The organism is Azospirillum sp. HJ39, from assembly GCF_041507355.1.
GTDB lineage: Bacteria > Pseudomonadota > Alphaproteobacteria > Azospirillales > Azospirillaceae > Azospirillum > Azospirillum thiophilum.
Genome location: NZ_CP167911.1, coordinates 1,367,225 through 1,815,043 on the forward strand (window position 1 = coordinate 1,367,225; position 447,819 = coordinate 1,815,043).

Below are 447,819 nucleotides of genomic sequence, written 5' to 3' on the forward strand. Positions count from 1 at the left end.
CAGCGGTATAGCCGCAATGCGCCCGCGCTCCAAGCGGCCAGTTTCGGCGGTGCAGCGCGGCTCAGCCCTCGACCTCAGCCCTCGACCTCAGCCCTCGACCTCAGCCCTCGTCCCGGACAGTGCCCTTGCCTTCGCCCCAGCGGCGCAGGTTGCCGGCATCCAGCCCGAACATGTCCAGCACCCGGCCGACCGAATGGTCGACCAGATCGTCGATGCTCTCCGGCCGGGCATAGAAGGCGGGGACCGGCGGCGCGATCACCGCCCCCATCTCGGCCAGCGCCGTCATCGTGCGCAGGTGGCCCAGATGCAGCGGCGTCTCGCGCACCATCAGAACCAGCCGGCGGCGTTCCTTCAGCGCCACGTCGGCGGCGCGGGTCAGGAGGGTGGAGGTGACGCCGCTGGCGATCTCGCTCATCGTGCGGACCGAGCAGGGGGCGACCACCATGCCCAGCGTGCGGAAGCTGCCGCTGGAGATCGCCGCGCCGATGTCGGCGGCGGCATAGCTGACGTCGGCGAGCGCCCTGAGATCCGCCACCTTCATGCTGGTTTCGTGCGCCAGCGTCACTTCGGCGGAGCGGCTGACGACCAGATGCGATTCGACGCCGATCCGCCGCAGCACCGTCAGCATGCGGATGCCGTAGACCACACCCGACGCGCCGCTGATGCCGACGACGAGCCGGGGCGGAACGGATGCGTTGCTGTCGGTCATGTCGGGGGGGCCTTCATGCCCGCCGCCGTCCCCGGCAGGACGGGACTCGGTCCTGTGGGGAATGGCGGCGGGGGGATGTCAGTGCGCGTCTTCCTGTTCGGAATAGCGGTCGTCGTCCTGGTTCTCGCCGTAGTGATCCTCGGTTTCCTCCGGCGGACGGGGCACGCCGCCGCGGCGGATGGCGAGCGCCAGCGCCTCCTCCAGCTCGCGCTGCGAGCAGAGGCCGAGCATCACCGGGCCGCGCGGCTTGATGTTGGCGACGTTCCAGTGGGTGCGGTCGCGCACCGCGGCGATGGTCGGCTTGGTGGTGCCGATCAGCCGGCAGACCTGGGCGTCCGACAGCTCCGGATGGTGCTTCAGCAGCCAGGCGATGGCATCGGGCTTGTCGCCGCGCTTGGTGATCGGGGTGTAGCGCGGACCCTTGGACCGGGAGGCCACCTGCGGCAGGTCGGCGACCAGCAGCCTCAGGCGCAGATCCTGGTTCTTCTCGCAGCGCTCGATTTCCTGCTTGGTCAGCTGGCCGTTGGCGATGGGGTCCAGCCCCACCATGCCGACCGCGACCTCGCCGTCGGCGATGGCCTGGACTTCCAGCGAATGCATGCCGCAGAAGGCGGCGATCTGCTCGAAGGACAAGGACGTGTTCTCGACCAGCCAGACGGCTGTCGCTTTCGGCATCAAGGGCAGTGCCATCATCCCTCCTGACAACTCTTCACCGGCCGCACCCGCTGGCGGGTGGTGCGGCCGGCCGTTCGATTTATGCGGCGCGGACAGTCTTGCGGTGCTGGGTGGAGACACGGCCCCATGGCCGTTGCCGGCCAGTGCCGGCCGTCGCCTCGTCCTCGTCACCACGATATAGGGCGAAAACCGGTCCGCGTAGCCAAGCTCGCGCAGGCGCACCGGGAAATCCCGGCCGCCTGCTTGCCTCTGCTAACCCGTCTTGGGCGCGCATGGCAAGCCCGACGGCATGGGATCGGTAAAGAAAAGCGCAAAATGCGGTTCTTATCCCCTCCGAACCGCCAGTCCCCGGCTGGCCGTCCGGACCCGGCAGGGCCTTGCGCTCAACCGGCCTCCGGCCCGACGGCCAGCACGATCTTGCCGATATGGGCGCTGCTTTCCATCAGGCGATGGGCCTCGTCGGCCTGCTCCAGCGGGAAGATACGGTGGATCTGCGGCTTGATCGCCCCGGACTCCAGCAGCGGCCAGACATGCTCGCGCAACGCGGCGGCGATGCGGCCCTTCTCCGCCACCGGGCGGGCGCGCAGGGTCGATCCGGTCAGCGTCAGCCGCTTGGTCATCACCGGCGCCATGTTCAGCGACACCTTCGACCCCTGGAGGAAGGCGATGGAGACATGGCGCCCGTCGACCGCCATGATCTCGACGTCGCGGGCGATGTAGTCGCCGCCGACCATGTCCAGCACCACGTCGACGCCGCGCCCGCCGGTCGCCTCGCGGATCGCGGCGACGAAATCCTCGGTCCGGTAGTTGATGGCGCGGTCGGCACCCAACTCCTCGCAGGCGCGGCACTTGTCGTCGCTGCCCGCCGTGGTGAACACGGTGGCGCCGAAGGCCTTGGCCAGCTGGATCGCCGTCGTGCCGATGCCGCTCGACCCGCCATGGATCAGCAGCGTCTCGCCGCGCTTCAGGGCGCCGCGCTCGAACACGTTGGTCCAGACGGTGAAGAAGGTTTCCGGGACCGCGGCGGCCTCGACCATCGACAGCGGGCCGGGCACCGGCAGGGCCTGCACCGCCGGCACCGCGCAATATTCGGCATAGCCGCCGCCGGCCACCAGGGCGCACACCCGGTCGCCGCTGGCCCAGTCCTCCACCCCCTCGCCGATGGCGATGACGGTGCCCGACAGCTCCAGTCCCGGCAGGTCGGAGGCGCCCGGCGGCGGATCGTAGCGGCCCTGGCGCTGCAGCGTGTCGGGACGGTTGACGCCGGCTGCGGCGACCTCCACCAGGATCTCGCCGGGGCCCGGCACCGGGGCGGGGCGGCGGGCGGGGCGCAGCACCTCCGGCCCCCCCGGCTGGGTGATCTCGACGCAGCGCATGCTGTCGGGATGCGTCTTGTCGGTTGGGGCAAGGCCCATGGCGGTTTCCCTTCTTCGACGGTTTCGGCCGGTCGCTTGGCAACTCGGCTCGTTGGAATCGTCCCGCCCGAAAGGTAGATTTGCCGCACCGGCCTGACAAGGCGAACACGAGCGACGCGGCCGCCACCCGGCCGCGGTGGAGGGGCCAAACCATGAGCATCGACGACCGTTTCGAGGATAGCGAGCCGCGCAAGGCCAAGCCGGCGCCCAAGGATCTGACCGTGCTGGGCGTGGCCGAGTTGGAGGCCTACATCGCCACGCTGGAGGCGGAGATCGGGCGTGCCCGCGCCGCGATCGCCGCCAAGCAGGCGCAGAAGTCGGCGGCCGAGGCGTTTTTCAAGAAGGGCTGACCCCGCAACGGCGAAAAGGCCCCTTCCCGGCGGGAAAGGGCCTTTTCGCCGTTGCCGTCGCTTTGTCCGGATTCCGCCCGCCTCAGCGTCCCCGGCCGACGAGGTCGCGGTAGCAGTGCCAGGAGGCATGCCCGACCACCGGCAGCGCCAGCGCCAGCCCGAGGAAGGCGGTCACCATGCCGGCGCTCATGAACAGGGCGATCAGGAAGCCCCAGCCGATCATCGGCCGGATATTTTGGCGCACCACCGCGATGCTGGTCGCCATCGCGGTGAAGACGTCGGTGTCGCGGTCGAGCAGCATCGGCACCGACACCACGGCGATCGAGAAGACGGCCGAGGCGATGATCCCGCCGAACACCGTCCCGGTCAGCAGGAAGGGGATGGTTTCCGCCGAGAAGAAGATGCGGTCGACCAACTGGTCGAGCGCCGGCGGCTCGCCGGAGAAGAACAGGGCGAAGAGCAGGAAGGCGACGCGGATCCAGGCCAGCATCGCCAGCATCAGCACCAGCCCGATCCCGGCGATCTGCACCCCGTTGCGGCGATATGCTGCGGCCACCTTGCCGAAGGTCGGCCGCTCGCCCAACTCCAGCAGCCGGCTGGTCTCGTAGAGGCCGACGGCGAACAGCGGGCCGAGCAGCATGAAGCCCGCCCCCAGCGGCAGCAGCAGATATTCCATGTCCAGCATCGCCAGCCCGACGACCAGGACGAAGCTGGAGATCACCGCCAGCGCGCCATAGGCGAAGCTGATCGCCGGTGCCGCCATCATGTCCTGCCAGGCCGCCGCGAGCCAGACCCAGGGGCGTTCCGTGCCGACCGCGCGGATCGGCGGGAGCCAGCCGGGGGCCGGCGCCTGAGGCTTGTGTACCGAACCTCGAAACGACGTCATGTCGACCATGGAGACGGTCCCTCCCAACTGCCGGGCAGGGCGCCAGCCGGCGCCCGCAGGAGGTACTGTCACACAGTCCGTCAAATAGTCGCAACAGGGAACTGTTGGCCCAGCCAATAGTAACAAATCAGCAAAGGTTATTCCCACCTGAAAGCTTGGTCTTTGCCATGACTTAAGCCTGCGGCTATGCCGAACCGGTTAAGTCTCACCGTCGAGCCTATGCCCGTCCAAAGTCTGAGTGCGGCGCTGGGAGTCCAGCCGGTCGCGCTCCTTCTCGGCCTTGGTGCGGCCGAATCGGGCCCGATTCGCCTCGGCTTCCTTGCTGCGCTCGGCCTTGTCGCGGGTCTTGCGGAAACGATTGAGGTTGACGACGTCGCCCATGGTTCGGTCTCCGGTGGCGGTTTGCTTGGGATTTGCCCACCGCGCGCCTGGAAAATGCGGGCGGCGGGCCGGAAAGTCCGGCAGGAAAAATTTACGGCATCCGTAACTTGGCCGTGGGATTGCCCAAATTGCTTGTTTCTTCTGCGGGCGCTAGCTTACCGAAGGACGGGGCCGGCCGGAAGACGGTTGGAACCGGAGGCTGAACCGGGTTGCATCCACCCCCCTCGGGACCGGGTGCGGCAGGGTTGCCGGAAAAGACGTGGGACAAGGGGCACGGCCGAGCACAAGGCCGGTCGCAGGGAAGGCGGACACCCGGTGAAGAAGATTCTGATCGCTGCTCTGGCCGGACTGGCGGTTCTGGCCGCCCTCCTGTTGGCAGCGCCGAGCCTCATCGACTGGAACGCCTACAAGGGCGCCATCGCCGAGCGGGTGTCGCTCGTCACCGGCCGCAAGGTGGAGCTGCGCGGCGACGTCGGCTTCACGCTGCTGCCGTCGCCTGCCCTGACCGTGCGCGACGCCCGGCTGGCCAACGCCCCCGGCGCCGCCGAACCCGACATGGTGCGGCTGAAGAAGCTGGACGCCCGCGTCGCGCTCGGCCCCCTGCTCGGCGGCCGCATCCAGGTCGAGAGCATCACGCTGGTCGAGCCGGTCTTCGTGGTGGAGGTCCTGAAGGACGGCCGCATCAACTGGGATCTCGCCACCGCCGGCACGGCGGCCGGCGACGGGCTGGGCGCCGCCGAAGGGCTGGTGTCGGCCGTCAGCTTCGACCAGGTGCTGATCGACAACGGATCGGTCATCTACCGCGACGACCGCAACGGCCGGTCGGAGACGGTGGAGGGGCTGAACGCCCGCATCGCCGCCGGCAGCCTGAACGGCCCCTTCCAGCTCCAGGGCGATTTCCGCCTGCGCGGCCTGTCGCTGCATGGCGAGGCAACCGCCGGCCGCTTCACCGAGGGGGCGGCGGTGCCGGTGCGCGCCACCCTGTCGATGCCGAAGACCGACGCGACCCTGCGCTTCGCCGGCATCCTGACCGGCGGCGGCATGTCGAAGGTGCAGGGCGACCTGCGGGCCGAGGGCAGCGACTTCGCCCGGCTGCTGGACAGCCGCGCCCCGGCGGCGCTGGCGCAGCCCTACAGCCTGCGCGCGACGGTGGAGGCGGGAACCAGCCTCGCCACCTTCTCCAGCCTGGAAATCCAGCTCGGCGACACCCGCGCCACCGGCAGCGCCACCCTGCGCACCGGCGATCCGGCCCGGCGCGAGGCGCCGCGCACCGAACTGACGCTGGCGGTGAACCGGCTGGACCTGGATTCCTGGCTGCCGCGCGGCGGCGCCGCGGCGCCCCGCAACGGCGGGGCGGCCGGCAGCGGCCGCAGCGTTCCGGCATCCCCCTCCGCAACCGCCGCCGGCAAGTCCGCGGTGCGGACCTTCGCCCTGCCGGTCGGGGTCGAGGCCAAGCTCGACGTCGCCGTCGACGGCATGACCTACAATGGCGGCGTGGTCCGCCAGGGCCGCATCGAAGCCAGCCTGTCCGACGGCCGGCTGAACATTGACCGGGTCAGCGCCCTGCTGCCCGGCGGGTCCGACATCGTGGCGGCGGGCGAGTTGACCACGCCGGGCGGCGTGCCGACGCTCGACATGCGGATGGAGGCGAACACTGACAATCTGCGGGCCCTGCTGGACTGGTCGAGGCTCGACGTGCATGCCGTGCCGGCCGACCGGCTGCGCCGCGCCTCGCTCGCCGCCCGGCTCCAGGGCAATGCCGACCGGTTCGAGCTGTCCGGGATCGATTTCCGCTTCGACAGCAGCCGGCTGGGCGGGGCGGTCGCCTATGTCGACCGTGGCCGCCCGGCCTTCGGCGCCCGGCTGGAGCTCGACCGGCTGAACCTGGACGGCTATCTGCCCGCCGCCGATCCGGCATCCGCCGCCACCGGCTCGACCTCCACGTCCGCCCCCTCGCGGAGCGCCGCGGGGCCGCGGGCCGCGGGGGATGCGGGTGCCGGCACCGGCCAGACGCCGCAGCGGCTGCTCGGCCTCGCCGACGCCAACCTCGACCTGCGGGTCGGGCAGCTGACGCTGGGCGGGCTTCCCATCGCCGGGCTGCATCTGGACGCGACCGTCGCGGCCGGCGCCCTGACGGTGCGCGAGGCGAAGGTCGGCAACGTCGCCGGGCTGACCGCCCGGATCGACGGGCAGGTCGCCGGCCTGGCGCCGCTGCGCGGGGTCAACCTGTCGCTGACCGCCGAGGCCGGGTCGCTGGGCGGGCTGCCGAGCGCGGTCGCCTGGCCGTCCGGCCTGCCGGCGCCGGAGCGGCTGGGCGCGCTCACCGCCAAGGCGCGGCTGGCCGGCGACGGCGAGCGTCTGGCGGTGGAGGCGTCGGCCGGGCTGCTGGGCGGCACGCTGGAGGCCGGCGGCGCCGTGCTCGGCATCGACCGCACGCCGAGCGCCGACCTGAAGCTGCGCCTGACCCATCCGGAGATGGGGCGGATCGCCGCCCTGTTCGCCGACAGCGGGCTGGCCCGCGCCTACGGCCCGCTCGATCTCTATGGCGAGTTGGGTGGCACGGTGATGGGGCCGACGCTGGGCAACATCCAGGGGCTGGTCGCCGGCATTCCCGTCCGCGGCAAGCTGGCGCTGGACCGCAAGCCGGCACGCCCGGCCTTCCAGGCCGATCTCCAGACCGGCGACCTCGACCTCGACCGGCTGCGCAACGCGCCGCTGGTGGGTGACGGCGTCGGCGTCGGCGGTGGCGCCGCCCGGCCGGCCGGTGCGGGCTCCGCCGCCGACCCGCTGGCCGAGCTGGGATGGATGCAGGCACTCGACGGGCGGCTGGCGCTGACCTCCACCGCGCTGACGCTTGGCGGGCAGCGCATCGCCCAGCCGGCGCTGCGGGCAACCCTGTCCGGTGGCATCGCGACGCTGGAGCAGCTCGACGGCGAATGGCAGGGCGGGCAGATCGGCCTCAGCGGCCGGCTCGCCGCGGTATCCGGCCAGCCGCCCAGGCTGGACGCCGACATCACCGTCATCAAGGCGGAGCTGGGGACGGCGCTGTCCGGTGTTGCCGGCCTCGGCCTGTCCGGCGGCACCGTCGACCTCGACATGACGCTCTCCGGCAGCGGCCATGGCGAGGCGCTGCTGCGCAGCCTGACCGGGCGCGGCCGGGCGATGGCGAGCGGTGGCACGCTGCGCGGCGTCGACCTCGCCGCCCTGCGCAGCCGTCTGGCCGGGGTCGAACGCACGCAGGAGGTGCTGGGGGCGGTGGCCGGCGCGCTCCAGGGTGGCGAGACCAGGCTCGACCGGCTCGACGCCCGCTTCTCGATCGAGCGCGGGGTGATTCGCGCCGACGACGCCCGCCTGACCACCGCTCCGGCCGACGGCACCCTGACCGGCACCGTTTCGCTGCCGGACGGGCGGCTCGATCTGGGACTGGCGCTGAAGGTGAAGGCGGACGGCGACCTGCCGCCGCTGGCGCTGCGCATCGCCGGCCCCTGGGACGCCCCGACCCAGACCCTGGACCTGTCGGCGCTGCGCGACCGCTTCGGCGCCGCGGCTGCGGGCTCGGCGCCGGTCCAGCCCCGGCCGTGAGGGCCGCCGCATGCCACGGCTGCGCGCCGCGGCGCCGGCCGGACCGGCCAAGGGCGTTGAAGTCGCGGCGCCCGGCGTCCATAATCAAGGAACGGTAACCGGAAGTCAGAGCCGATGCAGGTCGACAACAAGATACTGGACGATCTCGCCCGTGTGGCGGGTGGCGCGCTCGGCGCCTTTTCGTCCTTGCGTGAAGAGGCCGAAGGCCAGCTGCGCGCCCAGCTCGAACGCGTGCTGTCGCGGATGGACGTGGTCAGCCGCGAGGAGTACGAGGCGGTCCGCGCCATGGCCGCCAAGGCCCGCACGGAGCAGGAGGCGATGGCCGAACGGCTCGCCGCGCTGGAGGCTGCCGTCGCGTCGCTGACCGCCGCCCATGCGCCGGTCCCGGTCGAAGCCCCCGGCCTGCCGGCCGCGATGGACGAGCCGGGGACGGGGTCCGGCCCGGCTAGCGGCCCGGCTGGCGGCGTTGCGGGCGGTGCCGCGTCCTGACCGGCGCCGCTGCCGGCTTTCCCGCCGTCATCTCTCCGTCATCGTGCCGGTGCATTCTGCCGCTTGCGGCCGTGCTGGCGCTTCGCCGCTCCGGGGGAAAACCCCAAGGGAGGCGGGGTGCCGCATCGTCACGCTTGGCCTTTCGTCATTTTCGGGGTATTGGCCCGGATCGCGCGTTGCCTGAGGCGCGTTCCCAAGGTCCGGGTGAACGGTACCGCCCATTGCGCCTTCACAGGAGGACGCTGACATGTCGGCAGTAGCCGTCGAAACCACTTCATCCTCCCACAACCCGCTCGACGTGGTTGAGGAGATCGTCACCGCCAACGAATGGGCGTTCGACCGCGCCAGCGACGACGAGCTGGTTGTCGAGATCGGCGGGCGCTGGTGCGATTACCGGCTCTATTTCGTCTGGCAGCCGGACGTCAGCGCGATGCAGTTCTCCTGCCAGTTCGACATGAAGGTCCAGGCCGCCCGCCGCACCGCCGTCGCCGAGCTGCTGGCCGAGGTCAACGGCCGCATGTGGCTCGGCCATTTCGACGTGTGCTCGGAGGAGAACACGCCGATGTTCCGCCAGACCATGCTGCTGCGCGGCTCGCGCGGCGCGGCGGTGGAGCAGCTGGAGGATCTGGTCGAGATCGCCCTGTCGGAGTGCGAGCGCTTCTATCCCGCCTTCCAGTTCGTGATCTGGGGCGGCAAGTCGGCGTCGGAGGCGGTGTCGGCCGCCATCCTCGACACCATGGGCGAAGCGTAAGGGAAAGATCGGGCGATGACGGGCGAGACGGGTGCGGCGCTGCTGCTGGTCGGTTGCGGGAAGATGGGCGGGGCGATGCTGGACGGCTGGCTGGCCGCCGGGACCGCGTCGCGCGTCGTGGTGGTCGACCGGGCCGGCCTGCCGGCCTCGGTGTCCGGCGATGCGCGGGTCGTGCTGGCCGCCGGCGCGGATGGCCTGCCGGACGGCTTCGTCCCCGACGTCGTCGTGCTGGCGGTCAAGCCGCAGGTGATGGAGGAGGCGCTGCCGGCCTACCGTGCGCTGGTCCGCCCCGGCACCGTCTTCCTGTCGATCGCCGCCGGCAAGACCATCGCGTATTTCGAGCGGCTCCTGGGCGAGGGGGCGGTCGTCGTCCGCTCCATGCCCAACACCCCGGCCGCCATCGGCCGCGGCATGACCGTCGCCGTCGCCAATTCCCGCGTCAGCGCCGGTCAGCGCGACCTGTCCGACCGGCTGCTGCGCGCGGTCGGCGACGTCGCCTGGGTCGAGGACGAGGGGCTGCTCGATCCCGTCACCGCGCTGTCGGGCAGCGGCCCGGCCTATGTCTTCTTCCTGGTCGAGGCGATGGCCAGGGCCGGCGAGGCCGCCGGGCTGCCGGCCGATCTGGCGCTGCGGCTGGCCCGCGCCACCGTGTCGGGGTCCGGCGCCCTGCTCGACGCCTCGCCGCAGCAGGAGCCTGCGGATCTGCGCAAGGCGGTGACCAGCCCGAACGGCACCACCCAGGCGGCGCTCGAGGTGCTGATGGCGCCGGACGGCCTGCAGCCGGTGATGACCGCCGCCATCGCCGCCGCCGCCCGGCGGTCGCGCGAGCTGGCCGGCTGAGGCGCCGGCCCGATGACCGTTCTCAGCCCCTCCGCCGCCCGGGTCCAGGCCCTGCTCGACGGCATCGGTCTCGGCCACCGCGTGGTCGAGCATGAGGGCAGCACCCGCACCTCCGAGGACGCCGCCAACGCCGTCGGCTGCGCGGTGGCGCAGATCGGCAAGTCGCTGATCTTCCGCACCAGGGAGACCGGCCGCCCGGTGCTGGTCGTCGCCAGCGGCGCCAACCGCGTCGACGAGAAGGCGGTCGGCCGGCTGGTCGGCGAGAAGATCGAGCGTGCCGACCCGGAGTTCGTCCGCCAGTCGACCGGCTTCGCCATCGGCGGCGTGCCGCCGGTCGGCCATGCCGTGCCGCCGCTGGTGCTGATCGACGACGACCTGTTGCAGCATGAGGCGATCTGGGCCGCCGCCGGCACCCCCAACGCGGTGTTCCGCCTCACCCCCGCCGATCTGGTCAGCATGACCGGCGGCCGGGTCGAGACGGTGCGCAAGGGCTGACCCGAGGGCTGACCCGTCTGCGGAAGAGGGGGAAGAGGGGGTACGGACAGGTGACGTCCGGCCCCGCGCGCACCATCTTGTAAGGCGAACCCCTGTCGCCCGAAGGTGATGCGATGTCCGATACGCCTTCCGATACGCCTTTTCCCCACACGCCGCCCGGCAATGGCGGGGACAGCAGCTTCCGATCCGACCCGACCGATCCGGAGTCGCTCGACCGCAGCGTTGCCGCGGCGGCGATGCGGCTGGCGGCCGAAAAGGGCTGGCGCCATGTCGGCCTGCTGGAGGTGGCGCACGCGGCCGGCGTGCCGCTGTCCCGCTTCCACCACCGCTATCGCAGCCGGGTCGATCTGCTGGGCGCGGTGTCGCGCGTCGCCGATGCCACCGTGCTGGCCGCCGACGCCCCGGCCGATCCGACCGAGACGGTGCGCGACCGGCTGTTCGACGTGATGATGCGCCGCTTCGACGCCCTGCGTCCGTTCCGCGAGGGGCTGCGCGCCGTGATGCACGACCTGCCGGGCGAGCCGGCGACCGCACTGGCCTACAGCTGCTCCTTCGGCCGCTCCATGGCCTGGATGCTGCGCGCCGCCGGCATCGACCCCGACCGCCGGGGCGGGACGGCGCTGGTCGCCGGGCTCGGCGCCGTGCAGGCGCGGGCGATGCGGGTCTTCCTCGACGACGACAGCGCCGACCTGTCGCGCACCATGGCGGCGCTCGACATCGGGCTGCGCCGGGCCGAGCGCTGGGGCGCGACCTTCTGCCGCTGGACCGGGCGTCGCGGCCCGATGGGGCGCGGGTCGGGCCGGGAGCCTGCCGGATCAGCCACTTAGCGGACCGGCGGTCGCATGGGTGGCCGCCTTTCTCCCGTCAAGGTTATGCTGCGGCGCAAAATCGGCGTTGACTAACTTTTCATCACTCTGCATAGTCGGGTTCTGAAATGTTGCGTCGCAACATGCCCGGATCCCAAAGATGCGGGCCTCAAACACCGATGCTGGGATGAGAAACTATGACCAAGATCAGCGGTAACCCCTTCCTCGAATTCGATCCGTCGAAGCTGATGGGCGACCTGAAGCTGCCGGGCGTGGACGTCGAGTCCATCGTCGCCAGCCAGCGCAAGAACATCGAGGCGGTGACCGCTGCCAACCAGCTGGCGTTCGAGGGCTTCCAGGCCATCGTCCGCCGTCAGGCCGAGGTGCTGCGCGCCGTGACCGAGGACGTCAACCGCGCCGTCGGCGAGCTGACCGCTGCCGGCACGCCGGAAGAGAAGGCCACCAAGCAGGCCGATCTGGTCAAGACCGCCTTCGAGAAGTCGCTGGCCAACATCCGCGAGCTGAGCGAGATGGTCGCCAAGTCGAACACCGAGGCCGCCGAGATCCTGACCAAGCGCGTGTCGGAGAGCCTGGACGAGGTCAAGGCCGCCATCACCAAGGCGAAGGCCTGACCCGTCTTCCGGATGTCCCGGTCCGGGACGTCCGAGGCGTGAGTTTGCGAAGGGGGGTCGCCATCGGCGGCCCCCTTTTCCGTATGCGCCGCCCGCGCTACCCTGGCCCGACCTCATTTCCTGCCGGGCCAGTCATGACCAACAGCCAAGACACCAACAGCCAAGCCACCATCGGCCAAGCCACCATCGGCTACGACGATTTCGCCAAGGTCGATATCCGTGTCGGCACCGTCCGCGCCGTGGAGGCCTTCCCGCAGGCGCGCAAGCCGGCCTACAAGCTGACCATCGATTTCGGCGGCGAGATCGGCACCCGGCGCAGCTCGGCCCAGATCACCACCCATTATGCAGCCGAGGCGCTGGTCGGCCGGCAGGTTCTGGCCGTGGTGAATTTCCCGCCCAAGCGGATCGGTCCCTTCACCAGCGAGGTGCTGTGCCTCGGCCTGCCCGATGCGGAGGGCGCGGTGGTGCTGGCCGGTCCCGACCAACCCGTGCCGGACGGCGCGCGGCTGTTCTGACCGGGCAACAAAAATACCCTCGGGGATCGAAGCAGTTCCGTCCATGCATCGCGACAAGCGGTCGCATGTTTTGCGTGTATTTTAAATGAATACATTCTAACCGGGATGGCATAGTGCGGCGCGAACTGGATTTCGGCTCTGCAACATGCTTTCCCGGTGGATGGTTTCGATGAACGCTCTGCACGGCTTTGTCGGTCGGCTTTCGATTTCAACGAAAGTCACTGTGTTGAATCTTGTCGGCATGCTCGTCCTCAGCACCGCGATCCTGTTCGCCATCGGGCAGGTCATCGTCCGCGACCTGGAACGGCAGGCGATCGAGATGCAGCGCCTCAGCATGGACATCGCGTGGTCGTCGCTGCAGGAGCGCGGCGGCCGCTTCGCCGTCGCCGACGGCAAGCTGACGCTGGACGGCGTCGCGATGAACGACAACACCGCCATGGTCGACCGGATCAAGCGCATCACCGGCGGCACCGCCACCCTGTTCCTGGGCGACCGCCGCATCGCCACCAACGTCATGAACGCCGACGGCAGCCGCGCCGTCGGCACCACGCTGGCCGAGGGGCCGGCCTACGAGTCGGTGCTGCGCCGCGGCACCTCCTTCCGCGGCATGGTCGACATCCTGGGCGAGCCCTATTACGCCGCCTACGATCCTATCAAGGATGCCGGGGGTGCTACGGTCGGCATCCTCTATGTCGGCATCCGCAAGGCGGAGGTGTTCAAGACCTACGACGACAGCATGCGCTTCGCCACCATGCTGGTGGTGCTCTGCGCGCTGGTGCTGGCGGTGCCGGGCTATGTCGCCTCGAGGCGGCTGCTGCGGCCGCTTGGGCAGCTCAGCGGGGTGATGACGGCCCTGTCCTCCGGCGACCTGTCCGCCGCGGTGGCCGGGACCGGGCGGCTGGACGAGATCGGCGCGATGTCGCGCTCCGTCCTGGTCTTCCGCGACGGCATGGCCGAGGCGGAGCGGCTGCGCGCCGAGCAGGAGCACCAGCGCATCCAGGGCGAGGCGATGAAGCGCCGGGCCTTGCAGTCGATGGCCGACACGGTGGAGCAGGAGAGCCGCGGCGCGGTGGAGCGGGTCGCCGCCCGCACCCAGGAGATGGACCGCAATGCCGGCGCCATGGCGCAATCGGCGGCGCTGGTCGGGGCCAACGCCCAGAATGTCGCCGCCGCCGCGGCCCAGGCGCTGAGCAACGCCCAGGCGGTCGCGTCGGCCGCCGAGCAGCTGTCGGCCTCGATCGAGGAGATCGGCTTCCAGGTCGGCCATGCCGCCGGCGTCACCCGGTCCGCCGTCGCTGCCAGCAACCGGACCGAATCCACCATCGAATCGCTGTCGTCGGCGGTCGGCCGCATCGGCGACGTCGCCGAACTGATCCAGGGCATCGCCGCGCAGACCAACCTGCTGGCGCTCAACGCCACCATCGAGGCGGCGCGGGCGGGGGAGGCTGGGAAGGGCTTCGCCGTCGTCGCCAACGAGGTGAAGACCCTCGCCAACCAGACATCGAGCTCGACCGGCGAGATCTCGCGCCTGATCGCCGAGATCCAGGCGGTCACCGCCCGCAGCGTGGCGGAGGTGCGCGAGATCGGCCGGACCATCGGCGAGATCGACGCCATCTCCGGCACGGTGGCGGCTGCGGTGGAACAGCAGGCGGCGGCGACCCAGGAGATTTCGCGCAACGTCGGCCAGACCGCCGGTGCCGCGACCGACGTGTCGACCCGCATCGACGAGGTGTCGCGCGAGGCCGCCGTCACCGGGCAGCGCGCCGACCAGCTGCGCGGCGGCGCGTCGGACGTCACCCACAGCATCGACGAACTGATGCATGTGCTGGTGCGCGCGGTGCGCACGGCGACCGAGGATGTCGACCGCCGCCACCTGCCGCGCTATCGCGTCGAGGCCCCTTGCACGGTCGAAGCGCCGGACGGCGGGAAGGAGGGGCGGCTGTCCGTCCGCCTGCTCGACATTTCCCGCCACGGCGCGGCCCTGGCCGGGGCCGATGCCGTCGGGATGCGCGGAACGCTGCTGTTCGACGGCCTGGGCGTGGCCCTGCCGTTCGAGGCGTTCACCCGCGAGGAGGGGGTGGTGCGCGTGCGGTTCCGGCTGGCCGAGATCGACCGTCCGGCCTTCGACGCCCGCTTCGACCGCTTCGAGGAGGCGATGGCGGGGCGCCGGATCGCGGCCTGACGGGGGCGGCGCGTCCCGGGGAGCGTCAGGCCCCGGCGCGGCGTGTGGTGGCGGCGTGGATGTGCGGGGGCGTCACCCCGCCATGGGCCTGTTCCAGCGCGCCCTGCTGGCGGGCGGCGAAGACTCCGGCTTCCGTGCGGTTGCGGAAATGCAGCTTGGACAGCACGCTGCGCACCATCGACTTGATGACCGCTTCAGACAGGTCCAGCGCGTTGGCGATGGTCCGGTTGTTCATGCCCTCGCCCAGCAGGCGCAGGGTTTCGAATTCCGGATCGGACAGGCGCGGCAGCAGGGTCAGCCGGATCTCGTCCACGCCCAGGCGGGACAGGAACTGCTTGGGCATCAGGCAATGCCCCTCCAGCCCGAGGTCCAGCAGCTCGTTGATGCGGTCGACGTTCAGGTCCTCGAAGACCCAGGCGTCGGCGAAGGCCAGGATGTGGGCCGCGTCCAGCAGCTCGCGCGACGACAGCACCACGACGATGCGGGACCGGCGCGACAGCCGCAGATAGACCATCGGCTCGTTCTCGCGGAGCGCGGTGAACTGCTGCAGGCCGATCAGGATCGCATCGGGCGTCAGCGCGCTCTGGGTCAGCTCCCCGATGTCGTGGAGGACCGTCACGCGGTGGCGGCCTCCACGGTCGAGCTGCTGCACCACGGTCTCGGTGAGCGCGTTGTTGTCGAGGATCAGGCAGACATGCATGGGGGTCACCGCGTTGCGGGTCTGGTGAGATGCTTTCTCATGGGCGTACTCATGGTGTGTGTGCATGGGTCAGCTCTGTCTGGAGGAGGCATCCACGGCCGGCCCAAGTGGGGGCGTCGCCGCCTGCGTCAAGGGGTTGAGAAGGAAACCGGCCGGTCGGCCCAGGCACGTCTTGGAAGAATCGGTAAGGGCATCGAAGTATTTCCGGTCGAATTGACATTCCGCGGTGGAAATCCCGCCGGGCGACGGTTCGGGGCGGAAGTCCTGGTCGCACCGCGTGATTTAGAAATGAACGGTGCTCCGCGTAAATCAGGCGAAGGATGATCAGCCAAGATCGCTTGTCGTCTCCTTGTTGGTCGCCCCAGGTTTCGAAACGGTAACACTTATGGAATGATGTGTGCTGGCCGGGTCACAGGGGAATGCGCGTTGGTACAGGCATCCTTCAGGGCTATCCGTTCGGTTCGGCCGCCGGTTTTTCCTCCTCGCTTGCACGGTCGATTCGGGATTATCGGGGTTGCTGCCACACGAACGGCGCAAAGATGGCAAGGTTCCAAGAACTTCCCCGTCGCTATTGGAGATAAGGGCGCCCTTTCCGAATGATCCGGATGGGCGGGACCGATAACTCCATTCGCGCCTGCAACACACCCTATGACTTTCGGCGGAGTCAATGCTTGTGCGTCCCATGACCTATGGGCCGCGCGCGGATGTATCGTCCTCGAATGACCTATGGCCCTTGTCCGGATACAGGGGCTCTTCCGATCGTGGTATCAGGTACCCAACACAGCGAATACCGGTCAACAACGGCAGACGGCCTTCGGGCGGAGCCGGTGGAAGACCGGACAGCCGATCGGCCATCGGGCCGATCGACCATCGGGCAAAGCGACCATCGAGCCGAAGAATGCGGTGTGTGGGGCGATCCGGGTGCCGTGGGGGCGCTTCGGGCGACATCGACAGGAGCCCTGCAAAGGGCCGGCGAGCGAGGATGACGGGTACCATGAAGATTCTGATCGGGGACGACCATCTGCTGTTCCGGGAAGGCCTGCGGCGGTTGCTCGAGCAGTTGCAGGGCGAGGCGAGCTTCGTCGAGGCAGGCACCTTCGACGAGGTGCTGAACCGGTGCCGCGCCGGCGTCACCTTCGACATCATCCTGATGGACCTCCATATGCCGAACTGGCCGGGCTTCGACGGCCTGCGCGAGATCCAGGCCCTGCAGCCGGGCGTGCCGGTCGTGGTCGTTTCCGCGTCCGAGGCGCTGGGCGACATCCGCGGCGCGCTCGACCATGGCGCGACCGGCTACATCCCGAAATCCAGCAGCGTGAAGGTGATGATGGGCGCCCTGAACCTCGTGTTCTCGGGCGGCATCTATCTGCCGCCGGGCGCACTGACCGCCAGCATGGACGCCGCGCCGCGCCGCCGCTCAATCGAGATCGCCGACCGCAATGCCGGCTACGGGCTGACCCAGCGTCAGCGCGAGGTGCTGGAATGCCTGCGGCTGGGCAAGTCGAACAAGCAGATCGCCTACGAGCTGGGCCTGTCGGAAGGCACGGTGAAGATCCATGTCACCGCGATCTTCAAGTCGCTGGGCGTCAAGAACCGGACCCAGGCGGTCATCGCCGCCGCCGCCATGTCGGCCTGAGCGGGTCGACCTGAGATCCGGCACGGACAAGCAACGGGCCGCGGGGATGTCCTCCCCGCGGCCCGTTTTCGTCTGCGCATGCCGGAAAGTCGGTCGGCGGGGGGGCCGGCCGTGCCCTCGCTCTTGACCCGGCGGGTAGGCCGATGCTATCCGCCCCTCTTGATCTCGTGGAATCGTCCGTCCGGTCCGCCGGCCGGCGCGGTTCCGCCTGACCCGCGCCGCCATCCGGGCCGTGCGCGACGCCGCCACCGCAGGGATGCCACCGCAGCGCCATGAGCGATATTTTCCGCGAAGTCGACGAGGATCTGCGCCGGGACCGCGCGGAGCATCTGTTCAAGAAATATGGCGGCGCCATGATCGCCGCCGCCGTCCTGGTCGTGGCCGGAACCGGCGGCTACAGCTTCTGGCGCCATTTGCAGGCGCAGAAGAAGGAGGAACAGACCGCGGCGCTGGTCACCGCCATCGCGCAGAGCGCCCAGGGGCCGGAGAAGGGCGTCGAGGCGCTGGCCGCCTTCGCCGGATCGGCCGACCCCAGCCTCGCCGCCATCGCCCAGTTCAACGCCGCCGCGCTGATGATCCGGCAGGGCAAGCCGGCCGACGCGGCCGCCGTCTATGACGGCATCGCCGGCAACGCGTCCGTCTCCGCCCAGTACCGCGACCTCGCCACCCTGATGGCGGTGATGCAGCGGGCCGAGGACGGCGACGCCGCGCAGCTGACCGCCCGGCTGCAGCCGCTGACCGCCGACGCCAGCCCCTGGCGCTTCAGCGCGCGCGAGCTGACCGCGATGCTGGCCGCGCGTGCCGGCGACACCGAAAAGGCCCGCACGCTCTACAGGCAGCTTGCGGACGACCAGCAGGCGCCGTCCGGCGTGCGCAGCCGCGCCGCCGATCTCGCCTCCCTCTACGGCAAGGGCTGACCCAACGCCATGACGACCGATAAGGCGAAAGCCACCATGCCGGCGGGCGGCAAGACCCGCAATCGGCCCCGCACCCTCCGCCGCACCGCGCTGCTGTCGGCCTCGCTGCTCGCCGTCCTGCTCGGCGGCTGCGACACCGTGGACAGCTGGTTCGGCAAGACGGCGGAACCGCCGCTGCCGGGCAAGCGCCTCGCCATCCTCCAGCGTGAGCGCAAGGTCGAGCCGGACGCCCAGCTGGCGGGCGTCGCCGTCACCGTGCCGGCACAGACCGTCAATGCCGCCTGGTCGCAGCCGGGCGGCACCACCGACCATGCGCTGGGCAACCTCGCTTTGTCGGCCAACCCGTCCGACGCCTGGCGTGCCGACATCGGCTCGGGCTCCAGCAGCTCGCGGGCTCTGCTCGGCACCCCGGTGATCGCCGACGGGCGCATCTTCGCGATGGACGCCGACTCGCACGTCTCGGCCCTGAACGAGCGCAGCGGGCAGTCGTTGTGGCGGGTCGACACCCGGCCGGAGAACGAACGCGGCGGCGCCACCGGCGGCGGCGTCGCCTATGCCGACGGACGGCTCTATGCCGCCACCGGCTTCGCCGAGGTGCTGGCGATGGAACCCGCCACCGGCAAGGTGCTGTGGCGCAAGCGGATCGCCGGGCCGGTGCGCGGCGCCCCGACCGTCGCGGGCGGGCGGGTGCTGGTCGTCACGCTGGACAACCAGCTGCTGGCGCTGTCGACCGACGACGGCGCCGTCCAATGGTCGCACCAGGGCATCCTGGAGAGTGCCGGCCTGCTCGGCGCCGCCAGCCCGGCGGCGACCGGCACGCTGGTCGTCGCCCCCTATTCGTCGGGCGAGCTGTTCGGCCTGCGTCCGGAGAACGGTCGCGTCGCCTGGCAGGACAGCCTTGCGGCAATTCGCCGCACCGGCGCGCTCAGCGCCCTCGCCGACATCCGCGGGCTGCCGGTGATCGACCGCGGCGCCGTCTATGCCATCGGGCATTCCGGCCGCATGGTCGCCATCGACGAGCGCATCGGCAACCGCATCTGGGAGACCGAGATCGGCGGCGTCAACACGCCCTGGCTGGCCGGCGACTTCCTGTTCACCGTCACCAACGACCAGGAGGTCGTCGCGGTCGCCCGCCAGACCGGCCGGATCCGCTGGGTGGCGCCGCTCGCCCGCTACAAGGATCCCGAGGACAGGACCGGCGCCATCGTCTGGTCCGGCCCGGTTCTGGCCGGCAACCGGCTGTGGGTGGCGGGCTCCAACGGCCAGCTGCTCGGCCTGTCGCCGTCGGATGGCCGGGTGGAGGTGACGCGCTCGCTTCCCGCCGGCTCCTACTTGTCGCCGGTCGTCGCCAACAACACTCTTTATGTGCTTTGCGACAACGGAACGCTCGCTGCGTTCCGCTGATCGCGGATTTCCTCCGTCTGTTGTGAAAGGCCTTTGGCCCCATGTCGTTCACCGTGGTCCTCGTCGGTCGGCCGAATGTCGGCAAATCGACCCTCTTCAACCGTCTGGCCGGCAAGAAGCTGGCCCTGGTGGACGATACGCCGGGCGTCACCCGTGACTGGCGCTCGGCCCCGGCCCATGTCGGCGGCCTGTCCTTCACCGTCGTCGACACCGCCGGGCTGGAGGACGTGACCGACGACAGCCTGGAGGCGCGGATGCGCCGCCAGACCGAGCAGGCGCTGGCCCGCGCCGACGTCGCGCTGTTCATCATCGACGCGCGCGCCGGCATCACGCCGCTCGACCGCCATTTCGCCAACCTGCTGCGCCGGGGCAAGACCCCGGTCCTGCTGGTCGCCAACAAGACCGAGGGCAAGGCCGGCCAGCCAGGCATGTTCGAGGCCTACGAGCTGGGGCTGGGCGACCCGATCCCGCTGTCGGCCGAGCATGGCGAGGGCATGGCCGATCTGGTCGAGGCGCTGCTGCCCTATGCCCCGCCCGACGACGATGCGGTGGAGGAGCGGGCCGACGACGGCTTCGATCCCAGCATCCCGATCGGCGACCAGCCGGAGCCGGAGGAGGACCGCAGCAAGCCGATCCAGATCGCCATCGTCGGCCGTCCGAACGTCGGCAAGTCGACGCTGCTGAACGGCCTGCTCGGCGAGGAGCGTGTGCTGACCGGCCCCGAGGCCGGCATGACCCGCGACGCCATCGCCGTCGACTGGGAGTGGCGCGACCGCCGCTTCAAGCTGGTCGACACCGCCGGCATGCGCCGCCGCGCCCGCGTCGACGAGAAGGTCGAGAAGCTGGCGGTCGCCGACAGCCTGCGCGTCATCCGCATGGCCAATGTCGTGATCCTGGTGGTCGATGCCGGCGCGATCCTCGACAAGCAGGACCTGACCATCGCCCGGCTGGTGATCTCCGAGGGCCGCGCCCTGGTGATCGCCATCAACAAGTGGGACACGGTGGACGACCGGGCGATGGCGCTGCGCCAGGTCGAGGACAAGCTCGAATCGACGCTCGGCTACATCAAGGGCGTGAAGGTCGTCACCATCTCGGCGCTGAAGGGCCACAAGCTCGACACGCTGCTGGACGGGGTGCTGGAGACCTACACCATCTGGAACCGCCGCATTCCGACCTCCCAGCTGAACCGCTGGATGGAGGGGGTGCTGGAGCATCATCCGCCGCCCCTGGTCGAGGGCCGCCGGGTGAAGATCCGCTATGTGACCCAGGTGAAATCGCGCCCGCCGACCTTCGCGCTGTTCGTGAACAAGCCGCTGGACCTGCCGGAGAGCTACCAGCGCTATCTGACCACGCATCTGCGCGACAGCTTCGAGATGCCGGGCGTGCCGGTGCGCCTGCTGCTGCGCAAGGGCAAGAACCCCTACGCCGACGAGTGAGCGGGCAGGGGAGCGCGCACTGCCGGCCCCCTCCCTCCCACGCTGGCGCGTGGGCCCCTCCCTCCCCCGCCTTCGGCAGGAGAGGGTAAGCTTGCAATCCGGCGGCAGTCCCCTCTCCCTCGAAGAGGGGGAGGGTTAGGGAGGGGGCATCCACGCCCCCGGCTCCCAGCCCTCCGGCGCCATGGTGAAGCCGGCGAACTCGAAGGCCGGCGCCACGGTGCAGCTCACCAGCGACCAGCCGCCCGGCTCCTCCGCCAAACTGCGCGCCGCCTGCCATGCCCCGACCGGCACCACCGCCTGCGGCCTCTCGCCGCCCTCGATGTCAAGCCCGAGCCGGTGCCGCTGCACCGCGCCGCCATCCTCATACACGGACAGCTCCAGCGGCGCTCCGCCGTGCCACAGCCAGATCTCGACGGCATCCACCCGGTGCCAGTGCGACCGCTCTCCTGCCCGCAGCAGGAAATAGATCGCCGTCACCGCGCCCCGGCCGCCCTCCGCCGGCGCCCGGTAGGTCTCGGCATAGCAGCCGCCCTCGGGGTGCGGCTGCAACCCAAGCAGCTCGATCAGCCGTTCGGCGGGCAAGGGGGTGTCAGGCATCATCGGTGTCGCTCGCGAGGGTGACTGGATCGAAGGACACCTGCGTATCCTCGTAGATGGTTGCCAGCGGCAAGGCGATTTCCAGCGCCGGGATGGTCAGGACGCCCTCGCGGCCCGAAACCAGCCGGTGGGTCCAGCCGTCGCCGGAGCGGTGAAAGCTCTCGACCACGGCGACGCGCTGATGGACCAGCACATACTGGTCGAGCGAGGGCAGGGTGCGGTAGGCCGCGCTCTTGGTGGTGTGGTCGTAGCTCGACGTGCTGTCGGACAGCACCTCGACGATGACCGTCGGCCGGGTCGCCAGGCGGTCGCGGTCGTCCAGCGGCGTGCAGGTGACGAAGACGTCCGGGTAGAACACCGACTCGTCGGCCAGGATCCGCATCGTCTCCTGGAACACGCGGCAGGGCGAACCGCGCAGCTCCGCCCGCAGGGCGGCATAGAGGTTGCCGGCAATCTGGTTGTGGGCCACCGTGCCGCCGACCATGGCGACGATCTCGCCATGGACGAACTCATGACGGGTGTCCTGCCGCTCCTCCCAGGCAAGGAACTCGGTCAGGCTCATGTGGCGATGCTTGCGCAGGGCCATGCCGGCACTCCCGGTCGGTGAAGGCTCGCCCTTCCTTCTACACTGACCGCGTCCGCGCCGCCATGCCCAGCCCCTCGCGCAGCTCCGGCACCAGCATGGCGCCCAGCATCGCGATCACCGGCAGCAGGGCGAAGTCGCCGTTGGCGGCGGCGTCGATCAGCGCGCGGGTGCTGTGCAGCTCGATCCGCATCTCCTCCAGGTCGCCGCTGTCGGGCTCCGCCACCTTGCGGGCGCCGCGCGCGTGGAACATGTGGCAGGTGCTGCCGCGGAAATTGGCGCCGACCACGAAGCCGCCCAGCGCCGTCCAGTCGTCGGCGGCATAGCCGGTCTCCTCCAGCAGCTCGCGCTTGGCGGCGGCCAGCGGTTCCTCGCCGGGCTCGATGGCGCCGGCCGGGAAGGTCAGGCTGACGCGGCGCGGGCCGTGCTTGTAGCTGCGCAGCATCACCACCTGGCCGTCCGCCGTCTCGACGAACATCAGGGCGTAATCGGGCTGGTCGAGCTGGTAGAAGCTGTCGACGGTGCGGCCGTCCGGCAACTGCACCGTCTCCGCCCGCACCTTCAGGTAGGGGCTGGCATCCAGCAGCTCGCGGCTGTCCAGCACCGCCCAGGGCTTCAGCTCGTCGCTCATGTGGCGGCTCCGTAGGGCGGCTGCGTGTAGCCGGCGGGAGAGAGGGTGAAGATCTCGCAGCCCTCCTCGGTGATGCCGATCTGATGCTCGAACTGGGCCGACAGCGAGCGGTCGCGGGTGACCGTGGTCCAGCCGTCGGACAGGATCTTCACCTCGGCCCGGCCGGCGTTGATCATCGGCTCCACCGTGAAGACCATGCCGGGGCGCAGCTCCACGCCGGTGCCGGGCTTGCCGAAATGGTCGACATGCGGCGCGTCGTGGAACACCTGCCCGATGCCGTGCCCGCCGAAATCGCGCACGACGGAGCAGCGCGCCGCCTCGGCCATGGTCTGGATGGCGTGGCCGATGTCGCCCAGATGGTTGCCGGGCTTGGCCTGGGCGATGCCGGCCATCATGCAGCGATATGTCAGGTCGACCAGCTTGCGCGCCTTCACCCCGACCTTCTCGCCGACGAAATACATCCGGCTGCTGTCGCCGTACCAGCCGTCGAGGATGACGGTGACGTCGATGTTGACGATGTCGCCGTCCACCAGCTTCTTGTCGTCGCTGGGGATGCCGTGGTTGACGACATGGTTGGGCGAGATGCAGCTGCAGGCCGGATAGCCCTGATAGCCGAGCGTCGCCGGAATGCCGCCGCGGTCGCGCTGGAACGCCTCGATCAGCTTGTCGAGCCGGCCGGTGCTGACGCCCGGCACCACGAAGGGCGCGATGTAATCCAGCGTCTCGGCTGCCAGCCGGCAGGCCTTGCGCAGCGCCTCGAACCCTTCCGGACCGTGCAATACGATCCGCCGGCCGTCCTTTTCCATCAAACCCTCATCCGTCACGAAATCCGCTTTCCAATCTCTTTTCCCCCTTCTCCCCCCCGGGGAGAGGGACGGGATGAGGGGGAGGCATGGCGTGGATTCTCGGTGAAGGGCCGCCACGCTCCCCCCTCACCCTAACCCTCTCCCCGGGGGGAGAGTGGACTCTTCCTCTCAACGTCCGTCCGATCTGCGGCCGGCCCAGCAAGCTATCACGCCGCGGGTCTGAAAAAAGCCCCTGCATGGCCAACCTGCAAGCATAGGATTCGCCGGGCCGGCTTGCTATATGTGGTCCGCCTTATCCCCATCGGACTACCAGACCTTTGGCGAAGCCCACCACCCGATATGTCTGCCAGGCCTGCGGCGCCTCCTTCCCCAAATGGGCGGGAAAGTGCGACGCCTGCGGCGAATGGAACAGCCTGGTCGAGGAGGCGGCGCCCGACGCCGCGCCCAAGGGGCTGGGATCCGCCCGCGGCCGGCGCATCGAGTTCGTCGGCCTGCATGGTTCCAGCGAGGCGCCGCCGCGGCGGATGACCGGCATCGCCGAGTTCGACCGGGTGTGCGGCGGCGGGCTGGTCCCAGGATCCGCCATCCTGATCGGCGGCGATCCCGGCATCGGCAAATCCACCCTGCTGCTCCAGGCGATGGCCCGGCTGGCGCAGGACCACCGCTGCGCCTACGTCTCGGGCGAGGAGGCGGTGGATCAGGTGCGGCTGCGCGCCCAGCGGCTGGGCTGCGCCTCCGCCCCGGTCGATCTGGCCTCGGCGACCAGCGTGCGCGACATCGTCGCCTCGCTCGACGATGCCAAGGGTCCGGAGATCATCGTCATCGATTCGATCCAGACCATGTACATGGACAATCTGGACAGCGCCCCCGGCACCGTCGCCCAGGTCCGCGCCAGCGCGCAGGAGCTGATCCGCATCGCCAAGCGGCGCGGCGTCGTGTTGCTGCTCGTCGGCCATGTCACCAAGGAGGGGATGATCGCCGGCCCCCGCGTGCTGGAGCACATGGTCGACACGGTGCTCTATTTCGAGGGCGAGCGCGGCCACCAGTTCCGCATCCTGCGCGCGGTGAAGAACCGCTTCGGCCCGACCGACGAGATCGGCGTGTTCGAGATGGGCGACGCCGGGCTGGGCGAGGTCGCCAACCCGTCGGCGCTGTTCCTGGCGGAGCGGCGCGGCGACGTCTCGGGCGCCGCCGTCTTCGCCGGGATGGAGGGCACCCGCCCCGTCCTGGTCGAGGTGCAGGCGCTGGTCGCCCCGTCGCCGCTCGGCACGCCGCGCCGCGCCGTGGTCGGCTGGGATTCGGCGAGGCTGGCCATGGTGCTGGCGGTGCTGGAGGCGCGCTGCGGCGTGCAGATCGGCGCCAACGACGTCTATCTCAACGTGGCCGGCGGCTTGCGCATCACCGAGCCGGCGGCCGACCTCGCGGTCGCCGCGGCGCTGGTGTCGTCGCTGACCGGGGAGCCGGTGCCGGCCGACGCCGTGGTGTTCGGCGAGATCGGCCTGTCGGGCGAGGTCCGCGCCGTCGGCCAGAGCGACACCCGCCTGAAGGAGGCGGCCAAGCTGGGATTCTCCTCGGCGATCTTCCCGGCCGGGCGGACCGGCCGCAAGGGCGGCCGCGGCGACAACGGCCTCAAGACGGTTGAGCTCCAGCAGCTCGCCGAACTGATGCCGCTGTTCCAAGGGGCGAATGGCGGGGCAGGGGGCGGCGGCAGGACGCCCGCGCGCCGGTCCCAGGACGACAACGACCCGCGCCGCCGGCGCGACGAAGATTCGCGCCGCTGGCGCGATGACGAATACATCTGACGCACACTCGAACGGCGCAAGGTTCATGGACACTCTTCCCGTCAATCCGGTCGACATCGTCGTCATCGCCGTGCTGCTGCTGGCGGCGCTTCTCGCCTTCAGCCGCGGCATGGTGGCCGAGGTCCTGTCGGTCGCCGCCTGGGCCGGCGCCGCGGTGGTCACGCTCTACGCGCTGCCCCATGTCCTTCCCTACGTGCAGATCTATATCCGGTTCGAGATGCTGGCCTATGCCGCCGCGTCGGTCGGCCTGTTCATCGTCGCGCTGATCCTGCTGTCGCTGCTCGGGCGGAGCCTGTCGCGCGGGGTGCAGTCCTCGTCGCTGTCGGCGCTGGACCGCACGCTCGGGTTCGTCTTCGGTCTGGTGAAGGGCGGGGTGCTGGTGTCGATCGCCTACCTGTTCTTCCTGTGGCTGGTGCCGAACCAGGCCGAACAGCCGGTGTGGCTGCAGCAGGCGAAGACCCGGCCCTTCCTGGCCGCCGGTGCGGAGATGCTCTATGGTGTCGTTCCCGATAATTTGCGCCGCGAAGGTCTCGGCCAGATGGACGTCGCGCGCGACCGCGCACGCCAGGCGATGGAGGCCAAGCAGGCGCTCGACCGGCTGTCGACGCCGGTGCCCAGCCCCGCGAAGACCGGGGGTGCGCAGCCTTCGGATACCGGCTATAAGGACCGCGACCGCGCCGACCTCGAAAGGCTGATGGAGAACAAAGCCCGCTGAGCGATCGGCGCGATCGACGTTTGTGGATCGCATTTTCCCGTTGCATGTGCTGACGCGCCCCCCGGCGCCTCCTTGGACGAAGGACTTCTGGTGATGCTGACGACGCATCCGTTCGACGACGACAAGCTGCGCGAGGAGTGCGGCGTGTTCGGCATCTACGGCAACCTGCAGGCGGGCGCGATCACGGCGCTGGGCCTGCATGCCCTGCAGCACCGCGGGCAGGAGGCGGCGGGCATCGTCAGCTTCGACGGCAGCCGGTTCCATCTCCAGCACACGCTGGGTCTGGTCGGCGACCATTTCAGCTCCGAGGCGATCATCGCCAAGCTGAAGGGCGCCAGCTCGATCGGCCATGTGCGCTACGCCACCACCGGCGACACCTCGATCCGCAACGTCCAGCCGCTCTATGCCGATTTCGAGTTCGGCGGCTTCGCGCTGGCCCACAACGGCAACCTGACCAACGCGCAGACGCTGCGCCGCCAGCTGGTCCGCCGCGGCTGCCTGTTCCAGTCCTCCACCGACACCGAGGTCATCGTCCACCTGATGGCCACCGCCCGCGGCGGCTCGCCGGTCGACCGGCTGATCGAGGCGGTGCGGCAGGTCGAGGGCGCCTTCTCGCTGGTGGCCCTGACCTCCAAGGAGGTCATCGGCGTGCGCGACGCGCTCGGCGTGCGTCCGCTGGTGCTGGGCCGGCTCGGCGACACCTATCTGCTGGCGAGCGAGACCTGCGCCTTCGACATCGTCGGCGCCGAATATGTCCGCGACGTCGAGCCGGGCGAGATGATCGTCATCGACGGCGACGGCGTGCACAGCCTGCGCCCGTTCCAGCCGCAGCAGCGCCGCCTGTGCATCTTCGAATACATCTATTTCGCCCGTCCCGACAGCGTGATGGAGGGCACCTCGGTCTATGAGGCCCGCCAGCGCATCGGCCGCGAACTGGCGCGCGAGGCCGGGGTTCCCGCCGACGTCATCGTGCCCGTCCCCGACAGCGGCGTGCCGGCGGCGCTCGGCTACGCCCAGGAAGCCGGCGTGCCCTTCGACCTCGGCATCATCCGCAACCATTATGTCGGCCGCACCTTCATCGAGCCGACCGACCAGATCCGCCATCTCGGCGTGAAGCTGAAGCACAACGCCAACCGCGCGATGATCGAGGGCAAGCGCGTCGTGCTGGTCGACGATTCGATCGTGCGCGGCACCACCTCGAAGAAGATCGTCGAGATGGTGCGTGCCGCCGGGGCCAAGGAGGTGCACATGCGCATCTCCAGCCCGCCGACCTCGCACCCCTGCTTCTACGGCATCGACACGCCGGAGCAGGGCAAGCTGCTGGCCCACCGCATGACGGTGGAGCAGATGCGCGACTTCATCCAGGCCGACAGCCTTGCCTTCATCTCGCTCGACGGGCTCTACCGCGCGATGGGAGAGGAGAAGCGCGACCCGGCCAATCTCGGCTATTGCGACGCCTGCTTCACCGGCGACTACCCGATCCCGCTGACCGACGCGCTGGAAAACCCACCGGTCGAGGCGAACGTCGCCGTCCGCGCCTGATTTAACACCCTCTCCCGCCCCGGGAGAGGGGAGGGGCCCAAGCGAAGCTTGGGAGGGGTGAGGGGCGATCCAAGGAGCAGGAAGCGCATATGAATCCTTGGATCACCCCTCACCCTCCCCACGCCTGACGGCGCGGGTCCCCTCCCTCTCCCGGGGCGGGAGAGGGCGTGTCCACGTCCAACGCCAGAGTCTCCGCCATGTCCCGTCTGTCCGGCCGCATCGCCCTCGTCACCGGCGCCTCGCGCGGCATCGGCGCCGCCGTCGCCAAGCGTTTCGCCGCCGAAGGCGCCCATCTGGTCCTGGTCGCCCGCACCGTCGGCGGGCTGGAGGAGACCGACGACACCATCCAGAAGCTGTCCGGCCAGTCGGCGACGCTGGTGCCGATGGATCTGCGCGACTATGACCGGATCGACCAGCTCGGCCATGCGCTGTACCAGCGCTTCGGCAAGCTCGACATCGTCGTCGGCAATGCCGGCGCGCTGGAGGCGCTGGGTCCGGTCGCCCAATACGATCCCAAGCTGTGGTCGCGGGTGATGGATCTGAACGTGACGGCGAACTACCGGCTGATCCGTTCGATGGACCCGCTGCTGCGGGCGTCGGGCACCGGCCGCGCCATCTTCGTCACCTCCGCCGCCGCCCGGGCGCCGCATCACTATTGGATGCCCTACGGCGCCAGCAAGGCGGCGCTGGAGATGATCGTCAAGACCTATGCGCTCGAGGTGTCGAGCTCTACCGTGCGGGTCAACCTGATCGACCCCGGCGTGGTGGCGACCAAGCTGCGCACCCAGGCCTTCCCCGGCGAGGATCCCACGAAGATCGCCCAGCCCGACGACGTGACCGAACGCTTCGTCGAGCTTGCCGAGGCCGCCTGCACCCTGCATGGGGAGTTGGTTCAGGCACAGTGAGGGGCGATGGCCGCCGGGTTCGCCGGCCGATCGCCGGCCGATCACCCGCCGATCACTCGATGGCCTTGAGGAAGGCCAGGATCACCGGGTCGATGTCCAGGAACGCCAGGGCCAGGCTGTTGGTGCTGTCATCGCGGCGGGCCACTTTTGCCTGTTGGCGATGACGCATCTCGACATTGGGGCAGGAGATCTCCACGCGCACCTGATCGCCGACGATGAGCGGAACCGCGGCGGGGCCGACATTGAGAAGCAGCCCGCGGGTCGACCAGTCGATCGTCCGATACTCCACATGGTTGATCGCCACGGTGAGGACCGGTTCGGTGTAGCGGATGGTGTTGCGCTTTTCGACGCCGTTGGGCGGCTGTGCCTGGGCCTGGCGTTTCCGCAGTTTTTGCCGGACGGGAGCCGGGGCGATCTCCATGGCCGCCACCGACGAAAGGCGCTTCTCCATCTCCTTGCGGAACTCTTTGCCCGAACCGCTCTTCACCGCCTTCGACAATGTCTCCCTGGCCTTGGCGACGAGGCGGTCGCGGGCGGCCCGGTCGCCCGACCTCGCCCCGTTTTCCGCTTCGCTCAGCAGCCGGTCGGTCGTCCGTTCGTGGCCTTGCCGCTGCAACTGCTTGGCCGCCTCCTGGAAGGCCGATTTGTGCGGGCGGGGGAAATCGGGGTTCTTGATGAGGTCGCCCAACAGTCCCGCTTCGATGTCGAACTGCTCGGGCCTGGAGGATTCGACGATCCGCTGCATTCTCTGCAGCAGCATTTCCGCCCGGCGGGTCAGTGCCTCTTGGATGTTCTCTCGCTGTACCATGATGTGCGGATCTCCGCCTGATTCGATCCGGGCGGGAGTTCCGAGCCCTGCCCACGGGTGGCCGGGATCGGACATCCTGCAAAACCGATGGGTGTGCGAATTCACCAGAAATAAAATTATCCTTAATAGGTTACGTCATTACCGGCCCGATTGGAACAAAATCATAGCCGCATGGTGATGCGCAGGATCTTCGGAGGTGCCCCGATGGTCGGAGTGGGGGGCTTACCGCCCCCGCATCAGCCCGCGCAGCCGGTACAGCTCCTCCAGCGCCTGCCGGGGCGTGAGGCTGTCCGGGTCGATCCCGGCCAGCGCCTCCTCCACCGGGGATGGTCCCGCGACCGCAACCGCCGCAGCCTCCGCCCTCGGCGCCGGCCGCTTCAGCGCCGCGCTGAACAGCGGCAGATCCTCGGCCAGCCGGTGGATGGTGGCGTTCTGGTCGCCCGATTCCAGCAGCTTCAGCACCTCGTCGGCCCGCCCGACCACCGCCGCCGGCAGCCCGGCCAGCTTGGCGACATGGATGCCGTAGCTGCGGTCGGCCGACCCCGCCGTCACCTCGTGCAGGAACACCACGTCGCCCTGCCATTCCTTGATCCGCATGGTGTGGCAGGACAGCGCCGGCAGCTTGGACGCCAGCATCGTCAGCTCGTGATAGTGCGTGGCGAACAGCGCGCGGCAGCGGTTGACGTCATGCAGATGCTCGACGCAGGCCCAGGCGATCGACAGCCCGTCGAAGGTCGCCGTTCCGCGGCCGATCTCGTCCAGGATCACCAATGCCCGCGCGCCGGACTGGTTCAGGATGGCCGCCGTCTCCACCATCTCCACCATGAAGGTGGAGCGGCCGCGGGCGAGGTCGTCGGCGGCGCCGACCCGGCTGTACAGCCGGTCGACCACGCCGATATGCGCCTGCTCGGCCGGGACGAAGCTGCCCATCTGCGCCAGCACGGCGATCAGCGCGTTCTGGCGCAGGAAGGTGGATTTGCCGGCCATGTTCGGGCCGGTCAGCAGCCATAGCCGGTTGTCCGACGCCAGGTCGCAGTCGTTGGCGACGAACGGCCCGCCATGGGCGGCGTCCAGCACCGCCTCCACCACCGGATGCCGCCCGCCCTTGATCGAGAAGGCGAGGCTGTCGTCCACCAGCGGCCGGCTGTAGCGCCGCTCCTCGGCCAGCTCGGCCAGCGAGGTGGCGACGTCCAGCGCCGCCAGCGCGTGGGCGGCCTGGGCGATGGCGTCGGCGCGGGCCGACACCGCCTCGACCAGCCCGCCGAACAGCTCCAGCTCCACCGCCAGCGCCCGGTCGGCCGCCTCGGAGATGCGGCGCTCCAGGTCGGACAGCTCGACCGTGCCGAAGCGCACCGCGTTCGCCATGGTCTGGCGGTGCATGAACACCTCGCGGCCCCGGTCCGACATCAGCTTGTCGGCATGGGCGGCGGTGACCTCGATGTGATAGCCCAGCACGTTGTTGTGCTTGATCTTCAGCGACGGCACCCCGGCGATCTCGGCGTATTTGCCCTGCAGCCCGGCGATCAGCCGCCGGCTCTCGTCGCGCAGCGTCACCAGCTCGTCCAGCGCATAGCTGTAGTCGCGGGCGATGAAGCCGCCGTCGCGGGCCAGCAGCGGCAGCTCGGGCGCCAGCGCCTGGGTCAGCTGGTCGACCAGCTCGGCATGGTCGCCCAGCCGCTTGTCGAGCGCCGCCAGCCCGTCCGGCAGCGGCCCGACGGTGCCGAGCAGCTGCCGGATCGCCGCCGCCTGCCTCAGCCCGTCGCGGATCGCCGCCAGGTCGCGCGGACCGCCGCGCCCCAGCGTCAGCCGCGACAGCGCCCGCTCCAGGTCGGGGCAGCCGCGCAGCGCCTGGCGCAGCTCGCCGCGCAGCCGCTCCTCGGCCAGCGCGAACGCGACCATGTCGAGCCGGCGGCCGATGGCCGCGGGATCGGTCAGCGGCGCTGCGAGATGGGCGCACAGCAGCCGGGCGCCGGCCCCCGTCACCGTGCGGTCGATGGTGGCGAGCAGGCTGCCGCGCCGCTCGCCGGTCAGGGTGCGGATCAGTTCCAGGTTGCGCCCGGTCGAGGCGTCGATCTCCATCACCGCGCCCGGCCCGACGCGGCGCGGCGGCGACAGCCGCGGCACCCGGCCCTTCTGCGTCAGTTCGACATAGCCGACCAGCGCACCGGCCGCCGCGACCTCGGCACGGGTGAAGCTGCCGAAGGCGTCGAGCGTGCCGACGCCATAGAGCGCCAGCAGCCGCTGCCGGCCGTTCTCGCTGTCGAATCGCGGGTTGGGCTGCACGGTCAGCCGCGCCTTCCACTCCCCCCACAGCTCGAACAGCTCCGGCGTCTGTGCCAGCTTCTCGGAGACCAGCACCTCCTGCGGGTCGAGCCGCCCGAGCGCCGCGCCCAGTGGCGTTCCTTGCCCGGCCCGCTCCACCGGCTGGATCACCAGCTCGCCGGTCGACATCTCCAGCCAGGCCAGCCCCAGCCCGCCCGCGGTCTCCGCCACCGCCGCCAGCCAGTTGGAGGAGCGGGCGTCGAGCAGGCTGTCCTCGGTCAGGGTTCCGGGGGTGACGATGCGGATGACGCCACGCTTCACCACCGACTTGGCGCCGCGCTTCTTCGCCTCGGCCGGGTCTTCCATCTGTTCGCAGATGGCGACGCGGAAGCCCTGGCGGATCAGGCGCTGCAGGTAATTCTCGTGCGAATGGACCGGGACGCCGCACATCGGAATGTCTTCGCCCAGATGCTGGCCGCGCTTGGTCAGCGCGATGTCGAGCGCCGCGGCGGCATTCACCGCGTCCTCGAAGAACATCTCGTAGAAATCGCCCATCCGGTAGAACAGCAGGCAGTCGGGATGCGCCCGCTTGATCTCCAGATACTGCGCCATCATCGGGGTGGCGTCGGCGGGGATGACGATGTCGGCTGCGTTTGACGAGGAAATGGACAAGGGAAACCGTGCGGCGGTTGCGGGTGACTGTCGGGTGCGCACCCTAGCACGGGAGATGCCGCGGCGGGATAGGCCGATGCGGCGGGTTGGGATGCTGCTGCGTCCCCGTGGCGGTTGACGGACGCTCGAAGCCGGTCGCTACAATGGATGAAACCCCGGGGAGGAAAGCCCGGGCCGGACTTGTGGGAGACGGCCACCATGACCCAGACCACCGAAGACACCACCCCCGCCGAACTGCGGGAGGTCGTTGCCCTCTTCGCCACCCGCGCCGGCTTCGACCGCGCGGTCGAGGCGCTGCTGGCGGAGGGATTCGACCGCGCCGACCTGTCGGTGCTGGCCAGCCATACGTCGCTGGAGGCGGCCGACACCAGGAGCAAGCCGCGGGACGAGGCGCTGACCGGGCTGGTCGGCGAGCTGAAATACGCCTTTCCCCTGACCACCGCCGGCCTGATCGCCATTGTCGGCGGCCCGATCGAGGCTGCGCTGGCGGCCGTGGTCGCGGCCGGCGTCGGCGGTGCCGCGATCAAGGATTACCTGGACGAGCTGACCAGCCACCCCAAGCCCGACGAGTTCACCCGGGCGCTGGAGGCCGGCGGCGTGGTCCTGTGGGTGCGGGTCGGCACGGCGGAGCAGGAGGCGCGCGCTTTCACACTGCTGGACCGCGAGGGCGGCGCCAACGTCCATGTGACGGTGCGCGAAGCGTAAGGCCGCAGCCATACCGGCGGGGTAGGAGGCGCGCCGATGAACGCCGGCAAGGGTCCGAGTCCCTCCCCCGCCCAGCGGGGGAGGGTCAGGGTGGGGGAAAACCGGCACTGGGTGGGGGCAAGGCCGCGCGATGGAAGCGGCGGTCACGCGCTCAGGTTCACCAGCGCGCCGCGCTTGGCGTCGTCGCCGGTCAGCTTCCGCTTCATCTCCTCGGCGATCTCCTTTTCGATGGCCTCGCGCTTTTCGGCCGGCATCGAAGCGAGGTCTTCCTCGGTCATCTTGTGGCGGGCGAGCCAATCGTCGCGGATCCGCTGGGCCGGCGTCTTCTTCGCTTCGGCAAGGAAGTTGTCGACGGCGTCCGGCACCTTGGACGCGAGCGTCCCGGAGGATGTGCCGCCGGCCTTACCGGCGGCAGCCGCATCGGCGGTCCCGGCCACGCCGGCGATGCCCCCGCTGTCGGAGGAGTCGCCGTTCCGCGTTCCACGGGACCGGAACTGCTGCGATTGGCCAAGAACGCTGGCGAGATAGCCGTTGATCTGCATCGTTGGGTCGTCCGACCGGTTGCACGGTGGCGCGGCCCGTCGCCGGCAGCCGCACCGGTCTGCGAAGCAAATTCCATGCCATGCTGTGTTGGCAAAGTTCCGGGTCATGGAAGGATCGCCGCGATGGTGATCATGGCGAGATGGTTGGCGGCTCGCTTCCCATGCCGGGTGGCGATCCGTCGGAACTGCTTCAACCGATCGATCAGGCGCTCGACGCGTTTGCGGTCCCGATAGGCATCGCGGTCGAAAGCCGGGTCCGGTCGTTCGGTGCCCATGGTCCACCCGGCCCTGGCGGTCGGCACGGGCCTGCAAGGCTTCCAGGATGCGCTGCCAGATGCCGGCGCGGCGCCAGCGGTGGAACCGGCTCGACACCGTGCCGAACGTCCCATGACGCTCCGGCAAATCCCGCCATGGCGCTCCGCTGCGGGCGATCCACAGCATGCCCGCCATTATCAGCCATGGACGGCTACCGCCAGGCGGATGCAGATACCGCCGTCTTTGGTCCGCCGGAGTTGGCGCCCGACCGCGTAACGAAAGGCGGCCGGACGCCGGAGGGCTGGAGGGCTGGAGGCGCGCGAAACGAGGGGGTCGGATCGCCGTCTGCCCCTTTCGGCTCCGGGGTCGCTGTTCGCGAAGGCTTCAAACCTCTGCAACGGAACCCAAAGACGACGATCAGGCTGCCGCCGTTGTGGAGGCAGCGAATTTCCTGGCAAGATCGATGAATGCCTTGAACGCGGCAGACGAGTGTCGCCGGCTGGGATAGTAGAGGCAAAGCTGCTCCAGTGGCGGGGTCCAGTCTTCGAGAATGCGAACCAGGCGGCCGGCGGCAAGATCGCCTTGCACGTCGGACTCCATGAAGAAGCCGATCCCCACATCCTCCAGCACCGCCATGCGGGCGAGGCTGGCCTCGTCCAGTGTGATCGGGCCGTCCACGTCGATCTGGATCGGCTGTCCACCCTTCTCGAACTGCCACCGGTAAAGTGCTCCATTGGGCAACCTTACGCGGATGCACGGATGGGCAAGCAGGTCGGACGGCGACCTCGGCAGGTCCCGGGTCCGGAGATAGTTCGGCGATGCAACCACCGCATAACGGCGGCGCGGACCGAGCGGTACCGCGATCATGTCGCTGGGTACGAGGTCCGCGGTGCGGATGCCGAGATCGAAGCCGTCCGCAACGATGTCGACGAGCCGGCCCTCGGTGACGAGATCGACATGGACCTGTGGATAGAGCCGCAGGAACTGGAGCAGGAGCGGAAGGATCTCACGCGCGGCCGCGACAAAGCTGTTGATCCGCAAGGTGCCCGATGGCGTGTCCTGCTGCGACTGGGCGTTTTCCATCGCCTCATGGATGTCCTGGAGCGCGGGACCGATCTTATCCACGAACTGCTGTCCGGCGTCGGTCAGGGAGACGCTCCGGGTCGTGCGATTGAACAGTCGGACGCCGAGTTGGCGCTCCAGCTTCCCGATGACGTTGCTCAATGCGGTGGTCGACAGGCCAAGTTCCAGCGCCGCTGCCCGGAACGATCCACGCCGCGCAATGGCGAGAACAGCATCGAATTCGATCAGGCCGTGTTTCGACATTGTCCCGGTTTTCGCAATACCGCATGCCAATTTACCCCGATTATCGGGATCGATGTTTATCGCTAAATCAGCCTTGTCACGTCAAGGAGCCGAGCGATGTCGATCGAACTGCCCAAACCCATAGCCGACTATGTCGAGGCCAATGCACAGCTCGATGTGGACGGCATGCTGAAGCCTTTTGCCGCCGACGCGGTCCTCTTGGACAACGGAAAACGTCACGAGGGCCACGCCGGGCTGCGAACCTTGTTCGAAGACGAGGTGATTGCGGTCAAGGCCATCTTCACGCCGGACACTGTTCGCGACGACAACGGCCAAGTCGTGGCCGAAGGCCCTGCCCATGGCGACTTCAAGGGCAGCCCCATCCGCTTCACCTATCGCTTCACGCTCGAACACGACGCGATCAAAGCCTTGGAGATCACGGTATGAACATCAAGGCTGATCCGACTGAGTTCGCGGGAAAACGAGTGCTCGTCAGCGGCGGCACCAAGGGCCTGGGCCGCGCTACCGTCGATCGCTTCCTGGCCGGTGGCGCCCGGGTGATCACCGCCGCCCGCGGAACTCCACAGCCGATCGACGGCGTCGAGTTCGTCCAGGCAGACCTGACGACAGCCGAGGGCGGGGCAACCCTGGCCAGGGCGGCGCTCGAGCGTATGGGCGGCATCGATATCCTCGCTCATGTGATCGGCGGCTCGGCCTCGCCCGGCGGCGGCTTTCTTGCCCTGACGGAAGATCACTGGCTCGCCGAGCTGAACCTTAACCTTTTGGCCAGCGTCCGCCTTGATCGCCTCCTGGCCCCGCAGATGATGGAACGGGGTGCCGGCGCGATTGTGCATATCACGTCTATCCAGTCGATCCTGCCGCTACCCGAATCGACCACTGGCTACGCCGCCGCAAAGGCCGCGCTCAGGACCTACAGCAAGTCGATCTCCAAGGAGCTGGGACCGAAGGGCGTGCGGGTCAACGCCGTCTCCCCCGGCTGGATCATGACGGAGTCGTCCGTCGACTTTCTGGAGCGTCTGCAGGCCGCCAATGGCGGCACGATCGAGGAGGCGCGGCAAGCCGTCCTCGATGCTCTGGGCGGGATTCCGATCGGGCGTGCGGCCGAACCCGACGAGGTTGCCGATCTCATTGCCTATCTTGCCTCGGATCGCGCCGCCGCGATCCACGGCGCCGAGTTCATCATCGACGGCGGCACCGTTCGGACTGTCTGAGGTCATCGCCCCGACGGTCGCCCTCCGTGGCGGGCGTCGGGAAGCAGCGGGGCCTGTGGCGTAGGCATGAGATCGGGGCGCATCATCCTCGCAGTGCCCTCGATCTCGCCCCGCCCATCAATGTGCGTCGAGTGACGTCCAGCCGCCGATATGCGCGTAAACGGCGTCGCGCAGGTGTGCAATCTCGCGGTTGAGCTTTCCCAAAGCGTCGGGTGACTGCCCTGAGGCGCGGAGCAATGTATCGCCCAGGCAACCGGCCCTGGAGCGCAGAGCCAGCCCTTGGTCGGTCAGCGACACGATCACCTGCCTCTCGTTGGTCGGGTTGCGCGTGCGATGGATCAGCTCCGCAGCCTCAAGGCGTTTGAGCAGAGGGGTGAGCGTGCTGGATTCAAGGGCAAGCTGCTGGGCGATGCTCCCTACCGTCTGTCCGTCTTCCCGCCACAGGATGTTCAGGACGAGATACTGGGGGTAGGTCAGTCCAAGGGCGTCCAGCAGCGGCTTGTAGGCCCGCTGGATGGCGATGCCGGCCGAGTAGATTGCGAAGCAGAGCTGTTCCTCCAGGGGGACCGGTGGGTTGCTCATGTCCGACATAGGTTGGCTTCCTTTGCAGCGCATCTTCCGCTGACATATATCGCGATAAATTTTTGTGGACAAGAGAGAGCGCCGACGATACAAACATATATCGCGATAACTGTTATCGCGATTTGATGGAGGCAAACATGAAGAACATGCTTCAGGCCCTGATCCTGGCCGCTTCGGTCGTCACCCTGCCGCCGTCGGTCTCGCAGGCCCAGCAGGCCGGCCATTCCGTCGATCAGGCGGCTGTCAGGAATGTCGTCCTCGTCCATGGCGCCTTTGCCGACGGATCGGGATGGCGGAAGGTCTATCAGGACCTGACCAGCCGGGGATACCGGGTCACGATCGTCCAGAATCCGCTGACCTCCTTCGAAGATGACGTGGCGGCCACACGGCGCGCGCTCGACAGGCAGGATGGCCCCGCCGTTCTGGTCGGCCACAGCTGGGGCGGCACCGTCATCACCGAAGCCGGCATCCATCCCAAGGTGCGTGGGCTGGTCTATGTGTCCGCCCTGTCGCCTGATGCCGGCGAGACCACGGCGCAGCAATATGACGGCTATACGACACCGCCCGAGTTCGTCATCGAGAAGAGCGAGGACGGCTTCGGCTTCATCAAGCCCGAGAATTTCGCCGCCGGCTTCGCGGCGGATGCGACGAAGGCCGACGTCGATTTCCTGAAGGCATCGCAGGTTCCGATCAATATGGCGAGCTTCGGCGTGACGCTCCAGCATGCCGCCTGGCGGACCAAGCCCAGCTGGGCGGTGATCGCGACGGAGGACAAGGCCTTCGATCAGCGGATGCTCCAGAACATGGCGAAACGCATCGGTGCGAAGGTCACGAACGTCCCCGCCAGCCATGCCGTCTACTTCACCCAGTCGGAAGTCGTCGCGAAGGCGATCGACGAAGCCGCAAAGGAGTCTGGCGCGGTTTCGCGCTAGGCATCGGTCCGGTCAGCCCATTCTCTCAGCTTACCGAAGGTCCCCGACATGAACCATTCCATACTCCGCCAGCTCCGAGGAGTTCAACCGACGCATTCGTGACAATCAGGCGCAAAGACTCTCCAACCTCAAGCCCGTCCATGACTTCATCGTCTGCGGTGCCGGTGCATCGGGATCCGTGATCGCGCGCTGTCCATCCCGTGGCCGATAGACGGAACCTCGCGATCCTGACCGATACGCTCCCCCGGCCATGCGCTGCCTGTCGAGTGTCCGACCGGCCGAAGTGGCGGGTCCAGGTCCAGGCACTACCCCTACCCTATGGAGTGCCGCCGGGGAGGGATGCCGCCCTGCGCCGGGGGGAGGCATCCTGCCATCGCCGAATCGAAGGCGTGGTCCGCCCCACCGTCAAGGTATCGCCCTCAGGCCTTCGCCCTCAGGCCTTCGCCGTCGGGGAGCCGATCTGCGCATAGAGGTCGGCCAGATCGGGCTGGCTGTGGGATTTGTATCTGCTGACGATCTGCTGCATGGCCTGCGCCATCGCGTCCGCCGCCGAGGCGTCGGTGTTGCCGCCGTCCTTCTCCGTTCCGTAATGGAGCGTCACGGACTCGCCGTTGCCGAGGTCGGTGTGGAAGGTATCGAGGAATCGGGATGCGAACCCGCCCCCGGTTCCCGCCGCGGTACTCCCGACGCCAGAGGTCCCCGGGCCGCTCCCGGTGCCGGACTCCCCGCCGGCCGGTTTGAAGCCGTTCAGAAACCCGATCATGTCCTCCATCGAGCCGAGCAACTGCGCACTGAACGCGCTGTCGCCGCCGAGATGGGTTCCGCTGATCTTGAAACCGTTTGGCATCTCGACGCTGAGCGTATCGGAGGACGGCTCGTCCTTCCCGATGGCGCCCTGGGCCGCGGCGGCAGTCTCGACCGGCGAGTTCCCACTCGCCTTATCGAGGCCGAAGCTCTCCGTGCTGTCCGTCTTTCCGGCATGCCGATGCCGGTTCACGCCGTGCAGGCCCTCAATGGGCGTTTGGCTGCCGATGCTGCTGGTGGACATTCGTGCCCCTTTCGGTAAAGGTCACACAAGTTCAAGCAATTTCCATACCGCTGCACCGACAGCTTGTTATCCGCCACCCACGGCCTAGGCAACAACCTCAACGGGTTCCGATGGGTGGCGGCCCCGCAGGCCGGACGGCGCTGCCGGCGGGCAATCCTTGCCGGATCGATCTTGCCGGGTGGAGACCGCTCAGATCGTCTCTCCCGGGCCGTCATCCTTTCAGGCCGCCACCCGCTCCGCCGCCCGTTCGACCACCAGCCGCAGCCCCTGCTGCTTATACTGGGCCTGGACGATCGACGCCCAGCCCATGCGGATCAGCGTCAGCTTCACGCCCTCGCCGACCTCGCTGCCGGCGACGAGGTCGGTGACCTGCCACATCAGCGTGTCGTCGACCGATTTCGGGTGCATGGCCGCCACCCGCAGCAGCCGCTCCATCAGCGCCGCCGGGCCCTGCCGCCCGAGGCCGCGCTCGGCCAGCGTCAGCGCGTCGTTCAGCGCCGCCAGTTCCCGCTGCGCCTTCAGGGAAGCCTCGCCCGTCGCGCGCTCCGTATTCTTCCGGCCGGTCATGGCCCGTCCCTCCTGCAAACCGCTGTGCAGGCCCCACTCTGGCGCCGCGGCGCCGCCTTGGCTGTGACGGCCGTCACTTCCGCGCAACGGACGCCGCCGCGCCGCTTTCCGGCAGGGCTGGTTTTCCAGAGCGGGCGTGCTACCTGAAGGCTTTACCGCTATAGTGCAAATGCTGCGGCCAGTCCTGACCGCCCGAATGTCGAGGTTCCTGCCGCCCGATGCTGTCCGCCCGCTCCAAGACGCCGACGCCGCCCGCCTCTCCGTCGGATTCCGGGGCAGATGCCCAGCCGACCGCCATCCCCAACAAGCGCGCCATCATCTCCCGCCGCAAGCTGGCGGGGGAGCTTGAGGAACTGGTCGCCGAGCACGGCACCGGCGACAAGCTGCGCCCGGCGCTGATCGCCTGCCTGCGCCGGACGCTGGCCGACGGACGGGTCGAGGTGCGCCGCCGCTTCGATGCCGGCGGCTCGGGCGAGCAGTGCGTGCGCGAGAACTGCTATCTCGCCGACCGGCTGGTCGGCACGCTGGCCGACTTCACCGTGCGCTTCATCTTCCCCACCGCTAACCCGACCTCGGGCGAGGTGTTCGACGTGGCGGCGACCGGCGGCTACGGCCGCGGCGAGCTGGCGCCCTTCTCCGACATCGACCTGCTGTTCCTGCTGCCCTACAAGCGCACGCCGCGGGTGGAGCAGGTGGTCGAATACATGCTCTACATCCTGTGGGATCTGGGGCTGAAGGTCGGCCACGCGGTGCGCAGCGTCGACGACTGCATCCGCCAGTCCAAGGCCGACGTCACCATCCGCACCGGCATCCTGGAATCGCGCTATCTCTGGGGCCCCGGCAAGCTGTTCGCCGAGCTGCGCAAGCGCTACGACAAGGAGGTCGTGGCCGGAACCGGCCCCGAATTCGTCGAGGCCAAGCTGGCCGAGCGCGACGCCCGCCACCTGAAGATGGGCGACAGCCGCTATGTGCTGGAACCCAACCTGAAGGACGGCAAGGGGGGCCTGCGCGATCTCCAGACCCTGTTCTGGATCGCCAAGTATCTCTACCGGGTGGAGGGCGTCGCCGAGCTGGTCGGCAAGAAGGTGCTGATGCCGGAGGAGGCGCAGCGCTTCGCCAAGGCGCAGAATTTCCTGTGGACCGCGCGCTGCCACCTGCATTACCTGACCGGCCGGCTGGAAGACCGGCTGACCTTCGACGTCCAGACCAGCATCGGCGCCGCCATGGGCTACACCGACCATGCCGGCACCAAGGGCGTCGAGCGCTTCATGAAGCATTATTTCCTGGTCGCCAAGGATGTCGGCGACCTGACGCGCATCTTCTGCGCGGCGCTGGAGGCGGAATCCAAGCGGCCGCCCAAGTTCAACCTGCTGCGGCTGGCCTCGGTCGCAAGGCGCAAGGACGTCGACGGCTTCATCGTCGACGGCGAGCGGCTGAACGCCCGCAACGACAAGCAGTTCAAGGAACAGCCGATCGACATGATCCGCCTGTTCCACACCGCCCAGATCAACGACATCGACATCCATCCGGCGGCGCTGCGGTCCATCACCCGGTCGCTGACCGCCATCGGGCCGAAGCTGCGCAACGATGTGGAAGCCAACCGGCTGTTCCTCGACATCCTGACCGGGCCGAAGGATCCGGAGATCACGCTGCGCCGGATGAACGAGGCCGGGGTGCTGGCCCGCTTCATTCCCGACTTCGGCCGGGTGGTGGCGCAGATGCAGTACGACATGTACCATGTCTACACGGTGGACGAGCACACGCTGTTCGCGCTCGGCATCCTGCACAAGATCGCGTCGGGCGACCATGCCGACGAGCTGCCGCTGTCGACCGAGGTGATCCACAAGGTGGTGTCGAAGCGGGCGCTCTACGTCGCGCTGCTGCTGCACGACATCGCCAAGGGCCGCGGCGGCGACCATTCGGTGCTGGGCGCCCGCGTCGCCGAGAAGCTGTGCCCGCGCCTGGGCCTGACCGCGGAGGAGACCGAGACGGTTGCCTGGCTGGTGCGCTGGCACCTCGCCATGTCGCACACCGCCTTCAAGCGCGACCTGGAGGACGACAAGACCGTCCGCGACTTCGTGGCGCTGGTCCAGTCGCCGGAGCGGCTGCGCCTGCTGCTGGTGCTGACGGTGGCCGACATCCGGGCGGTCGGGCCGCAGCGCTGGAACAACTGGAAGGCCACGCTGCTGCGCGAGCTGTACAACCGCTCCGAAGAGGTGATGTCGGGCGGCATGTCGGTGGAGGGGCGCGGCCGGCGCATCCAGGCGGCCCAGGCGGCATTGCGCGCCGAGCTGACCGACTTCGACGACGCCGCCTTCGAGCATCACAAGGGGCTGGGCTATCCCGGCTACTGGCTTGCCTTCGATGCCGGGACGCTGGGCCATCAGGCCCGCATCGTCCGCGAGGCGGAGCGCCAGCAGCAGCCGCTGACCGTCGACACCCGTGTCGACCGCGGTCGGTCGGTGACCGAGGTGACGATCTACGCCACCGACCACAGCGGCCTGTTCTCCCGACTTGCCGGGGCGCTGGCGGCCAGCGGCGCCGACATCGTCGACGCCCGCATCTTCACCATGACCAACGGCATGGCGCTCGACGTCTTCTCGGTGCAGGACGCGGCCGGCGGCGGCGCCTTCGAAAGCGGCGACAAGCTGGCCCGGCTGTCTGTGATGATCGAGAAGGTGCTGTCCGGGCAGCTGAAGCCGCTGAACGAGCTGTCGACCCGCCGCACCGCCCAGGCCAGCCGCACCCGCGTCTTCCATGTGCCGCCGCGCGTGCTGATCGACAACAACGCCTCGACCACCCATACGGTGATCGAGGTCAACGGGCGCGACCGTCCGGGCCTTCTCTACGACCTGACCCGGGCACTGTCCAACCTGACCCTGCAGATCAGCTCGGCCAAGGTTTCGACCTTCGGGGAGAAGGCGATCGACGTCTTCTATGTGAAGGACGTCTTCGGCCTGAAGGTGACGCATGAGGGCAAGCTGGCGAAGATCAGGGAACGGCTGCTGAGCGCGCTCGACGATCCCAGCGGCGACGCCCCGCCGCCGGCCGCCGTGAAGCGGACCCAGGCCAAGACGGCGGGGGCGTGAGTCCGTCCTCCCCCAGGTGAACCCTCTCCCCCCGGGGGAGAGGGCAGGGCGAGGGGGATGCATGGCGTGCCGATCGTCGGGTGATCGGGGATTTCCGGGAAAGCCGCATGAACGCAAGGCGGCCTTTCGACTTTTCGGCGTTCCATCGCCATACAAAACCAACCGCAGGGTGCAAATCCGCAGGGCGGATTGAAAATACAAGCTCAGGACTTGCGGAGTTTCCATGCGTCGGTTGCCAATCTGAAACACAGAAGCACAAATTGCTGCTATATCCCGATCAAACTTTCGTAATATGATATTGGAGAACCTGACAGAATATCTCTTCTGTAGATATTTCGATGCAGAATCTGTCTCCATAGGCGTGCATCGTCGGGAACGATATCGGAATTGTAACGGAGATCGGGCCATGGCAAACATAACCGTCTTCAATTTGACGGGGACAGACTTGTCCCTTAAATCGATGGTCATCAATGGAACGCAACTTCCATTCGAAAAGAGCCAGATTCCCATGCTTCAGAGCATCGAGCTGGATTATCGGCTGACCGACTGGAAGAATTTCACAAATTTTATATTTGAGGTAGAAAAAGAGTCCACTTCCTATAGAATCGATCTCAACAAGGATCACTATTTCGGTGGCGGCGATTATCGATACCCCGGTTCCGGGGCGAAAGTCCGCTATATCCTGAGTGGCCTGAGCTCTGATCTGAAGAATATTCAGATGAACTATGCTTATAACTCTCCTGATCTTGATAGATATAAATATTGCGATGATCTGAAATATCTGAACGCCCAGTAAATATATCCACAGCCAGGATGATTTACGGTCGAAATAAATTAATATTTCAGGAAACGGAGTTCGATAATGGGAAGTCTCAGCTTCACGAATGCCGGTGGCTCTGCTGTCAGCATCACCTACCTCAAGATCAACGATACCGTTCTAATAAAAAAGAATAATTCACCAGATTACCCTGATGTTAAGATCAAAAATATCAGTATATCTGATAAAAATAGCTTGGTAATTAATTACGATCAGAAGAATTGGAAAGATTTCGAGAGATTTTGGCTATCGATAGAAGTGGATGGCATATCATACGCGGTGGATTTGAATCGGGATCATTACTTCTTTGGCGGCGATTATCGTTACCCGGGGGAAGGGTCGGCAATCGTCTATTTTTTCTCCGGCTTCAACGAGAATAAATCCATGGTCCAGTTGAACCAGGTTTATGGCAAGGCTGGCGATAACAATCTGACTTATTGCAGCGACTTCAAATACCTCAACCAGACCACCGCGACATGAGGTGATGGGGCGAGCATGGAAAAGGCGGCGGATCGGGGCCGCCGCCTCTCCTCATCCGGATGCCCGCCTGCCGCTCACGGCGCCATGAACACGCTGACATGGCGGCCGACCTCGCCGCTGCCCTGGTCCTTGGCGATCACCGCCACGTCGGTCGAGCCGGATTTCACCGCCGCCGCCGGCACCTTCACGAAGACGCGGTACGTCGCCACCGAATCGGCTGCGGCCTTCAGCGTCAGGCTGGCGCCGCTGCCGGCGGTTTCGTTGCCGACCACCGACAGGCTGGCGCCGGTCAGCCCGTTGACCGTGACGGCATAGTCCCGCGCGATGTGGGTCTTGTTCAGGATCTTGATGGTGTAGGCGTTCTGCACCGATCCGTCGGACAGGGCGACGAACAGCGGTGCGCGGTCGCGCAATACGCTGACGTCCAGCGTCGGCCGCAGGAGCAGCGCGATCCCCATGGCGCAGGCGACCACCAGCATGATCAGCGAATAGATGACGGTGCGCGGGCGGACCAGCTTCACCCGTTCCGGCTTGCCGTCGATCTTGGCGATCTGGTTCGACTGGGTGTCGAATCGCACGAGGTCCAGCGGCCGGCCGATCTGCCGCATCACGTCGTTGCAGGCGTCGACGCACAGGCCGCAGCCGATGCAGGAGATCTGCTGGCCCTCGCGGATGTCGGTGCCGGTCGGGCAGACATGGACGCACTGCTTGCAGTCGATGCAGTCGCCCAGCCCCGCCGCCTGCCGGTCCTCCCAGCTCTGCGACTTGCGCAGCGGCGCCCGGCCCTCGCCGCGCCAGTCCTCATAGGTGACGAGGAAGGTGTCCTCGTCGACCATCGCCGACTGGAAGCTGCGCCACGGGCAGACATAGATGCAGATCTGCTCGCGCGCCCAGCCGGCGAAGAAATATGTCGTGAAGCTGAACAGCGCGATGAAGGTGGCGACGCCGCTGGTGATCTGCCCGTGCAGCAGCTCGTTCATCAGCGTCGGCGCGTCGTTGAAGTAGAACACCCAGGCGCCGCCGGTCAGCAGCGAGATGCCGAGCCACGCCGCGTGCTTGGCGGTCTTGCGCGCGATCTTAGCCCCGGTCATCGGCGCCTTGTCCAGGCGGATGCGGGTGGTGCGCGGGCCTTCGATCTTGCGCTCCACCCACATGAACAGGTCGGTCCACACCGTCTGCGGGCAGGCATAGCCGCACCAGATGCGTCCGGCCAGCGTGGTGGCGAAGAAGATGCCGAAGGCGCCGATGATCAGCAGGCCGGTCAGGTAATAGACCTCCTGCGGCCAGATCTCGATCCACAGGAAATAGGCCCGGCGTCCGACCATGTCGATCAGCACCGCCTGGTCGGGGATGCCCGGCCCGCGCTCCCAGCGCAGCCAGGGCGTGATGTAGTAGATCGCCAGCAGGACGACCAGCGCCGCCCATTTGATCCGGCGGAAGGTGCCGCGGACGTCGGCGGCATAGACCTTGGGCCGGTCGATGAACCAATGGCGTCCCGGTTCCTCATGCGGCGCGCCTTGCGGCTGGCCGGCCGGTTTGGCCGCCGGGGCGGGCTGGCGGGAGAGGGTGTTTTCTTGCGGAAGGGACATGGCGTGTTTCCTCGGCCGTCGGCGGCGCGCTGGATACTGCTACATCCCTTCTCCATAAGACTTCCGTGATGGAGTCACATTGCGCGATGTCAATCGGCCCCCGGATTTCGCTCCCGGCCCGCTCAGCCGTTCGGCCCGCGCAGCTCGGCCAGCCCGTCATGATAGGCGCGGTCGAACAGCGCCTCCAGCCGGGCGTCGGTGCCGCGCAGCCCGGCGACCACCGCATGGGCCCATTCGAAATACTCGACCTTGCGCGACAGCGGCCAGTCGGCGGGCGGGCTGTGCGCCATCGAGCGCAGGTTCGACACCTTGTCGGCCAGCTTCACCAGCTTCGCGCGGGTCGAGGCGTGGGGGGCGGCGTCGATCTGGTGCTGCTTGCGCTCGGCCTTCGACATCCGCTTGTCGTCGGTGGTCTCGGCGACGACCTGCACCACCTCCGCCCCGAAGGCCTGCTCGATCTCCTCATAGCTGGCGTCGGTGTCCTCCAGCGTGTCGTGCAGCAAGGCGGCGATCACCACCACCGGGTCGCTGCCGTGGGTCGCCTCGGCGACCAGCAGCGCCACCTCCGACAGGTGGTTGACGTAGGGTTCGGCGCGCACGCCCTTGCGGCGCTGGTCGATGTGCCGGCGCGCGGCGAAGTCGAGCGCGCGGGCGAAATCGAGAAGGGGGGCATTGGGCAGGCTCATGTCGGCGCTCTCATGTCAGCGGGCTCTTGGCGTTCTCTCGGCCGGGGCGGTAGTCTCGGCAGGGCAAGCCCGTGCGAAGGACCGCGCCGATGTTCACGAGTTTCTTCTTCGATCTGCGCAAGGCCGGCGTCCCCGTCTCGCTGACGGAGTACCTGACGCTCATGGAGGCCATGAAGCAGGGCACCGCGTCCTTCCGCGTCGAGGACTTCTATTACCTCAGTCGTGCATGTCTGGTTAAGGACGAGCGCAATCTCGACCGCTTCGACCGCGTGTTCGGCGCGACCTTCAAGGGCCTGGCCGACGATGCCGCCGCCGCCGGCGACGAGGTTCCCGTCACCGACCTGCCGGAGGAGTGGCTGCGCAAGCTGGCCGAGCGTTTCCTTACCGAGGAGGAGAAGGCGCAGGTCCAGGCGCTCGGCGGCTGGGACAAGCTGATGGAGACGCTGGCCCAGCGGCTGGCCGAGCAGAAGGGCCGGCACCAGGGCGGCTCCAAATGGATCGGCACGGCCGGCACCTCGCCCTTCGGCGCCTACGGCTACAACCCGGAGGGCGTGCGCATCGGCCAGCGGGAGAGCCGCCACCGCCGCGCCGTCAAGGTGTGGGACCGCCGCGAGTTCCGCAATCTGGACGACCGGGTTGAGATCGGCACCCGCAACATCAAGGTGGCGCTGCGCCGCCTGCGCAAGTTCGCCCGCTCCGGCGCCGCCAGCGAGCTGGATCTGCCCGGCACCATCCGCGCCACCGCCGGCAACGCCGGCTGGCTCGACCTGAAGATGGTGCCGGAGCGCCACAACACGGTGAAGGTGCTGCTGTTCCTCGACATCGGCGGGTCGATGGACGACCACATCCGGCTGGTCGAGGAGCTGTTCTCAGCCGCGCGCAGCGAATTCAAGCATCTGGAGCATTTCTACTTCCACAACTGCGTCTATGAGGGCGTCTGGCGCGACAACGCCCGGCGCCACACCGAGCGCCTGTCGACCTGGGACGTGCTGCACACCTATCCCGCCGACTACAAGCTGGTCTTCGTCGGCGACGCTGCCATGAGCCCCTACGAGATCGTCTATCCCGGCGGCAGCGTCGAGCATTGGAACGAGGAGGCCGGGCAGGTGTGGATGCAGCGTCTGCTGTCGGTCTATTCGAAGGCGGTGTGGCTGAACCCGACCGCGCCGCAATATTGGGACTATTCGGAAAGCACCCGCCTGCTCCGGGGCCTGATGAACGGGCGGATGTTCCCGCTGACGCTGGAGGGGCTGGACGGGGCGATGCGGGAGTTGTTGCGGTGATGTGAGCTGCCGCCCGTCCGGCGATGGTCCGCGATGTGGGAATGCAATTCAATTTCCATCATGCGGCGAATGGCACCATCCAATGGATATATTATTGACAACTCTGGGTAACAAAGAGAGGCTAAAAAGGGGTATCCTTTTTGGAGATATCAGGTGATAAGAAAAGTCTCTTTGGCGCTGATGCTGACTCTGTCCCTGTCGGCCTGCGGTGCACAGATGCCGCCGCTCAACTTCTCGGTGCCGAATGTCGGGCCGTCCCAAGTCAAGCTCGATGCGGAGGTCAAGTCGATCACGGTCACGATCGGGCGTCCGGACGAGGCGACAGGCCCTCTGCCGAACGGATTGGAAATCGTCCCGCCGATGTGGAAGACCTCTCTTGAAGAGGCGCTGACGAAGATGGCGATCTTCAAGGATGATGCCCCAAAGAAAGTATCCGTATCGGTCAAGATTCTGAAGGTCGACATTCCCAATTTCGGTGGCGAGTTCACCACCGACGTCGGGGCACGTTATGAAATCATCGACCGGTCCAACGGCTCGATCATTCTCACGACCGACGTGAACAGCAAGGGTGTCGTTCCCTTTGATTATGCCCTGATCGGCGCGGTCCGCGTGCGCGAAAGCCTGAACCGCTCGATCCAGAACAACATCCTGCAGTTCCTTCAGCAACTTGAAACGACGAAGCTGGGGCAACCGATGTTCCCGTCGTCGGCTTCACCCGTTCCTGCACCTGTCAAAGGCAAGGGAGTGCCCACATCGTGACTGGCCGCGGGGTTCTGCTGCTTTCCGTTCTCGGCGCCTGTGCGGCATTGACGGGCTGTGCGCCGAACATCTCGCCGGACAGCTATGCGGCGGGTTCTGTCGGCCAGGTCAACCGAACGGTCCGCGGCAACGTCCTCAGTGTCCGTTCGGTTGCCATCGGGGGCACGCAATCCGGCCTGGGTGCCGGTGCCGGTGCCGTCGCAGGCGGTGCCGCGGGGTCTTCGATGGGCAGCGGGCCCCGTGGCAACATCGTCGGTGCGGTGGGAGGTGCCTTGATCGGAGGTATCGCCGGCGCGATGGCCGAAGAGGCGGCCACCCGCCAGGACGGGATGGAGTATGTCGTACAGACCGACAACGGCGCCCTTCTGACGGTGGTCCAGGGCAAGGAGCCTGCACTCGCCATCGGCCAGAAGGTTCTTGTCCTTTACGGCTCGCGTTCGAGGATCATTCCCGATCCGACCTGAGGGTAGGGCCGGCAGGATCCCCGTCTCCGCCGGCCCGCCTCTCGACGAGGGTCTGTCGGTTGCCGCTTGAAGCCGGCCATATACGGGGTGAAATACCCTGCAATGGAAAGACCCGGGTCACGGCAGAGAGCGCCTCGGCATCGGTCGCCCCGATGCCGAGCTCGACAGGATCGCCGGCAGGGGCTGTTTCATCGTGCCGCGCTCACTCCGTCGGCAAGCGCGTGCCTGTCACCTCGCCTTTGAAACAGGCTGTCGAATCAATCGGGCACACGCCTGCAAAAGTTATTTCTGATACCTGTCAGTTCCTGTTGACGGGTCATCGGCGCACCTGTAAGAGAAAACTTACGGGTTAGCGACGGAGCGGACATGACCGGCAGCGGCGATCAATTGCTCGGGATGATATCCGCGCTGGCAAACCCGCATCGCCTGCGGATCGTGGCGACGTTGAGCGTCATGGGGCGGACCTATGTCAGTCAATTGGCGCGCGAGATCGGCATCAGCCGTCCGCTTCTGCACCTTCATTTGCGCAAGCTCGAGGACGCGGGCCTCGTCACCAGCCAGCTTGAGGTCTCTCCCGATGGAAAGGCCCTCAATTTCTTCGAGGTCGCGCCGTTCGCGATCGTGCTGACGCCTGCGGCGATTGCCGAGGCGGTGCCTTCCCTGACCGCAACCGCCAGAAATTCCGACTCCTGAAGGAGCCTCCGATGACCGACAGACCATCCCATTTCCTTCTCGTCACCATCCTTGTCCTCGTGACGGTTCTCCTGATTTCCGCGATGAGGCATTTTTCCTCGGCCCGCCGGGTTCGGGCACAGATCGCCGACGACACCGCATACCGCGACCTCGTCGAGAGGATGCTCAAGACGCAGGAGGAACTGGCCGCGAGCCTGGCTTCGGTCAGGGGCAGCGTCACGCAGATCGAGGGCCGGCTTGCCGGCGTGGAGAAAATCCTGAAGGACGTCGGGTGATGTCGCCGGAGACCGACCAGGAAGACCGCAGGCAGATGCTGCGGATGCGGACGGCCTGTCTTGTCGAGGGCGGCACCTTGCTTCTCCTGCTCTTCGTTGCCGTGCCGCTGAAGCATCTTGCCGGTTTTCCCGACGCCGTAAGGGCCATGGGGCCGATCCACGGCCTTGCCTTCCTGACCTATGTCTGGATGCTGATCCGGATGGTGTCGGCCGGCGGCTGGTCGCGGGGCGAGACGATCAAGCTTCTGATCGCCGCCGTGGTGCCATTCGGCGCCTTGTTCAGCGCCCGCACCCTGACCCGGCGGGCGACGCCCGCCCCGACCGTCTGAGGCAGGGTCATGACCTACCTCTGGCTGAAGGCGTTCCACATCGTTTCGGTGATGGTGTGGATTGGCGGGATGTTCGCCGCGGCAATCGCCGTAGCCGCCCTTTCCGCATCGAAGCCCCTGTCCGACGCGCCGGGGCGTGCCGGCATCCTCGACGCCGTGCGCCGTTGGGACCGCCTGGCGACCTCGCCGGCGATGGCACTGGCCTGGCTCTTCGGCGTGGCGGTGGCGATGCAGGGCGGCTGGTTCGGCTCACCCTGGCTGATGATGAAGCTGGTGTTCGTCGTCGCCCTGTCCGGCCTGCACGGGATGCTGTCAGGCCTGCTTCGGAAGCTCGACCGGGCTGGCCGGCCTTCTGCGATGTCGGGCTATGCGCCGCCGGCGATCGTCGCCGCGGTCGTCGTCATCGTTCTTCTCGTGGTCTTGAAGCCGTACTGACATCCGGCACCGGCATGACGACCGCCGGCCCGACGAAGGCCGGCAGGCCGCCCGGCGCCACGCGGGTGGGAAGGGCGCCCGGCATCGGCCGGGATGGGGGCCGGTGCGGAGTGTCACGAAGGCCAGGGTTTCGCGCATCCATCGCGGAACGCGCGAAACCCCGGGAACTTGACGATGGGCGGCACGCGTCGAGCCAATGCCGGTTTCAAGCGGCCCGGCCCATGCCGTCGGATTACTTGCAGCTGCTCGCGATCTGCGGGGTCTGGGTGCAGCCGCTATTGCCGGCGATCAGCGCGCCGGTGATCGTGCCGTCCGGACCGGCATTCAGCGCATAGTTGCAACCGTTCGAGCTGCCGGACTGAAGGGAGCTGACCAGGGTACAGGTCTTGCCGGCCACCTGGACCGACAGGGTCGGAGAGGTCGGGTTGGCCGACCATTGCGGCAGGCTGGCGGAGAGATGCTGAATCGGCTGACCGACGGCCGCCTGGACCGTGATGGCCACCGTGTCGGCGTGGGCGGCACCGGCCGCGAAGGCAGCGATGGTCAGAACGGCGCCGATCAGGCCGGTTTTGAAAGAAGAACGCATCTTGATGTTCCCTATTTCTATGATTGAAGTTTGTGTAAATGCGCAGGGCAATAAAAGAAAACTCTTGCTTTGCGCAAAAGAACATTCCGATTTCGGGGAAATTTATTCAACAATAATATTGTTACGAAAAGAATCGAATCTGATAATCACCTGTAGTCACAAATTGAGTGTCGTATACAAAAGTATACAAATAATTTATTGAACGCAATTGAATGCATTCGCAGAGTTATTTGATTTGCAATTTCAAATGTATGGATCATATTATCCTATAAAACAACATATCCATGATTTTGTTGCCGATTGACGGAGCGTTGCCGAAGGCATCCCGTGGACGATGGGGTCCGTCCACCTCCCCAAGGGTCGCCGGCATCCTGGAGCGGAGCGGAGCGGCCGGAGCGGCCGGAGCGGCCGGAGCGGCCGGAGCGGCCGGAGCGGCCGAGCGGTACCGGCGGCGGTCCGGTACTCTCACCCCAGGCGGGCCCGGCGGGCGACTGTCGCTGTCCAGCGCGATGGGCTGCATGTCCGCCGTCTGCGAACCCGGCATCGGCCCGGGCCGCTGCGTTCGCGGCCGGGCGCGGCAGGAAGAAGGGTTTGCACTGCAAACTTCGTCGCGACGACGCCTTTGCATTATTGGGCGAACGGCTTGCCGGCAATGGCGACTGTATGATTGGACGAAAAAGTCCGAACGGCGTCTACAGTGTTGCAGAACAGCGTGACCGGGCAGGGAATTGCCGAATCCCTACCACCGAATTGAGCGAATTCACCTTTCCGAATGTCTTCGGAGCCCCTATCTGTTGCCGTGCGAAGGGCGGATGGTCCGTCCATCTGGGAAACCGGCGGAATAGCCACAGTGTGCAAGAAAAATGCTCATGAACGCTAAGATCTTGCGCCGGGCGATGATCTTTGTTTCCCTTTCCATCCTCGCGGGAAACAGCGTCCTGCTCTACTCCGGCCTCAGGAGTCTTGTCGATGCTGTGGAGTGGGTGCGTCACTCCGTTGACGTGAAACAAGCTCTCTCCGATATCGAAACGGATTTGGCCAAATCCCAATCCGCGAAACGCGGCTATATCTTGACGGAAGATGCATTTTATCTGCAAATTTATTATGGCGCATCGAAGGAGGCGATGGGAAAAATCGACACTCTGCGCAATCTGGTATCCGACAACGATGATCAGTTGGAAAATCTGACAAAATTGTCGGCTGTTCTCAACCAGAAATTCCAGGAGATGTCGAAAGCAATTCGGCTGCAGATTTCCGGCGATCGGGCAAGCGCCAAGGAATTGGTCCGTATGGACCAGGATGGCGGCGCGATGGAAAGCTTCAACGTCGCGATACGCGAAATCGAACGGATAGAAAGTCAGCTTCTGCGGGAGCGTCAGGACAATGTCGATGTGGCTCGCCATGCGGCGTTCGTGGCATTGGCCGGCTTCATCGTTGCCGTAGCACTGCTGCTTGGCCTTCTCTACTATCTTGCATCCAGGGAGATCAAGCAAAAGACCCTGGCGTCGCATGAGCTCAAGGTGCTGGCCGATGAGTTGCATCGACAGACCGAGGATCTGACCAGGGACCGTAACGAAATCGCCTTGCTCAACGAGGCCAGCAGCTTCCTCCACAGCTGCAACGCGGTCGCCGAGATTTCGTCTGCATTTCCTCCCTTCACGCGCAAATTGTTTCCAGACTGGAATGGCGCCGTCTTCCTGACGGCGGCATCCAGGAACCGCCTGGATCTTCTCTGCCAGTGGGGGACCGATGAGGCCGCTCAACACTTCGCGCCGCAGCAGTGCTGGGGGTTGCGGCGCGGCCAGGTTCATATCCACGAATCCGAGGCCGCGGCGCCGCTGTGCGACCATCTCGGCATGCTGGGGGGCGGCGCGTCCAGTCTTTGCGTGCCGTTGGTTGCCCATGGCGAGACGGTCGGCCTTCTGAGCCTGTGGAGCACCGGCAGCGCGTCCGGCGGCGTCGACGGGCGCCGCATCCGCCGGATGGCGGATATGGTCGCCCGCCAGCTCGGCCTCACCCTCGCCAACATCCGGCTCAAGGAAAGCCTCAAGGAACAGACGATCCGCGATGCCATGACCAACGCCTTCAACCGGCGCTATCTCGAGGTGGTGTCGCAGAAGGAGGTCGCCAAGGCCAGGCGCTTCTCGCGCCCGCTGGTCGTGGCGATGATCGACATCGATCATTTCAAGCGGTTCAACGACACGCAAGGGCATCCGGCCGGCGATGCCGCCCTGGTCAAGGTCAGCCACTATCTTCAGGAGAGTATCCGGGAGTCGGACTGGCTGTTCCGTTATGGCGGCGAGGAGTTCCTGATGATCCTGACCGATACCGGACCGCAGGAGGCGTGCGACCGGCTGGACATGCTGAGGGCCGGCGTCGAGCAGATCGTCATGCGGCATGAGGGAACCACCCTTCCCCAGGTGACGATCTCCTGCGGACTGGCCGCCTTTCCGGCCCATGCCGACGATTTCGACGGCCTTGTCGCGACGGCCGACGAGGCGCTCTACCGGGCCAAGCAGGAAGGGCGCAACTGCGTGCGGATCGCCCTGGAGGACAGCGTCGCGCCCGAACTCGGGGAGCCGCAGCCGGCCTGAGCGCCGACGGCGCATGGCGGACCATGGGTCCGCTGAGAGCGGGGGAGGGTTGGGGTGGGGGCAAAATCGTCGCTTGGGCGTGAAGACGGATAACCAAACTCCGGCGGCAGGACTGTTGGTCCGGAAAAATATGATTTTTATCCTATATTCCTCCATGATCCTGGTGGAAACTGGCGGTGATTACCACCCGACCCATGGAGCCGCCCCATGCCCCCCGATTGCCTGCATACCGCCGAAGGTTTAGCCGCCGCTCCGATTGCCGAGGACTTTCCGCGCTGGGCCGAGGAACCGCCGGTGCCGCCGGACGGCGCCCTGGTGCCCGGCTCGCGCTTCCACGACGAGCAATGGGTCATGGCGGCCGGGATGCTGGCACGCGGTGCGTCCTTCCAGCAGGTGGCCCGTGCCATGGGGTGCAGCCGCACCACGCTGTGGCGGGCCCATTACGGGTCGCAGCCCTTCCGCCATCGTGTCTGGTGGGAAAGGCAGGCGCTGAACCGGGAAGCCGATCTTCGGCTCGGCTCGCTGCGCGCCATGGTGATGGAGCAGATCGAACGGTTGGTGTCGGCGGGCGATCCGGCGACGGTGCGCTGGCTGGCCGAGCGGCTCGGCCTGTTCGCCGAGATCGACCGGCTCCGGATGGGGGAGGACGCGCCCGTCCGGCCGGTGTCCCATCGCGGTCACGCCGGACCCGAGCCCCACCCCCACCCCCACCCCCACCCGCACCCCCGGCCTTCCGCCGATGCCGCTGCCGTTCCAGGCCCGGCGGAGGGATGTGCGCCCGCGCCGTCACCCGCTCCCGCTTTCGACGACGATGCCGTTCCCGGCGCGTTGCGCGAACGCACGCCGCCCGACCCCAGGGCCGTCGCCGCCATCCTCGCCCGGCCGGAGGCCGACGGGCCGGCGGGGGTCTATCCCTGGACCCTCAATCCCGACGATCCCTTCCCCAATCTCGGTTCGGCGATGGAAAGGCGGGGCGGGCAGGGTGCCTTCGCGCGCCGCGGCCGATGACCGGGCCGATGACCGGGCCGGGAGCCGGGCCGGTGGCCGGATCGACCGCCGGCGCGGTTGCCGGAGTGAACGGTGGAACGCGGCCGGGAAAACGGTTCATGGCGTTTCAAACGTTCCATCCGCCGCCGTCGTCCCCCCTCCGTGCCCCGTCCGCCGGGGTCCGTCGCTACGATCCGTCGCTGCCTCCAACCATTGAAAAAGCCCCCGGTTTGCGTCTACGGTCGCCCGTCCCCTTGGAGTGAGTGCATGCGCGATATCACCCCCGTCACGGTCGCCCCCGGCGACGGCATCGGCCCCGAGATCATGGACGCGGTGCTTCATGTGATGACAGCCGCCGGGGCGCGGCTGAAGGTGGAGGAGGTGCCGGCTGGCGAGGCGGTCTACAAGCGCGGCCATCCGGGCGGGCTGGACGCCGCCGGCTGGGGGTCGATCCGCCGCACGCGGGTCTTCCTCAAGGGGCCGATCACCATGCCCCAGGGCTACGGCAACAAGTCGCTGAACGTGGTCGCCCGCACCACGCTGGGCCTGTTCGCCAACGTGCGGCCCTGCGTGTCCTATCACCCCTATGTGCGGACCCGGCACCCGCGGATGGACGTCGTCATCATCCGCGAGAACGAGGAGGACCTCTATGCCGGGATCGAGCACCGGCAGACCGACGACGTGATCCAGTCGGTCAAGCTGATCTCGCGGCCGGGGTCGGAGCGGATCGTGCGCTATGCCTTCGACTTCGCCCGCTCCAACCACCGGCAGAAGGTGACGGCCTTCGTCAAGGACAACGTCATGAAGATGACGGACGGGCTGTTCCTGAAGATCTTCTACGAGCTCGCCGCCGATTATCCGGAGATCAAGGCCGACCACATGATCGTCGACATCGGTGCCGCCCGGCTGGCCGACCAGCCGGAGCGCTTCGACGTCATCGTCACCCTGAACCTGTATGGCGACATCGTGTCGGACATCGCTGCCCAGCTGACCGGTTCGGTCGGGCTGGCCGGCTCGGCCAACATCGGCGAGACCTGCGCCATGTTCGAGGCGATCCACGGTTCGGCCCCGATGATCGCCGGGCAGGGGATCGCCAACCCGTCCGGCCTGCTGATGGCGGCGGTGATGATGCTGGTCCATATCGGCCAGGGCGACATCGCCGCGCGCATCCACAATGCATGGCTGAAGACCATCGAGGACGGCATCCACACCGCCGACATCTATGCCCGCGGGCTGGGCCGGGTCCGGGCCGGCACCGGCGCCTTCGCCGAGGCGGTGGTGGAGCGGTTGGGCCAGACCCCCGTCACCATGCCGCCGGTCGGCTATTCGACCATGCGGCCGGCCTATGACGGGCTGAACCGGCTGGCGCCGCGCGTCCGCGCCCACAAGGAGCTGGTCGGGGTCGACGTCTTCCTGCACTGGTCGGGCGGGCTGCCCGACGATCTGGCCGAGCTGGTGCTGCCGCTTTCGACCGAGGCGCTGACGCTCGCCAGCATCTCCAACCGCTCGCAGCGGGTCTGGCCGGACGGCAACGCCGACGTCTTCTGCACCGATCATTGGCGCTGCCGTTTCCTGGCCCAGGGCGGCCCGGTCCAGCATGCGGCCATCGTCGAGCTGCTGGGCCGGCTGGCCGACGCCGGCATCGACTTCACCCAGACCGAGAATCTCAGCAATTTCGACGGCAAGGCCGGCTTTTCCTCGCCGGGTCAGTGATGGATGGCCGGGGGCGGATGGCCGGGATGGGAATAAAACCGTGGGGCAGGGCGTCATGACCGCAGACGACGCCGCGACCGGACCCGACATGAGCCCGCCAGACATCGACGACCGCGCCATCGCCGCCCATGTGCCGCGGTTGCGGCGCTATGCCACCGCCCTGGTGGGCAACCGGGCGGACGCCGACGATCTCGTCCAGGATTGCGTCGAAAAGGCGCTGGCCAACCGGCATGCGCTGCGCGACCCGTCGAAGCTCGGCGGCTGGCTGATGACGATCCTGCACAACCTGCACATTTCCGGCCAGCGCGGGCGGCGGCGGCGCGGGGCCGAGATCCCGGTCGACGACCTGTCCGACGATCTGGCGCTCAGCGCGCCGCCGGCCGACCGCGGGGCGGTGCGCGACTTCGTCCGCGCCTTCGCCCGGCTGACCGACGAGCACCGCACCATCCTGCTGTTGACGGGAATGGAGGGGCTGTCCTACCGCGAGGTGGCGGAGGTTCTGGAATTGCCGATCGGGACGGTGATGTCGCGGCTGGCCCGGGCGCGCGAAAAGTTGAGGGTCCTGCTGGATGGTGGAGCCGAGCAGGCGGTCAGGAGGATCAGATGATGAGCGGCACCCGCAATCCCGTGACCGAGGCCGAGCTGCATGCCTGGCTCGACGGCGAATTGCCGGAGGAGCGCCTTGCCGATGTCGAGCGCCATCTTGCCGACCATCCCGACGACGCCCAGCGGTTCGAGCGCTACCGGGTGCAGCGGACCCTGCTGGGCCAGAGCTTCGGGCCGCTGATCGACCAGCCGCTGCCGGACCGGCTGACCCCGCCCTTCGCGATGCGCGAGCCTGCCGCCGGGCCGGCGGCGGCGCGATGGGGGCGGGGCGCGCTGTGGGGAATGGCAATCGCCGCCTCGCTGCTGATCTTCGTGTCCGGCGGTGCCGGCGGCTGGCTGCTGCGCGACCGCATGGCCGGGCGGGCCGAGCCGCCGACCGCCGCCTTCATCGCCGATGCCGTCGCCGCCCACCGCGTCTTCTCCGTCGAGGTCCGTCATCCGGTCGAGATCGGCGTGGACGAGGAGGCGCATCTGGTCAACTGGCTCTCCAAGCGGCTGGGCAAGAATATGCGTTGCCCGAAAGTCACACGAGGGGGGTATCAGCTGATCGGCGGCCGACTTCTGGCCGATTCCGTTGGACCTGTGGCCTTGTACATGTACGAGGATGCGGCCGGGCGTCGCATCACGTTGTATATCCGCCCGTCTCCCAACACCTCAGGTTCTGCCTTCCGCTTCGCCCAGGATGGCGGTGTCCGCGCTTTGTATTGGCAGGACAATGGCTTGGCGCTTGCCGTCACCGGCGAGCTCGATCGGGATGTCCTGTCCGGCGTGGCGGAGGAGGTGTATGGCGCGCTGAATTCATGAGTCGGGCCCCGGACTTATCAACAGGAATGTTGCCGCGCCCCCCTATCGTCCGCGGCCGTCATCTGGTAGCTTCCTCACCGGCTGGCACAAAATGTTGCGGCTTATGGAAAACGGCACTAGACCGTGTCCCATTTGCCACAGCAGAACCGGACACCGGATCGGGAGTACTCGGGGATGAGTTGGACGGACGAACGGATTCAACAGCTCAAGGATCTCTGGTCCCAGGGGTTGAGCGCGAGTGAGATCGCCGACACGCTGGGAGACATCACCCGCAACGCCGTCATCGGCAAGGCCCACCGGCTGGGTCTGTCGGGCCGGCCGTCGCCCATCAAGAAGAAGCCGACCCGCGGCGCCACCATCCTCGCCCTGACCGAGCGGATGTGCAAATGGCCGGTCGGCGATCCCAAGCACCAGGATTTCCATTTCTGCGGCAAGCCGGCGCTGCCCGGCATGCCCTATTGCGCCGAACATGCCGCTCTCGCCTATCAGCCGGCGTCGGGCAGCAAGAAGCGCGACGAGGACCGGGACCGCAACGTCGGCGCGGCCTGACCGACGGATCCGACCGATATACAAAAAGGCCCGCTCTCGGGGGAGAGGCGGGCTTTTTTGTTGGTCCCCGCAAGGGCTTAGGCCGTTGTGCCGGGGACATCCTCCGGCAACTCGACCGCATCGCGCAGCCGCAGCACCATGCCGCTGTGCCCTGCGACCACCATGGCAGTGCCGGCCGGTCGGTCGGGCCCCTCGACCGCCCACAGCGTATCCCCGACGAACAGCCGGCCGTGCCCGTTGACGATCGGCTCGGTCAAGCTTACCGAACGCCCGACCAGCTGCCCGGCGCGGTCGTTGATCCGTGCCGCCCCATCCTCCGAAACCGCATTGCCGCGGCGGACGCGAAGGATGGCGATACCCACCGCGACGCCGGCTGCGATGGTGAAGAAACCGGCCTCGGTGACCAGCCCCCAGCCATGCCACACTGCGGTGACGAGCCCGGTCAGCAGGGCGGCTCCACCGAACCAGATCAGGAAGATTCCGGGCAGCACCAGCTCCGCCGCGATCAGCACGGCACCCAGCGCTCCCCACAGCAACGGCGACATCCGCTCAGTCCCCGTCGGCCGGCGGGGTGGTCGGCGGCACCGACCACGGATTGCGCGGCGTGACCGGAGCCCGTGGCGGCGATGCCTCGCGCAGCAGGTCGCCCAGCCCGGCCAGCGCACCGGCGACGCCGGCCAACTCCACCGGCAGGATCATCGTCTTCTGGTTGGGCGACGCGGCGAACGCCTTCAACGCCTCCATGTATTTCTGGCCGAGGAAATAGCCCAGCGTCTGGCTCGATCCCTGGGCCACCGCTTCTGACACCAACCGGGTCGCCTTGGCCTCCGCCTCGGCCAGACGCTCGCGCGCTTCGGCCTCCAGCTTGGCGGCCTCCAGCTTGCCCTGGGCGATGCGGATCTGGCTTTCCTTCTCGGCATCGGCTTCCAGAATCTGGGCACGGCGCAGACGCTCCGCCTTCAACTGGCGGCCCATCGCCTGGACGATGTCGTCGGGTGGGGTGATGTCGCGCAACTCGATCCTGGTCACCCGGACGCCCCAGGACGCCGTGGCCTCGTCGACCGCGCGCAGCAGGCTGGCATTGATTGCCTCGCGCTGGCTCAGCAACTCGTCCAGGTCCATCGAGCCCATCACCGTACGGGTGGTGGTCATCGCCAGCGTCTGGATCGCCCGCTGCAGGTCGTTGACCTCATAGGTCGCCTTCATGGGGTCGAGCACCTGGAAATACAGCACGCCGTCTGCGGTCACCGCGGCGTTGTCCTTGGTGATGACGCTTTGCGACGGCACGTCGACCACGGTCTCGCGCATGTCCACCTTCGCCCGGACCGAACTGATGACCGGGAAGATGACGTTGAAGCCCGGCAGCAGCGTCTCCTGATACCGGCCGAGCCGCTCGACGATGAAGTTGAAACCTTGGGGTACGATGCGGACGCTGGTGATCGCCAAGATGACGACCAGCACGAAAGCCGCGATGACGAGAATGCCGAGTTCCATCGATGGCTGCTCCTGGGCATGGACGGGCGCGGCATGGATATGCCCAACACATCATGGGCCATTTTGGCTTCCGCGCAAATCCCGTTGCCGCCCTCTCAATAGTCCTGCGCGTCGTGCTTCAGCCGGACCAGTTCGCCGTTCAGCAGGGACAGCATCAATTGGACGACCATTTCATGGACGATGACCGTGTGATGATTGCCGGTCTCCTGCATCGCCTTGCGCAACCCTTCGCGCACGGCGGGCACGCCGGTGACGTCGATCAGCACGTCCACCGTCTCGCCGAGCGCAGCAAGGTCAAGGAAGCTGGTGGTTGTCATGATGCCGCGGTGCTGGGCCAGACGCATGCCCGGGGCATCGGGATCGAGGTCGGCCACGCCCGCAAGCTCCACGAACGGGGCGGCCAACAGCTTGCGCAGCAGGGGCGTTCCGGTCTCACCGGCGCCGACCACGGCGATACGGAAGAGGTCATTGGCCATCGGGGGCGTTCCTTTTCGGAAATGGGCAATAAAAAAGCGGGGAGTCGAAACTCCCCGCTCGAACCCTAGCCGAGCCGCGGTCCGGTTTGACCCTGACGCGGCGTCGCACCCTCTGGAGAATGGTGCGGGCCTTACGCCCAGACGGCCATCTTCTTTTCCAGATTGTCCGACAGCTTGTCCAGGAACTGCTTCGTGGTCAGCCACGGCTGTTGCGGGCCGATCAGGATGGCGAGATCCTTGGTCATATAGCCCGCCTCGACGGTCTCGACGCAGACACGCTCAAGCGTCTGCGCGAACTTGACCACATCCGGCGTGTCGTCGAACTTGCCGCGATAAGCCAGGCCCTGGGTCCAGGCATAGATCGAAGCGATCGGGTTGGTCGAGGTTTCCTTGCCCTTCTGGTGCTCGCGATAATGGCGGGTCACCGTGCCGTGCGCGGCCTCCGCCTCGACGGTCTTGCCGTCCGGCGTGACCAGGACGGAGGTCATCAGGCCCAGCGAGCCGAAGCCCTGCGCCACCACGTCCGACTCCACGTCGCCGTCGTAGTTCTTGCAGGCCCAGACGAAGCCGCCTTCCCACTTAAGGGCGGAGGCAACCATGTCGTCGATCAGGCGGTGTTCGTAGACCAGCCCCTTCGCCTTGAACTGCTCGGCGTAGCTCTCGTCGAAGATCTTCTGGAAGATATCCTTGAAGCGCCCGTCATAGGCTTTCAGGATCGTGTTCTTCGTCGACAGATAGACCGAGTAGCCGCGCTCCAGGCCGTACATCAGGCTGGAGTGGGCGAAGCCCTCGATAGAATCGTCAAGGTTGTACATGCCCATCGCCACGCCGGCGCTGGGATAGTCGAACACCTCATGCTCGATCTGCTGGCTGCCGTCGGCGGCTTCCCACTTGATCGTCATCTTGCCCGGGCCGGGGACGACGAAATCGGTGGCCTTGTACTGGTCGCCGAAGGCATGACGGCCGATGATGATCGGTTTGGTCCAACCCGGAACGTAGCGCGGAACGTTTTCGCAGACGATCGGCTCGCGGAACACGGTGCCGCCCAGGATGTTGCGGATCGTGCCGTTCGGCGACTTCCACATCTTCTTGAGGTTGAATTCCTTCACCCGCGCCTCGTCCGGGGTGATGGTCGCGCACTTCACGCCGACGCCATACTGCTTGATGGCGTTCGCGGACTCGACGGTGACCTTGTCGTCGGTCTTGTCGCGGTTCTCGATGCCGAGGTCGTAGTACTTCAGGTCGATGTCGAGGTAGGGCAGGATCAGCTTGTCTTTGATGAACTGCCAGATGATGCGCGTCATCTCGTCGCCGTCGAGTTCGACGACCGGATTGGCTACCTTGATCTTTGTCATGGGTGCGAGATCTCCCCGAACGGGTAAGGGCGTTGTCATTCCTTGGGAGCCGGGCGCGTCGTCCAGCGGGCGCTTGTTGCCGGGGAGCTGCCGCATGGGTCGCCCCCCGATACCCCGGGCGGAAATCAATCGCGGTTATATAGCATCGCCCCATGACCGAAAGGAAGGCGTGGCGGTGGTCCAGGCGTCGATGTCGCACGATTCCGCTTGCAACTCAGCCCAGCGCCCGGCCATGATGGTCAATTGGTATTACCGGTTGGCCGGATTGAGCCGTTTTGCCGCCCTGATGACAGGCAAAGGCCCTGCTTCCGGCCAGACCGGGATTCAGGCGGCCGACTCAGGCGTCCGCGCCGGGCGCAGACCGGCCGAGCCGGTGAATGCCGACACCAGCTCATGTTCGGCATTCACCATATAGTCACGGGTCAAAGGCAGAGTTCCCAACGTTCGCGCAAGCTGGAGCTGGAACACCATGTGCCCCTGCAGGCGGAAGGCCAGCTCGGCCCCGGCCAGATAGAATTCCCACATCCGGCAGAAGCGCTCGTCATATAGCTTTTTCGCTTCCTCGCGGTGGGCATCGAAGCGGTTGCGCCAGTGACGCAGTGTTTCCGCGTAGTGAAGGCGAAGGATCTCCAGATCCGTTGTGAACAGGGCGGACCGCTCGACGGCCGCCAACACCTCGGACAGGGCAGGGGAGTAGCCACCGGGGAAGATGTATTTGCGGATCCAGGGGTTGGTTGCTCCCGGTCCGTCGAGCCGGCCGATGGCGTGGATCAGAGCCACCCCGTCATCGTTCAACATATCGCGCACCGCATCGAAGTAATTGCGGTAATGCGGCACGCCGACATGCTCGAACATGCCGACCGACACGATGCGGTCGAAGACTCCGCGGTGGTTTGCCGCGAACTCACGGTAGTCGCGCAGTTCGAAGTTGACCCGATCAGCCAGCCCGGCCTCCTGTGCGCGTTGCCGGGCGACGGCAAGCTGTTCGGACGATAGGGTGATGCCGGTCACCCGTGCGCCGGTACGCCGGGCCAGATACAGCGCCATGCCCCCCCAGCCGCAACCGATGTCCAGCACCTGCATGCCAGGGGCCGGCAGCAGTTTGGCTGCGATATGGCGCTTTTTCGCTTCCTGTGCGTCGTCCAGCGACATGGACGTGTCGGGAAAGTAGGCACAGGAATACTGCATGTCACGGTCAAGAAAGAGCTGATAGAACTGTCGGGATAAGTTGTAATGGTGCTCGACATTCTGTCGCGATCGCCGCATCGGGTTGTATTGCTGCAGGCGGCGCAGCAACGGCGAAAGCGAATGGGCTGCGCGCCCCAAGGCACCCTGCACCTCGGTCCCGCTCATCAGCATCGCCAGCAGGTCGTAGATTGTGCCGCCATCCACCGAAAGGCGGCCGTCCATATAGGCCTCACCGAAATTCAGGCGAGGGTTCAACAGCAGGTCGCGCTCCACCGCGCGATCGTGAAGCCGGAGGGTCAGCTTTGGCGGGCCTGCCCCGATGCTGTGATGCCTTCCAGTGGCTGTGACAAGGTCCAGGGTTCCGTCGCCCTTGGCGGCGGCAAGCAGATGAACCAGCAGCATGCCGAACTCCTTCCGCGGTGCCGGTTCAAGCATGATGCGCAGGGGTGAATGCGACAATCTGTCAATCGGTCAGGACTGCTACCCAATTCGGGCATTGCGGATGTATGGCGCCCGATGGAGCTGAAGCAGTGAACCTGAAATGCGGAAAGCCGCCCGACCCTGTTCGGGTGGGCGGCTTCCGGACGAACGGTGCGACTGTGCCGAGGCGAACCCGAAGCCGACCAGGCCGGTACGGGACGCTCGCGGCCGGAGGGCGATCAGCCCTCCTCTTCCTCGGTCGCGGTCTCTTCGACGTAGGTCTCTTCCTCGTCGTCATCGCGCAGGTCGGCCGCGGTGATCATGCCACCGCGTTGGGCCTGCAACTCGGCCTCTTCGGCCGAACGGGCGACGTTGACCGTGACCGTGATCGACACTTCCGGATGCAGGACGACGCGCAGCTTGAACAGACCCAGGGTCTTGATCGGGGTGTCGATCTGAACCTGCTTGCGGTCGGTCTTGTAGCCGGCGGCGGTCAGCGCGTCGGCGACGTCGCGGGTGGTGACCGAGCCGTAGAGCACGCCGGTTTCGGCGGCCTGACGGATCACCACGACAGAGACATTGTCCATCTTGCCGGCCACATGCTCGGCATCCTTGCGGCGCTCGAGATTGACCGCTTCAAGGTGGGCCTTCTGCTTCTCGAAGACGGTCAGGTTCGCCTTGGTGGCGCGCATGGCCTTCTTCTGCGGCAGCAAGAAGTTGCGAGCGAAGCCAGGGCGCACATTGACGACCTGACCCATCTGGCCGAGCTTCTCGACCCGCTCCAACAAAATAACTTCCATCACTCGTCCTCCTGACCGGGGGCCGCGGGGGAAAACCGGCGGCGCAGCCCGATCCATTGCTCGATCATGCCCAGGCCGACCAAAAGCAGGATCGGCCACCCGAAGAGAAACAGCATCATGTAGAAGCCGACCAGGATCAGCGTGCGTGCCGATCGCCGGCTGGCGAACACATGCACCACCGAAAGCCCGGCGAAGGCGAATGGTACCGCCAGGAGCAGCGCGATATTGGCCGCCAGGAACCCGAAGGTTCCCGGTGCGATGGAAGCGACGATGACCGCTACCGCGAACAGCGGAACCAGCCAGTTCGGCAACTCCAACTGGGCCAGACGCATGGCGGGGCGCCGGTTGCGGCCGAACCGCATCAGCACCCCTTGCGCCAGCACCGCGTTGACGATCGTCATGACAAGCCATGACACCGCCACCAGTCCCGGCAGGACGGCAGCCACCCAGAATGCCTCGGGATCCGGGGCCGGCTGGCCCTGCGCGCGGAACGCCGGCTCGACTACTCGGGCCAGTGTCTGCCGCATCAGCCCTTCCAGCCCACCGGGCTGATCGAGCGTCAGGATCACCGCGGCAAGCAGCGCCGCCATTCCCATCCCGGTCAGGCCCACAAGGACCCGTCCGGGCGGATACCATTCCAGGGTTCCATTCTCCAGCGAACGCGCCAGCAGCGACTGCCGCACCACCAGGATCGCCGGGGCAGCCCCGGTGACCAGATAGGACAGCGCAACCAGCGTGCCGCCGGAAGTCCCCAGCATCACCGCGGCGGTGCCGGCCAGTCCGGCCAACATCACCGCCGGCGCCCCCAGCCAAAGCCCCGTCAGGAACAGCGGCAGGGGGGCCAGGTAGCCCAGGATCAGCGCGCCCATCCCCCCGAACATGACGGACAGGTAGAAGAACGCGCTGACCAGACCGCCGCCGACAGCGACCACCAGCGGAACGGCCGGACCCAAGGCCATGGGAACCCCTTAAAGACCTTCACCGATAACCTTCGGCCGTAGCCGGGCTTACTTCACCACGTAGGGGAGAAGGGCCAGGAAACGGGCGCGCTTGATGGCGCGAGCCAGTTCACGCTGCTTCTTCGTCGAGACCGCGGTGATGCGGCTCGGGACGATCTTCCCACGTTCGGAGATGAAGCGGGACAGCAGCTTGACGTCCTTGTAATCGATCGCCGGAGCGTTCGCACCGGAGAACGGGCAGGTCTTGCGACGGCGGAAGAACGGGCGGCGGGCGCCGCCGGTGCGGGCGGGAGCGCCCGTGGTCTGCTTGTCGCTCATTTACACGGACTCCCCTTCGGCGGCGGCAACGTTTTCCTGACGGCGCGGCGGACGCGGGCCACGGTCGTCGAAGCGGCGCGGACCACGGTCGCCACGCTCGCCGCGGTCGCCACGCTCGTTGCGGCTCTGCATCATCGCCGACGGATTCGCGTCGAGAGCGTCGACACGCACGGTCATGAAGCGCAGCACGTCTTCGCTGATGCTCATGTTCCGCTCCATCTCCGCGACGGCGGCGGCCGGCGCATCGATGTTGAAGAGGGTGTAGTGACCCTTGCGGTTCTTCTTGATCTTGTAGGTGAGGGTCTTAAGACCCCAGTACTCGCTCTTCGCGATCGTGCCGCCGTTGTCGCGGGCGATCTGGGCGAACTGCTCGGCGAGCTGCTCGGCCTGGGCGGCCGAAATGTCCTGGCGTGCGATCAGCACGCACTCGTAAAGTGCCATTGCACTCCCCATGGCTGTTCATGGTCCGGCGCTGCGCCCCATCCCTCATGGATTTGGATCAGCCGCCCGGGCCTAGCCGACGGCGGACCGCCGGCAAGGAGTTATGAAGCGGCGCAGTATGCACAGGCCAATCGACATGGCAAGCGGAAATCCGGCCTGCTTGCATTGATCCGGAGCGATCAATTCCTCCTCGGGAAATTGGGCTGGAGGAACCCAGCCGTGCTGCATGCGGCCTGTGCTGGGTAACGCTTGCGCAATGCGCGATATCGCTGTGGATAAATCGTGGCGCATTTGACCGAACTGCAAGCCAAGTCCGTTGGAGCGATGTTCTTCTGGCCGGGCTTGGCGCCGTGTCCGCTTGGATAGGTCGCGCCGAGTCCGGCCATGCAGAGCGGCGCCTGGGAGTGGAGATGCACAAGAACACACTGCCGTACAATGTCGTGGACCTGAGAGGGCTGGCCTGCATCCTGTTGGTCGCCTACCACGTGGTCGGCATTCCAGGGGCGGGCATGCAGGTGGCGGACGGATCGATCTACCGCTACGCCACGGACAGTTTCGAGCTGATCCGCATGCCGCTGTTCACCTTTATCTCGGGGCTGGCCTATGCCCTGAACCCCGCCAGGGGCGACAGGCTGAGGACATTCTTCGTCAAGAAATTGAGGCGGCTGGGTTTCCCATTTCTGGTGGTATCGGCAATTTTCTTCCTTTTGCAAAAAAGCGCGCCCGGCGCCAATGGCACCCACGTCCCCGATTCGATGTGGAAAATCTATGTCTTCCCCTATGCCCATTTCTGGTATCTGCAGGCGCTGTTCCTGATCTTTTCCCTGGTGGCGTTGCTCGATGCCGCCCGCCTTATCGAACGGATGGGTGGATTCGCCGTGGCGATGGCGGGTGTGGTGGCGGCTTGCCTGACGGTGCGTACCGAATCGAACATCCTGTCGGTGAATGAAGCCTGCTTCCTGTTGCCGCATTTCCTGCTGGGCGTGGGGGTGACGAGGTTCCGGGATCTGGTACCGAGGCGTACCCTTGTTGGCATGGCCGGCATGGCGCTCGTCCTGGGAGTGGCTCTGCACCAAGCATCGCTCTGGGGATTCCTCCCACATTTCGGATGGAACAGCGTGGTTGCGCTGCTGTGCGGTATGGGGGGCGCGGTAACCCTGCTGCATGCCATGCCATCGAGCCGGATTTTCCGCACTGTGGGAGCGTCGTCCTATGCAATCTATTTGCATCACGCTCTGTTCGCTGCCGCGGCACGGATGGTGTTGCACCGGATGCATGCCGGTGACGGCATGATCTTTTGTGTTTCCCTCATTGCCGGGCTGTGCGGGCCGATGGTGCTGGAAATGCTGGCGCAAATGCGGCCGTGGAGTCGGGTGGCGCTGGTGGGCAAGGCCTGACCGGCGGCCGGCTTCGGCATCAAAGCCGTTATTCGTTTTGCAGCGCAGGAAGCAGCCTCAAGATCCGGTATGGCGAACCCACGAACAACGCTGCCGGTATCGCGGCATTTCGTAGCCGTTCTGCCGTAATATGCCGTGTTTTATCGTATCGAAGTGGCTTTGGTCATCGCGCGTCGCTTGACTTGCTCGAAAGTGAGGGTATGACTGTCGCCCAATCCATGGTGCCGCCGCAGGGGCGGGGCGCTTTCATCCAGGGTTTCACCGAAGCATGACCAGGGCGTTCGTCTTTCCGGGGCAGGGCAGCCAGGCCGTCGGCATGGGCCGCGAACTCGCCGAGGCGTTCGAAGTCGCTCGTCACACATTCGAAGAGGTGGACGACGCGCTGAACCAGCGGCTTTCGCGCCTGATGATGGAGGGGCCGGACGCCGACCTGACCCTGACCGAGAACGCGCAACCCGCCCTGATGGCGGTCAGCGTTGCGGTGATGCGAGTTCTGGCAAGCGAGGGCGGGGTCGACCTGTCCAAGCATGCGACATTCGTCGCGGGTCACTCCCTGGGCGAATATTCGGCGCTCTGCGCTGCCGGCGCCTTCTCTCTCGGCGACACCGCGCGTTTGCTGAAGCTGCGCGGCCAGGCGATGCAGAAGGCGGTGCCTGTAGGCAAGGGCGCGATGGCGGCTTTGCTCGGTGCCGATCTGGAGCAGGCACAGGCGATTGCCGCCGACTCTGCCCAGGGTGAGGTGTGCGGCATCGCCAATGACAATTCGGCTGGGCAGGTGGTGATTTCCGGCAGCGCCGACGCCATCGACCGGGCCATCTTGCTGGCAGCCGAACGCGGCTTGAAGCGTTCGGTTCGGCTGCCGGTTTCGGCCCCCTTCCATTGCTCGCTGATGCAGCCCGCGGCCGATGCGATGGCCGAGGCTCTGGCGAACGTCACGATTTTGGCGCCGGTTGTTCCGGTGGTCGCCAACGTCACCGCCTCGTCGGTGTCGGACCCCAACGCCATCCGCCGTTTGCTGGTGGAGCAGGTGACCGGGATGGTCCGCTGGCGTGAATGCGTCCTCTTCATGAAAGAGCAGGGCGTCGAACGGCTGGTCGAGGTCGGGGCGGGCAAGGTGCTGGCAGGACTGACCAAGCGCATCGACAAGGAACTGGCGGCGGTTTCGGTCGGCACTCCGGCTGATGTCGAGTCGTTCCTCAAGACTCTGTGAACACTACAGCCTCGTGAGGCCATCCATGTTTGACCTGACCGGCAAGTCGGCCCTCGTCACCGGCGCGTCCGGCGGCATCGGTGCGTCAATCGCCCGTGCGCTGCACGCCCAGGGTGCCTCCGTGGCGCTGTCCGGCACCCGCGTAGCCCCTCTGGAGGCATTGGCAGCAGAACTGGGCGAGCGCGCCGTCGTGGTGCCCGGCAATCTCGCCGAGGCTGCCGCTACAGAACAGCTTGCCAAGGATGCTGAAGCAGCACTGGGCAGGATCGACATCCTCGTCAACAATGCCGGGTTGACCCGCGACCAGATCGCGATGCGTCTGAAGGACGAGGATTGGCAGTCCGTGCTGGACGTCAACCTGACGGCAGCCTTCCGGCTGTCGCGCGCTGCAATGCGCGGCATGATGAAGCGCCGCTGGGGCCGCATCGTCAACATCACGTCCGTCGTCGGTGTCACCGGCAATCCGGGTCAGGCCAATTACGCCGCGTCCAAGGCTGGCCTGATCGGTATGTCGAAGTCGATGGCAGCCGAGCTCGCATCACGCAACATAACCGTCAACTGCGTCGCGCCGGGGTTTATCACCACGGCCATGACCGACGCCCTGAACGACGAGCAGAAACAGAAGCTGCTCCCCGCCATTCCGGCCGGCCGCATGGGCCAGCCGGAGGAGATCGCCGCCGGGGTCGTGTACCTCGCGAGCGACGAGGCCGCCTACGTCACCGGTCAAACGCTGCATATCAACGGCGGCATGGCCATGATCTGATGAGGATCTGACGGGACGGCATCGCCCTATGTGAAGAAGGGCTCTGTCCAGCCCCTTCGCAGGTGCTGGTCAAGCCTGGTGAAATGTGTTATCGGACGGGGCTTTTCGCGGCAGGACGGCACGTTCTTCGCGTGTTGCTCCGACCGGATTATCCCGAGCGGTTTCAAGGATTGGAAGGTCTTAAAAGATGAGCGACATCGCCGAGCGCGTGAAGAAGATCGTTGTGGACCACCTGGGTGTCGAGGAGTCGAAGGTGGTGGAGAACGCCTCCTTCATCGACGATCTGGGCGCCGACAGCCTCGACACCGTCGAGCTGGTCATGGCCTTCGAGGAGGAGTTCGGTGTCGAGATCCCGGACGACGCTGCGGAGAAGATCCTGTCGGTGAAGGACGCCATCGACTTCATCAAGGCCAACGCCGCCGCCTGATCGGGCCGCGGGCTTTGAGCCCCCGAGGGCCAGGCAAACCGCTCGTGCAGTATCAGCATCGCGGGGCCTGGCCGTCGACGATTGATTCGTCGACATTTTTTTCGAGGAAAGGTCAAGGAACAGCCTCATGAGACGTGTCGTCGTCACCGGCCTCGGTATGGTCACGCCGCTTGGCGTCGGCCACGCGCTGAACTGGGAGCGGCTGATTTCCAGTAAGTCGGGAATCCGCGGCATCACGGGGTTCGACGCTTCGGACCTGGCCTCGAGGGTTGCCGGGCAGCTTCCGCGCGGTACGGGTGACGGCGAGTTCAATGCCGACACCTTCGTGCCGCCGAAAGACCAGCGAAAGATGGATGATTTCATCGTCTTCGCCATCGCCGCGGCGCAGGAAGCAATCAAGGATTCCGGTTGGGTTCCCCAGACGGATGAAGAGCGTGAACGAACCGGCGTAATGGTCGGTTCCGGTATCGGCGGCCTCCCTGGCATCGCCGAAGGTGCGGTGACCCTGCATGAAAAAGGTCCGCGCCGGCTGTCGCCTTTCTTCATTCCTGCCTGCCTGATCAACTTGGCCTCCGGCCATATTTCGATCCAGCATGGCTTCAAGGGCCCCAACCATGCAGTCGTTACCGCCTGCTCGACCGGCGCGCACGCCATCGGTGACGCCGCCCGTCTGATCATGTGGGACGATGCCGACATCATGGTCGCAGGTGGCACCGAAGCGGCCGTCAGCAGGCTTGGCGTTGGCGGATTTGCCGCCATGCGCGCGCTGTCGACCAGCTTCAACGATGAACCGGAGAAGGCGTCCCGTCCTTATGACAAGGACCGCGACGGCTTCGTCATCGGCGAGGGTGCCGGTGTCGTGGTTTTGGAGGAGTTGGAGCACGCGAAGAAACGCGGTGCCACCATCTATGCCGAAATCATCGGCTATGGCATGTCGGGCGACGCCCACCACATCTCCGCTCCGGCGGAAGACGGCAACGGTGGTTTCCGCGCCATGAAGGGGGCGCTGAAGCGTGCCGGACTAAACCCGTCCGATATCGATTACGTCAACGCCCACGGTACTTCCACCCCGCTCGGCGACGAGATCGAGCTTGGTGCGGTGAAGCGGCTGTTCGGCAATGCCATGGACAATCTGGCCATGTCCTCCACCAAGTCAGCCATTGGCCATTTGCTGGGGGCTGCCGGTGCGGTCGAGGCGATCTATTCGATCAAGGCGATCAACCATGGCATCGTTCCGCCGACGCTGAATCTCGAAAATCCGTCGGAGAGTTGCCTCGGCGTCAATCTGGTGCCGAAGGTGGCGCAGGAGCGTCGTGTCCGCGCTGCACTGTCGAATTCCTTCGGGTTCGGCGGCACCAATGCGTCGCTGATCTTCAAGGAATTCGTGTAAACGAATCTCCGCATCGACCTTGCCGTTTTCTGCCGTCAATGAGGTGAGCGATGGGCTGGGGTCTCCGAGTTTTCGCGGGGACGCTGGCCCTCGTGGCCGGTGCCGCAGGCGGAATCGGTATGTGGGGGATTCAACGTTACGAGTCACCCGGACCGTTGGAACAGGCCGAAACCGTCGTGATTCCGCGAGGCAGCGGCCTGGAAGCCATTGCCATCACGCTTGGAGACTCCGGCGTGATAGGATCGCCGCTGGTCTTCGTTGCCGCGGCCAAGTTGACCGGTGCTTTCCGTGAGTTGAAGGCCGGAGAGTACCAGTTTCCTGCAGGCATCAGCATCGAAGCCGTTCTGGAGCAGATGCGCCAAGGCCGTACCGTCGTGCATCGTTTCACCGTGCCGGAAGGGTTGACCTCCGCCCAAGTGGTTGCGCTCCTGGAGCGTGAGGCGATTTTGACCGGTCACATCCAGAAGCCGCCGAAGGAAGGCTCACTCCTGCCGGAAACCTATCATTTCGCCTATGGTGACAGCCGTACCGCATTGGTCGAGCGGATGCAGACCGCGATGACCCAGGCTCTGGTGGAGGCATGGAAGAACCGCGATCCGAACCTGCCCTTTGAAACGCCGCAACAGGCATTGACGCTGGCCTCCGTGGTGGAGAAGGAAACCGGCATCGCGGCGGAGCGGCCCAAGGTGGCCGGCGTTTTCGTCAATCGGCTTGAAATCGGTATGAAACTCCAGTCCGATCCAACGGTCATTTACGCCCTGACCGAAGGCAGTGGCGAGTTGGGGCGGACACTGACCCGCAACGACTGGAAGTTCGAGTCGCCCTACAACACCTACCAAATCAGCGGTCTGCCGCCGGGACCGATTGCCAATCCGGGCAAGGCCTCGATCCAGGCGGTGATGAAGCCCGAGCGCCACGAATTCCTGTATTTCGTCGCCGACGGCACCGGTGGTCATGTCTTCGCGAAGTCTTTGCCGGATCACAACCGCAACGTTGCCAAATGGCGGGAGATCCAGCAGAGCCGCCAACCCGATCATGGTGACACGTCATCTGAATGATCGCCGATGGACCCTGGCGAGTGCCCGAAGACTATCCACTCGGTTGCATGCTCCCCGTATTTTCGGCACTCTTTGCACCGCAGCAAAATTGACCACCAAATCCATGGGGGAGAGTGATGAGCCTCGATGTCGAGCAGCGTATTCGTGATCGTGCCTATGCGATCTGGCTGGAGGAAGGCTGTCCGGATGGACGTGATGCCGATCACTGGCTTCAGGCCGAACTCGCGGTTCGGACCGAAGCGACGGGAAGCCAGGATCGGGCACCGGTCGTCGCGGTGATGAAGGCACCGCGCAAGACGACCAATGCAAAGCCGGCCGCGGCAAAAGTGAAAGCCGTGGAGTCCATGGCAACGGACGCGGTGGCGGCAGAGCCCGTCAAGTTGCGCAAGCCACGGGCTCGCAAGGCGGACGCCCCCTGATCGCCGCTTCGTCAGGCTGCGTTGGAGGCCTGCGGCAGGGACAGGTTCGAGATGACCATCACTCCGGCGGTCGTGCCGTAGGACTTACGGGCGGCGCGAAGCCCCTCCAGCGCCTCCAGCAGGCTTTCTTCGGCAAAACCCGGGGCAAGTCCGGCAAGTTCCCGCTCCGTCAAGTCGATGAAGGCGTCCAACAGGCGCGCATGGATACGGCTGGCCAAACGGACTTCGTCGGCGACCTTCTGTGCGGGCATGGAAAGCTCCCTTGGTGTCGGCTGGATTTGAGCGTCGATATGGCGTCTTCTCGGGATCAAGCGTTCCCGTGAACCGATTAAAGAGGCAATAGGGTTAAAAGAACTTTAAATACCAGATATCTCCAGTTGGGATTAAGGCTTACCACTTCGGATATTTGTAAGGATGCGGATCGGACGGGGTGTTTGCAGTCTACGGTGCCACCGGATCCTTCCCATATCTGTTAAGTTGTAGCAGGCGTTTCGAAATCGGGCACTCTCACTCACTGGGGCCGGCTGACGTATCTTATTCCGGATGAGTGACTAGGCGCTTCATAGGGCACGAATGTGCTCCGAAAGGACTTTGGTGCGGAACTCGGCCTGCGGACGGAGTTCGCCCAAAGGCGATGGAGATCAGGCGACCTTCCGGGAGGTTGGCATGCCGAGGCTGGTCATGCGATTGATGACGGTGCAGGCGGCATTGGCTTCGGCTTTTTGTGTGGGCAGGGTGCGGGCGCGCAGGCTGCGTCCGATCACAACCTTGTACCGGAGCATCGCCACCTCGACCAACGCTCTCCTGCCGTATTGGACGGCTCGCTGCCAGCCCAGCCGACCACGCTCCTTGATCGCCTGGATGTGGCGGTCGCGCAGGGTGGGGGCGCTCTCGGCGGTGTCGCTCACCACCGCGATCGCGCGCGGCGGGATGATCACCTCAGCGTCCGGCGCACGCTCGGCGACAACACGATAGACTGGCTCGCCGTCGTAGGCGCCGTCCGCCAGGACCGCGCCGATTGGGCGTGTGATCTGGTCGAGCAACGGACCGACCAGCGAGGCGTCTCCCTCCTCGTTGCCCGTCAACGCCGAGGCGAAGATCTCGCCGGTGGCGGGATCGACGGCCAGGTGCAGCTTGCGCCAGCATCGACGCGCTGTGCCGCCGTACCTTTCCAGGTACCACTCGCCCCTGCCGAACACCTTCAGCCCGGTAGAACCGATGACCACGGTGACCGGCCCGTCCGTCCTGGCGAGCGCCGACGCGACGGCCAGATCGGCGCTACGCCGGGAAAACGTCGTACGATCGGGAACCGGTAGGTCCAGGCCGAGCAGGCGCATGAGCGAGCCCAGAAAACACTCGGTCTGGCGCCACGGCTGACCGAACGCCAGCCGCAGCATCAGCCTGGCCTCGATCGCCAAGTCCGAGTATCGGGAAGGCCGGCCACACCGCCCCGTGGCGGGCGGCGTCCACGCGGCGCTCGCCTCCGGTGTCCCCCAGATCGTCAGGTTTCCCCGCCGGCGGAGTGCCGCATCGTAGGCCGCCCAGTTCTCCACACGGTACCGCGGGCCTTCGGGAGCTGGTGGCGGTGCGGCTCGTTGGCCTTGTGGGGCTCGGGGGCTCGAATTCAGCCGGCCGCTTCTATACCCGCTCGCCCTCACAACCGCCACCAGCTCGGCTTTTTTGCACCAACGTCAAAGGCCGGGCTACAGGGCGAGCGTCACATGGGTTCGGGCGCGTGAGACGCAGGGTGTAAGGCGATCCTGGCGCTTCGCAGGTGTCAGCACGACGTCGCGATGAATGACCGTTCCCTCCTGATAGCCGCATTCGCAGGAGCCGCAGACACCCGTCTCGCAGGAGGAGCGCAGAGGGAAACCATTGTCCTTCAGCACATCGAGTAGGGAGCGGTCCGCAGGGACGTGGAACTGCTGGCCGGTCGAGGCGATGCGGGCGATGAACGGCTCCGGCTTGAAGGTCTCGTCCGAGACCGGAGCGAAATGCTCTGCGTGGAGCTGACCTGCCGGCCAACCCGTTGCGGCAAGGGCTGCCGTCACGGCATCCATCAGCGACTGCGGCCCGCAGCTGTAGACATGGACACCCTCCTGCGGCCCCCCGAGCAGGGCCGGGTCGAAACGCCGCCCCTCGTTCGAGAACCAGCAGCGCAGCCGATCGCCGCAGACGGCGCGCAGCTCCGGCAGGAGGGGGGTCGTCCCGGCAGAGCGGGCGCACAGATGAAGGGTGAAGTCCGTTCCTTCGGCCGCCAGCCGGCGGGCCATCGGCAGGAACGGCGTCACGCCGATGCCGCCGGCGATGAACAGATGGCCGCGCGCGCCGTCGGCCAGCGGAAAGTTGTTCCGGGGGGCGGAAACGTGAATCGCCATTCCCGGCACCAGATTGCCGTGCGCCCACAGCGAGCCGCCGCGGCCGGCCTCCTCCCGCTTGATCGCGATCTCGTAACGGCCCCGGTCGGCCGGGTCGCCGCACAGCGAGTATTGCCGGACCCGCCCGTCCGGCAGATGCAGGTCGAGATGCGCCCCGGGCGTCCATGCCGGAAGCTCCGGCCGCCGGGGATGCACGAAGGCGACACGCAGCACCTCGGCGGTCGCCGGCTCCGCAGCGGCGACCTGGAGCTTCATGATAAGGCGTGCGGTCATAGGTCAGTCCATCAGTTCGATCGTGTCACCGGGACGGATGATCCCGCCGCGCTCGATGCCGCAGTTCAGGCCCGAGCGGTTGTAGAGCGGCAGATAGACCGGCAGACCCAGCAGTTCCTCCAGGTATTTGCAGGGGAAGTTGAGCCGACCGCCGCGCAGGATCACCTCGCCCACCCGGAAACGCCGGCCGACGAGATGGTTGAGCGGAACGCCGCGGACCGTGAGGTTGCGGCGATGATCGGCCGGTGACACGATCAGAGGGCCGTGCTGAAGCGGCGGATCGTTGCGCGACAGTGCGTCCAGCGCCTCCTGCTCGATCAGCGTTACCTCGCGCACATCCGGCTTGGGCGAATAGGTCCCCGTGCCGGCGAAATACCGGTCCCCTTCGATGCCGCGGCCGGCGACGCAGCGCGCCTCGGTCAGTTCCTCCATCTCGTGGCTCGCAGCCGCGGCGATGTGGATGTGGAGCAGCGTGCCGCGCCAGCCGGTCGCGCCGCCGGGCGTGGCGACAGCCGCCGCACCCGCGGGGTGGTCGAACGCCTCGACCATGGCGGGGGTGTCGGTCATCGCGCCACCTCCCCGGCCGCATGGGCGATCGCCTCGATCTCGACCAGCGCATCGCGCGGCAGCCGGGCGACCTCCACGGTGGAGCGCGCGGGCGCTTCGCCTGGAAAATGCTCTGCATACACCGTATTCATGACGGCGAAGTCCTCCATGTCCTTGAGGAAGACCGTCGTCTTGACGACGGTGGCGAGGCTGGCTCCGCCCGCTTCCAGCACCGCCGCGAGGTTGGCGAGCGAGCGGCGGGTCTGCGCCTCGACACCGTCGGGGAAGGCGCCGGTCGCCGGGTCGATGGGAAGCTGCCCGGAGGCGAAGACGAATTCGCCGATGCGGGTCGCCTGGGAATAGGGGCCGACGGCCGGTGCTGCCGCGGCGGTGGCGATGATGGTTCTGGTCACAGGGGTCATCCGAATGGTTGGATCAGTCGGCATGGATGTCATTCCAGTGGAATCTCCTCCCCTATAGGGGAGGAGACGACAAGAGGGAAGAGGCTTCCGCAAGGCCTCAGTCGATCACCTTGCGCGCGGTCTCGGGGGCGGCGAGGGTGGCAGCCAGCGTCACGCAGGCCAGAGCGATCAGATAGACCGAGATCGCCCAGGTTTCCCCGCCGTTCCAGGTCAGCAGGGCGGCGGCGATGATCGGCGTGAAGCCGCCGCTGAGCGCCGCACCGACCTGGAAGCCCAGGGAGGCGCCGCTGTAGCGCAGGCGCGCATCGAACAGTTCCGTCATCCAGGCGGCGCCGGTGCCGAACATGATGCCCTGTCCGAAGCTCACCGCAATGGCGACGGTCAGGGTGATGATCAGCGGATCGCGGGTGTCGAGAAGCTGGAATAGCGGGAAGGCGAACAGGATGGAGAAGGCGCAGGCGGCAATGAACAGGGGCTTGCGGCCCAACCGGTCGGACAGCCATCCGAAGATCGGCAGCGTGAAGAGTTCGATGAAGGCGGCGACGAGGATCCCGTTCAGGATGACGCTGCGCGGCAGGCCGAGCTTGCCCGTGACGTAGGATATGGAGAAGACGGTGACGATGCTCACGTAGGCGATCTCGGAGACCTTGAGGCCAACCGCCTTGAGGAAGGTTCCGGGATGCTCCTTCAGGATCTCGACGATCGGCAGCTTGGCGACCGCATCCTGGCGCTTGATGCGTTGAAAGGATGGGGTTTCGTGCAGCCGCAAGCGGATGAAGAGGCCGATGCCGACCAGAAGCGCGCTGGCCAGGAACGGAATGCGCCACCCCCATTCCAGGAAGGCTGCCTCGGGCATGAAGCCGGCCAGCGCGAACGCTCCGACCGAGAGGATGACGCCCAGGGGATAACCGAGCTGGACAATGCTTCCGAAGAAGCCGCGGCGTCCGGCCGGTACACTTTCCACCACCATCAGGACCGCGCCGCCCCACTCGCCGCCGATGCCGATGCCCTGAACCAGCCGTAGTGCCACGAGGAGGATCGGCGCCCAGACGCCGATCTGGCCGTAGGTCGGCAGGCAGCCGATCAGGAAGGTGCCGAGCCCCATGATGATGATGGTGAGCGACAGCATCGCCTTGCGGCCGAGCTTGTCGCCGAAATGACCGAAGACGGCACCGCCGAGCGGACGCGCGAGGAATCCCACCGCGTAAGAGCCGAACGCGGCGATCGTTCCGACGACCGGATCGAAACTGGGGAAGAAAAGCTTGTTGAAGACCAGGGCACTGGCGGTGCCGTAGATCAGGAAGTCGTACCATTCGACCGTCGTCCCGATCACGCTGGACCAGACGACCTGCCGCCGCTCGGCAGGTGGCACGATCTCTTGCGCGGCGGCCTCGGCCGCGTCGAGGGATATCGCTGCGTTCGTCACGGCGCCGTTCTCCACTGTAAGGGAAAAAATCCACTAGAGTGGAGCAAGCGGCGTGCCAGAGGCGATACGTCGCTGCCGAAGTGGCTTGTCGCGCTGCGGTCGATGGCTTAGACCCCAGAAAAGCCGGTGTTCGGGCCAGGCCGCGCGCCTACGGCCACCCGACGCCCATATTCGGCGGTCCGGCGCGGATGGAAGCATTCGTGCTAGGCTGAGCGATGAAAGTTTTGCCAGGGTGCCGCTTCCTGCGGCACATCAGGGCGACAGGTCAGGCGGGGGTGAGGCGGTGGCGGGTATGACGACCAAGACCAAGATGAAGCGCGAGCCGAACAGTTCGGACGCAAGCCCCCAGAGCCACATCTCGGAGGAACTACGTCGCCGCCGGCGGGAACAGGGACTGTCACTGGAAGCGCTGTCGACGGTGTCGGGCGTCAGCCGTTCGATGATCTCCAAGATCGAGCGGGGCGAGGCGGTTCCATCCACCGCGATCCTGTCGCGCCTCGCCGAGGCGCTGGGCGTCAGCTTCTCGCGCCTGCTGGCCCCCCAGACCGAGTTGGAGGTGCTGCTGATCCCGGCGAGCCGGCAGCCGGTGTTGCGCGACGAGGCGTCGGGATATTTGCGCCGCTGCCTGTCCCCAGTCCTGCCGGGACGGGGAATCGACTGGGTTCTGAACACCTTGCCGCCGGGGGCCAGCACCGGCGAGTTCACCGCGCACCGCCGCGGCGTGGCGGAATACATCTATGTTCTGCGGGGCCGTCTGTGCGCCGTGGTGGGTGAGCGCTCGATCGTCGTCGAGCAGGGCGACAGTCTGTATTTCGAGGCCGATGCCGGCCACGCCTTCACCAATCTCGGCACCGAGCCGTGCGAGTATTTCCTGGTCATCGACCCGTGGCGGAGCCGCTAGGGCGGATCATGCAGGATCTGACCTTGCCCTGACCACCTGAGCGGAAGCAAAAGCGGGTTGTTCAGACGCTCATCTCATCAACCGCCAGCGAAGTTGACAACACCCTGCGAAGCGGTTTGGCTTCATTGACGGTTTGGATGACCGCCGGGCTGCGCGGCGAGCATGTCGGGACGATCATCCGCACCGGCGCCCATCCGGTCTGATCGGGGGCGGCCCGAGTTGGGCGCAGCCATCCGATCAGGCCGACATGGTCGAACCGGGTGGCGGTAGCTTGGGCTTTGGCGTGGGCTATGCTACGCCCGCGCCGGGACGATGGGCGCGTCCAGCCCGAACAGATGGGCGGCGAGCGCCTCCGGCAGGGCGGCGGGGTCGGCGAGATGTCGCACCCCTTCGACCGTGGCGGCGCCGGCCAGCCCGAAGACGGTCTTGCCCAGGCGCAGACCCAGCGCCACCTCCGACAGGGTGCCATAGCTGTCGCCGACTGCAATCAAACAGTGGCTGGCCTGGGCGATCAGCGCATTGCGCGCCTCGCCGATGCCAGACGCCAGCACGATGCCGGCATAGGGGTTGGCGGTGGCGGGATCGGCGCCCGGCAGCAGGGCGATGCCCAGGCCGCCCGCCTCCGCCGCGCCACGGCAGGCCGCTTCCATCACCCCCTGGCGACCGCCGCACAGCAGGGTCAGGCCACAGCGCGCGAGGATGGCGCCGGTGGCACGGGCGGCGGACAGGGCGGCGTCGGTCGCCTCGTTCGGGCCGATCACCCCGACCGGCGCCCGCAGGGGATGGCCGCCCCGGGTCTGGAGCCAGTGCAACGCCTGTTCCGGGTCGAGCGCTTCCGCCCCGGTGGGCGCCGGGCCGGCGGTCCAGCCCTGGGTGGCGGGATCGAAGAGACGGCCGGCGTGGTGCAGGCGGTTGGTGTCGCGGTCAAGTTCGAACATGGTGATCGGCCTCGGAACGGGCGGCGGCGATCTCCGCCACCGCCATCAGGAAGGAACAGACGGCCAGCAGCAGCACCGACAGGGCGGCGGCCAGCGGAAAATCGGCGCCGGCATCGGCGATCAGGCTGTAGAGCCGCAGGGGAAGGATGTTGATCTGGGTGCCGACCAGCGCCAGCGCCGTTCCATAGGCGCCGAAGGCGACGGCCGTCACCAGGGCGAAGGAGGCGAGCACAGTGGGCGCCACCTGCGGGGCGAGGATGTCGATCAGGGCGCGCAGCCGGCTGGCCCCCATCGATTCCGCCGCCTCGGTCTGGCGATGGTCGAAATTGGCGAAGACCGGCAGCAGAGTCAGGATCACGCGCGGCGTCAGGAAATAGCTGTAGGCCAGAACCAGCCCCGGCCGGTCATAGAGGAAGGCGGCGATCGCCGCCGGATCGGCGCCCAGTTCCGCCAGCAGCAGCGTGGCGAAGCCGGCGCGGCCGAGCAGCAGGATGAAGCCGTAGGCGACGATCAGGCCGGAAAAGGTCAGCGGCAGGGCGATGACCACCTGAAGCAGGGCGCGGCGGCCCGGCGGCAGGCGGGCGAGATGCAGGGCGACGGCCACGCCCAGCACCACCGAGACAAGCCCCGCCTCCACCCCCAGCAGCAGCGAGTTGCCCAGCGCCGCCAGCAGGTCGCCCTGGGCGAAGACGCGCTGGATGGCGTCTCCGGCCAGGGCCTGCCACGCCACGGCGCCCAGCGGCAGCAGGAAGAAGAGGATCAGCAGCGTCAACCCCGGCACCGCCAGCAGCAGACGGAGAATGGGCGATCTGCTCATGATCAGGACCCTGAGCGAGCGATGCCGGGACGGGTGGTGGTCATTTGTCGAGAGCCGCCTTGGTCCAGCCGGCATCGACCGCCGCCTTGCGCGCCGCCGCCGCCTTGACGTCGAGCGGACGGACCTGCGGGGCGGGCGGCAGCTTCGCCGCGATGTCGGCCGGCAGGGCGACACCGGGCACCGACGGCCGGACATAGCCCTCGGCGAAGATGGCCTGGCCCTTGCCGCTCATGATGAAGTTCAGCCACAGCTTGCCGGCGTTCGGGTTGGGGCCGTTCTTCACCAGGCTGATGCCATAGGGGGCGGCGGCCGACGCCTCGGCCGGGATGACGACGGAGACGGCATCGCCCAGCCCGTCGGTGTGCTTGGCCTTCAGCCCATCGTTCTCGTAGGAGATCCAGATCGGAATCTCGCCCTTGACGAATTTGGCGTAGGGGGTGGTGCCCTCCACCCGCATCACGTTGCCGGATTTGTGCAGGCGGGCGAAATAGTCGAAGCCGGGCTGGAGATTGTCCATGTCGCCGCCATTGCCGAAATTGGCGGCGAAGCCGATCACCTGCCCGATGCCGGTGGAGCGGGGGTCGAGATAGACGACGCTGTTCTTGTATTCGGGCTTCAGCAGGTCGGCCCAGCTCTTCGGCACCTCCTTCACCAGTTTGGTGTTCACGACGAAGGCGACGGTCAGCGAATGGATGGTGAACCATTTGCCGTCGGGGTCGCGGAACACCTCGGGCAGCCTGTCGAAATTCACCGGCTTGAAGGGGGCGACAACGTCCTTGGCCATGGCATCGAAGGCCGACGCCGCGAAGTAATAGGCGGTGTCGGCCTGCGGGCGGTTGCGCGCCTTGTCCAGCGCCACCACCGTCGCGGCGGAGCCGAGATCGTTGTAGGTCATCTCGACACCGGGATAGCGCTTCTTGAAGGCGGCGAACTCCGCCGCCCAGTTGGCCCAGGTCGGGCCGGTGTCGAAGGAGACGACCAGCCCCTCCTTCAGGGCCTGCTCGTAGAGGGCGCGTTCGCCCTGATAGAGCTCGTCGCCAGCGGTGACCGCTTCGACGGCGGTGGCTTGGGCCAGCGCGGTTCCGGCGGTCGGCAGGGCGGCGGTCATCAGGCCGGCCGCCGACAGGGCGACCGCGGTGATCAGGCGTTTCATCAGGTCAGGCCTTTCCAGGGAGGCCGGCGGACGGGGCCGGCGGGGGGAAGGGAAAAATGCGGGTCAGGCGGGAAGGATGCGCAGACAGTCCGGCGGGATCTGAACCGAGCGGATGTCCCCGCGGGACAGGGTTTCGCCCAGGATCGTGCCGCCCGGCACCGCGAAGTCGTAGCGGCGCAGAGAGCCGAGGAAGCGGTCGCGGACCAGCGTCCCGGCGAAACGGTTGACGGCATCGTCGGGCGGATCGGTACGGACCGCCTCCGGACGCGCCAGCAGGGTGACGGCGGTTCCGGCCGGCAGTCCGCCGGTGTCGCAGGCCAGCGGGCCGATGGCGGTCTCTACCAGATCCGGCCCGCGCACCGTGCCGTCGAACAGGTTGGCGTGGCCGACGAAGCCGGCGACGAAGCGGTTGGCCGGACGGTCGTACAGCTCCTGCGGGCCGGCGAGCTGGAGCAGGGCGCCGTCGCGCATCACCGCGACCTTGTCGGCGATGGACAGCGCTTCCTCCTGGTCGTGGGTGACATGCAGGGTGGCGATGCCATGTTCGCGCTGCACCGCGCGGATCTCGTCCCGCATCGCCGCGCGATGGGCGGCGTCCAGCGCCGACAGCGGCTCGTCCAGCAGCAGGGCGCCGGGGGCGAAGACCAGGGCGCGGGCCAGCGCCACCCGTTGTTGCTGGCCGCCGGAGAGCTGGCGGGGGTGGCGGTCGGCCAGCCCCGACAGACGGGTGCGCTCCAGCGCCTGACCGGCCCTGCGCAGCCGCTCCGCCCGGCCGACGCCGCGCAGCTTCAGCGGATAGGCGACATTCTCCAGCGCCGTCATGTGGGGGAACAGGGCGTAATTCTGGAAGACGATGCCGAGGTTGCGCAGCCGGGGCGGCACGCCGGTCATGTCGGCTCCGGCGATCCGGATCCGCCCGGCCACTGGGCTGAGAAAGCCGGCGATCAGCTTCAGCAGGGTGGATTTGCCGCAGCCCGACGGGCCGATGACGGCGCAGAACTCGCCCGGCGCCACATCGAGGCTGACGCCGTCGAGGCCCGCCCCGGCGGCGGGATAGCGGAAGGCGAGGGAATCGACGACGACGCTCATGACGGCGTCCCTTTCCTGGAGGGAAGCCCGCGCCCGGCCGAAGCCGAGGCGAGGGCGGACAGAACGGCCAGCAGCAGCAACAGCATGGTGCCGGCGCAGGCGAAGCCGGTGGCGCCGTAGAAGGCCTGGAGCAGCACCACCGGATAGGGGCGGGAGAGGAAGCCGGCGATCAGGTTGGACAGCTGGAATTCGCCGATCGACAGGGCGGCCACCATGATCAGGCCGGAGGACAGGCTCTGGCGCAGGCTTGGGATCACGATGCCGAACAACCGCTGGCGGAAGCCGGCACCCAGCGATTCCGCCGCCGTTTCCAGCGTGACGAGATCGAGATGGCGCATGTCGGCCACCAGCGTCTGCATCAGGTAGGGGAGGGTCGAGACTACATGGCCGGCGACCAGCAGCCAGCCGCTGCCGAGGAAGGGGAGGCTGTCCGACGAGAAGACCAGGATGAAGCCGAACCCCAGCACCAGCGGCGGCGCCGCCACCGGCAGCAGGAACAGCACGCGGGCGGCGGCGCGCACGCCCCGGCGGGAGGCGCCATAGATCGCGTAGGCGAGCGGAACGCCGATGAGCGCCGTGACGGCGCAGGTCGCGGCGCAGACGGTCAGGCTGACGGTGAAGGCCCGGCGGAAGCTGGCGTCGGACCAGAGCTGCCCGTACCACCCGGCGGTCAGGCCGCTGGGCAACAGGCTGTTGGTCCAGGACTGCCCCACCGACCCGATGGCGAGCAGGGCGATGGGGGCGGCCAGATACAGCAGATAGAGGGCGGTGACGATGGGCATGAGGCGGCGAATCTGTAAGTTTTCGATCACGCTCTGATCGTTTTCTTACATAGCACGGCTCCATGATCCTTTTGTGACCGTCCGGCTGCATTTCCTGGACATTTCGACGGGAAGCCAACGCTGCGGCGGGGGTGGGCAACCGTGGCGTACGATGGCTCCCGCTTGTCAGCGGCAGGGGCTTGCTGTAAGAACCTGATCGTTTTCTTCCACAACCATCCGGCGTGGGGTTTGGGCGGCATGACGGCGCACGGGAAAGGGGACGACCCGGAACAGAGTCTTCCGCTGCGCCAGCGGGAAATCCTGGCGCTGATCCGCGACCGGGGCTTCGTGACGATCGAGGCGTTGGCCGATCATTTCGCGGTGTCCGACCAGACCATCCGGCGGGACATCATCCGGCTCGACGGCGTCGGACTGCTCCAGCGCTTTCATGGCGGCGCCGGGGTGCGCGACCAGTCGGTCCGGCTCGGCTATGTCGAAAAGCAGGCCATCGCGCCGCAGGGCAAGGAACGGATCGCCGCCGCCGTCGCGGCGCTGGTGCCGGAGGGGGCGTCGATCTTCCTCGATGTCGGCACGACGGTGGAGGCGGTGGCGCGGGCCTTGCGCGGCAAGCGGCGGCTGCATGTCTTCACCAACAGCCTGTCGGCGGGAAGCCTGCTGGCCGGCCGGCCCGGCATCGACGTGTTCGTCACTGGCGGCGTCGTGCATGGCGCCGATGGTTCGCTGGTCGGTGACGCGGTGATCGCGACGCTGGAGCGCTGCCGGCTTGATCTGGCGGTGATCGGCATTTCCGGTTTCGATGACGACGGCGCGCCGATGGATTTCGACATGCAGAAAATCGGCATCAAGCGGGTCGCCATGGCCGCCGCGCGCCGGTCGGTGGCGGTCGCGGATGCCGGCAAATTCGCGCGCTCCGCCATCGTCCGTATCGCCCCGGCCAGCGACTTCGGGCTTCTGGTCACGGATTCGCCGCCGCCAGCCGCTCTGGGCCGCGCGTTCGAGATGGCGCGTCTGGCCGTGCAGATCGCCGACGGCGAGGAGCGGTAGCTGTAGCGGCCGCCATCCGGTTTGCTGGCAGGGGGCGTCAGCCGATCGGCGAGACGTTGGTGCAGCGATGTCCGCACGGATGTCCAGCCGTCCGTGCTCGGCGGTGATCTGGATGTGGCGGTCCTGCTGGGTGGAGGCCGTCTCGGCGGGATCGCTCAGAACCGCCGTGGCGCGTGGTGGGACGGCCACCCCGGCCTCCTACGCCGCCCAATTCGCCACCGTGAAGCGCATCTTCGGGATGTGATGGCGCCGGGCGTCGCTGTGTTTGTTCGGCATGCCGGCAGTTGATCATTCAGGGGAGAGGAGGCGGAGACCTCCTTCTACAGAGCGGCTCGCCACCGGAAAACCCGCTCCGCCCTGCCTCCGTGCACCAATGCCGTTCAAAGCCCCTGCTGGCGCGGGCGCCGGGAGGGTGCAACGAGCTCTCGTTGCAACATTCTACGTCCATTTACAACGCTTAACAGGGCTGACCGCCACTGCCGAGTCATGATCGTTCCAGGCATATACGCCATCAGCCTGGAGGATTGGGAAATGGTCAAGCGTGCGCTTATCGTCATCGATCTGCAGAACGACTACTTTCCTGGTGGGAAATGGAGCTTGAGCGGCGTCGAAGCTGCCGCCGCCAACGCCGCCCGGCTGATCGCCGCCTTCCGTGCAGCGACGGAGCCGGTCGTGCATATTCGGCATGAGTTTGCCACGACCGAAGCGCCGTTCTTCGTTCCCGGCTCCAAAGGAGCGGAGATCCATCCCGTCGTCGCCAACCGACCGGGAGAGCCGGTGGTGCTGAAGCACCAGATCAATTCCTTCCGCGACACCGAACTGAAGTTCCTGCTGGATGGCTGGGGCGTGAACGAGGTGGTGATCTGCGGCGCCATGAGCCACATGTGCGTGGATGCCTGCACCCGCGCCGCAGTCGATTTCGGATACAAGGCGACGGTCGTCCACGATGCCTGCGCATCCCGCGATCTGGCTTTTGATGGCATCACCGTACCGGCGGCCCACGTCCACGCCGCCTTCATGGCGGCTCTCGGCTTCGCTTACGCCACGCTGCTGTCCACGGACGAGTTCCTGGGCAAGGTTGCCGTCGCGGCCTGAGCGCCCGCAGGAGTCCGCATCATGAAATGCATCCTGACTTGCGCCACCTCTGGCGCCACCCGCCGCGACGTCCTGGCGGGCGGCATCGGCCTGACCGCCGCCGGTCTCGTCGCGGCGGCCCTTTCCCCCATCGGACCGGCCATCGCCGGCACCTCCAACGCAGGAGACCACATCATGGGTACGATCAAGACCAAGGATGGCGCCGAGATCTTCTACAAGGACTGGGGACCGCGCGAGGCGCAGGCCATCGTCTTCCATCACGGCTGGCCCCTGTCGGCCGACGACTGGGACAGCCAGATGCTGTTCTTCCTGTCGAAGGGCTATCGGGCCGTCGCCCATGACCGGCGCGGGCACGGCCGCTCCACCCAGACGGCCACCGGCAACGAAATGGACACCTATGCCGAGGACGTGAAGGCGCTGGCCGCCGTGCTGGACCTGAAGGGGGCGATCCATGTCGGCCACTCCACGGGTGGAGGCGAAGTCGCCCGCTACGTGGCGCGGGCGGAGCCCGGGCGCGTGAAGAAGGCCGTGCTGATCGGGGCCGTGCCACCCGTCATGGTCAGGTCCGACCGGAACCCCGGCGGCCTTCCGCTGGAGGTGTTCGACGGATTCCGCGCCCAGGTGGCTGCCAACCGAGCTCAGTTCTACCGCGATGTGCCGGCCGGCCCCTTCTACGGCTTCAACCGCCCCGGCGCGACGGTCTCTCAGGGAGTGATCGACAACTGGTGGCGCCAAGGAATGATGGGAGGGATCAAGGCCCAGTACGACTGCATCAAGGCCTTCTCCGAGACCGACTTCACCGAGGATCTGAAGGCGATCGACGTGCCCGTGTTCCTGATGCACGGCGACGACGACCAGATCGTGCCCATCGCGGACTCGGCGATCCTCGGCATCAAGTTGCTGAAGCATGGCAGCCTGAAGATTTACGAGGGATTCGATCACGGCATGGCCACCACGCGCGCGGACGTGATCAACGCCGACCTGCTGGCCTTCATCCGGGATTGATCCACCCGAAGCGCATTCATCATGAACCGGCGGAGGCAATCATGGTCCATCCGGTCCAGAGATCCGTACCGTTCACCCTTCCGCGGCGTTCATTCCTGGCCGGGGCCGCCGCGCTGGCCACGGCCGGCACGACGGTCACCGGGCAAGCTGCGGCCGCCCCGCCGCGGCGGTTCGGACACGGAAAATTCCAGATCGAGGTCTTCAGCGACGGCTTCATCACCCTGCCGGATACCGTCATCGCGCCGGATGCCGACCCGGCCGAGAAGGCCGATATCATCCGGCGGCTGGGCGGACGGCAGGGAACGGCCGACATTCCCGTCAACATCCCCCTGATCCGGACGGGCGAGGCGCTGATCCTCGTCGACACCGGATCGGGGGACAAGTTCCAGGCAACGGCCGGACGGCTGCGGGACAATCTTCTGGCCGCCGGCATCGCTCCCGACGCCGTCACCCATGTCGTGCTGACCCACGCCCATCCCGACCATGCCGGCGGCATCCTGCGGCCCGACGGAACCCTCTCCTTTCCCAATGCCGCCTATCATGTGGCAGCGGCCGAGTGGGATTTCTGGGTGGAACAGGACCCGGCCGCGCGGTATCCGGGCTTGAGCGGTTTCGTGCCGGGCGCCCGCCGCGACCTGGGAGCCATCGCCGGGCGGCTGGTCCGCATGCGCGACGGGAACGAACTGGTGTCTGGCATCCGTGTTCTCGCCACGCCGGGCCATACCCCTGGCCACATTTCCCTGGAACTGGCCGGCGATGACGGTTTGCTGATCACGGGCGACGCCATCACGAACGTCATCGCGTCCTTCGAACATCCACGTTGGCGCTTCGGCTTCGACACCGACCAGGAGCAGGGCATCGCCACGCGCAGCCGTCTGATCGAGCGGGCGGCGGCGGAGAAGCTGCGCATGCTCGGCTATCACTGGACCAGCCCCGGTTTCGCCATCGCCGAGCGGCATGGCGCCGCCTATCGCTGCGTCGCGCTGTCCTGACCGCGACGGGCGGAGAACGGAAGATCGGCATATCCCCGGCAAAACCGCAACCACAGGCCAGTCACACGGAGCGAGCGTCATGACCAAACCGTTTCTGACCCATGCCAACGGCGCCCCCGTCGCCGACAACCTGAACATCCTGACCGCAGGGCGCCGCGGACCCGCGCTGCTGCAGGACATCTGGCTGATCGAGAAGCTCGCCCATTTCGACCGGGAGGTGATCCCCGAACGGCGCATGCATGCCAAAGGCTCCGGCGCCTACGGCACCTTTACGGTGACGCACGACATCACCCGGTACAGCAAGGCGAAGCTATTCGCCGAAGTCGGGAAACGAACCCCCGTCTTCCTTCGCTTCTCCACGGTGGCGGGAGAGCGCGGGGCGGCCGACGCGGAGCGCGACATCCGTGGTTTCGCCGTGAAGTTCTATACGGAGGAAGGCAACTGGGACATCGTCGGCAACAACACGCCCGTCTTCTTCTTTCGCGATCCATTGCGCTTTCCCGACCTGAACCATGCCGTCAAGCGCGACCCGCGCACCGGCATGCGCAATGCCGGCAACAACTGGGATTTCTGGAGTCTGCTGCCGGAGGCGCTGCATCAGGTGACCATCGTCATGTCCGACCGCGGCATCCCCCGGTCCTATCGCCACATGCATGGTTTCGGCAGCCACACCTTCAGCATGATCAACGCCGCCCACGAGCGGGTATGGGTGAAGTTTCATTTCCGCAGCCAGCAGGGCATCGAGACCCTGAGCGATGCGGAGGCCGAGGCCGCCATCGGCAAGGACCGTGAAACCCATCAGCGCGACCTGTTCGACAGCATCGAGGCCGGGGATTTTCCACGCTGGACCCTGGCCATCCAGGTGATGACGGAATCCCAGGCCGCATCTCACCGCCACGATCCGTTCGACCTCACCAAGGTCTGGCCGCACGGCGACCATTCCCTGATCGAAGTCGGTGTGCTGGAACTGAACCGCAATCCGGAGAATGTCTTTGCCGAGGTGGAGCAGGCGGCCTTCTCCCCCGCCAACATCGTGCCCGGAATCGGCTTTTCCCCCGACCGCATGCTGCAGGCCCGGCTTTTCTCCTATGGTGACGCCCAGCGCTACCGGCTGGGAGTGAATTTCAACCATATCCCCGTCAATGCGCCGAGATGTCCCTTCCACAGCTACCACCGCGACGGCGCCATGCGCACCGACGGCAATCTGGGTGCGACGCCGTCCTACGCTCCCAACGGCGGTGGTGAATGGGTCAGCCATCCGGACGCCGGGGAGCCGCCCCTGCCGTTGGATGGGATGGCGGCCCATTGGGACCACAGGATCGCCGACGACCATTGGGAGCAGCCGGGCAACCTGTTCCGTCTGATGGGGCCGTCACAGCGGCAAGCCCTGTTCGAGAACACCGCCCGCTCGATTGCAGGTGCCGCACCCCACATCCAGCGGCGCCACATCGAGAATTGCAGCCTTGCCGACCCGGCCTACGGCGCGGGCGTGGCGGCAGCGATCGAACTGGCCGCCATATCGGCGGTTAAGTAGGAGGTAACGATGACGATGGGAACGGCAATCATCACCGGAGCTTCGTCAGGCATCGGTGCCGTTTATGCGGATCGGTTCGCACGGCGGGGATACGGCCTGGTGCTCGTCGCCCGCGACCGCGGCCGCTTGGTCGCTCTGGCGGAACGGCTGGCGACGGAGCATGGCGTTGCTGCCATCCCCTGGCCGGCGGACTTGACTCGGGCTGACGACCGCGAGCAGGTGCTGACGATGCTCCGGGACGACGACGGGCTTTCGCTCTTGGTCAACTGCGCCGGCATCGGACCGAAGGCGCCGCTGCTCGGTTCCGGGCGGGACGGACTCGAAAGCATGCTCCACCTCAATGTCGACGTTCTGCATAACCTCACCGTCACCGCCGCCCAGGCGTTTGCGAAACGCCGCCGGGGGGCGATCATCAACATCGCCTCGGTCGTCGCCCTCATGCCCGAGCGGTTCAACGCGACCTATTGTGCCAGCAAGGCGTTCGTTCTCGCATTCACCCAGGCGATCTCCGCGGAGTTGAAGCCGCACGGCGTGCAGGTGCAGGCGGTGCTTCCCGGTTTCACGCGGACCGAACTGTTCGAGCGCGCCGGCGTCGACATCGCGGTGATACCGCCGGAGATGATCATGGAAGCAGGCGACATGGTCGATGCGGCGCTCGTCGGCTTCGACCGTGGCGAGATCGTCACCATTCCGTCGCTGGCGGACGTTCAACTGTGGTCCGACCTGGAAAACGCCCGGCTGGCACTGGCCCCTTACCTGTCTTTGAAGCAGCCCGCTGCCAGATACACGGTCTGAACCGGCGCCCGCTGATCCGGCCGCGCATGGCAGTCATCCGATATCCGGCTCAGCGTCCGCTTGATATATAGGAATCCTATGTATATGGTATGAGCCATGGAGACGCCGAAAACCCCGACACCGATCGAACATCGCATCCGTGAGGGCCTTTCGCGGCTGGACTCGGTTCTTCGCTCCGAGGACTGGGTCCGTGCCAGGGCTGCCGGGCTCAACCCGACGCAGCATGCCATCCTCGAATACCTGGCGGGCCGGGCCGAAGGTGCGGCCGTCAGGGACATCGCCTTCCAGCTCGGCGTCTCGCAACCGACCGCGACGGAGTCCATCGCCGCGCTGGAGCGCAAGTCCCTGGTCGTCAAGCACGCCTCGAATGTCGACAAGCGCGCCGTCGATGTCTGCCTGACCGAGGCGGGCGGCGCGGCGCTCGTGACCGGCGATCCGGTGCCCGGCGTCCTGGAACAGGCGGCGGGCGCGCTTTCGGATTCGGACAAGGAACATCTTCTGATGACCCTGGTCACGATGATCAAGCGGCTGCAGGACGTCGGCGCCATCCCCATCCAGCGCATGTGCGTGAGCTGCCGCCATTTCCGGCCCTACGCCCACGCCAATGCTGCGAAGCCGCATCATTGCGCCTTCGTGAACGCGGCATTCGGCCAGCGGGACGTCCGCATCGAGTGCCGTGACCATTCCACAGCCGATCCTTCGCTCCAAGCTGCCACTTGGGGCGTCTTTCACAACGGATAGCTCAAACCTCCAGGCAAAAGAGACGGAAGGACGCATGACTATGTTCACAAAGTTTTTGACCGGGGCGCTCGCCGCCGGAACGCTATCCTTATGGGTCGGTGCGGCTCACGCCCACCCGATCGAAGCCAAGCCCGTCGAAGCCGTGACGGCGTCGTTCGACATCATCGAGACCGTCGTCGTCACGAAGAAGGACAAGGCCATCTTCACGACGCGCGTGCGCGGCACAGCCGGTTCAGACAAGCCGGCCGCCACGGGCAAGTTCGAAGGTTCGGCGGTCTACGCCTATGTCTGGCCGACCTCGCTGAACAGCGGTGAAATCGGCTTCGAACGGGATCAGGGCATCGTCGCCCTTGCCGTCACCTTCCATCCGGATTTCGACGACGCCGCCTATGACGGGCGCAACCGCGACGTCTGGCACCCGCACTGGGTCGTCCTGAACGAGGACAAGGCGTGCAAGGGTGGACTGAAGGTGACCGATATTCCGAAGGGTCAGACGCCCAAGGTTCCGCCCACCTGGCCGAAGGTCCCGCTGCTGATCGACAGTCCGGACTACCCGACGACGTTCAAGGGCGATGCAGTCGAAGTTTCGATCCCGCTGTCCCTGCTCGGCGGCATCGGTGGCGCTTCGTTCGACGGCGTCACGGCCGGGCTCAAGGTGAACGGCAACCTCCATTCGCCGCTGCTCTGCGTCGACAACGTGTTCAAGGTGGCGTCGGGCAATCTCAGCCTTCCCGGCAAGGTCGTCACCGGCAAGTAAGAGAGGGCGCCGGTCCACCGACTGCCATCGGTGGACCGGCTTGCTTCTTCCTCCAGGCAAATGGAGAGAGGGGAGCAACTCCAATATCCGTATTCTCACCGGAAGTGCAATCGCGCCGGCTCTCGCCGCAGCAAGCGGTGCCGATTCCGGGACCGGCGTCCGAACCATCGGCGCCGAAGGAGAGGTAATCCATGACCAGGACCGCGCTCGTGCTTCGGCATGTCCATTTCGAAGATCTCGGAACCTTCGCCTTGCCCTTCGAGCAGGCGGATTACGAGATTCGCTATTCCGACGTCGGAGATGCGAACTTTCCGCCGGACCATCTCCAGGATCCGGATCTGCTCGTCGTCCTGGGCGGACCCATCGGGGTCTACGAGGAGACGGTCTATCCGTTCCTGGCCCATGAACAGGCGTTCATCGCCGCGAGGCTCGCAGCCCGGCGGCCTTTGCTCGGCGTGTGCTTGGGCGCACAGTTGATCGCCGCCGCCGCCGGCGCGCGCGTCTTTCCTTCGGGTATCAAGGAGATCGGCTTCAAGCCCCTTTCCCTTACCGTTGCCGGGCGAGGGAGCCCGCTGCGTCATCTGGAGGGAACGCCGGTGCTCCATTGGCACGGCGATACCTATTCACTTCCTCCCGGCGCGACGAACCTCGCCTCCAGCGACGTCGTCGAGCAACAGGCCTTCGCGATCGGCAGAGAGGTTCTCGCGCTCCAGTTCCACGCCGAGGTGGACTGCGGCGACGGATTCGAGCGCTGGCTCGTCGGTCATGCCGCCGAACTGGCGGCCGCCGGGATCGACCCGGCAGCCCTTCGGCGGAGTGCGCGCACCACTGGGCCGGCTTTGCGCGAGGCGGCCGACAGGATGATCACGCAGTGGCTGTCCGGTTTGGAGGATCGGAGCTGACAGGAGGGCCGGGGCGGGAAGGTCATGCATCCACCGGCCTTGCAGGATCCGAGGTCAGCGAACCCGCCCTTGCCCGTGCTGCCGAACCCGCGAAGGGATTTCCGCAGGCGAACATGGGGCCAGACAGAGGGCCTGAGACCGGTTGCCCATCCTGGGCAGCTCTCTCCTTTTCAGACCTGAAGGCTCCGAAAGGCGACCGGGTCCCGCGGACTGGACGCCCCTGACCCGGCCACCCTCCGGCATCCGGCAGGACTGGGACAGCGCATGCAGATCGGCATTCACGCGACGCTCCCATGCGACGGCGCCATCCCGACGCGCCTCGGCCAGCGCTTGCCGATAGCTTTCGCCCGCCCGCTCCCTGGTGTTGGGCAGGCCATCGCCGAGAAGGATCGTGCCTTTCACGCGATGGAGTTCGGCAAGGCACCATCGCTCTCCCGAAGATGCACAGTGTTCGATCGCGGAATCGATCACCCTCAGCGCTTCCGGATGCTTGCCCAGCTCACGGAGTGCCCGCGCCGCGACGGATTGAAAGATCGTCTGGAACAATGTGAAGCCGCTGTTGCGGAGAGTCGGCAGGTTCACGTGCAGCTGATGCGCACAGTCGGCGGGACGCCCCTTCCGGAGCGCGATCTCAGCCTCGAAGCAGTTGGCGTAGCAATTCCATACGTCAAGCGACAGGGCCTTCGTATGTTCCTTGAGAAGTGCCACATAATGGATCGCAAGATCATCGCATCCCGCTAGCAGCGCGATCGGGCAGGCCGCCTCCGCGAGGGCATTGCTGAGAGAGAGATCGTGCTGGATGTCGCTGGCACAGGCCAATGCGTCTTCCACCTCGCGCAAGGCCTGTTCTTCTTCCCCCAGAAGCCAATTGGAGCGAGCCAAAGCAATGCGGGCCGTAACAGTCTGATCGAACTGGAAGCGCACGGAATGGCAGCTCGCAGGCAGTGCCGCGTATTCGCCGAGCATCTGCAGAAGGTGATCCCGGGCTTCGGCGTGGCGGCCGAGCCAGTGCAGGGTCGCGCCATACAGCCTTTTGCCGATGACCGCGTCGGCCGGATCGGGGGAGGACGGGGCGAGAGCGCGGAAGCGATCCGTGAAGGTCAATCCGAGCTGCGGTTCGGCGCGGTTGATCGCATCGACCCAAAGTGCCCAGATCGCCCGGAGCTGATGATCGATATCACCGATATCCTCGGCGATCCGCAAGGCCTTGGACCACGCCGCGACACCGTGTTCAGGTGCGCCCGCCGCATGGATCCGGGGCCAACCGAGTGCCGCATACAGCTTCATGCGGTTCCGCTCGTCCAGGCCGGGACGGGCATCCAGGTAGTCGATGGCACGCCTGACCCAGGCCAGGCACTCGTCGAGCAGCGAAAGCCGGTAGAAGAAGGGCAGCGCGGCGACGGTGAGCCGCACGCCCAGCAGTGGATCGCTCCGTTCGGCGAAGGCCCATTCCAGCGCGGCGCGCAGATCGTCCGTGTGCTGTGTGTAATTGCGCGTCCAGTCGGCCACCGCTGCCGACATCAGCTCGTGGTCCGCGCTTTCGAATGTGGCGCGCAGATACTCGGTCAATCTTGCCGTGACGGTATCGGCATCGCCGGTCCCGGCGAGCTTTTCCGATGCGTAAAGCCTGGTGGTATCGAGGAGCCGATATGCCGTCGGGGCGGATGAGGCCTCCGCCACGACGAGCGATTTCGCTACGAGCGCGGCGAGCACGGCTTCCGCGTTTCCCCCGGAAACGACGGCTGCCGCCGCCTCTTCGCTGAACCGGCCACGGAAGACCGACAACTCACCCAGAGCGGACTGTTCCGGCTCGGGCAGAATCATATAGCTCCAGTCGAGTGTCGCCCTCAGCGTCTGATGGCGGGGTAGCGCGGTTCGGCGGCCGCGGGTCAGCACTCGAAAGCAATCGGACAAGGAGCGGGCCAAAGCCTTCACTCCGATCGTCTCCAGACGGCCGGCCGCCAGTTCGATGGCAAGCGCGATGCCGTCGAGCTTTTCACAGATGTCGCCGACATAGGGTGCGTCTTCATCGGTCAGTTCGTACTGCCCGAGGCAAGCATCCGCGCGCTCCACGAAAAGCTGAACTGCTGGCGAGCTCATCGCCGCGCTCGCGGTCAGCGCCGCCGCCGGAAGCTCCAGCGGCGGAATGCGGTGCACACGCTCCCCGGCGGCCCTCAATGGTTCGCGGCTGGTCGCAAGAATGCGCAGTTCCCGGGTCTCGGCCAGCAGGCACTCGGCGAACGCCGCGACACTGCCCACCAGATGCTCGCAGCTGTCCAGGACGAGCAGAGCGGGGCGCGTGCGCAGATGAGCGGCGATCTCGCGCAGAATGTTGTCGGTTCGCGAAAGGATGCCGAGCGCCGATGCCACCACGGTCGGCACGAGGCCCCCGCCGCCCACGGAGGAAAGATCGATCCAGACGATGTGGAGGTCCGAGGGAACGCGCGCGACGACCGCGCGTGCGACCGTCGTCTTGCCTATGCCTCCCGGTCCGACGATGGTGAGAAGCCGGGAGCGGCAGAGGTGTGCGGAGATCGTCTCGACCACGCTCTCCCGCCCGAAAACCCGCCCCGTGCCGGGGTCCGTCGTGAAGGGGCGGGGCACGGGGTCGCCGGCTTCCCCGGCCTCGCCCAACGCACGCCGCTTGGTCACCGGCGAGATGAACGCATAGCCCCTGCCGGGAATGTTGGCGATGAATTGGGGGTGGCGCTGGGTGTCGTTCAGTGCCCGCCGGATGCCCGAAATGTGCACCCGGAGATTGGCGTCGTCCACGACGGTGTCGGGCCAGACATGCTTCACGATCTCTCTGTTCGTGCGAACCTCGCCTGCGTGGGCGATCAGATGAATCAGGATGTCGATCGCCCGGCTGCCGAGTGGCACCACCTGCCGGTCGTGCAGCAGCATGCGCCGAGACGGTATGACCCTGAAAGGGCCGAATTCCAGTTCCTCTTCCATGCGGCGCTCCTCGTCGGAAGGTTCTGCAGGGCGGATCGGCGGATCGGCGGAACGGTCGGTGACATGAGGCAGCCTGCGACGCCTGGCTGCGTTGGAAAGGCACTGTCGCCGTTTTTCCCTCTCCGGTCTTTCGTGAAACTGCGGAGGTTTTTCGCCGGGTTGTCGCGTTGACGGTGCCGGTCCGCAATCGCCTGCGATCGTGACCTTACGCTGGTGTCCGTCGCATTCACGTCTTCAGGAAAGGCGTCGGCGATAGGCTCCCGGCGTGCAGCCCATCGCCCGCTTGAAGGCTGTGCTGAACGCCGCCTGGGTCGAGAAGCCGGACCGATGGGCCACCGTCACAAGTGGCATATCGGGATCGCCGAGAAGTTTCCGCGCCAGCGCAAAGCGTTCGGCGCTGACGAAGCCGTGGGGTGTCTTGCCCGTCAGCCGCTTGAACATGCGCGCGAAGTGGAAGGGGCTCAGACAGGCGACCGTGGCGAGCTCGCCGACCGAGATGTCGCGTTCCAGGTTGTCACGGATGAAGTCGATCACCCGCGAAATCCGCTTTGGGCAGTCCGCTTCCTGCTGGGCCTGCGAGGGTTCCGGGCGGTCGTGGGCGTAGGCGTGGGCCACGCGGGCGGCCAGCGCCAGCGCGGCGGACTCGACCATCATCCGGCCGGCGGAGGTTTCCTGCAGGAGTTCCGCCCGGATCGACAGGCCGATCTGCCGGATGAGCGGATCGCGCAGGTCCGCGAGATATCTGATCGCATCTGCACGGATGCGCGCGTCCCCATAGAGGTCGGCGAGCCCGTCGAAGCGATCGGCCGGCAGGTAGATGTGCAGGATTTCGTCGAGCGGTGCGGAGATGCTGATTTCGTCCTCGCCGACGCCGACCGGGCACAGCCAGATGGTGCCTTCCTCGACGGCGGAGCGCTGGCGGACGCCGGCCCCTTTGCGCCTGACGAAGGCGCCCGGGCTGCGGCGCGTGGCCAGCGTGATCTCCATCTGGGTCGGCACGATCGCGGGCAAATCGCCGGCCGGGTGCGAGCGCAACTCGGCGGCGACACCGTTCCAGCCACGGCCGAGCGATGTGGCGGCCAGGCCCGCGTTGGGAAACTTGAAGGTGCCGTGCGCGTGCAGGTTCATTGGAGCACTATGGAATCACCGGCAACCCTCGGCCACTATACAGGCGTATCGCAGACGTGGCGACGCCAGGCTGCTACTGCTTCTCATCCGGAGGCGAGGTGGATGCGGCAAGTCTTTTCCAGATGGCCAAGCCTTGCAGAAACCTCGGCTGGGGCGTTGCCCGATCCCGCCGGGTTGCCGGCGTGGATGACCGCCGCTGCGCCGCGCCGCTGGCCGATCGCCGCGCGCGACCTCGCCATTTCCGCCCTGCTGGTCTTCGCCCCGGTGATCCTGGCGGCGGTTGCCGCCTCGCAACCGGCCGAGCGGCAAGACGTGGTGCTCCTGACCGGAGCGGCGGCACTCCTGTCCGCCGTTCTGGCCGTCCTTTCCATGATGAGGTTGAAGCGGGAGACGTCGCACTGCCGGCGGCAATACGGAGAGATTTTCGAGCGGGCCGGCATCTCCATGTGGCGAGAGGACTGGACTGCCGTTGCGGAGGCCGTCATGGCGCTGCGCCAAGCGGGGGTCAGTGATCTGGAGAGCCACTTCGCCACCCGTCCGGACGAACTCCGGGCGCTGAAGGCGCGCGTGATGATCCGTGACGTGAATGCCTTCACGCTGGAGGAGACCGGCGCGCCCGGAAAGGACGTCTACATCGGCCCGCTCGACCGGCTGCTTCCCGAAACCGACCAGACCTTCGTGCAGTGGCTGGTGGCCTTCGGCCGCGGCGACCGGTTCTTCCGCTCCGAGGCCCATCTGACGACCAAGCAGGGGGTCGAGATCGATACGCTCTTCACCGCCATGCTGCCGCGCGATCTTGGCGGATTTTCGAACATCGTCGTGACCTCCGTTGACATCACCGCCTACAAGAAGGCGCAGGCGCGGCTTGTTGCCGCCCAAGCCGACGCCGCCAAGACCTCCCGTATTTCGACGGCCAATGCCTTCAGCGCCTCGGTCGCGCACGAAGTCAACTCACCGCTTGCCGCCATCCTGGCAAACGCCCAGGCGGCCCAGCGCCTGCTCAGGGCAACCCCGGCGGATGTCGCGGAAGCGGCGGCCGCCCTGCAGGACGTCGTCACCCAGGCCGCGCGCGCGCGCGACGTCGTGGCACGCATCACCTCGCACTTCAGCAAATCCCCCGGATCCTTCACTCCGGTCGACATCGTCCAGGTGGCCCGCAATGCCAATCTGCTGGTGGAAACGGACCTGCGCGCCCACGGCGCGGTCGTGCACCTCGCTGCACCCGGCGATCTTCCGCTCGCCTTGGCCGACCCGGTGCAGATCCAGCAGGTGTTCGTGAACCTGATGCTGAACGCCGCGCAAGCCATGGGGGACTGGCCGGGCCGTCGGGACATCACCGTGAGCCTCCGCGTCGCGCAGTCGTCCCTTGCGGTCGACGTGACCGACACCGGGCCGGGAGTGGCGCCGGAGCGGCGCGCGCAGATCTTCGAGCCGTTTCATTCGACCAAGCCGGGCGGCATGGGCATGGGGCTGGCCATATGCCGCAACTGCCTCGATGCGCATGGTGGGGACATCTGGGTGGACCAGGCTCCGGGAGGCGGGGCTGCCTTTCATTTCACACTGCCGATCGCCCATGACTGAGACCGGACGGACGCGCGACGTCGTGGCGATCGTCGACGACGATCCCTTCATCCGGACTGCACTGCGAAGGCTCGTCCTGTCCATTGGTTATGAGGTTCTTCTGTTCGACAGCGCTGAATCCCTGCTGTCGTACGGTGCGGTCGAGGGACTGTTCTGCGTCTTGGCCGATCTCCAGATGCCCAGGGTCACGGGCATCGACCTGATCCAGGCGCTCTCCGAGCGGCATCCCTCGCTTCCCCTCATCGCCATGACCGCCTATCCGAACGAGGCGATCCGGCAGCGGGCGCTGGATTCGGGAGCATCGACCTATCTCACCAAGCCGTTCGATGCGGCCATCCTCGAAACGTGCCTTTCGAGGTTCAATTCGCGGCATGGTTCATGATTTACTGTCTGATATGAAGCCTGTCGTCCATATCGTCGATGACGATCCGGCGCTGCGCAGAGCCCTGAAGAGGCTCTGCGAAACGGCGGGCCTGACCGCCGTCGAACATTCCGATGCCGAAGAACTCGCCGAAAAGACGCTCGCCCACCGTCCAGGCTGCGTGCTGCTCGACGTGCGGCTGGCGGGTCAGAACGGGCTTGCCGTGCAGGAAGCGTTGCGGGGTGCGGGCAGCACCGTGCCGATCATCTTCCTGACCGGTTACGGCACGATTCCCATGACTGTGCGCGCCATACGTGGCGGCGCAATCGAGTTCCTGACCAAGCCTGTCGAGGATGACGTGCTGTTGGAGGCGATCAGCCGGGCTATAGAAGCGGACAGCGCGGCCTTGGACGAGAACCTGGCCCGTCGCGAGCTTGCCGATCGCTATGGCACCCTCACTGACCGCGAGCGAGAGGTGTTGGCTTGCGCCATCGGAGGCCTGATGAACAAGCAGATCGCCGGGGAACTCGGTCTCTCGGAGATAACGGCAAAGGTGCACAAGCGCCACATGATGGAGAAGATGGGGGCCCGGTCATTGCCCGATCTTGTCCTCATGGCCGCGCAACTCGGAATCCCCGCCCGGCGGCGGCGATGAATGGCCTGGGTCGTTGGCGGCACATGCGGGAGGAGCAGGGATCGTCGGGACTTCCATGCGCCATTTTCTACGCCTACTCGGTTTTCGGTCCGGTCGTCGAAACGGTGACCCAAAAAGCAAGATAAGTGGGAAGCGGATTTTCTGAAATGGGCCTTCTCCGATCCGGAGCGGCAGCGGCCCTGCCGGACACGGGCCATGCTGACGGATGTGATGCCCGTAATCGTCATCTCGCGCTTGCAAGATAATTTTGCAACAGAGCGCTCTCGCTCGCGCCGGTGAACAGGAAACTGCGTTGCATCGTTGATCTCCGGCCCCGCTCCGGTAGGGAGCGGGGGCGTTGTTGACGCGGTTCGAGCCGGCGGGGATCAGGCGGCCGCCGTCCGGCCGGCGCTGCGCAATGCCGGCAGCATGTCCTCGGGCTCTGGGCGGCGGGTGTAGTCCGGGTTGACCTCGGCATAGAGGATCGTGCCGTCCTGCCCGATGACGAAGCGGGCCGGCATCGGCAAGGTCCAGCTCGGATCGCCGTTGAACGCCGGCAGGTCGTTCTTCAGGCCCTTGTACAGCTCGACCAGATAATCGGGCAGCGCGAAGCGCAGGCCGAACGCGGCGGCGACGTCGTTGTGCGGGTCCGACAGGATCGGGAAGCCGAGCCCGTTCTGGCGCACCGACTTGCGGCTGTTCGGGGCAGTCTGGGGCGAAATGGCGAGCAAGTTTGCACCGAATGACCGGAAGGTCGGCAGCGCCGCCTGCAGCGCCTGCAGCTCCATGTTGCAGTAGGGGCACCAGACGCCGCGGTAGAAGCTGACCACCAGCGGTCCCTCCGCCAGCAGGGCGGCGGACGATACCGCGTTGCCGTCGGGGTCGCTGAGCGTGAAGGCGGGGGCCTTGTCCCCGGCCTTGAGCGCAAGGCCGGCGGCGCCCGAGGCGATCAGTTCGGCGGTGGCGCGGTGCATCGTCTCGATCACCGGGCGGGGAACGCTGTAGGGCGGCTTGCCCGCCTGGAAATCGGCCTTGAAGGCATCGAGCTTGTCCTGGAGCGACATGGGGAAGTCCTTCATCGTAGGGAGCGGAGGGAAATCTTGGATTGGCCTGGTTCGCAACGGAGACGTCAGGCAGCCTGGGGAAGGAGAGCCTTGACGCGGGCGATCGCGCGTCCAACGGCAGGCCGGGCCGCGACGGCGTCGAACCAGCGGACAAGAGCCGGACGGCCATCGAGCGTCAGGCCGGGGAATTCGCGGCGCCACAGCCAGCCGAAATGGGCGATGTCGGCGATGGTGAAGTCGTCGCCAGCGACGAAGCGGCGCTCCCCGAGCAGCGCGTCGAGCCGGTCGAGCACGCGGTTCGCCTCGGCGGTGAAACGCGCTTCGGCGAGCGGCTGCGGTTCGGCGGCAAGGCGCTTGAAGAACCCGGCGTTGCCGAAGGCCGGGCTCAGCGCGGAGGCGTGGAAGAACAACTGCTCGAACACCCTAGCCCGGTCCGCACCGTCGCGCGGCAGCAGCCTGCCGGTCTTCTCGGCGAGATGGACGAGGATGGCGGCGCTTTCCGACAGCACCAGCCCCCCATCCACCAGCACCGGCACCTTGCCGTTGGGGTTCAGCGCCAGGAAATCCGCGGCCTTCTGTTCGCCCCGGCGGATGTTGACGGGCGTCAGGACATAGGAAAGCCCCATCTCCTCCAAGGCGATCGGAACCTTGACGCTGTTCGGCGTCGCAAATCCATAAAGCTCGATCATGTTTCGGTTCTCCCTTGCGGCGTCGCCGCCGATGGGAGAGTTATCGCCATTCCAATCTCCGGGTGGCAGCCCGGCTGGAGCGATAATGTAAATTCCTGTCAGGAATAGCGATGGACCGATTGCAGGCGATGGCCAGCTTCGTGAGGGTGGTGGAGAACGGGTCCTTCTCGGGCGCGGCCCGGCAGCTGGGGGTGGGCCAGCCGGCCATCTCCAAGACGATCGCGCAGTTGGAGGAGCGGCTGCAGGTGCGCCTGCTGCTGCGGTCGACGCATGGCCTCACGCCCACCGAAGCGGGGCTGCGCTTTTATGAGCGCGCACGGCTTGCCATCCGGGAGGCGGATGAAGCGGAACTGGAGGCGCGGGGCGCCGGTGCCGGTCTGTCGGGCCGGTTGCGCATCTCCGCCGCGACCACCTTCGCCCGGTTGCTGATCGTGCCGCGCCTGCCCGAGTTCCTGAGCCGTCATCCGGAGTTGGACATGGAGGTGATCCTGGACGACCGGGTGATCGATCTGGTGTCCGAGGGGATCGACGTCGCGCTGCGCATGGGCACGCTGTCGGACTCGACGGCGGTGGCACGGCGGATCGCGAGCGGCGGCCGCTCGGTCGTGGCGACGCCCGGCTATCTCGCCCGCGCGGGCGTGCCGCGGACCCCGGCCGACCTCGCCGACCATGACGCGGTGGTCTACAGCCAGCTCAGCAACAGCTGGTCGTTCCGGCAGGGCGGGACCGAAGCGTCGGTCGTGGTGCGCGGCCGGCTGCGGGTCAGCGCGGCGGAAGGGATCCGGGCGGCGGTGCTTGCCGATCTGGGGCTGGCGGTCGCGTCCGACTGGATGTTCGGTCCCGAGCTTGCCGACGGTTCGGTGCGGCGGGTGCTGGAGGACTGGACGCTGCCGCCGATCGACCTGTGGGCGGTGTTCCCCACCGGCCGGCTGGCCAGCACCAAGGCGCGCGCCTTCGCTGATTTCGTCGCAGGCATTGTGAACGGCGAGGATGCTCCGGCAGAGGAAACGGACCCGGGTGGACGCCATTCCCAGTGAGGCCATTCCCAGGAGGCATAGGCATTAGTCGCGCAGCCCGCCTACGCGCCGCCTCTGGAATGGGTCAGGGTCCGCTCCGTCGAACGCAACCGACGGAACAAGGAACCGCCACCATGACCCAGTTCACCAGCCATACCCTCGACACCGCCCCGGATGCGGCAAAGCCCATTTTCGAGGGCGTGAAGGCCGCTTTCGGCTTCGTGCCCAACCTGCAGTCCTATATGGCGGAGTCGCCGGAACTGCTGGCCGGCTACACGGCGCTGTGGGACCTGTTCGCCAAGACCACGCTCACCGCCCATGAGCAGCAGGTCGTCTATCTGACCGCCAATTTCGAGAATGAGTGCCACTACTGCATGGCCGGCCATACCACGCTCGCCCGGATGCAGAAGATGGGCGAGGACGTAATCGCCGCTTTGCGCGCCGGCAGCGAACTGCCCGACACTCGGTTGGAGGCGCTGCACCGCTTTGCCACGCTGGTGGTTCGCAATCGCGGCTGGGTCGCTGACGAGGACGTCGATGCCTTTCTGGCGGCCGGTTTCACCCGCCGCAACGTCCTGGAGGTGGTGCTCGGCGTCGCCACCAAGGTGATGAGCAACTACACCAACCACATCACCCACACGCCGCTCGACGCCTTCATGAAGGGCAACGAGTGGAGCAAGCCCGCCGGTGCCTGACACGGAGCGGAGCGCCATTCTCGTCACGCACCCGACGGGCCCCACCACTGACCCGATCCATACGGAGTTGAGATGATTCTCTCTGGAAAACGCGCGCTGATCACCGGCGGCTCCAGCGGCATCGGCTTTGCCGCCGCCCAGGCACTGGGCGAGAAGGGAGTGGCCATCGCCATCACCGGCCGGCGCCCTGACCGGCTGACCGCCGCGGTCGAGGCCTTGCAGAAGGCTGGAGCATCGGTGACCGGCATCGTGGCCGATGTCGCCACCGCCGACGGGCGCAAGCAAACGCTCGACCGCGCACTCGGCGCGCTGGGTGGACTCGACATCCTGGTCAACAACGCTGGCGGCGTTCGCGCCGGGCGGCTGGAGCAGATCGCGGAGGAGGACATCCTTGCGATGATCGCCGTCGACCTGACCGCGCCCATCCTGTTGACGCGGGCCGCCCTTCCGGCATTGCGCACCACCGGCGAGGGAATGGTCGTGAACATATCGTCGGGCCTCGGGCTCGTCGGCGCGCCATTCTATGCCCCCTATGCCGGCGCCAAGGCGGGCCTGGCACGGTTCGGCGAAGCCTTGCGCCGCGAATTGAAGGGCGAGGGCGTCCATGTGTTGACCGTCTACCCGGGCGCCACCGACACCCCGATGATGGCGTCGAACAACGCCGGTCCGGAGCTGGGCTTCACCCGCGAAAGTGCCGGAGCCGTCGCCGCGGCCATCGTGGCGGGGATCGAAACGGATGCGCTCGAGGTGATCCGCGGCGGCGAAGCCCGGGCGGCGATGATCGCGCTGAACCGCGACGACCCGCTGGCCATCGACGCGCGGTTCCTCGATCTCAAGGTCCGCCTTGAGGCAGCGGTCAGGGAGCATGCCGCTTTGTAAGCAAGGATCGGCAGCGGGAGCGGTGATCGGGCCGCCCCGAGCCGATCCTTCATGGGCGCCTCTACGCCGAGTCCATGGCCGTTAAGTATTACGCCAGGGCATTGAGGGCTTCGAATCCGGGTATCGGAAGCCCTCACGCTCCGGCCCGTCAAGCTGGCGATTGGGGGATGGCTTCAATCAACCTTAGGTTATTGAGCTTTTTCCGGATCGAGCAGCACCCACAGTCTGGCAATCCTGCCGTCGGCGATATCAGCGACATCGCTTCCCATGACCGCAACCGGGCCATCGGCTGGACCGGCTTTCCATGACAGCGATCCGAGACCGTGATGCCCGACGGCGTCACCCTCGGGCTGGAAACGAAACGCAGGTCCGAACCGCTCCAGCAAGGTGCCCGCGACCTCCGAGATAGCCGCGCGTCCTCTTACGATGGTCGTCGGTTCGTACATGATCGGCTCGGCCACGAAGAGTTCCGCTATGGCTGCGTCGCGCTTCCCGGCATCACGCTCATTGAAGACGTGCTCCAGGTTCGAGCGCAGAAGACGGTTGTAGTCCGGTTCCTCGGATGGATGTGCCGTGTGATCCGCATTGGACATTGTGTTTATCCCTTCCCGAGCGGCTTGGCAGCCGCCGTGCGACGGTTCGGATTTTCACAAGGTTCAGAGCGGGGAGTGGTCCGCCAGGGAACTGGGGCAGGCGGCTGCCGAGGGCGAGCGAGCCGAGGTCGATGCCGAAGAAGCCGAGTTGATCGACCAGGGCGCCCACCCGCGCCTTGGCGTCGGCATCGTCGCCGGAATAGAACAGAACGCGCTTGCCGCCATCGCCGGACCGATCGCCGGAGAGCAGATGCGGTTGGAGATGGTTGAACGCCTTCACCACCCGCGCGCCGGGGACAAGGCCGGCGACCACTTCCGACGAGGACCGGTCGCCAAGAGGCACGGGCTTGAACAGCGGCGCCTCGATCGGGTTGTTGGCGTCGATGACGATGCGCCCCGACCATTCGGGCAGGCCGGCAAGCGCGTCATGCAGCTTCGACCAGTTCACCGCGACGAGGAAGCCGGTACCGATATGGATGCCGCGCGACAGGGGCTGATGACATCGCTCGGCGGTATTCCGTTCGGCCGTCCTGCCAAGCCAGTGGAGGTTGCCGATCTCATCGCCTTCCTCGTTTCCGACCGAGGCGGTTGCATCACCGGGACCGAATTCGTCATCGATGGCGGCACGGTGCCGACCGCCTGAGCCTGTCTCTTTGGTCCGGCCGGTTCATGACGTGGAATTCATGGTCGGGTCAGGTTCGGGACAGGGCGGCGGGGCTATGGTTCTTCTTGTGACGCGGTTGGGCCAGCCCCCCTGAAACACCGACCGCCCACCCAGAGCGTCTTCTCTTCTGGTGTCTCTCCCCGATGGTCCCCTGCCATCGGACTTGGCCGTCCGGGCCTCCCGTTTGCCTCCGGACGGTACCTATCGGCGGAGCGCGTCCGTGGCCAAGTTCAGGCCGGCGTTGCCCCCCACCGAAGGCCACCGGCCGCGGTGCGTTCCGCCGTTCCTTCTTTCCCCCATTCGTCGCAGCGGGCTTGACGGCACGCCGCCCAGGCGGCTTTCTGGGGACTGTCCAAGACTTTCCCGATAGCGTCCCGCCCGTGCGTCCTGCCATCCTGTTTCCGCTTTTCAAGCCGGTCACTGCACTCCCCGGCCTCGGCCCCCGATTGGGCAAGCTGGTGGAGAAGTTGGCTGGTGCCCATGTGGTCGACCTGCTGTGGCATCTGCCCTGCGGCGTGGTCGACCGCCGCTTCTCGCCCAAGATCGCGCAGGCGCCGCACGGCCGCATTGCGACACTGACCGTCCGCATCGATTCGCATGCGCCGCCGCTGAACCCGCGCCATCCCTACAAGATCCGCTGCACCGACGAGACCGGCGTGCTGGAACTTGTCTATTTCCATATCCGTGGCGACTGGCTGTCGAAGCAGATCCCGGCGGGTTCCACCATGGTGGTTTCCGGCAAGGTCGAATGGTTCAACGACACTGCCCAGATCACTCACCCCGACGCCGTCGTCCCGCTCGACGCCCGTGACGAGATGGAGATGGTGGAGCCGGTCTATCCGATGACCGCCGGCCTGCCGGCAAAGACGCTGCGCAAGGCGGTGCGCGCCGCGCTGGGCGACATACCTGAAATAGCGGAGTGGCAGGATCCTGCTTGGCTGGCCCGCCGGCAATGGCCGACCTGGGCCGATGCATTGAGGCGCGCCCATACACCGGAGGACGAGGGAGACCTTGCGCCGACCGCGCCGATCCGTTGCCGATTGGCCTATGACGAGTTGCTGGCGAACCAGCTGGCGCTGATGCTGGTGCGGGCGAGCCAGCGGCAGCTTGCCGGGAGGGTTACGCAGGGGGATGGCGGCCGGCGGCAGGCTGCATTGGCGGCGCTGCCATTCTCGCTGACCGGCTCGCAGGCTGCGGCGCTGGAGGACATCTATTCCGACATGGCGGCGGAACGGCGCATGTTGCGTCTGTTGCAGGGCGATGTCGGCAGCGGCAAGACCGTGGTCGCACTGCTGGCCATGTTGAATGCGGTGGAGGCCGGCGCCCAGGCCGCCTTGATGGCACCGACCGAGATCCTTGCCCGTCAACATGCCGAAAGCCTTGCGCCGCTGTGCAGGGCGGCGGGGGTGGAGATCGGGCTGCTGACCGGTCGTGACAAGGGGAAGGCGCGTCAAGCCGTGCTCGACCGGCTTGCTTCGGGCGAGTTGCCGTTGCTGGTCGGTACTCACGCCCTGTTCCAGGAGGATGTCGCCTTCAAGGATCTGGCCCTGGCGGTGATCGACGAGCAACACCGTTTCGGCGTCCACCAGCGTTTGCAGCTTTCAGCCAAGGGCAGGGCCGTCGACGTCCTGGTGATGACGGCGACGCCGATCCCACGCACCCTGACCCTGACCGCCTACGGTGACATGGATGTATCGCGCCTGACCGAGAAGCCGGCCGGCCGAAAGCCGGTGCAGACCGTCACCGTGGCGCTCGACCGTCTGGAGGAGGTCGTCAACGGCATCCAACGCAAGGTGACCGAGGGGGCACGGGTCTATTGGGTCTGCCCGCTGGTCGATGAGTCGGAGCAGAGCGACCTTGCCGCCGCGACCGAGCGCCATGCCTTTCTGCGTGCGAGCTTCGGCGATAGGGTCGGACTGGTCCATGGCAAGATGCGTGGGCCGGACAAGGATGCAGTAATGGCTGCCTTCGCGGAGGGCAACCTCGACGTGCTGGTGGCCACCACGGTGATCGAGGTTGGGGTGAATGTGCCGGAAGCCACGGTGATGGTCATCGAACATGCCGAACGATTCGGATTGGCTCAGCTTCACCAACTGCGCGGTCGGGTCGGACGAGGCGAAAAGCCGTCGAGCTGTCTCCTGTTGTTCGATTCGAACCTTACCGAGACGGCGCGTGCAAGGTTGAAGACGCTCCGCGATACCGAGGACGGCTTCGTCATCGCCGAAGAGGATCTGCGCTTGCGCGGGGCTGGCGAAGTGCTTGGGACGCGGCAGTCCGGCCTGCCGGGATTCCGGCTGGCCGATCTGGCGGTGCATGGCGATCTGCTGGCGGTGGCGCGCGATGACGCGCGCCTGGTGGTCGACCGCGATCCCGACCTTGCCAGCCCGCGCGGACAGGCGCTACGGACGCTGCTCTACCTGTTCGAACGCGACGCCGCGGCCAAGACCTTGCGGTCCGGCTGATTGCCGTCGGAAGCGGATCGGCTCTCGACAGGCTCGGCCAGTGCAGGACGGCGTTCGGGCGGGACGACGATGCCGCCGGACATCACCAGCTTCAACCCGTCCTCCACCGACATGTTCAGCACCGTCACCTCGCGTCGCGGCACCATCGCCAGATAGCCGGCGGTAGGCGGTGCGCAGGGAATGAACACGTTCACCATGTCGTCGGCCTGACCGTCCAGGCGCAACTGGACTTCCGGATGGGCGTTGCCGGTGATGAAACCAAGCGACCATACACCGGGGCGCGGGTACTGGATCACAACCACCTCGCGGAAGGCGTTGGACTTCTTCGCCAGGACCGTCTCGAAGATCTGCTTCACAACGCCATAGACGGAGCGGACGACGGGCATCCGCCCGACCGCACCTTCGCCGACGCTCAAGACCAGCCGGCCGACATATCCCGCAGCGAAGGCGCCGATCAGGGTGACGACGACGATGACCACCAGGACGCCGATGCCGGGAATGGAAAAGGGCAGGTAATTCTCAGGATTATAGGTGCTGGGAATGAACGGGCGGATATAGCCATCGATCAGCGAGACGAACCACCAGGCGATGTAGGCGGTGATGGCTATCGGGGCCGTGACCAGGATTCCGGCCAGGAAATAGGCTCGAAGGCGCCCCATGAATCCGATGCCTTCACGGCGGTGCCGCACCGGTTCCGGTGTCTGGCCCTTCTTCAAATCCGTCTGATCCCCGCTCACGCCCGCCCATCCGCTGCTCGTCCACCCACGCCATAGTGGGGCAAGCGTGGTCCGCTCTCAACTGCCGTGTGCGTTGCGGTGTGCGGGATCAGCCGATCACGGCTCCGGCCAATGTACAGAGCAGGGTAACCGCGCCGGCGATGGCTGCGCCGTCGACATGATTTGGAAAGGCGCGCCAGAATTCATCCTTGGATATCGGCTCCGGTGCATCGAACTCGTCCATCGACAGGCCGGCAGCCATGCCGCCGCAGGTGCGCTCGGCGATCGCGCCGGACAGATGGGCCATTGCAACGGCCAGATAGCAGAAGGTCGCGAAGTCGAGCAGGAAGCCCAGCGTGCTGTTCGCCTCGCCCAGCGGGGTGGCGGTCATGCCGGTTGCGGCGACCGTGCTCGCCATGGCGATCGCCGCGGCCAGGGGGATCAGAGCGACCGACAGCAGCCGATGACCATCGATGCGGCGGGCGGTAGGCACGGGGAACAGTTTGGGCATGGACAGCGCTCCGGCGGCGGAAGGCAAATGAGGGTGTCGGTGATGCTTGGTCGGCGAGGCTTGGGTTCCTTCTGCCCTGTCGGTGTTAACGGAGGGTTGACACCATCCATTGGTCACACGGCTTCCCCCTTTGCGCAGGTCGAGTTATCCTTTCGCGTAAGATGCAGTCCGGGCCGGAGGCCAAATCATTCCCGTGTCGAAAGCTGAATTGCCCAAACACGAAGCCGCGACCGATCCGCCGCCAGCCGGACTGGACCGCATAGCGTTGCTTCGACCGCTGACACCCGAACAGCGGGCCGCGGTGGCGCGTCAGTGTCGGTGGCGTCGCTTCAGCGCCGATGAACAGTTGATCGACCATTGGGGCGATACCCGCGATGTCGCCTTCGTGGTGGAAGGGCGGGTCAGGGTACTGAGCCATTCTGCCGGCGGGCGCGAGATCAGCTTCAGCGACATCGATGCGGGTGAGCCGGTGGGGGAGATGTCGGCGTTGGATGGGCGGCCACGCTCCGCGTCCGTCGTGGCGCTGGCGGATGGGGCACTGGTCGCCTTCCTGCCGGCGCGTCCATTCCAGGAACTTGTAACCGGACATCCGGAACTGGCGCAGGCCATGTTGCTGCGGCTGTGCGATAAATTGCGCGGTGCGACCGACCGCATCATGGAGTTGTCGACGCTGGGCGCCAACAACAGGGTTCATGCGGAGCTGCTGCGCCTTGCAAAGCGCGGCAAGCGACAGGGTGTCGTCGCGCTGATCGCGCCGATTCCCGTCCATTCCGACATCGCTGCCCGCGTCAGCACCACGCGTGAGACCGTTGCCCGCGTTCTGAGCGACCTGACCCGCGATGGTATGCTGGAACGCCGTCCGGACGCGCTGGTGGTCCGCGACCTTCCAAGATTGGAGATGTTGGTGGAGGATGTGCGCGGTGCCGTGTGACGCGCCGAAGGATCGATCTGAAAAGAAAAGGCCGCGGCGGTCCGAATGAACGGGCCATGCCGCGGGCGCCTTTTTTCTTGCCATTTCCTCACAGTAAACTCCGCCCAAGCCCTTGTCCGGCTGAATGACGACGGTTTGCGGGCTAGCGGTGCAGTGCGTGGAACAGAATGGCTGCCGGGGTGGCTTTCGCCCAATCCGTCAGAAGGGCACCGACCGGATGGAGCAGGATCGCCGCCGGGGTGGCTTCGAGCCAATCGGCGATGAAGTCGCGGACCGGATGCAAGGACGGAGTGTCGCCGTGGAGGCTGTGGCCGTCGCGGTGAAGGCTGAGCGTGCTCATGGTTGTGCCCCCGTTGGCAAAAGTGAAGCGGTGAAAGGCGTGTTGATGTCAGCGCTTCAGCATGCCCAGGACCATGCCGGCGGGAGTCGCTGCGGCCCATTCGCGCAGGAAAGCGGTTGCCGGACGCAGTATCAGATAGGCTGGGGTCGCTTTAAACCAGACGACCGGAAACTCGGCGACGACATGCAGGGCATCAGTCGATGCGTGGTTGGCGGTGCCGAGCTGGAAAGTGGTGGTGGACATGATCAGTCTCCATCAAGCTGTTGAGAAGACTATATACTGGTATACCCAATGCCAAATACGCTTCTTCTGCATTGCTGGATGCTGCAAAAATTACAGCTTCCTCAAGATTTTCTCCGGCTGAACATATTTGTAGCGGATGGTCGGTTTTGCTGATGATGCGCTTGCCTTCCTTCATCGTAACGATGCTGAAGATGTCCGGATGAATGAGTGGAAAGCTGGTTGATCCAACCAATATATTGACAGCGATCATCGAAAAGACGACTTCAGGTCCATGGTTCAGTACATCGGCCCCGATCCCCTCCGCAGCTTGTATGAAGCCGTACAGATCCTGCGGCGTGAGCCTGCTGCTGCACCCGAAGCCTCCCGCACGGCAAGGCTGCTGGCTCAGGGGCGTGTCCGCATGGCCCGGAAGGTCGGCGAGGAGGCGATCGAAGTTGCGATCGAAGCCATGCGGGGCGACCGCGACGCGCTGGTAATGGAGGCGGCAGACCTTCTCTACAATCTGGTTGTATTGCTTGCCGACCTTGACATCGCCCCGGATGAAATTTTGGCGGAACTGCGTCGGCGCGAAATGGTGTTTGGGATTGCCGAAAAGCTGCCAAAGCCCGACGAAAATAATAACAATGTTACCGCCAGTCCAGTAAAGCGAGGCAAGCGATGAGCCACTCTACAGCTTCGTACGTTTATTATGAAACGTACGAAGCTGTCGACATTTGTTCGGCGGTTGGATTAAAAATCCAAATCGATTCCGATTTTACGCGATCCGATTTGACTTATTCTTCTTAGATTTTCTCGGCATCCCGTGGAAAAACGAGTTCGAAGAGCGTGCCGCCACGCTGGGTGAAACGGTATTCACCCTGGATTTGCTTGGTGAAGGCTCTAATCAGCTCCATGCCCATCGATCGCCGACCGGTTCCTGGTGGTGCCACCCCCTGTTCGGCACAACCGGTGCCGTTATCCTCGACCGTGAGCGTAAGAAAATTGTCCTCCGCCTTGACGGTGATCGTGATGATGCCGCTATGGCGTTCGGCGAAGGCATGCTTGAAGGCGTTCGACACCACTTCGTTCAGGATGAGCGCAAAGGGAACCACCCGGTTAAGGTCGATACTGAGCGGTTCCACCTTGTGGCGAATTACGATCTCGCGCCCTGGTCGGCGGTGGAAATTGCAAAGATGGTCGGCCAGCGCCTCAATGAAATTGTCGAGCCGGACGGACGACACGCCTGTGGACCGGTAGATCTGCTCATGGATCAGTCCCATTGTGTTGATACGGCTCAGTGCTTCGCTGAACGGTCCTTCCAGTTCAGGCGTACGCTGGGCTTGCAATTCCAATAGGCTCAGGATGACCTGGAGGTTGTTCTTCACCCGGTGGTGAACATCTCGCAGCAGCACTTCCTTTTCAGCCAGCGTCTGGTCCAGATGGCGGGTGCGTTCGGCGATGCGACTTTCCAGCGCTTCGTTGACGCATCGCAACGCCTCCTGTGCGTCTGCGGCCTGACGCGACCGGCGCAACGCGATGCCGCCCAGCAGGAACAGCAGGCCTAATGAGGGTATGGCGAACAATGCATAGGGCTTCACCCTGTCACGCCATGCCGTCTCGACGGAGGTGATGTCTGTTCCGTATACCACGTAGATGGGCAGGTTCGGGACCTTGCGGCGAGCCAGAATCCGTTGTGCACCGTCGAAGGAGGTCACGATGCGGACGACTCCATTCTCTTCCGTGCCTTTGATCAACTCCGGGTATCGGCCGATGTTGACGCTGTCCGGGGCGGCGCTCGACGGCTCGCGCACCAGCACTTCCCCATCCTCCCGCAGCAGCAGGACGACGTCTTGAGGATCGTGCAGGACCGACCGGTAGAAATCGGTGAAATAGCTCGGCTCCAGAGAGATCTGCACCACCCCGTGGAACCTGTGGTCGGCGGATTCCATCCGACGGCTGAGGGTGAAGATGACCTTGGACATGAGCTTGCCGCTCAGACGCGGGCCGAAATAAACCTGATCGTTGCTCGCCTGATGTGCCTGGAAATACGCGCGGTCCGCTACGTTCAGCGGGCGCATCGGCCATTCGAAGCTGCTGGCGCGCATCCGCCCGGTTTCGTCTGCGATCCAATAGGACTGTACCTCCGGTGCTTCGGCGGCCATGGCCTTCAACCGCTGGTGCAGCAGGGGGGAGGAATCGATGCGCTCCCAACCGAGATCGTCGATCATCCATTCGATATGGGACAATGTCGTTGCGTGGATGCCCAGCGTCTTGGCGGCATGCTCCTCCAGGACGCGGGTGATGGCGACACTGCGGTTCTCCGCCTCTTCGATCACCTGATGGCGGTATTGGTGGGCCGCGATGGACAGAAGGGCCGCCGTCAGAGTGACTGCGACAGCCAGCAAGGCCAGAACGGCGGGCGACGCCGCCTGTCGCCGCTCTCGGGCAGTGCCACGCGCATTTTGCGGCATTCGACCATTGCTTTGACGGCCATTGGTCCGGTTCCCATCGGCTTGCCGGCCATCCGCTCGGCCAAGGCTGTTGTCCGTGGCATCGGGTTCGTTGCTTGTTCCGGCGATTGCCTTAGATTCCTGCGCGGACCGGTTCGGGGGCGGAATGTTCTGCATGCCGGTCCGACCCTCTGCGGCGCGCGCGTGCTGATCGAAGCCGGGAGAGGTCATCGGAGCGAGGCAATTCGGTTATGGTGAACGATTGGTTATGCTCAAGCATAGCGTAACTGCAGCTTGCCGTCATCCAACAATCAAAGCGATATTATACCCATGTATTAGGCCGTAGTAATTGCATATGATTCTCGGATTGGATGCCTGGAAACCAGACGGTGCCGGGACCGCCTTCATGACTCTGCTCATCAAGCGAAGCGGTTCACCGCCTCTCCGAAAAAACGGGTGGTTGCAATTGGCCAGATTTCTGTCGAAGCATAATGTTTAACATCTCAGTTTAGGCAGAAACCCTGCCGTGAGCCAAAGCGCAAGAACATGGAAAGTGTAGGGAGAGGCAGAACCATCCCGCTCTTTCACATGGGGAACATTCTCCTACTGCAGGTATTTCCGCATTTCCAAAGAGCGTCGTCTTGGATAGGATCGGTTACAGCCGGAAACAAACTTCCATGATATGCGACAAATTGAAACGAATGCTACCTAATCGGTGAGATCGGCCTTGGAAGTACCGGCTTCCGGTGGTTCCATCGCAGGCGGGACAAAGGCTGATACGGCCGGTCGTGGTGGAGGCGGTTCATGGCCGGGATGATGAATGGGGGAACGGACGACGAACTGCTGTTTGGGCCGGAGGACGGCACGGTTTCGGCGGTGCGCGCCCAGCGGCCGAGCGGTCCCCCCTGGCCCATCCTGGTGGTGGATGACGACCCGCAGGTCCATGCCATGACCGCAGTCCTTTTGCGCGACTTCGATTTCGACGGTCGTCCGTTCGAAGTGGTGAGTGCGATGTCGGCGGAGGAGGCCAAGGCGATTCTGGTGGAAAGACCGGATCTGCCCGTGGCTCTGCTGGACGTGGTGATGGAGACGGAGGATGCCGGCCTCAAGCTGGTTCGGCACATCCGCGACGATCTGGGCAACCGGCGCATGCGCATCGTTCTGCGAACAGGCCAGCCGGGGCAGGCACCCGAACGTGACGTCATCGTCGGTTACGACATCAATGACTACAAGGCGAAGAGCGAATTGACCGCCCAACGCCTGTTCACCACCCTGGTCAGCGCGCTCCGGGCTTGGCGCGACATCGTAACGATCGAACGCAACCGCCAGGGGCTGGAGCGCGTTCTCAGCGCCGCCGCCATGCTGTTCGAGACGCGGTCGATGCGCAGCTTCGTCGAACGACTGGTGGAGCAGGTCGCCCTTGTTGTCGATCCCGGGATCGCGCCTGCCGTGCTGGCTTGCCGGCCGATTGAGCGCGGCGACGGCACCCGCCCGGTCTCGGTGGTTGCCGCCCTAGGTGGATTTGCCCGGACCGTCGGGCTGCCGGTGGCCGACATCCTGCCCGCCGACGCCGTGACGGAAATCGAGGAAGCGTTGAGCGGCCACTGCAACCTGTATGGCGAAGACAGGTGCGTTCTGATCTTCCGTACGCGCGAGCATGGCGTCACCGCTTTCCGGCTGGAGCGGGCGGAACGCTACACCGCGGACGAGCATCGGCTGCTGGAACTGTTCTGCAACCGTGTCGCCATCGGCTTCGACAATGTCTGCCTTTATGAGGAACTGGTGGCCCTGAACCGCTCGCTGGAACAGCGGGTGGCGGATCGGACGAATGAACTTGCCGCCAACCAGAAGGCGCTGATTCTGGCAAAGGAGAGAGTCGAGCGCGCCCTGGAGTGCGAATTGCTGGCCCGTGACCGCCAACGGCAGTTCCTGGGTATGGTCAGCCATGAATTCCGCACACCGCTCGCCATCATAGACAGTGCGGCGCAATTGCTGGCAATTCGGGCCGAGCAGGTGGAGCCCGACATGCTGGAACGTCTGGCGGTGATCCGTGGCAGCGTCCAACGCCTGACCGGCCTGATCGATGTCCATCTGACCGACGAAAAGCTGCAGGGCAACGCACTGGTGGTGGAGCGTTGCGAGGTCGATCTGCCCGATCTGATCCACAATGTGGTTCAACCTTTCCGCATCGCCTATCCGGATCGCAAATTCCGGATGGAGTTGGAAGAATTGCCGCGCAAGATGGAGATTGACGCCCATCTGATCGGGCTGGTGTTGACCAATCTGATCAACAATGCAGTCAAATACGCTGCGCCTCCCAGCCCGATCCTGCTGCGCGGCCACACGGATGGTGTCATGGCGGTGATCGAGGTGGCCGACCACGGCCGTGGCATCCCTCAGCCGGAGATCCCGCGTCTGTTCGACCGCTTCTTCCGCGGATCCGGTGCATCGGGCGTTCCCGGCACCGGCATCGGGCTGCATACTGTGCAGCAGATCGTGCTGCTGCATGGCGGCGCGGTCGCGGTCGACAGCGAATTGGGCAAGGGCTCCACCTTCCGGGTCGTGCTTCCCGCGCCACATGCCTGAAGTGGATCGATAGCGGTGGTGCCGGTCTGGGATCCGGGCGATCGCCGACACATGCGGCCGACCCGACCTGGCAGGCCCCCGAACTAGGCTTGCGGCGTACCCACCACACGGATCGGGGCGGAGAAGACGTAGCCGACGCCATGCACCGATTTCAGCGGGGCAGGACCGCCGATGGCGCCTTCCACCTTGTGACGCAGGCGGCCGACGACAGTGTCGATCGAGCGGTCTTCCGGGTTCCAGCGGCGATTGTACAGTGCCTGGGAGATCTGATCGCGCGTCGCCGGCTTGCGCGCCAGGGCGGCCAGCAGGCTGGTCAGTTTCATTTCCATGCTGGTCAGGCTGATGCGGACCCCGGCCGGGTTGGTCAGGCTCCATTCCGTAGGGTCGAGGGACCAGCGCGCCTCGTCGCCGTCAGCAAGAGCGTCGGCCCCAGGAGCGGCACCATTGACCGGCGGGGCGGCCGATTCGGCAGCCCGCTCGTTCAAGCGGCGCAGCAGCGACTTGACCTGCGCTTCCAGTTCGCGCAGTTCGACCGGCTTCACCAGATAAGCGTCGGCGCCGATTTCCAGTCCGACCACGCGGTCGACGGTGGAGCCGCGCGCAGTCACCATGATGATGCCGGCATCATGGCCGTCGCGCAGCCGTGCCGCGATCTTGAACCCGTCCTCGTCCGGCAGGTTCACGTCCAGGATCACGATGGCGGCGTTGTGCATCTCCAGCATCCGGTCCAGTTCGGCACCGTCGCGGGCTCCGATCGCTTCGAAGCCGCAGCCGGACAGATACTCGACCATATCGGTCCGCAGGGAATTCTCATCTTCGACCACGACGATCGTCGGACCGGCCATCCCGCGCTCTCCCTATCACCACTTCAACGGGTGAAACATACCCCAGAATGCGTAAATTTTAAAACAAAGTAGATGCAATTCAAATCCTACCGAACGCGTCGCGTTACAAACTGTCACATTAAGTGACATCTCTGTAACAGATTTGGTGAATCGGTCCAGGTCTTTTACGCCGCAAGCTGTCTGGATCCGTTGCTTGCGTCGGCGGGCAGCATGCCCATCGACCGCGGGGTAACGGACCGGATTGGCTGCGCATATTCGGACATCGGCAAAGTGGCCGTCCTGATGGCCGCTTTGGTGGGTAGGACAACGCCCGCCATAGGAGTCAGCAGGGAACCGTGGCGTTTCACGTCAAGATCCCGCTGCGCCGCCATAGAGAGTCCAACTGGCCGTCTGCTGTGAGACGGTCGAGCAATGAAGTGAGCCACGCTGCGGCAACCGGACCACCGCGTCGCGTCAGGATGGTATGCTCGTAGACCTGATCCGTTCGCTCCGAGATCAGCAGCTGGCCCGCCAGCCCGGGTTCGCGTTGCAGGAAGCGGGTCAGGAAAGAGCGGGTGACGATGGCAAGGTCGGCGCGTCCGGCGGCGACGCTGCGCACATTGCCTTCGTGCGTCACTGTGACGCGGGTGCGGTAGCGCTGTTCCAGAACCTTCGGGTCTGCATCGAATCCGGCGAAGGCATAATGATAGCCGAGCCGACCAAGGATCGTCTTGCCGGACAGGTCGTCGAAGTAGCGCTGGTCGATCCCGGGCGCTGCTCTGGCCACGAACACTTCCGCGTCGTGCAGGAAGGGACGGGTAACGTCGACCGCACGGTCCTGCCAGCCCCAAGCCCGGCTTTCGAACGCGATCATATCGAACCGTCCCTGTTCCAGATCCTCGTAACGCCTCTGCGGTGCCGTCCGGACCAGTTGGAAGCGGCGTTCGTTCTGGGCGGCGTTGAACAGGTTCAACAGATCCTCTGTGATGCCGCCGCCCGAATCATCGACATAGGGAGGAAATTCATAGGCGCCGACCTTGACGGTCACCGGCGCCCCCTGTGCCCAAACCTTTCGGCCGGAGAGAAAAGGCAAGGCTGAAAGAAGAGGCAACGCAGTCTTCAGCGCCGTGCGGCGGGATACCGGCCCCGTCATTTTGCCCCTCTCCTTTTGCCCTGTTTCCGTGGGGTTACTCTACCCCCGTATGTATCCATGCTGCAATGCGTGACGTTTCCTGTCCGTCCTTCGAAGGAGGGCAATGACAGGCGGTGAGCTGTCACGCTGCCTCGGTGGCCAACTCTTCCAGTTGGTCGGCCAACCGGGTGATCTCGTCGCCACTCAGGGTTTCGCGTTCCAGCAGGGCCTGGGCGATGTCGTCCAGCGCGGCGCGGTCGGTGCGCAGCAGGCGGCGGGCATGGTCCATCCCCTCGTCGGTGATGCGTCGGACCTCTTCATCGATGCGCCAGGCGGTGCGTTCGGAGCGTGCGCCCGACTCGCCGCCGCCATAGGCGGCATGGGCGACGAAGCCGATTTCCTCGCTCATACCCCAGGCGGTGACCATCCGGCGGGCGAGGTCGGTGGCGGCACGAAAATCGGCTTCCGCTCCGGTAGTGACCTGGTCGGGACCGAAGACGATCTCCTCGGCGGCGCGGCCGGCCATGGCGACGGCGATATCGGCCAGCAGCTTGGCGCGAGAGACCGATACGCGGTCGCCCTCCGGCAGCCGCACCACCATGCCCAGCGCGCCGCCACGCGGGATGATGGTGGCCTTGTGGATCGGATCGGCCTGCGGACAGCGCAGGGAAACCAGCGCGTGGCCGGCCTCGTGGACGGCGATCAGCCGCCGCTCGTGCGCCGACAGGGCAAGGCTGCGGCGTTCGGTGCCCATCAGCACCCGGTCCTTGGCCGCTTCGAAATCGGCCATGGTGACGATGACGCGCCCCTGGCGCGCGGCGGACAGCGCCGCTTCGTTGGTCAGGTTGGCGAGTTCGGCGCCGGAGAATCCGGGGGTGCCGCGCGCCACCGTGCGGGGGCAGACGTCGGGCGCCAGCGTCAGCCGGCTGGCATGAACACCCAGAATCGCCTCGCGCCCGGTCACGTCGGGCAGGCTGACATGGATATGACGGTCGAACCGGCCGGGGCGGAGCACCGCTGGGTCAAGCATTTCCGAGCGGTTGGTGGCGGCGATCACCACCACGTCGCCGCCGTCGACGATGCCGTCCATCTCGACCAGCAACTGGTTCAGCGTCTGATCGCGCTCGGAATGACTGTTCGATTCGCCGCGCTTGCCGGCCAACGCGTCGATCTCGTCGATGAACAGGATGCAGGGCGCGGCGGCGCGGGCGGTCTTGAACAGGCTGCGGACGCGCGCTGCTCCCAATCCGACGAACATTTCCACGAAGTCGGACCCCGACGCGGCGAAGAAGGGCACGCCGGCCTCGCCGGCCGCCGCCTTGGCCAGCATGGTCTTGCCGGTGCCGGGCGGGCCGACCAGCAGGATGCCCTTCGGCACGCGGGCGCCGGCCATGGCGAAGCGGCGCGGATCCTTCAGGAACTGGACGGTCTCCCGCAGTTCCTCCTTGGCCTCGTCCACGCCGGCGACATCGGCGAAGACGGTGCCGGTGTCCTCCGGCCGCACGCGGGTGGCGCGCCCCATCCCGAAGAACTGCCCGCCGCCGAGCAGAAGGCCGCCGATCAGCAATGCCATCACCAGGAAGGGAGCGGCGCGGTCGAGCACGCCCACCGTCCGGGCCATCAAGCCGTCGGGCCCCTCGTCGAAGGCGATGGCGACCTTGTGGGCGCGCAGTTCCTTCAGCAGGTCGTCGGTCACCGGCAAGACGACGCGGTAGCGGGTGCCGTTACCGGCGACCGCATGGCCGGCGCCCCCGGCGAAGGTGATGGAGTCGATCTCGCCCCGGCTTGCCCGTTCGATCAGCGTGCTGTAGGTCGCCGCCTCTTCGTCCGCCCGCTGGCTGTGATCGTACCAGGCGGCGAAGCCGAGCCATGCGGCGAGCAGGGCGGCCAGGACGGCGAGCGCGATCAACGGGCGTTTCGGCAACGTGGGCATGACGGCTCCGTGACGAGGGCAGAGGATAGGGCAGGGGGATGGGGGCAGGATGGGAAAAGGGCTGGCTTTCGATCTATGCCATAGATGCGTGACTGCGCGCCGCCGCGGCAACCGATAACGGCCTTCGTCCCTTCTTTGACACCGTAAGCGGGGCATTCCCGAAATGGGCGGCTTCGGATTGTGCGGCCTTCTCAAGCGGTTGCCCATACGCCTCAGTTCGGACAGTATGTCCATCAAACCAAATGAGCCTGCCCAAACGATCCAGCCCAAACGATAAGGACCACACCGACATGGCCGAGGCCGCCGCGGCGCCCGCCCTCCGACTGGAAGGCGTGACCTGCACATTTCCTTCACCCGACGGCCGGGGACGTTCCTACACCGCCGTACAGGGCGCCAGTTTCACCGTCGCCGATGGGGAGTTCGTATCGATCGTCGGCCCGACCGGCAGCGGCAAATCGACGATGCTGAACGTTGCCGCCGGCCTGTTGAAGCCCAGCGAGGGGCGCGCACTGTCCTTCGGGCAGCCGGTGACCGGCATCAATCCCAAGGCCGGATACATGTTCCAATCCGAGGCGTTGATGCCCTGGAAATCGGCCCTGGACAATGTTGCGGCCGGGCTGGAATTCCGCGGAGTCGCGAAATCGGACGCGCGGGAGCGCGCGCAGCCCTGGCTGGCCCGCGTCGGCCTGGACGGGTTCGGCGACCGTTTCCCGCACCAGCTTTCCGGCGGCATGCGCAAGCGCGTGGCGCTGGCCCAGACGCTGATCGTCGACCCGAAGATCATCCTGATGGACGAGCCCTTCTCGGCGCTCGACATCCAGACCCGCCAGATGATGGAGAACGAGCTGCTCGATTTGTGGGCGGCCGACCGCAAGTCGGTGGTCTTCATCACCCACGACCTGGAGGAGGCGATCGCCATGTCCGACCGGGTTCTGGTGTTGTCCGCCGGACCGGGCGCGCGGCTGATCGGCGAGTACCGCATCGACCTCGACCGTCCGCGCGACGTGGCTGAAATCCGCATGACCCCGCGCTTCCTAGCATTGCACCGGGAGATCTGGGGCCAGCTGCGCGACGAAGTGCTGAAGGGCTACGCCCAGACCAAGCTGCGGTGACGAGATCATGAAATCCCATGCCAAGCGCCTGCCGGGCCGCCCGGTCATCCTGCTGCTGCAACTCGCCGTCCTGATCGCCTTCCTCCTGGTCTGGCACATCCTGACCGACACCAAGATTCTCAGCCCCTTCTTCTTCGGCACGCCGGGGGCGGTGCTGGCCCGCACCTGGGCCGACTTCGCTTCGGGCGTCATCTGGTATCATCTGGGCATCACCCTGCTGGAGACGGCGCTGGCCTTCGTCATCGGTACGGTGGCCGGCATCGCCTTCGGCTTCTGGTTTGCCCGCGCGCCGCTCGTCTCCCTGGTGTTCGACCCGTACATCAAGGCGATCAACGCGCTGCCGCGTGTCGTGCTGGCGCCGATCTTCGCGCTGTGGCTGGGGCTGGGCATCTGGTCCAAGGTGGCGCTGGGGGTGACGCTGGTCTTCTTCATCGTCTTCTTCAACGTCTATCAGGGCGTGAAGGAGGTCAGCCCGGTGGTCCTGGCCAATGCCCGCATGCTGGGCGCCAGTTCCCGCGACCTGTTCCGGCATGTCTATCTGCCGTCCGCCCTGTCCTGGGTCTTCTCGTCCCTGCACACCGCCGTCGGCTTCGCCATGGTCGGTGCGGTTGTCGGCGAATATCTGGGTTCCGCCGCCGGGCTGGGCTACCGCATCCATCAGGCCGAAGGTGTCTTCGACACGGTCGGTGTCTTCTCCGGCATGCTGGTGCTGACGATCTTCGTCGTCCTGATCGACGCCGCCGTCACCATGATCGAGAAACGGCTGCTGCACTGGCGCCCGCAGGACAATCATGGCGGGCAGCACTGAAATTCAATTGGGGAGGGAAAAGATGAAACTGAAATCACTGATCACGGCCGCCGCGGTCATTCTGACGTTGGGAAGTGCCGGCATGTCAGCAGCCCAGCAGAAGCTTGAGAAGACCGATATCAAGATCGCGGTCGGCGGCAAGCCGCTTCTCTATTACCTCCCGCTGACGCTGGCCGAACGGCTGGGTTATTTCAAGGATGCCGGGCTAACTGTCGAAATCAGCGATTTCGGCGGCGGTGCCAAGAGCCTGCAAGCCTTGATCGGCGGGTCGGCCGATGTCGTCACCGGTGCCTACGACCACACCATCCAGATGCAGGCCAAGGGCCAGCCCATCGTCGCGGTGGCCCAGCTCGGCCGTTATCCCGGCATCGTGCTGGCCGCCGTCAACAAGGCCGGCACCGTCAAGTCGCTCAAGGATCTGAAGGGCAAGAAAGTCGGCGTGACCGCTCCCGGCTCCTCCACCAACTTCATGCTGAACCATGTGCTGACCTCCATGGGCATGAAACCGGAGGACGCGTCGGTCATCGGTGTCGGCGGCGGACCCAGCGCCATCGCGGCGATCAAGCGGGGCGAGATCGATGCCATCGTCAATCTGGATCCAGTGATCAGCCAGGCCCAGGCCGACGGTGACATCACCGTCCTCGCCGACACCCGGACCGAGAAGGGAACGCTCGACGTCTATGGCGGGCCATATCCCGCGGCAGTGCTCTACGCCAAGCCGGACTTCATCAAGGAGAATCCGAAGACCACCCAGGCGCTGGCCGACGTCTTCGTCCGCACCATGCTGTGGCTGAACAAGGCGAGCACCGACGACGTGCTGAAGGTGCTGCCGGAAGAGTATTTCCTGGGCAACAAGACGCTCTATGCCGAGGCCTTCGCGCATTCCAAGCCGACCTATTCGCCGGACGGCCGCTTCACCCAGGAGGGCGCCGATGCGGCGTTGAAGGTGCTGAAGGCATTCGACCCGGCGGTGGCTTCCGCGAGCATCGACCTGTCCAGGACCTACACCAACCAGTATGTCGAGGATGCGTTGAAGCGCCTGCAGAAATGATCTGCCCGGCGCCCGTCGGCCGGGCGTCAAAAACCCACAAAAAAATTATGGGCGCGGCATTTTGTCGCGCCCTTTTTCATGCAGCGCTGCCGTTAGACTGGACGAAATCGGTCCTGATTGCCTGCGGTCAGGCCCCCCATCCGACAGCGGAGTGCCCCATGGCAGAGGTGATATTCTACGCAATGGCCGGTTGCCCGGCGAATGCCAAGCAGAAGCAGCAGCTGGTTGCCGCCGGCCATGCACTGGTCGAGCGCGATCTTGCCACTGCCGACCTGACGACCGACGGTCTGCGCGCTTTCTTCGGCGACAAGGAGGTCGGGGCCTGGTTCAACCGTCGAGCCGCCGCGGTGAAGAGCGGTTCGGTCAAGCCCGACGCCCTTGACGAGGCTGGTGCGCTCGCCGCCTTGCTGGCCGACCGTGACCTGATCCGTCGCCCGCTGATCCAGGTCGGCGACCGCCGCGAATCCGGCTTCGATCCCACCACGCTCCATGCCTGGATCGGCTTGACGTCCGGCGAAAGCTGCGACGACAAGCACGCCCGCGGCCAGTGCGACCACGGGCACCAGCATTTCGTGAAGGCTCCGGCGGCCTGACCGCACTGCCCCCGTCCCGGCGACCAGCCGGGACGGGGGCAGGAAAGGGACGCCGGCTCAGCGCATCATCACTCCGGCGGAACCTCGCGCGGCTTGCGGTCCTCGCCGATGGCGACATAGGTGAACACGCCCTCCGTCACCTTGATCGGGTCGGAGCCGGAACGTTCGCGGCGCACCCAGGTTTCGATCCGGACCCGAAGCGAGGTGCGTCCGACCTTCTCGATTCGGGCGAAGCAGCTGACCTCGTCGCCGACGAAGACCGGCTTGTGGAAGGTCATGGCCTCGATGCCGACGGTGGCGACGCGGCCATGGCTGCGCCGCACCGCGACCGTACCGCCGGCCAGATCCATCTGTGCCAGCAGCCAGCCGCCGAAGATGTCGCCATTCGGGTTGGTGTCCGCCGGCATGGCGATGGCCCGCAACGCCGGGCCGTTGTCGAAGTCGTAACCGTCCACCGCGCTCATGCTTCCTCCGGCATCACGAAAATTTCGCACACAAAAGCTTGTGGCAACGCACTATAAACGCCCCAGGATACGCTTGCGCACCCCTGACGAAATTCCTATCATCCCGCCATGAGCGATCTTTTCGAGAACGCGGCCCCCAAGGCCGACAGCTACTCCGCCCAGGATATCGAGGTTCTGGAGGGGCTGGAACCCGTACGCCGCCGACCGGGCATGTATATCGGCGGCACCGACGACCGTGCGCTGCACCATCTGGTGGCGGAGGTGTTGGACAACGCCATGGATGAGGCGGTGGCCGGCCATGCCAGCCGGATCGACCTGGAGCTTGCCGCCGACGGTTCGGTGGTGGTGCGCGACAACGGCCGCGGCATCCCGATCGACGACCACCCGAAATATCCGGGCAAGTCGGCGCTCGAGGTCATCATGACCACGCTGCACTCCGGTGGCAAATTCTCCAACAAGGTCTACCAGACCTCGGGCGGCCTGCACGGCGTCGGCCTGTCGGTGGTGAACGCCCTGTCGGACCGGCTGACCGTCGAGATCGCGCGCGAAAAGCAGCTCTACGTCCAGGATTACAGCCGCGGCCTGCCACAGGGGCCGCTGGCCCGCAAGGGCAACGTCAACCGGCGCGGAACCACCATCCGCTTCCATGCCGACCCCGAGATTTTCGGCGAAACCGCCCATTTCGAGCCGCACCGGCTCTACCGCCTGGCGCGGTCCAAGGCCTATCTCTACCGCGGCGTCGAAATCCGCTGGAGCTGCGACCCGGCGCTGCTGTCGGTCGACGCCACGACGCCGGCCTCCGAGACGCTGCATTTCCCCGGCGGCCTGCAAGACTACCTGACGGCGGCGCTGAAGGACCGCAAAACGCTGACGCCGTCGCCCTTCGCCGGTTCGCTCGACTTTCCCAACGGCCAGGGCCGCGTCGAATGGGCGGTGGCATGGCCGGACGATGACGAAGGCTTCTCGCACACCTACTGCAACACCGTACCGACTCCGCTGGGTGGCACGCACGAGGCCGGCCTGCGCACCGCGCTGACCCGCGGTCTGAAGGCCTATGGCGAGTTGACCAGCAACAAGCGCGCCGGTCAGGTCACCGCCGACGACGTGATGGGCGAGGCCTGCATCCTGCTGTCCGTCTTCATCCGCGAACCGCATTTCCAGGGGCAGACCAAGGAAAAGCTGGTGACGGCGGAGGCGCAGCGCCTCGTCGAGGCCGCGGTGAAGGACCATTTCGACCATTGGCTGTCGGGCGATCCGGCCAGCGCCAACGCCTTGCTCGAGCGCCTGATCGAGAAGGCGGAGGAGCGGGCCCGGCGCAAGCAGTCCAAGGAGATGACGCGCAAGTCGGCGACCCGTCGCCTGCGCCTGCCCGGCAAGCTGGCCGACTGTTCGCGCAATTCCCCCGAAGGCACCGAGCTGTTCCTGGTGGAGGGCGATTCGGCCGGCGGTTCGGCCAAGCAAGCGCGCCAGCGCGAGACCCAGGCCATTCTGCCGTTGCGCGGCAAGATCCTGAACGTCGCCAGTGCGTCGGTCGACAAAATGAAGGCCAATCAGGAGCTGAACGACCTGACCCAGGCGCTCGGCTGCGGCATCGGCAAGGATTTCTCGACGGACAAGCTGCGCTATGAGCGGGTCATCATCATGACCGATGCCGACGTCGACGGCGCCCACATCGCCTCGTTGCTGATGACCTTCTTCTACCGCGAGATGCCGGGCCTGATCCAGGAAGGGCACCTGTATCTCGCCCTGCCGCCGCTCTACCGGCTGAGCCACGGCAACAAGCAGGTCTACGCCCGAGACGACGCCCACAAGGACGAGCTGCTGTCGCGGATGTTCAAGGGCAAGAAGCCCGACATCAGCCGTTTCAAGGGCTTGGGGGAGATGATGCCCGCCCAGCTGCGCGACACCACCATGGATCCGTCCAAGCGCTCCTTGTTGCGGGTGGTGGTGCCGAATGCCGCCGATCCGGAGGAAAAGCCGGAATGCGAGCGTACCCGCTCGCTTGTGGAAGACCTGATGGGCAAGCGGCCCGAGTTGCGCTTCAAGTTCATCCAGGACAACGCCAAGTTCGTGAAGGCCGACGACATCGACGTGTAAGCTACAGGAGTCCAGCGCGGATGAGGACCGGGACCGCGATGCTGTTCCGGGATGAAGTGGCAGATGACGACTCGTCCTGCGGTCGGGCACTCCCCATATCCAGGGCAGCGTTACCAATCCACGGTTCCACCATGCGTATGCTTCCGCCGCTCGCCGCCTTGTTTCTGGGGACTGCCTCTCTCTCCGCCTGTACGAATGAGCGGGTGGTGGCCAGCGAACCGGCACCGGCTTATACGCGGAGCGAGGTCGCCTATGCCGCTGGAAACCGTGACCTTCGGGTGGTCCTGCACGGCAACCCGTTCGGCCTGCCGGCGGATCGCTTTGCGGAAAAGGTTCTGCCCCACATGCAGAACCGCGCCGGAGTGGTCACGACCCTGACCACCACACCGAACGATACGGCAAGGCGTGACTACAAGGTGGTGCTGGCCTTCAATGTGGCCGAAACGATGCTGAACTCCTCCCTCTGTACCGATGGACCGATCCCGACGCGACCACCGGGAGGGCCCATCGTCGTGCAGGGAGCGTTCTGCCGGTCGGGCGGTGCGCTGACCTCCGCCACCGGCTGGCTCGACCGGCCGTTGGGGCCGGACGATCCCGATTTCCACTATCTGATCAGCGACATGACCTTTTCGCTGTTCCCGTCCCGCCGCGCCGACCTGTTCTGTGGCGCCATCGATTGCTGACGCCCGGTTGCAGCAGCAGGGTCAGCCCCGCAGCAGCCAGTCGCGCATCAGCGCCGTGACCGCCTGAGGCTGTTCCATCGCCGACAGATGGCCGCAATCCTCGATCAGGACCAGGCGGGCGCCCGGGATGGCCGCGGCCATCTCCTCGTGGAGGTCGGGCGGGGTCAGGACGTCCTGCCGGCCGCAGACGACCAGTGTCGGGCAGGAGATTGCAGGCAGGCCCGGACGGCTGTCGGCACGGCCGATGATCGCGTCCTGCTCGCGGGCGTAACCGTCGACGCCCACCCGCTCCATCTGCGCCAGCACCGCGCGGACGAATCCCTCGTCGGTCATGCGGTCGGAGTGGATCAGGCGGGGCAGGGCGGCGCGGATGACTTGAGCGTATTTGCCGGCACGGGCGAGCGCCACCGCCTCGCGGCGCGTCGCGCTCGCCTCCGCCGTATCGGGACGGGCGTTGGTGTCGAGCAGGGCCAGACGTTCCACCCGTTCCGGTGCACGCCGCAGGATTTCCAGCGCGACATAGCCGCCCATCGACAGGCCGGCGACGGCGAAGCGCTCCGGGGCCGCGGCCAGCACGGTGTCCGCCATTCCGGCGATGCTGCTGCACATGGCCAGTTCGACCACCTGCGGGTCGCTGATGTCGGCGAGATGCCTGACCTGATGGTCCCACAGCGCGGCATCCAGCGGCATGCCGGGCAGCAGGATCAGGGTGGGGCGCGTTGTCATGCCAGACTCTCCTGCGTTCATTTCACCAACGCGCTGACGACCTTGAAGACCGGGGTGCCGGCCCGCTCCATCCATTCGAACAGCACCATCTCGGTGGTGACGATGGTGACGCCGGCGGCACGCATCCGCTCAAGCGCCGCGGCATGGTTGGCAGGGGTGCGCGACGACACCGCGTCGGCCACCAGATACACCGAACGCCCCTGCTGGCGCAGCCCCAGCGCGGTCTGCATCACGCAGACATGGGCCTCCGTCCCGCACAGCACGATCTGCGGGCGCTTCAGTTCCACGATGGCTGTATTGAAGGCCGGCTCGCCGGTGCAGCCGAAGGTGATCTTCTCGATCACCGGGGTGCCGGCAGGCAACTCGGCGCGCACCGCCTCGATCGTCGGCCCCAGGCCGCGCGGATACTGCTCGGTGACCAGCACCGGTACGGAAAGGGCGGCGGCGGCCTTCAGCAGCATGCCGGTGTGGCGGACGACGCGGCCGGACTCGTGGATGGCCGGCAGCAGACGTTCCTGGACGTCCACCACCACCAGCACCGATTCCTGGGCATGTAGAATCATCGAATGCACTCGACCGTTCGATTTGGGGCGTTGGCCCCGGATCATGGCGTCGGCAATGACCGCGACTCGCGGTACCGCCGTCCAGCACCCTACCGCAGGCTGCCCATTTCGCCAACGCGGCGTGTTTTCACGCCTATTTTCGGAATGGGAACATCGCATCTATTGACATGCAGCCATGACTTCCTATTCTTCGGCCCTATCCAGGCGTCGAGCGTTGCTCGCTCGATTTGCGCACTCCAGAACAGAAACAGGTTGGATGCTTTTTTCGGAACTTGGGCTTGGCCCTGACGTCCTGCGCGCTATCGAGGACAAGGGTTACACCCAACCGACGCCCATTCAGGAACAGGCGATTCCCTGTGTCCTGCAACGCCGCGACGTGCTGGGCTGCGCGCAGACGGGCACCGGCAAGACGGCGAGCTTCACCTTGCCCATGATCGACATCCTGGCATCGGGGCGCGCCCGTGCGCGGATGCCGCGGTCATTGATCCTGGAGCCGACGCGTGAGCTGGCGGCCCAGGTTTCGGAAAGTTTCGAGACCTACGGCAAGCACCACAAGCTCAGCATGGCTCTGCTGATCGGCGGAGAAACCTTCACCGAGCAGGTGAAGAAGCTTGACCGTGGGGTGGATGTGTTGATCGCGACTCCGGGTCGACTGATCGACCTGTTCGAGCGCGGCAACATCATGCTGAACGACATCAAGGTCTTCGTCATCGACGAGGCAGACCGCATGCTCGACATGGGATTCATTCCCGACATCGAGCGAATCGTCAGCAAGCTGCCGAAGAACCGCCAGACCCTGTTCTTCTCCGCCACCATGCCGCCGGAAATCCGCCGGTTGGCCGATGCATTCCTGAACGATCCGATGGAGATTTCCGTCGCTCCGCCCGCGTCGCCGGCCGAAACGGTGACACAGGCGATGGTTCTGGTCCAGGAGATGGACAAGCGCCGGGCGCTGCGTCATCTGCTGCAGACGGAAGACGTCAAGAACGCCTTCATCTTCTGCAACCGCAAGCGCGACATCGCCGTCCTGCAGAAGTCGCTGGAACGCCATGGCTTCAACGTCGGCGCGCTGCACGGCGACATGGTGCAGTCGAAGCGCACCGAGACGTTGGAGCGGTTCAAGCAGGGCGAGATCACGCTGCTGGTTTGCTCAGACGTTGCCGCACGCGGCATCGACGTGCAGGGGCTGAGCCACGTCTTCAATTTCGATGTGCCGCTCACGCCGGACGATTATGTCCACCGCATCGGCCGTACCGGTCGCGCCGGCAAGCAGGGCCGCGCGTTCATGCTCGCCACGCCCGACGACACCAAACTGGTCGGCGCCATCGCGCGCCTCATCAAGCGGGAGATTCCAATGATCGCCATCGACGGCCTGGAGACGGCCGAGTTCGGCGAGGAAGACAGCAGCGCCCGCCGGCGTGGTCGCGGTGGCCGTGGCGTCAAGACAGAGGCGCGGCCTGCCCGTGGCGGCCGCGAGGAACGGGCTCCGCGTGAAGAGCGTGCGCCGCGTGACGACCGTCCTGTCCGGGAAGAGCGCGTTGCCCGTGAGGAGCGTCCGGTTCGTGAGGAGCGCCAGCCCCGCGAATCGCTCGCTGCCGCCGAGGCCCGCCGCAACAACGATCCGCGCCGTGACCGCGACCGTGATCGCCGCCGTCGCCGCGACGAGGATGATGACGACATGCCGGTGATCGGCTTCGGCGACCATATGCCGGCCTTCATGCTCCGTTCCGCCCGCCCGCGCCCGTCCGTCGAGACCACGACCGACTCGTCGCAGGAGGGCTGAGACCGTGCAGACCATCTTCGTCATGGTCAAATGCGATCTCGGCAAGGCCTATGAAGTCGCCGATCAGGCCGTGCAGTTGATCGAGCAGGTGTCGGAAGTGCATTCCATTTCCGGGCAATACGACCTGCTGATGAAGTGCTACCTGAAGCAGGACGATGACATCGGCCGTTTCGTGACCGAGCATGTGCAGACCCTGCCGGGGGTGCGTGATACATTCACGCTGATCGCTTATAAGGCCTTCGCATAAGGGCCTTCCTATAGGATGCCGATATTTCGGATAAAGAAGGCCGGGCAGTTTGCCCGGCCTTCTTTTTTTGGACGCAAGGGCAGGGCCGTGGTGCCCGGCTGGCGATGTGGCCTATTCCCCCGTGGCGCATCCCGGCTTCAATCCCGGGTCTTTGGCAAAGCCGCCGTCGTCGGCCTGCTTGTCGGCGCCATAATCCGGGTTGATCCCTTCCGCCAGGGCGGCGAGGCGGTGGGCGGTGGCGACGCGCGCTTCGCGTTCCACGGCACGGTAATGGTCGATCACCTGCTCGCCGAAGGCGGTCAGCACGGTGCCGCCGCCATGCTTGCCGCCGACCGCGGCGCTCACCACCGGCTCTCGGAAGATGCGGTTGAGATCGTCCACCAGCAGCCAGGCCCGGCGGTAGGACATGCCCAACGCCCGTCCGGCCGCGGAGATGGAGCCGGTTTCGCGTATCCGTTCCAGCAGCATGATCTTACCGGGCCCGACCGAGCCGCCACTGTCGAAGTCAATGCGAATCCGCATGCGGGTCATGGCTGCGCCTTCCTTCTCAACGCTCGGCGGAGGCGAGGCCATCGCCGCTCCATGCGCCGGTTCGGAAGAATTCGCCGATCCGGGCGATCCACGGATCGATGTCCAGCCCCGAAGCCGCCAGCCAGTCGCGGTTGAAGTAGGTGCCCATGTAACGGTCGCCCGGATCGCAGATCAGAGTGGCTACACTGCCCTGCCGGCCGTCGCGCATCATGCCGGCGATCAGCTCGATCGCGCCGACCAGATTCGTGCCGGTGGAACCGCCGCAGGCGCGGCCGAGCCGGTCGCGCAGCACCCAGACTGCGGCGATGCTCGCCGCATCGGGCACGCGGATCATGCGGTCGATCACCGTCGGCTGGAAGGATGGTTCAACAGTCGGGCGCCCGATTCCCTCGATGCCGGAGCCGCGGCCGACATGGGCCTTGGGGTTGTCGTCGCGGAAGCCCTCGAAGAAGGCCGAATGCTCCGGATCGGCGACGCACACCCGCGTGGGCAGCCTGCGATAGCGCACATAGCGCCCCATGGTGGCGGAGGTACCGCCGGTTCCGGCGCCGCAGACGATCCAGTCCGGCACCGGGTGCGGTTCCTGGGCAAGCTGCTCGAAGATCGACTGGGCGATGTTGTTGTTGCCGCGCCAGTCGGTGGCGCGCTCGGCATAGGTGAATTGGTCCATGAAATGGCCGGCGCAGTCATGGGCCAGCCGTTGCGCCTCGGCGCAGACCTCCGATGCCCGCTCCACCATATGGCAGCGGCCCCCATAGAACTCGATCTGCGCGATCTTGGCAGGAGAGGTATTGCGCGGCACCACCGCGACGAACGGCAGCCCGAGCAGCTGGGCGAAATAGGCCTCGGAAACCGCGGTGGAACCGGACGAGGCCTCGATCACCGTCGTCCCGTCACGCACCCAGCCGTTGCAGATCGCATAAAGGAACAGCGACCGTGCCAACCGGTGCTTCAGGCTGCCGGTCGGGTGGGTCGACTCGTCCTTCAGGTACAGCGTGATCCCTTGGGCGGCCGGGATCGGCAGCCGCAGCAGATGGGTGTCGGCGGAACGGTTCACATCCGCTTCGATGCGCCGCAGCGCCTCGTCGAGCCAGCCCCGGCGGGTGGTGGTTGCGTCGGCTGCGGGGAGGGGGGTGCTCATGGAATCCTGTCCGGCGTTTGGCTGTGGTCATCCATAGCGCGGATCGTCGCGGATTGCATCCGGCGCGGCACCTCCCATGCCGCAGCCCTTTATCCCTGCCGGATGCGGGCGACGAAGGCGGACACCTCGGTCAGCATGCGGTCGGCGCGCTCGCCCACCTTGCGCGCCGCGGATGCGACCTCGGCAGAGGCCTGGCCGGTGGCGGTGGCGTGGTTGCACACCATGCTCAGGCTGTTCGACACCGACGTCACTCCCTGTGCCGCCTCGTTGACGTTCTGGCTGATGTCGCGGGTTGCGGCACCCTGCTCCTCGATGGCGGCCGAGATGCTGGAGGCAACATCGTTCACCGTCTCGATGACGCCGCCGACCCCGCGCATCGCCTCGACCACCGAGGCGGTGGCGTCGGTCATCGCGGAAATCTGGGCCTGGACGTCATCGGTCGCCTTGGCCGTCTGGTTGGCGAGATTCTTCACTTCGCTCGCAACCACGGCGAACCCCTTGCCAGCCTCGCCGGCGCGCGCCGCTTCGATGGTGGCGTTCAGCGCCAGCAGATTGGTTTGCTCGGCGATGGAACGGATCAGGTCGACCACCTCCACCGTGCGGCGGGCGACACCGTCCAACTGCTCGATCAGCGAATAGGTGCGGCGCACATCCTCCAAGGCCCGGGCCGAACCGGCTGTCGATTCGGCGATCTGCTGGGCGATTTCCCGGATGGAGGCAGCCAGTTCCTCGGTGGCACCGGCCACCGCCTGCACGTTGCCGGAGGTGGTTTCAGCGGCACCGGCGGCGCTCCCCATCAGGCGGGTGGTCTGTTCGGCGCCGCTGCTCATGGCGCCGGAGGTGTGGGTCAGTTGACCGGCGGATTCGGCGACGCTGCGAACCAGCGCCCCGACGCTGCTCTCGAACTCGTCGGCCAGGCGGGCCATGTCGACGCGCCGTGCCTGCTCGGCCTCCTGCTCCAGCGCGGCATGGCGCCGGCGCAACTCCTCGGCCTCCATCGCACTGAGGCGGAGCGTTTCGACAGAGCGGGCGAGCGCCCCGACCTCGTCGCTGCGGGCGGTGCCGGCCACTTCTGTGCCGAGTTCGCCCTTGGCAATGCGGTCAGTGGCACTGCCGATGGAGTCCAACCCCTTGGAGATGCGAGTGACCATTCGGAAACCGACCAGCCCGAGCAGCAGCGCGGTAACCAGCGTGACCGCCAGCGTCTCGATCAGCGTCCGCTGGAAGGCGGCGTCGACATCGTCGATATAGACGCCCGTGCCGATCATCCAGCCCCAGGGCTCGAAGATCGCGGCCAGCGCCAGCTTCGGCATCGGTTCGGTACCGCCGGCCTTGGGGAAATTGTATATCAGGAAGCCGTCGCCGCTGCGGGCCGAGTCGATCAGTCCGCGGATCACCAGCACGCCGTTGCTGTCCTTGAAGTCAGCCAGCTTGCGGGTGCCCTCCAGGTCGGGGCGCACCCCGTGGAACATGTTGGTGCCATCGAAGAGATAGCCGAACATATACTCATTGCCGAAATAGCGGATGGCCCGCAGTTCGCCCTTGGCGCGGCTCTGAGCCTCCTCCCGGCTGAACTCGCCCTTGGCAGCGCGCGCCTCGTAGGCCTGCATGATCGACAGCGACGTCTGCACCACCGCTTGGATTGAGTTGCGGTAGCCCTCGACCATCGTCGTGCGCTTGGACGTTGCCGACCAGATGCCGGCCGCGAGGATGGCGACGAGGAACAACCCCTGAAGGATCAGGAGCTTTGCCTTGATGCTGTGAAGTCTGGTGATCATTGCCTGTTTTCCCCCACACCCGCGCCACAGGCCTCCGCCGCCTTTGGGGAGAGGGCATCGACGCTCGGACGGCCGCATCAATTCAAAAACACTAATGTAGAGTCGCTTCGATACTGGACTATGGCCGGTAAGTCCAATCTCTAATGCGCACCTAGGATTAATCCGGATGTGCGTCGCGCCGGTTGTGACCATCCGGCAACCACCGGGTTACGTCCGACGGGGAAGTCTGGCAGGATGCCGGGCATGACGCTGATCGCTTATCCGCTGTCGGGAGCGCTGCCCGACATCCGACCGGCGCGCCCTACGCGCGACTGGATCGACGCCCTGCCCGAGCAGTACGGCTACCGCTGCCTGCCGCTCAACATCGCCAGCATGCATGGGTGGGAGGTGTGCTGCCCAGTGCGGGCCACAGCGGTATGGAACGGCGGCACCGGTGTCGACGCCATCCGCATCACGGCGGACGAACCGCATCCGCTGCTGCCGGCCAGCCATTTCGGCAGCGGTGTGCTCACATTCCACGTCGCGGCACTGTTCCGTACGCCGCCGGGCGTCAACCTGATGGTCACCGGGCCGCTGAACCACCCGAAACACGGCATCGTCGGGCTGTCGGGCATCATCGAGACCGACTGGTCACCCTATCCCTTCACCATGAATTGGAAGTTCACCGCACCTGACGTGCCGGTCACTTGGGAGAAGGGCGAACCCTTCGCCCACCTGATGCCGGTTCAGCGGGGTCTGGTGGAGAGCCTGACGCCTGAGGTCCGCGATCTGGACAGCGATCCGGAGACGGCCGCGCAGTACCGGGCCTGGGCCGAGTCGCGCAGCCGCTTCAACACCGACCTGAAGACCCCCGGCAGCACGGCAGCCCAGGAACGCTGGCAGAAGGGCTATTACCGTGGCCGCCAGCCGGACGGCGCCGATGGCCCACCCGACCACGAGATCAAGGTCAGGCCGAAGCCCTTTCCCAACCGGTAAATCCGTAAAACCGGCGCTTTACAGCGTGTTCTGAATGCTGCGGACGAACTCCGGCAGACCGACCTGCCGGCGGCGGCGCAGCCGTTCCGCGTGCAGGATCGACGCGACCGCGGCGATGCTCTCGTCGACGTCGCTGTTGACGATGACGTAGTCGTATTCCGGCCAGTGGCTGATCTCGTTGGAGGCCTTGGCCATGCGGTTGGCGATGACCTCCTCCGAATCCTGGCCACGGCCGCGCAGGCGGCGTTCCAGCTCCGTGACCGACGGAGGCAGCACAAAGACGCTGACCAGATCGTCGCGGGCGTTCTGAGCCAGTTGCTGAGCACCCTGCCAGTCGATGGCGAACAGCACGTCACGGCCGGCTCCCAGCGCGTCCTCCACCGCCATGCGCGGCGTGCCGTAGCAGTTGCCGAAGACGCGGGCATGCTCCAGCAGGTCGCCGCTCTCGGCCATGCGGTCGAAGCGCTGCTGGTCGATGAAATGATAGTCGAGTCCGTCGACTTCGCCCGGCCGCATGGCTCGCGTGGTGACCGACACGGACATGGTGATGCCGGTATCGCGCTCGAGCAGGCCGCGGGCAATGGTTGTCTTGCCGGCGCCGGACGGCGAGGACAGCACCAGCATGAAGCCGCGCCGGTGAATGAGAGATGAGGTGGTCGGGGCCATGGCGATCACTCGATGTTCTGGACCTGCTCGCGAAGCTGCTCGATCGAGGCTTTCAGCGAGAGGCCGATGCGGGTCAGTTCGACGTCTGCGGATTTGGAGCACAGGGTGTTGGCCTCACGGTTGAACTCCTGGCACAGGAAGTCGAACCGGCGGCCGATGGCGCCACCCTCCGCCATCAGGTCGCGGGCGGCCTGGATGTGGGCGCGCAGGCGGTCCAGCTCTTCCCGCACGTCGGCCTTGCCGATCAGGATGGCCGCTTCCTGGGCAAGCCGCTCTTCGGGCAAGGCCGGGAAGGATCCGAGGATGGCGGCGACCTGGGCACGCAGTTTCTCGCGCAGCGCCTCGGGCTGGGTGGAGGCGCAGGCCGCGGCGGCATCGACCAGCCGGGCGATTTCGTCGAGATGGCGGTCCAGCACCTCGGCGATGCGCTTGCCCTCGGCGATCCGGTTGACGACCAACAGGTCGACCAGCTTGGTGAGGTCAAGCTTGAGCGCCGATTCGACGCGCTCACGCGCCTCGGTCTGATCCTCTTCCACCGGCTCGATGATGCCGCGGACGGCCAGCAGCGAATCCAGACGCGGCGGCGCGGCGCCGGCCCCCTCGATCTCGCGGGCGAGTTCCAGCACCTGGGCCAGAAGCACGCGGTTGATGCGCAGGTGCGATACGTCCTGGGCACGGTTGACGGTCAGCGTCAGGTTGACGTTGCCGCGCGCCAGCCGCTTCGGCAGGTCGGCGCGGGCCGCCGCTTCGATGCTGTCGAAACCCGACGGCAGGCGGCAGCGCAGGTCGAAGCTGCGACCGTTGACGCTTTTGGCCTCGAAGGTCCAGGAATAGCCATCGCCGTGCCCGTCGACGCGTGCGAATCCGGTCATGCTGGCTATGACGGGGCGTTGGGCGGGCAAGGCGGCCTCATTTTAAAAGCGGTGTCGGGTTTGCGGAGCTTATAAACTCGACAGTAGCCGACAACAAGCTCCGGCACCATCCGGCAACCGGCGGACAGGGCAGAGGTTTCATGAAGCAGCCACGTTCCATCGTCATCACCGGTGCCTCCAGCGGCATCGGCGAGGCCCTTGCCGTCCTCTATGCCGCTCCGGGCGTGGCCCTGGCGCTGACCGGCCGCGACACCGTGCGGCTGGAGGAGGTGGCCGCACGCTGCCGCGCCGCCGGGGCCAATGTCGCGGTCGCTGCCGTCGATGTGGCCGACCGGGCTGCGATGGCGGACTGGCTGCAGCGAATCGATGCAGGAGCGCCGGTCGATCTTCTGATCGCCAATGCCGGCATGTCGGCCGGCACGGGTGCCGGCGGCGAGACGGAGGAACAGGCGCGCCGCATCCTGGCCGTCAACATCGACGGCGTGCTCAACAGCATCCATCCGCTGCTGCCGGCGATGCGCGCGCGGGGGCGGGGACAGATCGCCCTGATGGCCTCGCTTGCCGGGTTCCGCGGCTTGCCGGGGGCTCCGGCCTATTGCGCCAGCAAGGCGATGGTACGGGTCTATGGCGAGGCGCTGCGCGGAGATCTGGCCGAATCGGGGATCGGCGTGTCGGTGATCTGCCCGGGATTTGTCAAGAGCAGGATGACGGCGGTCAACCGTTTCCCCATGCCCTTCCTGATGGAGACGGCGGACGCCGCCCTGGTCATCCGCCGTGGGCTGGAGCGCAACGCCGCAAGGATCGCCTTCCCCTGGCCGATGATGGCCGCGGTCTGGCTCCTGGCGTTGCTGCCGCCGGCCTGGACCGACCGACTGCTGCGGCAGGCGCCCCGCAAACCCTGACCGGGCCGGGCGTCAGTCGACCTTGGCGTGGGCGATGGCTTCGCGGACGCTGACGCCCTTGCGCAGGATGTTGTCAACCGCGCGGCCCTGGACCAGGTTGATCCCCATCTTGTGGGCATAGACCAGACTGGAAACGCTGTCGCAGCGCGCCAGGATGAATTTGCAGCGATCCTGCTCGGCGATGCGCTCGCGGAAATACTTCTCGAAGCTCGGCTCCATCTCCAGCATGTCGTTCGACCAGAAGATCTTGGCGTAGTCCGCGTTCAGGTATTCAAGGTCGAAATTCGTCACCCAGAACGGGTTCAGCCCGTCGACCGCGATCTGATACCGGCGGTCCTGCGCGAACTCCACCACCTCGTTGAACAGCGGCAGATTCTCGATCAGGTCGCCCTTCGATACCTCGAGCACGACCTGCCCGCGGAAGTCGATCGGCAGCCGTTCGTCGAACTTCACGAAGCCGGTGGAGATCACGGTGGACAGGTTGATGTTGATGCCGATCCGCCGCCCGCGCATGAAGCTGAGCCCATGGTTCAGCGCCCGCAGCACCGACTGGTCGAGGTTGGCGGTGAAGTAGTTGAACAGCCACTTGTTGGCCGTGATGTCGTAATCCGGGCAGAGCCGCTCCTGCAGCAGCTTGATCGAGATGTAGAGCTCGTAATACTCCATGTCGGCTTCGCCGCCGCCGATGTTGGCGATGCCCTGGTTGAACAGGAAGGGGGACAGGTCGAACATCTGCATCGAGCGTTCGAGCTTGCCCAACTCCTCCAGGGTGATCGGCGGCTTCGTTTCGGTGACGTGGTGGCCCGTCTCCGTCGCCTGCAGTTCCTCGATGAAACGGATGACGTTGATGAAGTTCAACGCCAGTTCCATGATGGAATAGAGCGAATATTCCTTGTAGGGATTCGGCCCGGTCAGCGTCGTCTTCGACAGGAAGACCTGCTCCACCGTCTGGCAGACATCGGTCACTCCGGTCAGCTTCAGCCCCTTGTAGAGGACGATGACGTCGCCGTTTGAGATGTTGAAGGACTGGAGGTAGGACGCCTTGCTCGCCAACTCCTGGATGATGCTACGCACCATCATCTGGCCGGTCGGGTCGCGATCCTTCAGCAGTGACAGGTGCATATGGATCAGCCGCATGCCCTGCAGCTCGTTCTTGGCGGACCGCAGCAGGTTCAGCAGCTTGTCGTTGTCGAACTCGGGCTTCTGATCCTTGGCGGCGGCGACGGCGGCCTGCTTTTCCGTGGTGGAAAGCCGGACACGGTCCCGTCCCATCGGTGGTCTGCCGCCAAACCTGCTCATCGGTGCTTCACTCCCAAAACAAGCCTCGCGCCTGCCAACCATCCGTATCGCCGGCTGCTCTTTTCTCGGCAGCCCTCATTTCCGGCCTGGGGTTCGAAACCCCGACCGCATGGTCGCCGCGCAAATCCTGCGGAGCCGAACCTATGTTAACTGTAACTGTCCTTAAAAAGCCCTTAAGGAACAAGTCCGGGCATTGCCCTGCCCGGACGTCCGCAAAGGCATTGCAATCATCGAAGCGACGCCATCCGAAAAGGTCAAGTTTCCGATTCGGCCGGCTGGGCAACCGGGCGCGGTTCCCCAGCAGGAACGATGCGGACGCGGCGTTCGATGACCGCCAAACCGATCTTTCCGTGCTTCAACGCCAGCGCATCATTGCCGAACAGTTCGCGCCGCCATCCCTGCATCGCCGGAATGTCGGCGGAATCATCGGCGGCCAGCGCCTCCAGATCGGCCGAGGACGCCACCAGCTTCGCCGCGACGTTGTTTTCGTCGCACTTCATCTTCAGCAGGACCCGCAGAAGTTCGACGATGGGTTGCAGTCCGGGTGGGGGTTCCTCGCGCGGTTCGACGTGGGGCAGGGCGCTGTCCGGCAGGTCGAGGCCCGCCTGCACCGCAGCCATCACGTCGGTCCCTTGCCGCCCTTCGGCGAAACCGCGGCCTAGCCCGCGGGTGCGGGCGAGGTCGTCGACGGTGGTGGGGGCGTGGGCGGCGATTTCCAGCAGCGCCTCGTCACGCAGCACGCGTGACCGCGGCTGGTCCCGGCGCTGGGCCTCGCGCTCGCGCCATGCCGCCAGTTCCTTCAGGATCGCCATGAAGCGGGGCTTGTTGGTCCGGACCTTCAGCCGCATCCAGGAACTCTCCGGATCGACCTGATATGTCTTCGGGTCGGTCAGGATCGCCATCTCCTCCTCCAGCCAGTGCGACCGGCCGGACCGCGCGAGGCGGCGCTTCAGCTTCTCGTAGGCCGGACGCAGGTGGATGACGTCGGAAAGCGCATAGGTCAACTGCCGCTCGGTCAGCGGGCGGTGCGACCAGTCGGTGAAGCGGCTGGACTTGTCGATGCGGGCGCCTGCCAGCTTGGTGACCAGGGTCTCATATCCGACGCTCTCGCCGAAGCCACAGACCATCGCCGCGACCTGGGTGTCGAACAGCGGGTGCGGAATCTGGCCGGAAAGGTGCCAGAAGATTTCCACGTCCTGGCGGGCGGCGTGGAACACCTTGAGGATCGACGCATCGTTCATCAGCGCGAACAGAGGCGTCAGGTCGATGCCTTCCGCCAGTGGGTCGATGGCGACCGCGATGTCGGGCCCGCCGATCTGGACAAGGCACAGTTGGGGCCAATAGGTCTTTTCCCGCAGGAACTCGGTATCGACCGTGATGAATTCGGCCCCTGCCAGTGACTGACAGAAGGCCTGCAGGGCGTCGGTTGTCGTGATGAGCGTCATGGTTGCTTCATACACGACCGTGCGGGCGCGTGAAAGTCCGCCGACGCACCGGCTTGCGTGTGAACGCATCGAGACGCAACGGGGGAGGCTCGGACGGCGATTTTCAACCGGGGCTTAGCGGTGTGGCCTGCCGTTTGCGGGTCAGGCTCACCGCGGCGCCGGGCCTATATGCCATGGCGGATAGCTTCACGACGACGCTCAAGACCGAATAGGTCGACGGCCGCACTTATGCCGAAATCGTCCAGGCACGGGCCTGCATCGTTTGCTTCATAGACAAGCTGTATAATCGACAGCGATTCCCCTGGCTTCGATGTCGGCGATCTTGCGTCGACGGGTGCCAGCGGGCAAAACAGACAGGTTGCTCCACGGCGAAAAGCAGGCCGAATCCGGTTATCGCGCAGCCGGATGCCGGGAAGAACGGTATAAAAACTCCCGAAACATCAGAGGCTTAGCGCGCCGTCTATCAGAGGCAGCACCGTAACCAGCGCCCCGGCAGGCTCCGGATCGGCGTTGGGTTCCCGCGGGATCAGGCAATCGGCCTGGGCATAGAGCGAGGTCAGGGCGCTGTCCTGCCGGGCGAAGGGCGTGACGGTGAGGGCACCGTCGCCGTCGGCTGCCAATGTTGCACGGAGATAGTCCTCTCGGCGGTCGTTGGCCCGCAGCCCAACGGTCAGGCGGGCGCGCAGCGGCAGCCGGTCGTCCTCCGGCGGCAGCCCCTGCAGGACACGCAGGATCGGCCGCAGGAACAGCAGTGCGGTGACACCGGTGGAAACCGGGTTGCCGGGCAGCCCGAGCAGTGGCACCGCTCCGGCCCGGCCGAACATCAGCGCCTTGCCCGGCCGCATCGCCACGGCCTGCACGTCGAGCGCGACGCCGCTTTCAGCCAGAACGTCGCGCACGAGGTCGTAGTCGCCCTGGGCGGCGCCCCCCGTGGTGACCAGTAGGTCACAGCCGGCCGCCCCCTTCGCCATGGTCGCGACGCTGTCCGCCGTATCCTTGGCGACACCCAGATTGTGGGCGAGGCCGCCCTGTGCGGCAATCAGCGCGCACAGGCCGAGCGCGTTGGTGCTGACGATCTGGCTCGGCCCGAGCGGGTCGCCGGGTAGGGCGATCTCGTCGCCGGTCGCCAGCACGGCGATCCGCGGCCGGCGATGCACCGTCAGCCAAGGCACGTTGCCGCCGGCCGCCAGCGCGATGTCGCGCGCCGTCAGGCGCCGTCCCTTCGGCAGCAGTTCCTGCCCGGCGGCGAAGTCGAAACCGGCACGGCGCACGAAACGGCCGGCGGCCACCGAGCGGCCGACCTGGACGATTGCGTCGTCGGCGTGGCAATCCTCCTGCATTACCACGGCGTCCGCACCGTCGGGCAGGGGAGCGCCGGTGAAGATGCGCACCGCTTCGCCCGCGCCGACGCTGCCGGCGAAGGCATGGCCGGCGGCGGATTCGCCGGTGCGGCGCAACGGCACCGGACGGTCGGCGGTCGCGGCGGCAATGTCGGCGGCGCGCACCGCCCAGCCGTCCATCGCTGCCGCATGGAAAGGCGGCTGGGTCAGGCGGGACACCACCGGTTCCGCCAGCACGCGCCCAAGCGCGTCGGGCAGGGCGACCGTCTCCGCCGGCAGGGGGGCGAAGGCCGACAGGATGCGGGCGCGCGCCTCTGCGACGGAGATCATGTCATCAGGCTCCGGTTGACGGCGGCGTGGTGGATATTGAGGATTTGGCAGCCCCCCATTCGCCGCTCTTGCCGCCGGCCTTGTGCAGCAGGCGCACGTCGGTGATGGTCATGCCGCGGTCCACCGCCTTGCACATGTCGTAGACGGTCAGCGCCGCGACGGTGACGGCGGTCAGCGCCTCCATCTCAACCCCGGTCTGCCCCTTCAGCTTGCAGGTGGCGGTGAGGTCGACCGCGTTGCGCGCCGGGTCGCAGGACAGGTCGACCTTGACCGAGGTCAGCATCAGCGGATGGCACAGCGGGATCAGGTCCGGCGTGCGCTTGGCGCCCATGATGCCGGCAAGCCGGGCGACCGACAGCACGTCGCCCTTCTTCACGCCGCCCTGCATGATCAGCGCCAGCGTCTCCGGCTGCATCGACACGGTGGCGGCGGCGGTTGCCGTGCGTTCGGTGTCCGCCTTGTCGGAGACATCGACCATCACCGCCTTGCCCTCGGCGTCGAAATGGGTGAAGCCGCTCATGCGACGGTCTCCGGCACGGGATGTGGAACGGGGATGTTCAAGGGCTTTTCCATGAAGACGCTGACCCCGTTCTCTTGATAGCAGGCGTAGGGGCCGCGGTCGGTGAAGCCGGCCTTGCGGTAGAGGGCGAGCGCCTCGTGCTGGTGGATGCCTGATTCGAGGAGCAGGGCGGTCAGACCTTCCGCCCGCGCCTGCTCCTCCAGCCGGGCCAGCAGCCGTTCGCCGATGCGGTGGCCACGGGCTGCCGGGTCGACGAACATCCGCTTGACCTCGCCATAGCCGGCCGGATCGATCCGCAGGGCGGCGCAGCCGGCCGGCAAGCCGTCCTTGCGGGCGACGAAGAAGCGGACATCCGGCGCTTCCAGGGAGTCGATATCCAGCAGGTGGCAGGTCTCGGCCGGGTAGAGGTCGAGCAGATAGCGGTCGAGCGCGGCGACCAGGGCGATCACGGCGTCCTGGCGTGGGCTTTCCGCGGCGATGACGATGTCCGGCACCTCTCGCACTCCTCCATTCACGCCAGGCGGGTCAGGCCGCTGCCAGCAGCGCGCGGGTCGCCGCCGTGACGTCGGCCTGCCGCATCAGCGATTCGCCGACCAGGAAACAGCGCGCCCCGACCTTCGCCATGCGGGCGAGGTCGGCCGGGCCGTAGAGTCCGCTTTCCGCCACCAGCATGCGGTCTGCCGGCACGTTGGCCGCCAATTCCTCCGTCGTTGCGATGTCGACGGCCAGGGTCTTGAGGTTGCGGTTGTTGATGCCGAGAAGCGGCGTCCTCAGCAGCAGCGCCCGCTCCAGTTCGGTGCGGTCATGCACCTCGACCAGCACGTCCAGCCCCTGGGCGATCGCCGCATCCTCGATCTCCGCCGCCTGGGCGTCGGACAGCGAGGCCATGATGATCAGGATGCAGTCGGCCCCCAGGGCGCGGGCCTCGACGATCTGGTAGGGGTCGACCATGAAGTCCTTGCGCAGGACCGGCAGGTCGACCGCGGCGCGGGCGGCCACCAGATATTCGTCGCAGCCCTGGAAATAGGGCTCGTCGGTCAGCACGGACAGGCAGCTCGCCCCGCCATCGCGATAGGCGCGCGCGAGGGCCGGCGGATCGAAATCGGCGCGGATCAGCCCCTTGGATGGGCTGGCCTTCTTGATCTCGGCGATGAGCCCGTAGCGGCCGGCCTCGACCGCAGCGCCCAGCGCGCGGATGAAGCCGCGCGGCGGGTTGGCCTCTGTGGCGGCCTTGGCGGCGGCCTCGACCTCCGACAGCGGGCGGGCAGCCTTGCGGGAGGCCACCAGCGCGCGCTTGTCGGCATTGATGCGGGTCAGAACGTCGCTCATCAGGCCACAGCCTCGTTGGTGATTGCGACCAGCCGGCGCAGGCGGTCGCGGGCGCCGCCGCTGTCGATGGCGTCGGCGGCGAGGGCAACGCCATCCTTCAGCGTCGCGGCCCTGCCGGCCACGATCAGGGCGGCGGCGGCGTTCAGCAGCACGATGTCGCGGTAAGGGGTGCGCACCCCGTCGAACAGGGCATGGATCGCCGCAGCGTTGACCTGGGCATCGCCGCCCTTCAGATCCTCGGCCCTGGCGCGCGGCAGGCCGGCATCCTCCGGCGTCACCTCGAACACCGTGACCTCGCCGTCCTTCAACTGGGCGACGGTGGTCGGGCCGGTGGTGGTGATCTCGTCCAGCCCGTCGGAGCCATGGACGATCCAGGCGGCATCCGAGCCCAGCCGCTTCAGCACCTGGGCCAGCGGCTCCACCCACTGCCGGGAGAAGACGCCCAGCACCTGGCGCCTTGCGGTCGCAGGGTTGGCGAGCGGCCCCAGCAGGTTGAAGATGGTGCGGGTGCCCAGCTCGACCCGGGTCGGGCCGACGTTGCGCATGGCGAGATGGTGGCGCGGCGCCATCAGGAAGCCGATGCCGGCGTCCCACAAAGCCTTGCGCACCAGCGGGAAGTCGCAGTCCAGATTGACGCCGAGCGAGCCCAGCACGTCGGCGGCGCCCGATTTCGACGACATGGCGCGGTTGCCGTGCTTGGCGACCGGCACGCCGCAAGCCGACACCACCAGCGCCGCGGCGGTGGAGATGTTGTAGGTGCCGGCACCGTCGCCGCCGGTGCCGCAGGTGTCGATGGTGCCCTCGGGCGCCTCGACCGGGATCGCCTTGGCGCGCATGACGCGGGCGGCGCCGGCGATCTCGTCCACCGTCTCCCCACGCACGCGCAGCGCCATCAGGAAGCCACCCATCTGCGACGGGGTGGCGTTGCCGGACATGATGATGTCGAAGGCGAAGCCGGCCTCGGCCTCGGTCAGGGCGGCGCCGGTGGCGACCTTGCCCAGGATGGCCTTCATGTCGTTGAGGTCGCCGCTCATGCCGCCGCACTCTCCATGCGCGGACCGGTCAGGTCCAGGAAGTTGCGGAGAATCTGGTGACCGTGCTCGCTCTCGATGCTTTCGGGGTGGAACTGGACGCCGTGGATCGGCAGCTCGCGGTGGGCCAGCGCCATGATCAGACCGTCGGCGGTCTCGCCGGTCACCTCCAGGCAGGCGGGCAGGGTCGAGCGCTCGACGATCAGCGAATGGTAGCGGGTGGCGCGGAACGGGCTGGGCAGGCCGGCCAGCACGCCGCGGCCGTCATGACGGATATCGTCGACCTTGCCGTGCATCGGGACCGGCGCGCGGATCACCCGGCCGCCGAAGGCCTGGCCGATCGACTGATGGCCCAGGCACACGCCCATCAGTGGCAGCCGGGCCTTGGCGGCGGCGTCGATGAGGGGCAGGCAGATGCCGGCGCGGTCTGGATCGCAGGGGCCGGGCGACAGCACGATTCCATCGGGGCGCAGGGCCAGCGCCTCGTCCACCGACAGGGCGTCGTTGCGGCGAACCTGCACGTCGGCGCCAAGCTCGCCCAGGTAATGGACGAGATTGTAGGTAAAGCTGTCGTAATTGTCGATGAGCAGCAGCATGCGCCTTCCGCCTTCCACCTTCGGCCATATCGTCGTATCGCGCCCGATCCGGTTGGACCCGGACCGGGGCGGGGCCGTTCCGGCCCTGTTCCAACGACGGACACCCTAGCCGCTGAGGGGGCGGATTTCCAGCCTCCGCGCATGGCGCAGGATCGACAGCGGCACCGGGGGGATGATTGGGTCAGCGGCAATCGAGCCGGGGCGGCGTCTTCGGCTCCTCCAGGACGGCGCCGCGAATGTCGGTTTCCAGCGTCAGGGTACAACGGCGGATACTGCGCGGCAGGTCGGCGGCCAGCGTCGCCTGGGTGTCGCGGTAGCGGCAGACCACGAAGACGGTTTCGCGCCGCGGCCCGGCGAACTCCCAGACCTGGAGCAGGCTGCGCCCGCGCCGCACCTCCCGGTCGGGCGCAAGGGTGGCGGGAGCGGCGGACGCCATCTGGGCGGCGCGGTCGCCCTCCACAATGGAGACACCGGCAAAGCCGTGGCTGTCGCGCCCCGGGTACGGCGACCAGCCGCCGGGGGCGTCGGGCTGCGCCTGCACGGTCAGGCTCGCCGGGCAGTCCAGTCCTGCGGCCGAGACCGGAGTCGCGGCGGCAGCCAGCAGGAGCGCGGCGGTGACAAGAATGGGACGCATCGGACGGACTCCGGGGAGAAGGGCTTGGCCGGGGCAGGAGCCGGGCAGGGAATCCTGCGTCCGGCCGCTATGGTCTTGTGCCGTTTGGGCGATTGCGGATGCCGGGGCGGGGTGCCACTGTGCGGCGCCCCGGTCGCAGGATGGACATCGTCACCATGGCCCGCAAGGCGCCTTCGAAGGCCCGCAAGTCTCCGCTCCCGCCCTTTCTGTCCAACCCCTTCGTCCTGGCGCTGGCCGCTGTCGCCGCGGTGTTCGCCGTGGCGATGGGGGTGGCGACTCTGACCGGCGGCCGGTCGGGCGGCGAGCGCGCCCAAACGGCGCCGGTGCAGCAGGCCGCCGTACAGCCACCGCCGCTGCCGGCGGTCAAGGCCGAACCGCCGGCCGGCGCCAAGCCTGCCGCCGTCCAGCAGGCGGCAGAGGGAGCGGCAGAGGGACCGGAGCAGGCCATGCCGGAGAAGCCAGCCCAGCAGGCCGCCGAACCGCGCCCGCCGGTCACTACGGTTGCGATGCTGCCGCCTCCCAGCCCGCCGGCACTGCCGACGGTGCAGTCCCCGCCGGGCAACGCCGCGCTGTGGCGCCGGAACGCCTTGCCGACCGAGGTGCCGCCGGGCAGGCCGATGATCGCCATCGTCATCGACGACATGGGGCTGGACCGGAAGCGGTCGACGCGGATGGCTGCGTTGCGCGGCCCGCTGACCCTGTCCTGGCTGCCCTATGCCCGCGAGTTGCCGACACAGGCCAGATCCGCCCGCGCCAACGGGCACGAGCTGATGCTGCACATGCCGATGGAGCCCAGTGTCAAGGCCGATCCCGGCCCTGATGCCCTGCTGGTGTCGTTGGACAAGGGCGAGGTCATCAGACGTTTCCGCGCCGCGCTGGACAGCTTCGACGGCTATGTCGGGGTAAACAACCACATGGGCAGCCGCTTCACCGCCGACCGCGCGGCACTGGCCCCGGTGCTGGCCGAGCTGCACCGCCGCGGCCTGCTGTGGCTGGACAGCCGGACCACGCCCAACAGCGCCGGCATCGGCCTTGCGCGGGAATTGAAGATGCCCTGGGTCGGCCGGGACATCTTCCTCGACAATGTCGAGACGGTGGCGGCGGTGAAGGCGCAACTGGCGAAGGCGGAGCAGACGGCGAGGCACCAGGGCTATGCCGTCGCCATCGGCCATCCGCACGATGCGACAATCGACGCTCTGGCATCCTGGCTGCCGGAGGTGCAAAAGCGTGGCTTCGTACTTGTCCCGGTCAGCGCCGTGGTGCGGACACACCATGCCGGTGGCTGACCCGGAGCCGATGGAGCTTTGACGATGGCCGATGCGTACAAGGTGGATGGGATGACCTGCGGCGGCTGTGCCCGCTCGGTCTCGAACGCGATCACCAAGGCGGCGCCCGATGCCGCCGTCACCGTGGACCTCGCCACCGGCACCGTGCTGGTCGAGGGCGGCATCCCGGCCGATACCGTGCGGGAGGCCGTCGAGGCTGCCGGCTTCGATTTCGGCGGGCCGGCGGCGTAGAGCCGCGCCGCTTGCCCTGCCCTGGGTGCGGCGCAACAAAGCCATTTTAAAATTATGGTCTTTGCGGGATAATCGGGCCGGCGCGATCCGCCCGACCGTCCAGCGAGGTCCCGATGCCGCTCTATAGCTACCGTTGCAACGCCTGCGGCCATGGGTTCGAAACCCTGGTCCGCTCCGGCGACACGCCCGTCTGCCCCTCCTGCGGCAGTGCGGGGCTGTCCCGCCAGATGTCGAACGTCGCGCCGGAGGGCAAGTCGGGCGCCGTCGTCCAGTCGGCCCGCCGGATGGCGGCCAAGGAGGGGCATTTCAGCAATTACGCGCGGTCGGAACGGCCGAAGGGGTGAAGGGAACTCCGCTGCGCCCTGCCGCCGCTTTCCCCTACCGCCGCAGGTCGCGGTCCAGGTTCGGCTCCGCCCGGTCGCCGTTCAGGCGGGCGCGGTAGACCTGTACGGCCTCCAGCACGCGCTGAACATAGTTTCGGGTTTCCGAGATCGGGATCAGCTCGATCCAGTCGACGACGTCCACCGCCTCGGTGCGGGGGTCGCCATAGGTCTGGATCCATTGGCGCACCCGGTTCGGCCCGGCATTGTAGCCGGCGATCGCCATCACCCAGGAGCCGTTGAAGCGGTCGATCAGCTCGGCCAGATAGGCGGATCCCAGCGTGATGTTGTAGCCGGGATCGGCGGTCAGCCGGGCGTTCGTGTGCTTCAGCCCCAGCTTGCCGGCGACCAGCTGCGCCGTCGCCGGCATCAGCTGCATCAGCCCGCGCGCACCGGCCGACGAGACGATGGTCGGGTTGAAGGTGCTCTCCTGCCGGATGATGCCGTGGACCAGCGCCAGTTCCGGCGCGGGCGGACGGGCGTCGATCATCGGATAGCCGGCATCGACCAGGAACACCTCGTTCTGCGCGGCATCCTTGGCGGCGGCGACAGCGAGGTCGCGACGGCCGACCTCGCTCGCCAGCCGGGCGGCCAGCACAAAGTCGGCCGGGGTCTTGGCATCGAGGCTGACGCGGCGGACGAAGCTGCCCAACCGGTCATCGGTGCTGCCGCCGATCTCCGCCAGCAGGCGGGCGACGCGCACGACCTCGCGCTTGTTGAAGGCCGCCGAATCGCCGCTCGACACGACCGGCGGCGCTGGCAGGGCGACGGCGCCGCCGGAGACATGGCGGAAGGCGAGCTGGCCATAGAAGGTGGTGGGGTAGGTCGCCGCCTTGGCGTACCAGTCGCGCGCCGGCCCGGTCTCCCCCAGCGCTTCGGCGGCCCGGCCGCACCAGTAGGCGCCGCGCGCCTTGCTGATCGGCGCGGTGACCGAGCGGTAGAGCTTGTGGAAATGCGCGAAGGCCTCCGACGGCTTGTCGAGGAAGCGCAGAGCCAGGAAGCCCGACAGGAACTCCGCATCGGCGAAGGCGCTGCCCTCGCTCATGCCGTTGGTGCTGACCAGCCGGTAGGCGAGGTTGTGGTCGCCGCGCTCCATCGCCCGGCGGGCCAGCAGATGGCGCTCCGACCACCAGGATTGCGGCCGGCCCATGTCGTTTCCGGCCTTGGCGATGATCTCCAGCGCGCCGGCATCGTCGCCGCGACGGCGCAGATAGCGGGCGCGATCGAACATCAGGCCGGGATCGTCGCGCAGGGCAGGGGTGACGCGAGATAGCGCCGCCTCGGCACCGGCGCTGTCGCCGTCCAGCGCGATGCGCGCCTCGATCAGCGTGTCGTAGGCCTCGTCGAAGAAGGGCAGCATCCGGCGCACCGGCGCCTCCTGCCTGGCCCAGAGCAGCCGGTCGATGCGGGCCTTGTGGTCCTGCTGGCGCAGATAGGGAGTGTAGCGGGCGAGGAAGGTTGCCTCCTCGTCCGCGCCGAGGGTGGCTTCGGCCCAGCGCTGGCGGATCATGACGGTCGCGCGCTCCACGCTGCCGGTGGCGATCAGCGCGTCGGCGTAGCGGACGAAGCCGTCGTTGGTCTGCGGCTGGTTCTGACGGAACCATTCCACCACGTCCGCCGGGGGCAGATCCGGCATCGCCATCTCCGCCTGTCGGCGCAGTCCCGCCATGTTCGGCCAGTCCGGATTCTCGCGGACGAAGGCGGCGATGTCGGCGAAGCTGCCGCCGCCGGGGCTGGCCAGCGCCATCCAGCGGATGACCTTGGCCGGCAGCGGGTCGCGTGCCTGCGATGCGACGCCCTGCGCCTCGGCCAGCCTATCGCCGTCGGCCAGCTTGAAGGCCTCGCGATAGATCGCGATGTCCTGGGGGCTCAGCGCGGCGGCGGCCGGAAGGGCGCCGGGAAGCGCGGCAATCAGGGCGAGGAGACCTGCGAAAACAGCGGTCCGGGCGCTCTTGCCGATGACGGCGGGGAGGGATAATGTGCGCAACTCTTTTTTCCAGCTAAGCCGACTGAGGAGGCAGCCATGTTCCACGGTTCCATCGTCGCCCTTCTGACTCCGTTCAAGGGCGGGAAAGTGGATGAGAAGGCCTTCCAGTCCTTCGTTGAGTGGCAGGTCGCCCAGGGCACCCACGGTCTGGTGCCCTGCGGCACCACCGGCGAGTCGCCGACCCTGTCCCACGAGGAACACAACCGCGTCGTGGAGCTGTGCATCGAGGCGGCCGGCGGCAAGGTCCCGGTGATGGCCGGAACCGGTTCCAACTCGACCGACGAGGCGATCGCGCTGACCCGCCATGCCAGGCAGGCGGGCGCGCAGGCGGCGCTCGTGGTCACGCCCTACTACAACAAGCCGTCCCAGGAAGGTCTGTACCAGCATTTCAAGGCGATCCATGACGCGGCGGATTTGCCGATCTTCATTTACAACATTCCTGGCCGCAGTGTCGTGGATATGTCTGTGGCGACGATGGCGCGGCTGGCGAAGCTGCCCAACATCGTCGGCGTGAAGGACGCCACCGCCGATCTGGCTCGCCCGTCCCGCCTGCTGCAGGAGACGGGCCCGGACTTCATCCAGCTGTCGGGTGAGGATGCCACGGCGCTGGCCTTCAACGCGCAGGGCGGCGTCGGCTGCATCTCCGTCACCGCCAACATCGCCCCGGCGCTGTGCTCGGCCATGCAGATCGCCTGGGCCGAGGGCGACCTCAAGGAGGCCTTCCGCCTGCGCGACGTGCTGGCCCCGCTGCACGATTCGATGTTCGTGGAGACCAGCCCGGCCCCGGTGAAGTTCGCCGCCAGCCTGCTCGGGTTGTCGACCGACGAGGTCCGCCTGCCGCTGGTCACCGCGACCGATACCGCCCGCGCCGCCGTGCGTGCGGCCATGAGCAAAGCCGGCCTGCTGTCCTGACGGATGGCGGGGCCGCAAGGAGAGAGACTTGGCGACGCGCGAGGAAGCAAAGAAGTTCGCGGCACAGAACCGCCGCGCGCGATTCGATTTCTTCATCGACGATGTCCTTGAGGCCGGCATCATGCTGACCGGCACCGAGGTGAAATCACTGCGGGGCGGCCGTGCCAGCGTGAACGAGGCCTATGCCGGCCTGAAGGGCGGGGAGCTGTTCCTGTTCAACGCGTACATCCCCGAATATCTCCAGGCCGGCCGCATCGATCAGCACGAGCCGAAGCGGCCGCGCAAGCTGCTGGTCCGCCGCCGCGAGCTGGACAAGCTCGCGGCCGGCATCAAGCAGAAGGGTGTGACGCTGATCCCGATGTCGGTCTATTTCAACGACCGTGGCATGGCCAAGGTCGAGATCGGCGTCGCCACCGGCAAGAAGAAGCACGACAAGCGCGAGAGCGAGAAGGAGCGCAGCTGGCAGCGCGACAAGGCGCGACTGATGCGCGACAAGGGCTGAAGGCAGGGGACTGAACCAAGGTGTCACGTCTGGACAACCGGGCCACCGACCGCGACTCGACCGTCGCCGCCGTGGCCGCCGAAGCCCTGTCCGAAATCCGCCCCCAGGGCCGCATCCTCGTCGCCTTCGACAGCGACGGCGCCATTGCCGAGGCCCTGCGTGACGGCGGGGCGGAGGTCGTGACATGGAACCGGCTAGCCACCGGCGGGCAGGCTGCAACGGCGTGGCCGGCAGACGGTGCCTTCGACGGCGCTGTGCTGCGGCTGCCGCGCGGCTGGTCCGGATTCGGAATGGCGCTTCACGCGCTGGCCTCGCGCCTGCCGTCCGGTGCCCCGCTGTGGATCGCCGGCGGCAACGACGAGGGCATCACCAGTGCTCCCAAGCATTTCGACGATCTGGCTGCCGAGCCGCAAACGCTGATCGTCAAGCGCCGAGCCCGCCTGCTCCAGGCCCGCCGGACCGAGGCGCCGGCACGGGGCGGGCTGGAGGATTGGCGGGAAACCGTCACCCTGACGCTGCCAGACCGGACGCTTGATCTGGTGTCCTACCCAGGCCTGTTCGCCCACGGCCATTTGGATGCCGGCACCGAATGCCTGCTCAAGGTGCTGCCGGACGTCGCGGCCGGCACCCGCGTGTTGGATTTCGGCTGCGGCGCCGGGGTGATCGCCCGCGCGGTGCGCGAGCGCCAGCCCGATGCACCGCTGACCCTGCTGGACATCGATGCGGTCGCCCTGCATGCCGCCCGCCAGAATGTGCCGGATGCCGAACTGGTGCTGAGCGACGGCCTGCCCGGACTCGGCACCCGCGAGCGCTTCGGCCTCATCCTGTCCAATCCGCCGCTCCACCGCGGCAAGGACGAGGATTTCGGCATGCTCGACGCGCTGGTTGCCGGAACCAAGCAGTATCTGAAGTTGCGCGGCACGCTGGTCGCGGTGACGCAGCGGACGGCCGGCGTCGGCAAGCTGTTCAAGACCGCCTTCGGCCACAGCGAAATGCTGATGGAAACCCCGCAATTCCAGGTCTGGGCCGGGACGCCGAAATAGTCTTTCGGCGTCCCGGCGCCTTCCAAGCGCCCGCTCAGACGTTCACCCCCTTCATTCCCTCCGCCGTATAGCGCTCGCCTGCGGCCGCCCCCGGTGGCAGGGCGTCGCCCAGCGCGTTCACTTCGTCCGCCGTCAACGTCACCGCGGCGGCGGCGACATTCTCCTCCAGATACTTGATGCGCTTGGTTCCCGGGATCGGCAGGATCTCGGGGCCCTGGGCCAGCAGCCAGGCCAGGGCGATCTGACCGGCGGTGCAGCCCTTCTGTGCGGCGAGGGTCTTCACCTGCTCGACCAGCTCCATGTTGCGGTCGAGATTGCCGTCGGCAAAACGCGGCGCGACGCGGCGGAAATCATTCTCGGCCAATTGCTCCCGGCTGGTCACCGTACCAGTGAGCATGCCACGTCCGAGCGGGGCATAGGCGACCAGCGACACCCCCAGCTCGCGACAGGCCGGCAGCACCGCGGCTTCCACGTCGCGGGTCCACAGCGAATATTCGCTCTGCACCGCGGCGATCGGATGCACGGCATGGGCGCGGCGCAGGGTGGCGGCCGACACCTCCGACAGGCCGAGCGCACGGACCTTGCCGGCCTTCACCAGATCGGCCATGGCGCCAACCGTCTCCTCGACCGGCGTGTCGGGATTCAGGCGATGGGCGTAATAAAGGTCTATGGTTTCGACCCCCAGCCGTTTCAGCGAGGCGTCGCAGGCCTGGGCCACATAGGCGGCGCTGGTGTCGATGCGGCGGGCATAGTCGCCGGGCCGGCGGACGATGCCGAACTTGGTGGCGACCGCCACGCGGTCGCGCTTGCCGGCCAGGAAACGGGACAGCAAAGATTCGTTGTGGCCGGCGCCATACATGTCGGCGGTATCGTAATGGGTGACGCCGAGGTCGAATGCCCGCTCCAGCGTGGCAAGCGACTGGGAATCGTCGGTCGGCCCGTAGAACTCCGACATGCCCATGCAGCCGAGCCCGATCTCACCGACGGAAAGAATGCCACCGATGTTGCGCTGTTTCATCGCTTTACCCCTCCCGTGCCGCGGCCGGGGGGATTACCCTGGGGGCCGGCGGCACGCGTTACACTACACTGTGCAGTGTATTTTGAGGGCGGGGAATGTCAACGGTTCATCCGATGCGAGGCTCGGCGAAAAGGGATGCGGTGGTGGAGGCTGCGACCCGCGCCTTCCTGACCCATGGCTACGAGGCATCGTCGATGGATGCCATCGCCGCCGATGCCGGCGTGTCGAAACGCACCGTCTACAATCATTTCCCCGGCAAGCGGGAACTGTTCCGGGCGGTGGTCGCCGGCCTGTACGAAGGTTTCAACAGCGACGGCGGCCAGACCCTGCGCCATGACCAGCCGCCGGAACAGGCGTTGCCGGCCTTCCTGCGCTCGCTGCTGGCCCATATGGGCCAGCCGGAGGTCCAGGGCCTGCTGCGACTGGTGATCGCCGAACACCAGCGCTTCCCCGAGTTGACGCAGGACTATCTCGAGGGCAAGAGCCAGACCTATTCGCTGCTCAACGCCTATATCGCCGCGCAACATGCACGCGGATCGCTCGATGCGCCAGATCCGCACATGGTGGCGGCGCAGCTGCTTGGCGGGCTGAAGGAGATGCTGTTCTGGCCGACCATGCTCGGCCTGCCGGTCACCGCCGACCCCGAACGGGTGATCGCCGATTCGGTGGCGGCGCTGGTCCGCGCCCATGGGGGTGGCCGGGTCAGCGCCCCCGCAATTCCGATGGATTGACTCCGACCGCCGCCCCGATCCGCCTGGCGAAGTGGGCGCGGTTGGCATAGCCGCAGGCTTCCGCGTCCTCCTGCACGCTCAGCTCCCTCGCGGTCCAGCAGATCGTGTGCATGGGCGACCCGTTCCTCGGTCAGGATGCGGCGGACCGAGGAGCTTTCTCCGCCAGCCGGCAGCGCAACGTGCCGGCGCCGAGGTTCAGCGCTCCGGCGACCAGCGCCGCGACCAGGGTCGCTCGGGCCTGGTGCGCAACAGTTGGCGCATTTCCGGTGAAGTCGGGGCTGCGCAGATCGAAGGCTGCCGCAGGCGCGGCAGCGGATAGTGCGGCCAGCAACCCGAACCGCTCAGCCCTGCCTGAGCAGCTTCGCCGCGTCGACCGCGCCATAGGTCAGGATGGCGTCGCAGCCGGCACGCTTGAAGCCCATCAGAGTCTCCAGCAACGCCTTGTCGTAGTTGAGCCAGCCATTGCCGGAAGCCGCGCGCAGCATCGCGTACTCGCCGGACACATGGTAGGCGAAAGTCGGTACCGCGAACGCGTCCTTCACCCGGCGGATGACGTCGAGATACGGCAGGCCGGGCTTGACCATCACGATGTCGGCCCCTTCCTGGAGGTCGCAGGCGACCTCGCGCAATGCCTCGTCGGTGTTGGCCGGGTTCATCTGGTAGGTGGTCTTGTCGCCCTTCAGGAAACCGCCGGAATTCACCGCGTCGCGGAACGGCCCGTAGAAGGCCGAGGCGTATTTGGCGGCATAGGAACAGACGCGGGTCAGTTGATAGCCCTCGGCATCCAGCATGTCGCGGATGGCGCCGATGCGGCCGTCCATCATGTCCGACGGGGCGACGATGTCGGCGCCGGCCTCCGCCTGCGACAGCGCCTGGCGGATCAGCACCTCGACGGTTTCGTCGTTCTGGATATAGCCGTCGCGCAGGATGCCGTCATGGCCATGGCTGGTGTAGGGGTCGAGCGCGACGTCTCCCAGAATGCCGACGTCGGGGGCCGCCGCCTTCACCGCGCGGATCGCGCGGTTCATCAGGTTGTCCGGCCTGTAGGCCGCCGCCGCATCCTCGGACTTGGCGTCGGAGCCGACGACCGGGAACAGCGCGACGCAGGGGATCCCGAGCGATCCGGCCTGCGACACCGCCTCGCACAGCAGATCGATGGTCAGGCGTTCGACGCCGGGCATGGAGGCGACCGGTTCCCGCCGGTTCTCGCCCTCGATCACGAAGACCGGCCAGATCAGGTCATCGACAGTCAGCGTGTTCTCGGCGACCAGGCGGCGGGTCCAGGCATCGGCGCGGTTGCGGCGCAGACGGGTGCGCGGGAAGGCGGCGGGCAGGGAGATCGGCATCGGGGAAACCATGCACTTAGAGCGAGTGGGGCGATCCTACGCCTTCCCGGATCGTGAACTCAAGCCGCCGGGTCGACCGGCGGTCCCAAAGGACCATTGCGGCAGCCTCGCGGGGGCGTCATGCCCTGTCGACCGGGCCGCCTCCCCGCAGGCCGCTTTCCTGGCCGGCTCCGACCACCGGGCGGAAGCCGGTGTCCTGCGCCTGGAGGGTCCAGCGCTGGCCATGCTTACGGTAGGAGGACGTCAGCCCGCCCATGAAGGCGGCTCCCTCCCACGACCGCACCTCGAACGTCACGTCCGGATGGGCGACGGTGATCAGGTTGTAAGCGTTCGCCTCGTTGCGCAGGCGGGTGGAGGTGGCGGTGGAGGCCTGGGCGACCAGGATCGAGCGGGCGATCTGGGTATGGAAGCTCATGATGTCGCCCGAATAGGCCTTGTGCAGATGGCCGGCCAGCAGCAGGTCGATGCCGCAGCTTTCCAGTGCCGGCAGGGCCAGCTTGTGGCGGCCGACCAGACGTGTTCCGGGCAGGTCGGGTGGCGGCAGGAAGGGATGGTGGGTGAACAGCACCTTGAACATGGTGTCCGGCATGTCGCAGAACACCTCGCGCACCCGCTCGATCTGGCGGCGGTTCATCCGGCCTTCGGAGAAATCCATGATGACCGGGCGCGCGGTGTTGATGCCCAGCACGGCCATTTCATCGTCGATGTGCAGCGGGCTGAGATCGGTGGTGATGTAGCGCCGGTAATGGCCGAACGGATTGGTGAAGCGCCGGAACACATTATAAACCGGGATGTCATGATTTCCCGGTACGACCATGTAGGGAAAGGGTAATTTCTCCAGGAAGGCACTCGCCTCCTTGAAATGGCGCGGCTTCGCCCGCTGGACGAGATCGCCGGAAATGACGATCAGGTCGGGCGCCTGGGCCGTGAGGTCGGCAAGCAGCCCGTCGACGACGCGATGATCGATCCGCCCGAAATGCAGGTCGGAGATATGAGCGAGCCGTTTCACGCCGTCTTCATCCTCTTTCTCAGCCTGGAGCCAGAACCTTCAGGGCACCCGGGCGAATCCGATAGTGGAGCGGAGCCTCCAGCTTCCGGATCTCGCCGTCGTTGACCATCTTCAGGTGATGGCGGCGGCTGTGGACGGTCAGGCTGGTGACCGCATAGGTGTCCAACGCCTCGTCCTGTTTCCAGGAACCGGCGATCAGCCGTCCCATCAACCGCAACATCGCCAAGGCGTTCCGCTCGCGGGCGACATAGACTCCCAGTTTCCCCGCATCCAGCGCCTGACGGGTCAGGACCAGCCCGAACCCGTCGTCGTAGACGTTGTTCGACACGACCAGGATCGGCGTCCGCATGCGCTTCGGTCCATCGCCCCAGTCCAGCCGGACATCGAGCATCGGCAGCCGGTACAGCGTCTTCGCCAGCGCCAGGGCGGCGCCCGGCCATTTCAGCAGGCGGTGTTGCCGGCGCTGGCGTTCGCGTTCCTGCACCACCGCCGGATAGAAGCCGAGTATCGAACTGTTGGTGTATGGCTCGCCATTCACCTCGGCGATGTCGATGGCGCGAACCTGGCCGGCGGCCAGCGCTTCGGCAGCGGCCTCCAGCTCAAGAGGAATATGAAGATCGCGGGCCAAGAGATTGAGAGTACCGAGAGGAATCACGCCAAGCGTCTTGCCGGTCGGCAGTGCCAGCTTCACCGCGCTGTGCAGCGTGCCGTCGCCACCGCCGACCACAACTGTCTCGGCATCGGAGTCCAGAACCTTGCGGATCGTCTGGGTGCATTCGGTGCCCTCGACCGCATGCAGGTCCACCGTCGCGCCATGCTTCTCGAAGGCCTTGCGGATCGCCGCCTCCGCCCCCTCGATCGGGCGGCCGACCAGCGACCCAGCCTGTCGGTTCAGGATGATCCCGACTTTCATGGCTCACCGCGGAAAATCTGGTGCGGCAGGAGGGAAATCGGCATTGGGATCGGGCCTTCCATAGGGCTGTTTCGCAAAGCTGGTCGCCAACAGATGTGAGCGTGGGCGCAACGGTCCAAGGGGTGAGATGTTCCCAATCCGCGCCACGCCCGCGAACGGGAACATCCGGAGCCGTATGGCCGGTTTGACAGAAGCGCCCACTCCCGTATCATCGTTGCCGGCCGATCTTCCGCCGTCCGATGCATCGCAGAGGTGAAGGACCCGGCCTGCCACCGCCCGATACCCACCGATAACCGAGAAAATACAATACGATGAGCGACGTCGCTGAGATTCTGTTCGAACGCCGGGGCGCCATCGGCCTCGTCACGCTCAACCGGCCGAAGGCGCTGAACGCGCTGACTCTCGGCATGATCCGGCTGTTCGATCCGCAGCTGCGGGCCTGGGACGCCGATCCCGAGGTCAAGGCCGTCGTGATCCGCGGCGCAGGGGAGAAGGCGTTCTGTGCCGGCGGCGACGTCGTCAGTCTGTACGAGGCCGGCAAGGCCGCCAAGGAGGGCCGGGGCGACAGCGTGCCCGTGCGCGCCTTCTTCAGCGAGGAATATGTGCTGAACCGTCTGATCAAGCGGCTGTCCAAGCCCTATGTCGCGTTGATCGACGGCATCTCCATGGGCGGCGGCGTCGGCCTGTCGGTGCATGGCACCCACCGCATCGTCACCGAGCGGACGCTGTTCGCCATGCCGGAAACCGGGATCGGCCTGTATCCGGACGTCGGCGGCACCTACTTCCTGCCGCGGCTGCCGGGACAGGTCGGAATCTGGCTCGGCCTGACCGGAGACCGGCTGAAGGCCGCCGACCTGATCGCCATCGGCGCGGCCGACGCCTTCGTCCCGAGCGGCAGGATCGATGCGCTGATCGACGATCTGGCGGCCGGCGTCCCGGCCGACGACGCAGTGGCGGCCCATCGCGGAGAGGCGGGCGAGACGACGGTTGCCGCGATTCGCGCCGCCGTCGACCGCTGCTATGCCTTCGATGCCATCGAACCCATCGTCAAGGCGCTGGAGGCCGAGAGCTCGGAGTGGGCCGCGGGCCAGTTGGCCACCCTGCGCCGGGTGTCGCCGACCAGCCTGAAGGTGACCCTTGCCGCGCTGCGACGCGGGGGCAAGCTGGATTTCGAGGCCTGCATGGTGCAGGAACTGCGCCTAAGCCTTGCCTGCCTTGCCGGTGACGATTTCTACGAGGGGATCCGGGCCGCCCTGGTCGACAAGGACAGGAACCCGAAATGGAAGCCGGCCGGGTTGGCCGATGTCGGCCCGTCCGACGTCGAGCGCCACTTCGCCGAGCCGGCGGGCGGCGATCTGGTCTTCCGCGACTGACGGAAACCGGTCGAAAATCGTTGGATTTCCCATCTGAATTCCCGCTTCGCCGCCAAATCCCGTCCGAACGCCGAGGTTCGGGCGGGAAGGTCGCGCAAGTCGGGGCAGAACAATGGGTTGTGCCGGACTTTTTCCGGAATTATTAGGATGATTGCCGACGAATGATCGGTTAATCTCCCTTTAAGGTCCCGGTATCGTCCTTGCGCGGGGAACGGCCGGTTAGAGCCAAAGGAGACCGCGGTGCGCAAACCTTATTATGAGAGCATCCTGTTGATAGAGCGGCTGCATCGCCACTTTCTTGAGGTGCTCAAGACCGAACTGGACCGGCTTGGGATCCAGGATATCAACAACGTCCAGAGTCTTATTCTGTACAACATCGGCGAAGACGAGATGACGGTCGGCGAACTCACCGCGCGCGGCTATTATCTCGGCTCAAACGTGTCCTACAACGTCAAGAAGATGGTCGAGAACGGTTATCTCGGCCAGGAGCGCTCCCCGCACGACCGCCGCTCCGTCCGTGTCCGCCTGTCGGAAAAGGGACTGGATCTGCGCGAGAAGATCAGCGTCATGTTCGAACGTCATCTGACCGCCCTGGAAAAGGCCGGTTTCAGCGACGAGGAACTGACCAAGGCCAACGAAACGCTGCGCAAACTGGAACGCTTCTGGTCGGCGTCGCTCGACTACAGCGGCTTTCCGATGACCTCTGCGGCCTGAAACCGGCCGCACTTCCAGAAGCCCCCGCGGTTACCGGCTCCCGCGGGCGGCAAAAGGGCGCGGCTGCAAGGGCGAGAATCTCCTTCAGCTTCGCCTTACCGGTTCCGAATTCTCAATTCGAACAGCATCTTCGCGAACCCTTCGACGCGCTGGCGTGTTGATCGGTAACTGCCCCCGGGGGACCTGCCCTCCTGCGGCCGGCACATCGCAATGCAGCCTGTTGTGATGCCGGCTTGTCGTGCCGGGGCATCGCGGGGATGCGCTTGCATGTCTTACATCGTCTTGCTGATTGGGCTCGGGGTTCTGATTCTGTTGGTGGCCTGGCTGCCGATGATGCTGAAGGAACTGCCGCTGTCGCTGCCGATCATCTGTGTCGGCCTTGGATATGCGGCCTTCGCCGCCCTTCCGCTGGACAACCCCGAACCGCTGGCCTTTCCCGAAGCGACCGAGCGGCTGACCGAACTGATCGTCCTCGTCGCGCTGATGGGGGCGGGGCTCAAGCTGGACCGCCGCATCGGCTGGCGGCGTTGGATCGTCACCTGGCGGCTGCTGGCCGTCACCATGCCGCTGTCCATCCTGATGATCGCGCTGATCGGCTGGTACTGGTTGGATTTCCCGATGGCGGCATCGATCCTGCTGGGTGCGGCGCTGGCGCCGACCGATCCCGTGCTCGCCTCCGATATCCAGGTCGGCCCGCCGAAATCCGGCGAGGAGGACGAGATCCGCTTCAGCCTGACATCGGAAGCCGGACTGAACGACGGGCTCGCCTTTCCGTTCGTCCATGTGGCCATCGGGGTGGCTCTGCTGAATGGCAACCCACCCTGGACCATGCTGCTGCATTGGGCCGCCGTGGATGTGGCGTGGAAACTGGCGGCCGGTGTCGGCATGGGCTGGCTGGTCGGCAAGCTGCTGGCGTTCGTCACCTTCCGCGTGCCGAATCGGGCCAACCTGTCGCGGACGGGCGACGGTTTCGTCTCGCTCGGCATCACGCTGATCGCCTATGGGGTGACAGAACTGGCAGGCGGCTACGGCTTCGTCGCCGTGTTCGTCGCCGCACTGTCCCTGCGCGACGCGGAACGCAACAACGCGTATCACGAGCGGCTGCATGATTTCGTCGAACAGACCGAAAGGCTGCTGATGATGCTGATGCTGGTGCTGTTCGGCGGCACGCTGGCCCACGGCCTGCTCCATCCGGCGTCGTGGAGCACCGTCGGCGCTGCCCTGGCGATCCTGTTCGTGGTACGCCCGCTGGCAGGAATGGCGGGGTTGGCCGGGCTGGCGATGCCGGCGGGCGAAAAGCTGGCCATCGGCTTCTTCGGCATTCGCGGCATGGGCAGCTTCTATTACGTCGCCTATGCCCTGAACGCGGCGGAATTCGATGTGCCGAACGCCTTGTGGGCGGTGACCGGGTTGATCGTCCTGCTCTCGATTCTCGTCCACGGCATCACGGTGACGCCCGTCATGCGGCGAATCGACAGGCGCCGGCAGGCGGCGGCCCCGCTCTCCGCCCCGTCCATACACCCCCGAATGGAAAAAGCCGGCGTTTCGCCCGACCCTTGATGAAAATTGCTTGTTAAGCTGAAAATCCGCTTCGCTTACAACAGGCTGCGCCTGCATAGTGTTGGCAAGGGGCGGCGCGCACGGCCAGACGGTTTCCGATGAAACCAAATGAACGGCCGGCGCGACCGTCCCGGGATCGCCGGCCGAACCGTTTCGGACCGGTCGCCCGGAACCACGCGCAACGCAACGCTGAGGGGAGGAATCCACGCATGATCGCACGTCTTCTGACCGGTGCCGCCCTGGCTGCCCTGACGGTCGGTGTCCTGTCCACCGCGCCTCTGTCGACCGGACAGGCCTTGGCCCAGCAGGGCAAGCTGTCCGGGGAGACGGTCAAGATCGGTGTGCTGAACGACCGCTCCGGCCTCTACGCCGATCTGGGCGGCGAGGGATCGGTCATCGCCGCGCGCATGGCCGCGGAGGAGTTCGGCAACAAAATTCTCGGCAAGCCCATCGAGATCATCGCGGCCGACCACCAGAACAAGCCCGACATCGGCGCCAACCTCGCCCGCCAATGGATCGATCAGGACGGTGTCGACGTCATCGTCGACGTGCCGAACTCCGGCGTGGCGCTTGCGGTCCAGGAGGTGACGAAGGAGAAGAAGAAGATCTTCCTGATGGAAGGTCCGGCCACTTCCCGGCTGACCGGCGACGCCTGCTCCCCCACCGGCTTCCATTGGCCCTACGACACCCGCGCGCTGGCGGTAGGAACCGGGCAGGCCATGGTGAAGGAAGGCGGAGACAGCTGGTTCTTCATCACCGCCGACTATGCCTTCGGCCACCAGCTGGAGGCCGATACCTCGGTCGAGGTCAAGAAGGCCGGCGGCAAGGTGATGGGATCGGTGAAGGCGCCGCTGAACACTGCCGACTTCTCCTCCTTCCTGTTGCAGGCGCAATCGTCGGGCGCCAAGGTGGTCGGGCTGGCCAACGCCGGCGGCGACACCATCACCTCGATCAAGCAGGCATCCGAGTTCGGCCTGACGCAGGGCGGCCAGCAGAAGCTGGCGGGCCTGCTGATCTTCCTGTCCGACGTGCATGCGCTGGGCCTGGCCGTCGCACAGGATCTGGTGCTGACCACCGGCTTCTACTGGGACCGCGACGACGATACGCGCGCCTGGTCTAAAAAGTTCTTCGACCGCCACGGCAGGATGCCGACGATGGTGCAGGCCGGCAGCTATTCCGCCGTCCGCCATTACCTGAAGGCCATCGAGGCCGCCGGCACCGACGACGGACCGACCGTCGCCGCCAAGATGAAGGAGATGCCGGTCAACGACATGTTCGCCAAGAACGGCACCATCCTGCCCAACGGCCGCATGGTCCATGACATGTATCTGGCCCGCGTGAAGAAGCCGGCCGAATCGAAGGGGCCGTGGGACTACTACCAGATCCTGCGCACCATCCCCGGCAAGGAGGCCTTCGCGACCTTCGAGGAAAGCGGTTGCAAGCTGCCGAAGTGATGTGCCCCGTGATCTGTCGGCTGGCTTGACAGGCTTTTGCGGTTCGACAGGGACCGGCATCCCCGCTGCGACAACGGCCGCAGGGCTGTGACGCTGCAGGGATGCCGTCGGGAGGCCAACGCTCATGATGGGAACGATTTTCGGCATTCCACCCCAGGCGCTGTTCGGTCAGCTTCTGCTGGGGTTGATCAATGGGTCGTTTTACGCGCTGCTCAGCCTGGGGCTGGCGGTGATCTTCGGCATGCTGAACGTCATCAACTTCGCCCACGGCGCGCTCTACATGATGGGGGCCTTCGTGGCGTGGTTGCTGCTGACCTATACCGGCATCGGCTATTGGTGGGCGTTGCTGCTGGCGCCGGCCATCGTCGGGCTGTTCGGGGTGGTGCTGGAAAAGACGCTGTTGTCGCGGCTGTACAAGCTCGACCATCTCTATGGGCTGTTGCTGACCTTCGGGGTGGCGTTGATCGTCGAGGGTGCGTTCCGCCACCAGTACGGCGTATCGGGCCAGCCCTATCCGATCCCCGACGCGCTGAAGGGCGGCAACAATCTGGGCTTCATGTTCCTCCCCAACTACCGTGGCTGGGTCGTGGTGGCATCGCTGATCGTCTGCATCAGCACCTGGATCGCCATAGAAAAGACGAAGCTCGGCGCCTATCTGCGTGCCGCGACCGAGAATCCGGTGCTGGTTCAGGCCTTCGGCATCAACGTGCCGCGCATGGTCACACTCACCTATGCCTTCGGGGTTGCGCTGGCCGGGCTGGCCGGGGTGCTGGCGGCGCCGATCTACCAGGTGTCGCCGCTGATGGGCTCCAACCTGATCATCGTGGTGTTCGCGGTGGTGGTGATCGGTGGCATGGGATCGATTTTGGGCGCGGTGTTGACCGGTTACGGTCTTGGCCTGTTGGAGGGGCTGACAAAGGTGTTCTATCCGGAGGCCTCGAACATCGTGGTCTTCGTCATCATGGCGGTGGTGCTGATGATCAAGCCCGCCGGCCTGTTCGGACGGGAAAGGTGACCGCATGAGCCTCCATTCGCAAAGCAGCGCCCGAACTCCCGCCAAGGCGTCGACCGATGACCAGTCGCCGGCCGCCGGGACCGGAGCGATGGCAGCGCGGCTGGGGGCGGTGGCGGCTTTGGCGGTCCTGCTGGCGGCTCCCTTCTTCCTCTACCCGGTCTTCTTGATGAAGGTGCTGTGCTTCGCGCTGTTCGCCTGCGCCTTCAATCTGCTGATCGGCTTCGGCGGCCTGTTGAGCTTTGGACATGCTGCCTTCTTCGGCAGCGCCGCCTATGTCACAGCGCACACGGTGAAGGTCTGGGGGTTGTCGCCCGAGTTGGGCATCCTGTTGGGCACCGCTGCGGCTGCCGTCCTGGGGCTGGCCTTCGGTGGCATCGCGATCCGGCGGCAGGGAATCTATTTCGCCATGATCACGCTGGCATTGAGCCAGATGGTGTTCTTCCTGGCGCTGCAACTGCCCTTCACCCATGGCGAGGACGGCATCCAGGCGGTGCCGCGCGGCACGCTGTTCGGCGTCATCAACCTGAACGAGCCCATGGCGATGTATTATACGGTTCTGGGGGTGTTCCTGATCGGATTCGCCATCATCTGGCGCACAGTCCATTCACCGTTCGGACAGGTGCTGAAGGCGATCCGCGAGAACGAACCGCGTGCCGTCTCGCTGGGGTATCGCACCGACCGCTACAAGCTGCTGGCCTTCGTACTGTCGGCGACGCTCACCGGGCTGGCCGGCGGGACCAAGGCCATCGTGTTCCAATTGGCGACCCTGACCGACGTGACGTGGCAGATGTCGGGCGAGGTGGTGCTGATGACGCTGCTGGGTGGCATGGGTACGTTGTCCGGACCGGTGGTTGGCGCGGCACTGGTGGTGACGCTGGAAAACTATCTGGCGGCGACCAGCCTGCCGGTTCCGGTGGTGATCGGCTGCATCTTCATCGTCTGTGTCCTGCTGTTCCGCCGCGGCATCGCCGGCGAAATCCTTGCACGCTTCGGGAAACAGCAACGGAATGGCTAAGCTGTATTAATCAAAAGAGAAAGTGTTGCCAAGGCGATATTACAGAACAATGTAGCATAAAATACGATTCCGATTCATAGCATACCTACCACGAAAGAAGGGGGGTGGTCCTGTTATTTTGCGCCCTGGAACGTTTTGCTTCTCGGATGTTATACCACTCAACGCGTGCGGCGGTGCAGCAAAATGACCGACGCGGGCTTTGGGAAGAAACGTCCAAGCGGACGATAATATTCGAGGAGCATCCCGCATGGCCACGGACAAAGACCATAACACCACACGCGATACCGCCGATCGGGCGAAGGGCTCGGTCGAGGACATGACCCGTGCCGGAGAAGCGACCACTCGCCGGGCCGCCGATGCTGCCCGGTCGATCGGAGAGCAGGCCGGCGAAGCCGGGCGGCATGCCAATGAAGCCGGTGTGGAAACAGGTCGGAAGATACTGGGCGCCAGCGCCGAAATGGCCCGGCGCGGTGCCAGTACAACGCAATCTGTGATGGGCACCGCTTCCGAGGTCGCGGGCCGCACATCGGAAAAACTGCAGCGGGCACTTGGCCTGTCAAAGGAAGCACAGGGCGAAGTCGCCAGCCAGACGCGCGAAACCATGGACGTGATGGTCCAGTGCGGCAGTGTTCTTGCCGATGGCTGGCAGAACGCGTGGCGCGAATGGATGGGACTGGCGCAGGATGTCGCCACCCGGAACGCCGAAGGCATGAACGCCCTGTTGCGCAGCCGTAGCGTGCCCGATTTCTATGCGGTGCAGAGCCGCATGCTGAAGGACAACATGCAACTGGTGCTCGATCGAAGCATCAAGATCTCCGAGATGTCGGCTCGCTCCGCCAACGATGCGGCGACCAAGCTGAACGCCCGCATCGAAGGTGCGGCACAGCAGACCGAGCGGCGGTTCTGAGCCGTCGGCACGGTACTGGACGATCTCCATCCTGACCTGCCCCCGGCCCGCGAAGGCCGGGGGTTCTTTCGTTTCCGCTTCAAGCCGCTTCCGGCGTCAGCCAACTGATCGCGCTACCGCCGCCGATGGTGGGCAGGACGGCATGCAGGGCCGGCAGCATGGCGCGCAACGTCTCGTCCAGTCGCCAGGGCGCGTTGACGATCAGCAGGCCCGAGCCGTTCAGCCGCAGATGGGTGTCTTCCGGATGCCAGGTCAGTTCGGCGATCAGGATCTTCGGGATTCCAGTCTTCTCAACAGCTTCCTGGAACCGCCAGACCGCTGCCCGCTCCTTGATCGGATACCACAGGGCAAAGATGCCGGTGGGCCAGCGCCGATGCGCCAATGCCAGCCCCTCCGCCATGCGTGCGAACTCGTCGGGCTGTTCGAAAGGCGGGTCGACCAGCACCAGCCCGCGCTTCTCCCGGGGCGGCAGATGGGCCTTCAACGCCGTGTAGGCGTCGGTCTGGTGGACGGCGACGCTGCGGTCTCCGGCGAACTCGGCCTTCAGGCTGCGGGCGTCGTCGGGGTGCAGTTCCACCAGGACCATCCGGTCCTGTGGGCGCAGGGCTGCACGGGCGATGTGGGGAGACCCAGGGTACCAGCGCAGCGCACCGTTCGGGTTCAGGGTCCGCACCGCATCCAGGTAGGGCGCCAGGGCCGGGTGGGGCGGAAGGTCGCCCTGCAGGCCGGCCCATAGACGGCCGATGCCCTCGTCGCTCTCCCCGGTCTTGCGGGCGGCTTCCGAGGCGAGGTCGTAACGGCCGATGCCGGCATGGGTGTCGAGCACGCAGAAGGGCGCGGGCTTGGCGCGCAGATGATCCAGGATCAGCGCCAGCACGGCATGTTTCATCACGTCGGCCGGGTTGCCGGCGTGAAAGATGTGACGGTAGTTCATGCGCCGGGGTTTACCCGATCACGGCACTTTGCGCCAGCGTCTTGCCGGCTTGGCCAAACCTGTGCGATCGGAGATCGAGCCGGGCGCGATGCGGCTCAGTTGATCGCGGCGACCTGCTGCGCATTGCGGAAGCTGCGGCGGGTGCGCGGGGCAACGCTGACGGGATCGGTATCTTCGCAACGGGAGGAGGCGAGCAGCTTGGCGCTCTGCGCATCCAACTCAGAAAGGCTCTGCCAGATCTTGCAGACATAGGCCTGGGCGCGGCGGCCCGAGCCGCCATTGTAGCGCGCCAGCGCAGTCTTCCAGTTGCCTTCCTCGCCATGGAAACGGATCAGGAGCTGGCCGGCATAGAAGACGTTGTCGCGCGGCTCGACGATTCGCTCCAGCGGCTGGAACTCGCCGCGGTGGCTGGCCACCGACAGCTGCATGCAGCCGACATAGGTGTTGGAGCGAAGCTGGCCGCGATGGTCGCGCAGGTGGCGGGCCGCATCGCTGACGTTGCGGGCGTAGTAGGGACGGCCCTGCACGCTCATGGCGAAGGGGTGCGGCGCACCGTCCTGGCCGCTTTCGATCAGGGCGATGGCGACCAGCATGCCCGACGGAATGCCCAGCTTCTGTTCGGCTTCCACCGCATGGGTGACGCAGCTTTCCTTGGAGAGAACGGGAGAGGCGGATTGGGCCTGGGCAGTGCCGGCCACGGTCATGGCGAGCAACGGAGCCGTCAGCAGTCCGGCAGCCAGTGCGAAACGCCCACCCCCTGTGGCGCGTACGCGCTGATTTCGTGCCTGCATCCCAAATCTCCTTCTGCTGACGCCCCGTCCATTACGGCGGCTGTTTGACCCCCCGCGCGGGGCCGTTCTTCCGGTCACCGAGTCGCTTACGGCGACCGCCTCCTACCCAAGTGTTCTGCGCCTCCCGATCGGGCGCCGCGGTCACACTTCCAAAAATTTGATCCATCGTCAACCCGCTTGCTCCCTGGTAATACCACAGCTTTCGTCCGACACATGTCACGCAGGGCTGCCGGACGGAAGAAGTAGGCGCTTCGATGAGTGGCATAAGCCCTTGAATTGCCACATTTGATGACACAATCGATCGGGGTGGCCCCGTCGTCCTGCGCGCCCCTACGGACACCCTACGAAAAATGGGCTAATGCGACCGCGTGTCGCCCGAATCACACGTCCGGAGGATTTTCACCACCCCCTTGCGCAACGCAGCATGTTGGGGCAGTAAACTGCGCCGCTCCATTTCCCCGGACCTTGGCCGACCCCGCGAATCCGGGCAGAGAACGATTCTGCAGCGTTTCCCGGGATCGCCCCGACAGCGGCCGGATGGGAGCCTGCCGATCCGGCGCCACCGCTTCGGCCCAAACCCGACGATAGAGGAATCCCAGTTGCCAGCGGATCCGTCCTTCGGCGAAGCGTCGCCCGCTTCCCTTCCCGATCAACTGTTCCGGTACGGTTACGATCGGCTTTATGCAGGGGATTTCACAGCCGCCGCCGATGGATTCCGCAGGACGGCCGCCATCGTTCCGGACAATGGCGAGGCCTGGGCGGCGTTGGCGGATGCCAATGGCGGCTCTGGCGCCTTGGGACGCAGTGCCGCTGCCTGGCGGTGCGCCGTTATCCTGGAACCGGGGAACTGGACCTGGCGGCTGATGCTGGCAGAGGCCTTGCGGCATTGCGGCGAAATTCCTGCCGCACTTGCGTTCCACACACAGCTGGTGGCCGAGCGCAGCGATTCGGCGCAAGCCCGACTCGGGCTCGCCCGCTGCCTGACCGCACTTGGGCGGATGGATGAGGCGCTGGACGAGTTCCGGGAGGCGGTTGCCCTGCGTCCCGACGACCGTGACGCGGTCCTGGCCCTGGCGGAGGCGCTGACCGCATGTGGCGATGCCCTGGCCGCGGTGGAGCTGCTCCAGCCGCTGGCGCGGCGCTTCGACGACGACACCACGGTCCATCATGCGCTTGGCCGCGGCTGGTTGGCGTTGCGGGAACCGGTCAAGGCCCTGACGGCGCTGCGCCGTGCGCGTGACGGTGCCGAAGGCGACGAGGCCGCCGCCATCGAACGGCTGGTCTCGGCGTTGGAGGCCGGGGAGGGGGCCGACCTGTCGGCCTCCTATGTCCGCGCCCTGTTCGACCGCTATGCCGACCGATTCGACCAGGATCTCGTCGGCAAGCTCGGCTATGCGGCGCCGGAGTTGCTGCGCGGGGCGATGGATCGCGTCCTGCCGGGAGCGGCGGGCCTGCGGATCCTCGATCTCGGCTGCGGCACCGGACTTGCCGGCGTCAGCTTCAAGCCGCTGGCCGGGCATCTGGCCGGGGTCGACCTGTCGCCGCGCATGGTGGAAAAGGCACGTCAACGTGGCCTCTATGACGAACTCGGCGTCGGCGACGTGGTGGAGGCGATGGAGCGGACGCCCGGCGCCTGGGACCTGCTGGTCGCCGCCGATGTGCTGGTCTACATCGGCGATCTCGTCCCGGTCTTCGCGGCGGCGGCCTCTGCCCTGCCGCCGGGGGGGCGCTTCGCCGCCACGGTTGAGCGGTTGCCGGCGGAGTCTGCCGAGCCCTTCGCGCTCGGAGCGACACGCCGCTATGCCCATGCGGAGACCTATGTCAGGGCCGCCGCGCAGGCGGCGGGCTTCTCGGTCCGCCTGATCGAGCCCTGTACCCCGCGCCGGGAAAAGGGAGTGCCGGTCGACGGGCTGCTGTTCGTGATGGAGCGCGGCTCACTGTAACCGAACAGGGGTCAATCAAATGGCTTGTGCATAGTGACCGGGGTCGCCCGGCAGGCACCAACGTGCATGCAGCTGGCCCTTGCCGTCGAAGGCGCAGGCGATCCATCCCGGCCCCTGCAACAGCGCGTGCCCGCCCTCGGCGAAAATCGGCAACTCGAAGCGGTGGGTGGGCGTCCGGCCGGACCGGGCCGCCATTGCCGCCAGACGCGCCCGCCAGCGGAGTCGCCAATCGGGGTGGACATCGCCGGTGAAGCGGGGGGCATAGAGCTGCCACATCTCCAACCCGCCACCGCGCAGCACGCCGCGCCCCGCGCTTCCGGCCAGCCCGCGCGAAGCGACGGTGATGCGGCAGCCGCTGCGCCGGGAGAAGTCAGCCAGCATACGGACCAGCCGGTCCCGGTCGGCATGACGCCCCGCAACGGCCCATCGGGTGCTCCAGGCGGTGCCCGGCCGACCCTCCAGCAGGCGGCCCAGCCGCTGCAACAGGCCGGCGGGCCGGCTGTCGGAGGGTTGGCCGGGCACGGCGCCTGCCGGCACCAGCAGTGGTCCGCCGCTGACCAGGATCAGGTGACGGCAGCCGGAAAAACGGTCCAGCCAGTCCGGCAGCAGGCTCCAGTCACGGTCCGGCAGCAGGTGCCGGCGGCTGCGGTCGCTCCACAGATCGAGCGCCAGCAGGCCGACCTCCCCGACGACGAATCCCTGCGACAGCGTTCCGCCGGCGGCACCCCACAGGCAATCGGGTGGCGAATCGGCAACCGAGGCGGTCTGGAACAGCTGGACCTGCCGCCGCGCCGCCGCAATCAGCGGGCGCAGACTGCGCGACGCGGCATCGCCATCCTCCCGACCGCTCCAGGCGTCGGCCAGAAGGCGCCCGAGGTCGGTGCCATCCCACATCATCACCGACGGGATGGACGCCAGCGCATCCGCCGCGGCCGCACTGCTCCAGATCCGCAGCATGCGTTCAAAGCCGGCATTCATCAGCTCTTCCGTCAGACCGGGCCGGGGCGGGCCCAGCCGATGGACGGCGGCCAACAGTCCGGCGGTCTGGGGAGCAGCGGCCATCACCGCGTCGCCATTGCTCTGCCCGCCGGCCTGGACCAGCAGATGATAGCGGTCGGCGGCATGGCGGGAGACGAGGTCCGGCCATAGGGATGGGGGTTGGGACTGGGTCTGGGCCTGGTCCTGGCCCTGGAACGACGCACCGCCGGACGGCTCCGGCGCTGTCATTCCGCTTCCATACAGAATGGCCATTCTCGGAAATGAATGACGCCCCGGAACAATTATGGTCCAGCGCGGTCCGTCGGGAAACCCATAGGCGACGTCGGTGTCGCGCATGCCGCGCGGCACTGCGAAGTCGAAGCGCCAGACATGGCGGCGGCGCCAGACGGTCAAATGGCGCGGCGGAACCGGGAGGGTGACGCCGTCCACCCGTAGATCGTCCGGTTCGACCTCGCCATCCAGCACGAACAGCGCCGACAGCCACCAGCGGTCGCGTTGCTCACCGCGAAAATACAGGATGGGGCCGAGCAGGATGCTCGGCTCCGCTCGTCTGCGCGCCATGGTCCATCCGTCCGATCCGGGCCTTCACCAAAAGAAGGGCGGTGCCGCATCCCATAGCGCAAGGGGATGCCGGAGGGAGAAGAAATTATGGCAGCCGGTCGATCCGAGGTCGAACGACCCATGGACAGCCGATTTCCCGGCCCGTCCATGGATGGTCCGGCGACACCCCGGTCAGCCGTTCCGTTTACGCAACAGTTCGAGCATGCGGGAGGGAACCTCCTCGCTCAGCACCGGATCGTAAAGGCGATGGAGTTCCTCCACATGCTGTCGGTGCTGAACGAGCAGTGCCCTGGCATCTGGGTCGCTCTGCACCACGCTCTCGAATTCCGCGCGCTCCTGCTCATCCAGGGCGCCGTCCAGATAGGCGTTTATATCGGTCATCGTCACACGCTTCATCTCTGTCGTTCCCGGATGGGTCGCCGGGGAGTCTTCCCTGGGACACGATCAACCGTGACACGTCCGGCGTGGCACGTCCGGCGGCGGCGCCGTTCCCGGAAAAGGCCAGCCGAAAGGACGCCTGCTTCCCATCTTACGGGCATGAACCTCGGCCATACCAGTCCGACGAACGGCACGATCATCGCTCCCTTTCGAGGCGGGCAATCCGGCATCGGCATCCTCTTTCGCGTCGCCCGGGCAATTAACAGAGCGGCATCGCCTATTGTTCCGGGCCGCGCAGCCGGGCGGAACGCGATGCAATTGGGTCTGTTGTCGTTGTGCAACGCAGCCCATCCGCGTCACGAAGGCGTCACCTTGGAAGGAGAGTGCCCATGGCTCAGCAAGAGAGCCGACATCCGGCCAGTCAACCGCCGCAGCATCAGGACAAGCGGCCCGGACACCAGGGTCCGATGACTCCCCAGCCGTCGGAAACCCGGCCCGGCTATCGCGGCAGCGGCAAGCTGCGCGACAAGGTGGCGCTGATCACCGGCGGAGACAGCGGCATCGGGCGTGCCATCGCCGTTCTGTACGCGCGCGAAGGGGCCAAGGTCGGCATCCTCTACCTGAGCGAGGACGGGGATGCCCGCGAAACCCGCCGGCTGGTGGAGGCGGAGGGCCAGCCCTGCACCGTCCTGAGCGGCGACGCCGGCCAGGAGGAGACCTGCCGCAAGGCGGTGGAGCGGATGATCGCCGACCATGGCCGCCTCGACATCGTGATCAACAACGCGGCGGAGCAGCACCCGCAGAAGTCGATCGAGGACATCACCGCCGAGCAGTTGGAGCGGACCTTCCGCACCAACATCTTCTCCCAGTTCTTCATGGTGAAGGCGGCGCTGCCGCATCTGCACGAGGGGGCCTGCATCGTCAACACCACCTCCGTCACCGCCTACAAGGGCAGTCCGGAGTTGCTGGACTATTCGGCGACCAAGGGCGCCATCGTCGCCTTCACCCGGTCGCTGTCCATGGCGCTGGCCGACCGTGGCATCCGGGTCAACGCCGTCGCTCCCGGCCCGATCTGGACCCCGCTGATCCCGTCCACCTTCGACGAGGAGAAGGTGGAGAGCTTTGGCGGCAACGTGCCGATGAAGCGCGCCGGCCAGCCCGACGAGGTGGCTCCATGCTTCGTGTTCCTCGCCTCCGCCGATTCCTCCTACATGTCGGGTCAGGTGCTGCACCCGAACGGCGGTACGGTGGTTAACGGCTGATAAGCAGCTGATTCCTGGCCGGGATTCTCCCGGAGGCGCGCGTGGCAGGACCAGGAAAAAATGGCCCCCGCGTCGATGACGCGGGGGCCTGAGGCGGAGAAAAGAGTGGTCAGGCGGCCATCAGGGTGTTCAGCCGTTCACGTGCGCGGCACAGGCGGGAACGGATGGTGCCGATCGAGACGTTCAGCGTTTCCGCCGCCTCCTGGTAGGGGCGGCCTTCGATGGCGACCAGCTTCACCACCTTGCGCTGGCTGGGAGTGAGGGAGGAAAAGGCGCGGTCGACGTCGCGGAAGACCAGGCGCGACATCTGCGCCGCATCGACCGACATGGCGCCGTCCCACAGTTCCACCTTGGTCACGTGGCGGTCGCGCTGAAGATTGTTGAAATGCAGGTTCTTCAGCATGGTGGTCAACCATGCCTGCATGTTGGTGCCGGGTTCGAAACGATGCTGGCGTGAAAGGGCGCGGGCCATGCAATCCTGCAACAGGTCTTCCGCCGCGCTGGCGTCGCGGGTCAGCTTGCAGGCATAGCGCTGCAGATTGGGCATGCAACGGATCAGTTCGTTTTCGAACGAGTACGCCATGGTCTTTTCTTCCTCCACGGTCTGGCCTCCACGGTCTGGTGCGTCTCCGGCCGGGGAACGGCGGAACCCGGCGGGGGCGGCATTGGGCGTTCCGGCGCGCATTCGGCGCTGCCGGTTCGAAAGGCTGGTGGTATCTTGTGCGGTCTTGCGGCCTCAGATCCTGAGGTGCCGGGCGGTCCGGAGGTCCGCCACAGCGCGGCCCGTCATCTGGCGCGGGGCGGAGATCCGTGCAGGAAGCCGCGGCACGATCCGGTCGGCGGTGGCGTCATCGGCGGTTCCCTCTTTGCCCGTCGTTGATCGTGTCGGGCTCTTAACGCACCGCCCGTCGCCGATGTTCCACCGGAGGATTCGGAAAGAGTGACATCGGTGGCAGATCGAAGCGATTCCGGTCACGGTCCCGCTTGCCGGGTTTACCACCATCGAATGCGCAGGGGGGCGGCACGGGGAGGGCCGGTCAGGCGCGGTACGGCTGGTGTCAGGGCCGGGGACTGGGCAGCGGACCGGTGGGCAGCGGGCGAGACGGGGAACCGGAAGGAGCCAGCGCCTTTTCCAGCCGTAGCGCCGCCATCTCGTCCTCGTAATAGGCGGGATAGACGGCGAAGCGGCGATATCCGGCTGCAGTGTAGAGCGCGATGGCCGCCGTGTTGTCCGCCCGCACCTCCAACCGCAGGGCGGTGGCTCCCATCGCCGTTGCCGCACTCTCGAGTGCCGGCAGCAGTCGCCGGGCGATACCCCGGCCGCGATGGGACGGTGCGACGGCAAAGGATGTGAGCCGGGCGAAACCCGTGCCGGCATGGACCGCGACGACGCCGTAGGCGACCGCTTGGCGCGCGCCGTCCGGCGGGCCGCAATCCGCCACCAAAACCACACCTTTCGCCTTGAGGATCGCATATCGGAAATTGCGCCGCGTCATCCGGTCGGTCGCGAAGCTCTGCTCCTCGATCGACAACAGCGCGGGGATGTCGGCCGGTTCGGCGCGGCGAATGCCGATGCGTGTTGCATCGCAGTGGACAGGAACGATTTCGTGACGCATCGTTGACGGGAAAAAAGGGGCGTTGGTGTGATCCTACTCCCTTTTACCACAGGGAAACGATTGTACGCTCCGTGTGGGAAAGCTTTGTTTAACCAACAGCGCAGACACTTCCCGCATCTTGGAGCGTCGTCCTTCCAGCCGCCCGCTCCCATTGGCCTTTCAAGCAGAAAGTCAGGACATGGACGCTCGGTACAAATCGCGTGACATCGAACGCCGCAGTCTGGATGTCGACGGCCTCAAACGGTCGTTCTTGGAGTGGCTGGTCTACTCGGTCGGCAAGGATGCGCGGGCTGCGACCCGGCGCGACTGGTTCCATACCGTTGCGCTCGCCGTGCGCGACCGCGTCGTCGACCGCTGGATGGACACGACACGCAGCTATTATCACGAGGACGCCAAGCGCGTTTACTACCTGTCGCTGGAATTCCTGATCGGCCGGCTGCTGACCAACAGCCTGTCGAACCTGGGCATCATGGACGAATGCCGGCAGGCGCTGGACCGTCTCGGCCTGTCGATGGAGGACGTCGTCGACGCGGAGCCGGACGCGGCGCTCGGCAACGGCGGCCTCGGCCGCCTGGCCGCCTGCTTCCTCGACAGCATGGCCTCGCAGGGGCTGCCCGGCTACGGCTACGGCATCCGCTACGAGTTCGGCCTGTTCGAGCAGCGCTTCGAGAATGGCTGGCAGGTCGAGTATCCCGAGCAGTGGCTGCAGTTCGGCAACCCCTGGGAATTCGCCCGCCCGGAGGTGCTGTATCCGGTCCAGTTCTACGGCCGCGTCGAGGAGTTCCGCGACAGCGTCGGCGAACGCGCCTACCGCTGGGTCGATGCCGACCGCGTGCTGGCGATGGCCTACGACACGCCGGTCGTCGGCTATGGCGGCGACACCATCAACACCCTGCGGCTGTGGTCGGCGCGTGCCACCCGCGACTTCAACTTCGGCCACTTCAACGACGGCGCCTACATGAAGGCGGTCGAGCAGAAGATCCTGTCGGAGAATCTCAGCCGCGTCCTCTATCCCAACGACGCGACCGAGACCGGCAAGGAGCTGCGGCTGAAGCAGGAGTATTTCTTCACCTCGGCCTCGCTGCAGGACATCCTGCGCCGCTATCTCCAGCACCACACCAGCTTCGACAACCTGCCCAACAAGGCGGCGATCCAGCTGAACGACACGCATCCGGCCATCGGCATCGCCGAGCTGATGCGCCTGCTGGTCGACCAGCACGCCCTGCGCTGGGACAATGCGTGGGAGATCACGCGCGCCACCTTCGCCTACACCAACCACACCCTGCTGCCCGAGGCGCTGGAAGCCTGGCCGGTGAGGATGATCGAGCGGGTGCTGCCGCGCCACATGCAGATCATCTACGAGATCAACGCCAAGTTCCTGAACCGCACCAAGGCCAAGGCCGCCGGCGACAACGCCCGGCTGTCGCGCCTGTCGCTGATCGACGAACGCGGCGAGCGGCGCGTGCGCATGGGCAACCTCGCCTTCCTGGGGTCGCATAAGGTCAACGGCGTCTCGGCCCTGCACACCGACCTGATGAAGCAGACGGTCTTCAACGATTTCCACGAGGAATTCCCGGACCGCATCAACAACAAGACCAACGGCATCACCCCGCGGCGCTGGCTGAAGCAGGCCAACCCGGCCCTGTCGGAGCTGATCACCACCCGCATCGGCCAGGGCTGGATCTCCGACCTGTCGCAGATATCGGCGCTGCGCGAAAAGGCCGACGACGTGGTGTTCCGTGAGGAATTCCGCCGGGCCAAGCGCAAGAACAAGAAGCGGCTCGCCGCCTACATTGCCCGCCAGACCGGCGAGGAGGTGCTGGTCGACAGCATCTTCGACGTCCAGGTCAAGCGCATGCACGAATACAAGCGCCAGCTGCTGAACGTGCTGCACACCATCGCGTTGTACAACGAGATGCGCGACAATCCGACCGTCAGCTGGGTGCCGGTCACCAAGATCTTCGCCGGCAAGGCGGCGCCGTCCTACCACATGGCCAAGCTGATCATCAAACTGATCAACGACGTCGCCAAGGTGGTGAACCACGACCCGTCGGTGCATGACAACCTGAAGGTCGTGCTGCTGCCCAACTACAATGTCACCGCGGCGGAGATCATCATCCCGGCCGCCGACCTGTCGGAACAGATCTCCACCGCCGGCATGGAGGCGTCGGGCACCGGCAACATGAAGCTGGCACTGAACGGCGCGCTGACCATCGGCACGCTGGACGGCGCCAACGTGGAGATCCGAGAGCATGTCGGGCCCGACAACATCTTCATCTTCGGCATGACCGCGGACGAGGTGAACGACCTGCGCGCGACCGGCGGCTTCAACCCGCGCGAGGTGATCGCGTCGAACCCCAGCCTGAAGCGGGCGCTCGACATGATCTCCACCGGCGCCTTCTCGCCGGACGACCGCAACCGCTACCACCCGATCGTCCAGGCGCTGACCGACGGCGGCGACCATTTCCTGGTGACGGCAGACTTCGCCGACTATTGCCAGGCGCAGGACGCGGCGATGCAATTGTACCGCGACCAGGAGGAATGGACCCGCAAGGCCATCCTGAACACCGCCAGCATGGGTTGGTTCTCGTCCGACCGTACGGTCAACGAGTATGCCGAAGAGGTCTGGGACGTACACCCGGTACACCCGAACCACGAAGGCGAGGGATACCGGTAAGGGGATTGGGTGCTGAGATCTTGCCCCCTCCCTAACCCTCCCCCGCCTTTGGCGGTGGAGGGGACTGCCGCCGCTTTACCGTAAGGCACCCTCTCCCGCGCAGCGGGGGAGGGTCGGGGAGGGGGCAAGTGGCGCTGCGGCCGAACCATACCCAGCGCTTTACAAGCCCCCTCCAATGGGCTATGACAACCTGTATGAACCGCAAGGCCATCACCATCACTACGACGAAAAAAGCGACTCGCTTCGGCGGGAAGCGTCGTGGTGCGTGCTGATCGGATCGACCAGCGTTTCTTCCACGAGGCAGGCCCCGCCGGACATCGGACGGGGCCTCGTCGTATCCGGGGTCCGCTGTCCGAACGACCGATAGGCCGGTCCGATCAACAGTGCGATAGACAGGACGGAACCCCGACATGAGCAGCAACACCGCCTCCGTTTCCCCCCGCCGCGTCGCCGTGGTCGGCGCCACCGGTGCCGTCGGCCGCGAGATGGTCAAGGTCCTGCACGACCGCAACTTCCCGGTCGCCGAGCTGGGCCTGTTCGCCTCCGAGCGTTCGGCCGGCAAGGTGCAGGAAACCCCCTATGGTGCCCTGACCCTGAAGGCGTTCGACGCCGATGCCGTCAAGGGCTATGACGTGGTCCTGCTGGCGGTGTCGGGCGACTTCGCCAAGGCGCATGCCAAGGATCTGGCGTCGGCCGGAGCGCTGGTGATCGACAACAGCTCCGCATTCCGCTACGACGCCGACATCCCGCTGATCGTGCCGGAGATCAACGCCCACGTCTTCCGCGAAGCGTACGCCGCCGGTTCCCGCCTGATCGCCAACCCGAACTGCACCACCGCCATCGCCGTCGTGGCGCTCGGGCCCCTGCACAAGGCCTTCGGCATCAAGCGCGCCATCGTCTCCACCTATCAGGCCACCAGCGGCGCCGGTGCCGAGGGAATGGCCGAGCTGGAGGAGCAGACCCGCAACCAGCTGGACGGCAAGCCGGTCACCAACAGCGTGTTCCGCCACCCGATCCCCTTCAACCTGATCCCCCAGATCGATGCCTTCCAGGAGAACGGCTACACGAAGGAGGAGATGAAGGTGACGTGGGAGACGCGGAAGATCATGGAGGTTCCCGATCTTCTGCTCAGCTGCACCGCCGTCCGCATCCCGACCTACCGCGCCCATTCCGAGGCGATCACGCTGGAGACCATCCAGCCGGTCACGCCCGACGCCGCCCGCGCGGTGCTGGCCGATGCTGCCGGCGTGAAGCTGGTGGACGATCCGGCCAACGGCGCCTACCCGATGCCGCTGAACGCCACCGGCCAGTATGATGTCGAGGTCGGCCGTATCCGCACCAACCTCGTGTTCGGCGACCATGGCCTGGACCTGTTCGTCTGCGGCGACCAGCTGCTGAAGGGCGCCGCCCTGAACGCGGTGCAGATCGCCGAGCTGGCTCTCTGATCGGTTGAGCTCTGCGGGACGGATCTCCGTCCCGCAGAATCCCCATATGAGAATACAGTGGTATTGATTTCCCAGTTGCGGAAATTCCATTGCGCGTTTCATTATACGCCCGACAGTGCTTCTGGCGGCACGGCTCGGCTCGACCAGTGCCCCCGTCGCCGTCGCATCCAGACACGAGGCGATGATGGATTACCTGATCAGCGACATCGTTTTGGTTGGCTGCAGCTTCGTCCCCGTGGGCTTTCTGCCCTGCGACGGCAGCATCCTCCCAATCGCGCAGTACGAAGCGCTCTATTCCCTGATTGGCCCGCAATATGGCGGCGACGGCCATACGACCTTCGCCCTGCCGAACCTGAAGGGGAAGGAGCCGCTGCCAAGCCTTCACTACGTCATCTGCAACGACGGCACCTATCCGCAGCGGCCCTGACGGACCCGCGCCGGGACCGGGCTGGCGGAACGCTCTGGAATCCGCCCGGCGCTGCTGCTATCTAATCGACGGGGGCCGGTGGGCGTTTTTCGCCTGCCGGCCCCTTTCGCCGTTCGTAGGATCACCTTCTCTTGTCACGGGACTTCGTGCATGTCCGAACTTCAGGATGCCGTCTCCCGCCGTCGGACCTTTGCCATCATCGCGCACCCCGACGCCGGTAAGACCACGCTCACCGAAAAGCTGCTGCTGTTCGGCGGCGCCATCCAGATGGCCGGCGCCGTCAAGGCGCGTGGCGAACAGCGGCGTGCCAAGTCGGATTGGATGAAGGTGGAGCGCGAGCGCGGCATCTCCGTCACTGCCTCCGTCATGACCTTCGATTTCGACGGGCGCACCTTCAACCTGCTCGACACGCCAGGCCACGAGGACTTCTCGGAGGACACCTACCGCACGCTGACCGCAGTGGACAGTGCGGTGATGGTGATCGACGGCGCCAAGGGCATCGAGGCGCAGACGCTGAAACTGTTCGAGGTCTGCCGTCTGCGCGACGTGCCGATCATGACCTTCTGCAACAAGATGGACCGCGAAGCGCGCGATCCCTTCGACCTGATCTCGGAGATCGAAAGCGCGCTGGCGCTGGAGGTCACCCCGGCGAGCTGGCCGATCGGCATGGGCCGCGACTTCCTGGGCTGCTACGATCTGATCCGCGACCGGCTGATCCTGATGGACCGCAGCAAGGGCGACGAGATCGACGCGGGCATCGAGTGCAACGGACTGGACGACCCCAAGCTGGACGAACTGCTGCCGGCCCATGCCGTCGCCAAGCTGCGCGAGGAGGTCGAGATGGCGCGCGGCCTGATGCCGGCCTTCGATCTGGAATCCTACCGAGCCGGGCACCTGACGCCGATCTATTTCGGCTCCGCCATCAACAATTTCGGCGTGCGCGAGCTGCTGTCCGGTCTGGCGGAGAACGCTCCGCCCCCGCGTCCGCAGCCGGCCGATCCGCGCACCGTCCAGCCGGACGAGGACAAGGTCACCGGCTTCGTGTTCAAGGTCCAGGCCAACATGGACCCGAATCACCGCGACCGCATCGCCTTCGTACGCCTGTGTTCCGGCCGCTACAAGCGCGGCGCCAAGCTGAAGCACATCCGCTCGGGCAAGCTGATGGCGGTGAACAACGCCGTGCTGTTCCTCGCCCGCGACCGCGAGGTGGCGGAAGAGGCGTGGCCCGGCGACATCATGGGCATCCCGAACCACGGGTCCTTGCGCATCGGCGATACGCTGACCGAGGGCGAGGATCTGCGCTTCACTGGCGTGCCCAGCTTCGCGCCGGAACTGCTGCAGCGCGTCCGCCCGGACGATCCGATGCGGGTGAAGCACCTGCGCAAGGCGCTGGAGCATTTCGCAGAAGAGGGCGCCTCCCAGGTGTTCAAGCCGCTGACCGGCGCCGACTGGGTGGTCGGCGTGGTCGGCCAGCTGCAGTTCGAGGTCCTGGCCTCGCGCATCGAGGCGGAATACGGCATCGCCGCCCGCTTCGAAGGGGCCGGTCTCGACGCAGCCCGCTGGATCGAGACCGACGACAAGGTCCAGTTGGAGAAGTTCATCGAGCTCAACCGCTCCGCGCTGGCGGAGGACCATGACGGCGCCCTGGTGTTCCTGGCCCGCAACGCCTGGCACCTGAACCGCGCGCAGGAGGATTTTCCCGCCCTGCGCTTCCTGAAGACCCGCGAGCAGAACCGCAAGGTCCACACCGCGGCTTGACGACCTGACTGAGAAGCGGCTGTCAGATCGGCCGCCCGCCCGCCCGCCGATACCGTGGGCGGGCACCCTTCCAGATAGCAGCTCGGCATGGTTGGACCCTCTACGGATTGACGGCTTGACGCCGTCAATCCGGTGGAAGAACGTGTGCTGGCGCGCGAAACAGTTTCGACACTCAATCAGCGACCTCGAATGGTCGGGTGGGTTCGGACAAGGGGCGGAGATGGCCGTGGGATTGGATGAACTCCTGGATACCGGCGGCTTCGTGCCGCATGGCGTCTGCCTGCTCTGGCGTCCCGATCTGCTGGCGCTTCATGTCGGATCCGACGCGCTGATCGGCTTGTCCTACTTTTCGATTCCCCTGGCGCTGCTCTATTTCGTCTATCGTCGTCGTGACGTGGCCTTCGGCTGGGTCGCGATTCTGTTCGCCCTGTTCATCATCGCTTGCGGCAGCACCCATTTCCTCTCGATCTGGACGCTGTGGGAGGCGGATTACGTGCTGGAAGGAGCGGTGAAACTGATCACCGCGGTCGTATCGCTGGCCACCGCGGCGACGCTGTGGTGGCTGATGCCACGCCTCCTGGCCTTGCCCAGCCCGGCGCAGCTGGAGCGCAGCAACGCTGCGCTGGAGCATGAGATCGCCATCCGCCGGCAGATGGAGCAGCGCTACTCAGGCTTCTTCAACAATCTGGCAGAAGCGCTGTTCATCGTCGAGGTGCTGCCCGACGGCGGTTTCGCCTATCAGGCGATCAATCCGGCACTGGCGCGGGCAACGGGCCTGGATCCGGAGACGCTGCGCGGAAGGCGGGTGGAGGATGCACTGTCGCCGGAAGTCGCGGACAGTGTGCTCCCCCGCTATGCGCAATGCCGGGACAGCGGCGAAAGCGTCGACTATGAGGAGGTGCTGTCGCTGCCGGTAGGCCAACGCGTGTTCCACACCATGCTCGTTCCGGTGAGGGACGCCGCCGGCCGGGTGGCCCAGCTTTTGGGCAGCGGTCGTGATGTGACCGAGCGCAAGCGGCTGCAGGAGGAAATGGTGCAGACCTCCAAGCTGGCGACGCTGGGCACCCTGGCCGCCGGAATGGCCCATGAGATGAGCCAGCCGTTGAACGTCATCCGCCTGTGGACGGAGAACACGCTGGCCCGGCTGCGTGAGACCACGTTCGATCCCGTCAGAACCGAACGGGCGCTGACGCTGGTGATCGACCAGACCGAGCGCATGGCCAAGCTGATCGACCATGTCCGCACCTTCGGACGGCGGGACGGCGGCGGAACCCAGATCTTCCATCCCGCCCATTGTGTGCGCAGCGCGGTGGAACTGGTGCGTCACCAGTACGCGTTGGAAAACATAGAGGTGGTTGAAAATGCCACGTCAGCCGACCGGCCGGTGAGTGGCCGCCCCCTTGAATTGGAGCAGGTCATACTCAACCTTTTGTCGAATGCTCGGGATGCGATCAACGCATGCCGCGCGGCAGAGGGCAGGGCAGGATGCATCATGGTGGCGGTGGACAATGATCGTGACGGACACAACACGGTCATCCAGGTGACCGACGACGGCGGCGGCATCGATCCGACGGTGCTGCCCCGGATCTTCGACCCCTTCTTCACGACCAAGGAGGTCGGAAAGGGCTCCGGCCTCGGCCTGTCCATCGGTTACGGCATCATCGACGGCATGGGCGGCCGCATCGATGCCCGCAACGTCGAACTGGACGGCGGACGCTGCGGCGCCCGCTTCACCATCACCCTGCCGAGCCTGCCAGTGTCCTCATCCGACCGGGAGTTGTCGCATGCCTGACCCATTCCACATCCTGGTCGCGGAGGACGAGGTTCTGGCCGCGATGGCGCTGGAGGATTTCCTGTCCTTCAAGGGGTTCCGCGTCACCGTCGCCGCCAACGGGCTGGAAGCGCTGGAACATTACACACGGGACCGGGTGCATGCGCTGGTGACCGACCTGCGCATGCCGCGGATGGACGGCCATGCGCTGATCAAGGAAATCCGCGAACGGGACGCGACGCTGCCGGTGGTGGTGATGACCGGCTTTCTGACCCAGGACAGCGACCTGACCCACGAGCGTTGGAAGCCGCTGGAAATCCTGAGCAAGCCGGTCAATCCGCGCACAATCTGCAACACGCTGCATCGTATGCTGGGCCTGCCGCAGGAAGGGTGACCGGCCTTACTCTTCCATCGGTTCGACGTCGACGCTGACGGTCAGGCCATGGCCGGCGCCGCCCACCAGGACGCCCCGCGCCGGGCTGACATCGTCGTAATCGCGGCCCCACGCGACGGTGATGAAATCGCGGTTGGCGACACAGGCATTTGTCGGGCAGATGTCCAGCCATCCGTCGGGCCCGCACCAGACCGACGCCCAGGCATGGCTGACGTCGGCCCCGACCAGACGCGGACGGCCGGGGGGCGGCAGTGTCCGCAGATAGCCCGATACATAGCGTGCCGGCAACCCGATGGCGCGGACGCAGCCGGCGGCGATGTGGGCGAAGTCCTGGCAGACGCCGCGGCGATTGCGCATCACCTCGGCCAGCGGCGTCGCGACGGTCGTCGCGGCGGGGTCGAAGGCGAAATCCTGGTTGATCCGGTTCATCAGGTCAACGGCCGCCGCCACCGCCGGCCGGCCGGGGGTGAAGCTGATGCGGGCATAGTCCAGCAGATCCGGGCTGGAGACGACCAGCGCGCTGTCGAAGCAGTACTGGGTGATCTCCGCCCCGTCATCCGGCCCAGTCAGGCCGCGCAGGCTGTCGCGCACATGCTCCCACGCCGGGGAGGAATCCGGCGCCAATGCCGGCGGATCGAACACATCGACCTCGCTTTCGGCGATGACGGAGAAGTTGCGGTGCGGCTCCTGCACCGCGACATAGGTGACGGTGTTGCCGAAATAATCCACGCGGTCCGACCGCACCGCCGGTACCGGTTCGATGGTCAGCATGCTGCGCCGGATGCGCTGGCGCGGGTGCGGCCGCAAGGCCAGATGCAGCAGATGGTGGGAGATCGGCACATCCTCGCCATAGTCGTAGGCGGTGGCGTGGCGCACGCGGTAGCGCGTGGCGGAGCCGTTTGCGGAATTGGCATTGCCGGGGGCGGGGGGTGTCATCGGGTCAGGCCGATCGTGCGAAGGCATGGCTGAAATAGGCATGGGCCAGGAAGTTGGAAACGTCCGGCAGCGACATCGCCAGATTGTCGAGCAGCGAACGCAGGGCCTCGCTGGAGGCCATCGCCTCGCTCCGCTCCAGGCTGTTGCGTGCGGCGGCGACGATGGCGAGCGCTCCGCCGGTCGGATCCGTCCCGGTGCCGACGCCCTGGTTGGGCAGCGCCCGCATGTGCCGGTCGAGCACCGCCAGTTGGAAGGCCAGCGCGCGCGGGTTGGCCTCCTCGCCCAGCAGCAGGTTGAGCACCGTGGTGCGTTGCACGCTGGTCAGGTGGCGGGCGCGGTAGGTCATGACGCTCTCGCCCAGTTCCAGCAGGACGGACAGGGTTGCCGCCTGCACCGGCTCCTCCTGGCGGTCCAGGTCGGCGACGCGCACCCCCCGCATCAGCCCTACCATGTGCAGCGCCCGCTCGACGCGCCGGCCGATGTCGAGAAAGCGCCAGCCGGCTCCGCGGGTCATGCTCTCCTGCTCCATGCCGGAGAAGGCGGCGAGCGTGATCATCACGTCGTCGAGCCGCAGCAGCAGTGCCGCCGCATCCATCCGCCCCTTGGGAGGCTGGGACTGGCGGTCGATCGCCGACACCACGCGCCACATGTCCATCGACAGGCGGTCGCGCACCGAATAGGCGATGCGGTGCAGGCGCAGGACCTGGGCCCGCAGGCTGTTGGGATGGTCGGGGTCGACGACCGCAGCGTGCAGGGCCTCGCGCAGACCGCGGTTGGCACCGCTCTCGGTGATCCGCGCCATCTCCGCCGGGATCATGCCCTGAGAAAAGAGCAGGTCGAGGAGCGGACGGAGCTGCGCCGTGGCGCCCGGCATGTTGCTGTCGATCAGGCGGCTCTGCGTCGCGCGCAACAGGCGCAGCACGCCCTCCGCCCGTTCGGCATAGCGGCCGAGCCAATAGAGGCCGTCGGCGACACGGCTGGGCAGATCGTTGGCGGACAGGCGCAGGCCGCTGGCGGTCGGCTCGGTCGCCAGCGCCGGGCGCGGCTGGGTGGAGGCCACGTCGGCGCGCCGCGCCGCCAGGATCCAGGTGTCCTTGCTGCCGCCGCCGCTCTGCATCGACACCACCAGACGCCCCGATTCGCTCGACACGCGGGTCAGGCCGCCGGGCATCACCGCATAGCCGCCGCTGGGGGTGGCGCAGAGGAAGACGCGCAGCACCAGCGGGCGCGGCTGCAGCCGGCCGTCCTGCCAGACCGGGGCGGTGGACAGCGCCATCTGTTCCTGGGCCACGAAATACCAGGGCCGGCGCTTGATCCGGTCGATCAGGGTCGACCGCTCGCCGGCCGACAGCTGGGCGCCGAAGATCGGCTCGAAGGACAGGGACGGGAAGGCCGGCTTGATCACCAGCCCGTCGAGATGGTCGATGACGTAGGCCCGCTCCGCGTCGTTGCCGCACCACCAGCTGGCGACTCCGGGCAGCCGCAGCTCCTCGCCCAGCAGATGGCGGCACAGAGTCGGAAGCGACGATTTCATCGCCATCGATTCCATCAGGCCGGAGCCCAGCGCGTTCGCCATCACCACATTGCCGGCGCGCACCGCCTCGATCAGCCCGGCGACGCCGAGCGAACTGTCGGCGCGCAGTTCCAGCGGGTCGGCGAAATCGGCATCGAGCCGGCGCAGGACGACGTCCACCCGCTCCAGCCCGGACAGCGTCTTCAGGAACACCTGCCGGTCGCGCACCGTCAGGTCGGCCCCCTCCACCAGCGTGATGCCGAGATAGCGGGCGAGATAGACGTGCTCGAAATAGGTCTCGTTGTAGGGTCCGGGGGTCAGCAGCACGACGCGCGGGGTGCCGCCGCTGCCGGCGGCCCGCAGCGCGATCGACAGCAGGGTTTCCTTGAATGTGTCGAAAAAGCCGGTCAGCCGCTCAACCTGGCAGTGGCGGAAGCTGTCGGGCAGCACCTTGGCGATCACCGCGCGGTTTTCCAGCGCATAGCCGCTGCCGCTGGGCGCCTGGGTTCGGTCGGACAACACCCACCAGCGCCCGTCCGGCGCGCGGGCGAGGTCGGCAGCGTAGAAATGCAGATGCATGTCGTTGGGAACGCGGATGCCATGGACCGCGCGGCGGAAACCGGGGTCGGCATGGATGACCGACGGCGGCAGCCGGCCGTAACGGGTCAAGGTCTGCGGACCGTAGAGGTCGGTAAGGATCGCGTTCAGCAGCGACGCCCGCTGGATCAGCCCCGATTCAATGGCCTTCCACTCATGGGCGGGTAGCAGAAGCGGCATCATGTCGAGCGGCCATGGCCGCTCCATCCCGTTGGGGTCGCCGTAGATGTTGTAGGTGACGCCGTTCTGGTGCAACAGGCGCCGTGCCTCCTCCCAGCGTTCCGCCATCTGCCCGGATTCGAGCGGGCCGAGCGTGCTCATGAAGGTCTGCCAGTGCGGCCGAAGCCGCCCCTGGCCGTTCACCATCTCGTCATAGACCTGGCCGGAACCGTAGCCGATGGCGTCGGCCTCGCCAAACAGCGACCCCTGGGTGAAGGGAACCGGCGGCATTCCCGAAAGGGACGTGGAGGCCGGCGGACGGAAAGGCTGATCGGGCTGGGACAAGGTCTGACTGATGCTTTTTGCCTATGAAGGGAGCAACAGTCTGAACGCCCAGGCCCGGCGATGCAAGGCCGGTGGCTGGCGAACCCATCCGAAAGTGGAAAGATTCCATGCCTATGGCGTTGGGAATACGAACGGTCCGGAGCGTCCGGCGGCAAGGAAAGCCGGAGCGCCATCCAGGATGACGCTCCGGAACCGCGGTGCGGAGTGTGCGGTTTTGTGGTCTTCAGCCGCGCCGCAGGTCGAGGGTCATCGGGAATTGCGGGTTCCGTTCCTCTGCCGGCACCTCCATCGGGCCGGGGGTGTGGCCGAAGGGGAAGAAGCGGGCGAGCCGCCGGCCTTCCGCCTCGTTGGCGTTGACCGGGAAGGTGTCGTAGTTGCGGCCGCCCGGATGCATGACGTGATAGGTGCAGCCGCCGATCGACCGGCCGGCCCAGCTGTCGACGATGTCGAAGATCAGCGGGGTATGGACCGGGATGGTCGGATGCAGGCAGGACGGCGGCTGCCAGGCGCGGTAGCGCACCGCCCCGACGAATTCGCCCTCGATTCCCGTCGGGATCAGCGGCACCCGCCGGCCCTTGCAGGTGATGACGTGGCGGGCGTCGGTCAGGCCGGTGACGCGGACCTGGACCCGCTCGACCGAGCTGTCGACATAGCGCACCGTCCCGCCGCCGCCCGGCTCCTCGCCAAGCACATGCCAGGGCTCCAGCGCCATGCGCAGCTCCATGGTGATGCCGCGCTGGTTGACGTGACCGTAGATCGGGAAGCGGAAGTTGAGGTGCGGCGCGAACCAGCTGTCCTCCAGCGGATAGCCGTGGTCGCGCAGATCCTGCAGCACGTCGGCCATGTCCTGCTGGACGAAGTGCGGCAGCATGAAGCGGTCGTGCAGGTCGGTGCCCCAGCGCACCAGCCGGCCCTTGTAGGGGTGCTTCCAGAAGCGCGCGACCAGCGCCCGCATCAGCAGCTGCTGGGTCAGGCTCATCTCGGCGTGGGGCGGCATCTCGAAGGCGCGGAACTCGACCAGCCCCAGCCGGCCGGTCGAGCTGTCCGGCGAATAGAGCTTGTCGATGCAGAACTCCGCCCGGTGGGTATTGCCCTGCACGTCGACCAGCAGGTTGCGCAGCACCCGGTCGACCAGCCAAGGCGGGCAATTGCCGGTCGCCGCCGCCTGGTCGATCTGGTTGAAGGCGATCTCCAGCTCGTAGAGCTGGTCGTCGCGTGCCTCGTCCACGCGCGGGGCCTGGCTGGTCGGTCCGATGAACAGGCCGGAGAAGACATAGGACAGGGCAGGGTGATTCTGCCAATAGGTGATCAGGCTGCGCAGCAGGTCGGGCCGACGCAGGAAGGGGCTGTCGGCGGCGGTGGCGCCCCCCATCACCACATGGTTGCCGCCGCCGGTGCCGCAATGGCGGCCGTCGATCATGAACTTCTCGGCCCCCAGGCGGGACTGGCGCGCGTCCTCGTACAGCGTGATGGTGTTGCGCACCAGATCGTCCCAACTGGCGGCCGGGTGGATGTTGACCTCGATCACCCCCGGATCCGGGGTGACGGCCAGCGAGTTCAGGCGCGGATCCTTCGGCGGCTGATAGCCTTCGATGACCACCGGCATTTCCAACTCGACCGCCGTCGCCTCGATCTCGGCCAGCATCGCCAGATAATCCTCAAGCGTGCTCATCGGCGGCATGAACAGATGGAGGCGGCCATTGCGCGCCTCGCAGGTCAGGGCGGTGCGCACCACCCACCACGCCGACTTGCCCTCCTCGGGCATCTCGTCTCGGATCTCGGCCATGATGCGCTGGCGCTGGGCGATCCGCTTGTCGGTGTGGACGCCGCGGTCGGATTCCTGCACGGCGCCGCGGATCTCCTGCCGGCGCTGGACCGGGTGCGGCGGCAGCGGACCGCGATCCTCGAACGGGTCGGTCTCCCAGGCATAGGGATAGTCGGCCTTCGACACCCAGGGCAGCGACCCGATGGGAAGACGGTAGCCGACCGGACTGTCGCCGGGGATCAGCAGCAGCCTCTCCTGGCGCAGCGGCCAGGTGCTGGACAGCCAGACCGGTCCCTGCTGGGTCATGCGGCGGTTGATCGGCAGGGCGAAGCCCACCGGCTCGGCCAGCCCGCGGGTGAAGATACGGGTCAGCCGCTCGCGCTCCTCCTTGTCCTCCAGCTTGCTGTTCAGCGGATCGACGTTGACCGGAAGCTGCGATTCCTTGCGCAGGTAATGCCAGGGATCCTCATAGGCGCCGAGCACCAGGCTGGGGTCGAGGCCAAGCCGCTTGGCCAAAGCCACCAGAAAGACGCCGGCGTCCTGGGCGGTGTGGCCGTAATCGGTGTCCTCGCGCGCCAGCAGGTCGCTGTTGGCCCACAGCGCTTCGCCGTCGCGGCGCCAGTAGACCGTCATCGCCCAGCGCGGCAGCGATTCGCCGGGATACCATTTGCCCTGGCCGAAATGCAGAAGCCCGCCGGGTGCGAAGCGCGCCATCAGCCGGTGGATCAGGTCGGCGGCCATCTTCCGCTTCTGCGGTCCCAGCGCCGTGGTGTTCCATTCATCCCCGTCCATGTCGTCGATGGAGACGAAGGTCGGCTCGCCGCCCATGGTCAGGCGGACGTCGCCGGCCTTCAGATCCTCGTCGACACGATGGCCGAGCGCCTCGATGGCCGCCCATTGCTGCTGGCTGTAGGGCTTGGTGACGCGCGGCGCCTCGTAGATGCGGGTGACCGACATCTCGTGCCCGAATTCGACCTCGGCCTCGTCGACCATGCCGGAGATCGGGGCGGCGGAGGAGGCGTCGGGCGTGCAGGCCAGCGGGATGTGCCCCTCGCCCGCCAGCAGGCCGGAGGTGGGGTCGAGCCCGACCCAGCCGGCGCCGGGCAGGAACACCTCCGTCCAGGCATGCAGGTCGGTGAAGTCGCTTTCCGGCCCCGACGGGCCGTCCAGCGCCTTCTGGTCGGCGGTGAGCTGGATCAGGTAGCCCGAGACGAATCGCGCGGCCAGACCCAGATTGCGCAGGACCTGTACCAGCAGCCACGCCGAATCGCGGCAGGAGCCGGTGCGCTTGGTCAAGGTCTCCGCACAGGTCTGGATGCCCGGTTCCATGCGGATGACGTAGCCGATGTCCTGCTGCACCCGCTGGTTCACCGCGACCAGGAAATCGATGGTCGGGGTCTTCTCCCGCGGGATGTCCTGGAGATAGGCGGCGAGTTCCGGGCCCGGCTCCTCCGTTTCCAGATAGGGGCGCAGTTCGCGCTGCAGCCAATCGTCGTAGGCGAAGGGGATGTGGTTCGCCTTCTCCTCCAGGAAGAAGTCGAAGGGGTTGATCGCTGCGATTTCGGCGACCAGATCGACTTCAATGATGAACTCGCGCGTCTTCTCGGGGAAGACGAAGCGGGCCTGGAAGTTGGACTGCGGGTCCTGCTGCCAGTTCAGGAAATGCTGCTTCGGCGTGACCTTCAGGGAATAGCTGAGGATCGGCGTCCGGCAATGGGGAGCCGGGCGCAGCCGGATGATCTGCGGCCCGAGGGAAACCAGCCGGTCGTAGCGATAGATCGTCTTGTGGTTCAGCGCGACGTGGATCGCCATGGAAAACCCCGCCTCATGCCTGTTCGATGATGATCGCGCCCCGGTTCGCTCCGGGGTCGCCGATGCAACGGTATCACCGAAAAACCCGCCCCGACAGGGCGCCCGGACCCCGGCCCTACCGCAGTTGCGAAAAAGTCACGAAGTTTCGCTGGACGCGCGCTGCGGCTTTCTTCCGTTCGTGTTACCCTTTATATCCTGAGCGAACAGGGCAGGGGCTGCGGCAGGGGTCGGCGTCCGGATGATGTCATCGGCCGTGTCTTCCATGAAAGGCGACATGCGCATGTCGGGCGGCGACGCCGGGATGGGCGGTGCCGGGCGCGGCGTCGTCACCGGGAAATACTTCAATTTCAAGCCATTGCCTCCGCCGGACGACATCCTCGGCAACCCGCTGGTCGTCCCCAACCTGCCGACCCACAAGCTGCCGAAGGAGACGTTCGGCAGCCGCATGCGGCGCTTCTTCGCCCGGCTGAATCTGGGAAGCCAGACGGCGGAAATCCGGCTGCGCTGGAAACTCCACGACACCATCCAGGCGACCATGGCCTCGTTGTCGCCGGCGGTGACGCTGGTGACGGGAAAACGGGCACCGGCGAAGAATCGCAAATTGTCCGTGCCGATCATCGTCGTGCGCCACCCCTATCACCTGCGCCATGTGTTCGAGTTACTGCCGCAGATTCCCGATACGCTGGCGGTGGAGCGCCGGTTCCTGGAATTGCTGATGACCCGCGCACTGAAGCGCTATGGCGAACAGATAGCGCTGGTGAAGGGCAGCCCCTTCTCCTTCGAGAACGAGGCGCGGGAATATTTCTTCGCTGGATTCCGCATGGAAAAGCAGATCAAGAAGGTCAACAATCCGGACGAGCGGTTCGCGGCGCTCCAGGCCATCTACACCGCTTATTTCCACGGCCGAAATTATTACTACTTCGCACTGTTGCGGCGGGAGAAGCTGGCGCCCGACAACAAGCTGTTCATGCTGTTCGCCCGGGCGGTCTATTTCATGGCGCGCGTGGATTGGAACGGAGAGCTGTTGGAAAAACCCAATCCGCGGTCGATGCCCAGACGCGACGACCTGTTCTTCTTCGTGGAACGTGACAAGACGGTCGTGACGCGCTATCGCACCGACCAGGATTTCCAGCGTCAGGTCAAATCCGTCCTGGATGCCTTCCCCGCCTCGTGATGTCCCGCTTCCCATCCAAGGTTCCCGATCCGATGCGTGCCCTGTCCCTGGTGAGCGGCCTGCTGGCCGCAGGCTCCCTGCTCGCGATTCTGGCCGCCGCTCCGGTCCTTGCGGCGCCAGCCGAGGCACCGGCCCCGAGCCCGACCGAGAGCCCGGCCCAGAATCCAGCCCAGAATCCAGCCGATGCGCCCGCATCCGATGCGCCGACGCCCGGTTGCGAGGCCGCCGAAACGCCGTCGGCGCAGCTGCTATGCCGAGATGCAGGGCTCGCCGCCGCAACGGCGGAGATGGACGCCGCACTGAAGGCGCTGGGCGACACCACCGACGACAGCGGCCGGGCCGCCATCGACGCCGGGCAGACGGTTTGGCGCGCCCGCCGGGACGAGGTCTGCCCGGTCACGGCATCCGACCTCGCCGAAACCAAGACCGCCAAACTGCGCACCGACTGCCTGCTGCGCGTCACCCGCCAGCGCACCACGGCGCTTGCGGCGGAGCGGCAGGCCCGCTCCCGCCCGGTGGCCGACCTGCCCCTGGCGGTCTCCGGGGCCGCCGCCCCCCGGTTCGCCGCGCAGCCGCCGCGCGTGGCGCCGGTCAACCGGACGGTCACCCTGTCGGCGCTGGCCGGCCGCTGGGCCAAGGCCGATCCGAATGACCGCACCGCCATCGACGATTGCCGCGGTTCCTATCTGGAGATCTCGGCCGACCGCAGCCTCCATGCGGTCGACACCCGGCTGCCGCAGTTCCCGCTGGAAGGCACCCTGGCGGCCGATGCCGACCCGACCCAGGAGATGGCCTTGCTGCCGGCGGCGGACCGGTCCGCGGCGGACGGCGCCGTCCGGCCGCTGGCGACGCTGCGCCTGCTGCCCGCCGATTCGGTGCGGTTCGACCGTCTGGTGCTGCGCATGGCACCGCCCGCGACCTTCGCGGCCGAGTTCCTGCGCTGCCGCTAGGATCGAGCTATTCCGATTGAACAGATCGCTTTCTAGAGTCGCGACACCAGGAAACGCACCGTCACCGACAGCCGTTCGCCCGGCGGCAGGGCAATGACCCCGGCGTCCGGCTCGTCGGTGCGGTTCAGTGCGTCGGTCATGTGGGTCACCGGCTCCAGGCACAGGTAAGGCTCGCCCGGCGGGGCATAGACGATCAGATGGCTGAACGGGCCGTCGGCCAGCATGGTCAGGCGCAAGCGTTCCCGGGGGCGGTCGAGGATCGCCGTCCCGTTCCAGCCGGTGAAACCGTTGTCGAGCGCCACATCGTCCATCACCACGCCATGACGGAAATGCCAGGCCGGCGGGAGCGGGCGGCGCTGCCGGGGCAGGATGGTGTCGTCATTGTCCCAGACGGCGCGGACGTCGGCGGTCACCCGGCTGCCCGGCGGCTTGACGAAATAGGGGTGCAGGCCGAGTCCGGACGGCATGTCGCTGTCCGAGTCGTTGGTGAGATCCAGCCTGACCGTCAGCCCGTCGCCATCCAGCGCCACCGTCTGCGCTGCCCGGTAGCTCCAGGGCCAGTCGCCGCTCCGCTCGGTTGCCCGATGGGCGAATCCCATGCGCAGGGCGTCGTCGGCAATGGCCTCCACGGTCCAGGGAGTTGCCCAGCCATGGCCGTGGATGCGGTGCGGCGATCCTGGATCGGGAGTGAGGACGATGTCCCGTCCCTGGAACGTGAACCGGCCGCCACCGATGCGGTTGGAGAAGGGGACCAGCGGGAAACAGGCCATGTCCGGAGCGAAATCGCCGGCCAATGCGCGGTCGGAAGCGTGGCGGAACAGCTCGACCGGACCATCGGCGGTCGACAGGCTCCAACTCGCCAGCGAACCGCCGCAATGCGGGGCCGCGGTAAGCGTCATCGGCCCGTGCCGCAACGCGATGATGGTGGCGGTCCGGATCATGCGTCTCTCCCATCGTCGGCGTCACTGGTTTTATCGCACATGCGAAGACCGAAGGGAACGGCCGCCGCTTGCTGCACAAGGCTGACACAGTTGGTGTGTCTTTGACGAAAAATGTGGGTATCGTACATTCGTCCTTTACCGTCGCCGGGCGATCATGCGGCGGTGAGGCCTTCGGAAGCTTGCCGGGCGGTTGCGGTCGCACCGGACAACACCGTTCCGGCCGACTTGTTTCACCGGTTGCGGGCCGGATCATCCGCCTGGATCGTCGCTAGGAAAGGCTTGGAGTGTCCAGTCCCCTGCTCAGCCGCGCGGTGCCGACACCGCCCCCTTCGGTCGGCGTCGTCGACGAGGCGGACCTGTGCGGCGACCTGGCCGATTACCATGCCTTGCCGGCGCGGCTGGTGATCGGCGTGGTCCTGCGGCCTCACCTGGACCCGCTGTTCCTCACCCCCACCGAACTGATCCATCTCGCGAAGCCGTTGAAGACCTGCCTCGATCAGGGACAGCTGGCGGAAAACGCCATCGCCAAGGTCGCGACGGTCCAGGCCCGCATGCCGGGACAGGAACAGCAGGCCCGCCGCAAGGCGATCCGCGCCGCAGTGGACGAAAGCTGGGCTCGGGCCCGGGCGGCGCAGATCGCCTTCGCCTCGATGCCGCGCGGACGGACGCCGGTCGACTGGCTGCTGACGCAGGGGACCAAGACGCCGACCGGTGACGCCGATTATGACCTGCGGGTGGCGTTGAGCCTGGAACTGGTGGAAATCAAGAGCTGGAGCGGCAAGCTCGACCGCCTGCTGGAACTGCACCAGTGGGACCGCGACTCCCGGCTGGCTGCGGCCGCCGACGGGGTGATCGGGGACATCCTGGCCTCGTCCGCAGCGGGGGCCGAGCTGTTCGGCGGCAACCTGATGCCCGGCACCCTGCTGACCATGCTGTGCGACCTGCTGTTCGGCCGCATCGGCATGGAGGCGATGGGACCGAACCGCGTCGGCGTGCTGAACGCCCTGTTCCGCCAGGGCAAGCTGCCCCAGGCGCGTGCCGCGGTTCTGGACCGTATCCGCCGGCAGTTGAAGGCACCCCAGCCGCTGGGACGCGGCGCCTTCGACCAGGAAGGGGAGCTGCTGAAGACCCTGACCGGCCATCTGCTGACCCGCGACGGGCTGATCGGCGGAGCGGCGATGGCCGACGCACTGACCGTGCGCTATTCGCGCCGGCTGGAGCAGGGCGGAGCCAGCGCCTATCGCCGATCCATCGTCGGGCTCAGCGAAGGCCAGCCGGACCTGATCTGCCGCATCCATTACCTGACCCGCATCGCCGCCGTGCCGGCCGGGGAGCGCCATGCCGACGAGGTCGTCGCCTCGCTGGAGGCTGCCGCCGGAAACGAGCTGCTGATCGAGAACATGCTGGTGCAGACGCCTGACACGGCCCTGCTGGAGCGCTCCTTCGCCGACGCGATGGCGGCCATCCGCTCCGCCCCGCTACCGGCCGATGCCTGCGAGCGCATAGCCACCCGCGCCGAACGCGCCGTCGACGAGTATGTGAAGACCGGACAGCTCGCCGCCCGCCTGAAGCAGGTGGAGCCGGTGCTGCGCCGCCGCACCATCCGTCTGGCCGAATTCGCCTGCTCGGGCCTGGTCCGGGAGGATGGGGCGCTGCCTCTGATGCGCCAGCACATCCTGGAGATCGTCCGCCAGCCCCAGTTCCAGGCGGAGCTGGCCCAGCCAGACAGCGATGTCGCCCAGGCGGAGGTCCGCCGGCTGCTGGAGCTGCTGGACCGCCTGCGCCGGGTCGCCACCGCGGCTTCGCCGCCGCCGGGCTCGATTCCCGCCGCGCAGACCATACCGCCCGGTCCGCGCAGCGCCGATACGGTCGCCCATCCGATCGCCGCCAATCCAGCGGCAAAGGGGCCGGTCCGGATGGCACCGGCCCAATCCGCGCCTGCCCGGATGCAGCGGCAGGTCGAGACGGTCATGGTGACCACGCCTGCGGCATCAGCCGCGGCCTCGCCGACCGCCCAATCCGCGGCGCCTGCGGTGTCGGCCGGGGCCGAGTCTTGCCCCAGCTGTTTTGCCCGCAGGCACTCACCCGGTTCCTCTACCGGCCCCTCCGCCGGTCCCTGTGTCGAATGCGGATACCCAGCCAAGTCCGACAATCGCCCTGGCGTGCATCTGGCGCCTGGAACGCTGCTGCACGGCCGCTACAAGGCCGGGCGGATGCTGGGCCAAGGCGGCTTCGGTGCCACCTATCTGGGCTGGGACGACCGGCTGCGGGTAAAGGTGGCAATCAAGGAATATTATCCGGCCAACCTGATCTCCCGCCTTCCCAACGCTGCCGCCGTCTCGCCCTTTTCCGACGAGCATGGCGAGACCTTCGCCGCCGGGCTGGCAAAGTTCCTGGAAGAGGCGCGGACCCTGGCCCGCCTGCGCGACATCCGCGAGATCGTTGGTGTCCAGGACTTCTTCGAGGAGAACGGCACCGCTTATCTGGTCATGGAACTGCTGGAAGGCCGCACCATGAAGAAGTATCTGGCCGACTGCGGCGGCCGGATCGATGTGAAGCGGGCGCTGTCGGTGGTGACGCCGATCGCCAAGGCGCTGCAGGCCATCCACGACCAGGGGCTGATCCACCGCGACATCAGCCCTGACAACATCTTCCTGACCAATGCCGGCGACCGCAAGCTGCTGGATTTCGGCGCGGCCCGGCAATCGGCGCGGACGGACGCCGGCCTGACCGTCATCCTGAAGCCGGGCTATGCCCCGCCGGAGCAATATTCGAACGAGGGTCGGCAAGGGCCCTGGTCGGACGTCTACGCGTTGTGCGCCACCCTCTATCTGGCGCTGACCGGCCGCACCCCGCCCGACGCCACCGCCCGCTTCATGAACGACAAGGTGCCGCGGCCGGCCGAGCTCGGTGTGACGTTGCCGTCCGGTTTCGAAAAGGCGCTGATGGCTGGGCTCGCCATGCGCTGGCAGGATCGGCCGCAATCGATGCGCGACCTGCTGCGCGGAATGACCGCAGGTTTGACCGGCGGCTGACCGGTGTCCAGTGCCGGCGCCCGGGCATGAAAAAAGGGGACCGGCGTACCGGTCCCCCTCCACGATCGGTATCGACGGCGAAATTACTTCGCGTCGGCCGCGACCTGCATCTTGACGATCTTGTCCGGGTCGGTGACCTGACCGTTGCGGCCCTGGTTGCCCTTCTTGATCATGTCGACGAACTCCATGCCCTCGACCACGCGGCCCCAGACGGTGTACTGGCGGTCCAGGAAGGAGGAGGGGGCGAAGCAGATGAAGAACTGGCTGTCGGCGCTGTCCGGATCCTGGGCACGGGCCATCGACAGGGTGCCGCGGATATGCGGCGCGCTGGAGAACTCGGCCTTCAGCTTCTTGCCGGAGCCGCCCATGCCGGTGCCGGTCGGGTCGCCGGTCTGGGCCATGAAGCCGTCGATGACGCGGTGGAAGACGACGCCGTCATAGAAGCCCTGGCGGGTCAGTTCCTTGATGCGGGCGACGTGGTTCGGCGCCAGGTCGGGCCGCAGTTCGATCACCACGCGACCGTCCTTGAGGTCGAGGTAAATGGTGTTTTCCGGATCCAAGGCCTTCGCCTCCCCTTGCGAGACTGTAAAGAACGAGACAGTGAAAATCGTGGCGAACAGGGCCGCCATCAATGCGCGGGTCCACCGCTTCATGCGAAACACTCCGATGAACTGAAATCCGCGCAGCGGACCATAGGGGAAAAGCGGGGGAATGCAAAGCCGCGCTGGCGAGGGTTGGCGTTCCACCAAAGGTCACGGACGAAAACGCCCGGCCGGGGTGTTCTTTCCGGCATGGACATGGCATTGGGACATGCCATGTGTTGGGGATAAGGCCGGGAGCGGGTCGGCAAAACGGGGAAGGGGACTCCGGTGAGGCTGGGACGGGCATTGGCGGGAACGGCGGCAGCCACGGTGACGCTGGGCCTCGCCGCCATCGGCGGCGCGATCCTGGCCGGCCCGGCCCTGCTCGGCGGCCTCGCCACCGAGGCGATGCGGGAGGCCGGATTTGCCGGGGCCGCCGTCCAGGTCACCGGCCTGCGGCTTGCGGACGATTGGCGCGGCCTGCGCCTGGAGGTCGCCGTCGACAGCGGCCCGCTGGAGGCAGCCGCCGCGGCACTGGACCTGCCGATGGCGGGACGCGTCGCACTGTCCGGCGCGCTCGTCGTGGCACCGGACGGCGGAACGGCGACGGCCACCCCCGACGGCTGCCTCTCCGTCACCGCCGAACGCCTGACCGTCAGCGGCCAGCCGCTCGTCCTGCCGGCGGGGGGAAGCCTGTGCGCCGTCCCTGCTGCGCCGCTGCTGCGCTGGTCGCCCGCCACCGCGGAGCCGGCTGCCCTCGGCCTTGCCATGGAGGTCACGGCACCGCGGCTCGACGCGCCTGCCGTCACCCTGCGGGCCGAACAGGTGGTTCTACGGCTGGGACAGGTGGAAGGCGTGCGCAGCCTGGACGCTACCGTCGCCAAGCTCACCAACACCGCAAAGCCGGCGCCCGTCGTGCCGCTGGCCGTCACCCTGCGCGCCGCGCAGACGGGGGAAGAGCCCTGGACGATCGATGGCACCGCCAGGGATGCGCATGGCATCCTCGCCGTCACCCTGACCGGCCGCCACGATCAGGCCGCCGGCGCCGGCTCGCTGGAGGCGGTGACCCGGCCGATCCGGCTCGCTCCGAACGGCCCCGGCCTCGCCGCCGTCTCGCCGCTCGCCGCCGGGCTGTTTCAGAAGGCGTCTGGCACCCTGTCCGGCATGGCGACGGTTGCCTGGAGCGCCAAGGGCATGACGACCGGCGGGCAGGCGGTGCTCAAGGATCTGGCCGGCAATGCCGGCCCGGTGACCGTCGCCGGGGTGGGCGGCACGGTGGCGCTGTCGAGCCTGTCGCCGCCTGTGATCCCGCCCGGCCAGAAGCTGGCGATCGGCCTGCTCGACGTCGGCATCCCGCTGACCGACGGCACCCTGCTGTTCGGCTATGGGCGCGACGGACGGCTGGATGTCGACCGGGCGCAATGGCGCTGGGCCGGCGGCACGCTGCGCGCCGATCCGTTCAAACTGGCACCCGACAAGCCCAAGGGCGCCGTCACCCTGCATGCCGACGGCATCGACGCCGCCCGGCTGCTGGAGTTGATCGCCGTCGACGGGCTGGAGGCCAGCGGCACACTCTCCGGCACCCTGCCGGTGGTCTTCGCCGGCGACCGCGTGACGCTGGATGGCGGCGTGCTGAAATCCACCGCTCCGGGCACCCTGCGCTACGACCCCGCCAACCCGCCGGCCGCGATGAAGGGGGAGGAGGGCAGCCCGACCGCCATGCTGATGGGGGCGCTGACCGACTTCCGGTATGAGACCCTGCGCATCACCATCGACGGGGAGGCCGGCGGTGAACTCAGCGCCGGCCTGTCGCTGCGCGGTGCCAACCCATCATTCTACGATGGCTATCCGGTTGCGCTTAACCTTAAGCTGTCGGGTGCGCTCGACCGGATTCTGCGCCAGAACCTCGACGTCTACCGGATTCCCGAGACCGTACGGGACCGCATGACCGGCTTCGACCAGAAGGACCCCTGACCGCCACCATGGTGACCATTCCCCTATCCTTGCGCCTGCTCGCCGCGCTGCTGATCCCGGCCGCGGCAGCCTGCTCCCCCACGGTGAAGATCGAAGCGCCCGACAAGCCCATCGAGATCAACCTGAACGTCCGTATCGAGCAGGAGGTGCGGGTCAAGCTGGAACGCGACGTGGACGACGCCATCCGCAACGATCCCGCCCTGTTCGGCCTTCCCACCGATTCCGCGCCCTCCTCTGCGAAGGGGAAAAAGCCATGACCAGCCATCTCATGACCCGCCGCCGCTTCACCCGGCTGACCCTGTCCATCCTTGCCGCCGGATTGCTGGCGTCGGCCCTGCCGCCGCTGGCGCTGGCCCAGGACGCGCTGGCCACCGCCAAGGCCGCCGGCCAGATCGGCGAGCGTCCCGATGGGCTGGTCGGTGCCGTCCCCGGCGCTCCCGCCACGGCACAGGCGCTGGCGGGGCAGGTCAACGCCCAGCGGCTCGCCCGCTACCGGGAGATCGCCCAGGGCAACGGCACCGCACTCGACAAGGTCCAGGCCGTCGCCGGGCAGCAGTTGATCGAGCGCACGCCTGCCGGCCAGTTCGTGATGACCGCTGCGGGCCAGTGGCAACGGAAGTGACCGGGCAGGTGACCGAAGGGTCCGGCATCGCCGACCTGCGCCGTCGTCTGGCCGGAAGGCCGGGCGACGGATCGCTGCTGTCAGCACTGTTCGACGCGCTCGACCGGGCAGGGCAGGCCGGCACGCCGGAGGAAGCAGTGGCCCGCTCCAACCTCGGCGAGGCGCTGCGCCGCCAGGGCCGGCTGGCGGAGGCGGAGGCGCATCACCGCATTGCACTGGCCTGGCTGCCGGGATTCGGCGGCAACCATTACAATTGGGGCGTCACACTGCAGGCGCTAGGCCGCTTGGCGGAGGCTGCGGACGCCTATGGCGAAGCAGCCCGCCTGATGCCCGGCTTCGCCCCCGCCGCCTGCAACCAGGGCGTCCTGCTGCGCGACCTCGGCCGCCTGGACGAGGCGGAGGTGCCGCTGCGCCGGTCGCTCGGCCTCGATCCGACATTGGTGCCCGCCCGGCTGGCGCTGGCCGCGCTGTACCGCGACCGCGGCGACCTGGAGCGCGCAGTCGCCGGTTTCCGTGCCTGCCTGTGTCTGCGCCCCGATCTGGCCGAGGGGCAGGCCAATCTCGCCTTGGCCCTGAAGGAGCGGGCGCAGCAGGGTGGACCGCCGGAAGACGGCGCCGGCGGCATCGCCGGTTTCGAGCGTGCGTTGCGCATCGGTCTGCCCGACCCCGGCGGCGTGCTTGCCCAACTGGTGCAGCAGCGCCGGCATCTCTGCCGCTGGGACGGGTTGGGGCCGCTGTCCGACCGGCTCGTCGCCCTGGTGCGCGAGGGGCGGACACGGCAGGCGCATCCCTGGATCTTCCTGGGCGAGGGTGCCGGGCCGGAGTTGGAGCGGACCTGCGCCGAGCGCTATGCCGCCTGGAAGACCGGCGGCATCCGGCCGGCCTTTCCGCAACGCCGCAGCCGCGGTCCAAGACTGCGCATCGGCTATCTCTCCGCCGACTTCCATGAGCACGCAACCGCGGTGCTGATCGCCGAACTGGTCGAGCGGCACGACCGCGACCGGTTGGAGATCGTCGGCTGCTCGACCGGCCCCGATGACGGCGGGCCGTTGCGGGCGCGGCTCATCGCCGGTTTCGACCGCTTCCTCGACCTGTCGGCCCTGCCCGACGAGCCCGCCGCCCGTGCGATCCACGGGGCCGGCATCGACATCCTGGTCGACCTGAAGGGGCACACCCAGAACGCCCGCCCCGGCATCGCCGCTTACCGCCCGGCACCGGTGCAGGCGCAGTGGCTCGGCTATCCGGGAACGCTCGGCAGCCCGGCCATCGACTATGTCATCGCCGACCCGGTGGTCGCCCCCGTCGGTCATCAGCCTTTCTACAGCGAGCGCATCGTCCATCTGCCCGACAGCTACCAGCCCAACGACCGCAAGCGCGTCATCGGACCGGTGCCGAGCCGCGCATCCTGCGGCCTGCCGGAGGAGGGCGTGGTCTTCTGCGCCTTCAATGCCTCGTACAAGATTGGGCCCGCCCTGTTCGGCCGCTGGTGCCGCCTGCTGGACCGGGTGCCTGGATCGGTGCTGTGGCTGCTGGAGGGAGCGCCGGAGGTTGCGATCAACCTGCGGGGCGCCGCGGCGGGGAACGGGATCGCACCCGACCGGCTGGTCTTCGCCCCGCGCCTGCCTGGGCCGGCGCATCTGGCACGGCACCGCTTGGCCGATCTGTTCCTGGATTCAGGCCCAGTCGGCGCCCACACCACCGCCAGCGACGCGCTGTGGGCCGGATTGCCGGTGCTGAGCGTGCTCGGACGTTCCTTCGCCGGACGGGTCGCCGCCAGCCTGCTGCATGCGGTCGGGCTGCCCGAGCTGGCGGTGGCGGATTGGGGTGCCTACGAAGCGGCCGCACACCGTCTCGCCACTGCACCGGCGGAATTGTCGGCGCTGAAACGGCGGCTGGAGAACGGACGCCTCACCGCCCCGCCGTTCGACACCGACCGCTTCGCCCGCTCCATCGAGACGGCCTATGCCACCATGTGGGACATCCATGCGGCGGGAGCACCGCCGCGCGGCTTCGCGGTGTCCGCACGGAATGGTGCAAGTCAGGGATAGGCGCAGCGGTCTGCCGTGACCTCGACGAAGGAGCGCTGCGAAGCGGCGATGCTGAAGCGGTATTCGCTGTTGTCGACCACCAGTGACTGATGCAGCGGCAGCACGCCGCTGACCGTGGTGCCCTTGCCGCCGATGCCGGTGATGCGGATCGTCACCGGCTGGCCCGGATCGAACCAGCTTTCGGCGTTGCCTTGGGTATTGTGGGCCGACTGGCCCTCGCCCGACACGGTGATGGTGCCGTTGCCGAAGGTCACGCCGCGGGCACCGCCCTTCAGCAGCGGGGTGCTGAGCGTGAAGCGCTTGGTATCGGTCGGCTGGCAGTTGCGCGGAACCTGGGCCTGGGAAATGACGAAGGCCAGGCGGTTGGCATCCAGTCCACCCTTCAGCCGTTCGGCCACCAGCTGGGCCAGCTTGGCGAGGTCGCCGGTCGGCACCTCGCGCTGCAGGCGGCCCTCCAACTCGGCGACGCGCGCCTCCGCGGTGCGGGCGGCATGCTGCATCTGGCTGGCAAGCAGCTCGAACTCCGCCTTCTGGCGGGATAGCGTCGCGATTTCCTCGCGCAGGGTCACGTCGCGGCCCTTCAGCTGCTCGATGCCCATCTGGTAGGAGAAGAGCCCGACGCCGAGCACGAGCGTCGCCAGCAGCCCGTACTTGATGACGCCGGCCCTCAGCCGTCGGCGATACCGTCTTTCGTAGTCGTAACGTCCCAGGGTCATGATGCGTCGCGGCAGGCTGTCAGGTCGGGGCGTTAATGGCTAACGGCAACGGCGCAGGGATGCAACCCCTCTGGCCGTCCGTTTCTCCCGCTCCCCGCCGCCGCTCCGGTTGCGGATCGCGATTACTGGTTGGACGATCCGCCACCGAGGAAGCTGGCGTTCAGGCCCGGGCTCTTGAACTCGCCGACATTCTTGAAGACCAGACGGAAGAAGATCGTGTTTCCGTCCTTCTCCCCGGTGGTGCTGACCGTGTAATCGCGTTGCGCAACGGTCTGGAAGATCAGGCATTCGTCCGAATAAGTGAGTATCGCCACGCTGGAGCGTGGCCCCGGCTGCGGTTCCATCGCCTGGGTATGGCCGATCCCAATGTTCCAGTAGTTGGTGAACTGCGACGACAGGCCGAAGTTCGCCTGCTCCACCCGGTTGCGGGTGACGGCGGTGCGGGAAGTGGTCTGGTCGACATAGGTATAGGCGGTGGACAGCCGCAGGAGCGGCGCGCCGGCCGACGCGTTCAGCGAGTGGCGGCGCGGCCTCAGGGTTTCATGGTCGATGCGGAAGCCGTAATTCACATCCAGCCAGTCGGCCGGCTGCAGGTCCAACCGACCGACATAGTCGGACACGCGGTCCTCGAGACCCGACCCGCCGGTGAAGCCCACGCTGCTGTCGGTCAGGCGATGGCTCTGGCCCAGAAACAGGCTGGCCGAGCCTTCGCTGTTGCCGTAGATGGCGGTACGAATGCCGTAGGTGAAGCGCATGCCGTCGTCCAGCCGGTCGATGCCGGTGAATCGGTTCGGCTGCAGCAGGTTCACGTCGTCGAACTCGATGTCCAGGCTGTCTTCGTTGGGGAAGACCTTCGAGTTGGACAGCTTCGGCGCGACGGTCAGCTGCCCGATCGGCTCGACCAGCTGCGACGAGCTTTCGCCGTAGCGGACGAACGGATAGCGCACCGTCGCCTGCCCTTGCGGGAAGAAGCGGAAGCGGCTGGCGTTGTCGTCGCCGCGCGACGACGGGTCGGCGGTGTTGAACTGCTGCGCCGTGTAGCCGGCGACCAGCACGCTGCCCGACAGGTTGGTGACGAAGCCTGCATTGGAGACGATGTTCCGCTCCCAACCCGGCTGCGCCATGATGCGCTGGGTGTCCGGTCCGCCGTTCTTGAGGCGTGAAACCGCCAGCAGGCTGGTGTCGAAGGACCAGCGGCCGCCGAGCAGGCTGCCCGGTTCGCCCAGCGCATTGTACTGGGCATAGGGCAGGGTGACCGGTTCGGGAATCGAGTTCCCGTAGCGCATGTCCTGGAAGCTGTAGGCGGTGACCGCCGCATAGTTCCGGCCGCGGAAGCCCTCGACATAGGCTTTGCTGGTCAGATAATCCTCGCGGAAGCCGTAATAGCGCCGCAGGAAGGTCGGATCGGTGGCCCGCTTGATGTCGAAGCCGGCGCGCCACGTCTCGTCGATGTCGAACAGCCCGCGTGCGGCGATGTAGCCGCGGTTGCGCGTTTCCTTCGGGACGGTCGTCGAGTTGGCGACGTCGCCTCGGGTGATCGCGCCCTCCAGTTCCAGCCGGCCGTTCTCGAACCGCTTGCGGTACTGGCCGCCGAGCAGCGGTCCCTGCTGCGAGTAATAATGCAGGTCGAAGGTCGCATCCTGGTCCGGCGCGATGTCCCAGTAATAATGGGTCTTGAGGATCGCGCCCATGTTGGAATCGTTGCCGAAGGACGGCGTCAGGAAACCGCTCTTGCGGTCGACAGACGGATCGGGATGCGACAGGTAGGGGGTGTAGCCGACGGGGATCCCGAAGATCTCCATCGTCGCGTCCTTGTAGCGGACCTCGTGCTCCTCGTTGTCGTGCACGATGCGCACGGCGCGGATCTGCCACAGTGGAGGCCGGGTCGGGTCCTCCTTGCACAGGTCGCAGGGGCTGTAGACGCCGCGGTTGATGCGCGTCAGGCGACCCTCGCGCCGTTCGCCCTCGTTGCCGGCGACACGGCCGTTGTCGGTCATCAGGACGCGGATGTTCTCGATGAACACGTCCTTCATGTCGTCGGTGAGTTCGGCGTAGTCGGCAAAGATGATGTCGCCGGACGGCTCCACCAGCCGGATCTTGCCGGTGGCGGTGACGATCTTGGTCTTCTGGTCGTAGGTGATCTTGTCGGCACGGACGCTGCGCTTGCCCTGCGCCAGCTCGACGTTGCCGCTTGCCGTGACGAGGCTGTTCACCTCGTCGAACGTCACCTGATCGGCGGTCAGCAGGACCGGATCCTGAGATGCCCGCGGCGAGCCGGTTCCGGCAGCCGCTGGGGCGGCGGCGGGCTTGGCACCAGAGGCCTGGCCGTTCGACGATTGGGCATTCGCCGTGTCCGGAAGGGCCAGATCCACGGCGGCGACCCCGCACGCCACCATCAGCCCGACGATGCCGGAGCGCAGGATGGGATTGGCGGCGGTCGGAGCTTTGGCGCGGGCGCGCCGGGAGACGTGCTTGGACATGGCTGAACGATTGGGGGAAGCGCAAGCCCAAGTCAACGGTTTCGCAGAGTGTCGGCCGGCAATGTCACCCTGTCGCCGTCCGCGCTGTGGCACCGCTGCCGCAGCCCGCGCCGCCTGTGCGGCGGCGTGGGCTGCGGCGCTTCATCCAAACGCTCTCAAACGACCCGGAAGTTCTTGAACTGCCACGGATCGTCCTCGTCGATGTCCTCGGGGAACAGGACGTTGCGGTCCTGCAGCGGAGTCCAGTCGCCATAGGCGCCGATCACCTCGCCGAGATAGGGTTCGGCGATGTCCAGCACCCTGCGGAAATCGACCTCGTCCGGCTCGACCACGCCCCGATTCGGATTCTCCAGCACCCAGACGATGCCCCCCAGCACGGTGGAGGTCACCTGCATCGAGGTGGCGTTGTTGTAGGGCGCCAACCCCCGCGCCTCGTCGATCGCCAGACGCGAACCGTACCAGTAGGCGCCCTTCTCATGGCCCATCAGCAGCACGCCGAGCTCGTCCATGCCATCGGTGATCTCGTGCATCATCAGCCGCTGTTCGGCCTGGATGTTGAAGTTCTTGCCGGCCAGCTCGTGCAGCGACATCACCGCATCGTCACAGGGGTGATAGGCATAGTGGCAGGTCGGGCGGTAGACGACGCGGTCGCCCTCGCGCACCGTGAAATAGTCGGAGATCGAGATCGCTTCGCTGTGGGTGATCAGGAAGCCGTGGAACGGCCCCTCCAGCGGCGTCCAGGTGCGCACGCGGGTCGCGGCGCCCGGCCGCATCAGGTAGATGGCGGAGCCGCAGCCGAACTCGTGCCGGCGGCCGTCGTCGGGCAGCTGCTTCTCGTGCGTGCCCCAGCCCAGCTCGGCCGGCTGGCAGCCTTCGCTGACGAATCCATCGATCGACCAGGTGTTGACGAACTCGCCGATGCGCTTGGGCTGGTTCGAAACCTGGGTGTCGCGCTCGGCGACATGGATGGTCTTGACGCCGAGCCGCTGCGCCAGCCGTGCCCAGCCGTCGCGGTCGGTCGGCACGTCGGTTGCGACCCCGGTGTCGGCGGCGACGTTCAGCAGCGCCTGCTTGACGAAATGCGACACCAGCCCCGGATTCGCTCCGTGGGTGATCAGCGCGGTCGGCCCGCCTTCGAAGCGGCGGCGCAGGGCCAGCGCCGTCTCACGCAGCGCATAGTTCGAGCGCAGCGACGGCGACAGGCTGGAATCGGTATAGCCGCCGGCCCACGGCTCGGTGCAGGTGTCGGTGTAGAAGGCCCCGACCCGCTGGCAGAACTCGATCAGCGCGATCGACGACACGTCGACCGACAGGTTGACCAGGAAATCGCCGCGGTCGATCAGCGGCTTCAAAACCTGGAAGAAATTGTCGTTGTCGAGCGGGTTGTTGTGGAAGGCGACGCCGTACAGCTCCGCCTCCTCGCGCCCGCGCTCCTCGGCGGTGACGATGGTGATCCGGTCGGCGCTAAGTCCGTCGATGTGACGCAACAGCAGTGGCAAGACACCCTGGCCAATCGAACCGAATCCAACGATGACCATGCGGCCTGTGAACGTACAGAGCTTCGTGTCCAGGGCCATGATGTTTTGTCTCCCCGAGGTAGTTTAGGCCAACGACATAAGCCGACGCACTCGCCTCTTCGATAAAAAAGGGGGCGAGCTGCGCCGGGCCGGTGAATGTTACGGGTGTCTTTACGCTTTATCCACAGATTCCGGCATTTCCGCTGACTCCGGCTTTTCCGCTCAGGCGGCGCAGGAGTGCAGGCGGTAACCGGGTGTGGCCAGCAGCGGCGCGTCCGACACCTCGACGATGCGCGCCTGGTCGAAGCCGTTGAACGCGGTGCGCAGGCAGGAGCCGTAGGCGCCGAGCTGCCCCAGTTCGATCCAGTCGCCGGCCTTGATGTCGGCCGGCAGGTGGAACGGGCCGTTCATCCGGTCGGCGCTGTCGCAGGTCGGGCCGTAGAAGCTGAACGCCTCCTCGCCAGCGCCGGACATCGCCTCGAACGGACGGATCAGCCGCGCCGGGAAACGGAAGCCCGGCACGCCGGCGTCCGACAGCCCGCCATAGACGCCGTCATTGATGAACAGTTCGCCGCCCCGCCGCTTCACCACCTGCACCACCAGCGAGACGCCGGGGGCGACCAGGGCGCGGCCCGGCTCGCACCACAGGCGGCAGCTTGCGGGCAGGTCGAGCGCCGAAACGCCGCGGGCGATGGCGGCCATGAAGTCACCGAGCGGCGGCGGGGTGACACCCGGATAGGACACCGGGAAGCCCCCGCCGACATCCAGCACGTCGATGGCGACGCCACTGTCGGCGATGACCCGGCCAGCCAGCGCGATGGCGCGCTCGTAGGCCGACGGATCGAGCATCTGCGAGCCGACATGGAAGGAAAGCCCGACCTTCGGCGCCACCGCGCGGACCTCGCGCAGCAGCTCCGCGGCGTCGGCCATGGCGGCGCCGAACTTGCCGGACAGGTCGTAGACAGCATTGCCCTTCGGCAGTGCCAGACGCACGACGAGGCCGAGGTCGGCGGCGTTGTCGGTCTCCTCCAGGATCTTGGCAAGCTCCTCGCGGCTGTCGAGCACGAAGTCCCGCACGCCATATTGACGATAGGCGTTGCGGATCGCCTGCCGGCCCTTGACCGGATGCATGTAGTGCAGCACGGCGTCGGGGAACATCTGGCGGATCAGCCGGATCTCGCCGGGCGAGGCGACGTCGAAATGGCGCACGCCGCCGGCCCACAGCGCGCGCAGCACCGCCGGTTCCGGATTGCACTTCACGGCATAGAGCACGTCGCCGCCGCGGGCCGACGCGTCGGTCGCCTCGCCGAAGGCGGCGAGGAAGCTGCCGGCGGTGTCGGCCAGCACGCCGGGGCGGATGCAGTGCATCGGCTCTTCCGGCCGATGCAGGGCGACCGCCTGGGCGACGGTCGAGCGGCGGCCGTTGCCGGACAACGAAACGGCGCTGCTGTCGTTCAGGCCGACGCGGCGGAGCGGGGTGACGGCGGAACGGGAACGCAGGAAGCCCATGGCGCACTCCTATCCCCGGGCCGCGGCATGCAAGCCGGCCCGGTGAGCAGATGGCGATCCCAGGCCGCACAGGCAACGCGCAGCACAAGGCTGGAGCGCTGGTTGGGCAGCAGGATCGTCGATCGTTCGAATTTGGGAAGGGGGGAGACGGAAAAAGCCGGTGCGAGCAGCGGCCCCGGGCTGTGAAGCTCCAGGCAACGGCGCGTCGTTTACCGGCTACAGGGCTACCGTCTCACAGCCCCACCGTGGGCAGCGTACATACTGACCTCCCTCTCGGGACCGACCCACTGGAATGGCCGGTTCTTCCAAAAAGGACGCGGTACGTCGTAGCATAACCACAGAGGGCCATAGGCACGTGCGGGTGCGTCGTGCCGTTTCATTTACGCTATTCGGCCCGCGATTCAAGTGAAATTTTTAAGGCGGGAATGGGGCGGATCGGAGGATGTCAGGGCATCGCCGGGATGTCAGGCTCGAACAGGGGACTCGAACAGGGGAAAGCGCGCGGCGATGGGGTCGCCGGTCGGGACGGCGACCCAGCCATCGGGACGGGTGAAGAACCGGATGGCGGTGAATCGCGGTCGCGGCCCCATGTCGAACCAGTGCGGTGTCCCGGCGGGGATGCTCAGCAGGTCGCCGGCCTCGCATACGATGCGGAAAACGCGGCGGTCGAGATGGATGTAGAAGGCTCCGGCCCCTTCGACGAAGGCGCGAGCCTCGTCCTCGTCATGGGTATGCTCATCCAGGAACTTGGCGCGGAGGGCAGCTGTGTCCTCGGTTTCTGGAGTGATGCGCACGACGTCGACCGAGCCGAAACGGCGTCCCGCCTTCATCCGGGCAATGGGGCCGGCATGGTCCAGCAGCACCGCCTCGGCGTCGGCGGAAGCGGGCAGGGAGGCATCGGCCGCCCAGCGCTCGAACAGGATGCCGATATGGGCAAGATGCCCGGCCATCAGGTCCGGATCGGCGGTGCTCAGCTCCGGCCGTCGGGCATCGTTTTCCAGATAGACGGTCAGGTGACTCACCCGTGCGCGCTCCAGCCCAATCCACCCGGAAAAGCGTGACGCGCGACCGTTCGTGATGCAACAGGCCGAAAGACGTGTGTGACCGTTCGCCGCGATATCAGCGGCTGCGCTGGAGCCCTGCCGTCACAGCCACTGCAACCAAAAGAAGCAATCCGACGAAAAGTGCGACTCCGGTCCAGCCATGGTCGTGCCAGAACAGCCCGCCCAGCGTCCCGGCGAGCGTGGAGCCGACATAATAGCAAAACAGATAGATCGACGATGCCTGTCCGCGCGCCACCGCGGCCCGCCGGCCGATCCAGGCCGAGACGATGGAATGGGCGCCGAAGAAGGCGAAGGTGAACAGGGCGATGCCGGGGGCGATGGCGAACAGGCTGTCGATCTCCAGCAGCGCCAGCCCGGCCACCATCAGGGCCACCGCCGCGGCCAGCGTGCGGTTGGAGCCGATGCGCCCCGACCAGCCGCCGAACAGCGGCGAGCTGACGACGCCGAAGCTGTAGACCAGGAACACCGCGCCGACGATGGCCGGCCGCAGCTCGAACGGCGGTTCGCTCAGGCGGAAGCCGATATAGTTGAAGACAGTGACGAAGCCACCCATCAGCAGGAAGCCCAGTGAGAACAGCCCAAGCAGCGCCGGATCGGTCAGCAACCCGCGCCATGCCCGCGCGAGCCCGCGCAATCCGGCGGCCCGGCGGATGAAATGGCGCGACGGCGGCAGGGCCAGCCAGACGGTGATCCCGGCCGCCACCGCCAGCGCGCCCACCACCCCGACCGCGAGCCTCCAGGTGCCGAGGTCGGTGACGACGGCGGTCAGCACCCGGCCCGACATGCCGCCGATGGCGGTGCCGCCGATATAGAGCCCCATGGCGACGCCGGCCGATTTGGGGTCGACCTCTTCGGAGACATAGGCCATCGCCACCGCCGGCAGGCCGCTCAAGGCCAGCCCCTCCAGCGCCCGCACCGCCAGGAAGCCATGCCAATCCGGCATCAGCGCCCCGACGATACCGAGCAGGCCGGCGGCGAGCAGGGCCGCCACCATCACCGGCTTGCGCCCGATCCCGTCGGAAATGGCGCCCGCCACCAGCAGCGCGCCGGCCAGCACACCGGTGGTCAGCGACAGCGACAGGCTGGATTCGGCCGGCGTTACCCCGAACTCGCGCACGAAGTCGGGCAGCAGCGGCTGGACGCAGTAGAGCGTGGCGAAGGTGGAGAAGCCGGCGACGAACAGGATTCGGCTGGCGCGGCGATAGGCGGGGGTGCCGGCCTGAAGATAGGCGGTGTCGGCACCGGTCTCGATCTCGTCGCGCACGCCCTCGGCTCCTCGGCAAAATTGGCGCACCGGCCATTGTGCGGCGCAAACCGGACATTGCCCTGCGCCGGCCGTCCAGTCCAACGGCCGGGGGACGGAGCGGCCATGCCGCCCGTGCAGGGCGCAGCCGGAAGGATGGGGCGACGGCCTTGCACTGGACCTTCGACGGGGGCCGCCGTATAACCAGTGCCCCACACAATTCGTCGATGTCCCGAGCCATGCACGACCTTCGCGCCATCCGTGAGAATCCCGAAGCCTTCGACCGTGGCCTTGGCCGCCGGGGATTGGCGCCGATGTCGTCCTCCGTGCTCGACCTCGACGGCCGCCGCCGCGCCGCGCAGACCCAGATGCAGGAGATGCAGGCCCGCCGGAACGAGGCGGCGAAGGAGATCGGCCTCGCCAAGCGCGAGGGCCGCGACGCCCAGCCCATCCTGGATGAGATGGCGTCCCTGAAGGACCGCCTGCCCCAGGTGGAGGAGGAGGAGCGCGCGCTCGGTGCCGAGCTGGACACGCTGCTGGCGGGAGTGCCCAACATCCCGGCCGACGACGTGCCGGACGGCCCGGACGAGAGCGCCAACGTCGAGGTCCGCCGCTGGGGCACCCCGCCCGACATCGCCAATCCCAAGCAGCATTACGAGCTGGGCGAGGCACTCGGCCTGATGGACTTCGAGGCGGCGGCCCGCATGTCCGGCGCCCGCTTCACCGTGCTGAAGGGCGGGCTTGCCCGGCTGGAACGTGCGCTCGCCGACTTCATGCTGGACATCCACACCGGCGAGCATGGCTTCACCGAGATCGCCCCGCCGCTGATGGTGCGCGACAATGCCCTGTTCGGCACCGGCCAGCTGCCGAAGTTCGAGGAAGATCTGTTCAAGACCACCTCGTCCGACCACTACCTGATCCCGACCAGCGAGGTGCCGCTGACCAATCTGGTCAACGACCAGATCGTCGCGTCGGATGAGTTGCCGCTGCGCTACACCGCGCTGACGCCGTGCTTCCGCGCCGAGGCGGGGTCGGCCGGGCGCGACACCCGCGGCATGATCCGCCAGCACCAGTTCTGGAAGGTGGAGATGGTCGCCATCACCACGCCGGAGCAGTCGGAGGACGAGCACCGGCGCATGACCCGCTGCGCCGAGACGGTGCTGGAGCGGCTGGGGCTCGCCTACCGCACCATCGTGCTCTGCACCGGCGACATGGGCTTCTCCTCGCGCAAGACCTACGACGTCGAGGTGTGGCTGCCCGGCCAGAACGCCTACCGCGAGATCTCCAGCATTTCCAATTGCGGCGATTTCCAGGCGCGGCGGATGAAGGCCCGTTGCCGGCCGAAGGGCGAGAAGCAAACTCAGTTCGTCCACACCCTGAACGGATCGGGTGTGGCGGTCGGGCGCTGCCTGATCGCGGTGCTGGAGAACTACCAGCAGCCCGACGGTTCGATCCTGGTTCCGGAAGCGCTCCGCCCCTACATGCGCGGAGTGGAGAGGATTTCCATCTGATGTTCGACCTGCCGCTCGACCTGTCCCGGACCCGCATCCTCGTCACCAACGACGACGGCATCCATGCCCAGGGATTGAAGGTCCTGGAAGCCATCGCGCGCGAGCTGTCCGACGATGTCTGGGTCGTCGCGCCGGAGATGGAGCAGTCGGCGGCCAGCCACTCGCTGACCATCAACCGGCCGCTGCGCCTGCGCAAGCTGGACGACCGCCGCTTCACCGTCGACGGCACGCCGACCGATTGCGTGCTGCTGGCGGTCAACCATGTGATGAAGGAGTCCCGGCCGACGCTGGTCCTGTCCGGCGTCAACCAGGGTTCCAACATCGGCGAGGACGTGACCTATTCCGGCACCATCGCCGCGGCGATGGAGGCGACGCTGCTGAACGTCCCGGCCATCGCCATGAGCCAGCATTACGAGCCGGGCCAGCCCATCGACTGGTCCGCCGCCACCGCCCACGGCGCCGACGTGGTGCGCAAGGCGGTGACGGTGGCCTGGCCGAAGAACGTCCTGCTGAACGTCAACTTCCCGTCCTGCCCGGCGGCGGAGGTGACCGGCATCCGGGTGGTCCGCCACGGCAAGCGCAAGATCGGCGACGAGCTGCTCGAACGCGTCGATCCGCGCGGCAAGCCCTATATCTGGATCGGCACGCTGCGCGGCGAGGCCGACGTGGCGGACGACACCGACATCCATGTCGTCTTCAACGGCGGCATCTCGGTGACGCCGGTCTATCTCGACCTCACCCATACCCCGACGCTGCAGACATTGAGGCAGGCTTTCGTGTGACCTACAACCCGCGCAGGATCCGCTTGCTGATGGCCCTTCGCGGGGCCGGCGTCACCGACACCAAGGTGCTGGCGGCGATCGAGCGGGTGCCGCGCGAGATGTTCGTCCCGGATGCCTTCCAGGACCGGGCGTGGGAGGATGTGGCGCTGCCGATCGACCAGGGCCAGACCATCAGCCAGCCGCTGGTCGTCGGGCTGATGACCCAGGCGCTGGAGCTGCAGCCGCGGCATCTGGTGCTGGAGGTCGGCACCGGCTCCGGCTACCAGGCGGCGGTGCTGGCCCGGCTCTGCCGCCGGGTCTTCACCATCGAGCGGCTGGAACCGCTGCTGCGTGAGGCGGAGGCCCGGTTCCGGGCGCTCGACATCGGCAACATCACCACGCGGCTCGGCGATGGGACGCGAGGCTGGCCGGAACAGGCGCCCTTCGCGCGCATACTGGTCACGGCGGCAGGCGGGCCGGAGCCGCCAAAAGACTTGACGGATCAACTCGCCGTTGGTGGTGTCATGCTCATTCCGCTCGGGGACGACCACCGCGGCCAAAGGGTCGTGCGTTTCCGGCGCTCCGAAGCTGGCCTTATCCGGGAGGACCTGTGGCCCGTCCGTTTCGTTCCGCTGCTGTCCGACCCGCCGCAACAGGTCCGTTCCGCATGAAACCCGTCCTCTCCGCCCTGGTCCTGTCGACCGCGGTCCTGGCGCTCGGCGCCTGCGAGCGCATCGGCGGGCTGGCGCCCTTCACCCATGTCGCCGAGGTGCCGGAGTCGGCCGGCGGCGCGATCACCGTGCAGAAGGGGGACAGCGCCTACAGCCTGTCGCGCCGCTACAATGTGCCATTGCGCGACCTGATCGAGGCGAACCGGCTGGCGCCGCCCTACCGGCTGGATATCGGACAGCGGCTGGTGCTGCCCACCTCGCGCCAATACATCGTGCAGAAGGGCGACAGCCTCTACAGCATCTCGCGGATGCACAATGTCGATGTCAGCGAACTGACCCGGCTGAACAACCTCAGCCCGCCCTATGCGGTGCAGGTCGGCCAGCCGCTGCGCCTGCCGGGCAGCAACGACACCGGCGGGACCATGGTGGCTTCCGGCGGCGCCGTTCCACTGACGCCGCAAGGGGCGCAGCAGGGAGGCCCGCAGGGAACGGCCGCCGGGCGCGGGTCGATCCAGGCCGCCGAACTGCCGCCGCCGTCCTCGAACGGTACCTCGAACGCTCCCTCGGCCGGCGCCATTTCCGCCACGCCGCTGCCGCCGCCACCGAAGGCCGGCGCCGCGCCGGAGCCCGCGCCGGTCCAGCCGGCACCGGCTGCGGCCGGGGACGTGACCTATCAGCCGGGGCAGGGGCCGACCCTGCTGCGGCCGCCGGGCGCCAAGCCGTCCCCCACGCCGATACCGGCTCCCGCCGCCCCGCCGCAGGAGGTCGCCGCGGCGGCCCCGCCGCCGAAACCGGATCCGAAGGCCGAGGTCGACGCCCCGCCGCCGCGAGGCAGCGCCCGGTTCCTGTGGCCGGTGAAGGGGAAGCTGATCTCCGGCTATGGGCCGAAGCCCGACGGCCTGCACAATGACGGCCTGAACATCGCGGCGGCCAAGGGTACCGCGGTGGTCGCCGCCGACAACGGCGTGGTCGCCTATGCCGGCAACGAGCTGCGCGGCTTCGGCAACCTGCTGCTGCTGAAGCATGCCGACGGCTGGATCACCGCCTACGCCCACCTCGACAAGATCGAGGTGGAGCGCGGCGCCACGGTGAAGCGCGGCCAGACCATCGCCCGGGTGGGCCAGACCGGCAGCGTCACCTCGCCGCAGCTCCATTTCGAGCTGCGCAAGGGAAGCCAGGCGGTCGACCCGTCCGACCAGATGGACCGCAAGGTCAGCGAAGGGGCTGCCCGAGGCGACCGGCCAGGTCCTGGATGAACTGCCAGGCCACCCGGCCCGACCGGCTTCCGCGCGTGACCGACCATTCCACGGCCTCCGCACGCAGCCGGTCGACCGGAACGTCCAGGCCGTAATGGCGGGCATAGCCCTCGATCATCGCGAAATAGGTGTCCTGGTCGCAGTTGTGGAAGCCGAGCCACAGCCCGAAGCGGTCGGACAGCGACACCTTCTCCTCCACCGCCTCCGCCGGGTTGATGGCGGTGGACCGCTCGTTCTCGATCATGTCGCGTGGCATCAGGTGGCGGCGGTTCGACGTCGCGTAGAACACCACATTATCAGGGCGCCCCTCGATGCCGCCGTCCAGCACCGCCTTCAGCGACTTGTAATGCGCGTCGTCATGGTCGAAGGACAGGTCGTCGCAGAACAGGATGAAACGGCGTGCTTCACCCTTCAGCCGGGCCAGAAGGCGGGGCAGGGTGGGGATGTCCTCGCGGTGGATCTCGACCAGCGCCAGCTCGCCCGGCCGCTCGACGCAGATCGCCGCATGGACGGCCTTGACCAGCGAGCTCTTGCCGGTGCCCCGAGCGCCCCACAGCAGGGCGTTGTTGGCCGGCAGGCCGGCGGTGAAACGGCGGGTGTTGTCCAGCAGAATCCCGCGCTGCCGCTCGATGCCCTGCAGCAGCAGGATGTCGACCCGGTTGACCACCGGCACCGGCTCCAGCCGGTCGGGGTCGGGATGCCAGACGAAGGCGTCAGCCGCGGTGAAGTCCAGCGGCTGCGCCGGTGGCGGGGCGATACGCTCCAGAGCCTCCGCGATGCGGGTCAGCAGGGGGGCCAGCGCGTGCTCGGTGTTGAACTGCGACATTATTCTCCGGACTTTTTTCTGGATGTTCCATGGAAAGTGGGCGACCGCGCAGCCATCTTTCCGACGCCTTCGCACGGTAACACAGCAAGGCAAGCGCACAAGCTGTGGCCGCTCCGCGGATTGTGCCGCATCACCATTGCATCCCGGTCATGGGCGGCTATAGTCGCGGCGTCCCGGCGGAACGCCGATCCCGCGCGAGACCAAAACCTAAAGGAGCTTCCAGATGTTCGTTTCGACGGCTTATGCACAGACGGCGGCGCCGGCTGGCGGCGGCGGTGACATGCTCGTCCAGTTTTTGCCGCTGATCCTGATCTTCGTCGTCTTCTACTTCCTGCTGATCCGTCCGCAGCAGAAGAAGATGAAGGAGCATAAGGCCATGCTGTCGGCGATCCGCCGCGGCGACCGCGTCGTGACCGGCGGCGGCATCATCGGCATCGTCACCAAGGTCGGCGCCGACGAGGAGATCACCGTCGAGATCGCGGAGAATGTGCGCGTGCGCTGCCTGCGCTCCACCGTGAATCTGGTGCTCGCCAAGACCGAGCCCGCCGGCAAGTCGGGTGGTGACGCCGCCCCGGCCGCCGAAGGCGAGGCCAAGCCGGTCGAGACGCCGGCCGCCGGCGGCATCGGCAAGCTGTTCGGCCGCAAGTAAGCCGCAACAGGGCTCCTTCTCCCCCGCGGGCCAGCCCGAAGGCGCTTCCCGTCCGGGGCGGCCGGTCGCCGCGCCCAAGCGGCGGACCGGTCCCCCGGACCGGGTGTGGAATCGGATTCGAGTGACGCATGCTCTATTTTTCGCGCTGGAAGATTTACATGATCGTGGCGATCTGCGTCGCCGGGGTCATCCTGATGCTGCCCAACTTCATGGGCCGCAGCACGCTGGCGGCGCTGCCGTCCTGGTACGCCAACACCCGGGTTTCGCTGGGCCTCGACCTGCGCGGCGGATCGCATCTGTTGCTTGAAGTCGACATGGCCACCGTCATCCGCGACCGGGTCGAAGGGCTGGTCGACGGTGCCCGGCAGCAGCTGCGCACCGCCAATATCGGCTACACCGCGCTGAATGCCGGCGACCGCGCCGTGACCGTCCAACTGCGCGATCCAGCCCAGGCGGACGACGCGGTCAAGGCGCTGCGCCAGCTGGCCAGCCCGATCGGTGCCTCCGCTCTCGGCGGCGGCGTGCCGGACCTGACCGTCTCCGTCGACGGCTCCACGGTGACCGTGGCGCTGAGCGAGGTCGCCCTGCGCGACCGCGCCACCCAGGCCATCGAACAGTCGATCGAGATCGTACGCCGCCGCATCGACGAGACCGGCGTGAACGAGCCGACCATCGCCCGCCAGGGCAATGACCGCATCCTGGTCCAGCTGCCAGGCGTCGAGGATCCCGACCGCGTCAAGCGGCTGCTCGGCACCACGGCCAAGATGACCTTCCGGCTGGTCGACATGAACGCCGACCCCAACAGCGGCCGCGCTCCTCCGGGGTCGGAGATCCTGCCCTCGACCGAAGGCGACCGCTATCAGGCGAAATACGTCATCCGCAAGAAGGTCGAGGTCGACGGCGCGACGCTGCAGAACGCCACGGCCGGAACCAATCCGCAGACCGGCGAATGGGTGGTGAACTTCGAGTTCAACACCGCCGGCGCCAACCGCTTCGCCGAAGTGACCAAGCAGAATGTCGGCCGGCCCTTCGCCATCGTGCTCGACAACAAGGTCATCAGCGCTCCCGTCATCCGCGAGCCGATCACTGGCGGCCGTGGCCAGATCAGCGGCAACTTCACCGCTGCCAATGCAAACGACCTCGCCGTCCTGCTGCGCGCCGGCGCCCTGCCGGCGCCGCTGAAGGTGATCGAGGAACGGACGGTCGGTCCCGACCTGGGCGCGGATTCGATCCGGGCCGGCCTGACCGCCGTCATGGTCGGCTTCGTGATGGTCTGCATCTACATGATCGCATCCTACGGGCTGTTCGGCTCCTTCGCCTGCTTCGCGCTGCTGATCAACCTGGTGCTGACGCTGGCGGCGCTGTCGCTGCTGCAGGCCACCCTGACGCTGCCGGGCATCGCCGGCGTCCTGCTGTCGCTGGGCCTGGCGGTCGACGCCAACATCCTGATCAACGAGCGCATCCGCGAGGAGACGAAGAAGGGTCGCGGCGTCTTCGCCTCTATGGAGGCCGGCTTCAGCCGTGCCTACAGCACCATCGTCGACAGCAACCTGACGACGGCGATCAAGATGGCGCTGCTGTTCATCTTCGGCACCGGTGCCATCAAGGGCTTCGCCGTCACCATCACCTTCGGCATCCTCATCTCCATGTTCACCGCCACGGTGCTGGTGCGCCTGATGATGGTGACGTGGCTGCGCCGGACGCGTCCGGCCGTGCTGCCGGTCTGATACCGCCGCGACCGCGGCGGCGCGCCGGAAGGCGCGGGTAAGCCTGCGTGGCGTTTGAACGCAATACGGCAAGCCAAGCGATTGGCTTGCCGGTGTCAGAGGTCCTCCGATGTTCCATCTCCGCCTGGTCCCCGACAACACCAAGATCCCGTTCATGAACGGCCGCATCGCCGGCCTCGTCGTGTCGGCGGTCCTGTCCATCGCCTCGCTGGTCCTGTTCTTCCACCCCGGCCTGAATTACGGCATCGACTTCCGCGGCGGCATCGTCATCGAGGCGCGGACGCCGCAGGCGGCCGACTTCGCCTCGCTGCGCCATACCCTGTCCGGCCTCGGCATGGGGCAGGTGGCGCTGCAGGAGTTCGGGTCGCCCCAGGATGTGCTGATCCGGCTGGAACGGCAGCCCGGCGACGACGCCGCCCAGCAGGTGGCCGCCGACAAGGTGCGCGGCACCCTGGCGCAGGCGGTGCCCGGCACCCAGGTGCGCCGCGTCGAGGCCGTCGGCGCGTCGGTCAGCGGCGAGCTGTTCGCCAACGGCATGCTGGCGCTGGGCCTCGCGATGCTGGCGATGCTCGTCTACATCTGGTTCCGCTTCGAATGGCAGTTCGGCTTCGGCGCCGTGGTGACGCTGCTGCTGGACATCACCAAGATCGTCGGCTTCTACGCGATCACCGATATCCAGTTCAACCTGACGGCGGTGGCGGCGATCCTGACCGTCATGGGCTATTCGGTGAACGACAAGGTGGTCGTCTATGACCGCATGCGCGAGAATCTGCGCATCTACAAGAAGATGCCGCTGCGCGACCTGATCGACCTGTCGATCAACGAGACGCTGAACCGCACCGTCGGCACCTCGGTCTGCACCCTGCTGTCGATCATCCCGCTCGCCCTGTTCGGCGGCGAGGCGTTGCAGGATTTCGGCATCGTGCTGATCTTCGGCGTCATCCTGGCAACCAGCTCGTCGGTGTTCATCGCCGCCCCGATCCTGTTGTTCCTGGGTGAGAACCGCCTGCGCCGCGGCAGCCCCGAAGCGGCGGCGAGCACACCGACGGCCACGCCGTAAGGCCGGTACCGACAGGGAAGGAGAGGGCAGCATGGACATCACGCCGATGATCCCGTCCGACCGTCAGGTCATCGACGGGTTCGGTCCCGGGCAGTTCTGCATTTCCGGCCAATGGCGGGTCGGCGCGGTGGTGGTGCTGCCCGACCGCACCCAGGCCTGGGCGGCGACCGACGCCGCGTCCCTGACGCTGGAGGATTTCGCCCCGGTCCTGGCGGCCGAGCCCAAGGTGGAGATCCTGCTGCTCGGCACCGGTCCGACCATGCGGATGATCCCGAAGGAGCTGCGCAAGGCCCTGCGCGACCAGGGCGTGGTGGTGGAGCCGATGGACAGCCGTGCCGTCTGCCGCACCTACAATGTCCTGCTGTCCGAAGGCCGGCGGGCGGCGGCGGCGATGCTGCCGGTGTAGCTGGGGTATAGTGCCGAAAACGACAAAGGCGCTCCGGATCGGAGCGCCTTTGCTTTTTATGGATACTCGCGGCGCCTGCCCCAACCCCGACCCTCCCCCGCGCGACTGCGGAGGAGGGGGAATGGGGAAGCGCCGGCCGGATGCTTACGCGGCCAGCTGCTCGGCGGCGAAGTCCCAGTTGGCGAGGTTGTCGATCACCGCCTTGACGAAATCGGCGCGGCGGTTCTGGAAATCGACGTAATAGGCATGCTCCCAGACGTCGATGGTGAACAGCGGCTTGTGGCCGTGCGCCAGCGGGGTGTCGGCGTTGCCGGTCTTGCCGATCTTCAGCTTGTCGCCGTCCAGGTACAGCCAGGCCCAGCCGGAACCGAACTGGGTCAGGGCGGCCTGGGTCAGCTCTTCCTTGAACTTCTCGACGCTGCCGAAATCGGCAACGATGCGCTGCTCCAGGGCCGCCGGCATCTTGCCGCCGTCCTTCTGCAGGCACTGCCAGAAGAAGGTGTGGTTCCACACCTGGGCGGCGTTGTTGAAGATGCCGACCTTGGAGGCATCGCCGACCGAAGCCTTGATGACCTCCTCCAGGCTGGCGTCGGCCAGCGGGGTGTCCTTGGTCAGGTTGTTCAGGTTGGTGACGTAGGTCTGATGATGCTTGTCGTGATGCAGGTGCAGCGTCTCCGACGAGATGTACGGAGCCAGCGCGTCATATGCATACGGAAGCGGCGGAAGTTCGAACGCCATTTGGATTTACCCTCTCTTCTTTGATTGTCCTTCCGGGCCGCGCCTTGCGGACACGGCACCTCCGTCCGTCCAAATAGGCCGAAGGCCGGAGCTTGTGAAGGCCGGAAAAGGGTTGAAGCGCCGTATAGGGTTATTTCCGTTGGACAAAGCCGCCTCGGCAGCTCGATTTCCCGACCGCACCGCCGCCTCCAAGGTGGCAGGAAGCCCCGTTTCCGCCCAGTCGCCGGCCAGCAGCAGGTTGCGCCAGCGGGTCCGCGTGCCCGGCCGCCGCGCGACCGAGTCGGGAGACTGGTCGGGGGTCGCCCGCCGCTCCTTCACCACCCGGAATGGCCGACTCGGCTTTCCGAGTCGGCCCGCTTCGGAATGCAGATGCGGAGCGATCTCCGCCCACAGCCTCGCGGCGATCTCCTCGGCCGGAAGACCGGCCAGCGCGTCGGCGTCGCTGACGGTGACCGACAGCAGATCGTCACGGGCGAACAGCCATTCCGCCGTTCCCCCGACCAGCCCCAGGAAGGGTAGGCCGCCCGGCAGCCGCACCGGCTCATCCATCCGGACATGGAGATTGACGATGGCCGGCCCCGGCGGCGGCACCGTCAGGCCGGGCACCAGCCGTTCCGCCACCCAGGCCGGCGTCGCCAGCAGCACGCCGTCGGCCGGCCCGAGCGTCAGCTCGGCACCGGCCGCAGACAGGCCGGCAACGCGGTCGCCGTCGAATCGCAGCCCGTCGATTCGCGACCCGAGATGCAGCGCCGCACCGGCAGCCTCCAGCCGTGCCAGCGCCGGATCGACGAAGGCGGCGGACAGGCCGCGCGGCGCCAGCACCGGCCGGCAGGCGGCCTCGCCCCGCAGCAGCGTCTCGCGCAGCACCGCGCCGAACAGCCGGGCGGAGACGCGGTCCATCGGCCCGTTGAGCGCCGATACCGCCAACGGCCGCCATAGCTGCTCGTAGAGCGCATTGCCGGGTGGCAGGCAGTCGGCGACGGTGGCGCCCCGGCCGGCGGTCAGCACGCGCAGGGCGGCGAGATAGTCGGCGGGACGACTGCCCGGCGCCCGCCGCGCCGGATCGAACAGCCACAAGCCGCCGGGCCGCAGGGTCCAGTTCCGGCCGTCGCGCAGGTCGAGGAAGGGAAAGGCGGCCGGCCGCAACTCCTCCAGCGCGTCACCGCCGCCAATGCGCCGGGCATAATCGAGCAGCGCCCGGTTGCCGCTGAGCACCATGTGGCTGCCGTTGTCGATGGAGCGGCCGAGCGTGGCGTCGTGGAAGCTGCGGCAGCGCCCGCCGGCCTGCGGTGCCTGCTCATGGACGACGACACGCCGACCGGCTTCCACCAGCCTGACGGCGGCGGCAAGGCCGGCGAGACCGGCGCCGACGATGTGGACGGTCGGTGTCCCGCTCATTCTCAAGCGGCCGGCGGCAGGCCGAACATGCAGCGCACCGCCACCCAGGCGCTTTCCCGCCGCCCAACCCGCGAGCGGAGGGTCAGGTCGCGCCAGCCGGCTGCACGCAGGCGTCGTAGCATCCGGTGGTACAGCACCATCATCGCCGTCGCTGCCCACAGCGAGCCGCGCGCTCGCCCGTCCAGCGCCGCCCTCGCCTCGGCGAAGCGGGCCTCCGCCAGTTCGGCCAGCGCCTCGCAGGCGCGGGGCAGGGCGGGATGGGCCAGAACCTCGTCCGGGCGGGCTGCAGCGAGGTCGGCGGTGATGCCGGCGGCCTGCAGCAGCTCGCGCGGCAGGTAGAGGCGCCCCATCTCGGCATCCTCGGCCAGATCGCGCAGGATGTTGGTCAGTTGCAGAGCCTCGCCGAGTGCCAGCGCGAACCGCTCGGTCGCGGGATCGGCACGGTCGAAGACGCGGATCGCCAGCATGCCGACCGCACCGGCGACGCGGCGGCAATAGAGGCGGAGCGTATCGAGGTCGGGAGCGCGCATCCCGCCGGGTCCGCCCCCGTCCCGGCAGCCTTCCGCCTCGGCGGCGACATCCATCGCCATGCCGTCGATCAGCGCCTCAAGCTCGGCACGCGGCAGGCCATAACGGTCGATGGCTCCCTTCAGCGCGGCGGTCAGCGGATCGGCCGGCGCACCGCCGGCATACAGGTCGCGAATGTCGCGCCGCCAGACGTCCAGCGCGGCACGCTTGGCGGCGGGATCGCCCGGCTCGTCGGCGATGTCGTCGATGCGGCGGCAGAAGGCGTAGATGGCGAACATCGCCGCGCGCTTGGACGCGGGCAGCAGGCGCATCGGCCAATAGAAGGTGCTGCCCGAACCGGCGGCCACGGCCGCGGCCGTGTCGGGCACCTTGTCCGGCACTGCGGTGGATACCGGTTGCAGCGGGGCCGTCTCCAGCGGGGCAGGGGGCATCTGTCGCTTCCTGGGCGGTGCACGTCGCGGCGTGCGGCCCGGGAGTTTATGCGGCGGAGAAGCTCCGCGCCAGCCCCCGCGCCACCGCCGCCAGCTTGTGGCCGGTTCCCAGCGTCACCCGCGCCTTCATCGGGTCGCGCGCCTTCAGTCGGCGCGACAGCGATTCGGCAAGGCTGAGGATGACCGCCGCCTCCATCCGCAGGCCGCGATGCCGGATCAGGCCGGGCAGGGCCGCGGCACGTTCCAGCAGCCGGTCGGTATGCTCGAGTGCCTGGTCGAAGATCGCGCGCAGGCGCGCATCGCTCTCGGCCTCCACCAGCCGTTCGGCACTGAGACCCGCCTCGTCGAACCAGACGAGCGGGATATAGCAGCGGCCGAGCTGGGTCCAGTCCTCCCGCGCATCCTGCAGATGATTCAGCACCTGCAGCGCAGAGCACAGCGCATCGGAGGCGGGACCGGCCGCGACCCCCTCGCCATGCAGGTCCAGCAGGTAGCGGCCGACCGGGTTGGCGGAGAAGCGGCAGTAAAGCAGCAGGTCGCTCCAGCTGTGGCAGCGGGCGCCGACCGCATCGCGGCGGAAGGCGCGCAGGACCTGCCGGGCATGGCGGTCGCTGACGCCGGTCGTCTGCAGGCTCTCGCGCAGGTCGACGGCCGGCTTCAGGTAGGCATGCTTGGCCTGTCCGGAGGTCAGCGCGCGTTCGAGCGCCTCCAGGTAGGCCAGCTTGGTCTCCGGTTCGAGATCGGGGTCGTCCGCGATGTCGTCAGCCAGGCGCACGAACCGGTAGAAGGCTATGACATGCGGGCGCAGGTGTTTGGGGATCAGGCGGGAGGCGACCGGAAAATTCTCTCCCGTCTCGTCCTTGCGGGCGACCGGGCCGGTCTTGCGGGGTTTGGTCGGAGCGATGTTGAAATCCGTCATGGGATCCCTGCCTGCTGCGCGTCGGGGCTGGCGGTGCGAGCGTGTGTGCTTCATATAGGCGTGTCAATCGGCTTTGGCCCGTCCTTCGATGGCTCCTCTCCTCTTTTTCCAATCGGGCATCCCATGGTGAAGGCTGCGACCGACCTGTCCTATTGCGGACGGGAGGTTCGGAAATATGACAACGACCACTTTCTGACAGGTCTGTTCTCTCCGGCAGAAAGACGGGAGGCGATATTCGCACTCCACGCCTTCAACCTTGAGATCGCAAAGACCCGGGAGGTCGTGAGCGAACCGATCCTGGGCCAGATGCGACTTCAATTCTGGCGCGACGGCATCGAGTCCGTCTATGGGGACGGACCCGTACCCCGTCATGGCGTGATGGATCCGCTGGCCGGGGCCGCCCGCGGGTTTGGGTTGAGCCGCTCCCTGTTCGACCGGCTGATCGACGCGCGCGAGGCCGACCTGGACGACACGCCGCCGGCCGATCTGGCCTGTCTGGTCAATTACGCCGAGGTGACCGGCGCGCCGCTGGTGCAGCTGGCGCTGGAGATCCTGGGCGTGCGCGACGGGGCGGCGATGGCTGCCGGGCGCCATGCCGGCATCGCCTATGCCCTGGCCGGCATCCTGCGCGCCGCTCCCTTCCTGGCCCGTCAGCGCCGCCAGCTCCTGCCCGACGACCTGATGCGGCGCCATGGCGCGAAAAGCGAGGATCTGTTCGCCGGCCGCTCCACGCCCGAACTGCGGCCGGTGGTGGGAGAGATCGCGGCGGTGGCCCGCAAGCATCTGGGCGAGGCGCGCGCCTTGCGCCGGCAGGTGCCGAAGGCGGCCATCCCGGCCCTGCTGCCGGCGACGCTGGCCGACCTGCATTTGGGCGTGATCGCCCGGGAGGGCAACGACGTCTTCGCGCCGCGCGTGTTGTTGCCGAACCCGTTCCGGCAGATCAGGCTGGGCTGGGCGGCGCTGCGCGGGCGCTACTGAGCATCCGCGCAGCCATGGCGGCCGATCACTCCTTCAGCCAGCCGTCCAGGTCGGCGAGCGCGCGGCGGGTGTAGGCCAGCTTGCGGTCGCGGCCGCGGATCTTGTCGTCCACCGGCGGGAACAGGCCGAAATTGACGTTCATCGGCTGGTAGGTCTCGGCCTCCGCCCCGCCGGTGATGTGGCCCAGAATGGCGCCGAGCGCGGTGGTGACCGGCGGCGCTGCGATCTCGCGGCCCTGGCGCTCCGCGGCGGCGAAGCGGCCGGCGAGCAGCCCGACGGCGGCGCTCTCCACATAGCCCTCGCAACCGGTGACCTGCCCGGCGAAACGCAGGCGGGGCAGCGATTTCAGCCTCAGCGCGCCGTCCAGCAGCCGCGGGCTGTTCAGGAAGGTGTTGCGGTGCATGCCGCCCAGCCGCGCGAACTCGGCATTCTCCAGGCCGGGGATCATGCGGAAGATGCGCGCCTGCTCAGCGTGGCGCAGCTTGGTCTGGAAGCCGACGAGGTTGTAGAGCGTGCCGAGCGCATTGTCCTGGCGCAGCTGGACCACCGCATAGGGGCGGCGTTCCGGCTTGTGCGGGTTGGTCAGTCCGACCGGCTTCATCGGGCCGTAGCGCAGCGTGTCGACCCCGCGCTCCGCCATCACCTCGATGGGAAGGCAGCCTTCGAAATAGGGGGTGTTCTTCTCCCACTCCTTGAAGTCCAGCTTCTCGCCGCCGATCAGCGCATCGATGAAGGCGCGATAATCGTCCTTCTCGAAAGCGCAGTTGATGTAGTCCTTGCCGGTGCCGCCGGGGCCGGGCTTGTCGTAGCGCGACTGGAACCACGCCTTCGACAGGTCGACGCTCTCCAAATAGACGATCGGGGCAATGGCGTCGAAGAAGGCCAGCGACTCCTCGCCGGTGTGGGTGCGCACCGCGTCCGCCAGGGCGGGGGAGGTCAGCGGGCCGGTGGCGACGATGACGCTGTCCCATTCGTCGGGGGGCAGGCCGGCGACCTCCCCGCGTTCGAGGGTGATGAGCGGGTGGCCCGCGATCGCCTCGGTCACCGCATCGGCGAAGCCGTCGCGGTCCATGGCGAGCGCGCCGCCGGCCGGCACCTTGTGCGCATCGGCGCAGCGCAGGATCAGCGAACCGCTGCGCCGCATCTCCTCGTGCAGCAGCCCGACCGCATTGTATTCGGCATCGTCCGAGCGGAAGGAGTTGGAGCAGACCAGTTCCGCCAGCTTGTCGGTGTCGTGCGCCTCGGTCTTACGGACCGGCCGCATCTCGTGCAGTACGACAGGCACGCCGCGGGTGGCGAGCTGCCAGGCGGCTTCGGTGCCGGCGAGACCGCCGCCGATCACATGGACGGGACGAATGGTGTCGGTCATGGAGGCAATTATCCAGGCGAGACTGCGGGTGATTTGCGCGCAATCTAGGCGGTCCGCTCCAAAAACGACAGTCCTCAAACGGCAACATCCATACACAAGTCAGCCGGCCCTCACGGAGAAGGCCGGCTGCATGTGGATCGGGGTCGGTCAGAACCGCGGAGGCGGCGGGACTCACTCGCTCTTGGTCGTCGTGCTGCGCTCGACGGTGGTGGAGCCGGTCGGCGCCGGGGCCACGCTGCTCGAACCGTAGCTGGGCGTCGTGGTGGTCGTCGTCGTCGTGCTGGTGGTGCTGCCGTCGGAGCCGCAGGCGGCCAGCAACAGGGCGCCGCCCAGCGCGACGCCCACACCGGTCAGAAAAGTCCTGGTCATGCCCGTATTCTCCCGTGCGTTGAGGATTCTGCCCGGGAGAACATGGCGAAGGCCGCGTTTGTTCACGCCCTCTTTCGGGTTGCCGATTTCCGCGCCGCCGGCTTCGCCTTCAGGTAGGGGGCGAGGTAGCGGCCGGTATAGCTGCGCTCCACCTTCGCGACATCTTCCGGGGTACCTTCCGCCACGATCTCGCCGCCGCCGGTGCCGCCCTCCGGCCCCAGGTCGATGATCCAGTCGGCGGTCTTGATGACCTCCAGGTTGTGTTCGATCACCAGCACCGTGTTGCCCTGGTCGACCAGCGCATGCAGCACCTCCATCAGCTTTTCGACATCGGCGAAATGAAGGCCGGTGGTCGGCTCATCCAGGATGTAGAGCGTCCGGCCGGTGGCGCGGCGGCTCAGTTCCTTGGACAGCTTGACGCGCTGCGCCTCGCCGCCCGACAGCGTCGTCGCCGCCTGCCCGATGTGGATGTAGCCGAGGCCGACCCGTTCCAGCGTGTCCATCTTGTCGCGGATGCCGGGCACGGCCTTGAAGAACTCCTTGCCCTCCTCGACCGTCATGTCGAGCACGTCGGCGATGGTCTTGTCGCGGTAGGTGACCTCCAGCGTCTCGCGGTTGTAGCGCTTGCCGTGGCAGACGTCGCAGGTGACGTAGACGTCGGGCAGGAAATGCATCTCGATCTTGATGACGCCGTCGCCCTGGCAGGCCTCGCAGCGGCCGCCCTTGACGTTGAAGGAGAAGCGGCCGGGGCCGTAGCCGCGCGCCTTCGATTCCGGCAGGCCGGCGAACCAGTCGCGGATCGGGGTGAAGGCACCGGTGTAGGTCGCCGGGTTGGAGCGCGGGGTGCGGCCGATCGGCGACTGGTCGATGTCGATGACCTTGTCCAGATGCTCCAGCCCGAGCACCGCGTCATGCTCCGCCGGATGCTCGCGCGCGCCCATCAGCTTGCGCGCCACCGCCTTGTAGAGCGTCTCGATGATCAGCGTCGACTTGCCGCCGCCCGACACGCCGGTCACGCAGGTGAAGGTGCCGAGCGGGATTTTGGTCGAGACATTCTGCAAATTGTTGGCGCGGGCGCCCTGCACCTCCAGGAACTGGCCGGGATGGCCGGGCCGGCGGGTGTCGGGCACCGGAACGAAGCGGGTTCCGTTGAGATACTGGGCGGTGATGCTGTCCGGGTTCTTCTGGACCTCCTCCGGCCGCCCCTGGGCGATCACGGTGCCGCCATGCTGGCCGGCGCCGGGGCCCATGTCGACCAGATAGTCGGCGCTGCGGATGGCGTCCTCGTCATGCTCGACCACGATGACGGTGTTGCCGATGTCGCGCAGGCGCTTCAGCGTCTCCAGCAGCCGGTCGTTGTCGCGCTGGTGCAGGCCGATCGACGGCTCGTCCAGCACATAGAGCACGCCGGTCAGGCCGGAGCCGATCTGCGAGGCCAGCCGGATCCGCTGGCTCTCGCCGCCCGACAGCGTGCCGGAACCGCGGCTCAGCGTGAGATATTCGAGGCCCACGGCATTGAGGAAGCCGAGCCGCTCGTTGATCTCCTTGAGGATGCGGTAGGCGATCTCCCGGTCCTTCGGGCGCAGATGCTCGTTCAGCTCGCTGAACCAGGCTCCGGCACCGGCGATGGACAGCTCGGCCGCTTCCGAGATGTTGCGCCCGCGGATCTTGACCGCCAGCGCCTCCGGCTTCAGCCGCGCGCCCTTGCAGACCTCGCAGGGCTGGGAGGACTGGTATTTCGACAGCTCGTCGCGCATCCAGGCGCTTTCCGTCTCGCGATAGCGCCGCTCCAGGTTGTTGACGATGCCCTCGAACGGCTTGTTGGTCTGGTAGCTGCGCAGGCCGTCGTCATAGGTCATGGTGATGGCCGACCCGCCCGAGCCGAACAGGATGGTCTGCCGCACTGTCTCCGGCAGATCCTGCCAGGGCGTCGTCATCTCCGCGCCGAAATGCTGGCAGATGCTCTCCAGCGTCTGGTCGTAATATTTGGAGGTCGACCCGGCCCACGGCGCCACCGCACCCTTGGCCAGGGTCAGCCGCTCGTCCGGGACCACCAGCATCGGGTCGAAATAGATCTTGCTGCCCAGCCCGTCGCAGGCCGGGCAGGCACCGAACGGGTTGTTGAAGGAGAACAGCCGCGGCTCGATCTCCGGGATGGTGAAGCCGCTGACCGGGCAGGCGAATTTCTGCGAGAAGACGGTCTGCTCGTTGGTTTCGGCATTCTCGACCCAGACGATGCCGTCGGCCAACCCCAGCGCTGTCTCCAGCGAATCGGCCAGACGGTTGCCCAGCCCCTCGCGCACCACGATGCGGTCGACCACCACCTCGATGTCGTGCTTCAGCTTCTTGTTGAGCGCCGGCACCTCGTCGATCTCGTACATGGTGCCGTCGACCCGCAGGCGCTGGAAACCGCGCTTGCGCAGATCCTGCATCTCCTTCCTGTACTCGCCCTTGCGGCCGCGCACGAAGGGAGCCAGCAGCAGCAGGCGGGTGCCTTCCGGCATGCCCACGATGCGGTCGACCATCTGGCTGATCGTCTGGCTTTCGATCGGCAGGCCGGTGGCCGGCGAATAGGGGATGCCGACTCGCGCCCACAGCAGGCGCATGTAGTCGTAGATCTCCGTCACCGTGCCGACGGTGGAGCGCGGATTCTTCGACGTCGTCTTCTGTTCGATCGAGATGGCCGGCGACAGCCCCTCGATCGAATCGACGTCGGGCTTCTGCATCAGTTCCAGGAACTGGCGCGCGTAGGCCGACAGGCTCTCCACGTAGCGCCGCTGTCCCTCGGCATAGATGGTGTCGAAGGCGAGCGAGGATTTGCCCGATCCCGACAGGCCGGTGATGACGATCAGCTCGTCGCGCGGCAGATCGACATCGACGTTCTTCAGGTTGTGTTCCCGCGCGCCGCGGACGCTGATGTATTTGTTCATGGTGTGTTCTTTTTACCCGAAGACCAGCCGGATGGAAAGCGGCAAGCTGCAGCGCCGCGAGACGAAAATCGGACCGCGGGACGCCGGCCCAGTGACGCCGGCCCGGGGAGCCGACCGGGTTGACGATATATGCGCGCGGGTCCGCATTGCCAGCGGCGCGCCGCGCGGGTCGGTCATGACCAGAAGGGCGGCACCGCGCGGAAGCGCTTCCACAGGTCGGGCAGAGCCTTGCGCCGCTTGTCGGACTGGCGGTCGATCCAGGCGGCGACGGCGGCGACCGTCTGCGGGTCGGCGCCCTTCAGCCCGCCCAGCATCCGGGCACCGGTGATCGCGTCCTGTTCGGCGTCCAGCGCCGCCTGCAACGGCTCCAGCGCCGCGAAGAAGGGCAGGGCGGCGGCTTCGGGATAGAGGCCGCGGAAGAAGTCGGCGGTATAGCGCAGCGTGCGCAGCCGCCGCCGCAGCTTGTCGCGCGCCTTGGCATCCTCCGGCAACCGGGCGGCCTTGCCGAGCTTGGCCAGCCGCGCCGACAGCCAGCCGCCGGCGAGCGACGAGACCGGGGCCGCCAGCGCCGCCCGCCGGTCACCCTCAGCCTCCGACACCCAGCGGCCATGCTCCAGCCAGGCGGCCAGCGCCAGCACCATGGTGGTGCAGCCGGGCGCCAGGATCGCCGCCATCGCCTCCCGCGCCGGCCCGGCACCTGCCGAACGGGCCAGGGCGGCCAGACGCTCCAGCGCGGCACGGTCGATGCCGGGCAATCCCCGCGGATCGGCCGGCAACGGATTGGCCAGCAACGGCTCCAGGGCGCCGGACATCAGCACGTCCCAGCCGCGCGCCGGGCCCAGCCGCTTGGCCAGCGCCCGGCTCTCCTCCACCAGCCGGTCGGCGTCCGGCGAGGCGACCAGCGGGGCGAAGAACCGGTGGGCGATGCGCAGCCGGCGCAGCGCGATGCGCATGCGGTGCAACCCCTCGACGTGGGCACCGCCGAGCGCGCAGGCCTCGTTGGCGAGGAATTGGCGGAGCGCCTGGCGCAGGATGTGGCGGTAGGCCTCCGCCACCGTGGTCAGCGGCGACAGGCCGAGCGCCTCGGCCTCAACCGGTCCCGGCGCCCTGCCGGTCACCAGCCGCAACCCGGCCTCCGCCTTGCTTTCGGTGCCGATGCGCATGGGCACCGCGTTCTGCAGGGTGAGGGCGAGATCGAACAGGCTGGCCACCTTGCCGGCCTTCAACTCCAGCTCCACCTCGCTCAGGGGCAGCGATTGGCCGCCGGCATAGACGCCGCCGTCGTCGACCGCCAGTTCGACTGCGGTCAGCGGATCGGGGCGGACCAGCAGGGTGGTGCGGCGGAAATCGGTGACGAACAGGCAGTCGAGCGCGTCGAGGGCCGCTGCCGGCACCAGCCCGGCCACGGCGGGATCGGCCAGCAGGCTGCGTTCCACAGCCTCGCCCGCCACCGGCCAATCCCACTCCCGCCGCACCGCGACCGCCGCCGAATCGCCGGGGCTGGCGCTGTTGACGGTCTTCAGCGTCTGGACGAAGCGGTCGCCCTCCTGCCGCACCCGCAACGCCACGCCGTTGGCGGCCAGCCGCAGGTCGGGCGTGTCGAAATAGGCGGTGCGCAGCCGCTGCGTCACCGGCGGGCCGTCGGCCAGCGCCAGCACCGCCGGCAGCGCCGTCACCCGCGCCAGATCGGCCGGGGCGGCGTGGAGCTTCAGTTCCACTTCGCGAAAACCCGCGCTCGATGGCTGGGTGTCGGCACCGGCGGACGGGCCAGCGGGCGGGGCGACGGGCGGAATGGCGGGTGACAAGGCTGTGCGTCCTCCCGAATCCGGCCGGAGCGGCCTGGAATGAACCGGTCTGGAACGAACCGGTGGACCCGTGGATACTCCAACCTCCGCCGCAGGTTAAGAGAGTTTACGCGGTTGCACAAAATCCGCCAGCCGGCCGGCCCCCAGTTCCAGGTCGGCCCAGTGCAGCGTCTCGAACACCAGAACGGCGCAGGCGGCAGTCGGGAACTTGTCGGTCAGTGCATGGCGCAACCCATGGTCGCCGCTGCCGGTCAGCGCGTTGGCCAGCTCGTGCAGGTCCGGGTTGTGGGCCACCAGCATCAGCCCGGTCGCCGTGTCCGGCGTGTCGCGCAGCCGCTCCAGCAGGGTGCGTGCGCCGCAGAGATACAGGCCGCGCTCATGCTCGACCGGCGGGTAGGGCGCGCCCATCGCCGCCATCGTCCGCTTGCGCGTCTCCACCGCCCGGGCGGCGGTCGAACACAGGACGAGGTCGATGCGGGCATGGTGCCGCGCCAGATAGGCGCCGACCTGCGCCGCCGCCCGCTCGCCGCGGGCGTTGAGGGGGCGGTCGTGGTCGGCCAGCGACGGATCGTCCCAGGCGGATTTGGCATGACGCAACAGAAACAACGTCTTCATGGCGGCAGGATCGGTCCGGAAGGGGCGGGGGACGGAAAACGGCTCGGCAGATCGCCGATTGGGAGTCCTGAAACCGTAACGCATATGGGATACTCTGTCTGCCCACCATATAAGGGCAGCCGGCGGCACGAAGCCGCCGGCTCTAGACCTTCGGGGCCCCAAGATTTCAGAGGTTGACGTGACCCATCTCCAGGAACTCGAGTCGGTCGGCATCGAGCCGAACGCCCCGGAACGCTTCATCAATCGGGAGCTGTCGTGGCTGGCCTTCAACCAGCGCGTCCTGGACGAGGCCGCCAACCCGAACCATCCGTTGCTGGAGCGGCTGCGGTTCCTGTCGATCTCCGCCAGCAACCTGGACGAATTCTACATGGTCCGCGTCGCCGGCCTGAAAGGGCAGGTGGCCGCGGGCGTGAAGGCGCCCAGCCCGGAGAACCTGACGCCCGCCCAGCAGCTGGCCGCGGTCAAGCAGCGGATCGCCACGCTGATGGACAGCCAGCAGACCATGTGGCGCTCGCTGAGGGGCGAGTTGCGCGAGGCCGGCATCACTGTGGCCGATCCCGCCGACCTCAGCGACGGGGAAAAGGACTGGCTGGAAGCCCGGTTCCTCGACGACATCTTCCCGATCCTGACCCCCATCGCGGTCGACCCGGCCCACCCCTTCCCGTTCCTGCCCAATCTCGGATTCTCGCTGGCGCTGCAACTGCATGACCCGGTCAAGGGCCGGCACATCGACGCGCTGGTGCCGCTGCCCTCGCAGCTGGATCGATTCCTGCGCCTGCCGGGCTCGGACATCCGCTTCATCCAGCTGGAAAAGGTGGTGATGCTGTTCATCGACCGCCTGTTCCCGCCCTTCCAGGTCAAGGCCCACGGCGTCTTCCGCGTCCTGCGCGACAGCGAGATGGAGATCGAGGAGGAGGCGGAGGATCTGGTCCGCACCTTCGAAAGCGCGCTGAAGCGTCGCCGCCGCGGCAGCGTCATCCGGCTCGCCACCGACAGCGGCATGGCCCCCGACCTGCGCGAATTCCTGCGCCACGAGTTGAACGTCGCATCAGACGACGTCTTCATCCTGGACGGGCTGATCGGCCTGACCGACACCAAGCAGCTGATCGTCGACGAGCGGCCGGATCTGGTCTTCCGCCCCTTCAACGCCCGTTTCCCCGAGCGGATCCGCGATTTCGGCGGCGACTGCTTCGCGGCCATCCGCCACAAGGACATCGTCGTCCACCACCCCTACGAGTCCTTCGACGTGGTGGTGCAGTTCATCCGGCAGGCGGCGCGTGACCCGCAGGTCGTCGCCATCAAGCAGACGCTCTACCGCACCAGCAAGGACAGCCCGATCGTCGCCGCGTTGATCGAGGCGGCCGAGGCCGGCAAGTCGGTGACGGCGCTGGTCGAGCTGAAGGCCCGCTTCGACGAGGAGGCCAACATCCGCTGGGCGCGCGACCTGGAGCGCGCCGGTGCCCAGGTGGTCTACGGCTTCGTCGACCTGAAGACCCACGCCAAGGTGTCGCTGGTGGTGCGGCGCGAGAAGAAGGCCCTGCGCAGCTACGTCCATTTCGGGACCGGCAACTACCACCCGATCACCGCCAAGATCTATACCGACCTGTCCTTCTTCACCTGCGACCCGGCGCTGTGCCACGACGCCGCCGTCATGTTCAACTTCATGACCGGCTACGCCACGCCCAAGGTGCTGGAGAAGATCGCCATCGCGCCGATCACCCTGCGCCAGCGCCTGTCCGACCTGATCGAGGCGGAGATCGCCCACGCCGCCGCCGGCCGCCCTGCCGCGATCTGGGTGAAGCTGAACTCGCTGGTCGATCCGGTCATCATCGACAAGCTGTACAAGGCGTCGCAGGCCGGCGTACAGATCGACATGGTCATTCGCGGCATCTGCTGCCTGCGGCCGGGGGTGAAGGGACTGTCGGAGAATATCCGGGTGCGCAGCATCGTCGGCCGCTTCCTGGAGCATGGCCGCGTCATCTGCTTCGGCAACGGCCATGGCCTGCCCGGCAACCAGGCGAAGATCTTCATCTCCTCGGCCGACTGGATGACCCGCAACCTTGACCGCCGCATCGAGACGCTGGTGCCCATCGAGAACCCGACCGTGCATGAACAGGTGCTGGACCAGATCATGGTCGCCAACATGAAGGACGACGCGAGCACCTGGAAGCTTGGCCCGGATGGCGTGTACCATCGGATCAAGGCTGGCCCGGACGCGTTCAGCGCCCATAATTACTTCATGACCAACCCCAGCCTGTCGGGCCGGGGCAGTGCGGTCGCCAGCAAGCGCACGCCGCCGCGGCTGATGCTGCACGCGGTGCCTTGAAGGACGGGACGGGAGTCGGAGAGCATGAGATGAGCATGGACAATCGCGCGACCGCCGGGCTCGGCGAAGGCGGGCAGGCGGGCGGCGATCCTTCCGCCCTCGGGATTCTTTCCACCCCGGGGACGGGCGAGCGTGTCGGCGTCATCGACATCGGATCCAACTCGATCCGTCTGGTCGTCTATGACGGGCTGACCCGCTCGCCGTTGGCGTTGTTCAACGAAAAGGTGCTGTGTGGGCTGGGCCGCGGCGTGGAGAAGGCCGGCCTGCTGAACCCCGACGGCGTCGCCCAGGGGTTGGCGGCGCTGGAACGCTTCGCGACGCTGGCCCAGGGGATGCGGGTCGGCCGGCTGGACGTGATCGCCACCGCGGCGGTCCGCGACGCCCGGGACGGCGCGGCCTTCGTCGACGCGATCCGCCGGCGCGCCGGCCTGACCGTCCGCGTCATCAGCGGCGAGGAGGAGGCGCGGCTGTCAGCCATGGGCGTGCTGTCGGGCACGCCCGGTGCCGACGGGCTGGTTGGCGACCTTGGCGGCGGCAGCCTGGAACTGGTGACGCTGGACCGCGGCATCATCGGCAAGCAACTCACCCTGCCGCTGGGCCCGCTGCGGCTGATGGAGGTCGGTTCGGCCAAGGGCGGACCGGCCAAGCTGATCGACCAGCATCTGGAATCGCTGCCCTGGCTGCCGGCAATGAAGGGACGGCCCTTCTACCCGGTCGGCGGCAGCTGGCGGGCCATCGCCAAGCTGCATATGGAGCAGTCCGGCCATCCGCTGCACATCATCCACCATTACACCATTCCGTCGGGCGAGGCGCGCGAGTTCACCGGGCTGATCGGCCGGCAAAGCCGCTCGTCCCTGGAAAAGATGGCGGGTTCGCGCCGCCGCCTCGACACGCTGCCGCTCGCCGGGCTGGTCCTGGAGCGGCTGCTGCGCATGGCCCAGCCGTCGAAACTGGTCTTCTCAGCCTATGGCCTGCGCGAAGGACATCTCTATTCGCTGCTGTCGCCGGAAGGCCGCCGCGAGGATCCGCTGATGGCGTCGGCCTCCGACTGGGCCCGCCGTTTCGTGCGGATGGGCGATCCGGCACTGCTGATGTCCTGGACCGCCGGCCTGTTCGCCGGGGAGGACGACAACGCCATCCGCCTGCGGCATGCCGCCTGTCTGCTGAGCGATGTCGGCTGGGCCGACCATCCAGACTACCGGGCCGAGCATGCCTTCCTGCGGGTGCTGCGCTATCCGTTCCCGGCGCTTGACCATGACGAGCGCGCCTTCCTGGCGCTCGCCGCCCATGCCCGCTATGCCGGCACCATCGACGTGCCGCTGACCGCTCCGGTCCGGACGCTGGTGACGGAAGGGCAGGGCATGAAGGCGCTGGTGCTGGGCCTGGCTCTCCGCCTCGCCCACACCTTGTCGGGCGGCGCCACAGCGCTGCTGGAGCGCACCAGCCTGAAGGTCGGCGATGGCCGCGTCGTTCTGACCCTGCCCGACGACGGCAGCGTCCCGTCGGGCGAAGCGGTCCAGCGCCGGATCGACGCGCTCGCCAAGGCGATGAATCTCAGGGGCGACGTGGCGCAACCGTTGCGGCCGCAGGCGGCGGAATAAGGCAACCGGCCACCCGAGACGCCCGGCCGGGTGGCCGACAGCTAACCATAGTCAGATCGGATGACGGAGATGCCGTCATAGACCAGCAAGGGTCGATCAACAGGACCGTTCCGGTCCGATGGAGTGCGCATTTAATTTTCCATAATCTTCCTTATGCGCTTTTAATTCGGCGCACAAAGATTGAGTGTTTTTGCCTTATTCCCGTTTGGCGCTCTGGGGCACCCTTCCAGAATCGCTGCCCAACATTCCGCGCGCCATCTCCAGGCAGGAGGTGTGATCGGGCTGGAAATCCTCGGCGATCCACCAGCCCTCGATGCGCTTCAGCATCATGCCGACGGCCGGGCCGCGCGGCACGCCGAGCGCCAGCAGGTCGCGCCCGGCGATGGGCAGGTGCAAGCACGGCAAATCTTCAGCCACGGCCAGCGCCGCGCGCAGCATCGTCAGGTCGAGCGGACCGTCATGGATGGCGGCGGCAATCAGCAGCATGTCGGCGAACAGCCCGGCATCGCCGACGCGGTAAAGTCCGTGGCGCAGCGCCCTGCGGTCGTCGGCCGGCACCAGGACGACCGGCGGTTCGACCAGCGCCAGCAGGCGGTCGCGCTCGTGGTTGGACAGGCGCAGGGCATCGGCAGCCCGGAGCGCTCCCGGTCGGTCGCTGTCCAGCACGGCGGCGAGCCGCCGCGTGGGATCGGGAACCAGCCCCAGGTCGCGTTCGACGGCGATCAGCCGCTCCAGGCGGGCGGTGTCCATCGCTTCCGGCAGCAGATGGGGCATGATCCCCTGCCCCATCATCAGCCGCCAGACCGCGGCGGCACAGGGTGCGGTCAGCAGGCGGAACAGTTCGCCGCGCACCCGCTCGCCTGACAGGGTCGGCAGGCGCGGCGCCAGGTCGCGGCAGGCCTCCAGCGCTTCCCTGTCGGGCTCGCCGCGGCCGTAATGGGCATGGAAGCGGAAGAAACGCAGCAGGCGCAGCACATCCTCGTCGATCCGCCGCCACGCTTCGCCGACGAATCGCACGCGGCCGGCGGCAAGGTCGGCAAGGCCGCCGAACGGGTCGAACATCTCGCCGTCGGGCGTGCAGCTCAGCGCGTTCATGGTCAGGTCGCGGCGGGCGGCGTCCTCGACCCAATCGTCGGTGAACTCGACGCGGGCATGCCGCCCGAAGGTTTCGACGTCGCGGCGCAGCGTGGTGATCTCGTAGGGTTTGGCGCCGCACAGCGCGGTGACGGTGCCATGGGCGATGCCGGTCGGGATGACGCGGATGCCGGCAGCGGTCAGCAGTTCCATCACCCGCTCCGGCGGGGCGTGGGTGGCGATGTCGATGTCCTTCACCGGCCGGCCGAGCCACGCATCGCGCACGCAGCCGCCGACGAACCGCGCGTCGGCGCCGCCGGCTGCAAGGGCGGCGAACACCGCCCGGCTTTCGGGCGCGGTCATCCAGGGCTGAGGGGACAGGCGGGCGGCGACGGTCATGGTCGCCGCGACGCTAGCGGATTCCAAAGGCGCGATCCATCCTCGTCAGGCCGATTCCTGCGACTGCCCGCCCTCCCCGGCCGCGCCCAGGACGTCGCGCAGGTTCACCAGCATGCCGGCGGTCGCCCCCCAGATGTAGCGCTGGGGATAGGGGAAGGCGTAGAACCAGCGCGGCTTGCCCAGGAATTCGCGGCTGTGGCGTTCCGGGTTGGCCGGATCGAGGATGAAGGACAGCGGCACCTCGAACACCTCGGCCACCTCGATCGGGTCGGGGGTCAGGATGAAGGGCGGCGTCACCACCCCGACCACCGGCGTCACCCGGAATCCGGTGCGCGTGACATAGGTGTCCAGCCGGCCGACGATTTCGATCCGGGCGCGTTCCAGCCCGATCTCCTCGGCGGTTTCGCGCAGGGCGGTTTCCTCCGGGCTGCCGTCCTCCGGCTCCATCCGGCCGCCGGGAAAGCTGATCTGGCCGGCATGGGCGCTCAGCGTCGCGGTGCGCTGGGTGAAGATGACGGTCAGTTCCTCCGCCCGGTCGACCAGCGGCACCAGCACCGCGGCCTCGCGCAACGCGCCGGGCGGCCCGAACCCCGGGTTCAGGTCGTGGTCGCCACGGATCTTGAGCGGGGCACGGTTCGATTGCACCGCGTTTTCCACCGCCCGGTCATTGCCGGCACGTCCCTCGCCGAGCGCCGGAAAGCGACGGCGGACATCCTCCAGGCTCAATCGCCAGGCAGCCTGCCCAGCGCGAAGAAGACCTTCTTGCTCCATAGACCCACCTCGGACTTGCCGGTTTCGGTGGGGCGCGTCTCGCTGCGCTCGACCATGTCGTAGAACACGGACCGCAGGATCAGCGCCTCCAGCCGGCTTCTGATTTCGATGTAGGGTGCCGGCTCCCCGGTTTCAGGGTCGACGGCGACGCGGATCGGATGGTCGGGCCCAGCCTCCACCCAATGGTCCAGGTTGGTGCGGAAGGACAGAACCTGATCGGCTCCGCTGCCAGCCACGCTCATCTCGACCGCGACGAACGGCGCATCCTCCACCTGGATCCGGCCGCGTTCGGCGGGCGTCACCAGCCAGTAGTCGCCGTCGTCGTCGCGTCTCAGCACGGTGGAAAACAGCTTGGCCAGTTCGATGCGCCGGATGGGATCGCCATTGTGGAACCAGGTGCCGTCGCGCGCAATGCGGATGTCGTAGCTTTCCTCCGTCGGCATCCGGCCCAAAGCCGCGGGAATGCCGGCCGCGGGAATGCCTGAGGTGGTTTCCGATGCGGTTTGCCCATCTGCGCGCTTGTCATTCGCCATCGCGTTACCGACCTTCATGGGATTGGGAACCGTTTTGTCCCTGGACATGCGTATTTTCGCCACACTCGACCGTTAGGTCCACTCCTATGGCTCCCCGACCTTACCCGCTCCGGTGGGCCGGTCCGGTGACACCATCTGGAAAATGGGTGTCGACAACGTACGGGAACAGGGCCGACCATGCGGATCCCGTGTTTCGCGTTGCGGGCGACCGCAACCGCCACACCGAACCGGCCCGCCATCGGGCATGCCCACCATCCGGGGAGCAGCACACCTTGAGCGCACAGGACATCCTGAGGGGACAGCCTCCCGTGCCGGAGGATCCGCAACGGCTGATGGAGGAGATCGAGGCGCTGGGCGACCGGCTGGCCTCGGTCCGCGACCGCATCGGCCGGGTGATCTTCGGCCAGCAGGAGGTCGTCGACCGCACGCTGGTCACGTTGCTGGCGGGCGGGCATGTCCTGCTGATCGGCGTCCCCGGCCTCGCCAAGACGCGGCTGGTGGAGACGCTGGGCATCGTGCTCGGCCTCGCCGAGAAGCGCATCCAGTGCACCCCCGACCTGATGCCCGCCGACATCCTGGGCTCCGAGGTGCTGGAGGAGGGGGAGAGCGGCCGCCGCTCCTTCCGCTTCATCCCCGGCCCGGTGTTCAGCCAGCTGCTGATGGCCGACGAGATCAACCGCGCCAGCCCGCGCACCCAGTCCGCCCTCTTGCAGGCGATGCAGGAGCACCGCGTCTCGGTCGCCGGCCAGTACCACCCCCTGCCCCAGCCCTTCCACGTCCTGGCCACCCAGAATCCGCTGGAGCAGGAAGGCACCTACCCGCTGCCGGAAGCCCAGCTCGACCGGTTCCTGATGCAGATCGACGTCGAGTATCCCGACCGCGAGGCGGAACGGCGGATGATGATCGCCACCACCGGCTCCTCCGACGAACGCGCGGTGACGGTGCTGTCCGCTGCCGACCTGCAGACGGCGCAGCGGCTGGTCCGCCGGGTGCCGGTCGGCGAAGGGGTCGTTGACGGCATCCTCGACCTCGTGCGCCGCGGCCGGCCGGAAAGCTCAGACCTGCTGGAGGTGCGCCGGCATGTCGCCTGGGGTCCCGGCCCGCGCGCCAGCCAGGCGCTGATGCTGGCCGCCCGCGCCCGCGCCGTGCTCGACGGCCGGCTGTCGCCGTCGCTGGACGACGTGGTGGCGCTGGCCCGGCCGATCCTGAAGCACCGCATGGCGCTGAATTTCGCCGCGCGGGCCGACGGGGTGACGCTGGACGACGTCATCGGCCGCCTCTGCGCGCCCCTGATGTGAGCCGCCCGGTTCACCACCATCCCAGCGGAGCCGCGATGCCGCGAAGCCCAGGCCCAACCTCCACGTCCCAGCCGGCCACGTCCCAGCCGGCCACGTCCCAGCCGGCCACGTCCCAGCCAGCCGGCACCCTGCTGGCCCGGCATCGCGCGGAAGAGTTGGCGTCGGCTCTGCCGCCGCTGCTGGTCGCGGCGGAACGGGTCGCCGCCACCGTCGCTCAGGGTGTCCACGGCCGCCGCCGCGTCGGTCTGGGCGAGACCTTCTGGCAGTTCCGCCGCTACCAGCCCGGCGACGCGCCGTCGATGATCGACTGGCGCCAGTCGGCCAAGACCCAGCCGGTCTATGTCCGCGAGAACGAGTGGGAGGCGGCGCAAAGCGTCTGGCTGTGGCGCGACCGCTCGGCCTCGATGGATTTCCGCTCCGCCGCCGCCCTGCCGACCAAGCGCGAACGCGCCGACCTGCTGACCCTGGCCACCGCCGTGCTGCTGGCCCGCGGCGGCGAGCGGGTGGCGCTGCTGAACAGCGGGGTCCGTCCCGACCATGGCAAGACCGCGATCGACCGGCTCGCCCGGCTGATGACCGACCCGCGCAGCGCGGCGGCGTCCGATCCACTGCCGGCAGTGGAGCCGTTGCCCCGCCATGCCCAGGTCGTCCTGTTCGGCGACCTGCTGTCGCCGCTGCCGGACATCCACGCCACCGTCTCCGGCTTGTCAGGCCGCGGCCTGCGCGGTCATCTGGTCCAGATTCTCGATCCCGCGGAGGAGACGCTGCCCTATGACGGCCGTGTCGACTTCCAGGGGCTGGAGGGTGAGCAGCCCCTGCTGGTCCCCCGGGTCGAAGCCGTGCGCGATGCCTACCGCGAGCGTCTGAAGGCGCAGCAGGACGGCCTCGCCGCTCTGGCCCGAACCGCCGGCTGGAGCTTCGCCGTCCACCGCACCGACCGCTCGCCGCAATCGGCCCTGCTCACCCTGTGGGGTGCGATGGCGATGGAGGCGGTGTGAGCACGCCGGCCGCATTTCTCCTCCCCCTCGTGAAGACGCGCCAATGCTGGGTCTAGGACCGATCGCCTTCGCCGCCCCCTGGGTCTTGACCGCACTGGCGGCGTTGCCGGTGCTGTGGTGGCTGCTGCGCGTCACGCCGCCGGCGCCGCGCACCGTGCGGTTTCCCGCCATCCGCCTGCTGCACGACTTGACCGCGCGGGAGGAGACGCCGGCCCGCACCCCCTGGTGGCTGCTGTTGCTGCGCCTGATCGTGGCGGCGCTGATCATCCTGGCGCTGGCCGGGCCGCTGCTGAACCCGCGCGCGGCACTGCCGGGCGGCGGGCCGCTGCTGCTGGTCGTGGACAATGGCTGGGCCGCCGGGCGCGACTGGCCGGCGCGCAAGCGCGTGATGGACGAACTGATCGCACAGGCCGACCGGCAGCAACGCCCGGTGATCCTGCTGCCGACCGCCCCGCCCGCGGACGGGCAGCCGATCCATGCCAGCACCGTCCTGCCGGCGCCGGAGGCGCGCCGTCTGGCCCAGGCGCTGGTCCCCCTGCCCTGGCCGACCGACCGCGCCGCCGCGCTGGATGCGCTGAGGACGGCGACGGCCCAGGCGAACGGCCGCGGCTCTATCCATGCAGTGTGGCTCAGCGACGGGGTGGGCGACCGCAGCGCCGCAGCGCTGGCCGAGGGGCTTCAACGTCTGGGCTCCGCCGACGTGCTGGACGATTCGTCCGAACGGCCGCCGCACCTGCTGCTGCCGCCCTCCAGCGAGGGCACGGCGCTCACCGCCCGGATCGTCCGCGCCGACCCGTCGAAGCCGGAGCCGGTGACGGTGCGGCTTGCCGCCACCGACGGCCGTCTGCTGACCCGTCAGACCGTGGCGTTCGAGCCCGGCCAGAAGACGCGCGAGGTCCGCCTGGATATCCCGACCGAACTGCGCAACGACGCCGCCAGCCTGCGGGTGGAGGGCGACACCACCGCCGGCGCCACCGTTCTGCTGGACGAGCGCTGGCGCCGCCGTCCCGTCGGTCTCGTGTCCGGCCGGTCTGAGGGCGAGAGCCAGCCGCTGCTGTCCGACCTCTATTACCTCGAACGCGCGCTGTCGCCCTACAACGAGGTGCGCCGGGGCGGGACGGAGGATCTGCTGAAACGCGATCTCGCCGTGCTGATCCTGTCCGACATCGGCGCCCTGACCGGCAGCGAGGTGCAGGACATCGAGGATTGGGTAAAGAAGGGCGGCGTTCTGCTGCGCTTCGCCGGGCCGCGGTTGGCCCAGCATGCCGACACGCTGGTGCCGGTGCGGCTGCGCATCGGCGACCGCGCGCTGGGCGGGGCCCTCTCCTGGTCCGAGCCGGCGCGGCTCCAGCCCTTCCCGGCAAAATCGCCGTTCGAGGGGCTCGCGATCCCCGCCGACGTGCAGGTCAACCGGCAGGTCCTGGCCGAACCGGCGCTCGATCTGGCCGAACGCAGCTGGGCGCGGCTGGCCGACGGCACGCCGCTGGTGACCTCGCAGAAGCGCGGCGATGGCTGGATCGTGCTGGTCCACACCACCGCCAGCCCCGACTGGTCGAACCTGCCGCTGTCCGGCCTGTTCGTCGACATGCTGCGCCGGCTGGTCGCGCTCAGCGGCGGCGTCACCGGCGCCGCTGGCAGCGCCTCGCTCGACCCGGTCGAACTGCTGGACGGCACCGGCCGGCTGGTGCCGCCGCCGCCGACCGCCTTCCCCATCCCCGGCAACGCCACCGCCGACGTCATCGGGCCGCGCCATCCGCCGGGCTTCTACGGCACCGACGATGCACGCCGGGCCTTGAACCTGTCGGCAGCGGTGACCCGAATCGACCCGCTGCCGCCCCTGCCGGCCGGCGTCGGCCGTGCCGGCTACGGCAGCCGGGGCGAGGTGCCGCTGAAGCCGTCGCTGCTTGCTGCGGCGCTTGCGCTGCTGTCCATCGACCTGCTGATTGCGCTGGCGCTGCGCGGCCTGCTGCGCCCGCCCCGCCTGCGGCGGAGCGCCGGTGGCGCGGCCGCCGGCCTGCTGCTCGCCGCCGCGCTCATATCGATGCCGCAGCCGGCCCGCGCGCTGGATCAGGAACGGGCCGTCAAGGTGACTGAGGAAACCTATCTCGCCTATGTCCAGACCGGTGACGGCACGATCGACGACACCTCGCGCGCCGGGCTGGAGGGGCTGGTCGGCGTGCTCGGCCTGCGCACGGCGGTCGAGGCGGCGGGCGCCGTCGGCATCGATCCCGAACAGGACGAGCTCGCCTTCTATCCCCTGCTCTACTGGCCGGTGTCTGACCGGCAGAGGCCCTTGTCCGATCAGGCGCGCCAGCGGGTGAACGAGTACATGCGCAACGGCGGCACCATCCTGTTCGACACGCGAGACCAGTCGCCGGGCGGCGGACCGGCCGTGCTGCAACGGCTGACGCAAGGGCTGGACATCCCGCCGCTGGCTCCGGTTCCGCAGGACCATGTGCTGCGCAAATCCTTCTATCTGCTGACCGACTTTCCCGGCCGGCAGGCCGGCGGCCAGCTGTGGATCGAAGCGCGCGAAGGGGTGGTGAACGACGGCGTGTCCTCCGTGGTGATCGGCGGCAACGACTGGGCAGCGGCCTGGGCGGTCGGCCGCGGCGGCCAGCCGCTCTTTGCGGTGATTCCCGGCGGCGAGCGCCAGCGCGAGATCGCCTACCGTTTCGGCGTCAATCTCGTGATGTACGCGCTGACCGGCAACTACAAGGCCGATCAGGTCCATGTGCCCGCCATCCTGGAAAGGTTCGGCCAGTGATGCCCGTCGATCTGCTCTCCGGACTTTCCGTGGCGCTGGCGCCGCTGCTGCCCTGGCCGGTGCTGGGCGCCCTGATCGGCTTCGCCCTGCTGGTGGTGCTGGTCGCCGCCCTGCGCCGGGCGCGCGGCACGCTGCTGCGCCTGCTGGCGGTGCTCGTGCTGGCGCTGGCGTTGGTCAACCCGTCGCTGGTCCAGGAAAAGCGCGACCCGATCAAGGACGTGGCCGTCGTGGTGGTCGACGAGTCGCCGAGCCAGTCCATCGGTGACCGGCGTGCCCGTACCGAACGGGCCGCGGAGCAGCTGATCCAGCGTTTGAAGGGCTTCGACGACCTGGAGGTCCGCATCGCCCGCACCGGCGAGGGCGCGGAGGATGGCGGTGCCATCAACGAGACCCACCTGTTCGACGCACTGAACCGCGCCATGGCCGACGTGCCGCGCCGCCGCATGGCGGGCGCCGTCTTCATCACCGACGGACAGGTTCACGACGTGCCACAGATGCCGTCGAAACTGGCCGACATCGGCCCGATCCACACCCTGCTGACCGGTGATCGCAACGAGGGCGACCGGCGCATCGCCATTGTGCAGGCACCGAACTACGGCATCGTCGGCAAGCCGGTAGAGCTGACCGTCCGCATCGACGACATGCCGGGACGCCAGTCCCCCGACGCCGCGGTGACGCTGCGCCAGGACGGCGGCGCGCCGGCAATCCTCCGCGTCCCGGTCGGCCAGGATGTCCGCATCGACCTGCCGATCGCTCATGGCGGCCAGAATGTCCTGGAACTGGAAGTGGAGCCGGCGAAGCAGGAACTGACGCTCGCCAACAACCGCGCCGCGGTGGTGGTGAACGGCGTGCGCGACCGGCTGCGGGTCCTGCTGGTCTCCGGCGAGCCCCATGCGGGCGAGCGCACCTGGCGCAACCTGCTGAAGGCCGATCCGGCGGTCGATCTGGTCCATTTCACCATCCTGCGCCCGCCGGAAAAGCAGGACGGCACGCCGATCCGCGAGCTGTCGCTGATCGCCTTCCCGATCCGCGAGCTGTTCGAGGTGAAGCTGGACGAGTTCGACCTGATCATCTTCGACCGCTACCGCCGCCGCGGCGTGCTGCCCCAGATGTATCTCGAGAACATCGCCGAATATGTCCGCAAGGGCGGTGCCCTGCTGGAAACCTCAGGCCAGGGCTATGCCTCGCCGCTGTCGCTCTACCGGACGCCGCTGGGCGCGATCCTGCCGGCGGCGCCCAGCGGGCAGACGGTGGACCGCCCCTTCCTGCCGACGGTGACCGATGTCGGCCGCCGCCATCCGGTGACCGCCGGCCTGCCCGGCGACCGGCTGGATGCGCCGCCGACCTGGGGCCGCTGGTTCCATCAGGTGGACGTGACGCCCAACGGCGGCACGGTGGTGATGCAGGGCGCCGAGAACCGCCCGCTGCTGGTGCTGGACCGCGTCGGCAAGGGCCGGGTGGCACAGCTCGCCTCCGACCAGATCTGGCTGTGGAGCCGCGGCTTCGAGGGCGGTGGCCCGCAGGCGGAGTTGCTGCGCCGCCTCGCCCACTGGCTGATGAAGGAGCCGGAGTTGGAGGAGAACGACCTGCGCGCCCATGTCGACGGCAACCGCATCACGGTCGAGCGCCGCTCCCTCACCCCCGACCCGCGTGCCGTCACCCTGACCGATCCGTCGGACCGGACCAGCACGCTTCAGCTGGCCGACGACCGGAACGGACGTGCTGTCGCCACGGTGACCGCGGGGGCTCCCGGCATCTACCGGGTTTCCGATGGGGAGCGGACGACCCTGGCGGTCGTGGGTGCGGTCAACACGCCCGAACTGGCCGACGTGCGCTCCACCGGCGACCGCATGCAGCCGGTGGCCGAGGCGACCGGCGGCGGCATCCAATGGGTGACCGACAGCGACACAGGTCCAAACCCGGGCGTGGAGGTGCGCCGCACTCAGCCCGACCGCAGCCAGGCCGGTTCCGGTTGGATCGGCCTGCGCGCGAACGGCGACTACACCGTCACCGGCGTGACCGACGTGCCGCTGCTCCCGGTCGGCGCGGTGCTGGCGTTGGTGCTCGGCGGCTTGCTGATGGCGTGGCGACGGGAGGGACGGTGAACGGCCGGTGGGAAGTCTGATTCCGCAGCGAAAATTTTCTGAAAACAGCCTGTTGCGTTCGGCCGGTCTTCCGATTAAGGTGCCGCTCCTTCCGGCGATACGAGAGTTCGCCGCGCCGGTTGGGGCGTCGCCAAGCGGTAAGGCAGCGGTTTTTGGTACCGCCATCCGCAGGTTCGAATCCTGCCGCCCCAGCCAACTTTTCCAGTTTGATCCGGCATATCAACCCCGCCCGCCGGCGGGGTTTTGTCTTTTTATCCGATGCTGCATGGATCGGAAGGCTCGTTCCGCTCTTGTACCTGTGTTCGGGCAAATTCGAATCGGGCATCCTGACGAAGTCGCAATGCTTCCAACCGGTCAGGCTGGCCGGGCAACTCCACTGTATTCCTCTGGCAACCTGACTTTTCTTGAGCGCTGGGAAAGCACCCGCAATGGACCGGTCGCATTTGAAGCTCGCTGTCGACAATGCGCGGAAGGAAGCCGCTCTTCCGATTCCGGAGGACTACGGCCTGACGGCGAACGACCTCCGCATCTGGTATGCGCCCGGCCGTGCCGGGGTTGCCCTGGCCCTGCTCGTCGCCACCGGGACCATCGTCATGCAAACGATCGAGGGAGCGCGGTATGCGCAGCCGTGGGTGCTGGGCGCGCTGTCGGGGGCTCTTTATGGCACGCTCATCGGCATCTTCGCCGGTCTGGGCGTGATGGTTGCCGTGATCTGGGCCGACCCGCTGGTGGCCCGTGCGTGGCCGACCTACGGCCGTCTGCGGCGGTATCGGGATGCAGTGTCCGCTGCGACAAGCGGCGGTCTGGCAGAGTAGCATCGGAGCATCGTCCTCAACGCCAAGCCCACCCGTATTGAACGATGCGGGAGCGGTGCCTTCCGCCCGCTCCCGTATTGACTGTTCCTCACAAAGCCGCGGCAAGCGTCGCCGAGCCCTGCTCGGACGCCAGCAGAGGCGCAGCAAGACCGGCCGATGTGGTCAAAGGCGCGGCAGAACGGCCTTCGCGATAACCCGACGTCACGTAATGCGTCGCGGCAGCCAACTCGTTGCTGCCGAATGCGCGCTGGAGATCCGCGTATCGGGCCAGATAGGCCGAAGAGTTGAAGGTCGTCGTCCGGCCTTCCAGCCGCCCGTTGACGGCGTAGTGGAGTGCCGCCGCGGTGGTGTTCGTTCCGAACGCCTGGATGAGATCGGAGTTCGCAGCGATGTAACTCATCGCGTTGAACGTGGTGCTGCGTCCTTCCAGCCGTCCGAAAGTGATATAATGCTGGGTGGCGGCCACGGTGTCCGTCCCGAAAGCAGCGGCAAGATCGGCATTCGCCGCGATGTAGCTTGCAGCATCGAACGTCGTCGAGCGGCGTTCACGAATGCCGTTGCTCAGATAATGGCTCAGTGCCGCAGCCGTGTTGCTTCCGAACGCAGCGGCGAGATCCCTGTTGGCCGCCAGATAAGACATGGGATCGAACGCTCCCACGCTGGATGTGGCCACCGTCTGATCCGTGTAGCGAATGTATTCGACGCCGGTCAGCTGGTCGTAGCCGCTTGAGTCGTACACATAAACATTCCCGCCATAGCTGAAGGCCGTGCTGGCCGCCGCAGTCGAATAGCGTCTGACGGTGTCGGTGCCGGCACCGCCGTCGATATAATTGTTTCCAGTCCCACCATCCAGTTGATCGGATCCGCCGCCACCGAAGATGGTGTCATTCCCGGTATAGCTACGAATCGTATCGTCAAACTCCGACCCGTACATCGTGTCCGAGCCCGACAGGATCGCCGAAACCGCAGAGCTGCTTTGGCCGCTCGACAACCATCCAAGGAAAGTCGTCGCAGAGAGCGCCAGGCCATCGACGGTGTAGGATACGGCACCGTTCGATATCGAACGGATCGCACCGATCGTTCCGCCCACCACGGCGGAATTCGTCGCGTTGAATGAGAAACTTCCATAAAACTCGGTGGATGTGCCGCCACCATAGTCCACGGAAACGAAGCTGCTGTTTGCTTGGGTAATTCGCCCAAACAAGAGGTCCGATATTTGGATGTAATCCGTGTTGATCGAGGTCGATCCACCTGCAACGAAGCGAGCCATAGGCCTTCCCCTAATTCTGCATTGCGTTCAGTTTTGCTCTTTACGAGCTATTCGTGCGCAGACCGTGAGCATTCCTCAAGCCTGAGGAACTCCATTCAACGATAGCACAACTATAAGCTTTCAGAAACTGGCAAGCGTATTTTTACGAAACGGATTTCGTCATAATATTACAAATCGGACACAGAAATTGTTGCAGACGGGTTAATTTGCCGCCACGCTCCTCAACCTTAAGTGAAGATGCGGCTGAGCATGCCAAACAGAAGAGGACTTGAGGGTCAATCGCCTGTTTCGCGGCGGTCCGCGGCCACACGGTCGGACGATGCAACCAGCATGACCAGAGTATGGCCGGATCGTCCGCCGGGACGCAGGGTCAGCTGTTCCAGCATCAGCGTTCCGTCCAGCGGGTGGTTGAAGCGGCGCATCCCCCCTTCGCGCTCCAGCACGCCATGGTCCTCCCACAGCTGGGCAAACAGCGCGCTGGCCTGCCGCAACCCGTCGACCAGCGCACGCACCGCCGGATCGTCTGGGTGGCGGGCCGTGTCGGCCCGGAACTCCGCCAGCAGCCGGCGGGCCCGGTTCTCCCAATCCTGGATGAAACTGCGTGCGCTGTGGTCAAGGAAGACATAGCGCAGCAGGTTCGGCTCCGCCCCGCCCAGCCAACCGCCGAACAGCCGCTCCGCCGCCGGGTTCCAGCCGACGGCGGTCCACAGCCGGTCGAGCAGATAGGCCGGCGCCGTCATGGCGGACAGTGCCGCCAGCAGGGCCGGAGGCGGGTTGTCCGCCGCTCCGACCGCCGGAGCATCCGGATCGCGCTTGCGCGTCAGTTCGAACAGGTAGGCACGCTCCGCCGCGGTCAGATGCAGGGCTTCCGCCACCCGGGCCAGCGCGCTGGGGGAGACCGAAACGTCGCGCCCCTGTTCCAGCCAAGTGTACCAGGTCGGGCTGATGCCGCAGAGCTGCGCCAGTTCCTCCCGGCGCAGGCCTGGAGTGCGGCGGCGGGTTGACCCGCCTTTGGCGGCGAACCCCGCCTCGGCGGGAGTCAGCCGCTCGCGGTGGCGGCGCAGGAAGGCGCCGAGCAGATGGCGGCGGTCAGCAGCCGGATCGGAACTGGCATCGCTTGGCGAGGTCGGCATGGTAGCACTCGTTATACCAGGATAAGTACCAGCCTTGTACCCGTTTGCAGAAGCGGCGACCCTGCCCTCACCAGCCACACCGCCAGACGGGAGCCACCCCATGACCACCAGTCACCACAGTTTCGTCGCCGACAGCTACGGCCCGCGCGCCGATGCCTACGTCACCAGCGCCGTCCATGCCGGAGGTGCCGACCTGGACCAGATCGAAACCGTCCTGGCCACCTGGGGGGCCAACCGAGAGGCCGACCGGAAGACCGGCCGGTCCGGCATCCGCGTTCTGGATCTGGGCTGCGGCGGCGGTCATGTCAGCTACCGCGCAGCGCCCCATGCGACCGAGGTCGTCGCCGTCGACGTCACGCCGGAAATGCTGGAGGCGGTGGCCCGCACCGCGGCGGAGCGAGGCCTGACCAACATCGTCACCCGTCAGGCCCCGGCCGAACGGCTGCCCTTCGAGGATGGCTGGTTCGACATGGTGCTCTGCCGCTTCACCGCCCACCACTGGCGGGATTTCGAGGCCGGGCTGCGCGAGGCGCGGCGGGTGCTGGCGCCCGGCGGCACGGCGATCTTCATCGATTGCGTCGCCCCCGCCCCCGCCGTGCTCGACACCCATCTCCAGGTGGTGGAGGTGCTGCGCGACACCTCCCATGTCCGCAACTACACCACGGCGGAATGGATGGCGGCACTGGCGCGGGCGGGCTTCGCCGTCCGCTCGCTGACGCCCCGGCGCCTGCGGATGGAGTTCGCGGTCTGGACCGCCCGCACCCGCACGCCGGACCTCCACGCCCAGGCGATCCGCTCCATCCAGCGCAACGCCGCGGCGGAGGTGAAACAGTATTTCGACATCGCCGAGGATGGCAGCTTTCTGCTCGACACCCTGACGCTGGAGGTCGATCCGACCTAACAGGCCGCTGCCGCGGCCCGCTCCCGCCGGTCCAGGGCGCCGCTCGCCAGGGTCAGGGCAAGGCCGCCCAGCACGAACAGCCCGCCGACCCAGGGCGTGGCGCCGAGACCGAGCGGGGAGGACACCACCTGCCCGCCGAAGAAAGCGCCCGCCGCAATGCCCAGGTTGAAGGCGGCGATGTTGAGGGCGGAGGCGACGTCGACTGCCCCAGGCGCATGGCGCTGCGCCAGTTGGACGACGTAGAGCTGAAGGCCGGGAACGTTGGCGAAGGCCAGCGCCCCCATGCCGGCCAGCGTGATCAAGGCTGGAATCTTGGCGTCGGCCGTGAAGGTGAAGACGATCAGGACCACCGCCTGCAGGGCGAACAGCCAGGCCAGCGCCTGCACCGGCCGGCGGTTCGCCAGCCTGCCGCCGACGACGTTGCCGACCGCGATCGCCGCTCCGTACAGCACCAGCACAAGGCTGACGGTCGCATTCGAAAAGCCGGTGATCGTCTCCAGGATCGGCGCGAGAAAGGTGAAGGCGACGAAGGTGCCGCCATAGCCGAGCGCGGTTATGGCGAAGGCCAGGAGCAGCCGCGGATTGGCCAGGACGCCCACCTGCGCGCCGAAGCCGGCGGCTGGCGGCTGGCTCAGCCGCGCCGGCACCAGCGCCGCCACTCCCAATCCGCCGACGACGCCCAGGGCCGAAACCGCCAGGAAGGTGGCGCGCCAGCCATAGGTCTGGCCGATCCAGGTGCCCAGCGGCACGCCGGTGACGATGGCGATGGTCAGGCCGGAGAACATCATGGCGATGGCCGATGCCCGCTTGTCCTCCGGCACCAGATCGGCGGCGATGGTCGACCCCACCGAGAAGAAGACGCCATGGGCGAAGGCGCTCAGCACCCGGGCAACCAGCAGCGTTTCGTAATTGGGGCTGACGCCGGCCAGCAGGTTGCCGGCGACGAAGACGCCCATCAGCCCCAGCAGCAGCGGCTTGCGCCGCAACCTGCCGGTCAGCGCGGTCAGCACCGGAGCGCCGAAGGTGACGCCCAGGGCATAGACGCTGACCACCATCCCCGCCAGCGGCAGGCTGACATCCAGATCGCTCGCCACGGTGGGCAGAAGACCGACGACGACGAACTCCGTCGTCCCGATCGCATAGGCGCTGATCGCCAGCGCCAGCAGTGCGAGAGGCATTTCATTGGCTCCATTGTCTGCGGACTGTGCAGGGGAGACCATGTGCGCCATAAGGTGGAGAACGGGAATGCCAGCCATATTCCCATGATTTTGTCATTCAACGACAAGGCTAGGACACGGTGACGGCATGAGCGATCCACGCGCCTGGGAAATGCGGGTGTTCCTGCGTGTCGCGAGCCACGGCAGCTTCAGCGCCGCCGGCCGCGACGTGGGCATGACCCCGTCCTCGACCGCCAAGCTGGTCGGCCGGCTGGAAGAGCGGCTGGGGGTCCGGCTGGTCGAACGGTCGACCCGCAGGCTGCGGCTGACCGCGGAGGGAGAACTGTACCGCGAAAGGGCCGAAGCCCTGCTGGGGGACATGGACGCGCTGGATGCGGAGATCGCCGGCGGAGCCCGGACCCCCACCGGGCCGGTGCGCATCAACGCCTCGGTTCCCTTCGGCCATCACTGCCTGCTGCCGCTGCTGCCGGAATTCCTGCGCGACCATCCCGGCATCACGCTGGACGTCACCATGACGGACGAGGTGGTGGATCTCTACGCCGCCCGCGTCGATATCGCCTTCCGCGCCGGCCCCTTGAGCGATTCGGCCCTGCTGGCCCAGCGGCTGGGCACGGTGCGCCGGCGGATCGTCGCATCGCCCGGCTATCTGGAGCGCAAGGGCGTGCCGTTGACCGCCGCCGACCTGGAAACGCACGACTGCCTGGGGTTCAATTTCCGCCGTGCCGCCGCGGTCTGGCCGCTGAAGTCCGGCGGCCGGCTGGTCGACCGCGAGGTGCCCACCCGCGTGCTCGCCAACAATGGCGAGACGGTGCGTCACATGGCCCTGCTGGGGCTAGGGCTGGGACGGCTTGCGGAGTACCATGTCCGCGACGATCTGCGGGATGGGCGGCTACTGACGGTGCTGGACGGGGTGCTGGTGGATACCGAGGAAATCCACGCGGTCTATACCGGCCGCGAGCGGGTGCCGCGCCGTGTGCGCGCCTTCCTGGATTTCATGACCCCGCGCCTGCGCGCCCGGCTGGCAGGGCAAGGCCACCCGACCGACCCATCAGAAAAAGCGCCGTCCTGAAACGGCATCGGCCGGATGACGAGGCATCCGGCCGATCGATCGCATTGACCCGCTCGTCGGTCAGAACGCGGTCAGAACGGGATCTCATCGTCGAGATCCTCGTGACGGGGCGGGGCGCCACCACCACTGCGGCCGCCACCCGACTGGCCGCCACCGGATTGACCGCCGCCATAGCTGCCGCCGCCGCCGCCGTAGCCGCCGCCACTCCCGCCGCCGCGCGACTCGTAGCCGCCGCTGCCGCCACCGCCGAAGCTGCCGCCGCCCTCTTCACGGGCGCCGCCGGTGAAGTCGATCTCGGCCACGCGGACCGACAGGCCGGCGCCGCGGGTGCCGTCGCGCTTCTCATACTCGCGCAGGGTGACTTCGCCCGACACGACGACGCTCTTGCCCTTGGTCAGGTGCGGCGCGAGCGACTCGGCGCGCCGGCCCCAGATCGAGCAATCGACCCATTGGGTCGTCTTGCGTTCACCGAAACCGACGTCGTTGGCGACGCGGAAGCCCAGAACCTTCTCGCCGCTCTGGGTCGTGCGCAATTCGCCGTCCGCGCCCAGGCGTCCCGTAAACGTCCAAACATTCATCGCTCGTTGCTCCTAAGCGCGAGTGTCCCAGCATCCATGCCGACCCGTCAGGATGCCCGGCGGAGGCACCCAGATGCCGAGGGTTCCCATTCGCAGGGCCGGCTGTTCAAAATGGCGACCATCCCCCCGGTCCCGCGCAACGAAGCACGATGGACCGACGCCGGTCAACCGCCGTCGGACATGCCCTGGCGATAACGGACCGGCGCACTCGCCCCACCGCTCCGCACCAGAACACTCCATGAACAAATATAGCAGAGGAACGGTTGCCGGAAAACCGTTTCCTTCGAGCATGGAAGGGGGAACGCGTGACTCCGCTCAGCGCAGGCGGCGTGCCGCCAAATCGAGCGCGACCTTCAACTGGGCATGCGAAAAAGGCTTGTGCACCACGCCGAGCGGATAGGTCTCGGTGATGCGGGCCATGGTGCCATGGTCGCTGTTGCCCGACAGGTAGATGGAGCGGACGCCATGGCCGAGGTTCAGCCGCCGCGCAACGGCGATGCCGTCGCCACCGCCCAGCCTCACATCCATCAGCGCAAGGTCGGGGCGCTCCCGCGTGGCCAGTTCGACCGCTTCATCCTCGGTCCGCGCGACGCCGCACAGCGTATGGCCCAGATCCGTCACCACGACCGCCAGCATGTCGGCGGCGGCACCGTCATCCTCCACCACGATCAGGCGCAGGGGCTGCCCAGGCACACGGGTGCGCTGGGACGCGTTCTGCTTGGCGACGGCGTCGATCCTGAGCATGCGACCGACCTCGGGGCATCACGGCGTTGAAGCGGCAAGCGGCGAATATTGGTAAACATTGCATTTACCAATAGGCCGTTTGTACTAACACTCCCCCGAATTTGCAAGCTCAATCGTTCGGATCCTGACCTTTCGCCCGACTCGATGCAGAAAAAGCGCAGTTCATGCAAACCGCCCCGGTTCGGGTCGGGAGATGTCCGGCGACAGCCGTCCCTGCGACCGCAAACCGTCAGCGTCCGGCAGGGCCGAGCCAGTCGATTCCGCCGGCGGGACGGGGGCCGCCCGCCCCGCTGTTGCGCGCCGTCGCCGCACGCGACGGCGGCGGAACCGGCGCCGGCTCGCTGGCGAGCCAAGACGCTTGGCTGTCCGCCGACCACGCGGCAGACAGGGGATCGGGAGCGGGTCGCGCAGGTTCCGGCGCCGGGTCCGCGGACTCGACCGCGGGCTGAAGCAAAGGCTTGATCGCCGCCGGCAGTGGCCGTTCGGTGGTCGCGGCGGGGCGGAACGGGATGGCAGGCGGCTGAGCCTGGGGCGCCGGCTCCGCCGCAAACGGCCGGGGCGGCTGCGATTGGCGCGGCGGAGCCGGCTCGGCAGGCTCGTCCCAGGCCGCCGCCGGACGCAGGCGGGGGGCATCGGCGGCTCCCAGCCGGGACGGGCGTTCATCGTCCGCAAGCGCGCCGGTCTGGGTGTCGAGCCGCCGCGCCTGTTCGCGAATCTCCAGAAGCGTGGTCACCGCGAGTTGCAGAAGCGGAGCCAGCGCCATGGGATCGGCCATCTGCTCCGCGCTCAGCGCGGCGAAACGGTCGCGAACCTCCTCCACCGCCCGCTCGACACCGTCGCGCAGCGCGCCGGCTTCATGCGCGAGCCGTTCCAGATCCTCGCGCAGGGCCGATATCTCGCAAGCCTGCCGCAACTCGTGGAAGCCGACGATCCCAGCCCCCGGCGCGGATGCGGATCGCCGGTCCCGTGACGAACCAAAATCGTGAGGCATCCTGCCCAACCCCGATTCCAAGCCCAGCCCGAAACGGATCGGGCAGTTGTGTTGCAAACCACGCAACCGGACCACGGTTCCAAAAGCGAACGTCGGGCGCCGGTGCTGGAACGTCGGCGAAGTCGCTGGGCGTCACGACCGACGCCCCCGGACCTGGACCGATGTTTAGCGCTGTTGAAGTCGTTTGGAAACCGTTTGCGCGTGATGGCCGCTTGTACTATTTTTTCGGCCCCGGGGGAATGGATTCCTTGCGATCCAACATCCAGGCGTCTCCCCGCCGCCTTTTCATCTTGCCGGAATCCCATACGGTGTCGATCGACCGCTCGGAACTTGAACGGCTCCTTGCCGATCGCCCGGCTGGCAGCCGCAGCGCCATGCAGGCGGTTCGCGAAAGCTATGGCGACATCGGGCTGATGCGCGAACGCGGCCTGTCATGGGCGGAAATCTCCGACCTGCTGGCAACGCTGGGCGTCACCGCCCGCGACAACCAGCCGATCTCGCCGGTGACCCTGCGCTCCGCCTTCTTCCTGGTCGGCAACGAGGGGCGTGGCGAGCAGGCCGGCGACACTGCCCGTCCGGCCGTCGCCACCCCTGCGGAAACCCTGGCCGCCGTCCATGAAGCGGCACTGTCCGCCGGCACGAAGACGGAGATGGAGGGGGAGGAAGAAGCCGGCGCAGAGATGACCGGGAGCCCCGACAGCCCAGACGTCAACCGAGACGACCCCCCGCCTGAAGCCCCCGCGGCCGAACCCGCGACAGCAGCCGCTTCCGCCGCCGAGCCGATTGCGACCGATCTCCCCGAGGCAATTCCCCCGGCAGACGATCCCCCGGCGGACGATGAAGCCCCGGCGGCGACCGATCCGGACGACATGGCGGAGGAGGCGCCCACCGCCGAGGCCCCGGCCGAACGACCTGAAGTCCAACAGCCCGAAGCGGCAGTCGACTCTCCTGTGCCGGAGGCGTCTGACGGCACGCAGGTGGCAGCCGATCAGGAACCACCACCCCATCATGAGGCGCCGAAACCCGCCTCCCCTGCCCCCAACCTGCTGGCACCCGCGCTCGACCCGGCCGCCGAGTCCGTTGCCATCCCCATTGCAGACGACCCTGTGCTCGATCCCGTTACGGGCGACCCGCCCTCCGCCGGGCCGCTGGCCGAAGCGCCGGCCGCCGACAATGCAGGGCGGTCATCCGAATCGACACCCAAGCCGGAACCGGCATCCGCGGCGGTCGCGCAAAGCACCCGCTCCTTGGCGTCTCCCGATAAAATGTCCCACGACAAACCAACAAACGTACACTGGAAAGGCGATCGCATGCTGGGCACGATCTTCGTCCTCAATGACCGCGGCGGCGTAGGCAAGACGCTGCTGTCCCATCACCTGATGGCGACCGCCATGCTCGAAGGCCTGCAATTGAAGGTCGTCGAGTACGAGGTGAACGAGCGTCTCGCCCGACTCTTCGGCCCGGACGTGGTCGAACATCGCCGCATCACGCAGGACTTCATGAACATGATGGGGTCGGCCGACGGCTTCTATGAGTTCTGGGACCTTATCGGGCCGGAACTGCAGCGCGGCGGCCGCCTGTTCGATTTCGGCGGCAACATCTCGCAATGGTTCTTCAACTGGGCCGAGGTGTCGGGCTTCGACTATTACGTCGGCGACGGCGAGCGGCTGACCTTCATGGTGCCGGTGACCGTCGACCTCGCCTCGCTGTCCACCGGCATGACCACGCTGGAGCGGGTGGCGACCATCGCCCCGAAGGCCAAGCGCGTCCTGGTGGAGAACGGCTTCTCCGGCCCCTTCTCGCAGTTGGAGGACAGCCAGTATGCCCGCCGCAAGGCCGAGATGGTGGAACGCGAGGGGCTGCATGTCATCTCGATGCCGCCCTGCACCGCCCCGGCCTGGGCGCGCCTGACCGGCCACCGGCTGGATCAGGTTGCGACGATGACGCGTGAGGATCTGGTGAAGCTGGGCATGACCCCGCCGGTCGCGTCCCGTTCGCTGATCATCATCCACGAATGGCTGCGCAACATGCGCCAGGCGCTGTCGCCCTATCTGCACGACGCCTTCCGCCAGACCCCGGCCACGACCAAGGGCCGCTGACGGTTCCGGGCGCCGGCGTTCAGGCGTTGCGAAACGAACGGGGGCGTCCGGCGGGGCGCCCCCGTTCGTTTGCGTTTCAGGGTTTCAAGCGGCGCTGCGGGCCGGGTTGGCGCTGTACAGGTTTTCCTTGACCGGCGTCACCGAGCGCACCTGATAGCCCGGCCGGGCGCTGAAGCGGCGGTTGGCGCGCTCTGCGGCCTCGCGCTCCGACTCCGCCCACACCAGATAGGTGCGCCCGCGCACCCATTCGGCGGCCAGCGGATGGGCGGCATCGATCTCGCCGATCTGCTGGTTCACCACGGTGACCAGCCATTCCTTGTCGCCCGGATTGCGGCGGTCGGTCAGGATCAGGATCTGCGGGCGGCGCTTGGACTGCGCCTCCGTCAGGCGCTGTTGCACTTCGGCCTGCTTGCCGCGCAGTTCCACCATGCCGCGCACCAACTCCCCGATCTCGGCATGGAGAGCCTCTTCCTCGCGGTGCAGGCGGTGGATGGTGGCATCAAGCTTGTCCAGGTTGGACCGCACGCCGCGGACGCGCAGGCGGGACTGCGACACCCGCTGCTCCACCGCCAGCAGCAGGTTGCCGAGCCATGCCCCGATGGCGACGATCGCCAGGACGATGATGAAGTTGATCATCATGTTTGGGCACCGGCCTTCGTCCGCGCGGTCGCCGGGCCGGATGGCACCCCGCCCTTGCGCGCGTCGCCGCGCATGAAGCTCTTCTGGAACCCCATCTTGAAGGGAAACGCGACCTCGACCATCTGCCGGGCCTCGTCGAAGCTGGAAGCCCAGACCTCCGCCACGTTGGCGCAGCGCCAGATCGGGTTGACCGCCGCCCGTTCCCCGCCCGCTCCCGATGCGGAGGACGCCTTCTCTTGGGTGACCGTGGCGGCGAACTTCATCAGTCCGGCCTGCGGGTCGCCGACCTCGTGCACGAACAGCGGCGGCTGTTCGGCCAGATCCTTGATCAGCTTCTCGGCCTTGCGGATGTCGGTTTCCAGCCGGTGGCGGTCTGACGACTGGCTGTTGCGGCGCTGGACCAGCTGGTTGACACGGTTCTGCAGGTCCTGCGCCTCGGCATGCAGCACATAGATCCGGTTCTCGATCTGCTCCAGGCCACTGCTCTTTTCCAGGATGTTCGGCAGGAAATCCTTCAGCATCATGGCGACCGGGACGGCGGCCAGCATGATGACGACGATGGCGATCAGGAACAGCGTCGTGTTCGACATCCGCCCGCCCGTTCTCCCCCTGAAACCTGTGCCGTCCCGTCCGCCGGACGCGGTGGAAACGGCGCAGCCACAGACGAACGAGAATCAACAAACAATCCGCATCCGTCAACGAATCGTCACGGTTCGGTCCGATTTCATCCTGCCCGACCAGGCCACGGCGCGGGTGGCCGCAAGGTCTCAGGACAGCGCCATCTCCGCCACCCGTTTGACCGCGTCGCGCACCGGCCCCGGCCGCGGAACGTCGGCGATGGTGGTGAACCAATGGGCGGGCGGATTGCGGCCGGCGGCGCGGCTCCAGGTCAATGACCGCAGCACCGCCTCCGCCTCCGGCGTGGGCGGCTGCGCCGGGTCGATGCCGTTCATCACCGCCCAGATCCCGGCCCAGCAGCGCCCGACCGACCAAGGATTGTAGCCGCCGCCGCCGACCGCCAGCACCCGCGGCGCCAGCGGCAGCAGAGCCGCCACCGCATTCCACAGCGCGCGGTTGGATAGCTCCAGCCGGCTCAGCGGATCCTCGGCCAGCGCATCGGCCCCGGTCTGGATCACCATCGCCTGCGGACGGAAGGCACGGGCCAGCGGCAGCACCGCCGCCTCCATCACATGCTCCATCTCGCTGTCGTTGAAGCCGGGCGGCACCGGCAGGTTGCGGGCCATCCCGCCGGCCCGGTCCTCGGCCCTGCCGGTGTAGGGCCAACGCCCATCCTCGTGGACCGAGACGGTCAGCACCCGGTCGTCGTCGGCGAACGCCTCCTCCACCCCATCGCCATGGTGGGCGTCGAGATCGACATACAGCACCCGCTCCAGCCCATGGTCGAGCAGTTCCAGGATGCCGAGCACCGGCGCGTTGAAGTAGCAGAATCCGCTGGCCCGGTCGCGGCGCGCATGATGGGTGCCGGCGGCCGGGGCATAGACCAGACCGGCTGGCCGATCCCCCAGCAGCCGCGCCGCCTGGAGGGCCGAGCCGCTGCTGTGGGCCGGCCGCCGGTACATCTCGGCGAAGACCGGGTTCTCCAGCTTGCCGAGATTGTGGCGGGCCGCCGTCGCCTCGTCCACCCGCTGCTCCGCCTCCGCCCGCTTCAGCGCCGCGATGTAGTCGAGGGTATGGAAGCGCGCCAGTTCGCGTTCGCTGGCGACATGGGTGTCGAGATAGACCTGATCCGGCAGCCATCCCATGGCGCGGCTGAGGTCGATGGCGGTCGAGACGCGCGGGATCGCCAGCGGGTGCTTCGGCCCATAGGTCGAGCCGCGGTAGATCTCGCCACCGATGAACAGCGGGGTGCGGAACGGCGTGGTCAGGGGAGGAACTCCGTCATGTCCCCCGGAAACTAGGCGGCGTTGCCGCCCGGTCAAGCGCCGATGGTGCTTCCGCAGGATGGGAGGCGGTGCCGGCGATGCTTGCGGTCACGGATCGTCCGCGCCTATAGTCGCCGCCTTCACTGGGGGGAGCCGATGGGCGGCTGAGAGGTCCCGTTGCGGGACGACCCCTGGAACCTGATCCGGTTCATGCCGGCGTAGGGATCAGTGATGCCAGATAAGACGCATCCCCGGACCTGTCCCTCCTCCCCGCGCTCATGTCCGCGATGACCCCCCTGTCGGTCACCATTGCAGGGGCGCGGCTGACCTATGGCGGCACGCTTCTGTTCTCCGACCTGACCCTGGACCTGCCGGCGGGGAAGACCACCTGCCTGCTGGGCCCGAGCGGTGTCGGCAAGACCACGCTGCTGCGCATCCTCGCCGGGCTGGCAGAGCCGGAGCCGCCCACCGCCGTCGTCACCGGCGACCGCCGGCCGCTGGCCGGCCGCATCGCCTACATGGCGCAGCAGGATCTGCTGCTGCCCTGGCTGACCGTCCTCGACAATGTGCTGCTGGGCGACCGGCTGCGCCACCGCCGGCCCGATGCCGCGCGGGTGGAGCGCGCCCGCGCCCTGCTGGAGCGCGTCGGGCTGGCGGGCCGCGAGCGCGACCGCCCCGCCGCCCTGTCCGGCGGCCAGCGGCAGCGCGTGGCGCTCGCCCGCACGCTGATGGAGGACAAGCCGCTGGTCCTGATGGACGAGCCCTTCTCGGCGCTCGACGCCATCACCCGCCTGCGTCTCCAGGAGACGGCGGCGGAGACGCTGGCCGGCCGCACCGTGCTGATGGTCACCCACGACCCGCTGGAGGCGCTGCGGCTCGGCGACCGCCTGCATGTGATGACCGGCCGTCCCGCCACCATGGGGCCGGCGCTGGAGCCCGCCGGCGCGGTCCCGCGCCGCGTCGACGATCCCGCCCTGCTGGCGCTCCAGGCCGAGCTGCTGCGGAGGCTGGCGGAATGAGGGCGCTGCTGCGCGCCGCGGTCACCCTTGCCGTGCTGGCCGCCGGCTGGCAGGCGCTGGTCTGGGCCACCGGCCTGCCGCGCTACCTGCTGCCCGGCCCGCTGGCGGTGGCCGACGCCATGCGGCGGCAGGCGCCGCTGCTGCTGAGCCATGGGCTGACCACGCTGGCGGAGATCCTGGTCGGGCTGGTCGCCGGCGTGGCCCTGGGCACGGTCAGCGCGCTGCTGCTGGCGCGCTTCCGCACCGCCCGGCGCTGGCTGATGCCGCTGCTGCTGGTCAGCCAGGCGATCCCGGTCTTCGCGCTGGCGCCGCTGCTGGTGCTGTGGCTGGGCTACGGCATGGCGTCCAAGATCGCCATGGCGGTGCTGGTCATCTATTTCCCGGTGACGACGGCGCTGTTCGACGGGCTGCGCCGCACCGATCCGGGCTGGCTCGACCTTGCCCGTACCATGGGCGCCTCGCCCGCCGCCATCCTGTGGACCATCCGCCTGCCGGCCGCCCTGCCCGCCTTCTGGTCCGGCGTGCGGGTGGCCGCCGCCGTGGCCCCCATCGGGGCGGTGATCGGCGAATGGGTCGGCTCCTCCTCCGGCCTCGGCTACCTGATGCTGCATGCCAACGCCCGCATGCAGATCGACCTTCTGTTTGCCGCCGTGCTGGTGCTGGGGCTGTTCGCGGTGACGCTCTATGCCGCCGTCGACGCGCTCGCCCGGCGCGCGCTGCCCTGGCAATCCGATACCCAGCCGGCGGATGACGCCGATCCATGACGCCGATCCATGACCCACCCCCCGAAGGGAAGAGACGCCCGATGAAGCACCTGTTCGCCGCTGCCCTGATGGCCGCCAGCCTGATGACCGCCAGCCTGATGACCGCGCTGCCGGCGCTGGCCCAGGACAAGCTGTCCGTGATGCTCGACTGGTTCGTCAACCCGGACCATGCCCCGCTGGTCGTCGCCCAGGAGAAGGGCTTCTTCAAGGATGCCGGGCTCGACGTGACGCTGACCGCGCCGGCCGATCCCAACGACCCGCCCAAGCTGGTCGCCGCCGGCAAGACCGACCTCGCCGTGTCCTACCAGCCGCAGCTGATCCTGCATGTGGCAGAGGGGCTGCCGCTGGTCCGCGTCGGCACACTGGTTTCCACGCCGCTGAACTCGGTCGTCGTGCTGCGCGACGGGCCGGTGAAAACGCTGAAGGACCTGAAGGGCCGCAAGATCGGCTTCTCCATCGCCGGCTTCGAGGACGCGCTGCTCGGCGCCATGCTGGAGAAGCACGGGCTGAGCCTGAAGGACGTCGAGCTGGTGAACGTCAACTTCTCGCTGTCGCCGTCGCTGCTGTCGGGGCAGGTCGACGCGGTGGTCGGCGCCTTCCGGAACTTCGAACTGAACCAGATGGAGATCGAGAAGCATCCCGGCCGCGCCTTCTACCCCGAGGAGGAGGGCGTCCCGCCCTATGACGAGCTGATCCTGGTCGCGCAGAAGGGCAAGACCGACGACCCACGCTTCAAGCGCTTCCTGGCGGCGGTGGAGCGGGCGACGCTCTACATCCTCAACCATCCGGAGGAGGCGCAGGCCGCCTTCGTCAAGGATCGGCCGGAGCTGAACGACGAGCTGAACCGCCGCGCCTGGGCAGACACGCTGCCGCGCTTCGCCCACAGCCCGGCCGCCCTGGATGCCGAGCGCTACACCCGCTTCGCCGAGTTCCTCAAGGCGCGCGGCCTGATCAAGACGGTGGCCCCGGTCGACCAATATGCGGTCGTGGTGAAGTAAGCCGCACCCTGCGGCGTTGCCAACCGGCCCGGCGGAGCGTTACCTAGAAGGCAACCGCTCCGCTGCCGCATGGCAGCCATGGGGCAAAGGACGGCAGGCGGTCGGAAAAGACCGCCGGAAAAAGACGGGAGACGCCGGGAAATGCAGATCAAGACCATCCTGCTGCACATGGCCAACGACGACGCCCACGCCGGCCGCCTTGCCGTCGCCGTGGCGCTGGCCAAGCGCTTTTCCGCGCATATCCAGGCGCTCTACATCGCCACCCCGGTGTCGATGCCGGCGGGCGCCACCGGCCGCGCCGCCTCCTACGGCTTCATGGCGGAGGCCACCGCCATCGCCCATGAGAATGCCGAACGGATCGAGCGGGAAGTGCGCCAGGCGTTGGACGGCCTGTCCTATGATTGGTCGGTCGAGGAGGGCGACCATGTCGAACTTCTGACGGAACGGGCCTCCTACGCCGATCTGGTCGTGGTGGCGCAATCGGCCGCCGTGCGCGCGGGGGAGCGGGTGTCGCTGCACCACATCCCCGACCGCCTGCCGCTGGAGACCGGCACCCCGGTGCTGGTCCTGCCACCCGGCCTGCCGGCCACCGCCCCCATCGGCCGCAATGCCCTGATCGCCTGGAAGAACAGCCGCGAATCGGCCTGCGCCGTCCGCGCCGCCATGCCCTTCCTGGAGACGGCCGAGTCCGTCATCGTCCTCTGTGTCGACCCGCCCGGCCAACGCACCAGCGAAGCGGCGGCCCTCGTCGAGTGGCTGCACCGCCACGGCATCGCCGCCCGGCCGCAATCGGTCATCGCGTCCGGCGGCGAGGTAGGCGACATGATCCTGTCCTGCTGCGCCGACCAGGGCGCCGACCTGCTGGTGATGGGCGCCTACGGCCATTCCCGTCTGCGCGAACTGGTTCTGGGCGGCGCCACCCGCTCCGTGCTGGAAGGGCTGTCGTTGCCGGCGCTGCTGTCGCACTGACGAACCCGGCGAGAGGGCCAGGGGGGCGAAACCGCCCCCTCCGGCCTGTGCTCACCCGAACAGCTGCCCGTGCAGCGCCTGCCAGCTGTCCCGGTCGGGCGCCAGCAGGATGCTGCCCTTCAGCAGGCCGGGCCGGTACGGCGTCCCGTCGATCAGCGCCGAATAGCCGCCCGCCTCGGCATGCATCAGCACCCCGGCCGCATGGTCCCACGGCATCAGCCGGTGATAGAGCGAATAGTGCGCCCGGCCGTCCAGCAGCCGCAGATACTCCTGCGCGGCGCTCGACAGGCAGACACGCTCGCCCAGCCCACTGCTGCGCTCCTCAAGCCGGCGCCCCATCTCCTCGCCGCAGAAGCGGGTGGACAGCGCGCCGGTCATCTGCGGCAGCGGCACCGCGGGCGCGACATGAACCCGGCGTCCGTCGAGCTGGGCACCCTGCCCCTTCACCGCGGTCGCCATCCGTCCGTCGACCGGGTCGTGGATCCAGCCGGCCAGCGTCTCGCCCTTGCAGGCAAGGGCGACGATCACCGCGAACATCGGCCGTCCCTGGGCGAAATTGATGGTGCCGTCCACCGGGTCGACGATCCAGACCGGGTCGTCGCCATGGATGCGGTCGAGCACGCGTTCATCCTCCGACGCCGCCTCCTCGCCGATCACCCGGCTGCCGGGCAGCAGCGCCGACAGCGCCGGGGTCAGCGCCCGTTCCGCCGCCTCGTCCGCCAGGGTGACGAGGTCGGTCGGCCCGGTCTTCTCCCGGATGCCGGACGCGTCGAGCCTCTGGAAATAGGGCATGATTTCCGTTTGGGCGACGGATCGGATCAGGTCGGAAACCCGGTCGATGTCGGGAAGGGTGAAGCCCGTCATGATGTGCGCTCGTGAAGCTGGGGGGTCGTCGGCATCTTGCCCGCGGACCGGCCTGCGGGCCACCCCGGATTGACCGGAAGCCGGCCATCGAACCCCGGTGTCGGGCCGGACTGACGCTCAGCGCTTGGTGGCGGTCGCCGGCTTGCCCGTCGTGCTGTCCAGCTTCAGCGTCGGATCGCCGCCGCCGGGGTTGGTCAGCATCACCTTGCCGTCGAGACCGCTGTCCTTCAGCGCCTTCGACAGCGCGTCGAAGGTGGCGCGGTCGGCGGCTGCCGCGGCGGCCTCCTTGGCCGGATCGGACGGCGAGGGAGGCACCGGGCCGCCCTGCGCCGGTTCGCGCGGGGCCTTCGGGTCGAAAGGCGGCGGGGGAGGCGGCGCGGTGGCCGTGTCCTTTTCCGGTTCCGGCGGGGGAGGTGGCGGCGGGGGCGGCTGCCACAGCCGGAAGCAGTCGGTGAAGGTCTGCTGCTTGCACTCCTTCAGCAAGCCGGCAGCATCCGGCGCCACGACCAGCGGCTCGTCGGGCGCCACCGACAGCGGCTCGGGCGGCGGCGGCAGGGGGTCTTCCGGCGGAACGTCGGGCTCCTCGACATAGCCGGGTGGAAGCGGCATTCCCGGAGGAGGAGGCTCGGCCCCCGCCGGCAATGCAAATGCCAGCAACACCGGCAGCGCCGGCAACAGGCAGCCGGCACCGGTGAGGACGGAACGAAGGGGGAAACGGAGCAAGACGGAACCGTGGCGATGACGGACGGCCCATTATGGCCGCCGACGCCTGTGCCGTCATCAATCAAGCATGTGTCAAATAACCATCCCGCCTCGGCGGTCAGGCCGCGGCACGGTGGATATCGCCGCTGTAGGCACCGAGGCCGCGGCGGCCTTCGCCATAGCCCCAGGCGGCAAGCTCATGGCAGATCGCACCGATCTTCGCTGCTTCGTCGGGATTGGCTTCCTGCTCCGCCGCGGCTTCGATCAGGCGCATCAGGGCCGCCCGTCCATCCGGCGTGCGCGAAAGCTCCTGCAACCGCAGCAGGGCGGCCCCCGGCGGCAACTTCTCCTGGCGGGCCACCAGGGTAACCTGATCGGCGAGGAAGGCCGTGATCGAAAAGCACGATGGGTCGGTTTGCAACCGCATTGGCAGTCCTCCTGACGGGAGCGCATCGCTCCGTTCCCATAATCGGGCGCCAAGAAGGAAATCACCACGCCGCATTCGTCGTAAGACGGGAGTGGGGTGCAACAGGTCATAGCCTTGAGTTGCACCCCTTTCCGTTCGGCGGACCGTCTAATGCGCCGCCGAGGAGGGCGCCGCGGAGTCCGGGGGCGGCTGGAACCGCTTCTCGAACCGCGCAAGGTCGGCCGGGTCGAGGGAGACGTGCAGATGCGCCCGCTCCTCGTCGTCCCGGCGCTCCAGCACCTCGCCCTTGTCGTAGAGCCAGGCGAGCGCCGCACCGTCGCCAAGCTCGACCGACAGGTCGACCACCTGCCGGTTGACGTTCATCCGCTGGTCCAGCAGGCGGTCGAGGTCGTCGATCCCCTCGCCGGACAGGGCGGACACCGCGACCGCACGCGGATTGCGCCCGGTCTGGGCCATCACCGCCGCGCGGCTTTCGCCGTCCAGTGCGTCGATCTTGTTCAGCACCTCGATCACCCGGTCATCGGTTTCCGGGTCGATGCCCATGTCGGACAGCACCTCATGGACGTCGGCCTTCTGGGCCTCGCTGTCGATGTGGGCGATGTCGCGGACATGCAGGATGATGTCGGCGGCGTCCACCTCCTCCAGCGTGGCGCGGAAGGCGGCGACGAGGCCGTGCGGCAGGTCGGAGATGAAGCCGACCGTGTCCGACAGGATCACCTTGCGACCCGACGGCAGCGTCACCTGCCGCATGGTCGGGTCGAGCGTGGCGAACAGCAGGTTCTGGGCGAAGACGTCGGCGTTCGCCAACCGGTTGAACAGCGTCGATTTGCCGGCATTGGTATAGCCGACCAGCGCCACCACCGGGTAAGGCACCTTGGCCCGCGCCTTGCGGTGCAGGCCGCGGGTGCGCCGCACCTCTTCCAGCTCCTTCTTGATCTTGATGATGCGGTCGCCGATCAGGCGGCGGTCAAGCTCAAGCTGGGATTCGCCGGGGCCGCCGAGGAAGCCGAAGCCGCCGCGCTGGCGCTCGAGGTGGGTCCAGGACCGCACGAGCCGCGATTTCTGGTAGGTCAGCGACGCCAGCTCGACCTGGAGCATGCCTTCCCGCGTGCGGGCGCGGGCGCCGAAGATCTCCAGGATCAGGCCGGTGCGGTCGATGACCTTCGCCTTCAGCGCCCGTTCCAGGTTGCGCTGCTGCACCGGCGACAGGGCGTGGTCGAGCACGACCAGCGTCGCCTCGGTTTCCTCCACCACCTGGGCCAGCTGCTCCACCGTGCCGGAGCCGAGCAGGGTCGATGGCTGCGGCCGGTTCACCTTGGCGCATTCGGCATGGACGACGTCCAGCTCGATCGCCTGGGCAAGACCGACCGCTTCCTCGAGCCGGGATTCGGGAGGACGCATGTCCCCGTCCGCCTCGTTGCGGAGGACGGGGTGGACCACGATGGCCCGCGCGGCGCCTTCCGGGGCCGCGCCGTTGCCATTGGTCAAGGGATCAGACGCTTTCACCTTCCTTGGGCGGCTCGAAAAGTTGAATGGGATGGGCTGGCATGACCGTCGAGATCGCGTGCTTGTAGACAAGCTGGGAATGCGCGTCGCGCCGCAGAAGTACCGAGAAGTTGTCGAACCAAGTGATGATGCCCTGGAGTTTCACGCCGTTCACGAGAAAGACGGTTACGGGAGTCTTGTTCTTACGGACGTGGTTCAGAAACACGTCCTGCACATTTTGGCTTTTTTCAGACATTTTTCATGCCCCCTTCTTCAATGTTCTTGGGACCCCTTGTCTTCAGGCGGTCCGCTCCCCGTTTCACGGTGTAGGTTTGGTGCGCGCAGGTACCGTCTCGACAGCCGTTTGAAGGGATATGGTATCACCATTGCCGTCAACCAAGCCATACAGGACGCCGTGCAGCGCCGTACAGTCGGTGTGGCGATGGGCGGGGGGAAAACGGTCGAAGCCGCTCCCCTCGCCGAGCCCTATTAGCACCGGAACGAGACCGGCGCCATGGGCGCATTCCATGTCGATGTCGGCGTCGCCGAGAAACCAGACATCCGGCCCGGGTTCGATCCCCGCCGGTTCCAGCGCCATCCGCACCGGGGCAGGATGCGGCTTGTCGAACTCGGCGTCCTGCGCTCCCACCAGCCGGGAGAAATAGCGGGTCCAGCCCAGCGCTTCGGCCTCGGCCCGCAGGAACTTGCCGTTCTTGTTGGACACCACCGCCTGATAGACGCCGCGCTCGTGGAAATGGGCCAGCAGGGCCTCGGCGCCCGGCAGCGGCCGAAGCCCCTCCAGATGATGTTCGGCGAAATAGCCGTAGAAGAGATCGCGCGCGTCGGTCCAGCGCTCGCCGAAGATGCGGGGAAAGCTGTCGCGCAACGACTGCTTGATCCGCTCCCGCGCCTCCTCGGCGGTCCAGGGATCCAGGTCGAACGATACCAGCGCATGGTTCAGCGCCGCGCGCACTGTGTCCCAGTTGCTGACCAGGGTGTTGTCCCAATCATAGAGGACGGCGCGCGGCAAAGAGAAGGAGGAGGGCAAGGAAGAACTCTCGACAGGTTGCCGGAATGACGGACGTTGGCGGTCCACACCACTCACTCGATGAACATCTTCCCCTTCTCGCTGCCATGCACGCCGAGCGACTTCAGCTTGCGGTGCAGGGCGGAACGCTCCATGCCGACGAAGGAGGCGGTGCGCGAGATGTTGCCGCCGAAGCGGGTGACCTGGGCCAGCAGATATTCGCGCTCGAACACCTCCCGCGCCTCGCGCAGCGGCAGGCCCATGATCTCGCCGCCCTTGTCCCACTTCAGCACGGTCGGGGTGATCGCGCCGATTTCCGGCGGCAGGGTGTCGGCGCGGATCGGCTCCTTGGGGTCGCCATGGGCCATGATCAGCAGCCAGTCGACCACGTTGCGGAGCTGGCGCACGTTGCCCGGCCAGTCATAGGCCTGCAGCGCCGCCATCGCGTCCTCGCCGAACTCGCGCACCGGCAGGCCCGACGCCTCGGCGGACCGTTGCATGAAATGGCGGGCCAGGACGGGGATGTCCTCGCGCCGCTCGGCCAGCGACGGCACGCGGATCGGTACCACCGACAGGCGGTAGAACAGATCCTGGCGGAAGCGTCCCTGCTCGATCTCGGCCTGGAGGTCGCGGTTGGAGGTCGCGATCACCCGCACGTCGACCTCGACCCGCTGGCCGCCGCCGACCCGCTCGAACACCTGCTCCTGCAGGGCCCGCACGATCTTGCCCTGGGTTTCCAGCGGCATGTCGGCGACCTCGTCCAGCAGCAGCGTGCCGCCATGGGCCTGCTCGAAGGTGCCGATCTTGCGGCCGGGACCGTCGACGCCGGCCTCGGTGCCGAACAGCTCCATCTCCAGCCGCTCCGGCCGCATGGTGGCGCAGTTCAGCCCGACGAAGGGACCGCCGGCCCGGCGCGAGCGGGCATGGATCAGGCGGGCGACCACCTCCTTGCCGGCGCCGGGCGGGCCGGAGATCAGCACCCGGCTGCCGGTGGGCGCCACCTTGTCGATCGACTGCTTCACCTGGTTGATCGCCGAGGACCGGCCGATCAGTTCGGCGTCGCCGCCGGCGCGCAGCTTCAGTTCCTGGTTCTCGCGCTTCAGCCGGGCCGCCTCGATGGCGCGGTCGACCATCAGCAGCAGCCGGTCCGCCTTGAACGGCTTCTCGATGAAGTCGTAGGCGCCGACCTTGATCGCCTGGACCGCGGTCTCGATGTTGCCATGGCCCGAGATCATGATGACCGGCAGGTTGGCATGGTCCCGCATCAGCTGTTCCAGGATCTGCAGGCCGTCCAGCCGGCTGCCCTGGAGCCAGATGTCGAGCACGACGAGGCTCGGCCGGCGAGCCGCCACCTGGGCGAATGCCTGATCGGCGTCGGCGGCCTCACGGGTCTTGATGCCTTCGTCGTTCAGGATGCCGGCGATCAGCATCCGGATATCAGCTTCGTCGTCGACGACCAGAATGTCATGCGCCATGGGCTTCGTGCCTCATCTCTCCGCCGGTCTCCGCCGGCCTGTCATCGCGTCCGCCCGCGTCCGCCTTCACGTCCGCCACGGCCGCAACCGGGTGTGGAACGACCAGCGTCACCCGCGCCCCGGTCCCGCCTTCGCGGTCCTCCAGGGTCAGCATGCCGCCATGGTCCTCCATGATCTTCTTGACGATGGCGAGCCCCAGGCCGGTGCCCTTGGCCCGCGTCGTCACATAGGGTTCGGTCAGCCGGTCGCGCTGCTCGCCGCCGGGCAGCCCCCTGCCATTGTCCTCGACGGTGACGACGACCCTGTCGCCGTCATCCTCCACCGCAATCGACACCTCACCGGGCGGCAGGTCGCCGCCGCCGGCTGCGGGCGTACGGCCCTCGATGGCGTCGGCGGCGTTCTGCAACAGGTTGGTCAGCGCCTGCGAGATCTGGCGGCTGTCGCAGGCCACCGTCAGCGGTCCGGACGGCAGCTTCGTCTCGAAGCGGATCTTCCCGCTGTGCGCGCTCGATTGCAGGAACACCGCCTGGCGGACCAGATCGTTGATGTTGACCGGCTTCATCACCGGCTGCGGCATCCGCGCGAAGGCGGAGAACTCGTCCACCATGCGGCGGATGTCGTCGACCTGCCGGACGATGGTGTCGGTGCACATGGTGAAGACCTCCGTGTCGCTGGAGATCTCCTTCAGGTACTTGCGGCGCAGCCGCTCGGCCGAGAGCTGGATCGGCGTCAGCGGATTCTTGATCTCGTGCGCGATGCGGCGGGCCACGTCGGCCCATGCTGCCTTGCGCTGCGCCGAGACCAGTTCGGTGATGTCGTCGAAGGTGACGACATAGCCGCGGACGTCGCCGCCGCGCACCTCCGCCGCGATGCGGACCAGCAGGGTCAGCGTCGGCTTGCCCGGCCGGCGGATCTGGATCTGGTCCTGCACGACCCGGCCCGGCCTCTTCGGCGCGTTCTCCAGCAGGTCGCCCATGTCGGGCAGCAGCTCGACCAGCGGCATGCCGACCATCCGGTCGGGATCCTCCTCGTCCAGCAGGCGGGCGGCGGACAGGTTGGGCAGGTTGATGACCCCATCGGCATCCAGCCCGAGCACGCCGGCCGACACGCCGGACAGCACCGTCTCGGTGAAGCGGCGCCGCTCGTCGAGCAGGCGGTTGGTCGACAGCAACTCGCGGCGCTGGCCCTCGATCTCGGTGGTCATCCGGTTGAAGGCGCGCGACAACAGGACGAACTCGTCCTCGCCAGGCGGCTCGGAGACACGGACGGTCAGGTCGCCGGCCCGCACCCGCTCCGCCGCGCCGATCAGCGCGCTGATCGGGCGGACCAGCCGGGTGGCGAAGTTCAGCCCGGCCCATACCGCGGCCAGCAGCAGCAGCATCGCCACCACCAGGAAGATCAGGGTGAAGGTGACCTGGAGGCTGCCGCGCTGGTTCTCCAGCGCCGTGTATTCCTTGACCGCCCCCTCGGCCGAGGCCATGTGCTGCAGCACCCGCGGCTCGACCATGCGGCCGACATAGAGGAAGGTGTCGGAGACCCGGTCCAGGCTGACCAGCGCGCGGACACGGTCGTCGGTCTCCTTGACGATCAGCGCGACCTCGCCGTTGCGGGCCTGCTGGACCTTCTCCTCCGGGATCGGCTCGAACTCCAGGGTGAAGGTGTAGCCGGCGCGAGCGACGATGGCGCCGGTGGTGCCGTTGAAGACGATGGCTTCCGACAGGGTGCGCAGCATCGCCTGGGTGGCGACGACCTGCTCGAACCGCTCGGGATCGCTGGAAAAACGCGCCTCCTGCGACAGGTCGTTGGCCATCGCCAGCGCGTCGGCGCGGATGTTCTGCTGATGCTCGTGCAGATAGGCGCTGGCGACCACCAGGGATTCGTTCACCGCGGTGCGCACCCGCTCGCTGAACCAGCTCTGCACGCCGACATAGAAGAACAGGGTCGAGAAGACCGCCATGATGATGGCCGGCGCCACCGCCAGCAGGCTGAACACCAGCACCAGCCGGCTATGCAGCCGCGACCCCGCCAGCCCGCGGCGCCGCCCGATCAGGATCGCCACGATGCGCCGGGCGATCAGCACGCCGAGTGTCAGCAGGATGGCAAGGTCGAGTGTCAGCAGCAGCGTAACGGTGCGCGGGTTCGCCTGTCCGAAGGGCGCGCTTTCGGTCATCGCCGCATAGGTGGCGAATCCGGCGGCAAGTGCGGCCAGCGACAGGGCAAATGCCAGCCGCTTGCCCAGGCCGACCCGCCGGGACCATAGGAAAATCTTCTGCCAAACCGGCACGAGGCCGGGCGGTGCGTTGTCGGAAATCGAGGGCATGGTCCGGCGTTGATCTGTTGCCGGAAAGATACACCTCTGTTGCGGCTCTGCCAAGCCGCAATGGCTCTGCCTTTCGGACAGGGACCGCTATGCCGGCTGTTGGAGACGGTATGCACAGCGGCCTGCCACCCGTCCGCGCCTAGGCTGTGTCACAATTTTGGCACGGACGGGTCGCAGGCGGGTCGATGCCGCCGCTATTTGATCCCGCGCATCACCTGGATGTCGAGATCGCGGATCTTCTTGCGCAGGGTGTTGCGGTTCAGACCCAGCAGTTGCGCCGCCTTGATCTGGTTGCCGCGGGTCGCCGACAGGCTGAGCGAGATCAGCGGCCGCTCGATCTCGCGCAGCACCCGGTCATAGAGGCCGTTGGACGGCATGCCGTCCTTGTGCGCGGCGAAATAGTCGCGCAGGTGCCGCTCGACGGCCGAGGACAGCCCCTCGCTCTGCGGTTCCTCCACCGGTTGGGCAGCGGGGGCGGCGTCGGCCAGCTCGGCCTCGATCACGTCCAGCCCGATGACCTCCTGCGAATAGAGCGCAGCCAGCCGGCGGACGAGGTTTTCCAGCTCGCGGACATTGCCGGGCCAGCGATAGCGCTTCAGCCGGTCCATCGCCGCCTGGTCGATGCTCTTGGCCGGAAGCCCCTGGTTGATGCCGATGTTGAGGAAATGGCGGACCAGCAGCGGGATGTCCTCCGTCCGCTCGCGCAGCGGCGGCAGGCGGATCGGCACCACGCACAGCCGGTAGAACAGATCCTCGCGGAAAAGGCCCTGGCGGATCAGGGTGCGCAGGTCGCGGTGGGTGGCGGCGATGATGCGCACGTCGGTCTTGATCGCGGTGCGGCCGCCGACCGTGGTGTATTCGCCCTCCTGCAGCACGCGCAACAGCCGGGTCTGGGCATCCAGCGGCATGTCGCCGATCTCGTCCAGGAACAGGGTGCCACCCTGCGCCTGCTCGAACCGGCCGGTCGACCGGTTGGTGGCGCCGGTGAAGGCGCCCTTCTCATGGCCGAACAGTTCGGATTCGATCAGTTCGCGCGGGATGGCCGCCATGTTGATGGCGACGAAGGCGCCGTTGCGCCGCTTGCCGTAATCGTGCAGCGCGCGCGCCACCAGTTCCTTGCCGGTGCCGGACTCGCCGGTGATCATCACCGTCAGGTCTGTCCCCATCAGGCGGGCCAGCACGCGGTAGATTTCCTGCATCGCCGGCGACCGGCCGATCAGGGGAAGCTGTTCCTCGCTCTCCTGATCGCCGCCGGGCATCGCCGCCGGCGGATTGTTGGCGTTCAGCGCCCGTTCGACGACCGACACCAGCTCCTTCAGGTCGAAGGGCTTGGGCAGGTACTCGAAGGCCCCGCGTTCCGCCGCCTTGACCGCGGTGATCAGCGTGTTCTGCGCGCTCATCACGATGACGCGCAGTTCGGGCCGCAGCTTCTTGATGCGCGGGATCAGGTCCAGGCCGTTTTCGTCGGGCATCACCACGTCGGTGATGACCAGATCCCCCTGCCCGTCGGCCACCCAGCGCCACAGCGTCGAGGCGTTGCCGGTGGTGCGCACCTCGTGTCCGAGGCGGGCCAGCGCTTGCGTCAGGACGGTGCGGATGGCGCGGTCGTCATCCGCGATGAGAATGGTCGCCGCGCTCATCAACGATTCCCCCGGCCGCCTCTGGTCTGCGGGCCGGCGTCGAAGATCGCCCGGTCCTCGGAGGTCTTGGCGTCCTCGGAAATCTTCGGGTCGTCGAACTTGGAATCATCATACATCGGCAGCGACACCTTGAAGACAGTCCGGCGAGGCTGGCTGTCGAACTCTATGGTTCCGCCATGGTCGCCTATGAGTTTCGCCACCAATGCAAGACCAAGGCCAGTCCCGTTGACCTTGCTGGTCACGAAGGGATCGAACAGGTTCGACTGCAGGTCTTCCGGAATCCCGTCGCCATTATCCTGCACGGTCACCAGCAGCGGCAGGTGCCGGCGCACATCGCCACCCGGCAGCGCCATCCGCACCCCATGCTGATAGGAGGTGGTCAGCGTGATCTCACCGCCTGTTTCCGGTGCAGCCTCTGCCGCATTTTTAACCAGATTCAGGAAAACCTGCACAAGTTGGTCGCGATTGCCGTAAACGGGAGGCAGCGACGGGTCGTAGCGCTCGACAAAGCGTATTTTTCGGGCAAAGCCGCTCTGGGCGACCTTTCGGACATGCTCGAGCACGGTGTGGATGTTCACGGCGGCGCGCTCCAGCGGCCGCTCGTCGGAGAACACCTCCATCCGGTTGACCAGCGCCACGATGCGGTCGGCCTCGTCGCAGATCAGGCGGGTCAGCATGCGGTCCTGGTCGCTGGCATTCTCCTCCAGCAACTGGGCGGCGCCGCGGATGCCCGACAGCGGATTCTTCACCTCGTGCGCCAACATCGCCGCCATGGCGGTGACCGAGCGCGCAGCGTGCCGGTGGGTCAGAGAATGGTCGATCTTGCGGGCCAGCGACCGTTCATGGATGGTCAGCACCACATGGTCGGCCGGGTCGCCCATGGTCGCCACCTGGACCGTCACATGGTGCGGGCCGATGCGCGGCGTGTCGATGATGACGGCATCCTGCGACACGCGCCGGCTGCCGCGGCGAACCTGCTCGATCAGGCCCATCACCGGGCTGTCGGGCGGGAGCAGGTCGGGCAGCGGCATGCCCTCCATCGCGTTGGCGGACAGGTCGAAGAATTCCTGGCCCTCCAGGTTGACGAAACGGATTTCACCGTTTCCATCGACCACGAGCACCGGATCGGGCAGGCTGTTCAGCACCACCAGGGACTCCAGCCGGGGCGACCGCGCAGCGGCTGACCGGGTCCGGCCGCGCTGGGTCCGGGCGGTCATGGGAACGGGTTCCATCAGGCGGCCATCCTTTCGATTGCCGGTTCGTAGAAGGCACGGATGCAGGCACGCACCGCGTCGGGATCGCCCAGCCGGTTGACCTCCTGCCGGAACTCGTTGGAGCCGCGCAGGCCGGTCGAATACCAGGAGACATGCTTGCGCGCGACCTTGATGCCGCCGTCGCTGCCGTAATGGCTCAGCATGCCGTCGAAATGCTCCAGCAGGATGTCCATCCGCTCGTGCAGCGGCGGGTCGGGCAGCCTCTCCCCGGTGCGCAGGTAATGCATGACCTGCGACGGGAACCAGGGCCGGCCATAGCTGCCGCGGCCGATCATCACGCCGTCGGCGCCGGATTCGGTGCGCGCACGGTCCACAGCCTCGAAGCTGTCGATGTCGCCGTTCACCACCACGGGGATCGACACCGCCTCCTTCACAGGACGGACGGCGGTCCAATCGGCGGTGCCGGTGTAGAACTGCATGCGGGTGCGGCCATGGACCGTCACCATCCGGATGCCGGCCTCCTCGGCGATCCGGGCGAGCCGCGGGGCGTTGAGGTTGGTCTCGTCCCAACCCAGGCGCATCTTCAGCGTCACCGGGATGCGGACGGCCTTCGCCACCGCCTCCAGGATGCGGCCGGCCAGCGCCTCGTCCCGCATCAGCGACGAGCCGGCATGGCCGTTGACCACCTTCTTGACCGGGCAGCCGAAATTGATGTCGACGATTGCGGCGCCGCGGTCCTCGTTCAGCTTCGCCGCCTCCGCCATCACCTCGGGCTCGCAGCCGGCGAGCTGGACGGCCATCGGGAACTCTTCCGGCTCGGTCTCCACCATGCGCAGGGTCTGGCGGTTCTCGCGGATCATCGCTTGGCTGGCGATCATCTCCGACACCACGAGGCCGCAGCCGGCGCGCTTCACCAGACGGCGGAACGGCAGGTCGGACACGCCCGACATGGGCGCCAGGATCACCGGTCCGGCGAGCGTGATTGGGCCGATTTGTATGGTCATTCTCACCTGCCCGATTGATGGGCAAAACAACAAAGTGCCAACATTTTAAGCAAGTTATCACGCTGATGCGGCGGTGTGCAAGCGCGAAGCCCTGCGCGCGGCGCCCGGGAAGGCCAAATCCGGCGGAACCCCGGCCCTTGCCGCCAATTCAAGCCGCAGCATGACCAATTCTTCGTCAACCAGCGCCTTCGGTTCGTCCCCGTCCCCTTGCGCCTTCCCCCCTGTCACCCCCAGCTCCATTGCCCGATCAGCACGTTGGAGACGAATTTGACGCCGGGATAGGCGAGCGTCGCCAGCAGATAGACGATCAGCATGGTCCGCGCCGCAGTCTTCCCCCGCACGCCGGTCCGGTATTCCGCCAGCAGCAGGATGCCGATCACCACGAAGGTCGCGACCGACAGCAGGCTCTTGTGATCGGTGCGGAACAGCCGCCCCTGCTCGAAGAACAGCACCGCCATGCCGGTGGCGAGGCCGGCACCCAGCACCACCTCCGACGCGATCAGCAGCCGCAGTTGCAGCCGCTCGCTCTCCGCCACCGGTGGCAGGAAGCGGCTGAGCGGCGTCGGCCGCTTGGTCTTCAGCGCCCGCGTCTGCAGCACGGCGGCAAGCGAGGCGACCGCGCTCAGCGTCAGCAGGGCATAGGTGAAGACCGACACCGCAATGTGCAGGTCGATCCATACGCCGGGCGCGTTGCCGCGCAGGACCGGGGCCGGCGCATCCTCCGTCAGGGTGGCGAACAGGCAGACCACCAGCAGATAGGGCAGCAGCAGCGGCGCCAGCCGCCATGCGGTGCGGTGGAACAGGCTGAGGCCGATGAACAGCATCATGCAGGCGGCGGTCGTCACCCACAGGGCGGTGGAGAATCCGGTCTGCCATTGTCCGGCGACCTGGAGGATCGCCCACATGCCCGGGCCTGCGGCGGCGAGCAGCAGGGCTCCCCAGAAGGACCAGCCGCGCCCCTCCCCTCCCTGCCCCGCGATGCGGCGATAGGGATAGAAGGCCGCCGGCAACAGGGCCACCAGCGCCGTCAGGCTCAAAAGGATGTTTTGCGACATGGACCCGAACGCGCTCCCGTCTTCCCGCCACGTCATGCCGGCCGCAGCCTTGCGGGGGGCATCGTCCCCGGCAAAACGGCAAGGCTCGGCACTTGGCGGAACCACGGCGACAGGCTAGGCTCCGCGACGTTTCCGTCAAGTGGCTATCATATCTTACGGTTTGTCCCATGCCCACCTGCATCGCGCCCACCTGCATCGCCCTGATCGTCGCCGGCGGCTCCGGCCAGCGGTTCGGAGCCGAACGGCCGAAGCAGTATCTCGACCTCGCCGGCAAGCCGGTGCTGCGCCGGACGGTGGAGGCCTTCCTGAACCATCCGCAGGTCGGCGGCGTGCGCGTGGTGATCGATCCGGCATGGCGCGACGCCTATGACGCCGCCGTCGCCGGCCTCGGCCTGCCCGATCCGGTGGCCGGTGGTTCCTGTCGCCAGGACTCGGTGCGCAACGGGCTGGAGGCGCTGGCATCCGCAGGTGCTCCCGATCTCGTGCTGATCCACGACGCCGCCCGCCCGCTGATCGACGAAGCGACCATCGGCGCGGTGATCGCGGCGCTGGAGACGGCGCCGGGTGCCATCGCCGCGGTGCCGGTGGCCGACACCCTCAAGCGCGGGGCCAAGCGTGAGGCCGAATCCGTCATAACCGGCACGGTCGACCGCGACGGGCTGTGGCGGGCCCAGACCCCGCAGGGCTTCCGCTTCCCCGCCATTCTGGAGGCCCACCGTGCCGCCGCCGGCCTGTCGCTGACCGACGATGCCGCGGTGGCCGAACGCGCCGGGCTGGCCGTCGCCCTGGTGCCGTCCAAGGAGGATAATTTCAAGGTGACCACCCCCGACGATCTGGCCCGCGCCAACCGCGCGCTCATGAGCACTCTGTGGGATGTGCGGACCGGCAGCGGCTTCGACGTCCACCGCTTCACCGACGGCGATTTCGTCACGCTCTGCGGCCTGCGGGTACCGCACAGCCATGGGCTGGAGGGGCATTCGGACGCCGATGTCGGGCTGCATGCGCTGACCGACGCGATCCTCGGCGCGCTTGCCGCCGGCGACATCGGCAGCCATTTCCCGCCGACCGATCCACGCTGGCGCGGGGCCGACAGCGCCCAGTTCCTGCGCCACGCCGCCGATCTGGTGGCGGAGCGCGGCGGCGTCATCGCCCATGCCGACGTCACCATCATCTGCGAGCGGCCCAAGGTCGGGCCGCACCGCGCCGCGATGGCCGAGCGCATCGCCCAAATACTGGGCATCGAAACCGGGCGGGTCGGCGTGAAGGCCACCACCACCGAACAGCTCGGATTCACCGGCCGGCGCGAGGGCATCGCAGCGCAAGCCGTGGCGACCATCCGGCTTCCCGGCTAAGCTCCAACTCCACCGACGAAAACCGGGAGAGGCCGTCATGTTTCCCGACACCATCCGCGAACTCGCCGCCCAGACGCTGGCTGAATACGGCCTTGCCGGCTACATGCTGGCGACCGCCGAATCCTGCACCGGCGGGCTGATCGCCGGGGCGCTGACCGACATCGCCGGTTCCTCCAAGGTGGTGGACCGCGGTTTCGTCACCTACACCAACATCGCCAAGACCGAGCTGCTGGGCGTGCCTGCTAGCCTGCTGCATGCCCATGGCGCCGTCAGCCCGGAGGTGGCCGTCGCCATGGCGGTGGGCGCGCTGTCGCGGTCGCGGGCCGACGTGACGGTTGCGGTGACCGGGATCGCCGGACCCGGCGGGGCAACGGAGACCAAGCCGGTGGGCCGGGTCTATGTCGCCACCGCGGTGCGCGGCGGCTCGGCCAAGGCCAAGGAATACACCTTCCCCGGCGACCGCGACGCCGTGCGGATGGCGACCGTCCAGGCGGCGCTGGAGCGGCTGCGGCTGGCCCGGCCCACGACGAGCCTGCGCTGAAGACCTCCCGCCAAGACCTTCACTGAGAACAGGAAAACCCGCGATGCCGACCATCAACATCCAGCTTTTCGAAGGCCGCACCGTCGAACAGAAGCGCGCCTATGCCAAGGCGCTGACCGAGACGACCGTGGCGGTGCTCGGCTGCCCGCCGTCGGCGGTGGAGATCATTTTCCAGGACGTGAAGAAGAGCGATTGGGCCAGCGGCGGCGAGTTGTGGTCCGACAAGACCTGATCGGCCACAATCACCGGAACCGGCCAGGGCGTCACGCCGACTGCGTCGCCCCGGCCGGCCCGTAGAGCTGCGCGGCGCGCGTTTCGAAGGCCTGCACCATCCGGCGCACCGCCTCGTTGAACAGCAGCCCCATGATCTTCTGCAGCATCTTCGAGCGGAACTCGAAATCGACGAAGAAGTCGACGCAGCAGCCGCCGGGATGGTCGTTGAAGATCCAGTGGTTGTTCAGGTACTGGAACGGCCCGTCGGTATACTGCACATTGATGCGGCTGCCGGGTTCATCCAGCTCCACCCGCGAGGTGAAGCGTTCGCGGACCATCTTGAATCCGATGATCAGATCCGCGAACATCACCTCCCCTTCGCGCTTGCGGATCCGGGCCGCCAGGCACCAGGGCAGAAACTCCGGATACTTCTCCACATCGGCGACCAGGTCGTACATTTGCCGGGGCGTGTAGGGAAGAACCTTCTTTTCCGCGTGCGTCGGCATGCCCTTACCACATCCTTGTCAGTGAACCGCCCGCATCAGGCGGCCGCGATCCCCAGCTTGCGCAGCCGGGCCTCGCGCAGCTTCTCGAAATCCGCACCCGCATGGTAGGACGAGCGCGTCAGCGGCGACGACGCCACCAGCAGGAAGCCCTTGCCGCGGCCGACGGTGGTATAACCGTCGAACTCCTCGGGAGTCACGAAGCGATCCACCGCCGCATGCTTGGGCGTCGGCTGGAGATACTGCCCGATCGTCAGAAAGTCCACATCGGCGGAGCGCAGATCGTCCATCACCTGCCCGATCTCCTCCTTCGTCTCGCCCAGACCGACCATCAGGCCGGACTTGGTGAAGATCGTCGGGTCCAGTTCCTTCACCCGCGCCAGCAGCTGCAGCGAGGCGAAGTAGCGCGCACCCGGCCGGATGGTCGGGTAGAGCCGCGGCGCCGTCTCCAGGTTGTGGTTGAACACGTCGGGCTTCGACTCGACCACGATCTCGACCGCGCCCTTCTTCTTCTGGAAGTCGGGGGTCAGGATCTCGATGGTGGTGGTGGGCGACGCGGCGCGCACGGCACGGATGGTGCGGGCGAAATGCTGCGCCCCGCCATCCTCGAGGTCGTCGCGGTCGACCGAGGTGATGACGACGTGGGACAGCTTCAGCTTGCCGACCGCCTCGGCCACATTGTCCGGCTCATGCGGGTCGAGCCGGTCCGGGCGGCCGGTCTCGACATTGCAAAAGGCGCAGCCGCGGGTGCAGATCGACCCCAGGATCATGAAGGTCGCGTGCTTGTGCTTCCAGCACTCCCCGATGTTGGGGCAGGCAGCCTCTTCGCAGACGGTGTTCAGCTTCAGCCCGCGCATCAGCTGGCGGGTTTCATTGTATTCCTGGCTCATCGGCGCCTTGACCCGGATCCAGGCCGGTTTGCGCTGGATGGGGTTGTCGGGCTTGTGGGCCTTTTCGGGGTGGCGCAGCTTCTCGGTCTGGTCGACGAGGGTCATGGTCTAAAGCTCCCGACGGCCGACGCGATGCCCCGGCCCCGACTTGTAGATGCGATGAGGATGGTCAAACCCGCCATTCCGGCGGAAACAGCTCGGCCGGATAGGCCGGATCGAGCGCCTGGTCAAGCGTGAAAGGCGGCTCGGCCGGGAAATGGCCGTCCGGGGTATCCGCCTCGTCGGCGGCATCCAGCCGGGCCTTTCGGTAGGTCTTGTCGAACACTGCGGCGATGTAGGGCCGCAAGCTGGGACTGGCGGCGATCTCATCCACCAGCCGGTCACGCTGCTCGCGGATCGTTCGCCGCCAGCCGCGTTCGCACCGCTCACGCAGGTCCGGGCAGAACAGCCACTTCAGCAGATGGGTCAGCAGAACCCGCAAGCGGCTGTCGATCTCGGATTTCTGGCTGCGGCCCATGCCTTCGATCTCCTCGGCGACGTTCTCCCAGTCGACCGGGGCATTGTTCCGCTCGGCGCCGGCACGGCGAAGTTCCTGCGCCTGGGCTTGCGTCCAGGCGTAGAAATCCTCGTCATACGCGGCGCTGCTGCGGTCCATGGCTCCGGCCGATCGGGAAAAACGTCACCTCGGAAAATCCTAGTTAAAAGTGGATCGCCCGGCCATAGGCATCAAGGACCGACTCATGCATCATTTCCGACAGGGTGGGATGCGGGAACACCGTGTGCATCAGCTCGGCCTCGGTGAGCTCCGAGGTCTTGGCGATGCCGTAGCCCTGGATCAGCTCAGTCACTTCCGCACCGATCATGTGGGCGCCCAGCATCTCGCCGGTCTTGGCGTCGAAGATGGTCTTGATCAGGCCTTCCGGCTCGCCGAGCGCGATCGCCTTGCCGTTGCCGACGAAGGGGAAGCGGCCGACCTTGACCTCGTAGCCGGCCTCCTTGGCCTTCTTCTCCGTCAGGCCGACCGAGGCCACCTGCGGGTGCGAATAGGTGCAGCCCGGGATGTTGCGGACGTCCAGCGCATGCGGGTGCTTGCCGGCGATGTGCTCGGCGACGATCACGCCCTCGTGGCTGGCCTTGTGGGCGAGCCAGGGGGCGCCGGTCACGTCGCCGATGGCGTAGACGCCCGGCTCGTCGGTCTGGCACATGCCGTTGGTCTGGATGTGGCCGCGGTCCATCTTGACCTTGGTGTTCTCCAGCCCGAGATTCTCGGTGTTGGGGCTGATGCCGACGGCGACGATGACGCGGTCGACCGTGATGTCCTCGGTCTTGCCGCCGGCCTCGACGGCCACGGTGACGCTGTCGGCGGCCTTGCGCAGGTTACCGGCCTTGCCGCCGGTGATGATGCGCATGCCCTGCTTCTCGAAGGCCTTGCGGGCCATGCCGGAGATCTCCTCATCCTCAACCGGAAGGATGCGGTCCATCACCTCGACCACGGTGACCTTGGCGCCGAGCGCATTGTAGAAGCTGGCGAACTCGATGCCGATGGCGCCCGAGCCGATGACCAGCAGCGACTTCGGCATGCGGTCCGGCGTCATCGCCTTGCGGTAGGTCCAGACCAGCTTGCCATCGTCCTCCAGCCCCGGCAGCGTGCGGGCGCGGGCGCCGGTGGCGATGATGATGTGCTTGGCGCCGAAGGTGCCGACCGGGGCCTCGCCCTTGGTCACCGCCACCGTGCCCTTGCCGGCCAGTTTGGCGGAACCCTCGATCACCGCGACCTTGTTCTTCTTCAGCAGATGCTTGACGCCGCCGTTCAGCTGGCCGGCGACCTTGCGCGACCGGGCGACGACCTTGTCGAGGTCGAAGGACGGGTTCTGGATGACGAGGCCGTAGTCGGCCGCGTGCTTGGCGAGATGCAGCACCTCGGCCGAGCGCAGCAGCGCCTTGGTCGGGATGCAGCCCCAGTTCAGGCAGATGCCGCCCAGGTTTTCACGCTCGATGACCGCGGTGTGCAGGCCGAGCTGGGCGGCGCGGATCGCCGCCACATAGCCGCCCGGCCCGCCGCCGATGACGATGACGTCGTAATTCATGTCGGCCAAGGGTGTTCTCCCCATTCAGGAGCGAGGCGTTTCCCCGCGGCCGGCGGCAAAGATGCCATCCTCGACCCGGCACGCCTCGTCGATGATCGTCTGGTACAGGGTGGCCATGAAGTCCGGATCGAGGCCATAAGCCAGGCCCGCCCCGGCCGCCCGCCGTTTCACCGCTTCGACGCGGTCGGGCAGGACGGCCGGCAGGCCCTCCGCCATCTTCACCGCAGCGACGCGGTGGACGACGGACAGGCGCTTGCCCAGCAGCGCGACGATCTCGTCGTCGATGGCGTCGATCTCGGCGCGGAGCGGGGCAAGGCTTTTGGACAAGATCCGGTTCCTTCGGTCGTCAGAGCAGCATCGAGAGCGGATCCTCGAGCAGCTTCTTCACCGCCGCAAGGAATTCCGCACCGACCGCGCCGTCGGCGACGCGATGGTCGAAGGTGCCGGTCAGGCTCATCACCGTGGCGATGGCCAGCGCGCCGTCCTTGACCACCGGGCGCTGCTCGCTGGCGCCGACCGCCAGGATGCAGGCCTGCGGCGGGTTGATGATCGCCGCGAACTGCTTCACCCCCATCATGCCCAGGTTGGAGATGGAGATGGTGCCGCCCTGATACTCTTCCGGCTTCAGCGCGTTGTCGCGCGCCTTCTTGGCCAACGCCTTCATCTCGTTGGAGATGTCGGCCAGACCCTTGGTTTCCGCCTTCTTGACGATCGGCGTGATCAGGCCGGTCGGGGTCGCCACGGCGACCGACACGTCGGCATCCTTGAACTGCAGCATCGCCTCGTCGGTCCAGGCGGCGTTCAGCGCCGGCACCTTCTTCAGCGCCAGGGCGACCGCCCGGATGATGAAGTCGTTGACCGACAGCTTGTAGGCGTCGGACCGGCCGTTCAGATCGGCGCGGATCTTCATCAGCGCGTCGATCTCGACATCCACCGTCAGGTAATAGTCGGGAACGGTGCGCTTCACCTCGCCCAGGCGCTTGGCGATGGTCTTGCGCATGCCGCTGTTGGGTACGGCGGTGTAGGCCATGCCCAGCTTGTCGGCCAGCGCCTTGGCGTCGACGCCCTCGGCCGGCTTGGCCGCCGGAGCGGGTGCCGCGGCGGGAGCGGCCGGGGCGGCGGCCAGAGCCGGAGCGGCGGCGGCCGGCTTGGCCGGGCCTGCGGCCTTGGCTGCCTCGACGTCGGCCTTGACGATGCGGCCGTGCGGGCCGCTGCCCTTGACCGACTTCAGGTCGACGCCGGCCTGTTCGGCGATGCGGCGGGCCAGCGGGCTGGCGAACACGCGCGCGCCGCCGGCAGCGGCCGGAGCCGGTGCGGCGGCGGCCGGAGCAGCAGCGGCAGGCGCCGGGGCGGCGGCCGGAGCCGGAGCAGCAGCCGGGGCGGGAGCGGAACCGGCAGAGGCCAGCGCGCTCTCGTCCTCGCCCTCTTCCAGCAGGATGGCGATCGGGGTATTCACCGCGACGCCCTGGCTGCCGGCCGGGATCAGGATCTTGCCGATGCGGCCTTCATCGACCGCTTCGACTTCCATGGTGGCCTTGTCGGTTTCGATCTCGGCGAGCACGTCGCCGGACTTCACCGTATCGCCTTCCTTCTTCAGCCACTTGGCGAGGTTGCCCTCGGTCATCGTGGGCGAGAGGGCGGGCATCAGAATCTGAACGGTCATCCTATCAGCCCTCCTCTCAACGGTAGCAGGCTTGCTTGGCGGCCTTGACGATGTCGGCGATCTGCGGCAGCGCCATCTTTTCCAGGTTGGCGGCGTAGGGCATCGGCACGTCCAGGCCGGCCACGCGGGCAACCGGCGCGTCGAGATAGTCGAATGCCTGTTCCATCATCAGCGCGCACATCTCCGACCCGATGCCGGCGAAGGGCCAGCCCTCCTCGACGGAGACGAGCCGGTTGGTCTTCTTGACGCTGTTGACGATGGTCGCAGTGTCGAGCGGACGGATCGAGCGCAGGTTGATGACCTCCGCGTCGATGCCTTCCTTCGCCAGTTCCTCGGCGGCGGCCAGCGCATGGCCGACCATGATCGAGAAGGCGGTGATCGTCACGTCCTTGCCCTGACGCTCGATCTTGGCCTTGCCGATCGGCAGCACGAACTCCTCGTCCTCCGGAACCTCGAAGCTCTGGCCATAGAGAATCTCGTTCTCCAGGAAGACCACCGGGTTCGGATCGCGGATCGCCGCCTTCAGCAGGCCCTTGGCATCGGCCGCCGACCAGGGCGAGACGACCTTCAGGCCCGGGCAGTGGGCGTACCAGGAGGCGTAGCACTGCGAATGCTGGGCGCCCACGCGGGCGGCGGCGCCGTTCGGGCCGCGGAAGACGATCGGGCTGCCCATCTGGCCGCCGGACATGTAGAGCGTCTTGGCGGCGGAGTTGATGATGTGGTCGATCGCCTGCATGGCGAAGTTGAAGGTCATGAACTCGACGATCGGCTTCAGCCCCTTGAAGGAGGCGCCGACGCCCAGACCGGCGAAGCCGATCTCGGTGATGGGCGTGTCGATGACGCGGCGCTCGCCGAACTCCTGCAGCAGGCCCTGGGTCACCTTGTAGGCGCCCTGGTACTGCGCGACCTCCTCGCCCATGACGAAGACCTTGTCGTCACGGCGCATCTCTTCGGCCATCGCGTCGCGCAGGGCCTCGCGCACCGTCTTCTTCACGGTCTTGGCGAAGAATTTGTCCTCGTCCGACTCCGGAGCCGCGACCGGGGCGGCCGGCACGGTCGGCGCCGGGGCGGTAGCCGGGGCCGCTTCGGCGGCGGGCGCCGGAGCCGGGTTGGCCGGAGCGGCGGCGGCCGGGGCGTTGCCGCCCTTGGACAGCGCGCTCTCGTCCTCGCCCTCTTCCAGCAGGATGGCGATGGGGGTGTTCACCGCGACATTGTCGGTGCCTTCCGGCACCAGGATCTTGCCGACGCGGCCTTCATCGACCGCTTCGACTTCCATGGTGGCCTTGTCGGTCTCGATCTCGGCGAGCACGTCGCCGGACTTAACCGCGTCGCCTTCCTTCTTGACCCATTTCGCCAGCTTGCCCTCGGTCATGGTGGGCGACAGGGCCGGCATCAGCACTTCGATCGGCATTCCTCAACCTCCGGCGGCGCGGGGGATAACCGGGTGCCACTCCCTTTCGGGGGCAACCCGTTCCGGCCGGCGCCGCTCCTGCTTATCGTTGACGTCAGGACCAGACGGTGGATTCGACGATCAGGTCTCGACCAGGATGTCGGTCCACAGCTCCGACGGATCGGGCTCGGGGCTCTGCTGCGCGAACTCGGCCGATTCGGTGACGATCGCCTTCACCGCGCGATCGATCTCCTTCAGCTTGTCCTCGTCGGCATGGCCGCCGGCCAGCAGCTTGGACTTCAGCTGGTCGATGGGATCGGACTCCGACCGCATCTTCTCGACCTCTTCCTTCGTCCGGTACTTGGCCGGATCGGACATGGAGTGGCCGCGGTAGCGGTAGGTCTTCATCTCCAGGATGACCGGGCCGTTGCCGTCGCGGATGTGCTTCACCCACTGGTCGGCGGCGGCCTTCACCTCGAGCACATCCATCCCGTTGACCTGATAGCCGGGGATGCCGTAGGCGGCGCCGCGCTGGTGCAGCTCGCCGGCCGAGGCGCGCTCCTGCGAGGTGCCCATGGCATACTTGTTGTTCTCGATGACGAACAGCACCGGCAGCTTCCACAGCGCCGCCATGTTGAAGCTCTCGTACACCTGGCCCTGGTTGATGGCGCCGTCGCCGCAATAGACCGCGGACACGCCGCCGTCGTTGAGGTACTTGTGCGCGAAGGCCAGGCCGGTGCCGAGCGGAACCTGGCCGCCGACGATGCCATGGCCGCCGTAGAAGTTCTTCTCGCGGCTGAACATGTGCATCGAGCCGCCCTTGCCCTTGGAGTAGCCTCCGCGGCGCCCGGTCAGCTCGGCCATCACGCCCTTGGCGTCCATGCCGCAGGCCAGCATGTGGCCATGGTCACGGTAGCTGGTGATGACGGTGTCGCCCTCGTTCAGCGCGGCCTGCACGCCGACCACGACGGCTTCCTGGCCGATGTAGAGATGGCAGAAGCCGCCGATCAGGCCCATGCCGTAGAGCTGGCCCGCCTTCTCCTCGAAGCGGCGGATCAGCAGCATCTCGCGGTAGTAATGAAGAAGCTCTTCGGATGAGACGGCTTGAGCGGGCGCGGTGTCGGTCAGCGCCTTGGTCGGACGGCGTCGGGACGCGGCCATGATTCCTCCCCAGGGTTCATGCGGCAACGGCCTTGAAGCAGCCGGTGCCGCCACGCGTTGCGGGCATGCGAAAGCCCGCACCGGAAGCGAATATGGCGCGCACAGTACACGAGCTTGAATGCTCGCGCAAATGTCTGTTTTTGCAGCGCTATTTTCGATTAACCGGTTTTCGGTTAATCGGCTGATTCAACCCTTACTTCTGCATGGCCGCCCCTTCCGGCTCGGCCAGTTTGGGAAGCTTGACGATGACGTCGCGCGGGTTGGAGAAGTTCAGCATCAGCCGCGCCCGCTCCTCCAGCATGTCGCGGTCCAGCCCGTCGCCGCGCAGCAGCTGGGCGCGGCGCTCCATCTCCTCCCGCTCGGTGCGGAGCTGGTTGAGGACCACTTCGGCCTGGGCGATCTCTCCCTGGATCTGCTTCATCGCCACCAGCCCGCGGTCGCCATGGATCGCGTAGTAGGCGAAATAGGCAACCACGCAGGCACACAGCGCCGGCATGATGGCCTGGCGGATCGCGCTCTTGGCGGCGCGGGCGATAACGTCGGTGAAGTCTGCGATCATCGTCATGGTCCGCCGATGGAATCACAGCGGCTTTCCATGGGTCAAACGAAAAAGATGGAACAAGCAAGTCGCAAAAGTATCGTGATCTTTGCGCAACCCAGTAATGGGCATCGATCGCGCAGGCGCCACATGTTTTCGGAACGTTTCGTGAATCTTTATTCCGCCATCATCCCGGCTCCATCCCGGCCCAATCCGGCTCGAAGCGCCGAAATCCGGCCGTCCGCCCGGTATAGTGCCAATGGCTCATGGAATGAAATCCAAGGCAGCGTGTTCTGACCCTCACGGCGTTACCGGAACCTCGACGGGTTCGCACAGCGTCCTCGGGGGCGGTGTACCACTGCATTCCACGGGTGACGCCGCCCAATGGCTGAGGAGACACATGCCATGCGCAGCAAGTTTCTGATCGCGGCCCTGCCTGCCCTTCTCCTGGGTCTGGCGGCCTGCGACGACCAGAACGCCCAGAACTCCAACGCGGCGAACCAGACGAGCCCGACCACCGGCAGCGGCTCCAGCACCGAATCGACCACGGTTCCGCCACCCTCCCCTGGCGTTCCGATGAATGGCGGCACCTCGGGCAATTCGATGAACGAAACCACCGGCTCCACCACCACTGTGCCGGGCGGCTCGACCGCCGGCGGATCGGCCGGCGGCGGCGCCAACAGCGGAGCGGCTCCCACGCCGTCGGGCGGCCAGTAGCAGCCCTGTTGCAGCCGGGGCCGCGTCAGACGTCGACGACGCGGCCCCGCCCGCCGTTCACCGCCCCGCCATTCGCTACCCCGCCGGTCCCCGGTTCGAAGGCGATGCCCTTGACCAGCGCCACCACCGGGCGGCCGGGCGCAAGTTCGAGTTCACGCACCGCCGCACGGGTGATGCGCGCGATCAGGAAGGAGCCGCCCACCGCAAGCCGCACGTCGGCCGACGACGGCCCGGCCTCCGCCACCTCGACCACCTCGGCGGCGAGCGCGTTGCGCACGCTGACCCCGGCCGGCGGCTGCAGCGCGACGATGACGTCGCGTGCGTGGATGTGCAGGCGCACGGCCATTCCCGGCGCCCGGTCGATCCGCGGCACGGTCAGCCGCCCGCCGTCGAAGGCCAGCACGGTCAGCCCGTCCCCCTCGACATGACGCTCGACGGTCAGGTCCAGCACGGCGCCGGCATCCTGCGCGCCCGTGACCGCGGACAGGTCGAGCCGGCCCATCACCGTGCCGACCGGGCCGACGGCGCGCACCCTGCCCTCGCCGATCAGCACCATCGTCGTGGCGAGCCGAACCACCTCGTCCAGCGCGTGGCTGACCATGACGATGGGGATGTTCATCTCGTCGCGCAGCCGCTCGATGTAGGGCATGATCTCCGCCTTGCGGGCGGCGTCGAGCGAGGCCATCGGCTCGTCCATCAGCAGCAGGCGCGGCTGCGCCAGCAGGGCGCGGCCGAAGGCGACGCGCTGCTTCTCGCCGCCGGACAGGCCGCGCGGCCGGCGGTCCAGCAGGTGGCCCAGCCCCAGCAGGTCGACCACCGGGGCGAAGGCGATGCGCCGCTCGGCGGCGGGCACCCGGCGCAGGCCGAATTCCAGATTGCTGCGCACGGTCATGTGCGGGAACAGCCGCGCATCCTGGAAGACGTAGCCGATGCGCCGCTTCTCCACCGGGACGTCGATGCGCCGGGCGCTGTCGAAGAAGACGGTGTCGCCGATGCGGATATGCCCCGCATCCGGCCGGGTCAGCCCGGCGATGGCGTTGATGACCGTGGTCTTGCCCGAGCCCGAGCGGCCGAACAGCGCGGTGACCCCGCTTTCCTCGGCGGTGAAGGCGACGTCGAGCGTGAAGGCGCCCAGCGTCTGGCGAATCGACAGGTCCAGCATGGTCAGCCCGTCATTTATTCAGGTTTGCCCGATCAGGCGGCGCAGCCGGCTCGCCAGGACTTCCGACAGCATCAGCGCCACCAGGGCGACCGAGAAGGAGATCGCCGCAAGCCGCGCCGCCACTGCGTCGCCGCCGGGCTCCTGCGTCGCGGCATAGATCGCCAGCGGCAGGGTTTGCGTCTGTCCGGGAATGTTGGAAACGAAGGTGATCACCGCGCCGAATTCACCCATCGCCGCGGCGAAGGCGACGATGGCGCCGGACAGCAGCCCGGGCGCCATCAGCGGCAGCAGGATGGTGAAGAAGCGGTCGACCGGGCCGGCGCCCAGCGTGCGCGCCGCCGCCTCCAGCCCGCCGTCGATCGCCTCGACCGACAGCCGGATCGCCCGCACCATCAGCGGGAAGGAGGTCACGGCCACCGCCAGCGACGCCCCTTCCGCGGTGAAGATCAGCTTGATGCCAAAGCTCTGGTACAGCCAGCCGCCGACCACGCCCTTGGTGCCCATGGTCACCAGCAGGATGTAGCCGGTGACGACCGGCGGCAGGACCAGCGGCAGATGGACCAGCCCGTCGAACAGGGTCTTGCCGGGAAAGGAATAGCGCCCCAGCACCCAGGCGGCGAGCACGGCGACCGGCAACCCCAACGCGATGGCCACGCCCGCGACACGCAGGCTCAGCAGCAACGCGGTGGTTTCCATCGGTGTCAGGATATCCATGCCGCAGAGCTTACGGTGCCTTGGGCGCCGGAACGAAGCCGAATTCCTTCCACACCGCCATGCCGTCCGGCGACTTGATGTAGTCCAGGAAGGCGGCGGCGTGGCTGCTCTTCGAGATGGCGGTCAGCGCCGCCGGATAGACGATGGCCGGATAGCTGTCCGGCGGAAAGACCGCGGCCACCTCGACGCCCGGATCGATGGCGGCATCGGTGCGGTAGACGATGCCCAGCGGCACCTCGCCGCGGCTGACCAGCACCAGCGCCGCGCGCACGCTGTCCGCCCGCGCCAGCTTCGGCTCGATGGCTGTCCACTGTCCCAACTTCTCCAGAGCCGCCTTGGCGTACTTCCCGACCGGAACGTTCGATGGGTCGCCGGTGGCGAGCCGGCCGTCGCCCAGCTGGGCCGCCAGCGTGCCGCCCTTTGACAGGTCGGGCTTGATCGGCGACCCCTTCGGCGCGACCACCACCAGCTCGTTGCCGAGCAGGCTGATGCGGCTGTCGGTCTTGATCAGATTGCGCTGCTGCAGGTAGTCCATCCAGTCGAGATCGGCGGAAATGAAGATGTCGGCCGGCGCACCGTTCTCGATCTGCTTGGCCAGCGCCGACGACGCGGCGAAGGACGAGGTCACCGACATGCCGGTCTTCGCCTTGAACTGGGAGGCCAGCTTCTCGACCGCGTTCTTGGTGGAGGCGGCGGCGAGCACCAGCACATCCTGCGCCATCGCCGCCGGGGCGGCCAGCGTCAGTCCGAAGCCCAGGACGGCCACCGAAACCGCCCGTGCCACCGCACTGCGCCCATCATGGCTTCCATCCCGGCGACCCAAGGCCAAGCGCAAACCGAACATCGTCACCTCCAGCAAGTTCAACGCCCCGATCTATATCTTCACGGATACAGCGCTTCGCGATTGCGGTAAAGCGGAAATGCCCTGGCTGCCGCTTTGGGGAGGAGGGCGGCACCGTCGGCGCCGCACTTCATGCCATGACTTGCGCAGCCGCCCCATGCTAGGAATGGCGTGGGACTCAGGTCCAGCCGTTCGCCATCCTCTGCCCCAGGACATCCCCATGCGCGCCGTCAAGATTTCCCCCTCGATTCTCTCCGCCGATTTCGCCCGGCTGGGCGAGGAGGTCCGCGCGGTCGACGCCGCCGGCGCCGACTACATCCACATCGACGTGATGGACGGCCATTTCGTGCCGAACCTCACCATCGGCCCGGGCGTGGTGAAGGCGTTGCGGCCGCACACGGCCAAGATCTTCGACGTCCACCTGATGATCTCGCCGGTGGATGCGTTCGTGCCGGAATTCGCCAAGGCGGGCGCCGACATCATCACCGTCCATCCGGAAGCCGGGCCGCACCTGCACCGCACGATCCAGCTGATCAAGTCGCTGGGCAAGAAGGCCGGCGTCTCGCTCAATCCGGCTACGCCGGTCGACGCCATCCAGCATGTGCTGGAGGACATCGACCTCGTGCTGGTGATGACGGTCAATCCCGGCTTCGGCGGCCAGAGCTTCATCATGAGCCAGTTGCCGAAGATCCGCGAGCTGCGCGCCCGCATCGACGCCATCGGCAAGCCGATCGACCTGGAGATCGACGGCGGCATCAACCCCGAGACCGCCAAGCTGGCGGTGGAGGCCGGTGCCGACGTGCTGGTCGCCGGCACCGCCACCTTCACCGGCGGGCCGGACCAGTACGCCGCCAACATCCGCGCGCTGCGCTGAAGCCGCCTCCGGGCCGACTTGTCCGGACGTCCGAAAGGAGCATGGCCCCAAAAGATCCGCCGTTGCGGAGAACCAAACGCCTCCTTGCCCGTTATTGGGCATGGGAAGACGGTCCCGCAACGGAAGGGAAGACAACCATGGGCATTCTCTGGACGATCATCATCGGCTTTCTCGCCGGCATCGTCGCCAAGTTCCTGATGCCGGGTCGCGATCCGGGCGGCTTCATCATCACCACCCTGCTCGGCATCGCCGGTGCCTTCGTCGCAACCTATCTGGGCGCCGCCGTCGGTTGGTATCGTCCGGGCGAGGGGGCGGGTTTCATCGGCGCCATCGTCGGTGCGATCGTCATCCTGGCCATCTACCGCATGATCGTCGGCCGCCGCAGCACTGTCTGACCGGCTGCGTCGAGGCTGCGCATCGCAAAAAGGGACCGCCGGACGCCGGCCGGTCCCTTTTCCATTGGATCGGGCCGGGGGATCGGGCCGGGGATCTCAGCCCAGCGCCACCGGCTGCGGCATGAAGATGGCGCGGGAGATGGCGGCCTGGAGGCCGGCATTGGTGAAGGGCTTGCGGACGATCTGGCCGAGATGGCGGGCGTCGAGCGCATGGATGTCGTCGTCGAAGGCGGTGACGAAGATGGTGCGCAGGTCGCGGACGCGCTTCAGCCGGCGGGCGATCTCGATCCCGCTGCCGCCATCGGCCAGCCGGACGTCCAGCAGGGCCAGCGTCGGCTTTTGCGCCTTCAAGAGGGCCAGCGCCTCCGGCTCGTTGCCGGCGGTGCCGCAGACGACATGACCCATGTCGGCAACCAGCTCGCCCAACTCCATCGCCAGCAGGGCGTTGTCTTCCACCACCATCACCCGCTGCACCATGGCGGCGCGCACACGGTCGCGGGCCGCCTTCACCCGTGCAACCGCTTCGGCGCAGGGCAGCTGCAGCACCTTGGCGGCCTGGGACGGGCTCAGCCCCTCCAACGCGGTCAGCAGATAGAGGCGGCGGTCCGGCTCGGCAAGTTCCGCCAGCGCGCGTTCGATGGGGTGGGGGGACGGCAGCGGCCGTCCGGGCGGGCCGAACTCCTCCGGCGAGCGGTCGAACAGCAGGTTCAGCAGGGCGTAGAGCGGCAGGCGCGCACTGTCTCCGCCGCGGTCGAAACCGAAATGGGACGGGGCCATCGTCGCCGCCTCGACGCACCGCGTCACCAGCGCGTCGCCGCGGTCGGTCGCGCCGGCCAAAGCCCGCGCATAGCGGCGCAGGACCGGAACCAGCTCGAACAGTTCACATTCGTAAACCAACATGCCGGTGACTCTGCTCCCCTTGGGCTCCCTTGGCTCCCCGGGGGGAGTTGCCGATTCGGATCGCTTTTCTTGGTCCTTCCTCCTGTTCGGATCCTATCACGGCCGGCGGATCCGGCGAATGGGAAATGGGGGTGCTGGCCTGCCGGCTTGCGGTCTTCCGGGCATCAGCGGGCCGCCTCCCGGATTTGCCGCGACCGCCATTGCCAGGGCTTTTCCACCTGCCCCGCCCACAGCCCCATCCGCTTGCTCTGGGCGTAGGCCTCACCCTTCTGGTAGGCGGGCGACAGGCTGGCATATTGGAAGGCCCAGCCGCGCGCCACCATCGCCGCGCCGAGATCGACACCACGCACCCGGCATTCGCCCTTCCGCTCGCCGGTGCGGTCCTGCTCGGTGACGATGCAGGTCACCTCCTCGCCCTTCACCATGTTCGCGAGCACCGCGGTGGCGACCTTGAAGCAATCCAGCTCGTGGCCGTAGCGGTTCTTGCATTTTTGGCCGGGATCGGGGGCGTCGATCCCCATCAGCCGTACAGCGGTGCCGTTGACGGTCAGCAGGTCGCCCTCCACCGCCATCGCCGACCCCTTGATCGTCTGGTCCGGCGTATCGGCGATCGGGCCGCGTCCTTTTGCAGCCTGATTGGTCGGCGGGTTTCCCTGGGCCGCCGCCGGTCCCGTCCAGAGGAGACACAGCGCCAGCGTCAGGACCGGCGTCAGGACCGGCTTGCACGCGTCAGAACAGGCTCGGCTGGTCATCGGCCTTCTTCCGCTTCGCTTCGGCCGGAGCCGCCTCCCGCTCCATCTCCTGCGGCGGGTCGAGGCAGGAGGCGTCGTCGTTGCGCACGTTGTTCACCTTCGGCCCCACCGGCACGACGTCGAGCCAATCCTCCGGAGCCGAGCGTATCAGCCCCTCCACCACCGGCAGCGGGGTGGCCGGATCGAGCCAGGCGTCCCAGTCGGCGGGGGCGAGCACCACCGGCATGCGGTCGTGCAGGAAGGACAGGGTGGCATTGGTCGCCGTCGTCACCACCGTCACGCTTTCCAGCGGCGGTTCCAGCGGCGGCGCCCCCTTCGGACCGCGCCAGCGCTCCCACAGTCCGGCCAACGCGAACAGGCCGCGGTCGCGGCGGCGGATGACATGCCCCTGCTTGCGCGGCTTCGACCCCTCCCCCACGCTGGTCCATTCATAGAATCCGTCGAGCGGCACCAGACAGCGACGCTTGCGGAAGGCATCGCGGAAGGCCGGCTTGTCGGCGACCGATTCGCCGCGCGCATTGATCATCCGCGAGCCGATGGACGGGTCGTCGGCCCAGGGCGGCACCAGCCCCCAGCGCAGCAGCGCCAGATGGCGGCCGGGCCGGCCTTCCTCCTCCTCGCGCCGGATGACGGGGATGTCCTGGGTCGGGGCGACGTTCCAGCGCGGCATCAGGTTCGGCCGTTCCGGCACACCGAACACGCGCTCGATCTCGCTGACCGGGGTGGTGAGAAGCATGCGTCCACACATGCCTGCCACTATGACCCCTCCATGCCGGCGATGCCAGCCGCTTCGGCGAGATCATGACTCATTCGGACAATCGCCGAGGCGAACGACTGTCACCTATGTTGCCCGACAGGGTTTCCCTGGGGCGCCGGCCGGCCTATCTTCGCGGGGCACCCACTCAATCGAGCACGCATCGAACCGGAAGGCGGGAGTTCACCCATGAAGTTCGGCATCGGACAGGCGGTTCCGCGCACCGAAGACGCCCGGCTGCTGACCGGCAGCGGCCGTTACACCGACGACGTGTCGCTGCCAGGCCAGGCCTATGCGGCCTTCGTCCGTTCCCCGCACGCCTTCGCCGCCATCGGATCGGTCGATGCGTCGGACGCGCTCGCCCAGCCCGGCGTGCTGGCGGTCTACACCGTCGCCGACCTCGATGCCGAGACTGTCGGCATGATCCCCTGCCAGGCGGCGCTGAAGCAGCGCGACGGCTCGCGCTATGTCCGCACCCCGCGCCCGGTGCTGGCGCGCGGCTTCGTCCGCCATGTCGGCGACCCGGTCGCCATGGTGGTGGCCGAGACGCTGGAAGCGGCGCGCGAGGCCGCCGAACTGGTCATGGTCGATTACCAGGACCGCGAGCCCGTCACCGGCACGCTTGCGGCGCTGGAGCCCGGCCGCCCGCTGGTGTGGGACGAGGCGCCGGACAATCTCTGCTTCGACTGGGACACCGGCGACGAGGCCGCGGTGGATGCGGCCCTCACCGCCGCCCACCGCGTGGTCGAACTGGAGCTGGTCAACAACCGCGTCGTCGCCAACCCGATGGAGGGCCGCGCCTGCCTCGCCGGCGTCGAATCCGGTGCGGATGGCGCTCCCGGCCGCCTGCTGATCTATGTGACCAGCCAGGGCGTCCACGGACTGCAGAAGCAGTTCGCCAAGATGCTGAACGAGCCGGAGGAGCGCATCCGCGTGCTGACCACCGACGTCGGCGGCGGCTTCGGCATGAAGCTGTTCAATTACCCGGAATATGTCGCCTGCCTGTTCGCCGCCCGACGGCTGAACCGCGCCGTCAAATGGGCCGCCGACCGCATCGAGGGCTTCATCAGCGACGACCATGGCCGCGACCATGTCAGCAAGGCCCGCCTGGCGCTCGATGCCGATGGCCGTTTCCTCGGGCTGCGGGTCGATACCGTCGCCAACCTGGGCGCCTACCTGTCAAACTACGGCCCCTTCATCCCGACCGATGCCGGATCGGCGATGCTGGTCGGATCCTACCGGACGCCCGCGGTCTATGTGCGGGTGAAGGGCGTCTTCACCAACACCCAGCCGGTGGACGCCTATCGCGGCGCCGGCCGGCCGGAGGCAGCCTATCTGCTGGAACGGCTGATCGACCATGCCGGCCGCGTCACCGGGCTCGGCCCGGCGGAGATCCGGCGGCGCAACTTCATCCCGCCGACCGCCATGCCCTACGCCACGCCGATGGGGCAGGTCTACGACACCGGCGAATTCGCGCAGAATCTGGAGGACGGCCTGCTGCTGTCCGACATGGCCGGACTGCCGGCCCGCAAGGCGGCGGCGAAGGCCCGCGGCAAGCTGCGCGGCGCCGGGCTTGCCACCTACATCGAGGCCTGTTCGGGCGGCGGGCCGGAGCAGGCAACCGTCCAGGTCAACGGCGACGGCAAGGTCGTGCTGATGATCGGCACCCAGACCAACGGCCAGGGCCACGAGACTGCCTACAAGCAGATCCTCGCCGACCGGCTGGGGGTGCCGCCGGAGGATGTCGAGGTGGTCCAGGGCGACACCGACCGCGTCAGCTGGGGATCGGGCACCGGCGGTTCCCGCTCCGTCCCGGTCGGCGGCTCGGCGCTGGCGGAGGGGGCGGCCAAGGTGGTGAAGGCCGCGACGACCGTCGCCGCCGACCTGCTGGAAACCGCCGAAATCGACATCGAGTTCGCCGACGGACGCTTCGCCGTCGTCGGAACCGACCGCGCAGTGACGCTGAAGGAGGTCGCCGCCAAGGCTGCGGAAAGCGGGACCGGTGGCATCGCCTTCTCGGAAATGGCGCGCTGGACGCCGCCGGCCAGCACCTTCCCCAACGGCTGCCACGTCGCCGAGGTGGAGGTCGATCCCGCCACCGGCGTGGTCGAGGTGCTGCGCTACAGCGTCGTCGACGATTTCGGCACGGTGATCAACCCGATGCTGGTGATCGGCCAGATCCATGGCGGCGTCGCCCAGGGGCTGGGGCAGGCGCTTCAGGAACGCGTGGTGTTCGATCCCGACAGCGGGCAACTGCTGACGGCATCCTTCATGGACTACCAGATGCCGCGCGCGGTCGACATGCCACCGATCGAGGTGAAGCTGAACAGCGTGCCCAGCACCACCAACATGCTGGGGATGAAGGGTGCCGGCGAGGCCGGGGCCATCGGGGCGCCGCCGGCCATCATCAACGCGGTGGTCGATGCGCTGTCGGACCTCGGCATCACCCACATCGACATGCCTGCGACGCCCGAGGCGGTGTGGACGGCGATCCGCGCTGCCGAGAGCCGGATGGTGGCATAGGGGAAAGACCTAGCCCGAAGGTGTGGCATTTGCCTCACCTCCGTCGGATTAAACCAGTGCATGTCATTATTATCTGAAGACAACGATCCTAGTGGACAGAGGCAAGGTGATGGCGTTCGGTGACGGTGGGTGTGGCGGACAATGTGCCGAACGGCTGGATATGGACTTCACGATGGCCTTCCAGCCCATCGTCGACATCGCGGCCGGCGGCGTGTGGGCGCATGAGGCGCTGGTGCGCGGAACCGAAGGCCAGGGCGCCGGCTGGGTACTGGGACAGGTGACCGACGCCAACCGCTATGCCTTCGACCAGTCCTGCCGGATCAAGGCCATCGAACTGGCGGCGAGCCTGCCGATGGACGGTGCCCGCCTGTCGATCAACTTCCTGCCCAACGCCGTCTACAAGGCGGAGACCTGCATCCGGGCGACGCTCGCCGCCGCCCGCCGCACCGGCTTTCCCACCGACCGCATCATCTTCGAAGTGACGGAGAACGAGCGGGTGGTCGACCATGACCATCTGAAAAGCATCTTCACCGAATACAAGCGTCAAGGTTTCCTGACCGCCATCGACGATTTCGGCTCCGGCTATTCCGGCCTCAACCTGCTCGCCGAATTCCAGCCCGACATCATCAAGCTGGACATGGCGCTGACCCGCAACATCGACGCCGACCGCGCCCGCCGCAGCATCGTCAAGGCGATCCTGACGGTGTGCGACGACCTCGGCATCATTCCCATCGCCGAGGGCATCGAAACAGCGGACGAGGCGAAGACCCTGCGCGACCTGGGCGTCACCCTGATGCAGGGCTATCTGTTCGCCAGACCGGCTTTCCGGACGGTGGTGAGTGAGCCGGACTTCGCCGGGCTGGTGGCCTGAGGCGTCTCCGGGGGCATCATCCGGGCATAACCGCCGCGGTCATGTAGCTCATGCCGCCGCCATAGCTCGCCAGCTTGGCCGCCAGCGCCGCGCCGCCGTCGCGGTAGGGCGTGAACCCCGCACGGTCCCAATAGCTCCGTGCCGTCGGCGTCGAGGTCAGGGCCAGCCACCGCCAACCCTCCCGCGCCGCAAGCCCGTGGGCGTAGGCCAGCACCGCCGCCCCCGCCCCGCTGCCGCGGGCCGCGGGGAGCAACGCGATGTCGTGCAGGTAGAGGCAGTCTGCATCCGCCGGCACATCCCCCAGCGGCGAGTCGAGCGGCGGCGGGACGCCCAGCCGCCCAGGATGCATCACGCCGTAGCCGATCGCCTCCCCGCGGCATTCGGCCACACGGCAGCCGGCGGGATAGAGCGCCAGACGCTCCTCGAAGACGGCGCGGTCCTCCGGATAGTCCGGATGCACGATGTCCGCGATGGCGAGCACCCGGTCCAGGTCGGCCGCGGTCATGGCACGCCATCGCGCATCACGAAGCTCACCCGTCATCCGCCTTCTCCCTTCCACACCCGTTCAAAAGCTTCCGGCCCGCCATCGGGCACGATATGCTGACTCCTCATACCATAGGAGACGACCCCATGCCCGACGCCGCTGTGGCGAGCCTGCTGCCGACGGTCCGCACCATCGCCCACGAGGCCGGTCAGGTCATCCTGCGCTTCTACAACGATGGCATCGACGTCGCCACCAAGGTCGACGGCAGCCCGGTGACGCAGGCCGACCATGCCGCCGAAGCGGTGATCCTGCCGGCGCTGCACCACCTGACGCCCGGCGTGCCGGTGGTGGCGGAGGAGGCTGCGGCGGCCGGCCATCGGCCGGACATCTCCGGCGGCCGGTTCTGGCTGGTCGATCCGCTCGACGGCACCAAGGAGTTCATCTCGCGCAACGGCGAGTTCACGGTGAACATCGCCCTGATCGAGAATGGCGTCCCGGTGCTGGGCGTCGTCTATGCGCCGGCCACCGGCGACCTCTATGCCGCCGCCGGCCCCGGCACTGCCATTCATTGCGCGGAGGGGCGGCACGACCACGCCATCGGCGTCCGCAATCCGCCGGCCGATGGGCTTACCGTCGTCGCCAGCCGCTCGCACGGCAGCGGGTCGGTGCTGGAGGACTTCCTCGCCAAATACACCGTCAAGGACCGGGTGTCCTGCGGCAGCTCGCTGAAATTCTGCACGGTCGCCAGCGGCAAGGCCGACCTCTATCCCCGCTTCGGTCCGACCAGCGAATGGGACACCGCCGCCGGCCATGCCGTGCTGATCGGTGCCGGCGGCCGGGTTGAGCAGCCGGACGGAACACCGCTGGTCTACGGCAAGTCCGACATCCTGAACCCGAACTTCGTGGCCTACGGCTGGAAATGACGCCTGCCGTTTCCTGCCTCGGCGAGGCGGCGACCGCGGTGCTGACCGCCGCGGCGCCGCTGGAGAAGGTGCGCCTGACCCAGGACTTCGCCGCCGCGTGGCGCGACGGCCTGCTGGCGCCCGACGTGCCCGCCCCGCCCCCCGCCCGCCCGGCCCGGCCCGACCGGCCCGAGCTGAAGCTGCCGCGCGACATGCCCAAGCGCGGCCGCGGCGGCAGCGCGCAGAACCGCATCGCCCTGCTGCACGCCCTGGCCCATATCGAGCTGAACGCCATCGACCTCGCCTGGGACATCGTCGCCCGCTTCGCCCCGCTCGGCCTGCCCAGGGGCTTCACCGACGACTGGGTCCAGGTCGCCGACGACGAGGCTCGCCATTTCCGCATGCTGGAGACCCGGCTGAACGCACTGGGCTCCTCCTACGGCGAGCTGCCCGCCCATGACGGGCTGTGGCAGGCGGCGACGGAAACCGCGCACGACCTCGCCGCCCGGCTGGCGGTGGTGCCGATGGTGCTGGAGGCACGCGGGCTCGACGTCACCCCCGATACCGTGCGCCGCCTGCGCGACTTCGGCGACGGGGAGAGCGCCGACCTGCTCCAGACCATCCATGACGAGGAGATCGGCCATGTCGCCGCCGGCCGCCGCTGGTTCGTCCATCTCTGCGCCGAACGCGGGGCGGAGCCGGTGGCGCTGTGGCAGGAGCTGGTCGGCCGCCATTTCCGCGGCGGGCTGAAGCGCCCCTTCAACGTCGCCAGCCGCCGGCTGGCCGGGTTCGGCCCGGAATATTACGAGCCGATCACCCCCGAAATTGACCGCCGGACAGAATCCCGGTAAGGCGCAGGACATCATGGCCGTTTATACCGAAGTCACCGACGAGGATCTCAGCAGCTTCGCCGCCCAGTACGATCTGGGCGCGGTGCTGTCGTGCAAGGGCATCGCGGAGGGGGTGGAGAATTCCAACTTCCTGCTGGTGACCGAACGCGGTCCCTACATCCTGACCCTCTACGAGAAGCGCACGCGCAAGGAGGATCTGCCCTTTTTCCTCGGCCTGATGGAGCATCTGGCGGAGAAGGGCATCGCCTGTCCGCTGCCGGTGGCGGCGCGCGACGGCGTGGCGCTGCGCGAGCTGTGCGGCCGCCCGGCGGTGATCGTCACCTTCCTGGCCGGCATGTGGCCGCGCCGCATCACGCCGCAGCATTGCGCCCAGCTTGGCGAGGCGCTGGCCCGCCTGCATCTGGCGGTCGGCGATTTCCGCATGGAGCGGCCGAACGCGCTGGCCCTGCCCGGTTGGAAGGATCTCTTCGCCAGGTCGGCACCCCGTGCCGACGAGGTGGCGCCCGGCCTGCGCGCGACGCTGGAAACCGAACTCGCGGCGCTGGAGGCCAACTGGCCTGCCGGCCTGCCGGCGGGCGTCATCCATGCCGACCTGTTCCCGGACAATGTCTTCTTCCGCGGCGACAGCCTGTCCGGCCTGATCGATTTCTATTTTGCCTGCAACGACTTCCTGGCCTACGACGTGGCGATCTGCATCAACGCCTGGTGCTTCGAGATCGACGGGTCGTTCAACGCCACCAAGGCGCGGCTGCTGCTGTCCAACTACCGCAAGGTCCGGCCGCTGTCGCGGGCCGAGCTGGACGCCCTGCCCTGGCTGTGCCGCGGCAGCGCGATGCGCTTCCTGCTGACCCGCCTCTATGACTGGCTGAACCATCCGCCGGGCGCCTTCGTCCGGCCGAAGGATCCGCTGGAGTATCTGCGCAAGCTGCGCTTCCACCAGACGGTGCGCGGGCTCGGCGACTATTTCCTCGACGATTCAGACGCGGCCGGAGCCTGACCCGATGACGGACGACATGCCCGACCGCCGAACGGTGGACATCTTCACCGACGGCGCCTGCAGCGGCAATCCCGGCCCCGGCGGCTGGGGCGCCATCCTGCGCTATGGCGAGGTGGAGAAGGAGCTGTATGGCGGCGAGCCGGCGACCACCAACAACCGCATGGAACTGATGGCCGCCATCATGGCGCTGGAGGCGTTGAAGAAGCCGGTCACCGTCCGGCTGTTCACCGACAGCGAATATGTGAAGAACGGCATCACCAAATGGATCCATGGCTGGAAGGCCAAGGGCTGGCTGACCGCCGACCGCAAACCGGTGAAGAACGTCGACCTGTGGCAGCGCCTGGAAGAGGCGAAGAAACAGCACGAGATCGAATTCCACTGGGTCCGCGGCCATGCCGGCCACCCCGAGAACGAACGCGCCGACGAGTTGGCGCGGCGCGGCGTGGCCGACGTGCGGGCGCGGAGCTGACAGATTTCCCTCTCCCGCCGGAACGGGAGAGGGAAAGAGCTGGCCTCAAACCTGCTCGAGCACCGCTTCGGCCGACGACACCTCGAACTTGCCGGGGGCCTCGACGGCGACATGGGTGACCTTGCCGTCCTCCGCCACCAGGGCGAAGCGCTGGCCGCGGGTGCCCAGGCCGTGGGCGGAGCCGTCCATGGTCAGGCCGAGCGCCGCGGTGAAGGTGGCGTTGCCGTCCGGCAGCATGACGACCTTGTCGCCGACGCCGCCCTTCTCGCCCCAGGCGCGCATCACGAACGGATCGTTGACGGCGAGGCAGATGATGCTGTCGACGCCCTTGGCCTTCAGCGCGTCGGCCTGCTGGACGAAGCCCGGCAGGTGCTTGGCCGAGCAGGTCGGGGTGAAGGCGCCGGGGACGGAGAACAGGACGACCTTCTTGCCCTTGAACAGCTCGTCCGTGGTCACTTCCTGCATGCCGTTGTCGGTCAGCCGCTTCAGCGTGACGGACGGAATGGTATCGCCAACCTGGATGCTCATCGTCTCTAACCCTTCCCGTTTTTTGGGGGCTGTCTTTTGGGTCGGGCCGGCCCCCGTCGCGGAGCCCGGCCCTCTCACCCTTCTATCCCCCGCGGCGAATGGCCGCAAGGCACGGTTGGTGCCCCATACGGTTGGCCCCGGCGAACGGGTCAGGCCTTCTTCACGAATTCCGACTTCAGGTTCATGGCGCCGATGCCGTCGATCTTGCAGGCGATGTTGTGGCCGTCGGCCCCGTCCACCAGACGGATGTTCTTCACCTTGGTCCCACCCTTGACCACCAGCGACGATCCCTTGACCTTCAGATCCTTGATCACCGTCACGCTGTCGCCATCGCTCAGCATGTTGCCGTTGGCATCGCGCACGCCCTGGTCGGCCGCAGCCTCCGTCCCGGCCGCACCGGCGGCTTCGGGATTCCACTCGTGGCCGCATTCCGGGCAGTTCCACAGGCTTCCGTCACTGTAGGCATGCTCGGAGTTGCACTGCGGGCAGTTCATCTGATCGTCCATCATCGTCCTCGTCGCGCGGGAGGGGCTCCCGGAGGCGCCCTGTTAGCGCAGAATAGCCGGAACGGCCATAGGCCTTTTCCCCCAAACCGCACCGGGCCGTGCCTGGCCGGGCCGGATCGCCGGTCAGGACGCCCCACTCACTGCCTTGCCAGCCGCCTTCCCGGCCGCCTTGTCCAGGGCCTCCAGCACCGCGCCGTCGCTCAGCAGTTCCGGCAGGGCGATGCCCTCCGGCGCGCCGGGGCCGTAGACGATGTTGAAGGGGATGCCGTAGCGGCCATGGTCGGCCAGGAACTTGGCGATGGCCGCATCCGGGCGGGTCCAGTCGGCGCGCATCGGGACCAGCGCCGAATCCTCCATCCGCGCCGCCACCTCGCCACGGTTCAGCACCAGCTTCTTGTTCGCCTGGCAGGTGATGCACCAGTCGGCGGTCACATCGACGAAGACGGTGCGCCCGGCGGCGACATGCTCGCGGATCGTCGCTTCGACGAACGGCACCCAGCGCGCCTTCGACGCATCCACCACCGGAGCCGCCCCGGCGGGCGGACCGACGACCGCCGGCATGGCGAAGGCGGCGACGGCCAGCGCGCCGGCCAGGACCGGCCCGGCCCTGCGCGCCGCACCGCTTGCGCTCCGCCCGATCCACAACGCCAGCACCAGCGCCGCCATCAGCAGCCCGACCGTCGCGGCCGCCACCTCGCCGATCTGCACCGTCAGCACCGACAGCAGCCACAGCGCCGTCAGCATCAGCGCGACGCCAAGCACGGTCTTCAGCGTCGCCATCCAGCGTCCCGGCCGCGGCAGCCAGCCGGCGACCCGCGGCCACGCCGCCACCGCCAGATAGGGCAGGGCCAGCCCGACGCCCAGCGCCGCGAAGATCGCATAGACCTCGACCGGCCCCTTCGACAGCGCGAATCCGACCGCCGTGCCCAGGAAGGGCGCCGAACAGGGGGTCGCCAGCAGCGTGGCGAACATGCCGGTGGCGAACGGCCCGGCCAGCCCCTCGCCTCCCAGACGGTCGGCCAGCGACCGCGGCAGCGGAACCTCGAACAGGCCCCACAGGTTGGCCGAGAACAAAGTGACAAGCACGACCATGAAGACCAGGAACAGCGGCTGCTGGAACTGGATGCCCCAGCCGACCGCCCCGCCGGCCGCCTTCACCCCGACCAGCACCGACGCCATCAGCAGGAAGGAGGCGAGGATGCCGGCGGCGCTGGCCAAGAAACCGGCCCGCACCGCGGCCGGGGCGCGGCCGCCATGCTTGACCACCGACATCAGCTTCAGCGACAGCACCGGCAGCACGCAGGGCATCAGGTTCAGGATCAGCCCGCCCAGAAGCGCCACACCGAGCATCGCCGCCAACCCGGCACCGGCGGGAACCGCCGCACCGCTGCCGGCCGCCGGGGATGCCGTTGCCGGCGCCTCCACCGCCTTGTCGCCGTCGACTAGGGTCAGCGTCAGCGCGCGGCCTGCCAGATCCAGGCCCGGCTGTGGATCGTTCACCGTCAGGGTCAGCCGGACATGGCGGTCGTCGTCGGAAAAGACGGTCTTGGGAGCGGAGAAGGTCAGCGGCGGATCGGTCTCGACGAACAGGTCCGGCGTGACGAAGCCGTCGGCGGCGGTCGCCTCGACCTCCAGCGTGCCGCCCGACGCCCGCACCGCGTCGATCCGCAGCAGCCCGTTCGGCCCCTTCGGCACCAGGGCCTGGGCGCGGGCGATGTCGTTCGCGGCGTCCGACGGATCCGCCGGTCCGGCCGGCAGCGCCAGCGCCAGATCGAGCGTCTGCGGCACGCAGATCTCCGAACAGACCAGCAGTTCCGCGGTCAGCGCCAGATCGACCGGCTTGCCCGCCGCGGCCGGCACGCCCTGCAGCGGGAACAGCACCGCGCCGTCATAGCCGGCCGTCTCGAATCCCAGCACGGAAAAGCGGTGCGGCGCCGGATAGGACAGGGTCGCCCCGGTCAGGTTGGCCGACCGGCTCCAGTCCAGGCGCGGCGCGAATCCGGCATCGCCGGGGGAGCGCCAATAGGTCTTCCATCCCGGCTCCAGCCGCAGTTCCAGCCCGAGCGGCAGCGCCGCCAGTTCGCCGGTGCCGCGCACCGCTGAGACCAGCCGCGCCTCCACCGGCCCGGCCTTGGTCCAGGCACCGACGCCATCCTGCGCCAGGGCGGGGCTCGCGCCGCCGGCCAGGACGGTCAGCAGCAGCAGAAGGACGGAGGCATGTCTTTTCATCGCGCGCACTGTTCTCTATCCCTGGAAGGGGCGCATCCGCGTCCCCGGCACCCTATATGATAGCTCATATCCAGGTGACAAAGCTCGGCCGGTGCTGTCACACTCCGGCAAAAGCGTCGCCAGAGCGCCAACCACAACCGACCGTAGGGACGGAGGCGGGCATCCGCACCGGACCGACGACAAGGATACTCGCCCATGCCGCGCCTGACCAAGTCTCCGGTCTCCAAGGCCTCGGAATCGCTGACCGGCCAGCTGCTGATCGCCATGCCGGGAATGGAGGATCCGCGTTTCCAGCGCACGGTCATCTATGTCTGCGCGCACAGCGAGGATGGCGCGATGGGGCTGGTGGTGAACCGGCTGTTCGGCTCGATCACCTTCGAGGATCTGCTGGAACAGCTCGACATGAACATCCCGCAGCCGTCCAACAACCTGCCGGTCCATTACGGCGGCCCGGTCGAATCGGGCCGCGGCTTCGTCCTGCACTCCACCGACTATGTGCGCGACGGGACGCTGGTGGTGGATGACGAGGTGGCTCTGACCGCGACCATCGACATCCTGCGCGCCATTTCCGAGGACCGCGGCCCGCGCCGCACCCTGCTCCTGCTCGGCTATGCCGGCTGGGGGCCGGGCCAGCTCGACGCCGAATTCCAGGCCAACGGCTGGCTGAACGTCCCCTGCGACGAGAAGCTGCTGTTCGACACCGACCTCGACGCCAAATGGGAACGCGCCATCGGCAAGCTCGGGGTCAGCGTCTCCATGCTGTCAGGCGAAGCCGGCCATGCCTGAGGGCAAAGCCGGCCACGCCCGATGAGGGCACGGCCGGAACCGGACGGCGGCGCAGCCCTACTCCGCCCACCTCGCCGCCGCCGCATCGTCGCTGTCCTTCGCCTCGACCCAGCGGTCGCCGTCGGGCGTCGCTTCCAGCTTCCAGAAGGGCGCCTTCGTCTTCAGCCAGTCGATCAGGAAGCGGCAGGAGTCGAAGGCGGCATCACGGTGGGCCGACGCGGTGGCGACCATGACGATGCGGTCGCCCGGCTCCAGCCGGCCATGGCGATGGATCACCAGCACGTCGTCCAGCGGCCAGCGCCGCCGCGCCTCCTCCTCGATCGCCTCCAGCTGCCGTTCGGTCATGCCGGGATAATGCTCCAGCGTCATCGCGCTGACCGCCTCGCCGCCGGCGATGTCGCGCACCAGCCCGACGAACATCGTCACGCCGCCGACGCCGGTGCGGCCGGCGGTGAAGGCGGCATATTCGGCGCCGACGTCGAAATCCCCGGCCTGCACGCGGATCGTCATGGTCTCAGCCCCCCGTCACCGGCGGGAACAGCGCGATCTCGTCGGTCGCGGAGATCGGATGGTCGTAGGGCACATGCTCCTGGTTGACCGCCACCTTGACCACCTTGCTGTTCGCCAGCGCGTCGGCATGGCGGGGGCTGCGGGTCTTCAGCCAGTCGACCAGCGCGCCCACCGTGTCGACCCCGGCCGGCAGCTCGACCGTCTCGGTCGGCACGCCGATCTTGCTGCGCAGCCAGGCGAAATAGAGAATCTTCATCACGCGACCTCTGCTACAGGAATTCTTTGAAGGGCAGGAAATCGACGGTCATGCCGGGCTCGACCTGGGCCAGATCCTCCGGCAGTTCGATCAGCCCCTCGGAGTCGACCAGCGACGACAGGACGCCCGCCCCGTCGCGCGGGTATTTGGAAGCGACCAGCGCGCCGTCCCCGTCGCGCCTCAGCGACCCGCGCAGGAACTCGCGCCGGCCGGCTTTCTTCTTGTGGGCGAAGCCGGCGCGGACCGGGACCGGCCGCGGCGCCTCCTCCAATGCGCCCATCAGCCGCAGCAGGATCGGCCGGGCGATGCGCAGGAAGGTCACCACCACCGCCACCGGGTTGCCGGGCAGCCCGACGAAGACGGCGTCGCGCACGCGGCCCAGCGCCACCGGACGGCCGGGCTTGATCGCCAGCCGCCAGAAATCGAGCCGTCCATTGGCCTCGACCGCCGGCTTGACGTGGTCCTCCTCCCCGGTCGACATGCCGCCGGAGGTGATGATCGCGTCATGGTCCGCCGCCGCCCACGCCAGAGCGTCGCGGATCGTCTCGAACCGGTCGGGCAGGATGCCGAGGTCGGTGACGGCGCAGCCCAGCCGGGTCAGCAGCGCGACCAGGGCAAAGCGGTTGGCGTCATAGACGGCGCCGGGCTCCAGCGGCTGCCCCGGCTGCCGCAGCTCGTCGCCGGTGGAGAAGACGGCGACGCGCAGGCGCTCGCGCACCGCCAGCGCCGCATGGCCGAGCGAGGCCGCCAGCGCGATGTCCTCCGGCCGCAGGCGGCGCCCGGCGGTCAGCACGATGGAACCCTCGCGGACGTCCTCCCCGGCCAGCCGGCGGTTCACCCCGCGCCGGATGCCGGCCGGCAGGGTGACTGAAGCACCGTCGCTCCGGCAGTCCTCCTGCATGAAGACGGTGTCCATCCCGGCGGGCATTGGCGCGCCGGTGAAGATGCGCACCGCCTCCCCCCGCACCGCCGGGCGGCCGAGCGACCGGCCGGCGGCGACCCGCGCCGTGACCGGCAGGATCGTCGGCCCGCCGTCGGCGAGGTCGTCGAAGGCGACCGCATAGCCGTCCACCGCGGCATTGTCGTGCGGCGGCACGTTGAAGGGTGCCACCAGATCGGCGGCCAGCACGCGGCCCAGCGCACCGGTCAGCGGCACCGTCCCGGTCGCCGTCACCGCGGCGATCCGGCCGGCCAGCAGCGCCAGCGCCGGATCCAGCGCCATCATCGGCCCGCCGAAGGCGAAGCAGTCGTTGTCGAGTTGCACCATGGCCGCACTCTAGTCCGTCGCGGCGCCGGCTGCGAAGAGGGAAAAGGAACGGCCCTCCCGGGCGCCCCGTTCAGCCGCCCCGTTCAGCCGCCGAACAGCCCGGCGATGTCCTCGACACGGGTCAACAGCCGGTCGGGGTTGCGCGCCGCCAGCGCATCGGCCCGCGCATAGCCCCAGGTAACCGCCGCGCAGCCGATGCCGACGGCGCGGGCCGCGTCGATGTCGCGCACCTCGTCGCCGATGCCGATGGCCCGCACCGCCGGGATGCCGGTCAGCCGCAGCATCCGGCGGAACTTGGCGGCCTTGCCGAACAGCGACGACCCGCAACCGTAGTGGGCGACCAGCCCCGCCGCCTCCGGCCCCAGCACCCGCCGGACATTGGAGACCGAGTTGGAGCTGACGATGGCGATGGTGACGCCGCGCCCGTCCAGCGCCCGCAGCATCTCCGGCACTCCGTCGAACGGCCGGATGCCGTCGATGTCGCGCGCCATCAGCCGCCGCATGTGGCCGGCAATGAACGGCAATTTCCAGCCGGGAACCCGCAGGTGCCGTATGATCTGCCGGGCGTCGTAGCCGCGCAGCCGCTCCACCTCCTCCGCCCGCACCCGGTCGAAGCCGTAGCGGTCGGCGACGCCGTTCAGCACCGCCATGAACCAGGGAAACGAGTCGGCAAGCGTACCGTCGAAATCGAAGACGGCGAGCCTGATGGACGGTTTGCCGATGGACGGTTTGCGGGACGGCACCGCCTCAGCCCAGCCCGCAGCGCTCCACGACGAAGGCCGCCACGGCCTCCGCGTCGTTCAGGTCGAACAGCGGCACCGGGCAGCCGGGGACCGGCCCATCGCTGGCCACCGCGACGATGGTCGGGTCGTTCGGGGCGATCAGCGATTTGCCGACCTCGGCGCGCCAGACCTCGATCTTCTCGTGGGGCTCGCGCTTGAACCCCTCGATCAGCAGCAGGTCGACAGGCGCGACCCTGGTCAGCAGCTGGTCCAGCGTCAGCTCCGGCTCGCCGTCGCGCAGCTCGTGCATCAGGGCCCAGCGCAGCGGCGAGCTGACCAGCACCTCGGTGGCGCCGGCCAGACGATGGTTGTGGCTGTCCTTGCCGGGATGGTCGATGTCGAAGCCCTTGTGGGCATGCTTCACCGTCGACACCCGCAGGCCGCGGGAGGTCAGGGCCGGAATCAAACGGACCAGCAGCGAGGTCTTGCCGCTGCCGCTCCAGCCGGTCAGCCCGAATATCTTCATGTCGGAAACTCTCAGCCGGCGCTGCGGGCGGACCGGGCGGCAGGCGGCTTCGCCGGCTGTTCGGCCATCATGTGGGTCAACCCGGCGCGCATGTAATCCCACCCGGTGTAGAAGGTCAGGGCCGCGGCGATCCACAACCCGACGATGCCGATGAAGGTCACCGGCAGGTTCGGCGGACCATAATCGCCGACGATCAGAAAGCCCAGCGCGATCATCTGGATCGTCGTCTTCCATTTCGCCAGCCAGGTCACCGGCACGCCGACATGCAGGCCGGCCAGATACTCGCGCAGGCCGGACACCAGCACCTCGCGCAGCAGGATCACCACCGCCGGCAGGATCGACAGGCCGGTCAGCCGGTGGAAGCCCGCCAGCATGATCAGCGTCGCCGCCACCAGCAGCTTGTCGGCGATCGGGTCGAGGAACTTGCCGATCACGCTTTCCTGCGCCCAGGCGCGCGCCAGATAGCCGTCGAACCAGTCGGTGATGCAGGCCGCGGCATAGAGCGCGCAGGCCGTATAGGCGGCCCAGGCTTCCGGCACATAGAACAGCCCGACGACCAGCGGGATCACCGCGATGCGCGACAGGGTCAGCAGGTTGGGCAGACTGGTCAGCATGACGGGAAACTCGAACCGCTTGAGGATGTCGCTGCGCGGCGCCCCTGGGGGGCCCGCCCGATTGCCGGTGCCTGCATTCTAACCATCGGGATGGAAGTGATCGTATATCTTTTTCGCAACGGTGCGATTGATCCCTTCCACCGATTCCAGATCGGCCAGCCCGGCGCGCGCCACCGCCGCCCCGCTGCCGAAATGATGCAGCAGCGCCTTCTTGCGCGCCGGCCCGATTCCGGCGATCTCGTCGATGGGCGACTTGCCGATGGCCTTGGTGCGCTTGGCCCGGTGGGTGCCGATGGCGAAACGGTGGGCCTCGTCGCGCAGCCGCTGCAGGAAATACAGCACCGGGTCGCGCGGCTCCATCTGGAAGGGCGGCCGGTTCTCCATGAAGAAATGCTCGCGGCCGGCGTCGCGGTCCGGCCCCTTGGCGATGCCGACCAGCGTCACGTCGTCGATCCCCAGCTCGGCGAACACCTCCAGCGCGACGTTCAGCTGGCCAAGCCCGCCGTCGATCAGCACCAGATCGGGCCAGCTGCCCAGGCTGCGTTCCGGATCCTCCTTCACCGCGCGGCCGAATCGGCGGGTCAGCACCTCGCGCATCATGGCGAAGTCGTCGCCGGCCGCGCCTTCGCTGCGGATGTTGAACTTGCGGTAGGCGTTCTTGATGAAGCCGTCCGGCCCGGCAACGATCATCCCGCCGATGGCGTGCGCCCCCTGGATGTGGGAGTTGTCGTAGACCTCCACCCGTTCCGGCGCCGCGTCCATGCCGAAGGCCGCCGCCACCCCCTCCAGCAGCCGCGCCTGCGACGAGCTTTCGGCCAGCCGCCGGCCATGCGCCTCGCGCGCGTTGGTCAGCGCATGCTCGATCAGCCGGCGCTTCTCGCCGCGCTTGGGCTCGGCCAGCTCCACCTTCTGGCCGGCGCGCACCGCCAGCGCCTCGGTCAGCAGGTCCAGCTCCGGCAGGGCGTGGCTGACGAGCACCAGCGGCGGGGCGGCCTTGTTCTCGTAGAACTGGGCGATGAAGGCGGACAGCACCTCGTCGGTGTCAGCCGCCTTGTCGTGGCTGGGGAAATAGGCGCGGTTGCCGTAGTTGCGCCCGCCGCGGAAGAAGAAGACCTGGATGCAGGTCACGCCGCCCTCGGCATAGGCGGCGATGACGTCGGCATCCTCCACCACCCCCTCGACATTGATGTCCTGGTGGGCCTGGATCGCGGTCAGCGCCCGGATCCGGTCGCGGTAGCGCGCCGCCGCCTCGAAATCCATGGCGTCGGAGGCCGCCATCATCTTCCCGGCGAACTCGGTCTGGATGTCGCGGCTCTTGCCCGACAGGAAGGCGCGCGCCTCGCCGACCTGGGCCTGGTATTCCGCCGGGGTGACGCGGCCGACGCAGGGCGCGGTACAGCGCTTGATCTGGTATTGCAGGCAGGGCCGGGTGCGGCTGGCGAAGACGGTGTCGGCACAGTTGCGCAGCAGGAACGCACGCTGCAGAGCCGTGATGGTGCGGTTCACGGCACCGGCCGAGGCGAAGGGCCCGAAATAGTCGGCGTCCCGCCCGCGGGCGCCCCGGTGCTTGGTCAGCTGCGGATAGTCGTGGTCCCTGGTGATCATGATGTGCGGAAAGGTCTTGTCGTCCCGCAACAGCACGTTGTACCGGGGCATCAGCTTCTTGATCAGGTTCGATTCGAGAAGCAGCGCCTCCACCTCGGTATGGGTGTTGACGAACTCCATCGTCTCGGTCTCGGCGACCATGCGCTGGAGCCTGACCGGCAGCTTGCCGACCTGGGTATAGTTGGTCACCCGGCGCTTCAGGTTGCGCGCCTTGCCGACATAGAGCACCGCCCCGTCGCCCGCCAGCATGCGGTAGACGCCGGGCGTCTGCGGCAGGGTCTTCAGATGCTCGCGGATGATCTCGACGCCGCGGCCGATGTCGGCCGGCCGCCGCTTCGGGCGCACTGCGGCCTCGCCGGCGGGCACCGCGCCGCCGGCGGTTCCGTCTGCTGTCATTTCGGCGACGGACGCCGGAGGGGCGGAGGATTGCGTTTCGGACATGACCAGAATGTCGTCGAGTGGCCGTCGCGGGTCAACCGTCGGGCACGCCAAGGACGCATGCGGATCGACTCACCCCTCCGGAAGACTATCCACGAATCCTGTGGATAAGTTTGTCGATAACGGAGGGGGTAGCCCGTCCGGAGCCAAGCGCCGCAAGGGATCGCAGGCCTCCGCCTATTTTTTAGGCATTTTTGCTAACTCGTTGATTTTGCTAGGTCAGCTTGGAGTCAAGGACGGCTATTGCCGTGTAGACACAAAATTGTCGCGGGGTCGCAGGCGCCTCTTGCGCGGGGTGGGGCACCTGTGTAAAACGCGCGGTCATTTTCACCGCAGCGCACCCGCCCGGCCCCGCCGCCGGGATCGTGCCGCCGCATCCGCCCTTATTGCCCTGCTGTAACAATCGGCTATTCGGTCGGCACGAAGCCATGCGCCGGTTGCGCCCATCCCAGATGCTCCCCGCCGTCCAGCGCGATCATCTGGCCGGTCATCGCCGGGGCGGCGATCAGGAAGCGGATCGCCGCACAGACCTCGTCCGGCGTGGTGCCGCGCTGCAACGGGGTCGAATCCCATTGGGCGGCAAACTCCGCCTCGGTCTGGCGGTCGTTGCGCAGGGTCGGGCCGGGGCCGATGCCGTTGACGCGGATGCGCGGGGCCAGCGCCAGCGCCAGCGTGCGGGTCAGCGCCCACAGCCCCATCTTCGACAGGGTGTAGGAGACGAAGTGCGGCGTCGGGTTCCAGACCCGCTGGTCGATCAGGTTGACGATCAGCCCCTGTTCGCCCTCCGGCAACCGTGACGCGAAATCCTGCGACAGCACGAAGGGAGCGCGCAGGTTCGCCTCCATATGGGCGTCCCACGATTCCCGAGTGACATCGCCGACCTCGTCGCGCTCGAAACGGGAGGCGTTGTTGACCAGCAGGGTCAGCGGCCCCAGCCCTTCGGTCACCGCCGGGACCAATGCTTTCACCTCCGCCTCGCGGTCGAGGTCGGCGGCGAAGGCCATGGCCCGGCCACCGGCCCGCCCGATCTCTGCGACGACGGCGTCGGCCTCCCTGCGGGACCTGCGGTAATGCACGGCCACGCCCCAGCCCTGCCCTGCCAGATCGAGCGCGATGGCCCGCCCGATGCGCTTGCCGGCCCCTGTCACCAGGGCCGTTTTCCTCTTGATCTCGACCATGCCGCCATTGGTACCCTGCCACCACCGCGGGTCAAGGGGCGAGAGGGCCGAAGGGGACGGAGATCCGGCGATGCTGCGCGAAGCCTTCGAATACCTGACCACGCCCTGCCCCCCGCTGGCCCGGCGTTTCGGCTATCTGGCGGAGATGGTGGCGCTCGGCGCCCGCCACCGGCGCCAGCGGCTGGCCTGGGCACCGCATGTCGCGGCCTGCCGCCGCTTCGTCGAGCAGGCGATCCAGCGGGTCGAGCCGGGCGGGCGGGCGCTGGTCGCCGGATCGGGGCTGCTGATCGAAATCCCGCTCGAATCGCTGACCGCCCGCTTCGATCAGGTGGTTCTCGTCGACATGCTGCATGCCCGCCCGGTGCGCCGCCGCGCGGCACGGCTGCCGAACGTCCGCCTGCTCGAACTGGATGTCAGCGGTGCGCTGGCGCCGCTGGCCACGGCGCTCGACCGCGGCGGTCCGCTGCCGACGGCCTTCGCCCCGCCGGTGCTGGACGGCGAGCCCTTCCGCTTCGCCCTGTCCTGCAACCTGCTGTCACAGTTGCCGCTGCTGCCGCTGGAGGCGGTGGAGCGCCACATCCCCGACATGCAGGAAGCCGAGCGGATGGCCTTCGCCCGCCGGCTGGTCCGCGACCATCTCGGCTGGCTGGCCGGCGTCGCCGAACGGGCGGCCCTGTTCACCGACACCGACAGCTGCTGGCTGCGCGGCGGCGACGTGCTGGAGGCCGACGACTCGACCTGGGGCCTCGCCCTGCCCGCCCCCGACATGTCCTGGCTGTGGGACATCGCGCCTGCGCCGGAGCAGGACCGCCGGCACGACCTGCGCCACGGCGTCGGCGGCTGGTTCGACGTCCGCAAGGTGACGGATGCCGTCCCGCCCTGTTGAGGAAGCAGCGGGAACAACCACCGAAACATTCACGACGGGAGAGCGCCCATGGCAGCCAGCGACCGCAACACCGGCGGCCGGCCGGACCGGGAATTCGGCATTCCAGGCAGCGAGGAGGCCGGCGTCCTCGGAACCGGGGCACGGCCGCCGCACAGGCACGTTCCGCCGCAGCCCCCGGAGACGGAGGGGCTGGAAGAGAGTCGGCCGGAGGATCGCATCGTCACGGATCGCAATGTCGCCGTGGATGGAGCCCGCGACCGCAAATGATCGGACAGGCGAATGGTTGCCGGCAATCCGTCGACAGTGGCCTGCGACAATAGTTCGCACCTCCGTTGATTGGGGCAGCTGATACGGAAAACGTCGGGCGGCATTGCGCGGGCCGCGCTTCTTAGGGCAGCCTTTCTGCCCTATCTTAAGCCCTACAAGGCAAACAAAGTCACAGGGAGTGGACGTCTCTCACCTCACGTGGAGATTCCCAGAGCCATGAACACGAATTTCGACGACATCCGCGACCCCCGCAGCCACCAAGAGATCATGCAACTCGCCCGCCGGATGCGCGCCGAGTACCTGCGCGAGCTGTTCGGCAAGCTGCGCGCCACCCTGACCGGCCCCCGCGGCGGCCAGGCCGCCGGTCATGGCCCGGTCCTGAGCCCGAGCGCGCGCTGAGCCGACGCCGACCCCACGCGTCTCCAGGGGACGGCCCCGCCCGGCGGCGGAACCGGTCATGATGCCGAAAATGGCGCCGCACGCGACAGTGCGGCGCCATTTTCCATTTCACGGGAGACGCCGCCCTCGGATCGGGGTGGGCTCAGGGGTCGGGCCATATACCGCGTTGCCAAGAGAGTCGGCTTATCGCTTCGCGCCCCGGTGGTGCCGTGCCATGATGGCCGCCCTGCCGACGACGCGCACGCCGGACCGCAACGCCCGCCATGAAGATCCTGTTCATCCACCCCGCCTTTCCCGGCCAGTTCAAGTTCCTGGCGCCCGCCCTGGTACAGCGCGGACACACGGTCCACGCCCTGACCCGGACGATGGACGTGCCGGCCGGCTGGTGCGGGATCACCGTGATCCCCTACGCGCCTTCGCGCGCGCCGACCCCCGGCATCCATCCCTGGACCGCCGAATTCGAAATCAACGCGATCCATGGCGAGGCCCTGTTCCACCGGGCGCTGGCGATGAGGGCGGCGGGCTATCGCCCGGACGTGATCGTCGCCCATCCGGGCTGGGGCGACAGCCTGTTCGTGAAGGAGGTCTGGCCGCAAGCCCGGCTGGGCCTCTATTCCGAGTATTATTATCGTGCCGAAGGGGCCGATGTCGGCTTCGATCCCGAATTCCCGGCAACCGACATCGCCGACCCGTGCCGCCTGCGCCTGAAGAACGCCGCGAACCTGATGCATTTCGAGATCGCCGACGCCGGCTTCTCCCCCACCCGCTGGCAGGCCGACAGCTTTCCCCGTCTCTTCCGCGACCGCATCACCGTGGTGCATGACGGCATCGACACCGACGCGGTGGCTCCGAATCCCGACGCCCAGGCCATCCTGAACGGCACCCTCGCCTTGACGCGGGAGAACGAGGTGGTGACCTTCGTCAACCGGACCCTCGAACCCCACCGTGGGTATCACAGCTTCATGCGTGCCCTGCCGCGCCTGCTGGCCAGGCGTCCCAATGCCCACGTTCTGATCGTCGGCGGTGCCGGCACGACCTACGGCGTGCCGCCGCCGTCCGGCAACTGGCGGGACATCTTCATCGAGGAGGTGCGCGGCGCCATCCCGGACGCCGACTGGTCACGGGTGTTCTTCCTGGGCAACATCCCCTACGACCACTTCATCCCGCTGCTCCGGCTCTCCTCCGTCCACGTCTATCTGTCCTACCCCTTCGTGCTGAGCTGGAGCCTGATGGAGGCGATGAGTGCGGGTGCCGCCGTCGTCGGCAGCGATACCGCCCCTGTGCAGGAAATCGTCGAGCACGACAGGACCGGGCGGCTGGTCGATTTCTTCGACCATCGCGGGCTGGCCGACAGCGTGGCCGACCTGCTGGCCGACCGGGCGGCGCGCGACCGGCTGGGCGCCGAGGCCCGTGCCTTCATCCGCGCCAACCACGATCTGCGCACCGTCTGCCTGCCACGCCAGTTCGCCTGGATCGACGAGCTGGCGGACGGAAGGGCGTAACGCCGCTCCCGCTACCCCCGTTCCGATCCGGGCGCCCCCGTGCTCCACAGCAGTCCCAGCACCAGTCCCTTGCAGCGCGGCAGCAGGATCAGCGTCAGCACCAGGGTCAGCAGCGGCCAGATCGTCAGATGCACCCAGGTCGGCGGCTCGTAGGACTGTTCCACCGCCAGCAGGGCCGGGATCACGATATGGCCGACGATCAGGATCGTCATCCAGGGCGGCGCGTCGTCGGCGCGCAGATGGCCATAGGCCTCCCCGCAAGCCGAACAATGGTCCACCGGCTTCAGGAAATTCCGCAGAAGCCGGCCGCGCCCGCAGTTGGGACAGCAGCCGATCAGGCCACGGAACGAGGCGAGTACCCTCGACGGAGCCGCTTCGGTTCCAGCGATCATGACCACTCCTTCAGTGTTGCCCACAATATAGGCTCTTTCCGGTCCCTCCGCATCCCTGCTTGCCGCCGGGTCCGCCATGCACCGGCGCCCGACATGCCCGCCCCGATTGCCTGGCCCGATTGCCTGGCCCGATTGCCTGCCCCGATTGCCTGGCCAAACCCTGGATTTGAAACCCTGGATTTGCCTGCCGCGCTTACCCGGCCAAGGCCTCCATGGTAGGAAGGACAATCCTCGTCCCGATACCGGAGGGTTCCGCATGCCCGATGTTCCACGGCCATCCGCCCCGACTTTCCCCGCCGCGGTGCTACAGCCTTGGATTCGCTGCACTCCTGACACCGATGCCCGGGAGGGAGCGGCGGATGGAACAATGGAACGCCGCGCTTGCGATGTTTCACCCGGTTTCAAACGTTCCATTCGCCACCCCGATCCCGTGCGCCGCCGCCGCTCCTGCCGAGTTGACGCCGCAGCCCGCGCAGTCTAGGGGAAGACCTTTGCGTTCCGGAGACCAGCCAGCCATGTCCTTCACCCGTCTGTTGTGCGCCGCAGCGGCCCTCGCCGCCTTCGTCGGTCCGTTCGCCGCGCCGGTTCCGGCGCTGGCGCAGGGCAAGACCGTCGCCATCACCGCGATCGTCCAGCACCCCGCGCTGGACGCGACCCGCGACGGCGTGGTGGAGGCGCTGAAGGATGCCGGCTTCGTGCAGGGCCAGAACCTGAAGGTCGAGTACCAGAGCGCGCAGGGCAACCCGGCCACCGCCGCCCAGATCGCCCGCCAGTTCGCCGGCTCGCGTCCCGACGTGATCGTGCCGATCTCCACCCCCTCGGCCCAGGCGGTGGCTGCGGCGACCCGCGACATTCCGGTCGTCTTCACCGCGGTCACCGATCCGGTGTCGGCCCAGATGGTCAAGTCGATGGACAAGCCCGGCGCCAACATCACCGGCCTGTCAGACATGGCCCCGGTGGCCGAGCATGTCGCCCTGATCCGCGAGATTTTGCCGCAGGCCAGGCGCATCGGCGTGCTCTACAACCCCGGCGAGCCGAACTCCGTGGTGCTGGTCAAGGCGCTGAAGGACGAGGCGGCGAAGGCCGGCCTGACCGTGGTCGAGGCCTCCGTGCCGAAATCGTCGGACGCGCAGCCGGCGGTGCGCAGCCTGGTCGGCAAGGCCGATGCCGTCTACATCCCGCTCGACAACACCGTTGTCTCGGCGCTGGAGAGCGTCATCGCGGTTGGCCGGCAGGCCAAGCTGCCGATCTTCTCCGCCGACACCGACAGCGTGGCGCGCGGCACCGCCGCCTCCATCGGCTTCGATTATTTCCAGGTCGGCAAGCAGACCGGCGCCATCGTCGCCCGCGTCCTGAAGGGCGAGAAGCCGGGCGACATCCCGGTGGCGCTGGCCAAGGGCACCGACCTGTTCGTCAATCCCAAATCCGCCGCCGCCATGGGCATCACCCTGCCCGATGCGGTGGTGAAGCGCGCGACCAAGGTGGTCGGGGAGTAAGGGGCCCCGTCCCCTCCGAAGGCAAAAGCTCCCCATGACCGAAATCGCCCTCTTCGGCGCCATCGAGATCGGCCTCGTCTATGCGCTGGTCGCCATCGGCGTCTATCTGTCCTTCCGCATCCTGGACTTCCCCGACCTGACGGTCGACGGAAGCTTCCCGCTGGGGGCGGCCGTCTGCGCCGTGCTGCTGATCTCGGGCGTCAACCCGTGGCTCGCCAGCCTCGCCGCCGGGCTGGCCGGCGCCGCGGCCGGGCTGGTGACGGCGACGCTGAACGTGCGCTTCAAGATCCTGCATCTGCTCGCCAGCATCCTGACGATGATCGCGCTGTTCTCGGTCAACCTGCGGGTCATGGGGCGGCCGAACGTGGCGCTGCTGATGCAGGACACGGTGCTCACTCCCTTCTACGGGCTGGGGCTGCCGGAGCACATCGTCCGGCCGCTGGTGGTCGGGCTCGTCGTCGCGGCGGTGGTCGCCCTGCTCGCCCGTTTCCTGGCCAGCGAATTCGGGCTGGCGATGCGGGCGACCGGGGTGAACGCCCGCATGGCCCGTGCCCAGGGCGTGAACACCGACGCCCATGTCTATGCCGGCATCGCGCTGTCCAACGGGCTGACCGGGCTGGCCGGCGCGCTGTTCGCCCAGACCAACGGCTTCGCCGACGTCACCACCGGCATCGGCACCATCGTCGTCGGGCTGGCAGCCGTCATCGTCGGCGAGACCGTGCTGCCGGCCCGCGCCCTGGCGCTGGCGCTGATCGGCTGCGTCGCCGGCTCCATCCTCTACCGCCTGGCGGTACAGGTGGCGCTATCGGCCGACAGCATCGGCCTCCAGGCCTCCGACCTCAATCTGGTGACCGCGGTGCTGGTCGCCGTCGCCCTGATCCTGCCGCGCCTCAAATCCAGGGCGAAGTCCAGGACCCCCCGCAGCGCGGGAGCCGCCGAATGATCGCCATCGAGGACATCCACGTCACCTTCGGGCGCGGCACGCCGCTGGAGAAGCACGCGCTGCGCGGCATCGGCCTGGCGATCCCCGAAGGGCAGTTCGTCACCGTCATCGGCTCCAACGGCGCCGGCAAATCGACCTTCCTCGGGGCGCTCGCCGGCGACGTGCTGGCGGAGCAGGGGCGCATCTCCATCGACGGCACCGACGTCACCCGATGGGACACGCCACGCCGCGCCGGGCTGGTGGCCCGCGTCTTCCAGGATCCCATGGCCGGCAGTTGCGCCGCCCTGACGATCGAGGAGAACATGGCGCTGGCCGCCGCGCGCGGTCGCCGCCGCGGCCTGGGCCTCGCGCTGGGCGGCGACCGCCGCAAGGGCTTCCGCGACCACATCGCCGCCCTCGGGCTTGGGCTGGAGAACCGCCTGCACGACCGCATGGGGCTGCTGTCCGGCGGCCAGCGGCAGGCGGTGAGCCTGCTGATGGCGACGCTGGCCGGCTCCAAGATCCTGCTGCTCGACGAGCACACCGCGGCGCTCGACCCCGCCACCGCCGACTTCGTGCTGGACCTGACCCGGCGGATCGTCCGCGACAACCGGCTGACCACGCTGATGGTCACCCACTCGATGCGGCAGGCGCTCGACTACGGCGACCGCACGCTGATGCTGCACGAAGGCCGCGTCGTGCTGGACGTTGCCGGCGACGAGCGCGCCGGCCTCGACGTGCCGCACCTGCTGGCTCTGTTCGCCAGGCAGCGCGGCGGGGCGGAGATCAGCGACGACAGCCTGCTGATCGGCTGAGGCGCCTCACGCCCTGACCTTTTCCTCGCCGACCACATCCTCGCGATCCGCCTCGAACAGTGCCTGAAGCTCGTCCGCGGCGTCGCGCGATGTCTGGATCAGCTTGGTTTCGTCATTGTGGACCGCGTGCTGCCGGATCAGGGTGCGCTCGTCATGGGCGCGGAAGGTGTCGAGCGTCCGGACGACCTCCCCTTCCGGCAGCCCCATCCGGCGCAGCACGTCGCCGGTCAGGCTGATGCTGGAATCGAAGGTTTCGCGCACGATGTGGGTGACGCCGCGGTCCATCAGGTGGTGGACATGGCGGCGGTTGCGGGCGCGGGCGAAGATGGTCAGGTTGGGGAAATGGCGCGTCGCCAGCTCCACCACGCGCAGCGACTGCTCCATGTCGTCAAGCGCCACCACCAGCACGCTGGCCTTCTCCGCCCCGGCGGCGCGCAGGAGCTCCACGCGGGTCGGATCGCCGTAATAGGCCTTGCTGCCGAACTTGCGGACGAAGTCGACCTGGGCGGCGCTCTGCTCCAGCGCGGTGAAGGGGATGCCCCGCATGCGGAGCACGCGGCCGACCACCTGTCCGACCCGGCCGAAGCCGCAGATGATGACCTGGGGGTTGTCGTCCGGCATCGCGTCGAAGGGCCGCTTGGGCTTGGCCGACATCAGCCGCGGGACGAGCCAGCGCTCCACCGCCGCGAACAGGAAGGGGGTGGCAAGCATCGACAGGGTCACCACCAGCATGGCCGCCGATGCCTGCTCCCGCCCCATCGAACCGCCGTCGACGGCCAGCCCGAACAGGACGAAGCCGAACTCGCCGCCCTGGCTCAGCACCGTCGCCATCCGCACCGCCCCGGCCCAGGGCACGCCGGCGACGCGGGCAAGCACCAGCATCACCAGCGCCTTCGCCGCAAGCAGGACGACCGCGAGACCGAGGAAGCGGACAGGATGGTCCAGCAGGGCCGGGATGTCCGCCCCCATCCCGACCGAGACGAAGAACAGGCCGAGCAGCAAGCCCTCGAACGGTTCGATATCGGCCTGGACCTCGTGCCGGTATTCGGAATCCGACAGCAGGACGCCGGCCATGAAGGCGCCCAGCGACATCGACAGCCCGGCCTCCTCGATCAGCACGGCGGTGCCGATGACGATCAGCAGGGCGGTCGCGGTGAAGATCTCCGGCGCGCCGGCCCGGTCGACGGCGCGGAAGATCGGGCGCAGCAGGTAGCGGCCGCCGATCAGCACCCCCACCACCACGACCGCCGCCTTGGCGACGGCCATCCAAGCGCCGTCGGCCTGCGGCACCGCGCCGCTGCCGAGCAAGGGCAGCAGCGCCACCGCAGGAATGATCGCGAGATCCTGGAACAGCAGGACGGAAAAGGCATTGCGCCCGGACTGGTTGGCGAGCAGCCCGCGCTCCGCCATCATCGGCAGCGCCATCGCGGTGGAGGACAGGGCGAATCCAAAGCCCAGGACCACCGCGGTCGGCCAGGCCAGCCCGAGTCCCCAGCCGCAGAGCGCGGCGATGATCGCGCCGGTCGCCGCGACCTGCGCCCCGCCCAGCCCCAACACCGATTTGCGCATGACCCATAGCCGGGCCGGCCGCAACTCCAGCCCGATCAGGAACAGCAGCATCACCACGCCGAGTTCGGAGGCATGGGCGATCGACCCGACATTGGTCACCAGCCCCAGCCCCGCCGGCCCGACGATCAGCCCCGCGGCAAGATAGCCGAGCGGCGCACCGAATCCGAACCGCTTCGCCACCGGCACTGCGACCACCATCGCCGCCAGCAGAACCACCAACGTCACCAACTCTGCCATGTCCCCCGCCACTCCGCTTTCCGCGGAGAGACTATGGCGTGAATTCAAGGGGCAAGGCCAGACACTTGACCGTCAGTGCGGCCCTATACCTTGATGTTATTGCCTCACTCGGCCACGCGGACCATACGCGGAGCGCTGCGCGCTGCCCAGCGGGTCAACAGCAGGATGCCCGCGACCACCGCGACATAGGCGACCAGTTGCGCCTCGGTCGGGCGGTCGGTGTAACCGACCATGATGTGCAGCGCCTGCCCGATCAGGCTGTTGTCGCGCAGGAACCCGGAGGTGTCCCACAGCACGGTGCCGCCGGACATCAGGATGCCCGCCTGGGCGAGGAAGTTGACCGCGGTGGAGGCCATGCCGGCAGCCAGCAGGGTCAGCAGCCAGGTGGTGGTGGCGAACAGGTGCCGCGTCGGAATCTGCACCAACCCGGCATAGAGCAGAACCGACACCAGCGCCCCCAGCGCCATGCCGCCCAGCCCGCCGGCGGCGACTGTGGCGAGACCGCCTTCCTCCGACGCCAGGATACCGGTCAGGAACAGCACGACCTCCGACCCTTCGCGCAGCACCGCCACGCCGATGACGATCGCCAGCGCAGCCAGCGACTTCTCGCCGCTCTTGACTGCGCGTCCGACCGCCTTCATGTCGCGGGCCAGTTCGCGACCATGCTGCGCCATCCAGGCATTGTGCCAAGCCAGCATGATCACCGCGACCAGCAGCACGCCGGCATTGAACAGTTCCTGCCCGGTATCGGCGAACAGCGAGCTGATGCCATCGGCGAAGGCGGCGACGATGCAGGAGCCGACGATGCCGGCGGCGATCCCCAGCGCGACCCAACGGCCCCGCCCGGCAACGCCTTGCGTGGCGGCCAGGACGATGCCGACGATGAGGCCCGCTTCTAGGACCTCGCGAAAGACGATGATCAGACTAGCGAGCATGGTCGTCTCCGGTATGGGCAGGCGGTCAGGACCGCATCACTCGGCGATCACGGCGCCCTGCGCCGTTGCCTCATGGAACTCACCGAAGAAGGGATAGCGCCCCGGCTTCAGCGGACCGACCATGACCTTGATCTGCTTGCGCCCGCCGACGATCTTCTCGACCTTCATCTCGCCGCTCTCGAATTCTTCCGACGTGGCGTCCTGGTTGTCGACCAGCAGGGTCACCCGCTTGTTGGCGGGAATCTTCACCTCGGCGGGGTCGAACCGGTGCTCCTTGATGACGATGGTCACCATGTCATCGGCACGGGCAGGAGCCGCCTCGACCAGGGCCAGGCCGGTCAGGGCGACGGCGCAGACGGCGGAAAGCATCGAAAAACGGCGCATTCGCGGAAAACCTCGGGACTGGATGAGCGTTTGCTTCTGAAAATCATTCTCACCCCGGACACCCACGGTCAAATGAAAAGGCCCCCGCACGCACCGCAACGCACATGCGACGGAAACGCGCACCCGGCAGGAATGCGGCCGTCTTTCGAAACCCGATGATTGAGTGCGGATACCTGCGCGCAGCGCGCGTGTTCCGTTACGTCGGCTCCGACGACCCGGGAAACTGCTCCAGCCCGTCGGTGATCTCGTAATAATCGGCCTTGTCGGCGACATAGCCATGCTTCAGCGTCGTCAGGCCGGTGGGCTGGTCGAGGCTGCCCGCGGCGATCTCGATCTCCGTACTGCGGTCGCCTTTCCAGAACAGCGAAGAGCCGCAACGGCCACAGAACCCCCGCTCCGCAATGTCCGACGAGCGATACCAGGACAATGTCGCGTCGGCCTCGAAGACGACAGTGTCGCGCGGGACCGTGACGTAGGCACCGATATGGCCGTGAAAGCGCCGGCATTGGCCACAGTGACAGGTGATGACGCCATCCGGCCGCTCGACCAATAGGAAGCGGACGCCGCCGCACAGGCAGCCGCCCGAAAGTCCGGATCCCGGCCCAAATCCTGACTCGATCCCCAGCCCCTTCGAACCGACACTCATGCCACGACCTCTCCCGTGCTGGCCCGGCGCTCGACGCCATCGTCGCCGATGTCGTAATAACCGCCCTTGTGGTCGACGAAGATGTGGCGCTCGACCCATAGCCCCGTCGCATCGTCCAGGCTGCCGGCGGTCACGGTGATGCGCGGTCCGCCGTCTGCCGGAGCCCGGTCCAGCGCCTCCCAGAACAGGCCCGCACCGCACCGCACGCAGAAGCCGCGGCGCGCCCGGTCGGAGGACGCGTACCACGACAGCGTATCCTGCGAGAGAAGACGCAATGCCGCACGCGGCAAGCCGGTGTAGGCACCGACATGGCTGTGCTGACGCCTGCACTGGGCGCAATGGCAGAAGGAGATCGGCTCCGGCCGGGTGTCGAGGGCATAGCGCACGCCGCCGCACAGACAGCCGCCGGTCCAGACCCGGTCTTCCTCGAAGCCATCCCGACGACCATCGGCCATCGCTCAGCCCTGCCAGAAGGGCTTGTGGGCTTCCTGCTCCGCATCGGCACGGGAAATGCCGATGTCGGACAGCAGGTGGTCGGGCAGAGCCTCCAGCGCCCGGCGCTGCCGGCGCCGCTCGCTCCAGGTCGCGAAGCGGTCGAACAGGGAGACCAGCCAGTCCCCCAGGCCGGTGCCGGAGCGGACCGGGGTACGGGCGGACAGCGTGGCGCTGGAGAGGGACGACTGCGTTCCGTGAGCCATGATCGGGTCTCCTCCGACAGATGGGGAGCGGGGCTTCGGCCTCGTCGCTCCGGTTCATGTGATCGTTTGCGAAACCGAGGATGGGGCAGACGCCGCTTGCCGACAAACGACGCTTTCTCATAGAATCGATTAGCTCTCCTAATCCGATTCCCCTCCTCCGGTACGCCCCCGCATGTCACGCCGCCTGCCCCCGCTGAACGCGCTGCGCGCCTTCGAAGCCGCTGCACGTCATCTTTCCTTCACCAAAGCCGCCGACGAGTTGCATGTGACGCAGGCAGCGGTCAGCCACCAGATCAAGGCGCTGGAGGAATGGCTCGGATTACCGCTGTTTCGTCGAATGAACCGCGCGCTCGCCCTGACGGAGGCCGGCCAGAGCTACCTGCCGCCGGTCCGCGAGGCGATGGACACGCTGTCACAGGCAACCGACCGGCTGATCCGCGCCGACAGCAGCGGCACGCTGACCATTTCCACCATGCCCAGCTTCGCGTCGAAATGGCTGGTGCCGCGGCTGATGCGCTTCCAGAAACGCCATCCTGAAATGGACGTGCGGGTCCACAGCACGGCACAGGTGGTGGATTTCGCCCGCCACGACGTCGACCTTGCGATCCGCTTCGGCAACGGCCTGTGGCCGGACCTGAGGGTGGAGCGGCTTTTGACGGAGGAGATCTTTCCGGTCGGCCACCCGTCTCTGCTCGCCGGCGACCGTCCGCTGGTCAATCCAGACGATCTGCGGCACCACACGCTGCTACATGACGATTACAATATTTCCTGGACCGTGTGGTGCCGGGCAGCGGGAATCGAGGGGGTGGACACCGAACGCGGCCTGCGGTTCGACGATTCCTCCTTCACCCTGCAGGCGGCGATCAACGGCCACGGGATCGCGCTCGCCCGCGGCGTGCTGGTCGCCGACGACATCGCCGCCGGACGGCTGGTGCGGCTGTTCGAGGTACGGCTGCCCGGCAGCCTCGCCTATTATGTTGTGGCGCCGCAGCATTACTTTTCCCGGCCGAAGGTGAAGGCCTTTCGCGACTGGCTGTTCGACGAGGCGGGAACGGCCTGAAAAGCGCCGGCGAAGCCTTGCCGCAGCCGTCGGCTTGAACGGCTTGCGGGCGCCCATGCGCGCTCCTATAGTCCGCGCCCATGAGCGCGAACCCGTCCCCCGACACGGTCTTCCCGCACCGCCATCTCCTCGGTATCGAGGGGCTGCGGGCCGGCGAGATCACCCAGATCCTCGACCTTGCCGACGGCTATGTCGAGCAGAACCGCCGTCCCGTGAAGAAGTCCAACCTGTTGGACGGCCGCACGCAGGTGAACCTGTTCTTCGAGAACTCCACCCGCACCCGCACCAGCTTCGAGCTGGCGGGCAAGCGGCTGGGCGCCGACGTGATCAACATGTCGACCGACAGCAGTTCGGTGAAGAAGGGCGAAACCCTGATCGACACGGCGATGACGCTGAACGCCATGCACCTTGATGCGCTGGTGGTGCGCCATGCCGATTCTGGCGCGGTCAAACTGCTGGCCGACAAGGTCAACTGCTCGGTCATCAATGCAGGCGACGGCCACCACGAGCACCCGACCCAGGCGCTTCTCGACGCGCTGGCGATCCGCCGCCGCCTCGGCCGGCTGGACGGGCTGATCGTGGCGATCTGCGGCGACATCCTGCACAGCCGCGTCGCGCGCTCCAATATCCATCTGCTGAACGCGATGGGCGCCCGGGTGCGCTGCGTCGCGCCGCCGACGCTGCTGCCCTCGCAGATCGAGCGGCTAGGCGTCGAGGTTCATCATTCGATGAAGACCGGCCTGCGCGATGCCGACGTGGTGATGATGCTGCGCCTGCAAACCGAGCGGATGAGCGGCCAGTACGTCCCCTCGACCCGCGAGTATTTCTACTTCTATGGCCTCGATTACGAAAAGCTGGAGGTGGCGAAGCCCGACGCGGTCATCATGCATCCCGGCCCGATGAACCGCGGCGTCGAGATCGACTCGGAAGTCGCCGACGACCTAAAGCGTTCGATGATCCTCGATCAGGTGGAATTGGGCGTGGCCGTCCGCATGGCCGTGCTCGACCTGCTGACCCGTGAACGCCGCCAGTCCGACCTTGCGGGAGCCGCCCGATGAGTGCTCCGATGAATGCCCCTACTGTCTATCGCAACGCCCGCCTGCTCGATCCGGCCACCGGCCTCGACCAGCATGGTGACCTGCTGATCGACGGCGAGAGGATCGCCGATTTCGGCCCAGGCCTGTTCAACGACTCTACGCCCGAGGGTGCGGAGGTGATCGACCTTGCCGGACGGTGCCTCGCCCCCGGGCTCGTCGACATGCGCGTGCTGATCGGTGAGCCGGGCGAAGAGGAAAAGGACACGATCAAGAGCGCGTCGCGCGCCGCGGCTGCCGGCGGCATCACCGCCATGGCGCTGCTGCCGAACACCGACCCGGTCCTGGACGAAGTTGCCGGGCTGGAGTTCATCGCCCGGCGTGCCCGCGAGGTGAAGCTGGTCAAGGTGTTCGCCTATGGCTCGGCCACCCGCGGCACCGAAGGCAACGAGATCACCGAGATGGGCCTGCTGAGCCATGCCGGTGCGGTCGCCTTCACCGACGGCACCAAGGCCATCGTCAGCGCCAAGACGATGCGCCGGGCCCTGAGCTATGCCAAGACCTTCGGCAAGCTGATCGTCCAGCATCCCGAGGAGCCGTCGCTGGCATCGGGCGGCATGATGAATTCCGGCGAGATCGCCACCCGTCTCGGCCTGGTCGGCATCCCGCGCGAGGCCGAGATCATCATGATCGAGCGCGACCTGCGGCTTGCCGAGCTGACCGGCGGGCGCCTGCACTTCGCCCATGTCACCACTTCCGAGTCTGTCGACCTGATCCGCCGGGCCAAGGCGCGCGGGCTGACGGTGACCTGCGACACCGCCCCGCATTACTTCGCCCTGACCGAAACCGACGTCGGCGATTACCGCACCTATGCCAAGGTTTCGCCGCCGTTGCGCGGCGAGATGGACCGCCGGGCGGTGGTGGAGGGACTGGCCGACGGCACCATCGATGCCATCGCGTCCGACCATGTGCCGCAGGACCAGGACCAGAAGCGCCTACCCTTCGCCCAGGCCGCCTGTGGCGTGATCGGGCTGGAAACCCTGTTCCCGCTGACGCTGGAACTTGTACACAAGGGCAGGATGCCGCTGCTGAAGGCGCTGGCCTGCGTCACCTCGAACCCTGCCCGGATTCTCGACCTGCCGCTCGGCCGGATCGTCAAGGGGGGGGCGGCCGATCTGGTCGCCTTCGACCTGGACGTGCCGTGGCAGATCGACGTCAGCCGCTTCAAGTCGAAGTCGAAAAACTCGCCCTTCGAGAACCGTCCAGTCCAAGGCCGGCCGTTGCGCACCGTCGTAGACGGCCGCACGGTCTGGCAGGCGGAGGATTGATCCGGTGCTGACTCTCGTGCTTGCCGCCCTGCTGGGCTACCTGCTGGGCTCGATCCCCTTCGGGCTGGTGCTGACCCGGATGGCCGGTCTGGGCGACATCCGCCAGATCGGCTCCGGCAATATCGGCGCAACCAACGTGTTGCGCACCGGCAACAAGCCGCTGGCGCTGGCGACCCTGCTGCTAGACAGCGGCAAGGGCGCCATCGCCGCGCTGCTGGCGCTGTGGTGGAGCGGCCCCGAAGCGGCGGTGCTGGCCGCGGGCGGCGCCATGCTGGGCCACAGCTTCCCGGTGTGGCTCGGCTTCAAGGGCGGCAAGGGTGTGGCGACGGCGCTCGGCGTACTGCTGGCCGTATCCTGGCCGGTCGGCCTGCTGGCCTGCCTGACCTGGCTGGTCATGGCGGCACTGTTCCGCATCTCGTCGCTGTCGGCACTGACGGCACTGGGCATCAGCCCGTTGACCGGTTGGTATTTCGGCGGACCGCTGGTGGCAGGCCTGTGCCTGTTCATCGCAATCCTGGTCTTCATCCGCCACGAGGCGAACATCCGCCGCCTGCTAAAGGGCGAGGAACCGAAGATCGGCGCCGGCAAGAAGAAGTCGGCCTAGGCCCGTATCACATCCCGGCGGCAGTGGCGTGCAGGCTTACCACCGTGCCGCCTCGCCGCTGCGCCGGCATGCGGTCTTCACCGGCATTCACCACCAGGGACAGGTAGCGCAGGCAGCTCACCCGCAGGAAGGACGCCAGATTGGGCACCTCGCCGCGGAATTCGACAATCTCGTCATAGAGCTTGGCGATCAGCTGGTTCGTGGTCATGCCGTCTCGCGCGGCGATCTCGGCCAGCACATCCCAGAACAGCGCTTCGAGCCGGATCGTGGTGACGACACCATGGATTCTGACCGAACGCGAACGCGGCTCGTACAGGATCGGGTCGGCCTTGACGTAGATCTCGCACATCGGCGGCACCCTCCCGGTCAAGCGGAAGGGACGGCGGCAGGATTGCGGCCGCCCCTGACCATGCACCACGATCACATCACAGTTCGATGCGGGTTCCCAGCGCGGCGATGAAGCGCGACATCCAGGCGGGATGGGCCGGCCAGGCCGGGGCGGTGATCAGGTTCCCCTCGGTCACCGCATCGTCGATGGCGATGTCGGCATACTCGCCGCCGGCAAGCTCCACCTCCGGCCGGCAGGCGGGATAGGCCGAAACCCGCCGCCCCTTCAACACACCGGCAGCAGCCAGCAACTGGGCGCCATGGCAGACTGCGGCGATGGGCTTGCCGGCGGCATCGAACTCCCTGACGAGCGCCAGCACCGCTGGATTGAGCCGCAGATATTCCGGAGCCCGGCCGCCCGGAATCACCAGGGCGTCGTAGGAGCCCGCGGTCACAGTCTCGAAGCTGGCGTTGAGCGTGAAGTTATGGCCGCGCTTCTCGCTATAGGTCTGGTCGCCCTCGAAATCATGGATCGCGGTGGCAACGCGGTCGCCCGCTGTCTTGCCGGGACAGACCGCATGGACCACATGGCCGACCGCGAGCAGGGTCTGGAACGGCACCATGGTTTCGTAATCCTCGGCATAGTCGCCCACCAGCATCAGAATGGTCTTCGCCGCCATCGCATCCTCCCGTGATCGGTGGAAATCCATTTGCGGGACGGATTGTAGGGCGCCGAACGGCCCGGCAGGTAACAGCGGGCTATGACGGCGGGATTTTCCGGCCCCCTGGCTTCCGGCTCGGGATGCCCTACTCCACCGGCCGCAGCAAGGCACCCTGGCGCAGCAGTTCCGTCTGCACCATGCGATGATGCATGTCGCGCGGCTGTTCGCCCCGCTTGACCGCGAAGGCGGCACAGACGCCGGCGGCCTGTCCGGTCGCCATGCAGGTGGGAGTGACGCGGTAGGAGGAATGGGCCTCGTGGCTGCCGGAGATGCAGCGTCCGGCCACCAGCAGATTGTCCACGCCGACAGGCAGCAGGGCACGCAACGGCACTTCGTACCATTCGCCGGTCGGCACACGCTTCAGGGTCGTGCCCTTGCCGGTCGGGCTGTGGATGTCGACGGGGTAGGTCCCGCGCGCCACCGCATCCTCGAACTTGGCCGCGCCCAGCACGTCGTCGGCACTCATGCGGTAACGGCCGACGATCCGCCGCGTCTCGCGCACGCCGACGGCAACGCCGGTCTGGCAGATATGGGAATCGGCGAAACCCGGCACGTATTTCTTCATGAACGCCGCGATCTGCGCCGCCTGCCGCCGGCTTTCCCATTCGGCGCGGGTCAGGTCGAAGACGTCCGTGCCCAGCACGCCGGTCACCCGCGTGCAGTTCAGCGCCACCTCGTCCGGATGGGTGGTGCCGAAGAACAGGATGTCCTCGCGGGTCAGCGACAGATCGCCGTTGGCGGTGGCCTTCGACACCAGATCCCACAATCCATGCACGCCCCGCCACTGGGTCGGATTCTCATGCACGAATCCGGAAAACCGGCCATGGTCGAAGCCGGCCATGCGGAACATCAGCGTCATCGGCTGGGTCAGCCCATCCTCGTCACGGCCGATCTCATATTCGGCACCGGACAGGGCGGCGATATCTCCGTCGCCGGTGCCGTCGACGATGGTTCCGGCCTCGATCACCAACGGGCCGGACTTCGTTTCGAAGACGACGCCGGTCGGCCGGCCGCGCTCCCCCACGATGCCGGACGCGAAGGCATGCAACAGCACCCGCACCCCGGCATCGTCCAGGATCTCCTGCGACACCGCCTTCAGGATTTCCGGGTCGAAGGGCACGGTGAATCCGGTATCGGACGACGGAGCGATGGCACCATGCGCGGCATAAAGCCGCCCGAGGAACGCTGCCAGCGCCCCGCCGACCACCGGCTCGCCGGGGCCATGGTCCTGCGGCATCAGCCTGGTGTTGTCGACGACGGCGACCGATCCGCGCCGGGTATAGAAACTCATCCAGGGCATGACCAAAGCCACCGTGGCATTGCCGCCCAGAAAGCCGTAGCGCTCGACCAGGATGGTGTCGGCCCCCGCCTGCGATGCTCCCATCGCCGCGGCCATTCCTGCCGGACCTCCACCGACGACCAGCACGTCGCAACGGCCGACCCGCGTGGCGATACGCGGTGGCAGGATGACTGTGGCCGGGTCGGCGGGCAGTGTCAGGACGGGCACGATTCGATCTCCCTGGGGTTTTTCGGTTCGTTCAACGCCGCCTGAGCGGCATCACTCCTCACCGCGCGTGGCCAGCGGCGCCGTGCGACGGGCAAGCTCCTGCAGGCGCGGTACATTTTCGCGCAGCAGCGCCTGCTGATCGGCGCGGTGATCCCACAGCCGGTCGAGATCGGCCAGAAAGGTGCCGGCCGTCGTATGGGCAACGGTGGAGCGCGGTTCCAGCCCCAGCGAAGTCAGGAAGTCCGCCACCTTGGAGGCATAGGGCAAAGCCATCACCGGCGTGCCGGATATGGCCGCGAAGATCAGAAAATGCAGCCGCATCCCCACGGCGAGATGCAGATGCTCCATCAAGCCGAGGATCTGCCGCGGTCCGTACCGGTATTTCAGCAGATGGGCCCGCTCCGGCAGGCTCATACGCCCCATCACCCGATGGGCCTCGCGCACATCGGCGCGCTCCATCGGTACGAACAGCACGTCGGCCTCGAACCGTTCGGTCATGAAATCGGCGGCCTCGGCCAACAGCTGGTGGTAGGCGGCCTCCGACAGATCCGGTGCAGCCCCCCCGCGTTCGCGCACCGACAGGCCGATCAGCGGCCGGTCACGGGGAATGCCGGCTTCCGCCAGCATTTCGGCGCTGAAGGGGTCGGGAGTCAGCAGCAGGGCCGGATCGGCGGTGACCTCAACCGGGACGCGGACGCCGATCTCCTCGATCAGCCGCTTGGCACTTTGTTCACGCACGGTGATTCCATCCATGCGGTCGAGTCCGTCGCGCACCGCATCGCGCTCGACCTGATGTTTCAACGGGCCGACCCCGATGGCGAAGGTGCGGGTCGGTATGCCAAAGCGCTGGGCGATGACGACTTCGCGCAGATAGGTTTGGGCCTCGCTGTCATAGAGGATGCCGCCGCCGCCCAGCAGCAGCAGGTCCAGCCGCTCGACCTCCGGCATGATCTCATCCCGTGTCGCTTCACGAGGATTCAACACACGGTCGACCGCGTGGTTGGCGCGGGTGTGTTCCGCATCGCGGGTGAAGACGACGATCTCGACCTCCGGTACGGTCGCCCGCAATTGCTCCACGGCGGCGGTGAGGATCGCCTCATCTCCCAGGTTCAGACCACCATAAGACCCGGAAATCCCGATCACCTTCATCTTGCTCCACCCCCGATCTCGCTGGGAGGCGCCCGGTCATGCGGAAGCGCTGCCGGGAAGAACCGCTTGCGAACAGGCAAAGTTCCCATCGCATGCATTATGCGGGGGGCCGTCATGCAGTGGTCGGATGCGCCGGCTGGCATTCGAAATTTGTCGAATGGCGATGGTGGAAAGTGGGCCGGACACGGGGGTCATCGGCGTCTAAGTTGATATACTAGAATATTAAAAATGCACGACTGACCGCCAATCCCTGTCCGATCCCAAGAATACTGCGCCTCTCATAATTCAAGAAAGAATTTTCATATTCTTACTCGCAATAGAAAATAATATAAAAATCAATTATAAGTAGCAAAATGAACTTTTTTATCATGGAGACCATGCCGGTCTATTGCTATTTTGACTAGAGTCGAAAATATTTTCGTATATCATCATTGCGGACCGATGAATAAAAACATCGGCCTTTCCCTTTCCATTCTTTTAATCACTCGACAGCATATGAAGTCACGCATGAGCGCCTGTTTGGGGCTCGGTGGACCGGCAGGCAAACCAATGAAAATGGATGGAACGGGGGCCTTTTAGACGATGGGTGGCTTAAAGATTCGCGCGCGGGTGACAGCCGGTTTCGGTGTGATCGTCCTCCTCCTTCTCATACTCGGTATCGTGTCCTGGCATTCGGCCCAGCGTTCCAGCGACTCCCTGAACGAGTTCTCCGATCAAGGTTTGATCGTGGAAAAGATGCAGCACGTCGACCTCTCCGTTCTGCGCGGCCGAATGGCCTTCCTGCGATACATGGCAGAACCCAAGCTGGAAAACTCGGAAGGTCTCTTTACCGAAATGGCGAATGCCGAACGTGAATTGTCGGCCGCCAAGCCGATGATGCCGGACGATGCCGCCCGCAAGCGGCTCGACGAGGTGTCGGTTAATCTCCAAGCCTATGCGGCGGCTGCGCTCGACTACCGGGACCGCCGCGGCGAACTGGAACGGCTGAACCGGGAGATCGTCTACGACGCGGGCTCCAGCCTGCGAGCCCTGCTGGTCGAAATGCGTACGGCTGAGGAGAACACCGATCATTACGGCACAATCGTCACGCTGAACAAGATCAGTGAAGCGGTCTGGACCAGTCGAATCCTGGCCTTCCGCCTGCTGGCCGGCGATAGGGAGTATGGTTTCGACCGCGTGATCGCACGCCTCACCGAAGCTTCCGATTCGATGAAGGACGTGACCGGCATGCCACTGGCGGACGGTCAGTTGGCGCGGATCGACGCAGCCCGCGCACTGTTTGCGAAGTTCGCGGCCGGATTGAAGGCGATGGAAGGCCATATGACCGCGATGGCCGAGATCACCGACAAGCGACTGTCACCCACCGGCACGGCAATCGGCAGGCAATTGCAGGCTATCCGCGAGACGATCGGCGCCGGCCAGTCGGCTTTGCGCAAGGAAGCTCAGGAGACGGCCAACGCCGCCGAATCCCTGTCCCTGATCCTGACGCCCGCCGCAGCCGCGCTGGCAATCCTGCTGGCATGGCTGATCGGCCGCAGCGTCGCCACTCCGGTTCTCGCCATGACTTCCGCCATGGGCCTTCTGGCGGAAGGCGACCTCGAGGTCGAAATCCCCGCCACCGACCGCCGGGACGAAATCGGCGCGATGGCCGCCGCGGTCCAGATCTTCCGCGACAACATGATACGGACCCGGCGGGTGGAGCAGGAGGCCAAGGAGGCCGAAGTCCGCGCTTCGGAGATTCAGCGCACCGCCATGTTGCAGATGGCCGCTCGGTTCGAAGGAAGCGTCCAGGGCATCGTCGAGACGGTGGCTTCGGCGGCAACCGAGATGCAGGGTGCCGCATCCGCCATGTCCTCGACTGCCGATCAGACCAACGTGCAGGCCTCCAGCGTCGCGGCGGCAGCCGAGCAGGCGTCGACCAACGTCCAGACCGTGGCCGCGGCAACGGAAGAGCTGTCCGCCTCCATCGCCGAGATCGGCCGGCAGGTTACCACCTCCACCCAGGTCGCCGCCCGGGCGGTGGAGGATGCACGCCGCACCGGCGAGGCGATCGACGGGCTGGTGCAGGCCGCCCAGCAGATCGAGCAGGTGGTGGTGCTCATCAACTCCATCGCCGGCCAGACAAACCTGCTGGCGCTGAATGCGACCATCGAGGCGGCCCGCGCCGGTGAAGCCGGCAAAGGATTCGCCGTCGTCGCCAGCGAGGTGAAGCAGCTCGCCAACCAGACCGCTCGCGCAACGGAAGACATCCAGGTCAAGGTGAAGGAGATCCAGGCTGCCTCCATCGGTGCGCAGGCCGCCATCACCGGCATCGCCGGCACCATCGACCGGATCAGCGACATCTCGACCGGAATCGCCGCGGCGATCGAGGAACAGAATGCCGCCACCGGCGATATCGCCAGCAACGTCGCGCAGGCTGCACGCGGCACCGGCGAGGTGTCCTCCAACATCCTGGGCGTCAATCAGGCGGCATCGGAAACCGGATCGGCGGCGGGTCAGGTCCTGCACGCGGCCGGCGGCCTTGCCCGCGAAGCCGAGCGGCTGCGTCAGGAAGTTCAGAATTTCGTTGCGACGATCCGGGCGGCCTGACGGGGCATCCGCCCTCGCGTCGCCGACGGCAAGCCCTTGCGGCGGGGAGGCCCCTCCCCGCTGTTACCTTTTGTATCAGCTTGATTTCATTCCGCGTTCCACGAACCCCGTCCGGCAGCATTTCACCCACCAGGGGAAAGACAACCGATGCAGCCATGCGCTATGCTGCACGGCAATCCGGGGTACGAACAAGCAACCCGGCAGATAAGCCGGCTGCTTGATGCCGGCTGGAAACCAGACGCTGAGGGAATCGAGAATGGACACTCCGCTGTGGAGCCCGAGTGAGGAACGCGTCGCGCAGGCCAACCTGACCGCCTTCCGGGAAGCGGCGAACGCGCGTTTCGGATTGCGGCTCGACGGTTACGAAGCGCTATACAACTGGTCCATCGCCGAGAAGGAACGGTTCTGGCGTTTCCTGTGGGAGTGGGCGGGACTGACCGGCGACCTGGGTGCCGTCGACCTGCTGGACGGCAACAGGATGCCGGGCGCCCGCTGGTTCCCGGAAGCGCGCCTCAGCTATGCCGAGAACCTGCTGGCCGGGGCGCCCGCCGACGATGCCGTGGTCTTCTGGGGCGAGGACAAGGTGAAATACCGCTGGAGCGGCGCCGAGTTGAGGGCCACCGTCTCCCGGCTCCAGCAGGCGCTGAGGGCGCAGGGGGTCGGCAAGGGCGACCGCGTCGCAGCCATCATGCCCAACATGCCGGAAACACTCGCGGCGATGGTCGCCACCACCAGCCTGGGCGCGGTCTGGTCATCCTGCTCGCCGGATTTCGGCATCCAGGGCATCACCGACCGCTTCGGCCAGATCGAGCCGAAGGTGGTCTTCGCCCCCGATGCCTACTGGTACAATGGCAAGAGCCACGACGTCCGCGCCAAGCTGGTCGAGGTGCTGAAGGACCTGCCGACCGTCGTCGCCACCGTCATCGTTCCTTATGTCGAACAGACGCCGGATGTGTCGATGATTCCGGGTGCCGTCGGCTTCCAGGACTTCATGGCGCCCCATCCGGCGGCCGAACCGGTGTTCGAGCGGGTCGCCTTCGACCACCCGCTGTTCATCCTCTATTCCTCCGGTACCACTGGAAAGCCGAAATGCATCGTCCACGGCACCGGCGGCTCCATCCTTCAGCATGTGAAGGAACACCGGCTGCATTGCGACCTGAAACACGGCGACCGGTTGTTCTACTTCACCACCTGCGGCTGGATGATGTGGAACTGGCTGGTGAGCGGGCTGGCCAGCGGCACGACGCTGGTCCTCTATGACGGATCGCCCTTCGCGCCGGACGGCAACATCCTGTTCGACTATGCCGAAGCCGAGAAGGTGACCCTGTTCGGCACCTCGGCCAAGTTCATCCAGTCGCTCGAGAAGTCGGGATTGGAGCCGATCAGGACCCACCCGCTGACAAACCTGCGGACGCTGACCTCCACCGGTTCGCCGTTGATGCCGGAGAATTTCGAGTTCGTCTACCGCGCGATCAAACAGAATGTCCATCTCGCCTCGATCAGCGGCGGAACCGACATCATGTCCTGCTTCGTGCTGGGCAACCCGATCGCTCCGGTCTGGAAAGGAGAGATCCAGACCCGTGGACTTGGCATGGCGGTGGAAGCGTTCGACGACAACGGCGTGGCGGTGCGCGGCGAGAAGGGTGAATTGGTCTGTACCCGTCCCTTCCCCAGCATGCCGATCGGATTCTGGGCCGATCCCGACGGTTCCAAATACCGCGCCGCCTATTTCGACCGCTTCCCCGACATCTGGGTCCATGGCGACTTCATAGAGCAGACCGAACATGGCGGCTGGGTGATCTACGGCCGGTCGGACACGGTGTTGAACCCCGGCGGCGTGCGCATCGGCACGGCGGAGATCTACCGCCAAGTCGAACAGCTGCCGGAGATCATGGAGGCGGTCTGCATCGGACAGGAATGGGACGGCGACGTCCGCGTCGTGCTGTTCGTCGTCTTGCGCGAGGGCATGACGCTTGACGAGAGCCTTGCCGCAGCCATCCGCAAGCGGATCAAGGACAATTGCTCTCCCCGCCACGTCCCGGCGAAGATCGTGCAGGTCACCGACATCCCGCGCACCCGTTCCGGCAAGATCACCGAACTGGCGGTGCGCGATGCGGTCCACGGACGCCCGATCAAGAACACCGAGGCGCTGTCCAATCCGCAGGCCCTCGACGAGTTCCGCGAACGGTCCGAATTGAGCGGTGCTTGATGTGGCGCCGCCGCTGTTCCTGGATCTCGACGGAGTGCTGGCCGACTTCGACCGCGGCGTCGTCGCGGTTACCGGCAGGCGCCCGGAGCAACTGGCGATGAAGGAGATGTGGCGGGCCCTGTCCCGCCACGCCGACTTCTTCGGCACCTTGGAGTTCATGCACGACGCGCAGGAACTGTGGAGCTTCTGCGCGCCGCACCGGCCGACCATCCTGACCGGGCTGCCGCTCGGCAGTTGGGCTCCCGACCAGAAGATGCGCTGGGTTGCCCGGATGCTTGGCGCGGACGTGCCGGTCATCACCTGCATGGCCCGCGATAAGGCCCTGCACGCCACCCCCGGTGCGGTTCTCGTCGACGACCGCGAGAAGGCCCGCAAGCCCTGGGAGGCGGCGGGCGGCCGTTTCGTCCTTCATCGCAACGCCTCGGATAGCATCGCCGAACTGATGAAGCTGGGCTTCTGAAGGGCGGCAACGATGCGATCGCACTGCATCATGCATCGCTGCTGCCCATTCAGGCCATGGCGTCACCCAGCCTCAGCGGTCCGATCCTCGCGACTGGTTTTCCATAGGGACACCAGAACGCCGCCTGCGATCAGGGCGAAGGTCACGCCCAATGCGATCAGCGGATCCGGCTTGGCGACCAGCTGGGTGTAGAAGATCTTGCCGCCGATGAAGACCAGTACCAGTGCCAGAGCGTATTTGAGATAGCGGAAGCGGTGGACCATGGCGGCGAGCGCGAAATAGAGCGCACGCAGTCCCAGGATCGCGAAGATGTTGCTGGTGTAGACCAGATAAGGGTCGGTGGTGATGGCAAAGATCGCCGGAACGCTGTCGACCGCAAAGACCAGATCGGCAAGTTCCACCATGACCAGCGCCAGCAGGAGGGGAGTCGCCGTCCAGCGCAGCGCACCGCCCTCGCCTGCCGGCTCCTTCACCAAGAAGTGGTGGCCGTGGAAACGGTCGGTGACACGGATGCGTCTCTTCAGGAAGCGCAGCACCGCATTGTCGCCGATGTTCATTTCCTCATCCGACGCGAACAGCATCTTGATGCCGGTCAGCAGCAGGAATGCGCCGAACACGTAAAGAATCCAGTGGAATTCGGCAACCAGGGCCGCGCCGGCGCCGATCATCAGGCCGCGCAGCACGATCACGCCCAGGATACCCCAAAACAGCACCCTGTGCTGCAATTCGCGCGGAACTGCGAAGTAGCTGAAGATCAGCGATATGACGAAGACGTTGTCGAGCGACAGGCTTTTTTCGACGAAGAAGCCCGTATAGTATTGAAGACCGGCTTCGCCCCCCATCGACCACCAGATCCAGCCGCCGAACAACATGGCGACGGCAATGTAGAAGGCCGACAGCTTCAAACTCTCGCCGACCCCGATGACATGGTCGCGCCGGTTCAGGACACCCAGATCGAGAACCAGCAGCGACAGGACAACACCAACGAAAATCAGCCAAATCCAGATTGGTTTTCCCAAAAATTCGAGGAAAACCATTGTCATTATACCGTCCATCGCAAGATCCACTTGATGACGCTGCGTCAGCGGAGTGATCAAGCGGTTCCGACATCACGACCGACGCCTCGGTCGCCAGAGGGGCCCGGACCCGTACTTTCCGGCAGATGGTGTCGGCTTGGATCAGGTCAAGATGCCCGAAGACCGCCACCGCGTCATCCCAATCAAAATACATCCAGCCAACAGCCGCATCTTTGCGAGTCGCGACGCACATCTCCGTCGAAGTCAGAAAGACCGCGGCCGGGGGTGCTTCACGGGCTTCGGGACTCGGGTCTTGATGCAACGCCGCCACAGATGGGGAACGAAGAGCGGGCAAGAAAAACACCGGCGGTTGCCCAATCTGTGTTCGCTCTTGTGCGGATGGTGCCGTTCTGCCAATAACTCCGAAAAACCGAAACCAAACCGACCAAATGGAGTTTTGCATGAACCAGGCCGAACTGATCGAAACCGTCGCCACCAATGCCGGCATCAAGAAGGCCGACGCGGCCAAGGTCGTTCAGGCGGTGTTCGAGGGCATCTCCGGCGCGCTGGGCCGGGGCGAGGACGTGCGTCTGGCCGGTTTCGGCATTTTCGAGGTGGCCGAGCGTGCCGCCCGTGAAGGCCGCAACCCGCGTACCGGCGAAGTCGTTGCCATCGCCGCGTCGAAGGCTCCGAAATTCAAGCCGGCCAAGCAGCTGCGCGATCTGGTGAACGGCTGACCCGCACGCCACCTTTGCCGTTGGGGAGCGCCGCCATGAGCATCGATCAAACTGAACTGCAATCGTTGACCGCCAGGGTCGTCGCCGCCTATGTCGGCAACAACTCGGTGCCGGTCCAGGATCTGCCCACGCTGATCAACAGCGTGCAGGCTGCCTTCCGTGGCCTGGGCGACGACAAGCCCGTTCAGGCCAAGGCCGAACTGGTTCCGGCCGTTGCCATCAAGAAGTCGGTTACCCCGGAATACATCGTCTGTCTGGAAGATGGAAAGAAGCTGAAGATGCTGAAACGGCATCTGAAGACCGTCTATGACATGACGCCGGACGAATATCGCGCCAAGTGGGCGCTTCCGCCGGAATATCCGATGGTTGCGCCGAACTATGCCAAGGCGCGTTCGGAGATGGCGACCAAGCTCGGCCTTGGCCGCAAGCGCGCGGCGGCCGAGTAGCCCGCTTCGACTCTCAACCTCGACTGGAAAGGACGCACCCCGGTGGGTGTGTCCTTTTCCGTTTGATGTTCCACGGCGACCTTTGAATGCAACGCGGTCGACAGGCTTCATCGATCAGCGCGCCGTCATCACGGATTACCTCCAAACCGGTTCACTGGCCTATGACCAAGGTTCAGGTGGCGAAGTGGATCGGCCTTCCCATCTAGGGTTCTTGGTTCAGGGGAGGTCCTATCCCCTACTTCGCAGCAGAGGCATAGTAACCTCTCCTCACCCAGGCCGACATTCGGCCGATGCAGTTCGCGGGTGCGGCACCGGACAACGGACCGGCGGAGAAAAATGACGGAAGTCCCGGGGCCGCCACCTGCCCAAACGATCATCGGCGGAAGGTCAGAGGTCATAGGATCGCCCCCCCTCCCGGTCCGCCGGTGTGGGTGGAGGAAGAGCCTGGGTATACGCCGAAAAACTGCCGGGACACGCCCTTTACAGGCTTGATCCGTTTGGTTTGCGCGGCCACATTTACAGTGTCGAAAGGACGCAGTTCCTTGGCGACACCCGGCAAAATACAAACCCTACAACAGCCAAAGCCGCAGAGACGGACGAAATTCCTGCGTCCGCCAATGGATCATCGCCTCTCGGGCGATCTCCGCCATGGGCCCCGACAAGGGGCCGGTCCCTGTCGCGGGCCGCCCCAGGAAGCGTTGGAGAGGAGGCATTCGCGTGCTGAAGAAACTGCTGACCGGTGAAAACGCCAGCCTGACCCGCTACATTGAAGAATCGAAGCGCTTCCCCATCCTCGCACCGGATGTCGAGCGCGATCTTGCCATCGCATGGCGGGAGCGTGGAAGTCCGCAGGCGCTGGAACAGCTCGTAGGCAGCCATCTGCGTCTCGTGATCAAGATCGCCCGCGGCTTTGGCGGGTATGGCCTGCCGCTGGTCGACCTGGTGGCGGAAGGCAATGTCGGCCTGATGCAGGCAGCTCAGAAATTCGATCCGCAGCGCGGCTTCCGCTTCGCCACCTACGCCACTTGGTGGATCCGGGCTGCGATCCAGGAATATATCCTGCACAGCTGGTCCCTGGTGAAGATGGGCACGACCGCTGCGCAGAAGAAGCTCTTCTTCAATCTGCGCCGTCTGAAGAGCCAGATGGCCGAGTTGGAACAGGGCGACCTCTCGCCGGAGACGGTGGCGACCATCGCCGCCGAACTGGATGTGCCGGAGACAGAGGTGGTGGAGATGAACCGCCGGCTTGCCGCCAACGACAGTTCGCTCGACGCCACGCTATCGAGCGACGGCGAGACGAACTGGCTGGAACTCCTGGCCGATGACCGCCCCACCCAGGACACCATGCTGGCCGAAGCCGACGAATTGGCGCTGCGCCGCCGCTTGGTCGGGCAGGCCTTGGACCGGTTGGACGCTCGCGAACGCCGTATCCTGTTCGAGCGCCGGATGAAGGACGACCCATCCACCTTGGAGGCACTTAGCCAGCAATTCTCCGTATCGCGCGAGCGCGTGCGCCAGATCGAGGTTCGCGCCTTCGAGAAACTCCAGAAGGCGGTGCTCAGCGCTGCGCAGGCCTTGCGCCGTCCGGTCACTCCGATGGTGGCCTGAAGGAACTCTGTCACCCCGTCCGGTGCGGCGATGCTCCGGATAGGGCCATATGCGGCACCGGACGGTCATTGCCCGCTGCCGCATAGCTTCCGCGGGCTTCGGCTCCGCTTGTTGCCTCCAAACCTGTCAACTGTCAGCCGGCGGCGCCCCAGGCTCCGCCGGTACTTTTCATTGGGCGTTATGCTTTTTATTTCGCCTTATCAGTGCTTTTATTGCTTTCCGTGCGACCCTCTCAAAAACGTTCTGCGACAAAGTGACATGTTTAAAGATGTCACTGCTTGAGCATGATGTGCCGCTCTCTGTAAAGTTTGCATTTTCGTCAATTCTTAGTACGCTAATCATATCTCAAATGGGAGAGGGGCTCCATGTCGAACGCTGCCCAGACTCAATCGATTGTCAGCCGTATCAACTTCCTGCGCATCGATGACGCGACAAAGGCAACTCTGCGGGAATTCCAGCCCCATCTGACGCAGCGGATCGATCAGATACTTGAAGAGTTTTACGGTTATCTACGTTCGGTACCAGATGTCGCCCCAATGCTGACCGATCCTGCCGTGACCGGTCGAGCGCGTGACCTGCAAAAGCAGCATTGGCTACGCAATGTCTTCACCGGCACCTTCGATGAGGCCTATGTCAACCAGGTGCTGAGGATCGGCCAGACCCATCAACGCATCGGGTTGGAACCGCGCTGGTATACCGGCGCCTACTGCTTCACGCTGAACAAGTTGATCGAACTGGCGAGCCAGATCCACCGCAAGAAGCCGGAGAAGCTCTCGCAGTTGCTCCAGGCCATCAACAAGGCGGTCTTCCTCGACATGGATCTCGCCACGTCGGTCTATATCGACTTGAACACCGCTGCGATCATCGCACGTGAACTGGGCAGCACAGCAGACGGTTTCGAACGGGAAGTGAAGGGCGTGGTCCAGGCGGTGGCATCAGCGGCCCATCAGCTTCAGGGTACGGCCCAGGCAATGAGCCGCACCGCTGAAATCACAAGCGAACAGTCGACGCAGGTCGCTGCCGCCGCAGAGGAGGCCTCCGTCAACATCCAGACGGTCGCCGCCGCGGCAGAGGAACTGACTGCCTCCATCGGCGAGATCAGCCATCAGGTGACCCGGTCCGCCGCCATCGCCAACGCAGCGATGACGGAAGCCGAACGTACCAACGCCACGGTGCAGGGGCTTGCCGACGCCGCCAGCCGCATCGGCCAAGTGGTGAAGCTGATCCACGATATTGCCAGCCAGACCAACCTGCTGGCCCTGAACGCCACCATCGAAGCGGCGCGCGCGGGCGAAGCCGGCAAGGGATTCGCCGTGGTCGCCAGCGAGGTCAAGAGCCTCGCCAACCAGACAGCCAAGGCGACGGAGGAGATCAACTCCCAGATCGGCGCGGTTCAGAGTGCCACGCAGGAAGCGGTGGGGGCGATCCGGTCCATCTCCGGCACCATCGCCCGTATCAATGAGATCTCGACGTCCATTGCCACTGCCATGGAAGAACAGGGTGCAGCCACCACGGAGATCGCCCGCAACGTTCAGCAGGCCTCAATCGGTACGCGCGAGGTCAGCCAGACCATCGTTGCGGTGAACGCGTCGGCCAACAATGCCGGTGAGGAGGCTCGCCATGTGCTGGATGCCACAAATGAGCTGTCGCGCCAATCCGCCACACTTCGCGCCGAGGTTGAACGTTTCCTGACCCGTGTCCGAGCAGGCTGATCAATTCGATCCATAAGTGTGGAGGCTCGTTGGAAACACCCTCCGCCAAGCCGAAATAAGGGCGCGTTCGCAGGAATGCGCCCTTTCGGTAGCTCCTTGCCCGGCTACCCGTCGCGACAATTCAGGGATGCGTCCGAATTACGTAGTCGCTGACTGGAATGCTTTCCGCTTGCGCTGCACGGCGAACTTCATCCGCTGTACGCCAGTGGCTGCGCCCACCGAGGCTGGTCACAACTCCGCCACGTATCGCCACGAATACCCCTGTACGCCCCAGATTGACTATCCTCATCATGCTTGGATCCCCCCACCATATTGCTCGCATTTTACAGAAAATTATTTTTATTCGTCGATCGAACATGCACTTTCTTCGAGAAGACTGGATATCAAACACTCAAAATAAATGTCAATAACGCTTCCGTCATGCAACATCGCCTTAGCTTCATAAGATCAATTCAACCATAGACAAGAAAAGTGAATTTTGCGTATTTTTATTTTATTATTATATTTTTGCGATAAATTTTATTTATTTTCCATGCGTTCCATCCGACCGAAAGCACTATCCCGACCGCATAGCGTCGGAACGGCCGTGCTCCGTGTAGGGTTGTCATCGGCAGCCGCCTCCTGTGGCAAGGCGGGCGGGAGACACCTGCGAGGCATCGGCATCATGGCAACTGCACACCGGCACACCGGCACAGGTGGAATGGCTGGAAAATGTCGGGTCGGATCGGAAACGGATGGAGTTCCGGTAGACCACGCGACCCTGGCGATGGCGGTGACGATACGTCGGGCAAAGCGAGAGGATTTGCCGACACTGGAATGGTACGGCCTGCACACGCCTCACCGCGAAATCATCGCCGACGCCTATCGGCTCCAGGAACGCGGCGACGGCGCCATGCTGCTGGCCGACGTCAACGGCTTTCCCGTCGGCCAGATCTGCATCGATTTTTTGCGCAAACGGCCTAGTGGCCGCGCCACCCTGTGGGCATTGCGGGTGTTCCAGCCCTTCCGTGGGCTTGGGCTCGGGGTCATATTGGTGCACGCTGCAGAGCGCATTGTGATAAGCCGCGGCGTCGCCGTCGCGGAACTGGGAGTTGACCGTGACAATGCCGAAGTGCTGCCCTTCTACGAACGGCTGGGCTACGAGCATTGCGGCCGTGAACGCGGTCAGTTCCTCTACCGCACGCCGGAAGGAAAGCCGATCCGCGTCGCCATCGACCAATGGCTGCTATGCAAGAAGCTACCGGCAAAGGGAGAACCGGATGGCGGCTCCGGCCTGCGCCTCGCCGCGGAATAGCGGTTATCCGGGGATAGCGGTCATTCGGCCGCCAGCGCCGTCCCGGCCGGAAGCGGCACCAGCCGGGCGGCACGACGCCGGGGCAGATAAATGCGCGCACCGTCCAGGACGCCGGACAGTTCCCGCATCGCATCGGTGGCCATGCAAAGCGCCACGAGCGGCAGCCAGCGATCCAGCAGCTGGGCCGCCACCTCCGCATCCCCGCTCTGCACGGCGGCCAGGGAGTCCAGCAAGGCGGCCTCGTCGGCACTGATCCGGCTGCAGGCCGGACAGCGGATTTCCGGCTTGCGGACTCCGGCCACCGCAAAGGTGCCTAGCAGCGCGAACAGCGGCAACAGCGCCGTGTTCGGCACGCCTGCGACGTTCAGCCCGATTCGCATGGAGGCCATCGCCCCGGCGGTTCCGGCGCGGAACCACTGGCGGACGCCGGTCAACAGCGCGCGTTCGGCCGTCGTCAGGTCCGTCACCGTCCAGGGCGACGGCCGCCCTTCTCCCACCGTCTCGCACATGCCGATGCTCCTTCGTTCGGTTGCGGAAGCATCCTAGCGCCACCCGCAATCAATTGCGAGTCATTCTTATTTGCGCCGTCCGGCCTGTGACAAAATGTGGCGCCCTGCGCGTCGGTCAAACGATGGAAAGGACGCGTTAACCACCGCAGCCAATCCTGAACCGACATCGCAGCACAACGGGGATCGGTGGGGATGATGCTGACGCTTCGGGGAGTGGTTCTCGGACTGGCTGCGATAATCGGACTGGCCGCGGCGGGTGGCCTGGCGACGGCCCGACCGGCGACCGCTCAGATCGTTCTGAAACCGGCCTATGGCGAGGCGTCGCTGGCCGGTCCGGCCCGGGCGCGGGGCGCGGTGGTGTGGAGCCATGGCCGCTCGGTGGATTCCGAGGATTCCGAAGCGCCTACCCCGCTCTACATGAAGGCTCTGCACAGTGCCGGTTGGGACGTCTACCGGCTGGACCGCATGCGCGTCAGCGACACCCTGCCCAACAGCGCGCGCGCACTCGCCGGCTATTCGGAGATGCTGAAGGGCAAGGGCTACCGCCGCGTGGCGTTGACCGGCCAATCGTTCGGGGCCTTTATCTCGCTGATCGCCGCTGGCCAGACCACTGCCATCGACGCCGTCATTGCCACCGCCCCGGCTGCCTTCGGCAACTTCACCGAGGCCTACGACAGCTACCGCGAGAATGCGGCCCAGCTCTGGCCGATCCTGCGCGAGGTGCGGCGCGCGCGGGTCATGATGTTCCTCTTCCATGGCGACGATTTCGATCCCGGCGGGCGGGCCGAGCCGGCGCGCAGCATCCTGGCCCAGCGCGGTCTGAACAGCCTGATCGTCGACCAGCCGTCGCTGCTGACCGGCCATGGCGCCGCAAACACCGGGCTGTTCGTCCGCCGGTTCGGCGCCTGCATCGTCCGCTTCGCCGAGGCGCCGCCGGCCGCGAACGATCCGCCCTGCGACGAATCCTGGGGCCGCAACCCGAGCGCCGAGTTGCTTCAGGCCGCCCTGCCCGCCACCGGGTCCGGCTCCGGCAAGGGTGAAACCGACACCATCTCCGCCCTGCGGCCCTATATGGGGATGTGGTACGGCAGCTACATCAACGGCCGCGAGGTTGCCCTGTCGGTGGAGAAGGCCGAGGGCGACGCCGTCTATGCCGATTACCTGCTGGGCGCCGGAATGGAGGCGGACCAGCCCTTCGAGCGGGTGCGCCGCAAGGGCCGGATCGAGAATGGCGAACTGGTGTTCGACGAGAAGGGCCGCAACCTCCTGCGCTACCGCCTGCGCGCCGACGGCCGTGTCGCCGCCACCTGGCTAGACAAGGATGGCCGCGGCCGGCTCGACACGGTGCTGCGCCGGGTGAATTGAGGCTCCCTCCGCGAAAGAATCAGCCCTCCGCCAGGAAGTTGCGGACGATGGCGATCTGGTCGTCGGTCATCAGGGATGGGGCATGGCCGGTGTTGGGGAACTCCACCACCCGCACCAGGCCGGCGGCCCCCGGACCGCGCGCGGCCATCCGTTCGGCCGTCTCGGCGCTCAGCAGGTCGGACTCGGCACCGCGCAGCACCAGCACCGGACAGCGTATGCGGTCCCACAAGGCCCACAAATCGACATCGCCGATGGGCGCCGCCTTGAACGCATCGCCAATACCGGGATCATAGGCGAGGCGGAAGCGGCCATCGGGCAGCGGGCGGGCGCTGTGCTCCGCCATATGGCGCCAGCATTCGTCGCCGATCGTCCCGAACCCCATCAGGACGAAGCGCAGGTAGGATTCGAGCGCCGCCAGATCCTCGAACACCGGATCCTTGCCGACATAGTCGGCGATGCGCTGCAAACCGGCCTGGGCGATGAAGGGGCCGACATCGTTGATCACCATGCGGCGGATCGGGCTGTTGGCCTGGGCCGCCAGCGTCATGCCGATCAGCCCGCCCATCGAGGTGCCGATCCAGTCGACCGTCTCCGTCCCCATCCGGGCGATCAGCGCCACCATGTCGGCGCAATATTGCGGATAGCCGTAGAGCGCCGGCACCGGCAGCCAGTCGCTGCGGCCGCGCCCCACCACGTCGGGGCAGGCGATCCTCCAGCGGTCGGCCAGTGCCAGCGCCAGCCGGTCGAAATCCCGGCCGTTGCGGGTCAACCCATGGACACAGACCGCGGTCCGGACAGCGTCGTCGCGTCCCCATTGGGTGTAGGCGATCTTGTGGAATCCGGCGGCACTAAGGCCGAGGACGCTGCGTTCGGACATCGGCACGGGCGGTATACTCCTGTTCCGGGAAGGGCTTCCGTCACCCCTTTTTCGGCGATTTGGCGGTGCGTGGCAACTCCGTCTCCACATCCGCCGCCGAGGCCCCGCGGATGGCTGCCAGGGCCGGCGACGGCTCTGCCGCCGAGCGGTCGAAGGGGTGGCGGACGGCGTCGTAGCTGCGGCGGATGATGCGCACGTAATTGCGCGTCTCCTCATAGGGCGGCACGCCCTTGTGACGGTCGACCGCCTTCTCCCCGGCATTGTAGCCGGCCAGCGCCAGCGTCACGTCGCCCTGGAAATAGGCCAGCAGCCAGCGCAGGTACTTCACCCCGCCGGTGATGTTCTCGCGCGGGTCAAAGATGTCGCCGACGCCGAAGCGGTCTGCCGTGTCGGGGATCAGCTGCATCAGCCCGGACGCATCCTTCGGCGACACCGCGTCGGTCCGGAAGGCGCTTTCCGCCTGGATCACCGCCAGCACCAGCGCAGGGTCGACTCCGTATTTCGGAGCGATGGATTTTACCAGCGCCACCACCTCGGCCGGCGGCGGGCCGACCTCGCGCACCGGGGCGGCACCGGGCCGGCACCAGGGACGGATGCGCCCCATGCGCCCAGGGACATAGCTGACAAGCCGCTGCGCCTCTGGATGCCCACGCGAGGCGGCGGCCCGCAGCCAAGCGGTGCCGAGCCGCCGGTTCTTCGCCACGCCCTTGCCGAACAGGTAGCGGCGGGCCAGCCGATAGGCCGCGTTGGGGTCGCCCTGCTCGGCCAATTCGCAGTCGGTGGATTTCATCTTCAGGGAGGGCAGAGGCAGTTCAGCCACCGCGGCGGGCTTGGTAGCGGCTGCCGCAGCCATGGGCACCGATCCCAGCCCGGCGCCCCACAGCGCCGATGCTGCCAGCGATCCCATGACGACCCGACGAAACCGCACCCCCTGCCCTCCTCCTGCCCCCGCGTCATCCCGCGGGAGCCCGGAGTATGGTGATGCACCCTGCCGCCGACAAGGCCGGCAGCCCCAGCCGCCTTTATGGCCCGCGGCGGCGGCGGCCCTGCTTCTTCGGGGCGCCCTCCGGGATGCCGCGCCCCTGGCGGGCGCTGCTGATGCCGATGCTGCCGGGGGCCTCCAGTCCGAGATCCATCGCCTCCAGCCGGCGCAGCTCGTCGCGCAGCCGTGCGGCCTCCTCGAATTCGAGGTCGGCGGCGGCGGCACGCATGCGCTTTTCCAGGTCGGCGATGACGGTCTTGAGATTGTGGCCGACCAGTTCGGTGGCGTTCAGCCCGGTCTTCACCGTCACATGGTCGCCGCGCTCGAACACGCTTTCCAGGATGTCGCCGATCGCCTTCTTGACCGATTCCGGCGTGATGCCGTGTTCAAGATTATAGGCCATTTGCTTCTCGCGGCGACGCGCCGTCTCGTCGATGGCGTATTTCATGCTGTCGGTGATCTTGTCGGCGTAGAGGATTGCCCGTCCGTCGATGTTGCGCGCCGCACGGCCGATGGTCTGGATCAGCGAGGTCTTCGAGCGCAGATAGCCTTCCTTGTCTGCATCGAGGATCGCCACCAGCGCGCATTCCGGGATGTCCAGCCCCTCGCGCAGCAGGTTGATGCCAACCAGCACGTCATAAGCGCCGAGCCTCAGATCGCGGATGATCTCGATGCGCTCAAGCGTCTCCACGTCGGAGTGGATGTAGCGGACGCGCAGCCCCGCCTCGTGCATGTATTCGGTCAGCGCCTCGGCCATCTTCTTGGTCAGGGTGGTGACCAGCACGCGATAGCCCTTGGCGACCACCTCCTTGCACTCGCCGATCAGGTCGTCGACCTGGGTTTCGGTCGGACGGATGATCACCGGCGGGTCGATCAGGCCGGTCGGGCGGACCAGCTGCTCTGTGAAGACGCCGCCGGTGCGCTCCATCTCCCACGGGCCTGGGGTGGCGGAAACGAAGACGGTCTGCGGTCGCATCCCTTCCCATTCCTCGAACTTAAGCGGCCGGTTGTCCTTGGCGCTGGGCAGGCGGAAACCGTAGTCGGACAGCGTCGACTTGCGCACGAGGTCGCCGCGGTACATGCCGCCGATCTGCGGCACCATGACGTGGCTCTCGTCGACGATCAGCAGGGAGTCCTTGGGCAGATATTCGAACAGGGTCGGCGGCGGGTCGCCCGCGGCGCGGCCGGTAAGATAGCGGGAATAATTCTCGATGCCGGCGCAGGAGCCGGTGGCCGCCATCATCTCGATGTCGAAGGTGGTGCGCTGCTCCAACCGCTGGGCTTCCAGCAGCTTTCCCTCGGCGGCAAACTCCTCCAACCGGTCCTTGAGGTCCTTCTTGATCTGGGAAATCGCTTGGTTCAGCGTCGGCTTCGGCGTCACATAGTGACTGTTCGGATAGACACGCACCGCCTCCAGCGCCGCCAGCTTCTCGCCCGTCAGCGGGTCGATCTCGTGGATGCCCTCGATCTCGTCGCCGAACAGCGAGATGCGCCACGCCCGGTCCTCCATATGGGCCGGGAAGAGCTCCACCGTGTCGCCGCGCACGCGGAACAGGCCGCGGCCGAAGGCGGCGTCGTTGCGCTTGTATTGCAGCTCGGTCAGCTTGCGGAGCAACTCGGGCTGGGAGACAATCTCTCCCTTGCGCAAATCGACCGTCATTTCCGAATAGGTCTCGACCGAGCCGATGCCGTAGATGCAGGACACCGAGGCGACGATGATGACGTCGTCGCGCTCCAGCAGCGCCCGCGTCGCCGAGTGGCGCATGCGGTCGATCTGCTCGTTGATCGAGGATTCCTTCTCGATGTAGGTATCGGTGCGCGGGACGTAGGCTTCCGGCTGATAGTAGTCGTAGTAGGAGACGAAATACTCCACCGCATTGTTCGGAAAGAAGGATCTCATCTCGCCATAGAGCTGCGCCGCCAACGTCTTGTTCGGCGCCAGGACGAGCGTCGGGCGCTGCACCGTCTGGATGACATGCGCCATGGTGAAGGTCTTGCCCGACCCGGTGACGCCCAGCAGGACCTGATCGCGCTCACCCTGGCGCAGACCGGCGGTCAGCTCCTCGATCGCGTTCGGCTGGTCGCCCGACGGCGTGAAGTCCGACGAGAGGACGAATTGCTTCCCGGCTTCCAGCTTCGCGAGCGGCTTGGCGGGAATGGCGGAGAGGACTGGGCTTGCCATGGGACGGCATCCGGATCGGGAAGGAGGTACGGAACAGGAACCGATTATATGGCCGCCGCCCTGCCGTCTGTCGAGCCCTTGACCGCATCCCATTCCTGAGACGAGTGGCTAAATGTTCCATTTCCCGTCCCGCGAGGATGACGGGGGCTTGACGCGCGGCGGGAACCAAACTAGAACACGGGTCAACGTTTTGTATTTGTTCCATCTTCAGTCTGGCGACCGCCGGGAGGCATCCATGCTCACGCGCAAGCAGCACGAATTGCTGCTGTTCATCCACGAGCGGCTCGGCCAGGGCGGCGTCTCGCCGTCGTTCGACGAGATGAAGGACGCCCTGGGCCTGAAATCGAAGTCGGGTATCCACCGCCTCATCACCGGCCTCGAGGAACGCGGCTTCATCCGCCGCCTGCCTCACCGCGCCCGCGCGCTCGAGGTTCTGCGACTGCCCGAGGGGCTGGATGCCGCCCGGTCCCGTACGGCGTCCAAGCCGAAATTCCATCCCAACGTCATCAGGGGCGATTTCGCCTTCGTCGGCCGCGATGTGGCTCTACCCGCCCCGACTGCCGCGCCGGAAACGGTGCAGTTGCCGCTCTACGGCCGCATAGCCGCCGGAACGCCGATCGAGGCGTTGCGCGACAACAGCGCCTTCGTCGATATCCCGGTTTCCATGCTTACCGCCGGCGACCATTACGCCCTGGAGGTCTCCGGTGATTCGATGGTGGAGGCCGGCATCCTCGACCACGATACCGTCATCATCCAGCGCTGCGACGCGGCGGACAACGGCGCCATCGTCGTGGCTCTGGTCGACGAGGGCGAGGTGACGCTCAAGCGCCTGCGCCGCAAGGGCAACACCATTGCCCTGGAGCCGGCCAACGCCGCCTATGAAACCCGCATCTTCGGTGCCGACCGTGTCCGCGTGCAGGGCAAGCTTGTCGGGTTGGTACGGAAGTACTGACTGCTCGTCATCATGCGCATCCGGCCCTCCCCCGTTCGGCGGGGGAGGGCCGGATGCGCAGGTTCACCGCCCAGATCCCGACCAGGGACGCTCTCCCTGCCGACCGTCGGATGTCTCGATCCGAATTCCCTCGTCCGTGACCGTCAGCGTGTGCGCGCCTCCATGCCGCAGCGCCCAACGGTCGATCACCAGTCCGGCCCGGCAGCCGCGCGCCACCGCCGCCGTCACCACCGCGTCGGCGACGCCGCAATCCTCGTCCAGCGCATCCGCCAATCGCGGCAGGGCGATGATCTTCCTCCGCAGCCGGTACAGGCAGCCCCAGGCATCGCACGTCAGCGACGGGCCTCCTGCGCCGCCGACCCATCCGCCCGACGCCGGCCAGGGATCGGTCGCCGTCCGGTCACCATCCCGCTCCCTCCAGGTTTCGACGGTCCGTCCGCCGCCCTTGCCCGACGCGCTGAGACGCCCGTCCGGCATGCGCACCGCCACCACCGCCCCGTCCCCGGCGACCAGCACATCCGGCCGCGTCACCAGTGCCGGCGAGGCGAGGCCGGCCAGGATGGGCAACAGCCCGAGCCAGCGCCAGCGCCGCGTCCAGATGCAGAGCCACAGCCCGCCCGCCACCAGCGCCGCGAATCCTTCCACCGGCATCGCCGGCACGGTCAGGGAGGCCCAGGGCAACCGGCCGAACAGCTCCGCCGTCCAGATCACCGCCCGGTCGCCCCAATTCATGGCAATCACTGCCGGCGCCTCCGCCCCGAAGGGCATCAGCGCATAGGCGATCAGGCTCCAGGGCATGACCCAGAAGGACGTGATGGGAATCGCGATCAGGTTCGACAGCACGCCGTAGAAGGCGATCTGCTGGAAATGGAAAAGCGAGAACGGCAGGGTCGCCAGCGTGGCGACCACGCTGGTCAGCAGAATGCCGCCGACATAGAGCAGGCTGCGCACAAGCCATCCGGAATCGCGCCGTATCGCCGCCAGCCGCAGGCTGCCGCGTTCAAAGGCGGCGATCAGCCCCACCACCGCCGCAAAGGACATCTGGAAGCTAGGACCGAGCATCCCTTCCGGATCCAGGGCAATGGTGACCAGCCCGGCGAATGCCACCAGCCGCATGCTGAGCGGGTCGCGGTCCAGCATGATCGCTCCCATCACCAGCCCGGTCATCAGCACCGACCGCACCGTCGGCAGCGGCGCGCCGACCAGCATGGTATAGGCCAGCGCCGACAGGATGCCGAACAGCGCCGCGATCTTCTTGATCGGCCAGCGCAGCGCGATGTAGGGCACCGCCGCCAGCAAGGCCCGCACCACATAGAACAGGATGCCGGCGGCGATCCCGACATGCAGGCCGGAGATCGACAGCAGATGCGCCAGCCCGCTGTTGCGGAAGTCTTCCAGCGTCTCTTCGGGGATGCCGAACTCCTCACCGTTCAGCAGGGCCGTCGTGACGCTGGCCTCGACCGGATCGCCGATGGTGGCGGCAACCCGCTCCGCGATGGCACCGCGTGCCCGTTCGAAAACAAGGGCAACGGTGCTCCATCCGGTGACCGGCGGCGCTTCGATGGCTTCGACCGCGCTGGTGGCGAAGCCGACGCCTCCCAGTCCCATGAACCAGGCGCGGCGCTGGAAGTCGAAGGCCCCGGGTTCGGCCGGCGCCTGTGGCGGCGACAGGGTCGCACGCAACCGCACAAGCGATCCCGGAGCGGGCGGCGGGTGACGGTCGGACAACCGGATGCGCAGGGCGGCCGGCGTCTGCTCGGGCGCCAGCCGGCTGATCGACGGTGCATGCAGGGTCAGCCGCACCGCACCCGGTCGCCGCTCCACCGCCATCACCCGTCCGGTGACGGTCGCCGCCGTTATGCCGCGGGTCAATACCGGCGCCGCCACGCGCGTCGCATGGCCCTGCGCTACCAGGAATCCACCCACCATCGTCAACAGGGCCACCGTCACCGCCGCCGGCACGAAACGGCGACGCACGATCAGCAGCAGAATTCCAGCACCGCCCGCCGCGGCCAATCCGATCCACCAGGGCGGTTCCTGCATCAGCCCGAAATAGAGCGACGCCCCCACGCCGAAGGCGACCGGCAACCACAGCACCCAGCGTTCGCTTTCCGCCTCCGCAAGCGCCGCGAGTCGGCTTCGGATCCATGCCAGCGCACGACGCCAGCGCCCGCCGAATGACGGCGGACCATCGGTCTCCTCCTCCGGCCAGCCCGCGGCCGTCACCGGTAACGGATTCCAACCGCAGCAATGCCGCCCGCAAGCCTCTCCGCCATCCTCCATGCGCGCATCGCATTGCCTCCGAACCGGGTGGCTGTGTTAAACCACAGTGTCGTTACACCGGCGCATCATACCAGCGCCGAACCGGAAATTGAGAGACCGATGACCGTCGTCACCCGCTTCGCTCCGTCGCCCACCGGATTTCTTCACATCGGTGGCGGCCGTACCGCACTGTTCAACTGGCTGTACGCCCGCCGGATGGGCGGCACCTTCCTGCTGCGGATCGAAGACACCGACCGGCAACGGTCTACCGAGGCGGCGGTCGACGCCATCCTCGACGGGCTGAAGTGGCTGGGCCTGGATTGGGATGGCGAGGCGGTGAGCCAGTTCGGGCGGAAGGACCGCCATGCCGAGGTGGCGCACCGGATGCTGGCCGCCGGCAAGGCTTATCGTTGCTATTGCAGCCCGGAAGAACTGGAGGAGATGCGCGCCGCCCAGAAGGCTGCCGGCCAGCCGATGCGCTATGACGGCCGCTGGCGCGACCGCCCGGAGTCCGACGCGCCTGAGGGCGTGGCGCCCGTCATCCGCCTCAAGGCTCCGCAGGAAGGCCAGACCGTCCTCGACGATCTGGTCCAGGGCGAGGTCACGGTTCAGAATGCGCAGTTGGACGACCTGATCCTGCTGCGGGCCGACGGTACGCCGACCTATCTGCTGGCCGTGGTGGTGGACGACCACGACATGGGCGTGACCCATGTCATCCGCGGTGACGACCATCTGACCAACACCTTCCGCCAGATTCAGATCTTCAACGCGATGGGATGGGACCTGCCGCGCTTCGGCCACATCCCGCTGATCCACGGCTCCGACGGAGCCAAGCTGTCCAAGCGCCACGGCGCGCTCGGCGTCGACGCCTACCGCGACATGGGCTATCTGCCGGAGGCGGTACGCAATTACCTGCTACGGCTCGGCTGGTCGCATGGCGACGACGAGATCATCTCGACCGAACAGGCGATCGAGTGGTTCAACCTGGAGAGCATCGGCCGCTCACCGTCGCGCTTCGACTTCGCCAAGCTGGAAAATCTGAACGCCCATTACATGCGTCTGGCCGACGACGGGCGACTGGTCGGGCTCATCGCGCCGCGGCTGGAGGCCGAGTTGGGCCGCAGCCTGACCGACGCCGACCGCGACCTTCTGACGCTGGCGATGAGCGGGCTGAAGCAGCGCGCCCGGACCGTCGTCGACTTGGCGCAGAGTGCCCGATTCTATGTCGCGGCGCAGCCGCTCGGCTATGATGAAAAAGCGTCTGCTCTGCTGGATGAGAAGGGCCGTGGCCTGTTGACGGAGTTGGCTGCCGCCTTCGCCGAGGAGCCGGAATTCACCGCCACGGCTCTGGAAGCACGGGTCCGCACCTTCGCCGAGGCGCGGGGGGAAAAACTCGGCAAAGTGGCACAGCCGCTGCGCGCCGCACTGACCGGATCGACGGTGTCGCCGCCGATCTTCGAAGTGGCTGAACTGTTGGGCAGGGAAGCGACTCTTTCTCGCATCCGCGATGCAGCGGGTGCAGCATGAAGGTCATTTCCGTGCGTTGCCATCAGCCTGCCATGGAACTATGCTGCGCCGACGAAAAAAGGGCGCCAAGCCCGACCCTCAACGATAAGGACGTGCCGAGATGACCCAGACTGAGGACGGCAAGGATACCGTTACCCTCATCGACAACAAAACGGGCAGCCAGGTCACGATGCCGGTCCTGCACGGCGCCGTCGGGCCGAGCGTGATCGACATTCGCAAGCTCTACGCCGCGACCGGCTATTTCACCTACGATCCGGGCTTCACCTCGACCGGCAGCTGCGAATCCGGCATCACCTACATCGACGGCGACGAGGGTGTCCTGCTGCACCGCGGTTACGCCATCGACGAGTTGGCCGAGCATTCGACCTTCCCGGAGGTGTGCTTCCTCCTGCTCAACAACCACCTGCCGACTGCCGCCGAGCGCACGGATTTCGAGAACATCCTGCGCCGCCACTCGATGGTGCATGAGCAGCTGACCAAGTTCTACAGCGGCTTCCGCCGCGACGCACATCCGATGGCGATCATGTGCGGCGTCGTCGGCGCCCTGTCCGCCTTCTACCACGACTCGCTGGACATCAACGATCCGCAGGCGCGCAAGATTGCCGCGCACCGCCTGATCGCCAAGATGCCGACGATCGCCGCGATGGCCTACAAGTATTCGACGGGCCAGCCCTTCATGTATCCGCGCAACGACCTGTCGTATGCGGAAAACTTCCTCTACATGACCTTCGGCACGCCGTGCGAGCCTTACAAGGTCAACCCGATCCTGTCCAAGGCGATGGACAAGATCTTCATCCTGCATGCCGATCACGAGCAGAACGCCTCGACCTCGACCGTCCGTCTGGCCGGCTCGTCGGGTGCCAACCCGTTCGCCTGCATTGCCGCCGGCATCGCCTCGCTGTGGGGTCCGGCCCATGGCGGTGCGAACGAGGCTGTGCTGAAGATGCTCGAGGAGATCGGCTCGGTCGACCGCATCCCCGAGTTCGTCCGCCGCGCCAAAGACAAGAACGACAACTTCCGCCTGATGGGCTTCGGCCACCGGGTCTACAAGAACTACGACCCGCGCGCCCAGGTGATGCGCCAGACCTGCCACGAGGTGCTCGGCGAACTGGGCATCAAGGACGAGCCGCTGCTCGACATCGCGATGGAGCTGGAGAGGATCGCCCTGTCGGACGAGTACTTCATCGAGAAGAAGCTCTATCCGAACGTCGATTTCTACTCGGGCATCATCCTGAAGGCGATGGGTTTCCCGACCAGCATGTTCACCGTGCTGTTCGCACTGGCCCGCACCGTCGGCTGGATCAGCCAGTGGAAGGAGATGATCGAGGATCCGGTGCAGAAGATCGGCCGTCCGCGTCAGCTCTACACCGGCCACACCAAGCGGCCCTTCGTGCCGCTGAACGAGCGTGGCTAACCGGCCCACAGCCCATAAGGGAATGGGCGGCTCCAACGGAGCCGCCCAGGACCCGACTGCGTACATCGTTCCGGTCCGGCGGGTGCGTCTGCGCTCGCCGGCGAACGACAACAAGGCGCCGTTCGGCTGGCGGGTCCGCCGAATGATCGTCTACCTGCTCATCCTGGCGCTGATCGCCGGAATCGTCTTCATCTGACGCTTGGACTCAGTCCTGGCCGTTGCCGGATGCCAGCGTAAGCCCTTCATCGATCCAGCCCGTCACGCCGCCGATCATCAGCTTGACCGGCCTCCCGATCCGCGCCAGCCGCAGCGCAGCGCGATCCGCCCCGTTGCAATGGGGCCCGGCACAATAAACGACGAACAGCGTTCCCTCCGGCCAATCCGCCATCCTGCGCTCCGTAATCTTGCCGTGCGGCAGATTTATCGCGCCCGGGACATGTCCGAGTGCAAACGCCGCCGGCCCGAGTATCGGGCAGGATGAAATCTAGCGAGCTGGAATTCAGCGACTTATCCATACCATTTCCGGGAAGTCCCGACCACCGGTCGAAACTTCCCGAAACTGATTCAGACGTCCTCTGCACCATGCGCTGGACTCTGGCCCGCGGCATGCCGCGGGAGGGGAGCGTCACCGCGCAGGACAATATAGATTGCCGGAATCACCAGAACGGTCAGCAGCGTGGAACTGAACAGTCCGAACAGCAGCGAGATGGCCAACCCCTGGAAGATCGGGTCGGTCAGGATGAATGCCGCCCCGATCATCGCCGCAACGGCAGTCAGCAGGATCGGCTTGAAGCGAATCGCCCCTGCCTCCAGCACGGCCTCGCGAACGTCCATCCCACGTTCCCGCAGGTGGCGTATGAAGTCCACCAGCAGGATGGAGTTGCGCACGATGATGCCCGCCAGCGCGATGAAGCCGATCATCGAGGTCGCCGTAAAGGCTGCGCCGAACAGCCAATGGCCCAGCACGATGCCGATCAACGTCAGCGGCACCGGCACCAGGATCACCAGCGGCAGCTTGAAGCTGCCGAACTGACCGACCACCAGCAGGTAGATGCCCAGGATCGCCACAGCAAACGCCGCCCCCATGTCACGGAAGGTGACGTAGGTGATCTCCCATTCGCCCTCCCACAGAAGCTTGGGTGAGCTCTGGTCGTCGGGCTGGCCGTGCAGAAGGATCTCGGGTTCACCCGGCAAACCGGCAGCTTTCCAGTCGACGTCCTTCAAGCGCTCCTGGACGGCCAACATGCCGTAGATCGGCGCCTCGAACCGCCCGGCGAGATCGGCCGTTACCATCTCGGCAAAGCGGCCATTGCGGCGGAACAGCGGGTAGGAGGCAGCCTCCCGCGTCATGGTGACGAGGTCGCCCAGTTCCACCGTGCCCCGCGCACCCGGAACCGGCGTGGCGAGGATGCGCTCCGACAGGAACAGGCCGGACTTGGGCAGGCGGATCGCGATCTCGATCGGGTTGCGGCCGGCCCCGCGGTGCGAATAGCCAACCGGCACGCCACCCATCAGCGCCTGCAAGGTGTCGTAGACCGCCTGTTCCTCTACCCCGTGGAACTCCAGGCTCTCGCGGTCCAACGCTAAGCGCAGACGTTCGCCCGCTTCGCGAAAGCTGTTGTCCACGTCCACGATGAAGTCCACTTGGCGGAAGACGTCCCCGACCAGGGTGGCGACCTTGCGGCGGGATTCGGCGTCGGGGCCGTAAACTTCCACCAGGAGGGTGGAGAGAACCGGCGGACCGGGCGGCACCTCGACCACCTTGATGGAGGTTCCAGGGGGAACGGCCAGGTCGGCCAGGCGCTCGCGGATGTCCAGCGCGATGTCGTGGCTGGCCCGCCGGCGCTTCTCCTTGGGAGCGAGGTTGACCTGAAGGTCACCCTGCTCCGGTTGGTCGCGCAGGTAGTAGTGCCGGACCAGACCGTTGAAGTTGAAGGGCGACGCCGTACCTCCATAGGCCTGGACGTTCGCCAGTTCCGGCAGGTCGCCAATCTTGCGGGCGGCGGCAAGCAGGATGCGCTCGGTATCCTCCGGCGAAGCCCCCCGCGGCAGATCCACGATAACCTGAAGCTCTGACTTGTTGTCGAAGGGGAGCAGCTTGACCGTCACATCCTTGGTGTAGAACAGCGCCGTGGACGCCAGCGTCGCCACTCCGATGGCCAGCAGGAAGATCCAGGCCGTCCGTTTGCTCCGGATGACCGGCCGGGCGACCGCCAGGTACATCCGCCCAAGCACACCACCATGGCCATGCTCGCCATTCCCATGCCCGGTGCCATGCCCGCCGACGTGCGTTTCGCCAGGGCGCAGCTTCACCATCAGCCAGGGCGTCAGCACCATGGCGACGAAGAAGCTGAACAGCATGGCAGCAGAAGCGTTGGCCGGGATCGGGCTCATGTAGGGGCCCATCAGGCCGGAAACGAACATCATCGGCAGCAGCGCCGCGATCACCGTCAGGGTGGCAATGATGGTGGGGTTGCCGACCTCGGCCACCGCTTCGATGGCAGCCTGAACCTTGGTGCGGCCGTCGCGCATGGACCAATGGCGGTCGATGTTCTCCACCACGACGATGGCGTCGTCCACCAGGATGCCGATGGAGAAGATCAGCGCGAACAGGCTGACGCGGTTGATGGTGTAGCCCATCAACCAGGACGCGAACATGGTCAGCAGGATCGTCGTCGGGATGACGATGAAGGTCACCACACCCTCGCGCCAGCCGATCGCCAGCACGATCAGCCCGACGATGGTCACGGTGGCAAGCGCCAGATGGAACAGGAGCTCGTTGACCTTCTCGTTCGCCGTCTCGCCATAGTCGCGGGTGACGGTGACCGTCAGATCCTTGGGCAGTCCGCCTGCCTCGATGGCGTGGACGCGCTCCAGCACATGTTCCGCGATGGTCACGGCGTTGGCACCGGCACGCTTGGCGACGGCGATGGTGACTGCCGGCAAACGGATGAGCCCCCCCTTGCCATCCGGCACCAGGTGCCATGCACGGCTCTCGTCAGGGCGGGCGCCGACCACCACATTGGCAACATCCTTCACATAGACCGGGCGGCCGTCGTGCGTGGTCACCAGCAAGAGGCCGATGTCCGTCGTTCCCTGAAGCGTCTGCCCGGCCACGACGGGCAGGCTGCCACCCTGCGAGCGCAGTTGTCCGACGATGAAGGAACGATTGGCATTCTTGACCTTGTCGACGAGCTGGTTGAGCGTCACCCCGTAGAGTGCCAGCCGCTCCGGATCCGGTTCCACGCGGATCTGATCCGGCCGACCGCCAACCAGAAAGGTCAGGCCGACATCCTCCACCGCCACCAACTGCGCCAGCAGATCATCGGCCACACCATGAAGCGCATTGTCGGCCCAGCGCCCGGCCGCTTGCTGCTTCGGTGCCAGCGTCAGGGTCAGGATCGCCACGTCGTTGATGCCCCGTCCGACGATCAGAGGCTCTGGAATGCCGAGCGGAATGCGGTTCATGTTGGCCCGCACCTTCTCATGCACGCGCAGGATCGCGTCGTCGGACGAGGTGCCGACCAGAAAGCGGGCGGTGACGACAACGCGGTCGTCGGTGGTCTGGCTGTAGGTGTGCTCGACCGCATCGATACCCTTGACGATCTCCTCCAGTGGTTTGGTGATGAGTTCGACGGCGTCGTCCGCCTTCAGCCCGTCCGCGCGGACCAGGATGTCCACCATGGGCACGCTGATCTGCGGTTCCTCCTCGCGTGGAAGCGAAAGCAGGGCCACCGTCCCGACCACCAAGGAGGCGAGCAGCAGCAGCGGGGTCAGGGGCGAGCGGATGAAGGTCCGCGTCAGCACTCCGGAGATGCCGAGCTTCATCACCCCCCCTCCGGCCGGACGATGACGTCCCCGGGCCTCAGGCCGGACAGCACCTCCAGCCCGCCGGACTGGTCGCCGATCGTGGGAATCGTATTGCCGACCTGCACCGGTATCTCCGTACCGTCGGTCAACCGGACGAAATCGGTTCCGAAACGGCGGATGATCCAGTCGGATGGCACCATGACGGCATCCCGCGTGCCGGTGGCCACATAGACGCGCACCCGTTCGCCCACGAAGAAGTCGCCGAGCCCGGTGACCGTGGCGTCGGCGACCACCTGGCCATTCGCCATCTCGGGATAAACCTGGCGGACGGTGCCTCGCTTCAGGTTTGGAGCCTTCGCTTCCTGGGCCGCCCCAACGCCGGACGGCGTGACCGGCGCAAGCCCACGGTCGCCGACCAGCACCGGGTCACCCTCGTGTATGAAGCGGGCGTGCCGCTCGGGCAGATGCAGGCGCAGCACATAGGTCTCGACGGCGATGCTCGCCACCGGCTCGCCAGGCAACACCACTGCGCCGTCGATCACCTTGACCTGGAGGATGCGGCCGTTGGCGGGAGCGGACACGTCGCCCTCGCGCAGTTGCTGATCCACCACCGCGCGCTCCGCCCTCATGGCAGCGATCTGAGCCCGTGCCACGTCCATCGCAGCCTGCGCATCGTCAAGCCGTTGTTGTGTGCCGCTGCCGCTGGCACGCAGCTGGCGCGCCCGGTCAAGTTCGAGTTCCGCTTGGTGCTGCTGGGCCTGCAGTGCCTGGATGCGTGCGTCCAGCGCTGCCAATTGCAGAGGCAGCTTCGGATCACGCACGGTGGCGACGACTTGGTCCATGGTCACCTTGTCCCCCTCCTTGACCTTCAGACCAGCGATCGTTCCGCCGATGCGCGTACGGGCCAGCGTTTCATGGACGCTTTCCACAGTGGCGAAGACGGCCTTCAGATCCTCGACCGGCCGGGGCTGTACGGTGATGCGGTCGGCGTCTGCCTTCATCTGAGCCTGCACGCCATACGGTGGAGCCGTGGAGAGCAGGAGCGTCGCGATCAGTGTGAGAGGGGTGCGTCGACGGGACATGGCAGGCAACCTTGAACGGGGTGAGTGGAGCACCTCTTGATCTGTAATTTAGGAAATACTAAATTAGTGTCAATGAATGATTTGGATGGCCGCCATACCTGGTAACCAAATCAGTCCTCACATCCATGCTCGATTGCGTTCGACGAGATCGAGGGTTTCGGTCCGCAGGCCAACACGATCTCCATTTGCCACGTAGACCATGCGATGGAGGCGGCCGAACGATGGGAGGCGTTCTGCCGCGCGGCCCGGCCCGCTGGTGATCGGCGCCATGCAGGGCGCCTCTTGTTTCGGCTCGGCCTATGAGTGTGCATCGCCATCCCGCCGGTCGAGAAGACGCTGATGCCGGCCGGCGTGCCGAAGACCGGCTATACGATCGAGACCATGGTCACCGCCACGGCGCGCAACATCCGCGCCCCGCTCGATGGAACGGAGCCAATCGAGGAACTGACCTGGAATGCGCTATGCTTGGCCGATTTTGGGGACAGCGGCGTCGCCTTCGTTGCCATGCCGCAGACTCCGCCGCTCAACATCAACTTTTCATCGCGCGGGCGCTGGGCGAATTTCGCAAAAGCAGGGTTCGAGCGCTACTTCCTGCGCAAGGTCTGCAAAGGCCTTAGCGAGCCGGGGTACGAGCGCTATGTGCTCAAGCCGCTCGGCCTGAAGCGCATCCAGGAACCGGCCTCGACAACAGGCGACCTGTGACCGCGGGGAGCGTCTATTTCCGCCTGCGCCTGGGATAAATTCGACGGCCGGCGTTCTACCTGTGTATTTGTCTGGCAGGATGTGACGCATGAGCGGCGGCGGTGTGGGAAATAGCCACCGACCCAACCGCTGCCGGCCCTGCGTCACGCAAAGATTATCGATCGGACGCCTACTTGGTCTCGATCAGTTCGACCTTGTAGCCGTCGGGATCCTCGATGAAGGCGATTACCGTCGAGCCGTGCTTCATCGGCCCTGGCGGACGCGGGATCCTGACACCTTCGGCCGCCAGTGTTTCACAGGTGGCATAAATGTCGGGAACACCGAGTGCGATGTGGCCGTAGGCGGTTCCGATCTCGTACGGTTCCTTCTGATCCCAATTGTGCGTAAGTTCCAGAACTGCGGTATCGGATTCTTCGCCATAGCCGACAAAAGCCAGCGTGAAGCGTCCCCCCTCGTAATCGCTGCGGCGCAGCAGCTTCATCCCGAGAAGCCGGGTGTAGAAGTCCAAAGACTTCTCCAGGTCCAGAACGCGCAACATGGTATGCAGCAGACGGAATTCGCTCATGGTCTCTGTTCTCCCGCTTGGCGGTCGTTTGGTCGATGGTCCGCGATGACGTCCAGAATGGTGCGGGCCGCGCGTTCACTGGGCGGCGTGCCGCCCTGCCCCAGCCAGCGAGCGACCTCGGCGACGCCATCGATCTGCATCCGGCGCGCTTCCGGCTCGTCAAGCAAACGGCCCAACTCGGCAGCCAGTCTATCGGGTCGGCAGTCCTGCTGCAGCAGTTCCGGGACCAGCATCCGATCGAGCATCAGGTTGACGAGATTGACGTACTTCACGCGGATCAGCCGGCGATACAGCGCGACTGTAACCGGGTTCAGTCGATAGGCAATCACCGTCGGCAGCCGCGCGAGCGCCAGTTCCAGCGCCACGGTCCCCGATGCAGCGAGCGCCGCTTCCGCAGCGGCGAAGGCATCATATTTTTCAGCATCACCCTCAAGCAGCAGAGTGCGCACTGGCCAATCCGCAACCGCAGCGGCAACCCGATCGCGCACTGTCGCCACGGTGGGGACGACCGCCACGAGATCGGGGTGGGTTGGGCGAAGCATCTCCAGCGTGGCTCGGAAATCCGGCAACAGGCGCGATACTTCGCCCTTACGGCTCCCCGGCAACATTGCGACGACCCGGTCGGTAGGCGCCAGCCCATGCCTCTCGCGGAACCGGGTGCCATCGCCCCTTCCCGCGCCACCCTCGACCACGGAATGGCCGACGAATGTACAAGGCAATCCCTCCCGCAGGAAATAAGGAGGCTCGAAGGGCAGCACGGCCAGAAGATGATCGTAGATCGCCGCGTATTTCGCCGCCCGCTTCGGCTTCCAGGCCCAGACGGTCGGGGCGACATAATGGATCAACGGAATGCCCGGGGAGGCGGCGCGGACCTTCCTGGCCACGCGAACCGTGAAGCCCGGAGAATCGATGCCGACCACTGCATCAGGGCGCAGCCGCGTGATTTCCGACACCGTCTGGTCGATGCGGCGGATCAAGTTGGGCAGGTGCGGCAACAGTTCGAAAATGCCGAACAGGGTCAACTCACCCATTGGAAACAGACTGACCAGCCCTTCGGCGATCATCTTCTCTCCGCCAATTCCAACGAACCGCACCCTGTCGCCAGTGAGACGCCGTGCCGCCGCCATAAGCCGGGCACCCAGCGCGTCGCCCGATGGCTCGCCTGCAATCAGGAACAGGGTTGGCCCATCGTCGGCCGTGTCGGTCATCGTCATTGGGGAGTCTCGATTCCCACCACGAACAGACCGAGCCGGTCGGCCACCTCCGCCACCGCCGCACGGTCGACCAGCAGGCTCCCGCCCGCTTCCACCGCGATACCGCGCAACCCCGCGGCGGCGGCCTTCTCCACGGTGATGACGCCCATGGTCGGCAGGTCGATGCGCCGGTCCTGTCTCGGCTTCTTCACCTTGACCAGCACACCGCCGGGGCCGGGCCGCGCGAGCCCGGCACAGCGTGCAAGCATTTGGTCGGTGCCCTCGATGGCCTCCACCGCCAGGACGATACCCTGCTGGACCACCGCACCCTGTCCGACATCGAGCCCGCCCAGAGCATGGGCGACCTCGACCGCACGGGCGATGTCGCGCTCAGCCTCGGCATCCGGTGTCAGACACCCGACCGGGCCGGGAGTCGTCAGCAGGTCCTTGAGCAGCTCTTGCAACCCGACGACACGGAAACCATCCTCTTCCATCTCGCGGACCACGGCACGGAGCAACCCATCGTCACCAAGCGCCCGGGTTCCAACGCGGGCGAGGAAGCGCGCGGTTCGCCAGTCCGGCATCAATTCGGTGAAGGAGGGACGCTTGACCGGACCGGCGAGAACGACCTCGCCAACGCCCTCGTCATGCAGGCGCCGCAGGATGGTGCCGGCGGCACCGAATCGGCTCCACAGATGCGGCAGCCCGGCGACCGTCTCCGGATCCGTATGGCCGTCGAATGCGACCACGAACACCTCACGACCTTGGCCGCGCACCGCGCTGGCGATCCTGGCCGGAAGGGTGCCGCCGCCGGCCAGGATCGCCAGTTTCGGGCCGAACGAGTCGCAAGGGGCCATTTGCCCGGAATCGGCCATCGGCCGCCTCCCTCAGCTCTCGCGAGGCTGGCAGAGGGATCGCGCTTCCTTGGCGCGGATGAAGGTGAGCACGTCGGAAATCAGCGCACGCTCGCCGAAATCCCGTCCGACCTCCTCCACACGCTCAGCAAAGGTTCCCTCCGGACCGAACAGCATACGATAAGCCGCACGCAGGGCGTGGATATCGTCCTTCTTGAAACCACGCCGCTCCAGCCCCACCAAATTCAGGCCGGCCAGCCGTGCCCGGTCCCCCATCACCAGTCCAAAGGGGATGACATCGTTCTCGACGCCGGACATTCCGCCGATCATGGCGTGGGAACCGATTCGGACAAACTGCCGGACCGCCGAAAGCCCGCCGATGATGACGTAATCGCCCAGGGTGACATGGCCTCCCAGGGTGGCATTGTTCGCCATGATGACGTGGTCGCCGACGATGCAGTCGTGCGCCACGTGCGATCCCATCATGAACAGCCCATCGTCGCCGACACGGGTGATCATGCCGCCGCCTTCGGTGCCGGGGTTCATCGTCACATGCTCGCGGATCTGGTTGCGGGCACCGATGACCAGTTCGGACGGTTCGCCGTGGAACTTGAGGTCCTGCGGGCGATGGCCGATGGAAGCGAACGGGTAGATGACGGTGTCTGCGCCAATGCTGGTTCGCCCGTCGACCGCCACATGCGACACCAGCCGAACGCCGTCGCCCAGCGTGACGTCGGGACCGACGACACAGAAGGGGCCGATGCCGACCCCCTCCCCCAGTTTGGCCGCGGGATCGACGATGGCGGACGGATGGATGGTGACGGTCATTTTTCGTCCAGAATCATGGCGGAATAAATGGCTTCGGCGACAAGGACGCCGTTGACCTTGGCCTCGCCCTTGAATTTCCACACGTTGGCGCGCTTACGCTGCTTGGTGACGTGGATGTGGATGGTGTCGCCGGGTGTTACCGGTCGGCGGAAGCGTGCCTCATCCACGGTCATGAAATAGACGAGCTTGCCTTCGGCGTCAGAACCGAGCGTTGCAACCACCAGGACAGCCGACGTCTGAGCCATCGCTTCGATGATCAGCACACCGGGCATGACCGGGCGTGACGGGAAATGACCCTGGAAGAAGGGCTCGTTGATCGTAACGTTCTTTACGCCGGTAGCACCTTCACCCAGCGTCACATCGATCACCCGGTCGATCATCAGGATCGGGTAACGGTGCGGAATCATCTGCATGATCCGCCCAATGTCGATGTCGTCGATCTTCATGCTCTGTGCGTTGTTGTCCGCCGTCACGTCCATTGCCCGGCCGCCCGCCTTTCCACCAACCGATAGGGTTCGATGTTCCCGTCTTCGAAGGGAACGGGCACCGCTGCCCCGATGGGGAGCACGGCGCCATATCGTATGTCCCGCCTTCTTGCCCCATTTCCGCGGCGACCGCAACCGCGGCAACCTGGAAACGGGACAGGGCCGCCACCGCCCTCCAAGGACGGCAGCGGCCCTGTTCAAGCATGGTTCACTGTTTCGGAACGTTCAGAGCAACCTGAGGCAGCTTCTTGTTCACCCGCTCCATCACCGTATCGGTGACGTCGAGCTGGGTGTCCACCAGCACGAATTGCTGACGCGCCAACACCAGATTGGCGCCACGTTCACGAGAGATGTCCGCGACCACCTCGACCATCGTCTTGTGGACAACAGCCATCGCCTCGTTCAGCCCGGTTTCCAGTGCCCGCTTGCGGTTCTGGACGGTCTTCTGCACCTCGGCGACCTGCTTTTCGAAGTCGCGGCGCTTGTTGGCAAGGGCTTCCGGAGACAGGACCGTCTGCTGCTTGCGCAACTCGTCCTCGTTCTTCCGAAGCTTATCCTCCAGAGCGGAGATTTCCTTCTGATAGGAGTCGCGCAGCGTTTCGAAGGACTTGGTGATACCCTTCGATGCGCTGGACTCCTGCATGATCTTCTGGACGTCGATCACGGCGATCACGGGAGCCTTGAGCTCCGCACCCGGCGCCGGAGGCTTGGCAGCGTCAGCCTTCGGAGCCTCCGCCTTGGGCGCGGTCTGCGCCTGGACCGAGGCCGTGGCGAACAGGAAACCGGCGGCCGTGACAGCCGATAGAAGGGCGACGCGGAAAGGCGCCTTCGACAGAGTGGGTTGCATCTTAGAACCTGGTTCCGAAGCTGAAGCGGATGAGCTCTTTCTTGTCGTAGCCTTCCTTGCGGATCGGCAACGCCACGTCGAGCCGGATCGGGCCGAACGGAGACTTCCACGACACACCGGTGCCGATGGATACGCGGATGGACTCCTCGTCCTTCACGTTCGGATCGTTGATGTCGACCTTGCCCAATGTGCCGACGTCGGTAAAGGCATGGCCGAGCAGGCCGAATTCCTCAGGCAGGCCGAAGGGGAAGCTCATCTCGACCGATGCGCGGGCATAGCGCGTGCCGCCCAGCGCGTCACCGGTCGAAACGTCGCGCGGACCGATACCGGCGGTGTTGAAGCCGCGCAACGTATCGCCACCGATGAAGAAGCGGTCCCCGAGATCGACCTTCTTGCCGATGCCATGGATATAGCCGATTTCGCCCGTCGTGCTCAGGACCCACTGGTCCTCGCCGAGCGGAAGATAGTAACCGCCTGCCAGCTTGTTGCGCAGGAAGCGCACCGAACCGCCCAGACCGGCGATGTCATTCGTCAAGCGGACGAAATACCCCTCGGTCGGCGTCAGCTTGCTGTTGCGAACGTCGTAGGTCAGTTCCTGGCCGATCAACGACGTCAAACGTTCGCCACGCTGCTCCTGGATGTATTTCGATGCAGTGGTCGGCACTTCCTCGATCAGGGTGTCCTGGAGCTGGTAATACACACGCTGGCGCAGTGTCTCGGTCAGCGGGTAGCCCAGCCGCAAGGCAAAGCCGGTATTCTTCTCGTTGAACGAGCTCTCATCCTGATAATTGTACCGCGTCCGGAAAACATCGACGCCGGCCGACAGGTCGCGGTCCATGAAGTACGGCTCCGTAAAGGAGAGATCGTACAACTGGCGCCGGCCGGACAGCGTGGCCCCCAGACGCAGGTCCTGACCGCGGCCGAGCAAATTGCGCTCACGGATCGAGAAGTCACCCAACGGACCATCGGACGTGGAGAAGCCGGCACCGATGGAGATTTCACCGGTCGACTGCTCGGCCACATCGACGTTCACGACGGTGCGATCAGGCGCGCTGCTCTCGGCGGTCGTGATGTTCACGCGCTCGAAGAAGCCCAGATCCTTGATGCGCTGTTCGGACCGCTTCAACTTGGAAGCGTTGAACGGGTCCCCTTCCGACAGCAGCATCTCGCGTCGCACAACCTTGTCCAGCGTGCGGACGTTTCCGGTGATGTCGATCCGGTCGACGAATGTGCGCGGCCCCTCGTTGATCTCGTAGGTGATGTCGATGGTGTGGTTTTCACGGTTGCGCGTAATGCGTGGCCGCACATCGACGAAGGCGTATTGCAGATCACCGACGGCGTTCGTCAGCTTCGTGATGCTGTCTTCCACCTTCTGCGCGTTGTACCAGTCGCCCTCGCCGGTCGTGACGCTGTTCTGCAGCACCGTGGGATCGAGCTGCTTCAACGAGGTCTTGATGTCGATCTTGCCGAACTTGTAGCGCTCGCCTTCCTCGATGGTGAAGGTGATGAAGAAGTCTTCCTTATCCGGCGTCAGTTCCGCCACGGCGGATACGACGCGGAAATCTGCGTAGCCTTCCTTCAGGTAGAAACGGCGCAGCAGGTCGCGGTCGTAATTCAGGCGATCCGGATCGTAGTTGTCGTCGGACGAGAGGAAACGCCACCATGCCGATTCCTTGGTCTGGACCGACTCGCGCAGCGTCCCGTCCGAGAAATGTTCGTTGCCGATGAAGGTGATTCCCCGCACGCCTGTGCGCACACCCTCGTTGATCTCATAGACCAGATCGACGCGATTCTGGTCGAGCTGAATGATCTTGGGTTCGACCGTCGCCGCGAAACGGCCCTGGCGCCGGTAGATTTCCTGGATGCGCTGAACGTCGGTCTGAACACGAGTGCGCGTATAAACGACGCGGGGACGCAGCTGGATTTCCTTCTCCAGCGTCTCCTTGTCGATGCGCCGGTTCCCCTCGAACGCGATGCGGTTGATGATCGGGTTCTCTGCCACCGTCACCACCAGCGCATCGCCTTCGCGCTTCAGCACGACATCGGCGAACAGGCCGGTGTTGAACAGTGCCTTGAGCGACTGGTCGATCCGATCGGGATCGAACGGGTCGCCCGGCTGGATGGTCAGGTAGGAGCGGACCGTGGACGGCTCGATTCGCTGAGTGCCTTCGACCCGGATGTCGCGCACCGTTCCGCCGCTGAAAACCTGGGCGACCATGGACCCGGATCCCGCCGGCGCCCGCCCGGGGGAGGCGGCGGTTTGGGCGTGGGCGACAGACACCGTCGTCATGGCGCAGCCGGCCAACAGGCCCGCCACCAGAACTTTGCTCGACACCGGCAAATCACGCTCCCTGGCAAGGGGCTGGACTCAGGAGACCAGTCCCCGGAAGAAATCGACCACGCGCAATTGAACAAGGTCGTTCCACGTGGCGAAGACCATGAGCGTTAATACCAAGGCCAATCCAATTCGGAAACCGTATTCTTGCGCTCGCGCTCCAAGGGGTCGGCCGAGCAGCTTTTCGATGCCGTAGAACAGCAGGTGGCCGCCGTCCAGCATCGGCACCGGGAAGAGGTTGATCAGCCCCAGGTTCACCGACAGGAAGGTCATGAACCACACCAGCGGATACCAGCCGGATTGAGCCACTTCGCCCGACATCTGGGCGATGCGCAGCGGCCCGCCGAGTTCCTCGGTCCCGCGCGATCCCTGGACCATCTGGCCCAGCGCGGTGAAGGTGCCGGTGATCATGCCTGCGACTTCTCGTCCCGCCTGCCAGACGGCTGTCAGCGGGTCGTGGCGCATCATTCCGACGCTGCCGCGGCTGATGCCGAGCAATCCGATCTGGTGGCTGTTGCCGAGTCGGTCGGTGACGGACTGGGAATCCGGCGTCGCCGTAACCGTCATCACCCGGCCGTCGCGCTTCAACTCGATGGCAAGCGGCTGACCGGGGCGGATGGAGACGATCTGACGGATTTCCTCGAAACGCTGCACTCCGGTCCCATCGACAGCCAGGATCAGGTCGCCCGGCTGGATGCCGGCGCGTTCCGCCGCACTGCCTGGCTGGATTCCGCCGACGTCGGGCGGAGTGAAGGACTGGCCGGCCGTCATGAACAGCAGGGCCAGCACGACGATGGAAAAGACGAAATTCGCGATCGGGCCGGCGGCGACGATGGCAGCACGCTGACCCAGCCGCTTGTGATGGAACGAAACCGCACGCTCGTCCGCCGACATGGCCGTCAGATGGGCACCGGGCGTGCTGGCCGGATCCGCGTCGCCGAACATCTTGACGTAGCCGCCGAGCGGGAGCGCGCTGAATTTCCAGCGTGTGCCCACGCGATCGGTGAACCCGAACAGCTCGGGTCCGAATCCGATGGAGAAGGTCTCGATCCTTACGCCATTGCGTCGGGCGACCAGATAGTGCCCAAGCTCATGCACGAAGACGAGCACGGTGAGAACCAACAAAAAGGCCAGCACCGAAGTCCAGAAACCGCCGATAACGTTCATTTCAACCCTTGCGCCTTCCAGCGCCTCGAACGCGGATCATCGGCTGCCAACCGCCATCGCACCGCTGGCCGTCACGCGTCCGACGGCATCACGCCTGGCGTCCGCGTCGGCGTCCCGCACGGCGGCGAGATCGCTCAGCGGGCGGTGGGGCAACGCCGCCAACGTCTCCTCGACGATCCTTTCGATGTCGAGGAAGCCGATCCGGCGGTCGAGAAACGCCTGGACGGCCACCTCGTTGGCGGCACTGAGAATAGTAGGGGCGGCACCCCCGCTTTGCAAGGCGGCGCGGGCCAGCCGGAGAGCCGGAAAACGCACGGGATCGGGCGCCTCGAAGGTCAGGGTCGCGGCCTTGACCAGGTCGAGCCTCTCCGCCGGAGTGGCGATGCGTGCCGGCCAGCCGAGCGCGTAGGCAATGGGGGTGCGCATGTCCGGCGTACCGAGTTGGGCCAGGACCGAACCGTCGACATACTCCACCAGGGAATGGATGACCGATTGCGGATGGACCAGGACGTCGATCCGCTCTTCCGGAATCCCGAACAGGAAATGGGCCTCGATAAGCTCCAGCCCCTTGTTCATCATCGTGGCGCTGTCGACGGAGATCTTGGCGCCCATCTCCCAGGTCGGGTGGGCCACCGCCTGCTCCCGCGTCGCCGCCGCCATGAAGGCGCGGTCCCGGCTGCGGAAGGGACCGCCGGAAGCGGTCAGGATCAGGCGGGCGATGCTGGAGGTGCGCTCGAAATCGAAGACCTGGTAGATGGCGGAATGCTCGCTGTCGACCGGCAGCAGCGTGGCACCGTGCGCCTTCACCTCCTCCATCATCAGGGCGCCGGCACAGACCAGCACCTCCTTGTTGGCAAAGGCGACAATGGCGCCACGGCGCACGGCGGCCAGTGTCGGCCCCAACCCGGCCGCGCCGACGATGGCAGCCATCACCCAGTCGGCCGGCCGTTCGGCGGCGGCGATGACGGCATCCGCCCCGGCCGCCGCCTCGATCCCTGTTCCTGATAGCCGCTCCTTCAATCCGGCGTAGCAGGCGGGATCGGCGACGACCGCCAATCTTGCGTTGAGTTGCCGCGCCTGCCGGGCCAGCAGATCGACGTTGCGGTTGGCGGTCAGCGCCTCGACCGGGAAGCGATCCGGATCGCGGGCGACGAGATCCACCGTCTGGGTACCGACAGAACCGGTCGATCCGAGGATCGTCACCCTGCGCGGCGCATCGGACGCCGCTTCCGCCATCACCACCATGAGAGAACCGATCCAACGGCCGCATGGAACAGAGCCAGCACCGGGGCTGCGGCCAGTAGCCCGTCGATGCGGTCGAGGATGCCGCCGTGCCCGGGAATGAGCTGGCCGCTGTCCTTCACATTGTAGCGCCGCTTGACCGCCGACTCGAAGAGATCGCCGGCTTGTCCGACCACCGCGACGACTGCCCCAACTGCCAGCGCGACATCCGGCCGTGCGGCGCCAAATGCCAGGGCCACCAGCCAGCCGAACAGCGAAGCGGAAACCATGCCGCCGATCAGGCCGGCCCAGGTCTTCTTGGGGCTGATGCGCGGCGCCAGCTTCGGTCCGCCGATGCTCCGGCCGGCAGCATAGGCGCCGATGTCGGTCGCCCATATGGCGAGCATCACATAGAGGAAAAGAGAAAGCCCGACGGTGGGAAGGTCACGCAGCCACATCAGCCCGGCCATTCCGACCGCGACATAGAGCACGCCGAATCCCAGCAGGCCGCGATCCGTACCGCCACCGACAATACCGGTCAGGACCGCGAAAGCAGCCGCAACTCCCAAGGCCGCGGCAGGGCCGGCGGCGATCTGCGCCATCACGGCGATCATAATGCCGATCGCAGCCATCAGCCGCGCCGGCAGGCGCCGGGCGCTGGGAACCATGTTCGTCCATTCGGAAACTGCGACCACCGCGCTGAAGGCAATCAGGGCATGGAACACCCAGCCGCCCATCCAGACGGCCCCCAGAACGACCGGAGCCAGGACGACGGCCGACAGGACGCGAACCTTGAGGTCCCCCGCCCTGGACGCCTTCACCGGCGGCGGTGGCGATGCAGCCTCCGGCGCCTCAGCGGGTCCCGGCGGTGGTGGCGCCGAAGCGGCGTTCCCGTCGGTGGAACTCTTCAATCGCCGCCTCCAGGTCGCACTTGGTGAAATCGGGCCAGAGGGTGTCCACGAAGACGAACTCCGCGTAAGCGGCCTGCCACAGCAGGAAATTGCTGATCCGCTTTTCGCCGCTGGTCCGAATGATCAGGTCGGGGTCGGGAATGTCGTCCGTATAGAGCCGGGCCGACAGCGCACCCTCGTCGATGGCGCCGGGCGAGAGGCGCCCAGCCGCGACATCCTCGACAAGCCGCCGCGCCGCCTGCACGATTTCCAGCCGCGAACCATAGCTGAGCGCCACCACCAGGGTCATGACCCGGTTGGCTGCCGTCAGGTCCTCGGCATTGACGATCAGACGGTTGATGTCGTCCGACAGCCGGGCGCGATCACCGATCACCCGAAGACGGATGCCCGCCTTGTGCAGTTCGGCGACCTCGCTGCGCAGGTAGAAGCGCAGCAGACCCATCAGGTCGCTGACCTCTTCCTCCGGCCGGCGCCAGTTCTCCGAAGAGAAGCTGAAGATCGTCAGAGTGCCGATGCCAAGCTCGCGCGCCGCTTCCACGGTACGGCGGACGGCGTCCACGCCCTTCTTGTGACCGGCGGTGCGCGGCAGGCCGCGCGCCTTGGCCCAACGCCCGTTGCCATCCATGATGATGGCGACGTGTGCCGGGGCCTTCTGGGACCGGTTGTCGTCCGCGTCGCGCATTCCGGATCAGACCTGCATGATTTCCTTTTCTTTTTGTGCAAGCGCATCGTCGGCCAGCTTGATGTGCTGGTCGGTCAACGTCTGCACCTTGTCGGCCTGGACCTTGTGCTCGTCCTGGGTGATCTCGCTGGCCTTCTCCGCCTTCTTGAGCGCATCCATGCCGTCGCGACGGATGTTCCGGATGGCGACACGGGCCTGCTCGGCATATTTGTGGGCGACCTTCGCCAGTTCGGCGCGGCGCTCCTGCGTCAGATCGGGCAGCGGCACGCGGATGACCTGGCCTTCGGACTGGGGATTGAGCCCCAGGCCGCTGTCGCGGATGGCTTTCTCGACCGCCTTGATCATGCCGCGGTCCCACACCTGCACGGAGATCAGGCGGGGTTCCGGAACCGAGACCGTGGCGACCTCACGCAGATGCATGCGGCTGCCGTAGGCCTCGACCATCACCGGCTCAAGCAGGTTGGACGATGCGCGGCCGGTACGCAGGCCGCTCAGTTCCTTGCGAAACGATTCGAGCGCGCCTTCCATGCGGCGCTTCAGATCCGATAGGTCGGGCGCAGCCACGGGCCTACTCCCTTTCTTCCGTTATGATGGTGTGCTTGCCACGGCCCTGCATCACTTCGGCGAAGGCGCCGGGCGTGTGGATGGAGAAGACGAGAATCGGGATGTGGTTCTCGCGCGCAAGCGCGATGGCCGACGCGTCCATCACCTGCAGGTCCTTGGTCAGGACGTCCATGTAGGTGAGACGCTCATAGCGGGTCGCCGCCGGATCCTTCTTCGGATCGGCGGTGTAGACACCGTCCACCTGCGTGCCCTTCAGCAGGCCGTCGCACCCCATTTCCGACGCGCGCAGAGCGGCGGCGGTGTCGGTGGTGAAGAAGGGGTTGCCGGTGCCCGCGGCGAAGATCACCACCCTGCCCTTTTCCATGTGACGGACCGCACGGCGCCGGATGTAGGGCTCGCAGACCGAGGACATGGGGATGGCCGACTGTACCCGGGTGATCACACCCATCCGTTCGAGCGCGCTCTGCATCGAGAGCGCGTTCATCACGGTGGCGAGCATGCCGATATAGTCGGCCGAGGCACGTTCCATGCCGCCGGCCGCACCCTTCACACCCCGGAAGATGTTCCCCCCGCCGATGACCAGGCAGACCTGGACACCGAGCGCGATGACCGCCTTCACCTCATTGGCGATGCGGTTGACCATCTCGGGGTCCAGTCCGTAGTCGCGCTGACCCATCAGCGCTTCGCCCGACACCTTGAGGAGAACCCGCTTGTAGCGGGGGCTCGCGGCCGACGCGGTGGTCCCGGTGGTCTCGACCATTGGGGGAACGCTCCCTTGCTGTTTCGGAATGCGGCTGACGGTCGAACCTTGGTTAGCCCTGGACGCCGGCGGCGGCGGCAACTTCGGCGGCGAAGTCCGACTGGGCCTTCTCGATGCCCTCGCCCAGCGCGTAGCGGGTGAAGGCCGTGACCTTCACGGGCGCGCCGATGTCCTTGGCGGCGTTCTCGACCACCTTGCGGACCTTGGTTTCGCCGTCGATCACGTAGGTCTGCTCCAGCAGGCAGACCTCCTCGTAGTACTTGCGGACGCGGCCTTCCACCATCTTCTCGATGATGTTTTCCGGCTTGCCGGACGCACGGGCCTGCTCGGCCAGCACGCTGCGCTCACGCTCCAGCGACGAGCTGTCGACATCGGCGATGTCGAGCGCATCCGGACGGGCGGCGGCGATGTGCATGGCGATCTGTTTGCCGAGGTCGGCCAGCTTGGCCGCATCGCCGGTCGACTCGAGAGCGACCAGGACGCCGATCTTGCCCAGGCCCGGCGCGATGGCCGAATGGACGTAGCTGACGACCACGCCGGCCGAAACCGACAGGGTGACGCTGCGGCGCAGGTTCATGTTCTCGCCGACGGTGGCGATCAGGCTCGTCAGCTCGTCCTGGGCAGTGTGCGAGGTGCCCGGATAGGTGGCGGCCTTCAGCGCCTCGACATCGCCACCGGTGGTCAGAGCCAGTTCGGCGGTCGTGGCGGCGAACGCCTGGAACCGGTCATTGCGGGCGACGAAGTCGGTCTCGGCGTTCACCTCGACGACGGCACCCTTGGTGCCGGCGGTGGCGACGGCGACCAGACCTTCGGCGGCGACGCGGCCCGACTTCTTGGCGGCGGCGGCGAGGCCCTTCTTGCGCAGCCAGTCGACGGCGCCCTCGAGGTCGCCCTGCGTCTCGTTCAGCGCCTTCTTGCAGTCCATCATGCCCGCGCCGGTCTTCTCGCGCAGTTCCTTGACGAGCGAGGCGGTAATCTCGGCCATGTTGCGCCCTCTTCCTTCCAAGCGATCCGGCAGGCGGATCGGATTGAGTCACAAAGTCAAAACGGGTGGCAAGCCATAAAAAAGGCAGCCGGGCCATAGGTCATAAGGCCCGGCTGCCCTTCAACCGTCAGGGTCAGGCCTGGGCGGCGGTCTCGGCGGTCTCTTCCTCCGGCAGCTGCTCGGCCGGGGCGTCCTCGGCGGCACCGACGTCGATGCCGGCAGCGCTCATCTCGGCCTGCAGGCCGTCGAGCACGGCGCCGACCGTCAGGTCGCAGTACATCTCGATGGCGCGCAGCGCGTCGTCATTGCCGGGGATCGGGAAGGCCACGCCGTCCGGATCGGAGTTGCTGTCGAGGACCGCGATGACCGGGATGCCCAGCTTGTTGGCTTCCTTGACCGCGATCGACTCCTTGTTGGTGTCGATGATGAAGATGACGTCCGGCAGGCCGCCCATCTCCTTGATGCCGCCCAGCGCGCGCTCCAGCTTGTCGCGCTCGCGGGTCAGCTCCAGCACTTCGCGCTTGGTCAGGCCCGAGGTATCGCCGCCCAGACGCTCTTCCATCTCGCGCAGGCGCTTGATCGACTGGGAGATGGTCTTCCAGTTGGTCAGCATGCCGCCGAGCCAGCGGTGGTTGACGTAGTACTGGCCGCACTTGGCGGCGGCCTCGGCGATCCGCTCCTGGGCCTGGCGCTTGGTGCCGACGAACAGAACGCGGCCACCGCCGGCGACGACGTCGCGCACGGCCTGGAGGGCGCGGTGCAGCATCGGAACGGTCTGCTCGAGGTCGATGATATGCACGCCGTTGCGGACGCCGAAGATGTACTGGTTCATCTTCGGGTTCCAGCGGCGGGTGTGGTGACCGAAGTGGACACCGGCTTCCAGCAGCTGGCGCATGGTAAAGGTGGGCATGGTCATGTGGAAAAAATCCCTTTTTCCGGTTGCTCCGCCGCGGGCGTTGTCGAGCGCATGGAAACCATGGCCTATGACACCGGATCGGGCCATCGGACGAAACCGACGGTCCGCCAGCCCGCGTGAGGTTTTGACGACGGCGCTTACATAGCCCCGCGGACCTGTGTTGACAAGAAAAAAGGCCACGCGGAGCCCTGTCCGCGCGGCCTTTTTTCCTTGAACCGGAAGCGGTTCGGAAGTCCGGATCGGGTCCGGCCGAATTAGGCCTGGGGCGTCGGCGGCGCGACAACCTTCGGCTTGGGAAGGTCGAGCTTCAGGTGCAGCTCGCGCAGGCGCGCCGTATCGACCGGCGCCGGAGCCTGCATCAGCAGATCCTCGGCGCGCTGGTTCAGCGGGAAGGCGATGACCTCGCGGATGTTGGGCTCGTCGGCCAGCAGCATGACGATGCGGTCGATGCCGGGGGCCGAGCCGCCGTGCGGCGGGGCGCCCAGCTTGAACGCGCTCAGCATGCCACCGAAGCGGGCTTCCAGCTCCTCCGGCGGATAGCCGGCGATCTCGAAGGCCTTGTACATCACCTCCGGCAGATGGTTCCGGATCGCGCCCGACGACAGCTCGACGCCGTTGCAGACGATGTCGTACTGGTAGGCCTTGATGTCGAGCGGGTTCATCGTCTCCAGCGCCTTCAGGCCGCCCTGGGGCATGGAGAACGGGTTGTGGCTGAAGACGACCTTGTTGGTCTCCTCGTCCAGCTCGTACATCGGGAAGTCGACGATCCAGCAGAAGCGGAAGGCGTTCTTCTCGATCAGGTCCAGTTCCTCGCCTATGCGGGTGCGGGCGAAGCCGGCCAGCTTGGCCGCCGGACCGGGCTGGTCGCAAACGAAGAAGACCGCGTCGCCGTCCTCCAGACCGACCAGTTCGCGCAGCGCGGCCTGGGCTGCCTCAGGCACGAACTTGGCGATCGGTCCCTTGCCGCCGGCGGCCTCCATGACGATGTAGCCGAGGCCGGGAGCACCGAGTCCGCGCGCCCAGTCGTTCAGCTTGTCGAAGAAGCTGCGCGGACGGTCGGAGACCTTGGGGGCACGGATGGCGCGCACGACCCCACCCTTCTCCAGCGTCTGCTTGAAGGCGCGGAACTCGACGTCGTCCCGCTTGAACACCTCGGTCACGTCGGTGATGACGAGCGGGTTGCGCAGGTCGGGCTTGTCGTTGCCGTACTTCAGCATCGATTCGGCGAAGGAGATGCGGCGGAACGGCAGCTGGTCGATCGCCGGCTTCGAGTCGCGGCGGAAGCCGCCGAACTCGTCGAAGATGCCGTGCAGCACCGGCTCGATGGCGGCGAAGACGTCCTCCTGTGTGACGAAGGACATCTCGAAGTCGAGCTGGTAGAACTCGCCCGGGCTGCGGTCGGCGCGCGCGTCCTCGTCGCGGAAGCAGGGGGCGATCTGGAAGTAGCGGTCGAAGCCGGCGACCATCAGCAGCTGCTTGAACTGCTGCGGCGCCTGCGGCAGCGCGTAGAACTTGCCGGGATGGTTGCGGCTCGGCACCAGATAGTCGCGGGCCCCCTCCGGCGAGGAGGCGGTGAGGATCGGCGTCTGGAACTCGGTGAAGCCCTGGTCGATCATGCGGCGGCGCGCCGAGGCGATCACGCGCGAGCGCAGCATGATGTTCTCGTGGATGCGTTCGCGGCGCAGGTCGAGGAAGCGGTAGCGCAGGCGCACATCCTCGCCGGCGTCGGTGTCCTGGTTGACCTGCAGCGGGATCTGCTCCGCCTCGCCCTCGACCGTCAGCTCGGCGATCTGCAGCTCGATGCGGCCGGTGGGCAGCTTGTCGTTGATGGTCTCGGCGGTGCGCTTGACCACCTTGCCGGTGACGGTGACGACCGATTCGAGCTTCAGCCGGTTCGCGACCTCGAAGGCCGGATTGGAGGTATCGACCACGCACTGCGTCAGGCCGTAATGGTCGCGCAGGTCGATGAACAGCAGCTGTCCATGGTCGCGCTTCCGGTTCATCCAGCCCGACAGGCGGACGGTCTCACCGGCATTCTCTTCACGAAGCTGGCCGCAGGTGTGCGTGCGGTAGGGGTGCATGGGTCGAAACACCTTGAAAAGGTCGGATTCCGGCGGAAAAAACGGTTCGACACACCACACCGGACGGGCGTGAAAGTCAAGCCGCCTTCGGGCAGGGCGAGAGCAATCGCATATGGTTTACCCTCCCGCCCCGGAAGAGGGCATGAAGCCGTCGCCCATAGGCCGGACAGGTGCCAAAGGCAATCGTAGGTGGAAGGCAGTCGCGAAAATTGCGGACGACTTCAGGGTCGGTCGCCAAAGGCGGGGCCCAGGTGCCGTCATCGGGATCGCCGCCGGATCCCCCCTACCCCAGCGCCTTTGGATTGGTGATCCCGAGCCGCGCCCTGACGATGGCCTCCAGCGAGTCCATCAGCACCTCCTGGCCGTCATGGTCGAAGTCGCCGGCCGCAATCTCGATGCACAAGCGATGTTCCAACGCCTCGACCCGGTGGCGCAGCTCGTCGCCGGCCAGACCATCGTCGGCATCCTCGCCATAGAGCAGCGCGAGCGCCCCCAGCACGGAATGGCCGGCGGCATCGAGGCCCTTCAACTCGCGCTGGGCGATCTCCAGTGCATTGGCGACCATCAGCGCCTTGAAGCGCGCCTCCGGGGCCACATGGGGAAGGACGTCGGTGCGGAAGGTCGCGGCGGCGATCTCCAGCAAGCCGCGGGCGTCGGCATCGCTCAGCATCAGGCCACCTTGTCCACGGCGCTTGCCATCACCGCGCCGGTCGAGCGCAGATGGCGCAGCAGGTCCATCTCAATCTCCGGCAGCATGCGGCCGGTCAGGGCCAGCTCCAGCGACGGTTCGGCGCCCGAGCTGTGGCGGCGCCCCTGTTCCAGCGCGACCGCCGCCCAGCGCAGATAGGCCGCCGTCTCCCAATAGGCCACGCGGGCGGGATCGACACGGCGGCCGGAGGTCTCCTCGTAGCCGGCATAGAAATCCGCACGGTCGGCGATGCCGCCGGCCTCGCGGTCCGTGCGGCGGAAGCGCCAGGAGCGGGCGCAGAACCAGCCGAGATCCTCCATCGGGTCGCTGAACCCGGCGAACTCCCAATCGAGGATCGCGGTCAGGGCACCGTCCTTGACCAGATAGTTGCCGGTGCGGAAATCGCGGTGGCACAGCACCACGGCCCCCGGCAGCGGCGCATTGATCTCCATCCAGCGCAGCCCCCAGGCGATCACCGGATCGCGCCGCGCCAGATCGCCGAACCAGCGGCGGAGCTGCGCCAGCGTTTCCTGCGCCGGGCAGCCCGGCAGGTCGCCCAGCCGCTCCAGCCCGTCGGTGTCCGGCGACACCCGGTGCAGCAGGCCGAGTTGCCGGCCAAGCTCGCGCGCCAGGTCCGGCTGCGGCGCGTCGGACCGGGTGACGGCATGGCCGGCGCCCAGCCCCTCGGCCCGGCGCATGATGTAGAAGTCGGGCCCCAGCACCGCCGGATCGTCGCAGGCGAACAGCGGTTCCGGCGCCTTCACGCCACCGGCGAACGCTGCGCGCAGCACCACGAACTCGCGCAGCTTGCCGATGCTGGCGGAGATGCGGCCGGCCCCCTCCATCCGCAGCACGCAGGCATGGCGCCCGGCCAGCCCCCCGCCGTCGATGTCGAGCGTCACCGCCAGATTGAGGGAGATGGCGCCGCCGCCGAGCCGCCCATCCTCGATCACCGTGACCCGGGCCGCACCGGCCTGGTCGGCCAGGAAGCGCTCCAGCCGCCCCCGGTCGTCGGCGGACAGGAACGGGTGCGGCGATTGGTCGGACGCGGTGACGACGTGCATGGCGTTCTCCCGTGACGTGAAGCGCAACAGGGGCTGCGGGGGCGCATTGGTTCGCGCGGTGTCGACGCGCCGATGGTAGGCACGAAGCGCCGCCGCTCACAAGTTTGACCTTGGTGGGACATGCGGACGCTCCCTCCAAAAAGACGGCCCCTCCCCCACCGGGCGGGCAGGAGAGGGGCCGAATGGACGGGAGGGTCGGAGAGGGCCGGGGATTACGCGGCGATCGGACGGTTCGCCGCCTGCTCCTGCCCGGCCGGGGCGTTCTGCTGCGCCGCCGGCAGCGGGGCCGGCACCGGCTTGGCCTCGCGGATCCCCTCGCTCACCGGCAGCATGTCGCCGATGCCGAAAGCGACGGCCATCAGGTTCGGCACCGCCATGGCGGCGAGCAGGACCGACCACAGCTCCAGCGACAGGGTGCCCAGCGGGTTGACCAGCGCGGCGGTGGCCGCGGCGGCAACCAGGGCAGCGGACAGGATCGCCTCCGGCTTGGCGCAGAAGCGGCCGGCGGCGCGCTTGCCGCCCTTGGCGGTCACCCGGAAGGCATCCTGTTTGCGGAACAGGCCGCGGACGACGGCCAGCGCCACCGTGGTCGACAGCGCCATGCCGACGGCGCAGGCGCCCAGGCTGTGGCTCCAGCTGTTGCCCGAGGCGTAGCGCGAGGCCAGCAGGCTGGAGCCGGCACGCAGGACCAGGGCACCCAGAACGGCGGCGGTCGCGGCGACCGGCGGCAGGTGGAGCGGCAGGACCAGCGAGGCGAAGGTCCAGACCACGGCGGCGGCGGCGGCGAACAGGCCGACGGCGTCGGACCACCAGCGGATCCAGTTGGTGACGTAGCCCAGCTTCTGCCGCGCGTTCAGCTCGGCCGAGCCCGGCAGGAACTTCTTCCAATGGGCGCGGACGATCTGGGTCGAGCCGAACACCCAGCGGTCACGCTGCTTGCGGAACTGCATGAAGTTGTCCGGGGCCAGACCGGCGCCGAGCCGCTCGTCGGTGTAGGCGGCGCGGTAGCCAGCCGACAGGATGCGCAGGCCCAGCTCGGTGTCCTCGCAGATGCCGGCTTCCGACCAGCCGCCGACCCGGTCCATGGCGGAGCGGCGCAGCATGATCATGGTGCCGTGGCAGATGAAGGCCTGGCTGGAGACGCCCTCCTGCATGCCGACGTCGAAGAAGGGGCGGTATTCGGCGGTCATCGCCGCCTTCAGCGCCGTCTCGTCGCCGTCGCGGTGCTCCTGCGGCGCCTGGACGATGCCGACCGACGGATCGGCGAAGGCCGGGGCCAGCTTCGACAGCCAGTCGGGCGACACGGTATAGTCGGCATCGAGCACGGCGACGATCTCGGCCGACGGATCGGTGTGGCGCAGGGCGGCGTTCAGCGCGCCGGCCTTGAAGCCGGAGATCTTCTTGTACCAGTGGAACTTGAACCTGGACCCGAGCGCCCGGCACATCTCCTCCACCGGGCGGACGAGATGCTCCTCCTCGGTGTTGTTGATCAGGACGACGACCTCGTAGTTCGGGTAGTCCAGCCGCGACAGCGAGGCAAGCGTGGCGTTCAGGACGTCCGGCTGCTCGCGGCAGGCGGCGACGTGGATGGAGACCATGGGCGTGTGCCCGGCCGGCTGGTGTCCGACCTCAGGCACGGCTTGCGGCAGCAGCGCCGGGGCGCGGCCGGTAAGCAGGCGGCGGGCGACGTCGACCAGATCGGCGAAGGCGACGCTCATCATCAGGGCGCCGAGCGCGAAGGCGGAGCCCCAGGTGGTGACGGCGCCGAAGGTCAGATACTCGGCGAAGGCGCCGGCGACGGCGGAACCGATGGCGAAGCCGATGACGTTGGCGCCAAGCGCGGCGGCCAGCGCGAAGCCGGCATTGCTGCGGCGGCGGAACACGGCGAAGGCCGACAGGGCGAGGCCGAGGGCCAGCGCCACCCCGGCGCCGACCCGCTCGCCATAGGGGGCGGCGACCGCGCCGGTCATCGCCCATTTCGGCGCACGGTCGGCGTCGAGCACGCCCCAGGTCGGGCCGGGCGAGCCTTCGATGGTCGATTTCCAGATACCGTCGAACGCCTCGACCACGTTGTAATGGATGCCGAGCGCGTTGGCTTCCGCCGCAAAGCCGCGGACGACGGCGGCCTGGGCCTCCGGCGTCGGGTAGGCGTCATGGAAGTTCTCGCCGCCCGACGGCCAGCCGACCTCGCCGACGAACAGCGGCTTGCCCGGATGCGCCTTGCGCACGGTGTCGAGCCGGTCGCGGATCCAGGTCAGCGCATCCGCCACCGGCACGCCCTCCCAGTAGGGCAGGACGTGGACGCCCATGAAGTCCGAGGCCTTCACGGTGGCGTCGGCCTTGATCATCTCCGACCAGACGTCGGCGGTGCCGACCTTGATGCCAGGGGGCACGGCGGCGCGCACGCGGCGGATGTAGGACGACAGCTCGGCGTCGGTCAACTCGGCGCGCAGCAGCGTCTCGTTGCCGACGACGATGCGCTTGATGCCGCGGAACTCCTTGGCAAGGGCGATGCCGTGCAGCACCTCGCGCTCGTTGCGGGCCTTGTCCTTGCTCAGCCAGATGCCGAGCGTGACGTCCAGCCCCTTGGACACCGCGATCTCCGGCACCTCGCCCTGCGAGCCGAGTGTCGAGTAGGTGCGCACGCCGTCGGCAAAGCCGGCGATGGCGGTCATGTCCTTCTCGATCTCCCGGCGCGGCACCACCGGCTGGTGGGTGGGATCGTAGCCGCGCCCCGAGGGCGAGTAGGACACGGATTCGATGCGTCCGGGCTCCGCCTCCACCGGCGTCGGCGCGTTGCGCCAGGACCAGAAGGACGCGTGGCCGGCAGTCACGGCCAGCAGAGCGGCGACGATGGCTGCTCGCCGGATCGGGTTCTTCGGGTTGCTCATGGGGAGTTCGCGTGCCCTGTTGCAGGGTGGCCGTGTGCCACCGGACATCCGCACAAACGGGCAGCCCGCCTTCCCTATTCCGCCGCTTCTAAAAAAAATTGTGCGTTGCGGCGGCTGGAACCCGGGCGGCCGCGGGCTGTTGGAGGACGTCCGAACGAATTTCCGCAATGTCCAGGAGACGCAGCGATGGCAACCCGCCACGAACAGACCCCGGAGCACAAGAAGGCCCATGAGATCGCCGAGGAGGCGCTGGACAAAGCCGCCGAAGGCGATCCCCGCAAGGCGCGCGAGCTGATCGAAGAGGCCAAGCGCCTCGACCCGAAGATCGGCGAGGAAATGTCGCGCGAGGCCGCAGAGGAGCAGAAACAGGCAGATCGTTACGTCGACAAATCCGACAAGTGAGTGGCGGCCCCCTCCCCATCCCTCCCCCGCGTTCCGCGGGAGAGGGGGTAGGACGCTTGCAGACGTCCTGCAATGGAGAAGCGGAGTTCCCTCTCCCGCGAGAGCGGGGGAGGGTCAGGGAGAGAGCGGGGGAGGGTCAGGGAGGGGGCAAGCGCCGCTGCCCTTACTCGGGCGGCCCCTACTCCGCCGCCACGGCCTCGGCCACGACCGGCGGGGTCCAGCGCAGCACCGGCTTGCGGGCGGCGGCGGTCTCGTCCAGGCGGCGGCGCGGGGTCAGGCGCGGAGCCGCCTGGAAATAGGCGGCGTCGCCCGACTTCGCCCGCTCGGCCAGCGCGCGCAGCGCATCGACGAACTGGTCGAGGCTGGCCTTGCTTTCCGTCTCGGTCGGCTCGATCAGCAGGGCACCATGGACGACCAGCGGGAAATACATGGTCATCGGGTGGAAGCCCTCGTCGATCAGGGCCTTCGCCATGTCGAGCGTGGTGACGCCCGTCCCTTTCAGGAAACGGTCGTCGAACAGGCACTCGTGCATGCACGGCCCCTCGAACGACGCCGTCATCACGTCGTCGAGCCGCGCCATCACGTAGTTGGCGTTCAGCACCGCGTCGGACGACGCCTGCCGCAGCCCGTCGGCACCGTGGCTGAGCATGTAGGACAGCGCGCGGACGAACATGCCCATCTGACCGTGGAAGGCCTTCATGCGGCCGAAGGCCGGACCGTCGCCGGCGGCCTCGACCAGGGCGAAGCCGTCGGCCCCATGGGTGACGTAGGGCACCGGGATGTAGGGCGCCAGCGACTGGGCGAACACCACCGGACCCGACCCCGGCCCACCGCCGCCATGCGGGGTGGAGAAGGTCTTGTGCAGGTTGATGTGCATGACGTCGATGCCGAGGTCGGCCGGACGCACCCGCCCGACGATGGCGTTGAAGTTGGCGCCGTCGCAGTAGAAATAGGCCCCGGCCGCATGCACCGCCTCGGCGATCTCGATGATGTCGCGCTCGAACAGGCCGCAGGTGTTGGGGTTGGTCAGCATCAGCCCGGCGACGTCGGGACCGAGCTTGGCCTTCAGCGCCTCCAGGTCGACGCGGCCGTCGGCGGTCGCCGGGATGGCATCGACGCCGTAGCCGCAGGCGGCGGCGGTCGCCGGGTTGGTGCCGTGGGCGCTTTCCGGCACCAGGATCTTGGTGCGGCCGCTGTCGCCGTTGGCCTCATGGGCGGCGCGGATCGCCATGATGCCGCACATCTCGCCATGGGCACCGGCGGCGGGCGCCAGCGTCACCGCGGCCATGCCGGTCAGCGTCTTCAGCCAATGGGCAAGCTGGTCCATCAGCTCCAGCGCGCCCTGCACCGTGCTGACCGGCTGGAGCGGATGCACGTCGGAGAAGCCGGGGAGCCGCGCCATCTTCTCGTTCAGGCGCGGATTGTGCTTCATCGTGCAGGAGCCCAGCGGGTAGAAGCCGCTGTCGATGGCGTAGTTCTTCTGCGACAGCCGGGTGTAGTGGCGGACCACCTGCGGCTCGGCGAGGCCGGGCAGCCCGACCCGGGCGCGCGGCTTCACGGCGCCGAGACGGCTGGCCACCTTCGGCAGGTCGGGCAGGTCGACGCCGGTGCGGCCGGCGCTGTCCTGTTCGAAGATCAGCGGCTCTTCGATCTGCAGGCCGCGGTTGCCGGTGACGGTGCCGGTCACGCCGTCGAAAGCGCCCGAGTTCGCGGGGATGGCCGAGGGACGGCCCTGGGTGTTCATGCTCATGCCAGAACCTCGGTCAAGGCAGCCGCGAAGGCGTCCATGTCGGCGTCGGTGTTGGTCTCGGTGACGGCGACCAGCAGCAGGTCGTCCATTCCCTGGCCGGGATAGAGGCGCGACACCGGCACGCCGCCGAGGATGCGGCGCCCGGCAAGCTCCTCGACCACCGCGGCGGCCGGCTTGGGCAGCTTCACGGTGAACTCATTGAAGAAGCCGTCGTTCAGGATCTCGACGCCGGGGATGGTGGCCAGCCGGTCGGCCATCTGCACCGCCTTGGCGTGGTTCAGCTGGGCCAGCTGCGTGATCCCGGCCTCGCCCAGCAGGCTGACATGGATCGAGAAGGCCAGCGCGCACAGGCCGGAGTTGGTGCAGATGTTGGACGTCGCCTTCTCGCGGCGGATGTGCTGCTCGCGGGTGGAGAGCGTCAGCACGAAGCCGCGGCGGCCGTCGGCGTCCACCGTCTCGCCGCACAGGCGGCCCGGCATCTGGCGGACATATTTGTCCTTCACCGCGAACAGCCCGACATAGGGGCCGCCGAAATTCAGCGCGTTGCCGAAGGACTGGCCTTCCGCCGCGACGATGTCGGCGCCCATGTCGCCCGGCGGGGTCAGCAGGCCGAGCGACAGCGCCTCCGTCACCACGACGACCAGCAGCGCGCCCTTGGCCTGGCAGGCGGCGGCAAGGTCGGTGTAGTCGCGGACATGGCCGAAGACGTCCGGATTCTGGACGACGACGCAGGCCGTCCTGTCATCGACCAGCGCCAGCAGATCCTCGCCGCCGGTCGGGGCCGGCGGCAGGGCCACCGCCTCGAAACCGATGAAGCGGGCGTCGGTGCTGGTCACGTCGCGGTAATGCGGGTGCAGGCCACCGGACAGGATCGCCTTCTTCCGCCGGGTGATGCGGTTGGCCATCATCACCGCCTCGGCGCAGGAGGTGGCACCGTCATACATCGAGGCGTTGGCCACATCCATGCCGGTCAGCAGCGCGACCTGGGTCTGGAATTCGAACAGAACCTGCAGCGTGCCCTGGCTCACCTCCGGCTGATAGGGGGTGTAGGCGGTCAGGAACTCGCCGCGCTGGACCAGATGGTCGACGGTGGCCGGAACATGGTGGCGGTAGGCGCCGGCGCCGAGGAAGCTCGGCACCGTGCCCGCCGGGATATTCTTCGCCGCCATGGCGCCCAGCAGCCGTTCGACCTCGAGCTCACCCATATGGTTGGGCAAGCCCCCGATCGGGCCGGCCAGCCGGGCCGCCTCGGGCACGTCGCGGAACAGGTCGTCCACCGATTCCGCGCGGATGGCCTCCAGCATCGATTGCCGGTCGGCCTCGGTCAGGGGCAGATACCGCATATCAGTGCGACGCCTCCACGAAGGCCTTGTAGGCCGCTTCGTCCATCAGACCGTCGAGTTCGGCGGCATCGCTCAGCTGGAGCTTGAAGAACCAGCCCTCGCCCTCGGCATCGCCGTTGACCTTGGACGGGTCGTCGACCAGCGCCTGGTTCGATTCCAGGACGGTACCCGACACCGGGGCGTAGACGTCGCTGGCGGCCTTCACCGATTCGACGACGGCGGCTTCCTTGCCCTGCTCCAGCACGCGGCCGGCCTCGGGCAGCTCGACGAACACCACGTCGCCCAGCTGGCTCTGGGCGAAGTCGGAGACGCCGACGGTGGCGACATCACCCTCGACGAGAACCCACTCATGGTCCTTGGTGAATTTCCTGGTCATCTGAAGTTTCCCTGTTCGGAACGGTTGCTTGGTTTGCGGCCCCGGAGCGTCAGCCCCGGTAATAACGCTGCGGCACGAAGGGCGTGGCGGCGACGCGGGCGGGCAGCGGCTTGCCGCGGACGACCAGCGTCAGCGCGGTGCCGACCGCGGAATTGGCGGTGTCGACATAGCCCATGGCGACCGGCGCCCCGGCGGTCGGGCCGAAGCCGCCGCTGGTGATCTCGCCGAGCGTCACGCCAGCGGCATCCTGGATTTCGGTGTGCTCACGGGCCGGCTGGCGGCCGTCAGGCTGGATGCCGACCCGGCGGCGCGATGCCCCCTCGGTCAGCTGCCGCTGGATGATGTCGTAGCCGGGGAACCCGCCCTCGGCGCGGCGGCGCTTGGGCAGGGTCCATTCCAGCGCGGCTTCGACCGGGGTGGTGGTGGTGTCGATGTCATGGCCGTAGAGGCACAGCCCCGCCTCCAGCCGCAGCGAGTCGCGGGCGCCCAGCCCGATCGCCTCGACCTCCGATTCGGCGAGCAGGGCGCGGGCGATCATCTCCGCATCGGCCTTGTCGCAGGAGATCTCGTAGCCATCCTCCCCGGTATAACCGGAGCGGGTGAGGATCACCGGCACGCCCTTGAAGCTGGCGGACAGGCAGGTCATGAACTTCATGGTGGCGGCTTCCGGCACGAAACGGGCCATCACCCCGGCCGCCGCCGGGCCCTGCAGCGCCATCAGGGCGAGATCGTCCAGCAGCTCGACCTCGGCCTTGCCGGCCAGCTTTTCGCGCAGATGGGCGACGTCCTGCTCCTTGCAGGCGGCATTGACCACCAGGAACAGATGGTCGCCGGCATTGGTCACCATCAGGTCGTCGAGGATGCCGCCCTGGTCGTTCAGGAACAGCGTGTAGCGCATGCGGCCCAGCGCCAGCCCCTTGATGTCGCCGGGAACCAGCGTTTCCAAGGCTGCGGCCGGATCGGCGCCGGTCAGGCGGACCTGCCCCATGTGGGACACGTCGAACAGCCCGGCCTTCTCGCGGGTGTGCTGGTGTTCCTTGAGGATGCCCAGCGGATACTGCACCGGCATGTCGTAGCCGGCGAAGGGAACCATGCGGGCGCCAAGCTCGACATGGAGCGCGTGCAGCGGGGTGGTCTTGAGAGCGGTTGCGGCCTCGGTCACGCTGCGGGTCCTCCGACAGGGGTTCGCCCCCGCGCCGGGATCGGCACGGGTGAGCTGCCCCCTCTGTCTTGGACCTGAGAGATTCACCGCCGCCGGGTCGAGCCGGGCAGCCGGTTTACTCCTTCGGTGAGTCGCGGCGGGTGAGCGCCGAGGCTGCTTTCCAGAGTTGCCTTATCCCCTTGCGGTCCTTTTGCCTGAGAGTTTCCGGGGGCGGTTGCTCCTTCGGCGCCACCTGCAGAACTGCCGTTTCCGGCGCGTTCCAAGGCGATCTCTCCCGCGAGGGATCATCGGCGTGATGGCGGCACACTGTCGCGGATGGGGGCGATTGTCAATCGGGGTATCGGACGGCGGCACACGGCAGAGTCATGACCGCTTGCTGTTGATATTCCTTGTTTTAGGATTTTTATCTTTACGATAGGCTTATAAGCCGGTCATGGTGGCGCCGCGCGTTTCGCCGAGCTGGCCAGCCTTCGTCCGTCGCGTGCCCTTCTAACCACCGATGCAGCGGAGCCCCATCCATGACCGTGCAGACCTTCAATCCCACCGATCTGCCGCAGTCCGCCACCAACTGGGCCGTCGCCCAGCGCATCGTCGGCGCCTTCGCGCCCCACGCGCAGGTCAGGCCCAATTTGACACTAGCGCTCGACCCCGGCAACCTGCTGAACGGCACCACCCTGACCGAGGTGAACGCCCAGCCCGTCGGCCCCTTCACCCCGCCGGCCAGCGGCTTTCGCATCGACCGCGTGGTAATCGACCGCGGCACCGGCGCCGGTGCGATCGTGACCGGCATTGCCAACAGCCTGACTCCGCCGGCAATTCCGGCCGGCACGCTGCCGGTGGCGCGTGTCATGCTGCTGCCGACGACCGACGCCATCGGCAACGATCTGATCGTGGATGAACGGGCGCTGGTGGACCTGACCCCGTCGCCCCAGAATTCGGTCGTGGTTCGTGCGCACCGGAACAACGTCGGCCAGAGCGGGGTCACCAACAACGCCTGGGCCAAGGCCCTGCTGACGACGACGGATATCAACGTCGGGAATGCGTTCGATACGTCCACGTCCCGCTTCTTGCCGTCGGTTGCCGGCAATTACCTGCTTCACGCCCAGGTGATGATGAACTGCGGTGTGAATGGGTCCGTCTATGCCGGCCTCTACGTCAACGGCACAAACCTTTCCCTGTGCCGGTCACTGACCCCCGTCGCGACGCCGACCTACGCCGCGACAAGCTCCATCTGCTACCTCAACGGCACGACCGACTATGTCGAGATGAAAGTGCTCAACACCATCATCACCGATGGCATCCTGGATGGAACGCCGACGGCAACCTTCTTCACCGCCACTCGCTTGCCCTGACCTGAAACGCATGAAGCCGGACCTATGTCCGGCTTCATGTTTCAATGGCCCTCCAACAGCATCCTCACAAATCCAAGTGGCTGCCGTCGCAAAAGGGCGGCTTCTTGGTTGCCTTGCAGCCGCAGAAACGCGCCTTCATCGTCGTGGTCGGCGAGAACTTCATGGGTTCCAGCCCCGTCCCGGCGTGGCTGCCGTCGCAGAAGGGCTGCTTGGCGCTGCGGCCGCAGCGGCACCACCAATAAGTCTTGCCGGCCTCCATCTCGATGGTGATGGGCTCCTTGGACGCGGCAACAGGCTTGATCATACTCTCCCTGGCGGATGGCTTGGGAATGGCGTGTGGCGCGCCGGCCGTGCGCCTTACTTCTTGACCTGCGTCCGGTTGAACTCCAGCTGCTCCGGCGTCAGCTGGAATCCCAGATAGACCTTCCAGTCCTTGGCGTTGCCGTCCTTGGGCAGCGGGATCCGCGGGGCCAGCTCCTCCTTGCTGCCGGCGCGCGGCTGGCCGGGGACGAAGGTGACGTCGGTGTCGAAATAGGCCTTCGACACCAGCGTGTCGTCCGGCTGGGCCAGCGCGACGAAATACTGGTACTTGGCGACGTCGCCCTTCAGCGCCGGGCCGCGCTCGGCCACCAGATAGACGTTCACATTCACGGTCACGCCGGCACTGGTGTATTCGCAATTGCCGGTATAGTCGGTCAATGCCGCGCGCGACTCCAGGTCGGTCAGGTCCTTGCCGCCGGGGCGGAAGACGGTGACTTCCTGCAGGTCGCGGACGATGTTGACCTTCGGGCAGGCCAGCGCCGCGTCCGATGGGTTGGTCGGCCCCATGCCGGAGCATCCGGACAAAGCCAGCACGGCCCCGGCCGCGAGCAGCGCAGGGCGGCCCATCCGCAGGAGGGACGCCGGCGGGCTTTTCCGGGCGGGGGTTCCTATATTACGGTCGCGGCGGTCCATCGGTTCGGCCTGATCGGTTAACGGGCTGTTGGACCGCGACTTTAGTGTCCCAGCTTGACCGGCACAAGACCGCGCGGCGGTTCTATCCCTTGCGGCCGTTCGGCACAGGACCACCTAAGGGCGACGTCATCCACCTGAAGGCTGCGCAGCGCATATGACCACCACCACTCCCCTGACCATCCTCCTCGCGGCCCCGCGCGGATTCTGCGCCGGGGTGGACCGGGCGATCCAGATCGTCGAAACGGCGCTCGACCGCTACGGCGCGCCGGTCTATGTCCGGCATGAGATCGTCCACAACCGCTTCGTGGTCGAAAGCCTGGAGGCCAAGGGCGCCGTCTTCGTCGACGAGCTGAGCGAGGTTCCGGACGGCCGGCCGGTGGTGTTCTCCGCCCATGGCGTGCCGAAATCGGTGCCGCAGGCCGCCGAGGCGCGCGGGCTGTTCTATCTCGACGCCACCTGCCCGCTGGTCAGCAAGGTCCATCGCGAGGCCGAGCGCCATTTCGACGACGGCCGCCAGATCGTCCTGATCGGCCATGCCGGCCATCCCGAGGTGGTCGGCACCATGGGCCAGCTGCCCGAGGGTGCGGTCGTTCTGGTGGAGACGGTGGCCGACGTGGCGGCCGTTGAGGTGCGCGATCCCGAGAACCTCGCCTTCGCCACCCAGACCACCCTGTCGGTCGACGAGACGACGGAGATTCTGGCCGCGCTCCAGGCCCGCTTCCCCGCCATCGCCGGGCCGAAGAAGGAGGACATCTGCTATGCCACCACCAACCGGCAGGCAGCGGTGAAGGCCATCGCGCCGAAGGTGGAGGCGCTGCTGGTGCTGGGGGCGCCGAACTCCTCCAATTCCAAGCGGCTGGTCGAAGTGGCGAAGACCCATGGCTGCCCGGCCGCCCAGCTGGTGCAGCGCGCCGCCGACATCGACTGGAGCGCGCTGGACGGCGTGCGCCGGCTCGGCATCACCGCCGGAGCGTCGGCCCCGGAGGTGCTGGTCGAGGAGGTGATCGAGGCCGCCCGCGCCCGCTTCGACGTGACCGTCGAGGAACTGCGCACGGCGACCGAGAACATCGTCTTCAAGCTGCCCCGCGCCCTGACGGAGGAGCGGGAGGGGGTTTGAGGGAAGGCGCGTGCGCTTGCCCCCTCCCCAACCCTCCCCCGCTAACGCGGGAGAGGGGGTAGGCGTCGGAGCGGCGGAGTTCCCTCTCCCGCCAAAGGCGGGGGAGGGTTAGGGAGGGGGCATCGGTCGTCCCGCTACGCCCCCTCCGCCACCGCCAGCAGCCCATCGACATCGACCACGCCTTCCAGCCGTTCGGCGATGGCGTCCAGCGCCCGTTCGACCGCGACGCCATAGGCGAGGTCCGAGCGTCCGCCCAGACCGCGCAGATAGGCCGCGCGGAAGCCGTCGGCGCCGAACAGCCCGTGCAGATAGCAGCCGGCGACCCGCCCATCCGCCGACTCGGCGCCGTCGGTGATGCCGCCCGCCAGTTCCAGCACCGGGCGGGCCCGGTCCGGTCCCTCGGTGCGGCCCATGTGCATCTCGTAGCCGGCGACCGGCTCGCCGGTGCGGCGGTCGCTGCCGCGGGCCTCCTCCAGCACCTTCGGGCCCTTCAGCACCGTCTCGACGTCGAGCAGGCCGAGCCCGGCGGCCTCGCCCGGCGGACCCTCGATGCCGTCGGGGTCGGCGATGCGGCGGCCCAGCATCTGGTAGCCGCCGCAGATGCCGAGCACCCGGCCGCCGCGGCGCCAGTGGGCCAGCAGGTCGATATCCCAGCCCTGCGCCCGCAGGAAGGCGAGGTCGGCAATCGTCGTCTTGGTGCCGGGCAGGATCACCAGATCGGCATCGCCCGGCAGCGGCTGCCCCGGACGCACCATGGTCAGTGCCAAGCCCGGCTCCTGCGCCAGCGGGTCGAAATCGTCGAAATTGGCGATGTGCGGCAGCATCGTCACCGCGACCCGCAACTCGCCGCCGCCGGCAAGGCGCGGACGGTCAAGCGCCACCGCATCCTCCGCCGGCAGGGTCGCCGCCTCGCCAAGCCAGGGCACCACGCCATATCCGCGCCATGCGGTGTGCCTCTCGATCACCCGCAACCCTTCATCGAACAGGCGAACATCGCCGCGGAACTTGTTGATGAGAAAGCCCCGAATCCGCTGCTGTTCATCCTTTGGAAGAAGGGCGTGCGTGCCGACCAGACTGGCGATCACGCCGCCGCGGTCGATGTCGCCGACCAGGATCACCGGCACGTCGGCGACGGTGGCAAAGCCCATGTTGGCGATGTCGCCGGCCCGCAGATTGACCTCCGCCGGGCTGCCGGCCCCCTCCACCACCACGATGTCCGCCTCGGCCCTCAACCGTTCGAAGCTGTCCAGCACGGTGCCGAGCAGCTCGCGCTTGCGCGCCTGATAATCGGCGGCCCGGGCAGTGCCGACCACGACCCCGCGCACCACCACCTGGGATCCGACGTCGGATTGCGGCTTCAGCAGCACCGGGTTCATGTGGACGCTGGGCGCCACGCCGCAGGCACGGGCCTGGAGCGCCTGGGCGCGGCCGATCTCGCCGCCGTCCGCCGTGACCGCGGCGTTGTTGGACATGTTCTGCGGCTTGAAGGGCCGGACGGTCAGCCCGCGCCGCACCAGCGCCCGGCACAGCCCGGCCACCAGCAGCGACTTGCCGACGTCGGAGCCGGTGCCCTGCAGCATGATCGCGCGCGACCGCATCGCTCAGAACTCGATGCCGGCCTGGGCCTTCACCCCGGCCTCGAACGGGTGCTTGACCGGGGTCATCTCGGTGACGAGATCGGCGGCGGCGATCAGCTCGGGCTTGGCGTTGCGGCCGGTGATGCAGACATGCAGGTCGGGCCGGCGGGCGGCCAGCGTCGCCAGCACCTCGTCCAGCGGCAGATACTCCATGCGCAGGACGATGTTCAGCTCGTCCAGCACGATCAGGCGATAGCGCGGGTCGTCCATCAGCTCCTTGGCCTTGGCCCAGGCAGCCTCGGCGGCGGCGATGTCGCGGGCGCGGTCCTGGGTGTCCCAGGTGAAGCCCTCGCCCATCGTGTGGAAATCGACCAGATCCTCGAAGCGCTCCAGCGCCACCGTCTCGCCGGTGGACCAGGCGCCCTTGACGAACTGCACCATGCCGACGCGCATGCCGTGGCCGACCGCGCGCATCATCAGCCCGAAGGCGGCGGTCGACTTGCCCTTGCCCTTGCCGGTGTGGACCATCAGCAGGCCCTTCTCCACCGTCTTGGAAGCAAGGGTCCGCTCCTGCAACGCCTTGCGCCGCTTCATCTTCTCGGCATGGCGGCGGTTGGCCTCGAAATCGTCTGCGGAGTCGTCTGCGGCCGGGGTGTCGGTCATGCGGGGGTTCCCTTCACGTACATCGGCAGACCGGCGACGGTCAGCACGACGCGCGGCGCGACGGCCGCGATGGATTGATGCAGGCGGCCGGCATGGTCGCGGAAACGACGCGCCAGCGCGTTGTCGGGCACGATGCCGAGCCCGACCTCGTTGGAGACCAGGACCACCCGGCCGGGCAACTCCGGCAGCAGCGCCACCAGCGCCGCGGTCTCCGCCGCGATGTCGGCCTCCGCCATCATCAGGTTGGTCAGCCACAGGGTCAGGCAGTCGACCAGCAGGCCGGTGCCCGCGGCGGCATGGCGTCGGAGCGCGCCGGTCAGGTCCCGCGGCTCCTCCACCGTCGTCCAGCCGGGGCCGCGGTCGTCGCGATGCGCCGCCACCCGCTCGGCCATCTCGGCATCCCAGACCTGGGAGGTGGCGATGTAGACGCGCGGACCGCCGAGCGCAGTGACCAGCCCCTCGGCATAGCGGCTCTTGCCGGAGCGGGCGCCGCCCAGCACCAGCGTGAGGTCGCCAGTCATAACCGCCGTCATCACCATGGCGTCCCGTCGCGGTGGACATAGGCGCCGTCACGCCAGACCATGTCCTCGTCGGAATAGTCGATGGCGTCGCCGGGGCTGCGGTCGCCGACCTCCAGATAGCTGGCCGGATGGTCGCCGCGGTTGACCAGCCGGTGGCCGTCGGCGACCCCCGCCGGGAAGCCGGCGCACATGCCGGCGGTCAGCGGCGTCTCGCCCGCATCGGTGACCAGGGTCAACTCACCCTCGACGACATAGACGAACTCGTCCTGGCGGCTGTGCCAGTGGCGCAGGGCGGAGGACGCGCCGGGTGCCAACCGGGTCAGGTTGACGCCGAAATTGCTCAGCCCCAGCGAATCGCCCAGCGCCACCCGGTGCCGCCCGGCGACCTGTGCCCGGAAGGGCTGCGGATAGTCGGTGGCGCCGGTCTCGGCGCTCAGAACCGCGGGGTCGATAACCGGCGGATTTGGCGGCTGTTTCGGCACGGGCCGTCTCCGGAGTGATGTTGCAGGCGCTTGTACGCGCGGACTGTCGCAAACCGGGCCGGTGGCGTCAAACGGTGCAAGTCCCGACGATGGGCAGGGTTGCCGCCGCCGCGGCTGGACAGACGCGGACCGGCGACCCATCCTTGCCGCAACGCACACTCACAATCGGCGATCCGATGTCGAACCTGGAAATCATCAGCCGCCGTCCCGCCGGCACGCCGAAGGCTCCCCCGCTGCTGTTCGTCCATGGCGCCTTCAGCGGGGCCTGGATCTGGGACGCCAAGTTCCTGCCCTGGTTTGCCGAACGGGGGTGGGAGGCGCATGCCGTCTCGCTGCGCGGCCATGGCGGCAGCGAAGGGCGCGACCGGCTGCACGGCTTCGGCATCGCCGACTATGTGGAGGACGTGCTGGAGGCGGCGGACCGGCTGTCGGCGCCGCCGCTGCTGATCGGCCATTCGATGGGCGGCATGGTGGTGCAGCGCGCGCTGGCGAAGCGGCGCTTTCCGGGTGGCGTGCTGATGGCGTCCGCCCCGCCCCATGGGCTGTGGTCCTCGACCATGGGGCTGGCCTGGCGCTCGCCCTACGTGTTCCAGCAGATGGCGATGCTGACCAGCTTCGGCGAGAAGGCCATCGACCCGGCGGCGATTCGCCGGGCCATGTTCTCCGACGCGATGCCGGCGGCCGAGGCCGCGCGGTACGAGCCCTATCTGCAGGAGGAATCGCGCCGCGTCCTGATGGACATCGGCGGCTGGATCCCCTTCCCCGTTCTGCCCCCGCGCGAAACCCCGGTGCTGGTGATGGGGGCCGCGGAGGACATGCTGTTTCCCCATGCCGAGGTGGTCGCCACCGCCATGGCGCTGGGCACCCAGCCGGTGTTCATGCCCGGCATGGGCCATGCGATGATGCTGGAACGGGACTGGCAAGCCGTGGCGGAACGGATCGAGAGCTGGATCCTGGCGACGGTCGCGCCGGTGGAACCGGCGCCCGAGGCGGTTTGAGGGAGGCAGCTTCGCAGCCGCTCCCCCGCCCTGCAGCTTATGCCGTGGTCGGATTGGGCATGCCGGGCATCGGCTCGTCGGCCGGCGGTGGCACTTCCGGGAGGATGCCGGGATTCTCGGGCACCGGATAGGGATCCGGCGTGGTCGGGCGGTCGGGCTGCGGCGGATTCGGGTTCGACGGCGGCGGGATCTCGCCGGGGGTGGACGGCTTCAGCGGTTCGCTCATGCGGAAACTCCTGGTGGTCCGAAGATTCTGGGAATGGGGCTCCGGTCGGATGGCGGTCAGTCGGCCGCCCGTTCGATGGCGCGGCCGCCGGCACGGACATCCTGCCCGGCGCCCTCCACGGTGTTGCAGCCGGCCAGCATCGCCGCGAGGGCGACCAGGAAGGTCAGGAGCACCATCCCACGCGCGGGAAACGGAACGGCGCGGGCGGCTGCGCGCTGCCGGGCACGGTGCTTGGCGTGGTGCATGCTGTCTCTCCGGTCTGGGGGTTGGAGTTGAGTGCGTACCGGTCCGGGCGTCGTTCGCTTCCGTTTCCAACAACGGGCTGTTTTCTGACAACGGGGCCGCGGCGGGTTGGTTCCGCCCGGCGGCAACGGGCCATGCGTGGAGCGCAACCGTCCATTCAGGCGGCGCGAAAGCCTTGACGCGGTACGCCGACCGGTCAAGATGACCGGCTTTTGCGCAGCCTGCCTGATTTCCGGTCAGGCACTACGCTCCGGCGGCGCCAAATCCACCGATCGCCATCCGTCTCCATAGCTGCCCCACGGTCCAGTCCCATGAGCTCCGCCACCCTGCCCGCCCCCGAGCCGCTGCGCGCGCGCCTTGCCGTCCATATCGGCGAGCTGCTGCGGCTGGCCGCGCCGGTCATCGTCTCGCGCGCCGGGCTGATGGTGATGATGGCGGTCGACACCGCCATCGTCGGCCGATTCTCGGCGCAGGAACTGGCCTATTACGGGCTGGCCCACCTGCCCGGGAACATCATGGTCGGCACCGGAGTCGGGCTGCTGATGGGCACGGTGATGATCACCGCCCATGCCTTCGGCGCCGGCACCGACGCGGAATGCGGCCGGGCATGGCGGCGGTCGGTGCCCTACGCGCTGCTGCTGGGCGTGCTGTTCGCGCTGGTCTCGCTGCTGGGCGACCCGCTGTTCCAGGCCGGCGGGCAGACGCCGGACATGGCGGCGGGCGGCGCCCATGTGCTGGCGGTGCTGGGGCTCGGCGCGCCGGGCATGATGCTCTACATCACCACCGGCTTCTTCCTGGAAGGCGTCAAGCGCCCACTGCCCGGCATGGTGGCGATGGTGATCGGCAACCTGGTCAATGCCGCGCTGGCCTGGGCGCTGGTGTGGGGACATATGGGGCTGGAACCGCTGGGCGCGGTCGGCTCCGCCTGGGCGACCACCATCGTCCGCTGGGGCATGGGGCTGGGGCTGGTCGCCTATGTCTGGTGGATGCGCGACCATGACCGGTGGGAGCTGCGCCGGCCGGTGGCCGGCTGGTGGAGCGGCGCGCGGCGCCAACGCAATCTCGGCTATGCCGCCGGGCTCAGCATCGGGGTGGAGAGCGGCGCCTTTGCCGCGCTCGGCCTGTTCGCCGGCATGATCTCGCCGCTGGCGCTGGGCGCCTACACGGTCGGGCTGAACCTGACCGCCCTGCCCTTCATGGCGGCGGTCGGGCTGGCGTCGGCGACGGCGGTGCGGGTGGGTGTGGCCTATGGCCGCGGCGACCGCCGCGACATGGCGCTGGCCGGCTGGACCGGGCTGGGCGTAACCAGCGCCATCCTGGCCGGCGTCGGCATCCTCTATCGCAGCCTGCCGGAAGCGCTGGGCGCCATCTACACCAACGATCCGGAGCTGCTGGAAGCGGTGGTGCCGCTGATCGCCTTCGCCGCCTGGATCCTGATCGCCGACGGCGGCCAGACGGTGATGGCCAACGCGCTGCGCGGCCGGCACGACGCCTGGGTTCCGACCGCCCTGCACTTCTTCTCCTACGCGGTGGTGATGATCCCGGTGTCGGCGTTCCTGGTCTTCGGCCTCGGCCACGGCCCGCACGGGCTTTTCGAGGGGATTCTGATCGCCAGTGTGGTATCGGTGGCGATCCTGTCGCTGCGCTTCGCACGTCTGAGCCGGCACTGACCTGCGTCTTGACCAACGTCTTGACCTGCCTCTTCCGGCCCGAATCGTTGTGTGCAATTGCGAGAGTTGCTATATTTCCTGGGCAAAACCTTCGGCCGTCCAGGCCAGCGTCCGCCGCTTGAGGCCCCCGGGCTTTCCGGTGCGGCGCAACTGAAGAACGAGTGTCCTGCTTGAGCAATACGCCCCTTCCTCCCGCCTCCGACATCGCGCCGATCAACATCGAAGACGAGATGCGGAAATCGTATCTCGACTACGCGATGAGCGTGATCGTGAGCCGTGCCCTGCCCGACGTCCGCGACGGGCTGAAGCCGGTTCACCGGCGCATCCTCTATGCGATGAAGGAGGGCGGGTACGACTCGACCAAGCCCTACAAGAAGTCGGCGCGCATCGTCGGCGACGTGATGGGTAAATACCACCCGCACGGCGACAGCGCGATCTATGACGCCATGGTCCGCATGGCGCAGGACTTCTCGATGCGCCTGCCGCTGATCGACGGCCAGGGCAATTTCGGCTCGATGGACGGCGATCCGGCGGCGGCGATGCGCTATACCGAGGCGCGTCTGGCCAAGGCGGCGGAAGCGCTGCTGGACGACATCGACAAGGACACCATCGACTTCCAGGCAAGCTACGACGATTCGGGCCGCGAGCCGACCGTCGTCCCGGCCCGCTTCCCGAACCTGCTGGTGAACGGCGCCGGCGGCATCGCCGTCGGCATGGCGACCAATATCCCGCCCCACAATCTGGGCGAGGTGATCGACGCCTGTTGCGCCTACATCGACAACCCCTACGTCTCGGACGAGGAACTGCTGGAGATCGTCCCCGGCCCCGATTTCCCGACGGGCGGCCTGATCCTGGGCCGGTCGGGCAGCCGGGCGGCGCTGATGCAGGGGCGCGGCTCGGTCATCCTGCGCGCCAAGACCCATTTCGAAGAGGTGCGCAAGGACCGCACCGCCATCATCGCGACCGAGATCCCTTATCAGGTCAACAAGGCCAAGCTGATGGAACGCATCGGCGAGGTCGTGAACGACAAGATCATCGAGGGCATTTCCGACCTGCGCGACGAATCCGACCGCGATGGCGTGCGCGTGGTGGTCGAGCTTAAGCGCGACGCGGTGCCCGACGTCGTGCTGGCCCAGCTGTTCCGCCACACCCAGCTCCAGACCTCCTTCGGGGTCAACATGCTGGCGCTGAACGGCGGCCGGCCGGTGCTGATGACCCTGAAGCAGATCATCGAGGCCTTCGTCCGCTTCCGCGAGCAGGTCATCACCCGGCGGACCGAGTTCCTGCTGGGCAAGGCACGCGAGCGGGCGCACACCTTGGTCGGTCTGGCCGTGGCAGTCGCCAACCTCGATGCGATGATCGAGCTGATCCGCAGCGCCCCCGATCCGGTGTGGGCGCGCGAGGAGATCATGACCCGCGAATGGCCGGTCCACGACGTCGGCCCGCTGATCGAACTGATCGACGAGCCGGGCCGCGGCGTCAGCGAGCAAGGCACCTACCGCCTGTCGGAGGTCCAGGCCCGCGCCATCCTCGATTTGCGCCTGCACCGGCTGACCGGGCTGGAGCGCGACAAGATCGGCGCCGAGCTGACCGACGTCACCGACCAGATCGCCGACTTCCTCGCCACGCTCGCCAACCGGCCGAAGCTGCTGGGGATCCTGCGCGACGAGCTGGTCGAGATGAAGGAGCGGTTCGGCAACCCGCGCCGCACCGAAATCCAGGATCTGGAGTTCGAGGCCGACATCGAGGACCTGATCCAGCGCGAGGACATGGTCGTCACCGTCAGCCAGTCCGGCTATGTGAAGCGCGTGCCGCTGTCCACATACCGGGCGCAGAAGCGTGGCGGCAAGGGCCGGTCCGGCATGTCGATGAAGGCGGAGGATGCGGTCAGCGACCTGTTCGTCGCCAACACCCACACGCCGCTGCTGCTGTTCTCGAACCGCGGCATGGTCTACAAGCTGAAGGTATACCGACTGCCTCTGGGCAATCCGCAGGCGCGCGGCAAGGCCTTCGTCAACCTGCTGCCGCTGGTCGACGGCGACACCATCACCACCGTCCTGCCCTTGCCAGAGGACGAGGCGGCCTGGGCCGACCTGCATGTCGTTTTCGCCACCTCAAAGGGCAACATCCGCCGCAACCGCATGTCGGACTTCGCCAACATCCGGTCCAACGGCCTGATCGCGATGAAGCTGGAGGAGGAGGGCGAGCGGCTGATCGGCGTCCACACCTGCTCGGAAACCGACGACGTGCTGCTGGCGACCCGCGGCGGCAAGTGCATCCGCTTCGCGGTGGACGACGTGCGCGTCTTCGCCGGCCGCACCTCCACCGGTGTGCGCGGCATCCGGCTGGCCGACGGGGACGAGGTCGTCTCGCTGTCGATCCTCGGCCATGTCGAGGCCGACGCCGCGGAGCGCGCCGCCTTCTTCAAGATGAAGCGCGACGAAGGTCTGGAGATGGAGGGCGAGGCCGCGCCGGAAGCCGACGAGGTATCCGCCGAATCCGTCACCCTGACGCCGGAGCGGTACGAGGAGCTGAAGCGGCTGGAGCAATATATCCTGACCGTTTCGGACAAGGGCTATGGCAAGCGCAGCTCCTCCTACGAATACCGGGTGACCGGCCGCGGCGGCCAGGGCATCTGGAACATGGAAATGGGCGAGCGCAATGGCTCGATCGTCGCCGCCTTCCCGGTCGAATCGACCCATCAGGTGATGATGGTGACCAATGGCGGCCAAGTGATCCGCATGCCGCTGCACGATGTGCGGGTGGCCGGCCGCAAGACGCTGGGCGTCACGTTGTTCCGCGTCGGAGCGGACGAGCGCGTGGTGTCCGTCGCCACCATCGCCGAGGAAGACGCCGAACCCGGCAGCGAGAACGGTGCCGGTGAAAACGGCGTGGGCGAGAGCGGCATGACCGAGAACGGTACCGGTGAAAACGGTGTCGGGACCGGCGGCGATGCCGGCGGCCCGGCCGTGCCGAACGAATAACGGACAGGCGTAAAGGAAAATCTCCATGGCGACCAGCCAGACCGAGACCAGCACGGGTCGTCGAATCGGTGTCTATCCGGGCACCTTCGATCCGATCACCAACGGTCACATGGACATCATCCAGCGCGCCGCCCGTCAGGTCGACCACCTGATCGTCGGCGTCGCCCGGAATGCCGGCAAGGGCCCGCTCTACTCCACCGACGAGCGGGTCGCGATGGTCCGCGAGGACGTGGCAGGCCTGAATGCTGCCGGCGCGAGCATCGAAGTGCGGGCGTTCGACAATTTGCTGATGCATTTCGCCATCGAGATGAATGCTCGGGTCATCATCCGCGGCTTGCGCGCCGTCTCGGACTTCGAATATGAATTCCAGATGGCGGGGATGAACGCGCGGCTGAACCCGAAGGTCGAGACGATCTTCCTTATGTCGTCGGAAAAGCATCAGTTCATCTCGTCGCGTTTTGTGAAGGAAATCGGTCGGCTCGGTGGCGACATCCGTCATTTCGTTTCGGCCCGTGTGGCGGAACGCTTGGCCGAACGCTTTGCGTTGGAAGCCGGCAACGGCACGGCACCGATCACCAATCAGACCTGAGTGACCCGGTGTTGGGCTTGATGGCAATTTCCTGCCTTTGCCATCAAGCCCATGGTTGACCTTTCGCGCGCGCCTTTCTATGGTGCGCCCACCTTCGGCGGGGGTCGGTTGCCCCACCGCCTTGCAAGGATGATCCGGTAGCTCAGTCGGTAGAGCACGTGACTTTTAATCATGTGGCCGTGGGTTCGAATCCCACCCGGATCACCATCTTTTCAATGACTTAGCGGCCTGTTCGGCGGCAGTGTCAAACTCCCGCCCTGCCGCGTGTCGAACTCCCTGTTCCGGTGACGCGTCTTTTTGCGTCAGGCTGTACGCCGCCACCCTGGAATGCCCCCGGGCATGGTGAAGCGAACAGGACGGTACCGGTTGGTGCCCCCCCAGACCTGTAAGTCACCGACACCAACCCAGGCGCTGAGCATGGCTGCCATGAAGACGTCCCAATCCGTTCTGGCCGTTTCGCATGGCCGTCTCCGATTCTCGCCCCATATCTGACCTGCTGGCCGAAGGAAAAGGCCTCCAGGACACCCATTGGTTGGGAAAGGCTTCTATGCGCGACGGATCCTTTGCTGATCTCATCGCCCCCTATGAACGGGTGGCTCTTGTCCTTCAAGGTGGTGGCGCTCTTGGCGCCTACCAGGCGGGGGTCGTCGAAGGACTGTTCAAGCACGAAATCCATCCGACCTGGGTGGCCGGCGTGTCGATCGGCGCCATCAACGCGGCGCTGATCGCCGGCAATCCCCCGGAACGGCGCTGCGCCGCGCTGTCGGAGTTCTGGACCCGCGTCGCCCCGCCCTCGCCCTGGGAAGGTGCGGAAAGCCTTTGGCGGCGGCTGGATCCCGACGGCCCATCGATTTCCGTCCTCAGCCAATGGAGCGCATGGCGGACGGCGCTGTCCGGACAGCCGGGCTTCTTCCGCCCGCGGCCGGCGGTGGAATGGGCCGTGGCCGGCCCCTTTGCCGGACCGACCAGCCTGTACGACACCGCGCCCCTGAAAAGCACGCTGGAAGACCTGATCGACTTCGACCGCGTCAATGCCGGCGGAATCCGGCTGTCGCTCGGCGCGGTCAACGTCCGGACCGGCAACTCCATCTACTTCGACACCGATACCCACCGGATCGGCCCGGAGCATGTGATGGCCAGCGGCGCCCTGCCTCCCGGCTTCGCCCCCGTCGAGATCGACGGCGAATTCTATTGGGATGGCGGGCTCGTCTCGAACACGCCGCTCGACCATGTGTTGGAAGACCGGCCGCGCCGCGACACGCTGGTCTTCCAGGTCGACCTGTGGAGCGCAAGCGGCCAGGTTCCGCGCGGCATGTCGGAGGTTCTGGAGCGGCAGAAGGACATCATCTATTCCAGCCGGACCCGATTCAACACCGACAAGGTCACCTACGAGCAGACCTTGCGCAACCAGCTCGTCGCCCTCCTCGACCGGCTCCCCGACGATCTCAGGCACACGCCGGAGGCCAGGGCCCTGCGAACCGCCTCCTGCGACGCGGCGATCAACATCATCCACCTGATCTACCGCCGTAAGAGCTACGAGCGCGACAGCAAGGACTACGAGTTCTCCAACGCCGGCATGCGGGAGCATTGGGACAGCGGCCTTGCCGACACCCTCGCCACCCTCGCCCATCCGGAATGGCTGGTGGTGCCGCCGCGGATGGGTGGTCCCGTCACGCACGACGTGCTGCGCGACCAAGCCCAGCCCTCCTGACAGACCGCCACCCACCATGCCACGGCCACGGCCCGGCCGATCCCGCCATGACCGATCAGACCCATCTTGACCGAAGGAGCAGACCAATGCGTTTGCAGGACAAAGTCGCCGTCGTCACCGGGGCGGCAAGTGGAATCGGGCTTGAGATCGCCCGGACCTTCGCCCGCGAGGGTGCGCTGGTGGTGATCGCCGACCTGAACCAGGCCGGCGCCGATGCGGCCGCCGCCAGCCTCGACGCCACTGGCCAGAGGGCGCTGGGCGTCGCCATGGACGTGACCGACGAAGCCCAGGTCGAGGCCGGCATGGCCCGCGCCGCGGCCGCCTTCGGCCGCATCGATATCCTGGTGAGCAATGCCGGCATCCAGACCGTCGCACCGGTCGAGGAGTTCGAGTTCGCGAAATGGAAGCAGCTTCTCGCCATCCATCTGGACGGCGCCTTCCTGACCACGCGCGCCGCCTTGCGGGTGATGTACAAGCAGGGAAGCGGCAGCATCATCTACATGGGCTCGGTCCACTCCAAGGAGGCATCGCCGTTGAAGGCCCCTTACGTTACCGCCAAGCACGGGCTGATCGGCCTTGCCAAGGTGGTCGCGAAGGAAGGTGCGGCGCATGGGGTGCGCGCCAACGTGATCTGCCCCGGCTTCGTCCGGACCCCCCTGGTCGAAAAGCAGATCCCCGAACAGGCCAAAGAACTCGGCATCTCCGAAGAGGACGTGGTGAAGACGGTCATGCTGAAGGAGACCGTCGACGGTGAGTTCACGACGGTCGAGGATGTCGCCCAGGCCGCCCTGTTCTTCGCGTCCTTCGGATCCAACGCGCTGACCGGCCAGTCCCTGGTCGTGAGCCACGGCTGGTTCATGCAGTAGGCGATCCGGGCTCCCGGACCTGCCGATGATACCGGGATCAGAAGTCAAAACTTTCTGACCCTGGTATCACCCATTGCGTTATGTACCGCTGCTTGGAAGGAACAAGGTTCCGTGTTGCCCCCATGTTGCACGAGAATTCAGCACAAAAAAGCCCCGCCGAAGCGGGGCTTTTCCTTTTTGAGCGACGATGGTGTCGGGTGGCGACCCCAGCTGGATTCGAACCAGCGACCTGCCGCTTAGAAGGCGGCTGCTCTATCCAACTGAGCTATGGGGCCTTATCCCGATCCCCGGCCACGCTCAGAAGCGCGGGCGGTCGGTGCGGAAATTGTCGGCATAGTTGCGCGGACGGACACGGCGGACGGGAGCGTCCTGCACGGTGTAGTCGAAGCCCTTGCGCTCCGCGAAGGCGATGGCCTCCTCCCGCGTCTCGAAGGACAGGCGCACCTGGTTCAGCGTGTCGCCCGAGCTGGTCCAGCCCATCAGGGGCTCCGGACGGCGCGGGGTCTCGATCTCATAGTCCAGCATCCAGCGGTGAGTCTTGGCGCGGCCGGACTGCATGGCCGTCTTGCTCGGCTGATAGATCCGGACGTTCATGGCTCGCTCGTCTCCCCCAAATGTCTGCACGTGCGTCCCGGCGCTCCGGCTGGGACACGGTTCTTGCCTTCGGCGATGGTCGGGGCGCCCGGATTCGAACCGGGGGCCTCCAGTACCCAAAACTGGCGCGCTGACCAGACTGCGCTACGCCCCGTCGCCGCGTTGTGAGATACACGAACGCCACGCCCACGGCAAGCGAACGGCGCACCGGTTTTCCGGTCTTTCTCCATCCTGCCTGCCGCCATGCGGCGTTCGGTCGCTCACCCCATCCGGTTTCAACATCCCACAGGGTCCGTCCGTTGCCGTCCCTCACAGCCGTTCCGCTCCGCATCGCCCTCTTCCTGCCCGATCTCGGCGACCGGCCCGACCGGCTTGCGGCGGTCGGGCTCGCCAACGAGCTGCTGCAGGCCGGTGCCGCGGTCGATGTCGTGGCACCAACGGGCGGCGGGCTGCTGCGCGCAGCGCTCGATCCCGCCATCGGGCAGATCGACCTCGGCAAGCGGCATGCCGCGACCTCGTTCCTGGCGCTGGCCCGGGTGTTGGCGGAGCGGCAGCCGTCGCTGCTCGCCGTACCGCGGGAAGCCGCCTGGGTAGGGCGGCTGGCACGGCGGCTGGCGCGCAACGGTGCGACGCTCGTGCTGCTGGATGGCGACGCCGATGCCGACCGGGCGGCTATTCGTGCCGCAATGCCTCGATCGGGTTGAGCTGGGCCGCCCGCCGGGCCGGGTAGAGGCCGAAGAACACGCCGACCAGCCCGCTGACCACCACCGCAAGCACCACCGAATCGATCCGGATCAGTGTCGGCCAGCCGGCAAGCGTCGCCACGCCCATCGCGGCGGCGATGCCCAGGACCACGCCCACAGCGGCGCCGATCAACGACAGGGTGGTCGATTCGATCAGGAACTGCACCAGGATGTCGCGCCGCCGCGCGCCCACGGCAAGCCGCAGGCCGATCTCCCGCGTCCGCTCGGTCACCGAGACCAGCATGATGTTCATGATGCCGATGCCGCCGACCAGCAGCGACACCGCCGCCACCGCCGCCAGCAGGAAGGACAGCGCGCGGGAGGAGGCGTCGCGCGTCGCCGACACCTCCGACAGGTCGCGCATCCAGAAATCATCGTCCTGGCCGGGGATCAGCCGGTGGCGCTGGCGAAGCAGGTCGCGGATCTGGATCTGGGCTTCGGCCATGTCGGCACCGTCGCGCATCTTCACCACCATGGTGTGGATGAAGCGCGGGTTGCTCTTGGCCATGCCGGGGATGTTGCGCTTGGCGGTCGACAGCGGCACGAAGACGACGTCGTCCTGGTCCTGTCCCTGGGTGTTCTGACCCTTCTCCTCCAGCACGCCGACAACGGTCAGCGGCGTGGAGAAGATACGCACCGGCTCGCCGATGGGGTCGCCGCCGCCGAATAGAGTGCGCACCACCGTCCGACCCAGCACCACCACCTTGTTGGCTTGCGCGACATCCTCGTCCGACAGGCCGCGGCCCATCGCCAGAGTCCAGTCGCGGGCGTCCATATAGTCGGGAGTGACGCCGAACAGCACGCTGCCCCAGTTCTGGTTGCCGGCGACGATCTGCAGGCCCCAGCGCACCGACGGCGCCGTCACGACCACGCCGGGGATCTCCGCCGACACCGCCAGCGCGTCGTCCTCGGTCAGCGACGATGCAGTGCCGGCGCCGAGCTTCACCCCGCTGCGGACGATGCTGCCCTGCCCGACCATGATCAGGTTGGTGCCCAGGCTGGCGATCTGACGCAGCACTTGGTCGCGGGCGCCGGCGCCGACCGCGACCATGGCGATCACCGCGGCAACGCCGATGACGATGCCGAGCATGGTCAGCGCGCTGCGCAGCGGGTTGGCGCGCAACGACTCCAGCGCGGCGCGGAGCGCGTCCCAGACGGTCATGCCGCCACCTCCAAAGCGGTCATGCTGCTGTCTCCGGGGCTTGGCTGACGTCGCCGATCAGGCGGCCGTCGCGGAAATGCAGGACTCGGCCGGCGAAGCGTGCCACCTCCGGCTCGTGCGTCACCAGCACCACGGTGATGCCGCGACGGTTGAGCCGCTGGAACAGGGCGATGATCTCCAGGCTGGTGGCGCTGTCGAGCGCGCCCGTCGGCTCGTCGGCCAGCAGCAGCAGCGGCTCGTTGACCAGCGCGCGGGCGATGGCGACGCGCTGCTGCTGGCCACCCGAGAGTTGGGTCGGCCGGTGCCCGGCCCGTTCGCTCAGGCCCACCGACTCCAGCGCGGCCAGCGCCCGCTCCGCCCGTGTCGCATGGCCGACGCCGGCATAGACCATCGGCAGCATCACGTTGGCGAGCGCGGTCTGGCGCGCGAGCAGGTTGAAGGACTGGAAGACGAAACCGATGCTGCGGTTCCGCAAGGCCGCCAGCGCGTCGGACGACAGGCCGGCGACCTCCTGCCCGTCCAGCCGGTAGCGGCCGGAATCGGGAAGGTCCAGGCAGCCCAGCAGGTTCATGAAGGTGGATTTGCCGGAGCCGGACGGCCCCATGACCGCCACGAATTCGCCGCGGCCGACGGTGACGGTGACGCCGTCCAGCGCATGGACGGTCTGCGGCCCCATGCGATACCGGCGGCTGAGGGTTTCCACGGCGATGAGAGGCGGGCCGCCGTGCCCTTCAGAAGCCAAGGCGCGGCCCCCGGCGGGTGTCGCGGTCGGGCGGCAGGATGCCGGTGATGACCTCCTGGCCGGCGCGCAGGTCGCCGGACACCAGCTCGGTGAAGCTGCCATCGCCGATGCCGAGCCGCACCGGCACGCCGACCGGGCTGCCGGTGCCGGGAGCGGGCACCCACACCGTGCGCGTGGCGTCGGCGCTCCGGCCGGGCTCGGCCAGCGCGTCGAAACGGTCACGTTGCGCCGGGCCGAGCAGGGCCGCCATCCGCTCCAGCGCCGCCACGCGGATGGCGTTCGCCTCCGCCCGGCGGCGCTCCGGATCGCCCCCTTCGGCATCGAGCGCGGCGAAGCGCTCCCGCGCCTCGGCCACCAGCGCGGCGATGTCGCGGCGCCTGCCCTCGTCGAGAGCGAGCCCGTCGACCACCCGCTTCGCGGCGGCCTCCAGCGCCGCGGCGCCGCGCCCGCCATCGGCACCGCCGGTGGTCGGCGCCGGGGCGTCGATGCCCGGCCCGGCACCGGGCGGACGGAAGCGCAGCGCGGCGTTGGGCAGCTTCACCGCCGCCGGCCGCTCGTCCACCGTGATCCGCAGGTTGGCCGTCATGCCCGGCAGCAGCCGCAGGTCGGGATTCTCCACCGTGATGACGACGATGTAGGTGACGACGGTCAGATCCTCCTTCGGCGCCAGCCGCACCTGCGCGACGCGCCCGGTGAAGCTGTCGCCGGGGAAGGCGTTGACGGTAAAGCGCACCGGCATCCCCTCCTTCACCCGGCCGATGTCGGCCTCGTCGATGTTGGCGAGAACCTCCATCTGCCGCAGATCCTGGGCGATGGTGAACAGGGTCGGGGCCGACAGGCTGGCGGCGACCGTCTGGCCGGTGCTGACCGCCCGGTTGACGACGACGCCGTCGATGGGGGAGCGGATGACGGAGCGGTTCAGGTCGACGCGGACCAACTGCAGGGCCGCCTCGCGCTGTGCCACCTGGGCGCGGGCGACGTCGACCTGGGCGGCGGCGACCGCAAGCGACGCGGCGGCCGAGGCCTCCGCCGCTTCCGCCTGCCGTTTTTGCGCGCGGGATGCGACCAGCTGCGCCTGGGCGCTGTGGGCGGCAGTTTCCGTCTTCTCCAGGTCGGCGGCGGCGACCACGCCGCGGCCCTGCAGGTCGCGCCGGCGCCGCAGGTCGCGCTCGGCATCGCGTTGGGCGAGGTCGGCAAGCAGGATCTGGGCGTCGGTGTTGGCGACGCTCGCCTTGGCGCTGGCAAGGTCGGCACGCGCCTTGTCGAGCAGCGCCTGCTGCTGCACCAGCGATGCCCGGGATGAGTCGACGTCGGCACCGGCCTGGGCCAGCCGGGCCGCCAACTGGTCGCCGTTCAGTCGGGCGAGGATCTGGCCGCTGCTGACCCGGCTGTTGAAATCGGCGTAAAGCTCGGCGATCTGGCCGGACAGCTGGGAGCTGACCTCGACCGTTACCAGGGCGCTCATCGTACCGGTGGCGGTGATGGCGCTGACCAGCGGCCCCTGCTCGATGCGGGCGAGGCGATAGGCCGGCCCCGGCTCGGCCCTTGCCAGCACGACATAGGCCGACAGGCCGGCAACGGCGCAGAGCGCCGCCCCGACGATGACCGCCGCCCGCCTGCCCATCCCTGCCCTCCGCGCCGCATTGCCCATGCCCACTGAATCTGGGGGAGATTACGCCAAAGTCACGGGGCCGCGGTCGGTCATTCCGCTTAAGGCTTCGGAAGAAGGTCGGCGGAAACCACGCGGTCGCCGGGGCGGATGCCCAGCCGCGCCGCCATGCCGCCGTTCAGCTCCAGGATCGCCTTGACCGGCCCGTCGGAGTTGACCGAGTCCAGCGATTCCGGCACCGCGCGCTCGTGGATGTTCACGATGCGCCCATCGGCGGCGATGAACAGCATGTCCAGCGGGATCAGCGTGTTCTTCATCCAGAAGCTGGCCGGCTGCACCCGGTCGTAGATGAACAGCATCCCGGCATCGGCCGCCATCGTCCGGCGGTACATCAGCCCCTGCGCCTGCTGGCCGGGGGTCAGCGCAAGTTCGACGTCGAAGCGGAACTTCCCGCCGCCCGCCGTCTCGACGGTCAGCTTCGATTTCGGGAAGCTCTCCAGCGCCGCAGCCGGGAAGGCGGCGACCAGCAGCAGGAGCGCGACCGCCACGCCCCTAAACATCCGCCCGATCAACATCCGTCCAATCATCATGCATGTCCGTCAAGGCTGAAGCGGGGATTGAGCGACGTCAGGCCTTCGCGAGACGGTCGAAGGCCTGGAGCTTGGCGAGCAGCGCCGGCATCTCCGCCAGCGGCACCATGTTCGGGCCGTCGCTGGGGGCGCAGTCGGGATTCTCGTGCGTCTCCATGAAGACGGCGGCGACGCCGACGGCGATTGCGGCACGGGCCAGAACCGGCACGAACTCGCGCTGGCCGCCCGAGGTGGTGCCCTGCCCGCCCGGCTGCTGGACCGAATGGGTGGCGTCGAACACCACCGGGAATCCCGTCTCCGCCATGATCGGCAGAGACCGCATGTCCGACACCAGCGTGTTGTAGCCGAAGCTGGCGCCGCGCTCGCACAGCAGTACGCGCTCGTTGCCCGAGGCCACCAGCTTGGCGGCAACGTTCTTCATGTCCCACGGCGCAAGGAACTGGCCCTTCTTGACGTTCACAGCCCGGCCAGTCTCGGCGGCCGCAATCAGCAGGTCGGTCTGGCGGCACAGGAAGGCCGGGATCTGCAGCACGTCCACCGCCTCGGCGACGGGAGCGCACTGGCGGGAATCATGGACGTCGGTGATGACCGGGCAGCCGAAGCGCTCGCGGATTTCCGCGAAGATCGGCAGCGCCTTGTCCATGCCAAGGCCGCGCGCCGTGGCGATCGAGGTGCGGTTGGCCTTGTCGAAGCTCGACTTGTAGATCAGCCCGATGCCGAGACCCTTGGCGATCTCCACCAGCGCGGACGCGGTTTCCAGCGCGTGGTCGCGGCTCTCCATCTGGCAGGGGCCGGCGATCAGGACGAAGGGACGGTCGTTGGCAATGGTCAGGTCGCCGATCTGGACGGCGCGCGGCGTGGTCATCGGAGTGCTCCAAAACGAAAACGGGCGAGAGGGCGCCCGTGGACCTTTGCATCCCATTAAACAGGGCGGATGGTCAATGGCGGGCGGCATGGAGATCTGCAAGCCACTCCGGCGCCCGACGAATGCCCCCTCCCCCTCCCTCCCCGGCCTTGGGCGGGAGAGGGGGCAGGAGCTTGTCCGCAATTGCGTCAACGGCCCCGGCGTCAGGCCAGATGCGTGCGGAAGAACTCGACCGTCAGGCGGTTGGCCTCATCGGCGGCGTCCTTGTCGTAATGCTCGCCGCCGGGCCGGGCGAAGGCATGGTCCATGCCGGGATAGAGCTTGGCCGTCACCCATGTGTGGTCCTTGACCCCGGCCAGCAGCGCGTCGCGCTTGTCGGGGCTGGAGAACTTGTCGTCCTCGGCGACGTGCAGCAGCAGGGGTTTGCCGATCTTCCCCGCCTCGCCAAGCAGCCCTTCCAGCCCGACGCCGTAATAGCCGACATTGGCGTCGGCATCCGAGCGCGCCGCCATCAGGAAGGCGAGCCGGCCGCCCAGGCAATAGCCGACGCTGCCGGCCTTGCCGGTGCAATCGTCCTGCCCGCGCACCCAGGCCAGCGTCGCCTGAAGGTCGTCGACCGCCTTGTCCTGGTCCATGCCGTTCAGCAGGGCGAAGGCCTGGTTCCATTCCGCCTCGGTCTTGTCGGTCAGCTGCACCCCCGGCTGCTGGCGCCAGAACAGGTCCGGGCACACGGCCAGGAAGCCTTGCGAGGCGTACCAGTCGCACAGCTCGCGCATCACCGCGTTGACGCCGAAGATCTCCTGGATCACCACCAGCCCGCCAGCCGGGGTAACCGCCGGCTTGGCGACATAAGCGGAAAAACGGCCACCGTCGGCGGCGTCGATCATCACTTCGGACATGGCGTCCTCATCCTCCCGTTGGCAAATCCGCCCCTGATATGGAGCGGAGACGGCCACGGTCACCCCCCTTTCGCCAGCAGCCCGGGAACAGGACGCAAAAAGCCCCGCCTCCGGCGGGAGGCGGGGCTTTTCGTGCCGCGCTTGGGATCAGACCAGACGGCTCTGGTCGATCGCCGCCTTGATGAAGGCGGTGAACAGCGGGTGCGGTTCGAACGGCTTGGACTTCAGTTCCGGGTGGAACTGCACGCCGATGAACCAGGGATGGTCGGGGATCTCGACGATCTCCGGCAGTTCCCCGTCCGGCGACAGGCCGCTGAACCGCATGCCGCAGCGCTCCAGCCGCTCCTTGTAGTACACGTTCACCTCGTAGCGGTGACGGTGCCGTTCGGAGATGTCGGTGGTGCCGTAGACCTCGGCGACCTTGCTGCCGTCCAACAACTTGGCCGGATAGGCGCCGAGCCGCATGGTACCGCCCAGGTCGCCCACCTCGGCGCGGCGCTCCAGCGTGTTGCCGCGCATCCATTCGGTCATCAGGCCGACGACCGGGTTGCCCGGCTTGCCCAGCTCGGTGGAGCCGGCATCCTCGATCTTCGCCATGTTGCGGGCGGCCTCGATCACCGCCATCTGCATGCCGAAGCAGATGCCGAAATAGGGCACCTTGCGCTCGCGCGCAAACTGGGCCGCCCGGATCTTGCCTTCCGTGCCGCGGGAACCGAAGCCGCCCGGCACCAGGATGCCGTGGACGTTCTCCAGCCGCTTCACCGCCGCGTCGTCGTCCTCAAAGATCTCCGAATCGATCCAGTCGAGGTTGACCTTGACGTTGTTGGCGATGCCGCCATGGGTCAGCGCCTCGGCCAGCGACTTGTAGCTGTCGAGCAGGCTGATGTATTTGCCGACCACCGCGATGGTGACCTCGCCCTGCGGCTTGCGCACCCGCTCCATGATGCGGGTCCAGCGCGACAGGTCCGGCTCCTTGTCGACCGGAAGGCCGAAATAGCTCAGGACCTGGGTGTCGAAGCCTTCCTCATGGTAGCTGATCGGCACCTGGTAGATCGACTCGACGTCGAGCGCCGCGATCACCCGCTCCGGACGGATGTTGCAGAACAGCGCGATCTTCTTGCGCTCGTTCTCCGGGATCGGGCGGTCGGCGCGGCACAGCAGGATGTTGGCCTGGATGCCGACGCTCAGCAACTCCTTGACCGAATGCTGGGTCGGCTTGGTCTTCAGCTCGCCCGCGGTCGGGATGTAGGGCAGCAGCGTCAGGTGGATGTACAGGACATTTTCCTGCCCCACCTCGTTGCCGAACTGGCGGATCGCCTCCAGGAAGGGCAGCGACTCGATGTCGCCCACCGTGCCGCCGATCTCGATCAGGACGAAGTCCTCGTCGGTGGCGTCGGCGCGGATGAACTCCTTGATCTCGTCGGTGATGTGCGGAATGACCTGGACGGTGCCGCCCAGGTAATCGCCGCGACGCTCCTTCGCGATCACGGTGGAATAGATGCGGCCGGTGGTGATGTTGTCGCCCTTGCGGGCCGATACGCCGGTGAAGCGCTCGTAATGGCCGAGGTCCAGGTCCGTCTCGGCCCCGTCGTCGGTCACGAAGACCTCGCCGTGCTGGTAGGGGCTCATCGTGCCGGGATCGACGTTCAGGTACGGGTCCAGCTTGCGCAGGCGCACCTTGTAGCCGCGCGCCTGGAGAAGCGCCCCAAGAGCCGCCGACGCCAGACCTTTGCCCAGCGAAGAAACGACGCCACCGGTGATGAAGATGTAGCGAGTCATGTCCGTCCGAAGAGCTTGAGAGCTGTTCCATGTCCCCGAAGGGGACGGATTCACCATGTCCCCGAAGGGGACGGAGTCTGGATGTCCCCGAAGGGGACGAATTCAACATGTCCCCGAAGGGGAGAGCCGTTCCATCTCCCCGAAGGGGAGAGCGTTCAATGTCACCGGAGGGCCGCCGCCGAAACATCGCGTCGCGATCGTCGGCCCTCAAAAGAAAGAGGCGGCTTCGGGGAGGCCGCCTCGCTGTTCGCTCGTACCCGTTAGCCGGACGGTCCCGTTACTGGGACACCGGCGGCGCGGGAACGGCCGGCTGGGCCGGCACGGTCGACTGCGCCGGAGCGGCCGGCAACGTGTCGATGATCGACGCCGGGCGCGAATGCCCGCCGGCCAGGATCGCCAGCACGATGCTGGTGGCGAAGAAGCAGGCCGCCAGGATGCCGGTGGTCCGCGTCAGCAGGTTGGCCGTGCCGCGGGTGCTCATCATGCCGCCCATGGTGCCGCCACCGATGCCGAGTCCGCCGCCTTCCGACCGCTGGATCAGGATCACACCGACCAGCCCGATGGCGATCAGCAGGTGAATGACCAGAATCACCGATTCCATGCGATGCTCACCCCACAACCATCCCAAAAATCGAATAGCGCGCCACAGGCCGTATCAGGGGCCCGTGGCGCGCGCCCACTGTTTGTACCGCGGCATCGCGCGATATGCCAGCGCCAAAATACCTATGGCATATCCGCCCACGGCATGGCTGGCACCAAGGAGCCGGTATCGGCGGCAGGTGTCAGCGACAGGTATCAGCGGCAGGCGGTGGCGATGCCCCAGAAATCGTCCGCCTTCAGCGACGCCCCGCCGACCAGCGCGCCGTCGACATTGGCGACCGCCATCAGCTCTGCGGCATTGCCCGGCTTGACCGAGCCGCCATAGAGGATGCGCACCTTGTCCGGGTCGGCGATCTTGCCGGCCAGCTCGGCCCGGATGTGGGCATGCATCGCCTTCACGTCGTCGGGGGTCGCCGTCTTGCCGGTGCCGATCGCCCACACCGGCTCATAGGCGACGACGGTGTTCTCCGCCGTTGCACCGGCTGGAATGGAGCCGGCGAGCTGGCCCGAGACCACGGCGTCCGCCTGCCCGGCATCGCGCTGCGCCTCAGTCTCGCCAACGCAGACGATGGCGATCAGGCCCTGGCCATGGGCGGCGACGGCCTTGGCGTTGACCACGGCGTCGCTTTCGCCATGGTCGGCGCGGCGCTCCGAATGGCCGACAATGACGTAGCGGCAGCCGGCGTCCTTCAGCATGGTCGGGGCGACGTCGCCGGTGTGGGCCCCGGAGGTCTTCGGCGCGCAATCCTGGCCGCCCAGCGCCAGCGGGCTGTCGGCGATCGCCTCCCCCACCGGGAACAGCAGCGGGAAGGGCGGGCAGACCAGCATGTCGAAGGCGACCGGCCCGGCGCCCTTCAACCGCCCGGCGAGGTCGGAGGCAAGATCGAGCCCGTCGGCCTTCAACCCGTTCATCTTCCAGTTTCCGGCGATCAGCTTCCGGTTGGCGGTCATGGTCGTTTCCTTCTTGTGTCGGCTTTATATGGGAACTTGTGGAACGTTCTTTGCCTCTCGTGAGCAAAGCCCATAGCAAGCCCGCGGCCGGAATTCCACCCACCCGACCGGCGCAGTCCCCAAGGAAGAGCCGCCGGGACATCGTGTAGCACCCCGGGTGTAGCACCCCGGCCGAAGCGCCGGGTTGCAGGTACCCCCTTTCGCAATAGGATCATTGCAACGCACCATTCCCATGCTTCCCATGCGGCGAAGGCCACCCCATGAAGAACTTCTCGGACCTGACGGAAAAGGAACTGCTGGCGCTCGCCATCGCGCTGGAGGAGGAGGACAGCCGTATCTACGACGAGTTCGCGCACGGGCTGATGGACAGCTATCCGGACACCGCCAGGATGTTCCGCGCCATGGGAACGGAGGAGAACGGCCATCGCCACCGGCTGCTGGAGCTGTTCCGCCGCAAGTTCGGCGACCATATCCCGCTGATCCGCCGCCAGGACGTGAAGGGCTTCGTCGAGCGCAAGCCGGTCTGGCTGTCGCGCCCGCTGGGACTCGACACCGTGCGCCGCCAGGCCGAACTGATGGAGGCGGAGACCAAGCGCTTCTATGTCCGGGCCGCCCAGCGGACGCAGGACGCCGCGGTCCGCCAGCTGCTGGGCGACCTCGCCGAGGAGGAACGCCGCCACGAGGCCAAGGCCGAGCGGCTGGAGGCGCAATATCTCTCCTCGACCGCGCCCGAGCAGGAGCACGAATCCGAACGCCGCCTGTTCGTCCTGCAGATCATCCAGCCGGGTCTGGCCGGGCTGATGGACGGCTCGGTCTCGACGCTGGCGCCGCTGTTCGCCGCCGCCTTCGCCACCCAGGACAGCCATGAGACCTTCCTGGTGGGGCTGGCGGCCTCGATCGGCGCCGGCATCTCGATGGGCTTCGCCGAGGCGCTGTCGGACAACGGGTCGCTGACCGGGCGGGGCAGCCCGTGGCTGCGCGGGGCGGTCTGCGGCGCCATGACCACGCTGGGTGGCCTGGGCCACGCCCTGCCCTACCTGATCCCGCATTTCTGGACGGCGACCGCCGTCGCCATCGCCGTCGTCGCAGTCGAGCTGGCGGTCATCGCCTGGATTCGCAACCGCTACATGGACACGCCGCTGCTGGCCGCCGCCTTCCAGGTGGTGGTCGGCGGGCTGCTGGTCTTCGCGACCGGCATCCTGATCGGCAGCGCCTGACGGATCCCGCCGGAACGCCACAAATGGCGACCTCTATGGTAGAGCTTATCCTTGTAAGCGGGCTTGCGATTGTTTATGTCTGAGTCGCTGTCCTAATTAGAATAAATCGAACCAACCGCGTCGCCATGGCCGATCTGAAAGCAGGCGTGAACCAGCTCTTCCTCCGCGAGGAGGAACTCCGCACCGGAATGGAGCTGCTGTTCTACGCTTACCGCGAATTCACTGCCGAACCGGACGAAATTCTGGGGGAGATCGGCTTCGGCCGCGCGCATCACCGCGTGATATATTTCGTCGGCCGCTATCCCCGGATCACCGTGTCGGAGCTTCTGGCGATCCTGAAGATCACCAAGCAGAGCCTGTCGCGCGTGCTGGGCGAGCTGGTGCGCCAGGGCTTCATCGACCAGCAGACCGGCGCGCGCGACCGCCGCCAACGTCTGCTGGAGCTGACGGAAAAGGGCGTGGAGCTGGAACGCCAGCTGTCCGAAACCCAGCGCCAGCGCATCGCCCGCGCCTACCGCATGGCCGGTGCCGAGGCGGTGGAGGGCTTCCGCAAGGTGATGATGGGCATGCTGGACGAGGGGGACCGGGCCAAATTCGCCCCACCCGTCCCCCCCGCCCGTCTGGCCGCGAAGCGCTGATCCGCGGCCGGCGGCCGTTTCCAGCCGTCCTTTTCAGGCGCCCTTCTCAGCCGGCATTCGATTCGGGCTTGGCCGTCTCCGGCTCCACGCCACCGGGGGCGTTGGCGGCGGCCGGGGCGCCGGGCTGGCCATTGACTTGGCCATTGACCTGACCGTTGGCCGCCTTGGCGTCGTTTGGACTGCGGCGCCGGAAGCCACCCTTGCGGTACACAACATTCTCGGAAGCACCCGGCGCGCACTGGACGATGCTGCCGCCCTTCGCGAGGAAGGCACGGGTCATTTCAGCGAGGTCTTGGGCGTCCAGGTCCCGCGGGTCGTTGGACCTGTTGTCGTCGGCCATTATGATCGCTCCTGTGTCTCTCGGCCCTCGTAGAGGACAGATGGAAGATTAACACGGAACGGGACCGAAACGGCCAAACCCTTACACGCCTGCCCGCCATGCACACCCACGATGCGCCCCGCTTGGTCGATGAATGCGTCCCGCATGGTCGGTAGATGCGTCCCGCATGGGCGAGGCTATGTCGATTGCGGGGAGCCGCGCTATAGTCGCGCCATGACCGAAGATCAGCCCCACATCCTGGTCGTCGACGACGACACACGCCTGCGCGAACTGCTGCGCAAGTATCTTGCCGGAAACGGCTTCATGGTCAGCACCGCCCGCGACGCCGCCGATGCGCGGGCGCAGCTGGGCGGGCTTGCCTTCGACCTGCTTGTGCTGGACATCATGATGCCGGGCGAGTCGGGGCTGGAGCTGACTGAATCGCTCCGGCGCGAACGGGATCTGCCGATCCTGCTGCTGACAGCCCGCGACGAGCCGGACGACCGCATCGCCGGGCTGGAGGCCGGGGCCGACGATTACCTCGCCAAGCCGTTCCAGCCGCGCGAGCTTCTGCTGCGCATCAACTCCATCCTGCGCCGCCAGGCCGCCCGCCCGCCGGAGCCGGCGGCCCCGCCCGCGGCCCCGGTGAAGCTCGGCCCGCTGATCTACCTGCCCGACCGAGACGAGCTGCGCGCCGGCGAAGAGGTGATCCGGCTGACCACGGCGGAAGCCAGCCTGCTGCGGATTCTCGCCGCCTCCCCCGGCGTGACCTTCAGCCGCGAGGATCTCACCGAGCGCAGCAAGGTCGCCGGCAACGCCCGCACCATCGACGTCCAGGTCACCCGCCTGCGCCGCAAGATCGAGGCCGACCCGCGCGAGCCACGCTATCTCCACACCGTGCGCGGCGAAGGCTATGTGCTGAGGCCCGATCCGTGACCGCGGCAGGCGGAACTGACACGCGGGCCGCTGCTGCCGCCCGGCGGGCCGAACGGCGGCGGCGCATTCCCCTGGTCAAGCGGTTCCTGCCCCGCACCCTGTTCGGCCGGTCGCTGGTGATCATCGTCACGCCGGTGATCCTTGCGCAGGCGGTGGCGACCTGGATCTTCTACGACCGTCACTGGGACACGGTGACCAACCGGCTGGCCTATGCGGTGGCCGGCGAGATCGCCACCTCCATCGCCATGCTGGAACGCGACCCGTCGCAGGACGGGCGCGACTGGGCGCTGGCCACCACCGCCCGCACCACCGACCTGATCGTCACGCTGGAACCGGACCAGGTTCTGCCCGACCGCCGCCGCAAGCTGAGCGGCCTCTTGGAACGCACGCTGGGCAAGGCGATGGAGGAGCGGGTCGGCCGCCCCTTCACCATCAACACCCGCGTCGCCCATGAATGGTACGAGATCAGGGTGCAGATGCCGAACGGCGTGCTGTCGGTGATGTCGCCGGAACGCCGGCTGTTCACGCCGACCAGTTACATCTTCATCCTGTGGATGGTCGGTTCCGCCATCGTGCTGTTCGCCGTGGCGATCCTGTTCATGCGCAACCAGATCCGGCCGATCAAGCGGCTGGCCATCGCCGCCGACGCCCTCGGCAAGGGCCGCGACGTCTCCAACTTCAAGATGGAGGGGGCGACCGAGGTGCGGCAGGCCGCTTCCGCCTTCCTGCTGATGCGCGAGCGCATCCAGCGCCAGATCACCCAGCGGACCGAGATGCTGGCCGGCGTCAGCCACGACCTGCGCACGCCGCTGACCCGGATGAAGCTGGCGCTCGACATGATCGAAGACCCCGACCTCGATCCCGAGGTGGAGGAGTTGAAGGCCGACGTCGCCGAAATGGAGACGATGATCGAGGGCTATCTGGCCTTCGCCCGCGGCGAGGGGACGGAGGCGGCGCAGCCGACCGACCTGACCCGCCTGCTGAACGAGGTCGCCGCCGGCGCGCGGCGCGACGGCACCGAGGTGACGCTGACCGCGCCGGACGGGCTGGTCCTGCCGCTGCGTCCTAACGCGGTCCGCCGCTGCATCGCCAACCTGCTTGTCAATGCCGGCCGCCATGCCGGCACCGCCTGGGTCACGGCGGAACGCAAGGACGGCGTGATCGAGATCCTCGTCGACGACGACGGCCCCGGCATCCCCGCCTATATCCGCGACGACGTGTTCAAGCCGTTCTTCCGGGTGGACAGCAGCCGCAACCTGGATACCGGCGGGTCCGGCCTGGGCCTGACCATCGCCCGCGACGTGGCCCGCAGCCATGGCGGCGACATCACGCTGGACGACAGCCCCTATGGCGGCCTGCGCGCGGTGATCCGGCTGCCGGTATAAAGGCAAAAATCCCGGCAAGGAAAAGCCCGCGGTTCCGGAAGGAAGGCGGGCCGATGGGCCGCATTGCCGCCGGCCCCCTGCCCCTTCCTTTGCCGATGGTGGAAGGGACGACAGGGGCTTTTGCAGAGGCGGAGGAAAACCGGAGGGGCGCCTACTGGTTCGCTGCGGCGGCGACCGCGCCGGCACCGGCCAATTCGCCGCCGATGCCGTTGTTCAGGGCCCAGATGGCGGCCTGGGTGCGGTTCGACGCGTTGATCTTGCGCAGCAGGCTCTTCAGGTGAACCTTCACGGTGGCTTCCGTGATGTTCAGGTGGTTGGCGATCATCTTGTTGCTGTCGCCGTTCAGCAGGCAGCGCAGAATCTGGACCTCGCGCTGGGACAAGCCTTTGCGCGAAACCGGCATCTCGGTGCCGTTGCCGTTGACGCGGCCGGAGATCAGCAGCGCGGCGAGATGGGTCGGGAACACCTTCTCGCCCATCATCACCAGCTTCAGCGACTGGGCCAGCGCGTCGGACGACAGGTCCTTCATCAGGTAGCCGTCGGCACCGGCCTCCAGCGCGTTGGCAAGGCGGCGGGTGCAAAGATCGCTGGTCAGGATGACCATGCGGGTGTCGGGCAGCAGCGCGCGCAGACGGCGCATCCCCTCCGCCTCCTCGTCGCCACCGTTCTGCAGGTCGAGAAGGAGGAGTTGCGGCTTCAGGCCGTTCTCAACCGACCCCAGGGCCTCGCGCAGGTTTCCCGCCTCGGCGAGGATCTGGAAAGGCGAATCGTCGAGGAGGCGCTTCAGCCCCTCGCGAAACAGCTTGTTCGAGTCGATTAGAAAAGCGCGCACTGTGTCCATCTTCCGCTCCCGCAATTTTGGATCGATCATTATGTCGTCGTGGCCCATGACATCCGTTCCACGAAGTGAAGGTCTCGACGCATTCGTAACTCGGCGATTACCCCTCGATGGCTTCGGCAGGCCGTTATTTAGGGGGAGGTTACCCCCGTGTCGTGTCCTACGGTACCACTCTCCGGAGTTAAAAGAAGAACGCATTGGACATATGCTCAAAGCCTCCTCAAGATTTCCGGATCTAAAGATATCACAGCGACGAACATTTAAGCGCTCAAGAGAATTAACTATACCGTTAACCACCACTTATTTGCGATATGTCGCACCCCATAAGCGAGTGCCGTCCTAAAAATCTCACACGAAGTTGCGCCGGGATCATCCCGACCGGTGATGCTGTCCGATAACCCCAACCGCGCCCTTGCCTTTCGGCATAAACCGTGGGGGAGCGGCGCGAGGACCGCTTGACCCGGCCGGGATGCCCATGCGCATTTGCGCCGGACCGTGCTGCCCGACAGCATCGGACGGAGACAGGACGGGGATTCAATGGGCTGGCAGTTGATCGGCGCCTTCATGGCCGGCTATCTGGTGCTGCTGGGACGCAGCGCCTGGAAGCAGGGCGAGTTCCGCCAGTTCCTGCGCAGCCTCGCCATCGTCGCCGCCCTCTGCGCACTGCTTGCGGGCGCCGTGGCGTTGGCGATGGTACTGGATGGCGCCTGACGCGGCAGGCGCCCCCCGACATCCGGACTTGAAGCGCACATGAAAAAGGCGCCGGCGGTTTCCCGCCGACGCCCCTGTTCCACTCCCGCCCAGTCGCCTCAGCCGGATCAGCTCAGCGGGATCGCCACGAAGCGCAGGTCGCCCTTGCGGTCGACCAGAAGCAGGACGGACTTCTTGCTCTGCTCCTTGGCCTTCTGGACCTTGGCGGCGACATCCTCCGGCTTGCGGACCTCTTCCTGCCCGACCTCGATGATGACGTCGCCCGCGCGCAGGCCCTTCTCGCTGGCCGTCGAGTTGCCGGCGACCTCGGTGATGACCACGCCCTTCAGGTCGGGCTTGATCTCGTACTGCTGGCGCAGCTCCGGGGTGATGGCGGTCAGCTTCATGCCGAGCGACTCGGTCGGCTTCTGGGCCGGCGGCTTGTCCTTCGGTTGCTGCTTCTCGTCGGGGTTGGCGGCCAGCAGGCCCTGCTCTTCCGCCGCCTCCAGCTCGCCGACCTTGACCTGGACGTTCTGGGTCTTGCCCTTGCGCCAGACCTCGACCGGGACGGCCTTGTCGATGGAGGTCTCGGCGACGACGCGCGGCAGGCGCCGCATCTCGTCGATCTCCTTGCCGTCGAACTTCGTCACCACGTCGCCGGCCTGGATCCCGCCCTTGGCCGCCGGGCCGTCGGGGGTGACGGAGGCGACCAGCGCGCCCTTGTGGTTGGGCAGGCCCAGGCTCTCGGCGATCTCCGGCGTCACCGCCTGAATGCGCACGCCCAGCCAGCCGCGGCGGGTCTTGCCGTATTCCTTCAGCTGGGCCACCACCTGCTTGGCCAGGTTCGACGGGATGGCGAAGCCGATGCCGACCGACCCGCCCGACGGCGAGAAGATGGCGGTGTTGATGCCGATGACCTCGCCGTTCAGGTTGAACATCGGGCCGCCGGAATTGCCGCGGTTGATCGATGCGTCGGTCTGCAGGAAATCGTCGTAGGGACCGGCGTCGATGTTGCGCTGGCGGGCCGAGATGATGCCGGCAGTGACCGATCCGCCCAGGCCGAACGGGTTGCCGATCGCCAGCACCCAGTCGCCGACGCGCATCGCGTCGCTGTCGCCGAAGGGAACGGCGACCAGCGGATGGCTGGTCTTGATCTTCAGGAGCGCAAGGTCGGTCTTGCTGTCCTTGCCGACCAGCTCGGCCTTGATGTTGGTGTCGTCCTGCAGGATGACGGTGATCTCGTCGGCGTCCTGGACCACATGGTTGTTGGTGACCACGTAGCCGTTGGTGGCGTCGATGACGAAGCCGGAGCCGAGCGAGGTCGCCTTGCGCTGCGGCTGGTCCTGCTGCTGCTGGCGGTCGAAGAAGTCCCGGAAGAAATCCTCGAAGGGCGAGCCCGGCGGGAATTGCGGGATCTCCGGCCGCGGGCCTTGCGGCCGCTGAGGCGCGCTCTGGCTGGTGGAGATGTTGACGACGGCCGGCAGCAGCTTTTCCGCCAGATCGGCGAAGCTGCCCGGTGCGTTGCGGTTGGGTGCCGCCGCATGGGGCTGGGCCGCCTGGGCCTGGGCGGGAGCGGCGCCGGCGAAGGCGCCGATGACGGCACCGACCGTGGCACCGCCGGCCATGACCGACGTCATGCCCCAGACGATGGCCGCAGCCAGCGGCCGGACGCCCGCCTTACGCGGCCGGGCCCCAGCCTCGGCGCCACGCGTGGCAGGTTCGAATTTGGGTATGCGGATCAACATGCTCTCCCTACCAGACGTCCGGCCGGTTCCGTGGACGGGAGCGGCCGCCCAGTTCTGGGCCATATATGTGTTGGGCCAAGAGTATGGCCGCAAGATGGCGTGCCGGTCCAGTCGGGACCAGTGGAAATCTCAAGCCGGCGAATTTCCGCCCTGCCCCGGTGTTCGCCGAACTCCGGTTTCCGCAGTCACGATCCGTTGGCATTCAAATAGAACGGCCGGATCGATAGGAAACTCGACCCGGCCGTTCATGCTCCTGCCGTCTCCGGCCCTTACTGCGCCGGGGCGGCTGCCGGCGGCGTCGGGGCTGCCGGCGGCTGGACCGCCGCCTGCGGATCCGACTGGACACCGGCCCCGCTGAAGTAGCGGAAGAACTCGCTGGTCGGCGACAGCACCATGGTGGTGTCGTTGCCGTTCAGCGACTTGCGGTAGGCCTCCAGCGACCGGTAGAAGCCATAGAAGGCCGGATCCTGCGAGGTCGCGTCGGCAATCAGCTTGATCGCGTTGTTGTCGCCTTCGCCGCGCAGGATCTGCGCGTCGCGCTGGGCCTCGGCGATGATGACCGTGCGCTCGCGTTCCGCGCGCGACTTGATCTGCTGCGACTGCTCCTGGCCCTGGGCGCGGGCCTCGGACGCCTCGCGTTCGCGCTCCGACCGCATGCGGGCGAAGATCGACTGGCTGGTCTCTTCCGGCAGGTCGGCGCGGCGGATGCGCACGTCGACGATCTCGATGCCGAAGCGCTTGGCCTCGTCGTTCACCTGCCCCTTGATATCGGTCATGATGCGGGCGCGTTCGTCCGACAGGACGGCCAGCACCGTGACGTTGCCGAGCACGCGGCGGAGCGCGGAGTTGACGATGGAGTTCAGGCGCGTCTCGGCCACCGCCTCGGTTCCGGCGGTCTGGTAGAAGCGCAGCGGGTCGTGGATGCGGTAGCGGGCGAAGGCGTCGACGTCCAGGCGCTTCTGGTCGGCCAGGATGACCTGCTCGACCGGCGGATCGAGGTCGAGCACGCGGCGGTCGAGGATCCGGACCTCCTGGATGAAGGGGATCTTGGCCTTGAGGCCGGGCTCCTGGATGACCCGGCGCGGTTCGCCGAACTGGAGGACCAGGGCTTGCTGGGCTTCGTTGACGGTGAAGAGGGCGGAGGACGCGATGACGCCCAGGGCGACGATGGCGACGCCGGCGATGGCGAGGGTGCGGTTCATGATGCGATCCTCCTCACTGGCCGGACAGGGATGGATTTTGCGGCAGGGCCGACAACGGCTGTGTCTGCGTGCCCGACCGCGCCCCTCCCTGGTTGCCGCCCTGGCTGGTCGACGGAACCTGGCGCGGCGCCTGCTGCGGAGCGGGGGCTGCGTTCGGGGCCAGCTGGTTCAGCGGCAGGTACGGCACGACGTTCTGCGCCGAGCCGTCGACGATGATCTTGTTCCGGCCGCGGAAGATCTCCTCCATCGTCTCCAGGTACATGCGCTTGGCGGTGACGTCCTTGGACAGGGCATAGGCCTCGTACACCTTGCGGAAACGCTCGGCATCGCCCTGCGCCAGGCTGACCACCTGCTCGCGGTAGGCCGAAGCCTCCTGCACCAGCCGCTCCGCCTCGCCGCGTGCCCGCGGGATGATGTCGTTGCGGTAGGCTTCCGCCTCGTTGCGTGCGCGCTCGCGGTCGGCGCGGGCACGCTGCACGTCGTTGAAGGCGTCGATGACCGGCTGCGGCGGGTCGGCCTTCTGCAGCTGGACCTGGGTGATCTCGATGCCCGCCTGATACTCGTCCAGCATGGTCTGGAGCAGTTGGCGGGTCGAGGTTTCGATCTGCTGGCGGGCCTCGGTCAGGGCCGGCTGCAGGTCGGTGCGGCCGATGACCTCGCGCATCGCGCTTTCAGCCGCCTTCTTCACCGTCACTTCCGGCTCGCGGATCTTGAACAGGAAGTTGCCGGCGTCCTTGATGACCCAGAACACCGTGAAGTCGATGTCGACGATGTTCTCGTCGCCGGTCAGCATCAGCGATTCGTCGGGCACGTCGCGGTCGTTGCGGCCGCCGCCCACCGACGAGCGGTAGCCGACCTCGATCCGGTTGACCCGGGTGACCTTGGGCAGCAGCACCGTTTCGATCGGCGACGGCAGGCGGTAACGCAGGCCGGGCTGTTCGGTGCGCGTCCATTCGCCGAAGCGCATGACCACGCCCTGCTCGTCCGCCTCGACGCGGTAGATGCCGCTGGCGAGCCAGATCAGACCGAGCACGCCGACGACCAGCGCCGCGCCGCGCCCGCTGCCGAAGCCGCCGGGCATTGCGCGCCGCAGCCGGTCCTGGCTGCGCCGCAGCAGATCCTCAAGGTCGGGAGGCTGCGGGCCGCCGCCACCGCCGCCATTTCCCCCGCCCTGGGGACGCCCCCACGGGTTGCCCGGGCCGTTGTTGCCCGGCGGAGGACCCCAGGGGCCGCCACCGCCACCCCCGCCTTGATTGTTCCACGGCATCCGACTCCGTCCCCTTTCTGCGATTCGTCCCATCATATGGAAGCGCAAGGGTTTAGCCCAGCGCATCCCTTTACCGATCTCGTCCGTCGGTCCTATAGTCCCCCATACCCTCCGGTAAGGATTCCACCAACGGATATCCGCCAATATCGGGAATACAGCGGAGTTTTCAACCATGGCGCAGATTGGCGAAGCTCAAGTCATGCAGGCGCTGAAGACCGTCGTCGACCCGGACCGGGGCGGCGACATCGTCAGCTTAGGCATGTTGTCGGGCCTCGTGGTGCGCGACGGGCATGTCGCCTTTTCCATCGAAGTCGACCCGAAACGCGGCGCCCAGGCCGAGCCGCTGCGCCATGCCGCCGAAAAGGCGGTCGACGCCCTGCCGGGCGTGCTGTCGGTCACCGCGGTGCTGACCGCCCACCGCGCCGCGCCGCAGGCCCCGGCGCAGCAGGGCCATGGGCATTCGCATGGGCATTCCCATGGAGCGCCGAAGGGGGCGCCGCAGGGGGCGCCACAGGGTGACCCGCAGAAGCCGCTGGTTCCCGGCGTCAAGGCGATCGTCGCGGTCGCGTCCGGCAAGGGCGGCGTCGGCAAGTCGACAACGTCGGCCAACCTCGCGCTGGCGCTGGCCGCGAACGGGCTGAGGGTCGGGCTGCTCGACGCCGATATCTACGGCCCCTCGATGCCCCGCATGATGGGCATCTCCGGCCGGCCGAACAGCCCCGACGGCAAGCGCCTGGAGCCGATGGAGAATTACGGCGTCAAGGTCATGTCGATGGGATTCCTGGTCGCCGAGGACACGCCGATGATCTGGCGCGGGCCGATGGTGATGAGCGCGCTCCAGCAGATGCTGCGCGACGTCAACTGGGGCACGCTCGACGTGCTGGTGGTCGACATGCCGCCAGGCACCGGCGACGCCCAGCTGACCATGGCGCAGCAGGTGCCGCTGGCAGGCGCGGTGATCGTCTCCACCCCGCAGGACATCGCGCTGCTGGACGCCCGCAAGGGGCTGAACATGTTCCGCCGCGTCGATGTCCCGGTGTTGGGCATCATCGAGAACATGAGCTATTTCTGCTGCCCGAACTGCGGCCACCGCACGGACATCTTCAGCCACGGCGGCGCCCGCAAGGAGGCCGACGATCTCGGCATGGAGTTCCTGGGCGAGATCCCGCTGCACCTGTCGATCCGCGAAACCTCCGACCAGGGCCAGCCCATCGTGGTGTCCCAGCCGGAGTCGGAGCACGCCCAGTCCTACCGCCGCATCGCCACCCGCCTGTGGGAGAAGATCGGCGGCGGCCCGACCGGCCGTGCCGCGCCGCGCATCGTGGTGGAGTGAGGAGGGTTAAACCCCCACCTATCCTCCCCCGCTGGGCGGGGGAGGGACTGCCGTAGCCTTCTTGAACACGTACTTTATCCCCTCCCCCGCCCAGCGAGGGAGGGTCAGGGAGGGGGCAGCCGTGCGACCGCCTCCTCACCCGTAGCGCCGCTGCGCCTCCACCGTCAGGCCGAGGCCGACGGAACCGAAGATGTTGCCTTCCACCACGCGGGCGTCCGGCGCCTCGGCCAGGATCGCTGCACGGACCTGGGGCAGCAGGGTCGAGCCGCCGGTCAGGAACACCGCGTCGATGCGGTCGGCTGTCACCCCGGCATCGGCCAGGCAGTCGCGGATGCGGGCGCCGATGCGGGCGGCCAGCGAACCGGTGGCACGGTTCAGCGCCGCGCGGTCGACCGGCAGCGCCAGTTTGCCGTCGCCCCAGTCCAGCGCCAGCTCCGCCGCCTCACGGTCGGACAGCGCGATCTTGGTGCGCTCCACCGCCATGGCAAGCGCATGGCCCTGCCGGTGCTCGACCACGCCGATCAATCGCTCGATCTTGTCCGGCTCGGCGGAATCGCGCTGGAGGCGCTCCAGCTCGGCCATCGCCTTGGCGGTGTAGAGGAAATTGATCTTCGCCCAGGTCGCCAGATCGAAATAGATGCTCTTGGGCGCCAGCAGCCCGGCGCGCTTCATTGCGCTGCCCAGCCCCAGCTCCGGCATGGCGGTGGCGAGGCTGAGGTCACGGTCGAAGTCGGTGCCGCCGACGCGGATGCCGTCGTTGGCCAGGATGTCGCCGGCCCGGTCGGCCCGGCCACGCCGCTCCGGCCCGATCCGCACCACCGAAAAATCCGACGTGCCGCCGCCGATGTCGGCGATCAGCGCCAACTCCTCGGCATTCACCTGCTGCTCGTAGTCGAGCGCCGCGGCGATCGGCTCGAACTGGAAGGAGACATTGCGGAAGCCGGCAGTGCGGGCGATCAGGCCCAGCGCCTCTTCCGCCGCCGCGTCGCCGGCCGGGTCGCCGTCTACGAAATGGACCGGGCGGCCGACCACCACGTCGGCCAGTTCGCTCTCCAGCGCCTGCTCGGCCCGCGCCTTCACCAGTTCGAGGAAGGTGCCGATGACGGCACGGAAGCTGATACGGCCCTTGCGCAGCGCGGTGTCGGCGTCGATCAGGTCGGTGCCGAGCATCGACTTGATCGAACGCATCAGCCGGCCCTCGACCCCCGACACATAGCCGTCGATGGCGGCCTGCCCGATGGTCGTCCGGTCATGCTCGAAGTCGAAGAACACCGCCGTCGGCAGCGTCGTGCGCGCGCCGTCCAGCGCCAGCAGCCGGAAGCCGCCGGAATCCTGGACGCCCAGCGTCGTGTTCGACGTGCCGAAATCGAGCCCGCAAGCCGTCATGTCCCGCCTCCTGCCCGGATGGCCGGCGCGACCACACGCCGCACCGGAAAAGGGGCGAGCGTATAACGGCTCCGGACCGGCGGATCAAGCCGCTTCCCTTCGCCGCTCAGCGGGCATGACGAATCCGGGCGCCGCCCAGCGGCCGGCTGGCGAGGAGAACCGGCAGCAGGAACAGGGTCAGGTTGGTCCAGGAGAAGGGGCTTGCCGGCTTCGGTTCGATCCAGCCGCCGCTGGCGCCCTGATACTCCGGCATCGCAGTCAGCACCCCGCCGGAGGTCGCGGGTGCGGAGCGGTTCTGGAACATGTCGCGCTCGATGGTGTGGGCCAGCGCCCGCTCGGTCAGCTGCGGCGCCATGGCGTTGCCGACCGCCGCGAGGCGGGCCTCGGCGCCGACGAGCAGGTCGCGCCGGGGATCGCGGGCGAGCGACAGGATGGCGGCGGCGACCTCCTCCGGCGGGTGGACGGGGTTGAGCGGCTTCACCGCGCGGCCGGTGTAGTTGGCGGCATGTTGCCACAGCGGGGTGTCGATGGCGGCGGGCATCACCATGCAGACATGGATGCCGGGCTCGTCCACCAGCTCCTGCCGCAGGGATTCGGAAAATCCGCGCACCGCGTACTTCGCCGCTGCGTAGGGGGTGGCATAGCGCTGGCCGATGTTGGACACCATCGAGGCGGTGTTGATGACGATCCCCTCGCCACGGTCGAGGAAATGGGGAAGCACGGCGCGGCAGCCATGGACCATGCCGAAGAAGTCGGTACGCACCACCTGCTCGAACACGTCGTCGGGGATGTCCTCGAACCGGCCAAAGGCGATGACGCCGGCATTGTTCACCCAGACGTCGATGCCGCCGAAGGCCTCGACAGCACGGTCGGCCAGATGCTGCACGGCACGCCGGTCGGTGACGTCGGTCGGCACCACCATCGCCCGGCCGCCGGCCTCCACGCACTCCTCCGCCACCTCGTGCAGGGCGGCCATCCGCCGCGCCGCCAGCACCACCGCCGCCCCCTGGCGGGCGAACTCCAGCGCGGTCGCCCGCCCGATGCCGCTGGACGCACCTGTGATGACCACGACCTTGTCGTCGAACCGCTTCGCCATGATTGCCGCCCTTTCATCGGAATTCCTGCAGTTGGAGCGTACAACAGGGCGGATTCCGGAAGATCGCGGGCGAGCCCCCCAGGCCCAAGCCGAGCCCAAGCCGCAGGTCTGGAGATGCGGGCGCGAACCCGCTACAGTCATACGTCCAGTGTGGTTTTCATCCTCAACCAGTGTGGAGCGGGCGCGGTGCCGGCGAGAGAGCTTGACGTGAAGGGGCTGCATTGCCCGTTGCCCATCCTGCGCACCCGGGCCCTGCTGGACCGGATGGAGGCGGGGGAGGAGCTGGTGGTCCATGCGACCGATCCGGCCTCCGTCATCGATTTCAAGCATTTCTGCAACACGACCGACAACGCGCTGCTGTCGCACGAGACGCAGCCCGACGAGGTCCACAAGACGGTCTTCATCTACCGGATCCGCCGGGGCGGCTGAGGCGCCCGCCTCCCCCCTCCCCCCGCCTCCCCGCGAAAGGTCCATGCCGATGCCGTTGCCCCCCGCCTCTCCGCCGCCCCTGCGTCCCGGCGCCGTGATCCACGGTCCGGGCTCGCAGGGGGTCGACACGCTGCTGGACGGCTTCGCGGCGGAGCTGAAGCGGCGCGGCTTCCGCGTCGGCGGGCTGGTCCAGCGCAACCGCGGGCCGGGCGACGATTGCGCCGAGTCGATGGAGCTGGTCGACGTCGCCACCGGCCGCGCCTATGACATCACCCAGCGGCTGGGGCGGGAGTCGCAATCCTGCCGCGTCGACCCGACCGGCGTGGCCGAGGCCAGCCAGGCGATCCGCCAGGCGGTCGCCGCGAAGGTCGATTTGCTGGTCGTCAACAAGTTCGCCGGGCTGGAATCGCAGGGCGACGGCCTCTCTGACGAGATGCTGGCCGCAATCGCCGAGGGCATCCCGGTGCTGACCAGCGTCGGCAGCCGCTATCTCAACGAATGGCAGACGGCCACCGGCGGCTTCTGCGAGCTGCTGTCGCCGACCGCGGAGTCGCTGTGGCGCTGGTGGGGACCGCAGCGGCTGTATGACGACCTCGTGCAGGGCGTCGCCGACGCCCGCGTGCTGCGCGTGGTCACCGGCGCCCAATGGGTGCTGGTGGAGACCGATGCCGGCATGGGCGTCGCCGCCCGGCAGACGCCGCCCGCAGCAGACGGAGTGGAGGATGCGCAACGCTGGGCCGGACGGTCGTTGCGCGATCTCGCCGCCATGGCCGGCCAGTCGTGGGATGCGCTGGAGATCGCCATCGGGGCGGCGGCGCTCAACGCCCATTACAACCGCCCGGACCTGACCGGCGCGCCGGGCAACGGGCTCGACCTGTTCGCCGGGGTGGATGGCCGGGTGGTGGTGATCGGCGGCTTCCCCCAGATCGCCCGCCGGATGCCGCAGGCCCGGGTGATCGACATGAACCCGCAGGAGGACGAATTTCCGGAGGCGGCCTGCGACTGGCTGCTGCCGGGAGCCGACGCGGTGGCGGTCACGGCGTCCGCCTTCGCCAACCGCACCCTGCCCCGCCTGCTGCGGGTATCGGCCGGGGCGCGGGTGGCGATGATCGGTCCCGGCACGCCGCTGACCCCGCGCCTGTTCGACTATGGCATCGAATCGCTGGCCGGCTTCGTCGCCGTCGACCGCGAGGCGGTGGCGCGCACCATTGCCGGCGGCGGCGGCTCACGCGATTTTCATCCCCATGGCCGGATGGTCACGCTGCACCGGACACCCAATCTCTAAGCAAACACCGGAGGAGTAGAGACCCTATGGCCGACCTGGACCGCCAGACCCGCATCGAACTCGAGGCCGCCGCCTTCCGCGGGCTGGTCGACCATCTGCGCAAGCGCACGGACGTGCAGAACATCGACCTGATGAATCTCGCCGGCTTCTGCCGCAACTGCCTGTCCAAATGGTACGCGGCCGCCGCCAAGGAACGCGGCGTCGAGCTGTCCGACGAGGATGCCCGCATCGCCGTCTACGGCATGCCCTATTCTGAATGGAAACGGACCCATCAGAAGGAAGCCACCCCCGAACAGCAGAAAGCGTTCGAGGACACCAAGCCGCTGCACGCCGAGATCAGCGGGCACACCGCTCGGTAAACCGCACCGCCCCTTTCCGCCACGGCCGAAGGCGGCGGAAAGGGGCAAGGGCCTCAGGCGCTCACCGAAAAGGGCTGCACCACCGCCTGAAACTCCGGCAGGGCTTCGCAGGCGGCGGCATGGGCGGCCAGCGTTGGCCAGCGCCCGCGGTCGAAGACGCCCGGATGGGCCTCGCCGACGAACCGCAGGGCGCAGGCGACGGCGATGTCGGCATGGCCGATGCGCGGGCCGAACCACCAGGGGCCGGGCTGCGCGGCGCGGTCGGCCTCCAGCACGTCGAGCACCGCGCCGATCTGGCCGGTGCAGCGCTCAACCCACAGCTCCGACCGCTCCCGGTGCAGAACCCGCTCATAGACCAGGCTGACCGCCTTGTCGGCCAATCCGGTCGCCAGCGCGCACAGCTTCAGCGCCCGGCGGCGCTCCGGCCCCTGCCGGGGGATCAGCGCGCGGCCCGGCCCGGCGACCTCGTCGAGATGGTCTAGGATGGCGCCGCTTTCGATCAGCGCCTCGTCACCGTCCGTGCCCTCTCCCAACACCAGGGTCGGTACCCGCTTCAGCGGGTTGAAGCGGGCGACCTCGGCCGCGTCGGAGAAGACCGACCAGGGCCGGTGCTCGTACGTCATGCCATAGAGCCGCAACGCCACCGCGACGCGGCGCACGAAGGGCGAATCATACTGTCCGATCAGGATCATCGACGGTTCCCCCGGAAAATGCCGGACCGAATGCCGGCTGCGCGACCGATCCTACACCGGATTTTTCCCGGAACCGTATTCGTGGCGCGCGCCTCAGTCCCGCGCCACGATGGGCGTCAGCTTGTAGCGGGCGGCGATACTCTCCAACCGCCCATCGGCCTTGATCGCGGCGACGAAGGCGTTGACCCGCTCCAGCCAGGCGGCATCGCCGGGCGCTACCGCATAGGCATAGGGGGTCGGCTGCACCGGGACATCCGGCACGACCAGCCGCGCCCAGGGATGGAAGGCCAGCATGCGTTGCCCGTAGGGATAATCGGTCAGGAAGGCATCGGCGCGGCCGGCCTGCACCTCCTCCTCCCGCTCCTGCGGGCGGGTGACGGCGACGATGCGGGCCGCCTTCATCTCCCTGCGGGCGTAGCCGTCCATGTAGGTGTCCTTCTGCACCGCCACGACATTCCCGGACCGGTCCAGATCCTCCCAGCGCCTTATCAGATCGTTGGTCTGGGTGGTCACCGCATAGATGCCGCTGCGCAGGTAGGGCTGACTGAAGGCCACGCGCTGCGCCCGCGCCGGGGTCGCGCCGATGGCGAACATGCCGATGTCGCAGCGATCCGCCAGCAGATCGTCGATGAAGCGGGGAAAGCTGCTCTCGACCACCGACAGACGAACACCGAGATCGTCGGCGAAGGATTGGGCCAGTTCGGCGTCCAGCCCCTCCAGCACGCCGGTGCGCGGGTTCCGGAACGAGATCGCGTAGTAATCGGGCCAGGAGCAGACACGAAGTTGCTTCTGATCCGTAATTTTCTGAAGTCTCCCTTGGTCCGCCAGAGCCGGTCCGGCGGTGCCGACAGCAAGAAGGGACAGAATTGCCAAACCCATCGTCCGGCATACCCGCGTCTCCATGTCACACCTCTCGTTTCGTCACCGGTCTTGTTCTTTGAGCCCGGTCGGCAAGGCAACCACAAAGGCCCGGCTATCTTAGCATCGACCGGCGCCGAACGGCAGCCGATGCTTGGCGTCGGCCGGCCGCAACTGCTATTGTCGCAAGCGACGACGCCGACACGGCCGCGGTTTCGCAGCGGACCGGCCCTCCGCCCGTGCCGCCCCGTCCGCCACACCTGACTGTCCGGAACGCCGCCCTGTCCTCGTCTCCAGCAAAAGCGGATCTGAAGGGTCTCTTCCAGCATCGGGGCGGCGTCATCGCCTTCGCCCTCCTTGCCGTCTTTGCCCTGCTGGTCAACCAGGGACAGCAGTTGAGCGCCGCGCGCCAAGGCGCCCTGGACGCCGCCGAAACCAACCTCGCCAGCCTTGCCGCGGCGCTGGAGGTATCGACCACCCGGACGGTCCAGTCGGTGGACGTGACCCTGCAGGCCATCGCCGATTCGCTGTCCGAGTCCGACTGGACCAGCGACGGCGCTCCGCCCGGCGGGACAGCGCCCGGCGTGGCGGCGCCCGCCCCGGCGGCCCTGCTGACCGACCGGCTGCGCCGGTCGCCGCACCTGCGCGGGCTGACCCTGCTGGACCGCACCGGCCGCATCGTCGCCAGCACGGAGGGCACGCATCCCCCCGGCATCCATCTCAGCGAGTTGGACGTCTTCCGCCTCCAGGCCGCCGGCGGCCCGGGCACCGGGCTGGTGATCGGCGACCCCAAGCCCGGGCGCGGCCTGATCGACCGCGCCGCCGGGACCGAACGGTCGGGGCGCTGGCTGCTGCCGATGAGCCGCGCGGTACGCGACGCCGACGGCACGCTGCAGGCGGTGGTGGTCGCCACGGTCAACCCCGATTATTTCCAGGGGCTCTACCGCTCGGTCCAGACCGCCACCGACGCGGAAGGCGGCGGGGAGCGAATCGCGCTCTACCGGTATGACGGCACGCTGTTGACCGTCCAACCGCAGGGCGGCGAGGCGATCGGCCGCTCCTTCGCCGCGACGCCGCTGTTCCGGTCGCATCTGCCGCTGGCCGAATATGGCGTGTTCCACCATTCCGGCACCGACATCGGCGCCGCCACCGGCACGCGCATCGTCGCCTACCGCACGACGCCGGTATGGCCCCTGGTGCTGACGGTCAGCGTCCGCCAGGACGGGGTGCTTGCCGACTGGCGGAGCAATCTGTGGATGACGACCCTGCTGTCGGCGGGAATGATCCTGCTGCTCGGCCTGTTCGGCATCCTGCTGGCGCGCGCGCTGGCGGCACAGCGCCGGCAGGGCGACGCACTGGAGGAGGCGAACGCCCGCCTGTCGGCCATCGTCGCCACTGCGGCAGAAGGGATCGTGACCGCCCGGCCGGATGGGGTGATCGAAGCCGCCAACCCGGCCGCCCATGCCATGTTCCGCCATCCGCCCGGCGGGCTGGCCGGCCGTTCGGTGGTCGACCTGCTGCCGCCGGCGACGCGGGATACCGCCGCCCGCGCGCTGGACGACATCGCCCGTGGCCGCCGCCCGATGGACGTCGCCGTCCGTGGCGAGACCCTGGCGATCCGGCCGCTGCCGGAGGAAAGCGGACAGGCGGAGGAAGCGGGACTGAAGGAGGAATTCCCCCTCGCCTATTCGATCGCGCTGGTGAAGACGGCGGCCGGTCCGCTCTATGCCGCCATCCTGCGCGACCTGACCGAGTCCAAGCGCGTCGAGCATACGCTGCGCGACGCGAAGGACCGGGCGGAGGACGGGCAGCGGATCAAGATGGAATTCCTCGCGACCATGAGCCACGAGATCCGCACACCGATGAACGGGGTGATCGGCATGGCCGGGCTTCTGCTCGACACGCCGATGGCGCCGGAACAGCGCGGCTATGCCGAGACCATCCGCGATTCCGCCGAATCCCTGCTGGTCATCATCAACGACATCCTGGACTTTTCGAAGATCGACGCCGGCCGCCTGGATCTGGAAATCGGCGAGTTCGAACTGGTGCCGATGGTCGAAAGCGTGGCCGAGATCCTGGCGCCGCGCGCCGTGGCCAAGGGGCTGGATCTCGCCAGCTTCGTCCCCCCGGCCCTGCGCGGCAGCCTGCTGGGCGATGCCGGCCGGCTGCGCCAGATCCTGCTGAACCTCGCCGGCAACGCCGTGAAGTTCACCGACGCCGGCAGCGTCACCATCCTGCTGGGCGAGGAGGCGGCCGATCCCGACCAGCCGCCCGACACCGTCCGAGTCCGCTTCGAGGTGCGTGACACCGGCATCGGCATTCCGGAGGAGGAGCGCCCGCGGCTGTTCGCCATGTTCACCCAGATCGATTCCTCGGCCGCCCGCCGCCATGGCGGCACCGGGCTGGGACTGGCGATCTGCAAGCGGCTGGCGGAGCTGATGGGCGGCCGCATCGGGGTGGAAAGCCAGCCGGGCGCCGGCAGCATCTTCTGGCTGTCGATCCCGTTGCGGCGCGGCAGCGGCACCTCCCACCAGCCGGCACCGGTCGGCGACTGGGCCGGGCGGCGCCTGCTGCTGGTCGACGACATCGCCGTCAACCGCGAGCTGCTGACCCGGCAACTCGACGGCTTCGGAATCGAGACCGCGACCGCCGGGAACGGGGAGCAGGCGCTGGAGCGGCTGATCGCCGCGGCACGCGAGGGCCGCCCGTTCGACGCGGCGATTCTGGACCACCGGATGCCCGGCTTGACCGGACCGGAGGTGGCTCGGCGCATCCGCGCCACCCCGGCGCTGGCCGGCATAAGGCTGGCGCTGGCCTCCTCCCAACGGCTCGAGGGGCAGGAGCCCGATCCCGCGCCGGTCGACGCCCATCTGGCGAAGCCCATCCGTTTCAGCACCCTGTGCCAGTGCCTCGCCCGCCTGCTGGAACCGCAGGGCATATCCACGGACGGGAGGGTCCCCCCGGGCTCGCCCATGGCGGCCTCTGCCGTACCGCGCAAGCCGGCCACCCGCGACGAGCCGGAAACCGGGCCGCGCGCCCGCGTTCTGGTGGCGGAGGACAACCCGGTCAACCAGCAGCTGACCCTGGCCCTGCTGCGCCGGGCCGGACACAGCGCGGATGCAGTGTCGAACGGCGAGGAGGCGGTGGAGGCGGCCATCGCCCGCCCCTATGACCTGATCCTGATGGATGTGCAGATGCCGGTGATGGACGGGCTGGAGGCGACGCGACGCATCCGGCGGCTGTCCGGCGCGGCACCCCGCATTCCCATCGTCGCCCTGACGGCCAACGCCATGCAGGGCGACGCCGCCATCTGCCTGGAAGCCGGCATGGACGATTACCTGTCCAAGCCGGTCAACGCCCGCAAGCTGCTGGACGCGATCGCCCGTTTCGTCGTTCCCCCCACCCCTGCCGGCCCGCCTGCCCACCCTGCTGCCGAATCCCCCGGCGCCTCCCCCGGCACGGCTTCCGCCGCCCCGGGCCCGGCACCGGCCGCCGAACCGGAGCCGGCGACACTCAACACGGAGAAGATCGAAGAGGTCCGCGACGCGCTGGGCAAGGACGGCTTCGCCCTGTTGCTGACGACCTTCTTCAGCGACAGTCCGCTGCATCTCGACCGTCTGCGCGCCGCGACCGCGCGCGGCGACTGCACCGGCATCGAACGCGAAGCCCATGTCCTCAAGGGGTCGGCCGCCAATGTCGGCTTCGACCGGCTGTCCGCCGCCGCCCATCATCTCGTGGCCGCCGCCCGCCGCCAGGACCACGCCGCCCTGACCGCGGATGCGGTGGAGCGAGTCGCGGCGGAGCTGACCGCCGCCCGCCACGCGGCTGCCGCGCTCGATGCGCCGGCCCGGTGATGCGGGCACGGAGGCCGCAGTCCTTCGACGCAGTGCCGCCGATGATTGTAGCGAAGGCGGTTTTTGTATAAATTGCGGCACATTCAAGACAGGGCCAGCCAGCCCCGATCTGGCAACCTGATCCGCCAGCCCGATCCGCCGGAGTTCATGCCGACCATGGCCGAAGCCGTCACCGCACTGGTCGTCGATGACGAGGAAATGACCCGTGCCATCGTTGCCGGCTATCTCGCCCGCATCGGCTACCGGACGCTGGAGGCCGAAACCAGGGCGGAAGCCTGGGACATCCTGACCTCCGCCGGGTCGACGATCCATGTCGTGCTGCTCGACCGGCGGCTTTCAGACGGCGACGGGCTGGACCTGTATGAGCGGATGAAGAAGGTGCCGCATCTGGCCGGCATCCCGGTCATCGTGCAGACCATCTCCGACAGCAGCGCCGAGATCGCAGCGGCCATCCGCGCCGGCGTGTTCTATTACCTGATCAAGCCCTATGACGGCGCCCTGCTGCGCTCCGTCGTGCGCGCGGCCGAGGAGACGACCGGACGGCTGAAGAGCCTGCTGGGCGATCTGCGCTCGCGCTCCGACGCCATCGGACTGCTGCGCGACGCCCACTTCCGCTTCCGCACCCCGCAGGAGGCGCAGAATCTCGCCATCGCCCTGTCATCGGTCGCCGCCACGACGCACAGCCTGACGTTCGGCCTGGCGGAAATCCTGGTGAATGCGGTGGAGCACGGCAATCTCGGCATCGGGTTCGAGGCGAAGGGCCGGCTGAAGGCCAACGGCCTGCTGGCACGCGAGATCGAGGCACGGCTGGCCTCGGCCGAACATCGCGACAAATATGCCACCCTGCATGTGGAGCGCAGCGACAGCCGCGTCATCTTCACCGTCTCAGACATGGGGCCCGGCTTCGATTTCACGCGCTACCTGTCGGTCGACGCCTTCCAGTCCACCGCCACCCATGGGCGCGGCATCGCGCTGGCCCGCATGGTCGGGTTCGACCAGTTGACCTATGTCGGCACCGGCAACCGCGTGGTCGGCATCGTCAATCTGGATCGGGACGGCAAGGCCGTGGATCGGGACGCCAAGGCCGGCTGAGCCACAGCACCGTCAGGTCGTCGGCCAAGGGCCGCGGCATGGTCGTGAAATAGCGGTCGAGCAGGCGGGCCAGCGGCCGGGCGCCCTCCACCTCCATTCCCTCCTCCATGCCGTTCTCCATTCCATCCTCCCGCGCGCCGCTCCCGCACAGGCCCGGCAGGCCGCGCACAAGATCGGCAACGCCGCGATGGCCGACCAGCCGGCCGTCCCCGCCGCGCGCCTCGACCAGGGCATCGCTGAACAGGACCAGGAACGAGCCGGCGGGAAACTCAAGCCGGTGGTTGCGGTAGGTGGCCCCTGCCGCCACGCCCAGCGGTACGCCGCAGCTCGGCCCGATCTCCAGCGACCCATCCGGACGGCCGATCAGCGGCTTCGGTGCACCGGCGGTGGCATAGGTCAGCGTGTCGGCCACCGTGTCGACCACCGCATAGACCATCGCCGCGAACTGGGTTTCCGGCAGAAGCCCGATCAGCAGACGGTTCAGCGCCGCCAGCGTCCCAGCCGGATCGTCGGCCGGCAGGTCGGTGCGGGCGAGCAGCGCATGCAGCCGGAAGGTGTTCAGCGCCGCCGCCACCCCATGCCCGGTGAAGTCGTACAGGAACAGCGCGAAGCGCCGTTCGTCGAGCGGATGGGCGCCCCACAGGTCGCCGCCGAGCTCCGAACTCGATTCGAAATGGCTGTCCAGTTCGATGCCGTAGCTCCGCTCCAGCCCCTGGCAAAGGGCGCGGTCGGGCAGCAGCCCCAGTTGCATCTCCCGCGCCAGCGCCATCCGCTGCACGGCGCCGCCATGGTAGGCGTGCAGGCTGTCGATCATCTCCTGCAGGGACTGGGAGAGCTTGCGGTTCTCCAGATGCAGCGACAGGCGGGCCGACAGCTCCGGCAGGGTCAGCGGGCGGGCCAGCAGGTCGGTGGCACCCGCCGCCATCAGCGCCGCACGCTGCCGGGCGCCGGCAAAGCGGCCAAGCACCAGGATCGGCAGCTCGCGCAGCATCGCCCCGGCCCTGAGTGCGCTCAGCATTTCCGGCCCGAACCCAGGCAGGCCGGCATGCAGCACGAGCAGATGCGGTGGCTCCTCCACGGCGGCCGGCAGCCCGTCTCCGTCGACCACGGCGACATCGTGGGCGCCCAGCCCTTCGACCACCCCACGCAACGGGCCGGCCGCCGCCGGGCGCGGATGGCCGATCACCACGCGCGGGCCGCCGCTCACCGGTCAGAACTCGCAGGGGATGATGGTGTGGAACTCCGAAATCTCGATCATCTCGCGCACTTGTCCGCGCGGGTGCTTCAGGCGGAGGAGCACGTCCGTCCGCCTGGCCGCGTTGTTCGCCAGAACCAGCAGCCCCAGCCCGGCAGAATCGATGAAATCGACCGCGGCGAGGTTCAGGACGCACTCCCGTACGCCGCCTTTCTCCCACGCCTCCAGGATCTGGCGGAAACCGGCATCGGCCTCGAAGGTCAACTGCCCGCGCAGCTCCAGTTCCCGCACGCCGCCGCTGTCACGCACCGCGTAGTCCATGCCCCGATCCACTCCGCCGATCCACCGCCACCCGCCCGCCTGCCTGCACCTGGGGCAGCGGCGGTGATCAGGCTAGCAGAGCACGGGGCCGCCACCAACTGCCGGCTTACATCCCCGACTCGAACACCATCACACGGTTGCGCCCCATATGCTTGGCGCGGTAAAGTGCGAGGTCGGCGCGGTGGATGGCGCGCTCCAGCGTATCGGTCGCCCCGTCCAGCCCGGCGATGCCGATGCTGGCGGTCAGGCGGAAGGTCCCGTCCGGCGCCTCGATCGGCATGCGAGCCAGGTGCCGGCGCACCCGTTCGGCCACCACGCGGCTTTCGTCGGCGGTGGCGCCCGGCAGCACCACGACGAACTCCTCCCCGCCCAGCCGGCCGAGGATATCGTATTCCCGCAGGATCGCCTGGCAGCCGGCGGCGACCATGCGCAGCGCGTCGTCGCCGGTGGCATGGCCGAAGCTGTCGTTGATTTTCTTGAAATGGTCGACGTCCAGCACGAAGACCGACAGCGGTTCGTGGAACCGGTGGGCGCGGGCCAGCTGGGACCGCGCCAGCTCCATGAAGGAACGGCGGTTGTAGATGCCGGTCAGCGGATCGCGCGACGCCATGTCGCGCAGCGCCTCTTCCATGCTGCGGCGTTCGGTGTAGTCGTAGATCCAGGCCAAATTCACCGGCACGCCCTGGATCACCGCCTGATTGACGGTGAACAGCGTCCAGAAGGGCGAGCCGTCGGCCCGCTTGAACTGGACCTCCATGTTGGTGACGCTGCCGCCGCTGCGCAGCCGCTCCAGCACCCTCTGGCGCTGGTGGCTGTCCAGGTAATAGTCGCGGGCGCGGCTGCCGATCAGCCTTTCGCGCGGCAGGCCGATCAGTTCGGAAAAGCGGGTGTTGACGAAGATGATCCGGCCATCGTCGCGGCGCGAGACCGATACGCCGACCGGGCTCTGCTCCAGGATCGCTTCCAGCCGCTCCTCGTTCGGACGGGCCTCCGCCAGCTCATGGATGGCGCCGACGATACCCACGGCCTTGCCCGTCCCGTCGCGGAAGGCCGCCTTGGTCAGGCTGACCATGCGCAGCGCGCCATCGGCGGTGCAGATCGGTGCATCGTACTGCACGCTCCCGTGCCGCTCCATCACGGCACGGTCATGGCCGACATGTTCCTTGGCAGCGGCTGGAGAGGTCAGGGCGAAGGTCGTGCGCTGCAGCATCTCCGCCGGATCGATGCCGGTGAAGCGCGCGAAGGCGTCGTTGACTGCGATGTACTGGCCCCGGATATCCTTGACGAACAGCGGCACAGGTGCCGCCGCCATCAGGGCGTCGACCACCGGCATCTCGCCGCGCCGGCCGCTGTCCCGCGAAGCAGCCGCCTGCCGCTGCAGGGCATCCGCATCGGTCATCGTCAAGAGGCGCAACGCCTCCGCCGCGGGGCGGTCGGCACGCGCAGCGGTGAATGGCGCCTCCCAAGGGGATTCCGCCACCATCGCCCAACGAAGCGAGCCATCGGCACGCCTGACCGTGCGGGGGCCGCCGGATGCATCGGTGCCGAGGGGCTTGCCGTCCGGGCCATCGCCGTCCAGAAGGAAATCGCACAGGCTGAGCCCCGGCAGCCCGCCCGGCTCGCAGCCGAGCAGGCCATGAAGCGCGGGGTTGGCATAGCGGATGAGCCCCGAAGCCGTGGCAAGGCAGACCCCGACCGGAAGACGGTCGAAAGCCGACCACGCGGCATCCCGCGTGTCCTGCGAACCACGGCCAGAGATCATCGCCACGTTACCCGAATCCAGCATGGCGTGCAGTGTCCCATAGAATTTTATTTCCTTGCAATGCCGGTGAATCCCTATGAGGTGGCGAAGCGCAAAATGAAATTCTATAAAGGGTTGAAAATATAAAATTTTCGCCGATTGTTCAATAAGCTGACATTCAAGTCGGTTGCGTTTCCCGCGTGGCCCAATCGTCCAATGCGACACCAAGCCGCTGCCACGCCTCGTCCGGACCGGGCAATCCGAAGCGGAGCCAGTCGGGACGATGCTCGAATCGGCGCACCAGGATCCCGGCGCTCCCCAGCGCCCGGTAGAGCGACGGCGCCCGCGCGTCCTCCACCAGACGGAACAGCTCGGTGCCCCCGGTCACCCGCAGGCCGGCTCCCTCCAGCAGGCGGTCCAGCTCCGCCGAGGCCCGCGCCAGACGATCGCGGGTCGCCAGGATCCAGTCGCGGTCGCCCAGTGCCGCCGTGGCGATGACAAGGCCGGGACCGGACACCGCCCAGGGACCGATCGCCTCCCGCAGCGCAGCCGCCAGCGCCGCCGGCGCCAGGGCGATGCCCAGCCGTAGCCCGGCCAGCCCGAAGAACTTCCCGAAGGACCGCAGCACAACCAGACCCGGCCGGCCGGCGGCGGGAGCGACGCTGTCCTCCGGCCGCATGTCGGCGAAGGCCTCGTCCACCACCAGCAGGCCGCCGCGCGCCGCCTGCGCCCCGGCCAACTCCAGCATCTCGCCGGGGGCGAAGCGCCGGCCGTCGGGGTTGTTGGGATTGACGATCACCAGAACCCCGGCCTCCTCAGGCCGCTCGACCGCGCGCACCTCGTGGCCGGCCAGCGCCCAGCAGCGGGCATGCTCGGCATAGGTCGGCCCCAGCACGGCGACACGGCCCGGCCGGCACAGCCGCGGCAGCAGTTGGATGAATGCCTGCGAGCCGGAGGCGGTGGCGACCAGCCCGGACGACGGCGCGCCGTAGCAGGATGCTGCCGCTGCGCGCAGCGCCTCCTCCTCCCCCCGGCCGGGCAGCCGGGTCCAGGCATCGAGCGGGACCGGCGGCAACGGATAGGGCCAGGGGTTGATGCCGGTGGACAGGTCGATCCAGGGGGCCGGCGCGCCGGGAAAGGCGGCACGGGCACCATCCAGGTCGCCGCCATGCAAAAGGGTGCCGCCTGACGCGACCGGCTTTCCCAGTCCAGCCGCGGCCTGACCCGTCATGGCCTGCCCCATCATAGCCCGCTTGGTCGCCGTGCCGTCTTCGGCCATGATCGCGCCTCTTCCTTCCCGCCGCCGCGCGGCCTGCCGGCCGCCCCATTCCCTGGAACGTCCGTGCCGCTGCATTCCTTCCTGCTCGCCACCGCGCTGGTCATCGAAGCGGTGGCGGGCTATCCGGATCCACTCTACGCCCGCATCCGTCACCCGGTCGTGTGGATCGGTGCGCTTATCGCGCAGCTCGACCATGCGCTCAACCGCGAGATCGACGGGTTCGGCCGGCGCAAGGCGTCGGGCGTGCTGGCCGTGCTGGTTCTGCTGCTGACGGTGGGCGGCGTTGCCGTGGCGGCGGCCTGGGCCTGCCGGCTGCTGCCCTTCGGCTGGCTGGCCGAGGCCGCCCTCGCCTCCACCCTGCTGGCCCAGCGCAGCCTGCACGACCATGTGCAGGCGGTCGCCGACGGGTTCCGCACCGGCGGGCTGGAGGGCGGACGCAAGGCGGTGTCGATGATCGTCGGCCGCAACCCGGCGGCGCTGGACGAGCCCGCCGTCGCCCGCGCCGCCATCGAAAGCCTGGCGGAGAACTTCTCCGACGGCGTGGTCGCTCCGGCTTTCTGGCTGCTGGTGGGCGGGCTGCCCGGACTGGCGCTCTACAAGGCGATCAACACCGCCGACAGCATGATCGGCCATCGCACCCCCCGGCACGAGGCGTTCGGCTGGGCCGCCGCAAGGCTGGACGATCTGGTCAACCTGCCCGGATCGCGCCTGACCGCGCTTCTGCTGGTTGCCGCCGCAAGGCTGACCGCCGGGGCCGACGCCCAGCGGGCTTGGCTGTCGGTACGGCGGGACGCCCACCGCCATCGGTCCCCCAACGCCGGCTGGCCCGAGGCGGCAATGGCCGGAGCGCTCGACCTGCGGCTGGGCGGACCGCGCGTCTATGGCACCACCCGCATCGAGGATGTCTGGCTGGGCGCCGGCCGCACCGCCGCGACTCCGGAGGACATCGGCCGGGCACTGACGCTCTACCGGCGGGCCTGCATCCTGCTGATCGCCGGGGCGCTGGTGCTGGCGATGGCGGGCTGACCGCATGTCGCGGCGGTATAGGGCCGCTTCATCCCCGCAACGCCCGCCGCACTGTCAGCGACAGCCGACGTCCCAGCCGCCGCAGCCGTCGAAGCAGGCGGCGGGCCGCACGGGCCGGCGCGGTCTCCTTCAGCCAGCAAAGCCAGCCTGTCACCCGACGATATCCCCGGGCGAACCAGCCGATGGTCAGCAGCTTCGGCTTGACGACGTGGAACAGCCGTTCCACCAGCGTGATCTTGACCAGTTCCGCCCCGACGATCACGGCGACCCCGGCCACCGGCCTCCCGGTGGCGAGCAGCAGGGCGCCGACCGGCTTGGCGGGCTCCAACAGCGCCAGCGGCAGCAGGACCAGGAGCAGGGACGGGTAAGGCCCCAGCCCGCCGGCCCAGCGGCCGATCCGCGCGAAGACCGGGAGCCGTGCAATTCGGTACAGGACGGGCCGCACAACCCAGTATGCAAGCGCATCCAGCAGGAAATATGCGAGTGCGAACAGGGTTGAGATTCCACGGAGAATACGCAGTGGAACCGGGCGCAAGCGGCCAGATGGCGGAGGGGATCCGGACGTGCCCTCTGCCGGAGGGGGAGGCGACCTGGTCATTGGAGATATCCGGACGGAAGGCGTAGGCCCCCCACTACCACGAAGGGGAGCCTTTCGTTCGATGGGAGGGACTGGCACCCTCTCCCAAATTGTCTTCTGCGATGCGCGAACAATTCCGCTCCTTCCCCAACCAACCTCATACAGACCGACAGCATCGTGCCCGGCTATTACGATCCGCTTCTTGTCGTCTTATCTTACGTCATCGCCGTGTTCGGCGGTTACGTCGCACTGGATCTCGCCCACCATGCGCGCGCCAAAATAACAACAGGGGATGGAGCGGCAGGGAGCACCGCCGGTCCGGATGCGCAGGACCGACGCAGCGGAACCCGTCAATTGGCCGGCGCCGCGCTGGCGCTGGGCGTCGGCATCTGGTCGATGCATTTCATCGGCATGCTTGCCTATCGCAGCAACATTCCGATCGGCTACGACGCCGGCCTGACCGCCCTCTCCTTCCTGCTGGCGGTCGCCGTGTCCGGCGCCGGCCTGTTCGCCGTTGCCCGCAACCGGCCGCGCCGCCTTACCCTGCACATCGCCGGTACCCTGACCGGGCTCGGCATCGTCGGCATGCATTACGTGGGGATGGCGGGCATGCGCATGGAGGCCCGCTTGTCCTACGACACGATTCTGGTCGCCGCTTCCGTCATCATCGCCATCGTTGCATCGATCGCGGCCCTGTGGCTGGCCTTCCGCACCAACGGACCGCTGGAACGCGCGGCCGGGGCGGTGCTGCTCGGGCTCGGCGTGGTGGCGATGCATTATACCGGCATGGCCGCAGCCGGCATGGAGCCGATCGCCGGCGTCGGCGATGCGGCGTCCCCCCAGGCGATGCAGGGCCACGGCATGGCCACCTCGGCGACCGGGATGGCGCTGTCGTCCTCCCTGCTGGCCGCCATGATCGGAGCCGGCACGCTGCTGCTGCTGTCGCTCGCCCTGCTGTCCTCCCTGCTCGGCCGCCGCCGGCAGGCCGAAAGCTCGGAGGAGCAGGAGGCGCGCTACCGCGCCATCGTCGACACCGCGGTCGACCCCATCGTCCTGATCGACGACCGCGGCATCGTCCAATCCTTCAACCTCGCCGCCGAGAAGACCTTCGGCTATGCCGCGGCGGACGTGATCGGCCGCAATGTCAGGATGCTGATGCCGGAACCCTACCGCACTGCGCATGACGGCTATCTCGCCCGCTACCACCGCACCGGGGAGCGGCGGATCGTCGGGATCGGCCGCGAGGTGGAGGGGCTGCGCAAGGACGGCTCCGTCTTTCCGCTCGACCTGTCGGTCGGCGAATGGCATGTCGGCAAGCGGCGCATGTACACCGGCATCATGCGCGACATCACCGCCCGCAAGGCGGCGGAAGAGGCGATCCTCCGCGCCCGTGACGAGGCCGAGGCCGCCCGGATCGAAGCGGTGCGCGCCCGGGTCGAGGCCGAGCGCGCCGACCGCGCCAAGACCAAGTTCCTGGCCGCCGCCAGCCACGACCTGCGCCAGCCGCTGCAATCCCTGTTCTTCTTCGCCCATGCCCTGTCCGACAAGCTGGAGAACCACCCCACATCCCCGCTGCTCGCCAGCATGACCGAGTCGCTGACCGGGCTGCGGGTGATGCTGGACAGCCTGCTGGACGTCTCCCGCCTGGATGCCGGGGTGGTGAAGCCCAGCGTCACCGACTTCGCACTCGGCCCGCTGCTGGACCGGCTGGCGGAGGAATACCGCATCCGCGCCACCGAGTCCGGGCTCAGGCTACGCCATGTCCCGACCACCGCCTGGATCAGCAGCGATCCCGCCCTGCTGGAACGCATCCTGCGCAACCTGATCGAGAACGCGATCCGCTACACGGAACAGGGCGACATCCTGATCGGCTGCCTGCACCGGAACGGCGGACTGCGGCTGGCGGTCGTCGACCAGGGCATCGGCATCCCGGCCGACAAGATCCAGGACATCTTCCTGGAATTCACCCAGCTGGCCAATCCCGAACGCGACCGGCGCAAGGGGCTGGGGCTGGGGCTGGCCATCGTGCGGCGGCTGGCCGGGTTGCTGGGTCACGGAATGACGGTGCGCTCCGCCCCGGGCCGCGGCAGCGGTTTCTTCCTCGACCTGCCGGCGGCGGTGCCGCGCCCGGTCCCCAAGCCGGTTCGCGCCGCGGTCGAGCGGCAGCGCGGCAAGGGCCTGATCGTCGTTGTCGACGACGACAGCATCATCCTGCTCAGCATGCGGGCGATGCTGGAGGAATGGGGCTATGACGTGGTCGCCGCGGTGTCCGCCGACGAGGCGATCGAATCCCTGTTGAACCTGGGCCGCCGCCCGGCGATGATCGTCGCCGACTACCGCCTGCGCGAAGGGCGGACGGGTGTGGAGGCGATCCGCGACATCTACGGCGTCTGCGGCGTCCGCGTCCCCGCCGTGGTCCTGACCGGGGACACCGACCCCGCCCGCATCGCCGAGGTTCAGCGCAGCGGCCATCGCCTGATCCACAAGCCGGTATCCGCCCCGCTGCTGCGCGAAATCCTGAACGCCGCGGCGTGAGCACCCCCCCGCGGGGCCGGAAAAAAAGCCGCCGGCCCCGGCCAAGCAACCCTGGACGGGCCGGCGGCTGGGATACTAGCATCCGCAACCCGACCGTGCCCCGGCGCCCCGGCTCGCCGCCCCATCCTCTCCCACGGACCGTGATGCTTCGCCGTTCCCCGTTTCGCGCCGCCCTGTTCAGCGCCGGCCAGTCCTGCGCTTTCCTTCTTCGCGCCGTCCTCGCCCGCCTGCTGTCCAGCCGACAGGCCGGCGCCATGCCGCCGCCGGCCGGCTACCCGCATGGCCAGCATCCCGGCCAGCCGCACCCCTCGCAATTCCGTCCGCCGCGCTTCCGCCTGCCGCGAACCCGCCGGGGCAAGGTCGCCGCCCTTCTGGGCATGCTGGTTCTGGTCCCGGTGGTGACGCTGTTCGGCGCCTGGCTATGGATGCGCGCGCAGCAGCCGCAGACCAACGGCACCGTCGCCATTGCTGGCAGCGGCGCCCCGGCCGAGATCGTCCGCGACGGACAGGGCGTGGCCCACATCTTCGCCGCGACGGAACGCGACGGCTACCGCGCCCTCGGCTACGCCCATGCCCAGGACCGGCTGTGGCAGATGGAGACGATGCGCCGCGCCGGCGCCGGCCGGCTGGCCGAGCTGGTCGGCACCGAATATGGCGACTTCGCGCTGCGCAGCGACCGGCTGATGCGCACGCTCGGCCTCTACCGCTCGGCCCAGGCGATGGCCGCCTCCCTGTCGCCGGACGCCCGCACCGCGTTCGAGGCCTATGCGGAGGGCGTGAACGCCTATCTCGCCACCCGGTCGGAAGCGCTGCCGCTCGAATTCCAGCTTCTCCGCCACACGCCGGAGCCCTGGACGGTGGCCGACAGCCTGGTCTGGGCCAAGCTGATGGCGCTGCAACTGTCCGCCAATTACCGTGACGAGCTGTTCCGTACCCGCGTGCTGGAACGGCTGTCGCCGGGCCAGGTCGAGGATCTGTTCCCGCCCGACGCGCCCGGCGCCCCGACGACGCTGGCCGGCGAACTGCGCGGCATGAACGACCTGCGGGAAGCCGTCACCCGCACCCTGGCCGCGCTGCCGCGGATGGGCTTCGACACCGCCTCGAACGAATGGGTGCTGACCGGCGCGCGCACCACCACCGGCAAGCCGATCATCGCCAACGACCCGCATCTCGGGCTGGAAGCGCCGATTCTCTGGTATCTCGCCCGCATCGTCACGCCGGACTTCACCGTCACCGGGGCGACCGTGCCGGGCGTGCCGCTGACCATCCTCGGCCACAACGGCAAGGTCGCCTGGGGCTTCACCACCACCCACAGCGACACCCAGGACCTGTTCGTCGAGAAGCCCGACCCGCAGGATCCCGCCCGCTACCTGACCCCGGAGGGCAGCCAGCCGTTCGAGACGCGCAGCGAGACCATCGCCATCGCCGGCGAAGCCTCGCAGACGCTGACGGTGCGCGGCACCCGGCATGGGCCGGTGATCTCAGACCTAGACGGCGCCACCACCGGCTCCCCGCTCGCCCTGTCCTTCCCCGGACTGGCCGAGGACGACACCAGCGCCGAGTCGCTCTACCGCCTGAACCATGCCGGCACGGCGGAGGGCGTGCGCGACGCGCTGCGCCTGCATGTCGCCCCGCAGCAGAACATCGTCTATGCCGACGTTGCCGGCGAGGTCGGGTTCATCACCGCCGGGCGGCTGCCGATCCGCCGCAAGGGCGACGGGCGCGTGCCGGTTCCGGGCTGGACCGGGGAGTATGACTGGACCGGTTTCCTGCCCTACTACGCCCTGCCGCAGGCGGTGAACCCGCCGTCCGGCCAGTTCGTGAACGCCAACAACGCGGTGGTCGGGCGCGATTACCCCTACCGCCTCGCCACCGAATGGCCGGACCCGTCGCGCGCCCGGCGCATCATCGAGATGCTGGGCACCGGCCGCCATTCCGTCGAGGATGTGGCACGCCAGCAGATGGACGTCGTCTCCCTGCCTGCCCGCGACTTCCTGCCGGAGTTGCTGAAGTATCCGACACCGCCCGGCCTTGCGACCGACGCCGCGGCACTGCTGCGCGGCTGGGACGGCCGGATGGACCGCGACCGGCCGGAGCCGCTGATCTTCACCGCCTGGCTGCGCGAACTGGTGCGGGCGGTCTTCGCCGACGAACTCGGCCCCGACTTCGCCTCCTACTGGGAGTTGCGGCCGGAAGCGTTGCGCCATGTCATCGGCGAACGGCCGGACTGGTGCGACGACGTCACCACCCCGCAGAAGGAAACCTGCGCCGACACCATCGGCAAGGCGCTGGAAAGCGCTGTGAAGATGCTGGCCGACCGCCACGGCTCCAGCCCGAAGAGCTGGCGCTGGGGCGACGAGCACAAGGCGCAGCTTGCCCACCGGATGCTGGGCCGCCTGCCGCTGATCGGCGGCCGGGCCGACCTGTCGGTCGAGACCGACGGCGACTTCTTCACCGTCAACCGCGGGACGACCACCACCCGCGACGGCGCCAATCCGTTCCGCCATGTGCATGGCGCCGGGTTCCGCGCGGTCTACGATCTGGCCGACCTCGACAATTCGCGCTTCGTGATCGCCACCGGCCAGTCCGGAAACATCTGGTCGCGCCATTGGGGCGATCTGGTGGAGACATGGCGCGACGGCGGCGCGTTGCGTCTGGCCGGCGACCGTGGCACGCTGGTCGCGGCAGGGGCGGAGGTGCTGACACTCACACCACGCAACACCGGGGCAAATGCGAAATGACCATCACTCTGGAGGATGTGCGCGCCGCGGCGGCGCGCATCGCGGGACATCTGTCCCGAACGCCCACGGTAGCGGCGCCCCGCCTGGGGGACATGGCGGGATGCCGGCTGCATGTCAAGCTGGAGAACCAGCACGCCACCTCCTCCTTCAAGGAGCGCGGCGCGCTGAACAAGCTGCTGTCGTTGGGCGAGGCGGAGCGCCGCGCCGGCGTCATCGCCATGTCCGCCGGCAACCATGCCCAGGCGGTGGCCTGCCACGCGACGCGGCTCGGTATCCGCTCGACCATCGTCATGCCGGGATTCACGCCCTTCACCAAGGTTGAGCGGACGGAGAATCTCGGCGCCACCGTCGAGCTGCATGGCGAGACGCTGAGCGAGGCCGCCGCCTTCGCCCATGATCTGGCCGCGAGGGACGGGCTGACCTTCGTCCATCCCTATGACGACCCGCTGGTCGCCGCCGGCCAGGGCACCGCTGCGCTGGAACTGCTGGAGGATTTGCCGGACCTCGATGTTCTGGTGATCCCGGTCGGCGGCGGCGGGCTGATCGCCGGCATGGCGACCGCCGCCAAGGCGCTGCGGCCGGACCTGACGATCATCGGCGTGCAGTGCAGCCTGTATCCGGCGGTGCGGCAGGCGCTGGCCGGCCAGCCCATCACCTGCGGCGGCGCCACGGTGGCGGAGGGCATCGCGGTAAAGGCGCCGGGCGCCCTGACCCTGCCGATCATCCGCGACCTCGTCGACGAGGTGGTCGAGGTGAGCGAGGCGCGGCTGGAGGAGGCGGTCTACCATCTCGCCACCGTGCAGAAGCTGGTGGCCGAGGGGGCGGGGGCGGCGGCGCTGGCCGCGGTGCTCGACGATCCGGAGCGCTACAAGGAGCGGAAGGTCGGCATCGTGCTGTCCGGCGGCAACATCGATTCCCGCATCCTGGCCCAGGTGCTGATGCGCGGCCTCGTCCATGAGGGCCGCATCGTCCGCCTGCGCATCGGCATCACCGACGCCCCCGGCGCGCTTGCCCGCGTCACCCGCTTGCTGGGCGAGGCCGGCGCCAACATCGTGGAGGTGCATCACCAGCGCCTGTTCCACAACGTGCCGGTGAAGATGGCGGAGGTCGACGTGGTGCTGGAAACCCGCAACCAGACCCATGTCGAGGCGCTGATCGCCCGGATGAAGGACGCTGGCTATCCCACCAGCCTGATGGTCGAGGTAGGCTGACGGATGCGGCCCTCTCCCCTGGGGGGGAGGGCCGCATCCGGTCGCTCAGATGCTGTAGTTGTCGGCGATCTCCAGCCGCAGCTGTTCCACCTGATCGCGGAAGATCGAGCCGTCACGGCCGGCGCTGTTGCGGACGTCGCGCACCACCCGCGCCGGGGTTCCGCCCAGCACGATGATGCGGTCGGCCAGATGCACCGCCTCCTCCAGGTCGTGGGTGACGAACAGCACGGTCTTGCCGGTCTCCTGGTGGATGCGGCGCAGCTCGTCCTGCAGGTTGTTGCGGGTAATGGCGTCGAGCGCGCCGAACGGCTCGTCCATCAGCAGGATGTCGGGATCGACCGCCATGGCGCGGGCGATGCCGACGCGCTGGCGCTGGCCGCCCGACAGCTCGTAGGGCCAGCGGCGGGCGTAGCCGTCGAGCCGCACCAGCTTCAACGCCGCCTCGGCCCGGCGGTGGCGGTCCTCCCGGCTGACCGGCAGCCCCTCCAGCCCGAACTCGACGTTGCGGATCACCCGGCGCCAGGGCAGCAGGCGGGCATCCTGGAACACCAGCCCGACCGGGCGATGGCCGGGGCGCTGGTCCTGATGGATGGTCACGCCGCCGCTGCGCGCGGTGTGCAGTCCGGCGACCACGCGGAGCAGCGTGGATTTGCCGACACCCGACGGACCGACGATGGCGACGAAGCTGCCGCGCTCGACCGACAGGTTGACGTCGACCAGCACCGGCGGCGCGTCGGCGCCATAGCCGATGGAGACGCCCTCCAGGTCGATGACCGATCCTGCGGGCTGGTTGGGCTGTGTCACCGCTGCCATGAGAGAACCCGCGACTGAACTTGCATGAACAGGAAGTCCGACACGCCGTAGAGCAGCGCGATGGTGACCATGTAGAGCACGACGATGTGGGTCGCCAGCAGGCCCGACGCCTCCATCATCCGCATGCCGAGGCCGGAGATGCCGAACAGTTCGGCCGCGACCACCGTCATCCAGCCCTGCCCCAGCCCGGCGCGCACACCGGACAGGATGCCGGGCAGCGCGCCCGGCAAGATGATCTTGAAGAGGCGCGGGAGCAGTCCGCCCTGGCCGAAGGCATGGCCCAGCTCGATCAGGTCCTTGTCCACCCCGCGCACCGCGGCGTAGCTGGCGTAATAGTTGATCCAGAACACGGTCAGCGAGATCAGGAAGGACGCCGCCCCCTCGCTGACGCCGAACCAGATGATGGCGAAGGGGATCCAGGCGATGGCCGGGATCGGCCTCAGCATGCGCACCACCCAGGCCTGGAAGGCGTCCCACACACCCCACAGCGCCGCCGCCGTGCCGAAGGTCACGCCGAGGAAGGTGCCGAGCGACAGGCCGACCAGATAGTGCGACAGGCTGGCGGCCACCATCGCCTGCCAGGTGCCGCTCTTGAACTCGGTCAGGAAGGCGGCGGGCACCGCGCTCGGCGACGGCAGCAGCCGGGCCGGCACGACGCCGCTGCGCGCCACCGCCTCCCACAGCAGCAGGAAGGCGACGACGCCAAGCGCCGACAGGGCGATCTTTTGATAGGTCTTCATCGAGAGGCCGTCTTGATCGATGGGGTGCCTTACTTGGCGACGGCGTCATAGAAGCTGAAGTCGAAGGCTTCGGCCACCGGGATCGTCTCGCTGGCGGACCCGATTTCCTTGGTGAAGGCCATCATCCGCTCAACCGCCGGCACCACCTTGTGCGGATCGGCGACGAACTTGGAGCCCGGTCCCTTGAAGGCGGCCTCCAGCGTCGCCGGCTCCAGCAGGCCCTTGCCCAGATAATTGTTCACGATCTTGGCGGAACCCGCCGGATCCTTGGCGATCAGCTCGACGGCGCGGATGTGCGCCTTGACCAGCGCCTTGATGGCGTCGGGGTTCTTCTTCAGCACTTCGGCACGGGCGGCGACGACGGTGCCGGGCTGGTCGGGGAACATCTGGGCGCCGGTCGCCAGCAGCGCCACGTTCGGATCCATCTGCTGGGTGACGGTCACCGTCGGCTCGCGGATGGTGGCTGCGTCGAGCGCGCCGGCCAGCAGGGCCTGCTGCGTCTTCTCGATGCCCATCGGCACCAGTTCCACGTCGGCCGGATCGACCTTCACCACCTTGTACAGCCAGTGCTTCAGCACCGTGTCGGGAACCGAGCCCGGCGGCTGGGTGCCGATCTTGGCCTTGCGGCCGGTGTCGGCGGCGAACTTCTTGAACGACTCGGCGGTCGGGGCGGCGCCCAGCGCCTTGGCGAACGGGCCGCGCGCGGCGACCACCATCTCCTCCACCGCGGAATTGGCGATGACCGAGATGTCGACCCCCTTGGTCCGGGCGACCAGGACCGGGGCGACGCCGGCATAGAGCAGGTCGATCTGGCCGGCGGCCATCGCCTGGATGGCGTGCGGACCGGACTCGAAGCGGGTCAGCTTCAGCTCGATCCCGGCCTCCTTGGCCCAGCCCTGCCCGTCGACGATGAACAGCGGCGACGCCGCCAGGATGGGGATATAGCCGATTTCCAACTTCACCGGATCGGCGGCGCGGGCGGTGCCGGGCGCAACGGCCACGGCCGACGCGGCAGCCGACACGAGGGCGACCAGGGCGGCAAGGGTGGAGCGGCGGGACAAGCGGAGCATCGGGTCATCCTCGACTGGGGTTCCGACGCTATTTAGCACGGTTGGACGTATCGGGAAGAGAGATTTCCACACAGAAGCGAACGGGAATTCACAATAGAACATTTTTTGTATGTTCATACTGTACCGCCAAAGGGCTGGACTCGGCGCGGAATGTGGGTTCGGCGCGGATGGGCGGCGTGGTGTCAGAATTCCGTCAGCAGATAGAGCGAGACGCCGCAGAGCGAGACGCCGACCATCAGGATGGCGACTGCGATGCGGGTCCAGAGCGTGATGTGCGAATCGAACGGTTCGGAATGGCGATCGTCATGCATGGCCGGGGTTTCCGTCACTGTGGTGGAGGCAGCGGGGAAACCGCCGCCTTCCGGTGACCCAACCGTTAACGAGGCCATGTTGCCGCGGTATGTCCCGCTGACGCCTTTGTGTAACCGACGGTAACGGCGTGGCGGGCGGTTACAGGCCGTCGACCACGATCATCTTGAAGTCGGCGGCGTCGCGCCGCGCATCCCGCGCCTTGCGGTATTCGGGGCTGTCATAGAAGGCCCTGGCGGTCGCCATGTCCGGGAATTCCAGGATGACGATGCGGTTGGGCTGCCAGTCGCCCTCCAGCACCGCCGTCTCGCCGCCGCGGCTGAGGAAACGGCCGCCATTCCTGGCGATGGCGTCGGGGGTCAGCGACTTGTAGAGCTCGTAGGCGACCGGGTCGGTCACCCGCACGTCGGCGATGATGTAGGCGGCCATGGGTCCTCGTCCTTTTTCCGTGATACGTCCTGGCGGCGGCCCCAAAAAAAGGGCGCGGGAAGCCTCGCTCCCCGCGCCCGTTCCGGTCAACCGCCTTGGAAGCGGATCAGGCTTCCATCGCCTTGACCACCTCTTCGGTGACCTTCTTGGCGTCGCCGAACAGCATCATGGTGTTGGGCCGGAAGAACAGCTCGTTCTCCACGCCGGCATAGCCCGCCGCCATGCCGCGCTTGATGAAGAACACCGTCTTGGCCTTCTCGACATCGAGGATCGGCATGCCGTAGATCGGCGAGGCCGGA

At 67.4% G+C, this 447,819-nt stretch carries 427 protein-coding genes, 4 tRNA genes, 2 pseudogenes and 2 riboswitches (1 of these 435 running past the window's edge); of the genes and pseudogenes, 194 read left to right on the plus strand and 239 right to left on the minus strand.

Annotation, left to right across the window (positions count from 1 at the left end; translation table 11 throughout):
* Positions 1-100: 100 nt before the first annotated feature.
* The 3 genes from ABMY26_RS19690 to ABMY26_RS19700 form a co-directional block, all read right to left on the minus strand.
* Positions 101-709: a UbiX family flavin prenyltransferase gene (locus ABMY26_RS19690; protein ID WP_372398864.1), complete on the minus strand. Its 609-nt coding sequence runs from the start codon at positions 707-709 to the stop codon at positions 101-103.
* Positions 710-787: 78 nt separating this feature from the next.
* A complete protein-coding gene (locus ABMY26_RS19695) occupies positions 788-1,399 on the minus strand; it encodes a DUF1013 domain-containing protein (RefSeq protein ID WP_372398865.1) in 612 nt (203 codons plus the stop codon).
* 368 nt (positions 1,400-1,767) lie between these two features.
* Positions 1,768-2,799 carry an NAD(P)H-quinone oxidoreductase gene (locus tag ABMY26_RS19700; protein ID WP_372398866.1) on the minus strand — a complete coding sequence of 344 codons (1,032 nt, stop codon included), beginning with the start codon at positions 2,797-2,799 and terminating at the stop codon, positions 1,768-1,770.
* 152 nt (positions 2,800-2,951) lie between these two features.
* Between ABMY26_RS19700 and ABMY26_RS19705 the strand changes: the two genes are divergently transcribed.
* Positions 2,952-3,149, plus strand: coding sequence for a DUF1192 family protein (locus ABMY26_RS19705; RefSeq protein WP_045580277.1), 198 nt, complete (start codon positions 2,952-2,954; stop codon positions 3,147-3,149).
* 82 nt (positions 3,150-3,231) lie between these two features.
* Here ABMY26_RS19705 and ABMY26_RS19710 read toward each other — a convergent pair whose 3' ends face one another.
* Together ABMY26_RS19710 and ABMY26_RS19715 are read right to left on the minus strand one after the other, a co-directional pair.
* The gene (locus tag ABMY26_RS19710) at positions 3,232-4,044 is read right to left on the minus strand and encodes a DUF2189 domain-containing protein (RefSeq protein ID WP_372398867.1); all 813 of its coding nucleotides are present in this window, start codon (positions 4,042-4,044) and stop codon (positions 3,232-3,234) included.
* A gap of 189 nt (positions 4,045-4,233) precedes the next feature.
* Positions 4,234-4,416 (minus strand): DUF4169 family protein, encoded by a 183-nt coding sequence (locus ABMY26_RS19715; RefSeq protein WP_372398868.1) that lies wholly within the window; start codon positions 4,414-4,416, stop codon positions 4,234-4,236.
* 315 nt (positions 4,417-4,731) lie between these two features.
* Between ABMY26_RS19715 and ABMY26_RS19720 the strand changes: the two genes are divergently transcribed.
* The 9 genes from ABMY26_RS19720 to ABMY26_RS19760 all read left to right on the plus strand — a co-directional run bounded on the left by ABMY26_RS19720 (position 4,732) and on the right by ABMY26_RS19760 (position 14,708).
* A complete protein-coding gene (locus tag ABMY26_RS19720; protein ID WP_372398869.1) occupies positions 4,732-7,998 on the plus strand; it encodes an AsmA family protein in 3,267 nt (1,088 codons plus the stop codon).
* Positions 7,999-8,112: 114 nt separating this feature from the next.
* A complete protein-coding gene (locus ABMY26_RS19725; RefSeq protein ID WP_372398870.1) occupies positions 8,113-8,487 on the plus strand; it encodes an accessory factor UbiK family protein in 375 nt (124 codons plus the stop codon).
* Positions 8,488-8,734: 247 nt separating this feature from the next.
* Positions 8,735-9,238, plus strand: coding sequence for a YbjN domain-containing protein (locus ABMY26_RS19730; RefSeq protein WP_045580273.1), 504 nt, complete (start codon positions 8,735-8,737; stop codon positions 9,236-9,238).
* A gap of 15 nt (positions 9,239-9,253) precedes the next feature.
* Positions 9,254-10,078, plus strand: coding sequence for a pyrroline-5-carboxylate reductase (proC, locus tag ABMY26_RS19735; protein ID WP_372398871.1), 825 nt, complete (start codon positions 9,254-9,256; stop codon positions 10,076-10,078).
* Between the two features lie 12 nt (positions 10,079-10,090).
* On the plus strand, positions 10,091-10,573 hold the full coding sequence (locus tag ABMY26_RS19740) for a YbaK/EbsC family protein (protein WP_372398872.1): 483 nt from the start codon (positions 10,091-10,093) through the stop codon (positions 10,571-10,573).
* A 113-nt stretch (positions 10,574-10,686) separates the two neighbouring features.
* Entirely contained in the window at positions 10,687-11,400 is a 714-nt protein-coding gene (locus tag ABMY26_RS19745; protein ID WP_372398873.1) for a TetR family transcriptional regulator, read from the plus strand.
* A gap of 176 nt (positions 11,401-11,576) precedes the next feature.
* Positions 11,577-12,011: a phasin family protein gene (locus ABMY26_RS19750; protein ID WP_372398874.1), complete on the plus strand. Its 435-nt coding sequence runs from the start codon at positions 11,577-11,579 to the stop codon at positions 12,009-12,011.
* Positions 12,012-12,145: 134 nt separating this feature from the next.
* Positions 12,146-12,526: a tRNA-binding protein gene (locus ABMY26_RS19755; RefSeq protein ID WP_372398875.1), complete on the plus strand. Its 381-nt coding sequence runs from the start codon at positions 12,146-12,148 to the stop codon at positions 12,524-12,526.
* Between the two features lie 241 nt (positions 12,527-12,767).
* Positions 12,768-14,708: a methyl-accepting chemotaxis protein gene (locus ABMY26_RS19760; RefSeq protein WP_372398876.1), complete on the plus strand. Its 1,941-nt coding sequence runs from the start codon at positions 12,768-12,770 to the stop codon at positions 14,706-14,708.
* Between the two features lie 25 nt (positions 14,709-14,733).
* Here ABMY26_RS19760 and ABMY26_RS19765 read toward each other — a convergent pair whose 3' ends face one another.
* Positions 14,734-15,474: a response regulator transcription factor gene (locus ABMY26_RS19765; protein ID WP_372398877.1), complete on the minus strand. Its 741-nt coding sequence runs from the start codon at positions 15,472-15,474 to the stop codon at positions 14,734-14,736.
* 928 nt (positions 15,475-16,402) lie between these two features.
* Here ABMY26_RS19765 and ABMY26_RS19770 point away from each other — a divergent pair.
* The 4 genes from ABMY26_RS19770 to der all read left to right on the plus strand — a co-directional run bounded on the left by ABMY26_RS19770 (position 16,403) and on the right by der (position 20,801).
* The gene (locus ABMY26_RS19770; protein WP_372398878.1) at positions 16,403-17,044 is read left to right on the plus strand and encodes a LuxR C-terminal-related transcriptional regulator; all 642 of its coding nucleotides are present in this window, start codon (positions 16,403-16,405) and stop codon (positions 17,042-17,044) included.
* Between the two features lie 272 nt (positions 17,045-17,316).
* Positions 17,317-17,961, plus strand: coding sequence for a tetratricopeptide repeat protein (locus tag ABMY26_RS19775; protein WP_372398879.1), 645 nt, complete (start codon positions 17,317-17,319; stop codon positions 17,959-17,961).
* A gap of 9 nt (positions 17,962-17,970) precedes the next feature.
* Positions 17,971-19,365 carry a PQQ-binding-like beta-propeller repeat protein gene (locus ABMY26_RS19780; protein ID WP_372398880.1) on the plus strand — a complete coding sequence of 465 codons (1,395 nt, stop codon included), beginning with the start codon at positions 17,971-17,973 and terminating at the stop codon, positions 19,363-19,365.
* 41 nt (positions 19,366-19,406) lie between these two features.
* A complete protein-coding gene (gene der, locus ABMY26_RS19785) occupies positions 19,407-20,801 on the plus strand; it encodes a ribosome biogenesis GTPase Der (protein WP_045580264.1) in 1,395 nt (464 codons plus the stop codon).
* Between the two features lie 135 nt (positions 20,802-20,936).
* Here the strand turns inward: der and ABMY26_RS19790 are convergent, their stop codons facing one another.
* Genes ABMY26_RS19790 through map form a run of 4 tightly spaced genes read right to left on the minus strand, consistent with a single transcriptional unit; the run spans position 20,937 to position 23,418 of the window.
* Positions 20,937-21,398, minus strand: a complete 462-nt coding sequence (locus ABMY26_RS19790) for a cupin domain-containing protein (protein ID WP_372399039.1) — start codon at positions 21,396-21,398, stop codon at positions 20,937-20,939.
* The gene (locus tag ABMY26_RS19795; protein ID WP_372398881.1) at positions 21,391-21,984 is read right to left on the minus strand and encodes a Uma2 family endonuclease; all 594 of its coding nucleotides are present in this window, start codon (positions 21,982-21,984) and stop codon (positions 21,391-21,393) included. The genes ABMY26_RS19790 and ABMY26_RS19795 overlap by 8 nt, the downstream gene beginning before the upstream one ends.
* A 37-nt stretch (positions 21,985-22,021) precedes the next feature.
* Positions 22,022-22,612, minus strand: a complete 591-nt coding sequence (locus ABMY26_RS19800; protein WP_372398882.1) for an NUDIX domain-containing protein — start codon at positions 22,610-22,612, stop codon at positions 22,022-22,024.
* Positions 22,609-23,418, minus strand: coding sequence for a type I methionyl aminopeptidase (gene map / locus ABMY26_RS19805; RefSeq protein WP_372398883.1), 810 nt, complete (start codon positions 23,416-23,418; stop codon positions 22,609-22,611). The genes ABMY26_RS19800 and map overlap by 4 nt, the downstream gene beginning before the upstream one ends.
* Before the next feature lie 317 nt (positions 23,419-23,735).
* On the opposite strand from map, the gene radA reads away from it, so the two are divergent.
* From radA to ABMY26_RS19825, 4 genes are all read left to right on the plus strand, one after another.
* A complete protein-coding gene (radA, locus tag ABMY26_RS19810) occupies positions 23,736-25,220 on the plus strand; it encodes a DNA repair protein RadA (RefSeq protein ID WP_372398884.1) in 1,485 nt (494 codons plus the stop codon).
* Between the two features lie 25 nt (positions 25,221-25,245).
* Positions 25,246-25,935 carry a CvpA family protein gene (locus tag ABMY26_RS19815; protein WP_372398885.1) on the plus strand — a complete coding sequence of 230 codons (690 nt, stop codon included), beginning with the start codon at positions 25,246-25,248 and terminating at the stop codon, positions 25,933-25,935.
* A gap of 93 nt (positions 25,936-26,028) precedes the next feature.
* Positions 26,029-27,477, plus strand: a complete 1,449-nt coding sequence (gene purF, locus ABMY26_RS19820; protein ID WP_372398886.1) for an amidophosphoribosyltransferase — start codon at positions 26,029-26,031, stop codon at positions 27,475-27,477.
* 197 nt (positions 27,478-27,674) lie between these two features.
* Entirely contained in the window at positions 27,675-28,382 is a 708-nt protein-coding gene (locus ABMY26_RS19825; RefSeq protein ID WP_372398887.1) for an SDR family NAD(P)-dependent oxidoreductase, read from the plus strand.
* 52 nt (positions 28,383-28,434) lie between these two features.
* Here ABMY26_RS19825 and ABMY26_RS19830 read toward each other — a convergent pair whose 3' ends face one another.
* Positions 28,435-29,265 (minus strand): hypothetical protein, encoded by an 831-nt coding sequence (locus ABMY26_RS19830; RefSeq protein ID WP_372398888.1) that lies wholly within the window; start codon positions 29,263-29,265, stop codon positions 28,435-28,437.
* 147 nt (positions 29,266-29,412) lie between these two features.
* Positions 29,413-32,067 carry a DNA mismatch repair protein MutS gene (gene mutS, locus ABMY26_RS19835; protein ID WP_372399040.1) on the minus strand — a complete coding sequence of 885 codons (2,655 nt, stop codon included), beginning with the start codon at positions 32,065-32,067 and terminating at the stop codon, positions 29,413-29,415.
* A 255-nt stretch (positions 32,068-32,322) separates the two neighbouring features.
* Here mutS and ABMY26_RS19840 point away from each other — a divergent pair, with 255 nt between their 5' ends.
* Positions 32,323-32,829, plus strand: a complete 507-nt coding sequence (locus ABMY26_RS19840) for a hypothetical protein (RefSeq protein WP_372398889.1) — start codon at positions 32,323-32,325, stop codon at positions 32,827-32,829.
* Between the two features lie 143 nt (positions 32,830-32,972).
* On the opposite strand, the gene ABMY26_RS19845 is transcribed toward ABMY26_RS19840, so the two are convergent.
* The 3 genes and pseudogenes from ABMY26_RS19845 to ABMY26_RS19855 all read right to left on the minus strand — a co-directional run bounded on the left by ABMY26_RS19845 (position 32,973) and on the right by ABMY26_RS19855 (position 34,952).
* A complete protein-coding gene (locus ABMY26_RS19845; RefSeq protein ID WP_372398891.1) occupies positions 32,973-33,371 on the minus strand; it encodes a hypothetical protein in 399 nt (132 codons plus the stop codon).
* A 104-nt stretch (positions 33,372-33,475) separates the two neighbouring features.
* Positions 33,476-33,965 (minus strand): annotated as a pseudogene (locus ABMY26_RS19850) (transposase).
* Positions 33,966-34,043: 78 nt separating this feature from the next.
* Positions 34,044-34,952, minus strand: a complete 909-nt coding sequence (locus tag ABMY26_RS19855; RefSeq protein WP_372398892.1) for a LysR family transcriptional regulator — start codon at positions 34,950-34,952, stop codon at positions 34,044-34,046.
* A gap of 96 nt (positions 34,953-35,048) precedes the next feature.
* Here ABMY26_RS19855 and ABMY26_RS19860 point away from each other — a divergent pair, with 96 nt between their 5' ends.
* Both ABMY26_RS19860 and ABMY26_RS19865 read left to right on the plus strand, forming a co-directional pair.
* Positions 35,049-35,378: a nuclear transport factor 2 family protein gene (locus tag ABMY26_RS19860; RefSeq protein WP_372398893.1), complete on the plus strand. Its 330-nt coding sequence runs from the start codon at positions 35,049-35,051 to the stop codon at positions 35,376-35,378.
* Positions 35,375-36,163: an SDR family oxidoreductase gene (locus ABMY26_RS19865; protein WP_372398894.1), complete on the plus strand. Its 789-nt coding sequence runs from the start codon at positions 35,375-35,377 to the stop codon at positions 36,161-36,163. Before ABMY26_RS19860 ends, ABMY26_RS19865 begins: the two co-directional genes overlap by 4 nt.
* 117 nt (positions 36,164-36,280) lie before the next feature.
* On the opposite strand, the gene ABMY26_RS19870 is transcribed toward ABMY26_RS19865, so the two are convergent.
* The gene (locus ABMY26_RS19870) at positions 36,281-36,754 is read right to left on the minus strand and encodes a MarR family winged helix-turn-helix transcriptional regulator (RefSeq protein ID WP_372398895.1); all 474 of its coding nucleotides are present in this window, start codon (positions 36,752-36,754) and stop codon (positions 36,281-36,283) included.
* Positions 36,755-36,882: 128 nt separating this feature from the next.
* On the opposite strand from ABMY26_RS19870, the gene ABMY26_RS19875 reads away from it, so the two are divergent.
* Positions 36,883-37,677 (plus strand): alpha/beta fold hydrolase, encoded by a 795-nt coding sequence (locus tag ABMY26_RS19875; protein ID WP_372398896.1) that lies wholly within the window; start codon positions 36,883-36,885, stop codon positions 37,675-37,677.
* Positions 37,678-38,110: 433 nt separating this feature from the next.
* Here ABMY26_RS19875 and ABMY26_RS19880 read toward each other — a convergent pair whose 3' ends face one another.
* Both ABMY26_RS19880 and ABMY26_RS19885 read right to left on the minus strand, forming a co-directional pair.
* A complete protein-coding gene (locus tag ABMY26_RS19880) occupies positions 38,111-38,725 on the minus strand; it encodes a hypothetical protein (RefSeq protein ID WP_372398897.1) in 615 nt (204 codons plus the stop codon).
* Positions 38,726-38,944: 219 nt separating this feature from the next.
* Positions 38,945-39,292: a hypothetical protein gene (locus ABMY26_RS19885; RefSeq protein WP_372398898.1), complete on the minus strand. Its 348-nt coding sequence runs from the start codon at positions 39,290-39,292 to the stop codon at positions 38,945-38,947.
* A 218-nt stretch (positions 39,293-39,510) separates the two neighbouring features.
* Here ABMY26_RS19885 and ABMY26_RS19890 point away from each other — a divergent pair, with 218 nt between their 5' ends.
* The 3 genes from ABMY26_RS19890 to ABMY26_RS19900 all read left to right on the plus strand — a co-directional run bounded on the left by ABMY26_RS19890 (position 39,511) and on the right by ABMY26_RS19900 (position 43,678).
* Entirely contained in the window at positions 39,511-42,381 is a 2,871-nt protein-coding gene (locus ABMY26_RS19890) for a [protein-PII] uridylyltransferase (protein ID WP_372398899.1), read from the plus strand.
* 406 nt (positions 42,382-42,787) lie between these two features.
* A complete protein-coding gene (locus tag ABMY26_RS19895) occupies positions 42,788-43,177 on the plus strand; it encodes a hypothetical protein (RefSeq protein ID WP_372398900.1) in 390 nt (129 codons plus the stop codon).
* Positions 43,178-43,243: 66 nt separating this feature from the next.
* Positions 43,244-43,678 carry a hypothetical protein gene (locus ABMY26_RS19900; protein ID WP_372398901.1) on the plus strand — a complete coding sequence of 145 codons (435 nt, stop codon included), beginning with the start codon at positions 43,244-43,246 and terminating at the stop codon, positions 43,676-43,678.
* 74 nt (positions 43,679-43,752) lie between these two features.
* On the opposite strand, the gene ccoG is transcribed toward ABMY26_RS19900, so the two are convergent.
* Both ccoG and ABMY26_RS19910 read right to left on the minus strand, forming a co-directional pair.
* Positions 43,753-45,267 (minus strand): cytochrome c oxidase accessory protein CcoG, encoded by a 1,515-nt coding sequence (gene ccoG / locus ABMY26_RS19905; RefSeq protein WP_372398902.1) that lies wholly within the window; start codon positions 45,265-45,267, stop codon positions 43,753-43,755.
* A gap of 122 nt (positions 45,268-45,389) precedes the next feature.
* A complete protein-coding gene (locus ABMY26_RS19910) occupies positions 45,390-45,953 on the minus strand; it encodes an HD domain-containing protein (RefSeq protein WP_372398903.1) in 564 nt (187 codons plus the stop codon).
* An 89-nt stretch (positions 45,954-46,042) separates the two neighbouring features.
* On the opposite strand from ABMY26_RS19910, the gene ABMY26_RS19915 reads away from it, so the two are divergent.
* From ABMY26_RS19915 to ABMY26_RS19945, 7 genes are all read left to right on the plus strand, one after another.
* On the plus strand, positions 46,043-47,236 hold the full coding sequence (locus ABMY26_RS19915; RefSeq protein WP_372398904.1) for a VWA domain-containing protein: 1,194 nt from the start codon (positions 46,043-46,045) through the stop codon (positions 47,234-47,236).
* A gap of 171 nt (positions 47,237-47,407) precedes the next feature.
* Positions 47,408-47,995, plus strand: coding sequence for a hypothetical protein (locus tag ABMY26_RS19920; protein ID WP_372398905.1), 588 nt, complete (start codon positions 47,408-47,410; stop codon positions 47,993-47,995).
* On the plus strand, positions 47,992-48,459 hold the full coding sequence (locus ABMY26_RS19925) for a glycine zipper 2TM domain-containing protein (protein WP_372398906.1): 468 nt from the start codon (positions 47,992-47,994) through the stop codon (positions 48,457-48,459). The genes ABMY26_RS19920 and ABMY26_RS19925 overlap by 4 nt, the downstream gene beginning before the upstream one ends.
* A gap of 366 nt (positions 48,460-48,825) precedes the next feature.
* Positions 48,826-49,152 carry a winged helix-turn-helix domain-containing protein gene (locus ABMY26_RS19930; RefSeq protein ID WP_045580249.1) on the plus strand — a complete coding sequence of 109 codons (327 nt, stop codon included), beginning with the start codon at positions 48,826-48,828 and terminating at the stop codon, positions 49,150-49,152.
* 11 nt (positions 49,153-49,163) lie between these two features.
* Complete coding sequence (locus ABMY26_RS19935) at positions 49,164-49,427, plus strand: hypothetical protein (RefSeq protein ID WP_372398907.1); 264 nt, start codon at positions 49,164-49,166, stop codon at positions 49,425-49,427.
* Positions 49,427-49,756 carry a DUF3817 domain-containing protein gene (locus tag ABMY26_RS19940; RefSeq protein ID WP_372398908.1) on the plus strand — a complete coding sequence of 110 codons (330 nt, stop codon included), beginning with the start codon at positions 49,427-49,429 and terminating at the stop codon, positions 49,754-49,756. Before ABMY26_RS19935 ends, ABMY26_RS19940 begins: the two co-directional genes overlap by 1 nt.
* Positions 49,757-49,765: 9 nt before the next feature.
* Positions 49,766-50,191 (plus strand): CopD family protein, encoded by a 426-nt coding sequence (locus tag ABMY26_RS19945; RefSeq protein ID WP_372398909.1) that lies wholly within the window; start codon positions 49,766-49,768, stop codon positions 50,189-50,191.
* A 232-nt stretch (positions 50,192-50,423) separates the two neighbouring features.
* Here the strand turns inward: ABMY26_RS19945 and ABMY26_RS19950 are convergent, their stop codons facing one another.
* Positions 50,424-50,777, minus strand: a complete 354-nt coding sequence (locus tag ABMY26_RS19950; protein WP_372398910.1) for a hypothetical protein — start codon at positions 50,775-50,777, stop codon at positions 50,424-50,426.
* An 869-nt stretch (positions 50,778-51,646) separates the two neighbouring features.
* On the opposite strand from ABMY26_RS19950, the gene ABMY26_RS19955 reads away from it, so the two are divergent.
* The 6 genes from ABMY26_RS19955 (at position 51,647) to ABMY26_RS19980 (ending at position 58,030) form a co-directional block, all read left to right on the plus strand.
* Complete coding sequence (locus ABMY26_RS19955; protein WP_372398911.1) at positions 51,647-53,371, plus strand: diguanylate cyclase; 1,725 nt, start codon at positions 51,647-51,649, stop codon at positions 53,369-53,371.
* Between the two features lie 207 nt (positions 53,372-53,578).
* The gene (locus ABMY26_RS19960; protein WP_372398912.1) at positions 53,579-54,379 is read left to right on the plus strand and encodes a hypothetical protein; all 801 of its coding nucleotides are present in this window, start codon (positions 53,579-53,581) and stop codon (positions 54,377-54,379) included.
* 246 nt (positions 54,380-54,625) lie between these two features.
* Positions 54,626-56,071, plus strand: coding sequence for an NADP-dependent isocitrate dehydrogenase (locus ABMY26_RS19965; protein ID WP_372398913.1), 1,446 nt, complete (start codon positions 54,626-54,628; stop codon positions 56,069-56,071).
* A 55-nt stretch (positions 56,072-56,126) separates the two neighbouring features.
* The gene (locus tag ABMY26_RS19970; RefSeq protein WP_372398914.1) at positions 56,127-56,678 is read left to right on the plus strand and encodes an RNA polymerase sigma factor; all 552 of its coding nucleotides are present in this window, start codon (positions 56,127-56,129) and stop codon (positions 56,676-56,678) included.
* Positions 56,675-57,481: an anti-sigma factor gene (locus ABMY26_RS19975; protein ID WP_372398915.1), complete on the plus strand. Its 807-nt coding sequence runs from the start codon at positions 56,675-56,677 to the stop codon at positions 57,479-57,481. The genes ABMY26_RS19970 and ABMY26_RS19975 overlap by 4 nt, the downstream gene beginning before the upstream one ends.
* A gap of 174 nt (positions 57,482-57,655) precedes the next feature.
* A complete protein-coding gene (locus ABMY26_RS19980; RefSeq protein ID WP_372398916.1) occupies positions 57,656-58,030 on the plus strand; it encodes a GcrA family cell cycle regulator in 375 nt (124 codons plus the stop codon).
* Positions 58,031-58,107: 77 nt separating this feature from the next.
* Here ABMY26_RS19980 and ABMY26_RS19985 read toward each other — a convergent pair whose 3' ends face one another.
* From ABMY26_RS19985 to rpsF, 9 genes are all read right to left on the minus strand, one after another.
* Entirely contained in the window at positions 58,108-58,575 is a 468-nt protein-coding gene (locus tag ABMY26_RS19985) for an NfeD family protein (protein ID WP_372398917.1), read from the minus strand.
* A 4-nt stretch (positions 58,576-58,579) separates the two neighbouring features.
* Complete coding sequence (locus ABMY26_RS19990; protein WP_372398918.1) at positions 58,580-59,524, minus strand: SPFH domain-containing protein; 945 nt, start codon at positions 59,522-59,524, stop codon at positions 58,580-58,582.
* A 95-nt stretch (positions 59,525-59,619) separates the two neighbouring features.
* On the minus strand, positions 59,620-60,000 hold the full coding sequence (locus tag ABMY26_RS19995) for an oxidoreductase (protein ID WP_372398919.1): 381 nt from the start codon (positions 59,998-60,000) through the stop codon (positions 59,620-59,622).
* Positions 60,001-60,131: 131 nt separating this feature from the next.
* A complete protein-coding gene (locus ABMY26_RS20000; RefSeq protein ID WP_045580235.1) occupies positions 60,132-61,355 on the minus strand; it encodes an NADP-dependent isocitrate dehydrogenase in 1,224 nt (407 codons plus the stop codon).
* A 324-nt stretch (positions 61,356-61,679) separates the two neighbouring features.
* Positions 61,680-62,945 (minus strand): class I SAM-dependent methyltransferase, encoded by a 1,266-nt coding sequence (locus ABMY26_RS20005; RefSeq protein ID WP_372398920.1) that lies wholly within the window; start codon positions 62,943-62,945, stop codon positions 61,680-61,682.
* Between the two features lie 257 nt (positions 62,946-63,202).
* The gene (gene rplI / locus ABMY26_RS20010) at positions 63,203-63,763 is read right to left on the minus strand and encodes a 50S ribosomal protein L9 (protein WP_045580233.1); all 561 of its coding nucleotides are present in this window, start codon (positions 63,761-63,763) and stop codon (positions 63,203-63,205) included.
* The gene (locus tag ABMY26_RS20015) at positions 63,763-64,722 is read right to left on the minus strand and encodes a DUF2232 domain-containing protein (protein ID WP_372398921.1); all 960 of its coding nucleotides are present in this window, start codon (positions 64,720-64,722) and stop codon (positions 63,763-63,765) included. The genes rplI and ABMY26_RS20015 overlap by 1 nt, the downstream gene beginning before the upstream one ends.
* Before the next feature lie 48 nt (positions 64,723-64,770).
* The gene (gene rpsR, locus ABMY26_RS20020; protein ID WP_012974291.1) at positions 64,771-65,040 is read right to left on the minus strand and encodes a 30S ribosomal protein S18; all 270 of its coding nucleotides are present in this window, start codon (positions 65,038-65,040) and stop codon (positions 64,771-64,773) included.
* On the minus strand, positions 65,041-65,481 hold the full coding sequence (gene rpsF, locus ABMY26_RS20025; RefSeq protein ID WP_045580231.1) for a 30S ribosomal protein S6: 441 nt from the start codon (positions 65,479-65,481) through the stop codon (positions 65,041-65,043).
* A 410-nt stretch (positions 65,482-65,891) separates the two neighbouring features.
* On the opposite strand from rpsF, the gene ABMY26_RS20030 reads away from it, so the two are divergent.
* The 7 genes from ABMY26_RS20030 (at position 65,892) to ABMY26_RS20060 (ending at position 72,145) form a co-directional block, all read left to right on the plus strand.
* The gene (locus tag ABMY26_RS20030; protein ID WP_372398922.1) at positions 65,892-66,878 is read left to right on the plus strand and encodes an acyltransferase family protein; all 987 of its coding nucleotides are present in this window, start codon (positions 65,892-65,894) and stop codon (positions 66,876-66,878) included.
* A gap of 268 nt (positions 66,879-67,146) precedes the next feature.
* Positions 67,147-68,088, plus strand: a complete 942-nt coding sequence (gene fabD, locus ABMY26_RS20035; protein WP_372398923.1) for an ACP S-malonyltransferase — start codon at positions 67,147-67,149, stop codon at positions 68,086-68,088.
* Positions 68,089-68,113: 25 nt separating this feature from the next.
* A complete protein-coding gene (gene fabG, locus ABMY26_RS20040; RefSeq protein ID WP_372398924.1) occupies positions 68,114-68,851 on the plus strand; it encodes a 3-oxoacyl-[acyl-carrier-protein] reductase in 738 nt (245 codons plus the stop codon).
* 187 nt (positions 68,852-69,038) lie between these two features.
* Positions 69,039-69,278 carry an acyl carrier protein gene (locus tag ABMY26_RS20045; protein ID WP_014247969.1) on the plus strand — a complete coding sequence of 80 codons (240 nt, stop codon included), beginning with the start codon at positions 69,039-69,041 and terminating at the stop codon, positions 69,276-69,278.
* A gap of 127 nt (positions 69,279-69,405) precedes the next feature.
* Complete coding sequence (gene fabF / locus ABMY26_RS20050) at positions 69,406-70,668, plus strand: beta-ketoacyl-ACP synthase II (protein ID WP_372398925.1); 1,263 nt, start codon at positions 69,406-69,408, stop codon at positions 70,666-70,668.
* A gap of 50 nt (positions 70,669-70,718) precedes the next feature.
* Entirely contained in the window at positions 70,719-71,726 is a 1,008-nt protein-coding gene (gene mltG, locus ABMY26_RS20055) for an endolytic transglycosylase MltG (RefSeq protein WP_372398926.1), read from the plus strand.
* A gap of 116 nt (positions 71,727-71,842) precedes the next feature.
* Positions 71,843-72,145, plus strand: coding sequence for a DUF2934 domain-containing protein (locus ABMY26_RS20060; RefSeq protein WP_372398927.1), 303 nt, complete (start codon positions 71,843-71,845; stop codon positions 72,143-72,145).
* Positions 72,146-72,156: 11 nt separating this feature from the next.
* Here ABMY26_RS20060 and ABMY26_RS20065 read toward each other — a convergent pair whose 3' ends face one another.
* The 6 genes and pseudogenes from ABMY26_RS20065 to ABMY26_RS20090 form a co-directional block, all read right to left on the minus strand.
* Positions 72,157-72,396, minus strand: coding sequence for a hypothetical protein (locus tag ABMY26_RS20065; protein ID WP_372398928.1), 240 nt, complete (start codon positions 72,394-72,396; stop codon positions 72,157-72,159).
* 390 nt (positions 72,397-72,786) lie between these two features.
* Positions 72,787-73,769 (minus strand): annotated as a pseudogene (locus tag ABMY26_RS20070) (IS5 family transposase).
* A 79-nt stretch (positions 73,770-73,848) separates the two neighbouring features.
* A complete protein-coding gene (locus ABMY26_RS20075; protein ID WP_372398929.1) occupies positions 73,849-74,796 on the minus strand; it encodes a 2Fe-2S iron-sulfur cluster-binding protein in 948 nt (315 codons plus the stop codon).
* Between the two features lie 3 nt (positions 74,797-74,799).
* Complete coding sequence (locus ABMY26_RS20080; protein ID WP_372398930.1) at positions 74,800-75,363, minus strand: MOSC domain-containing protein; 564 nt, start codon at positions 75,361-75,363, stop codon at positions 74,800-74,802.
* Entirely contained in the window at positions 75,360-75,755 is a 396-nt protein-coding gene (locus ABMY26_RS20085) for a Rid family detoxifying hydrolase (RefSeq protein WP_372398931.1), read from the minus strand. The genes ABMY26_RS20080 and ABMY26_RS20085 overlap by 4 nt, the downstream gene beginning before the upstream one ends.
* A 106-nt stretch (positions 75,756-75,861) precedes the next feature.
* Positions 75,862-77,190 carry an MFS transporter gene (locus ABMY26_RS20090; protein WP_372398932.1) on the minus strand — a complete coding sequence of 443 codons (1,329 nt, stop codon included), beginning with the start codon at positions 77,188-77,190 and terminating at the stop codon, positions 75,862-75,864.
* 292 nt (positions 77,191-77,482) lie between these two features.
* Between ABMY26_RS20090 and ABMY26_RS20095 the strand changes: the two genes are divergently transcribed.
* Positions 77,483-78,091 (plus strand): helix-turn-helix domain-containing protein, encoded by a 609-nt coding sequence (locus ABMY26_RS20095; protein ID WP_372398933.1) that lies wholly within the window; start codon positions 77,483-77,485, stop codon positions 78,089-78,091.
* A 293-nt stretch (positions 78,092-78,384) separates the two neighbouring features.
* On the opposite strand, the gene ABMY26_RS20100 is transcribed toward ABMY26_RS20095, so the two are convergent.
* The 5 genes from ABMY26_RS20100 to ABMY26_RS20120 form a co-directional block, all read right to left on the minus strand.
* Positions 78,385-79,029, minus strand: coding sequence for a hypothetical protein (locus ABMY26_RS20100; protein WP_372398934.1), 645 nt, complete (start codon positions 79,027-79,029; stop codon positions 78,385-78,387).
* A complete protein-coding gene (locus tag ABMY26_RS20105) occupies positions 79,016-79,846 on the minus strand; it encodes an ABC transporter permease (RefSeq protein ID WP_372398935.1) in 831 nt (276 codons plus the stop codon). Before ABMY26_RS20105 ends, ABMY26_RS20100 begins: the two co-directional genes overlap by 14 nt.
* A gap of 40 nt (positions 79,847-79,886) precedes the next feature.
* The gene (locus ABMY26_RS20110) at positions 79,887-80,999 is read right to left on the minus strand and encodes an extracellular solute-binding protein (protein WP_372398936.1); all 1,113 of its coding nucleotides are present in this window, start codon (positions 80,997-80,999) and stop codon (positions 79,887-79,889) included.
* Positions 81,000-81,062: 63 nt separating this feature from the next.
* Positions 81,063-82,088, minus strand: coding sequence for an ABC transporter ATP-binding protein (locus ABMY26_RS20115; RefSeq protein ID WP_372398937.1), 1,026 nt, complete (start codon positions 82,086-82,088; stop codon positions 81,063-81,065).
* Complete coding sequence (locus tag ABMY26_RS20120; RefSeq protein WP_372398938.1) at positions 82,085-82,870, minus strand: ABC transporter permease; 786 nt, start codon at positions 82,868-82,870, stop codon at positions 82,085-82,087. The genes ABMY26_RS20115 and ABMY26_RS20120 overlap by 4 nt, the downstream gene beginning before the upstream one ends.
* 237 nt (positions 82,871-83,107) lie before the next feature.
* On the opposite strand from ABMY26_RS20120, the gene ABMY26_RS20125 reads away from it, so the two are divergent.
* From ABMY26_RS20125 to ABMY26_RS20170, 10 genes are all read left to right on the plus strand, one after another.
* Positions 83,108-83,914, plus strand: coding sequence for a DeoR/GlpR family DNA-binding transcription regulator (locus tag ABMY26_RS20125; RefSeq protein WP_372398939.1), 807 nt, complete (start codon positions 83,108-83,110; stop codon positions 83,912-83,914).
* A gap of 79 nt (positions 83,915-83,993) precedes the next feature.
* Complete coding sequence (locus tag ABMY26_RS20130; protein ID WP_372398940.1) at positions 83,994-84,158, plus strand: hypothetical protein; 165 nt, start codon at positions 83,994-83,996, stop codon at positions 84,156-84,158.
* Between the two features lie 287 nt (positions 84,159-84,445).
* A complete protein-coding gene (locus tag ABMY26_RS20135; protein WP_372398941.1) occupies positions 84,446-85,009 on the plus strand; it encodes a cysteine hydrolase family protein in 564 nt (187 codons plus the stop codon).
* 174 nt (positions 85,010-85,183) lie between these two features.
* On the plus strand, positions 85,184-86,014 hold the full coding sequence (locus ABMY26_RS20140) for an alpha/beta fold hydrolase (protein WP_372399041.1): 831 nt from the start codon (positions 85,184-85,186) through the stop codon (positions 86,012-86,014).
* 41 nt (positions 86,015-86,055) lie between these two features.
* On the plus strand, positions 86,056-87,006 hold the full coding sequence (locus ABMY26_RS20145; RefSeq protein WP_372398942.1) for an MBL fold metallo-hydrolase: 951 nt from the start codon (positions 86,056-86,058) through the stop codon (positions 87,004-87,006).
* 79 nt (positions 87,007-87,085) lie between these two features.
* Positions 87,086-88,540, plus strand: coding sequence for a catalase (locus ABMY26_RS20150; protein ID WP_372398943.1), 1,455 nt, complete (start codon positions 87,086-87,088; stop codon positions 88,538-88,540).
* 9 nt (positions 88,541-88,549) lie between these two features.
* Positions 88,550-89,335, plus strand: coding sequence for an SDR family NAD(P)-dependent oxidoreductase (locus ABMY26_RS20155; RefSeq protein WP_372398944.1), 786 nt, complete (start codon positions 88,550-88,552; stop codon positions 89,333-89,335).
* Between the two features lie 96 nt (positions 89,336-89,431).
* The gene (locus ABMY26_RS20160; protein WP_372398945.1) at positions 89,432-90,076 is read left to right on the plus strand and encodes a MarR family winged helix-turn-helix transcriptional regulator; all 645 of its coding nucleotides are present in this window, start codon (positions 89,432-89,434) and stop codon (positions 90,074-90,076) included.
* A 55-nt stretch (positions 90,077-90,131) separates the two neighbouring features.
* Positions 90,132-90,833 carry a hypothetical protein gene (locus tag ABMY26_RS20165; protein ID WP_372398946.1) on the plus strand — a complete coding sequence of 234 codons (702 nt, stop codon included), beginning with the start codon at positions 90,132-90,134 and terminating at the stop codon, positions 90,831-90,833.
* Between the two features lie 191 nt (positions 90,834-91,024).
* On the plus strand, positions 91,025-91,735 hold the full coding sequence (locus tag ABMY26_RS20170) for a glutamine amidotransferase (protein ID WP_372398947.1): 711 nt from the start codon (positions 91,025-91,027) through the stop codon (positions 91,733-91,735).
* Positions 91,736-91,789: 54 nt separating this feature from the next.
* Here the strand turns inward: ABMY26_RS20170 and ABMY26_RS20175 are convergent, their stop codons facing one another.
* Positions 91,790-94,690, minus strand: a complete 2,901-nt coding sequence (locus tag ABMY26_RS20175) for a winged helix-turn-helix domain-containing protein (RefSeq protein WP_372398948.1) — start codon at positions 94,688-94,690, stop codon at positions 91,790-91,792.
* Between the two features lie 234 nt (positions 94,691-94,924).
* Positions 94,925-95,818, minus strand: coding sequence for a helix-turn-helix domain-containing protein (locus tag ABMY26_RS20180; RefSeq protein WP_372398949.1), 894 nt, complete (start codon positions 95,816-95,818; stop codon positions 94,925-94,927).
* 186 nt (positions 95,819-96,004) lie between these two features.
* Between ABMY26_RS20180 and ABMY26_RS20185 the strand changes: the two genes are divergently transcribed.
* From ABMY26_RS20185 to ABMY26_RS20195, 3 genes are read left to right on the plus strand one after another with little or no spacing between them, the layout of a single operon-like run.
* A complete protein-coding gene (locus ABMY26_RS20185) occupies positions 96,005-97,399 on the plus strand; it encodes a sensor histidine kinase (protein WP_372398950.1) in 1,395 nt (464 codons plus the stop codon).
* A gap of 22 nt (positions 97,400-97,421) precedes the next feature.
* Positions 97,422-97,781, plus strand: coding sequence for a response regulator (locus ABMY26_RS20190; RefSeq protein ID WP_372398951.1), 360 nt, complete (start codon positions 97,422-97,424; stop codon positions 97,779-97,781).
* A gap of 13 nt (positions 97,782-97,794) precedes the next feature.
* On the plus strand, positions 97,795-98,415 hold the full coding sequence (locus tag ABMY26_RS20195) for a response regulator transcription factor (protein WP_372398952.1): 621 nt from the start codon (positions 97,795-97,797) through the stop codon (positions 98,413-98,415).
* 365 nt (positions 98,416-98,780) lie between these two features.
* Here the strand turns inward: ABMY26_RS20195 and ABMY26_RS20200 are convergent, their stop codons facing one another.
* Entirely contained in the window at positions 98,781-99,458 is a 678-nt protein-coding gene (locus tag ABMY26_RS20200; protein WP_372398953.1) for a peroxiredoxin-like family protein, read from the minus strand.
* Positions 99,459-99,523: 65 nt separating this feature from the next.
* Entirely contained in the window at positions 99,524-100,147 is a 624-nt protein-coding gene (locus tag ABMY26_RS20205) for a glutathione S-transferase family protein (protein ID WP_372398954.1), read from the minus strand.
* Between the two features lie 110 nt (positions 100,148-100,257).
* Between ABMY26_RS20205 and ABMY26_RS20210 the strand changes: the two genes are divergently transcribed.
* The 3 genes from ABMY26_RS20210 (at position 100,258) to ABMY26_RS20220 (ending at position 102,737) form a co-directional block, all read left to right on the plus strand.
* Positions 100,258-101,184, plus strand: a complete 927-nt coding sequence (locus ABMY26_RS20210; protein ID WP_372398955.1) for a LysR substrate-binding domain-containing protein — start codon at positions 100,258-100,260, stop codon at positions 101,182-101,184.
* 113 nt (positions 101,185-101,297) lie between these two features.
* Positions 101,298-101,858, plus strand: a complete 561-nt coding sequence (locus ABMY26_RS20215; protein ID WP_372398956.1) for a carboxymuconolactone decarboxylase family protein — start codon at positions 101,298-101,300, stop codon at positions 101,856-101,858.
* A gap of 72 nt (positions 101,859-101,930) precedes the next feature.
* Entirely contained in the window at positions 101,931-102,737 is an 807-nt protein-coding gene (locus ABMY26_RS20220; RefSeq protein ID WP_372398957.1) for an SDR family NAD(P)-dependent oxidoreductase, read from the plus strand.
* Between the two features lie 188 nt (positions 102,738-102,925).
* On the opposite strand, the gene ABMY26_RS20225 is transcribed toward ABMY26_RS20220, so the two are convergent.
* The gene (locus ABMY26_RS20225) at positions 102,926-103,330 is read right to left on the minus strand and encodes a hypothetical protein (RefSeq protein WP_372398958.1); all 405 of its coding nucleotides are present in this window, start codon (positions 103,328-103,330) and stop codon (positions 102,926-102,928) included.
* On the opposite strand from ABMY26_RS20225, the gene ABMY26_RS20230 reads away from it, so the two are divergent.
* Together ABMY26_RS20230 and recG are read left to right on the plus strand one after the other, a co-directional pair.
* Positions 103,323-103,973, plus strand: a complete 651-nt coding sequence (locus ABMY26_RS20230) for an SDR family oxidoreductase (RefSeq protein WP_372398959.1) — start codon at positions 103,323-103,325, stop codon at positions 103,971-103,973. The genes ABMY26_RS20225 and ABMY26_RS20230 overlap by 8 nt on opposite strands.
* 401 nt (positions 103,974-104,374) lie before the next feature.
* A complete protein-coding gene (recG, locus tag ABMY26_RS20235) occupies positions 104,375-106,456 on the plus strand; it encodes an ATP-dependent DNA helicase RecG (protein ID WP_372398960.1) in 2,082 nt (693 codons plus the stop codon).
* On the opposite strand, the gene ABMY26_RS20240 is transcribed toward recG, so the two are convergent.
* Together ABMY26_RS20240 and ABMY26_RS20245 are read right to left on the minus strand one after the other, a co-directional pair.
* The gene (locus tag ABMY26_RS20240; RefSeq protein ID WP_372398961.1) at positions 106,408-107,193 is read right to left on the minus strand and encodes a DUF502 domain-containing protein; all 786 of its coding nucleotides are present in this window, start codon (positions 107,191-107,193) and stop codon (positions 106,408-106,410) included. The two genes, recG and ABMY26_RS20240, sit on opposite strands and share 49 nt — an antisense overlap.
* A gap of 88 nt (positions 107,194-107,281) precedes the next feature.
* Positions 107,282-107,683 (minus strand): hypothetical protein, encoded by a 402-nt coding sequence (locus ABMY26_RS20245; RefSeq protein WP_372398962.1) that lies wholly within the window; start codon positions 107,681-107,683, stop codon positions 107,282-107,284.
* 193 nt (positions 107,684-107,876) lie between these two features.
* Between ABMY26_RS20245 and ABMY26_RS20250 the strand changes: the two genes are divergently transcribed.
* Entirely contained in the window at positions 107,877-108,614 is a 738-nt protein-coding gene (locus ABMY26_RS20250; RefSeq protein ID WP_372398963.1) for a Crp/Fnr family transcriptional regulator, read from the plus strand.
* 142 nt (positions 108,615-108,756) lie between these two features.
* Here the strand turns inward: ABMY26_RS20250 and ABMY26_RS20255 are convergent, their stop codons facing one another.
* Positions 108,757-108,954 (minus strand): hypothetical protein, encoded by a 198-nt coding sequence (locus tag ABMY26_RS20255; protein WP_372398964.1) that lies wholly within the window; start codon positions 108,952-108,954, stop codon positions 108,757-108,759.
* A 48-nt stretch (positions 108,955-109,002) separates the two neighbouring features.
* A complete protein-coding gene (locus ABMY26_RS20260; protein ID WP_372398965.1) occupies positions 109,003-109,197 on the minus strand; it encodes a hypothetical protein in 195 nt (64 codons plus the stop codon).
* A gap of 271 nt (positions 109,198-109,468) precedes the next feature.
* On the opposite strand from ABMY26_RS20260, the gene hisE reads away from it, so the two are divergent.
* Complete coding sequence (hisE, locus tag ABMY26_RS20265) at positions 109,469-109,858, plus strand: phosphoribosyl-ATP diphosphatase (RefSeq protein WP_372398966.1); 390 nt, start codon at positions 109,469-109,471, stop codon at positions 109,856-109,858.
* 121 nt (positions 109,859-109,979) lie between these two features.
* Here hisE and ABMY26_RS20270 read toward each other — a convergent pair whose 3' ends face one another.
* A complete protein-coding gene (locus tag ABMY26_RS20270) occupies positions 109,980-111,857 on the minus strand; it encodes a sensor histidine kinase (RefSeq protein WP_372398967.1) in 1,878 nt (625 codons plus the stop codon).
* 573 nt (positions 111,858-112,430) lie between these two features.
* Between ABMY26_RS20270 and ABMY26_RS20275 the strand changes: the two genes are divergently transcribed.
* On the plus strand, positions 112,431-114,212 hold the full coding sequence (locus ABMY26_RS20275; protein ID WP_372398968.1) for a DUF3369 domain-containing protein: 1,782 nt from the start codon (positions 112,431-112,433) through the stop codon (positions 114,210-114,212).
* An 83-nt stretch (positions 114,213-114,295) separates the two neighbouring features.
* Here ABMY26_RS20275 and ABMY26_RS20280 read toward each other — a convergent pair whose 3' ends face one another.
* The 3 genes from ABMY26_RS20280 to ftsH all read right to left on the minus strand — a co-directional run bounded on the left by ABMY26_RS20280 (position 114,296) and on the right by ftsH (position 118,101).
* Entirely contained in the window at positions 114,296-115,057 is a 762-nt protein-coding gene (locus ABMY26_RS20280; RefSeq protein WP_372398969.1) for a response regulator transcription factor, read from the minus strand.
* A gap of 343 nt (positions 115,058-115,400) precedes the next feature.
* Positions 115,401-116,189 (minus strand): substrate-binding periplasmic protein, encoded by a 789-nt coding sequence (locus ABMY26_RS20285; protein ID WP_372398970.1) that lies wholly within the window; start codon positions 116,187-116,189, stop codon positions 115,401-115,403.
* A 121-nt stretch (positions 116,190-116,310) separates the two neighbouring features.
* Positions 116,311-118,101 (minus strand): ATP-dependent zinc metalloprotease FtsH, encoded by a 1,791-nt coding sequence (gene ftsH, locus ABMY26_RS20290; RefSeq protein WP_372398971.1) that lies wholly within the window; start codon positions 118,099-118,101, stop codon positions 116,311-116,313.
* A 290-nt stretch (positions 118,102-118,391) separates the two neighbouring features.
* Here ftsH and ABMY26_RS20295 point away from each other — a divergent pair, with 290 nt between their 5' ends.
* The 4 genes from ABMY26_RS20295 to ABMY26_RS20310 all read left to right on the plus strand — a co-directional run bounded on the left by ABMY26_RS20295 (position 118,392) and on the right by ABMY26_RS20310 (position 121,665).
* Positions 118,392-119,213 (plus strand): ABC transporter ATP-binding protein, encoded by an 822-nt coding sequence (locus ABMY26_RS20295; RefSeq protein WP_372398972.1) that lies wholly within the window; start codon positions 118,392-118,394, stop codon positions 119,211-119,213.
* A gap of 7 nt (positions 119,214-119,220) precedes the next feature.
* On the plus strand, positions 119,221-120,021 hold the full coding sequence (locus ABMY26_RS20300) for an ABC transporter permease (RefSeq protein ID WP_372398973.1): 801 nt from the start codon (positions 119,221-119,223) through the stop codon (positions 120,019-120,021).
* Between the two features lie 22 nt (positions 120,022-120,043).
* Positions 120,044-121,072 (plus strand): ABC transporter substrate-binding protein, encoded by a 1,029-nt coding sequence (locus ABMY26_RS20305; protein ID WP_372398974.1) that lies wholly within the window; start codon positions 120,044-120,046, stop codon positions 121,070-121,072.
* A 158-nt stretch (positions 121,073-121,230) separates the two neighbouring features.
* Complete coding sequence (locus ABMY26_RS20310) at positions 121,231-121,665, plus strand: ArsC/Spx/MgsR family protein (RefSeq protein WP_372398975.1); 435 nt, start codon at positions 121,231-121,233, stop codon at positions 121,663-121,665.
* A 68-nt stretch (positions 121,666-121,733) separates the two neighbouring features.
* Here ABMY26_RS20310 and ABMY26_RS20315 read toward each other — a convergent pair whose 3' ends face one another.
* A complete protein-coding gene (locus tag ABMY26_RS20315; protein ID WP_042692918.1) occupies positions 121,734-122,129 on the minus strand; it encodes an acyl-CoA thioesterase in 396 nt (131 codons plus the stop codon).
* 108 nt (positions 122,130-122,237) lie between these two features.
* Between ABMY26_RS20315 and parE the strand changes: the two genes are divergently transcribed.
* Both parE and ABMY26_RS20325 read left to right on the plus strand, forming a co-directional pair.
* Positions 122,238-124,226 carry a DNA topoisomerase IV subunit B gene (parE, locus tag ABMY26_RS20320; RefSeq protein ID WP_372398976.1) on the plus strand — a complete coding sequence of 663 codons (1,989 nt, stop codon included), beginning with the start codon at positions 122,238-122,240 and terminating at the stop codon, positions 124,224-124,226.
* A gap of 206 nt (positions 124,227-124,432) precedes the next feature.
* Complete coding sequence (locus tag ABMY26_RS20325; RefSeq protein WP_372398977.1) at positions 124,433-124,909, plus strand: hypothetical protein; 477 nt, start codon at positions 124,433-124,435, stop codon at positions 124,907-124,909.
* A 21-nt stretch (positions 124,910-124,930) separates the two neighbouring features.
* Here ABMY26_RS20325 and ABMY26_RS20330 read toward each other — a convergent pair whose 3' ends face one another.
* Together ABMY26_RS20330 and ABMY26_RS20335 are read right to left on the minus strand one after the other, a co-directional pair.
* Positions 124,931-125,635 carry an alpha/beta fold hydrolase gene (locus ABMY26_RS20330; protein ID WP_372398978.1) on the minus strand — a complete coding sequence of 235 codons (705 nt, stop codon included), beginning with the start codon at positions 125,633-125,635 and terminating at the stop codon, positions 124,931-124,933.
* Between the two features lie 17 nt (positions 125,636-125,652).
* Positions 125,653-126,198, minus strand: a complete 546-nt coding sequence (locus ABMY26_RS20335) for a hydrolase (protein ID WP_372398979.1) — start codon at positions 126,196-126,198, stop codon at positions 125,653-125,655.
* Positions 126,199-126,454: 256 nt separating this feature from the next.
* Here ABMY26_RS20335 and ABMY26_RS20340 point away from each other — a divergent pair, with 256 nt between their 5' ends.
* Together ABMY26_RS20340 and ABMY26_RS20345 are read left to right on the plus strand one after the other, a co-directional pair.
* On the plus strand, positions 126,455-127,981 hold the full coding sequence (locus ABMY26_RS20340) for a DEAD/DEAH box helicase (protein WP_372399042.1): 1,527 nt from the start codon (positions 126,455-126,457) through the stop codon (positions 127,979-127,981).
* Positions 127,982-127,985: 4 nt separating this feature from the next.
* On the plus strand, positions 127,986-128,228 hold the full coding sequence (locus ABMY26_RS20345) for an Lrp/AsnC ligand binding domain-containing protein (RefSeq protein ID WP_045580201.1): 243 nt from the start codon (positions 127,986-127,988) through the stop codon (positions 128,226-128,228).
* 111 nt (positions 128,229-128,339) lie between these two features.
* On the opposite strand, the gene ABMY26_RS20350 is transcribed toward ABMY26_RS20345, so the two are convergent.
* From ABMY26_RS20350 to ABMY26_RS20360, 3 genes are all read right to left on the minus strand, one after another.
* A complete protein-coding gene (locus ABMY26_RS20350) occupies positions 128,340-128,759 on the minus strand; it encodes a winged helix-turn-helix domain-containing protein (protein ID WP_372398980.1) in 420 nt (139 codons plus the stop codon).
* 16 nt (positions 128,760-128,775) lie between these two features.
* The gene (locus tag ABMY26_RS20355; protein ID WP_372398981.1) at positions 128,776-129,900 is read right to left on the minus strand and encodes a PLP-dependent cysteine synthase family protein; all 1,125 of its coding nucleotides are present in this window, start codon (positions 129,898-129,900) and stop codon (positions 128,776-128,778) included.
* An 89-nt stretch (positions 129,901-129,989) separates the two neighbouring features.
* The gene (locus ABMY26_RS20360; protein ID WP_372398982.1) at positions 129,990-131,678 is read right to left on the minus strand and encodes a methyl-accepting chemotaxis protein; all 1,689 of its coding nucleotides are present in this window, start codon (positions 131,676-131,678) and stop codon (positions 129,990-129,992) included.
* A gap of 243 nt (positions 131,679-131,921) precedes the next feature.
* Here ABMY26_RS20360 and ABMY26_RS20365 point away from each other — a divergent pair, with 243 nt between their 5' ends.
* A complete protein-coding gene (locus tag ABMY26_RS20365) occupies positions 131,922-132,653 on the plus strand; it encodes a DUF6065 family protein (RefSeq protein ID WP_372398983.1) in 732 nt (243 codons plus the stop codon).
* A gap of 18 nt (positions 132,654-132,671) precedes the next feature.
* On the opposite strand, the gene gmk is transcribed toward ABMY26_RS20365, so the two are convergent.
* Positions 132,672-133,319: a guanylate kinase gene (gene gmk, locus ABMY26_RS20370; protein WP_372398984.1), complete on the minus strand. Its 648-nt coding sequence runs from the start codon at positions 133,317-133,319 to the stop codon at positions 132,672-132,674.
* A 5-nt stretch (positions 133,320-133,324) separates the two neighbouring features.
* Positions 133,325-134,191, minus strand: a complete 867-nt coding sequence (locus ABMY26_RS20375; RefSeq protein ID WP_372398985.1) for a YicC/YloC family endoribonuclease — start codon at positions 134,189-134,191, stop codon at positions 133,325-133,327.
* Between the two features lie 140 nt (positions 134,192-134,331).
* Here ABMY26_RS20375 and ABMY26_RS20380 point away from each other — a divergent pair, with 140 nt between their 5' ends.
* Positions 134,332-135,093, plus strand: coding sequence for an SDR family NAD(P)-dependent oxidoreductase (locus ABMY26_RS20380; RefSeq protein ID WP_372398986.1), 762 nt, complete (start codon positions 134,332-134,334; stop codon positions 135,091-135,093).
* A 12-nt stretch (positions 135,094-135,105) separates the two neighbouring features.
* Here ABMY26_RS20380 and ABMY26_RS20385 read toward each other — a convergent pair whose 3' ends face one another.
* The 9 genes from ABMY26_RS20385 to ABMY26_RS20425 form a co-directional block, all read right to left on the minus strand.
* The gene (locus ABMY26_RS20385) at positions 135,106-136,365 is read right to left on the minus strand and encodes a hypothetical protein (RefSeq protein WP_372398987.1); all 1,260 of its coding nucleotides are present in this window, start codon (positions 136,363-136,365) and stop codon (positions 135,106-135,108) included.
* Between the two features lie 281 nt (positions 136,366-136,646).
* Positions 136,647-137,837, minus strand: coding sequence for a ribonuclease D (rnd, locus tag ABMY26_RS20390; protein WP_372398988.1), 1,191 nt, complete (start codon positions 137,835-137,837; stop codon positions 136,647-136,649).
* 440 nt (positions 137,838-138,277) lie between these two features.
* Entirely contained in the window at positions 138,278-139,507 is a 1,230-nt protein-coding gene (gene glp, locus ABMY26_RS20395) for a gephyrin-like molybdotransferase Glp (protein WP_372398989.1), read from the minus strand.
* Between the two features lie 4 nt (positions 139,508-139,511).
* On the minus strand, positions 139,512-140,027 hold the full coding sequence (moaC, locus tag ABMY26_RS20400; RefSeq protein ID WP_372398990.1) for a cyclic pyranopterin monophosphate synthase MoaC: 516 nt from the start codon (positions 140,025-140,027) through the stop codon (positions 139,512-139,514).
* A complete protein-coding gene (locus tag ABMY26_RS20405; RefSeq protein WP_372398991.1) occupies positions 140,024-140,521 on the minus strand; it encodes a GNAT family N-acetyltransferase in 498 nt (165 codons plus the stop codon). The genes moaC and ABMY26_RS20405 overlap by 4 nt, the downstream gene beginning before the upstream one ends.
* Positions 140,522-140,552: 31 nt before the next feature.
* Positions 140,553-141,356, minus strand: a complete 804-nt coding sequence (trpC, locus tag ABMY26_RS20410) for an indole-3-glycerol phosphate synthase TrpC (protein ID WP_372398992.1) — start codon at positions 141,354-141,356, stop codon at positions 140,553-140,555.
* Positions 141,356-142,390, minus strand: coding sequence for an anthranilate phosphoribosyltransferase (gene trpD / locus ABMY26_RS20415; RefSeq protein WP_372398993.1), 1,035 nt, complete (start codon positions 142,388-142,390; stop codon positions 141,356-141,358). Before trpD ends, trpC begins: the two co-directional genes overlap by 1 nt.
* Complete coding sequence (locus ABMY26_RS20420; protein ID WP_372398994.1) at positions 142,387-142,983, minus strand: aminodeoxychorismate/anthranilate synthase component II; 597 nt, start codon at positions 142,981-142,983, stop codon at positions 142,387-142,389. The genes trpD and ABMY26_RS20420 overlap by 4 nt, the downstream gene beginning before the upstream one ends.
* Positions 142,984-143,164: 181 nt before the next feature.
* Positions 143,165-143,617, minus strand: coding sequence for an STY0301 family protein (locus ABMY26_RS20425; RefSeq protein ID WP_372398995.1), 453 nt, complete (start codon positions 143,615-143,617; stop codon positions 143,165-143,167).
* A 140-nt stretch (positions 143,618-143,757) separates the two neighbouring features.
* Here ABMY26_RS20425 and ABMY26_RS20430 point away from each other — a divergent pair, with 140 nt between their 5' ends.
* The 3 genes from ABMY26_RS20430 to ABMY26_RS20440 all read left to right on the plus strand — a co-directional run bounded on the left by ABMY26_RS20430 (position 143,758) and on the right by ABMY26_RS20440 (position 145,478).
* Positions 143,758-144,903, plus strand: coding sequence for a divergent polysaccharide deacetylase family protein (locus tag ABMY26_RS20430; protein ID WP_372398996.1), 1,146 nt, complete (start codon positions 143,758-143,760; stop codon positions 144,901-144,903).
* 24 nt (positions 144,904-144,927) lie between these two features.
* A complete protein-coding gene (locus tag ABMY26_RS20435; RefSeq protein ID WP_045580185.1) occupies positions 144,928-145,134 on the plus strand; it encodes a heavy-metal-associated domain-containing protein in 207 nt (68 codons plus the stop codon).
* Between the two features lie 113 nt (positions 145,135-145,247).
* A complete protein-coding gene (locus ABMY26_RS20440) occupies positions 145,248-145,478 on the plus strand; it encodes a zinc ribbon domain-containing protein (RefSeq protein ID WP_372398997.1) in 231 nt (76 codons plus the stop codon).
* A 34-nt stretch (positions 145,479-145,512) separates the two neighbouring features.
* On the opposite strand, the gene ABMY26_RS20445 is transcribed toward ABMY26_RS20440, so the two are convergent.
* Positions 145,513-147,501, minus strand: coding sequence for a lytic transglycosylase domain-containing protein (locus tag ABMY26_RS20445; RefSeq protein ID WP_372398998.1), 1,989 nt, complete (start codon positions 147,499-147,501; stop codon positions 145,513-145,515).
* A gap of 36 nt (positions 147,502-147,537) precedes the next feature.
* Between ABMY26_RS20445 and dapA the strand changes: the two genes are divergently transcribed.
* Genes dapA through ABMY26_RS20460 form a run of 3 tightly spaced genes read left to right on the plus strand, consistent with a single transcriptional unit; the run spans position 147,538 to position 149,958 of the window.
* Entirely contained in the window at positions 147,538-148,413 is an 876-nt protein-coding gene (gene dapA, locus ABMY26_RS20450; protein WP_372398999.1) for a 4-hydroxy-tetrahydrodipicolinate synthase, read from the plus strand.
* Between the two features lie 28 nt (positions 148,414-148,441).
* Positions 148,442-148,915, plus strand: a complete 474-nt coding sequence (gene smpB, locus ABMY26_RS20455; protein WP_372399000.1) for an SsrA-binding protein SmpB — start codon at positions 148,442-148,444, stop codon at positions 148,913-148,915.
* A 20-nt stretch (positions 148,916-148,935) separates the two neighbouring features.
* Positions 148,936-149,958 carry a methyltransferase gene (locus tag ABMY26_RS20460; RefSeq protein WP_372399001.1) on the plus strand — a complete coding sequence of 341 codons (1,023 nt, stop codon included), beginning with the start codon at positions 148,936-148,938 and terminating at the stop codon, positions 149,956-149,958.
* 34 nt (positions 149,959-149,992) lie between these two features.
* Here the strand turns inward: ABMY26_RS20460 and ABMY26_RS20465 are convergent, their stop codons facing one another.
* Positions 149,993-150,976, minus strand: a complete 984-nt coding sequence (locus tag ABMY26_RS20465) for an aldo/keto reductase (protein WP_372399002.1) — start codon at positions 150,974-150,976, stop codon at positions 149,993-149,995.
* 143 nt (positions 150,977-151,119) lie between these two features.
* Here ABMY26_RS20465 and ABMY26_RS20470 point away from each other — a divergent pair, with 143 nt between their 5' ends.
* On the plus strand, positions 151,120-151,707 hold the full coding sequence (locus ABMY26_RS20470; RefSeq protein WP_372399003.1) for a TetR/AcrR family transcriptional regulator: 588 nt from the start codon (positions 151,120-151,122) through the stop codon (positions 151,705-151,707).
* Here the strand turns inward: ABMY26_RS20470 and ABMY26_RS20475 are convergent.
* From ABMY26_RS20475 to ABMY26_RS20490, 4 genes are all read right to left on the minus strand, one after another.
* Entirely contained in the window at positions 151,679-151,819 is a 141-nt protein-coding gene (locus ABMY26_RS20475; protein ID WP_372399004.1) for a hypothetical protein, read from the minus strand. The two genes, ABMY26_RS20470 and ABMY26_RS20475, sit on opposite strands and share 29 nt — an antisense overlap.
* A 229-nt stretch (positions 151,820-152,048) precedes the next feature.
* The gene (gene hemB, locus ABMY26_RS20480) at positions 152,049-153,053 is read right to left on the minus strand and encodes a porphobilinogen synthase (protein ID WP_372399005.1); all 1,005 of its coding nucleotides are present in this window, start codon (positions 153,051-153,053) and stop codon (positions 152,049-152,051) included.
* 118 nt (positions 153,054-153,171) lie between these two features.
* Positions 153,172-154,062 carry a metallophosphoesterase gene (locus tag ABMY26_RS20485; RefSeq protein WP_372399006.1) on the minus strand — a complete coding sequence of 297 codons (891 nt, stop codon included), beginning with the start codon at positions 154,060-154,062 and terminating at the stop codon, positions 153,172-153,174.
* A 19-nt stretch (positions 154,063-154,081) separates the two neighbouring features.
* On the minus strand, positions 154,082-154,975 hold the full coding sequence (locus tag ABMY26_RS20490) for a diacylglycerol kinase family protein (protein WP_372399007.1): 894 nt from the start codon (positions 154,973-154,975) through the stop codon (positions 154,082-154,084).
* 311 nt (positions 154,976-155,286) lie between these two features.
* On the opposite strand from ABMY26_RS20490, the gene ABMY26_RS20495 reads away from it, so the two are divergent.
* The 7 genes from ABMY26_RS20495 (at position 155,287) to ABMY26_RS20525 (ending at position 163,013) form a co-directional block, all read left to right on the plus strand.
* Positions 155,287-156,348 (plus strand): enoyl-CoA hydratase/isomerase family protein, encoded by a 1,062-nt coding sequence (locus ABMY26_RS20495; protein WP_372399008.1) that lies wholly within the window; start codon positions 155,287-155,289, stop codon positions 156,346-156,348.
* A 240-nt stretch (positions 156,349-156,588) separates the two neighbouring features.
* Complete coding sequence (locus ABMY26_RS20500) at positions 156,589-157,062, plus strand: MarR family winged helix-turn-helix transcriptional regulator (protein WP_045580172.1); 474 nt, start codon at positions 156,589-156,591, stop codon at positions 157,060-157,062.
* 267 nt (positions 157,063-157,329) lie between these two features.
* Positions 157,330-158,622, plus strand: a complete 1,293-nt coding sequence (locus ABMY26_RS20505; protein ID WP_372399009.1) for a cation:proton antiporter — start codon at positions 157,330-157,332, stop codon at positions 158,620-158,622.
* 209 nt (positions 158,623-158,831) lie between these two features.
* Positions 158,832-160,076 (plus strand): ABC transporter substrate-binding protein, encoded by a 1,245-nt coding sequence (locus ABMY26_RS20510; protein WP_372396516.1) that lies wholly within the window; start codon positions 158,832-158,834, stop codon positions 160,074-160,076.
* A gap of 127 nt (positions 160,077-160,203) precedes the next feature.
* Entirely contained in the window at positions 160,204-161,091 is an 888-nt protein-coding gene (locus ABMY26_RS20515) for a branched-chain amino acid ABC transporter permease (RefSeq protein ID WP_372399043.1), read from the plus strand.
* A gap of 4 nt (positions 161,092-161,095) precedes the next feature.
* Positions 161,096-162,106, plus strand: a complete 1,011-nt coding sequence (locus tag ABMY26_RS20520) for a branched-chain amino acid ABC transporter permease (RefSeq protein WP_372396517.1) — start codon at positions 161,096-161,098, stop codon at positions 162,104-162,106.
* A gap of 247 nt (positions 162,107-162,353) precedes the next feature.
* Entirely contained in the window at positions 162,354-163,013 is a 660-nt protein-coding gene (locus ABMY26_RS20525; RefSeq protein ID WP_372396518.1) for a phasin family protein, read from the plus strand.
* Positions 163,014-163,092: 79 nt separating this feature from the next.
* Here ABMY26_RS20525 and ABMY26_RS20530 read toward each other — a convergent pair whose 3' ends face one another.
* Together ABMY26_RS20530 and ABMY26_RS20535 are read right to left on the minus strand one after the other, a co-directional pair.
* On the minus strand, positions 163,093-163,947 hold the full coding sequence (locus ABMY26_RS20530; protein ID WP_372396519.1) for a 23S rRNA (adenine(2030)-N(6))-methyltransferase RlmJ: 855 nt from the start codon (positions 163,945-163,947) through the stop codon (positions 163,093-163,095).
* Positions 163,948-164,042: 95 nt separating this feature from the next.
* The gene (locus ABMY26_RS20535; RefSeq protein WP_372396520.1) at positions 164,043-164,738 is read right to left on the minus strand and encodes a transglycosylase SLT domain-containing protein; all 696 of its coding nucleotides are present in this window, start codon (positions 164,736-164,738) and stop codon (positions 164,043-164,045) included.
* 863 nt (positions 164,739-165,601) lie between these two features.
* Here ABMY26_RS20535 and ABMY26_RS20540 point away from each other — a divergent pair.
* A complete protein-coding gene (locus tag ABMY26_RS20540; RefSeq protein WP_372396521.1) occupies positions 165,602-166,681 on the plus strand; it encodes a tetratricopeptide repeat protein in 1,080 nt (359 codons plus the stop codon).
* A gap of 15 nt (positions 166,682-166,696) precedes the next feature.
* Here the strand turns inward: ABMY26_RS20540 and ABMY26_RS20545 are convergent, their stop codons facing one another.
* Together ABMY26_RS20545 and ABMY26_RS20550 are read right to left on the minus strand one after the other, a co-directional pair.
* Positions 166,697-168,241, minus strand: coding sequence for a hypothetical protein (locus ABMY26_RS20545; protein WP_372396523.1), 1,545 nt, complete (start codon positions 168,239-168,241; stop codon positions 166,697-166,699).
* 171 nt (positions 168,242-168,412) lie between these two features.
* Complete coding sequence (locus ABMY26_RS20550) at positions 168,413-168,637, minus strand: anti-sigma factor (RefSeq protein WP_045580164.1); 225 nt, start codon at positions 168,635-168,637, stop codon at positions 168,413-168,415.
* A 371-nt stretch (positions 168,638-169,008) separates the two neighbouring features.
* Between ABMY26_RS20550 and ABMY26_RS20555 the strand changes: the two genes are divergently transcribed.
* Complete coding sequence (locus ABMY26_RS20555; RefSeq protein WP_372396524.1) at positions 169,009-169,881, plus strand: SDR family oxidoreductase; 873 nt, start codon at positions 169,009-169,011, stop codon at positions 169,879-169,881.
* A 109-nt stretch (positions 169,882-169,990) separates the two neighbouring features.
* Here the strand turns inward: ABMY26_RS20555 and ABMY26_RS20560 are convergent, their stop codons facing one another.
* Both ABMY26_RS20560 and ABMY26_RS20565 read right to left on the minus strand, forming a co-directional pair.
* Positions 169,991-170,464: a sigma-70 family RNA polymerase sigma factor gene (locus tag ABMY26_RS20560; RefSeq protein ID WP_372396525.1), complete on the minus strand. Its 474-nt coding sequence runs from the start codon at positions 170,462-170,464 to the stop codon at positions 169,991-169,993.
* A gap of 475 nt (positions 170,465-170,939) precedes the next feature.
* Positions 170,940-171,497 carry a GNAT family N-acetyltransferase gene (locus ABMY26_RS20565; RefSeq protein WP_372396526.1) on the minus strand — a complete coding sequence of 186 codons (558 nt, stop codon included), beginning with the start codon at positions 171,495-171,497 and terminating at the stop codon, positions 170,940-170,942.
* Positions 171,498-171,675: 178 nt separating this feature from the next.
* Between ABMY26_RS20565 and ABMY26_RS20570 the strand changes: the two genes are divergently transcribed.
* The 6 genes from ABMY26_RS20570 (at position 171,676) to ABMY26_RS20595 (ending at position 179,969) form a co-directional block, all read left to right on the plus strand.
* Positions 171,676-174,174, plus strand: coding sequence for a glycogen/starch/alpha-glucan phosphorylase (locus ABMY26_RS20570; protein WP_372396527.1), 2,499 nt, complete (start codon positions 171,676-171,678; stop codon positions 174,172-174,174).
* A gap of 410 nt (positions 174,175-174,584) precedes the next feature.
* Positions 174,585-175,619 (plus strand): aspartate-semialdehyde dehydrogenase, encoded by a 1,035-nt coding sequence (locus tag ABMY26_RS20575; protein WP_372396528.1) that lies wholly within the window; start codon positions 174,585-174,587, stop codon positions 175,617-175,619.
* Positions 175,620-175,803: 184 nt separating this feature from the next.
* Positions 175,804-176,046, plus strand: a complete 243-nt coding sequence (locus ABMY26_RS20580) for a phage tail protein (RefSeq protein ID WP_372396529.1) — start codon at positions 175,804-175,806, stop codon at positions 176,044-176,046.
* Between the two features lie 150 nt (positions 176,047-176,196).
* A complete protein-coding gene (locus ABMY26_RS20585) occupies positions 176,197-177,804 on the plus strand; it encodes a peptide chain release factor 3 (protein WP_372396530.1) in 1,608 nt (535 codons plus the stop codon).
* Positions 177,805-177,919: 115 nt separating this feature from the next.
* Positions 177,920-179,596, plus strand: coding sequence for a sensor histidine kinase (locus ABMY26_RS20590; RefSeq protein ID WP_372396531.1), 1,677 nt, complete (start codon positions 177,920-177,922; stop codon positions 179,594-179,596).
* Positions 179,589-179,969, plus strand: a complete 381-nt coding sequence (locus ABMY26_RS20595; RefSeq protein ID WP_372396532.1) for a response regulator — start codon at positions 179,589-179,591, stop codon at positions 179,967-179,969. Before ABMY26_RS20590 ends, ABMY26_RS20595 begins: the two co-directional genes overlap by 8 nt.
* Before the next feature lie 6 nt (positions 179,970-179,975).
* Here the strand turns inward: ABMY26_RS20595 and ABMY26_RS20600 are convergent, their stop codons facing one another.
* The 3 genes from ABMY26_RS20600 to ABMY26_RS20610 form a co-directional block, all read right to left on the minus strand.
* Positions 179,976-180,905, minus strand: a complete 930-nt coding sequence (locus ABMY26_RS20600) for a transglutaminase N-terminal domain-containing protein (protein ID WP_372396533.1) — start codon at positions 180,903-180,905, stop codon at positions 179,976-179,978.
* A gap of 4 nt (positions 180,906-180,909) precedes the next feature.
* The gene (locus tag ABMY26_RS20605) at positions 180,910-183,465 is read right to left on the minus strand and encodes a circularly permuted type 2 ATP-grasp protein (RefSeq protein WP_372396534.1); all 2,556 of its coding nucleotides are present in this window, start codon (positions 183,463-183,465) and stop codon (positions 180,910-180,912) included.
* Positions 183,466-183,742: 277 nt separating this feature from the next.
* Positions 183,743-187,096, minus strand: coding sequence for a DUF2126 domain-containing protein (locus tag ABMY26_RS20610; RefSeq protein ID WP_372396535.1), 3,354 nt, complete (start codon positions 187,094-187,096; stop codon positions 183,743-183,745).
* Between the two features lie 262 nt (positions 187,097-187,358).
* On the opposite strand from ABMY26_RS20610, the gene ABMY26_RS20615 reads away from it, so the two are divergent.
* Positions 187,359-188,270 carry a hypothetical protein gene (locus ABMY26_RS20615; protein ID WP_372399044.1) on the plus strand — a complete coding sequence of 304 codons (912 nt, stop codon included), beginning with the start codon at positions 187,359-187,361 and terminating at the stop codon, positions 188,268-188,270.
* 32 nt (positions 188,271-188,302) lie between these two features.
* Positions 188,303-189,220, plus strand: coding sequence for a lysozyme inhibitor LprI family protein (locus ABMY26_RS20620; protein WP_372396536.1), 918 nt, complete (start codon positions 188,303-188,305; stop codon positions 189,218-189,220).
* A 32-nt stretch (positions 189,221-189,252) separates the two neighbouring features.
* Here ABMY26_RS20620 and ABMY26_RS20625 read toward each other — a convergent pair whose 3' ends face one another.
* Positions 189,253-190,161 carry an aldose 1-epimerase gene (locus tag ABMY26_RS20625; RefSeq protein WP_372396537.1) on the minus strand — a complete coding sequence of 303 codons (909 nt, stop codon included), beginning with the start codon at positions 190,159-190,161 and terminating at the stop codon, positions 189,253-189,255.
* Positions 190,162-190,445: 284 nt separating this feature from the next.
* Between ABMY26_RS20625 and ABMY26_RS20630 the strand changes: the two genes are divergently transcribed.
* Entirely contained in the window at positions 190,446-193,196 is a 2,751-nt protein-coding gene (locus tag ABMY26_RS20630) for a serine/threonine-protein kinase (RefSeq protein ID WP_372396538.1), read from the plus strand.
* 83 nt (positions 193,197-193,279) lie between these two features.
* On the opposite strand, the gene ABMY26_RS20635 is transcribed toward ABMY26_RS20630, so the two are convergent.
* Positions 193,280-193,849: a peptidylprolyl isomerase gene (locus ABMY26_RS20635; protein WP_045580151.1), complete on the minus strand. Its 570-nt coding sequence runs from the start codon at positions 193,847-193,849 to the stop codon at positions 193,280-193,282.
* Positions 193,850-194,065: 216 nt separating this feature from the next.
* Between ABMY26_RS20635 and ABMY26_RS20640 the strand changes: the two genes are divergently transcribed.
* From ABMY26_RS20640 to ABMY26_RS20655, 4 genes are read left to right on the plus strand one after another with little or no spacing between them, the layout of a single operon-like run.
* The gene (locus ABMY26_RS20640; protein ID WP_372396539.1) at positions 194,066-195,751 is read left to right on the plus strand and encodes a YdbH domain-containing protein; all 1,686 of its coding nucleotides are present in this window, start codon (positions 194,066-194,068) and stop codon (positions 195,749-195,751) included.
* Positions 195,752-195,759: 8 nt separating this feature from the next.
* On the plus strand, positions 195,760-196,008 hold the full coding sequence (locus ABMY26_RS20645; protein WP_045580149.1) for a YnbE family lipoprotein: 249 nt from the start codon (positions 195,760-195,762) through the stop codon (positions 196,006-196,008).
* Positions 196,005-196,373 carry a YdbL family protein gene (locus ABMY26_RS20650; protein ID WP_372396540.1) on the plus strand — a complete coding sequence of 123 codons (369 nt, stop codon included), beginning with the start codon at positions 196,005-196,007 and terminating at the stop codon, positions 196,371-196,373. The genes ABMY26_RS20645 and ABMY26_RS20650 overlap by 4 nt, the downstream gene beginning before the upstream one ends.
* A gap of 8 nt (positions 196,374-196,381) precedes the next feature.
* Complete coding sequence (locus ABMY26_RS20655; protein ID WP_372396541.1) at positions 196,382-198,421, plus strand: tetratricopeptide repeat protein; 2,040 nt, start codon at positions 196,382-196,384, stop codon at positions 198,419-198,421.
* On the opposite strand, the gene ABMY26_RS20660 is transcribed toward ABMY26_RS20655, so the two are convergent.
* From ABMY26_RS20660 to ABMY26_RS20685, 6 genes are all read right to left on the minus strand, one after another.
* On the minus strand, positions 198,412-199,137 hold the full coding sequence (locus tag ABMY26_RS20660; protein WP_372396542.1) for a hypothetical protein: 726 nt from the start codon (positions 199,135-199,137) through the stop codon (positions 198,412-198,414). The two genes, ABMY26_RS20655 and ABMY26_RS20660, sit on opposite strands and share 10 nt — an antisense overlap.
* A 122-nt stretch (positions 199,138-199,259) precedes the next feature.
* Positions 199,260-201,617 (minus strand): LPS-assembly protein LptD, encoded by a 2,358-nt coding sequence (locus tag ABMY26_RS20665; protein WP_372396543.1) that lies wholly within the window; start codon positions 201,615-201,617, stop codon positions 199,260-199,262.
* Positions 201,618-201,772: 155 nt separating this feature from the next.
* The gene (locus ABMY26_RS20670) at positions 201,773-203,194 is read right to left on the minus strand and encodes a homospermidine synthase (protein ID WP_372396544.1); all 1,422 of its coding nucleotides are present in this window, start codon (positions 203,192-203,194) and stop codon (positions 201,773-201,775) included.
* Between the two features lie 162 nt (positions 203,195-203,356).
* Positions 203,357-204,643: a type III PLP-dependent enzyme gene (locus ABMY26_RS20675; RefSeq protein ID WP_372396545.1), complete on the minus strand. Its 1,287-nt coding sequence runs from the start codon at positions 204,641-204,643 to the stop codon at positions 203,357-203,359.
* A gap of 464 nt (positions 204,644-205,107) precedes the next feature.
* Positions 205,108-205,665: an acireductone dioxygenase gene (locus ABMY26_RS20680; protein ID WP_372396546.1), complete on the minus strand. Its 558-nt coding sequence runs from the start codon at positions 205,663-205,665 to the stop codon at positions 205,108-205,110.
* A 97-nt stretch (positions 205,666-205,762) separates the two neighbouring features.
* The gene (locus ABMY26_RS20685; protein WP_372396547.1) at positions 205,763-206,971 is read right to left on the minus strand and encodes an MFS transporter; all 1,209 of its coding nucleotides are present in this window, start codon (positions 206,969-206,971) and stop codon (positions 205,763-205,765) included.
* 218 nt (positions 206,972-207,189) lie between these two features.
* Between ABMY26_RS20685 and serS the strand changes: the two genes are divergently transcribed.
* From serS to ABMY26_RS20705, 4 genes are read left to right on the plus strand one after another with little or no spacing between them, the layout of a single operon-like run.
* Entirely contained in the window at positions 207,190-208,461 is a 1,272-nt protein-coding gene (serS, locus tag ABMY26_RS20690; protein ID WP_372396548.1) for a serine--tRNA ligase, read from the plus strand.
* Positions 208,461-209,243, plus strand: a complete 783-nt coding sequence (gene surE / locus ABMY26_RS20695; RefSeq protein WP_372396549.1) for a 5'/3'-nucleotidase SurE — start codon at positions 208,461-208,463, stop codon at positions 209,241-209,243. Before serS ends, surE begins: the two co-directional genes overlap by 1 nt.
* Positions 209,240-209,893 carry a protein-L-isoaspartate(D-aspartate) O-methyltransferase gene (locus ABMY26_RS20700; protein ID WP_372396550.1) on the plus strand — a complete coding sequence of 218 codons (654 nt, stop codon included), beginning with the start codon at positions 209,240-209,242 and terminating at the stop codon, positions 209,891-209,893. The genes surE and ABMY26_RS20700 overlap by 4 nt, the downstream gene beginning before the upstream one ends.
* A complete protein-coding gene (locus ABMY26_RS20705; RefSeq protein ID WP_372396551.1) occupies positions 209,890-211,149 on the plus strand; it encodes a peptidoglycan DD-metalloendopeptidase family protein in 1,260 nt (419 codons plus the stop codon). The genes ABMY26_RS20700 and ABMY26_RS20705 overlap by 4 nt, the downstream gene beginning before the upstream one ends.
* Here the strand turns inward: ABMY26_RS20705 and ABMY26_RS20710 are convergent.
* Positions 211,106-211,975 (minus strand): ATP-binding protein, encoded by an 870-nt coding sequence (locus tag ABMY26_RS20710; protein WP_372396552.1) that lies wholly within the window; start codon positions 211,973-211,975, stop codon positions 211,106-211,108. The two genes, ABMY26_RS20705 and ABMY26_RS20710, sit on opposite strands and share 44 nt — an antisense overlap.
* Before the next feature lie 223 nt (positions 211,976-212,198).
* On the opposite strand from ABMY26_RS20710, the gene yajC reads away from it, so the two are divergent.
* The 4 genes from yajC to ABMY26_RS20730 all read left to right on the plus strand — a co-directional run bounded on the left by yajC (position 212,199) and on the right by ABMY26_RS20730 (position 215,817).
* On the plus strand, positions 212,199-212,624 hold the full coding sequence (gene yajC / locus ABMY26_RS20715) for a preprotein translocase subunit YajC (RefSeq protein ID WP_372396553.1): 426 nt from the start codon (positions 212,199-212,201) through the stop codon (positions 212,622-212,624).
* A 128-nt stretch (positions 212,625-212,752) separates the two neighbouring features.
* A complete protein-coding gene (secD, locus tag ABMY26_RS20720; protein ID WP_372396554.1) occupies positions 212,753-214,351 on the plus strand; it encodes a protein translocase subunit SecD in 1,599 nt (532 codons plus the stop codon).
* A gap of 109 nt (positions 214,352-214,460) precedes the next feature.
* Positions 214,461-215,411: a protein translocase subunit SecF gene (gene secF / locus ABMY26_RS20725; protein ID WP_372396555.1), complete on the plus strand. Its 951-nt coding sequence runs from the start codon at positions 214,461-214,463 to the stop codon at positions 215,409-215,411.
* Positions 215,412-215,442: 31 nt separating this feature from the next.
* Positions 215,443-215,817, plus strand: coding sequence for an Mth938-like domain-containing protein (locus ABMY26_RS20730; RefSeq protein WP_372396556.1), 375 nt, complete (start codon positions 215,443-215,445; stop codon positions 215,815-215,817).
* Positions 215,818-215,961: 144 nt separating this feature from the next.
* On the opposite strand, the gene ABMY26_RS20735 is transcribed toward ABMY26_RS20730, so the two are convergent.
* Genes ABMY26_RS20735 through ABMY26_RS20750 form a run of 4 tightly spaced genes read right to left on the minus strand, consistent with a single transcriptional unit; the run spans position 215,962 to position 219,831 of the window.
* The gene (locus ABMY26_RS20735) at positions 215,962-216,555 is read right to left on the minus strand and encodes a superoxide dismutase (protein WP_045580134.1); all 594 of its coding nucleotides are present in this window, start codon (positions 216,553-216,555) and stop codon (positions 215,962-215,964) included.
* Between the two features lie 6 nt (positions 216,556-216,561).
* Entirely contained in the window at positions 216,562-217,953 is a 1,392-nt protein-coding gene (gene hpnE, locus ABMY26_RS20740; protein WP_372396557.1) for a hydroxysqualene dehydroxylase HpnE, read from the minus strand.
* Between the two features lie 2 nt (positions 217,954-217,955).
* A complete protein-coding gene (hpnD, locus tag ABMY26_RS20745) occupies positions 217,956-218,912 on the minus strand; it encodes a presqualene diphosphate synthase HpnD (protein WP_372396558.1) in 957 nt (318 codons plus the stop codon).
* 46 nt (positions 218,913-218,958) lie between these two features.
* Positions 218,959-219,831 (minus strand): squalene/phytoene synthase family protein, encoded by an 873-nt coding sequence (locus ABMY26_RS20750; protein ID WP_372396559.1) that lies wholly within the window; start codon positions 219,829-219,831, stop codon positions 218,959-218,961.
* A gap of 123 nt (positions 219,832-219,954) precedes the next feature.
* On the opposite strand from ABMY26_RS20750, the gene ABMY26_RS20755 reads away from it, so the two are divergent.
* Entirely contained in the window at positions 219,955-220,809 is an 855-nt protein-coding gene (locus ABMY26_RS20755) for a phytoene/squalene synthase family protein (protein ID WP_372396560.1), read from the plus strand.
* Between the two features lie 25 nt (positions 220,810-220,834).
* On the opposite strand, the gene trmFO is transcribed toward ABMY26_RS20755, so the two are convergent.
* The 5 genes from trmFO to ABMY26_RS20780 all read right to left on the minus strand — a co-directional run bounded on the left by trmFO (position 220,835) and on the right by ABMY26_RS20780 (position 227,897).
* Positions 220,835-222,178, minus strand: a complete 1,344-nt coding sequence (gene trmFO / locus ABMY26_RS20760; RefSeq protein ID WP_372396561.1) for a methylenetetrahydrofolate--tRNA-(uracil(54)-C(5))-methyltransferase (FADH(2)-oxidizing) TrmFO — start codon at positions 222,176-222,178, stop codon at positions 220,835-220,837.
* A 171-nt stretch (positions 222,179-222,349) separates the two neighbouring features.
* Positions 222,350-222,547 carry a hypothetical protein gene (locus ABMY26_RS20765; protein ID WP_372396562.1) on the minus strand — a complete coding sequence of 66 codons (198 nt, stop codon included), beginning with the start codon at positions 222,545-222,547 and terminating at the stop codon, positions 222,350-222,352.
* Positions 222,548-222,609: 62 nt separating this feature from the next.
* The gene (gene uvrA, locus ABMY26_RS20770; RefSeq protein ID WP_372396563.1) at positions 222,610-225,477 is read right to left on the minus strand and encodes an excinuclease ABC subunit UvrA; all 2,868 of its coding nucleotides are present in this window, start codon (positions 225,475-225,477) and stop codon (positions 222,610-222,612) included.
* A 173-nt stretch (positions 225,478-225,650) separates the two neighbouring features.
* Positions 225,651-227,195, minus strand: a complete 1,545-nt coding sequence (locus ABMY26_RS20775; protein ID WP_372396564.1) for a CHAD domain-containing protein — start codon at positions 227,193-227,195, stop codon at positions 225,651-225,653.
* A gap of 183 nt (positions 227,196-227,378) precedes the next feature.
* Entirely contained in the window at positions 227,379-227,897 is a 519-nt protein-coding gene (locus tag ABMY26_RS20780) for a histidine phosphatase family protein (protein WP_372396565.1), read from the minus strand.
* Positions 227,898-228,075: 178 nt separating this feature from the next.
* Between ABMY26_RS20780 and ABMY26_RS20785 the strand changes: the two genes are divergently transcribed.
* Both ABMY26_RS20785 and ABMY26_RS20790 read left to right on the plus strand, forming a co-directional pair.
* Entirely contained in the window at positions 228,076-230,223 is a 2,148-nt protein-coding gene (locus tag ABMY26_RS20785; RefSeq protein ID WP_372396566.1) for an RNA degradosome polyphosphate kinase, read from the plus strand.
* Between the two features lie 29 nt (positions 230,224-230,252).
* Positions 230,253-231,824 (plus strand): Ppx/GppA family phosphatase, encoded by a 1,572-nt coding sequence (locus ABMY26_RS20790; RefSeq protein ID WP_372396567.1) that lies wholly within the window; start codon positions 230,253-230,255, stop codon positions 231,822-231,824.
* Between the two features lie 195 nt (positions 231,825-232,019).
* On the opposite strand, the gene ABMY26_RS20795 is transcribed toward ABMY26_RS20790, so the two are convergent.
* Genes ABMY26_RS20795 through ABMY26_RS20805 form a run of 3 tightly spaced genes read right to left on the minus strand, consistent with a single transcriptional unit; the run spans position 232,020 to position 234,511 of the window.
* The gene (locus ABMY26_RS20795) at positions 232,020-233,324 is read right to left on the minus strand and encodes a CCA tRNA nucleotidyltransferase (RefSeq protein ID WP_372396568.1); all 1,305 of its coding nucleotides are present in this window, start codon (positions 233,322-233,324) and stop codon (positions 232,020-232,022) included.
* 18 nt (positions 233,325-233,342) lie between these two features.
* A complete protein-coding gene (locus tag ABMY26_RS20800) occupies positions 233,343-234,068 on the minus strand; it encodes a CoA pyrophosphatase (RefSeq protein WP_372396569.1) in 726 nt (241 codons plus the stop codon).
* On the minus strand, positions 234,020-234,511 hold the full coding sequence (locus ABMY26_RS20805; protein ID WP_372396570.1) for a DUF1285 domain-containing protein: 492 nt from the start codon (positions 234,509-234,511) through the stop codon (positions 234,020-234,022). The genes ABMY26_RS20800 and ABMY26_RS20805 overlap by 49 nt, the downstream gene beginning before the upstream one ends.
* Positions 234,512-234,933: 422 nt before the next feature.
* On the opposite strand from ABMY26_RS20805, the gene ABMY26_RS20810 reads away from it, so the two are divergent.
* The 6 genes from ABMY26_RS20810 to ABMY26_RS20835 all read left to right on the plus strand — a co-directional run bounded on the left by ABMY26_RS20810 (position 234,934) and on the right by ABMY26_RS20835 (position 242,584).
* A complete protein-coding gene (locus tag ABMY26_RS20810) occupies positions 234,934-235,899 on the plus strand; it encodes an AAA family ATPase (RefSeq protein WP_372399045.1) in 966 nt (321 codons plus the stop codon).
* A gap of 35 nt (positions 235,900-235,934) precedes the next feature.
* Positions 235,935-236,897 (plus strand): DUF58 domain-containing protein, encoded by a 963-nt coding sequence (locus ABMY26_RS20815; RefSeq protein WP_372396571.1) that lies wholly within the window; start codon positions 235,935-235,937, stop codon positions 236,895-236,897.
* A 43-nt stretch (positions 236,898-236,940) separates the two neighbouring features.
* A complete protein-coding gene (locus ABMY26_RS20820; RefSeq protein ID WP_372396572.1) occupies positions 236,941-239,664 on the plus strand; it encodes a DUF4159 domain-containing protein in 2,724 nt (907 codons plus the stop codon).
* The gene (locus ABMY26_RS20825) at positions 239,664-241,769 is read left to right on the plus strand and encodes a hypothetical protein (RefSeq protein ID WP_372396573.1); all 2,106 of its coding nucleotides are present in this window, start codon (positions 239,664-239,666) and stop codon (positions 241,767-241,769) included. The genes ABMY26_RS20820 and ABMY26_RS20825 overlap by 1 nt, the downstream gene beginning before the upstream one ends.
* Before the next feature lie 120 nt (positions 241,770-241,889).
* A tRNA-Gln gene (locus ABMY26_RS20830) sits at positions 241,890-241,964 on the plus strand.
* A gap of 248 nt (positions 241,965-242,212) precedes the next feature.
* Positions 242,213-242,584, plus strand: a complete 372-nt coding sequence (locus ABMY26_RS20835; RefSeq protein ID WP_372396574.1) for a hypothetical protein — start codon at positions 242,213-242,215, stop codon at positions 242,582-242,584.
* Positions 242,585-242,672: 88 nt separating this feature from the next.
* Here ABMY26_RS20835 and ABMY26_RS20840 read toward each other — a convergent pair whose 3' ends face one another.
* Together ABMY26_RS20840 and ABMY26_RS20845 are read right to left on the minus strand one after the other, a co-directional pair.
* The gene (locus ABMY26_RS20840) at positions 242,673-243,854 is read right to left on the minus strand and encodes a hypothetical protein (RefSeq protein WP_372396575.1); all 1,182 of its coding nucleotides are present in this window, start codon (positions 243,852-243,854) and stop codon (positions 242,673-242,675) included.
* 275 nt (positions 243,855-244,129) lie between these two features.
* Entirely contained in the window at positions 244,130-244,987 is an 858-nt protein-coding gene (locus ABMY26_RS20845; RefSeq protein ID WP_372396576.1) for a helix-turn-helix transcriptional regulator, read from the minus strand.
* A gap of 100 nt (positions 244,988-245,087) precedes the next feature.
* Between ABMY26_RS20845 and ABMY26_RS20850 the strand changes: the two genes are divergently transcribed.
* A complete protein-coding gene (locus ABMY26_RS20850; RefSeq protein ID WP_372396577.1) occupies positions 245,088-245,888 on the plus strand; it encodes a class I SAM-dependent methyltransferase in 801 nt (266 codons plus the stop codon).
* Here the strand turns inward: ABMY26_RS20850 and ABMY26_RS20855 are convergent.
* The gene (locus ABMY26_RS20855) at positions 245,885-247,066 is read right to left on the minus strand and encodes an MFS transporter (RefSeq protein WP_372396578.1); all 1,182 of its coding nucleotides are present in this window, start codon (positions 247,064-247,066) and stop codon (positions 245,885-245,887) included. The two genes, ABMY26_RS20850 and ABMY26_RS20855, sit on opposite strands and share 4 nt — an antisense overlap.
* Before the next feature lie 127 nt (positions 247,067-247,193).
* Here ABMY26_RS20855 and ABMY26_RS20860 point away from each other — a divergent pair, with 127 nt between their 5' ends.
* Positions 247,194-248,135 (plus strand): LysR family transcriptional regulator, encoded by a 942-nt coding sequence (locus tag ABMY26_RS20860; protein WP_372396579.1) that lies wholly within the window; start codon positions 247,194-247,196, stop codon positions 248,133-248,135.
* A 71-nt stretch (positions 248,136-248,206) separates the two neighbouring features.
* Here the strand turns inward: ABMY26_RS20860 and ABMY26_RS20865 are convergent, their stop codons facing one another.
* The 3 genes from ABMY26_RS20865 to ABMY26_RS20875 form a co-directional block, all read right to left on the minus strand.
* Positions 248,207-248,713, minus strand: coding sequence for a single-stranded DNA-binding protein (locus ABMY26_RS20865; protein ID WP_372396580.1), 507 nt, complete (start codon positions 248,711-248,713; stop codon positions 248,207-248,209).
* 315 nt (positions 248,714-249,028) lie between these two features.
* Positions 249,029-249,457, minus strand: coding sequence for a response regulator (locus ABMY26_RS20870; protein ID WP_372396581.1), 429 nt, complete (start codon positions 249,455-249,457; stop codon positions 249,029-249,031).
* Positions 249,458-249,686: 229 nt separating this feature from the next.
* Positions 249,687-250,448 (minus strand): hypothetical protein, encoded by a 762-nt coding sequence (locus ABMY26_RS20875; protein WP_372396582.1) that lies wholly within the window; start codon positions 250,446-250,448, stop codon positions 249,687-249,689.
* 308 nt (positions 250,449-250,756) lie between these two features.
* On the opposite strand from ABMY26_RS20875, the gene ABMY26_RS20880 reads away from it, so the two are divergent.
* Complete coding sequence (locus ABMY26_RS20880; RefSeq protein WP_372396583.1) at positions 250,757-252,547, plus strand: hypothetical protein; 1,791 nt, start codon at positions 250,757-250,759, stop codon at positions 252,545-252,547.
* Between the two features lie 84 nt (positions 252,548-252,631).
* On the opposite strand, the gene ABMY26_RS20885 is transcribed toward ABMY26_RS20880, so the two are convergent.
* From ABMY26_RS20885 to ABMY26_RS20895, 3 genes are all read right to left on the minus strand, one after another.
* Positions 252,632-253,186, minus strand: a complete 555-nt coding sequence (locus ABMY26_RS20885; RefSeq protein WP_372396584.1) for a hypothetical protein — start codon at positions 253,184-253,186, stop codon at positions 252,632-252,634.
* Complete coding sequence (locus tag ABMY26_RS20890; protein ID WP_372396585.1) at positions 253,183-253,776, minus strand: hypothetical protein; 594 nt, start codon at positions 253,774-253,776, stop codon at positions 253,183-253,185. The genes ABMY26_RS20885 and ABMY26_RS20890 overlap by 4 nt, the downstream gene beginning before the upstream one ends.
* A 177-nt stretch (positions 253,777-253,953) precedes the next feature.
* A complete protein-coding gene (locus tag ABMY26_RS20895; protein ID WP_372396586.1) occupies positions 253,954-255,126 on the minus strand; it encodes an acetoin utilization protein AcuC in 1,173 nt (390 codons plus the stop codon).
* A gap of 79 nt (positions 255,127-255,205) precedes the next feature.
* A riboswitch (TPP riboswitch) is annotated at positions 255,206-255,312 on the plus strand.
* Between the two features lie 44 nt (positions 255,313-255,356).
* Here ABMY26_RS20895 and ABMY26_RS20900 point away from each other — a divergent pair.
* The 4 genes from ABMY26_RS20900 to ABMY26_RS20915 all read left to right on the plus strand — a co-directional run bounded on the left by ABMY26_RS20900 (position 255,357) and on the right by ABMY26_RS20915 (position 258,819).
* Positions 255,357-256,088, plus strand: coding sequence for an ABC transporter ATP-binding protein (locus tag ABMY26_RS20900; RefSeq protein WP_372396587.1), 732 nt, complete (start codon positions 255,357-255,359; stop codon positions 256,086-256,088).
* Positions 256,085-256,852: an ABC transporter permease gene (locus ABMY26_RS20905; RefSeq protein ID WP_372396588.1), complete on the plus strand. Its 768-nt coding sequence runs from the start codon at positions 256,085-256,087 to the stop codon at positions 256,850-256,852. The genes ABMY26_RS20900 and ABMY26_RS20905 overlap by 4 nt, the downstream gene beginning before the upstream one ends.
* Before the next feature lie 41 nt (positions 256,853-256,893).
* Entirely contained in the window at positions 256,894-257,850 is a 957-nt protein-coding gene (locus ABMY26_RS20910; protein WP_372396589.1) for an ABC transporter substrate-binding protein, read from the plus strand.
* A gap of 141 nt (positions 257,851-257,991) precedes the next feature.
* Positions 257,992-258,819 carry a universal stress protein gene (locus ABMY26_RS20915; protein ID WP_372396590.1) on the plus strand — a complete coding sequence of 276 codons (828 nt, stop codon included), beginning with the start codon at positions 257,992-257,994 and terminating at the stop codon, positions 258,817-258,819.
* Between the two features lie 51 nt (positions 258,820-258,870).
* On the opposite strand, the gene ABMY26_RS20920 is transcribed toward ABMY26_RS20915, so the two are convergent.
* From ABMY26_RS20920 to ABMY26_RS20975, 12 genes are all read right to left on the minus strand, one after another.
* Positions 258,871-259,683, minus strand: a complete 813-nt coding sequence (locus tag ABMY26_RS20920) for an inositol monophosphatase (protein ID WP_372396591.1) — start codon at positions 259,681-259,683, stop codon at positions 258,871-258,873.
* A gap of 117 nt (positions 259,684-259,800) precedes the next feature.
* Positions 259,801-260,406, minus strand: coding sequence for a hypothetical protein (locus tag ABMY26_RS20925; RefSeq protein WP_372396592.1), 606 nt, complete (start codon positions 260,404-260,406; stop codon positions 259,801-259,803).
* Between the two features lie 97 nt (positions 260,407-260,503).
* Positions 260,504-260,812 carry a hypothetical protein gene (locus ABMY26_RS20930; protein ID WP_372396593.1) on the minus strand — a complete coding sequence of 103 codons (309 nt, stop codon included), beginning with the start codon at positions 260,810-260,812 and terminating at the stop codon, positions 260,504-260,506.
* A gap of 147 nt (positions 260,813-260,959) precedes the next feature.
* A complete protein-coding gene (hflX, locus tag ABMY26_RS20935) occupies positions 260,960-262,252 on the minus strand; it encodes a GTPase HflX (RefSeq protein WP_082108947.1) in 1,293 nt (430 codons plus the stop codon).
* 52 nt (positions 262,253-262,304) lie between these two features.
* Positions 262,305-262,553: an RNA chaperone Hfq gene (gene hfq / locus ABMY26_RS20940; protein ID WP_012974114.1), complete on the minus strand. Its 249-nt coding sequence runs from the start codon at positions 262,551-262,553 to the stop codon at positions 262,305-262,307.
* Positions 262,554-262,616: 63 nt separating this feature from the next.
* Positions 262,617-263,345, minus strand: coding sequence for an HAD family hydrolase (locus ABMY26_RS20945; RefSeq protein WP_372396594.1), 729 nt, complete (start codon positions 263,343-263,345; stop codon positions 262,617-262,619).
* Positions 263,346-263,398: 53 nt separating this feature from the next.
* Positions 263,399-264,799: a sigma-54-dependent transcriptional regulator gene (locus ABMY26_RS20950; protein WP_372396595.1), complete on the minus strand. Its 1,401-nt coding sequence runs from the start codon at positions 264,797-264,799 to the stop codon at positions 263,399-263,401.
* Positions 264,789-267,119 (minus strand): ATP-binding protein, encoded by a 2,331-nt coding sequence (locus tag ABMY26_RS20955; protein WP_372396596.1) that lies wholly within the window; start codon positions 267,117-267,119, stop codon positions 264,789-264,791. Before ABMY26_RS20955 ends, ABMY26_RS20950 begins: the two co-directional genes overlap by 11 nt.
* Positions 267,120-267,313: 194 nt before the next feature.
* Positions 267,314-268,759 (minus strand): nitrogen regulation protein NR(I), encoded by a 1,446-nt coding sequence (ntrC, locus tag ABMY26_RS20960; protein WP_045580096.1) that lies wholly within the window; start codon positions 268,757-268,759, stop codon positions 267,314-267,316.
* Positions 268,759-269,991 (minus strand): nitrogen regulation protein NR(II), encoded by a 1,233-nt coding sequence (locus ABMY26_RS20965; RefSeq protein ID WP_372396597.1) that lies wholly within the window; start codon positions 269,989-269,991, stop codon positions 268,759-268,761. Before ABMY26_RS20965 ends, ntrC begins: the two co-directional genes overlap by 1 nt.
* Positions 269,991-270,977, minus strand: a complete 987-nt coding sequence (gene dusB / locus ABMY26_RS20970; protein WP_372396598.1) for a tRNA dihydrouridine synthase DusB — start codon at positions 270,975-270,977, stop codon at positions 269,991-269,993. The genes ABMY26_RS20965 and dusB overlap by 1 nt, the downstream gene beginning before the upstream one ends.
* Before the next feature lie 224 nt (positions 270,978-271,201).
* Entirely contained in the window at positions 271,202-272,032 is an 831-nt protein-coding gene (locus ABMY26_RS20975; RefSeq protein ID WP_045580093.1) for an inner membrane protein YpjD, read from the minus strand.
* Between the two features lie 167 nt (positions 272,033-272,199).
* Between ABMY26_RS20975 and ABMY26_RS20980 the strand changes: the two genes are divergently transcribed.
* From ABMY26_RS20980 to ABMY26_RS20990, 3 genes are read left to right on the plus strand one after another with little or no spacing between them, the layout of a single operon-like run.
* A complete protein-coding gene (locus tag ABMY26_RS20980) occupies positions 272,200-273,384 on the plus strand; it encodes a bifunctional 2-C-methyl-D-erythritol 4-phosphate cytidylyltransferase/2-C-methyl-D-erythritol 2,4-cyclodiphosphate synthase (RefSeq protein WP_372396599.1) in 1,185 nt (394 codons plus the stop codon).
* Between the two features lie 37 nt (positions 273,385-273,421).
* Complete coding sequence (locus tag ABMY26_RS20985; protein WP_372396600.1) at positions 273,422-273,925, plus strand: CinA family protein; 504 nt, start codon at positions 273,422-273,424, stop codon at positions 273,923-273,925.
* Between the two features lie 43 nt (positions 273,926-273,968).
* Entirely contained in the window at positions 273,969-274,157 is a 189-nt protein-coding gene (locus ABMY26_RS20990) for a 4-oxalocrotonate tautomerase (protein WP_372396601.1), read from the plus strand.
* A 31-nt stretch (positions 274,158-274,188) separates the two neighbouring features.
* On the opposite strand, the gene ABMY26_RS20995 is transcribed toward ABMY26_RS20990, so the two are convergent.
* The 9 genes from ABMY26_RS20995 to ABMY26_RS21035 all read right to left on the minus strand — a co-directional run bounded on the left by ABMY26_RS20995 (position 274,189) and on the right by ABMY26_RS21035 (position 282,397).
* Positions 274,189-274,644, minus strand: coding sequence for a type II toxin-antitoxin system RatA family toxin (locus ABMY26_RS20995; protein WP_045580090.1), 456 nt, complete (start codon positions 274,642-274,644; stop codon positions 274,189-274,191).
* Positions 274,645-274,679: 35 nt separating this feature from the next.
* Positions 274,680-275,636 carry a lipoyl synthase gene (gene lipA / locus ABMY26_RS21000; RefSeq protein WP_372396602.1) on the minus strand — a complete coding sequence of 319 codons (957 nt, stop codon included), beginning with the start codon at positions 275,634-275,636 and terminating at the stop codon, positions 274,680-274,682.
* Positions 275,637-275,700: 64 nt separating this feature from the next.
* A complete protein-coding gene (locus tag ABMY26_RS21005; protein ID WP_372396603.1) occupies positions 275,701-276,186 on the minus strand; it encodes a DUF29 domain-containing protein in 486 nt (161 codons plus the stop codon).
* A 43-nt stretch (positions 276,187-276,229) separates the two neighbouring features.
* Positions 276,230-277,627: a dihydrolipoyl dehydrogenase gene (gene lpdA / locus ABMY26_RS21010; RefSeq protein ID WP_372396604.1), complete on the minus strand. Its 1,398-nt coding sequence runs from the start codon at positions 277,625-277,627 to the stop codon at positions 276,230-276,232.
* A 15-nt stretch (positions 277,628-277,642) separates the two neighbouring features.
* Positions 277,643-277,945 carry a chorismate mutase gene (locus ABMY26_RS21015; RefSeq protein WP_372396605.1) on the minus strand — a complete coding sequence of 101 codons (303 nt, stop codon included), beginning with the start codon at positions 277,943-277,945 and terminating at the stop codon, positions 277,643-277,645.
* Between the two features lie 19 nt (positions 277,946-277,964).
* Positions 277,965-279,281: a pyruvate dehydrogenase complex dihydrolipoamide acetyltransferase gene (locus ABMY26_RS21020; RefSeq protein ID WP_372396606.1), complete on the minus strand. Its 1,317-nt coding sequence runs from the start codon at positions 279,279-279,281 to the stop codon at positions 277,965-277,967.
* Positions 279,282-279,297: 16 nt separating this feature from the next.
* Positions 279,298-280,692 carry a pyruvate dehydrogenase complex E1 component subunit beta gene (locus ABMY26_RS21025; RefSeq protein WP_372396607.1) on the minus strand — a complete coding sequence of 465 codons (1,395 nt, stop codon included), beginning with the start codon at positions 280,690-280,692 and terminating at the stop codon, positions 279,298-279,300.
* Between the two features lie 120 nt (positions 280,693-280,812).
* On the minus strand, positions 280,813-281,832 hold the full coding sequence (pdhA, locus tag ABMY26_RS21030) for a pyruvate dehydrogenase (acetyl-transferring) E1 component subunit alpha (RefSeq protein ID WP_200909754.1): 1,020 nt from the start codon (positions 281,830-281,832) through the stop codon (positions 280,813-280,815).
* Between the two features lie 193 nt (positions 281,833-282,025).
* A complete protein-coding gene (locus tag ABMY26_RS21035) occupies positions 282,026-282,397 on the minus strand; it encodes a septum formation initiator family protein (RefSeq protein WP_372396608.1) in 372 nt (123 codons plus the stop codon).
* 378 nt (positions 282,398-282,775) lie between these two features.
* Between ABMY26_RS21035 and ABMY26_RS21040 the strand changes: the two genes are divergently transcribed.
* Positions 282,776-283,087, plus strand: coding sequence for a hypothetical protein (locus tag ABMY26_RS21040; RefSeq protein WP_372396609.1), 312 nt, complete (start codon positions 282,776-282,778; stop codon positions 283,085-283,087).
* Positions 283,088-283,112: 25 nt separating this feature from the next.
* On the opposite strand, the gene modC is transcribed toward ABMY26_RS21040, so the two are convergent.
* From modC to modA, 3 genes are read right to left on the minus strand one after another with little or no spacing between them, the layout of a single operon-like run.
* Entirely contained in the window at positions 283,113-284,249 is a 1,137-nt protein-coding gene (gene modC / locus ABMY26_RS21045; protein ID WP_372396610.1) for a molybdenum ABC transporter ATP-binding protein, read from the minus strand.
* An 18-nt stretch (positions 284,250-284,267) separates the two neighbouring features.
* A complete protein-coding gene (gene modB / locus ABMY26_RS21050) occupies positions 284,268-284,963 on the minus strand; it encodes a molybdate ABC transporter permease subunit (protein WP_372396611.1) in 696 nt (231 codons plus the stop codon).
* A 10-nt stretch (positions 284,964-284,973) separates the two neighbouring features.
* Positions 284,974-285,807 carry a molybdate ABC transporter substrate-binding protein gene (gene modA, locus ABMY26_RS21055; protein ID WP_372396612.1) on the minus strand — a complete coding sequence of 278 codons (834 nt, stop codon included), beginning with the start codon at positions 285,805-285,807 and terminating at the stop codon, positions 284,974-284,976.
* A 217-nt stretch (positions 285,808-286,024) separates the two neighbouring features.
* Between modA and rpe the strand changes: the two genes are divergently transcribed.
* The gene (rpe, locus tag ABMY26_RS21060; RefSeq protein WP_372396613.1) at positions 286,025-286,678 is read left to right on the plus strand and encodes a ribulose-phosphate 3-epimerase; all 654 of its coding nucleotides are present in this window, start codon (positions 286,025-286,027) and stop codon (positions 286,676-286,678) included.
* Between the two features lie 137 nt (positions 286,679-286,815).
* Entirely contained in the window at positions 286,816-287,073 is a 258-nt protein-coding gene (locus ABMY26_RS21065) for a GlsB/YeaQ/YmgE family stress response membrane protein (RefSeq protein WP_372396614.1), read from the plus strand.
* 96 nt (positions 287,074-287,169) lie between these two features.
* On the opposite strand, the gene ABMY26_RS21070 is transcribed toward ABMY26_RS21065, so the two are convergent.
* The 3 genes from ABMY26_RS21070 to ABMY26_RS21080 all read right to left on the minus strand — a co-directional run bounded on the left by ABMY26_RS21070 (position 287,170) and on the right by ABMY26_RS21080 (position 289,461).
* Complete coding sequence (locus tag ABMY26_RS21070) at positions 287,170-287,973, minus strand: PhyR family response regulator anti-anti-sigma factor (protein WP_372396615.1); 804 nt, start codon at positions 287,971-287,973, stop codon at positions 287,170-287,172.
* A 164-nt stretch (positions 287,974-288,137) separates the two neighbouring features.
* Entirely contained in the window at positions 288,138-288,725 is a 588-nt protein-coding gene (locus ABMY26_RS21075; RefSeq protein WP_372396616.1) for a thermonuclease family protein, read from the minus strand.
* Positions 288,703-289,461: an SOS response-associated peptidase gene (locus tag ABMY26_RS21080; RefSeq protein ID WP_372396617.1), complete on the minus strand. Its 759-nt coding sequence runs from the start codon at positions 289,459-289,461 to the stop codon at positions 288,703-288,705. The genes ABMY26_RS21075 and ABMY26_RS21080 overlap by 23 nt, the downstream gene beginning before the upstream one ends.
* Positions 289,462-289,668: 207 nt before the next feature.
* Here ABMY26_RS21080 and ABMY26_RS21085 point away from each other — a divergent pair, with 207 nt between their 5' ends.
* Positions 289,669-292,002: a xanthine dehydrogenase family protein molybdopterin-binding subunit gene (locus tag ABMY26_RS21085; protein ID WP_372396618.1), complete on the plus strand. Its 2,334-nt coding sequence runs from the start codon at positions 289,669-289,671 to the stop codon at positions 292,000-292,002.
* Positions 292,003-292,174: 172 nt separating this feature from the next.
* Entirely contained in the window at positions 292,175-292,873 is a 699-nt protein-coding gene (locus tag ABMY26_RS21090) for an EAL domain-containing protein (protein WP_372396619.1), read from the plus strand.
* Positions 292,874-292,889: 16 nt separating this feature from the next.
* Here ABMY26_RS21090 and ABMY26_RS21095 read toward each other — a convergent pair whose 3' ends face one another.
* Positions 292,890-293,378: a GNAT family N-acetyltransferase gene (locus tag ABMY26_RS21095; RefSeq protein ID WP_372396620.1), complete on the minus strand. Its 489-nt coding sequence runs from the start codon at positions 293,376-293,378 to the stop codon at positions 292,890-292,892.
* A gap of 125 nt (positions 293,379-293,503) precedes the next feature.
* Between ABMY26_RS21095 and cysQ the strand changes: the two genes are divergently transcribed.
* From cysQ to rnhA, 4 genes are read left to right on the plus strand one after another with little or no spacing between them, the layout of a single operon-like run.
* Positions 293,504-294,280 (plus strand): 3'(2'),5'-bisphosphate nucleotidase CysQ, encoded by a 777-nt coding sequence (cysQ, locus tag ABMY26_RS21100; protein WP_372396621.1) that lies wholly within the window; start codon positions 293,504-293,506, stop codon positions 294,278-294,280.
* The gene (locus ABMY26_RS21105; RefSeq protein ID WP_372396622.1) at positions 294,277-295,110 is read left to right on the plus strand and encodes a ferritin-like domain-containing protein; all 834 of its coding nucleotides are present in this window, start codon (positions 294,277-294,279) and stop codon (positions 295,108-295,110) included. The genes cysQ and ABMY26_RS21105 overlap by 4 nt, the downstream gene beginning before the upstream one ends.
* A gap of 13 nt (positions 295,111-295,123) precedes the next feature.
* Positions 295,124-296,107 (plus strand): homoserine kinase, encoded by a 984-nt coding sequence (locus ABMY26_RS21110; protein ID WP_372396623.1) that lies wholly within the window; start codon positions 295,124-295,126, stop codon positions 296,105-296,107.
* 4 nt (positions 296,108-296,111) lie between these two features.
* Entirely contained in the window at positions 296,112-296,576 is a 465-nt protein-coding gene (gene rnhA / locus ABMY26_RS21115) for a ribonuclease HI (RefSeq protein WP_372396624.1), read from the plus strand.
* 45 nt (positions 296,577-296,621) lie between these two features.
* On the opposite strand, the gene ABMY26_RS21120 is transcribed toward rnhA, so the two are convergent.
* The 3 genes from ABMY26_RS21120 to ABMY26_RS21130 form a co-directional block, all read right to left on the minus strand.
* Complete coding sequence (locus tag ABMY26_RS21120) at positions 296,622-297,104, minus strand: peroxiredoxin (RefSeq protein ID WP_045580070.1); 483 nt, start codon at positions 297,102-297,104, stop codon at positions 296,622-296,624.
* Between the two features lie 149 nt (positions 297,105-297,253).
* Positions 297,254-297,610 (minus strand): zinc ribbon domain-containing protein YjdM, encoded by a 357-nt coding sequence (locus ABMY26_RS21125; RefSeq protein ID WP_372399046.1) that lies wholly within the window; start codon positions 297,608-297,610, stop codon positions 297,254-297,256.
* A gap of 123 nt (positions 297,611-297,733) precedes the next feature.
* The gene (locus tag ABMY26_RS21130) at positions 297,734-299,839 is read right to left on the minus strand and encodes a protein-disulfide reductase DsbD family protein (protein WP_372396625.1); all 2,106 of its coding nucleotides are present in this window, start codon (positions 299,837-299,839) and stop codon (positions 297,734-297,736) included.
* A gap of 195 nt (positions 299,840-300,034) precedes the next feature.
* Between ABMY26_RS21130 and ABMY26_RS21135 the strand changes: the two genes are divergently transcribed.
* Positions 300,035-300,625, plus strand: a complete 591-nt coding sequence (locus tag ABMY26_RS21135) for a YqgE/AlgH family protein (protein WP_372396626.1) — start codon at positions 300,035-300,037, stop codon at positions 300,623-300,625.
* A gap of 57 nt (positions 300,626-300,682) precedes the next feature.
* On the opposite strand, the gene moaE is transcribed toward ABMY26_RS21135, so the two are convergent.
* From moaE to ABMY26_RS21175, 8 genes are all read right to left on the minus strand, one after another.
* The gene (gene moaE / locus ABMY26_RS21140) at positions 300,683-301,135 is read right to left on the minus strand and encodes a molybdopterin synthase catalytic subunit MoaE (protein ID WP_372396627.1); all 453 of its coding nucleotides are present in this window, start codon (positions 301,133-301,135) and stop codon (positions 300,683-300,685) included.
* 4 nt (positions 301,136-301,139) lie between these two features.
* A complete protein-coding gene (moaD, locus tag ABMY26_RS21145; RefSeq protein WP_372396628.1) occupies positions 301,140-301,391 on the minus strand; it encodes a molybdopterin converting factor subunit 1 in 252 nt (83 codons plus the stop codon).
* Positions 301,392-301,404: 13 nt separating this feature from the next.
* Positions 301,405-302,658 carry a gephyrin-like molybdotransferase Glp gene (gene glp, locus ABMY26_RS21150; protein ID WP_372396629.1) on the minus strand — a complete coding sequence of 418 codons (1,254 nt, stop codon included), beginning with the start codon at positions 302,656-302,658 and terminating at the stop codon, positions 301,405-301,407.
* An 83-nt stretch (positions 302,659-302,741) separates the two neighbouring features.
* Positions 302,742-303,401 carry an HAD hydrolase-like protein gene (locus tag ABMY26_RS21155; protein ID WP_372396630.1) on the minus strand — a complete coding sequence of 220 codons (660 nt, stop codon included), beginning with the start codon at positions 303,399-303,401 and terminating at the stop codon, positions 302,742-302,744.
* A 4-nt stretch (positions 303,402-303,405) separates the two neighbouring features.
* Positions 303,406-303,906, minus strand: a complete 501-nt coding sequence (gene mobB, locus ABMY26_RS21160; RefSeq protein WP_372396631.1) for a molybdopterin-guanine dinucleotide biosynthesis protein B — start codon at positions 303,904-303,906, stop codon at positions 303,406-303,408.
* 11 nt (positions 303,907-303,917) lie between these two features.
* Positions 303,918-304,520: a CDP-diacylglycerol--glycerol-3-phosphate 3-phosphatidyltransferase gene (pgsA, locus tag ABMY26_RS21165; RefSeq protein ID WP_045580062.1), complete on the minus strand. Its 603-nt coding sequence runs from the start codon at positions 304,518-304,520 to the stop codon at positions 303,918-303,920.
* A 78-nt stretch (positions 304,521-304,598) separates the two neighbouring features.
* Entirely contained in the window at positions 304,599-306,521 is a 1,923-nt protein-coding gene (gene uvrC / locus ABMY26_RS21170) for an excinuclease ABC subunit UvrC (RefSeq protein ID WP_372396632.1), read from the minus strand.
* A 449-nt stretch (positions 306,522-306,970) separates the two neighbouring features.
* Positions 306,971-307,741 (minus strand): SDR family oxidoreductase, encoded by a 771-nt coding sequence (locus ABMY26_RS21175; protein ID WP_372396633.1) that lies wholly within the window; start codon positions 307,739-307,741, stop codon positions 306,971-306,973.
* 70 nt (positions 307,742-307,811) lie between these two features.
* On the opposite strand from ABMY26_RS21175, the gene ABMY26_RS21180 reads away from it, so the two are divergent.
* From ABMY26_RS21180 to ABMY26_RS21195, 4 genes are all read left to right on the plus strand, one after another.
* Positions 307,812-308,627, plus strand: coding sequence for a hypothetical protein (locus tag ABMY26_RS21180; protein ID WP_372396634.1), 816 nt, complete (start codon positions 307,812-307,814; stop codon positions 308,625-308,627).
* Positions 308,628-308,675: 48 nt separating this feature from the next.
* Positions 308,676-308,894 carry a hypothetical protein gene (locus ABMY26_RS21185; RefSeq protein WP_372396635.1) on the plus strand — a complete coding sequence of 73 codons (219 nt, stop codon included), beginning with the start codon at positions 308,676-308,678 and terminating at the stop codon, positions 308,892-308,894.
* A 216-nt stretch (positions 308,895-309,110) separates the two neighbouring features.
* Complete coding sequence (locus tag ABMY26_RS21190; RefSeq protein ID WP_372396636.1) at positions 309,111-309,293, plus strand: RSP_7527 family protein; 183 nt, start codon at positions 309,111-309,113, stop codon at positions 309,291-309,293.
* A 263-nt stretch (positions 309,294-309,556) separates the two neighbouring features.
* On the plus strand, positions 309,557-310,795 hold the full coding sequence (locus ABMY26_RS21195) for a glycosyltransferase (protein WP_372396637.1): 1,239 nt from the start codon (positions 309,557-309,559) through the stop codon (positions 310,793-310,795).
* 11 nt (positions 310,796-310,806) lie between these two features.
* On the opposite strand, the gene ABMY26_RS21200 is transcribed toward ABMY26_RS21195, so the two are convergent.
* On the minus strand, positions 310,807-311,187 hold the full coding sequence (locus tag ABMY26_RS21200; protein ID WP_372396638.1) for a DUF983 domain-containing protein: 381 nt from the start codon (positions 311,185-311,187) through the stop codon (positions 310,807-310,809).
* A gap of 515 nt (positions 311,188-311,702) precedes the next feature.
* On the opposite strand from ABMY26_RS21200, the gene ABMY26_RS21205 reads away from it, so the two are divergent.
* Genes ABMY26_RS21205 through ABMY26_RS21215 form a run of 3 tightly spaced genes read left to right on the plus strand, consistent with a single transcriptional unit; the run spans position 311,703 to position 314,420 of the window.
* Entirely contained in the window at positions 311,703-312,683 is a 981-nt protein-coding gene (locus tag ABMY26_RS21205; protein WP_372396639.1) for an ABC transporter substrate-binding protein, read from the plus strand.
* 34 nt (positions 312,684-312,717) lie between these two features.
* A complete protein-coding gene (locus ABMY26_RS21210) occupies positions 312,718-313,626 on the plus strand; it encodes an ABC transporter permease (protein WP_372396640.1) in 909 nt (302 codons plus the stop codon).
* Entirely contained in the window at positions 313,623-314,420 is a 798-nt protein-coding gene (locus ABMY26_RS21215) for an ABC transporter ATP-binding protein (protein WP_372396642.1), read from the plus strand. Before ABMY26_RS21210 ends, ABMY26_RS21215 begins: the two co-directional genes overlap by 4 nt.
* Positions 314,421-314,426: 6 nt before the next feature.
* On the opposite strand, the gene ABMY26_RS21220 is transcribed toward ABMY26_RS21215, so the two are convergent.
* From ABMY26_RS21220 to ABMY26_RS21245, 6 genes are all read right to left on the minus strand, one after another.
* Entirely contained in the window at positions 314,427-316,226 is a 1,800-nt protein-coding gene (locus tag ABMY26_RS21220) for a monovalent cation:proton antiporter-2 (CPA2) family protein (RefSeq protein WP_372396643.1), read from the minus strand.
* Between the two features lie 104 nt (positions 316,227-316,330).
* On the minus strand, positions 316,331-317,161 hold the full coding sequence (locus ABMY26_RS21225) for an FTR1 family protein (protein ID WP_372396644.1): 831 nt from the start codon (positions 317,159-317,161) through the stop codon (positions 316,331-316,333).
* A 36-nt stretch (positions 317,162-317,197) separates the two neighbouring features.
* Positions 317,198-317,545, minus strand: coding sequence for a cupredoxin domain-containing protein (locus ABMY26_RS21230; protein ID WP_372396645.1), 348 nt, complete (start codon positions 317,543-317,545; stop codon positions 317,198-317,200).
* Between the two features lie 196 nt (positions 317,546-317,741).
* Positions 317,742-318,191 (minus strand): GFA family protein, encoded by a 450-nt coding sequence (locus ABMY26_RS21235; RefSeq protein WP_372396646.1) that lies wholly within the window; start codon positions 318,189-318,191, stop codon positions 317,742-317,744.
* Positions 318,188-318,646, minus strand: a complete 459-nt coding sequence (locus ABMY26_RS21240) for a GFA family protein (RefSeq protein WP_372396647.1) — start codon at positions 318,644-318,646, stop codon at positions 318,188-318,190. The genes ABMY26_RS21235 and ABMY26_RS21240 overlap by 4 nt, the downstream gene beginning before the upstream one ends.
* A gap of 3 nt (positions 318,647-318,649) precedes the next feature.
* Positions 318,650-318,889 carry a DUF1127 domain-containing protein gene (locus tag ABMY26_RS21245; RefSeq protein WP_372396648.1) on the minus strand — a complete coding sequence of 80 codons (240 nt, stop codon included), beginning with the start codon at positions 318,887-318,889 and terminating at the stop codon, positions 318,650-318,652.
* A gap of 172 nt (positions 318,890-319,061) precedes the next feature.
* Between ABMY26_RS21245 and ABMY26_RS21250 the strand changes: the two genes are divergently transcribed.
* The 4 genes from ABMY26_RS21250 (at position 319,062) to plsY (ending at position 322,915) form a co-directional block, all read left to right on the plus strand.
* Complete coding sequence (locus ABMY26_RS21250) at positions 319,062-319,949, plus strand: transcriptional regulator GcvA (protein ID WP_372396649.1); 888 nt, start codon at positions 319,062-319,064, stop codon at positions 319,947-319,949.
* Positions 319,950-320,029: 80 nt separating this feature from the next.
* A complete protein-coding gene (locus ABMY26_RS21255) occupies positions 320,030-321,007 on the plus strand; it encodes an aspartate carbamoyltransferase catalytic subunit (protein WP_014247612.1) in 978 nt (325 codons plus the stop codon).
* Positions 321,004-322,311, plus strand: a complete 1,308-nt coding sequence (locus ABMY26_RS21260; protein ID WP_372396650.1) for a dihydroorotase family protein — start codon at positions 321,004-321,006, stop codon at positions 322,309-322,311. The genes ABMY26_RS21255 and ABMY26_RS21260 overlap by 4 nt, the downstream gene beginning before the upstream one ends.
* Positions 322,312-322,315: 4 nt before the next feature.
* Positions 322,316-322,915: a glycerol-3-phosphate 1-O-acyltransferase PlsY gene (gene plsY / locus ABMY26_RS21265; protein WP_372396651.1), complete on the plus strand. Its 600-nt coding sequence runs from the start codon at positions 322,316-322,318 to the stop codon at positions 322,913-322,915.
* Positions 322,916-322,922: 7 nt separating this feature from the next.
* Here plsY and ABMY26_RS21270 read toward each other — a convergent pair whose 3' ends face one another.
* From ABMY26_RS21270 to ABMY26_RS21285, 4 genes are all read right to left on the minus strand, one after another.
* Positions 322,923-323,264, minus strand: coding sequence for a ribbon-helix-helix domain-containing protein (locus ABMY26_RS21270; RefSeq protein WP_045580043.1), 342 nt, complete (start codon positions 323,262-323,264; stop codon positions 322,923-322,925).
* 76 nt (positions 323,265-323,340) lie between these two features.
* Positions 323,341-323,922 carry a DJ-1/PfpI family protein gene (locus ABMY26_RS21275; RefSeq protein ID WP_372396652.1) on the minus strand — a complete coding sequence of 194 codons (582 nt, stop codon included), beginning with the start codon at positions 323,920-323,922 and terminating at the stop codon, positions 323,341-323,343.
* A gap of 127 nt (positions 323,923-324,049) precedes the next feature.
* Positions 324,050-325,471, minus strand: coding sequence for an FAD-dependent oxidoreductase (locus tag ABMY26_RS21280; RefSeq protein WP_372396653.1), 1,422 nt, complete (start codon positions 325,469-325,471; stop codon positions 324,050-324,052).
* Positions 325,472-325,522: 51 nt separating this feature from the next.
* Positions 325,523-326,614, minus strand: coding sequence for a polysaccharide pyruvyl transferase family protein (locus ABMY26_RS21285; protein WP_372396654.1), 1,092 nt, complete (start codon positions 326,612-326,614; stop codon positions 325,523-325,525).
* Between the two features lie 615 nt (positions 326,615-327,229).
* On the opposite strand from ABMY26_RS21285, the gene ABMY26_RS21290 reads away from it, so the two are divergent.
* The 3 genes from ABMY26_RS21290 (at position 327,230) to ABMY26_RS21300 (ending at position 331,878) form a co-directional block, all read left to right on the plus strand.
* A complete protein-coding gene (locus tag ABMY26_RS21290) occupies positions 327,230-329,209 on the plus strand; it encodes a methyl-accepting chemotaxis protein (RefSeq protein ID WP_372396656.1) in 1,980 nt (659 codons plus the stop codon).
* A gap of 256 nt (positions 329,210-329,465) precedes the next feature.
* A complete protein-coding gene (locus ABMY26_RS21295; RefSeq protein ID WP_372396657.1) occupies positions 329,466-331,418 on the plus strand; it encodes an acetoacetate--CoA ligase in 1,953 nt (650 codons plus the stop codon).
* Complete coding sequence (locus tag ABMY26_RS21300; RefSeq protein ID WP_372396658.1) at positions 331,411-331,878, plus strand: hypothetical protein; 468 nt, start codon at positions 331,411-331,413, stop codon at positions 331,876-331,878. The genes ABMY26_RS21295 and ABMY26_RS21300 overlap by 8 nt, the downstream gene beginning before the upstream one ends.
* A 62-nt stretch (positions 331,879-331,940) precedes the next feature.
* On the opposite strand, the gene ABMY26_RS21305 is transcribed toward ABMY26_RS21300, so the two are convergent.
* Complete coding sequence (locus ABMY26_RS21305) at positions 331,941-332,933, minus strand: TerC family protein (protein WP_372399047.1); 993 nt, start codon at positions 332,931-332,933, stop codon at positions 331,941-331,943.
* 422 nt (positions 332,934-333,355) lie between these two features.
* Here ABMY26_RS21305 and ABMY26_RS21310 point away from each other — a divergent pair, with 422 nt between their 5' ends.
* The 5 genes from ABMY26_RS21310 to ABMY26_RS21330 all read left to right on the plus strand — a co-directional run bounded on the left by ABMY26_RS21310 (position 333,356) and on the right by ABMY26_RS21330 (position 338,691).
* Positions 333,356-333,631: an HU family DNA-binding protein gene (locus ABMY26_RS21310; RefSeq protein ID WP_012974184.1), complete on the plus strand. Its 276-nt coding sequence runs from the start codon at positions 333,356-333,358 to the stop codon at positions 333,629-333,631.
* Between the two features lie 35 nt (positions 333,632-333,666).
* Complete coding sequence (locus ABMY26_RS21315; protein ID WP_045580036.1) at positions 333,667-334,077, plus strand: MucR family transcriptional regulator; 411 nt, start codon at positions 333,667-333,669, stop codon at positions 334,075-334,077.
* Between the two features lie 717 nt (positions 334,078-334,794).
* The gene (gene rpoH / locus ABMY26_RS21320) at positions 334,795-335,685 is read left to right on the plus strand and encodes an RNA polymerase sigma factor RpoH (RefSeq protein ID WP_045580035.1); all 891 of its coding nucleotides are present in this window, start codon (positions 334,795-334,797) and stop codon (positions 335,683-335,685) included.
* A gap of 365 nt (positions 335,686-336,050) precedes the next feature.
* Entirely contained in the window at positions 336,051-337,397 is a 1,347-nt protein-coding gene (locus ABMY26_RS21325) for a protoglobin domain-containing protein (protein ID WP_372396659.1), read from the plus strand.
* Positions 337,398-337,875: 478 nt separating this feature from the next.
* Positions 337,876-338,691 carry an N-acetyltransferase family protein gene (locus tag ABMY26_RS21330; protein ID WP_372396660.1) on the plus strand — a complete coding sequence of 272 codons (816 nt, stop codon included), beginning with the start codon at positions 337,876-337,878 and terminating at the stop codon, positions 338,689-338,691.
* 20 nt (positions 338,692-338,711) lie between these two features.
* On the opposite strand, the gene ABMY26_RS21335 is transcribed toward ABMY26_RS21330, so the two are convergent.
* Positions 338,712-339,200 (minus strand): hypothetical protein, encoded by a 489-nt coding sequence (locus ABMY26_RS21335; RefSeq protein WP_045580032.1) that lies wholly within the window; start codon positions 339,198-339,200, stop codon positions 338,712-338,714.
* A gap of 192 nt (positions 339,201-339,392) precedes the next feature.
* Between ABMY26_RS21335 and ABMY26_RS21340 the strand changes: the two genes are divergently transcribed.
* Positions 339,393-340,565: an alpha/beta hydrolase gene (locus tag ABMY26_RS21340; protein ID WP_372396661.1), complete on the plus strand. Its 1,173-nt coding sequence runs from the start codon at positions 339,393-339,395 to the stop codon at positions 340,563-340,565.
* 19 nt (positions 340,566-340,584) lie between these two features.
* Here the strand turns inward: ABMY26_RS21340 and ABMY26_RS21345 are convergent, their stop codons facing one another.
* The 3 genes from ABMY26_RS21345 to uvrB form a co-directional block, all read right to left on the minus strand.
* On the minus strand, positions 340,585-341,448 hold the full coding sequence (locus ABMY26_RS21345; protein WP_372396662.1) for an alpha/beta fold hydrolase: 864 nt from the start codon (positions 341,446-341,448) through the stop codon (positions 340,585-340,587).
* Positions 341,449-341,482: 34 nt separating this feature from the next.
* Positions 341,483-342,370 (minus strand): lytic transglycosylase domain-containing protein, encoded by an 888-nt coding sequence (locus ABMY26_RS21350; protein WP_372396663.1) that lies wholly within the window; start codon positions 342,368-342,370, stop codon positions 341,483-341,485.
* 94 nt (positions 342,371-342,464) lie between these two features.
* Positions 342,465-344,606 (minus strand): excinuclease ABC subunit UvrB, encoded by a 2,142-nt coding sequence (uvrB, locus tag ABMY26_RS21355; RefSeq protein WP_372396664.1) that lies wholly within the window; start codon positions 344,604-344,606, stop codon positions 342,465-342,467.
* A 235-nt stretch (positions 344,607-344,841) separates the two neighbouring features.
* On the opposite strand from uvrB, the gene lexA reads away from it, so the two are divergent.
* Entirely contained in the window at positions 344,842-345,558 is a 717-nt protein-coding gene (gene lexA, locus ABMY26_RS21360) for a transcriptional repressor LexA (RefSeq protein WP_372396665.1), read from the plus strand.
* Between the two features lie 63 nt (positions 345,559-345,621).
* Here lexA and ABMY26_RS21365 read toward each other — a convergent pair whose 3' ends face one another.
* A complete protein-coding gene (locus tag ABMY26_RS21365; RefSeq protein ID WP_372396666.1) occupies positions 345,622-347,784 on the minus strand; it encodes a ComEC/Rec2 family competence protein in 2,163 nt (720 codons plus the stop codon).
* Positions 347,785-347,940: 156 nt separating this feature from the next.
* Between ABMY26_RS21365 and gltX the strand changes: the two genes are divergently transcribed.
* From gltX to ABMY26_RS21380, 3 genes are all read left to right on the plus strand, one after another.
* On the plus strand, positions 347,941-349,347 hold the full coding sequence (gene gltX / locus ABMY26_RS21370; protein ID WP_372396667.1) for a glutamate--tRNA ligase: 1,407 nt from the start codon (positions 347,941-347,943) through the stop codon (positions 349,345-349,347).
* A gap of 100 nt (positions 349,348-349,447) precedes the next feature.
* On the plus strand, positions 349,448-350,761 hold the full coding sequence (gene gltA / locus ABMY26_RS21375) for a citrate synthase (protein WP_045580025.1): 1,314 nt from the start codon (positions 349,448-349,450) through the stop codon (positions 350,759-350,761).
* Positions 350,762-350,783: 22 nt separating this feature from the next.
* Entirely contained in the window at positions 350,784-350,957 is a 174-nt protein-coding gene (locus ABMY26_RS21380) for a hypothetical protein (protein WP_372396668.1), read from the plus strand.
* A 9-nt stretch (positions 350,958-350,966) separates the two neighbouring features.
* Here the strand turns inward: ABMY26_RS21380 and ABMY26_RS21385 are convergent, their stop codons facing one another.
* From ABMY26_RS21385 to ABMY26_RS21400, 4 genes are all read right to left on the minus strand, one after another.
* Entirely contained in the window at positions 350,967-351,245 is a 279-nt protein-coding gene (locus tag ABMY26_RS21385) for a rhodanese-like domain-containing protein (RefSeq protein ID WP_372399048.1), read from the minus strand.
* A gap of 80 nt (positions 351,246-351,325) precedes the next feature.
* Positions 351,326-354,589, minus strand: a complete 3,264-nt coding sequence (locus ABMY26_RS21390) for an efflux RND transporter permease subunit (RefSeq protein WP_372396669.1) — start codon at positions 354,587-354,589, stop codon at positions 351,326-351,328.
* A complete protein-coding gene (locus ABMY26_RS21395; protein WP_372396670.1) occupies positions 354,589-355,653 on the minus strand; it encodes an efflux RND transporter periplasmic adaptor subunit in 1,065 nt (354 codons plus the stop codon). The genes ABMY26_RS21390 and ABMY26_RS21395 overlap by 1 nt, the downstream gene beginning before the upstream one ends.
* 117 nt (positions 355,654-355,770) lie before the next feature.
* Positions 355,771-355,923 carry a hypothetical protein gene (locus ABMY26_RS21400; RefSeq protein ID WP_372396671.1) on the minus strand — a complete coding sequence of 51 codons (153 nt, stop codon included), beginning with the start codon at positions 355,921-355,923 and terminating at the stop codon, positions 355,771-355,773.
* Between the two features lie 33 nt (positions 355,924-355,956).
* Here ABMY26_RS21400 and ABMY26_RS21405 point away from each other — a divergent pair, with 33 nt between their 5' ends.
* Positions 355,957-356,355 (plus strand): hypothetical protein, encoded by a 399-nt coding sequence (locus ABMY26_RS21405; protein WP_372396672.1) that lies wholly within the window; start codon positions 355,957-355,959, stop codon positions 356,353-356,355.
* A 169-nt stretch (positions 356,356-356,524) separates the two neighbouring features.
* Here ABMY26_RS21405 and gloA read toward each other — a convergent pair whose 3' ends face one another.
* The 19 genes from gloA to ABMY26_RS21500 form a co-directional block, all read right to left on the minus strand.
* Positions 356,525-356,920: a lactoylglutathione lyase gene (gene gloA / locus ABMY26_RS21410; RefSeq protein ID WP_372396673.1), complete on the minus strand. Its 396-nt coding sequence runs from the start codon at positions 356,918-356,920 to the stop codon at positions 356,525-356,527.
* Positions 356,917-358,134, minus strand: a complete 1,218-nt coding sequence (lpxB, locus tag ABMY26_RS21415; RefSeq protein WP_372396674.1) for a lipid-A-disaccharide synthase — start codon at positions 358,132-358,134, stop codon at positions 356,917-356,919. Before lpxB ends, gloA begins: the two co-directional genes overlap by 4 nt.
* Positions 358,131-358,988 carry an LpxI family protein gene (locus ABMY26_RS21420; RefSeq protein ID WP_372396675.1) on the minus strand — a complete coding sequence of 286 codons (858 nt, stop codon included), beginning with the start codon at positions 358,986-358,988 and terminating at the stop codon, positions 358,131-358,133. The genes lpxB and ABMY26_RS21420 overlap by 4 nt, the downstream gene beginning before the upstream one ends.
* Before the next feature lie 12 nt (positions 358,989-359,000).
* Complete coding sequence (gene lpxA, locus ABMY26_RS21425) at positions 359,001-359,795, minus strand: acyl-ACP--UDP-N-acetylglucosamine O-acyltransferase (protein ID WP_372396676.1); 795 nt, start codon at positions 359,793-359,795, stop codon at positions 359,001-359,003.
* Complete coding sequence (gene fabZ / locus ABMY26_RS21430) at positions 359,792-360,274, minus strand: 3-hydroxyacyl-ACP dehydratase FabZ (protein WP_045580017.1); 483 nt, start codon at positions 360,272-360,274, stop codon at positions 359,792-359,794. Before fabZ ends, lpxA begins: the two co-directional genes overlap by 4 nt.
* Before the next feature lie 214 nt (positions 360,275-360,488).
* A complete protein-coding gene (locus tag ABMY26_RS21435; protein WP_372396677.1) occupies positions 360,489-361,127 on the minus strand; it encodes an OmpH family outer membrane protein in 639 nt (212 codons plus the stop codon).
* Between the two features lies 1 nt (position 361,128).
* Positions 361,129-363,417, minus strand: a complete 2,289-nt coding sequence (gene bamA / locus ABMY26_RS21440) for an outer membrane protein assembly factor BamA (protein ID WP_372399049.1) — start codon at positions 363,415-363,417, stop codon at positions 361,129-361,131.
* Positions 363,418-363,495: 78 nt separating this feature from the next.
* Positions 363,496-364,629: an RIP metalloprotease RseP gene (gene rseP, locus ABMY26_RS21445; RefSeq protein ID WP_372396678.1), complete on the minus strand. Its 1,134-nt coding sequence runs from the start codon at positions 364,627-364,629 to the stop codon at positions 363,496-363,498.
* A gap of 36 nt (positions 364,630-364,665) precedes the next feature.
* Complete coding sequence (locus ABMY26_RS21450) at positions 364,666-365,874, minus strand: 1-deoxy-D-xylulose-5-phosphate reductoisomerase (protein WP_372396679.1); 1,209 nt, start codon at positions 365,872-365,874, stop codon at positions 364,666-364,668.
* The gene (locus ABMY26_RS21455; RefSeq protein WP_372396680.1) at positions 365,865-366,761 is read right to left on the minus strand and encodes a phosphatidate cytidylyltransferase; all 897 of its coding nucleotides are present in this window, start codon (positions 366,759-366,761) and stop codon (positions 365,865-365,867) included. Before ABMY26_RS21455 ends, ABMY26_RS21450 begins: the two co-directional genes overlap by 10 nt.
* On the minus strand, positions 366,703-367,443 hold the full coding sequence (locus tag ABMY26_RS21460) for an isoprenyl transferase (protein ID WP_372396681.1): 741 nt from the start codon (positions 367,441-367,443) through the stop codon (positions 366,703-366,705). Before ABMY26_RS21460 ends, ABMY26_RS21455 begins: the two co-directional genes overlap by 59 nt.
* Before the next feature lie 6 nt (positions 367,444-367,449).
* Entirely contained in the window at positions 367,450-367,971 is a 522-nt protein-coding gene (gene frr / locus ABMY26_RS21465) for a ribosome recycling factor (RefSeq protein ID WP_045582244.1), read from the minus strand.
* Positions 367,972-368,011: 40 nt separating this feature from the next.
* Positions 368,012-368,767: a UMP kinase gene (gene pyrH, locus ABMY26_RS21470; protein WP_045580011.1), complete on the minus strand. Its 756-nt coding sequence runs from the start codon at positions 368,765-368,767 to the stop codon at positions 368,012-368,014.
* 52 nt (positions 368,768-368,819) lie between these two features.
* Positions 368,820-369,752: a translation elongation factor Ts gene (tsf, locus tag ABMY26_RS21475; RefSeq protein ID WP_372396682.1), complete on the minus strand. Its 933-nt coding sequence runs from the start codon at positions 369,750-369,752 to the stop codon at positions 368,820-368,822.
* A gap of 133 nt (positions 369,753-369,885) precedes the next feature.
* Positions 369,886-370,668, minus strand: coding sequence for a 30S ribosomal protein S2 (rpsB, locus tag ABMY26_RS21480; protein WP_045580009.1), 783 nt, complete (start codon positions 370,666-370,668; stop codon positions 369,886-369,888).
* Positions 370,669-370,922: 254 nt separating this feature from the next.
* Positions 370,923-372,749 carry an aspartate--tRNA ligase gene (gene aspS / locus ABMY26_RS21485; RefSeq protein WP_372396683.1) on the minus strand — a complete coding sequence of 609 codons (1,827 nt, stop codon included), beginning with the start codon at positions 372,747-372,749 and terminating at the stop codon, positions 370,923-370,925.
* Between the two features lie 283 nt (positions 372,750-373,032).
* The gene (locus tag ABMY26_RS21490; protein WP_372396684.1) at positions 373,033-373,419 is read right to left on the minus strand and encodes a DUF6285 domain-containing protein; all 387 of its coding nucleotides are present in this window, start codon (positions 373,417-373,419) and stop codon (positions 373,033-373,035) included.
* Entirely contained in the window at positions 373,419-374,501 is a 1,083-nt protein-coding gene (locus ABMY26_RS21495) for a phosphotransferase family protein (RefSeq protein WP_372396685.1), read from the minus strand. Before ABMY26_RS21495 ends, ABMY26_RS21490 begins: the two co-directional genes overlap by 1 nt.
* Positions 374,502-374,713: 212 nt before the next feature.
* A complete protein-coding gene (locus ABMY26_RS21500; RefSeq protein ID WP_372396686.1) occupies positions 374,714-377,392 on the minus strand; it encodes a glycosyltransferase in 2,679 nt (892 codons plus the stop codon).
* A gap of 186 nt (positions 377,393-377,578) precedes the next feature.
* On the opposite strand from ABMY26_RS21500, the gene ABMY26_RS21505 reads away from it, so the two are divergent.
* Entirely contained in the window at positions 377,579-377,794 is a 216-nt protein-coding gene (locus ABMY26_RS21505) for a hypothetical protein (protein ID WP_372396687.1), read from the plus strand.
* Positions 377,795-377,972: 178 nt separating this feature from the next.
* Here ABMY26_RS21505 and gcvPB read toward each other — a convergent pair whose 3' ends face one another.
* From gcvPB to gcvT, 4 genes are read right to left on the minus strand one after another with little or no spacing between them, the layout of a single operon-like run.
* Positions 377,973-379,544, minus strand: coding sequence for an aminomethyl-transferring glycine dehydrogenase subunit GcvPB (gene gcvPB / locus ABMY26_RS21510; protein WP_372396688.1), 1,572 nt, complete (start codon positions 379,542-379,544; stop codon positions 377,973-377,975).
* The gene (gcvPA, locus tag ABMY26_RS21515; RefSeq protein ID WP_372396689.1) at positions 379,541-380,887 is read right to left on the minus strand and encodes an aminomethyl-transferring glycine dehydrogenase subunit GcvPA; all 1,347 of its coding nucleotides are present in this window, start codon (positions 380,885-380,887) and stop codon (positions 379,541-379,543) included. The genes gcvPB and gcvPA overlap by 4 nt, the downstream gene beginning before the upstream one ends.
* Position 380,888: 1 nt before the next feature.
* Positions 380,889-381,263, minus strand: a complete 375-nt coding sequence (gene gcvH, locus ABMY26_RS21520; protein ID WP_372396690.1) for a glycine cleavage system protein GcvH — start codon at positions 381,261-381,263, stop codon at positions 380,889-380,891.
* Positions 381,264-381,312: 49 nt separating this feature from the next.
* The gene (gcvT, locus tag ABMY26_RS21525) at positions 381,313-382,425 is read right to left on the minus strand and encodes a glycine cleavage system aminomethyltransferase GcvT (RefSeq protein WP_372396691.1); all 1,113 of its coding nucleotides are present in this window, start codon (positions 382,423-382,425) and stop codon (positions 381,313-381,315) included.
* Between the two features lie 172 nt (positions 382,426-382,597).
* Positions 382,598-382,712, minus strand: a riboswitch (glycine riboswitch).
* Between the two features lie 231 nt (positions 382,713-382,943).
* On the opposite strand from gcvT, the gene ABMY26_RS21530 reads away from it, so the two are divergent.
* Complete coding sequence (locus tag ABMY26_RS21530; RefSeq protein ID WP_372396692.1) at positions 382,944-383,777, plus strand: hypothetical protein; 834 nt, start codon at positions 382,944-382,946, stop codon at positions 383,775-383,777.
* A 64-nt stretch (positions 383,778-383,841) separates the two neighbouring features.
* Here ABMY26_RS21530 and ABMY26_RS21535 read toward each other — a convergent pair whose 3' ends face one another.
* Positions 383,842-384,081 (minus strand): CDGSH iron-sulfur domain-containing protein, encoded by a 240-nt coding sequence (locus ABMY26_RS21535; protein ID WP_372396693.1) that lies wholly within the window; start codon positions 384,079-384,081, stop codon positions 383,842-383,844.
* 53 nt (positions 384,082-384,134) lie between these two features.
* A complete protein-coding gene (locus ABMY26_RS21540) occupies positions 384,135-384,605 on the minus strand; it encodes a hypothetical protein (protein WP_245636680.1) in 471 nt (156 codons plus the stop codon).
* Positions 384,606-384,885: 280 nt separating this feature from the next.
* On the opposite strand from ABMY26_RS21540, the gene ispH reads away from it, so the two are divergent.
* Positions 384,886-385,848: a 4-hydroxy-3-methylbut-2-enyl diphosphate reductase gene (gene ispH / locus ABMY26_RS21545; protein ID WP_372396694.1), complete on the plus strand. Its 963-nt coding sequence runs from the start codon at positions 384,886-384,888 to the stop codon at positions 385,846-385,848.
* Positions 385,849-385,982: 134 nt separating this feature from the next.
* Here the strand turns inward: ispH and ABMY26_RS21550 are convergent, their stop codons facing one another.
* The 4 genes from ABMY26_RS21550 to ABMY26_RS21565 are packed head-to-tail and all read right to left on the minus strand — an operon-like array spanning position 385,983 to position 389,091.
* On the minus strand, positions 385,983-387,446 hold the full coding sequence (locus ABMY26_RS21550) for a cobyric acid synthase (protein ID WP_372396695.1): 1,464 nt from the start codon (positions 387,444-387,446) through the stop codon (positions 385,983-385,985).
* A 3-nt stretch (positions 387,447-387,449) separates the two neighbouring features.
* Positions 387,450-388,088, minus strand: coding sequence for a cob(I)yrinic acid a,c-diamide adenosyltransferase (cobO, locus tag ABMY26_RS21555; RefSeq protein WP_372396696.1), 639 nt, complete (start codon positions 388,086-388,088; stop codon positions 387,450-387,452).
* The gene (gene cobU / locus ABMY26_RS21560) at positions 388,085-388,621 is read right to left on the minus strand and encodes a bifunctional adenosylcobinamide kinase/adenosylcobinamide-phosphate guanylyltransferase (RefSeq protein ID WP_372396697.1); all 537 of its coding nucleotides are present in this window, start codon (positions 388,619-388,621) and stop codon (positions 388,085-388,087) included. The genes cobO and cobU overlap by 4 nt, the downstream gene beginning before the upstream one ends.
* Positions 388,621-389,091 carry a cupin domain-containing protein gene (locus tag ABMY26_RS21565; protein WP_372396698.1) on the minus strand — a complete coding sequence of 157 codons (471 nt, stop codon included), beginning with the start codon at positions 389,089-389,091 and terminating at the stop codon, positions 388,621-388,623. Before ABMY26_RS21565 ends, cobU begins: the two co-directional genes overlap by 1 nt.
* A gap of 176 nt (positions 389,092-389,267) precedes the next feature.
* Between ABMY26_RS21565 and ABMY26_RS21570 the strand changes: the two genes are divergently transcribed.
* Positions 389,268-390,089, plus strand: a complete 822-nt coding sequence (locus ABMY26_RS21570) for an alpha/beta hydrolase (protein ID WP_372396699.1) — start codon at positions 389,268-389,270, stop codon at positions 390,087-390,089.
* A gap of 37 nt (positions 390,090-390,126) precedes the next feature.
* On the opposite strand, the gene ABMY26_RS21575 is transcribed toward ABMY26_RS21570, so the two are convergent.
* Both ABMY26_RS21575 and ABMY26_RS21580 read right to left on the minus strand, forming a co-directional pair.
* Complete coding sequence (locus ABMY26_RS21575; RefSeq protein ID WP_372396700.1) at positions 390,127-390,315, minus strand: hypothetical protein; 189 nt, start codon at positions 390,313-390,315, stop codon at positions 390,127-390,129.
* Between the two features lie 56 nt (positions 390,316-390,371).
* Positions 390,372-390,560: an entericidin A/B family lipoprotein gene (locus ABMY26_RS21580; protein ID WP_372396701.1), complete on the minus strand. Its 189-nt coding sequence runs from the start codon at positions 390,558-390,560 to the stop codon at positions 390,372-390,374.
* A 309-nt stretch (positions 390,561-390,869) separates the two neighbouring features.
* Here ABMY26_RS21580 and ABMY26_RS21585 point away from each other — a divergent pair, with 309 nt between their 5' ends.
* From ABMY26_RS21585 to ABMY26_RS21610, 6 genes are all read left to right on the plus strand, one after another.
* On the plus strand, positions 390,870-392,228 hold the full coding sequence (locus ABMY26_RS21585) for an MATE family efflux transporter (RefSeq protein WP_372396702.1): 1,359 nt from the start codon (positions 390,870-390,872) through the stop codon (positions 392,226-392,228).
* A 170-nt stretch (positions 392,229-392,398) separates the two neighbouring features.
* A complete protein-coding gene (gene gyrA, locus ABMY26_RS21590; RefSeq protein WP_372396703.1) occupies positions 392,399-395,212 on the plus strand; it encodes a DNA gyrase subunit A in 2,814 nt (937 codons plus the stop codon).
* Between the two features lie 25 nt (positions 395,213-395,237).
* Positions 395,238-395,801: a pantetheine-phosphate adenylyltransferase gene (gene coaD, locus ABMY26_RS21595; protein ID WP_372396704.1), complete on the plus strand. Its 564-nt coding sequence runs from the start codon at positions 395,238-395,240 to the stop codon at positions 395,799-395,801.
* Between the two features lie 131 nt (positions 395,802-395,932).
* Positions 395,933-396,008 (plus strand) — tRNA-Lys (locus ABMY26_RS21600).
* Positions 396,009-396,348: 340 nt separating this feature from the next.
* Entirely contained in the window at positions 396,349-397,512 is a 1,164-nt protein-coding gene (locus ABMY26_RS21605; protein ID WP_372396705.1) for a patatin-like phospholipase family protein, read from the plus strand.
* An 86-nt stretch (positions 397,513-397,598) separates the two neighbouring features.
* On the plus strand, positions 397,599-398,378 hold the full coding sequence (locus ABMY26_RS21610; protein ID WP_372396706.1) for a 3-hydroxybutyrate dehydrogenase: 780 nt from the start codon (positions 397,599-397,601) through the stop codon (positions 398,376-398,378).
* A gap of 198 nt (positions 398,379-398,576) precedes the next feature.
* Here the strand turns inward: ABMY26_RS21610 and ABMY26_RS21615 are convergent.
* The 3 genes from ABMY26_RS21615 to ABMY26_RS21625 form a co-directional block, all read right to left on the minus strand.
* Positions 398,577-398,653, minus strand: a tRNA-Arg gene (locus tag ABMY26_RS21615).
* Positions 398,654-398,675: 22 nt separating this feature from the next.
* Positions 398,676-398,972 (minus strand): ETC complex I subunit, encoded by a 297-nt coding sequence (locus tag ABMY26_RS21620; RefSeq protein WP_372396707.1) that lies wholly within the window; start codon positions 398,970-398,972, stop codon positions 398,676-398,678.
* A 76-nt stretch (positions 398,973-399,048) separates the two neighbouring features.
* A tRNA-Pro gene (locus ABMY26_RS21625) sits at positions 399,049-399,126 on the minus strand.
* Between the two features lie 145 nt (positions 399,127-399,271).
* On the opposite strand from ABMY26_RS21625, the gene ABMY26_RS21630 reads away from it, so the two are divergent.
* Positions 399,272-399,676: a hypothetical protein gene (locus ABMY26_RS21630; RefSeq protein ID WP_372396708.1), complete on the plus strand. Its 405-nt coding sequence runs from the start codon at positions 399,272-399,274 to the stop codon at positions 399,674-399,676.
* Here the strand turns inward: ABMY26_RS21630 and ABMY26_RS21635 are convergent.
* The 9 genes from ABMY26_RS21635 to tpiA form a co-directional block, all read right to left on the minus strand.
* Complete coding sequence (locus ABMY26_RS21635; protein ID WP_372396709.1) at positions 399,645-400,877, minus strand: ABC transporter permease; 1,233 nt, start codon at positions 400,875-400,877, stop codon at positions 399,645-399,647. The genes ABMY26_RS21630 and ABMY26_RS21635 overlap by 32 nt on opposite strands.
* Before the next feature lie 19 nt (positions 400,878-400,896).
* Complete coding sequence (locus ABMY26_RS21640; RefSeq protein ID WP_372396710.1) at positions 400,897-401,619, minus strand: ABC transporter ATP-binding protein; 723 nt, start codon at positions 401,617-401,619, stop codon at positions 400,897-400,899.
* Positions 401,609-403,243 (minus strand): efflux RND transporter periplasmic adaptor subunit, encoded by a 1,635-nt coding sequence (locus ABMY26_RS21645; protein ID WP_372396711.1) that lies wholly within the window; start codon positions 403,241-403,243, stop codon positions 401,609-401,611. Before ABMY26_RS21645 ends, ABMY26_RS21640 begins: the two co-directional genes overlap by 11 nt.
* An 86-nt stretch (positions 403,244-403,329) precedes the next feature.
* The gene (locus ABMY26_RS21650; RefSeq protein WP_372396712.1) at positions 403,330-403,776 is read right to left on the minus strand and encodes a DUF192 domain-containing protein; all 447 of its coding nucleotides are present in this window, start codon (positions 403,774-403,776) and stop codon (positions 403,330-403,332) included.
* Positions 403,777-403,855: 79 nt separating this feature from the next.
* Complete coding sequence (kdsA, locus tag ABMY26_RS21655; protein WP_372396713.1) at positions 403,856-404,683, minus strand: 3-deoxy-8-phosphooctulonate synthase; 828 nt, start codon at positions 404,681-404,683, stop codon at positions 403,856-403,858.
* 203 nt (positions 404,684-404,886) lie between these two features.
* A complete protein-coding gene (locus tag ABMY26_RS21660; RefSeq protein ID WP_372396714.1) occupies positions 404,887-405,582 on the minus strand; it encodes a dienelactone hydrolase family protein in 696 nt (231 codons plus the stop codon).
* A 147-nt stretch (positions 405,583-405,729) separates the two neighbouring features.
* Positions 405,730-407,361 (minus strand): CTP synthase, encoded by a 1,632-nt coding sequence (locus ABMY26_RS21665; protein WP_372396715.1) that lies wholly within the window; start codon positions 407,359-407,361, stop codon positions 405,730-405,732.
* A 277-nt stretch (positions 407,362-407,638) separates the two neighbouring features.
* A complete protein-coding gene (secG, locus tag ABMY26_RS21670; protein WP_045582218.1) occupies positions 407,639-407,962 on the minus strand; it encodes a preprotein translocase subunit SecG in 324 nt (107 codons plus the stop codon).
* A 194-nt stretch (positions 407,963-408,156) separates the two neighbouring features.
* A complete protein-coding gene (gene tpiA / locus ABMY26_RS21675; RefSeq protein ID WP_372396716.1) occupies positions 408,157-408,912 on the minus strand; it encodes a triose-phosphate isomerase in 756 nt (251 codons plus the stop codon).
* A gap of 260 nt (positions 408,913-409,172) precedes the next feature.
* Here tpiA and mbfA point away from each other — a divergent pair, with 260 nt between their 5' ends.
* Positions 409,173-410,129, plus strand: coding sequence for an iron exporter MbfA (mbfA, locus tag ABMY26_RS21680; protein ID WP_372396717.1), 957 nt, complete (start codon positions 409,173-409,175; stop codon positions 410,127-410,129).
* Between the two features lie 125 nt (positions 410,130-410,254).
* Positions 410,255-410,767: a MarR family winged helix-turn-helix transcriptional regulator gene (locus ABMY26_RS21685; protein WP_045582215.1), complete on the plus strand. Its 513-nt coding sequence runs from the start codon at positions 410,255-410,257 to the stop codon at positions 410,765-410,767.
* A gap of 46 nt (positions 410,768-410,813) precedes the next feature.
* Here the strand turns inward: ABMY26_RS21685 and ABMY26_RS21690 are convergent, their stop codons facing one another.
* A complete protein-coding gene (locus ABMY26_RS21690; protein ID WP_372396718.1) occupies positions 410,814-411,107 on the minus strand; it encodes a hypothetical protein in 294 nt (97 codons plus the stop codon).
* Positions 411,108-411,320: 213 nt separating this feature from the next.
* Between ABMY26_RS21690 and ABMY26_RS21695 the strand changes: the two genes are divergently transcribed.
* Together ABMY26_RS21695 and ABMY26_RS21700 are read left to right on the plus strand one after the other, a co-directional pair.
* Positions 411,321-412,022 carry a response regulator gene (locus ABMY26_RS21695; RefSeq protein ID WP_372396719.1) on the plus strand — a complete coding sequence of 234 codons (702 nt, stop codon included), beginning with the start codon at positions 411,321-411,323 and terminating at the stop codon, positions 412,020-412,022.
* On the plus strand, positions 412,019-413,407 hold the full coding sequence (locus ABMY26_RS21700; RefSeq protein WP_372396720.1) for an ATP-binding protein: 1,389 nt from the start codon (positions 412,019-412,021) through the stop codon (positions 413,405-413,407). The genes ABMY26_RS21695 and ABMY26_RS21700 overlap by 4 nt, the downstream gene beginning before the upstream one ends.
* 151 nt (positions 413,408-413,558) lie before the next feature.
* Here ABMY26_RS21700 and ABMY26_RS21705 read toward each other — a convergent pair whose 3' ends face one another.
* Positions 413,559-414,248: a response regulator transcription factor gene (locus ABMY26_RS21705; RefSeq protein WP_014189689.1), complete on the minus strand. Its 690-nt coding sequence runs from the start codon at positions 414,246-414,248 to the stop codon at positions 413,559-413,561.
* Positions 414,249-414,782: 534 nt separating this feature from the next.
* Between ABMY26_RS21705 and ABMY26_RS21710 the strand changes: the two genes are divergently transcribed.
* Positions 414,783-414,956, plus strand: coding sequence for a hypothetical protein (locus tag ABMY26_RS21710; RefSeq protein WP_372396721.1), 174 nt, complete (start codon positions 414,783-414,785; stop codon positions 414,954-414,956).
* Positions 414,957-415,063: 107 nt separating this feature from the next.
* Here the strand turns inward: ABMY26_RS21710 and ABMY26_RS21715 are convergent, their stop codons facing one another.
* The 3 genes from ABMY26_RS21715 to hflK form a co-directional block, all read right to left on the minus strand.
* On the minus strand, positions 415,064-416,572 hold the full coding sequence (locus tag ABMY26_RS21715) for a DegQ family serine endoprotease (RefSeq protein WP_372396722.1): 1,509 nt from the start codon (positions 416,570-416,572) through the stop codon (positions 415,064-415,066).
* A 377-nt stretch (positions 416,573-416,949) separates the two neighbouring features.
* Positions 416,950-417,882, minus strand: coding sequence for a protease modulator HflC (hflC, locus tag ABMY26_RS21720; RefSeq protein WP_372396723.1), 933 nt, complete (start codon positions 417,880-417,882; stop codon positions 416,950-416,952).
* 13 nt (positions 417,883-417,895) lie between these two features.
* Entirely contained in the window at positions 417,896-419,149 is a 1,254-nt protein-coding gene (hflK, locus tag ABMY26_RS21725) for an FtsH protease activity modulator HflK (RefSeq protein WP_372396724.1), read from the minus strand.
* Between the two features lie 172 nt (positions 419,150-419,321).
* On the opposite strand from hflK, the gene apbC reads away from it, so the two are divergent.
* Entirely contained in the window at positions 419,322-420,482 is a 1,161-nt protein-coding gene (gene apbC / locus ABMY26_RS21730; RefSeq protein WP_372396725.1) for an iron-sulfur cluster carrier protein ApbC, read from the plus strand.
* Between the two features lie 135 nt (positions 420,483-420,617).
* On the opposite strand, the gene ABMY26_RS21735 is transcribed toward apbC, so the two are convergent.
* Both ABMY26_RS21735 and ABMY26_RS21740 read right to left on the minus strand, forming a co-directional pair.
* Positions 420,618-421,868: an Hsp70 family protein gene (locus ABMY26_RS21735; RefSeq protein WP_372396726.1), complete on the minus strand. Its 1,251-nt coding sequence runs from the start codon at positions 421,866-421,868 to the stop codon at positions 420,618-420,620.
* A gap of 106 nt (positions 421,869-421,974) precedes the next feature.
* Positions 421,975-422,964, minus strand: coding sequence for an SDR family oxidoreductase (locus ABMY26_RS21740; protein WP_372396727.1), 990 nt, complete (start codon positions 422,962-422,964; stop codon positions 421,975-421,977).
* Positions 422,965-423,150: 186 nt separating this feature from the next.
* Here ABMY26_RS21740 and ABMY26_RS21745 point away from each other — a divergent pair, with 186 nt between their 5' ends.
* From ABMY26_RS21745 to ABMY26_RS21755, 3 genes are read left to right on the plus strand one after another with little or no spacing between them, the layout of a single operon-like run.
* Positions 423,151-423,393 (plus strand): sulfurtransferase TusA family protein, encoded by a 243-nt coding sequence (locus ABMY26_RS21745; RefSeq protein ID WP_372396728.1) that lies wholly within the window; start codon positions 423,151-423,153, stop codon positions 423,391-423,393.
* A 49-nt stretch (positions 423,394-423,442) separates the two neighbouring features.
* Entirely contained in the window at positions 423,443-424,678 is a 1,236-nt protein-coding gene (locus tag ABMY26_RS21750; protein ID WP_372396729.1) for a DUF2478 domain-containing protein, read from the plus strand.
* Positions 424,679-424,704: 26 nt separating this feature from the next.
* Positions 424,705-425,037 carry a DUF1244 domain-containing protein gene (locus ABMY26_RS21755; RefSeq protein WP_372396730.1) on the plus strand — a complete coding sequence of 111 codons (333 nt, stop codon included), beginning with the start codon at positions 424,705-424,707 and terminating at the stop codon, positions 425,035-425,037.
* A 53-nt stretch (positions 425,038-425,090) separates the two neighbouring features.
* Here ABMY26_RS21755 and ABMY26_RS21760 read toward each other — a convergent pair whose 3' ends face one another.
* Entirely contained in the window at positions 425,091-425,729 is a 639-nt protein-coding gene (locus ABMY26_RS21760; RefSeq protein WP_372396731.1) for a glutathione S-transferase family protein, read from the minus strand.
* Between the two features lie 93 nt (positions 425,730-425,822).
* Positions 425,823-426,602: an ABC transporter substrate-binding protein gene (locus ABMY26_RS21765; protein WP_372396732.1), complete on the minus strand. Its 780-nt coding sequence runs from the start codon at positions 426,600-426,602 to the stop codon at positions 425,823-425,825.
* A gap of 224 nt (positions 426,603-426,826) precedes the next feature.
* On the opposite strand from ABMY26_RS21765, the gene ABMY26_RS21770 reads away from it, so the two are divergent.
* Complete coding sequence (locus ABMY26_RS21770; RefSeq protein WP_372396733.1) at positions 426,827-430,441, plus strand: response regulator; 3,615 nt, start codon at positions 426,827-426,829, stop codon at positions 430,439-430,441.
* A gap of 72 nt (positions 430,442-430,513) precedes the next feature.
* Entirely contained in the window at positions 430,514-431,533 is a 1,020-nt protein-coding gene (locus ABMY26_RS21775; protein WP_372396734.1) for a response regulator, read from the plus strand.
* Here ABMY26_RS21775 and ABMY26_RS21780 read toward each other — a convergent pair.
* From ABMY26_RS21780 to cobD, 4 genes are all read right to left on the minus strand, one after another.
* The gene (locus ABMY26_RS21780; RefSeq protein ID WP_372396735.1) at positions 431,481-432,740 is read right to left on the minus strand and encodes a PP2C family protein-serine/threonine phosphatase; all 1,260 of its coding nucleotides are present in this window, start codon (positions 432,738-432,740) and stop codon (positions 431,481-431,483) included. The two genes, ABMY26_RS21775 and ABMY26_RS21780, sit on opposite strands and share 53 nt — an antisense overlap.
* A 3-nt stretch (positions 432,741-432,743) precedes the next feature.
* Entirely contained in the window at positions 432,744-433,049 is a 306-nt protein-coding gene (locus ABMY26_RS21785; protein WP_372396736.1) for an STAS domain-containing protein, read from the minus strand.
* A 106-nt stretch (positions 433,050-433,155) separates the two neighbouring features.
* Positions 433,156-434,811 (minus strand): diguanylate cyclase, encoded by a 1,656-nt coding sequence (locus ABMY26_RS21790; RefSeq protein WP_372399050.1) that lies wholly within the window; start codon positions 434,809-434,811, stop codon positions 433,156-433,158.
* A gap of 157 nt (positions 434,812-434,968) precedes the next feature.
* Positions 434,969-436,069 carry a threonine-phosphate decarboxylase CobD gene (cobD, locus tag ABMY26_RS21795; RefSeq protein WP_372396737.1) on the minus strand — a complete coding sequence of 367 codons (1,101 nt, stop codon included), beginning with the start codon at positions 436,067-436,069 and terminating at the stop codon, positions 434,969-434,971.
* Positions 436,070-436,132: 63 nt separating this feature from the next.
* On the opposite strand from cobD, the gene cbiB reads away from it, so the two are divergent.
* On the plus strand, positions 436,133-437,095 hold the full coding sequence (gene cbiB / locus ABMY26_RS21800; RefSeq protein WP_372396738.1) for an adenosylcobinamide-phosphate synthase CbiB: 963 nt from the start codon (positions 436,133-436,135) through the stop codon (positions 437,093-437,095).
* 28 nt (positions 437,096-437,123) lie between these two features.
* On the opposite strand, the gene ABMY26_RS21805 is transcribed toward cbiB, so the two are convergent.
* A complete protein-coding gene (locus tag ABMY26_RS21805) occupies positions 437,124-437,540 on the minus strand; it encodes a hypothetical protein (protein WP_372396739.1) in 417 nt (138 codons plus the stop codon).
* A 309-nt stretch (positions 437,541-437,849) separates the two neighbouring features.
* Here ABMY26_RS21805 and ABMY26_RS21810 point away from each other — a divergent pair, with 309 nt between their 5' ends.
* The 3 genes from ABMY26_RS21810 (at position 437,850) to ABMY26_RS21820 (ending at position 444,159) form a co-directional block, all read left to right on the plus strand.
* On the plus strand, positions 437,850-440,207 hold the full coding sequence (locus ABMY26_RS21810; RefSeq protein ID WP_372396740.1) for an MHYT domain-containing protein: 2,358 nt from the start codon (positions 437,850-437,852) through the stop codon (positions 440,205-440,207).
* A 143-nt stretch (positions 440,208-440,350) separates the two neighbouring features.
* Complete coding sequence (locus ABMY26_RS21815; protein WP_372396741.1) at positions 440,351-442,948, plus strand: penicillin acylase family protein; 2,598 nt, start codon at positions 440,351-440,353, stop codon at positions 442,946-442,948.
* Positions 442,945-444,159 carry a threonine ammonia-lyase gene (locus ABMY26_RS21820; RefSeq protein WP_372396742.1) on the plus strand — a complete coding sequence of 405 codons (1,215 nt, stop codon included), beginning with the start codon at positions 442,945-442,947 and terminating at the stop codon, positions 444,157-444,159. The genes ABMY26_RS21815 and ABMY26_RS21820 overlap by 4 nt, the downstream gene beginning before the upstream one ends.
* A gap of 45 nt (positions 444,160-444,204) precedes the next feature.
* On the opposite strand, the gene ABMY26_RS21825 is transcribed toward ABMY26_RS21820, so the two are convergent.
* From ABMY26_RS21825 to ABMY26_RS21850, 6 genes are all read right to left on the minus strand, one after another.
* On the minus strand, positions 444,205-444,972 hold the full coding sequence (locus ABMY26_RS21825; protein WP_372396743.1) for an ABC transporter ATP-binding protein: 768 nt from the start codon (positions 444,970-444,972) through the stop codon (positions 444,205-444,207).
* Positions 444,960-445,712, minus strand: coding sequence for an ABC transporter permease (locus tag ABMY26_RS21830; protein ID WP_372396744.1), 753 nt, complete (start codon positions 445,710-445,712; stop codon positions 444,960-444,962). Before ABMY26_RS21830 ends, ABMY26_RS21825 begins: the two co-directional genes overlap by 13 nt.
* A 29-nt stretch (positions 445,713-445,741) precedes the next feature.
* Positions 445,742-446,782, minus strand: a complete 1,041-nt coding sequence (locus tag ABMY26_RS21835) for an ABC transporter substrate-binding protein (protein ID WP_372396745.1) — start codon at positions 446,780-446,782, stop codon at positions 445,742-445,744.
* Between the two features lie 182 nt (positions 446,783-446,964).
* Positions 446,965-447,093 carry a hypothetical protein gene (locus ABMY26_RS21840; RefSeq protein WP_372396746.1) on the minus strand — a complete coding sequence of 43 codons (129 nt, stop codon included), beginning with the start codon at positions 447,091-447,093 and terminating at the stop codon, positions 446,965-446,967.
* 139 nt (positions 447,094-447,232) lie between these two features.
* The gene (locus ABMY26_RS21845; protein ID WP_372396747.1) at positions 447,233-447,520 is read right to left on the minus strand and encodes a DUF1330 domain-containing protein; all 288 of its coding nucleotides are present in this window, start codon (positions 447,518-447,520) and stop codon (positions 447,233-447,235) included.
* 106 nt (positions 447,521-447,626) lie between these two features.
* Positions 447,627-447,819: the end of an NAD(P)(+) transhydrogenase (Re/Si-specific) subunit beta gene (locus tag ABMY26_RS21850; RefSeq protein ID WP_372396748.1), read on the minus strand. The gene runs 1,202 nt beyond the window's last position; only the last 193 of its 1,395 coding nucleotides appear in the window; the start codon falls outside the window, past its right edge — the gene reads right to left on this strand; the stop codon is at positions 447,627-447,629.

What these genes read in the sequence shown, in the direction of transcription:
- ABMY26_RS19690 (WP_372398864.1), bottom strand. Translation starts at nt 709, where the DNA reads ATGACCGACAGCAACGCATCCGTTCCGCCCCGGCTCGTCGTCGGCATC.
- ABMY26_RS19695 (WP_372398865.1), bottom strand. Translation starts at nt 1,399, where the DNA reads ATGGCACTGCCCTTGATGCCGAAAGCGACAGCCGTCTGGCTGGTCGAG.
- ABMY26_RS19700 (WP_372398866.1), bottom strand. Translation starts at nt 2,799, where the DNA reads ATGGGCCTTGCCCCAACCGACAAGACGCATCCCGACAGCATGCGCTGC.
- ABMY26_RS19705 (WP_045580277.1), top strand. Translation starts at nt 2,952, where the DNA reads ATGAGCATCGACGACCGTTTCGAGGATAGCGAGCCGCGCAAGGCCAAG.
- ABMY26_RS19710 (WP_372398867.1), bottom strand. Translation starts at nt 4,044, where the DNA reads ATGGTCGACATGACGTCGTTTCGAGGTTCGGTACACAAGCCTCAGGCG.
- ABMY26_RS19715 (WP_372398868.1), bottom strand. Translation starts at nt 4,416, where the DNA reads ATGGGCGACGTCGTCAACCTCAATCGTTTCCGCAAGACCCGCGACAAG.
- ABMY26_RS19725 (WP_372398870.1), top strand. Translation starts at nt 8,113, where the DNA reads ATGCAGGTCGACAACAAGATACTGGACGATCTCGCCCGTGTGGCGGGT.
- ABMY26_RS19730 (WP_045580273.1), top strand. Translation starts at nt 8,735, where the DNA reads ATGTCGGCAGTAGCCGTCGAAACCACTTCATCCTCCCACAACCCGCTC.
- proC (WP_372398871.1), top strand. Translation starts at nt 9,254, where the DNA reads ATGACGGGCGAGACGGGTGCGGCGCTGCTGCTGGTCGGTTGCGGGAAG.
- ABMY26_RS19740 (WP_372398872.1), top strand. Translation starts at nt 10,091, where the DNA reads ATGACCGTTCTCAGCCCCTCCGCCGCCCGGGTCCAGGCCCTGCTCGAC.
- ABMY26_RS19745 (WP_372398873.1), top strand. Translation starts at nt 10,687, where the DNA reads ATGTCCGATACGCCTTCCGATACGCCTTTTCCCCACACGCCGCCCGGC.
- ABMY26_RS19750 (WP_372398874.1), top strand. Translation starts at nt 11,577, where the DNA reads ATGACCAAGATCAGCGGTAACCCCTTCCTCGAATTCGATCCGTCGAAG.
- ABMY26_RS19755 (WP_372398875.1), top strand. Translation starts at nt 12,146, where the DNA reads ATGACCAACAGCCAAGACACCAACAGCCAAGCCACCATCGGCCAAGCC.
- ABMY26_RS19760 (WP_372398876.1), top strand. Translation starts at nt 12,768, where the DNA reads ATGCTCGTCCTCAGCACCGCGATCCTGTTCGCCATCGGGCAGGTCATC.
- ABMY26_RS19765 (WP_372398877.1), bottom strand. Translation starts at nt 15,474, where the DNA reads ATGCACACACACCATGAGTACGCCCATGAGAAAGCATCTCACCAGACC.
- ABMY26_RS19770 (WP_372398878.1), top strand. Translation starts at nt 16,403, where the DNA reads ATGAAGATTCTGATCGGGGACGACCATCTGCTGTTCCGGGAAGGCCTG.
- ABMY26_RS19775 (WP_372398879.1), top strand. Translation starts at nt 17,317, where the DNA reads ATGAGCGATATTTTCCGCGAAGTCGACGAGGATCTGCGCCGGGACCGC.
- ABMY26_RS19780 (WP_372398880.1), top strand. Translation starts at nt 17,971, where the DNA reads ATGACGACCGATAAGGCGAAAGCCACCATGCCGGCGGGCGGCAAGACC.
- der (WP_045580264.1), top strand. Translation starts at nt 19,407, where the DNA reads ATGTCGTTCACCGTGGTCCTCGTCGGTCGGCCGAATGTCGGCAAATCG.
- ABMY26_RS19790 (WP_372399039.1), bottom strand. Translation starts at nt 21,398, where the DNA reads ATGCCTGACACCCCCTTGCCCGCCGAACGGCTGATCGAGCTGCTTGGG.
- ABMY26_RS19795 (WP_372398881.1), bottom strand. Translation starts at nt 21,984, where the DNA reads ATGGCCCTGCGCAAGCATCGCCACATGAGCCTGACCGAGTTCCTTGCC.
- ABMY26_RS19800 (WP_372398882.1), bottom strand. Translation starts at nt 22,612, where the DNA reads ATGAGCGACGAGCTGAAGCCCTGGGCGGTGCTGGACAGCCGCGAGCTG.
- map (WP_372398883.1), bottom strand. Translation starts at nt 23,418, where the DNA reads ATGGAAAAGGACGGCCGGCGGATCGTATTGCACGGTCCGGAAGGGTTC.
- ABMY26_RS19815 (WP_372398885.1), top strand. Translation starts at nt 25,246, where the DNA reads ATGGACACTCTTCCCGTCAATCCGGTCGACATCGTCGTCATCGCCGTG.
- purF (WP_372398886.1), top strand. Translation starts at nt 26,029, where the DNA reads ATGCTGACGACGCATCCGTTCGACGACGACAAGCTGCGCGAGGAGTGC.
- ABMY26_RS19825 (WP_372398887.1), top strand. Translation starts at nt 27,675, where the DNA reads ATGTCCCGTCTGTCCGGCCGCATCGCCCTCGTCACCGGCGCCTCGCGC.
- ABMY26_RS19830 (WP_372398888.1), bottom strand. Translation starts at nt 29,265, where the DNA reads ATGTCCGATCCCGGCCACCCGTGGGCAGGGCTCGGAACTCCCGCCCGG.
- mutS (WP_372399040.1), bottom strand. Translation starts at nt 32,067, where the DNA reads ATGATGGCGCAGTATCTGGAGATCAAGCGGGCGCATCCCGACTGCCTG.
- ABMY26_RS19840 (WP_372398889.1), top strand. Translation starts at nt 32,323, where the DNA reads ATGACCCAGACCACCGAAGACACCACCCCCGCCGAACTGCGGGAGGTC.
- ABMY26_RS19845 (WP_372398891.1), bottom strand. Translation starts at nt 33,371, where the DNA reads ATGCAGATCAACGGCTATCTCGCCAGCGTTCTTGGCCAATCGCAGCAG.
- ABMY26_RS19855 (WP_372398892.1), bottom strand. Translation starts at nt 34,952, where the DNA reads ATGTCGAAACACGGCCTGATCGAATTCGATGCTGTTCTCGCCATTGCG.
- ABMY26_RS19860 (WP_372398893.1), top strand. Translation starts at nt 35,049, where the DNA reads ATGTCGATCGAACTGCCCAAACCCATAGCCGACTATGTCGAGGCCAAT.
- ABMY26_RS19865 (WP_372398894.1), top strand. Translation starts at nt 35,375, where the DNA reads ATGAACATCAAGGCTGATCCGACTGAGTTCGCGGGAAAACGAGTGCTC.
- ABMY26_RS19870 (WP_372398895.1), bottom strand. Translation starts at nt 36,754, where the DNA reads ATGTCGGACATGAGCAACCCACCGGTCCCCCTGGAGGAACAGCTCTGC.
- ABMY26_RS19875 (WP_372398896.1), top strand. Translation starts at nt 36,883, where the DNA reads ATGAAGAACATGCTTCAGGCCCTGATCCTGGCCGCTTCGGTCGTCACC.
- ABMY26_RS19880 (WP_372398897.1), bottom strand. Translation starts at nt 38,725, where the DNA reads ATGTCCACCAGCAGCATCGGCAGCCAAACGCCCATTGAGGGCCTGCAC.
- ABMY26_RS19885 (WP_372398898.1), bottom strand. Translation starts at nt 39,292, where the DNA reads ATGACCGGCCGGAAGAATACGGAGCGCGCGACGGGCGAGGCTTCCCTG.
- ABMY26_RS19890 (WP_372398899.1), top strand. Translation starts at nt 39,511, where the DNA reads ATGCTGTCCGCCCGCTCCAAGACGCCGACGCCGCCCGCCTCTCCGTCG.
- ABMY26_RS19895 (WP_372398900.1), top strand. Translation starts at nt 42,788, where the DNA reads ATGGCAAACATAACCGTCTTCAATTTGACGGGGACAGACTTGTCCCTT.
- ABMY26_RS19900 (WP_372398901.1), top strand. Translation starts at nt 43,244, where the DNA reads ATGGGAAGTCTCAGCTTCACGAATGCCGGTGGCTCTGCTGTCAGCATC.
- ccoG (WP_372398902.1), bottom strand. Translation starts at nt 45,267, where the DNA reads ATGTCCCTTCCGCAAGAAAACACCCTCTCCCGCCAGCCCGCCCCGGCG.
- ABMY26_RS19910 (WP_372398903.1), bottom strand. Translation starts at nt 45,953, where the DNA reads ATGAGCCTGCCCAATGCCCCCCTTCTCGATTTCGCCCGCGCGCTCGAC.
- ABMY26_RS19915 (WP_372398904.1), top strand. Translation starts at nt 46,043, where the DNA reads ATGTTCACGAGTTTCTTCTTCGATCTGCGCAAGGCCGGCGTCCCCGTC.
- ABMY26_RS19930 (WP_045580249.1), top strand. Translation starts at nt 48,826, where the DNA reads ATGACCGGCAGCGGCGATCAATTGCTCGGGATGATATCCGCGCTGGCA.
- ABMY26_RS19935 (WP_372398907.1), top strand. Translation starts at nt 49,164, where the DNA reads ATGACCGACAGACCATCCCATTTCCTTCTCGTCACCATCCTTGTCCTC.
- ABMY26_RS19940 (WP_372398908.1), top strand. Translation starts at nt 49,427, where the DNA reads ATGTCGCCGGAGACCGACCAGGAAGACCGCAGGCAGATGCTGCGGATG.
- ABMY26_RS19945 (WP_372398909.1), top strand. Translation starts at nt 49,766, where the DNA reads ATGACCTACCTCTGGCTGAAGGCGTTCCACATCGTTTCGGTGATGGTG.
- ABMY26_RS19950 (WP_372398910.1), bottom strand. Translation starts at nt 50,777, where the DNA reads ATGCGTTCTTCTTTCAAAACCGGCCTGATCGGCGCCGTTCTGACCATC.
- ABMY26_RS19955 (WP_372398911.1), top strand. Translation starts at nt 51,647, where the DNA reads ATGAACGCTAAGATCTTGCGCCGGGCGATGATCTTTGTTTCCCTTTCC.
- ABMY26_RS19960 (WP_372398912.1), top strand. Translation starts at nt 53,579, where the DNA reads ATGCCCCCCGATTGCCTGCATACCGCCGAAGGTTTAGCCGCCGCTCCG.
- ABMY26_RS19965 (WP_372398913.1), top strand. Translation starts at nt 54,626, where the DNA reads ATGCGCGATATCACCCCCGTCACGGTCGCCCCCGGCGACGGCATCGGC.
- ABMY26_RS19970 (WP_372398914.1), top strand. Translation starts at nt 56,127, where the DNA reads ATGACCGCAGACGACGCCGCGACCGGACCCGACATGAGCCCGCCAGAC.
- ABMY26_RS19975 (WP_372398915.1), top strand. Translation starts at nt 56,675, where the DNA reads ATGATGAGCGGCACCCGCAATCCCGTGACCGAGGCCGAGCTGCATGCC.
- ABMY26_RS19980 (WP_372398916.1), top strand. Translation starts at nt 57,656, where the DNA reads ATGAGTTGGACGGACGAACGGATTCAACAGCTCAAGGATCTCTGGTCC.
- ABMY26_RS19985 (WP_372398917.1), bottom strand. Translation starts at nt 58,575, where the DNA reads ATGTCGCCGTTGCTGTGGGGAGCGCTGGGTGCCGTGCTGATCGCGGCG.
- ABMY26_RS19990 (WP_372398918.1), bottom strand. Translation starts at nt 59,524, where the DNA reads ATGGAACTCGGCATTCTCGTCATCGCGGCTTTCGTGCTGGTCGTCATC.
- ABMY26_RS19995 (WP_372398919.1), bottom strand. Translation starts at nt 60,000, where the DNA reads ATGGCCAATGACCTCTTCCGTATCGCCGTGGTCGGCGCCGGTGAGACC.
- ABMY26_RS20000 (WP_045580235.1), bottom strand. Translation starts at nt 61,355, where the DNA reads ATGACAAAGATCAAGGTAGCCAATCCGGTCGTCGAACTCGACGGCGAC.
- ABMY26_RS20005 (WP_372398920.1), bottom strand. Translation starts at nt 62,945, where the DNA reads ATGCTGCTGGTTCATCTGCTTGCCGCCGCCAAGGGCGACGGAACCCTG.
- rplI (WP_045580233.1), bottom strand. Translation starts at nt 63,763, where the DNA reads ATGGAAGTTATTTTGTTGGAGCGGGTCGAGAAGCTCGGCCAGATGGGT.
- ABMY26_RS20015 (WP_372398921.1), bottom strand. Translation starts at nt 64,722, where the DNA reads ATGGCCTTGGGTCCGGCCGTTCCGCTGGTGGTCGCTGTCGGCGGCGGT.
- rpsR (WP_012974291.1), bottom strand. Translation starts at nt 65,040, where the DNA reads ATGAGCGACAAGCAGACCACGGGCGCTCCCGCCCGCACCGGCGGCGCC.
- rpsF (WP_045580231.1), bottom strand. Translation starts at nt 65,481, where the DNA reads ATGGCACTTTACGAGTGCGTGCTGATCGCACGCCAGGACATTTCGGCC.
- ABMY26_RS20030 (WP_372398922.1), top strand. Translation starts at nt 65,892, where the DNA reads ATGCACAAGAACACACTGCCGTACAATGTCGTGGACCTGAGAGGGCTG.
- fabD (WP_372398923.1), top strand. Translation starts at nt 67,147, where the DNA reads ATGACCAGGGCGTTCGTCTTTCCGGGGCAGGGCAGCCAGGCCGTCGGC.
- fabG (WP_372398924.1), top strand. Translation starts at nt 68,114, where the DNA reads ATGTTTGACCTGACCGGCAAGTCGGCCCTCGTCACCGGCGCGTCCGGC.
- ABMY26_RS20045 (WP_014247969.1), top strand. Translation starts at nt 69,039, where the DNA reads ATGAGCGACATCGCCGAGCGCGTGAAGAAGATCGTTGTGGACCACCTG.
- fabF (WP_372398925.1), top strand. Translation starts at nt 69,406, where the DNA reads ATGAGACGTGTCGTCGTCACCGGCCTCGGTATGGTCACGCCGCTTGGC.
- mltG (WP_372398926.1), top strand. Translation starts at nt 70,719, where the DNA reads ATGGGCTGGGGTCTCCGAGTTTTCGCGGGGACGCTGGCCCTCGTGGCC.
- ABMY26_RS20060 (WP_372398927.1), top strand. Translation starts at nt 71,843, where the DNA reads ATGAGCCTCGATGTCGAGCAGCGTATTCGTGATCGTGCCTATGCGATC.
- ABMY26_RS20065 (WP_372398928.1), bottom strand. Translation starts at nt 72,396, where the DNA reads ATGCCCGCACAGAAGGTCGCCGACGAAGTCCGTTTGGCCAGCCGTATC.
- ABMY26_RS20075 (WP_372398929.1), bottom strand. Translation starts at nt 74,796, where the DNA reads ATGACCGCACGCCTTATCATGAAGCTCCAGGTCGCCGCTGCGGAGCCG.
- ABMY26_RS20080 (WP_372398930.1), bottom strand. Translation starts at nt 75,363, where the DNA reads ATGACCGACACCCCCGCCATGGTCGAGGCGTTCGACCACCCCGCGGGT.
- ABMY26_RS20095 (WP_372398933.1), top strand. Translation starts at nt 77,483, where the DNA reads ATGACGACCAAGACCAAGATGAAGCGCGAGCCGAACAGTTCGGACGCA.
- ABMY26_RS20100 (WP_372398934.1), bottom strand. Translation starts at nt 79,029, where the DNA reads ATGTTCGAACTTGACCGCGACACCAACCGCCTGCACCACGCCGGCCGT.
- ABMY26_RS20105 (WP_372398935.1), bottom strand. Translation starts at nt 79,846, where the DNA reads ATGAGCAGATCGCCCATTCTCCGTCTGCTGCTGGCGGTGCCGGGGTTG.
- ABMY26_RS20110 (WP_372398936.1), bottom strand. Translation starts at nt 80,999, where the DNA reads ATGAAACGCCTGATCACCGCGGTCGCCCTGTCGGCGGCCGGCCTGATG.
- ABMY26_RS20115 (WP_372398937.1), bottom strand. Translation starts at nt 82,088, where the DNA reads ATGAGCGTCGTCGTCGATTCCCTCGCCTTCCGCTATCCCGCCGCCGGG.
- ABMY26_RS20120 (WP_372398938.1), bottom strand. Translation starts at nt 82,870, where the DNA reads ATGCCCATCGTCACCGCCCTCTATCTGCTGTATCTGGCCGCCCCCATC.
- ABMY26_RS20125 (WP_372398939.1), top strand. Translation starts at nt 83,108, where the DNA reads ATGACGGCGCACGGGAAAGGGGACGACCCGGAACAGAGTCTTCCGCTG.
- ABMY26_RS20130 (WP_372398940.1), top strand. Translation starts at nt 83,994, where the DNA reads ATGTCCAGCCGTCCGTGCTCGGCGGTGATCTGGATGTGGCGGTCCTGC.
- ABMY26_RS20135 (WP_372398941.1), top strand. Translation starts at nt 84,446, where the DNA reads ATGGTCAAGCGTGCGCTTATCGTCATCGATCTGCAGAACGACTACTTT.
- ABMY26_RS20140 (WP_372399041.1), top strand. Translation starts at nt 85,184, where the DNA reads ATGGGTACGATCAAGACCAAGGATGGCGCCGAGATCTTCTACAAGGAC.
- ABMY26_RS20145 (WP_372398942.1), top strand. Translation starts at nt 86,056, where the DNA reads ATGGTCCATCCGGTCCAGAGATCCGTACCGTTCACCCTTCCGCGGCGT.
- ABMY26_RS20150 (WP_372398943.1), top strand. Translation starts at nt 87,086, where the DNA reads ATGACCAAACCGTTTCTGACCCATGCCAACGGCGCCCCCGTCGCCGAC.
- ABMY26_RS20155 (WP_372398944.1), top strand. Translation starts at nt 88,550, where the DNA reads ATGACGATGGGAACGGCAATCATCACCGGAGCTTCGTCAGGCATCGGT.
- ABMY26_RS20160 (WP_372398945.1), top strand. Translation starts at nt 89,432, where the DNA reads ATGGAGACGCCGAAAACCCCGACACCGATCGAACATCGCATCCGTGAG.
- ABMY26_RS20170 (WP_372398947.1), top strand. Translation starts at nt 91,025, where the DNA reads ATGACCAGGACCGCGCTCGTGCTTCGGCATGTCCATTTCGAAGATCTC.
- ABMY26_RS20175 (WP_372398948.1), bottom strand. Translation starts at nt 94,690, where the DNA reads ATGGAAGAGGAACTGGAATTCGGCCCTTTCAGGGTCATACCGTCTCGG.
- ABMY26_RS20180 (WP_372398949.1), bottom strand. Translation starts at nt 95,818, where the DNA reads ATGAACCTGCACGCGCACGGCACCTTCAAGTTTCCCAACGCGGGCCTG.
- ABMY26_RS20185 (WP_372398950.1), top strand. Translation starts at nt 96,005, where the DNA reads ATGACCGCCGCTGCGCCGCGCCGCTGGCCGATCGCCGCGCGCGACCTC.
- ABMY26_RS20195 (WP_372398952.1), top strand. Translation starts at nt 97,795, where the DNA reads ATGAAGCCTGTCGTCCATATCGTCGATGACGATCCGGCGCTGCGCAGA.
- ABMY26_RS20200 (WP_372398953.1), bottom strand. Translation starts at nt 99,458, where the DNA reads ATGTCGCTCCAGGACAAGCTCGATGCCTTCAAGGCCGATTTCCAGGCG.
- ABMY26_RS20205 (WP_372398954.1), bottom strand. Translation starts at nt 100,147, where the DNA reads ATGATCGAGCTTTATGGATTTGCGACGCCGAACAGCGTCAAGGTTCCG.
- ABMY26_RS20210 (WP_372398955.1), top strand. Translation starts at nt 100,258, where the DNA reads ATGGACCGATTGCAGGCGATGGCCAGCTTCGTGAGGGTGGTGGAGAAC.
- ABMY26_RS20215 (WP_372398956.1), top strand. Translation starts at nt 101,298, where the DNA reads ATGACCCAGTTCACCAGCCATACCCTCGACACCGCCCCGGATGCGGCA.
- ABMY26_RS20220 (WP_372398957.1), top strand. Translation starts at nt 101,931, where the DNA reads ATGATTCTCTCTGGAAAACGCGCGCTGATCACCGGCGGCTCCAGCGGC.
- ABMY26_RS20225 (WP_372398958.1), bottom strand. Translation starts at nt 103,330, where the DNA reads ATGTCCAATGCGGATCACACGGCACATCCATCCGAGGAACCGGACTAC.
- ABMY26_RS20245 (WP_372398962.1), bottom strand. Translation starts at nt 107,683, where the DNA reads ATGCCCAAACTGTTCCCCGTGCCTACCGCCCGCCGCATCGATGGTCAT.
- ABMY26_RS20255 (WP_372398964.1), bottom strand. Translation starts at nt 108,954, where the DNA reads ATGAGCACGCTCAGCCTTCACCGCGACGGCCACAGCCTCCACGGCGAC.
- ABMY26_RS20260 (WP_372398965.1), bottom strand. Translation starts at nt 109,197, where the DNA reads ATGTCCACCACCACTTTCCAGCTCGGCACCGCCAACCACGCATCGACT.
- hisE (WP_372398966.1), top strand. Translation starts at nt 109,469, where the DNA reads ATGGTTCAGTACATCGGCCCCGATCCCCTCCGCAGCTTGTATGAAGCC.
- ABMY26_RS20270 (WP_372398967.1), bottom strand. Translation starts at nt 111,857, where the DNA reads ATGACCTCTCCCGGCTTCGATCAGCACGCGCGCGCCGCAGAGGGTCGG.
- ABMY26_RS20275 (WP_372398968.1), top strand. Translation starts at nt 112,431, where the DNA reads ATGGCCGGGATGATGAATGGGGGAACGGACGACGAACTGCTGTTTGGG.
- ABMY26_RS20280 (WP_372398969.1), bottom strand. Translation starts at nt 115,057, where the DNA reads ATGGCCGGTCCGACGATCGTCGTGGTCGAAGATGAGAATTCCCTGCGG.
- ABMY26_RS20285 (WP_372398970.1), bottom strand. Translation starts at nt 116,189, where the DNA reads ATGACGGGGCCGGTATCCCGCCGCACGGCGCTGAAGACTGCGTTGCCT.
- ftsH (WP_372398971.1), bottom strand. Translation starts at nt 118,101, where the DNA reads ATGCCCACGTTGCCGAAACGCCCGTTGATCGCGCTCGCCGTCCTGGCC.
- ABMY26_RS20295 (WP_372398972.1), top strand. Translation starts at nt 118,392, where the DNA reads ATGGCCGAGGCCGCCGCGGCGCCCGCCCTCCGACTGGAAGGCGTGACC.
- ABMY26_RS20300 (WP_372398973.1), top strand. Translation starts at nt 119,221, where the DNA reads ATGAAATCCCATGCCAAGCGCCTGCCGGGCCGCCCGGTCATCCTGCTG.
- ABMY26_RS20305 (WP_372398974.1), top strand. Translation starts at nt 120,044, where the DNA reads ATGAAACTGAAATCACTGATCACGGCCGCCGCGGTCATTCTGACGTTG.
- ABMY26_RS20310 (WP_372398975.1), top strand. Translation starts at nt 121,231, where the DNA reads ATGGCAGAGGTGATATTCTACGCAATGGCCGGTTGCCCGGCGAATGCC.
- ABMY26_RS20315 (WP_042692918.1), bottom strand. Translation starts at nt 122,129, where the DNA reads ATGAGCGCGGTGGACGGTTACGACTTCGACAACGGCCCGGCGTTGCGG.
- parE (WP_372398976.1), top strand. Translation starts at nt 122,238, where the DNA reads ATGAGCGATCTTTTCGAGAACGCGGCCCCCAAGGCCGACAGCTACTCC.
- ABMY26_RS20330 (WP_372398978.1), bottom strand. Translation starts at nt 125,635, where the DNA reads ATGACAACGCGCCCCACCCTGATCCTGCTGCCCGGCATGCCGCTGGAT.
- ABMY26_RS20335 (WP_372398979.1), bottom strand. Translation starts at nt 126,198, where the DNA reads ATGATTCTACATGCCCAGGAATCGGTGCTGGTGGTGGTGGACGTCCAG.
- ABMY26_RS20340 (WP_372399042.1), top strand. Translation starts at nt 126,455, where the DNA reads ATGCTTTTTTCGGAACTTGGGCTTGGCCCTGACGTCCTGCGCGCTATC.
- ABMY26_RS20350 (WP_372398980.1), bottom strand. Translation starts at nt 128,759, where the DNA reads ATGACCCGCATGCGGATTCGCATTGACTTCGACAGTGGCGGCTCGGTC.
- ABMY26_RS20355 (WP_372398981.1), bottom strand. Translation starts at nt 129,900, where the DNA reads ATGAGCACCCCCCTCCCCGCAGCCGACGCAACCACCACCCGCCGGGGC.
- ABMY26_RS20360 (WP_372398982.1), bottom strand. Translation starts at nt 131,678, where the DNA reads ATGATCACCAGACTTCACAGCATCAAGGCAAAGCTCCTGATCCTTCAG.
- ABMY26_RS20365 (WP_372398983.1), top strand. Translation starts at nt 131,922, where the DNA reads ATGACGCTGATCGCTTATCCGCTGTCGGGAGCGCTGCCCGACATCCGA.
- gmk (WP_372398984.1), bottom strand. Translation starts at nt 133,319, where the DNA reads ATGGCCCCGACCACCTCATCTCTCATTCACCGGCGCGGCTTCATGCTG.
- ABMY26_RS20375 (WP_372398985.1), bottom strand. Translation starts at nt 134,191, where the DNA reads ATGACCGGATTCGCACGCGTCGACGGGCACGGCGATGGCTATTCCTGG.
- ABMY26_RS20380 (WP_372398986.1), top strand. Translation starts at nt 134,332, where the DNA reads ATGAAGCAGCCACGTTCCATCGTCATCACCGGTGCCTCCAGCGGCATC.
- ABMY26_RS20385 (WP_372398987.1), bottom strand. Translation starts at nt 136,365, where the DNA reads ATGGGACGGGACCGTGTCCGGCTTTCCACCACGGAAAAGCAGGCCGCC.
- rnd (WP_372398988.1), bottom strand. Translation starts at nt 137,837, where the DNA reads ATGACGCTCATCACGACAACCGACGCCCTGCAGGCCTTCTGTCAGTCA.
- glp (WP_372398989.1), bottom strand. Translation starts at nt 139,507, where the DNA reads ATGATCTCCGTCGCAGAGGCGCGCGCCCGCATCCTGTCGGCCTTCGCC.
- moaC (WP_372398990.1), bottom strand. Translation starts at nt 140,027, where the DNA reads ATGAGCGGCTTCACCCATTTCGACGCCGAGGGCAAGGCGGTGATGGTC.
- trpC (WP_372398992.1), bottom strand. Translation starts at nt 141,356, where the DNA reads ATGAGCGACGTTCTGACCCGCATCAATGCCGACAAGCGCGCGCTGGTG.
- trpD (WP_372398993.1), bottom strand. Translation starts at nt 142,390, where the DNA reads ATGAGCGGCGACCTCAACGACATGAAGGCCATCCTGGGCAAGGTCGCC.
- ABMY26_RS20420 (WP_372398994.1), bottom strand. Translation starts at nt 142,983, where the DNA reads ATGCTGCTGCTCATCGACAATTACGACAGCTTTACCTACAATCTCGTC.
- ABMY26_RS20425 (WP_372398995.1), bottom strand. Translation starts at nt 143,617, where the DNA reads ATGCGTCCCATTCTTGTCACCGCCGCGCTCCTGCTGGCTGCCGCCGCG.
- ABMY26_RS20430 (WP_372398996.1), top strand. Translation starts at nt 143,758, where the DNA reads ATGGACATCGTCACCATGGCCCGCAAGGCGCCTTCGAAGGCCCGCAAG.
- ABMY26_RS20435 (WP_045580185.1), top strand. Translation starts at nt 144,928, where the DNA reads ATGGCCGATGCGTACAAGGTGGATGGGATGACCTGCGGCGGCTGTGCC.
- ABMY26_RS20440 (WP_372398997.1), top strand. Translation starts at nt 145,248, where the DNA reads ATGCCGCTCTATAGCTACCGTTGCAACGCCTGCGGCCATGGGTTCGAA.
- dapA (WP_372398999.1), top strand. Translation starts at nt 147,538, where the DNA reads ATGTTCCACGGTTCCATCGTCGCCCTTCTGACTCCGTTCAAGGGCGGG.
- ABMY26_RS20465 (WP_372399002.1), bottom strand. Translation starts at nt 150,976, where the DNA reads ATGAAACAGCGCAACATCGGTGGCATTCTTTCCGTCGGTGAGATCGGG.
- ABMY26_RS20475 (WP_372399004.1), bottom strand. Translation starts at nt 151,819, where the DNA reads ATGCACACGATCTGCTGGACCGCGAGGGAGCTGAGCGTGCAGGAGGAC.
- hemB (WP_372399005.1), bottom strand. Translation starts at nt 153,053, where the DNA reads ATGCCGATCTCCCTGCCCGCCGCCTTCCCGCGCACCCGTCTGCGCCGC.
- ABMY26_RS20490 (WP_372399007.1), bottom strand. Translation starts at nt 154,975, where the DNA reads ATGAAAGTCGGGATCATCCTGAACCGACAGGCTGGGTCGCTGGTCGGC.
- ABMY26_RS20495 (WP_372399008.1), top strand. Translation starts at nt 155,287, where the DNA reads ATGAGCGACGTCGCTGAGATTCTGTTCGAACGCCGGGGCGCCATCGGC.
- ABMY26_RS20505 (WP_372399009.1), top strand. Translation starts at nt 157,330, where the DNA reads ATGTCTTACATCGTCTTGCTGATTGGGCTCGGGGTTCTGATTCTGTTG.
- ABMY26_RS20510 (WP_372396516.1), top strand. Translation starts at nt 158,832, where the DNA reads ATGATCGCACGTCTTCTGACCGGTGCCGCCCTGGCTGCCCTGACGGTC.
- ABMY26_RS20515 (WP_372399043.1), top strand. Translation starts at nt 160,204, where the DNA reads ATGGGAACGATTTTCGGCATTCCACCCCAGGCGCTGTTCGGTCAGCTT.
- ABMY26_RS20520 (WP_372396517.1), top strand. Translation starts at nt 161,096, where the DNA reads ATGAGCCTCCATTCGCAAAGCAGCGCCCGAACTCCCGCCAAGGCGTCG.
- ABMY26_RS20525 (WP_372396518.1), top strand. Translation starts at nt 162,354, where the DNA reads ATGGCCACGGACAAAGACCATAACACCACACGCGATACCGCCGATCGG.
- ABMY26_RS20530 (WP_372396519.1), bottom strand. Translation starts at nt 163,947, where the DNA reads ATGAACTACCGTCACATCTTTCACGCCGGCAACCCGGCCGACGTGATG.
- ABMY26_RS20535 (WP_372396520.1), bottom strand. Translation starts at nt 164,738, where the DNA reads ATGCAGGCACGAAATCAGCGCGTACGCGCCACAGGGGGTGGGCGTTTC.
- ABMY26_RS20540 (WP_372396521.1), top strand. Translation starts at nt 165,602, where the DNA reads ATGCTGGCAGAGGCCTTGCGGCATTGCGGCGAAATTCCTGCCGCACTT.
- ABMY26_RS20545 (WP_372396523.1), bottom strand. Translation starts at nt 168,241, where the DNA reads ATGGCGCGCAGACGAGCGGAGCCGAGCATCCTGCTCGGCCCCATCCTG.
- ABMY26_RS20550 (WP_045580164.1), bottom strand. Translation starts at nt 168,637, where the DNA reads ATGAAGCGTGTGACGATGACCGATATAAACGCCTATCTGGACGGCGCC.
- ABMY26_RS20555 (WP_372396524.1), top strand. Translation starts at nt 169,009, where the DNA reads ATGGCTCAGCAAGAGAGCCGACATCCGGCCAGTCAACCGCCGCAGCAT.
- ABMY26_RS20560 (WP_372396525.1), bottom strand. Translation starts at nt 170,464, where the DNA reads ATGGCGTACTCGTTCGAAAACGAACTGATCCGTTGCATGCCCAATCTG.
- ABMY26_RS20565 (WP_372396526.1), bottom strand. Translation starts at nt 171,497, where the DNA reads ATGCGTCACGAAATCGTTCCTGTCCACTGCGATGCAACACGCATCGGC.
- ABMY26_RS20570 (WP_372396527.1), top strand. Translation starts at nt 171,676, where the DNA reads ATGGACGCTCGGTACAAATCGCGTGACATCGAACGCCGCAGTCTGGAT.
- ABMY26_RS20575 (WP_372396528.1), top strand. Translation starts at nt 174,585, where the DNA reads ATGAGCAGCAACACCGCCTCCGTTTCCCCCCGCCGCGTCGCCGTGGTC.
- ABMY26_RS20580 (WP_372396529.1), top strand. Translation starts at nt 175,804, where the DNA reads ATGGATTACCTGATCAGCGACATCGTTTTGGTTGGCTGCAGCTTCGTC.
- ABMY26_RS20585 (WP_372396530.1), top strand. Translation starts at nt 176,197, where the DNA reads ATGTCCGAACTTCAGGATGCCGTCTCCCGCCGTCGGACCTTTGCCATC.
- ABMY26_RS20595 (WP_372396532.1), top strand. Translation starts at nt 179,589, where the DNA reads ATGCCTGACCCATTCCACATCCTGGTCGCGGAGGACGAGGTTCTGGCC.
- ABMY26_RS20600 (WP_372396533.1), bottom strand. Translation starts at nt 180,905, where the DNA reads ATGACACCCCCCGCCCCCGGCAATGCCAATTCCGCAAACGGCTCCGCC.
- ABMY26_RS20605 (WP_372396534.1), bottom strand. Translation starts at nt 183,465, where the DNA reads ATGCCGCCGGTTCCCTTCACCCAGGGGTCGCTGTTTGGCGAGGCCGAC.
- ABMY26_RS20610 (WP_372396535.1), bottom strand. Translation starts at nt 187,096, where the DNA reads ATGGCGATCCACGTCGCGCTGAACCACAAGACGATCTATCGCTACGAC.
- ABMY26_RS20615 (WP_372399044.1), top strand. Translation starts at nt 187,359, where the DNA reads ATGAAAGGCGACATGCGCATGTCGGGCGGCGACGCCGGGATGGGCGGT.
- ABMY26_RS20620 (WP_372396536.1), top strand. Translation starts at nt 188,303, where the DNA reads ATGCGTGCCCTGTCCCTGGTGAGCGGCCTGCTGGCCGCAGGCTCCCTG.
- ABMY26_RS20625 (WP_372396537.1), bottom strand. Translation starts at nt 190,161, where the DNA reads ATGATCCGGACCGCCACCATCATCGCGTTGCGGCACGGGCCGATGACG.
- ABMY26_RS20635 (WP_045580151.1), bottom strand. Translation starts at nt 193,849, where the DNA reads ATGAAGCGGTGGACCCGCGCATTGATGGCGGCCCTGTTCGCCACGATT.
- ABMY26_RS20645 (WP_045580149.1), top strand. Translation starts at nt 195,760, where the DNA reads ATGGTGACCATTCCCCTATCCTTGCGCCTGCTCGCCGCGCTGCTGATC.
- ABMY26_RS20650 (WP_372396540.1), top strand. Translation starts at nt 196,005, where the DNA reads ATGACCAGCCATCTCATGACCCGCCGCCGCTTCACCCGGCTGACCCTG.
- ABMY26_RS20660 (WP_372396542.1), bottom strand. Translation starts at nt 199,137, where the DNA reads ATGACCCTGGGACGTTACGACTACGAAAGACGGTATCGCCGACGGCTG.
- ABMY26_RS20665 (WP_372396543.1), bottom strand. Translation starts at nt 201,617, where the DNA reads ATGTCCAAGCACGTCTCCCGGCGCGCCCGCGCCAAAGCTCCGACCGCC.
- ABMY26_RS20670 (WP_372396544.1), bottom strand. Translation starts at nt 203,194, where the DNA reads ATGGCCCTGGACACGAAGCTCTGTACGTTCACAGGCCGCATGGTCATC.
- ABMY26_RS20675 (WP_372396545.1), bottom strand. Translation starts at nt 204,643, where the DNA reads ATGGGCTTCCTGCGTTCCCGTTCCGCCGTCACCCCGCTCCGCCGCGTC.
- serS (WP_372396548.1), top strand. Translation starts at nt 207,190, where the DNA reads ATGCACGACCTTCGCGCCATCCGTGAGAATCCCGAAGCCTTCGACCGT.
- surE (WP_372396549.1), top strand. Translation starts at nt 208,461, where the DNA reads ATGTTCGACCTGCCGCTCGACCTGTCCCGGACCCGCATCCTCGTCACC.
- ABMY26_RS20705 (WP_372396551.1), top strand. Translation starts at nt 209,890, where the DNA reads ATGAAACCCGTCCTCTCCGCCCTGGTCCTGTCGACCGCGGTCCTGGCG.
- ABMY26_RS20710 (WP_372396552.1), bottom strand. Translation starts at nt 211,975, where the DNA reads ATGTCGCAGTTCAACACCGAGCACGCGCTGGCCCCCCTGCTGACCCGC.
- yajC (WP_372396553.1), top strand. Translation starts at nt 212,199, where the DNA reads ATGTTCGTTTCGACGGCTTATGCACAGACGGCGGCGCCGGCTGGCGGC.
- secD (WP_372396554.1), top strand. Translation starts at nt 212,753, where the DNA reads ATGCTCTATTTTTCGCGCTGGAAGATTTACATGATCGTGGCGATCTGC.
- secF (WP_372396555.1), top strand. Translation starts at nt 214,461, where the DNA reads ATGTTCCATCTCCGCCTGGTCCCCGACAACACCAAGATCCCGTTCATG.
- ABMY26_RS20730 (WP_372396556.1), top strand. Translation starts at nt 215,443, where the DNA reads ATGGACATCACGCCGATGATCCCGTCCGACCGTCAGGTCATCGACGGG.
- ABMY26_RS20735 (WP_045580134.1), bottom strand. Translation starts at nt 216,555, where the DNA reads ATGGCGTTCGAACTTCCGCCGCTTCCGTATGCATATGACGCGCTGGCT.
- hpnE (WP_372396557.1), bottom strand. Translation starts at nt 217,953, where the DNA reads ATGAGCGGGACACCGACCGTCCACATCGTCGGCGCCGGTCTCGCCGGC.
- hpnD (WP_372396558.1), bottom strand. Translation starts at nt 218,912, where the DNA reads ATGCCCCCTGCCCCGCTGGAGACGGCCCCGCTGCAACCGGTATCCACC.
- ABMY26_RS20750 (WP_372396559.1), bottom strand. Translation starts at nt 219,831, where the DNA reads ATGACGGATTTCAACATCGCTCCGACCAAACCCCGCAAGACCGGCCCG.
- ABMY26_RS20755 (WP_372396560.1), top strand. Translation starts at nt 219,955, where the DNA reads ATGGTGAAGGCTGCGACCGACCTGTCCTATTGCGGACGGGAGGTTCGG.
- trmFO (WP_372396561.1), bottom strand. Translation starts at nt 222,178, where the DNA reads ATGACCGACACCATTCGTCCCGTCCATGTGATCGGCGGCGGTCTCGCC.
- ABMY26_RS20765 (WP_372396562.1), bottom strand. Translation starts at nt 222,547, where the DNA reads ATGACCAGGACTTTTCTGACCGGTGTGGGCGTCGCGCTGGGCGGCGCC.
- uvrA (WP_372396563.1), bottom strand. Translation starts at nt 225,477, where the DNA reads ATGAACAAATACATCAGCGTCCGCGGCGCGCGGGAACACAACCTGAAG.
- ABMY26_RS20780 (WP_372396565.1), bottom strand. Translation starts at nt 227,897, where the DNA reads ATGAAGACGTTGTTTCTGTTGCGTCATGCCAAATCCGCCTGGGACGAT.
- ABMY26_RS20790 (WP_372396567.1), top strand. Translation starts at nt 230,253, where the DNA reads ATGAGCATGGACAATCGCGCGACCGCCGGGCTCGGCGAAGGCGGGCAG.
- ABMY26_RS20800 (WP_372396569.1), bottom strand. Translation starts at nt 234,068, where the DNA reads ATGGAGCAAGAAGGTCTTCTTCGCGCTGGGCAGGCTGCCTGGCGATTG.
- ABMY26_RS20805 (WP_372396570.1), bottom strand. Translation starts at nt 234,511, where the DNA reads ATGCCGACGGAGGAAAGCTACGACATCCGCATTGCGCGCGACGGCACC.
- ABMY26_RS20810 (WP_372399045.1), top strand. Translation starts at nt 234,934, where the DNA reads ATGGAGGAGATCGAGGCGCTGGGCGACCGGCTGGCCTCGGTCCGCGAC.
- ABMY26_RS20815 (WP_372396571.1), top strand. Translation starts at nt 235,935, where the DNA reads ATGCCGCGAAGCCCAGGCCCAACCTCCACGTCCCAGCCGGCCACGTCC.
- ABMY26_RS20820 (WP_372396572.1), top strand. Translation starts at nt 236,941, where the DNA reads ATGCTGGGTCTAGGACCGATCGCCTTCGCCGCCCCCTGGGTCTTGACC.
- ABMY26_RS20825 (WP_372396573.1), top strand. Translation starts at nt 239,664, where the DNA reads ATGCCCGTCGATCTGCTCTCCGGACTTTCCGTGGCGCTGGCGCCGCTG.
- ABMY26_RS20840 (WP_372396575.1), bottom strand. Translation starts at nt 243,854, where the DNA reads ATGGCTCGCTTCGTTGCAGGTGGATCGACCTCGATCAACACGGATTAC.
- ABMY26_RS20845 (WP_372396576.1), bottom strand. Translation starts at nt 244,987, where the DNA reads ATGCCGACCTCGCCAAGCGATGCCAGTTCCGATCCGGCTGCTGACCGC.
- ABMY26_RS20850 (WP_372396577.1), top strand. Translation starts at nt 245,088, where the DNA reads ATGACCACCAGTCACCACAGTTTCGTCGCCGACAGCTACGGCCCGCGC.
- ABMY26_RS20855 (WP_372396578.1), bottom strand. Translation starts at nt 247,066, where the DNA reads ATGCCTCTCGCACTGCTGGCGCTGGCGATCAGCGCCTATGCGATCGGG.
- ABMY26_RS20860 (WP_372396579.1), top strand. Translation starts at nt 247,194, where the DNA reads ATGAGCGATCCACGCGCCTGGGAAATGCGGGTGTTCCTGCGTGTCGCG.
- ABMY26_RS20865 (WP_372396580.1), bottom strand. Translation starts at nt 248,713, where the DNA reads ATGAATGTTTGGACGTTTACGGGACGCCTGGGCGCGGACGGCGAATTG.
- ABMY26_RS20870 (WP_372396581.1), bottom strand. Translation starts at nt 249,457, where the DNA reads ATGCTCAGGATCGACGCCGTCGCCAAGCAGAACGCGTCCCAGCGCACC.
- ABMY26_RS20875 (WP_372396582.1), bottom strand. Translation starts at nt 250,448, where the DNA reads ATGCCTCACGATTTTGGTTCGTCACGGGACCGGCGATCCGCATCCGCG.
- ABMY26_RS20885 (WP_372396584.1), bottom strand. Translation starts at nt 253,186, where the DNA reads ATGATGATCAACTTCATCATCGTCCTGGCGATCGTCGCCATCGGGGCA.
- ABMY26_RS20890 (WP_372396585.1), bottom strand. Translation starts at nt 253,776, where the DNA reads ATGTCGAACACGACGCTGTTCCTGATCGCCATCGTCGTCATCATGCTG.
- ABMY26_RS20900 (WP_372396587.1), top strand. Translation starts at nt 255,357, where the DNA reads ATGACCCCCCTGTCGGTCACCATTGCAGGGGCGCGGCTGACCTATGGC.
- ABMY26_RS20905 (WP_372396588.1), top strand. Translation starts at nt 256,085, where the DNA reads ATGAGGGCGCTGCTGCGCGCCGCGGTCACCCTTGCCGTGCTGGCCGCC.
- ABMY26_RS20910 (WP_372396589.1), top strand. Translation starts at nt 256,894, where the DNA reads ATGAAGCACCTGTTCGCCGCTGCCCTGATGGCCGCCAGCCTGATGACC.
- ABMY26_RS20915 (WP_372396590.1), top strand. Translation starts at nt 257,992, where the DNA reads ATGCAGATCAAGACCATCCTGCTGCACATGGCCAACGACGACGCCCAC.
- ABMY26_RS20920 (WP_372396591.1), bottom strand. Translation starts at nt 259,683, where the DNA reads ATGACGGGCTTCACCCTTCCCGACATCGACCGGGTTTCCGACCTGATC.
- ABMY26_RS20930 (WP_372396593.1), bottom strand. Translation starts at nt 260,812, where the DNA reads ATGCGGTTGCAAACCGACCCATCGTGCTTTTCGATCACGGCCTTCCTC.
- hfq (WP_012974114.1), bottom strand. Translation starts at nt 262,553, where the DNA reads ATGTCTGAAAAAAGCCAAAATGTGCAGGACGTGTTTCTGAACCACGTC.
- ABMY26_RS20950 (WP_372396595.1), bottom strand. Translation starts at nt 264,799, where the DNA reads ATGGCGCATGACATTCTGGTCGTCGACGACGAAGCTGATATCCGGATG.
- ABMY26_RS20955 (WP_372396596.1), bottom strand. Translation starts at nt 267,119, where the DNA reads ATGCCCTCGATTTCCGACAACGCACCGCCCGGCCTCGTGCCGGTTTGG.
- ntrC (WP_045580096.1), bottom strand. Translation starts at nt 268,759, where the DNA reads ATGAGCGCGGCGACCATTCTCATCGCGGATGACGACCGCGCCATCCGC.
- ABMY26_RS20965 (WP_372396597.1), bottom strand. Translation starts at nt 269,991, where the DNA reads ATGGAACCCGTTCCCATGACCGCCCGGACCCAGCGCGGCCGGACCCGG.
- dusB (WP_372396598.1), bottom strand. Translation starts at nt 270,977, where the DNA reads ATGACCATACAAATCGGCCCAATCACGCTCGCCGGACCGGTGATCCTG.
- ABMY26_RS20975 (WP_045580093.1), bottom strand. Translation starts at nt 272,032, where the DNA reads ATGTCGCAAAACATCCTTTTGAGCCTGACGGCGCTGGTGGCCCTGTTG.
- ABMY26_RS20980 (WP_372396599.1), top strand. Translation starts at nt 272,200, where the DNA reads ATGCCCACCTGCATCGCGCCCACCTGCATCGCCCTGATCGTCGCCGGC.
- ABMY26_RS20985 (WP_372396600.1), top strand. Translation starts at nt 273,422, where the DNA reads ATGTTTCCCGACACCATCCGCGAACTCGCCGCCCAGACGCTGGCTGAA.
- ABMY26_RS20990 (WP_372396601.1), top strand. Translation starts at nt 273,969, where the DNA reads ATGCCGACCATCAACATCCAGCTTTTCGAAGGCCGCACCGTCGAACAG.
- ABMY26_RS20995 (WP_045580090.1), bottom strand. Translation starts at nt 274,644, where the DNA reads ATGCCGACGCACGCGGAAAAGAAGGTTCTTCCCTACACGCCCCGGCAA.
- lipA (WP_372396602.1), bottom strand. Translation starts at nt 275,636, where the DNA reads ATGACCCTCGTCGACCAGACCGAGAAGCTGCGCCACCCCGAAAAGGCC.
- ABMY26_RS21005 (WP_372396603.1), bottom strand. Translation starts at nt 276,186, where the DNA reads ATGGACCGCAGCAGCGCCGCGTATGACGAGGATTTCTACGCCTGGACG.
- ABMY26_RS21020 (WP_372396606.1), bottom strand. Translation starts at nt 279,281, where the DNA reads ATGACCGTTCAGATTCTGATGCCCGCCCTCTCGCCCACGATGACCGAG.
- ABMY26_RS21025 (WP_372396607.1), bottom strand. Translation starts at nt 280,692, where the DNA reads ATGCCGATCGAAGTGCTGATGCCGGCCCTGTCGCCCACCATGACCGAG.
- pdhA (WP_200909754.1), bottom strand. Translation starts at nt 281,832, where the DNA reads ATGGCCGCGTCCCGACGCCGTCCGACCAAGGCGCTGACCGACACCGCG.
- ABMY26_RS21035 (WP_372396608.1), bottom strand. Translation starts at nt 282,397, where the DNA reads ATGACGATGATCGCAGACTTCACCGACGTTATCGCCCGCGCCGCCAAG.
- ABMY26_RS21040 (WP_372396609.1), top strand. Translation starts at nt 282,776, where the DNA reads ATGCGCAGCAAGTTTCTGATCGCGGCCCTGCCTGCCCTTCTCCTGGGT.
- modC (WP_372396610.1), bottom strand. Translation starts at nt 284,249, where the DNA reads ATGCTGGACCTGTCGATTCGCCAGACGCTGGGCGCCTTCACGCTCGAC.
- modB (WP_372396611.1), bottom strand. Translation starts at nt 284,963, where the DNA reads ATGGATATCCTGACACCGATGGAAACCACCGCGTTGCTGCTGAGCCTG.
- modA (WP_372396612.1), bottom strand. Translation starts at nt 285,807, where the DNA reads ATGTTCGGTTTGCGCTTGGCCTTGGGTCGCCGGGATGGAAGCCATGAT.
- rpe (WP_372396613.1), top strand. Translation starts at nt 286,025, where the DNA reads ATGCGCGCCGTCAAGATTTCCCCCTCGATTCTCTCCGCCGATTTCGCC.
- ABMY26_RS21065 (WP_372396614.1), top strand. Translation starts at nt 286,816, where the DNA reads ATGGGCATTCTCTGGACGATCATCATCGGCTTTCTCGCCGGCATCGTC.
- ABMY26_RS21070 (WP_372396615.1), bottom strand. Translation starts at nt 287,973, where the DNA reads ATGTTGGTTTACGAATGTGAACTGTTCGAGCTGGTTCCGGTCCTGCGC.
- ABMY26_RS21075 (WP_372396616.1), bottom strand. Translation starts at nt 288,725, where the DNA reads ATGACCAGCCGAGCCTGTTCTGACGCGTGCAAGCCGGTCCTGACGCCG.
- ABMY26_RS21080 (WP_372396617.1), bottom strand. Translation starts at nt 289,461, where the DNA reads ATGCTTCTCACCACCCCGGTCAGCGAGATCGAGCGCGTGTTCGGTGTG.
- ABMY26_RS21085 (WP_372396618.1), top strand. Translation starts at nt 289,669, where the DNA reads ATGAAGTTCGGCATCGGACAGGCGGTTCCGCGCACCGAAGACGCCCGG.
- ABMY26_RS21090 (WP_372396619.1), top strand. Translation starts at nt 292,175, where the DNA reads ATGGCCTTCCAGCCCATCGTCGACATCGCGGCCGGCGGCGTGTGGGCG.
- ABMY26_RS21095 (WP_372396620.1), bottom strand. Translation starts at nt 293,378, where the DNA reads ATGACCGCGGCCGACCTGGACCGGGTGCTCGCCATCGCGGACATCGTG.
- cysQ (WP_372396621.1), top strand. Translation starts at nt 293,504, where the DNA reads ATGCCCGACGCCGCTGTGGCGAGCCTGCTGCCGACGGTCCGCACCATC.
- ABMY26_RS21105 (WP_372396622.1), top strand. Translation starts at nt 294,277, where the DNA reads ATGACGCCTGCCGTTTCCTGCCTCGGCGAGGCGGCGACCGCGGTGCTG.
- ABMY26_RS21110 (WP_372396623.1), top strand. Translation starts at nt 295,124, where the DNA reads ATGGCCGTTTATACCGAAGTCACCGACGAGGATCTCAGCAGCTTCGCC.
- rnhA (WP_372396624.1), top strand. Translation starts at nt 296,112, where the DNA reads ATGACGGACGACATGCCCGACCGCCGAACGGTGGACATCTTCACCGAC.
- ABMY26_RS21120 (WP_045580070.1), bottom strand. Translation starts at nt 297,104, where the DNA reads ATGAGCATCCAGGTTGGCGATACCATTCCGTCCGTCACGCTGAAGCGG.
- ABMY26_RS21125 (WP_372399046.1), bottom strand. Translation starts at nt 297,610, where the DNA reads ATGGACGATCAGATGAACTGCCCGCAGTGCAACTCCGAGCATGCCTAC.
- ABMY26_RS21130 (WP_372396625.1), bottom strand. Translation starts at nt 299,839, where the DNA reads ATGAAAAGACATGCCTCCGTCCTTCTGCTGCTGCTGACCGTCCTGGCC.
- ABMY26_RS21135 (WP_372396626.1), top strand. Translation starts at nt 300,035, where the DNA reads ATGCCGCGCCTGACCAAGTCTCCGGTCTCCAAGGCCTCGGAATCGCTG.
- moaE (WP_372396627.1), bottom strand. Translation starts at nt 301,135, where the DNA reads ATGACGATCCGCGTGCAGGCCGGGGATTTCGACGTCGGCGCCGAATAT.
- moaD (WP_372396628.1), bottom strand. Translation starts at nt 301,391, where the DNA reads ATGAAGATTCTCTATTTCGCCTGGCTGCGCAGCAAGATCGGCGTGCCG.
- glp (WP_372396629.1), bottom strand. Translation starts at nt 302,658, where the DNA reads ATGGTGCAACTCGACAACGACTGCTTCGCCTTCGGCGGGCCGATGATG.
- mobB (WP_372396631.1), bottom strand. Translation starts at nt 303,906, where the DNA reads ATGAAGATATTCGGGCTGACCGGCTGGAGCGGCAGCGGCAAGACCTCG.
- pgsA (WP_045580062.1), bottom strand. Translation starts at nt 304,520, where the DNA reads ATGCTGACCAGTCTGCCCAACCTGCTGACCCTGTCGCGCATCGCGGTG.
- uvrC (WP_372396632.1), bottom strand. Translation starts at nt 306,521, where the DNA reads ATGACAGCAGACGGAACCGCCGGCGGCGCGGTGCCCGCCGGCGAGGCC.
- ABMY26_RS21175 (WP_372396633.1), bottom strand. Translation starts at nt 307,741, where the DNA reads ATGGTCGAGATCAAGAGGAAAACGGCCCTGGTGACAGGGGCCGGCAAG.
- ABMY26_RS21180 (WP_372396634.1), top strand. Translation starts at nt 307,812, where the DNA reads ATGCTGCGCGAAGCCTTCGAATACCTGACCACGCCCTGCCCCCCGCTG.
- ABMY26_RS21185 (WP_372396635.1), top strand. Translation starts at nt 308,676, where the DNA reads ATGGCAGCCAGCGACCGCAACACCGGCGGCCGGCCGGACCGGGAATTC.
- ABMY26_RS21190 (WP_372396636.1), top strand. Translation starts at nt 309,111, where the DNA reads ATGAACACGAATTTCGACGACATCCGCGACCCCCGCAGCCACCAAGAG.
- ABMY26_RS21195 (WP_372396637.1), top strand. Translation starts at nt 309,557, where the DNA reads ATGAAGATCCTGTTCATCCACCCCGCCTTTCCCGGCCAGTTCAAGTTC.
- ABMY26_RS21200 (WP_372396638.1), bottom strand. Translation starts at nt 311,187, where the DNA reads ATGATCGCTGGAACCGAAGCGGCTCCGTCGAGGGTACTCGCCTCGTTC.
- ABMY26_RS21205 (WP_372396639.1), top strand. Translation starts at nt 311,703, where the DNA reads ATGTCCTTCACCCGTCTGTTGTGCGCCGCAGCGGCCCTCGCCGCCTTC.
- ABMY26_RS21210 (WP_372396640.1), top strand. Translation starts at nt 312,718, where the DNA reads ATGACCGAAATCGCCCTCTTCGGCGCCATCGAGATCGGCCTCGTCTAT.
- ABMY26_RS21215 (WP_372396642.1), top strand. Translation starts at nt 313,623, where the DNA reads ATGATCGCCATCGAGGACATCCACGTCACCTTCGGGCGCGGCACGCCG.
- ABMY26_RS21220 (WP_372396643.1), bottom strand. Translation starts at nt 316,226, where the DNA reads ATGGCAGAGTTGGTGACGTTGGTGGTTCTGCTGGCGGCGATGGTGGTC.
- ABMY26_RS21225 (WP_372396644.1), bottom strand. Translation starts at nt 317,161, where the DNA reads ATGCTCGCTAGTCTGATCATCGTCTTTCGCGAGGTCCTAGAAGCGGGC.
- ABMY26_RS21230 (WP_372396645.1), bottom strand. Translation starts at nt 317,545, where the DNA reads ATGCGCCGTTTTTCGATGCTTTCCGCCGTCTGCGCCGTCGCCCTGACC.
- ABMY26_RS21235 (WP_372396646.1), bottom strand. Translation starts at nt 318,191, where the DNA reads ATGAGTGTCGGTTCGAAGGGGCTGGGGATCGAGTCAGGATTTGGGCCG.
- ABMY26_RS21240 (WP_372396647.1), bottom strand. Translation starts at nt 318,646, where the DNA reads ATGGCCGATGGTCGTCGGGATGGCTTCGAGGAAGACCGGGTCTGGACC.
- ABMY26_RS21245 (WP_372396648.1), bottom strand. Translation starts at nt 318,889, where the DNA reads ATGGCTCACGGAACGCAGTCGTCCCTCTCCAGCGCCACGCTGTCCGCC.
- ABMY26_RS21250 (WP_372396649.1), top strand. Translation starts at nt 319,062, where the DNA reads ATGTCACGCCGCCTGCCCCCGCTGAACGCGCTGCGCGCCTTCGAAGCC.
- ABMY26_RS21255 (WP_014247612.1), top strand. Translation starts at nt 320,030, where the DNA reads ATGAGCGCGAACCCGTCCCCCGACACGGTCTTCCCGCACCGCCATCTC.
- ABMY26_RS21260 (WP_372396650.1), top strand. Translation starts at nt 321,004, where the DNA reads ATGAGTGCTCCGATGAATGCCCCTACTGTCTATCGCAACGCCCGCCTG.
- ABMY26_RS21270 (WP_045580043.1), bottom strand. Translation starts at nt 323,264, where the DNA reads ATGTGCGAGATCTACGTCAAGGCCGACCCGATCCTGTACGAGCCGCGT.
- ABMY26_RS21275 (WP_372396652.1), bottom strand. Translation starts at nt 323,922, where the DNA reads ATGGCGGCGAAGACCATTCTGATGCTGGTGGGCGACTATGCCGAGGAT.
- ABMY26_RS21295 (WP_372396657.1), top strand. Translation starts at nt 329,466, where the DNA reads ATGGACACTCCGCTGTGGAGCCCGAGTGAGGAACGCGTCGCGCAGGCC.
- ABMY26_RS21305 (WP_372399047.1), bottom strand. Translation starts at nt 332,933, where the DNA reads ATGGACGGTATAATGACAATGGTTTTCCTCGAATTTTTGGGAAAACCA.
- ABMY26_RS21310 (WP_012974184.1), top strand. Translation starts at nt 333,356, where the DNA reads ATGAACCAGGCCGAACTGATCGAAACCGTCGCCACCAATGCCGGCATC.
- ABMY26_RS21315 (WP_045580036.1), top strand. Translation starts at nt 333,667, where the DNA reads ATGAGCATCGATCAAACTGAACTGCAATCGTTGACCGCCAGGGTCGTC.
- ABMY26_RS21325 (WP_372396659.1), top strand. Translation starts at nt 336,051, where the DNA reads ATGTCGAACGCTGCCCAGACTCAATCGATTGTCAGCCGTATCAACTTC.
- ABMY26_RS21335 (WP_045580032.1), bottom strand. Translation starts at nt 339,200, where the DNA reads ATGTGCGAGACGGTGGGAGAAGGGCGGCCGTCGCCCTGGACGGTGACG.
- ABMY26_RS21340 (WP_372396661.1), top strand. Translation starts at nt 339,393, where the DNA reads ATGATGCTGACGCTTCGGGGAGTGGTTCTCGGACTGGCTGCGATAATC.
- uvrB (WP_372396664.1), bottom strand. Translation starts at nt 344,606, where the DNA reads ATGGCAAGCCCAGTCCTCTCCGCCATTCCCGCCAAGCCGCTCGCGAAG.
- lexA (WP_372396665.1), top strand. Translation starts at nt 344,842, where the DNA reads ATGCTCACGCGCAAGCAGCACGAATTGCTGCTGTTCATCCACGAGCGG.
- gltX (WP_372396667.1), top strand. Translation starts at nt 347,941, where the DNA reads ATGACCGTCGTCACCCGCTTCGCTCCGTCGCCCACCGGATTTCTTCAC.
- gltA (WP_045580025.1), top strand. Translation starts at nt 349,448, where the DNA reads ATGACCCAGACTGAGGACGGCAAGGATACCGTTACCCTCATCGACAAC.
- ABMY26_RS21380 (WP_372396668.1), top strand. Translation starts at nt 350,784, where the DNA reads ATGGGCGGCTCCAACGGAGCCGCCCAGGACCCGACTGCGTACATCGTT.
- ABMY26_RS21390 (WP_372396669.1), bottom strand. Translation starts at nt 354,589, where the DNA reads ATGAAGCTCGGCATCTCCGGAGTGCTGACGCGGACCTTCATCCGCTCG.
- ABMY26_RS21395 (WP_372396670.1), bottom strand. Translation starts at nt 355,653, where the DNA reads ATGTCCCGTCGACGCACCCCTCTCACACTGATCGCGACGCTCCTGCTC.
- ABMY26_RS21400 (WP_372396671.1), bottom strand. Translation starts at nt 355,923, where the DNA reads ATGGCGCCGATCACCAGCGGGCCGGGCCGCGCGGCAGAACGCCTCCCA.
- gloA (WP_372396673.1), bottom strand. Translation starts at nt 356,920, where the DNA reads ATGAGCGAATTCCGTCTGCTGCATACCATGTTGCGCGTTCTGGACCTG.
- lpxB (WP_372396674.1), bottom strand. Translation starts at nt 358,134, where the DNA reads ATGACGATGACCGACACGGCCGACGATGGGCCAACCCTGTTCCTGATT.
- ABMY26_RS21420 (WP_372396675.1), bottom strand. Translation starts at nt 358,988, where the DNA reads ATGGCCGATTCCGGGCAAATGGCCCCTTGCGACTCGTTCGGCCCGAAA.
- lpxA (WP_372396676.1), bottom strand. Translation starts at nt 359,795, where the DNA reads ATGACCGTCACCATCCATCCGTCCGCCATCGTCGATCCCGCGGCCAAA.
- fabZ (WP_045580017.1), bottom strand. Translation starts at nt 360,274, where the DNA reads ATGGACGTGACGGCGGACAACAACGCACAGAGCATGAAGATCGACGAC.
- ABMY26_RS21435 (WP_372396677.1), bottom strand. Translation starts at nt 361,127, where the DNA reads ATGCAACCCACTCTGTCGAAGGCGCCTTTCCGCGTCGCCCTTCTATCG.
- bamA (WP_372399049.1), bottom strand. Translation starts at nt 363,417, where the DNA reads ATGACGACGGTGTCTGTCGCCCACGCCCAAACCGCCGCCTCCCCCGGG.
- rseP (WP_372396678.1), bottom strand. Translation starts at nt 364,629, where the DNA reads ATGAACGTTATCGGCGGTTTCTGGACTTCGGTGCTGGCCTTTTTGTTG.
- ABMY26_RS21450 (WP_372396679.1), bottom strand. Translation starts at nt 365,874, where the DNA reads ATGGTGGTGATGGCGGAAGCGGCGTCCGATGCGCCGCGCAGGGTGACG.
- ABMY26_RS21460 (WP_372396681.1), bottom strand. Translation starts at nt 367,443, where the DNA reads ATGCGCGACGCGGACGACAACCGGTCCCAGAAGGCCCCGGCACACGTC.
- frr (WP_045582244.1), bottom strand. Translation starts at nt 367,971, where the DNA reads ATGGAAGGCGCGCTCGAATCGTTTCGCAAGGAACTGAGCGGCCTGCGT.
- pyrH (WP_045580011.1), bottom strand. Translation starts at nt 368,767, where the DNA reads ATGGTCGAGACCACCGGGACCACCGCGTCGGCCGCGAGCCCCCGCTAC.
- tsf (WP_372396682.1), bottom strand. Translation starts at nt 369,752, where the DNA reads ATGGCCGAGATTACCGCCTCGCTCGTCAAGGAACTGCGCGAGAAGACC.
- rpsB (WP_045580009.1), bottom strand. Translation starts at nt 370,668, where the DNA reads ATGACCATGCCCACCTTTACCATGCGCCAGCTGCTGGAAGCCGGTGTC.
- aspS (WP_372396683.1), bottom strand. Translation starts at nt 372,749, where the DNA reads ATGCACCCCTACCGCACGCACACCTGCGGCCAGCTTCGTGAAGAGAAT.
- ABMY26_RS21490 (WP_372396684.1), bottom strand. Translation starts at nt 373,419, where the DNA reads ATGCTGAGCGATGCCGACGCCCGCGGCTTGCTGGAGATCGCCGCCGCG.
- ABMY26_RS21495 (WP_372396685.1), bottom strand. Translation starts at nt 374,501, where the DNA reads ATGCACGTCGTCACCGCGTCCGACCAATCGCCGCACCCGTTCCTGTCC.
- ABMY26_RS21500 (WP_372396686.1), bottom strand. Translation starts at nt 377,392, where the DNA reads ATGAGCAACCCGAAGAACCCGATCCGGCGAGCAGCCATCGTCGCCGCT.
- ABMY26_RS21505 (WP_372396687.1), top strand. Translation starts at nt 377,579, where the DNA reads ATGGCAACCCGCCACGAACAGACCCCGGAGCACAAGAAGGCCCATGAG.
- gcvPB (WP_372396688.1), bottom strand. Translation starts at nt 379,544, where the DNA reads ATGAGCATGAACACCCAGGGCCGTCCCTCGGCCATCCCCGCGAACTCG.
- gcvPA (WP_372396689.1), bottom strand. Translation starts at nt 380,887, where the DNA reads ATGCGGTATCTGCCCCTGACCGAGGCCGACCGGCAATCGATGCTGGAG.
- gcvH (WP_372396690.1), bottom strand. Translation starts at nt 381,263, where the DNA reads ATGACCAGGAAATTCACCAAGGACCATGAGTGGGTTCTCGTCGAGGGT.
- ABMY26_RS21530 (WP_372396692.1), top strand. Translation starts at nt 382,944, where the DNA reads ATGACCGTGCAGACCTTCAATCCCACCGATCTGCCGCAGTCCGCCACC.
- ABMY26_RS21535 (WP_372396693.1), bottom strand. Translation starts at nt 384,081, where the DNA reads ATGATCAAGCCTGTTGCCGCGTCCAAGGAGCCCATCACCATCGAGATG.
- ABMY26_RS21540 (WP_245636680.1), bottom strand. Translation starts at nt 384,605, where the DNA reads ATGGGGCCGACCAACCCATCGGACGCGGCGCTGGCCTGCCCGAAGGTC.
- ispH (WP_372396694.1), top strand. Translation starts at nt 384,886, where the DNA reads ATGACCACCACCACTCCCCTGACCATCCTCCTCGCGGCCCCGCGCGGA.
- ABMY26_RS21550 (WP_372396695.1), bottom strand. Translation starts at nt 387,446, where the DNA reads ATGCGGTCGCGCGCGATCATGCTGCAGGGCACCGGCTCCGACGTCGGC.
- cobO (WP_372396696.1), bottom strand. Translation starts at nt 388,088, where the DNA reads ATGACCGACACCCCGGCCGCAGACGACTCCGCAGACGATTTCGAGGCC.
- cobU (WP_372396697.1), bottom strand. Translation starts at nt 388,621, where the DNA reads ATGACGGCGGTTATGACTGGCGACCTCACGCTGGTGCTGGGCGGCGCC.
- ABMY26_RS21570 (WP_372396699.1), top strand. Translation starts at nt 389,268, where the DNA reads ATGTCGAACCTGGAAATCATCAGCCGCCGTCCCGCCGGCACGCCGAAG.
- ABMY26_RS21575 (WP_372396700.1), bottom strand. Translation starts at nt 390,315, where the DNA reads ATGAGCGAACCGCTGAAGCCGTCCACCCCCGGCGAGATCCCGCCGCCG.
- ABMY26_RS21580 (WP_372396701.1), bottom strand. Translation starts at nt 390,560, where the DNA reads ATGCACCACGCCAAGCACCGTGCCCGGCAGCGCGCAGCCGCCCGCGCC.
- ABMY26_RS21585 (WP_372396702.1), top strand. Translation starts at nt 390,870, where the DNA reads ATGAGCTCCGCCACCCTGCCCGCCCCCGAGCCGCTGCGCGCGCGCCTT.
- coaD (WP_372396704.1), top strand. Translation starts at nt 395,238, where the DNA reads ATGGCGACCAGCCAGACCGAGACCAGCACGGGTCGTCGAATCGGTGTC.
- ABMY26_RS21605 (WP_372396705.1), top strand. Translation starts at nt 396,349, where the DNA reads ATGCGCGACGGATCCTTTGCTGATCTCATCGCCCCCTATGAACGGGTG.
- ABMY26_RS21610 (WP_372396706.1), top strand. Translation starts at nt 397,599, where the DNA reads ATGCGTTTGCAGGACAAAGTCGCCGTCGTCACCGGGGCGGCAAGTGGA.
- ABMY26_RS21620 (WP_372396707.1), bottom strand. Translation starts at nt 398,972, where the DNA reads ATGAACGTCCGGATCTATCAGCCGAGCAAGACGGCCATGCAGTCCGGC.
- ABMY26_RS21635 (WP_372396709.1), bottom strand. Translation starts at nt 400,877, where the DNA reads ATGACCGTCTGGGACGCGCTCCGCGCCGCGCTGGAGTCGTTGCGCGCC.
- ABMY26_RS21645 (WP_372396711.1), bottom strand. Translation starts at nt 403,243, where the DNA reads ATGGGCAGGCGGGCGGCGGTCATCGTCGGGGCGGCGCTCTGCGCCGTT.
- kdsA (WP_372396713.1), bottom strand. Translation starts at nt 404,683, where the DNA reads ATGACCACGCCGCGCGCCGTCCAGATCGGCGACCTGACCATTGCCAAC.
- ABMY26_RS21660 (WP_372396714.1), bottom strand. Translation starts at nt 405,582, where the DNA reads ATGTCCGAAGTGATGATCGACGCCGCCGACGGTGGCCGTTTTTCCGCT.
- ABMY26_RS21665 (WP_372396715.1), bottom strand. Translation starts at nt 407,361, where the DNA reads ATGACTCGCTACATCTTCATCACCGGTGGCGTCGTTTCTTCGCTGGGC.
- secG (WP_045582218.1), bottom strand. Translation starts at nt 407,962, where the DNA reads ATGGAATCGGTGATTCTGGTCATTCACCTGCTGATCGCCATCGGGCTG.
- tpiA (WP_372396716.1), bottom strand. Translation starts at nt 408,912, where the DNA reads ATGACCGCCAACCGGAAGCTGATCGCCGGAAACTGGAAGATGAACGGG.
- mbfA (WP_372396717.1), top strand. Translation starts at nt 409,173, where the DNA reads ATGAAGAACTTCTCGGACCTGACGGAAAAGGAACTGCTGGCGCTCGCC.
- ABMY26_RS21685 (WP_045582215.1), top strand. Translation starts at nt 410,255, where the DNA reads ATGGCCGATCTGAAAGCAGGCGTGAACCAGCTCTTCCTCCGCGAGGAG.
- ABMY26_RS21690 (WP_372396718.1), bottom strand. Translation starts at nt 411,107, where the DNA reads ATGGCCGACGACAACAGGTCCAACGACCCGCGGGACCTGGACGCCCAA.
- ABMY26_RS21695 (WP_372396719.1), top strand. Translation starts at nt 411,321, where the DNA reads ATGACCGAAGATCAGCCCCACATCCTGGTCGTCGACGACGACACACGC.
- ABMY26_RS21705 (WP_014189689.1), bottom strand. Translation starts at nt 414,248, where the DNA reads ATGGACACAGTGCGCGCTTTTCTAATCGACTCGAACAAGCTGTTTCGC.
- ABMY26_RS21710 (WP_372396721.1), top strand. Translation starts at nt 414,783, where the DNA reads ATGGGCTGGCAGTTGATCGGCGCCTTCATGGCCGGCTATCTGGTGCTG.
- ABMY26_RS21715 (WP_372396722.1), bottom strand. Translation starts at nt 416,572, where the DNA reads ATGACGTCGGTCATGGCCGGCGGTGCCACGGTCGGTGCCGTCATCGGC.
- hflC (WP_372396723.1), bottom strand. Translation starts at nt 417,882, where the DNA reads ATGAACCGCACCCTCGCCATCGCCGGCGTCGCCATCGTCGCCCTGGGC.
- hflK (WP_372396724.1), bottom strand. Translation starts at nt 419,149, where the DNA reads ATGCCGTGGAACAATCAAGGCGGGGGTGGCGGTGGCGGCCCCTGGGGT.
- apbC (WP_372396725.1), top strand. Translation starts at nt 419,322, where the DNA reads ATGGCGCAGATTGGCGAAGCTCAAGTCATGCAGGCGCTGAAGACCGTC.
- ABMY26_RS21735 (WP_372396726.1), bottom strand. Translation starts at nt 421,868, where the DNA reads ATGACGGCTTGCGGGCTCGATTTCGGCACGTCGAACACGACGCTGGGC.
- ABMY26_RS21740 (WP_372396727.1), bottom strand. Translation starts at nt 422,964, where the DNA reads ATGGCGAAGCGGTTCGACGACAAGGTCGTGGTCATCACAGGTGCGTCC.
- ABMY26_RS21750 (WP_372396729.1), top strand. Translation starts at nt 423,443, where the DNA reads ATGCCGTTGCCCCCCGCCTCTCCGCCGCCCCTGCGTCCCGGCGCCGTG.
- ABMY26_RS21755 (WP_372396730.1), top strand. Translation starts at nt 424,705, where the DNA reads ATGGCCGACCTGGACCGCCAGACCCGCATCGAACTCGAGGCCGCCGCC.
- ABMY26_RS21760 (WP_372396731.1), bottom strand. Translation starts at nt 425,729, where the DNA reads ATGATCCTGATCGGACAGTATGATTCGCCCTTCGTGCGCCGCGTCGCG.
- ABMY26_RS21785 (WP_372396736.1), bottom strand. Translation starts at nt 433,049, where the DNA reads ATGGACTACGCGGTGCGTGACAGCGGCGGCGTGCGGGAACTGGAGCTG.
- ABMY26_RS21790 (WP_372399050.1), bottom strand. Translation starts at nt 434,811, where the DNA reads ATGATCTCTGGCCGTGGTTCGCAGGACACGCGGGATGCCGCGTGGTCG.
- cobD (WP_372396737.1), bottom strand. Translation starts at nt 436,069, where the DNA reads ATGGCCGAAGACGGCACGGCGACCAAGCGGGCTATGATGGGGCAGGCC.
- ABMY26_RS21815 (WP_372396741.1), top strand. Translation starts at nt 440,351, where the DNA reads ATGCTTCGCCGTTCCCCGTTTCGCGCCGCCCTGTTCAGCGCCGGCCAG.
- ABMY26_RS21820 (WP_372396742.1), top strand. Translation starts at nt 442,945, where the DNA reads ATGACCATCACTCTGGAGGATGTGCGCGCCGCGGCGGCGCGCATCGCG.
- ABMY26_RS21825 (WP_372396743.1), bottom strand. Translation starts at nt 444,972, where the DNA reads ATGGCAGCGGTGACACAGCCCAACCAGCCCGCAGGATCGGTCATCGAC.
- ABMY26_RS21830 (WP_372396744.1), bottom strand. Translation starts at nt 445,712, where the DNA reads ATGAAGACCTATCAAAAGATCGCCCTGTCGGCGCTTGGCGTCGTCGCC.
- ABMY26_RS21835 (WP_372396745.1), bottom strand. Translation starts at nt 446,782, where the DNA reads ATGCTCCGCTTGTCCCGCCGCTCCACCCTTGCCGCCCTGGTCGCCCTC.
- ABMY26_RS21840 (WP_372396746.1), bottom strand. Translation starts at nt 447,093, where the DNA reads ATGCATGACGATCGCCATTCCGAACCGTTCGATTCGCACATCACGCTC.
- ABMY26_RS21845 (WP_372396747.1), bottom strand. Translation starts at nt 447,520, where the DNA reads ATGGCCGCCTACATCATCGCCGACGTGCGGGTGACCGACCCGGTCGCC.